The following is a 423,765-nucleotide window of genomic DNA, read 5'->3' as shown; positions in this document are numbered from 1 at the left end:
GTCGCACCGCCGCTCCCACAGTGATCTCTGTGGGAGCGGCGGTGCGACGACTCGACTTGACCCGCGATGGTTCACTGCTGAACCCGAACCCTCAAGCTACGCCACAACGCCGCCACCATCAGCACGCTCACCCCGGCCCAGACCAGCGCCTGCTGGTTGCTCAGCCCTTCACGGAACAGCTGCGGGGCGATGCCGCCACCGATGATCAACGCCAGTAAGGCCGCTTCGGCCCGGCGTGCCGCTACCGGTCGCAGCAGGTACACCACCGCCGGCAACAGCAAGGCCGGGCTCGGGAAACTGCGATAGCGCGGGTCGAACACCAGCGCCAGCATGCTCACCGCCGCGGCGAAGCCTGCCGCCAGCAACCACCAGCCGCCACGCGCTTCAAGCCAAGCAAAGGCTCGCTCGCGCCAGCCCTGGCGCTGCGACAAGGCCAGCGCAGCTTGGGCCAGCACCAACAGGTTCAGGCCCACCAGCAAAATCGCCCAGACCCACTCACCGACAAAGCGGCTGTTGATGCGCAACTGTTCGCCCCACAGACCCAGGCTGGCCGCACCCAGAGCCGCCAGCAGCGGCAACAGCAAGGCATTGCGGCTACCGCGCACGCGTGCGCCCAGCAGCAGGGTGGCGGCGAACAACACGACACCTGCGCCCAGCCACTGCGGCCAGAACGCCAGGTTGCTCACCGGCCCTTCAAGGATGCCCTTGTCCTGGCGGTCAGCGTCATACAGGCCCCAGTAGCCGCCCACGGCGCCTTCGCTGGCACGTTTCCAGGGCTGGTCAAAGGCCTCGATCAGGTTGTACCTCCAGCCCTGCTGTTCGGCCATGGCAACGAAACCACGGATGAAGCGCGCCTCGTTGACCCGGCTGGGCAGCGCGGTTTCGCGCTGGCGGCCTTCGCTCGGCCAGCCGGTCTCGCCAATGACGATCTCCTTGGGCGCGAAGCGGTTGCCGAACACCTGGCGAATCTCGCCGACGTGCACCAGGGCATCGTCGATGCTCTTCGGATCATCTTCCCAATAGGGCAGCAGGTGGATAGTCAAGAAGTCCACTGTCGGGGCGATCTCCGGGTGCTGCAGCCAGAACTCCCAGACATCGGCGTAGGTCACCGGCACGCTGACCTGGCTTTTCACCTGGTTGATCAACGCCGCCAGTTGCGGGCCGGTGACTTCCTTGCGCAACAGGGTTTCGTTGCCGACGATTACCGCCTTGACTACATCCGGGTTGGCGTTGGCCGAGGCGATCAGGGCCTTGACCTCTTTTTGCGAATCCACCGGGTTGGCGTTGATCCAGGCACCGAGCATCACCTTCAGGCCATGCTTGCGGGCGAGGTCGGGGATGGCCTCAAGGCCGGTCATCGAGTAGGTGCGGATGCACTCGAAACGCTCGGCGAGCAAGGCCAGGTCAGCGTCCATGCGCGCCGGGCGCAACTGGAATGGCTGGTCGAACGGCGATTGGTCCTTGTCGAACGGGGTATAGGAGGCGCACTGCAGCTTGTGCGAGGCGCTGGCCGCATCCGGCAGCACCACCGGCTTGCCCAGGCCGTACCACAGCCCTCCGAGGGCGAACAGGCCCAGCAGGCAGGCGAACAGGTAGGGTAATAGCGGGAAGCGCGCAGTCGAGGACATGGAACAGACCGTCTGGGAACAAAGCCGTCAATAGTACCCGCAAATGGCGCCGGCCAAAGCCTTGGGCTACAAAGAAGGCCAGGGTGGATGTTGCTTGATGTAACGATCTGCGTTGCTGGCGATGTGATGTCGTTTCTCGTTGCCTTGAGGTCGTTACCAGAGCAGGTCAGCGGCCATGCGCGGTTGATGATGCAGCTTCCGTGACGTGACGAGGGGATGCTTGGATGAAAATGCGACGACTCCTGGGGGTGGGCACCGCCCTGGTAATGGCCATTGGCGCGGGGCAAGCGCTGGCCAAGGAAGTGAGCATCGGCTATGTCGATGGCTGGTCCGACAGTGTGGCGACCACCAACGTCGCCGCCGAAGTCATCAGGCAGAAGCTCGGCTATGACGTCAAACTGCAGGCCGTGGCCACCGGCATCATGTGGCAGGGGGTAGCCACCGGCAAGCTCGACGCCATGCTCTCGGCCTGGCTGCCGGTAACCCATGGCGAATACTGGACCAAGAACAAGGACAACGTGGTCGACTATGGTCCCAACTTCAAGGATGCCAAGATCGGCCTGATCGTCCCCGACTACGTCAAGGCCAACTCGGTGGCCGATCTGAAGACCGATGACAGCTTCAAGAACAAAATCGTCGGCATCGACGCAGGCTCCGGGGTCATGCTCAAGACCGACCAGGCCATCAAGGACTACGACCTCACCGGCTACAAGCTGCAGGCCAGCTCCGGCGCGGCGATGACCGCAGAGCTTGGCCGCGCCTATGCCAAGCAGCAATCGATCGCCGTGACCGGCTGGGTGCCGCACTGGATGTTCGCCAAGTGGAAGCTCAAGTTCCTCGAAGACCCCAAAGGCGTATATGGCGCCGCTGAAACCGTCAACAGCATCGGCAGCAAGGAACTGGACAAGAAGGCGCCGGAAGTAGCGGCGTTCCTGAAGAAGTTCCAGTGGCAGTCCAAGGATGAAATCGGCGAGGTCATGTTGGCCATTCAAGAGGGCGCAAAACCCGAGGCTGCGGCCAAGGACTGGGTGGCCAAACATCCGGAACGCGTAGCCGAGTGGACCGGTAAATAATGGCTTAAAGCCTCTATCTGGCACCTTCCAGGGCCGCCCCCGCGAAAATGCTGGTGCGGCCCTTGTCGTTTCAGGCTGTTACCGAATCGGTAAAAGAGTTTTGCATCTAAGACTAAGGTCGTCTGGAGTGCGTTCGAAGGCAGCATAAAGTGGAGTGGGTTCTACCTAATCTGTGCTGCGAGGACAAAAACAATGAACGACAGCATTTACCTCTCGATACAAAACAGCCCGCGGTTCAAGGAGCTGGTTTCAAAACGCGAACGTTTCGCCTGGATTCTCTCGGCGATCATGCTCGGTCTCTACGCCGCCTTCATCCTGTTGATTGCCTATGGCCCGCATATCCTCGGTGCCAAGCTCAGCCCTGAGTCGTCGATCACCTGGGGTATTCCTCTGGGTGTCGGTCTGATCATCTCGGCTTTCATCCTCACGGCTATCTACGTGCGTCGCGCCAATGGCGAGTTCGACGAGATGAACAAGGCGATCCTCAAGGAGGCTCAGCAATGATCCGGCGTCTACTGGCAACCCTGGCCTTCGGCGTTTTTGCACCCGCCGTCTGGGCCGCTGACGCCCTTACCGGCGCGGTGCAGAAACAACCCCTGAACGTCTCGGCGATCGTCATGTTCGTCGCCTTCGTCGGTGCCACCCTGTGCATCACCTACTGGGCGTCCAAGCGCAACAAGTCCGCTTCCGACTACTATGCCGCCGGCGGGCGCATCACCGGTTTCCAGAACGGCCTGGCGATTGCCGGCGACTACATGTCGGCCGCGTCCTTCCTGGGTATTTCCGCCCTGGTGTTCACCTCCGGTTACGACGGCCTGATCTATTCGATCGGCTTCCTGGTCGGCTGGCCAATCATCCTCTTCCTGATCGCCGAGCGCCTGCGCAACCTGGGTAAATACACGTTTGCCGACGTCGCTTCGTACCGCCTCGGGCAGAAGGAAATCCGCACTCTGTCGGCCTCCGGCTCGCTGGTGGTGGTGGCGTTCTACCTGATCGCGCAGATGGTCGGTGCCGGCAAGCTGATCCAGCTGTTGTTCGGCCTGGACTACCATGTTGCGGTGATCCTGGTCGGCATCCTGATGTGCATGTACGTGCTGTTCGGCGGCATGCTCGCGACCACCTGGGTACAGATCATCAAGGCCGTGCTGTTGCTCTCCGGTGCCAGCTTCATGGCGCTGATGGTGATGAAGCACGTCAACTTCGACTTCAACGCGCTGTTCTCCGAAGCGATCAAGGTTCACCCCAAAGGCGAAGCGATCATGAGCCCGGGCGGCCTGGTCAAGGATCCGATCTCGGCGTTCTCGCTGGGCCTGGCGCTGATGTTCGGCACCGCTGGCCTGCCGCACATCCTGATGCGCTTCTTCACCGTCAGCGACGCCAAGGAAGCGCGCAAGAGCGTGCTGTATGCCACTGGCTTCATCGGCTACTTCTACATCCTGACCTTCATCATCGGCTTTGGCGCGATCCTGCTGGTCAGCACCAACCCAGAATTCAAGGACGCAGCAGGCGCCCTGATCGGTGGCAACAACATGGCAGCGGTGCACCTGGCCGACGCCGTGGGTGGCAGCGTGTTCCTCGGTTTCATCTCGGCAGTGGCTTTCGCCACCATCCTGGCGGTAGTTGCCGGCCTGACCCTGGCCGGTGCCTCGGCAGTGTCCCATGACCTGTATGCCAGCGTGATCAAGAAGGGCAAGGCCAACGAGAAGGATGAGATCCGCGTCTCGAAGATCACCACCGTCGCTCTTGGCGTGCTGGCAATCGGCCTGGGTATCCTGTTTGAAAGCCAGAACATTGCCTTCATGGTCGGCCTGGCGTTCTCCATCGCTGCCAGCTGCAACTTCCCGGTGCTGCTGCTCTCGATGTACTGGAAGAAACTGACCACCCGTGGCGCCATGATCGGTGGCTGGATGGGCCTGATCAGTGCCGTGGCGCTGATGATCCTCGGCCCGACCATCTGGGTCCAGATCCTCGGTCACGAGAAGGCGATCTACCCGTACGAGTACCCGGCGCTGTTCTCGATGATCATTGCCTTTGCCGGCATCTGGTTCTTCTCGATAACCGACAAGTCCAAGGCTGCCGATGATGAACGCGCGCTGTTCTTCCCGCAGTTCGTGCGCTCGCAGACTGGCCTGGGTGCCAGCGGTGCGGTGTCTCACTAAGTAAGCAAAAGGCAGCCTCTGGCTGCCTTTTAGCTGCACGCTACAAGCCACAAGCCGCAAGTTGAAGCCGTACGCGTACTGCTTTGACTTGCGGCTTGCAGCTTATGGCTTGCAGCTTTTCTATATCTTGCCGAGCAACAACAGGATCAACAGGATGACCAGAACGGCACCAATGATGCCGGACGGCCCATAACCCCAACTTCTGGAGTGTGGAAAGACGGGTAAGCCACCGATCAACAGCAGAATCAGGATGATGATAAGTATGGTGCCCATGGCAGTTTCCTTGTTTGGCTTGAGAAGTAGGCGTTACGCTGCAATCCATCTCTTCGGTCATGTGTTTCATGCCCGCCTGTTAATTCCGACTGCTGTCAGTGGCTAAAAGTTTTATCCCATCTTTATTTGTCACGTTCACCGCTGTTTGCCCCGGCCATTCAGCATCCTGATACAGCGTGGGTGGCGGCCCGGCCTTCGCTACACTGGCCTGAACTTTCCAGAACAGTACAAGGCAGCTGCTATGCAAAAGCGCATGATGATTACCGGTGCCGGCTCGGGGCTTGGGCGCGAAATTGCCTTGCGCTGGGCGCGTGAGGGCTGGCAACTGGCCCTGGCCGATGTCAACGAGGCCGGCCTCAAGCAAACCCTGGCGCTGGTGCGCGAGGCGGGCGCCGACGGCTTTGTGCAACGCTGCGATGTGCGCGATTACAGCCAGCTGACGGCGCTGGCCCAGGCCTGTGAAGAAAAGCTTGGCGGCATCGATGTGATCGTCAACAACGCTGGGGTGGCCTCGGGCGGGTTTTTCGCCGAGCTGTCGCTGGAGGACTGGGACTGGCAGATCGCAATCAACCTGATGGGCGTGGTCAAAGGCTGCAAGGCCTTTCTGCCGCTGCTGGAGCGCAGCAAGGGCAAGATCATCAACATCGCGTCGATGGCCGCTTTGATGCAAGGCCCGGCGATGAGCAACTACAACGTCGCCAAGGCCGGGGTACTGGCCCTGTCGGAAAGCCTGCTGATCGAGCTGCGCCAGCAGGAAGTGGCGGTGCACGTGGTCTGCCCGTCGTTCTTCCAGACCAACCTGCTCGATTCGTTCCGCGGCCCGACCCCGGCGATGAAAGCCCAGGTCGGCAAGCTGCTGGAAAGCTCGCCGATCAGCGCCGCCGATATCGCCGACTACATCCACCAGCAAGTGGCCGCCGGCGAGTTCCTGATCCTGCCCCATGAGCAGGGCCGCGAAGCCTGGAAGCTCAAGCAGCGCAACCCGCAGGTGCTTTACGACGAAATGGCCAGCATGGCCGAGAAAATGCGCGCCAAGGCCCGGCCGTCCCAGGCTTGAGCGGCGCCATCAGGTATTCTTGGCCATCCCTGAAACAGCCTTGAGTACCTGGTGTGATCAATTACCTGTGGTTTTTCCTCGCGGCGATCTTCGAGATCGGCGGTTGCTATGCCTTCTATATGTGGCTGCGTCTGGGCAAGAGTGCGTGGTGGATTGCCCCGGCCTTGCTCAGCCTGACCCTGTTCGCCCTGATCCTCACCCGTGTCGAGGCCGCTTACGCCGGGCGCGCCTATGCCGCCTATGGCGGTATCTACATTGTCACGTCGTTGTTGTGGCTGGCGCTGGTAGAGCGAGCGCGGCCGCTGGGCAGTGACTGGATCGGCGCGCTGCTGTGTGTGCTGGGGGCCAGCATCATCGTCCTCGGGCCGCGTTTGCACAGTGCCTGAGGGATCGAAAACTCAAGAAATCTGTATGCAAAATCGCCCAGATAGGTGGGATCGGTCTAATTCGCCGCCAGAGCATTGAAGGCGTCCGGCACCCCGTGCAGTCTCCGAATTCCCTGATTTGTGGAGGATCGGAGCATGTTGGTAATAGGCCGCGAAATAGGCGAAATCATCGCCATCGACGATGACATCAAGATCAAGGTGTTGTCGGTGGAGGGCAACACGGTGCGTTTCGGCATCAGTGCGCCGCGGCACATCGAGGTGCACCGGGCGGAAATCTACAAGCGCATCGTCGAGCAACTGGCCAAGCAGGCCGGTTGAGTCAGTCGAGCAGTTCCCTGGGCACATCGTGCTTGGCCAGCAGTTGGCATTGCTGGCTTTCCAGGTCGAACAGAATGAACGCCTGTTTTTTTGCCAGCGCCTGGCGTACCCGCAGCACGCGGGTTTCCAGTGGGGTGTCGTCACCGTTGTCGGTGCCGTCGCGGGTGACGAAATCCTCGATCAGGCGGGTGAGGGTTTCGGCTTCCAGTTGGTCGTAGGGAATCAGCATGAACAGGACAGGTCTGGCGAAAAGGTAGCGCCATGCTACGCCAAACCTGTCCTGGCTGTGTAGGCGCTAGTTTTTGTTGCCGACCAGGCTGTCGACGGCCGGCACGCGGGTATCGCTTTCCATCTGCGCATCGTGCTCAAGCTGATGGCTAAAACTTTCCAGCGAGTTGCCGGTGGCCTGCGAGTCGCTGGCGAATACCGGCGGGCTGAGCAGGTAGGCAGTCAGCAGGCGGCTCAGGGCGGCCAGGCTGTCGATATGGGTGCGCTCGTAACCATGCGTGGCGTCGCAACCGAAGGCCAGCAGGGCGGTGCGGATGTCGTGGCCGGCGGTGATGGCCGAATGCGCGTCGCTGAAGTAATAGCGAAATACATCGCGGCGAGCCGGCAGTTCGTGCTCGCGGGCAAGTTTAAGCAGGTGGCGCGACAGGTGATAGTCGTACGGGCCAGCCGAGTCCTGCATGGCCACGCTGACCGCGTGCTCACTGGAGTGTTGTCCGGGTGCTACCGGGGCGATGTCGATGCCGACGAACTCGCTGACGTCCCAGGGCAGCGCGGCGGCGGCGCCGGAGCCGGTCTCTTCGGTGATGGTGAACAGCGGGTGGCAGTCGATCAACGGTTGAACACCGCTTTCAACGATGGCTTTGAGCGACGCCAACAGGGCCGCGACGCCGGCTTTATCGTCCAGGTGACGGGCGCTGATATGGCCGCTTTCGGTGAACTCCGGCAGCGGGTCGAAGGCGACGAAGTCTCCGATGCCGATCCCTAGCGATTCGCAATCGGCGCGGGTGGCACAGTAGGCGTCCAGGCGCAGTTCGATATGTTCCCAGCTGACCGGCATCTGGTCGATGGCGGTGTTGAACGCGTGGCCGCTGGCCATTAGCGGCAACACGCTGCCGCGCAGCACGCCGGTGTCGGTGAACACGCTGACGCGGCTGCCTTCGGCAAAGCGGCTGGACCAGCAACCCACGGCTGCCAGCGACAGGCGGCCGTTGTCCTGGATGGCCCGCACGCTGGCGCCAATGGTGTCCAGGTGCGCCGACACTGCGCGGTCGGGCGAGCTCTTGCGGCCCTTCAGGGTGGCGCGGATGGTGCCGCGGCGGGTCAGCTCGAAGGGGATGCCGAGCTCTTCCAGGCGCTCGGCGACATAGCGCACGATGGTGTCGGTAAAGCCGGTGGGGCTGGGGATGGCGAGCATCTCCAGCAGGACTTTCTGCAGGTACTTGAGGTCCGGTTCGGGGAGCTGTTCTGGCATGCGAACTCCTGTGCTCATGGCGTCGCTCGACTGTGGGGGAACAACAGGTCGACGAAGCGCTCGGCAGTCGGTTGCGGTTCATGGTTGGCCAGGCCGACCCGTTCATTGGCTTCAATGAACACGTAGTCGGGCTGGTCGGCGGCCTTGACCATCAGGTCCAGGCCCACCACCGGGATGTCCAGGGCGCGGGCCGCGCGGATGGCGGCGTCTACCAGCACCGGATGCAGGCGCTCGGTGACGTCTTCCAGGCAGCCGCCGGTGTGCAGGTTGGCGGTGCCGCGCACCGCCAGGCGCTGGCCGGCGGGCAGCACGCTGTCGTAATCGAAACCGGCGGCGTGCAGGGTGCGCTGGGTTTCGTGGTCCAGGGGGATGCGGCTTTCACCGCCGGTTGCCGCCTGGCGCCGACGGCTCTGGGCTTCGATCAGGGCGCCGACGGCGTGCTGGCCGTCGCCGACGATCTGCGCCGGGTGGCGGATGGCGGCGGCGACCACGTCGAAACCGATGACCACGATGCGCAGGTCGAGGCCGGCGTGGAAGCTCTCCAGCAGCACGCGGCTGTCGAATCGCCGGGCAGCCTCTACCGCTTCATTGATTTCCTCCAGGGTGCTCAGGTTGACCGCCACGCCGTTGCCTTGCTCGCCATCCAGCGGCTTGACCACCACCGCGCCGTGGTCCTCGAGGAAGGCCAGGTTGTCGTCGGCGTTGCCGGCCAGTTGCTGCGCCGGCACCTGCAAGCCTGCGGCGCTCAGTACCTTGTGGGTCAGGCTCTTGTCTTGGCACAGCGTCATGCTCACCGCAGTGGTCAGGTCGCTCAGCGATTCACGGCAGCGTACCCGTCGGCCACCGTGGTTGAGGGTGAACAGGCCGGCATCGGCATCCTCGACCTGCACATCGATACCCCGTCGGTAAGCCTCTTCGACGATGATCCGGGCGTAGGGGTTGAGCCCTGCTTCCGGCCCCGGGCCGAGGAACAGCGGCTGGTTGATGCCGTTCTTGCGCTTGACCGCGAAGGTCGGCAGGTTGCGAAACCCCAGCTTGGCGTACAGGCGCTTGGCCTGGCGGTTGTCGTGCAGCACTGAGAGGTCGAGGCAGGTCAGGCCGCGGCTCATGAAGTGCTCGATCAGATGCCGTACCAGCACTTCGCCGACACCCGGGCGCGTGCACTGCGGGTCCACCGCCAGGCACCAGAGGCTGCTGCCATGCTCCGGGTCGGCGAAGGCCTTGTGATGATTCAGGCCCATGACGCTGCCGATGATCGCGCCGCTGTCTTCGTCTTCGGCCAGCCAGTAGACCGGGCCGCCCTGGTGGCGCGGGGTCAGCAGCTCGGGGTCGATCGGCAGCATGCCGCGGGCCTGGTACAGGGTGTTGATCGCCTGCCAGTCGCTGACGCTTTGCGCCCGGCGGATACGAAAACCGCGGAATACCCGCTGTGCCGGGCGGTAGTCGCTGAACCACAGGCGCAGGGTGTCGGACGGGTCGAGGAATAGTTGCTGCGGGGCCTGGGCCAGTACCTGTTGCGGCGCCGCCACGTACAAGGCGATATCACGCTCGCCGGGGCGTTCGTCGAGCAGGTCGCTGGCCAGGCTGGCCGGGTCGGGGTAGGTGTGGCCGATCAGCAGCCGCCCCCAGCCGCAGTGCAGCGAGCGCGGCTGGTCGTGGGGCTGGCTGCCATCACCGGCCAGTTGTGCCTGCAGTCGCTCATAGGAAGGCACCTGGCCGCGCAGCAGGCGCTGGCCGTAAGGTGAGGCATGGGCTTTCATCGATCAGATTCCTTGTTCGCTGAGCCACAGGTTCAAGGCGGCCAGTTGCCAGAGCTTGGAGCCGCGCAGCGGCGTCAGTTGGCCATGGGGATCGCTGAGCAGGCGGTCGAGGGCGGCGGGGTTGAACAGGCCGCGGTCCTGGCTGGGATCGAGCAGCAATTCACGCACCCAGTCCAGGGTTGCGCCCTGCAGATGCTTGAGGCCCGGCACCGGGAAGTAGCCCTTCTTGCGGTCGATGACTTCGCTGGGGATGACCAGCCGCGCGGCTTCCTTGAGCACCTGCTTGCCGCCGTCGGGCAGCTTGAAGCGTGCCGGGATGCGCGCCGAGAGCTCGACCAGGCGATAGTCGAGAAACGGCGTGCGCGCTTCCAGGCCCCAGGCCATGGTCATGTTGTCGACCCGCTTGACCGGGTCGTCGACCAGCATCACCGTGCTGTCCAGGCGCAGGGCTTTATCCACCGCATCGCTGGCCCCGGGCTGGGCAAAGTGCTGGCGGACAAAGTCGCCGGCGGCATCGTGATCGAGCAGCCAGGATGGTTGCACGGTGGCGGCGTAGTCGTCGTAGCTGCGGTCGAAGAACGCCGCGCGGTAGGCCGCGAACGGGTCGCGCGCGCCGTCAACCTGCGGGTACCAGTGGTAACCGGCGAACAGCTCGTCGGCGCCCTGGCCGCTTTGCACCACCTTGCAGTGCTTGGCCACTTCCCGCGACAGCAGGTAGAAGGCAATGCAGTCATGGCTGACCATCGGCTCGCTCATGGCGCGGAAGGCCGCTGGCAACTGCTCGATGATCTCCCGTTCGTCGATGCGCAACTGGTGATGACGGGTGCCGTAGTGGCGGGCGATCAGGTCGGAGTACTGGAACTCGTCGCCGCGCTCGCCACCGGCATCCTCAAAACCGATGGAGAAGGTCGACAGGTCGTCGACGCCGACTTCGCGCAGCAGGCCGACGAGCATGCTCGAGTCGACACCGCCGGACAGCAGCACGCCGACATCCACCGCAGCGCGCTGACGAATCGCCACCGCCTCGCGGGTGCTGTCCAGGACGCGGTCGCGCCAGTCTTCCAGGCTCAGGTTTTGTTCATCGGTGCGCGGGCCGTAATGCAGGTGCCACCAGACTTGCTGCTCGCAGCGACCCTGGGCATCGATGCGCATCCAGCTGGCCGGTGGCAGTTTCTCGATGTTGGCCAGCAGGGTGCGCGGGGCCGGCACCACGGCGTGGAAGTTCAGGTAGTGGTTGAGCGCCACCGGGTCGAGCACCGGATTGATGTCGCCGCCCTTGAGCAGCGCCGGCAGGCTTGAAGCGAAGCGCAGGCGTTCGCCGGTACGCGACAGGTACAGGGGTTTGACCCCGAGGCGGTCGCGGGCGAGGAACAGCTGCTGGCTGTCACGTTCCCAGATCGCCAGGGCGAACATGCCGTTCAGGCGCGGCAGCAGGTCGGCGCCCCAGGCGTGATAGCCCTTGAGAAGTACCTCGGTGTCGCCGTCTGAATAAAAGGCATAGCCAAGGCTTTCCAGCTCGCTGCGCAGCTCGGGGAAGTTATAGATGGCGCCGTTGAAGGCCAGCGACAGGCCCAACGGGTTATCGACCATGGGCTGCGCCGAGCCGTCGGACAGGTCCATGATTTTCAGCCGGCGATGACCCAGGGCAATCGGGCCCTGGCTATGGAAACCCCAGGCGTCGGGGCCGCGAGGTGCCAGGTGATGGGTGATCCGCTCGACCGCGGCGAGGTCCGCCGGGCGTGGTGGGTGGGCAACAGGGGTGAAACGAAACTCTCCAGCTAATCCGCACATAAGTCCTTACCGGTTTTGCCGTTGGGGAAGGTGCCCACAACGCGGGCACATGGAAACTGACCGGTGCGGATAGCGAGAGTTTTAGATCAATCGGTTATAAGCGGTAGCTGCAAGCGCCAAGCTTCAAGCTGCAAGAGCAAGCCGGGCCAATCAGCTTTTAACTTGTGGCCTGCCGCTTGCCGCTGCTTTTTTACTCCTGATCAGTTCGCGCAGCATGAAGCGATTCGGGTGGCAGGCTTCGGCCACTGCGCGGGGCACTGGCAACGGTGCATTATCGGCCCAGGCGGCGATCATTTCGCCCGCCAGCGGCGCGGTGATCAGCCCGCGTGAACCATGGCCGCTATTGATGAACAGGCCTTCGAGCCAAGGGCAGGGCGTGCCGGGAATCTGCCGGGCATCGCGAGCCAGCACGGCGTAGTCGTGGTTGAACTGCGCCTGGCCGGCCAGCGGGCCGACAATCGGCAGGTAGTCGGGGCTGGTGCAGCGAAACGCGGCGCGGCCCTCCAGTGTATGCGGGTCGAGACTGTGGGCGCCCAGGCGCTGGGCCAGGTCGCTGGAGATCGCTTCAAGCAGGCCGAGGTTGCCGATGTGCTCGCCGGGGGTGGGGGTCAGGTCGGTATTGTGAAAGTCGAAACTGGCACCGAGGGTGTGCTCGCCATTGCGCGGCGGCGCGACATAGCCGTCGGCGCACACCACGGTGGTCAGTGCCTGGCTTTGCGCCGTCACCGGCAGGCGGGTGATCTGCCCGCGAATGCGCTTGAGCGGCAGCTCGGCGCAAGGCTCGAAGCTATGGATCTCGGCAGCAGTGGCCAATACTACCAGCGGCGCGCTGGCCAGCAGTTTGTCGCTTTCCCAGGCTTGCCAGAGGCCATCGACCTTGCGCAGTTGCAGCACCTGGTGATGGGCCAGCAGGGTGATGTTCGGGTGCTGCAGTTGCGCCTGGCACAGCGCCGGCGGATGGACCCAGCCGCCTTCGGGGTAGAACAGCCCGCCGCTGCCCAAGGCAACCCCCGCGACCTGCTCGGCCTGCTCACGGTCCAGGCGTTGCAGCAGTTGCGGGTTGAAGGCTGCGGCCAGTTGCTGCTGGCGTTGATCCTCCTTGGCGTCGAAGGCCAGTTGCAGCACCCCGCAGCCGTCCCAATCCTGGCCGCGCTGCAGCTGCTCGAGCAGCCGCCGGGTGTAGCCGAACCCGCTGAGGATCAGGCGCGACAACGCCGTGCCGTGGGCGGACAACTTCAGGTACAGCACCCCTTGCGGGTTGCCCGAGGCTTCTGCTGCCGGCGTCCCATGGCGCTCCAGCACCTTTACCTGCCAGCCGTGGGCGGCGAGGCTGGCGGCGCTGGCGCACCCGGCAAGGCCTGCGCCGATCACCAGCGCCTGGCGTGGGCCGGGCAGGGCGGGTGGGCGGGCGAACCAGGGCGCGCTGGCAAGCGGCTGCGGCTGTTCGGCCGGCCAGCCGTTGAAGGTGCCGCGCAGCACTTCCCATTTCTTGCCGATACCGGGAATGCGCTTCATGGTAAAGCCCACGGCGATCAGGCCGCGGCGCACCCAGCCGGTGCTGGTGAAGGTGCCGAGGGTGGTGCCGGGCGCCGACAGCCGGCCGATCTCGGCGAACAGCTCGGGGGTCCACATCTGCGGGTTCTTGGCCGGGGCAAAGCCGTCGAGGAACCAGGCATCCACCTGTGCATCGAGCTGCGGCAGTTGCTCCAGCACGTCACCGATCAACAAGGTCAGGCGCACCCGGCCCTGTTCAAACGCGAACGGCTGGAAACCTTCGTGCACCGCCACGTACTGGGTCAGCAACTGGCTGCTGAACGGTGCCAGTTGCGGCCACAGGGCCAGGGCGCGGCTGAGGTCGGCGCGGGTCAGGGGGTATTTTTCGACGCTGATGAAGTGCAGCCGGGCATCAGCCGGCGCGCACTCGGCAAACAGCTGCCAGGCGCAGAAGAAGTTCAAGCCGGTACCGAAGCCGGTTTCGCCGATCACCAGGCACTGGCCCGGCTGCAACGCGCTGAAACGCTGGCGCAGGTCGTTCTGGTCGATGAACACATGACGGGTTTCCTCCAGGCTCTGATCCTTGGAGAAATAGATGTCGTCGTATTGGCGCGAGTGTGGTCGGCCCTGGTCATCCCAGTCGATCTGGGCGTATTGGGTTACTTCGGTCATGTTCGGCTCAGCATTGGCAAGAGGGCCATTTTAGCTGATCGGCGCGAGGCTGTTTGACCTGTGGCAGGCTTTGTTTTGTGCCGACAAAGGTTTCGACAATCCGCTAGTCTTGCTTATCCAAGTAGGGAGCCTGGTATGTTCGAATCCGCTGAAATTGGTCACGCCATCGACAAAGACACCTATGAAGCCGAGGTCCCGGCGCTGCGTGAAGCGTTGCTGGAGGCGCAGTTCGAGCTCAAGCAGCAGGCGCGTTTTCCGGTGATCGTGCTGATCAACGGCATCGAAGGCGCCGGCAAGGGCGAGACGGTCAAGCTGCTCAACGAATGGATGGACCCGCGCCTGATCGAGGTGCGCACCTTTGACCAGCAGACCGACGAAGAGCTCGCCCGGCCACCGGCCTGGCGCTACTGGCGGGCGCTGCCGGCCAAGGGGCGGATGGGCGTGTTTTTCGGCAACTGGTACAGCCAGATGCTCCAGGGCCGTGTACATGGCCAGTTCAAGGATGCCGTGCTTGACCAGGCCATACGCGGGGCCGAGCGCCTGGAGGAGATGCTTTGCGATGAAGGCGCGCTGATCTTCAAGTTCTGGTTCCATCTGTCAAAGAAGCAGATGAAAGCCCGGCTCAAGGCGCTCAAGGACGATCCGCTGCACAGCTGGCGGATCAGCCCGCTGGACTGGCAGCAGTCCGAAACCTACGACCGTTTCGTGCGCTTTGGCGAGCGGGTGTTGCGCCAGACCAGTCGCGACTATGCGCCCTGGCATGTGATCGAAGGCGTCGATCCGCATTACCGCAGCCTGGCCGTGGGCAAGATTCTGCTCGAAGGGTTGCAGGCCGCGCTCAAGGCCGATCACGGGCCGATCCACCAGGCCAACATCGCGCCGCTGGGTGAAAGCATCGACCAGCGCAGCCTGCTCGGCAGCCTTGACCTGAGCCTGCGCCTGGACAAGGACGACTACCAGGAACAACTGATTACCGAACAAGCGCGCCTGGCCGGGCTGCTGCGTGACAAGCGCATGCGCCGCCACGCCCTGATTGCCGTGTTCGAAGGCAATGATGCGGCGGGCAAGGGCGGTGCCATTCGCCGGGTGGCGGCAGCCCTCGACCCGCGTCAGTACCGCATCGTGCCGATTGCCGCGCCCACCGAAGAAGAGCGCGCGCAGCCTTACCTGTGGCGCTTCTGGCGGCACATTCCGGCGCGTGGCAAGTTCACCGTGTTTGACCGCTCCTGGTATGGCCGGGTGCTGGTCGAGCGGATCGAAGGCTTTTGCAGCCAGGCCGACTGGATGCGCGCCTATGGCGAAATCAACGACTTCGAAGAGCAGTTGCGCAATGCCGGCGTGGTGGTGGTGAAGTTCTGGTTGTCGATCGACGAACAGACCCAGCTCGAACGCTTCCAGGAGCGCGAGCAGATCCCGTTCAAACGCTTCAAGATCACCGAGGAAGACTGGCGCAACCGCGAGAAATGGGGGCAGTACGCGGAGGCGGTGGGCGACATGGTCGACCGTACCAGCACCGAAATCGCGCCCTGGACCCTGGTCGAGGCCAATGACAAGCGCTGGGCGCGGGTCAAGGTGTTGCGCACCATCAACCAGGCGCTGGAGGCGGCATTCAAGAAGGACAAGAAATAGGACCTCATCGCTGGCAAGCCAGCTCCCACAGAAATGGTGCAAACCTGGCCTTGTGGGAGCCGGCCTTGCCGGCGATGGGGCGCGTAGCGGCCCCAGCAGGAACTCAGGGAATGAAGTACTGAATTCTTTTCCGCATTCTTGCCTGTCTCCCCATCAGCCCAGCCCGTAGAATCCAGTTTCCCCCCACCAAAGGGCTATCGAGGCTGGTTATGCATATTTCTTCCGGGCGCTGGGTCTACGGTCTGTCCTTGTCGCTGCTGACCGCCGTGCTCTGGGGCATTCTGCCGATCAAGCTCAAGCAGGTGCTGCAGGTGATGGACCCGATCACCGTGACCTGGTTTCGCCTGCTGGTGTCCGGTGGCCTGCTGCTGGCCTGGCTGGCCGCGAGCAAACGCCTGCCCTCGTTCAACACCCTCGGCCGCAAGGGCTGGGGCCTGGTGCTGCTGGCCACCTGCGGGCTGGTGGGCAACTATGTGCTGTACCTGGTCGGGCTCAAGCTGCTCAGCCCCGGCACCGCGCAGTTGGTAGTGCAAATGGGTCCGGTGCTGTTGCTAGTGGCCAGCGTGTTCCTGTTCAAGGAGCGCTTCAGCCTGGGGCAGGGCATGGGCCTGGTGATCCTGCTGGTGGGATTCGGCCTGTTCTTCAACCAGCGCCTGGATGAGCTGCTCACCTCCCTGAGCGTCTACACCACTGGCGTGCTGACCATCCTCCTGGCGACCTCCATCTGGGTGTTCTATGCCCTGAGCCAGAAGCAACTGCTGACGGTATGGAACTCGATGCAGGTGATGATGGTGATCTACCTGTTTTGCGCGGCGTTGCTGACGCCCTGGGTGCATCCAATGGAGGCGCTGCAATTGAGCCCGCTGCAAGGCTGGCTGCTGCTCGCCTGCTGTCTGAACACCCTGGTGGCCTATGGCGCATTTGCCGAGGCTCTGGCGCACTGGGAGGCTTCCAAGGTCAGTGCGACCCTGGCGGTTACCCCGTTGATAACCTTTGTGGCGGTGGCCCTGGCGGCCTGGTTCTGGCCCGACTTCGTCCACGCCGAGCAGATCAACACCTTGGGCTATATTGGTGCGCTGGTGGTGGTGCTGGGCTCTGCGCTGACCGCCCTGGGCCCGTCGATCATGGCCGGCTGGCGGGCCAGGCGCGTACGCCTGGCCCGGTGACTCAGCCTTTGCCGCCCGGCTCGAGCATTTTTTCCGGGCGCACCCACTGGTCGAACTGCTCGTTGCTCAGGTAGCCCAGGGTCAGTGCCGCCTCGCGCAGGGTGGTGCCTTCGCTGTAGGCCTTCTTGGCGATTTCCGCCGCCTTGTCGTAGCCAATGTGCGGGTTGAGCGCAGTCACCAGCATCAGCCCGCGCTCCAGGTGTGCGGCCATCTGCTCGGGATCCGGCTCGATGCCGGCAATGCAGTGCTGCTGGAAGTTGCTGCAGCCGTCGGCCAGCAGTTCGATGGACTGCAGCAGGTTGTGGATGATCACCGGCTTGAACACGTTCAACTGCAAGTGCCCCTGGCTTGCGGCAAAGCCGATCGCGGTGTCGTTGCCCAGCACCTGGCAGGCCAGCATCGACAGGGCCTCACACTGGGTCGGGTTGACCTTGCCGGGCATGATCGAGCTGCCTGGTTCGTTGGCCGGCAGGCGCACTTCGGCAATCCCGCCGCGCGGCCCGGAGCCGAGCAGGCGCAGGTCGTTGGCCAGTTTCATCAGGGCCACGGCGAGGGTTTTCAGGCCGCCGGCGAGGGTGGTCAGCGGCTCATGCCCGGCCAGGGCAGCGAACTTGTTCGGTGCGGTAACAAACGGCAGGCCGGAGAGCGCGGCGAGCTCGGCGGCGATGGCTTCGGCAAAGCCGTGCGGGGCGTTCAGCCCGGTGCCGACGGCGGTGCCGCCCTGGGCCAGTTCGCATACCGCCGGCAAGGCCGAGCGAATGGCGCGCTGGGCGTAGTCGAGCTGGGCGACATAGGCCGAGAGTTCCTGGCCGAAGGTGATCGGCGTGGCGTCCATCATATGGGTGCGGCCGGTTTTCACCAGGTGCTGGTGGCGCGCCGAGAGTTCCGCCAGCCCTGACGACAGCTCGGTGATCGCTGGCAGCAGTTTGTGCTGCACTGCCTGGGCCGCGGCGATGTGCATGGCGGTGGGGAAGCAGTCGTTGGAGCTCTGCGAGCGGTTGACGTGATCGTTGGGGTGCACTGGCGTTTTACCGCCACGGCCGTTGCCGGCCAGTTCGTTGGCACGACCGGCGATTACTTCGTTGGCGTTCATGTTGCTCTGGGTGCCGCTGCCGGTCTGCCAGACGACGAGCGGGAACTGGTCGTCCAGTTGCCCATCGAGCACTTCGTCGGCGGCCTGTTCGATCAGCCGGGCGATGTCCGCCGGAAGGTCTCCGTTGCGGTTGTTGACCCGTGCGGCGGCTTTCTTGATCAGGGCCAGGGCATGCAACACCGCCAGCGGCATGCGCTCTTTGCCGATGGCAAAGTTGATCAGCGAGCGTTGCGTCTGGGCACCCCAGTAGGCCTGGTCAGGAACTTCGACCTGCCCCAGGCTGTCAGTTTCGATACGGCTCATGCTGCGCTCACTCCCTTGTGGTCTGAATTCGCAGTTTAGGTCCTTATTTGGCGTGGCGGTTCCATCGCGCGTCGACCCACTTGAGCACTGTGCCACTGTCGGCGCAGAATGCTCTACTCTGGGGTACTACCTCTTGTCTATTGAAGGAATTCCGATGACCCGTCTTCGTGCCCTCTGCACTGCTGTAGCGCTGGTCTGCGCCAGCGGCCAGGTGCTTGCAGATACCGCCAGCCACAACGCCAGTGCTGAAAAATTCCTCATGATGGCGCATGCCGACAAGCTCGGTACTCCGGTCTACATGCAGGTGCAGCAGATGTTCGCCCAGCGTTTCGAACAGACCAAGGCCCCAGCCTCGAAAAAATCCGTGCTCGACAGCTACCAGGCCAAGGCCAACGCCGCCCTGGACCAGGCCATCGGCTGGAACAAGCTCAAGCCGGACATGGTCAAGCTCTACACCACCACCTTCACTGAAAGCGAACTCAAGGACCTGGTAGCCTTCTACCAGTCGCCACTGGGCAAGAAAGTCCTGGAAAAGATGCCGCAAGTGACCCAGCAATCGGCCCAGCTGACCCAGCAGAAACTGGAAAGCGCGGTACCGGTGGTCAACAAGCTGCTGGCTGACATGACCAAGGAACTTGATCCGAACGCCGGCAAGACCGCCGCGCCAGCCAAGAAGTAAGCAGCGGAGCCTGACATGACCATGCAGCAAAAGATCGAGCACAGCCTGCAAGCGCTGGCACCCACGCACCTGCAGGTGCTCGATGAAAGCCACATGCACAGCCGTGGGCAGCAGACCCACTACAAGGCGGTGCTGGTGAGTGAGCAGTTCGAGGGGCTTAACAGCGTCAAGCGCCACCAGAAGGTCTATGCCACCCTCGGTGAGCTGATGAGCGAGTTTCACGCCCTGGCCCTGCACACTTATACGCCGCAGGAATGGCAGAAAATCGGTGTCGCCCCGGCGTCGCCGACCTGTGCCGGTGGCAGCAAGCACTGATTTCCTCGTCAGGTTTTTGCTAGAATGATCAACGCGCCGCTCGTCGGCGCGTTTTTATTTGGCATCCGGTTCGCCCTTTGCGAGGGCGACCACCTGGAGAAGTTACTGCATGTCCCAAGCTATCGTCGTTGCGGCGCTGTACAAATTCGTCACCCTGAAAGATTACGTCGAGCTGCGCGAGCCGCTGCTCGAGAGCATGATGGCCAACGGCATCAAGGGCACCTTGCTGCTGGCCGAGGAAGGTATCAACGGCACCGTTTCCGGTACCCGCGAGGGCATCGACGGCCTGCTGGCCTGGCTGCGCAGCGATGCGCGCCTGGTGGATATCGACCACAAGGAATCCTACTGCGACGAACAGCCGTTCTACCGCACCAAGGTCAAGCTCAAAAAAGAGATCGTCACCCTTGGCGTGGCGGGCGTTGACCCGAACTACAAGGTCGGCACCTACGTCGAGCCCCAGGACTGGAACGCGCTGATCAGCGACCCTGAAGTGCTGCTGATCGACACCCGCAACGACTACGAAGTGGCGATCGGTACCTTCGAGGGTGCGATCGACCCGAAGACCACCACCTTCCGCGAGTTCCCCGAGTACATCAAGGCCAATTTCGACCCGGCCAAACACAAGAAAGTGGCGATGTTCTGCACCGGCGGCATCCGCTGCGAGAAAGCCTCCAGCTATATGCTCGGCGAGGGTTTCGAAGAGGTCTATCATCTTAAGGGCGGGATCCTTAAATACCTCGAAGAGGTGCCACAGGATGAAAGCCGCTGGCAGGGCGACTGCTTCGTGTTCGACAACCGGGTCACCGTGCGTCACGACCTGACCGAGGGCGATTACGACCAGTGCCATGCCTGCCGCACCCCGATCAGCGTGGAAGACCGTGCGTCCGAGCACTATTCGCCAGGCATCAGCTGTCCGCATTGCTGGGACAGCCTGAGCGAAAAGACCCGGCGCAGCGCCATTGACCGGCAGAAGCAGATCGAGCTGGCCAAGGCGCGCAACCAGCCTCACCCGATCGGTCACAACTACCGCAAAGCTGCCGAGGCCTGATTGATGTCCGCACGCCTGCTGTATGTGATGGACCCGATGTGCTCCTGGTGCTGGGGCTTTGCCCCGGTCGCCGAGGCCCTGATCGCCCAGGCACAGGCGGCGGGCGTGCCCACCCAGGTAGTGCTCGGCGGTTTGCGTTCCGGCAGCCGCGCGCTCGACGCCTCGACCCGTGGCTACATCCTCGATCACTGGCAGGCGGTGCAGGATGCCACCGGGCAGGATTTTCAGTTCGACGGCGCGCTGCCTGACGGGTTTGTCTACGACACCGAGCCTGCCTGCCGGGCCCTGGTCACCGCCCGCAGCCTCGACCCGCAGTACGTGGGTGCCTTGCTCAAGCTGATCCAGCAAGCTTTCTACCAGCGTGGCGAAGACGTCACCCGCGCGCCCTTGCTGGTGGACCTGGCCGAGCAGGCCGGTTACCACCGCGCAGCCTTTGCCGACGCCTTTACCAGCGCCGAACAACGGGCTGCCACGGCGGCGGACTTCACCTGGGTCCAGGACTTGGGCATTGCCGGTTTTCCGACCCTGCTGGCTGAACGCAATGGCCAACTGGCCTTGCTGACCAATGGCTACCAGGCCCTCGATTCGCTCGAACCGCTGCTCGGCCGCTGGCTGCAGCAGGCCGCCTGTGCTTGACCTGCCGGGTTCACCCGACCCGGTGCCAGGGCCAGGTCCTGTGCATGCTGATCGTTTGAGCTGGGCAGAAATCCGTCGCCTGGCCCTGCGCCATAAAAAAGCCCTGTGGATTGCCAACGGCGTGGCCGTGCTGGCGGCGTTGTGCAGCGTGCCGATCCCCTTGCTGCTGCCGCTGTTGGTCGATGAAGTGCTGCTTGGCCATGGCGATGCCGCGCTCAAATGGATGAACCAGTTCCTGCCCGGCAACTGGCAGGTCGCTGGCGGCTACATCGGCCTGATGCTGGTATTCACCCTGACCCTGCGCTGCGCCGCCCTGGCCTTCAACGTGGTGCAGGCCAAGCTGTTCGCCGGCCTTGCCAAGGACATCGTCTACCGCTTGCGCGTTCGCCTGATCGAGCGCCTCAAGCGCATTTCCCTGAGTGAATACGAAAGCCTGGGCAGCGGTACCGTGACCACCCACCTGGTCACCGACCTGGATACCCTTGACAAGTTTGTCGGTGAAACCCTCAGCCGCTTTCTGGTGGCCATGCTGACCCTGACCGGCACCGCCGCCATCCTCATGTGGATGCACTGGAAGCTGGCGCTGCTGATCCTGCTGTTCAACCCCTTGGTGATCTTCGCCACGGTGCAGTTGGGCAAGCGGGTCAAACACCTGAAGAAGCTCGAGAACGACAGCACCTCGCGCTTCACCCAGGCGCTGACCGAAACCCTCGATGCGATCCAGGAAATCCGCGCCAGCAATCGCCAGGGCTATTTCCTCGGCCGCCTTGGCCTGCGCGCCCAGGAGGTGCGTAACTACGCCGTCGCCTCGCAGTGGAAAAGCGACGCCAGCGGGCGTGCCAGCGGCTTGCTGTTCCAGTTCGGCATCGATATTTTCCGCGCCGCGGCGATGCTTACGGTGCTGTTCTCCGACCTGTCGATCGGGCAGATGCTGGCGGTGTTCAGTTACCTGTGGTTCATGATCGGCCCGGTCGAGCAACTGCTCAACCTGCAATACGCCTACTACGCCGCCGGTGGTGCCCTGAGCCGGCTCAACGAGCTGCTGGCGCGTGCCGACGAGCCGCAGTACCCCGGTGGCGTCGATCCGTTCAAGGGGCGAGACACCGTCGGTATCGAAGTGCAAGGCCTGCGCTTTGCCTACAGCGACGAGCCGGTGCTCGACCAGCTCAACCTGTCGATCGCCCCGGGCGAGAAGGTCGCCATCGTCGGCGCCAGCGGCGGTGGCAAGAGCACCCTGGTGCAACTGCTACTGGGTCTGTACAGCGCCCAGGCCGGGACCATCCGCTTTGGTGGCTCGACCCTGCAGGAAATCGGCCTGGAAACCCTGCGCGAGCATGTCGCGGTGGTGCTGCAGCACCCGTCGCTGTTCAACGACACGGTGCGCGCCAACCTGACCATGGGCCGCGACTGCAGCGATGATGCCTGCTGGCAGGCGCTGAGCATCGCCCAGCTCGACGCCACCATCGCTGCCTTGCCGCAAGGCCTGGACAGCGTGGTCGGCCGCTCCGGGGTGCGATTGTCCGGTGGTCAGCGCCAGCGCCTAGCTATCGCCCGGATGGTGCTGGCCGAACCCAAGGTAGTGATTCTCGACGAAGCGACCTCAGCGCTGGATGCGGCCACCGAATACAACCTGCACCAGGCCCTGAGCCGTTTTCTCAGCGCCCGCACCACCCTGATCATCGCCCACCGCCTGTCTGCCGTGAAGCAGGCTGACCGGGTGCTGGTGTTCGACGGCGGCCATGTCGCCGAGGACGGCGATCACCAGCAACTGATCGCCGAAGGTGGCTTGTACGCCAAGCTGTACGGCCATTTGCAACAGAGTTAGGGCAAATTGGTTAGCAAGTGAGAAAAGCTCTCCAGTATTAATGGCAAATAGCCTAGGCTGTGCTTTGGTAGGTGGGATTCATCCGGCTCTGTTGCAAGGGACCTCATGAAGCGAAAACGGACTCTCGAAGCGCCAAAGTTGTTGGGCATTATCTGGCCATTTGTTGCTGTGGTGCTGTTTCAGGCCTTGCTCGGGAGCATCAGCCTGTATGCGCTGTCGGCGGTGCGTGGTTACGTGGCGGGGGAGAGCTTGTGGTCCAAGGGCCAGAAAGACGCCATCTATTACCTCAATCAATACGCTGACAGCCGCGACGAGGCGGTCTTCAGGAAATATCGCAAGGCCATCGCCGTGCCCCAGGGCGGCCATGACCTGCGTGTGGCCCTCGACCTGCCGACCCCGGATATCGACGCCGCGCGCCGGCATCCTCCAGGGCGGCAACCATCCCGACGACGTTTCCAGCGTGATCTGGCTGTACCTGAACTTTCATCAGGTCAGCTATATGCAAAAAGCCATCGAGCTGTGGGCGGTCGGTGATGGATTCCTGCGCCAGCTCGATGAAGTGGCCGAGCAGATGCACAGCGGCTTTCGCGCAGGCCAGGCCGACGCCCGCAGCGTTGCCGGCTGGAAGGCGCAGATTGCCGCGATCAATGATGCCGTGACCCCGGCCGCGCGGGCATTCAGCGATGCCCTCGGTGAAGGCTCGCGGATGTTGTTGCGGGTACTGCTGGTCACTAACCTCGCCACCGCGCTGTTCCTGATTGCCCTGGCCTGGATGCGTTCGAGCAAGCTGCTGGCCCAGCGCCAGGCCTTCGCCAATGCCCTTGAGGTGGAGAAGGAGCGCGCGCAGATCACCCTCGAGTCGATCGGCGATGGCGTCATCACCACTGATGTCGAAGGCTGCATCGCCTACATGAACCCGGCTGCCGAGCAACTGACCCACTGGCATGCGGCCCAGGCCCAGGGGTTGCCATTGGCGGCGCTGTTCAGCCTGCTCGATGAGAATGCCGAAAAAGACAGCCTGACCCTGGTCGAGCGCGTGCTCGAAGGCGGGCTCAAGGGTGGCAGCGAGCACACCAAGCTGATCCAGCGCCTGGATGGCAGCACCGTTTCGGTGACCCTGGTGGGCGCGCCGATCATGGCCGAGGGCAAGGTCAGCGGCATTGTCCTGGTTCTCCACGACATGACCCAGGAGCGCCAGTACATCGCCAACCTGTCCTGGCAGGCGACTCACGACGCCCTGACCGGCCTGGCCAACCGCCGCGAGTTCGAATACCGCCTGGAGCTGGCGCTCAATGCCATGGCGCGCAAGCCAGCCCGGCATTCGCTGATGTTCCTCGACCTGGACCAGTTCAAGCTGGTCAACGATACCTGCGGCCATGCCGCTGGCGATGAACTGCTGCGTCATATCTGTGCGGTGCTCCAGGCCGGCCTGCGCGAAGGCGACACCCTGGCGCGGCTGGGCGGCGACGAGTTCGGCATCCTCCTGGAGAACTGCCCCCAGGAGCAAAGCGAGCGCATCGCCGAGAGCCTGCGCCAGGCCGTGCAGAGCCTGCATTTCGTCTGGAAGGGCCGGCCGTTCATGACCACCGTGAGCCTGGGCCTGGTGCATATTGCCCAGGGTCCGACCACCCTCGAAGCCTCGCTACGGGCGGCCGACATGGCCTGCTACATGGCCAAGGAGAAGGGCCGCAACCGCGTGCAGGTGTATCACGCCGACGATAGCGAGCTGTCCATGCGTTTTGGCGAAATGGCCTGGATTCAGCGCCTGCACGTGGCCCTGGAAGAAAACCGCTTCTGCCTCTATGCCCAGGAAATCGCAGCGCTCGGCCCCCATGAAGGTGCCGGGCATATCGAGATTCTTCTGCGCCTGCATGACGAGAGCGGCCGGATCATCCTGCCGGACAGCTTCATACCCGCCGCTGAGCGCTACGGTCTGATGACCGCGCTGGACCGCTGGGTGGTGCGCAGTGTGTTCAAGGTCATCCGCCAGTGCCTGGACGAGCAGCGCGACGGCCCGTTGGCCATGTGCGCGATCAACCTGTCGGGCAGCAGCATTGGCGATGACAAGTTCCTCGAATACCTGCAGCGGCTGTTCACCGAGTTCGCCATCCCGCCGCACATGATTTGTTTCGAAATAACCGAAACCAGCGCGATCGCCAATCTGGGCAGCGCCATTCGCTTTATCAACGAGCTCAAGGGTCTAGGTTGCCGCTTCTCGCTGGATGACTTTTGCGCCGGTATGTCGTCGTTCGCTTATTTGAAGCATTTGCCTGTAGACTTCCTGAAAATCGACGGAAGTTTTGTCAAGGACATGCTCGATGACCCGATCAACCGGGCCATGGTCGAGGTGATCAACCACATCGGTCACGTGATGGGCAAACGCACCATCGCCGAGTTCGTCGAAACCCCGTTGATCGAGCAGGCCCTGCAGGAAATAGGCGTCGACTACGCCCAGGGATACCTGATCGAGCGGCCGCAGGTGTTCACCTGCGACAGCTTGCAGCGCAAACGGATTGCTGCAAGGCCCCTGTTGTTCAAGGCGCCGGGGACCTTTCGCTGAGATCCACCGATAATCACAAGGAACAAGGAGCTGACAGTGATTGACGCGTTTATTCGTACTGGTCCATTGATGGACCCCAGCAGTTACCCGCTTTGGGCCCAGCAGTTGATCAAGGACTGCAGCGAGAGCAAGCGTCGGGTGGTGGAGCACGAGCTTTATCAACGCATGCGCGATGGCCGCCTCAGTGGCCGGACCATGCGCCAGTACCTGATTGGTGGCTGGCCGGTGGTCGAGCAATTCTCGCTGTACATGGCCAAGAACCTCACCAAGACCCAGTACGCCCGCCACCCTGGCGAAGACATGGCGCGGCGCTGGCTGATGCGTAACATCCGCGTCGAACTCAACCATGCCGATTACTGGCTGTTCTGGGCCCAGGCCCATGGCGTCAGCCTCGAAGACCTGCAGGCGCAGGAAGTCCCCAGCGAACTCAATGCCCTCAGCGACTGGTGCTGGCATACCTGTGCGACCGATGCGCTGGTAGTTGCCATTGCCGCCACCAACTACGCCATCGAAGGTGCAACCGGTGAGTGGTCGGCGGTGGTTTGCTCTACTGGAGTCTACGCCCAGGGCTTCCCGGAAGAAGGCCGCAAGCGCGCCATGAAGTGGCTGAAGATGCACGCCCAGTACGATGACGCGCACCCTTGGGAGGCCTTGGAGATCGTCTGCACCCTGGCCGGTAATAACCCGTCGGTGGCGCTGCAAACCGAACTGCGCCGGGCTATCTGCAAGAGCTACGACTATATGTTCCTGTTCCTTGAGCGCTGCATGCAGCAAGAGCAGGAACAGCGCCAGCAGCCCGCCCGGGCCCGGGCGGAGCTGGCCGAGGGCTGAGCTTACTGGGCGTTGAACGCCTGGCCGTTGATGCCAGTGCTGTCCGGGCCCATCAGGTACAGGTAGACCGGCATGATCTGCTCTGGCAGCGGATTGTTTTCTGGTGTTTCCGCAGGGTAGGCCTGGGCGCGCATGCTGGTACGGGTGGCGCCCGGGTTGACACTGTTGGCTCGCACTGGCGCCACACCTTCAAGCTCGTCGGCGAGGGTCTGCATCAGGCCCTCGGTGGCGAACTTCGACACTCCGTAGGCACCCCAGTAGGCCCGGCCTTTGCGTCCGACGCTGCTGGAGGTGAAGATTACCGAAGCATCCGCCGACAGCTTGAGCAGCGGCAGCAGGGTGCTGGTGAGCATGAACATGGCATTGACGTTGATCTGCATCACGCGCATGAAGTTGTCGCCCGAGAGCTGCTCCAGCGGCGTGCGCGGGCCGATGATCGAGGCGTTGTGCAGCAGGCCGTCAATATGACCGAACTCGGCTTCGATCATCGCCGCCAGCTCGTCGTACTGGTGCGGCAGGGCGGTTTCCAGGTTGAACGGAATAACCGCAGGCTTGGGGTGGCCGGCCGCTTCGATCTCGTCGTAGACCTGGCTCAGGTTGGCTTCGGTCTTGCCCAGCAGCAAGACGGTGGCGCCATGGGCGGCATAGCTCTTGGCCGCGGCCGCACCGATACCGCGACCGGCACCGGTGACCAGGATGGTCCGGCCTTTGAGCAGGTCGGGGCGGGCAGAGTAATCGAACATGGGGTTACCTCTAGGTAGGTGATGGCTTCATCGCTGGCAAGCCAGCTCCCACAAGGTTGATGGTGGCTTGTGGGAGCCGGCCTTGCCGGCGATGCAAGGCAAAGCCTTGCCAGTACGAAGGTTTCAGCAGCCGCAAAGCGCGTTGTCGAGCACCTTGCGCAGCTCCAGCGGATGATCGACCACCACATCCGCGCCCCAGTTGTTGGGGTTGTCATCTGGATGAATATAGCCGTAGCGCACAGCCGCCGTGCGGGTGCCGGCATCGCGGCCCGACTCGATGTCGCGCAGGTCGTCGCCGACGAACAGCACGCTGGCAGGATCCAGGTTTAGGGTCTTGCAGGCGAGGATCAGCGGCTCGGGGTCCGGCTTGCTGTTCTTCACGTGGTCCGGGCAGATCAACAGCGCCGAACGCTCGCTCAGGCCCAGCTGCTGCATGATCGGCTCGGCAAAACGCACCGGTTTGTTGGTGACCACGCCCCAGATCAGGTTGCCTTTCTCGATGTCGGCCAGCAGTTCGGCCATGCCGTCGTAGAGTTTGCTGTGCACCGCGCAGCCTTGCTGGTAGCGCTCGAGGAATTCCAGGCGCAGGGCTTCGAAGCCTTCGGCCTCGGGGTCGAGGTTGAAGGTTACCGAGACCATGGCCTTGGCGCCGCCAGAAACCACGTCGCGAATCTTCTTGTCCTCGATCGCCGGCAGGCCGCGCTCGGCGAGCATGGCCTGGCAGATGGCGATGAAATCCGGCGCCGTGTCGAGCAGGGTGCCGTCCATGTCGAAAAGTACCGCTCGCAAACGCATGCTTATTCCTCGCGCAGGGTCTGGATCATGTAGTTGACGTCAACGTCGTTGGCCAGCTTGTAGTGCTTGGTCAGCGGGTTGTAGGTCAGGCCGATGATGTCCTTGACGGTCAGGCCGGCGTCGCGGCTCCAGGCGCCGAGTTCGGACGGACGGATGAATTTCTTGAAGTCGTGGGTGCCGCGCGGCAGCAGCTTCATGATGTATTCGGCGCCGATGATGGCGAACAGATAGGCCTTGGGGTTGCGGTTGATGGTCGAGAAAAACACCTGGCCGCCAGGCTTGACCATACGGAAGCATGCGCGAATTACCGAGGATGGGTCGGGTACGTGTTCGAGCATTTCCAGGCAGGTGACCACGTCGAACTGCTCGGGCATCTCTTCGGCCAGGGCCTCGGCGGTGATCTGCCGGTATTCGACGTTGACCCCGGATTCGAGCTGGTGCAGCTGGGCCACGGCAAGCGGGGCTTCACCCATGTCGATACCGGTCACGGTGGCGCCACGCAGGGCCATGGCTTCGCTGAGGATGCCGCCGCCGCAGCCGACGTCGAGGACCTTCTTGCCGGCCAGCTTGACCCGCTCGTCGATCCAGTTGACCCGCAGCGGGTTGATGTCGTGAAGTGGCTTGAACTCGCTCTCGCGGTCCCACCAGCGATGGGCCAGGGCTTCGAATTTGGCGATTTCGGCGTGGTCGACGTTGCTCATGGAACAGTCCTCTGAAACTTGGATAATTTGCGCTTGCCCGCCAGCACTGGCTGTCGGGCGTTTATTCGTTGTGCTCGGCGATCCGCTGGCCCCAGGCGCAGGCGGTGGCGTGCAGGGCCTGTTCGTCCAGGCGGGTCAGGCGCCGGTCGTCAAGCAGTGGCTTGCCGGCGACCCAGACGTGCTTCACGCAATCCCGGCCGCTGGTGTAGATCAATTGCGACACCGGGTCATACAGCGGTTGCTGGGCCAGCCCTGAAAGGTCGAAGGCGACCAGGTCGGCGGCCTTGCCCAGCTCCAGCGAGCCGGTGATTGCCTCCAGGCCCAGGGCGCGGGCACCGTTGAGGGTTGCCATGCGCAACGCCCGGTGGGCATCCAGGGCGCTGGCCGAGCCAGCCACGGCCTTGGCCAGCAGCGCCGCGGTACGGGTTTCGCCGAGCAGGTCGAGGTCATTGTTGCTGGCCGCACTGTCGGTACCCACGGCAACGTTGACGCCGGCTTGCCACAAGCGCTCGACCGGGCAGAAACCGCTGGCCAGCTTGAGGTTGGACTCCGGGCAGTGCACCACACTGGTGTTGCTTTCTACCAGCAGGGCCAGATCCTCGTCGCTGACCTGGGTCATGTGAACCGCCTGCAGGCGCGGACCAAGCAAGCCGAGGCGGGCCAGCCGGGCCAGGGGGCGTTCGCCGCGGGTGTGCAGCGATTGCTCGACCTCGAAGGCGGTTTCATGGATGTGCATATGGATCGGTGCGTCCAGCTCTTCGGCGATGACGCGGATCTTTTCCAGGTTGTCGTCGCTCACCGTGTACGGCGCATGCGGGCCAAGGGCCACGGTGATGCGCGGGTGGTGGCGCAAATCGCCGAACAGCTCGATGCCCTGGTGCAGGGCTTCTTCGGTGCTGCGCGCACCAGGGACGGGGAAATCCAGCAGAGGCACGGCGATTTGCGCGCGGATGCCGCTGTGGTGCACGCGTTCGCTGGCCACCTTGGGGTAGAAGTACATGTCGCTAAAGCAGGTGACACCGCCTTTTACCTGTTCGGCAATGGCCAGGTCGGTGCCTTCGCGGACGAAATCCTCATCGACCCAGCGCTCTTCGGCCGGCCAGATCTGCTCCTGCAGCCAGGTCATCAGCGGCAGGTCGTCGGCCAGGCCGCGAAACAGGGTCATCGCCGCATGACCGTGGGCGTTGATCAACCCCGGACTGAGCAGGCAGCCCGGCAGTTCGCGGGTTTCAGTTGCAACAAACGCCTGGGCCTGGCTGCGCGGGCCGATGAAGACGATCTGGCCGTCGCGGATGCCCAGGGCATGATCCTTCAAAACCACTCCGGCAGGTTCGACCGGCACCAGCCACGCAGGCAGGAGCAGCAGGTCGAGCGGCGTAGCGGGTTTGGGCATGACAGGTTTCCCTGGTCGACTGAAGGTGAGGGCGAAGTATACCCGAGCGTCCGCGCCTGGGGCTCGCTATAATCGTCCGCTTTTGATGTCTGAATGATGGGGTGAGGCATGCGCGATCGACTAATGGCAGCAGAGAAGGTGAAAGCCATCGATTGGCGGGATGGCACCCTTTATCTGCTCGACCAGCGCGCGCTGCCGTCGAAGCAGGTCTGGCTGGCCTGCGAGGATGCCGCCGCGGTGGCCGAGGCTATCCGCGCAATGGCAGTACGCGGCGCCCCGGCCATTGGTATCTGCGCCGCCTACGGCCTGGCCATGGCGATTGCGCAGCGCCTGGCCGCCGGCGGTGACTGGGAAATGGCCCTGGAAGAGGATTTCGAACTGCTGGTGCACGCACGGCCGACCGCCGCCAACCTGTTCTGGGCCCTGAATCGCATGCGCGAGCGCTTGCTGCGACTCAAGGACGGCGATGACGTGCTGGCCATCATGCAGGCTGAAGCCGTGGCCATTCATGAAAGCGACCGTGAAGCCAACCTGACCATGGCGCAGCTGGGTGTCGACCTGATTCGCAAGCACCAGGGCAACGAGCAGGCCATCCTTACCCATGGCAACGCCGGCGCCCTGGCCACCGGCGGCTTCGGTACTGCCCTCGGGGTGGTGCGCGCTGCCTACCTGGAAGGCATGATCGAGCGCGTCTATGTCGATGAAACCCGCCCATGGCTGCAGGGCTCGCGCCTGAGCGCCTGGGAGCTGGCTGGCGAGGGCATCCCGGCCACCATTGCCGTCGATTCGGCAGCCGCCCACCTGATGAAAACCAAGGGTATTACCTGGGTGATCGTCGGTGCCGACCGCATTACTGCCAATGGCGATGTGGCGAGCAAGATCGGCACTTACCAACTGGCGGTCAATGCCATGCACCAAGGCGTGCGTTTCATGGTCGTGGCGCCCAGTTCGAGCATCGACATGAACCTTGAAAGCGGCGACGACATCCTCCTTGAAGAGCGTAGCGCCAGCGAGTTGCTGGCGTTCGGCGGCGGGGCGCCGGGCGCTGATTTCGAGGCGTTCAACCCGGTGTTCGACGTGACCCCGGCCGACCTGATCGACGTGATCATCACCGAGAAAGGCATCGTCGAGCGCCCGGACACGGTAAAGATGGCGCAACTGATGTGTCGCAAGCGTTTGCATTGAGTCTTTGCCATCGTCTGCGGCCTGCTGTAGCGGCTAACGGGCGTTATCGACGAGCAGTAGGGTAGTAGTGCCGCAGGCTACTCCCACCCTCTGGGCGATTGTGGTAACATCCGACGGTTTCCAAGGCCGCCCCACGGGGCTGCCTTTACTGCGCAGATCCATGGCATAACTCGTTGATTTGTCGTAAGTCGTTGCAAGGAGTCACTTTGCAGCGGCGAGCTTCGTTCGTCCCATATGGATGTGACGAGGTTTCACCAGAAAAAGGAATCAGGCTTCTCATGGGCGAACTGGCCAAAGAAATCCTCCCGGTCAATATCGAAGACGAACTGAGACAGTCCTACCTCGACTACGCGATGAGCGTCATTGTCGGGCGTGCACTGCCCGATGCGCGTGATGGCTTGAAGCCCGTGCATCGCCGCGTTCTGTATGCGATGAGCGAACTGGGTAACGACTGGAACAAACCGTACAAGAAATCCGCCCGTGTGGTCGGTGACGTGATCGGTAAGTACCACCCGCATGGTGATACCGCCGTTTACGACACCATCGTACGCATGGCCCAGCCGTTCTCGCTGCGTTACCTGCTGGTCGACGGCCAGGGTAACTTCGGTTCGGTCGACGGCGACAATGCCGCCGCCATGCGATACACCGAAGTGCGCATGACCAAGCTGGCCCACGAGCTGCTGGCCGACCTGCATAAAGAGACGGTCGACTGGGTGCCCAACTACGACGGTACCGAGCAGATCCCGGCGGTCATGCCGACCAAGATCCCCAACCTGCTGGTCAACGGTTCCAGCGGTATCGCCGTGGGCATGGCGACCAACATTCCGCCGCACAACCTCGGTGAAGTCATCGACGGTTGCCTGGCGCTGATCGACAACGCCGACATCACCATCGATGAACTGATGCAGTTCATCCCCGGCCCGGACTTCCCGACCGCGGCGATCATCAACGGCCGTCAGGGCATCATTGAGGCCTACCGCACCGGCCGTGGCCGTATCTACATGCGCGCCCGCTCGATTGTCGAAGACATCGACAAGGTCGGTGGCCGCCAGCAGATCGTCGTCACCGAGCTGCCGTACCAGCTGAACAAGGCGCGTCTGATCGAGAAGATCGCCGAGCTGGTCAAGGAGAAGAAGCTCGAAGGTATTACCGAGCTGCGCGACGAGTCCGACAAGGACGGTATGCGTATCGTCATCGAGCTGCGTCGTGGCGAAGTGCCTGAGGTCATCCTCAATAACCTCTACGCCCAGACCCAGCTGCAGAGCGTCTTCGGCATCAACGTGGTAGCGCTGATCGACGGCCGTCCACGGGTGCTGAACCTCAAGGAGCTGCTCGAGGCCTTCGTTCGCCACCGCCGCGAAGTGGTTACCCGCCGTACCGTGTTCGAACTGCGCAAGGCGCGTGAGCGCGGGCACATCCTTGAAGGCCAGGCGGTTGCCCTGTCCAACATCGACCCGGTCATCGCCCTGATCAAGGCTTCGCCAACGCCGTCCGAGGCCAAGGAAGCGCTGATCAGCACGCCGTGGGAATCCAGCGCCGTGCAGGTCATGGTCGAGCGCGCAGGCGCCGATTCCTGCCGTCCGGAGAACCTTGATCCGCAGTTCGGCCTGCGCGATGGCAAGTACTTCCTGTCGCCGGAACAGGCCCAGGCCATTCTCGACCTGCGCCTGCATCGCCTGACGGGCCTTGAGCACGAGAAGCTGCTGGCCGAGTACCAGGAGATCCTCAACCAGATCGGCGAGCTGATCCGCATCCTCAACAGTGCCGAGCGCCTGATGGAAGTGATCCGCGAAGAGCTGGAGCTGATCCGCGCCGAATACGGCGACGTGCGCCGCACCGAAATCCTCGATGCGCGTCTGGACCTGACCCTGGGCGACATGATTCCGGAAGAAGACCGGGTTGTGACCATCTCCCACGGCGGCTACGCCAAGACCCAGCCGCTGGCTGCCTACCAGGCCCAGCGTCGCGGTGGTAAAGGCAAGTCGGCCACTGGCGTCAAGGACGAGGACTACATCTCGCACCTGCTGGTCGCCAACAGCCACACCACCCTGCTGCTGTTCTCCAGCAAGGGCAAGGTGTACTGGCTCAAGACCTATGAAATCCCCGAAGCTTCCCGTGCCGCGCGCGGTCGGCCGCTGGTCAACCTGCTGCCGCTGGACGAGGGTGAGTACATCTCGACCATGTTGCCGGTCGAGGAATACACCGAAGGTCATTTCATCTTCATGGCGACCGCCAACGGCACTGTGAAGAAGACCCCGCTGGAATCCTTCAGCCGCCAGCGCAGCGTCGGCCTGATCGCCCTGGAACTGGATGAAGGCGACGTGCTGATTTCTGCGGCCATCACCGATGGCGAGCGTGAGGTCATGCTGTTCTCCGACGCCGGCAAGGTGACCCGCTTCAAGGAATCCGACGTTCGCGCCATGGGCCGTACGGCCCGCGGTGTACGCGGCATGCGCCTGGCAGAAGGGCAGAAGCTGATCTCCATGATCATCCCGGAAGAAGGCAGCCAGATCCTCACCGCCTCCGAGCGCGGCTACGGCAAGCGTACTGCCATTAGCGAGTTCCCGGAGTACAAGCGTGGCGGTCAAGGCGTAATCGCCATGGTCAGCAACGAGCGTAACGGCCGCCTGGTCGGGGCTGTGCAGGTGCTCGACGGCGAAGAAATCATGCTGATTTCCGACCAGGGCACCCTGGTCCGCACCCGTGTTGGCGAAGTCTCCAGCCTGGGCCGTAACACCCAGGGTGTGACCCTCATCAAGCTGGCCAGCGATGAGACCCTGGTGGGTCTGGAGCGGGTCCAGGAGCCATCCGAAGAGGAAGGTGACGAGGACTTCGACGCCGACGTGGATGGCACCGAAGTGGACGCCGATGCGGCGCCACAGGCCGATGCCGCTGCCGACGAAGAGGCACAGCCGGAATAACCTGTTAGTAGCGTAATCCTGGTGGGGGAGGTCGCGGCAGTCGGGCACGGCTCGCTGCCCGACCGGCTCCTGCGGACATCAAGAGCAGAGCGAGAGTGGATGTGAGCAAACGAGCCTTTAACTTCTGCGCAGGCCCTGCTGCGCTCCCTGACGCTGTACTGCAGCGCGCCCAGGCTGAAATGCTGAACTGGCGTGGCAAAGGCCTGTCGGTGATGGAGATGAGTCACCGTAGTGATGACTACGTGGCCATTGCCGAGAAGGCCGAGCAGGACTTGCGCGACCTGATGTCCATTCCTTCCAATTACAAGGTGCTGTTCCTGCAGGGCGGTGCGAGCCAGCAGTTCGCCGAAATCCCGCTCAACCTGCTGCCCGAAGACGGCACCGCCGACTATATCGAAACCGGTATCTGGTCGAAAAAAGCCATCGAGGAAGCCCGTCGCTACGGCAACATCAACGTTGCTGCCAGCGCCAAGGCCTACGACTACCTGGCCATCCCGGGCCAGAACGAATGGAACCTGAGCAACAACGCCGCCTACGTGCACTACGCCTCGAACGAGACCATCGGCGGTCTGGAGTTCGATTGGGTGCCGCAGACCGGTGACGTGCCGCTGGTGGTCGACATGTCTTCGGACATCCTTTCGCGTCCGATCGACGTCTCCAACTTTGGCCTGATCTACGCCGGCGCCCAGAAGAACATCGGTCCGAGCGGCCTGGTGGTGGTGATCGTCCGTGAAGACCTGCTCGGTCGCGCCCGCAGCAGCTGCCCGACCATGCTCGACTACAAGGTCGCGGCCGACAACGGCTCGATGTACAACACCCCGGCGACCTATTCCTGGTACCTGTCGGGGCTGGTTTTCGAGTGGCTCAAAGAGCAGGGCGGCGTCGAGGCCATGGAGCAGCGCAACCGGGCCAAGAAAGACCGCCTGTACGGCTTTATCGACAACAGCGATTTCTACACCAACCCGATCAGCGTCAACGCCCGTTCGTGGATGAACGTACCGTTCCGCCTGGCCGACGAACGCCTGGACAAGGCTTTCCTCGCCGGTGCCGACGCCCGTGGCCTGCTCAACCTCAAGGGTCACCGTTCGGTCGGCGGCATGCGTGCCTCGATCTACAACGCCCTGGGCCTGGATGCGGTCGAAGCGCTGGTTGGCTACATGGCTGAATTCGAGAAGGAGCACGGCTGATGTCGGAGCAGGAACTCAAGGCGCTGCGGGTGCGCATTGACAGCCTCGACGAGAAAATCCTCGAGCTGATCAGTGACCGTGCCCGCTGCGCGCAAGAAGTGGCGCGGGTCAAGACCGCGACCCTGGCCGAAGGCGAGACTCCAGTGTTCTATCGCCCCGAGCGCGAGGCGCAGGTGCTCAAGCGCGTCATGCAGCGCAACCAGGGGCCGCTGGGCAACGAAGAGATGGCGCGGCTGTTCCGCGAAATCATGTCCTCCTGCCTGGCCCTGGAGCAACCGCTCAAGATCGCCTACCTCGGCCCTGAGGGGACCTTCACCCAGGCGGCGGCGATGAAGCATTTCGGCCATGCGGTGATCAGCAAGCCGATGGCGGCCATCGACGAAGTGTTCCGCGAAGTGGCGGCCGGTGCCGTCAATTTCGGCGTGGTGCCGGTGGAGAACTCCACCGAGGGTGCGGTCAACCACACCCTCGACAGTTTCCTCGAGCACGACATGGTGATCTGCGGCGAAGTCGAGCTGCGTATTCACCACCACCTGCTGGTGGGTGAGAACACCAAGACCGACAGTATCAGCCGCATCTACTCCCACGCCCAGTCGCTGGCCCAGTGCCGCAAGTGGCTGGATGCCCATTACCCGAATGTCGAGCGCGTGGCGGTGTCGAGCAACGCCGAAGCGGCCAAGCGGGTCAAGGGTGAGTGGAACTCGGCGGCCATCGCCGGCGACATGGCGGCTGGCCTGTACGGCCTGACCCGCCTGGCCGAGAAGATCGAAGACCGTCCGGACAACTCCACGCGCTTCCTGATGATCGGTAACCAGGAAGTGCCGCCGACCGGCGACGACAAGACCTCCATCATCGTCTCCATGAGCAACAAGCCGGGCGCTTTGCACGAGTTGCTGGTGCCGTTCCACGAGAATGGTATCGATCTTACTCGTATCGAGACCCGTCCTTCGCGCAGCGGCAAATGGACCTATGTGTTCTTCATCGATTTCGTCGGTCATCACCGCGATCCGCTGATCAAGGCCGTGCTCGAGCAGATCAGTCAGGAAGCCGTGGCCCTGAAGGTGCTGGGTTCTTACCCGAAAGCGGTACTCTGAGGCTATGAATGGCGCACATGCAGTTTTGAACAGGGTCCAGCTCCGTGGGTGAAGTCGTGGTAAACAAGCCCGGGCCGGTCATCGGCCGCCTGGTGGTGGTCGGGTTGGGCCTGATTGGCGGGTCCTTCGCCAAGGGCTTGCGTGAAAGCGGCCTGTGCCGTGAAGTGGTCGGTGTCGACCTTGATCCGCAGTCGCGCAAGCTGGCGGTGGAGCTGGGTGTGGTCGACCGCTGCGAAGAAGACCTCGCCGCCGCCTGCATCGGCGCTGATGTCATTCAGCTGGCCGTGCCGATCCTGGCCATGGAAAAGCTTCTCGCTCGCCTGGCCCAGCTGGATCTCGGCCAAGCGGTGCTGACCGATGTCGGCAGCGCCAAGGGCAATGTCGTGCGCGCTGCCCGCGAAGTCCTTGGCGCTGGTTTGCCGCGTTTCGTGCCCGGGCATCCGATTGCCGGCTCCGAGCAGAGCGGGGTGGAAGCTTCCAATGCCTCGTTGTTCCGCCGTCATAAAGTCATTCTCACGCCGCTGGTCGAAACCGATCCGGCTGCCCTGGCGCTGGTCGATCAGCTCTGGCGTGCACTTGAGGCCGATGTCGAGCACATGCAGGTCGAGCGCCACGACGAAGTCCTGGCCGCTACCAGCCACTTGCCACACCTGCTGGCTTTCGGCCTGGTCGATTCCCTGGCCAAGCGCAATGAAAACCTCGATATCTTCCGTTACGCTGCTGGAGGTTTCCGCGATTTCACGAGAATCGCCGGAAGCGACCCGGTCATGTGGCACGACATCTTTCTCGCCAACCGCGAGGCTGTCCTGCGCACGCTGGATACATTTCGCAGCGACCTCGACGCCTTGCGCGACGCGGTCGATGCAGGGGATGGGCATCAACTGCTGGGCGTCTTCACGCGCGCCCGTGTTGCCCGCGAGCATTTCAGTAAAATCCTGGCCCGCCGGGCCTATGTGGACGCTATGAACTCCAACGACCTGATTTTCCTGGCAAATCCTGGTGGCCGCGTGTCTGGCCGTATTCGTGTACCAGGTGACAAATCGATTTCCCATCGCTCGATCATGCTCGGCTCCCTGGCCGAAGGCACCACCGAAGTGGAAGGTTTCCTCGAGGGTGAAGACGCCCTGGCGACCCTGCAGGCCTTCCGCGACATGGGTGTGGTCATCGAAGGCCCGCACCATGGCCGGGTAACCATCCATGGCGTCGGCCTCAATGGCCTGAAGCCGCCACCGGGCCCGATCTACCTGGGTAACTCCGGCACCTCTATGCGTCTGCTCTCCGGCCTGCTGGCGGCGCAGCCGTTCGACACCGTGCTGACTGGCGATGCCTCGCTGTCCAAGCGGCCGATGAATCGCGTGGCCAACCCGCTGCGGGAAATGGGCGCGGTGATCGAAACTGCCGCCGAAGGTCGTCCGCCGATGACCATCCGTGGTGGCCACACCCTCAAGGCCCTGACCTACACGCTGCCGATGGCCAGTGCCCAGGTCAAATCCTGCCTGCTGTTGGCCGGCCTGTACGCCCAAGGCAAGACCACGGTTACCGAGCCTGCGCCAACCCGTGACCACACCGAGCGCATGCTCCGTGGCTTTGGCTACAGCGTTGACGTTGATGGTCCCACGGCTTCGCTGGAGTCTGGCGGCAAGCTGATGGCAACTCATATCGAGGTCCCGGCGGATATTTCCTCGGCTGCCTTCTTCCTGGTGGCGGCGTCGATCGCCGAAGGCTCCGAACTGCTGCTCGAGCACGTCGGCATCAATCCGACGCGTACCGGCGTGATCGACATCCTGTGCCTGATGGGCGGCGACATCACCCTGGAAAACCAGCGTGAAGTCGGCGGCGAGCCGGTGGCCGACCTGCGCGTGCGCGGGGCTAAACTCAAAGGTATCGAGATCCCTGAGCACCTGGTGCCGCTGGCCATCGACGAGTTCCCGGTGCTGTTCGTCGCTGCGGCCTGCGCTGAAGGCCGTACCGTGCTGCGCGGCGCCGAAGAGCTGCGGGTCAAGGAATCCGATCGCATCCAGGTCATGGCCGACGGCCTGCTGGCCCTGGGCGTGAAGTGCGAGCCAACCCCGGACGGCATCATCATCGACGGCGGCGTGATCGGCGGCGGTGAAGTGCACGGTCATGGCGACCATCGCATCTCCATGGCCTTCAGTGTGGCCTCGTTGCGCGCCACCGCGCCGATCCGCATCCATGATTGTGCCAACGTCGCGACCTCGTTCCCGAACTTCCTCGCTCTGTGCGCCGAAGTCGGCATCCGCGTGGCAGAAGAGGGCAAGTCGTGAATTCCAACGCACCGGTCATCACCATCGACGGGCCAAGCGGTTCGGGCAAGGGTACCGTCGCCGGTCTGCTGGCCCGCGAACTGGGCTGGAAGCTGCTGGATTCTGGCGCCCTCTACCGCTTGTTGGCCTTCAATGCCAGCAATCACGGTGTCGACCTGACCAACGAAGAATTGCTCAAGGCCCTGGCCGCGCATCTGGACGTGCAGTTCATCGCTGCCGAGCCGGGCAAGCTGCAGCAGATCATTCTTGAGGGCGAGGATGTCAGTAATGTGATCCGCACCGAGAGCGTGGGGGCCGGTGCCTCCATGGTCGCCTCGCTGCCGGCGGTGCGCGAAGCCCTGCTGCAACGCCAGCGGGCATTCCAGGAAGCGCCGGGGCTGATTGCCGATGGCCGTGACATGGGTACCGTGGTGTTTCCGGATGCACCGCTGAAGGTGTTTCTGACCGCCAGCGCCGAGGAGCGTGCTCGCCGCCGTTACTTGCAGTTGAAGGGCAAGGGCGAAGATGTTAGTCTGTCGAGTCTGCTAGATGAGATTCGTGCGCGTGATGAGCGCGACACCCAGCGCGCAGTGGCCCCGCTCAAGCCGGCGGCCGATGCGATCCAGCTGGATTCCACGGAGTTGTCCATCGAGCAGGTGTTGCAACGCATCAAGAGCGAGATCGCCCTGCGCGATATCGCCTGATGACCAGGAGAGGAGGCAGGGGCACCAGTCAACGTCCTGTCGGCTTTCCTTTATATGAACGAAACCCACATTGTCTGGAATGTGGCTGATGGGCGTATGTCCCGCCCTAATCTACAGGAATTAAAATGAGCGAAAGCTTTGCAGAACTCTTTGAAGAAAGCCTGAAAACCCTCAATCTTCAGCCGGGTGCGATCATCACCGGTATCGTTGTCGACATCGACGGCGACTGGGTTACCGTACACGCTGGCCTGAAGTCCGAGGGCGTCATCCCGCTCGAGCAGTTCTACAACGAAGCTGGCGAGCTGACCATCAAGGTCGGTGACGAAGTTCACGTTGCGCTGGACGCGGTCGAAGACGGCTTTGGCGAAACCAAACTGTCCCGTGAAAAAGCCAAGCGCGCCGAGTGCTGGATTGTTCTGGAAGCAGCTTTCGCCGCCGAAGAAGTGGTCAAGGGCGTTATCAACGGTAAGGTTAAAGGCGGCTTCACTGTCGACGTTAACGGTATCCGTGCGTTCCTGCCTGGTTCCCTGGTTGATGTCCGCCCAGTGCGCGACACCACCCACCTGGAAGGCAAAGAGCTGGAATTCAAGGTCATCAAACTGGACCAGAAGCGCAACAACGTTGTCGTTTCCCGTCGCAGCGTCCTGGAAGCCGAGAACAGCGCCGAGCGCGAAGCTCTGCTGGAATCCCTGCAGGAAGGCCAGCAAGTCAAAGGTATCGTCAAGAACCTCACCGACTACGGCGCATTCGTTGACCTGGGCGGCGTTGATGGCCTGCTGCACATCACCGACATGGCCTGGAAGCGTATCAAGCACCCATCGGAAATCGTCAACGTTGGCGACGAGATCGATGTCAAGGTTCTGAAGTACGATCGCGAGCGCAACCGTGTATCCCTGGGCCTGAAGCAACTGGGTGAAGACCCATGGGTTGCTATCAAGGCTCGTTACCCAGAAAGCACTCGCGTCATGGCGCGTGTTACCAACCTGACCGACTACGGCTGCTTCGCAGAGCTGGAAGAAGGCGTGGAAGGCCTGGTACACGTTTCCGAAATGGACTGGACCAACAAGAACATCCATCCTTCGAAAGTCGTACAAGTCGGCGACGAAGTGGAAGTCATGGTTCTGGACATCGACGAAGAGCGTCGTCGTATCTCCCTGGGCATCAAACAGTGCAAGTCCAACCCATGGGAAGACTTCTCTGGCCAGTTCAACAAGGGCGACAAGATCTCCGGCACCATCAAGTCGATCACCGATTTCGGTATCTTCATTGGTCTGGACGGCGGCATCGACGGCCTGGTTCACCTGTCGGACATCTCCTGGAACGAAGTCGGCGAAGAAGCCGTACGTCGCTTCAAGAAGGGCGACGAGCTGGACACCGTCATCCTGTCTGTTGACCCAGAGCGCGAGCGCATCTCCCTGGGTATCAAGCAGCTGGAAAGCGATCCGTTCTCCGAGTACGTTGCTGCTAACGACAAGGGTGCAATCGTTAAGGGTGTTGTAAAAGAAGTTGACGCCAAAGGCGCCATCATCACCCTGGCCGACGACATCGAAGCCACTCTGAAAGCTTCTGAAATCAGCCGTGACCGCGTTGAAGACGCGCGTAACGTCCTGAAAGAAGGCGAAGAGATCGAAGCGAAGATCATCAGCGTTGACCGCAAATCGCGCGTCATCCAGCTGTCGATCAAGTCGAAAGACGACGCTGAAGAGAAAGAAGCTATCCAGAGCCTGAAAGAATCCGCTCCGGAAGCTGCTGCTGACACCACCATGGCCGCGCTGCTGCGTCAGGCAATGGCCAAACAGAACTAAGTTCTGCTGGTGTTAAAAAAGGGCGACTTCGGTCGCCCTTTTTTATGCCTGCGATTCCTCCCCAGCGCTGAAACCCTTGTGCCAGCGAGCTTCTGCGAAATTAGCGGCAAATCGCTATCATCTAGTGCGCCAAGGCGTACTCCTTCAAATTCCGATTAAGTCAAGAACCGCCCTGTTCAAATCCCTCAGGTCATGCTAAAAACAACGGAGCAATGATCTAGCTGCTTGATAAAGAAGGGAAAAATATGACGAAGTCGGAGCTGATCGAACGTATTGTCACCCATCAAGGGCTGCTCTCATCCAAGGATGTCGAGCTGGCCATCAAGACCATGCTTGAGCAGATGTCCCAGTGCCTGGCCACTGGCGATCGCATTGAAATCCGCGGCTTCGGCAGCTTCTCCCTGCACTATCGTGCCCCCCGCGTAGGCCGCAACCCGAAAACCGGTCAGTCCGTCAGCCTGGATGGCAAGTTTGTGCCACACTTCAAGCCGGGGAAGGAGTTGCGGGATCGGGTGAATGAGGAAGAGTCCCCAGAACATTAATCGGATAAAAGGAAGCCTCCGTGCGGAACTTCAAGCGGTTGATTTTGGTCGTATTTCTTTTGATGCTAGCGGCGGCGGTATTGATTTTTGTGCTGGATAATCAACAGCCAGCGTCATTGCATTTCCTGGCCTGGACATTGCCAGCTCTGCCATTAGCGGTTTTTGTACTTATCGCATTGCTGATCGGTTTGGCGGTTGGGCCTCTGTTGGTGGTTGCCGGTCGATTGCTTGGTAGGGAAGGGCGGGGGCGAGCTAAAGTTTGATTTCGTAGCCCGCTTAGCAATTGCCAGTGGCAAGGGCGTGGCTTCAGTAGATGTAAAAACGCTCAACGATAAGAGCGCAGCGAAACCTGATAAGGACTGAATGATAAATGCGCAACACCCCCGAGAGTAATCGGTTAGATCCAGAGCTGGACGTGCTTGAGTTACTGAGAGGCCTTTGGGCGAAAAAACTGATTATCTTGTCAGTCATGTTCCTCGCCGTGTTGGCTGCTGTGATTTATCTGTTCATCGCCAAGCCTGTTTATGAAGCCCGGGTTTTTGTCATTCCGCCGACCCAGAATGGTATCGCTGATTTCAACTACGGTCGTACTGCCGAGGCGGAGCTGAAACCGTACACGGTCAAGGATGTGTACGAGGTTTTTTTGCGTGACCTTCAAGCCGAATCGTTGCGCCGTAGTTTTTTTGAAGAGTTTTATCTGCCATCGCTAAGCGAGTCGGAGCGCGCGGGTTCGCAAACTCGACTGTATGAAAAATTCTCTCGTGAGTTGGTGATTGCGCCCAGTGGAAAAGACGCCCCGGATCGTTATTCGTTAACTGTGCAGGGGCAGAACCCTCAGCGCGTCGTCGCTTGGGCCAAGACCTACGTTATGCGCGCCGGCGATTCGGCTCGTGATGAGATGATAAAGAACGTCACCCGCGAAGCCGAGGTTCGTGCGAGAAATCTGGCTCAGCAGATTGACCGTTTGCGCGAAGGCGGGCAGAAGGTTCGGGAAGACCTTATTATTCAGTTGCGCGAGGCGCTGAATGTTGCGCGTGCAATTGGATTGAAAGAGCCGCCAATCATCAGTGGAACCCTGTCTACAGAGGTGTCTGCAGGTATGGACGGGCACTTGAGCTATATGCGTGGCTCCAAAGCGCTGGAGGCTGAAATTCAGAACCTCGAGCAGCGCCGGTCTGACGATCCGTTCATTACGCGTTTGCGGGATCTTCAGGCCCGGTATGCTTTTTATATGAGTGTCGAAGTCAATCCTGAGAGTGTCGCGGTGTTTCGCATTGACGGTCCTATAGAGCAGCCCGATGCCCCCATCAAACCGAGAAAATCTGTTGTACTGGCCTTGGCTGCGCTGGCCGGATTGCTCTTGGGTATAGGTTATGTCCTGTTGGCGGCAGCCGCGCGCCAGCGTCCGGTTCGAAGCTAATAATTTAAGTGCTCAGTCATGACTCCAAAAGCGGCGGCGCCGCTTTTGGTGTTTCCGGGGCAGGCTCTGTTTTATCGTGCGGCCCGCTTTGCTATCGTGCAGCAAGGCGGCCTGAAAGCGAATTTTCGAGGGTGTAGCATGATTCCGTTCAACAAACCACCTTACACCGGTGCGGAAGATCAGTACGTTATTGCGGCGATGCGCAGCGATAAAATGTCTGGAGATGGCGAGTTTAGTCAGCGCTGCCAGCAGTGGTTTGAGACAAACTTTGGTTGCTTGCGCACGTTGTTAACGCCGTCCTGTACCCAGGCGCTCGAAATGGCAGCACTGCTTCTGGATATTGGCCCTGGCGATGAAGTCATCATGCCAAGCTATACCTTTGTCAGTACCGCCAACGCCTTTGTTTTGCGCGGTGCCAAGATTGTCTTTGTTGATGTTCGGGCCGACACCATGAATATCGACGAAACCTTGGTTGAGCAGGCGATTACCGAACGAACAAAAGCGATTGTTCCTGTGCACTATGCCGGTGTTGCCTGCGAAATGGACACGTTGATGGCCATTGCCGAGAAGCACGGCCTGTTCGTTGTTGAAGATGCGGCTCAAGGCATGATGTCGACCTATAAAGGACGGCCGCTGGGCACCATTGGGCATTTGGCGGCTTACAGCTTTCACGAGACCAAGAACTATACCAGCGGTGGTGAGGGTGGCTTGCTGCTGATTAATGACGAGCGCTTTGTTTTGCGTGCAGAAGTCATTCGTGAGAAAGGTACGAACCGCTCGCAGTTCTTTCGTGGGCAGGTCGACAAGTACACTTGGCGTGACATTGGCTCAAGTTTCTTGCCGGGCGAGTTGCAGGCTGCTTACCTCTATGCTCAGTTGGAAAAATCGAAAGAGATCAACGCCCGTCGACTGCAAATCTGGGATATGTATCACCAGGCCTTTGCGGCTTCGGAATCGCAAGGGCTGGTTCAGCGTCCCCGGGTTCCGGAAGGCTGCGAGCACAATGGCCATATGTACTACCTGAAACTCCAGTCGCTCGACCAGCGTGCGCAGTTCATCAGCCATATGCGTCAGCGCGAAATCTTGACGCCATTCCACTATATTCCTCTGCATGCCAGCCCTGCAGGCCAGCAGTTCGGCAGGTTTGTCGGTGACGACGTAGTAACGACTCGTGACAGTGAACGACTGGTTCGCCTTCCGGTGTGGTTCAACATGACTGATGCCATGGTGGCTACCGTCATTGATGCAGCGCTCGAGGGGCTGAGTTCAATTCAATGAGTGCTGTCCGTTCAGCCCTGTTCACCGGTGGCGCCCATGCATCGAAAGTGCTCATGGGCTTCATCCTCCTGAAGGTCATGGCTGTTTATCTTGGTCCGGAGGGCGTAGGTAAGCTCGGGCACCTGATGAGTGTTGTCAGTGTACTGACGATTCTCTCAGGCGGTGGCATTATCAATGCGCTGGTCAAGTACTGTTCTGAGTTTCATCAGACTCCCAGAAGGTTACTGCGATTCATCTCGGCTGCGGTCACCTATGCCCTGTCATTTTCCGTGCTGGTTTGTATCGCGGGGATCGTGCTGTCGCGGCCGCTTTCGCTGTTTGTTTTTGGTGTCGATGATTACCAGTCGATCATCATTTTGCTGGCCGTTGCTCAATTGGCACTGGCGTTTGCGAATGTGGTTTTCGGTGTCACCAATGGCCTGCGTGTAACCCACGTTTTTGCCTACAGCCAAATTCTCGGCAACGTCCTTGCGGTCCCCTTGTTGTGGTTCTGTATCTCCCGTTATATGGAGTATGGCGCCGGGGTTTCGATCGTCCTGGCTTCATCCTTGTGTGCTCTGCCAGCACTGTACTTTTATCGTCGTTCACCTTTCTGGGGGCGGATTAGACTGTTCAGGATTGACTTGTTGTCGTTCAGGCAGTTGTTTGCCTATACAACGATGTTGGTTGTCAGCACCCTGGCGTTTCCGCTGGTTGAAATTACTGTACGGAGTATGTTGATTTCTCAGGTGGGTTACCACGACGCGGGAATCTGGCAGGCGGCGATCCGTTTTTCGGCGGCGTACCTGGGTTTCTTCACCATGTTCCTGGCCTTCTATTTTGTGCCGCGGATTTCACCTGAGACAAACAGTGCTGTTGTGGTGAAGATGACGCTACGGCACCTGTATCTGGTCCAGGCAATTTTTCTGCTTGGTGCCGGGACGCTGTACCTGGGGCGAGCATTTTTTATCCAGCTTATTTTTTCCGAAGAGTTCAGTCCGTTGACCGATCTGATTATCTATCAGTTGGTAGGGGATTTTTTCAAAATATCCGCATACGTAATCGGTTTTATCGCCGTGGCGAAGGCTGCAACGAAATTATATATTGTTGCGGAGGTGCTCCAGGGCGGTTTGTTTTTAGTGGGTGCCTGGCTGATGAGTCGTGCTCAGGTGGGCGTTGAAAGTGTTATGCAGGCATATGTTGGTACGTATGTCCTGTACTTTGTTATTTGCCTGATCGGTTTACTGATCTATATGAGGAAGCAGCGTTGAGTCTCAAGCAACCCGGTGCGTCGGCGTCTGCGCGACCCGCGTCTGGCGCCAAGGTCATACACTTGTCCAGCAATGATTTTGGTGGCGCCGGCAGTGCTGCTTTGCGTTTTCATGCCTCCTTGCTGGCGGCTGGGCACGACTCGCAGCTGTTTGTGGCTGAGTCCCGCTCGTCTCAGTCAGTGGCGGCAGTAACCCCCGTTGTCAGCGAACTGCTTAAGGTGCGAGTCAAGGCGTTTGCGCGTAAGCATTTGCCCGCTCGGGTGTTCTCCAGGGTGCGCGCGTATTTCGCACGGCGCGAGCGATTTTCAGCGAAAAGAAAGTACCTGTTCTTTTCGGTTGGCGAATCCGCGGTTCAAGGTATCAATCCCGAGCTGGTCCAGCGCATTACCTCAGCAGATGTACTTTTTGTGCACTGGGTCGCGGGCTTTGCCAATAGCTTCGATGTCCTGCAGATCCAGAGGAACACTGGCTGCAAGGTGTATTACACCTCCATGGACATGGCGCACCTTACCGGCGGCTGCCATTACTACTGGCAGTGCACCGGCTTCCAGGTGGATTGCTCTGATTGCCCGGCGCTCGATCAGCGTCAGAAAAATTATGCGGCTTATCAGTTGCGCGCCAAGTCGGTGAATATACTTCAGATGAAGGCGACATTATTGTCGGGTAGCCAGCGTATCCATGCGGCCGGAAAGCGCTCTGCCATTCAATATGCTGACCATCAGCTGTTGTCCCTGCCGCTGGACGCCAACCTGTTCAAGCCAGAATTGGCACAGCGTGCTCCGGGGCGTTCGGTGCAGTTCCGGATGCTCACCAATGCCAACGATGCTGATGACCCGCGCAAGGGTTTTGAATACCTCACCCAGGTGCTCGTCTGTCTCGAGCAGCAGTTGCACGCGGGCGAGGAGATTGGTCTCCTGTGCCTGGCGCCGGATCGCTTCTCTCATCTGGGTCTTGAGCGTGTTAAAGTGAGCCAATTCGACTACTGTCAAGGCGATGCCGCGTTGGCGGCGCTTTATCGTAGGGCGGATCTGTTTGTCAGTACATCAATCGAAGATGCTGGCCCTATGATGGTAGGGGAGGCGCTAATGTGTGGCGTCCCCGTAGTGGCATTTGATGTCGGCATCGCCACGGAGCTCGTGGAAGAGGGTCGCAATGGTTATATTGTCGACCGGCTTGATGTCCGGCAAATGGCAGCACGTATCCTTACTGTTTACCGGGCGCAAGCGCCTGATCTCGAGCAACCCGGCGTCATTCACGAGCGTGCATCGCGTGTGTTCAGTCATCTGCACTGGGCTGACAGGGTTTCTGATTTGATTTCGGCTGAAATATAGAACTGGATAATTGAAATGAAAAAGAAAGCTTTAATTACTGGCGTTACCGGGCAAGACGGTTCTTATCTCGCCGAATTGCTGCTGGAAAAAGGTTACGAAGTTCACGGAATCAAGCGCCGGGCTTCTTCATTCAATACCCAGCGTGTGGACCATATCTATCAGGATCCACATGTCGCCAATCAGAATTTTGTTTTACACTACGGTGATCTTTCCGACGCTTCCAACTTGACCCGTATCATCAAGGAAGTTCAGCCTGATGAGGTCTACAACCTGGGCGCCCAGTCTCATGTTGCGGTAAGTTTTGAGTCGCCCGAGTACACGGCGGATGTCGATGCCTTGGGGACCCTACGTATTCTCGAAGCCATTCGCTTGCTGGGCCTTGAAAAGAAAACCCGCTTCTATCAAGCGTCGACCTCTGAGCTGTATGGCCTCGTCCAGGAGACGCCGCAGCGTGAAACCACGCCCTTTTATCCGCGTTCGCCCTACGCGGTGGCGAAGATGTATGCCTACTGGATCACGGTCAATTACCGTGAAGCCTACGGTATGTATGCCTGCAACGGTATTCTCTTCAACCACGAGTCGCCGCGTCGTGGCGAGACCTTCGTGACCCGCAAGATCACCCGTGCCTTGGCCAATATCAGCCAGGGGCTGGAAGATTGCCTGTACCTGGGCAACATGGACGCGCTGCGTGACTGGGGGCATGCCAAGGACTATGTTCGCATGCAGTGGATGATGCTGCAGCAAGAAGTCGCTGATGACTTCGTCATTGCTACGGGTGTGCAGTACTCGGTTCGCCAGTTCGTCGAGTGGTCAGCAGCGGAGTTGGGTGTCTCGTTGCGCTTCGAAGGCACGGGTGTTGATGAGGTTGCGATCGTTTCCGCCATCGAAGGTGACAAGGCGCCAGCGCTGAAGGTTGGCGATGTCATTGTGCGTGTCGACCCGCGCTACTTCCGTCCTGCGGAAGTGGAAACTTTGCTGGGCGATCCAGCCAAGGCAAAAGAGAAGCTGGGCTGGGTGCCGGAAATTACCGTTCAGGAAATGTGTGCGGAAATGGTCAGCGAAGACCTCAAGGTGGCCCAGCGTCACGCGCTGCTCAAGTCCCATGGACATGACGTGCATGTAGCGGTGGAGCGTTAATCGTGAGCAAAGAAACGGTTTTCGTTGCCGGTGACCGCGGTATGGTCGGCTCGGCATTGATGCGTGCATTGAAGCGCCAGGGCTACACCAACATCGTTACGCGAACCCGGGAAGAGCTCGACCTGCTGGATCAGCGCCAGGTCAGTGCGTTCTTCGCCGAGCAGCAGATTGATCAGGTTTACCTGGCAGCGGCCAAGGTTGGGGGTATTCATGCCAACAATGAATACCCAGCCCAGTTCATCTATGAAAACCTGATGATCGAGGCCAACATAATTCATGGCGCGTACGCCAGCGGCGTAAAAAAGCTGCTGTTTCTCGGGTCTTCGTGTATCTATCCAAAGTTCGCTGAGCAGCCGATTGAAGAGCGAGCTTTGTTGACTGGCGTACTGGAGCCTACCAACGAACCTTACGCCATTGCCAAGATTGCCGGGATCAAGCTGTGTGAAAGTTACAATCGCCAGTATGGGGTGGACTACCGCAGTGTCATGCCGACCAACCTGTACGGTCCTCACGACAACTATCATCCGCAAAACAGCCATGTGATTCCGGCGCTGATTCGCCGTTTTCATGAGGCTAAGGTGCGAGGTGATGAGGAGGTGGTCATCTGGGGCAGCGGCACACCGATGCGCGAGTTTCTGCACGTTGATGATATGGCGGCGGCCTGCCTGCATGTCATGAACATGGAGGCGCAGGTCTATCAGCTGCATACCCAGCCGACCTTGTCACACATTAACGTGGGGACAGGCGTCGACTGCACTATTCGTGAGCTGGCTGAAACCATTTCTCGAGTGACCGGTTATCAGGGGCGTCTTGGCTTTGATGCCAGCAAGCCTGATGGCACGCCAAGAAAGCTGCTGGACGTCTCTCGTTTGAAGAGCCTCGGCTGGCAGGCCTCTATCAGTCTGGAAGACGGTCTGGTCGATGCCTATCAGTGGTTTGTCGAACACGAAAGTTCGGCCAGACGCTAATGGCCGGCTATCTGCAGGCGGATGCATTCCGCACAGTCGTCATGCATACGCCTCTGATAGCGATTGACCTGGTCGTGTTGAACGAGCACGGGCAGGTTCTTCTGGGGGAGAGATTGAATCGCCCTGCGCAGGGGTATTGGTTTACCCCCGGGGGAAGGGTGCGCAAGAACGAGTCCCTGGAACAGGCGTTTCGCCGCATCAGTCACTCCGAGCTCGGGGTGCAACTGTTGATGGCGAATGCGACGTTCCGCGGCGTGTACGAACACTTCTACCGCGATAGTTACTTTTCGGCAGATGAGCACGACTCGGGCACTCACTATGTGGTACTCGCCTATACCCTGTTACTGGCAGATTCGGCACTTGAAAGCCTGCCACGTGAACAGCATGCTGAATATCGCTGGGTCGACGTGCGCACAACTTCGTTGCGCGTGCATCAGCATGTCTTGGACTATTTCGATCAGGGCTGAGGGTTAAGCGAAGCGGGCAGTTGCTCTGTTTCACATGGTCGCTCGGGGTTCTGTCTAGGGTTGCGTCGTATGCTTTTCTACTATCTGCCTTTCATGGTTTCGGCGCTACTCTCGATGCTGGGTGGCAAGCGCAAGCTTTGCTATTGGGGCTTGGCCGCCTTGCTGATTGCCATGTGTGCCTTCCAGGCGCCCGGGGTATCGGACGATCACGGGAACTACCTTGATTATTATGCAGGTATTGTGTCTGGTGAGTTTGGGCCGTTTTTTGTCGAGCCAACTTTTTTTGTTCTGGCGAAGCTGTCTTCGCTACTGACAGGTTCAGCGATACTGCTGTTTGTTTTTTACGCGGCTTTGGGCGTTGGTAGCAAATTTTATGTGATGGAGCGGGCCACGCCGTATCGTTGGTTGAGTGTGGCAATTTACCTATCTTACTTCTTCTTGCTGCAGGACTTCACGCAAATTCGTATCGGTGTGGCCACCGGCTTGGTAATGTGTGCAGCTTACCTGGTGTTTAACGGGCAGTGGTCGAAAGGCCTGGCGGTCTTGTCTGGGGCCGTGTTCTTTCATTACTCGGCCATTCTGTTCCTGCCCTTCATGTTACTTCGCGCAGCCGGAGTGCGCACGGTATTTTATATATACCTGTGCTGCTGCGCGCTGTTTGCACTCTATTTGCTGGATGTCAGTGTGCTTAAAGGGTTTTTACAACTCTTGTCGCTGCTGGAGAATCCTAGGCTCGATTTTTATATTGATAATATTCTTAGTGGTCAGGGCGGGTCGATTAACTTCTTTCGGGCGATTTTTCATTTTGCGCTGTTAACGCCGTTAGTCTTGATGTTTGCTCGTATACAGCGTCATCAGCCCTTTATCGCTTACTCGGTGATCCTCCATCTTAGTGGCTTGCTGATCTTGCTGGCATTGCACGATGCCCAGGTTGTGGCCTACCGGATATCGGATATTTTCAATCATTTCATGGTATTCTCGCTGCTTGCGTACGCCATTCTGTTTGGTCGCGTTGTCGGCGCTGCAGGGATGCTCGCAGTATCAACATTCCAAATCATCTATGTGTTGCAAGTCCTAGGCTTTGTGCAACCGTATACTTCGGTCCTGGGTGGCTTATGATTTTACCTATTGTGATGGCTGGCGGCTCTGGGTCGCGTTTGTGGCCAATGTCCCGTGAGCTCAACCCGAAGCAATTCCTGTCATTGGCAGAAGAGCACACCATGCTCCAGGTGACGGTCGAGCGCCTGTCCGGTCTTACCGATCTGAAACCGCAAATCATCTGCAACGAAGCTCATCGTTTTGTTGCCGCGGAACAGATGCGGCAGTTGGGTTTCGATGATTGCGAGCTTCTTCTCGAGCCTGTGGCGCGCAACACCGCCGCTGCTATTACGCTTGCTGCCCTTAAGGCTGTACAGGACGGTCAGGATCCGGTTCTGCTGGTACTGGCGGCTGATCACCTGATCAGTGATGCCGAGGTTTTCCAGCAGTGCATTCGTAGCGCATTGCCGCTGGCTGAGGCAGGCAAGCTGGTAACCTTCGGCATCCAGCCGCTGTCGCCGGAAACTGGCTACGGCTATATCGAACAGGGCCAGGCAGTAGGGGCTGGGTATGCGATTGCACGGTTCGTCGAGAAGCCTGACCTGGCCACCGCCCAACGCTATCTGGCCAGCAAGAAGTTCCTGTGGAACAGCGGTATGTTTCTGTTCAAAGCAAGCCGTTTGCTTGACGAGGTCAAGGCGTTTGCTCCGCAGATCCATGCTTGCTGCGCCGAAGCACTGGAGCAAAGTTCCCGTGATCTGCATTTCACCCGCGTTGGTGCCGAGGCCTTTGCACGCTGCCCGAGCGACTCCATCGACTACGCCGTCATGGAAAAGACTGCCGATGCAGTAGTAGTGCCGATGAATGCCGGCTGGAACGATATCGGTTCTTGGTCCGCCTTATGGGATGTTGGCCAGAAGGATGAAAGTGGCAACGTCGTCAGTGGCGATGTCATGGCTGATGAAGTGGAGCACAGCTACATCAAGTCCACCAGCCGCCTGGTGGCTGCCGTGGGTGTCCGCGACCTGATCATCGTTGAGACCAAGGATGCTCTGCTGGTAGCGCACAAGGACAAGGTCCAGGGCGTCAAGAAGATTGTTGAGCAGCTCAAGGCCCAGCAGCGCCAGGAGTTTCATTGCAACAGCGAAGTGTATCGCCCGTGGGGTAGCTACGAGGCCATAGACCAGGGGCATCGGTACCAGGTCAAGCGTATCACTGTAAAGCCGGGCGCCAAGCTGTCGGTGCAGATGCATCATCACCGTGCCGAGCACTGGATCGTGGTCAGCGGTACGGCGAAGGTCACCAATGGCAAGGAAACCTACCTGGTGACCGAAAACCAGTCGACCTATATTCCTATCGGTCAGGTGCATGCCCTGGAGAACCCGGGCAAAGTGCCCCTCGAGCTGATCGAGGTGCAATCGGGTTCCTATCTGGGTGAAGACGACATTGTTCGTTTCGAAGATATCTACGGGCGGGCGTAAGCGAGGGGTTGGGGTTGAAAGTCTTAGTTGCGAGTTGTGTTTTTCCACCCGAGCCGGTGGTGAGTGCCAGAACCAGTGCTGATGTCGCCCAGTACCTGCATGCCCAAGGGCATGAGGTGCTGGTGGCATGTCCGACACCAACCCGCAACGTCGCCGCCGAAGGGCTGGATGAGAAGATCGCCGGTTTGAACATGCCGTTCCCGGTGTCGCGCCTGTTTGCCTTTTCTTCGAAAAAATCCAGCTTCGTCTCACGATTTCTGGAGAACATCTCTTTCGGGTTGTCAGTATTTTTCTTCATCTTGCGTCAGCGCAAGGTTGATGTGATCTACGCCAACGTGTGGCCGTTGTTTTCCCTCGGCCTGCTGCTGATGGCGGCCAGGCTCAAGGGCATCAAGGTGGTTGCCAGTGTGCAGGACCTGTATCCGGAGTCCTTGGCTGTGCAAAAGCGCATCGAGGAAACTGGCGGCATTTATCGCGGCCTGCTCAAGCTTGATACGCTTATCGCGCGTAACTGCGATCACCTGGTGGTGATTTCCGATGGCTTCCATCGTGCCTATACCGAGACGCGAAAAATCGATCCATCGAAGGTGACGCTGGTCAGAAACTGGGTGCAAGGCAGTCAGATTCAGGCCTTACCCAAGGAGCAGGCGCGAGCGGAGCTTGAGAAGGTGATGGGCTTGCGCCTGGCGCCTGAACAGTTTCTTTTCGTGTATGGCGGCAATATGGGCGTCGCTTCCGGCCTGGATGAGTTCATGGGGTATCTGGATGGCGTCGATCCGCGGGCAGTGTTCCTGTTTGCAGGTGACGGATCGCTGGTGCCGGAGCTCAAGCGGTTGCTACAGGCGCGCGGTCTGGAATCCCGTTGCCACTTCCTTTCGCCCTGGCCGTTCGAACTGACTCCGGCAGTGTTCGGTGCCGCAGATGCTTTGTTGCTGCCAACCGCCGCAGGTCAGGAGTTCGCCTCAGTGCCTTCCAAGCTGATCACCTATATGCTGGCTGGTCGGCCCATTCTGTTGCTGGCCGATGAGCGCAGCGAGTCGGCGATCGAGCTGGGCAAATCGGATGCGGGCCATACCATAGGCGTGCGTACCAATGCGGCAGTGCTGGAGGGGATGAACTATTTGCTCAATGCCTCATCTGAGCGTCTGGCCGCAATGGGAAGCAACGGTCGTGAATACGCCCAGGAGTTTTACTCGGCTGAGCGAGCAGTGCCCAAACTGAAGGCAATTGTTGAGGATGTCTATGAAGCTTGAACGGGTTAGGTTGGTTGACAGTGCTCAGGTCCAGGCATTTGCCGACTTGCATGTTCAGGCGTTTCCAGGCTTTTTTCTCAGTCAGTTGGGGCCGAAGTTCCTGGCCTTGCTCTACACCCATTACCTGCAGTCCGAACAGTGCGCCTGCATCCTTGCCTCTGACGATTCGGCAGGCCGGACGCCCAAGGGGTTGGCGGTTGCCATTCGCCAGCCATCGCTGTTCTACAAGGACCTGTTTGCCAAGCATTGGCTGGCATTTGCCTTGCGCGCCTTGCCGAGCCTGCTGAAGAACCCGTTGTTCGTCGCCAAAAAATTATGGGCGGCGGTGTTTTATCGAGGCGATCAGGTCGAGAGTCTCGATGCCGAGAATGCGGTGCTGCTGAGCACCATTTCGGTGTCGCCGCAGGCGCAGGGGCAGGGTGTGGGCAGGCAACTGCTGCAAGAAGTAGAGGCGTGGGCTGCCGAATCCGGCGCCGCTTTTGTGTACCTGACAACTGATCGCGATGCCAATGTCGAGGTCAACAGTTTTTATCAACGCAATGGTTATGTGCTGGAGTCCACGCTGAAGAAAAGTGGCAATCGCATCATGAACCGTTACATCAAACGCTTGCGGTGAACTTATGCAGAATACTCCGTTCCTGCCCTTCGCTCTTCCTGAACTGGGTGAAGAGGAAATCAATGAAGTTGTCGATACCTTGCGTTCCGGCTGGGTGACCACCGGGCCAAAAGCCAAGCAATTCGAAGCGGACTTTTCCAGTTTTCTTGGTGGTGATGTTGAAAGCATTGCCGTGAACTCGGCAACCGCCGGGCTGCACCTGGCGCTGGAAGCCATTGGTATCGGCCCAGGCGATGAAGTCATTCTGCCGTCCTATACCTTCACGGCAACTGCCGAGGTTGTCCGGTATCTGGGCGGCACGCCGGTTATCGTGGATGTGCTGGAGGAGACCTTCAATATCGATCCGGCGGCGATCGAGGCGGCGATTACCGACAAGACCCGTGCGATCATGCCTGTGCACTTCGCCGGCCTGAGCTGTGACATGGATGCGATTTTGCAGATTGCCCGGCGCCATGGCCTGAAGGTGGTGGAAGATGCTGCGCATGCACTGCCAACCACCTGGAAAGGCAGCAAGATCGGTACCCTCGAGTCCGATATCACAGTGTTCAGTTTCTACGCCAACAAAACCATGACCACCGGTGAAGGCGGCATGCTGGTGACCCGCAATGCGGAACTGGCCAAGCGCTGCCGGATCATGCGCCTGCACGGCATCAGTCGCGATGCCTTCGATCGTTATGTGTCGAAGACGCCGGCATGGTTCTACGAAATTGTCGCTCCCGGTTTCAAATACAACATGAGCGACGTCGCTGCCGCCATGGGCATCCACCAGTTGCGTCGCCTTGAAGGTTTTCAGCTCAAGCGTCAGGCCATGGCCGAGCGTTACCTTGAGGCGCTGAGCGATCTGCCATTGGTGTTGCCGCCTTTGGCCGCTGCTGGCGACATGCATGCATGGCATCTGTTCCCGCTGCGTCTGCGCGCAGAGGCAAATATCAAGCGCGACGACTTCATCATCAAGATGGCCGAACTGGGCATTGGTTGCTCGGTGCATTTCATTCCGCTGCACCTGCAACCCTACTGGCGTGAAAGCTGTGCCCTGAGTCCCGAGCAGTTCCCGGTAGCCCAGAGCCTGTTCGAGCAGGAGGTTTCGATCCCGCTCTACACCAAGATGACCGAAGCCGACCAGGAACGTGTGATTGCGGCGGTGCGATCGGTGTTGGCCAATGCTTAAGCGGCTCTTTGACATTGTCTGTGCTGCGCTGGGTCTCCTGGTGCTGTCGCCGTTGCTGTTGGCGATTTTTCTGTGGGTCAAGCTGGATTCGCCCGGGCCGGTATTCTTTCGACAGGAGCGTGTCGGACGTTTTGGCAATCTGTTCAGGATTCATAAGTTCCGGACCATGAAGCTGCACGCGGAAAGTGCCGGGCGCCTGACCATCGGCGAAGATTCGCGCATCACCCGTTCGGGCCGTTTTTTGCGCCGCACCAAGATCGATGAGCTGCCGCAGCTCATCGACGTGTTGCTGGGGGACATGAGCCTGGTCGGACCGCGCCCGGAAGTACCAGAATTCATGAACTGCTATGAAGAATCGGTGCGCCGCAAAGTGCTCTCGGTGCGCCCAGGGATCACTGATCGGGCATCCATTGAGATGGTTGATGAAAGTTTGATCCTGGGTCAGTACCCGGATCCTCGGCAGGCCTATATTGATGTAATTCTGCCAATCAAGCAGAAGTACTATCTGGAGTATGTCGAGCAACATGGTGTCGTGACCGATATCAAGATCATTTTTGCCACACTTGCAAAGATCGTTTCTCGATGAGGAAGCCGTTACCCTGGTAAATCACAGGGTGGTGATGAATTGTTGCCACCGCTGGAGCGCCGGGAACGGGGTGTATGAACATGGAATGCTGCAGCAATGGCAGTGTCGGCTCAGGCGTAGTGGAGTTTGAAGATGGTGAAATACGATAGGCTACGGCTCTGGCTGGTTTCATTGCCGCGCCGTTACAAACGGTTGATTCAAGTCGCGGCAGACGTGGTACTGGTCTGGATTGCGCTGTGGATGGCGTTTGTCGTTCGCCTGGGTATTGAAGAAGCCATCAACCCGTTCACCACGCACCTGTGGATATTTGTTACCGCGCCGTTGATTGCCATTCCGCTGTTTATCCGTTTCGGCATGTACCGTGCGGTGATGCGCTACTTCGGCAACGATGCGCTGGTGACCATTATCAAGGCGGTGAGCCTCTCCTCGCTGATACTGGGCGTAGCGGTTTACTGGTACAGCAACCATCAAGTCGTGATCCCCCGTTCGATCGTGTTCAACTATTGGTGGCTGAGTCTGATCATGGTCGGAGGCTTGCGCCTGGCCATGCGTCAGTATTTTCTCGGTGACTGGTTCGCGGGCATTCAGAATGTACCTTTTACCAACCGTGACGATGGTTTGCCCAAGGTAGCCATCTACGGTGCCGGGGCTGCGGGCAACCAGCTTGTGGCCGCGTTGCGCATGGGCAAGGTGATGCGTCCGGTTGCATTCATCGATGATGACGCCAGCATCACTGACCGGACGATTTCCGGTCTGCAGGTTTTCAAGTCCAAGCATATCCAGCGCATGGTCGATATGACTGGCGCCCAGGAAATTCTCCTGGCCATTCCGTCTGCCACGCGCGCGCGCCGGCGGGAGATACTCAGTTACCTGGAAGGCTTCCCGCTGCATGTGCGCAGTGTGCCCGGCTTCATGGATCTGGCCAGTGGCCGGGTCAAGGTCGATGATATCCAGGAAGTGGATATCGCCGACCTGCTAGGCCGCGACGCGGTTCCGGCACAGGATGACCTGATCGAACGTTGCATCAAGGGGCAGTCGGTAATGGTGACCGGGGCCGGCGGTTCGATCGGTTCGGAGCTGTGCCGGCAGATCCTCAAGTCGCAACCTACTACCTTGCTGTTGTTCGAGCACAGTGAGTTCAACCTCTACACCATTCTCAGCGAGCTGGAGCAGACCATCAGCAGGTCTTCGTTGCCGGTAAGGGTCTTGCCTATTCTTGGCTCCATCCGTAATCAGGCGCAGTTGCTGGATGTCATGAAGACCTGGAGTGTCGATACGGTGTATCACGCTGCAGCCTACAAGCATGTTCCCATGGTTGAGCACAATATCGCCGAAGGCGTGTTGAACAACGTCATCGGCACGCTCAATACGGCGCAAAGCGCATTGCAGGCCGGAGTTGCCAACTTTGTCCTTATCTCCACGGACAAGGCGGTTCGTCCCACCAATATCATGGGCAGTACCAAGCGTCTGGCGGAAATGACCCTGCAGGCACTCAGCCAGGAGCTCGCGCCGGTTCTGTTTGGTGACTCGGACAAGGTCTCCCAGGTCAACAAGACGCGTTTTACCATGGTGCGGTTCGGCAACGTGCTGGGCTCGTCAGGCTCGGTGATTCCGTTGTTCCACAAGCAGATCAAGGCGGGCGGGCCACTGACGGTCACCCACCCGAAGATCACTCGCTACTTCATGACCATCCCCGAGGCGGCCCAGTTGGTTATCCAGGCCGGCTCCATGGGGCAGGGTGGGGATGTGTTCGTGCTGGACATGGGCGAGCCGGTCCGCATTGCCGAACTTGCGGAAAAAATGATCCACCTTTCCGGGCTAAGTGTGCGTTCTGAAAAGAATCCGCACGGCGACATCGCCATTGAGTTCACCGGCCTGCGTCCAGGCGAAAAACTCTATGAAGAGTTACTGATCGGTGACAACGTCGTTGCTACCCGACACCCGATGATCATGAGCGCTGCCGAGGATCATCTGCCTTGGGAGACGCTCAAGGAGCGTCTGCACCGGCTACTGGCGGCGGTTGCCGATGATGACTACGGGCGGGTTCGCCAGTTGCTGCGTGAAACCGTTAGTGGCTATACGCCGGACGGTGAAATTGTCGACTGGATCTATCAGCAGCGCCGCCTGGATCCCTGATCTGTACACATTAAATTGTGAGCCGCGCGCTGCCTTGTCTTCATCTGGGAGTGTTGATAGGGTGGTTCTTCGTGAAGCGTATAAAACGGTGAGGCGTTAATGGCATTCCTTACACCTGCTGAACTGGCGTCAAAAGGGTTCAAGAAACTGGGTTCCAACGTACTGATCAGTGACAAGGCCTCTATTTACAACTGCGACCAGATCGAGATCGGCGATAACTCCCGAATTGACGATTTCTGTGTCGTCTCCGGTAAGGTGTCGATCGGTCGCAATGTGCATATCGCTGTTTTCTGCAATGTTGCCGGTGGCGAGCCAGGTATCACCCTGGAAGATTTTTCTGGCCTGGCCTATGGCTGTCATGTATTTGCCCAGTCCGATGACTATTCCGGCAAGACCATGACCAATCCTACGGTCCCCGCACAGTTCAAGGGCGAGACCAAGGCCGCGGTCCGACTTGGTCGTCACGTGATCATCGGCACTTCGTCGATCGTAGTGCCCGGAGTCAACGTCGAGGATGGCTGTTCTGTCGGGGCGATGACCCTGGTGACCAAGTCCACCGAAGCCTGGGGTATCTATTTCGGAATCCCTGCCAAGCGAATCAAGAATCGCAACAAGGGCCTGCTCGAGTTGGAAACGCAGTACCTGTCGACACCCTGAGTCAAAACGCGCCGCTCTGGCGCGCCGGGATATTGTCGATCAATTGTGCTGGAATACCCTGACTGCCGTTCGTCTGTTTCTGGCGGGTAAACCCGAGAAAATGCCTATTTTGCTGGGCTTTGCGACCTTTTGATCGGGAACTTTTCCCACAAAGATTGGCCAAATAGTGGTTTGCCTTTGCGTAAACTGTCACAATGCGCGCCTTTCTCGTCTGATGACAGGGAAGTTTCTCCGGGATCGAGTCAATGGGCAGGGAGTGCTGCCTACCAGGATTTTGGTGACACCTCGCTTGTCGTTGGAGCCATTGTTACTCGACCAGGCAGGCATGTGCGTGACCAGCATTTCCCGTATACCCCCCGTAAGCCAAAGTAGCGATATCGATTTTTTTGCCGTGGTTCAAAGCCTCTGGAAGCAGAAATTTCTGATTGTTGCTGTCACTCTGGCAGTTGGGGCGGCGGCGGGAGCCTATGCCTTCCTCACCACTCCCGAGTATCAGGTCAGCACCACGCTGCGCCCTGCTGCGCTCAACGATCTGGATGCCCTGAACCGCTCTGGTGTTTACTCGCTGCCGCGTGAGCAGGCGCTCACCCGCGTCGGCGCCGCGCTTGATTCCTACGATGTGCGCCTGGGTTACTTCCGCGCCAATCCTCAGCTTTTCGCTCCTTTGCGCATGCCTGGCCAGACCGACGAACAAGCTTTCGAAGAGTTCAACCGCAATTCCATCAAGCTGGTGCAGCCGGACCCCAAAAAGAAGGTTGACCTGCTCAGCGCCTACATTGGCATGGAGTTGCGCTATCCAAAGAATGTCGACGGTGACGAGATCCTCAACGGCTTCGTTAAATACGCCATTGAAAGCGAGCGCCAGCAAGTGGCCTCGGACTTGTCGGTCATTATTAAGAACCGCTTGAACGAACTGGATGGCAAGCTCGACGCAGCCCGTGCTGGATATGAAGCAGGCAAGGAGTCACAAATTGCCACGCTGCTGGAGAAGGACAATCTCACGCGCGCGCAACTGCAAGATGAACTTCGGGCACTGCGCGTTCAGCTCAAGGCGCGCCGTGCCGACCGAATCGCCCAGCTGGATGAAGCCATCAGCATCGCCCGTTCGCTGGGCTTGAAGAAGCCGTCTACCCCTTCGGCCATGGCCAGCGAAGGCGAGTCTGGTGGCAATGTGATCCGTACTGAGGTCAATAACCAGCAGATCCCGCTGTACTTCATGGGTACCGATGCCCTGGAGGCCGAGCGCAAGGCCCTCCGTCAGCGAACTTCCGATGACTTCACCGACCCGCGGGTGGCGCAGATCGGCAAAGAACTCATGCTGCTGAAGAACAATCGCCGGATCGAATCATTGAAACAGCGTGAGAACGAAGATGTGTTCTTGCAGAACATCGAACCGTTGCGTTCTGAAATGGCCCGCTTGAAAAAGCTCGATATCGATGTGATGCGCTTGAATCTGGTCACCATTGACCAGTACGCGCTGGAGCCACTCAAACCTATCTGGCCGAAAAAGTCGCTGATGATTCTAGCGGGCCTGGCCGTGGGGGGCATGTTGGGGGTGTTGCTGGCGATCATTCGTTACTTTGTCGTCTTGCGGATGACGAAGGTGGCAAAGGGCGGCGAGCCATTGGGCAATCCCCAGTAAGTCAACACAGGTTCGCAGCACTTGTACGGGCTGCGAGCAGATCCGCTACCTGGCTCCGTGAAAGGGGCATGGTTACTTCTCAAGTTAATGTGCACGGCAGACGGCTTTCTTGAAGGGCCGCGGCCAGCATTATTCAGTTCATCAAGACCAACTGGTCAGATTTTACATAGGGACGCGTTACATGTTCACTAACAAGACCATTCTCATCACCGGTGGTACCGGCTCCTTCGGCAATACGTTCGTGCCGATGACACTGGCCAAGTACAACCCCAAGAAGATCATCATCTTCTCGCGTGATGAAATGAAGCAGTGGGACATGGCGAAGAAATTCGAAGGTGATTCCCGCGTGCGCTTCTTCATTGGTGACGTGCGTGACAAGGATCGTCTATACCGGGCGCTGGATGGCGTTGATTACGTGGTGCACGCGGCGGCAACGAAGATTGTTCCGACTGCGGAGTACAACCCGTTCGAATGCATCAAGACCAACATCAATGGTGCAATGAACCTGATCGACGCCTGCATCGACAAGGGCGTGAAGCGGGTCGTGGCGTTGTCCACCGACAAGGCCAGCAGCCCGGTTAACCTGTACGGCGCCACTAAACTGGCTTCCGACAAGCTGTTTGTTGCCGGTAACTCCTACGCTGGCGGCCATGACACGCGCATGTCGGTGGTCCGTTACGGCAACGTGATGGGCTCGCGTGGTTCGGTCATCCCGTTCTTCATGTCGATCAAGGACAAGGGTGAGTTGCCGATCACCGATGAGCGTATGACGCGCTTTATGATCTCCCTGGAAGAGGGCGTGGAACTGGTCTGGCATGCTTTCGAAGATATGGAAGGCGGCGAAATCTATGTGAAGAAGATCCCGTCCATGAAGGTGACCGACCTGGCACGGGTTGTCGCTCCCGAGGCTCGGCAGAAAGTCGTCGGTATCCGCCCGGGCGAGAAACTGCATGAACAGATGATCAGTGCTGAAGACGCTTATTACACCTACGAGTATGCCGAGCACTTCAAGATTCTGCCGGTCATCAATGACTGGGCCAACTGCGAGAAGCGCATCAAGGACGGCAAGAAAGTGCCGGAAGGTTTCGTTTACGCCAGTGACAACAACACGGAGTGGATGAGTGATGCCGATCTGCAAGAGTGGATCACCATCAACAAAGAAAAAATCGGGAGCATCTGAGCCATGATCCCTTATGGTCGCCAGGACATCAGCCAGGCTGATATCGACGCTGTCGTCAGCGTCCTGCAGTCCGACTTTCTCACTCAGGGCCCAATGGTGCCGGAGTTCGAGCAGCGGGTTGCACAGCATGTAGGCGCGCGTCACGCACTTGCGCTCAATAGTGCAACGTCGGCATTGCATGTTGCCTGCCTGGCCCTGGGGCTGGGGCCTGGTGATCGTTTGTGGACTACCCCGGTTACTTTTGTCGCATCGGCAAACTGCGCCTTGTACTGTGGGGCGCAGGTCGATTTCGTGGACATCGACCCACGCACCTATAACCTCTGCGCACAAGCCCTGGCGCGCAAGTTGGAGCTGGCGGAGCAAGCGGGGACGCTGCCCAAGGTTGTGGTCCCGGTGCATCTTTGTGGTCAGCCCTGCGACATGCAGGCGATCCATGCGTTGGCCGTGCGATACGGATTCAAAGTCATCGAAGATGCCTCGCATGCCATTGGTGGTCAATACCAGGGCGAGTTCATCGGTAACGGCAAGTACAGTGACATTACTGTGTTCAGCTTCCATCCGGTGAAGATCATCACCACCGCCGAAGGCGGTATGGCGGTCACCAACGACGACGCATTGGCACAAAAGATGGCCTTGCTGCGCAGCCATGGCATCACCCGCGACCCGCAACAGATGACCCATGAAGCTGATGGGCCCTGGTACTACCAGCAGATCGATCTGGGTTTCAACTACCGCATGACCGAACTGCAGGCGGCCTTAGGTGTGAGCCAGATGCAGCGCCTCGATCAGTTCATCGCTCGCCGGCATGAACTTGCGGCGCGCTACAATGGACTGCTGGCAGCATTACCGCTGACCCTGCCGTGGCAGCATCCAGACAGTTATTCCGGCTTGCACCTGTATGTGATTCGCCTGCAACTGGACAAGATCGACAAGACCCATCGCCAGGTTTTCGAGTCGTTGCGTGAGCAGGGTATCGGAGTCAATCTTCACTACATTCCGGTACATACCCAGCCTTACTACACCGCCATGGGATTTGCCCGCGGCGATTTCCCTGAAGCTGAAGCCTATTACCGGGACGCCATCAGCATCCCGATGTTCCAGACCATGAGCGAATCTCAGCAGGACGTGGTCGTCGCTGCACTGACCAAGGCCTTGCAGGCATGAAACTGGCGGTCATTCCCGCCCGTGGCGGCAGCAAGCGTATTGCGCGCAAGAACATCAAGATGTTCTGCGGCAAGCCGATGATCGCCTGGTCGATCGAGGCCGCCCTCAATAGCGGTGTTTTTGACCGGGTGATCGTCTCGACCGACGATCTGGAGATCGCCGAGGTGGCCCGCCAGTCCGGGGCACAGGTGCCATTTATCCGTCCCGCGCAACTGGCTGACGATCACAGCGGCACAGTGCCGGTGATTCAGCATGCCATTGAGTGGTTCGAACAGGACGGGCAGCAGATCGATTACCTGTGCTGCCTTTACGCAACGGCACCCTTTGTAAGGCCCGAGGATTTGCAGGCAGGGCTCGACGCCTTGATCCGTGAACAATGCGATTTTGCCTTTGCCGTTACCCGCTATGCATTTCCTGTCCAGCGGGCAGTACGGATCAACACCCAGGGCCGGATTGAAATGATCTATCCGGAGCAATTCAATACCCGCTCGCAAGATCTACAGGAAACCTTTCATGACGCTGGCCAGTTCTATTGGGGGCGTACGCAGGCCTGGCGGTTGGGCAAGCCCGTGTTTGGGCCCGGCTCGGTACCGGTAGTGCTGCCAGGCCACAGGGTCCAGGATATCGACACGCTTGAAGATTGGGTTCGGGCTGAATGGATGTTCCGGGAAATGAACCGGTAAACCTTGATCCGGCTCAGGAGTCGCGAAAGGGCTTTCAGGGTAAGTTGCCAGGGTTGTTGTGATGCTGCGTAAGATCATTGAGGTAGGCGGGTGGATCGATTGAAAGTTGTGTTCCGTGCAGACGCCTCCGTCGAGATTGGCATCGGGCATGTCATGCGCTGCCTGACCCTGGCTGATGAGCTGACTGCACAGGGCGCGCACTGTCACTTCATTTGCCGGGCGCATACCGGGAATCTGATCGAGCAGATCAGGTCCCGCGGCTATCAGGTCCATCCGCTGCAAGTGGTGACCGGCATTGCCGGCAATCCGGGGGCAGACCGCGGAATCTACGGTTATTGGCTGGGGGCCAGCCAAGCAGAGGATGCGGCTGCTTGTGGTGCGCTGCTTGAAAGTATCAGGCCGGACTGGCTGGTTGTTGATCATTACGCTCTGGACCAGCAATGGGAGGGCAGTCTTGCGGGGTTGTCCCGCAAGTTGATGGTCATAGACGACCTAGCCGATCGAGCCCATCAGTGCGACCTGTTGCTTGATCAGTCGTTGGGACGTTCGCCTCAGGATTATTGCCGATGGGTGCCTGCGCACTGCAGGTTACTGTGCGGTGTACAGCATGCATTGCTGCGACCGGATTTTTCCGCGTTGCGGGGCGATAGCCTGCAGCGCCGGGCGGCATTTGCCCTCAGGAACGTGTTGATCACCATGGGTGGCGTCGATAAGGACAACGTCACGGGACGCATTTTATCGGTCCTGGAAACGCTTTCCCTGGCCACTATCTCCCGGGTAACCGTAGTGATGGGGGCTACCGCGCCCTGGCTCGAACAGGTTCGTGCCCAAGCCCGGACCCTGCCATTCAGCACCGAGGTCAAGACCAATGTCAGCAACATGGCAGAGCTGATGGCTGCCTCTGACCTTGCTATCGGTGCGGCCGGTGCAACCTCATGGGAGCGTTGCTGCCTGGGTTTGCCGACGCTGATGGTTGTGCTGGCGGAAAATCAGGTATTTGCCGCCCGACAACTGGCAGCTACCGGCGCCGTGCTGACGCTGGCGCTGGATGAGACTCTGGGCCGCGACCTTGCCCGGTATCTGGAACAGGCGAGTGGGGATCCGTCCATGTTGGAACAAATGAGCCAGCAGGCACGAAAGATTGTCGACGGCTCCGGCTGCCGGGTCGTCGCGCAGGTTATGGCTGAATCGGAAAAGGATTGAACACGTGCAGGCATTTGGAAAACTGCGAAATATCGAGGCTGACGAAGTCGGCCTGATGCTTGAGTGGCGAAACGCACCCGCCGTGCGGGCCAACATGTACACCCGGCATGTAATCAGCGAGCAGGAACACCTGGCATGGTGGCAACGCTTGCAGCAGCGCCAGGACCAGCAGTACTTCATGTACGAGTGGCAGGGGGGGGCTGCGGGGATTGTCGGCTTCACCGACATCGACACCCACAGCGCCAATGCCAGCTGGGCGTTCTATGCCGCCCCGGATGCCTCCAAGGGCACTGGCAGCCGTATGGAGTTTCTCGCGCTGGAGCATGCGTTCAACGTGCTGCAGCTGAACAAGCTCAATTGCGAGGTGCTGGCATTCAACAGTGCCGTCATCAAGCTTCACCAGAAGTTCGCCTTCCAGGTGGAAGGCATTTTTCGCGAGCAGCACCGTGTGGACGACGCGTACGTCGATATATACAGGCTGGCGCTGCTGTCCCGTGAGTGGGATATGCACCGTGATGTCATGCAAGAAAAACTGAATAAATTAATTCGAGGCCAATGATGAATCCGATGATATCCATTGCAGGGCGGGCAATCGGTGCCGCGCATGCGCCTTACATCATTGCCGAGCTGTCTGCCAACCATAATGGCAAGCTCGAAACAGCAATGAGGATCATCGAGGAAGCGAAGAAAGCCGGCGCCGATGCGGTCAAGCTGCAAACTTACACCGCAGATACCATCACGCTGAACAGCGATGCTGAAGAGTTCCGCATTCACGGGGGGCTGTGGGATGGCCGTACCCTGTACGACCTCTATCTGGAGGCGCAGATGCCCTGGGAGTGGCACCAGCCGTTGTTCGAGCATGCCCGCAAACTGGGCATCACCATTTTCAGTTCGCCCTTTGACTTTACTGCCGTCGACTTGCTGGAAAGCCTGAATGCCCCGGCTTACAAGATTGCCTCCTTCGAGGCAATCGACCTGCCATTGATCAAATATGTGGCTGGCACTGGCAAACCCATGATCATTTCTACCGGCATGGCCGATGCCGAAGAGATCAGCGAAGCGATCGAGGCCGCGCGTGAGGGCGGCTGCAAGGAGCTGGCAATTCTTCATTGTGTCAGCGGCTATCCGGCGCCGGCTGCGGAATACAACTTGCGCACCATTCCCGACATGGTTCGCCGTTTTGGTTTGGTCACCGGGCTTTCCGATCACACCCTGGACAACACCACTGCGATTGCCGCCGTTACCTTGGGCGCTTCGATCGTCGAGAAGCATTTCACCCTGGATCGCAAGGGTGGAGGACCGGACGACAGTTTCTCGCTGGAGCCACTGGAGCTCAAGGCGCTGTGTCAGGACAGCAAAACCGCGTGGGCGGCACTGGGTGACGTCAACTACGCGCGCAAATCCAGCGAGCAGGGCAATGTGCAGTTTCGTCGCTCGCTCTACTTCGTCAAGTCACTGGCCGCAGGTGATGTGGTTACCGCCGATGCGATCCGCAGCGTCCGTCCAGGGCGTGGTGTTGCGCCGAAATACTTCGATGACGTTGTTGGCAAGCGAGTAAAGACTGCGGTGCTGGAAAACACACCTGTCGATTTTGCCTCTCTCGATGTTGACTGAATAACCCGGTGCACGCTGGGCTCGAACCCGTAGTTCAAGGAGTTGAAAATGGCTGGGAGTACATTGAAGAAGATTGTCGGAAGGGTCTATCCGTTTCGTCGGCTGGCCTTTTTTACCCAGCGCCTGATCACCAGGCCTGGTCACCGCGAAGCGCTTTCCGAGGTGGCCTGCAAGCGACTTCCAGCCAAGTCTTCTTCGAGCCCATTGCCGCAACATGAACTGGGCGAACTAGGCCGCAACGGTTATGTCATGCTCGACGACCTGGTCACCTCCGACCAGGTTGCCCAGATGAAGGAATACTTCCAGGACAAGCAGGCATTCGACCGCTGGAATGCGGCGTCGGGGTTGTTCGATCCCGCGCATCCGCCTGCAGATTGCCATACCGCGCCATTCCTCAATTCCGATATCGCGCAGTCGCCATGGGCGTTGAAATGGGCCAACGACAGTCGCGTGCTGGCGATTGTTGAAAACTGGCTGGGCGCCAAACCGACATTGTCGAACCTCAGCGTGTGGTGGTCTTACCCCGGTCATGACACCCCACAGGAGGCCGAGTGCTTTCACCGCGATGTTGATGACCTGCGTTTCATCAAGTTGTTTATCTACCTTTCAGATGTCGACGAAGGCGCCGGTCCCCACGTCTTCGTGCCGGGCAGTCACAAACATGATGGTTTCAACAAGATCCGACGTTACAGCGATTCAGAAGTGATCGAGGCCTTTGGTCAAGACGGGATCAAGTACTTTACCGGAGAGCAGGGCAGTGCCTTCCTGGAAAACACCTTTGGCCTGCACAAGGGGCAACTGCCGACGCATAAGCCACGGTTGCTGTTTCAGGCGCAGTATTCACTGCATCCCATAGGTATTTACGAATATGCACCGGTAAGCGTCGAGCTGGGTGCGCCCCTGGATAATTATATCAATCGGTTGTACGTCAAATGAAAGGCACGCTGAAGCGCTTGTTCGAAAGCTTTTTCCGACTGTCGTTGGTCAGGGCGCTGGTGCGCGCGATGATTCATGTGGTTGATCTGCTGGGACGGTTCTGGACCTTTGTCAAAATCAGGGCTGTCGCCGATATTCCACGCGGTAGCAACTGTCACTGGAGTGTCGTCCTGAAGTACCCCGAGAACATCAAGTTTCATGGCCGGGTCATGATCAGTCCCGATTGCGTTATCGGGGCAAAATCACCTGTGCACCTGGGGAGTGAAGTGCGCCTTTCCCAGGGTGTGCATATTGAAACGGCCTCCCTGGATATCAATGGTCCGTTGCCCTATCAGCATGTCTCGAAGCCGGTCTGTATCGAAGACGGGGTCTGGCTGGGCGCGCATTGCATCGTACTGGCCGGGGTAACCATTGGCCGTAACTCAGTGATTGGTGCCGGCGTCGTGGTCAGCAAAAGTGTCCCGGAAAACTCGATCGTAGTCGGATCGGGATTCAGGTTTATCGAGCGGAAAGAAAGCTACTGACCTATGAATATTGTACTGATAGAAAATAGGTACAAGACCTATTTCTGGGATGCGCTGGCCAAGTGCTTCATTGCTGATGGCCATGATGTCCAGTGGATTGTACAGAACCCGCTTTTTGCACCGGCCCATGGTCAGGCCAGGCTGATAGGCTTTCCCCGAGGGAAGGACTTCAGCCCGCTGGGTGGCGACGATCTGTTCACCCGGACACGTCAGTCAGATCGTTTCGTCAATTATTTTGGCGGTCAGCCTACCCACTACCACTACTACCGGCAGGCCATCTGGCAGGCGCTGGATGACGCCAAGCCGGACCTTGTCATCGGCGAAGCCACGCTTTTTCATGAGCTGTTGGCGGTAGAGTGGTGCAAGGCCCACGACGTAGCGTTTTTCCACCCGTCCATGCCTGGCTACCCAGGCGGGCGCTACAGTATCTATGCCGCTGACAGTAAAGAAACGGTTGGCACGTCGTCAGACTGCCCGGCAGACGAAGACTGTTTCGCGTTGGCTGAAGCCATTCGTAAACGTGAAAAAGTACCGGACTACATGCGCCCGGCGCTGCCTTCGGACCCGGGACGGGTGTTTCCGTTGCACGGCTCGTGGCCTAACCGGCTGACGTTGATCAAAAGTTACGTGGGCGGTGAGCGGTTCAATACCCCCTCGCCGGTTAAAAAGTGGCTGCTGGACAGGGCGGTCAAAAGCCGGTTGGCGCGTTGGGCGCAACTCAGTGGCGAGCGCTTCAGCCTGGATGCCGATCAACATTACCTGCTGTACCCAATGCAGATGCAACCCGAATCCAACCTCGACCTGTGGGGGCAGGATTTCCGTAACCAGGCCGAGTTGATTGCAGCGTTGGCACGAGCGCTTCCCGCCCACTGGAAGCTGCTGGTCAAACTTAACCCCAAGACCAAATATGAACTGGACGATGCCCTGCTTGAACAGATCGTATCCGTGGACAATATCATCCCGGTTCCCTACGAAGTCGCAATGGGTTCCCTGCTCGAGCACGTCAAACTGATCTGTACCGTTACCGGGACTATTGCCGTGGAGGCGGTCTTGTCGCGCAAGCCACTGGTTCAATTCGGTCCAGGCGTGCTTGCCGGCGAGCCAGGATACGTACAGTTGAGTGATGTCGAAGGGATTTCGCAGGTTATCCAGGACGTGGAAAGCGGAACATTCACGCTTGCCGACGATGCGGCCAGAACCCAGTTGGTCCGCAAGCTGTATACCACCACCTTTGCCGGGCTGGTCTCCGACCCTGCATCGTTGCCAGCAGTGCTCGACCAGGACAATGTCCGGCTAATTGCAAACAACCTGGTTCGAGTGGCGGAGCAACACAGATGAAACGCACCTTGGCGTCGCTGTTGGGGTTATGCCTGCCAGCATGTGCCCTGAAGAATATGATCCTGCGCGCCCTGGGCTGGCATATCGGTGCCGGGTGCCGAATCGGTTTTTCCTGGATTCGTGCCGAATCGGTCATGCTCGGCGAACGGGTTTCGATTGGCCACGGTAACTACCTGGACTGCAAATGCCTGGTCATGCGGCCGGCGGCTTACATTCAGCACTTCAACCTGGTCAAGGGCGACATCTGGGTGTTCCTGTTGCCGAATGCAGCACTTGGCAACATGAACAAAGTGTACCGGGCACGCCGTGGCGTTACCTGGGGTCGGGCAGTGATGCGGCTTGGGGTCTACTCGAAAATCACCTCGAAACACATCGTCGACTGTACCCGAAGTGTTCGCTTTGGCGATTACTCAACGCTCGCTGGATCGGGCAGCCAGATCTGGACGCATGGTTACATGCACGCGCCTTCGGGCCTGGATCGTTTTCGGGTCGATGGTAGCGTGCGTATCGGTGACAACGTTTACATCGGCTCGATGACAGTGGTCAATGCAGCCGTGTCGATCGCCGATGGGGTTACGGTCGGAGCCGCTTCCTGCGTGTCCAAATCGTTGCTCAAGCCAGGGCTGTATGTCGCGCAGCCGCTGCGCTGGATTCCCCTGGATTATGAGCAGGCCATGGCTCGCCATCCCAAAGTCGAAGTCCAGGGATTGGTGGAGCGGGTCTACAACAAGAAGCCGGGGATCTAGCGTTGCTCATCCATGCCAAGCGGCTGCTGGTACAGGCAGGTCTTTTCGGGTTATCGAAATCAGCGGTGTTGTTCGCGCCGTTTCTCGCTGCCTGGACGTTGAGCAATGCCCAGTATGGTGCGGTTGAGTGGTGGCTATCAGTGTCGATGGCGCTGGGGCCGATGCTTGCGCTGGGCATGCATGGGGTCATCGCCTATGGCACCTTGGGCGGACCTTTGGCCAGTGGTGTGCAAACTGCCACCGCGTATGTGCTTATCGCCTGCGCGACGGTCATGGCTGCGAGTTGGCTGGCATTTCATCTGGTCACGGAGCCCTCGCTGGCTGCTGCCGCGGTTATCGGCTTGCAGAGTGCACTTGTCGTGCTGCAACTGGCAACCTCAGCCCGGCTTAAAGCGTTGGGCAAAGGCGCGGTGGCGTCGATATTCGAGAGTGCCCTGTATCTCACCCTGCTTTTTGGCTTGGCCTCACATTGGCTGGGTGTGGACTTCATGGCCTTCTATGTGCAGGTCATGGCGCTCTGTGGCGTGCTCATGATCGGGGTATTGCTCAAGGTCTCGCAACTGCCCGGGCGTGAGGCGCTGCGTTTGGGTGCGTTGCGTGGAGTATTTCGCCACAGCTACAAGTTCCTGCTGGGAGGGGTGTTGATGGGCGCGTTCATGGGCGGCCCGCGAATAGTGCTCGGGCTAATGGACTCTGATACCACCGTTGCGGCGTTTTCAATTGTATTTCGCTGGCTGTCCATTGCCATTGTCGTGCATCAATTTATCAACACTGTGTTCTTCCGGCGCGTCTATGGCAGTGCGGTCGCATTCAGAAGTGCAGCAATCATGGCTTGCGTGACGCTGGTTGCCCTGGCTGCGGCCGTTATAGCGACAGTGCTCTGGTTTGTTCCCGGGGCCGAACTCGGCCTTCCCTGGCCGTTATCGGAAGATCGCTGGTTGGTAAGAAGCATGGCGCTGGTGATGGTGCTCTGGGCGACCAGCGCAAGCCTTGAAGGCGTTTTGGCCAGTGCGGCACGACCGGGCTTGCAAACCCTGTGCGTCGCCGCTGGGATCAGTGTGTTTGTGCTGTTTGTGGGCATCGGTTACCTGACACCGACGGTCAACTTCAAGGGGTTGATCACGCTGGCCTGGGTCGCCGGCTTTCTGATGATTGTGGGCATGCAACTGTATTGGGCAGTGAAACTCGAACTGTTCACCTTCAGGCTGGAAAACGTATTGAAAGTGGGTTTGCGATGACACCGTTGTTGATAAGGCTTGCGGTGTTTCCGCCCTACCGGATTTTTCTTTGGGGTGGCTTGTGCTGTCTGTTGATCTGGTTTTTTGCCCCGATTGACTACCTGTATGAAGCCGGCCCGTCTTCGCTCTTTATCCTCGTGGCCTATGCCTACCTGTTTCTCCTGGCCCTGTTTTTTTCGGCTGGCTTGACCCGGGCGAAAGTTCTGACGCTTGAATGTGATGCGCGCTCGATTGGCCGCCTGGTGTGGCTTGTCTATGGCCTTGGGAGCGTCGGTTTGGTACTTCGGGTTATCGAACGGATCTTTATCCGGGCCGGCGGCAATATCAGTTCCGACTTTATGGAAAACCGCGAGCTGATTGCCACCGGTGGCTCGGGCAGCATTGCGCTGGTCGGTGCGGTGTTGTCTTCATTCTTTCTATTCTTACCCATCTTCATCTGCATGATGCGGGTGGCCGGCGCGCGCCGCTGGTATCACTTTCCGATGTTGTTCTGCTGCCTGTTGTTTGCCGTTTTCGACATGGTCCTGCAGGGCTCCAGAAGTGGACTGGTGGTGTTCATGGCGACTTCGTTGACTGCTGCACTGATGACCGGATATGTCAGGCTTTCCCTGCGCAACCTGTTGCTTGGCCTTGCACTGGCCGTTGCTTTTATCTGGCTGGGGGGCATGGTCTTCTGGATCCGTACCCAGCAAATGGGTCTGGATCCGGTAGCGTCAATGGAGCTTTCCGGTTATGCCCGATTTGCCCCAGCCAGCGCTCAGGTCGTGGAGTATCTGGGGCAGAACGACAGCTCGGGTCTGGCCGGACTGATTTATGCGCTGACCCACTTTTCTCAATACATCACCCACGGGTTGTACGAGTTTTTCTATCTGGCCTCGTTAGTTGATGGCGCCAGTACCTATGGGCTGCAGAGCTTCTACATTCCCGCCAAGATCATCATGTCGGCCCTGGGTAAAGGGGATATCGAGGAGGTGTTGATTGACGGTGTCATTCGCCCGGGTGTGTACACCACGTTGTTCGGGCCCGTGGTCTATGACTTTGGCATCTGGGGTGGGGCATTGGCGTGTGTGATCTTTGCCGTGGCGCTGGGGCTGGTAGCCAGGGCCGTGAGCCGTCAGGGCATTGCCTGGTTGCCGATGTACCTGATTTTTTGTTCGTTCTTGCCGTTCTTTCTGGTCGTCAATCTGTTTGTCAGTGGTATCGGACAGTACGCAATGATTGCCGCAGTACTCCTGGGATTGATACTCCGCGTGTTCTATTCAACGCTGTTCAAAGCGTCTGACGCGGTGTAACAGGCAGTCGCGGCAACACATTGATTTTTTGAAAATTTGCGATGGTGATGTAGTGAATATCAGGGTAGCGGTTGTTCATGATTGGCTGGTGACATTCGCGGGTGCAGAGAAGGTGTTGGCTGAAATTATCAGTCTCTGGCCTCAGGCAGATCTGTTCTCTGTGGTGGATTTCTTTTCTGACACCGAGCGTAAGAAGATCGGTGGCAAAGTTGCCACGACGACCTTCATCCAGCGTCTTCCACAGGCCCGCAAGCGCTATCAACTGTACTTGCCGTTGATGCCACTGGCGATTGAACAACTGGACCTGTCGGGTTATGACCTGATCATCAGCAGCAGCCACGCGGTGGCCAAAGGGGTGATGACCGGGCCTGACCAGTTGCACATCTGTTATTGCCACTCACCGATCCGCTACGCCTGGGACCTGCAGAACCAGTACCTGATCGAGTCCAACAAGAGTGAAGGGCTCAAGGGCTGGCTGGCCCGTTACCTGCTGTTCAAAATTCGCAACTGGGACGCGCGCACGGCCAACAACGTCGAGCATTTCGTTTCCAACAGCAATTACATCGGCCGCCGTATCGGCAAGGTCTACAAACGTGAGGCGACCACCATCTACCCGGGAGTGGATGTTCAGGATTTTGCGCTCACGCCTGGCAAGGAAGACTTTTACCTGACCGCTTCGCGCATGGTCCCCTATAAAAAAATGGACCTGATTGTCAGGGCCTTCAGTGCCATGCCTGACAAGAAACTGGTGGTGATCGGCGACGGGCCGCAGTTCGATAAAGTCACGCAGGCTGCCGGACCGAATGTGCAGGTGCTGGGGTATCAGCCTTTCGAGGTCCTGCGTGACCATATGCAGCGGTGTCGGGCATTTGTGTTCGCTGCCGAGGAGGATTTTGGCATCACTCCGGTCGAGGCCCAGGCTTGCGGCACGCCGGTCATTGCCTTTGGCAAGGGCGGTGCCCTCGAAACCGTCGTCGAGGGTAAAACCGGGGTGTTCTTCTATCAGCAGACCGAGGCTGCGATTTGTGCCGCCATCAGCCAGTTTGAAAGCGCTGGGGATTTTGATCCGGCAAGCATTCGTGCGCATGCCGAACAATTTGCCCCCGAGATTTTTCGAGAGAGGTTCAAGCGTTTTGTCGATGATAAGTGCCAGACGTTTTTTTCTGGCTGGCGACACCATCAATAACGTGTGATGAAAGCTGGTGCTGTCGAGAGCAGACCAGTAGCCAGTCAACTTCGGGTTGGCTGCATCGATGGCGATCGTGGGCAAAGAACCCAGGCGCCATAGGGCAATAACAAGCAACATTTTTATAGGACTTCCGGGGCGCGGCCAAGAGGCCGTCAGGCTCCGGAATGGGGGAGGATGTTTAGGGTATGGAACTGATCAATCGTTATCAGCCCACGTTTTCAGAGCGCTATCCGGTACCGTTCGTTGTAGCGTTGCTGGATATGTTGATTGTTATTGTGGCCTCCTTGCTTGCCCACGATTATCGATTTACAACGTTTGACATGGCGGGCCGCTACAACACCACGACACTGCTGATCGCGGCGGTTGTTGTCCTGTGTATCACCTTTGGCGGCGGCTATGGATCGCAACGTGGCGTATCCATCTGGCGACAACTGGGCATTCTTCTGGCGTGCTGGTGTCTTGCTGCGGGAATCTTGTTGTCGCTGTCATTCTTCTTGAAAGTGTCGGGTAATTACTCGCGGATATGGTTTTCTTCGACCTTGATTCTGGGCGCAGTATTCAGCCTGTCGTTTCGCGTGATCGTTTATCTGGTCCTGCGCCAGCTGCGATCTTCGGGGATGAACCTGAAGTCTGTTTTGCTGGTAGACACCGGTGGTGAAACGGCACGGCGCCTGAACCGTACACGCAAGTTGAACGAGTTTGGCTTCAAGGTGGCGACTTCCTTCAACTATCGGGCAGACGAAAGCTGGTTGGCCGAGCTGGTCGAACAAGTTGAAAGGCATGGGGCTCATGAAGTCTGGCTGTGCTTGCCGCTTAGCGAGGGCGGCGGCATTCAGGCGGTAATGTACGCCTTGAGGCATCACACGGTGGCAGTACGCTTTATTCCGGAGTGGGGCGATATCCGCTTGCTCAATCATCGTGTCAGCTACATTGCCGGGCTGTATTCGCTGGACTTGAGCTGCAGTCCGATCGACGGGCCGGCGCAGATCGTCAAGCGCCTGGAAGATCTGGTGGTCGGCGGCCTGATCAGTTTGATGATCCTGCCGGTATGTGCCGTCATCGGTATTGTGGTCAAGCTCAGCTCGCCTGGCCCGATGTTGTTCAAGCAGTACCGCACCGGGATCAATGGGGTGCGCTTCAAGGTGTACAAGTTCCGTTCGATGGTCGTCCACGATGACAAGGACGTAACCCAGGCGACGCGCAACGATATGCGTGTGACCAAAGTGGGCGCGTTCTTGCGGCGCACCAGCCTGGACGAACTGCCACAGTTCTTCAATGTCCTTCAGGGGCGCATGTCCTTGGTCGGACCACGTCCTCATGCACTGGTACATAACGAGTATTACAAGGACCTGGTCGAGTCTTATATGCAGCGGCACAAAGTCAAGCCGGGTATCACCGGTTGGGCTCAGGTCAGCGGTTTTCGTGGTGAAACCGACACCCTCGAGAAGATGCAGAAGCGGGTGGAGCATGATCTCTGGTACATCGATAACTGGTCGCTGTGGCTCGACCTGAAGATCATTGCCAGCACCGTGTTCAAGGGGTTTATCAACAAAAATGCGTTCTAGAAGGCGGTTTGATGTGAGTGCTGACCATGGGTAGCTACTGGAATGATGACAATCGTTGGCGGTACCTGACAGGCTGGGTGTTGGCACTGGGCTTGTTCGTGCTGATCAGTGGCAAGGTATGGTTGACCTCAGGGAGCGCGCGTAACAGTCAGGTGTATTTCTTCTTGCTGTTGCCGGCCCTGGTGTATGCAACAGCCGCCATCGCAAGCAGAAAAGTGCGCATGCCTGGTTTGTGCTACTGGATCTGGTCGAGCTACCTGGTGTGGGTCGCCTTATCCGGTTTGTGGGCAACCGGTAGTGAGCGTGATGTTCTGGCGCTGGCCAAGCGCGGTGTGTTCATAGCCTTGTTCATGGCTGCGGTTCACATCCTCGTCAATGGGTCGCCCCAGGTCTTTCGCAAGGCGCTCTACGCTGCGGTCATCGTCGTTGCCCTGGGGGCATTGGCTACGTTGTTCTTTCAGTTCTATTGGCTGGACCGCCCCTTGCACTACCGAGCCTTTCGCCTGGATCGCCTGGGCATCGGCGACTTTGCCAACTATCGCTATCCGGTCGCTGCCGGCATGTTTCATGGCGCTATAGCCAGCTGGGCGTTTGCGCTTGCAGTCGATAGAACAACTTCGTTGCGCAAGGCTGTTGCCTGGTTGGCGGTGTTTCTGGTGCTTGCAGCTTATGTGCTGTTGACCTACGCGCGTGGCGCGTGGATCGGTTTAGCGGCGAGTTGTCTGGTGGCCATTTTGCTCCAGCGTTCAAAACTTGGGTGGTGGATTCTTGGTGCTGGTCTGCTAGTGTCCCTGGGCGTCGCGGTGATCTGGAAAGATCATGTACTCAACGAATTGTTGACGCGTCGTCTCTCCGGGCGTAGTCCCATCTGGGAGTATTTTTTCTCCAGTATGTCCGGCTCCTGGTTAGTCGGGCACGGGCTTGGTACTCCCTTCGCCTATCATTGGCCAGATGGCAAGACGGTGTCACCTCATGCACACAGTCTGTATTTGCAGCAAGTGTATGACAGCGGCCTGATCGCGCTTGGACTGCTATTGGCGGGGTTGGCCTGTGTATTTAAGAAAGCCTGGAGCATGCGCCGTGATCCATTGATCTGCCTTACATTGCCCGCGCTGTGTTATGCACTGATCGTCATGCTGACGGATGTCGAGAGGATCTTCACCCGGCCGGGCGATTACTGGACCATAGTCTGGTTGCCATTGGCAGTGCTGCTTGCCGTTACTGATCAGGGCAAAAACCGCGGAAGTTGCACAGGCAAAGAGTGATCGGCCCTCGTTGCTGATGCCTTCACTACATGAAAAAAGTCGCCCATGGGCGACTTTTTTCAAGGTCTCAAGGCGTCAGTATTCACGCGTCACTGAAGGGTAAAGCTTGACCGCCATTGTCGGTTAGGTACTTGCCAACACTATTGTTGGCGTGACGAAGTACCGAGCCTTCACCGGTAACCCGTACTGAAATGCCACGGGTATTGTCTTCGCTGCAGTGTTCCATCCAGACGGTACGTGAGCCCTGAACACTAAAGTTGATCGAGTGTTCACTCAGGCTGTCTTCGCAATGCACGCCATACCACCAGGAGATCCCCTGGCTAGCGATACTGCCGCCGTCGGCGATGTTCGTGCCAAGCGACTGTCGAATGTCGCAGCCAAGAACTGCCGCCAGGCCGCCGTCGCTCATCGACATGCCATTTTTGCCACTGCGCTGATTGCCATGGGTGTCGATATCCCCGGCATAACGTACTTGAGTGTTGATGGCGATATGTTTAGGTTGCGCGTCATCTTTCTTGCGGGAACTGATGCCATGATCCCGACTGCGATAGATTTCACAGTTGTCTAGAACAACATAGCCGCCTTCGTTGGCGATACCTGAACCCGGGGAATACCAGAACGCGCAGTTCTTGAAGACCGCCTTGGACACCAGGCCAGAGGCATTCAGTACCCACGGCAGGACACCGAGGAACAATATGTTTTCGAAATAGGCTTCACCGCCTTGTACGCGCATTGTGGTAGTGCCGGGCTGGCGATACACAATGCCGAGGATATCTTTCAGTGCGTTGACATTAGTTGCAAGTTTTTTGCTGACATAGAGCGTGCGTTCTTTCTGATCAAAGAACCAGCCTTCCTCGCCAGCATGTTCCAGGTCGGCGAGTTCGCGCAGCGGCTTTGGCCGGGAGTATTCGTCCAGCACATTCGTTACAGTAACGGCCCGTGGATCGGAGCCGGCCGGAATCAACGCGCGGTAAAACTTGCCGCCCTGGGCCCAGTCGAGCGCTTTGGGCTCAGGCCCCGGCGCGCGGACGACGGTCAGCTTGCTCAGGTCAAACGGGCCCTGGTTTGGATTGCTGGCGCCAATGAAACTGCGAGCACTGGCACCCGAGCCGTTGTCGATGCGGATCTGGAAAGGATCATGCGCGCCGGCTGCCAGCGACTCGGCATCGGCCGACGGCAGCATGGAAATCTTGTCCATGATTTTGGCCGCGTCTTTACTTACTGCGACAGTTCCATCGGCATTCAGGGCCAGCAAGTCAAACGGCAGCCAGTCCATGCCGGTTGGTGTTTTAAGTGCATTCGAAGAACCAGAAACAATAACTTTCGTGGCGATCCCTGCCAGGGCAACCACGCCCAGGCCAACAATAAATTCCCTTCTACGCATTTGACTCCCCCTCACAAAGTGCGCGGGAGTTTACTACATCTGTTGTAGTGGGGCGCGTTTGCACAAGCGTTTGTGCTACAGCTACGCTCGAATTCTGTTGAGACTTGTTTGGTAAAACAATCCGCTGTGGACACATTTGCGCCGACTCTCTTGCCGGTCTAGGTTTCGGTAGCAGCCAAGGAAATGCTGCTCTGCAAATTCATAACCAAGGAGTTTCCCCATGCGCAACACCGTCCTGTCGTACCTCTTTCTGCCACTGTTTACTGCCGTCTCGCTTTCGGCAATGGCGACGCAACCACAAGTCGAGCCGACGGCCGCCATGGTCACTTTGCCGGTTGCCAAGCTCGACTTGAACCAGGCCGATGCCACAACCCTGCAAACCACCCTGACCGGCATTGGCAAAACCAAAGCCGAAGCCATCGTCGCCTACCGTGATGAGCACGGCGCCTTCACCTCGGTGGATGAACTGCTCGAAATCAAGGGTATTGGCAAGGCCCTGCTGGATCGCAATCGGGACAAGCTCACGGTCAATTGATCACCCACAGGGAAGGAGCCGGTCATTGACCGGCTTTTTCTTGGCTGTGCGATGCCTTTGGTCGGCTCGGGTTGATAAAATATTATGATAATAATATTTTTATCTGGCGCACTTGTTCCTCTCTTTCGTCGAGCCTTTGGAGATCACTGTCATGTCGGATTCTTCATCAACCACTACGGCACTGGTCACCGGTGCATCGTCAGGAATCGGTGCTGTCTACGCCGAGCGCCTGGCTGCACGCGGGCACGACCTGCTTCTGGTCGCACGGGACGGCCAACGCCTGCAGGCGCTGGCGAATGAGTTGCAGGCTCGTCATGGCGTAAATGTCGAAGTGCTGACTGCGGACCTTGTCGAAGCCGCCGACCTTGCCCGGGTCGAGAAGCGTCTGCGTGACGACCACAGCATTGCGGTAGTGGTCAACAATGCCGGCATCGCCCTGCATGGCACCCTGGCAGAGGTTACCGCGCAACAGATCGATGCATTGGTCGCACTCAATATTGTCGCTGTCACCCGCCTGGCTTCTGCTGCTGCGGCTCAGTTCGCCAACGCCGGCCGGGGGACCCTCATCAACATCGCTTCAGTCGTGGCCCTGGCGCCGGAAATGTTCAACGCCGTCTACAGCGCGAGCAAGGCCTATGTCCTGAGTCTGACCCAGACGCTGAGCGGTGAGTTGAAAGACAAGGGGATACAGGTTCAGGCTGTACTGCCCGGGGTGACCCGTACGGAAATCTTCGAGCGTTCAGGCCTTGACGTGAACCAGATCGACCCGCAGATGGTGATGGAAGTAGGGGAGATGGTTGACGCGGCACTGAGCGGGCTGGACCAGAACGAGCTGGTGACCATTCCTTCATTGCCGCTAGCGGCGGATTGGCAGGCATACATTAAGGCGCGGGATGCGCTGGGGCCGAATCTTTCGCGCAGTTCGGCGGCGGCGCGCTACAAGTAACGCCGTGCGTTGCCGGGCCGTACAGAAGGCTCAACGATCCTGCGCATCCTTGGCATCCATCTCGGCATTGCGCTCATGCACGCGTTTAAGCTGCTCCTCGGTCAGGGGCAGCTTTTTCGCGGTGTCGCGCAACAGCATCAGGCCACCGACGATGGAGCCAATCGCGAGCACCAGAATCAACCAGGCATACCAGGGCATGTAATTCTCCTTTTAAACAGCTAATGACGCGGCTTCATAAAATTGGAGCCAAGGCATCATTCATTGGTTCAATTATAGGAGCAGGGGCGGGACACGGCCATTTCGCGATCATCGGCCCCCCACGGGCCGCCGCTTCGTTTACAATGCGCGCCGTTCAAGACTTGCCAAGAGACCCGCCCATGTCCGCCTGCCAGACGCCCATCATCGTCGCCCTGGATTTCCCTACCCGTGACGCCGCCCTGAAGCTGGCCGATCAGCTCGATCCTGCCCTGTGCCGGGTCAAGGTCGGCAAGGAGCTGTTCACCAGCAGCGCATCGGGCATTGTCGAAACCCTGGTCGAGAAGGGCTTCGAAGTGTTTCTCGACCTGAAATTCCACGATATCCCCAACACCACCGCCATGGCCGTCAAGGCCGCCGCGGAGATGGGCGTGTGGATGGTCAACGTGCACTGCTCCGGTGGCCTGCGCATGATGTCGGCCTGCCGTGAGGTCCTGGCCCAGCGTAGCGGCCCGCAGCCGCTGCTGATCGGCGTGACCGTGCTGACCAGTATGGAGCGTGAAGACCTGGCTGGTATCGGCCTGGACATCGAGCCGCAGGAGCAGGTGCTGCGCCTGGCGGCCCTGGCCGAGAAGGCCGGCATGGACGGCCTGGTGTGCTCGGCCCTGGAGGCGCCGGCGCTGAAGGCCGCGCACCCGTCGTTGCAGCTGGTGACCCCGGGGATTCGCCCGGCCGGTAGCGCCCAGGACGACCAGCGCCGCATCCTGACCCCGCGCCAGGCCCTGGATGCCGGCTCCGACTACCTGGTGATCGGTCGCCCGATCAGCCAGGCCGCCGACCCTGCCCAGGCACTGGCGGCAGTGGTCGCCGAGATCAGGGCTTAAGCACCAGCTTGCCGAAATTTTCCCCGCTGAACAGCTTCAACAGTGTCTCGGGGAAGGTTTCCAGCCCTTCGACCACATCCTCCTTGCTCTTCACCTTGCCGGTTGCCAGCCAGCCGGCGATCTCCTGAGCCGCCTTGCCGTAGTTGGCGGCATGGTCCATGACCACGAAGCCTTCCATGCGTGCACGGTTGACCAACAGTGACAGGTAGTTGGCCGGGCCTTTGACCGCCTGCTTGTTGTTGTACTGGCTGATGGCGCCGCAGATGATCACCCGCGCCTTGAAGTTCAGGCGGCTGAGCACGGCATCGAGAATCTCGCCGCCGACGTTGTCGAAAAACACATCGACGCCTTTCGGGCATTCGCGCTTGAGGCCTTCCAGGACGTCTTCGGCCTTGTAATCGATGACCCCGTCAAAGCCCAGTTCTCCCTTGAGGTACTGGCACTTTTCGCTGCTCCCGGCAATGCCCACTACGCGGCAACCCTTGAGCTTGGCGATCTGACCGGCAATGCTGCCGACGGCGCCCGCGGCACCGGAGATCACCACGGTTTCACCTTCTTTCGGGGTGCCGACGTCGAGCAGGGCGAAGTAGGCGGTCATGCCGGTCATGCCCAGGGCGGACAGGTAGCGCGGCAGCGGCGCCAGTTTCGGGTCGATCTTGTAGAAGCCCTGGGGCTCGCCGACAAAATAGTCCTGGATACCCAGGGCGCCGTTGACGTGATCGCCGACGGCGTAGCCCGGGTGTTTCGAGGCAATTACTTCGCCGACACCCAGGGCGCGCATCACCTGGCCCAGGGCCACGGGCGGAATATACGACTTGCCTTCGTTCATCCAGCCGCGCATGGCCGGGTCCAGGGATAAATACAGGTTTTTTACCAGAATCTGGCCTTCGCCAGGTTCGCTCACCGGCACCTGTTCGTAGCTGAAGTCGTCGCGGGTCACGGCGCCGGTCGGGCGTTTGGCCAGGAGGAAGCGGCGATTGGTCTGGGCAGTCATGGCAAGGTTCTCGTGTGAAGGGCAATGCTTGTTGATAGACCCTGATTGGCTCTACGGCAAGGTCTACCCGCCTGGCGAATGCACCCTGATCCACTGCAGTGATCGATGATGCTGAAGATAATCACCCATGCCGATAGTGCTTCAACCGGCGCCATGATGATGCTGCCCAATGGCGCTGATCGCTGCCTAGACTCCTCGGCACTGATCTCACTTTGTTGCAGGAGTTAGCGATGAGCATGCGTTTTTCCGGCCAGGTTGCCCTGGTCACCGGTGGTGCCGCGGGGATTGGCCGGGCGACGGCGCTGGCGTTTGCCGCCGAAGGGTTGAAGGTCGTGGTGGTCGACCTCGATCAGGGTGGCGGCGAAGGCACGGTCGAGTTGATCCGTAACAGCGGCGGCGAGGCGCTGTTCGTTAGCTGCAACGTCACCCGCGAGGCCGATGTGCGGCAGTTGATGGGGCGCACGGTCGAGGCTTACGGGCGCCTGGACTACGCCTTCAATAACGCCGGCATCGAGATCGAGCAGGGCCGCCTGGCTGAAGGCAGCGAGGCCGAGTTCGACGCGATCATGGGCGTCAACGTCAAGGGTGTGTGGTTGTGCATGAAGTACCAGTTGCCATTGATGCTTGCCCAGGGCGGCGGCGCCATCGTCAACACGGCGTCGGTGGCCGGCCTCGGCGCCGCGCCGAAGATGAGTATCTACAGCGCGTCCAAGCATGCGGTGATCGGCCTTACCAAGTCGGCGGCCATCGAATATGCCAAGAAGAAAATTCGCGTCAACGCGGTGTGCCCGGCGGTGATCGACACCGACATGTTCCGCCGCGCCTATGAAGCCGATCCGCGCAAGGCCGAGTTCGCTGCAGCCATGCACCCGGTCGGGCGCATCGGCAAGGTCGAGGAGATCGCCAGTGCGGTACTTTACCTGTGCAGCGATGGTGCGGCGTTTACAACGGGCCAGTCCCTGGCAGTCGATGGCGGCGCCACGGCTATTTGACTGTTGCCAGTGTCGACACGGTGAGTGCCTTGTAGCTGCGTGCCAGGGCCAGGCCCACCAGCAGGCAGCCAACTAGCAGCACCAGGCCGAACACCAGCAGGGCGTTACCCGGCCCGAGGCTATCGACCAGCAGCCCGGTGAGAATCACAGGCAGGCTGAAGCCCATGTAGGCCAACAGGAAGAAGCCTGCGCTGGCGCGGGTTTTTTCCTCGCCGGCCAGGGTATTCACTGCCGACAGCCCGCCCAGGTAAATAAAGCCATAACAGGCACTGCTGGCGGCTACGGTGCCCAGCAGCACTGCCGCCAGCGCGCCGCTGTCGGCGCCCCAGGCCAGCAGCGCGTAGCTGCAGGGGAGTATCGCCAGGCCGATGGCCGTGGCCCGCACTGGTGCCAGGCGCTTGGCCAGGGGCTGGAACAACAATCCGCAACTGATCACGCAAAAGGTCGAGAACCCTGACCAGTTGGCCAAACCCTGCTGTTTGAGGATCGACGGCAGCAAGGCAATCACCAGCCCGACACAGGCCCAGGCCAGCAGAATTGCCAAACCGTAGGGCAGGCTGCCAGCCGGGTAGCAGGGCAGGCGTAACAGGGCGGCAGGTGGGTCCAGGCGCCGGTCGGGCAATTGCCATACTGCCAGCATCGCCAGGCAGGCCAGCGCCAGGTGCAGGTAGAAGCTGCCCGGTGTCAGGCTTGGGCCACTGAGCAGGAACAGGCTGGTCAGCACCGCGCCCAGGCCGAAGCCCAGCGAGGTGCTGGCGGTGACCCAGGTGGCGGCGTGGTGATTATCTGCGCCGTGCATCAGTTCGCTCATGTAGGTGGTGCCGGTGGCCGACGCCAGGGCGGTGCCGATGCCCAGCAGCAGGCGCGCCAGGCCCAGGGTCTCAAGACCTGGGGCTAAAAGCATCAACAAGGTGGCAAGCATCGACAGTGCCAGGGCGATCAGGATTAGCGGCCGACGCCCGACCCGGTCGGCCAGGCCACCCAGCAACAGCAACACCGGAATCACCCCCAGTACATACCCGGAGAACGCCATGGCCGTGGCCCCGGCACCGTAACCGGGGCGATCGGCGTAAGCGGTGTACAGCGGTGCCTGCAGGTTCACCGCAAAGGTGATCAGGCACAGGGCAAAAGCCAGTAGGGCAGGGTGACGCTGGGTGGGCATGGTCGGCTCCTTGTCGATGGGCCGACTATCCGGTGATAAGCAGGGCCTCACAAGGCACACTGGCAAGGGTTTGTGATTAACTGTTCGGACAAAATCTGCGAACACTTTGCCATGCACCTCAGCCTTGATCGTCACTCCGCCATCCCACTGGTACAGCAATTGACTGGGCAACTGCAGGCCTGGATCGAAGGCCAGCGCTTGCGCCCCGGTAGCCGCTTGCCGTCGATACGTCAGTTGGCCCGGGAGCAGGGCGTCAGCCAGTCCTGCGTGATCGAAGCCTACGACCGGCTGGTGGCAGCAGGCTGGCTGGAGGCGCGCCATGGCGCCGGATTTTTTGTCGCTGAACAGCGCCTCAAGACACCTCTGGTCGATCAGCCGATCCGCGACGAAGCGTTCGGCAGCCGCTGGCAGCAATTCACTGACGATCCGGGCGAGTTGCTCAAGCTGTGCTGTGGCTGGGTGCCCTCCAGCTGGCGCGCCACCGAGGCGATTGCCCAGGCAGTGCGTCAGGTCAGTCGTGGCGCGGTCGATGACCTGATCGACTATTGCCCGCCACTGGGCCTGGCCAGCCTGCGTACCCAGTTGCACAAGGGCCTGGGTCAGATCGGTATCGACGCCGCCCCTGAGCAAATTCTCACCACCCAGGGCGCCAGCCATGCGCTCGATCTGCTGGTGCGCACGTTGCTCAAGCCCGGCGACAAGGTGCTGGTGGAAAGCCCCGGTTACTACAACCTGTACAGCCTGTTGCGCCAGCATCAAGTCGACATGCTCGAAGTGCCGCGTACCCCGCACGGTCCCGATCTGCAGGTGCTGGAAGACCTGCTCAAGCAGCACCGCCCGCGCTGCCTGTACATCAACAGCCTGTACCAGAACCCCACCGGCAGCAGCCTGTCGCCCAAGGTCGCCTATCGCTTGCTGGAACTGGCGCGCGAACATGACCTGCTGATCATCGAGGACGACATCTACGCGGACTTCCAGGGCGGTGCGGTCACGCGCCTGGCAACCCTGGATAGCGAACAGCGGGTGATCTACCTGGCGAGTTTTTCCAAGACCCTGAGCAGTTCGCTACGGGTCGGCTACCTGGTGGCCAGCGCAGAACTGGTCGCCCGCCTGGCGGAGTTGAAAATGGTCAGCGGCCTGGGCACTTCGCGCTTTACCGAACAAGTGGTAGCGCAGATGCTCGGTAACGGCAGCTACCGCAAGAGCACGGCGCGCCTGCGCTTGCGCCTGGCTCAGCACATGGCCAAGGCTTTGGGGCAACTGGAAGCCAGTGGCTGGGAGGTGTTTACCGAACCCTATGGCGGCATGTTCGTCTGGGCGCGCTGCCCGGGGCGCCGTTTTGCCGAGCTGCAGCGCGAGGCGCAGGCCTGTTCGGTACTGTTGGCGCCGGGCAGTGCTTTCGACCCTCAGGGCGCTGCCTGCGACTGGCTGCGGATCAATGTCGCCTATGCCCAGGACCAGCGGGCGCAGGCATTCTTCCAGCGCGCCGGGCGACCTCGGCAGTCCTGAAAACGACGCAACTGTAGCTTTTTGCCATTATTCCGACGCCGGGATCTTGTGCCGCTGACCACGCCATTGCCACTCTCCACCCTTGATGCATTTGCGGGCAGCAGGGGGAAGTGCGATGAGTTCGGCCAAGCGTGGTTTTTTCGCCAACCTGGGCATGGCCCGCAAGCTCGGGCTGGGGTTTGCCCTGGTGTTGCTGCTGACGGCTGTGGTGGCGGCAGCGGGGGTTGCCGCCTTGCATAGCGTCGGGCAACGCTTCGACGGTTTGCAGCAGATGGCGGCACTCAATACCGCGCTGCTCGACACCCGTTTGCAGGAACAGGCATTCGCCCTGCGCTCCGATCCCAAGGCGGTAGACGCGGTGCACCAGCGCCTCGACGACCTGCAAGAGCAGGCCCGGGCGCTGGTGCAACTGAGCGGCGTCGAACAGGCGCTGAATGACTACCGCCAGGCCTTCGACCAGTTCGTCGAGCTGACCCAGGCCAAGGAATTGGCGCTGGACATGGCCAGTTGGTCGGTCTCAAGCGTGGCCAACAACCTTGATGTGCTACAGGCGGGGCTGGCCGATGACGGCACCTATACCCTTAAAGACACCCAGGGCCAGCAGGGCGCCGAGTTCGTCGAGCAAGCCGGGCAGGTGGCTCAGGTCGCCCGCCTGATGCTGCAGGCCATGGATGAAGCGCGGGTGCGCCTGGAGCAGAACCGCAAGGGCGCCGAGGATGCGCGCCAGGGACGCATCGAACAGACCGAACAGGCCGCGGCGCTGGTCGAGCAATTGAAAACTGCGGTGACCGACGCTGGCTATCAGACTGTGTTGGGCGAAGTCAGCACGCACATTGCCAGTTTCAGCGAAAAACTCGCCGAGTACACCGACTTGCTCGGTCGCGAGCAGCAGCTCAAGCAGCAACTTCAGGGACGAGCCGAGCAGGTCACCGAACAGGTCGATCAAGCCCGGCGCGCTGAAGACCGGGCCATGCAGGATGAGTTGAAGCGCAACGCCATGCTGATTCTTGCCGCCTCGTTGCTGGCCCTGTTGGTGGGCGTGCTGGCGGCCTGGCTGATCACTCGCGCCGTGGTCGGCCCGTTGCGCCAGGTGATGGGCCGTGCCCAGCGCATCGCCGCAGGTGATCTACGCGGTGAAATCGATGTCGATCGGCGTGACGAGGTCGGCCAGCTGATGCTGGCCATGCAGCAGATGGGCACGGGCTTGAGCGCGATCGTCAGTGGCCTGCAAAACGGTATTGAGCAACTGGCCAGCAATGCCCAGTCGCTGTCGGCAGTCACCGAGCAGACCAACCGCGAGGTCAACAGCCAGAAGGATGAGACCGAGCAGGTTGCCACCGCCATGCAGCAGATGACCGCCACCGTGCATGATGTTGCGCGCAATGCCGAAGAGGCTGCCCTGGCGGCGCAAACGGCGGACATCAAGGTCGAGAGCGGTCAGCAGGTGGTGCGCCAGAGCATGCAGCGGATCGAGCAACTGGCAAGCTCTGCCGAATCAGCCAGCCAGAGCATCGACAACCTCAGCAGCGAAGTACAGAACATCGGCCAGGTGTTGGAGGTGATCAAGAGCGTTGCCGAGCAGACCAACCTGCTGGCACTCAACGCCGCCATCGAGGCTGCGCGGGCAGGCGAGCAGGGCCGCGGTTTTGCCGTGGTCGCCGACGAGGTGCGGGCACTGGCCCGGCGTACCCAGCAATCGACCGAGGAGATCGAGCGCCTGGTCAGCAGCTTGCGCAGCGGCGCCCAGGCCTCGGTGGCGCAGATTCAGGGCAGTGCCGAGCTGGTCAAACTGGCCGTCAGCGATGCCCTGCACACTGAAAGCGCATTAGGCAGCATTGCCGCGGCAGTGTCGTTGATCCAGCAGATGAACCAGCAGATTGCTGCGGCGGCGCAGCAGCAGAGCTCGGTGGCTGAGGAGATCAACCGCAGCGTCACCCAGATCCGCAGCAGTGCCGATCAATCGGCGCTGGCCATGCAGGGCAACGCCAGCTCAAGTATCGAGCTGGCGCAGTTGGGCAATGACTTGAAGGGAATGGTCGGGCATTTTCGTCTGTAGCAGTTCTGGGGCCGCTGCGCCCCAGTGCTGCTCAGGCCGATTTACGCCAGTTGAGGATCATCAAGGTCAGCACCCCGGCGACGATCCCCCAGAATGCCGAACCGATCGAGAACAGGGTAAAGCCAGAGGCGGTAACCATGAAGGTGATCAGCGCCGCCTCGCGCTCCCTGGCCTCGTTCATCGCCACGGTCAGGCCGTTCATGATCGAGCCGAACAATGCCAGGGCGGCAATCGACAGCACCAGCTCCTTGGGCAGGGCGGCGAACAGCGCCGCCAGGGTGGCGCCGAAGACCCCGGCGATGCCGTAGAAAATCCCGCACCAGACTGCCGCGGTGTAGCGCTTGCTGGGGTCTTCATGGGCATGCGGGCCGGTGCAGATCGCTGCACTGATGGCGGCCAGGTTTACGCCGTGGGAGCCGAACGGTGCCAGCAGCAATGACGCCAGGCCGGTTACCGTGATCAACGGCGAGGCCGGCACCTGGTAGCCATCCGCTCGCAGCACAGCGACACCTGGCATGTTCTGCGAGGTCATGGCCACCACGAACAATGGAATGCCGATGCTGATGGTGGCGGCCAGGGAGAAGCTCGGCGTGGTCCACACCGGCGTTGCCACTTCCAGGCTGAAACCGCTGAAATCCAGCAGGCCCATGGCGCCGGACAACGCGGTACCGATGACCAGAGCGGCGAGGACCGAATAACGCGGCGAAATACGCTTGATCAGCAGGTAGCTGAAGAACATTCCCAGCACCAGCGTGGTCCGATGCTGGGCGGCAATGAAGATTTCGCTACCGATCTTGAACAGGATCCCGGCCAGCAATGCCGAGGCCAGCGAGGCCGGAATGCGTTTGACCAGGCGCTCGAAACTGCCGGTCATGCCGCAGATCACCACCAGCACAGCGCAGGTGATATAGGCACCGATCGCTTCGCCGTAGCTGACCCCGCCCAGGCTGGTGATCAGCAGCGCCGCGCCGGGGGTCGACCAGGCGACGGTAATCGGCGTGCGATAGCGTAGCGACAGGCCGATGCTGCACACCGCCATGCCGATCGACAGCGCCCAGATCCACGACGAGATCTGCCCCGTGGTCAAACCCGCGGCCTGGCCTGCCTGGAACATCAGCACCAGGGAGCTGGTATAACCGGTGAGCATGGCGATAAAGCCAGCCACTACCGCGGATGGCGAGGAGTCGGCCAAAGGGCGCAATTGCGCGGACGTGGCGTCGGGCATGGGGGCATTCCTTGTTCTGGATGTAAGCAGTTTTTTCAGACTACCGCGCACACTGTTGATCTTTGCCATACAGCAGGCATTGCAATTAGCCGTACAGTCGCCAACTATGGGCGCGGGTTCGATTCAGCATTACGAAGAGGGGGAGCGATGTACAAGGTTTACGGCGACTACCAGTCGGGCAACTGCTACAAGATCAAGCTCATGCTGCACCTGCTCGACCTGCCTTATGAATGGCACTCGGTGGATATCCTCAAGGGCGAAACGGAAACCCCGGCGTTCCTGACCATGAACCCCAACGGCAAGGTACCGGTGCTGGAGCTCGAAGATGGCACCTACCTGTGGGAGTCCAACGCGATTCTCAACTTCCTCGCCGACGGCAGTGAATTCCTGCCTACCGAACCGCGTTTGCGCACCCAGGTGCTGCAATGGCAGTTCTTCGAGCAGTACAGCCATGAGCCATACATCGCCGTGGCGCGCTTCATCCAGTTCTACCTGGGGCTGCCGCAAGAGCGGCTGGAGGAATACAAGACCCTGCACAAGGGCGGCTACAAGGCCCTGCGGGTGATGGAGAAACAACTGCAGCTAACGCCTTACCTGGTGGGCGATACCTACTCGATCGCCGATGTGGCACTGTTCGCCTACACCCATGTCGCCCATCAGGGGGGCTTCGACCTCGACGGCTACCCTGGCATCCAGGCATGGCTGGAGCGTGTGGCCGGCCATCCCCGTCATGTGACCATGCTCGGTTGAGTCAGGCGGCAAAGCGCTTGTTGAGGTAGTCGATGATCACCTTGGATTCATACATCCAGGTGGTCTTGCCGTCTTCCTCGATACGCAGGCACGGCACCTTGATCTTGCCGCCTTCGGCAAGCAGGGCCTGGCGATCCTGTTCGTTGTTCTTGGCATCGCGCAGTGCCACCGGCACGTTCAGGCGGTGCAGGGCGCGGCGGGTTTTCACGCAGAACGGGCAGGCGTGAAACTGATACAGGCTCAGGCCCTTGGCTTGTTGCTCGACCTGTGCCTGGGCGGCCGGGTCGCGCTTGAGCTTGGCCGGGCGGCTGATCCAGTCACCGAACACAATCAACTGGCCGAGGCCCACACGCAGTGCTTTGACGATCATGGCAACTCCAAAGAATAAAAAAAGCCGACCACGAAAGGTCGGCTTGCAGGCTGGCCCGATTACTTGATCAGGCTGAGAAACTCGCTGCGGGTCGCGGCGTTTTCACGGAATTCGCCGAGCATCACCGAAGTGATCATGGTCGAGTTCTGTTTTTCCACCCCGCGCATCATCATGCACATGTGCTTGGCCTCGATGACCACGGCAACGCCCAGGGCGCCGGTGACCTGCTGGATCGCTTCGGCGATCTGGCGGCTGAGGTTTTCCTGGATCTGCAGGCGACGTGCGTACATGTCGACGATCCGCGCCACCTTCGACAGTCCCAGAACTTTGCCGTCAGGGATGTAGGCAACATGGGCCTTGCCGATGAACGGCAGCATGTGGTGCTCGCACAGCGAGTACAGCTCGATGTCCTTGACCAGGACCATTTCGCTGTTATCGGAGCTGAACAGGGCGCCGTTAGTCACTTCTTCCAGGGTTTGCTCATAACCGCGGCAAAGGTACTGCATAGCCTTGGCAGCCCGCTTGGGCGTGTCGAGCAGGCCCTCGCGGGAGACATCCTCGCCAAGCTGGCCAAGGATCGCGGTGTAGTTCTGTTCCAGGGACATGGATCTACCTGTGGGATTTATCGCAAACGCGAAGGGTACGGCGGCGACGGCGGCGCTGCAAGTACGGCGTTACTCGTCACGGCCTTCGAGCATGGTTCGCTTGAGCATGACATACACCGCGCCAGTACCGCCATGGCGGGCCTGGCATGAGGTAAAACCGAGCACTTGCGGGTGCTGGCGCAGCCAGGTGTTGACGTGGCTCTTGATCATTGGCCGCTTGCCGTCCAGGCGTACCGCCTTGCCGTGGGTGACGCGCACGCAGCGCACTTCGAAGCGGGTGGCTTCGGCAAGGAAGGCCCACAGGGTTTCCCGGGCCTTTTCGACGGTCATGCCATGCAGGTCGAGGCTGCCTTCAAAGCCGATCTGGCCGAGTTTGAGCTTGCGCATCTGGCTTTCCTGGACGCCGTCACGGCTCCAGTGCAGGTCGTCTTCGGGGCCAACATCAATGACAAACTGGTCCGACAGGCCATCGACCACAGTCTGGTCGCTACGCACCGTCGCGGCCTGGCGCAGGCTTGCCAGTTTTTTGCGGTCGGCCTTGGGTTTGCCGACTTCGGCGCGATCATGGGTGATCGGTTTGACGCCGCGCATCTCGCTTTTGAACAGGGAAAAATCGTCGTCTTGCATGTAAGCCTCCGCCAGGGCGGCGTAGTTTACGCGACTCCCCCCAAACGTGCAGTCAATCGTGTTTTTTCATCAGGTGCGGTGACAGGTTGAGCTCGCGGCTACGGCGCAGGCGCAAGCGGCTGCGGCGCCAGAACCACACGCCCAGGTACAGCAACAACAGGCCAAGGCCAAGCAAGACGCTGGCGCCGGCCGGGTTGGCGTTGAGCTCGCCAAGGGCCGCGGGGCGGCCCAGCAGGCTGGCCGCTCCGGCCATGGCCAGGAGCACGCCGGTGGTTGCCAGCAACGCCGAAAACGCTGCGGCCAGGCGCATGCCCCAGTTACGGGGCGTGCGCGGGCGCAAGCGTTTGGCATCAAAACCATCGGATATTTTCATTCCGATTTCCTCTTTGGATATCCGGCGTTGGACCGAAAAGCCTTGAGGTGGTTCCGCCCGGCTGCCGGGCGGTCGCTCAGATCAGGCTGGTGGTTGGCGCGACGCAGGCAAAGTTGTCGGCCATGATCGCCATCTCGCTCTGCTGGATCTGCGCCGCCGGAATCACCCCGTCCTTGAACGGCAGGTCGCGGGTGGCGCAGGCATCCTCGATCAGGGTGCAGCGGTAGCCGTAGTCCTTGGCCCGGCGCACGGTGGTGCTGACGCTGGAGTGGCTCATGAAGCCGCAGACGATCAGGTCCAGGTGCCCGTACTTTTGCAAGGTCTCGTGCAGGGTAGTGTTCTTGAAGGCATTGGGCATGCGCTTTTCGATGATCACTTCATCGCCCACGGGCTCCAGGCCCGGGATGAATTCACCGCGTGGGCCCTGCGGGTCGAACATGCCGCCGACGGTACCCAGGTGACGCACGTGAATGACCGGGCGCCCGGCTTTGCGGGCCGCCTCGAGCATTTTAGCGATGTTGGCCACGGCCGCGTCCATGCCCGAGAGCGCCAGGGGACCGCTGAGGTACTCCTTTTGCGCATCGATAATCACCAGGCTGGCGTTGTTCAGCTTGGCCGGCGGATAGCCGCGGCCGCTGAGGTGGAACATCGTCGTTGGAACAGACATCAAGGGCTCCTTTGGATAGGGCTTTTACCCTATTGTCCCCTGCCTGAGCACTTATGTGAATCGCTTCGCGTACAACCAGCGTCGTTAGTGGCCTGCAGCCACCCTGGCGATATCCTTACAGGGTGTTTTTGCCGATCATTTCTTTTCCCGGGCTGTTAGAATCGCAGGTCGTCTTTCAAGGAGTCTGTTGTGATCACTTCTCGCTTGCGCACCCTGCGCGATCATATCCGTTGGGCCGTCAGCCGTTTCCACGAGCATGGCCTGTTTTTCGGTCATGGCGCCGACAACGCCTGGGATGAAGCGCGGCTGCTGGTGCTCGGCTCGGTGCACCTGCCCTGGGAAGTTGCCGACGCCTACCTGGACTGCCAGCTGGAAGACGACGAGCTGGTCAACCTGCAGCGTATGCTCAAGCGCCGCATCGAAGACCGCGTGCCTACCGCCTACCTGCTGGGCGAGGCGTGGTTCTGCGGCCTGTCGTTCATCGTCGACGAGCGCGTGCTGATTCCGCGCTCACCGATTGGCGAACTGATCGAAAAACGCTTCGAACCGTGGCTGGCCAGCGAACCTGCCCGCATCCTTGACCTTTGCACCGGCTCCGGCTGCATCGGCATCGTCAGTGCCGAAGTGTTCCCCGAGGCTGAGGTGGTGCTGGCCGACCTGTCGTTCGAAGCGCTGGAAGTCGCCAACCAGAACATCGAGCGCCATGGCCTGGAAGAGCGCGTCTATACCGTGCAGGGCGACGGATTTGCCGGCCTGCCGGGTCAGCGTTTCGACCTGATCCTGTCCAACCCGCCGTACGTCGATGCCGAAGACTTTGCTGACATGCCCGAGGAATATCACCACGAGCCGGAGCTGGGCCTGGCCTGCGGTAACGACGGCCTGGACCTGGTGCGGCGGATGCTGGCTGAAGCAGCCGATCACCTGACCGACAAAGGCTTGCTGATTGTCGAGGTGGGCAACAGCCAGGTGCATGTCGAGGCGTTGTACCCAGAGGTGGATTTCGCCTGGCTGGAGTTCGAGCGCGGCGGCCACGGGGTGTTCATGCTCACGGCTGAGCAGTGCCGCCAGCACCAGGGGCTGTTTGCCTCGAGGGTGTAAGCACAAAGCCCGCTCCTGTAGGAGCGGGCTTTCCCTGCGATAGATTCAGCGGTGAGTCGCAATCCAGATCAACAACCCCGCCTGAAACACCGCAAAGGCCACCAGGCAGGTGATGGTAAAGCGCAGCCCGCTGTCTTCGCGGCGGTACTTGCTGACTCGTTCGTCACGTTCGCGCAACTGCGCCTCTTTTTCCTGCAAGTTCTGCTCGGCCTGTTGCAGCATCTGCGCGGCATCGAGGATCTCGACCCGCTGCACCTTGTCACTGTTCCAGCCGCCCTTGAGTTCACCGACCTGGACATCGACGAAGCGTCCCTTCAGGTGCTGGGCATCGGCGTACTCGACCTCCAGGCCATGGCTGCGCAGCACATGGTCGCGGCGCAGGCGGGTGTCTTCGTTGAGCGCATCCTTGCTCGGCAGGGCAGCCCCTTCGACCCGGTAGTGCGGCCACTTGCGCTGCGCCCACTGCACGGCCTGGTTGAGCAGAAAGCGCCCCAGGCCACGGTTCAGCGGCTCGATCTGCAGGCCGGTGTCGGGCGTGAAGGTCACGCGTTTTTCTTCGTGGTCGACCCACACATCCAGGTGGTTCTGTTCCTTGCGCACTTTTTGCACCGGCAACTGGATGGCCATGCGCAGCAGGCTGGTCTGTTTGTTGTGGCGCTCGGCATAACCGTACTGGACAAAGCGTAGCGGCCGTGCACCGCTGCTGCGATCGGTCGGCAACGGCGCCAGGCGCAGCATCTGGAAATGTTCGGGGGCAACATCGGCCCAGGGCAGGGGGGCAACTTCCGGTGCTGCCTGCTCGGCAGTCGTCTCGGCGGTGTCCTGGGGGGCGGCTTCGGTCATCACGGCAATCCTCATGTGCGCAGCGGGCTGGTCGCATTGACGATGCCAGCACCGCTTTATCGGCAGGATTGGCCCGGACTGGAGGCGTAATTTCTGCGATTTGGCCTCAGCTGGCAGGCAACCGCTGAATGAAGTCGACAACGCGCTGGCCAACTTCCGCTGCTTGCGGCAGTTGCCGATCAAGATAGCTGTCGCGTTGCTGGCTCATTTCTTCGGGAGCGATGCGCAGCATGTGGTTCATGCCCTTGATCAAGGCCAGCTCGGCATCCGGCTTGGCGGCCTTGAGGATCTCGGCGTTGTCGACACCGACCTGAAAGTCATGGGTGCCCTGGATGATCAATGCCGGCACCTTGACCTTGGCGAAGGCCTCGGCCGGGTCCTGGCGGAACAGCGAAATCAGGTAGGGCTGCACGCTCGGGCGCAGGACGTCCTCCAGTGGCAGCGGCACGCGGGAAGAAGTCTTGCCGTTTTTCAAGCGGTCAAGGATGTCGTGGGCACTGGCCATGTAGCGCCCAGGGATCCGGTCGAACATCTGCGCCCGCAGCGCCTTGTCGATCGGCCAGCCACTGCCGGCGATGCTGATCACCGCACTGGCGCCGCTTTGCTCGGCGGCAAGGCTGGCAATCAGCGCACCTTCGCTGTGACCGAGCAGGACCAGACGGCCGAAGCGCGGGTCGGCCTTGATTTTCTGGCTCCAGGCCACCGCGTCGGCAACGTAGCGTTCCACCGTCAGATCACGTTCATCCGGGGTGGCGGCCAGGCTGGCGGCGACACCGCGCTTGTCGTAGCGCACGCTGGCGATATTGTTTTTCGCCAGGGTCAGGGCCAGTTGCTTGAGGTTGTCGGTGTTGCCGCCGTAAGGATTGTTACCGTCGCGGTCGGTCGGCCCGGAGCCGGCAATGATCAACACTACCGGTGGCGGCTGCTCGCTGCGCGGCAACAGCAGGCTGCCGTGCAGTACGCCGCTGCCGGTATCGAGGCTGACCGGGCGCTGGAATACGGTTGGGGCAGCAGCCTGGACCAGGCCACTGAACAGTAGGGCGAACACTGCAACAATACGCAACATCATCAGGCCACTATCGAGAGAGTGCGGTTTGGACCGGGGCCGGCGCAGAAGGTTCGCCGTCAGGGATGAACTGAATGGTTAGCCTGCGTATACTGGCGGCCTTGTTCAAATCTGGCTGATTCGCGGAGCGTCCTGCATGTCCGGCAATACCTACGGCAAGCTGTTCACTGTCACCACCGCTGGCGAAAGCCATGGTCCGGCGTTGGTCGCCATTGTCGATGGCTGCCCGCCGGGCCTGGAAATTTCCCTGGCTGACCTGCAGCACGACCTCGATCGGCGCAAGCCCGGCACCAGCCGCCACACCACCCAACGCCAGGAAGCCGACGAAGTCGAAATCCTCTCGGGTGTGTTCGAAGGCCGGACCACCGGTTGCTCGATCGGGTTGCTGATTCGCAACACCGACCAGAAATCCAAAGACTACTCGGCGATCAAGGACCTGTTCCGCCCGGCCCACGCCGACTACACCTACCACCACAAGTACGGTGAGCGCGACTACCGCGGCGGTGGTCGCAGCTCGGCGCGCGAAACCGCCATGCGCGTGGCTGCTGGCGCTATCGCCAAGAAGTACCTGGCCAGCCAGGGCATCCGCATTCGCGGCTACATGAGCCAGCTCGGCCCGATCGAAATCCCTTTCAAGACCTGGGACTCGGTGGAGCAGAACGCTTTCTTCAGCCCCGACCCGGACAAGGTCGCCGAGCTTGAGGCCTACATGGACCAGCTGCGCCGCGACCAGGATTCGGTCGGGGCGAAGATCACCGTGGTCGCCGAAGGTGTCATGCCAGGCCTTGGCGAGCCGATCTTCGATCGCCTGGACGCCGAGCTTGCCCATGCGCTGATGAGCATCAACGCAGTCAAGGGCGTGGAGATCGGCGCAGGTTTTGCCAGCGTCGCCCAACGCGGTACCGAGCATCGTGACGAGCTGACCCCGGAAGGTTTCCTCAGTAACAACGCCGGCGGCATTCTTGGCGGTATTTCCTCCGGCCAGCCGATCGTTGCCCACCTGGCCCTCAAGCCGACGTCGAGCATTACCACCCCGGGCCGCTCCATCGATGTCGATGGCAATCCGGTCGAGGTCATCACCAAGGGCCGTCACGACCCGTGCGTGGGTATTCGCGCCACGCCGATCGCCGAAGCGATGATGGCCATCGTGCTGATGGATCACCTGCTGCGCCATCGCGGGCAGAATGCCGATGTACGCGTGAAGACCCCGGTGCTGGGCCAGCTGTAATGCTGGCTGCGGCCAATCACGCTGCGGCTCGCTGAGCCGTGGCGGCGATTCCCTACTGGCGACTGTCCAGTTTCTACCTCTTCTACTTCGCCTTGCTCGGCTCGACCGCGCCGTTTCTGGCGTTGTATTTCGATCATCTGGGTTTTTCCAGCGCGCGCATCGGCGAGCTGGTTGCCATTCCCATGCTGATGCGTTGCGTGGCCCCCAACCTGTGGGGCTGGCTGGGTGACCGCAGTGGCCAGCGCTTGCTGATCGTGCGCCTGGGCGCGTTGTCGACCCTGGCAACCTTTTCGCTGATCTTCTTCGGCAAGAGCTACGCCTGGCTGGCGCTGGTGATGGCGTTGCATGCGTTCTTCTGGCATGCGGTTTTGCCGCAGTTCGAGGTGATCACCCTGGCGCACCTGCAAGGGCAGACCGCACGTTACAGCCAGATCCGCCTGTGGGGCTCGATCGGTTTTATCCTCACCGTGGTCGGCCTTGGCCGCTTGTTCGACTGGTTGAGCCTGGATATCTACCCGGTGGCGCTGGTGATCATCATGGCCGGTATCGTCCTGGCCAGCCTCTGGGTGCCCAATGCCCAGCCGCCCGGGCAGAATGAGCGGACCAGCGGCGGCGGGTTTCTCAAGCAACTGGCCAGCCCCGGGGTGGCCGCGTTTTACCTGTGCGTGGCGTTAATGCAACTGAGCCACGGCCCGTACTACACCTTCCTGACCTTGCACCTAGAGCACCTGGGCTACAGCCGCGGCACCATCGGCATGCTCTGGGCGCTGGGAGTGGTGGCCGAGGTGCTGATGTTTTTGGCCATGAGCTGGATCCTGGCGCGGGTATCGCTGCGCCGGGTGCTGCTGGCCAGCTTCACCCTGGCTGCGGTGCGCTGGGCGTTGCTCGGCAACTTTGCCGAGCACCTGGGCGTGCTGTTGTTTGCCCAACTCCTGCATGCGGCCACCTTCGGCAGTTTTCACGCGGCCGCCATTGCCTTCGTGCAACGCAGCTTCGCAGCCCGCCAGCAAGGCCAGGGGCAGGCGCTGTATGCCGCACTGGCCGGCACCGGCGGTGCCATGGGTGCCTTGTACTCCGGCTATAGCTGGAACCTGCTGGGGCCGGCTACCACCTTTAGTATTGCCAGCGTCGCAGCCTTGGCTGCAGCCGTTATCATTGCGCTTCGAATGAAAGAGGACAGTTGCCCCGATGAGCAGCCTTAGCGTGTATCACCAGTCCACCCCGGACACCCCAAACAAGGTACTGACTCACCTGGAGGACATCGCCGCGACCCTGAAAGAGCAAGGCGTGCGTTTTGCCCGTTGGCAGGCTGGCGCGCCGATTCAGGCGGGCGCAAGCGACCAGCAGTTGATCGACGCTTATCAAGCCGGTATCGATGCCCTAAAAGCCGAGACCGGTTACGCCCGTGTCGAGGTAAGCCGCGAAGCGGATACCAGCCTGCGCGATGAGCACACCTGTGCCGAAGATCGGCTGCACTTTTTTGCCGCCGGGCGCGGGCTGGTCAGCCTGCGGATCGAGGACTACATCTATGCGGTGTTGTGCGAGAAGGGTGACTTGATCGGCGTGCCGGCAGGGGTTCGGCACTGGTTCGACATGGGCGAGGAGCCGCGGTTCGTGGCGATCCGGGTGTTCAACCGGCCGGAAGGTGGGCTTGTACGGTTTACTGGCGATTCGATTGCCAAGATTTTCCCGCGGCTTGACGACTGATAAACGCCATCGCGGGGCAAGCCCGCTCCTACAGGTAGGAGCGGGCTTGCCCCGCGAAGTTACCGATAAGTCGGCAAGGCAAACCGCTGCTGGCTTTGCAGCATGGTGATCACCGGCAGTTCACTGGCCTGCTCGGCCAGGTCGCGGCGAATCGCACTGATCGCCCACGACAACTGTTCGGCACTGTGCAGCTGTGCGTAGGAAATCGAACGTTTGGTCTGGGTACCGTCCGCTGCCCGCAGGGTCAGCAGAATTCCACCATCGGGGCGCGCCTGGGTGGTGACGTCGTAGGCGGAGAATACCGAGGCGAATTTTTCCTGGATGAGGTCCATATCAGCTCCTGACTGTTAGTGGCAGACATGGAGTGACAGGTGCAGCGTCTGTGCCAGCTTTTCTATTAAATAAAATCCTTATAAATCAATAGCTTAAATTATTAACTTAAGCATGGAGCCGTGCATTCTGCATGGTCGTGCATTTTGCACAGTGCATTTTGCAGTACCGCATTGGCCAATAGATTTCTTCTCTGGTAGCCATGATTTATCCACAGTTGACCCGGGGCGCTGCCTGACCAAGACTTGGGCCTTTCCGATAGCCAGGAGGTTCCCCATGTCTCACCCACGCAGGCCAACGCCGATGAACGAAGACGAGGCGGCAGCGTTTGCCGAAGAGGTCTTCGACCGGGCGCGCAAGGGCGACGCGGTAATACTCGGGCGCTTGCTGGAAAACGGTTTGCCGGTGAACCTGCGCAATGGCAATGGCGACACCTTGCTGATGCTTGCCAGCTACCATGGGCACCTGGAGGCCGTGGCGGTGCTGCTCGAGCACGGCGCCGACCCGCAGATCGCCAATGACAAGGGTCAGTTGCCGATTGCCGGCGCGGCTTTCAAGGGCAACCTGGAGATGGTTCAGTTACTGGTGGACAAGGGCGCCGAGGTCGATGGCGCGTCCGCCGATGGACGCACCGCGCTGATGATGGCGGCGATGTTCAACCGCACCGTGATCGTCGACTACCTGCTGGCTCAAGGCGCCAACCCTCGCCATCGCGATGCCCGTGGCACCGATGCCCTGGGCGCGGCGCAAACCATGGGCGCTCCCGAGACCGCCGAGCAGTTGCTCAAGCTGCTCGGCTAACCCCGAGGGGCCTTTTGCGGCTATCCTTGGCGACTTTTTTCAGCGTCGCAGGGCCCCTTCATGAAACTCCAACTGGCCGAACTCATCGGCAAAATCAGCGCTGGCTGCATGGGCGAAGACGAAGTCGCGCGCATCGCCGACGAAGCCGCCCAGGCCTATGCCGACCCCCAGGCGTTTCTCGCCGCCAACCCGGACATCAACTACGACGACAGTTTCCCGATCCCGCTGGGTGAGTGGATTGTCGTTGGCAGCCTGCCCGACACCGTGTTGTTCCAGGCCGATAGCTATCAGGATCTGTTCCAGCAGATCACCGACTCTTTCGACAAGAGCGTGCCGTTCAACCTCAAGCCCAAGCAGTTGGCCAAAGTCGAGCCGCTGACCGCGCTCAACCGCATCCAGGTGCAGATGGGGGCGATGAACAAGGAAGCCGGCGGCTATGTGCTGATGAACTTCAGCCAGTTGCTCGATGATGACCTTCAGATGGTGCTGGTCGGCAGCAACGACCTGCCGCGGGTACTGGAGCTGTGCGCTGAAGTCGGCATTGCCGCAGCGCCGGCCCTGGAAGCGCTGCGGGTGGCCGTGCACGTCTAACCCAGGGCGGTATCGAGGAACATCATTACCGCAAAGCCGCCCATCAGGCCCAGGGTTGCCGAGGTTTGGTGGCCGTTGCGGTGGGTTTCCGGAATCACTTCGTGGGACACCACGAAAATCATCGCCCCGGCTGCCAGGCCCATGCTCACCGGGTAGGCAATGGCAAAGCCGGTGGAAATACCCAGGCCGATCACTGCGCCAATGGGTTCCATCAAGCCAGAGCCGATGGCCACCAGCGCCGCCTTGAAGGTCGAAAGACCGGTGGCGCGCAATGCCAGCGCCACGGCCAGGCCTTCGGGGATGTCCTGAATGGCAATGGCGCTGGTCAGCGGCAGGCCGACATTGAGGTCGCCGTTGGCAAAACTGACGCCGATGGCCATGCCTTCGGGCAGGTTGTGCAGGGTGATTGCCAGGACGAACAGCCACACCCGGTTGATCCGGTCCGCCTGCGGTCCGCATGGGCCGGTGCTTTCATGTTCGTGCGGGGTAAAGCGGTCAAGGCCGAGCATCAGCAAGACGCCCAGGCCCATGCCGACCACCACCGTCAGTGCCGCGTAGGGGCCGCTGCCGGTGATCTCCCGGGCAGCGTCGAGGCCCGGCAGAATCAACGAGAAGGAGCTGGCGGCGAGCATCATGCCAGCGGCAAAACCGAGCATCACATCCTGGGTGCGCGCGCTAATCTCGCGCAAGACCACTGCCATGACTGCGCCAAGGGCGGTGGCGGCAAACCCGGCGAGGCCGCCGAGCATGGCCATGTGCAGGTTTTGCTGGTGGTCGCCATGCACAGCATTCCACGCGCTGGCGATCAGCAGGCCGAGCACCACCAGCAAGCTCAAACCCAGGCCTGCACTGAGCCACGGGCTGCTTTGTGCCTGCTGCAACCAGGCGTTCCACAAGGGGACGGGAGCGGGGCTGCTGTGGCTGTGGGCGGGTGGCATAGGGACCTCTCTGGCGCAATTGAATCAATCGAGTGTAACCAGCGCTACCGGGCCGCGGCGAACGATTCGCTTCTATGGGGCTGATAGCCAGCTATCCTGAGGGCAGACGCGACCAAGGGAGCAACACCATGGGTTCTACCTTCAATAGCCTGGTTGGCCTGATCATCCTCGCCCTGGACATCTGGGCGATCATCAATGTGATCAAGAGTGGTGCCAGTGTTGGCGCCAAGATTCTCTGGATCCTGCTGATTCTGCTGCTGCCGGTGCTGGGGCTGATTATCTGGGCGATAGCCGGGCCGCGGGGCAATGTGCGGCTGTAGCCCGATTATCTTCAGATCAGCCAGGTCCCTTCCAGTTCCAACAGGATCTGCTTGCGTTCGATCCCGCCGGCAAAGCCGGTGAGGGTGCCGTTACTGCCGATCACCCGATGGCAGGGGATGACGATGGCAATCGGGTTAGCGCCATTAGCTGTGCCCACTGCCCGCACTGACTTGGGGTTGCCAATGGCCCGGGCAAGTTCGCCGTAGCTGCAGGTGGTGCCGTAGGGAATGCGCTGCAGGGCCTGCCAAACCTCGCGCTGGAACGGTGTGCCCCGGGGCGCCACACGCACCTCGAAGGTCTCGCGCTTGCGCGCGAAATACTCGTCCAGCTGGCGTGCCACGTCGTCCAGCTGGTTGCTGGCCGGCAGCCAGTCGGCGGCCAGCTCCCAGGGCTGGGCGGCATCCATGTGCAGCAGGCGCAGGCCCTGTTCATCGCCTACCAGCAGCAGCGGGCCAAGCGGGCTTGGTAGGTAGCGAAAAAACATGGGGTAATGATCTCCCTGCGGATAACCCTGATTCTATTACGAAATTTTCACAAACGATTGCCGACAATTTGCGCGCGCAATTATCCGTTCGCCGAATGGCCGTGCAACGCGCTCGCGTTTAGGGCACATTTGCCGATTCGTTTTACCGCCTTCCTCGAACCTGAACCCTAGGATCCTCCAATTCATGGCTAACACGGACGCCTTGAGTCAACAGCGGGCTGCGTCACGCCCGTTGCAACCGACGCTGAAATCGCATCTGGCCTACACCCTGCTGTGCGGCCTGGTGATCATGCTGATGCTCAGCCTGGTCCGCCTGGCCCTGCTGGTCTACAACAGCGACATGATCGGCGACACGCCGACCTCGACCGTGGCCGAGGGTTTCCTCAATGGCCTGCGTTTCGACTTGCGGGTCGTGGTGTACCTGAGCATCCCGCTGCTGCTGGCGATCCTCAGTGCCCGGGCCATGGCTGCCCGCGGCCTGTTCCGCGCCTGGCTGACCATCGCGTCGAGCATCGTGATGTTCCTCGGCCTGATGGAGATGGACTTCTACCGCGAGTTCCACCAGCGCCTCAACGGCCTGGTATTCCAGTACGTCAAGGAAGATCCGAAAACCGTGCTGAGCATGCTCTGGTACGGCTTCCCGGTGGTGCGCTACCTGCTGGCCTGGGCGTTTGGCACCTGGCTGCTGAGCCTGCTGTTCAAGGGCATCGACCGCCTGACCCGACCTGCTGGCGTATATGAAAGCCAGGTCGCCGGCACGCGCAACGTCGCGCCTTGGTACGTGCGCGGCGTAGTGTTCTTCATGGTCCTGCTGGTAGCGGTCATCGCCGCTCGCGGCACCCTGCGCCAGGGCCCGCCAATGCGGTGGGGCGATGCCTTCACCACCGACTCGAACTTCGTCAACCAGCTGGGCCTGAACGGCACCCTGACCCTGATCGATGCCGCCAAAAGCCGCTTCGGCGAGGACCGCGCCAATATCTGGAAGTCGACCATCGAACAAGGCCTGGCTACCCAGACCGTGCGCGACATGTTGTTGACTGCCAACGACAAGCTGGTCGATGCCGACAGCGCCGCGGTGCGCCGTGACTTCACCCCGCCGGCGGACAACACCCTGGCGATCAAGAACGTCGTGGTGATCCTCATGGAGAGCTTCGCCGGTCATTCGGTCGGCGCGCTAGGCAGCCCGAACAACATCACCCCGTACTTCGACAAACTGGCGAAAGAGGGCTTGCTGTTCGACCGCTTCTTCTCCAACGGTACCCATACCCACCAGGGCATGTTCGCCACCATGGCTTGCTACCCGAACCTGCCGGGTTTCGAGTACCTGATGCAGACCCCCGAAGGCGGCCACAAGCTGTCGGGCTTGCCGGCGCTGCTCAGTGCCCGTGATTACGACGACGTCTACGTCTACAACGGTGATTTTGCCTGGGACAACCAGTCCGGTTTCTTCGGCAACCAGGGCATGACCACCTTCATCGGCCGTAACGACTTCGTCAATCCGGTGTTCTCCGACCCGACCTGGGGCGTGTCCGACCAGGACATGTTCGACCGCGGCAACGAAGAGCTTGCCAAGCACGATGGCAAGAAGCCGATCTACGCGTTGCTGCAGACCCTGTCCAACCACACGCCGTATGCGCTGCCCAAGGACCTGCCGGTCGAGAAAGTCACCGGCCAGGGCCGTCTGGACGAGCACCTGACCGCCATGCGCTACTCCGACTGGGCCCTGGGCCAGTTCTTCGAGAAGGCGCGCAAGGAGCCTTACTTCAAGGAAACCCTGTTCGTCATCGTCGGCGACCATGGCTTTGGCAACCACCAGCAGGTCACTGAGCTCGACCTCGGGCGCTTCAACGTGCCGCTGCTGCTGATCGCCCCGGGTATCCAGGAGAAGTTCGGTGCGGTCAACCACACCGTCGGTACCCAGATCGACATCGTGCCGACCATCATGGGCCGACTGGGCGGCGAAACCCGCCATCAGTGCTGGGGCCGTGACCTGCTCAACCTGCCGGCCGGTGACCAGGGCTTTGGCATGATCAAGCCATCGGGCAGCGAGCAGATCGTTGGCCTGGTCAAGGGTGACCGCATCCTGATCGAGTCCAAGGACATGTCGCCACGCATGTACCGCTATGAGCTGGGTGCCAACTTCAAGGCCGAGCTGATCGAAGCGCCGGACCAGACCGAACTGACCCACAAGCTTGAGTCGTTCATCCAGACCGCGACCAAGAGCCTGCTGGACAACACCGCTGGTGTAGTGCACGGCACCCCGGAATAGCCAGGTTGCTGGTGCTGTAAAAACAGGACCCCGGCTTGCCGGGGTCTTGGCTTTCTGGGCCATGGATGCTCAAATCGCGCGCTTGAGGAAGCGGGGGCTGCAATGGCGCCCATCAAAAAAGGATTTTTGCGTGCGCGTGTTCGTATTGTTTGCCGGCCTGTGCCATTCACTGTTGGCGCTGGCCGATGTTGCACCGGCGGATTACCAGACGCCCCCCGGCTGGCGTACCGAATGCATGGGCCGGGTACAGTTCGATGTGCCCAAGGACATTGACTGGCACATTTCCAGTGGCTATTGGCAGTACTACAATTTCAAGCTTCCCAATCCCACAATCACCCCAGGTGAGCAGCAGATTGCCTACGGCGACGGCTTGACTCCCAAACAACGCTATCTGGTTGACATCGAGGTCAGCCCGTTGACCACTCGCGAACTCTTCGAGCAGATCCGCTATTCCCAAACCCTCAACGTTGAGCCTGCGCAACAGCGGGTTGTCAAGGCAGAGATAAAGGCGCTGGATGCCGTCATCAGCGAAACCCGTAGTGACGACTCGGGCTACAGGGCACTGCTGGACCAAAGTATCGAGCTGGATGAAAAGCTCGAGCGTATCGGCTATGTGCATTCTCAACTGATCTTGCTTGACGATCTGATTCGGCAATTTGCTGCCGAAGGTCGGTCGGTGGCGAAGGCGCAGGTCGAGCGCGATGCCTTCTTCAAAGAACAGGCACAGTGGCCGACCGATGTAGAGTTCGAGCATGAGCGTTCTATCGAGCTGGGGCTGCCGGATGCGTTTGCCAATTGGTATGAAGGCAAACTGGTAGCCTATCTGTGGCGCAACCAACGCATCTATCGTTTCAACTTCCATAGCGGCGCCACCACGGCAACCGCATCCGCTTCGCTGGCATTACTGGAGCCCAGGGCACGCACCGTGCTGGCTGCGTTCCGTACCCGGGCGCAGTACGAAATCCCCCAGGACAACGGCTTCTGTGTGCCCCATGGCTTCATTGCCGACGATGGCGCACCGCGGCATGCCATCACCCTGGGCTTCACGCCGGCAGACAACCCCAAGCTGCTGCACCGCCTGAGCATGAGCAACGATGATGAAAAAGCCGTCGACATGGTCCCGATGATGCTGGATCGACTGATTGCCAACCCGTTTCCCGAGTTGCTCAGTATCGACAAGTTCGGGCCTTCAAGCGTGCCCATTGGTGCCGCCAAGGGGCGTATCGGCGGCGCGCGCTTTCGCCCTCATGATCCTGAAACGCTCGAACCGTCGGCCGTCGAAACGTTCAGGATGGTCGCCGGCGTCTCGTCCTCCGGGCATCAGCCCACCCTGGTGCTGGGCGTGATCAACGAACACTCCCAACCACCCCTGCAGTTCGAGCCCTCCAGGGACGATTTTCTACGCACACTGCAAAGCGTACGTGCGTTGCCAGGCGGCCATCGCTTCGCGGTGCAAGACGACTGAACGACCACCACTGTGCTGAGGTCAACGGAAGGTAAGCCCGATTCACCCTGAACATCTGTACAGAGGAGAGTCCAATGAAAGCATGGGTCATTACCTTTGTTGACCAGAAGGGCGAGCGTACCTCGCTGTCGCTCACCGCGGAGCTGGAGCCGAGTACCGAAGAGGCAGCGCGGCTGATTCGCTCCCATCTGTTTCCGGTCCTGGGCGAACTGGACCTCAATGATTTTCAGGACCGCGAACCCTCGCCAACGGCCAAATGGCTGAAGGAGCAGAACGGGGTGGAGATCACTGCCATCACTGAAGGGCCTTGAACCCGCATGCCGGCTGGCACGCTGGGCAATCAGGCGCTACGCTGCAGACAAGGTCGGGCAATTTTTTTGATTGTCCGGGCTTGCCGATCCACGTCACGCAACAGCTCGAATTGCCCCCGCACGGCTTGTGTGGCGGGCAGGTGCGTTTTGCACTGAAAGTCTATCCATCGGTAATGAGGAGGACGATTCATGAGCAGCCAATACGAGGACATCAGCAGCACGGTCTTGCGTCGGATGAAAGAAGGGGGGTTCAACTTCGCGCAAATTCATCCCATCGAGTTTTATGCGGTATTTCCGGACGAGGCACGGGCGCGGCGAGCGGCAGGTAAGTTTCGCGGCGAATCACTCAGTGCCCAGGTACACGAGCGTGATGATGGCGCCTGGCACCTGGAGCTGAGCAAGGTGATGTTTGCAACCTATGGCGGAATCGGCGAATTCGAACAGGATTTCGAGGCGGTGATCGCCCCGCTGGGTGGAGAAATAGAAGGCTGGGGCGTCAAGCAGGAGCGGCAACTGGCCTGAGTGACGAACAAGCGCGGCGCTTCGCAATGAAGCGCTGCCGTCAAAGCAACCGGGGCGGTTGCACAGATCTGGTGCGACCGTTCTTCGCTTAAATCACAACGTATTGAATAACAAGGAATTATGCCGCTGGCACGAGGCTTGCGATGGCTCGGGTGCACGGGTGACAAGGAGTTCGGCATGATCCGCACCTTTTACGATGAGATGTACACCGCTGACGGTCAGGTCCGTCCGCATTACCGGGAGTTCGCCCGCTGGCTGGCCGAAACCCCACCGGAGCTGCTCGCCCAGCGTCGACGTGAAGCCGACCTGCTATTCCATCGCGCCGGCATAACCTTCACCCTTTATGGCGACGAGCAGGGCACCGAGCGCCTGATCCCCTTCGATACCATCCCGCGCAGCATCCCGGCCAGTGAATGGCGGGTGGTCGAGCGTGGCTGCATTCAACGGGTCAAGGCGTTGAACCTGTTTCTAGCCGACCTGTACCACGACCAGCGCATCATCCGCGCCGGCATCATCCCCGCCGAGCAGGTGCTGGCCAACGACCAGTACCAGCTGGCGATGCAGGGCCTGGACCTGCACCGCGACATTTACTCGCATATTTCCGGGGTCGACCTGGTGCGCGATGGCGATGGCAGCTATTACGTGCTCGAAGACAACCTGCGTACCCCCAGCGGCGTCAGCTATATGCTCGAAGACCGCAAGATGATGATGCGCCTGTTCCCCGAGCTGTTCGCTGCCCAGCGCATCGCGCCCATCGATCACTACCCCAACCTGCTGCTCGATACCCTCAAGAGCTCTAGCCCGCTGGATAACCCCAGCGTCGTGGTGCTGACCCCCGGGCGTTTCAACAGCGCGTTTTTCGAACATGCCTTCCTCGCCCGCGAAATGGGCGTCGAGCTGGTTGAGGGTGCCGACCTGTTCGTACGTGACGAGCGGGTGTTCATGCGCACCACCGACGGCCCCAAGGCGGTCGATGTGATCTACCGGCGCCTGGACGATGCCTTCCTTGACCCATTGGCGTTCAATCCCGATTCGATGCTCGGCGTTCCCGGGCTATTGGCCGCCTACCGCTGCGGCAATGTAGTGCTGGCCAATGCCATTGGCACCGGGGTTGCCGACGACAAGTCGATCTACCCCTATGTCACCGACATGATCCGCTTTTATCTCGACGAGGAGCCGATCCTGAAAAACGTGCCGACCTGGCAGTGCCGCAAGCCTGAAGAGCTGTCCCATGTGCTGGCGCACCTGCCGGAACTGGTGGTCAAGGAAACCCAGGGCTCCGGCGGCTACGGCATGCTGGTCGGCCCGGCGGCAACCCGTGCCGAGATCGAGGCCTTCGCCGCCCGGATCAAAGCCCGGCCAGCGGCCTACATCGCTCAGCCGACGCTGTCGCTGTCGACCTGCCCGACCTTCGTCGAAAACGGCATCGCCCCGCGGCATATCGATTTGCGTCCCTTCGTGCTGTCCGGGCGCGAGACCCGGGTTGTGCCTGGCGGCCTGACCCGGGTGGCCCTGCGTGAAGGCTCGCTGGTGGTCAACTCGTCCCAGGGCGGCGGTACCAAGGACACCTGGGTGGTCGAGGATTAAGTCATGTTGAGTAGAACTGCCTCTGATTTGTACTGGATGTCGCGTTACCTGGAGCGGGCGGAAAACCTCGCGCGGATGCTCGATGTCAGCTACTCGCTGTCGCTGATGCCGCAAGACGGGCGCGGCGACGGCCTGGATGAAATGGCCATGCCGCTGCTGATCACTGGCACCCTCGACGATTACCTCGAGCGCCATGGCCAGTTGCATGCCGAGCGCCTTCTGCACTTCTTTGCCCTGGACCCGGAAAACCCGGCGAGCATCTACAGCTGCCTCGGCGCCGCGCGCGCCAGTGCCCATGCGGTACGTGGGCGGATTACTGCCGACATGTGGGAAAACATCAACGCCACCTGGCTGGAGATTCGCGGTATTGCCGAGCAGGGCCTGAGCCGCTATGGCATGAGCCGTTTCTGCGAGTGGATCAAGGAGCGCTCGCATCTGTTTCGTGGCGCCACTTACGGCACCATCATGCGCAACGACGCCTTTCGCTTCATTCGCCTGGGCACCTTCATCGAGCGCGCCGACAACACCCTGCGCCTGCTCGATGCCCGCTACGAAATGCTCGGCGACGAGGCCGAGGCGGTCAGCGACAGCTCGGCCCGTGGTTACTACCAGTGGAGTGCCTTGCTGCGTGCGCTGTCATCATTCGAGGCCTACACCGAGATCTACCGTGATGCGCCGGCCGCGCGTCATGTCGCCGAGCTGCTGCTGTTGCGCGCCGACGTGCCGCGCTCGCTGCGTGCCTGCACCGAGGAGATCGACCTGATTCTCGCCAGCCTGCCAGGCGGCAACGGTCGCCCGGCCCAGCGCCTGGCTGCCGAGGTGGACGCGCGCCTGCGCTACACCTCGATCGATGAAATCCTCGCCGAGGGCCTGCACCCCTGGCTGACCCATTACATCCCGCTGGTGCGTGAACTGGGTAATGCCATTCACAGCGCCTACCTGGAGGCCGTATGAGACTGACCATTAGCCACGAAACCGCCTACCACTACGAAGACCAGGTGCGCGCCAGTATCCAGTACCTGCGCTTGACCCCACACGACAGCGAGCGCCAGCAGGTGCTCAGCTGGCAGCTGGACCTGCCGCGGCCGGTGCGGGCGCAACTGGACCCGTTCGGCAACATCTTGCACGTGCTGAGCCTGGAGGAGCCGCATTCGGACCTGGTCATCGGCGCCCGCGGCCTGGTCGACATCGATGAAAGCCGCGAAGCCGAGCATGAACTGCAATCACCGTTGCCGTTCCTGCGCTTCACCCGCCTGACCGAGGCCGACGAAGCCTTGCGCAGTTTCGCCAGCCAGCAATGCCGCAAGCGCCGTGACCGTTCGGCGTTGATTGAACTGATGAATGCCCTGAACCAGCGCATGGCCTACCGGCCCGGCAGCACCGCTGTGGATACCAGTGCCGCCCAGGCGTTCGCCGGCGGGGCAGGGGTTTGCCAGGACCACACCCATGCCTTCCTTGCCTGCGCGCGCAGCCTGGGCGTACCGGCGCGCTACGTGTCCGGCTACCTGTTCGACAGCGACAGCCAGCAGATGGCCAGCCACGCCTGGGCCGAAGCCTGGCTGGAGGATGCCTGGTACAGCTTCGATGTCACCAACCAACTGGCTCGGCCAGAACGGCACCTGAAGCTGGCAGTAGGCCTGGACTACCTGGATGCCTGCCCGGTGCGCGGCATGCGCCGCGGTGGAGGTTTCGAGCAAATGCACGCCAAGGTGCTGGTGACGCCCACCCTCAACGCCCAGCAGCAATGAGCCTCAGGGTTTGCGCGTGGCCATGTGGCGCAGATACGCAAGCAGCGCGTCCAGCTCGCTATCGCTGATGATCGCTGGGGCAAACCCGGGCATTTTCGCCTGGGGCCACTGGCGCAGGCTTTGTGGGTCGCGGATATAGCGCCGGAGGAAATCGGCCTGGAAGTACTCGGTCGGGTTGTGCGGCAGGTTCAGGTCCGGGCCGAACTGGGCGTCACCGGCGCCGTTGAGGCGATGGCAGGCCAGGCAGTTCTTCTGGAACACGGCAAAACCCTGGTTGACCGGGTCGTCGGCGCTCAGCCCTGGTGCCGGGCGCATGGCCGGGAAGCGCTCGGCCACTGCCGCCAGGCGGCGAATGCTGGCGACCTGGAAAGGCCATTGCTCAGGGCTGATACGTCCAGCTTGCGGATCGGTCCAGACCAGGTAAAACGGCCCGGCACCGGGCTTGCCCTTGGCCAGAGCCGGCCAAGGCTTGGCCGGGTCTTCAATGGCCAGCCAGGCCCGCGCTGGGCCGTCCTTGAGCAAAGGCGCGGCGGGCATCTCGGCGGCGAAACCGTCCAGGGCGATGGCTTGCAGGTGATCATCGGCCTGCACTCCCTGTAGGAGTGCAGCCAGTGGTACCGCGCGATAATGCATGGTTCTTTTGTAGGAAACATCGTTGTCGATCTGGATGTCCTGCGCCAGCGGATGCGCGAGCAACTCGGCGCTCTGCCAGTGGCGGCTGCCGGTTCCCAGGTCGAGGGTCAATTGCGCCGCCTGCAGGGGCAGGCACAGCAGGGCGAGCAACAAGCTGAAACAGTGGCGCATGGGCAGTCTCCAACCATCAGGGTCGGCAGATTACCTGCACACAACCGGCTCGTGCCAGGCACAAACCGCGGGAAGAGGGCATGCCGCTCAGCCGAACAGGCGTGAAAGGTTCGGCAGGATCAACAGCAGCGTGGTGGCGAAGAGAATGAGCCCGGCTTGACGTACTTTGTGTTGTTTGAACATGGCTGACCGCCTTTTTGTTGTTATTCCTGAGTGCCCAGAGGCTTCCTTGTCGTCGATCTGGCGAACATCATTTAACGCGGTGAAACATTAAGACGCGAACCGTTGCTAATGGGTATACAGCTAACCTTAGGGTCAACGTCACCCGTGTTTTAGAACGCTTTAATCTTTATTTATCGCGCTACAGGTGTTTTTCGCTATGAGGCCTTTGGCCATCCACCAGCATTCCCCTTGCTAGACACCTGCGGCACATGAGCAAGTGGATCCCAAGCTCATGACCGTTCGTCCGAGTATCATACTTGCCTGCGCGCCTTATTCGGGGCAGGCTTTACGGGGCAATCCCGCCTTTGTCGTTCAGGACTATCTATATGTCGCTACGCATCTGCATCCTGGAAACCGACGTCCTGCGACCGGAGCTGGTCGGGCAGTATCAGGGCTACGGACGGATGTTCGAGCAGCTGTTTACCCGCCAGCCAATCGCCGCCGAGTTTCGTGTCTATAACGTGTTGAACGACGAGTACCCCAATGACGAAGAGGTGTTCGACGCCTATCTGGTCACTGGCAGCAAAGCCGACTCGTTCGGTAATGATCCGTGGATACACAAGCTCAAGGCGTTCCTGCTGGACCGCTATCAGCGTGGCGACAAATTGCTTGGCGTGTGTTTTGGTCATCAGCTGCTGGCGCTGTTGCTGGGCGGCAAGAGCGAGCGCGCGCACCAGGGCTGGGGGGTGGGTACCCACCGCTATGTGATGAACGCCAAGGCGCCGTGGATGAGCCCGCAGGTCGAAGAGCTGACCTTGCTGATCAGCCATCAGGACCAGGTCACCCGCCTGCCGGAAAACGCCACGGTGATCGCCTCAAGCGATTTCTGCCCCAACGCCGCCTACCACATTGGCGACCAGGTGCTGTGCTTCCAGGGCCACCCCGAGTTCATCCACGACTACTCGCGGGCGCTGCTCGAGTTGCGCCAGGACAGCCTCGGCCAGGAGGTCTACCGCAAAGGTATCGACAGCCTGGCGCACGAGCATCAGGGCAGCACGGTGGCCGAATGGATGATGCGCTTCGTCGCGCACAAGCCCCAGGGCAGTTCGGCCTGAGGCCTGTCGTTACAGCCAGCCGGAGCGCTTGAAGCTCGCGTACAGCGCCGTGCAGCCCACGGCGATCCCGCCCAGTACGGCAAAATAGCCGTAGTGCCAGCTTAGCTCCGGCATGTTCTGAAAGTTCATCCCGTAGATCCCCGCCACTGCGGTGGGGAAGGCCAGGATCGCCGCCCAGGCGGCGAACTTGCGCTGCACGATACTCTGGCGGGATGACTCCAGCAGCATGCCGATCTCGATGGTCTGGCTGGCGATGTCGCGAATCCCTGCCAGGTCTTCCATCTGCCGGGTGACGTGGATCTGCACATCGCGAAAATACGGGCGCATGTTCTTGTCGATGAACGGGAAGGTCAGGCGCTGCAGTTCTTCGCTGACCTCGACCATCGGCGCCACGTAGCGGCGCAGGCGCAGGATGTCGCGGCGCAGGCTGTGGATGCGCTGGATGTCTTCTTCCTTGAGCGAACCGCTGAGCACGCTGCGCTCCAGCTCCTCGATCTCGCCATGAATGGCTTCGCTGACCGGCTGGTAATTCTCGGTGACGAAGTCGAGCAGGGCGTAGAGCACGAAGTCTTCGCCGTGTTCGAGCAGCAGCGGGCGGGCTTCGCAGCGCTGGCGCACCAGGGCGTAGGATTTCGAGTGACCGTTACGGGCGGTGATGATGTAGCCGTTGCCGGCAAAGATGTGGGTTTCGATGAACTCCAGCTTGCCTTCATGGCGTACCGGCGAGTACGTGACGATGAACAGGGCATCGCCGAAGGTCTCGAGCTTGGGCCGGCTGTGCTTTTCCAGCGCGTCTTCGATGGCCAGTTCGTGCAGGTTGAACTGGCGCTGCAGGTTGGCCAGCTCCTGGGCGTCGGGCTCTTCCAGGCCGATCCAGACAAAATGCCCGGGTTTGCTTGCCCACTGGCTGCCTTCATCGAGGCTTATATTGGTGACTTTTCTGCCGGCGCTATACACCGCCGCCGCAACGACTCGACCCATGGTTGTCCGCTTCTTCTGTTAACCGTGCCAGTAGCTTGGTATGACCGGCACGATTCGGCAACCGTTCACCCCTGGACCAGTTCACTTTCCATGCGGTCGATGCAGTGTTGCATCTGCAGGCGGCACTGCTCGGCCAGGGCCGGTACGTCCTGCTGGGTCAGGCCGCTGGTGGCGATCGGCGCCAACGAACGGATGATGACCTTGCTACGGCCCCAGCCGTTGAGCTTCAGGCGGCTGGCATAGCGGCTGACGCATACCGGCACGATCGGCACGCCGGCTTCGACGGCCATGTGGAATGCACCTTTTTTGAAGGTGATCAGATGCTCGCCGGCATTGCGCGTGCCTTCGGGGAACACCCAGATCGAGGTGTCGTCTTCGCTCAGGGTGCGGGTGGTGGTCTGGATTGCCCGGCGCGCCTGGTAGGCGTTGCCGCGATCGACCAGGACGTTGCCGCCCAGCCAGAACAACTGGCCGAACAGCGGGATCCACTTCAGGCTCTTCTTGCCGATGCACACCGTGCGCGGCGGCACCACATGCCCCAGCACGAACAGGTCGTAGTTGGACTGGTGGTTAGCGATGATCACGCAGCCCGGCGGCTGGTCGAACAGCGGGCCGACCTCGGCTTTGATCTCAAGGCGCATCAGCCAGGTGGCGGGCAGCCCGTAAAGGCGTGCACAGATTCGGCTGTTGTCCGGGTTGAACGGTCGGCACAAACCAACCAGCACACCGAGAATACCGGCCAGAAGAAAATGCAGCCCCAACAGGGACATGCGGATAATAAAAAGCATTCGTACGACTCACACCAGGCAAACGCGGCGCAGTGTACGGGTGTGCACTTCTATCAGCAAACGCTGATTGGGCGGGACAGGCCTGATTACACAATTAGTTGCAATCAGGCCTTGGTAGGGGGGTCAGCCCAGGTGTTCCTGGTCGCGGATGATGGCGTCGTCGAGCAGCTCCAGCAGGGCTTTGCGCACCTTGAGCTTGGTGTGCTTGTGGGCGTTCATGTTGATCTTCTTCAGTTGCCGGGCTGCCGTCAGTGCAGCTTCGTGCAGCTGTTCGGCCGGCACGACCTTGTCGAGGAAGCCGGCGTCGACGGCGCTGACCGGGTCGAACATCTCGGCATTGATCACCGAGCGGTGGAACGCTGCGCGGCGCAGGCGATCACGGGCCAGTTCAATACCGGCATGGTGCATGGTCATGCCGATCTGCACTTCATTAAGGCCAATGCTGAACGGACCTTCGACACCGATGCGGTAGTCGGCCGAGAGCAGCAGGAACGCACCTTTGGCCACCGCGTGGCCCGGGCAGGCGACGATGATCGGGAACGGGTGCGAAAGCATGCGCCGGGCCAGGGTCGAGCCTGCGGTGACCAGGCTGACGGCTTCTTTGGGGCCTGCGGTCATGACTTTGAGGTCATAGCCGCCGGACAGAATGCCGGGCTGGCCGGTGATGATTACCACCGCGCGGTCCTGCACGGCCTGGTCGAGGGCGGCATTGAAGGCCTTGATGACGTCAGGCGAGATGGCGTTGACCTTGCCGTTGTTCAGGGTCAGGGTGGCAATGCCGTCTTCGAGGTGGTAGGTAATCAGCTCACTCATGACAGGGTTCCTTAAGGGGGAGTGGGGCAGACGTTACTCAGGCAAGTGCCCGAGGTAAAGCGCTGTGACTGACTGACCGGTCAGCTTGCCGGCCCGTTCGCTCGTGCTGACGGCAGTGGGTGAATCGGGGCTGCCAAAGCACGCCAGAGAATGGCGGCTTTGCCCTGTGTACCGGGTTTTTTCGCTTGAATGGCTTAAGCACATGAATATTCTGAAAAAAACCTTTGCCATCAGAACCTCTTTCGACTACATTAGCGCGCCTCGACAGGCTGAACTGCTTGACGAGAAACGGTGAAGTGTCCGAGTGGCTGAAGGAGCACGCCTGGAAAGTGTGTATACAGGAAACTGTATCAAGGGTTCGAATCCCTTCTTCACCGCCATATCTAGAAGAGCCCCCGACCTGAACAAGGCCGGGGGCTTTTTGTTTTGCCCATGAAAAAGGATGTTTCAGATGCTCAAAGAATGTTTCACCAAGGCGCAGATCCTCGCCGCCGAACAATTGCTGACCTTGGTCAGCCCGTCGGCGGCAATGGCCAGCCAGCATGTCCAGGCCCTGCGCGAGGTCGAGCTGGATGAAGACGACATCGAGGAATTCGAGGACGATCCGCAGCAACTGATGTACATCGTCAAGGACGTGGCGGACTGGGAGTCGGTGTTCTTCGTTGACTGGAAAGACACCGAGTCCTTTGTGCAGAGCGTGCAGCAGTTGGCCGAGGCACGGGATGCCGAAGTCACCTTCGGTGTCGAGGACGCAGAGGATGAGGACTTCCTCGAAGGCACCACGGTGCCAGAGCTGATGGTCACCGCCCACGACGAACTGCACAAGCAGGGCCTGGTGCTGTGGAACTGGTCCACGGACAGTGACTGCTACAGCGGCTTCATTACCACCAGGGACGTGGCGGCGCAGTTGGTGGCGCTCGGTAAAGTGCTGGAAGTTGAAATTCGCGAGGGTAGCGAACCGTTCTGATAGTGGTGCTTGGTGGGAGCTGGCTTGCCAGCGATGAGGCCAGTGCAGTCAGCACATCAGGTGCTGCCTGGATTACGACCGCTTCGCGCTCGATCGCTGGCAAGTCCAGCTCCCACCGGACCGGCGGCGTACGCAGATTCATTGTGGGAGCTGGCTTGACCCGCGATGAGGCTTTCAGAAACTCACAGACGCCGAAACCCGTGCGGTGCGCGGCGCGCCCTGAAACAGATAGCCATCCCCCAGGTACTCCCCGGCATCGCGCCAGTAGCGTTTGTCGAAGACGTTATCCACCATTAGCCGCAGCACGGTGTCGTAGCCACCAATCCTGGTGCTGTAGCGACTGCCCAGGTCAAACACCGCATAGCTGCCAACCTCAACCGTTCCGGCCTGGTTGGCGTACTTGCTGGCGCTGTAGCGCGCACCGCCGAGCAGGGCCAGGCCAGGAATCGGCAAGCTGTAGTCAGCCTGCACGGCAGCCCGGAAGTTCGGTACGTTCAGCGCTTGATGGTCTTCGTAGTCAGCCGTGCCGCTGTTCTTGACCCGTGCCCGAATTGCCGCAGCACTGGCGTTGATCTGCAGGTTGGAGCTTAACCGGCCACTGGCGCCCAGCTCCAGGCCGATGTTCTTCTGCTGGCCTTGCTGCACATAAGTGAAGCCTCCGACGCCATCAGGTTGCGAATACTGATAAGCCTGGCGCAGCTGGAACAGAGCGGCGCTCAGGCTCAGGCGTTGCCAATCGCGCTTGATGCCGACTTCCAGTTGATGGGACAGGGTAGGGGCAAGAATCTCGGCACTGTTGCTTGCGAACCACGGCGCCGTACCGCCGGAAGACAGGCCCTTGCTATAGCTGGTGTACAGGGCGATGTCCGGGCGCGGCTTGTAGATCAGCGCAGCATTGGGCAGCAGTTGATAGTCGCGGGTGTGGCGGCCTGGGCCGTCTTCGCTGAAGGTCTTTTCGTCCAGACGTACCAGACGTGCGCCCAGCACGGTCTGCCAGTGCTCATTGAAACTGATGCGGTCGCTGGCGAATATCCCGTACTGGCGGCTGTCGAGTCGGCGCGTGCTGTGCCCCGGAGTTTTCTCGGACGGCTCCAGCACCGGGGTTTGTTGATAGATGTTGCCGCTGCCGATCCACTCGTTGAAGTAAGGGCGCTGATCAAGGGTGCGGCGCTGTGCGCTACTGCCGATTGTCAGCTCATGAGCAACGCCCAGGCTATCGAAGCGGCCATTGAGCGCCACCTGTGCCTCATCGGTGCGTCGGGTATCGTCGGGGCTTCGGTAGTCATAAATGTCATAGTCGCCTGCTTCGCTGAAGTAGGCGCCTTCGCTCGATCCCCAGGCAAACGAACTGTAGTCATCGATCACCACCTTGCTGCGCGAGGCACTGACACTGCCGGTCCAGTTGTCGCTGAAGCGATACTCGAAGCGCCCGCCAAGGTTCAGCGAGTCGATGGTCACCGGGTTGGCCCAGTGCTGATAGGCCAGGCGGTCATGCGGATCGATGCCGTGGGGCAGGCTGTTGCCGCCGAGCACCTGGTAACCCGGCACCGAGCGCTGTTCGCGCTGCTGGTACTCGGCATCCAGTTGCAGCAGCGCGTCGGGGCTAATCTGCCAGTCGAAGGCCAGCGAGGCGAAGTCGCGCTTGCCGTCGGCGTGGTCGACGTAGGAGCGGATGTCCTCGTGTGCCAGGTTGGCGCGCAGGCCGAACTGGTGCTCGCTGCCGAACCAGCCGCCGAGGTCAGTGGCCAGGTAACGCTCGCCTTGTTCATTGCTTGAAACCGTCACCGAGCGCACATCCTCCGGGCGCTTGGTCACGTAGTTGATCAGCCCACCGGGTTCTGACACGCCGCTTTGCAGGCCCGACAGGCCCTTGAGCAACTCGACCTGCTGCTTGTTTTCCAGCGCCACGTTCTGTTCGCCGGCGATGGTCTGGCCGTTGATCTTGTAACTGCTGGCGGCGTTGAGCTCGAAGCCGCGCACGTTGAAGTTTTCGTAGTAACCGATCGGCGCATAGCTTTCACCCACCGAGGCATCGCTTTGCAGCACTTCGCTGAGCCTGCGCACCTGGCGGTCGGCCAGCAGTTGCTCACTGAACACCGTAATCGACGCCGGAGTATCCAGCAGCGGCGCCGGCTGCAAACCAGTGACCGCGGCTTCGCGGGCCTGATAACCCTCGCTGTAGGCCTCCGACACCTGCAGCGGGGCCAGGGTGATGCTGTCCTCGGCCAGGCTGTGGCTGGCCGGCAGGGCTAGGCTCAGGCCGAGCAGGCGCAAGGGCAGGCGAGGGCGAGGCAGGGTCATGCAGGAGCTCCTTGAAGGCGAACGCGAACGCGCCGTTATCGATCGGCTGCTGTCCGGCAGGGCGTATTTGCCCGATAGGCGAAGAGGGGCACGAGCCCGGGTAACGAAAGCCTGCCGGTATTGCGCCGGGCAGGCGGGGGCGCAATCTTAGCAGGGGCGGCCGCCCGGCGGCGCCCCTGTTTTCAATTGGCTGCTATTGCCATGAACGAGTGACGGGCGTGCCGATTCAGCCGTTCGCTGCCGCCTGGGCGTGACGCCGCCAGTTCCCGTCGAGCTTCGTCCAGGTTTTCTTGTCGGTGATGGCCATCAGCTTGCGACCATCCTTGAAAGTCGCCAGGAAGGTTACCTCCTCTTCCTTGCCGCCTAACCACAGGCCGGCGATCAGGCCGACCGGGCCGGCCACCAGGGCGCCGGCGACGCCCCAGCCCAAAGCACTGCTCAGGCTGCGACTGGATTCCTGATTGGCGACGATCAGGTCGGTGATGCGGGTAAGGGCAATTTTCTCGCCAGGGGAAGGGCTGCGGGCGGTCTTGAGTGTGAGCGATCCATTGCGGTACTCGCCTTCACCTTGCAAGAAATCGCCGGATTGAACCGTGAGTCTTGTCATAGTGGCGTCCAGGTTGAAAGGGCTATTTGACCAATCCCTACTCAGCGCCTGCGCACCGCACAAGTCAATGGCCAGGCGACGGAGGGTCACCGCCTAGTTGTCGCGGAAAAGTAAAGGATCAGCGGCAAGTGGTGATAAGGGTATGTCGCCTTCTTATAAGTAAAGTTCGAGTATTGAACTAAAGGCCTTTGCTCGATGTTCGTCTTGGGTCGCAATATTTTGTTGTATTCGATATGTCGTCGTTTGCGCAAATTGACCGAGGTCAGCTAAATCAAGGGTTACAAAATTGTAGGACAATAAACATGTTGAGTTATTGAAAATTGGCGTCAAAAAAAGCTGGACAGTTCAATTCCTCTTGTGTCAGTTTTTCCCCGCCTCATTCAGGCGAGTGATAGGACGATCTCGCCGCAGGAGCGTCCTATCGGACAACAACTGCTTTTTTTGTAAACAAGGAAGTGTCTGTATGTCGAAAGTCAAAGAAAGCGCTATTGTTTCAGCTGGCTCTGTATTGCAACCGCACGGTGCAAGTTCCGCTTACAGCCTGATCAATAGTTTTGGCCATCAATATGATCGCGGCGGCAGTGCGACAGTCAATGGCAAACCTTCGTTCTCGGTCGACCAGGCCGCTACCCAGTTATTGCGCGACGGCGCTGCCTGGAAAGACCTGAACAAGGATGGCACCATCAGCCTGACCTATACCTTCCTGACCAAGGCACCTTCTGACTTCTACGGTCAGGGGCTGGGCTCGTTCAGCGCCTTTTCCGCCCAGCAGAAGGCCCAGGCCAAACTGTCCATGCAGTCGTGGGCGGACGTGGCCAAGGTCACCTTCAAGGAAGGCGCATCGGGCGGCGACGGTCACATGACCTTCGGCAACTACAGCGATGGCAGCACTGGCGGTGCTGCATTTGCCTACCTGCCGTTCGATGGCCCGGGTTCGCACAAGGGTGAATCCTGGTACCTGATCAACAATCAGTACCAGGCCAACGTCAACCCGGACAACGGCAACTACGGCCGTCAGACCCTGACCCACGAAATCGGCCACGTCCTGGGCCTGTCTCACCCGGGCGACTACAACGCCGGCGAAGGCTACCCGACCTATGCCGATGCTACCTACGGCCAGGACACCCGTGGCTACAGCGTCATGAGTTACTGGGGCGAGAGCAACACCAGCCAGAACTTCACCAAGGGCGGTGTGCAGGTGTACTCCTCGGCACCGCTGATGGATGACATTGCCGCCATCCAGAAGCTCTATGGCGCCAACTACGCGACCCGCTCCGGCGACACCACGTACGGCTTCAACTCCACCGCTGATCGCGACTTCTACTCGGCCACGTCGGCCTCGTCGAAAATCGTCTTCTCGGTGTGGGATGGCGGCGGTAACGACACCCTGGACTTCTCCGGTTTTACCCAGAACCAGAAGATCAACCTCAATGACGCGTCGTTCTCCGACGTCGGCGGCATGATCGGCAATATTTCCATTGCCAAGGGTGCCATTGTCGAGAACGCCATCGGCGGCTCGGGCAACGACCTGCTGATAGGCAACGCCGTGGCCAACGAGCTCAAGGGCGGTGCCGGCAACGACATCATCTACGGCGGTGGCGGTGCCGACAAACTCTGGGGCGGTGCCGGTTCCGACACCTTCATCTTCGCTGCCAGCAGCGATTCGACCCCGAGCAACCCCGACCGGATCATGGATTTCGTCAGCGGTCAGGACAAGATCGATCTGTCGGCAATGTCAGCCTTTGCCGTCAACAAGCTGCCGCTGCAGTTCGTTGATGCCTTCACCGGCCATGCCGGCGAAGCGGTGCTCAGCTTCGACCAGGCAAGCAACCTCGGTAGCCTGTCGATCGACTTCACCGGCAACAGCCTGTCTGATTTCCTGGTGACCACTGTAGGTCAGGCGGTCGCCACGGATATCGTGGTCTGATAGCAAACTGAAAGGGCGGCGCCGATGCGCCGCCTTTTCCGAGGCGTGCAGATGATGGTTTTGAAGCGAATAATCGCGCTCGGCGCGATTCCCCTGATGTTGATGACCGAGGTCGGTATGGCAAGCAGCCTGCAACTCCCCACGCCCGCGCAACTGGCCGGTGACTGGACGCTTTACCCTGAAAACGATCGGGCCGCGGGTTGTGAATTGCAACTGGATGCCGCGCAAACTCTGCACGGGGATCTTCAATGCGCCGAAGGGCTGATCGGGCAGCGCCCCAGCGGCTGGTTGCCGACCCCCGATACGCTGGCGTTGCTCGATGGCAGCGGCAGTGCACTGGTGCACTTCAACCGTTTTAAGCCAGGCATCTTCAAATGGATTTCACCGTCCAAAAAGATACTCTTGCTGGAACGTAAGAATAAAGAATAAAGCCTTGTAGGCGATTGCCGATTTTTCAGGGATAGAAAGGCGGACAATGAACAGGCCGACTAATAAAGCCGGTGCGCCCTTGTGGGCAGCGCTGGCAGATCACAAGTCCACGCTATTGAGTGTGGGTTGTTTTACCGCACTGATAAACCTGCTGATGCTGGTGCCCTCTATTTATATGCTGCAAGTGTATGACCGGGTACTCTCTTCGCAAAACGAAACCACCCTGTGGATGTTGACCCTGATGGTGGTCGGCTTCTTTATATTTATTGGTGCGCTGGAAGCGATCCGCAGTTTCATTGTTATCCGTGTTGGCAACCAGCTGGAGCAGGGCTTTAACCTCAACGTGTACCGGGCCGCCTTTGAACGCAACTTGCGCCACGGCGACGGGCAGGCCGGGCAAGCACTTAACGATCTGACGCAAGTGAGGCAGTTTGTCACCGGTCCTGCACTGTTTGCCTTCTTTGACGCACCCTGGTTTCCGATTTATCTGGCAGTAATCTTCCTTTTCAACGTCTGGTTAGGCGTCATGGCTTGCGCTGGGGCATTGTTGCTGATTGCCCTGGCGCTGCTCAACGAACGCTTGACCCATAAGCCGCTGGTCGAGGCCAGCGGTTTCCAGCAGCAGTCCACGCACCTTGCCAGCAGCCAGTTGCACAATGCCGAGAGCATTCAGGCCATGGGCATGCTCGGTGCCCTGCGCCAGCGCTGGTTCGCCTTGCACTCGCGCTTTCTGAACCTGCAGAACCAGGCAAGTGATACCTCGGCGGTGATCACCGCGGTCAGCAAGTCGCTCCGCCTGTGCCTGCAATCGCTGGTGCTGGGGCTGGGGGCCCTGCTGGTGATCGAGGGGCAGATGACCCCGGGCATGATGATCGCCGGCTCCATCCTCATGGGCCGGGTCCTGAGCCCTATCGACCAGCTGATTGCCGTGTGGAAGCAGTGGAGCGGCGCGCATATGGCCTACCAGCGCCTGGATGGCCTGCTGCGCACGTTTCCCGAGCCGCCGGCACCGATGGCCTTGCCGGCGCCAAGCGGGCGCCTGAGTGTCGAGCAGGTCAGTGCCGGGCCGCCAGGCAAGCGCGTGGCCACCTTGCAGCAGATCAGTTTCAACCTTGGCGCCGGCGAAGTACTGGGCGTACTCGGCACCTCCGGCTCGGGCAAGTCGACCCTGGCCAAGGTGCTGGTCGGCGTCTGGCCGACCCTGGCCGGTACAGTGCGCCTGGACGGTGCCGACCTGCACCGCTGGGACCGCGAAGCCCTGGGCCCGTACATCGGGTACCTGCCGCAGAACATCGAATTGCTGCGCGGCAGCATTGCCGAGAACATTGCCCGCTTTGCCGAGCTGGACGGCCTCAAGGTGGTCGAAGCCGCGCGCCAGGCCGGCGTGCACGAGTTGATCCTGCGCCTGCCGCAAGGCTATGACACGCGCCTGGGCGAAGACGGCGGCGATCTGTCCGGCGGGCAGAAGCAACGCATCGCCCTGGCCCGGGCCCTGTACGGCGGGCCGAGCCTGATCGTGCTCGATGAGCCCAATTCCAACCTCGACACCAGCGGCGAAGCGGCGCTGGCCTCCGCCATCGCCCAGATGAAAGCCCAGGGGCGCACCGTGGTGCTGGTTACGCACCGCTCGGCCGCCCTGGCCCAGGCGGATAAATTGCTGGTGCTCAGCGAGGGCCGGATGCAGGCCTTCGGGCCGGCCCATGAGGTCATGCAGGCCCTGAGCCGCGCCCAGGAACAGGCCCAGCGCCAGCCCGCGAATGCCGCATTGGCAACCGGAGGTGGCGCATGAGCCAGGTCGATAAAAGCCGCAGTGCGCGTTTTTATGTGCGCTTCGGTTGGCTGCTGACCCTGATAGGCTTTGGCGGATTCATTGCCTGGGCAACCCTGGCGCCGCTTGATCAAGGCATTGCCGTGCAGGGCACCGTGGTGGTCTCGGGCAAGCGCAAGGCGGTGCAATCCCTGGCCGGTGGCGTGGTCAGCCGCATTCTGGTCAGCGAGGGCCAGCTGGTTAAGCAGGGGCAGCCGTTGTTCCGTCTCGACCAGACCCAGGTCCAGGCCGATGTGCAATCGCTGCAAGCCCAGTACCGTTTGGCCTGGGCCAGCCTGGCGCGCTGGCAGAGCGAGCGCGACAACCTCGGCGCAATCATCTTTCCGCCGCAGCTTGCCAGCGACCCCGATCCGCAGCTGAGCCTGGTGCTGGAAAGCCAGCGCCAACTGTTCAGCAGCCGTCGTGATGCCCAGGCCCGCGAGCAGGCCGGGCTGACCGCCAGTATCGACGGCGCCGTGGCCCAGTTGGCCGGCATGCGCCGCGCCCGTGGCGACCTGCAGGCCCAGGCCGATTCGCTGCGTGAACAGTTGGAGAACCTCAAGCCGCTGGCCAGCCAGGGCTATATCCCGCGCAACCGCTTGCTCGAGTATCAGCGTCAGTTGTCTCAGGTCCAGCGCGACCTGGCGCAAAACAGCGGCGACAGCGCGCGGCTGGAGCAGGGCATCGTCGAATCGCGGCTGAACCTGCAGCAACGGCGCGAGGAGTATCAGAAAGAGGTGCGCAGCCAGTTGGCCGAGGCGCAACTGAAAAGCCTGACCCTCGAACAGCAACTGACCTCGGCCGGTTTCGACCTGCAGCACAGCGAGATTCTCGCCCCGGCCGACGGCATCGCGGTCAACCTTGGCGTGCATACCGAGGGTGCCGTGGTGCGCGCCGGCGAAACCTTGCTGGAGGTGGTACCCCAGGGCACCGCGCTTGAGGTGGAAGGGCGCCTGCCGGTCAACCTTGTGGATAAAGTCGCGGTGCAGCTGCCTGTGGATATCCTTTTCACCGCCTTCAACCAGAGCAGCACGCCGCGGGTCGCGGGTGAGGTGGCACTGATTTCCGCCGACCAGTTGCTCGACGACAAGACCGGCCAGCCGTACTACGTATTGCGCAGCACGGTCAGCGAACAGGCACTGGCGCGCCTTGACGGGCTGGTGATCAAGCCGGGCATGCCCGCCGAACTGTTCGTGCGTACCGGCGAGCGCTCGATGCTCAATTACCTGTTCAAACCCCTGCTCGACCGGGCAGGTACTGCGTTGACCGAACAATAAGGAAGCCCGTGCATGAAAAGCTTGATGACCGGGCTGCTGGCGGCGTTCGCCCTGACAACAGGGGCGGGCGCGCAGGCCATGGGGCCGTTTCAGGTGTATGAACAGGCGCTGCGCAAGGACCCGGTGTTCCTCGGCGCGCTCAAGGCCCGCGAAGCCGGGCAGGAAAACCGCGCCATCGGCCGCGCCGGCCTGCTGCCGAACCTGTCGTACAACTACAACAAGGGCCGCAACGATTCCAAGGCCCGCTACCTGGGCGATTCGCGGCGCGAGGATGAAGACCGCCACTACAACAGCTACGGCTCGACTTTCATCCTCCAGCAGCCGCTGCTCGACTACGAGGCCTACGCCAATTACCGCAAGGGCGTGGCCCAGGCGCTGTTCGCCGATGAAGAGTTTCGCGACAAGAGCCAGGAACTGCTGGTGCGGGTGATGACCAGCTACACCCAGGCGCTGTTCGCCGACGACCAGATCAGCATCAGTGTCGCCAGCAAGCAGGCTTATCGACAACAGTTTCAGCAGAACCAGCAACTGTTCCAGCAGGGCGAAGGCACCCGAACCGACATCCTCGAAGCCCAGGCCCGCTATGAGCTGGCCGACGCCGAGGAGATCCAGGCCCGTAACGACCAGGACGCCGCTTTGCGCGAGCTGGGGGCGCTGATCGGCGAGCCTTCGGCACGCATCGACGAACTGGCGCCGCTCAACGACGGCTTTGCCTTGCTGGCGCTGCAGCCAGCGACCTATGAGGCTTGGCATGAGCTGGCCCTGGCCAACAACCCGCAATTGGCGTCCCAGCGCCAGGCCCTGGAAGTGGCGGAGTACGAAGTGGAGCGCAACCGTGCCGGGCATTTGCCCAAGGTGACGGCTTACGCCACCTCACGGCAAATGCAGTCCGACAGCGGCAACACTTATAACCAGCGCTACGACACCAACACCATCGGCATCGAAGTCAGCCTGCCGTTGTTTGCCGGTGGCGGGGTGTCGGCGGCCACCCGCCAGGCCAGCCGCAACCTGGAGCAGGCCGAATACGAGCTGGACGGCAATACCCGCGCGACCCTGATCGAGCTGCGTCGCCAGTACAATGCCTGTCAGTCCGGCGTCAGCCGCTTGCGTGCCTATCAGCGGGCACTGACTTCGGCCGAGGCGCTGGTGCAATCGACCCGCCAGAGTGTGCTGGGGGGCGAGCGGGTCAACCTCGATGTGCTCAACGCCGAGCAGCAGCTGGCGACTACCCGCCGCGACCTGGCCCAGGTCCGCTACGACTATTTGCTGGCCTGGATCAAGCTGCATTACTACGCTGGGACCTTGCGCGAGGAGCACCTGGCGCGGGTCGATGAAGCCTTTGTGCGCCGTTAGGCAGTACCCAGGCGCACGGCGCGCTGGCGCTCAGCCAGGCCCCAGACCAGTAGCGCCAGGGCGCCGATACTCAGGCCGGCGATGACGATGCCGTCCCAGCCATAGTGCTGGAACAGCTGCGTGCCGAGCAGCGAACCGAGGGCGCCGCCGATGAAGTAGCAGGTGATGTAGCCGGCATTCAGGCGGTTGCGGGCTTCCGGGCGCAGGACAATCACCGCGTTCTGGTTGCTCACGTGCACCAGCTGCACCGCCAGGTCGAGCAACAGCACGCCAATCAGCAAGGCCGCCAGCGACGACTGCGCAAAGGCCAGCGGTACCCACGAAAAAAGCAGTACCAGTAAGCCGACCGTGGTGCCCAGCGGGCCTTTGCCACGGTCGGCCAGGCGCCCGGCCCAGTTGGCCGACAGGGCGCCGGCGGCACCGGCCAGGCCGAACAGGCCGATCACTGCGTCGGAATAGTGGTAAGGCTCGGCCGACAGCAGAAACGCCAGCGGCGTCCAGAACAAGGCGAACAGGCTGAACGACAACAGCCCCAGCAATGAGCGCAAGCGCAAGATCGGCTCGTCGACGAACAGGCGGAACACCGAGCCGAGCAACGCCGGATAGCTGAGCCCGGCGTGCTGATGGCGCTCGGGCAGGGCGCGGAACAGGGCGATCGCCGACAGCCCCATCAATGCCGCGGCCAGCAGGTAGATGCTGCGCCAGCTGCCCAGTTCAGCCATGAAACCGGCAGCCGTGCGCGCCAGGAGGATGCCCAGCAGCAGCCCGCTCATCAGCGTGCCGACTACCCGCCCGCGTTGGGCAGGGTCACTCAGGCCCGCAGCCATCGGCACCAGGACCTGGGCAACCACCGAAAACAGGCCGGTGAGGGTGGTGCCGATCAGCAGCCACGCCAGGCTTGGTGAAAAGGCGCTGATCAGCAGGCCCAGGGTGCTGATGGCAATCATGCTGACGATCAGCTTGCGTTGTTCGAACAGGTCGCCCAGCGGTGCCAGCAGCAACAGGCCGGCACCGTAGCTCAGCTGTGCGGCCATGACGATGGCCCCGGCGCTGGCGGTAGTCAGGCCGAAATGCTCGGCGATGCTGTGCAGCAGGGGTTGTGCGTAATAGTTGCTGGCGACCGCGAGGCCTGTGGCAGTGGCCATCAGCAGAATCAGGCCGCGGCTCAGGGGGTGGGTGGCAGAGGTCATGGACCGTCTCTAATCAGTGGCAGTTGGAGGTGACAGTATGGGAAATGCGCTAGCATGACGCCAATGTATCGTTTTCATTCTATCCATCTTGGAAATAGATCGATCCATGAATCTCAAGCAGATTGAATATGCCCTGGCGGTGGTCGACACCGGCAGCTTCACCCGCGCCGCCGAGCGCTGCCATGTGGTGCAGTCGGCCTTGAGCCATCAGATTGCCCGGCTGGAGGAGACCCTCGGCGTCAGCCTGTTCGAGCGTAGCTCGCGGCGTGTGCGCCTGACGCCTGCGGGCGAGGCTTTCGTGCAGAGCGCACGGCCAGCGCTGGAAGCGACCCGGCGGATTGCCGAGGATGTTGCCGCCGCCTGCGGCGAAGTGCGCGGGCAATTGTCCATCGGCGAAATCACCTCGCTGACCGAACTGGACCTGGTCGATGTGCTGGCAGATTTTCATGCCCGGCATCCGCTGGTGGATATTCGCTGGCTGATGGCCAAGAGTGAGTTGTTGATCGCCGATGTGCGCGAACGGCGCCTGGACGTGGGTTTTATCGGCATCTGGCCGGGTGAGCGGCTGGAAGGTGTCGAATACCGCCTGCTGGCTGAAGAAAAGCTGGTGGCGGTGATGGCCGCCGAGCATCCATTGGCGGGTGCGGCGCGGTTGTCCCTGGCCGATCTCGAAGCCCAGCCACTGGTGGATTTTCCTGCCGGGACGGGGGCTCGCCGGCAAACCGACGAAGCCTTCGCTGCCGCCGGGGTGCGCCATCGGGTGCAGTTCGAAATGACCAATATCCGCCTGGTGGAAAAGTTCGCCAAACGCGGCCTGGCGATTGGCCTGGTACCGGCGCGGATTGCCAACAGCTTCAGTGGTGTGGCGTCGGTAGCGGTCGAGGATGCGCCGGTGCGTCACGTTTATGCGATCTGGTCGACGCACCCGACCCCGGCCGCCAGGGCTTTTGTCCAGTTGATTGAACAGCGCCTGGCGGGCAGGGACGGTCATTGACCTGCCTCAGGCAGCGAAGCCGCCATCGATGCTCAGGCTGGCGCCGGTAATGTAGGCCGCCTCCGGGCCTGCCAGGTAGGCAACGAAGCTGGCGATTTCCTCGACATGGCCGTAGCGCCCCACCGCCATCAAGCCCATCAGGCTTTCGGCGAACTCGCCCTGGGCCGGGTTCATGTCGGTGTCCACCGGGCCCGGTTGAACGTTGTTGATGGTGATGCCCAGGGGCCCGAGGTCGCGGGCCAGGCCGCGGGTCAGGCCGACCAGCGCCGACTTGCTCATGGCATAGGGGCCGCCGCCGGCGAAGGGCATGCGCTCGGCATTGGTGCTACCGATGTTGATGATCCGCCCGCCCTGGCCCATGTGCCGGGCCGCCGCCTGGGTGGCGACGAAAACGCTGCGCACATTGACTGCCAGGGTGCGGTCGAAGTCTTCCAGGCTGAAATCCGCCAATGGCCCGACGGCCAGTACCCCGGCATTGTTGACCAGGATATCCAGGCCACCGAAGGCCTCGACGGTGCTAGCCACGGCCTGCTGCACGGCGCTGGCATCGGCGCTATCGGCCTTGATCGCCAGGGCCTTGCCGCCGGCGGCAATGATGCTCTGCTGCAAGGCATCGGCCTGGGCTGTGGCGTTGGCGTAGGTGAAGGCGACACTGGCGCCTTCGGCGGCCAGGCGTTTGACGATGGCGGCGCCGATACCGCGTGAACCGCCCTGGATCAGGGCTACTTTACCGTTGAGGCTGGATTGGGTCGACATGCTGTGCTCCCGAAAGAACAAGGCCGGATGCCTTGGATGGGGGTAAGTATCGGCCGCTGATTACCCTCTCGGTAGCCAGTAATCGCTATAGTCTGTGTAAACCATAAGTATGGAATCGCCGCGATGGAGTCGTTCAGCAGTATCGAGTGTTTTGTCCGCAGCGCCGAAGTTGGCAGCTTTGCCGAAGCCGCGCGGCGCTTGAGCCTGACTCCGGCGGCGGTGGGCAAGAACGTCGCACGTCTGGAGGCGCGCCTGGGCGTGCGCTTGTTCCAGCGCAGCACCCGGCGCCTGACCCTGACCGAGGCCGGGCAGCGCTTTCTCAGTGAAGTGGCGGCCAGTTTCCAGACCATCCAGTACGCCGTGGCTAACCTTGCCAGTGCCGAAGGGCAGCCGGCCGGTACCTTGAAAGTGAGCATGGGCACGGTGTTTGGCCGCCTGTATATCGTGCCGCTGCTGGCCGAGTTCTTGCGACGTTACCCGGCGATCAGCCCGGATTGGCATTTTGATAACCGTCAGGTCGACCTGATCGGCCAGGGTTTTGATGCGGCGATTGGCGGCGGCTTCGATCTGCCGCAAGGTGTTGTGGCGCGCAAGCTGACCCCCGCGCACCGGATTCTGGTAGCAGCGCCGGCCTATCTGCTGGAGCATCCGCCGATCACTCAACCGGCTGATTTGCACGAGCTCGATGGCATCCTCATTCGCTCACCGCAGACCGGGCGCGTGCGTTCCTGGCCGTTGACCAGCCGCGAGCGGGAACAAAGCCCGTTGAACATGCGTTTGCGTATGACCATGAGTGATTCGGAGGCCGCCTGCGCGGCAGCGGAGCAGGGCCTGGGCGTGGCACTGGTGAGCATGCCGTTTGCCGTGCCTTACCTGCAGGCCGGCCGGCTGCTGCGGGTGTTGCCGGACTGGTATGTGGACGACGGCGATATCTCGCTGTACTACGCCGAGCACAAACTGCTGCCAGGCAAGACCCGGGCCTTTGTCGATTTTGTCATCGAGCAGTTTTCCCGGCAGGGGTTGGCACAGCGCTTTGATGCGTTGGGCGCTTTATGAGGGGGCTGCTGTGTGTAAGGGCTCCTGCAGACCCCACACTGGATCAGGGCACGCCGAGCCTGTGGGAGCTGGCCTTGCCAGCGATGGAAGGCGCAGCCTTCCTGATCACAGAACCTTGAGGATGTAGTAACGCTGGGGCACCCCACCAAGCACCAGATTGACTTCATCCTCTTCGACCTTGCCAAGCAAACTCTGGCCCAGGGGCGAGCGCGGGGTGATCACCGTCACCAGTTGCTCGCCCTGGCCAATCTTCAGTCCCGCGCCTTCGGGGCCGAGGAACAACTGCTGGCAACTGCCGTTCTCGGCCTCGAGGGTCACCAGGTTGCTGACCTGGATGCCGCGCTGCGGGTCATAGTCGCGCAGCTTCAACTGCTGGTACGCCGCCCGCGCCTGGCGGATCTCCTCCATGCGCCGGGCTTGCCCGGTGGCCAGGTACGAGGCCTCCAGGCCCAGGGTGTCGTACTTGTTCTCGGCGATGTTCTCTTCGGCGGTGGCCGCTTCATAGGCGGTTTGCGCCGCGCGCTGGGCGACGTCCAGGTCGAAGGTCAGGGTATCGATGATGCGTTGCAGCAGGTCGGCTTTGTTCATGGTGTCAGTTGCAAAATTCCAGGACATGGGCGCGACTTTTTTCCGTAGGCAGGTTGCGGTTCTGCTGCAGCCAGAACTGGCACTTGGGGTTGGACAGGTTGCGCATGCTGCCTTGCGCCTGCTCTTCGGCCTGTTGTACTTGCTGGTTGCGCAGGATCTGCTTGTACTGATCGAACATCTGCTGTTGCGGGTCTGCCGCCGCTGGGGGCGCCGGGGCAATGGCGGGCGGCGCAAGCACCTGTTCGATCGGCGGCACGGTCGCTGGCAGCAAGCGCCCGGCCAGCCACAGGCTCAGGGCGATGGCCGCGGCGCCAAGCCACAGGCCCAGGGCAATGCACAGGATCAGTTGCAGCGGCTTGAGGGTGATCTTCAGTTCGCGAGGGCGGGGCATGATGGCCTCCTGGCCAGGACACGGACGGTCATTGTCGCATGGTGCAGCAGGTTTTTTACCTTCCACGCTTTTGTCTGCGATGATTTACCCGGACAATCGGCGCTTTTTCCAAGGGGCCAGCGATGAAAGCGCACTGGGACATCTTCTGTTGTGTCGTCGACAACTACGGCGACATCGGCGTGACCTGGCGCCTGGCCCGGCAATTGGTGGCCGAGCAGGGGCTGGCGGTGCGCTTGTGGGTGGATGACCTTACGGCATTCGTGCGCATCTGCCCCGGGGCCCGGGCCGATGCCATTCAGCAATGGCAGCAGGGCGTCGATGTGCGCCAATGGCCCGCTGAGTGGCAGGACACGCCGGTAGCGGAGGTGGTGATTGGCGCGTTCGCCTGTCAGTTGCCTCCCGCTTATGTGCAAGCGATGCTCGAACAGCCCCGTGCGCCGTTGTGGCTGAACCTGGATTATCTCAGCGCCGAAGACTGGGTCGAAGGCTGCCATGGTTTGCCTTCGCCCCAGGCCAATGGCTTGCGCAAGGTGTTTTTCTTTCCGGGCTTCACCCGCAAAACCGGCGGCTTGCTGCGTGAGGCGAACCTGTTGGCACAACGCGACGCGCTTGCGCGCGACCCGGCCGCACGCAATGCATTTCTGCAGGGGCTGGGCGTGACACCTGAGGCTAACGCCCGGCTGATTTCGCTATTCGCCTACGAAAACCCCGGCGTGGCCAGCTGGCTGGAGGCCCTGGCTGGCGATAGCCGGGCCAACCACCTGTTGGTGCCGGAAGGCCGGGTACTGGGCAATGTGCAGGCCTGGCTCGGCGAGCCGCTGTGCGTCGGCAGTGTTGCCCGGCGCGGTGCGCTGACCGTGCAGATCCTGCCGTTCGTCAGCCAGGACGATTACGACCGGCTGCTGTGGAGCTGCGATTTCAATGCAGTGCGCGGTGAAGATTCCTTCGTCCGTGCGCAATGGGCCGCCCGGCCTCTGCTCTGGCATATTTATGTGCAGGAAGAGTATGCCCACTGGGAAAAGCTCGAAGCGTTTCTGGATCTGTACATCCAGGGCTTGAGTGCGGCGGCAGGCGACGCGCTGGTGCAGTTGTGGCGCGCCTGGAACATGGATTGCGACATGGGCCAGGCCTGGCGGCAGGTGCTGGCGCACTGGGACGAACTGGACCAGCACGCCCGCCGCTGGAGCGCTGTGCAGGCCGCTCAGCCGGACCTTGCCACGGCGCTGGTACAGTTTTACCGAAATTGGCTATGATATGCGGCCTCGATTTTTGTAAATCCATCCAAATTCGGATATATCGCAATGAAAACTGGTAAAGAACTGAAACCCGGTACCGTGATCCGTATCGACAACGATCCATGGCTGGTTCAGAAGGCTGAGTTCACCAAGTCGGGCCGTAACAGCGCGATCATGAAAACCAAGCTGAAGAACCTGCTGACCGGCTACAAGACTGAAACCGTCTACTCGGCCGACGACAAGCTGGACGACGTTATCCTGGATCGCAAAGAAGCGACCCTGTCGTTCATCAACGGCGACACCTACACCTTCATGGATACCACTGACTACACCATGTACGAGCTGAACGCCGAAGACATCGAGGCCGTTCTGCCGTTCATCGAAGAAGGCATGGAAGACGTCTGCGAAGCCGTGTTCTTCGAAGAGCGCCTGGTTTCGGTTGACCTGCCAACCACCATCGTGCGTCAGGTTGACTACACCGAAGGTTCCGCTCGCGGCGACACTTCGGGCAAGGTCATGAAGCCTGCCAAGCTGAAGAACGGCACCGAGCTGAGCGTTGCTGACTTCATCGAAATCGGCGACTGGATCGAGATCGATACTCGCGAAGGCGGCTCCTACAAGGGCCGTGCCAAGGTTTAAGCCTGGCAGTCCTGCGCAATCGAAAAACCCGGCCTTGGCCGGGTTTTTTTATGCCTGGTGTTTTATCACTCAGACAGTGACATGCAAGCGTACATCAACGTTGCCACGGGTGGCATTGGAGTACGGGCACACCTGGTGAGCGGCGTCGACCAGTGCTTGTGCCTCAGCCTGGTCCAGGCCCGGCAGGTTGATGTTCAGGTCGATATCCAGACCGAAGCCACCCGGAATCTGGCCGATGCCGACTTTGGCGGTGATCGAGCTGTCAGCGGGCAGGGCCTTCTTCTGCTGGCCGGCGACAAATTTCAGGGCGCCGATAAAGCAAGCCGAGTAACCGGCGGCAAACAGCTGTTCGGGGTTGGTGCCGTCTCCACCAGCGCCGCCCAGTTCCTTGGGGGTGCTCAGCTTGACTTCCAGCTTGCCGTCGCTGGAGCGCGAACCGCCGTCGCGACCTCCGGTGGATGTGGCTTGGGCAATGTACAGCGGAGTGACCTTTTGCATGATGAGCCTCGCGTGTGAGTTGCGCCGCGGCGCTGAGTGGGTACGGAAATTAAATTAGCGCGCAATTATTTAGCGCGCAAGATAATTTTCGGCTGACTTACGAACGGTCATTTCCCAGCATAGCCCTCAGAGGCTTTTTTGCAGGTTGGCGCGCAGTTCCAGCAAGTCGGCCTGAAGCTGTTGCAGGCGTTCGAGGTTCTCGCCGCTGGCGGCGAGGATGCAGTGCGGCACATCTTTGGCCCGGACTTGCAAGGCGCGGCCCTGATCACTCAATTGCACCAGTACCACCCGTTCATCCTCACGGCTGCGGGTGCGCTTGAGCAGGCCTTCGGCTTCAAGGCGCTTAAGCAAAGGGGTTAGCGAGCCCGGATCAGTAAGCAGGCGATGGCTGATTTCGCCGACCGTCAAACCGTCCTGTTCCCACAGCACCAGCATCGCCAGGTACTGTGGATACGTCAGCCCGAGCTTGTGCAGCAGCGGCTTGTAGACCTTGGTCATCAGCAGCGAAGTCGAGTGCAGGGCAAAGCACACCTGGTTGTCCAGGCGCAGTTCGTCGCAGGGATCAGGCGCTTTCGGGTCGGCGTTCATGCACATCCTTTAATTCGTTAAGTCCTTTAAATTTAGCACGCAGGTCATTAGCGCACTTATTGCCAGCGCAGCTCGCTTTGCAGCGCCAGGTCCCACGGCGGGATCGGGCTGAAGCGGCTCTTGAGGAATTCGAGCAGCAAACGGCTGCGAGAGTTCGTTTCATGTTCCAGGCGCAGGGCATAGATGCCGCTGCTTTCGGCGGCGGGCAGGCCGTTGTCACAGAATAGCGGCAGCAATTCGCCGCGCAGCAGGTATTCGCTGATCAGCCAGGTGGGCAGGTGGGCGATGCCCAGCCCGGCCAGGGCGCCGAACAGCAGGGTTTCGGCATTGTTGGCACTCATGCGCATGCGAGTCGGGCGGTACAGGCGCATCTGCCCGTCGACCGCGAAGCGCCAGGCAAAGGGCGGGGCCAGGCCATCCCAGTCCAGGCCGTCGTGTTCGGGCAGTTCTGCGGGGCTCGCGGGGATGCCGCGCTGTGCCAGGTACGCGGGGCTGGCGCAGGCAATGCGTACCATGTAGGCCAGCGGTGTAGCCACCAGGCGGGTGTCGGCCAGAGGGCCTGCGCGCAGCACCAGGTCGACTTCGCCCAGGTGCGAGCCGTGCAGGTCGACGAAGCTGTCGATCAGCCGCAGTTGCACGTCCAGCCCAGGATAGGCGACGAGGAAATCGGCGATGGCCGGGGCCAGGTGGCGGCGACCGAACGCGGCCGGGGCGTCGATGCGGATCAGGCCTTCCGGGGCGTTGCTCAGCGATACAGCCTCGGCGCGCGCCAGGCGCAGCTCTTCGACGATTCGCCGGGCGCGCTCGGCAAAGGCATTGCCCGCCGGCGTCGGCCTTACCGCATGGGTACTGCGCACGAACAGGCGGCTGCCGACTGCGCTTTCCAGGCTGTCGATACGCCGCGCCACCGCTGAAGGCGTCAACGGATGGCGCCGGGCAGTGGCGGAGAAGCTGCCGGTTTCCAGCACATCGAGAAACAGGCTGAGTTGTTCGGTCAGGGCGTCAGGGTTCATGCGGCAGATCTGCTTGTGCGTTATTGGCATAGCCATTGTGCGTTGCTGTGCGTTTCCCCGCTAGCGCCAGCTCGGTAGCATGCAACGCTTGGCACTTCAGAGAGACAGCAATGATTGAGTGGGCGATATACATAGCGCTGGGCGCGGCACTGGGCACAGTGGGCGGGTTGTTCGGCATTGGCGGCGGGCTGATCGCGATTCCGGCCCTGGGGGTACTGTTCGGCCTTGACCAGCAACTGGCCCAAGGCACGGCGCTGGTGATGGTGGTGCCCAACGTGCTGCTGGCGCTGTGGCGGTATCACCAGCGCAATCGCATCGAACTCAGGCACGCCTTGCCGCTGGCGGCGAGCAGTTTTGTGTTTGCCTGGCTCGGTTCGATCTGGGCGGTGGGCGTCGATGCCCAGGCCATGCGCTTTGGCTTTGTGTTGTTTCTGGTGGCGCTGGCGGCCTGGAACCTGGCGCGGATGTTCATGCGCACAGCGCAGCCGTCCAGCGAGCTGCGCCAGCCCTGGCCGTGGCTGGGTGTGCTGGGCAGCGGCGCCGGGGTGCTGGGCGGCTTGTTCGGGGTCGGTGGGGCGGTGGTGGCAACACCGGTGCTGACCAGCGTGTTCGGCACCACCCAGGTGGTTGCCCAGGGCTTGTCGCTGGCGTTGGCGGCCCCCAGTACTGCGGTCACCTTGCTGACCTACGGCGTGCATCAACATGTGCAGTGGGGCATGGGCATCCCGCTGGCCATCGGTGGCCTGCTGAGCATCAGTTGGGGGGTGAAACTGGCTCACGCCCTGCCGGAAAAAGCCCTGCGTTCGCTGTTCTGCGGCTTTCTGGTGCTCTGCGCGGTAATGCTCGCGTTCAAGATCTGAAGCCTTCGATGATGTAGTCGGCCAGGCAGTCGGTCATTTCCGACTGCGTGGTGCGATTGCGCAGCAGCATGATGCTGGCGGTGGGCAGTGGAGGCAGGCCTTCGGCCTCGCCGATGATCTGCAAGTCGCTGGTGATCAGGCTTTGCAACTGCGCGGTGACAGCCAGGCCGGCGCTGACCACGGCCATGATCGCCGCGGTGCTGGCGCTGGTGTAGGCGATCCGGTACTCCTTTTCGATAGCATCCAGGGCGTTGCAGGCCCAGGTCCGGCAATAGCAATCACAATTGAACATCGCCAGTGGCAGGGGGCTGTGCTCATGCGGGCAGAACCCCTGGGCCTGCACCCACACGGCGCGCTCGCGGCGCAGCAACTGGCCGATTTCGTTGCCCGGTTCACGGGTGACGATGGTCAAGTCCAGGTCCTGGCGTTGCATCAACTGCCGCGAACTTTCGCAGTGCACCTCGACCTGAACCAGCGGATAGGCCTGGGCGAAGCTTGAGAGGATGCCCGGCAAAAAACGCATGGCGTAGTCGTCCGGCGTACCGATGCGCACCACCCCGACCATGTGCGGCATGCGCAGGGTATTGAATACCTCGCCGTGCAGCTTGAGGATGCGCCGGGCATAGCCCAGCAGTACCTGGCCCTCGGCTGTCAGGCGCACCTGGCGGCCATCGCGCTCGAACAGCTGGCGCTGGATGATGTCCTCTTCCAGACGCTTCATCTGCATGCTCACCGCCGACTGGGTACGGTTGACCACTTCGCCGGCACGGGTGAAGCCGCCGTGTTCGGCAATGGCGACAAAGGTGCGCAGCACGTCGGAATCGATACTCTGGTACTGGGACAAGGCATCAATCTCCTAGATGTATTACATAAGAAACATTCGTTGGATTGATCTTATGCCGGACCTGACACTGTCGTCATCCCAACAGGAGGGTAAGACGATGAAAGGTCAGAAGTCGCTTGTTCTGCAGTACTCAACGTCCCGGCACAGCTGGTTTTACTACCTCGGCCAAGGCTTCAGTCAGCAACTGATGCGCTGGCGCCAACTGCATCGCGAACGTCGTGAACTGGCGCGCCTGAGCGATGCGGCGCTGGACGATATCGGCCTGAGCCGCGCGGATATCCTGCGCGAGGTGGAGCGCCCGTTCTGGGATGATCCGCTGAAAAAATGAGTCGCGTCATGGAGGTGCCACGACTAGTGTAAGTGGGCTTGTTCACAAGGAGCCGGGCATGCCCACCACACAGTCCCTTTCCCTGGCCCAGGCGCGCCGCCTGGCATTGTCTGCACAAGGCTTCAACAACCGGCCGGCGAGCACCTCGAACGGTGCCGCGCAACTGAGCCGGATGATCGAGCGCCTGGGTGTGGTGCAGATCGATTCGGTCAATGCCCTGGTGCGTTCGCACTACCTTCCACTGTTTTCCCGTCTTGGCAATTATCCACAGGCGCTGCTCGATCAGCTGGCCTGGGGGCGCATCCGTCAGCGCAAACTCTTCGAATACTGGGGGCATGAAGCCTCGCTATTGCCGCTGCAGCTGTATCCGCTGCTGCGCTGGCGCATGGAGCGTGCGCGCCAGGGCCAGGGGATTTATCAACAGCTGGCGCGTTTTGGCCGTGAACAGCAGGCAACCATTGCCCGGGTGCTGGCGGCGGTGACCGAGCAGGGCGCCCTCGGCGCTGGCAGCCTGTCCACCCGCCAGGAGCGCGCCGGGCCCTGGTGGGACTGGAGCGCGGAAAAGCACGCGCTGGAATGGCTGTTTGCCGCGGGGTTGGTCAATGTCGCCGGGCGCCGCGGTTTCGAGCGCCTCTACGATCTGCCCGAGCGGGTGCTGCCGGCTGCATTGCTTGCGCAACCGCCACTGCAGGAGGCCGACGCTCAGCGTGGGCTTCTATTGCATGCCGCACAGGCGCTGGGCGTGGCCACCGAGAAAGACCTGCGCGACTACTTTCGCCTGGCCCCCGGTGACAGCCGGGCACGGCTGGCTGAACTGGTCGAGGAGGGCAAGTTGCAAGCCTGTGCGGTGCAGGGCTGGAGGCAAGCGGCGTATTGCCTGAATGCGCCACGGGTGCCGCGCAAGGTCAGCAGTAGCGCCTTGCTTTCGCCCTTTGACTCGCTGGTCTGGGAGCGTGAGCGCACCGAGCGGCTGTTTGATTTTCGTTACCGTCTGGAGATCTACACCCCGGCGCACAAGCGCGTGTACGGCTATTACGTGCTGCCGTTCCTGCACAACGAACGCATTGCCGCGCGGGTCGATCTGCGTGCCGAACGGGCCAATGATCGTCTGGCAGTACACGCGGTGCATGAAGAGACCAAGGGACTGGATGAAGCGGGCATGCAGGCCCTGGCTGACAGCCTGCAGGGCATGGCCGCCTGGTTGGGCCTGGCCAGGGTGCAGTTGAACTGCCCACGGGCCAGCGCCGCACGTTTGCGCGTGGCGCTGGCCCGCAGCCTGCCTAGCGACGTACTTGCTTGAGGGTTTCGGCGATAAGGAAAGCCAGCTCCAGCGACTGATCGGCGTTCATCCGCGGGTCGCAATGGGTGTGGTAGCGGTCGGAGAGGGCGTCCTCGGTGATGGGGCGCGCGCCGCCGATGCATTCGGTGACGTTCTGCCCGGTCATCTCGATATGGATGCCGCCTGCATGGCTGCCCTCGGCCTGGTGCACCTGGAAGAACTGCTTGACCTCGCTCAGGATCTGGGCGAAATCGCGGGTCTTGTAGCCGCTGCTGGCCTTGATGGTGTTGCCGTGCATCGGATCGGAACTCCACAGCACCTTGCGGCCTTCGCGCTCGACGCTGCGGATCAGTGCCGGCAAGTGCTCGCCGACTTTGTCGGCGCCCATGCGCACGATCAGGTTGAGTCGGCCGGGGTCGTTGTCCGAGTTGAGCACATCGATCAGGCGGATCAGCTCTTCGGTGTTCATGCTCGGCCCGACCTTGACCCCGATCGGGTTGTTGACCCCGCGCAGGAATTCGACGTGAGCGCCGTCGAGCTGACGAGTGCGGTCGCCGATCCAGAGCATGTGCGCCGAGCAGTCGTAATAGTCGTTGGTCAGGCTGTCGCGGCGCACAAAGGCTTCTTCGTAGTTCAGCAGCAGCGCCTCGTGGGCGGTGAAGAAGCTGGTTTCACGCAGCTGGGGCGAGCTGTCCATGCCGCAGGCGCGCATGAACGCCAGAGTCTCGTCGATGCGGTCGGCCAGTTGGCTGTATTTTTCCGCCAGCGCCGAGTTGGCGATGAAGTCCAGGTTCCACTTGTGCACCTGATGCAGGTCGGCAAAACCGCCCTGGGCAAAGGCGCGCAGCAGGTTGAGGCTGGCCGTGGACTGGTGGTAGGCCTGCAGCAGGCGCTCGGGGTCTGGAATCCGGCTTTTCTCGTCGAAGCCGATGCCATTGACGATGTCGCCACGATAAGCCGGCAGGGTGACGCCGCCAATGGTTTCATCACCTGCCGAGCGCGGCTTGGCGAATTGCCCGGCCATGCGTCCGATCTTGACCACCGGGCAGCCGGCGGCGAAGGTCATGACGATGGCCATTTGCAACAGGACCTTGAAGGTGTCGCGAATCTTGGCTGCCGAAAACTCGGCGAAACTTTCGGCGCAATCGCCGCCCTGGAGCAAGAAGGCCCGGCCCTGGGTGACTTCGGCAAACTGGCGGCGCAGTTCCCGCGCTTCACCGGCGAACACCAGCGGCGGATAGCTGGCCAGGGTCTGCTCGACCTTGAGCAGATGGGCGGCATCGGGGTAGCTCGGTTGTTGCTGGATCGGCAGGGCGCGCCAGCTGTCAGGACTCCAGGGATGGTTCATTGCAGGCTCGATCTGGTCGGAAAAGGGCTGTCTGCCATGTTAACAGGTGGCGCATGCCTTGTTGCACTGGCGCTATTGACAGACAATGGCGGTTTTTTGCGCAGTACTGCGGTGCCTGCCGGGAGACAGCATGACAGTGGAACGGGTAGAGCGACTGCTGGCCCAGGTGCAGGACCAGTACGGCACCATCAGCGTGCTGGAAGTTGACGACTATCGCTTTCTCGAATTTGGCGAGGCGATCGAACAGAGCTGCGTGTTCACCGCAGACCCGAGCTGGCTGGAGTATGACTACACCCGAGCCATGCTGATCGGCGCGCTGGCGCATGCCGAGCCCGAGAGCGCGCTGTTTCTGGGGCTCGGTGCCGGCACCCTGACCCAGGCCTGCCTGAAGTTCCTGCCGCTGGAAGACGTCGAAGCCATCGAGTTGCGCCCGGATGTACCGCGCCTGGCCATCGAGTACATGGGCCTGGATGACGATCCTCGCCTTTATATCCGCATCGGTGATGCCATGGAATTGCTGGAGACCGCCGAGCCTGCCGACCTGATCTTCGTCGACCTGTACACCGACCATGGCCCGGGTGTCGCGCACCTGGCCTGGACGTTTCTGGAAAACTGCCAGAAGCGCCTCAACCCCGGCGGCTGGCTGGTGATCAACCAGTGGGCCAGCGATGACGGCAAGCCACTGGGTGCGGCGTTGCTGCGTGGCCTTTACCATCGCCACTATTGGGAGCTGCCGGTCAAGGAGGGCAATGTGATCCTCATGGTCCCGGCGGACCTCGACCAGCAACTCGATCTGCCTGGCCTGACCGCACGGGCCGAGGCGCTGGCGCCACAGCTGGGCTACTCGTTGCAACCGCTGATCGGCGCGATCCGCCCGGCGTCCTGAGGCGCGTCACTGTGTCACTGGCGGAAAATCGATTCAGCCGCCAGTGTCGTCAACTTTCCGGGCCCGCCGCCGCGTGGCCTGGCACTGGTGTGTTGCATTAAAAAAATCTCCCGTGAATGGCGAATTCAGGTATAGTACGCGCCGGTCTTTCACCGGACCTCGTTTAAGGTAGTGCAATTCCCCGAAGCCAGCTTCGGCTGCGCGTCCGCACCGCGGACTCTCCTTGACGTTCCTTTTTTCTTCAATCGTTTTCGCAAATCCCCGCCGACAAAGCTGCCAGGGTGACCTTCGGGTCTTACAAGGCATGTGCAGCTTTGGAGCATGGGTCTTTGCGGATGCACTTAGAGGCAGACCCATGACCCAGGAAACCGGCGGCTTCGCCGCTCTCGAACTTCATCCGAGCATTGTTGCTGCAGTGCTGGCTACCGGCTACGAAGAGCCGTCCGCCATTCAGCAGCAATCGATCCCGATTATTCTCGCTGGTCACGACATGATCGGTCAGGCGCAGACCGGCACCGGTAAAACCGCTGCCTTCGCTCTGCCAATCCTGCACCGCATCGACCCGAGCAAGCGCGAGCCGCAAGCCCTGATCCTGGCGCCAACCCGTGAGTTGGCGCTGCAAGTAGCCACCGCTTTCGAAACCTACGCCAAGCAAATGCCGGGCGTAACCGTGGTGGCTGTATACGGTGGTGCCCCGATGGGCCCACAACTGAAAGCTATCCGTAACGGCGCGCAAATCGTCGTTGCTACCCCGGGCCGTCTGTGCGATCACCTGCGTCGCGACGAGAAAGTCCTGGCGACCGTCAACCACCTGGTGCTCGACGAAGCCGACGAAATGCTCAAGCTGGGCTTCATGGATGACCTCGAAGTCATCTTCAAGGCCATGCCGGAAAGCCGTCAGACCGTACTGTTCTCGGCCACCCTGCCTGCATCCATCCGTGCTATCGCCGAGCGTCACCTGCGCGAGCCGAAGCACGTCAAGATCCAGAGCAAGACCCAGACCGTTACCGCTATCGAACAAGCCCACCTGATGGTCCACGCCGACCAGAAGGTTTCCGCTGTCCTGCGTTTGCTGGAAGTGGAAGAGTTCGACGCGCTGATCGCCTTCGTGCGTACCAAGCAAGCCACCCTGGACCTGGCCAGCGCCCTGGAAGCCAAAGGCTACAAAGCCGCTGCGCTGAACGGTGACATTGCCCAGAACCAGCGTGAGCGCGTCATCGACTCGCTCAAAGATGGCCGCCTGGACATCGTCGTCGCTACTGACGTCGCTGCCCGTGGTCTGGACGTACCGCGCATCACTCACGTGTTCAACGTTGACATGCCGTACGACCCGGAGTCCTACGTTCACCGTATCGGCCGTACCGGCCGTGCTGGTCGCGAAGGCCGTGCGCTGCTGCTGGTTACCCCGCGCGAGCGTCGCATGCTGCAGGTGATCGAGCGTGTTACCGGTCAGAAGGTTGCCGAAGTTCGCCTGCCGAACGCCCAGGCCGTTCTTGATGCACGCATCAAGAAGCTGACCAACAGCCTGGCGCCGCTGGTTGCTGATGCCGAGTCGACCCACGGTGATCTGCTCGATCGCCTGACCGCCGACATCGGTTGCAGCCCGCGTGCCCTGGCCGCTGCCCTGCTGCGCAAGGCTACCAACGGTCAGGCCCTGACCCTGGAAGCCGTCGAGAAAGAGCAGCCGCTGGTTCCGACCTACACCCCGCGTGAGCGCACTGGCGATCGTCCAGAGCGTGGCGAGCGTGAGCGTCGTGCACCCATGCCGCTGGGCGAAGGTCGTGCCCGTTGCCGTACCGCGCTGGGCGCGCGTGACGGTATCGCCGCCAAGAACCTGCTGGGCGCCATCCTCAACGAAGGCGGCCTGGCCCGCGAAGCCATCGGCCGCATCCAGGTGCGCGACAGCTTCAGCCTGGTCGAGCTGCCGGAGGAAGGTCTGGAGCGTCTGCTGACCAAGCTCAAGGACACCCGTGTTGCCGGTAAGCAGCTGAAGCTGCGCCGTTACCGCGAAGACTGATCCGCGAGCGATAAAAAAATCCCCGACTGAGTCGGGGATTTTTTTTGCCTGTACGAGGTGATGCGTTGGCTGGGCTGGCCTCATCGCGGGTCAAGCGACAGGATCAGTCGAACCGGTAAATATCCATCCCCAACGCCCCCAACGTAAAGCCTTGATGGGCAATCCCGAACTGCCCGCCCGCACCCCGGGCAAAATACAGTGGCAACAGGTGCTCGTCACTCGGATGGTTACGCACTGCAAACGGCGCCTGCTGGCGGTAGTCGTGCAGGGCAGGGGTGTCGGCGGCTGCCAGTTTGTCGATCATCCAGTTGCGAAACGCCAGGGCCCAGGGCTCGACGCTTTCCGGGCCGGCCTGCCAGTCCAGCTCGCGAAGGTTGTGGGTAATGCTGCCTGAGCCGATCAGCAGGATGTCTTGCTCGCGCAATTGCGCCAGCGCCTTGCCCACCTGTTCCTGCAACTGCGGACCCATCTGGCTGGGCAGGGAGACCTGTACCACAGGGATGTCGGCCGCCGGGTACATCAGCGACAGCGGCACCCACACGCCATGATCAAACGGGCGCTTGGGGTCGAGACGCGCGGGTAGTCCGGCGTCGCACAGCAGGCCCATTAACCGCTCGGCCAGCGCCGGTTCGCCAGGGGCGGGGTACTGCACGGCATACAGGGCGGGAGGAAAGCCGCCGAAGTCATGCCAGGTTTCTGGGTGCGGGTGGCTGCAGACCCACAGTTCGCGGCTCTCCCAGTGTGCTGAAACCACCACGATAGCCTTGGGCCGCGGCAGTTCTGCAGCCAGGCGCGCCAGGGCCGGGCCGCTGGCGCCAGGCTCGAGGGCGAGCATGGGCGAGCCATGAGAAATAAACAGGCTGGGCAGCATGGAAAGAGTCCTGACGGTTAAGATGGACCCATCTTCGGGCAGATCATTGATCTGATTCCAATATAAGTTTTCGCATAATCTGATCGAATAATTCGAGGTATGCCATGCAGGCAGAGTTCTGGCACAAACGCTGGGCAGACAACCAGATCGGCTTTCATCAGCAGCAGGTCAACAGCGACCTGCAACAGCATTGGCCCACCCTCGGCCTGGCGCCCGGCAGCAAGGTCCTGGTGCCCTTGTGCGGCAAAAGCCTCGACCTGGCCTGGCTAGCAGGGCAGGGCCATCAAGTGCTGGGTATCGAGCTGTCACAGCGTGCGGTGGAAGACTTCTTCAACGAACAGCAGTTGCAGCCCGAAATCGGCCAGCAGGGCGCGTTCAAGACCTATCGCAGTGGCAACCTGCAGCTGTGGTGTGGTGATTTCTTCGCCCTGAGCGCCGAGGATGTCGCCGATTGCACAGCGCTGTATGACCGGGCCGCAGTCATTGCCCTGCCGCCTGCGTTGCGCCAGCGCTATGCCGCGCTGCTTGGCGGCTATCTCGCACCAGGGTGCCAGGGGCTGTTGATCACCATGGATTATGACCAGGCGCTGCTGCCGGGCCCGCCCTTTGCCGTGGTCGATGCAGAGGTGCGGCAGCTGTTCGCTGACTGGCAGCCGCTGGTGCTTGAGGCGCGGGATATTCTTGCCCAAAGCCCCAAGTTCGTTCAGGCCGGGGTGGCGGAGCTGTTCGAGCGGGTGTACCGCCTGCAGCGCTGAAATGCAAAAGGGCGACCAAAGTCGCCCTTTTTTATTGCTGCTACCGATCAGCCCCGACGGCGCAGGGCTTCGATGCGGTCTTCCAGCGGCGGGTGGCTCATCAGCAAGCCGGCCAGGCCCTGCTTGAGGCCGCCGTTGATACCGAAGGCGTTCAGGGTGTCGGGCATATGCACCGGCACACCTTGTTCCGAGCGCAGGCGCTGCAGGGCGCCGATCATCGCGTTGGTGCCGGCCAGGCGGGCACCGGCTTCGTCGGCGCGGAACTCGCGTTTGCGCGAGAACCACATGACGATGATGCTGGCCAGGATACCCAGCACCAGTTCGGCGACGATGGTCGCGATGTAGTAGGCGATGCCCTGGCCTTCTTCGTTCTTGAAGATCACCTTGTCGACAAAATTGCCGATGATGCGGGCAAAGAACATCACGAAGGTGTTGACCACGCCTTGCACCAGGGCGAGGGTGACCATGTCGCCGTTGGCCACGTGGCCGATCTCGTGGGCCAGCACCGCGCGCACTTCATCGGGCGAGAAGCGCTCGAGCAGGCCCTGGCTGACCGCTACCAGGGCATCATTACGGTTCCAGCCGGTGGCGAAGGCGTTGGCCTCGTAGGCCGGGAAGATACCCACTTCCGGCATCTTGATGCCGGCTTCGCGGGACAGCTCTTCGACGGTCTGCAGCAGCCATTGTTCATGGCGGGTGCGCGGTTGGCTGATGATCTGGGTGCCGGTGCTCATCTTCGCCATCCACTTGGAGATGAACAGCGAGATCAGCGAGCCGGCAAAACCGAACACCGCGCAGAAAATCAGCAGCTGGTCGAGTTTCAGATCAACCCCGTTGGCCGCCATGAACCCGTTGAAGCCAAACAGGCTCAGGGTAATGCTGGCAATCAGCACAACCGCGAGGTTGGTGGCCACAAACAGTAAGATGCGCATCATGGTTGTTACGTTCTCCTGACGGATAAAAGTGTCACGTATGCGGGGTATATAAGGTGCGCGCTGCAGTGATTCAACCGGGCGACTATTTCAAACTGTGTACTTGCCTTTATTACAGACGAATTCCAGCAACCCGCACGCCAGAGCGGCGGGTGATGTGAGGGCTGAATGCAGGGTCTGTAAGGTCTGCGCCGAGAGCGGCGCAGACGTTTCGACATGAACAGTAGGTTACTGCTGATATGTCTTCAGGAAGTTTCCGATACGGCCAATGGCCTGCTCTAGGTCGTCGACCCGTGGCAGGGTCACGACGCGGAAGTGGTCAGGCCACGGCCAGTTGAAGGCGGTACCCTGGACGATCAGCAGCTTTTCCGAGAGCAGCAGGTCGAGGACGAACTTCTCGTCGTTGTGAATCGGGCAGACTTTCGGATCAATGCGCGGGAACGCATACAGCGCGCCCATCGGCTTGACGCAGCTGACCCCGGGGATGCTGTTGAGCAGCTCCCAGGTGCGGTTGCGCTGCTCGAGCAGGCGCCCTTGTGGCAGCACCAGGTCGTTGATGCTCTGGTAGCCACCCAGGGCAGTCTGGATCGCGTGCTGGCTCGGCACGTTGGCACACAGGCGCATGTTGGCCAGCATGTCGATACCTTCGATGTAGCTTTGGGCATGATGCTTGGGCCCGGAGATGGCCAGCCAGCCGGAGCGGAAACCCGCCACCCGGTAGGACTTGGACAGGCCGTTGAAGGTCAGGCACAGCAGGTCCGGGGCCAGCGAGGCGGTGCTGATGTGCACGGCTTCGTCGTAGAGGATCTTGTCGTAGATCTCGTCGGAGAACACCACCAGGTTGTGTTGGCGGGCCAGCTCGAGCATGCCCAGCAGCAGTTCGCGCGAATACACCGCGCCGGTCGGGTTGTTCGGGTTGATGATCACCAGGGCCTTGGTGTTGGAGGTAATCTTGGCCTTGATGTCGTCCAGGTCCGGGAACCAGTCGGCCTGCTCGTCGCACAGATAATGCACCGGGTTGCCGCCGGCCAGGCTGACGGCGGCGGTCCACAGCGGGTAGTCCGGGGCCGGGATCAGCACTTCATCGCCATTGTTGAGCAGCGCCTGCATCGACATCACGATCAACTCGGAGACGCCGTTGCCCAGGTAGATGTCTTCGATACCGACACCTTCGACCTGTTTTTGCTGGTAGTACTGCATCACCGCCTTGCGCGCGCTGAACAGGCCTTTGGAGTCGCTGTAGCCCTGGGCGGTCGGCAGGTTGCGGATCACATCCTGGAGGATCTCGTCCGGCGCCTCGAAACCAAAGGGCGCCGGGTTGCCGATGTTCAGCTTGAGGATGCGATGGCCTTCCTCTTCCAGGCGTTTGGCGTGCTTGAGCACTGGGCCGCGAATGTCATAGCAGACATTGGCGAGCTTGTTCGATTTGCTGACCTGCATGATGTGATCCCGATTAGAAAAGATCGCCGCGCATTGCGCTGTGAAAACGTTTGAAATGCGTATGACGCGGGTGCCAGACTGATGTCTGATGAGGCGCAATAATATACGTGCCGCCCGCCCTGTGGAAAAGCCATGGAGCGGGGTTTTTGGACAGATGAGGCCTGATGATGGAAAAACTCGAGAAAACCCTGGAAGAATGGCGCGCCATGCTCGACCCCGAGCAGTACAGCGTGTGCCGCCTGAAGGGCACCGAGCGGCCGTTCAGCGGCAAGTACAATGGCACCAAGACCGACGGCGTCTACCATTGCATCTGCTGTAACGAGGCGCTGTTCGATTCGACCGCAAAATTTGATTCCGGGTGCGGCTGGCCGAGCTTCTATGAGCCGATTGCCGACAACGCAATGGTCGAGATTCGCGACACTTCCCACGGCATGATCCGCACCGAGGTCACCTGCGCCAAGTGCGACGCCCACCTGGGCCACGTATTTCCCGACGGTCCGCCGCCGACCGGGCTACGCTACTGCATCAACTCGGTCTGCCTGGACCTGGTACCACGCTGACAAAGGAGCAAGGTCATGGCCGACGCAATGCTGAAGATTCCATGCATTACCCTGACCGGTGAGCAAAAAGCCCTGGCCGATTACCCGGCCAAGGCAGTGCTGGTGGTCAACACCGCCAGCCAGTGCGGATTTACCCCGCAATACAAGGGCCTTGAGCAGCTCTGGCAGCGTTACCGCGAGCGGGGGCTGGTGGTCCTGGGCTTTCCCTGCAACCAGTTCGGCAAGCAGGAGCCGGGCGATGCGCGCGAGATTGCGCAGTTCTGCGAGCTCAACTTCGGCGTCAGCTTCCCGTTGTTTCGCAAGATCGAGGTCAACGGCAACGGCGCCCATCCGCTGTTCGTCGAGCTGAAAAAACGCGCGCCCGGCTTGTTCGGTTCGCAAGGGATCAAGTGGAACTTCACCAAGTTCCTGCTCGATCCGGCCACTGGCAAGGTCACCCGCTACGCGCCGAGCACCAAGCCGGGTGCATTGACCAGTCCTATCGAGAAACTGCTCAGGTAGCCGTCAGCGGCACCCAGTGATCGATCAGCGCCAGCAGCTCTTCGCGGCGAAACGGCTTGGCCAGGTAGTCGCTCATTCCCGCTGCCCGGCAACGCTCGCGTTCTTCGGGCATGGCGTTGGCGGTCAGGGCGACGATCGGCATGTCGGGCCAGCGCCCGCTCTGGCGGATCCGCCGGCTGGCTTCATAACCATCCATCACCGGCATGTTGCAGTCCATCAGCACCAGGTCGAACGGCGCCTGCTCCAGTTGCTCGAGCGCGTCGGCGCCATGGGCGGCGACGCTGACCTCGCAGCCAAGTTTGGCCAGCATGCCCTTGGCCACCAACTGGTTTACCGGGTTGTCCTCGACCAGCAGGATGCGCGCGCGGCGTTCGCTGTGCGGGGCGCCACCTAGCGGTAGCTGGTTGATGTTGTCGGCGCCGTGCAGGGTGCGCCTCAGGGTCTGGTACAGGGCATTGCGGGCCAGTGGCCGGGCCTGCTGCTGCAGCGGTGCCAGGTGCGCTGCTTGTTCGCCGGGCAGGAAGTTGCCGTAGGCGGTGACCAACAGGATCGGCGCGCTGATCTGCGGGCGCAGGCTGAACAGGCAATCCAGGTCGTCGGTGATCAGCAGGTCCGGAGTCGTTTGCTTGAGTTGCTCCGGGGTGTCGTAGCGCTGGTAGTCCAGGCCCCAGCCCGGCAGAAGTGTTTGCAACAGTTCGGCCAGGCCGCTGCTGGCGTTGCTGATGGCGGCAACGCTGCCGCGCAGGGGGGGTGCCGGTACCGCCGCGGTATGGCTGGGCAGTGGCAGCTCAGCGCTGAACTGGCTGCCAAAACCGGCTTCCGAGCTGATGCTCAGGCGCCCTTGCATGGCTTCGCAGAGGTTGTTGGTCAACGCCAGGCCCAGGCCGGTGCCGCCATATTGGCGAGTGATACCGGCGCCGGCCTGGGTGAACGGCTGGAAGATCCGCACCTGGGCTTCGCTGGGGATGCCGATGCCGGTATCGCAGACATCCAGGCGAACGCCGCCGGCGTAGCAACTCAGGCGCACATCGACGCGGCCGAAGCGGGTGAACTTCAGGGCGTTGGACAGCAGGTTGCTGACAATTTGCCGGACCCGGGTGGGGTCGCCGAGCACCATCGAGGGAAACTGCGGGTCGATCAGGCAGGTCAGTTCTACGCTCGGCGCCGCGTTCTGCGACAGCAGGTTGGCGGTGTCTTCGACCAGCGCACCGAGGTCGAAGGGAATGCGTTCAAGCTCCAGTTGCCCGGCATCGAACTTGGACAGGTCGAGAATATCGTTGAGCAGCTCGACCAGCACCTTGCCCGAGTCGTGGGCAATCGACAGTTGCTGGCGCTGTTCGGCATTGAGCGGGCTGTCCAGCGACAGCGCGATCATCCCCAGCAGGCCATTGAGCGGGGTGCGAATCTCATGGCTCATGTTGGCCAGAAAGGCAGCCCGGGCCTGGGCCATGTCCAGGGCGCGGCGCCGGGCGTCTTCGAGTTCTTCGTTGGACTGGCTGAGGCGGGTATTGCTGGCCTTGAGCTCATTGGTGCGCGCCGAGACGATGTTCTCCAGTTCGTTGAGGTAGTCGGTCAGGCGGTTCTCGGCGTTGCGCCGTTGCTGGATCTCGGTGGCCATGCTGACGAACTGCTGATTGGCGACCTTGACCAGCACGCCGATCTCGTCGTGCTCGTGGCCTGGCGGGAACGACAGTTTTGACTGTGCCGGGTTGCGCGAGTCGCTGTTGCTCAGGGCGCTGATCACCCGTACCAGCGGCTGGGTCAGCATGATGTAGAACAGGGCGAGAAGAATCCCGGTAAGGACCAGGCTGCGCACGAAACCATTGAGCAGGGTGACCTCTGCGCGCTTGAGAAAGCGGCTGCCGAAGGCAAAGGTGTCGACGTCCAGGTACAGGGTGCCCAGGTACTCGTCGGGCATGTGACTGAGAAACAGTTGGTCCTGGAACTGGCGCGACTCACCGAAGAGGAAGTCGCTGATCAGCCGGTAACTGCTTTCCTGGCGTGGGCGTTGAACATCGGCGAGGACGGTTTCATTGTTGTCGATCAGCCAGGCGCGGGTGATCGCCGGCGATTGCAGCAGGCCGCGGGTCAGTTCCTGGGCAAGCTCGGCATCGATGTTGTAGGCGATGCGTGAGGCCGGGTTATGGCTGATTTGCAGTAACGCCTGCATCTCGCGGTTGATGGAGGCGTCTTCACTGGCATAATCGATACCGATCTGGATGAGACTGAGCAATGTACCCAGGATGAAGCCGACCAGGACCGTCAGCCGGGCTTGCTTGTAGGACAGGCGATTGGTGAACTTGATATCCATGAGTCCCGAGCCAGTTTCACGTTCCGTGCGCTGCGCAAGCATAGCCGATCAGTCCCGGCTGCTGGCACGCCCTGTCACACATTCAGCTGTGCTTTTGTCCTTGCATCTGTCTTGAGGAATTCTTGTGGACTCTCGTTTGAATGCTTTTCTGGAACGCGCCGAAACCGTACTTGCGCGTCTTGAACCCTTGTTGCCGGCACCTCGGCCAAACATTGACTGGTCGCAGTGCCTGGCTGCGCGCTGGCAGCGCGATGGCCGCAGCGGCTATCTGTTGCCGCTGGAAGTCAGCCTCGACATGCGCCTGTCCGATCTGATCGGTGTCGATCAGCAGCGTGAGCAGCTGGGGCGCAACACCCGTCAGTTCCTCGATGGCATGCCGGCCAACCACGCGCTGCTGTGGGGATCACGCGGTACCGGCAAGTCGTCGCTGGTGCGCGCGCTGTTGGCCGAGCATGCCGAAGCCGGCCTGCGCCTGATCGAAATCGAGCGCGATCACCTGGCCGACCTGCCGCGTGTGGTCGAGCAACTGCAGAAGTTGCCGCAACGCTTCGTGCTGTTTTGCGATGATCTCTCGTTCGAAGCCGGAGAGGGCGACTACCGGGTGCTCAAGAGCGTGCTCGACGGCTCGCTCGAACAGGCGCCGGACAACGTACTGCTGTATGCCACCTCGAACCGCCGCCACCTGGTGCCGGAAAAACAGAGCGACAACGAAAACTGGAAGATGGTCGACGGTGAACTGCATCCCAATGAAGCGGTGGAGGACAAGATTGCCTTGTCTGACCGTTTCGGCCTGTGGCTGTCGTTCTACCCCTTCACTCAGGAGCATTTCCTCAACGTTGTCGAGCATTGGATTACTCAGCTGGCGCAACGCGCTGGGCTGGTCTGGAGCCGTGATGAGCAGCTGGACATTCTCGCCGTGCGCTGGGCAACCGGTCGCGGCAACCGTAACGGCCGTTGTGCCTACCAGTTCGCCCGTTATTGGGTGGGGCTGAAACTGTTGGAGCAAAAACCATGATCGACCTCAACGCTACCGGTGCCGGCCTTGAAGGCTACGGCCTGCTGGCGGCACAGCTGGAAGCCCTGCTTGCCGATGAGCGCGACTTCATCGCCAACGCCGCGCAGTTTTCTGCGTTTCTCTATAGTCAGGTCGAAGACTTGAACTGGGCCGGCTTCTACCTCAATCGCAATGAGCAACTGGTGCTGGGGCCGTTCCAGGGGCAGGTGGCGTGCGTGCGTATCCCGTTCGGGCGTGGTGTGTGCGGGGCGGCTGCGGCCAGCCGGGAAACCCAGCGGGTGGAAGATGTGCACGCGTTTGCCGGGCACATTGCCTGCGACAGCGCATCGAACAGCGAGCTGGTGATTCCGCTGGTCAAGGCCGGGCGTTTGATTGGCGTGCTGGACCTCGACAGCCCGAAGCTGGCGCGTTTCAGTGAAGTGGATCAGGCGGGGCTGGAGCGATTAGCGGGGATCTTTCTGCGTTTGACCGATTGCTGACGAGCGCTTTGCGCTCGATCGCTGGCAAGGCCAGCTCCCATGTACACCAACCTTGTGGGAGCCGGCCTTGCTGGCGATCGGGTCAACCAGAACTCAGTCGTAGATGACTTTCTTCTTCCAGTCTTCGGTGGTGTCGGTCTTCAGGCCTTCGGTCAGGGCGTTGGTTTCGTCCTCGGCCGGTTCCAGTTGGCTCAGCACCTGGGCATTGGCGCGGGCCAGCAGCTTCTCCATGTATTCCAGCTGCTCGCGGTAAATTGCCGGGTCAGGCTGCTTGCGCAAGTATTGCACGCCACGCTCGAAGGCCAGGCGAGCGTGCCCCGGCTGGTTCTGTTGCAGCGCCTGCTGGCCGAGGTTGTTGAAGAACTCGATGTGCAGCAGCACCAGGATGTGGCGGATTTCCTTGACCCAGTACTTGGCCTCGTTGGTCGGCAGGAAGCCTTCCTGGGCGGCGCGGGTAATCTGGTTGTGCATGCCTTCCAGTAAAAAGCGCACATCCTTGGCCCGGGCTTCAGTCTGGATCGGCATCGGCGGGTTGTTCACCGGCAGCGCCTCACCTTTGGCAATCAGCCCTTCGAGTTCGGCGATCCGTGCCCGGATGTCGCGGCTGTGCTTGTCCAGGGCCAGTTGGCGCTGGTTGAGGTTGAGCTCCAGGCGGGTCAGCAGCAATTTCAGGGCCGGGGTCATCAACTGGCCAGGGAAGGTTTCGGTGATTTCGCCACAACGGCGCAAACGTTCGGCCAGCTCGATCTTCAGCCGGGCACGCTCGAGCTTGTTGTTCTCGACCACGTTGTTCAGGTAGCCGATCACGATCAATAACGCGATCCCCGCTACTATAAGCAGGGTGATCAGAAGTGGTGTCACCGTTAACGCCTCATACAGGATGATTTACTGTTTGAGTGTAGTGGCTAAGCTTTTAGCCGGATAGAGCTGTTTGGCGGTTGCCGGGGGCGTTTGATGGCCTTTTGCTGGTAGATTGCCGTGGCTGCTGGGCCGAAGGCGGGTAGGGTGTCAGAAAATAATCGCCAAGCCTCAGGCGCGCGTTGCCCCGGCAGAAGGCTGCAAAGCGCCGGGAAGTCATTGATTTAAATAAATTTATATAGAGGGGTTGACGGCTTATCAAAGCATCCCTAGAATGCGCGCCACTTGCAGCGTAAAGCACACAGCGAAACGCAGCAGGGAGTGAATGTTGTAGTGTGTCCCCTTCGTCTAGTGGCCTAGGACACCGCCCTTTCACGGCGGTAACAGGGGTTCGAGTCCCCTAGGGGACGCCAATGCGGGAATAGCTCAGTTGGTAGAGCACGACCTTGCCAAGGTCGGGGTCGCGAGTTCGAGTCTCGTTTCCCGCTCCAGTTTACAAAGGCTTTGCTTAACGGCAGGGCTTGTAAAAACCCAGCGTCAGATCTTCATGGTTTGAGTTGGTAACTGAAGCATGCATTGCATGTTTCGGGCGTAGTCCCCTTCGTCTAGTGGCCTAGGACACCGCCCTTTCACGGCGGTAACAGGGGTTCGAGTCCCCTAGGGGACGCCATTTTTGCGGGAATAGCTCAGTTGGTAGAGCACGACCTTGCCAAGGTCGGGGTCGCGAGTTCGAGTCTCGTTTCCCGCTCCAAATATGGTGCTCCAGCGTTTGATAACGCTGTAGTGATGGAACAAGGGCATTAGTGCTTGTTCTTGCCGGTTCAGCCGGTCGCTACAAGATTTGCGGGAATAGCTCAGTTGGTAGAGCACGACCTTGCCAAGGTCGGGGTCGCGAGTTCGAGTCTCGTTTCCCGCTCCAAATAAAGAAACGCCGTTCGTTTGAACGGCGTTTTTTTTCGTCTCGATTTTTTAGCCGCTGTGTGTGGGCGGCAGGGCTGTTGTCAGCCCTGCGCAGCTTCATCGCTTAATGCTTGCTGTCGTCGTCCGACATGCTCAGCAGCTGTTTTTCCTGGTTCCAGTCAAAGGGTTCATCATTCTGCTCGGCCTCGAAGCGGCGCTCCTCCAGTTCCTGGTACATGTCCAGTTCGTTCTCCGGCATGAAGTGCAGGCAGTCGCCGCCAAAGAACCACAGCAGGTCGCGCGGTACCAGGTGCGCGACCTGTGGATAACGCTGGATGACCTGGCACATCAGGTCCTGGCCAAGATAGGTACTTTCCGGGTCGACGGGCAGTTGCAGCATCAGATCGTCGAAGCGCTCCAGAAACAGCGCGTGGCTTTCTTCCGGCACCTGCTCGGCTTCGCCCAGGGCAACCAGGATGGTGCGCAGGTGGGTGAGCAGGGCGAGATGGTATTCCAGGCGATCGGTAGCCATGCGGGCAGTCCTCTTGAGCAAAAACGGGCGCGGGAGTATACGGCTCCCGGCGCCCGATGTCCCGGCCCTTAGCGAATCTTGCCGTCGGCCGGTAGCAGTTGCTCCTTGTCAAAGGCATCGACATCGATCACCCGCCGGCGTGCCGACTCAGCGGCATGCAGGCTTTGCGCCTCGTTAGCCTGCAGTACACCGGCATGCACGGCGGCGTCGATTGGCGACTCGCCCGGCGCGGGAGCAACCTGACCACTCTTGACGGCCTGGTGCAGTTTTTTGCGCAGCGGCTCGCCGGCGCTGAGTTGATCGTAGGCCTGTTGCAGGGCGGCGACCGGGTCGCCGTCTGCTTGCGGCCGATAACAACCGGCAAGCAGCTCCTCGAGGGCCGGGTCGCCCTTGGCGCGGCCGACCAGTTCGGCAATCTCGGCGTCCAGTTCATCGCTTGGGCCGGTATGCCGGCGGCCGAAGGGGAATACCACCAGGCGCAGGGCGCAGCCGAGGAAGCGGTTGGGGAAATTGTCGAGCAGGCGGTCCAGGGCCTTTTCGGCCTGGCCGAGACTCTCTTCCATGGCCCAACGCAGCAGCGGTCGCAGGTGCTCGGGCGAGTTCAGGTCGTAGTAGCGCTTAAGCGCCGCCGAGCCCAGGTACAGGTGGCTGAGAACATCGCCCAGGCGGGCTGACAGGCGCTCTCGGCGTTTGAGCTCACCGCCCAGGAGCATCATGCACAGGTCGGCAAGCAGGGCGAAGGCTGCGGCCTGGCGGTTGAGGGCGCGGAAGTAGCCTTGGCTCAAAGCGTCGCCCGGGACCTTCTCGAAATGGCCCAGGCCCAGGCCGAGCACCAGGGTGCTGGCGGCGTTACCTACGGCAAAACCAATATGCTGCATCAGCAGGTGATCGAATTCCTTGAGCGCCTGGTCGTGATCCTCGCGACCGGCCAGGGCCATCTCCTTGAGCACGAACGGATGGCAGCGAATCGCGCCCTGGCCGAAGATCATCAGGTTGCGCGAGAGGATGTTGGCGCCCTCGACGGTGATGAAGATCGGCGCGCCTTGCCAATTGCGCCCCAGGTAGTTGTTCGGGCCCATGATGATGCCCTTGCCGCCGTGCACGTCCATGGCGTGCTGGATGCATTCGCGCCCGCGTTCGGTGAGGTGGTACTTGAGAATCGCCGACAGCACCGAGGGTTTTTCACCCAGGTCCACGGCCTTGGCGGTGAGCAGGCGCGCGCTGTCCATCAGGAAGGCGTTGCCGCCAATGCGGGCGAGAGATTCCTGGATACCTTCGAAGGCCGCCAGCGGCACATTGAACTGCTCACGGATGCGCGCGTACTGGCCGGTGACCAGGCTGGTGTACTTGGCCGCGCCGGTACCCACGGCCGGCAGGGAAATCGAACGGCCCACCGACAGGCAATTCATCAGCATCATCCAGCCCTTGCCGAGCATGTCCTGACCGCCGATGAGAAAGTCCAGCGGCACGAACACGTCCTTGCCGCTGTTGGGGCCGTTCATGAAGGCTGCGCCCAAGGGCAGGTGACGCTTGCCGATCTCGACGCCGGGGGTGTCGGTGGGAATCAGCGCGAGGCTAATGCCCAGTTCTTCTTTATCGCCGAGCAGGTGCTCGGGGTCGTAGGCCTTGAACGCGAGGCCCAGCAGGGTAGCGACCGGGCCGAGGGTGATGTAACGCTTTTCCCAGTTCAGGCGCAGGCCAATGACTTCTTCGCCTTGCCACTGACCTTTACAGATAACCCCGGTATCGGGCATGGCCCCGGCATCGGAGCCAGCCAGTGGGCCGGTGAGGGCAAAGCAGGGGATCTCGTCCCCACGGGCCAGGCGTGGCAGGTAGTGATTGCGTTGCTCGTCGGTGCCGTAGTGCAGCAGCAGTTCGGCCGGGCCGAGGGAATTGGGCACCATCACGGTCGAGGCGAGGTCGCCGCTGCGGGTCGCCAGCTTCATCGCCACCTGCGAGTGGGCGTAGGCCGAAAAGCCCTTGCCGCCGTATTCCTTGGGAATGATCAGGGCAAAGAAGCCGTGGTTCTTGATGTGCTCCCAGGCCGCAGGCGGCAGGTCCAGGTCCTGGCCGATCTGCCAGTCGCTGACCATGGCGCAGAGTTCTTCGGTAGGGCCATCGATGAACGCCTGCTCTTCTTCGGTAAGTTCGGCTTTGGAGTAGCCGAGCAAGGTGTTCCAGTCCGGACGGCCGCTGAACAGTTCGCCGTCCCACCACACGGTGCCAGCGTCGATGGCTTCGCGTTCGGTCTGCGACATCGGCGGCAGGGTGCGCTGGAACCAGCCGAACAAGGGCGCGGTGAGCATTTTGCGGCGCAAATCCGGGAGCAGCAGGGGAGCGGCGACTGCGGCCAGCAGCAGCCAGAAAATCGTCAGCAGCCAGCCTGGGGCGTGGCTGAAAATGCCCATCGCCAGCAGGTACAGGGCAACGATGCCCAACGCCGGCAGGGCGGCGATTCGACGATGGGCCAGGTAGGCCACGCCGATCACCAGGACCACTAACCACAACAGCAACATAGGAATTCCTCCGTGAAACATCGGGGCATTTCGCCATCCATCGAAGCTTAGACCGCATCCGCTAAACGGCTTGTCTGAACAGTGACAGGACATGACCTCAGGAGTTCGCCTGCAAGCCAAACGATTGCCAGCGCGATTGCCTGGAGTAGACTGGACGACCAGCCAAATCATCAGGGAAACGACATGCTCAAGATCTGGGGCAGGAAGAACTCGTCGAATGTCAGGAAAGCATTATGGTGCGCAGAAGAGCTTGGTCTTGAGTATGAGTCGATCGATGCCGGTGGTGCCTTCGGCCTGGTTAACGAGCCGCAGTACCGGGCGCTGAACCCCAACGGCCTGGTGCCGATGATCGAGGACGACGGCCTGGTGCTGTGGGAGTCCAATGCCATTGTGCGCTACCTGTCTGCGCAGTACGGCAGCGAGTCGGGTTGGTATGAGCAGGACGCGCGCAAGCGTGCCGAGGCCGACAAGTGGATGGACTGGGTCACTTCCTCCCTGGCTACGCCGTTCCGGCCGTTGTTCTGGGGCATTTTGCGCACGCCTGCCGAGCAGCAGGACTGGGTGGCAATCAATGCCGCACACAAGACCTGCGCGCAGTTGCTGTCGATCGCCGACCAGGCCCTGGCGCACAGGCCTTACCTGTCCGGAGACAACCTGGGCATGGGCGATATCCCCCTGGGCTGCTTTGCCTACGCCTGGTTCGAGATGCCCATCGAGCGCCCCGAGATGCGCCACCTGCGTGCCTGGTATGAGCGCCTGCAGGAGCGTCCGGCCTATCAGGCAGCGGTAATGTCGGCGCTGACCTGATCGGCTGTTGCCGGGTAATGCGGTCAATCTGATAGTTATTATCGATACTCATGACTGTACTTGTCCGGTCTGCACAAGCACCATGTTCATATTCACTGCGGCCGGCTTTGCCCGGCCGCGTCTAGAACCTTCCACACTGGTACGCGACCCGCTATGAGTTCTGCTCTGTCCATAAGGCAGCTAACCAAAACCTACGGCAACGGTTTCCAGGCCCTCAAGGGCATTGACCTGGATGTCGCCGAAGGTGACTTCTTCGCCTTGCTCGGCCCCAACGGCGCCGGCAAATCCACCACCATCGGCATCCTCTCGACCCTGGTCAACAAGACCAGCGGCAGCGTCAACATCTTTGGCCACGACCTCGATCGCCAGCCCGCCGCGCTCAAGCGCTGCATCGGCGTGGTGCCGCAAGAGTTCAACTTCAACCAGTTTGAAAAGACCTTCGATATCGTCGTCACCCAGGCCGGTTACTACGGTATCCCGGCCAAGGTTGCCAAGGAGCGGGCCGAGCAGTACCTGACCCAGCTCGGCCTGTGGGACAAGCGCGATGTACCGTCGCGCTCGCTGTCCGGCGGCATGAAGCGCCGCTTGATGATCGCCCGCGCCTTGATCCACGAGCCGCGCCTGCTGATCCTCGACGAGCCGACCGCGGGCGTCGACATCGAGCTGCGTCGTTCGATGTGGAGCTTTTTGACCGAGCTCAACCAGAAAGGCATCACCATCATCCTCACCACCCATTACCTGGAGGAGGCTGAGCAGCTGTGCCGCCACATCGGCATCATCGACCACGGCACCATCGTCGAGAACACCAGCATGCGCGCGTTGCTCAGCAAGCTGCATGTCGAGACCTTCCTGCTCGATCTAAAGCAGGACCTGCCCCAGGCGCCAAACCTGGTCGGGTACCCGTGCCGTTTGATCACCCCGCACACCCTGGAAGTGCAAGTCGACAAGGAAGTGGGCATCACCGCGCTGTTCGGCCAACTGGCGTTGCAGAACATCGAGGTGCAGAGCCTGCGCAACAAGACCAATCGTCTCGAGGAGCTGTTCGTGTCCCTGGTTGAGAAAAACCTGGCAAAGGTGGCGGTATGAGTTCGGAACTGAGCGCCAACCTGGTCGCCCTCAATACCATCGTTTACCGCGAAGTACGCCGTTTTACCCGGATCTGGCCGCAGACCCTGCTGCCCCCGGCGATCACCATGGTCCTGTACTTCGTGATCTTCGGTAACCTGATCGGCAGGCAGATCGGCGACATGGGCGGCTTCACCTATATGGAGTACATCGTCCCGGGGCTGATCATGATGTCGGTGATCACCAACTCCTATGGCAACGTGGTATCGAGCTTCTTTGGCAGCAAGTTCCAGCGTTCGATAGAGGAACTGATGGTGTCGCCGGTATCACCGCACACCATCCTCGTCGGCTACACCCTGGGCGGTGTGTTGCGCGGTTTGGCGGTGGGGGTGATTGTCACCTTGCTGTCGTTGTTCTTCACCGACCTGCAGGTCCATCACCTGGGCGTGACCATTGTCGTGGTGTTGCTGACGGCGACGATCTTCTCGTTGCTGGGCTTCATCAACGCCGTGTTCGCTCGCAACTTCGATGACATCTCGATCATCCCGACCTTCGTGCTGACACCGCTGACCTACCTGGGCGGGGTGTTCTACTCGATTACCCTGTTGCCGCCGTTCTGGCAGACCGTGTCGATGGCCAACCCGGTGCTGCACATGGTCAACTCGTTCCGCTACGGCATTCTCGGGGTGTCGGATATCCGCATCGGCGTCGCCATCAGCTTCATGCTGGTCGCCACGGCAGTCCTGTATATCGGCTGTGCGCGGTTACTGGTCAGTGGGCGAGGAATGCGCACCTGATTGCTTGACCTTGCGTCGGCGCCACTGCCTGCCGACCCACCAGCGCCAGTAGAGCATGGTCAGGCAGTAGGCGAGGGCGCCAAGCAACACGCCGCACACCACCGAGCCCAGCAGGAACGGCTGCCACAGGGTCGATAGCTGGTCGGTGATCCACTCGAAGGTCAGTTCTTCAGGCAGGGTGCGCGGCGGGATTTGCATCAGCCAGGCGCCCATCTGGTAGGTGCAGAAGAATACCGGCGGCATGGTGATCGGGTTGGTCAGCCACACCAGGCTGACTGCGATTGGCATGTTGCCGCGCACCATGATCGCCAGGCTTGCGGCCAGCAGCATCTGCATCGGAATCGGAATGAAGGCGGCGAACAGTCCGACGGCCATGGCGCGCGCAACCGAATGCCGGTTGAGGTGCCAGAGGTTGGGGTCATGCAACAGCCGGCCGAGAAAGCGTAAGGATTTGTGTTCCCTGATGCTGGTCGGATCGGGCATGTAGCGTTTGAAGAGACGACGCGGCATGTGGGGTCTCGGCAATCTGAAGGGTGCCAGTATGCACGGATTCTAAAAATGCCTTGTTCAGACTTTGTGACAATTATTTAGCGAGACCTCGCCGTCACTGATCTAAGCCTCAGGGGGTGGTTTACTTCTGGAGCTTCACGCTTATGCGCACAGGGATGTTGGCGCTTGCACTCGGGCTGATCAGCCTCGGGTTCCTGCCGGCTTTGCCGTCCGTCTGGACACTTGTCCTGCTGGCGTTTACCGGACTTTGCTGCCTGCCTTCGCGGCTGTGGCCAGTGGGGCTGTTTCTGTTGGGGCTGAGCTGGGCGTGCGTCTCGGCGCAATGGGCATTGGATGAGCGCCTGGCAGCGCAGTTCGATGGTCGTACCCTGTGGATAGAAGGCCGGGTCACCGGTTTGCCGGAGCAGGGCGCGCGCTCAGTGAGGTTCGAATTGAGCGACGCCGCGTCGCGTCGCGGGCAGTTGCCAAAGCGCATGCAGCTCAGCTGGTTCGGCGGCCCGGCGCTCAACAGCGGTGAAGATTGGCGCTTGGCCGTCAGCCTCAAACGCCCCGCTGGCTTGCTCAATCCTCATGGCCCGGACCAGGAGGCCAGCCTGTTGGCCCGGCGTATCGGCGCAACCGGCAGCGTCAAGGCCGGCGAACGCCTGCAGCCGGCGACTGCGGCTTGGCGGGATGGCTTGCGCCAGCGCTTGATGAGCGTCGATGCCCAGGGCCGGGAGGCGGCGCTGGTAGCCTTGATACTGGGCGATGGCGGCGGGCTGGCGCGCCAGGACTGGCAAGCGCTGCAGGACACCGGCACGGTGCACTTGCTGGTGATTTCCGGCCAGCATGTGGGCCTGCTGGCCGGGCTGGTGTACGCCGTGATTGCCGGCCTGGCACGCCTGGGCTGGTGGCCGCAACGACTGCCCTGGCTGCCCTGGGCCTGCGCGCTGGCTTTTTTTGCAGCACTGGCTTATGGCTTGCTGGCCGGATTTCAGGTGCCGGTGCAACGTGCGTGCATGATGCTGGCCATGGTGCTGCTCTGGCGCCTGCGTTTTCGCCACCTGGGCGTTGGCCTGCCGTTGTTGCTGGCGCTTGATGCAGTATTGCTGTGGGAGCCGTTGGCCAGCTTGCAGCCAGGCTTCTGGCTGTCGTTCATGGCCGTGGCCGTCCTGATCTTCACCTTCAGCGGCCGCCTTGGCGCCTGGAACCCCTGGCTGGCCTGGGGGCGCGCCCAGTGGTTGATCGCCATCGGCTTGTTGCCGGTACTGCTGGCGCAAGGCTTGCCGGTGAGCCTGAGCGCGCCGCTGGTCAACCTGTTTGCCGTACCGTGGATCAGCCTGGCGGTATTGCCCACGGCATTGCTTGGCACTGTGTTGCTGCCCGTGCCGCTGGTGGGCGAGGGGCTGCTTTGGCTGGCCGGCGGCCTGCTCGACGGTTTGTTCCGTTTGCTGGCTGAAATGGCGGGATGGCGGCCGGCCTGGCTGCCTGCGCCGCTGCCGTTCTGGGGCTGGTTGCTAGTGTGTCTGGGGGCTTTGCTGCTGCTGTTGCCACGCGGGATGCCCATGCGGGTGCTGGGCTGGCCATTGCTGCTGCTGGCAGCGTTCGCGCCCAGAGAGCGCGTGCCGGTGGGGCAGGTGGAAGTCTGGCAACTGGATGTCGGCCAGGGGCTGGCCTTTGTGCTGCGCACCCGGCACCACGCGATGCTCTATGACGCGGGGCCGGCCATGGGTGATTTCGATCTGGGCGAGCGCGTGGTGCTGCCCAGCTTGCGCAAGCTGGGGGTGGGCAAACTTGACCTGATGTTGCTCAGCCACGCCGACGCTGATCACGCCGGTGGCGCTCGCGCCGTGCAGCGCGGTTTGCCGGTGCTTCGGGTGCAGGCTGGCGAGGCTGCGGCCTTGCCCGAAGTACTTCAAGCGCAGCCGTGCAGCAGCGGCGAACGCTGGCAGTGGGATGGGGTGAATTTCTCACTGTGGCAGTGGCAGGACGCTGGTGACAGCAACCAGGATTCCTGTGTGCTGCTGGTTGAGGCAAATGGCGAAAAGCTGCTGCTCACCGGCGATCTCGATGCCCGGGGCGAACGGGCCTGGGCGCGGGACTGGCAGGCAACCACAGTAGACTGGTTGCAATCCCCCCATCACGGCAGCCGCAGCTCCTCCAGTGAGACCTTGTTAAAGGCTACCGCCCCGCGCGGCGTGCTGATTTCGCGCGGGCGCTACAACGCGTTCGGGCATCCGCACCCGGAGGTGATGGCGCGCTATCGGACGCACGGTATCCAGGCCTATGACAATGTCGAGCACGGCGCCTTGCGCCTGCGCCTGGGTACATTCGGCGAGGCTGAAGGGTTGCGTGCCCAGCGGCGTTTCTGGCGTGAGCCCAGATGACGACCTTCGGCAGATGAGCCCCCTGGGGTCCTATGGTAAAGTGGCGGACTTTTTCGAGGGGATGCTTACTGTGTGGGAATTGGTCAAGTCCGGTGGCTGGATGATGCTGCCGATCATTCTGAGCTCCATCGCTGCCATGGCGATCGTCGCCGAGCGTCTCTGGACCTTGCGCGCCAGCCGGGTCACGCCACCGCACCTGCTGGGCCAGGTGTGGGTGTGGATCAAGGACAAACAGCTCACCAGTGACAAGCTCAAGGCCCTGCGCGCCGATTCGTCGCTGGGCGAGATCCTCGCCGCAGGCCTGGCCAATTCGCGCCATGGCCGCGAGATCATGAAGGAATGCATCGAAGAGGCCGCAGCGCGGGTCATTCACGAGCTGGAGCGTTACATCAATGCCCTGGGCACCATCGCCGCCATGGCGCCGCTGCTCGGCCTGCTCGGCACCGTGCTGGGCATGATCGACATCTTCAGCGCCTTCATGGGTACCGGCATGACTACCAATGCCGCAGTACTGGCAGGCGGTATTTCCAAGGCACTGATCACCACCGCAGCCGGCCTGATGGTCGGTATTCCGGCGGTATTCTTCCACCGTTTCCTGCAGCGCCGTATCGACGAACTGGTGGTCGGCATGGAGCAGGAAGCGATCAAGCTGGTCGAAGTGGTGCAGGGCGACCGTGATGTCGACCTCACCGAGGGCAAGGCGTGAAATTCCGGCGCAAGCCACGGGAGACCGTGGACATCAACCTGGCCTCGCTGATCGACGTGGTGTTCATCCTGCTGCTGTTTTTCGTGGTTACTACCACCTTTACCCGCGAAACCCAGTTGCGCGTCGAGTTGCCGGAGTCGGTCAGCGGCGCCCCGGCACCCGACTCGGAGCTCAAGCAACTGGACATCACCATCAGCGCCGACGGCGTCTACTCGGTGAACAACCATCTGTTGCCCAAGAGCGACCTGGCGACCCTGACCGAAGCCCTGCAGCAGGAGTCCGCAGGTGATACCAAACTGCCGTTGTCGATCAGCGCCGACGGCAAGACCCCGCACCAGGCGGTGGTGACTGCCATGGATGCGGCCGGCAAGCTCGGTTTCAGCCAGTTGCGCATGACCACGGTCGAGGCGGCTCAGGGGACTCCCTGATGGCCTTTGCCGATCGCCTGCTCGATGCCTGGTACGCCGGGCATCCGGCCCTGGCCCTGCTGCGTCCGCTCGAAGCCCTCTACCGCCGCGTCGTGCGGCGCAAGCGTGCGCGCTTTCTCAGTGGCGAGAGCCCCAGTTATCGCGCCCCGGTGCCGGTGATTGTGGTGGGCAACATCACTGTTGGCGGCACCGGCAAGACGCCGATGATCCTCTGGCTGATCGAACATTGCCGCCAGCAAGGCCTGCGCGTTGGCGTGGTCAGCCGTGGTTATGGTGCCAAGCCGCCGCAACTGCCGTGGCGCGTGCGTGCCGAGCAGAGCGCGGCCGAGGCGGGTGATGAACCGTTACTGATCGTCCAGCGCAGCGGCGTGCCGCTGATGATCGACCCGGACCGTTCGCGTGCGGTTCAGGCGTTGCTGGCCAGCGAGGCGCTGGACCTGATCCTGTGTGATGACGGCATGCAGCATTACCGCCTGGCCCGCGACCTGGAACTGGTGTTGATCGATGCCGCCCGTGGCCTGGGTAACCGCCGCTGCCTGCCGGCCGGCCCCTTGCGCGAGCCGGTGGAACGCCTGCAGGACGTCGACGCGGTGCTTTACAACGGCGCCACGACCGACCGCGAAGACGGTTTTGCCTTTGCCCTGCAACCTACTGCACTGGTCAACCTGCGCAGTGGCGAGCGCCGTGGCCTCGACTTCTTTGAGCCAGGCCAGGCGATGCACGCGGTGGCCGGCATTGGCAACCCGCAACGTTTCTTCAAGACCTTGCAGGGGCTAAACTGGCGTCCTGTGCCACACCCTTTTGCCGATCATGCCGAGTACAGCGAGCAGGCCTTGAGCTTCAGCCCTGCGCTGCCTTTGGTCATGACCGAGAAGGACGCGGTCAAATGCCGCGCCTTCGCTGCCGACGACTGGTGGTACCTTGCGGTCGATGCTGTGCCTTCGCCGGCCTTTAAGGCCTGGTTTGACACACAGCTCGCACGCTTGCTGCCCGGGTCGCGGCCCTCCTGATTCGTTTCTTTTTCCGGCCACTGGCCTGAGGAATTTCCATGGACACCAAACTGCTCGATATCCTTGCCTGCCCGATCTGCAAGGGCCCGCTCAAGCTCAGCGCCGACAAGACCGAGCTGATCAGCAAGGGCGCGGGTCTGGCCTATCCGATCCGCGATGGCATCCCGGTGATGCTCGAAAGCGAAGCGCGCACCCTGACCGATGAAGAGCGTCTGGACAAATGAGCCTGGCCTTTACCGTTGTGATTCCGGCGCGGCTGCGCTCTACGCGCTTGCCGGGCAAGCCGTTGCTGCCGATTGCCGGCAAGCCGATGATCCAGCACGTCTGGGAACAGGCTCGCAAAAGCAGCGCCAACCGTGTGGTAATCGCCACCGATGATGCGGGTATCTTCAAGGTCTGCGAGGCCTTTGGCGCTGAAGTGCTGATGACCCGTGAAGACCATGACTCCGGTACCGACCGCCTGGCTGAAGTTGCCGCCAAGCTGGGCCTGGCTGCCGATGCCATTGTGGTCAACGTGCAGGGTGACGAGCCGCTGATTCCGCCGGTGATCATCGATCAGGTGGCGGCCAACCTGGCGGCCCATCCCGAGGCCGGCATCGCCACCCTGGCTGAGCCGATCAGCGACGTCGAAGCACTGTTCAACCCCAATGCCGTCAAGGTGGTCAGCGACTGCAACGGCCTGGCCCTGACCTTCAGCCGTGCCCCCTTGCCCTGGGCGCGGGATGCCTTTGCCCAGAGCCGTGAGCAGATGCCGCAAGGCGTGCCGTACCGCCGTCACATTGGCATGTACGCCTATCGCGCCGGTTTCCTGCAGGATTTCGTCGCCTGGGGCCCGTGCTGGCTGGAAAAGACCGAATCGCTGGAGCAGCTGCGCGCGCTCTGGCATGGCGTGCGTATTCACGTCGCCGATGCTATCGATCCGCCACCCGTGGGTGTCGATACCCCTGAAGACCTGGAGCGCGTACGGCGCTTGCTGGAGGCCTGATGCGGGTTCTGTTCGTGTGCCTCGGCAATATCTGCCGTTCGCCCACCGCCGAAGGCGTGCTGCGTCAGCAATTGCAGGATGCAGGCCTGGCCGGGCAGATTGAAGTGGCGTCGGCCGGCACTGGCGACTGGCATGTCGGCAAGCAGCCGGATACCCGTACCTGCCGCACCGCGCGCATGCGTGGCTATGACTTGTCGCAGCAGCGTGCGCAGCAAATCAAGGCCGCGCACTTCAATGATTTCGACCTGATCCTGGCCATGGACAAGAGCAATCTTGGCCATCTGCAAGCCATGCGCCCGGCCACGGCCAAAGCCGAGCTGGACCTGTTCCTGCGCCGTTATGACGGTGCGCTGGATGAGGTGCCGGATCCTTACTATGGCGCCGAGCAGGATTTCGAAGAGGTCCTCGACTTGATCGAAATCGCCTGCAGTCGTCTGGTCATCGAACTCAAGGGCCGTCTATGAGCGGGCAGTGGCAGCAACAGGTATCGCTCAAGCCGTATAACACCTTTGGTATCGATGTTAAGGCCCGGTTTTTCACCGAAGCCCACAACGACGATGAGGTGCGCCAGGCCCTGGCCCAAGCGGCTGAGCAGGGCGTGCCGGTGCTGGTGGTGGGCGGTGGCAGCAACTTGTTGCTCACCGCCGATATCCAGGCGCTGGTACTGCGCATGGCCAGCCGTGGCCTGCGCATCCTGTCTGACGACGGCAAGCGGGTGGTGGTCGAGGCCGAAGCTGGCGAACCCTGGCACCCGTTTGTGCAATGGAGCCTGGCCCAGGGCCTGGCTGGGCTGGAGAACCTCAGCCTGATTCCGGGCACGGTTGGTGCTGCACCGATGCAGAACATTGGCGCTTACGGCGTCGAGATCAAGGACGTGTTCGCCGGGCTCACCGCGCTAGACCGCCAGACCGGTGAGCTGCGCGATTTCAGCCTCGAAGAATGCGCCTTCGCCTACCGTGACAGCTTGTTCAAGCGTAATCCGGGGCGCTGGTTGATCCTGCGCGTGCGCTTTGCCTTGAGCCGGGTCATGCATGCTCATCTGGACTACGGTCCCGTGCGCCAGCGCCTGAACGAGCAGGGCGTCAGCCAGCCGACTGCGCAAAATGTCAGTGATGCGATTTGCAGTATCCGTCGGGAAAAGCTGCCTGACCCTGTTGAGCTGGGCAACGCCGGAAGTTTCTTCAAGAACCCGGTGGTGGCAGCGGTTCTGGCCGACAAGATCCGTTTGCAGCATCCGGGGCTGGTGGCTTATCCACAGGCTGATGGTCAGTTCAAGCTGGCTGCCGGCTGGTTGATCGAGCAGGCGGGCTGGAAGGGCCATCGCGAAGGCGATGCTGGGGTGCATCGTTTGCAGTCGCTGGTGCTGGTCAACTATGGCCAGGCGACTGGTGCGCAGTTGCATCAACTGGCGCAGAAAATCCAGGCCGATATCCTCGAGCGGTTCGGGGTTGAGCTGGAGATGGAGCCAAACCTTTATTAACCGCTCCCAACGGCAATAAAAAAGGCTCTTCACGGAATCCCGGGTTGGGATGTTGAGGCTGCGAGTTTATCCATTCAGTGTGGGGCCAACAGCGGCGCCACACCGAATGGATAAGCCCGCAACCCAACCCAAGAATCATAGCCCCCGGGATTCCGTGAAGAACCATAAAAAAGCCCCGCCAGTTACCTGGCGGGGCTTTTTTTCAGCCTTGAAGATCAGACGAGCGGTTTGTGCTCTTCTTTCTCTACTTCCGCTTCTTCAGCCGGTGCAGCAGGCGCCTCTTCAGCGACTACAGCAGCGCTGGCTTCGGCGGCGGCCGCTGCAGCGGCGGCTGCGGCAGCTTCAGCTTCACGCTTGCGACGGCGTACTTCACGTGGATCGTTCGGCGCGCGACCGTTGCTGGTCAGGGCGCTGGCCGGGGCTTCGGCAGCAGGCTCTTCAGCCGGGGCTGGCTCGGCAACTACTGGCGCAGGCGCTTCGACCGTTTCGATCACTTCAGCAACTACCGGCTCGGCCACCACAGGGGCCTGGACTTCAGGCTCTGGCTCGACTGCAGCAACCGGCTCGACGACTTCAGCGGGTGCGGCAACAGGGGCTTCGACCACTGGTGCAATGCTGGCCTCTACGGCTTGCGCTGTTTCGACCGGGGCAGTGAAGGGTTGCTCGACAACCGGTACGGCAGCGACTTCGGCAGCTTCAGCAACTTGAGCGGCTTCTGCCACTTCAGTTACTTCAGTTACTTGGGCCACTTCGGCGACTTCAACCACTGGCTGAGGAGCTTCGACGACGGCTTCGCTGGCAGCAACTTCAACAACTGCCTGCTCTTCGACAGCAGCAGTGGCGCGTTCAGCCTGCTGGTTGGCTTCTGCTTCGGCAGCGGCGCTGATGTTGCTGGTAGCAACGGCAGCGGTCACGGCCAGGCCAGCAGCCAGTTCAGCACCCAGCTCGGTGGCTTGAGGCTGCTCGTCGCTGCCGTCTTCCGAACCTTCTACCAGGTTGCCATTGGCATCGCGTTGACGCTCACGACGGTTGCTGCGACGACGCTGGCCACGGGAGCGGCGGCGAGGGCGTTCGCCTTCGGTGCCTTCCTGGTTGTCATCCTGCAGCAGTTCTTCGTTCGGCAGTTGCTCGTCTGCAGCTTCAGCAGCCTGTTCGGCTGGACGCGGCTGGCGCTCTTCACGCGGCGGGCGTGGTTGGCGCTCTTCACGTGGGGTACGCTCTTCACGCGGCGCACGTTCTTCGCGCGGGGCGCGCTCTTCACGTGGGGCGCGTTCTTCGCGTGGAGCACGCTCTTCACGAGGCTGGCGCTCTTCGCGCGGGGCGCGCTCAGGGCGTTCTTCGCGTACGGCCGGGGTGGCGGCGTCCAGTGGCTCGCGCAGTTCGCGGACTGGGCGATCTTCACGGGAGCGGCGTTCTTCACGTGGTGCGCGAGCTTGACGCTCTTCACGCGGCTGACGTGGTGCGCGTTCTTCGCGGGCCGGTGCCTCTTCGCGGGCTTCGCGTGGCTGGCGCTCTTCACGTGGGGCGCGCTCGGCACGCTCCTCACGCGGTTTGCGGTCTTCATCGCGACGGCCGTTGCGGTTGCGGCTCTGCTGGCGACCGTTGCGGCGCTCTTCGTTGCGCTGCGGGCGCTCGCTGGCAGGCTTCTCGGTAACCACAGGTGCTGCGGCGGCAGGTTCGTCCTTGCCGGCGAACAGGCTGACCAGCGACTTCACCAGACCTTTGAACAGGCTTGGCTCGGGAGCCTGGGCTGGAGCAGCGGCTGGTGCGGCCGCTTCGACAGGTACCGGAGCGTTGGCGCGGGCCGGAGCGGTCTTGACCGCGGCTTCCTGGCGCACCAGGGTGCGGGTGGCGGCAGCCGGCTGGGCTTCTTCGGTTTCGGTGGCTGCGATTTCGTAGCTGGATTGGCCGCTCTGGGCTTCCGGGCTGTCGTCGCGCAAGCGCTGGACTTCGAAATGCGGGGTTTCCAGGTGATCGTTCGGCAGAATAACGATACGGGCCCGGGTGCGCAGCTCGATCTTGGTGATCGAATTGCGTTTTTCGTTGAGCAGGAAAGCGGCAACCGGAATCGGCACTTGCGCGCGGACTTCGGCGGTGCGGTCTTTCAGGGCTTCTTCTTCGATCAGGCGCAGGATGGCCAGCGACAGCGATTCGACGTCACGGATGATGCCGGTGCCGCTGCAGCGCGGGCAGACGATGCCGCTGCTTTCACCCAGCGAAGGGCGCAGGCGTTGGCGGGACATTTCCAGCAGGCCGAAGCGCGAGATGCGGCCAACCTGTACGCGGGCACGGTCGGCTTCCAGGCATTCGCGGACTTTTTCTTCCACGGCGCGCTGGTTCTTGGCTGGGGTCATGTCGATGAAGTCGATCACGATCAGGCCGCCGATATCACGCAGGCGCAGCTGGCGGGCGATTTCCTCAGCCGCTTCCAGGTTGGTCTGCAGCGCGGTTTCCTCGATGTCGCTGCCTTTGGTGGCGCGCGCCGAGTTGATGTCGATGGAGACCAGGGCCTCGGTCGGGTCGATGACGATCGAACCGCCGGACGGCAGGTCGACGACGCGCTGGAAAGCGGTCTCGATCTGGCTTTCGATCTGGAAACGGTTGAACAGCGGAACGCTGTCTTCATACAGCTTGATCTTGCTGGCGTACTGCGGCATGACCTGGCGGATGAAGGTCAGGGCTTCTTCCTGGGCGTCGATGCTGTCGATCAGTACTTCGCCGATGTCCTGACGCAGGTAGTCACGGATGGCGCGGATGATGACGTTGCTTTCCTGGTAGATCAGGAATGGCGCGGCGCGGTCCTGGGAAGCTTCCTTGATCGCAGTCCACAGCTGCAGCAGGTAGTCGAGGTCCCACTGCATTTCTTCGCTGCTGCGGCCAAGGCCGGCAGTGCGCACGATCAGGCCCATGTCGGCAGGGGCGACCAGGCCGTTGAGGGCTTCGCGCAGTTCGTTGCGCTCTTCGCCTTCGATGCGACGGGAGATGCCGCCGGCACGCGGGTTGTTTGGCATCAGCACCAGGTAACGGCCGGCCAGGCTGATGAAGGTGGTCAGGGCTGCGCCCTTGTTGCCGCGCTCTTCTTTCTCGACCTGGACGATGACTTCCTGGCCTTCGCTGAGCACTTCCTTGATGTTCACCCGGCCTTCGGGCGACTTCTTGAAGTATTCGCGGGAGATTTCTTTCAACGGCAGGAAGCCGTGACGCTCGGAGCCGAAGTCGACGAAAGCGGCTTCCAGGCTAGGTTCGATCCGGGTGATCCGGCCTTTGTAGATGTTGGCCTTTTTCTGCTCACGCGCGCCGGACTCGATGTCCAGGTCGTAGAGACGTTGGCCGTCCACCAGAGCTACACGCAACTCTTCGGGTTGAGTCGCGTTAATCAGCATTCTTTTCATGTAATACCGTCGGTTTCCGGGCTGCCGGAAACGGCGTTCGGCACACACGACTTCTCACGGTCTGTGTCAGGTGCGCAAGGGGTGGCGGGCCACCCCCGTGTCCAGCAACTTTCGAGTCCGACTGGTCACCCAGTACTGCCGAAGTCGCGACGACGCGTCCTGCTTGCTGTGGTGTCAAATGCACTCAGTCAGGAGGAGGAATCAGCCTTCGGCCGTGGACGCCCGTGGGGCATCTTGATCAAGACCGGGTCCGGTCGCCTGGCCAATTGGCCGGTGGACTGGACGCAGTACTACACGGTCCGACGGTTGTGCATCTCCACCCTACACGTATCCCTGATAATTCGGGTGCTGCCGCGCGCTGAATCCGCAACGGGTTGCATTTTCGCCAGCTCCATACGGGAGCCCGCGCCTTTTATGTCCAAGGCTGGTATTTCCGAAGCCGTCGCCATGACTGCGTGAAATTGACGGCACTGACAGAGTGGCAGCGAAAAAAACGTGGGGGAGGGTGAAATACCGCTCTTGTAGTTTTTTATCGGTCTTCTCTGCGCGGCGCTGGTGGCGATTCCAGGCATTTCTGTAAACTGGCGAAAGCCCCGTCGGACGGCCTCGCGTCCTCGAGAATTGCGTCGGTCAGGGCCGGCTGTAAGCCGTGAGTCCGCTGGCCAGCCGCTTTTGGCGGCGTTCGCGACTATAGCAGCAATCATTAAGTGCTTCAAATCCATAAAAAATTGTTATGATTGGCAAATGACGACTACTGCCCCTCCGACCTCCGGCGTCCAGCTGATCGAGGTCGCGCCGGAACTTGCCGGCCAACGAATCGATAATTTCCTCATCACCGCGCTCAAGGGTGTTCCCAAGACCTTGATTTACCGCATTTTGCGTAAAGGTGAAGTGCGTGTGAACAAGGGCCGGATCAAGCCCGAGTACAAGCTGCAAGCGGGCGACATCGTGCGCGTGCCGCCCGTTCGTCTGCCCGAGCGCGACGAGCCGGTGCCGGTGGCCCAGGGTTTGCTTCAGCGTCTTGAGGCGGCCATCGTCTATGAAGACAAGGCCCTGATTGTGCTCAACAAGCCGGCCGGCATCGCCGTGCACGGTGGCAGCGGCTTGAATTTCGGTGTGATCGAAGCCTTTCGTCAGATGCGCCCGGACGCCAAGGAGCTGGAGCTGGTTCACCGCCTGGACCGCGATACCTCCGGCCTGCTGATGATCGCCAAGAAGCGCAGCATGTTGCGTCACCTGCACGCCGCCCTGCGTGGCGACGGCGTCGACAAGCGTTACATGGCGCTGGTCCGCGGTCATTGGGCTACCGCCAAGAAACAGGTCAACGCCCCATTGCTCAAGAGCAACCTGCGCTCCGGCGAGCGCATGGTCGAGGTTAATGACGAAGGCAAGGAGGCGCTGACGATGTTCCGCGTGCTGCGCCGTTTCGGCGAGTTCGCCACCATTGTCGAGGCGCGGCCGATCACCGGTCGTACCCACCAGATTCGCGTGCATGCCCTGCACGCCGGGCATTGCATTGCCGGCGACAGCAAGTATGGCGATGAAGACTTCACTCGTGAAATCCGCGACCTGGGCGGTAAACGCCTGTTCCTGCATGCCTACGCCCTGACCGTGCCGCTGCCCGATGGCGGCGAGCTCAAGCTTGAGGCGCCGGTGGATGAAATGTGGGCCAAGACCGTGGAGCGCCTGAGTGCAGCGTGATTACGACCTGCTGATCTTCGACTGGGACGGCACCCTCGCCGACTCCATCGGCCGCATCGTCCAGGCCATGCACCTGGCTGCCGGTCGCGCCGGTTATGCCACCTGCGCTGACGAAGCGGTCAAGGGTATCATTGGCCTGGCGTTGCCGGAGGCCATCAGCGTGTTGTATCCGCAGCTGGATGCCGAGCAGGTTGTCCAGTTCCGCCAGCACTATGCCGACGTGTACATGGCCCTGGATGACCAGCCTTCGCCGTTGTTCGAGGGCGTGGTCGAGTCGCTGGAGGCCTTTCGGGCCGAGGGCTATCGCCTGGCGGTGGCGACCGGCAAGGCCCGGCGCGGGCTTGATCGGGTGTTGCGCGCCAATGGTTGGGAAGATTATTTCGACATCACCCGGGCGGCCGACGAAAGTCGCGGCAAACCGCACCCGCAGATGCTCGAAGAGATCCTTGCCCATTGCCAGGTCGAACCGCAGCGTGCGGTGATGGTCGGAGATTCTTCATTCGACCTGTTGATGGCCAGCAATGCCGGCATGCATTCGGTTGCGGTGGGTTACGGCGCCATGTCGCTGGAGGCCTTGAGTGCTTTCGGGCCGCAGGTGTGTATCGATCATTTTTCGCAGTTGCAGGCCTGGCTTCGCCGCGCGCCCGCAGCCGCACATTCCAGGGTAGGTGAGCATGGCTGACGAGTGGAAGGCGCCCAGCGCCGAAAGTAACGACAGCAACGAAGATCGAAAGAGCTGGAAGCTGCTGGAGAAAACCCTCCTGGCCGGTGTTCAGGAGCAGCGTCGGGCGCGGCGCTGGGGAATATTTTTCAAGCTGCTGACCTTTGTTTACCTGTTCGGCATCCTTGCCTTGTTTACGCCATTGATGGACATGGACAAGGCGGCCTCGCGCAGCGTCAGCCATACCGCGCTGGTCGAGGTGCGCGGCATGATTGCCGACCAGGAGCCCGCCAGTGCCGACAATATCGTCAGCGGTCTGCGCGAGGCGTTCAAGGACCCGAAAACCAAGGCGGTGATCCTGCGTATCAATAGCCCGGGCGGCAGTCCGGTGCAGTCGGGTTACATCTACGATGAAATCCGCCGCCTGCGCGCCGAGTATCCGGCGATCAAGCTGTACGCGGTGATCAGCGACCTGGGTGCTTCCGGGGCTTACTACATCGCCAGTGCTGCCGACCAGATCTACGCCGACAAGGCAAGCCTGGTGGGCTCCATCGGTGTGACGGCGGCCGGTTACGGCTTCGTCGGCACCATGGAAAAGCTTGGTGTCGAGCGTCGTACCTATACCGCCGGTGAGCACAAAGCCTTCCTGGACCCGTTCCAGCCGCAAAAGCCTGAAGAGACAGCGTTCTGGCAGGGTGTGCTGGAAACCACCCACAAGCAGTTCATTGCCAGCGTCAAGCAGGGCCGTGGCGAGCGCCTCAAGGACAAGGAGCACCCTGAGTTGTTCAGTGGTCTGATCTGGTCGGGTGAGCAAGCCCTGGCCCTGGGTCTGGTAGATGGCCTGGGCAGCGCCGGTTACGTGGCGCGCGAGGTGGTAGGGGAAAAGGAGCTGGTTGACTTCACCGTCGAAGAGTCGCCGTTCGACCGCTTCTCCAAGCGCCTGGGTGCCAGTGTGGCTGAGCATCTGGCGATGTGGATGGGCTTTCAGGGGCCATCGCTGCGTTGATTGCCTGATGCATTGAAAAAGCCGACCTTCGAGGTCGGCTTTTTTGTGTGTGTCAGGGTAGGCTCGCGCCTTCGGCCAGCAGCATATCAACCAGGCGAATCAGCGGCAGGCCGATCAGGCTGGTGGCATCCACTCCGTGGGTGCTCTGGAACAGGCTGACCCCAAGGCCCTCGGCCTTGAAGCTGCCGGCGCAGTCGTAGGGCTGTTCGGCGCGCAGGTAGCGCTCAATGCGCGGCAGGTCCAGGTCGCGCATGTTCACCGTGAACGGCACGCAGTCGACCTGGCAGTGGCCGCTGGCGCTGTTGAGCAGTGCCAGGCCGGTGAGGAAGGTTACATGGTTGCCGCTGGCCGCCAGTAGTTGCTCGCAGGCGCGTTCGAAGTTGTGAGGTTTGCCGAGGATCTGCTCGCCGAGCACGGCGACCTGGTCGGAGCCGATGATCAGGTGTCCGGGATGGCTGTCGGCCAGGGCCCGGGCTTTCTCTTTGGCCAGGCGCTTGACCAGGTCAACGGCGGGTTCTTCATCCAGGCGTTGTTCGTCGATATCTGGCGAGGCCCAGCTGAATGGCAGGCGCAGTCGTTCGAGCAGTTCGCGCCGGTAGGGTGAGCTGGAAGCCAGTAATAAAGGCAGCATGATAGACTCCTGAACAGGTGAAACGATTCTAACATGCTGAACGGAGCCGAATTTCCTTTGACAGGGGCGGGGGTCATCCCTAGAATGCTGCGCCTATGTTGAATGACCCGATTCCACCTCACGTTGACCCGCGCAAATTGGCCGATCGTGGTGTTTCCCTCGAAGGAACACTGCAGCTCGCCGATTTGGAGAGACTCTGCGACCCGCTTTCCGACACTGTCGGTACGGTGCAGGCTAAATTCGATTTTGAACGCGACGAGCAGAAGGCTGTGGTTATCCACACCGACCTGAGCGTCGAGGTCAAGATGGTTTGCCAGCGTTGTCTTGAGCTGGTCACCCTGCCGATCCACAGCGAATGTACTTACGCCGTGGTGAAGGAGGGTGCGAATACCCAGTCGTTGCCGAAAGGTTATGACGTGCTGGAACTGGGCGAAGATCCTTTGGATCTGCAGGCCTTGGTCGAGGAAGAGCTTCTGCTCGCCTTGCCTATCGTGCCTGCTCATCATCCGGAAGAATGCCAGCAGCCGGCGGGCGCCGATGAGCCCGAACCGAGCAAGGACGAGGTAACACGGTCCAACCCGTTCAGTGTATTGGCGCAGTTAAAGCGTGACCCAAACGTTTAGGAGTTAATCAATTATGGCTGTTCAGCAGAACAAAAAATCCCGCTCTGCCCGTGACATGCGCCGTTCGCACGACGCTCTCTCGGAAAACGCTCTGTCCGTAGAGAAAACCACTGGTGAAGTGCACCTGCGTCACCACGTATCGCCAGAAGGCGTATACCGTGGTCGTAAAGTGATCGACAAGGGCGCTGACGAGTAATCCTTGTCCGCTCAGATCATCGCGATTGACGCAATGGGCGGGGACTTCGGTCCCCGCAGCATTGTTCAGGCGAGTATTGCTTGCCTGTCGGCTACCCCCTCGCTGCACCTGACCCTCGTCGGTCAACCCTCCCTCCTTGAAGATCTGATCGCTGGCCAGTCGGCAGCGGATCGCGCGCGCCTGCAAATCGTGGCCGCCAGCGAAGTGATCGGCATGGACGAGCGGCCGTCCCAGGCGTTGCGCAGCAAGCCCGATTCGTCCATGCGCGTGGCCCTCGAATTATTGCGTGATGGCAAGGTTCAGGCCTGCGTCAGTGCCGGCAACACCGGTGCGCTGATGGCGCTGTCGCGCTATGTATTGAAAACCCTGCCCGGCATCGATCGCCCGGCCATGGTTGCCGCCATCCCCACCCAGACCGGTTACTGCCAGTTGCTCGACCTGGGTGCCAATGTCGACTGCAGCGCAGAAAACCTCTATCAGTTTGCCGTGATGGGCTCGGTGGCCGCCCAGGCCCTGGGTATCTTGCGCCCGCGTGTGGCCTTGCTCAACGTCGGCACCGAAGACATCAAGGGCAACCAGCAAGTCAAACTTGCGGCCAGTCTGCTGCAGAATGCCCGCGGCCTGAACTACATCGGTTTCGTCGAAGGTGACGGCTTGTACCGTGGCGAGGCGGACGTAGTGGTGTGCGACGGCTTTGTCGGCAACATCCTGCTCAAGTCCAGCGAGGGCCTGGCGACGATGATCGGCGCGCGTATCGAGGCGCTGTTCAAGGGTGGGCTCGGCGCGCGTCTGGCCGGCGCCGTGGCCATGCCACTGCTGCGCCGCCTGCAGGCTGACCTGGCGCCGGCGCGACATAATGGCGCAAGTTTTCTCGGCCTGCAGGGTATCGTCATCAAAAGTCATGGCTCTGCCGGCGTGCAAGGCTTTCAGAGCGCCATTCAGCGGGCGCTGATCGAGATCCAGGAGAACCTGCCGCAACGTTTGCACGGGCGCCTGGAAGACCTGTTGCTTTAGGCATATGCCTCAGGAAGTGGTTAAATGTGACCGCTTGGTCCTCGTTACCATCCAACTCTTCAGTTTCTTGTGCTCAGCCTGGTGCTGGGCGCTTTATTTCCGACGACAAGATCACTAGGGGCTTGTTCAATGTCTGCATCCCTCGCATTTGTCTTTCCCGGTCAAGGTTCGCAGTCCCTCGGCATGCTCGCCGAGCTGGGCGCCCAGTATCCGCTGGTCATTGATACCTTCCGTGAGGCCTCCGAGGCTCTGGGCTATGACCTCTGGGCGCTGACCCAGAACGGTCCGGAAGAGCAACTCAACCAAACCGACAAAACCCAGCCGGCCATTCTCACCGCTTCGATCGCCTTGTGGCGCCTGTGGCTGGCCGAGGGCGGCGCGCGTCCGGCGTTCGTTTCCGGTCACAGCCTGGGCGAATACAGTGCCCTGGTCGCCGCTGGCAGCCTGAGCCTGGGTGACGCCGTGAAGCTGGTCAAGCGCCGCGGCGAGCTCATGCAAGAGGCTGTACCAGCCGGGCAGGGCGCGATGGCTGCGATCCTTGGCCTGGACGACGCCGTGGTCGCGGATATCTGTGCACAAGCTGCCAAGGGCGAAGTGGTCAGCGCAGTCAATTTCAACTCGCCAGGCCAGGTTGTGATCGCTGGCGCCAAGGCTGCTGTCGAGCGCGCCATGGAAGCCTGCAAGGCCGCTGGCGCCAAGCGTGCACTGCCGCTGCCGGTCAGCGTGCCGTCGCACTGTGAGCTGATGCGCCCGGCCGCCGAGCGCTTCGCCGAATCGGTCAATGCCATCGACTGGCAGGCCCCGCAGATCCCGCTGGTGCAAAACGTCAGCGCTGCCGTAGCCGCTGACCTCGACACCCTCAAGCGCGACCTGCTGGAGCAGCTATACAAGCCGGTACGCTGGGTCGAGTGCGTACAGACCCTGGCCGCCAATGGCGCGGTAAACCTGGTCGAATGCGGTCCAGGCAAGGTTCTGGCCGGCCTGAACAAGCGTTGCGCCGAGGGCGTGACCACCTACAACCTCAATACCCCAGATGCCGTCGCCGCCACTCGTGCGGCGCTGGCCTGATTTAGGAGAAGCTTGCATGAGCCTGCAAGGTAAAGTTGCCCTGGTTACCGGCGCCAGCCGTGGTATCGGCCAGGCTATCGCCCTGGAACTGGGCCGTCTGGGCGCTACCGTGATCGGTACCGCTACCTCCGCTTCGGGCGCCGAGCGTATCGCCGCGACCCTCAAGGAGCACGGCATCACTGGTACCGGCCTTGAGCTGAACGTGACCAGCGACGAGTCGGTCACCGCCACCCTGGCCAAGATCCAGGAGCAGTTCGGCGCGCCGACCATCCTGGTCAACAACGCCGGCATCACCCGCGACAACCTCATGCTGCGCATGAAGGACGACGAGTGGTTCGACGTCATCGACACCAACCTGAACAGCCTTTACCGTCTGTCCAAGGGCGTGCTGCGCGGCATGACCAAGGCACGCTGGGGTCGTATCATCAGCATCGGCTCGGTGGTCGGTGCCATGGGTAACGTCGGCCAGGTAAACTATGCTGCTGCCAAGGCGGGCCTGGAAGGCTTCAGCCGCGCCCTGGCGCGTGAAGTCGGCTCCCGCGCGATCACCGTCAACTCGGTGACCCCGGGCTTCATCGACACCGACATGACCCGCGAGCTGCCTGAAGCTCAGCGTGAAGCGCTGCAGACCCAGATCCCGCTGGGGCGTCTGGGCCAGGCTCAGGAGATCGCCAATGTGGTGGCTTTCCTGGCCTCCGAAGGTGCAGGCTATGTCACCGGCGCGACCATTCCGGTCAACGGCGGCATGTACATGTAAAATTGAATGTGACGGATTGCTTCAAAAAAATGTCATACGAGCTGTCTAAAATCCGTTATAAAGCTGCAACCAGATTCTAGTCGGTTGGCAGGTGTGGTCTTGCAAGGCGTGTTGCGCTTGAAAAGCAGACGTCTTTCTATACACTTACACACCGGCCAGCTGCCTGACATATGTCCATTAGGAGTGAAAACAAGGTATGAGCACCATCGAAGAACGCGTCAAGAAAATCGTCGCCGAGCAACTGGGCGTTAAAGAAGAAGAAGTAGTGAACACTGCTTCCTTCGTCGAAGATCTGGGTGCCGATTCCCTTGACACCGTTGAGCTGGTGATGGCTCTGGAAGAGGAATTCGAGACCGAAATCCCTGACGAAGAAGCCGAGAAGATCACTACTGTTCAAGCTGCTATCGACTACGTCACCAGCCACCAGGCCTAAGACGTTGTAGTCGTCGCTTCTTGTCATGGAAAAACCGCACTGCCTTCGCCGGCGTGCGGTTTTTTCTTTACAAGAGATGTAGTCAATTGAATAAGGAGAGTGCTGTGTCGCGTAGACGCGTCGTGGTCACCGGTATGGGTATGCTGTCGCCACTGGGTACGGATGTGCCGAGCAGTTGGCAGGGCATTCTGGCTGGCCGCAGTGGCATAGGTCTGATCGAGCATACTGACCTGTCTGCCTACTCCACCCGTTTTGGCGGCTCGGTAAAGGGCTTTGAAGTCGAGCAGTACCTGTCGGTCAAGGAAGCCCGCAAGCTCGATCTGTTCATTCAGTACGGCCTGGCAGCCGGTTTTCAGGCAGTGCGTAATGCCGGCCTGGAAGTGACCGATGCCAACCGCGAGCGCATTGGCGTGGCCATGGGCTCGGGTATCGGTGGACTGACCAACATCGAAGAAACCAGCCGGACCTTGCATGACCAGGGCCCGCGGCGCATTTCGCCATTCTTCGTGCCGGGTTCGATCATCAACATGATTTCCGGTTTCCTGTCGATCCACCTGGGTGTACAGGGGCCTAACTACGCTATTTCCACCGCCTGCACCACCGGTACCCACTGTATCGGCATGGCCGCGCGCAACATTGCCTTCGGTGAAGCCGACGTGATGATCGCCGGCGGTGCGGAAATGGCCGCCTGTGGCCTGGGCATGGGTGGTTTCGGTGCGTCGCGGGCGCTGTCGACCCGCAACGACGACCCGACCCGTGCCAGCCGCCCGTGGGACCAGGGCCGTGACGGCTTCGTCCTCGCTGACGGTGCCGGTGCGCTGGTGCTTGAAGAGCTCGAGCACGCCAAGGCCCGTGGCGCGACCATCTATGCCGAGCTGGTTGGCTTTGGCATGAGTGGCGATGCCTACCACATGACCTCGCCGCCAGAAGACGGCAGCGGTGCTGCGCGCTGCATGGCCAACGCCCTGCGCGATGCCGGCCTGAACGCCAGCGACGTCGATTACATCAACGCCCATGGTACCTCGACGCCGGCCGGCGACCTGGCAGAAGCCTCGGCGATCAAATCGGTGTTCGGCGATCACGCCTACAAGCTCGCGATCAGCTCGACCAAGTCGATGACAGGTCACCTGCTAGGCGCTGCCGGTGCAGTCGAGGCGATCTTCAGCGTGCTGTCGATCAATAGCCAGGTGGCGCCGCCGACCATCAACCTGGATGAGCCGAGCGAAGGTTGTGACCTCGACTTCGTGCCGCACCAGGCGCGTAACATGCCGATCGAGGTGGTGCTGTCCAACTCCTTCGGTTTTGGTGGCACCAACGGCTCGCTGGTGTTCCGCCGGTTCGCCGGCTGATGCGCAGTTGGGTCGATGGCCTGCCGGCAGATGCACTGACGTTGCAAAGCCGGGGGCTGGCCTATGGCGATGGTCTGTTCGAGACCATCGCCGTGCGTGCCGGTCGGCCATCGTTGCTCGAGTACCACCTCGAGCGCTTGGCGCTGGGTTGCCAGCGCCTTGCGATCAGCGCCGATCACGGCCTGGTTCGCGACGAGTTATGCCGTTATGCCAGCTTGCTGGGTGACGGCGTGCTCAAGCTTATCGTTACCCGTGGCGACAGCCAGCGCGGCTATGCGCCGGCCGCTGGCGTGGCGCCACGGCGTATCCTCCAGGGCAATCCCTTGCCCACTTATCCTTCAGAGCATGCCGAGCACGGCGTTCGCCTGTTCGACTGCCAGACACGTCTGGCCGAACAGCCTTTGCTGGCTGGTCTGAAACACCTCAATCGCCTCGAGCAAGTGCTGGCCCGTGCCGAGTGGCAGGATGCCGAGCACGCCGAAGGTTTGATGCGCGATGTTTCCGGGCGCATCATCGAAGGGGTGTATAGCAACCTGTTCCTGGTGCGTGACGGCCAGCTGCTGACCGCCGACCTGAGCCGCTGTGGCGTGGCCGGGGTGATGCGCGCAGCCTTGCTCGGCCATGCCAGGAGCGCTGCAATTCCTGTGCAGATTACCGATCTGAGCCTGCAGGACCTGCAGCAGGCCGACGAAGTGTTTGTCTGCAACAGCGTCTACGGCATCTGGCCGGTACAGGCTTTTACATCGCTGAACTGGCCGCCGGGGCCGCTCACCCGTAAACTGCAGGCCATTGCCCGTACGCTACTGGATGCCTGATTTGTGAGACGTAAATTCTTGGTGCTGCTGGAGATCGGCTTGATCCTGGCCGGCCTGATGTTGGGCTATTCGGCCTGGAAGGTGAAATCGGCGCTGGAGCAGACCCTGCACGTGTCCCAGGAGCGGTTGCTCGACGTGCCCACCGGTACCACCCCCAACCGCATGTTCTATCGCATGCAGAACGACGGTGTGCTGGAAGACGCCTTCTGGCTGCGCCTGTACTGGCGCTTCAACATGGCTGGCGTGCCGCTGCACACCGGCGAATACCGCATGACCCCGGGCATGACCGTGCGCGACCTGTTCGAGGTCTGGCGTCGCGGTGATGTGGTGCAGTACACCCTGACCCTGGTCGAGGGCTGGAACTTCCGCCAGGTGCGTGCGGCGCTGGCCAAGCACGAGAAGATCAAGAAAACCATCGACGGCCTGAGTGATGCCGAGGTCATGGACAAGCTTGGCCATCCGGGCGTGTTCCCCGAAGGGCGGTTCTTCCCGGATACCTACCGTTTCGTGCGCGGCATGAGCGATGTCGAGTTCCTGCAGCAGGCCTACGCGCGCCTGGAAGAAGTGCTGGCCAAGGAATGGGCTGAGCGTTCCAGCGACGTGCCGTATCGTGACCCGTACCAGGCGCTGATCATGGCGTCGCTGGTCGAGAAGGAAACCGGTGTGCCGCAGGAGCGCGGGCAGATTGCCGGTGTGTTCGTGCGGCGCATGCGCATCGGCATGCTGCTGCAGACCGACCCGACTGTGATCTACGGCATGGGCGAGCGCTACAACGGCAAGATAACCCGCGCCGACCTGCGCGAGCCGACGCCGTACAACACCTACACCAACGCCGGCCTGCCACCGACGCCGATTGCCATGGTCGGCCGCGAAGCCATTCATGCCGCGTTGAACCCGACGCCGGGCAGCAGCCTGTATTTCGTGGCCCGTGGTGATGGCAGCCATGTGTTTTCCGATGACCTCGATGCGCACAATTCGGCCGTGCGCGAGTACCAGATCAAGCGCCGTGCCGACTACCGTTCGAGCCCGGCCCCGGTTACCGAACCTGAACCCGAGGCCAAGCCGACGGCGCCGCAATCGCCGGACGTCAGCCCTGAGCCGGCGCCCGAGCAAGCGGCGCCGGCCAGCGAAACGGCCTCCCCGCAATGACCCACTGTAAGGACTGCCTGTGAGCGGCTTGTTTATCACCCTGGAAGGTCCCGAAGGCGCGGGCAAGAGCACCAACCGCGAGTACCTCGCCGAGCATTTGCGCGGTGCTGGTCTGGATGTCGTGTTGACCCGCGAGCCGGGCGGCACGCCGCTGGCCGAACGAATCCGCGAGCTGCTGCTGGCCCCCAGCGACGAGAAGATGGACGCCGACACCGAACTGCTGCTGGTGTTTGCCGCCCGTGCCCAGCACCTGGCCGAAGTGATTCGCCCAGCCCTGGCCCGTGGTGCGGTGGTGCTGTGCGACCGTTTTACCGATGCCACCTACGCCTACCAGGGCGGCGGTCGCGGCCTGTCGCTGGAGCGCATTGCCACCCTGGAGAGTTTCGTTCAGGGCGATTTGCGCCCGGACCTGACCCTGGTGTTCGACCTGCCGGTGGAAATCGGCCTGTCCCGCGCTGCTGCTCGCGGGCGCCTGGACCGTTTCGAGCAAGAAGGCCAGGCCTTCTTCGAGGCTGTGCGCCAGGCCTACCTGGCACGCGCTCAGGCTGCGCCGCAGCAATACCGGTTGATCGATGCCGCCCTGCCGCTGGCCCAGGTACAGCAGTCGCTGGACGCCTTGCTGCCGCAAATCCTGGAGCGTTGCCGTGGCTGAGGCCTTTCCCTGGCAGCAGGCGCTTTGGCAGCAACTGGCCGGGCGTACCCAGCATGCCCATGCCTACCTGCTTCACGGGCCGCAGGGTATCGGCAAGCGAGCCCTGGCCGAGCGCCTGATGGCCTTGCTGCTGTGCCAGCGTCCGCAAGAGTTGCAGGCGTGTGGGCAGTGCAAGTCATGCCTGTTGCTCGCAGCCGGCAGCCACCCGGACAACTATGTGCTGGAGCCGGAAGAGGCTGACAAGCCGATCAAGGTCGACCAGGTCCGCGACCTGGTGTCCTTCGTGGTGCAGACCGCGCAGCTGGGCGGGCGCAAGGTGATTTTGATCGAGCCGGTCGAGGCGATGAACGTCAATGCCGCCAACGCCTTGCTCAAAAGCCTCGAAGAACCCTCGGGCAACACAGTGTTGCTGCTGGTCAGCCATCAGCCCAGCCGCTTGTTACCGACCATCAAAAGCCGCTGCCAGCAGCAGGCTTGCCCGCTGCCGAGCCGCGAGCAAAGCCTGGCCTGGCTCGAGCAAGCCTTGCCCGACTGCGACGAGCAGGAGCGCCTGGAGTTGCTGAGCCTGGCCGCCGGCTCGCCGTTGGCGGCAGTCAGCCTGCAGGCCCAGGGTGTGCGCGAGCAGCGCGCGCTGGTGGTCGATGGGGTGAAGAAGCTGCTCAAGCAGCAGCAATCGCCCAGCCAGCTGGCCGAGGCCTGGAATGCCATTCCCCTGTTGCAACTGTTCGACTGGTTCTGCGATTGGTCCAGCCTGATCCTGCGTTATCAGTTGACCCAGGACGAGGAGGGGTTAGGCTTGAGCGATATGCGCAAGGTGGTTCAGTACCTGGCGCAGAAGAGCAGCCAGGCCAAGATCCTGGAGATCCAGGACTGGATTCTGGCCCAGCGCCAGAAGGTCCTGGGCAAGGCCAACCTCAATCGGGTGCTGTTGCTCGAGGCGCTGCTGGCGTCCTGGGCGATGTTGCCGGGCCAGCGTTGAGCTGCGCCGTTCCTTCATTTCTTTTCAGCGTTGTCATGTACCCATGCTTGTAGATTCCCATTGCCACCTGGACCGTCTCGACCTCACTGCCCACCAGGGCTCCCTGGATGCAGCGCTGGATGCTGCCCGCGCGCGCGGCGTCGGCCATTTCCTGTGCATCGGCATCAGCGCCGACAACGCCCAGGCGGTCAAGGACCTGAGCGAACGCTACAGCGATGTCGACTGCTCGGTCGGCATCCACCCGCTCGACCTCACCCCCGATGGCGCGCCGCCGCTGGACTGGCTGCTCAAGGAGCTGGAGCACCCGCACGTGGTTGCGATTGGCGAGACCGGCTTGGACTATCATTACGAGCCGGAAGCGGCTCAGGTACAGCAGGACTCGTTCCGCCTGCACCTGGAGGCGGCCAAGGTAACCGGCAAGCCGGTGATCATTCACACCCGCGCGGCGCGCGCCGACACCCTGGCCTTGTTGCGTGAAGCAGATCTCAAGCAGGCCGGTGTGCTGCATTGCTTCACCGAAGACTGGGACATGGCCAAGGCGGCGCTGGACCTGGGCTACTACATTTCGCTGTCGGGCATCGTCACCTTCCGCAATGCCGATGCGCTGCGCGATGTGGCCCGCCAGGTGCCTGCCGATCGGCTGCTGGTCGAGACCGACTCGCCGTACCTGGCGCCAATCCCCTACCGCGGCAAGGCCAACCTGCCAGAGTACGTGCGTGAAGTGGCGGAGTTCGTGGCGATGGTGCGCGGTGAAAGTTATGAGCAGTTGGCGGCGCAGACCACGACCAACTTCAAGCGCCTGTTCCCGTTGGCACGGGTGGTCTGACCCCGCAGCCTGTAAAAGTTACAGGCAAAAAAAACCCGGGTTCTGGGGGGTGAATCCGGGTTAAGACCATTAGGAGTAAAACAAAGGCACGCGATCCCTGAGCACCTTTATCGGCGCCACATGGGGGGATGCGCTGCGCCAACACCTGAAGTATTGGCCAGGATCGGCGCGCCGCCACCAGTAGCTGATCGTTTTTTAAACAGATTTGGAATACGCCCGCCGCTGCTGAGCACTCATCGCTCTGCGATCTGCCGCACTATGGCGAGAGTTTCGTCGATTATCTGCTTTGATGTATAGAAATGCGGGGAAAATCGCACCCCGGGGCCGCGCGGAATACAGACCACCTGTTCCTGCTTGAGCCGCTGATAGACCTGTCCGTTTTCTACCCCTTCAATGCTGAAGGAAACAATCCCCGAGCGACGCACCAGATCCTGCGGGCTGTGCACGCGGACCCCGTGGATCGCCGCCAGGCCCTCGTTGAGCCATTGCACCCGCTCCAGCAGCGCTGCTGCTACCTGTTCCATGCCCACTTCCTCGAGCAGCGCCAGGCTGGCCTCCAGGGCTGCGGCACCGAGCATGTTCGGGCTGCCGCACTCAAAGCGTCGAGCGCTGTGGGCCGGTTGCCATTCGCTGCGGCTGTAGTCGCCCATGTGTTCGAGCATGTGCCAGCCGTACTCGCTGAGCTTGAGCAGCGGGCGTACCTCGGCGCGACAATAGAACACACCCAGGCCCTCCGGGCCGAGCATCCATTTGTGCCCGTCAGCCATGGCAAAATCGCACTGGTAGGCCTGGACGTCGAAGGGCAGGGCGCCCAGTTGCTGGATGGCGTCGATGCAGAACAGCACCTCGCGGTCACGACAGCCTTGGCCCAAGCGCACCAGGTCAAGGCGCAGGCCGCTGGCAAACTGCACGGCACTGATCGCCAGCAGGCGCACCTTGGGGCCGCAGGCCGCGAGCAAGGCGGCCTCCGGGTCGCTGCCCTTGAGGCTCACCTGGATGACGCTGACGCCTTTGTCGGCCAGGGCTTCCCAGACGATCCGGTTGGAAGGGAATTCTTCGTCGCTGATGACGATCTGGTCGCCGGCCTGCCAGTCGATGCCGAAGGCGACGAAAGAAAGCGCCTCGGACGTATTTTTGACCAGAGCAATGTCATCGGTCGACGGTGCATTCGTGAGGCGCATCAGTCGTTCACGTAAACGTTGCTCCATTGCCATCCAGTCCGGATAGTCCCTTGCGCCAAGCAAAACGTTCTCGCTGGCGAAGCGTGAAACCGCCTGGCTGGCGCGTTTCGGCCAGGGCGCCACGGCGGCATGGTTCAGGTAACGAAGCCCCGGGGCCTGTTCAAACTCATCAAGAAACATAGACATGGTTGGATGATCCGTGCATTTTGGCGCAAGTTAGGCATAATAACCGGCTTCGATTTTGATCCAGTCCTTCTTATGCAGAAAGAACCTCGTAAGGTCCGTGAGTTTCGTCGCCGAGAGCAAGAAATTCTCGATACCGCGCTCAAGCTGTTTCTCGAACAGGGTGAAGACAGTGTCACCGTCGAGATGATCGCTGATGCTGTCGGTATCGGCAAAGGCACGATCTACAAGCATTTCAAATCCAAGGCGGAGATCTACCTGCGCCTGATGCTCGATTACGAGCGCGATTTGAACGAACTGCTGCACTCTGCCGACGTCGACCGCGACAAGGAAGCCCTGTCGCGCGCCTACTTCGAATTCCGCATGCGTGACCCGCAGCGCTACCGCCTGTTCGACCGCCTCGAAGAGAAAGTGGTCAAGGGCAACCAGGTACCGGAAATGGTCGAGGAGTTGCACAAGATCCGCGCCTCCAACTTCGACCGCCTGACCCTGCTGATCAAGGGCCGCATCAGCGAAGGCAAGCTCGAGGATGTGCCGCCGTACTTCCACTACTGCGCAGCCTGGGCCTTGGTGCATGGGGCCGTGGCGCTCTATCACTCGCCGTTCTGGAGCAATGTCCTGGAAGACCAGGAAGGTTTCTTCCAGTTCCTCATGGACATCGGCGTGCGCATGGGCAACAAGCGCAAGCGCGATCCGGATACCGTCGGTAGCTGAGACATTCAGCCAAACCATGGCGCTACTGGGATTGGGTGCCGAGGAATATACTCAGGTAAGAGGCTTGCAAAAACCTGATTTTTGAGTCAGGTTTTGCAGGCCCGATTCACCCATGCCGGAGTCACCCATGATCGTCGACCGCCAAGGCAGGCGTTTTCGCAATTTGCGTGTCAGCCTCACGGCTGCCTGCAACTACGCCTGTACCTATTGTGTGCCGGACGGCAAGCGTCTGGTGGCGGCCCAGGACGAGCTCTCGGCCGAGGCCATGGCCCGCGGCGTGGCTTATTTGGTCGAGGCCGCCGGCATCGAGCGGGTGCGCGTCACCGGCGGCGAGCCGCTGGTCAGTCCGAAGCTGGAAACCTTCCTCAACTCCATTGCCACCCTTGGGCTGGATGAAATCAGCCTGACCACCAATGGTCAGTTGCTGGCGCGCAAGTTGCCGTTGCTGCGCGCGGCGGGTATCCGTCGCCTCAATGTTTCCCTCGACACCCTTGACCCGGACGCCTTCCGGCGCATTGCCCGTGGCGGCGATCTGGCCTCCGTGCTCGACGGCATGAGCCAGGCCAGCGCCGCCGGCATGCAGATCAAGGTCAACATGGTGCCGTTGCGCGGGCAGAACTTCGACCAGGTTCTGCCGCTGCTGGAGTATTGCCTGGCCCACGGCTACGAGCTGCGCTTCATCGAGTTGATGCGCATGGGGCATCTGGCCCGCGACAGCAATGCCTTTTTGCAGCAGTTCGTCAGCCTTGAGCACCTTCTGCAATTGATCGGCGAGCAGTTTGAATACTTGCAAGCCAACGCGCCGGTGGATGCCACCGCCTTGCGCTATCAGATCCCGGGCCAGGGCTATTTTGGCGTGATCGCCAACGAGAGCGTACCGTTCTGCCGTACCTGTTCGCGTTTGCGCCTGTCGTCTACCGGCTGGCTGCACGGTTGCCTGTCGTCGAGCAACCGCCACTATATCGGCGACCTGCTCGACAAGCCGCGTCATCAGGCCTTGCCGGCGCTGCAGGGCTTGCTGGTAAAAGCCCTTGGTGACAAGCAGCCGGTGGCGTTTTCCGGCGGCGCGACGGTGATGAAGATCATCGGCGGCTAAGACTGGCGCAAAAGCTGCATCTGTCAGCTGTTCGCCGGTTTTCCGTCACCGGCCACTGGAGGATAGATGCGTAGCCTGGTTTTGCTGCTGGCGCTGATGGCGCTGGGCGGCTGCATGAATGTCAGCGATATGGGCGAGGGTGCCCGTTATCACATGAGCGATGCCGGTCTGCTCGATCACAGCGACACCCGTCGTTCGCTGTCGGTGCGCCTGCAGCCTGATTCATTCATTTACATTGGCCAGGGTGCATTCGTGCCGCCAGGCAAGGGCCCGTATCCGCGCCCCAACGTCGTGGCCGAGGAAGCCTTTAAAGGCTTTGTCGAATACTTTCCCCTGGTGCGCCGCGCCCCGGCGCCACTGGGCCTGGAGCAAGCGCTGGTCGAGGCGCGTGAAGTCGGCGCCCATTATCTGCTGTACACCCGTTTTGCCCGTACCGACGATCGTATCGGCAATGGCGATGAGTGGTACGACGAGCAGGCGGTGGATCGCCTGGGCATCGATACCGGTGTGGTTCAGCTGATGCTGATCGAAACCAGTACCCGTTATCTGATCGACACTGCACGGATCAAAAGCCGTGGCGGTTTGCTGACGTTCCACGACAACAAGCCGGAAGATTTGCTCCGGCCGCCGCTCGAGGATTACGCTCGCAGTCTGTTGGGCATGAGTCGTTAAGGAGAGGGTGATGCAAGACACCGGCAAGGCCAATGATCTGCTGGCGCAGATTCCCAAGGCAGAAAAGGGCCTGCCGCCCGTGCACCTGTGGAACCCGGATTTTTGCGGCGACATCGACATGCGCATCGCCCGTGACGGCACCTGGTACTACCTGGGCACGCCGATCGGGCGCAAGCCGATGGTGCGGTTGTTCTCGACCATCATCCGCCGCGACGGTGACGACTACTTCCTGGTGACGCCAGTGGAGAAGGTTGGCATCAAGGTCGATGACGCGCCCTTTGTTGCGGTCAGCCTTGAAGTGCAGGGCGAGGGCGAGCAGCAACTGCTGCGCTTTACCAGCAATGTCGACGACCAGGTCGAGGCCGGCCCCGAGCATCCGCTGCGCTTTGAAATCGACGCGCAGACCCAGGAGCCTTCGCCGTACGTGCACATGCGTAGCAACCTCGAAGCGCTGATCCATCGCAACGTCTTCTACCAGTTGGTCGAACTGGCGGTGCCCAGGCAGATCGATGGCCAGCAGTGGCTGGGCGTCTGGAGTGGTGGCTGTTTCTATCCTATCGGCCGGACCTGATCGCCCGCCCGGTTTTCCCTGAGGGATGACCGGGCTTTGCCGGCGGGGTGCGCGATTTAATCGCGCCAGAAACGAAAAAACCTCCAGTGCTCAGGGCAACTGGAGGTTTTCAGGTGTTTGGCTCCGCGACCAGGACTCGAACCTGGGACCCAATGATTAACAGTCATTTGCTCTACCGACTGAGCTATCGCGGAATCTGTGGCGTATCTTACTGATTGCTAAGGGGAAGTCAAGCCTCCCCTATGCAATTGAGTAATTTACAGAACCTCGACGATTGCCTTGGTCACCACATGGATGTTGTTTTGGTTCAGCGAGGCGACGCAGATGCGACCGGTATCCAGAGCATAGATACCGAACTCGTTCTTCAGGCGGGCGACCTGCTCAACGGTCAGACCGGAGTAGGAGAACATGCCGCACTGGCGACCGACGAAGCTGAAGTCCTGCTTGGCACCGTACTCGGCCAGCAGCTCGACCATCTGCTTGCGCATGCCGTGGATGCGCTGGCGCATCTCGGCCAGCTCGTCTTCCCACATCTTGCGCAGCTCTGGGCTGTTGAGCACGGTGGCGACGATGGTGGCGCCGTGGGTCGGCGGGTTGGAGTAGTTGGTGCGGATCACGCGCTTGACTTGCGACAGCACGCGCGTGGCCTCTTCCTTGGACTCGGTGACGATCGACAGGGCGCCTACGCGCTCGCCGTACAGCGAGAAGGATTTGGAGAACGAGCTGGAGACGAAGAAGTTCAGGCCCGACTCGGCGAACAGGCGTACCGCGGCGGCGTCTTCAGTGATGCCGGCACCAAAGCCCTGGTAGGCCATGTCGAGGAACGGCACGTGGCCTTTGGCCTTGACTACTTCGAGGACGTTTTTCCAGTCTTCTGGAGTCAGGTCGACACCGGTCGGGTTGTGGCAGCAGGCGTGCAGCACAATGATCGAGCCGGACGGCAGGGCGTTGAGGTCTTCGAGCATGCCGCTGCGGTTGACGTCGTGGGTGGCGGCGTCGTAGTAGCGGTAGTTCTGTACCGGGAAGCCGGCGGTTTCGAACAGTGCGCGGTGGTTCTCCCAGCTCGGGTCGCTGATGGCAACGACGGCGTTTGGCGACAGCTGCTTGAGGAAGTCGGCACCGATCTTCAGGGCGCCGGTACCGCCGACGGCCTGGGTGGTGATCACACGACCGGCGCTCAGCAGTGGCGACTCGGCACCGAACAGCAGCTTCTGCACGGCCTGGTCGTAAGCGACGATACCGTCGATCGGCAGGTAACCGCGGGAAGCGTGCTGGGCAGCGCGCTGGGTTTCGGCCTCGATCACTGCACGCAGCAGTGGGATACGCCCTTCTTCGTTGCAGTAAACACCTACACCCAGGTTGACCTTGTTGCTACGGGTATCGGCGTTGAAAGCTTCGTTGAGGCCCAGAATGGGGTCGCGTGGTGCCAGCTCGACAGCGGAAAACAGGCTCATTATTACCTTGGCTCTGAATGGAGAGTGGAAGAGGTCGCACGCTCCAGTCGCTTGCACTAGAGCGGTGCACAAACGGGGAGTCAGTATAGTGATACCGCTCGGTCACGGCGACAGTCTGTCGCAGCTTTTCCTGCTGTTTGGCCGAATATTTTTCGACCGTTAGTCGATTTGACCGGTCCATAGTCAGAAATGCCCACAACACTGAGTTGAAACTGGCGCTAAGGGGCCTTAATTCGGTATAACTACTGTCTATAAATACAGTTGCCCGCGCCAGCGATGAAACCATCGCGATCACACAGAGGTTTGTCATGTCCGAGTTCCAGCTCGTCACCCGTTTCCAGCCGGCCGGCGACCAGCCCGAGGCCATTCGCCTGATGGTCGAAGGAATCGAGGCGGGCCTTGCGCACCAGACCCTGCTCGGGGTGACCGGCTCGGGCAAGACCTTCAGCATCGCCAACGTGATCGCCCAGGTGCAGCGCCCGACATTGGTGCTGGCGCCGAACAAGACCCTGGCGGCGCAACTGTATGGCGAGTTCAAGTCATTCTTCCCGAACAACGCCGTCGAGTACTTCGTTTCCTACTACGACTACTACCAGCCCGAAGCCTACGTGCCGTCCTCGGACACCTTCATCGAGAAGGACGCCTCGATCAACGACCATATCGAGCAGATGCGCCTGTCGGCGACCAAGGCGCTGCTGGAGCGCCGTGATGCGATCATTGTCACCACGGTGTCTTGCATCTATGGCCTGGGCAGCCCGGAAACCTACCTCAAGATGGTCCTGCACGTGGACCGCGGCGACAAGCTCGACCAGCGCGCACTGCTGCGCCGTCTGGCCGACCTGCAGTACACCCGCAACGAGATGGACTTCGCCCGCGCCACTTTCCGCGTGCGCGGTGATGTGATCGACATCTTCCCGGCCGAATCGGACCTGGAAGCCATCCGTATCGAACTGTTCGACGACGAGGTGGAAAACATCGCCGCCTTCGATCCGCTGACTGGCGAGGTGATCCGCAAGCTGCCGCGTTTCACCTTCTACCCCAAGAGCCACTACGTAACCCCGCGCGAGACCCTGCTCGAGGCCGTGGACGGCATCAAGGAGGAACTGGCCCAGCGCCTTGAGTACCTGCACAAGGCCAACAAGCTGGTCGAGGCCCAGCGTCTGGAGCAGCGCACCCGCTTTGACCTGGAGATGATCCTCGAACTGGGTTATTGCAACGGCATCGAAAACTACTCGCGCTACCTGTCCGGACGTCCGGCCGGAGCGCCGCCACCGACCCTCTACGACTACCTGCCGGACGACGCCCTGCTGGTAATTGACGAGTCCCACGTCAGCGTTCCGCAGGTCGGCGCCATGTACAAGGGCGACCGCTCGCGCAAGGAAACCCTGGTCGAGTACGGCTTTCGCCTGCCCTCGGCGCTGGACAACCGGCCGATGCGGTTTGACGAGTGGGAAAACGTCAGCCCGCAGACCATCTTCGTATCGGCGACCCCCGGCAACTACGAGGCCGAACATGCCGGCCGTGTGGTTGAGCAGGTGGTACGCCCCACCGGCCTGGTCGATCCGCAGGTCGAAGTGCGCCCGGCCACCACCCAGGTTGACGATCTGCTTTCGGAAATCCGCAAGCGCGTGGCGGTAGAGGAGCGCGTGCTGGTCACCACCCTGACCAAACGCATGGCCGAGGACCTCACCGACTACCTGGCCGACCACGACGTGCGCGTGCGCTACCTGCACTCCGACATCGACACTGTCGAGCGGGTCGAGATCATCCGCGACCTGCGCCTGGGTACCTTCGATGTGCTCGTGGGCATCAACCTGCTGCGTGAAGGCCTGGACATGCCCGAGGTATCGCTGGTGGCGATTCTCGATGCCGACAAGGAGGGTTTCCTGCGTTCCGAGCGCTCGCTGATCCAGACCATTGGCCGTGCGGCGCGCAACCTCAATGGTCGGGCAATCCTCTATGCCGACAACATGACTGGCTCCATGCAGCGGGCGATTGGCGAGACCGAGCGGCGCCGCGACAAGCAGATTGCCTTCAACGCCGCCAACGGCATCGTGCCCAAGGGCGTGGTCAAGGACATCACCGACATCATGGAAGGCGCCAACGTGCCGGGCTCGCGCAGCAAGAAGCGCAAGGGCATGGCCAAGGCTGCAGAGGAGAGCGCCCGTTACGAAGCCGAACTGCGCTCGCCGGGCGAGATCGCCAAGCGCATCAAGCAGCTGGAAGAGAAAATGTACCAGCTGGCGCGGGATCTGGAGTTCGAGGCAGCGGCGCAGCTGCGCGACGAGATTACCGCGTTGCGCGAGCGGATGATCACCGCCTGAGGGCCCTATCGCTGGCCCTATGATTGCCATACCTGTGGGAGCGGCGGTGCGACGCCTCGACTTGACCCGCGATAAGGCGCCGCAATTAGTGCGCTTCTCCCGCCTTCAACCCCTGCGGCAATTTGCGCGTCATCACCACCGCCAGCATGCTGATCGCCAAGCCGATGCCGACAAAATGGAAGGCATCGTTATAGGCCATGATCATCGCCTGCTGGTGGGTGATTTCACTCAGCTTGCCCAGCGCCGCCGCATCGCTGCCCAGCCGCTCTGCCAGTTGCACCAGACGCTCCGCGACTTGCGGGTTGCTTGGCACGATGGACTCGCGCAGGTAATCGAAATACACCTTGGTGCGCGCATCCAGCAAGGTCGCCAGCAAGGCGATGCCGATGGCGCCGCCGAGGTTGCGCAAGATGTTGAACAGGCTCGAGGCCGAGCCGGCGTCCTGCGGCTGGATATACGCGGTGGCAATCAGCGAGATGGTCACCATGATCATCGGTTGGCCGAGGGCGCGGATGATCTGGATATGGTTGAACTGCTCGCCGGCAAAGTCCGGGTTGAGCACCCCGGAGCCGAAACTGGCCAGGCCGAACAGGCCAAAACCCAGGGTGCAGAGGATCTTCGGCGAAATCACCTTCATCAGTTGCGGCACCAGCGGAATCAGGAACAGCTGCGGAATGCCCATCCACATGATCACCTCGCCAATCTGCAAGGCGTTGTAGTTCTGGATCTGCGCCAGGTACAGCGGCAGCAGGTAGATCGAACCGTACAAGCCCACGCCCATGCCCAGGCTGGCGATGCTCGACAGGCCGAAGTTGCGATTGCCGAGGATGCGCAGGTTGATCAGCGGGTTAGGTTTGGAAAACTGCAGAATCACAAAGCTGATCAGACTGAGCAGGGCGATGCTGCCCAGGCTGACGATCAGGCTCGATTCCAGCCAGTCCTTGCGATGGCCTTCCTCGAGGAACACCTGCAGGCAGCCAAGGCCGACGCCGAGCGTGACGATACCGGCATAATCGGTGCTTTTCAGCAGTTCCCAGTGAGCTTCTTTCTTCTCCAGGCCGTACAGCAGGCCGCCGATCATGATCAGCCCCGGCGGGATGTTGATGTAGAAGATGTACTCCCAGCCCCAGTTCTCGGTCAGCCAGCCGCCCAGGGTCGGGCCGATCGAGGGGGCAAAGGTGGCGGTCATGGCAAACATGGCCATGCCCTTGGCGCGGTGGTGTTCCGGCAGTTTGATCAGGGTCAGGGTGAAAGCCAGCGGGATCAGCGCGCCGCCGGTAAAGCCCTGCATGGCGCGAAAGATGATCATGCTCTCAAGGTTCCAGGCCATGGAGCACAGCAGCGATGAAACCAGAAACCCCAATGACACCCACACCGCCAGACGCCGCGCCGAGAGCAGCTGCACCAGCCAGGCGGTGAGCGGGATCATGATGATCTCGGCCACCAGGTAGGAGGTGGAAATCCACGAGCCTTCCTCCAGGGTTGCCGACAGTGCGCCCTGGATGTCCTTGAGCGAGGAGTTGGTGATCTGGATGTCCAGCACCGCCATGAAGGCGCCGAGCATCACGCTCATTACCGCGATCCAGTCGCGCCGGCTGGGTTCGCCGGCGGGACGGATCAACTGGTCACCGGCCATGGTCGGCGTTGTCGCGGATATCAACGGTGGCGGTTACCGACATGCCCGGGCGGATCTTGCCGTGCAGCGGGTTGTTGGCGGCGAAGGTCAGTTTTACCGGAATGCGCTGCACCACCTTGGTGAAGTTGCCGGTGGCGTTGTCGGGCGGCAGCAGGCTGAACTGCGCGCCGGAGGCGGCGAACAGGCTGTCGACCCGGGCTTCGATCGGGGTGTCCGGGTAGCTGTCGAACAGCAGTTCAGCCTTTTGCCCGGGCTGCATGTGGCCGATCTGGGTTTCCTTGAAGTTGGCCTGAATCCAGATGTCTTCATCGGGGACGATCGACAGCAGGTAGGCGCCGGCCTGAACCACCTGGCCATTGCGCGCGGCGCGCTGGCCGATGATGCCGCTGATCGGTGCGTGGATTTCGCTGCGGGTCAGGTTCAGTTCGGCCTGGGCCAGGTCGGCGCGGGCGTTGACGATCTGCGCATCGAGGCGCTTGATCTCGGCGGCCAGGGCATTGACCTGCTGGCGCTGGCCTTGCAGGTCGGCCTGGGCCTTGGTCACCTGGGAGCGGGCGACATGGTTCTCGGCCGACAGTGTGGTGACCCGTTCTTCCGAGACAAAGCCCGGTTTGCGCAGGGCTTCGGCGCGGTTCAGGTCCAGTTGCGCACGGCCGAGGGTGGCCTGGTTGGCCGCGACCTGGGCTTGCCCGGCGGCAATCAGGCTGGCTTGCTGGGTGAGCCGGCTTTCGGCTTGCAGGCGCTCGGCTTCGCGGGTGTCGAGGGCGGCGCGGGCACGCTCTACGGCCAGGCGAAAATCTTCGGGCTCAAGGCGCACCAGCAGGTCGCCCTTGGCCACGTGCTGGTTGTCCTGCACCAGCACTTGATCGATGCGCGCGCTCAGCTGGCTGGAAATCCGGGTTATTTCGCCCTGCACGTAGGCGTTGTCGGTGCTTTCATAGAAGCGTCCCTTGAAGTACCAGTGGGCCAGGAAGGCGAGGGCAATCAGCAGGACAAGGGCAAGAAAAATGAGCAGGCGACGCTTGAGTTGGGCAGGCATGAGGACGATCGTTGAAAAAATGTAAGCAAATTTAACAGCGTTTGCATCCGTGCTTACAAGTGCCGATCGCGCCCATTGCTGGAGCCCGGTGCCCGCTCCCTGTTAACATCCAGCCTTTGTTTCATCTCTAGTTCGAGACTGTCCATGACCACCGTTCGCACGCGTATCGCGCCTTCGCCTACTGGCGATCCCCACGTCGGCACCGCTTACATCGCCCTGTTCAACTACTGCTTTGCCAAGCAGCACGGCGGCGAGTTCATCCTGCGTATTGAAGATACCGACCAGCTGCGCTCGACCCGCGAGTCGGAACAGCAGATCTTCGACGCCCTGCGCTGGCTCGGCATCGAGTGGAGCGAAGGTCCGGACGTCGGCGGCCCGCATGGCCCTTACCGGCAGAGCGAGCGGGGCGATATCTACAAGCAGTACGCCCAGCAACTGGTCGACCTCGGTCACGCCTTCCCGTGCTTCTGCACCGCCGAAGAGCTCGACCAGATGCGTGCCGAGCAGATGGCCCGCGGCGAAACCCCGCGCTACGACGGTCGCGCCTTGCTGCTGTCGGCTGAAGAAGTACAGCGCCGCCTGGCCGCTGGCGAGCCGCACGTGATCCGCATGAAGGTGCCGAGCGAAGGCGTCTGCGTGGTCCCGGACATGCTCCGTGGTGACGTCGAGATCCCGTGGGACCGCATGGACATGCAGGTGCTGATGAAGACCGACGGCCTGCCGACCTACTTCCTGGCCAACGTCGTCGATGACCACCTGATGGGCATCACCCACGTGCTGCGCGGCGAAGAATGGCTGCCGTCGGCGCCCAAGCTGATCAAGCTGTACGAGTACTTCGGCTGGGAACAACCGACCCTGTGCTACATGCCGCTGCTGCGCAACCCGGACAAGAGCAAGCTGTCCAAGCGCAAGAACCCGACTTCGGTAACCTTCTACGAGCGCATGGGCTTCATGCCCGAAGCCATGCTTAACTACCTGGGCCGCATGGGCTGGTCGATGCCCGATGAGCGCGAGAAGTTCTCCCTGGCCGAGATGGTCGAGCACTTCGACCTGTCGCGGGTGTCCCTCGGCGGGCCGATCTTCGACATCGAGAAGCTGTCGTGGCTCAACGGCCAGTGGCTGCGCGAGCTGCCGGTAGAGGAATTCGCTGCGCGCCTGCAGAAGTGGGCATTCAACAGCGACTACATGATGCAGATCGCGCCGCACGTGCAGGGCAGGGTAGAGACCTTCAGCCAGGTCGTGCCGCTGGGCGGCTTCTTCTTTGAAGGTGCGCTCAAGCTCGATGCCAAGCTGTTCGAAAGCAAAAAGCTCTCGGCCGACCAGGTACGCCAGGTGATCCAGCTGATCCTGTGGAAGCTCGAAAGCCTGCGCCAATGGGAAAAAGAGCGGATCACCGCTTGCATCCAGGCGGTGGTCGAAGCCCTGGAACTGAAGCTGCGTGATGCCATGCCGCTGATGTTCGCCGCCATCACCGGCCAGGCCAGCTCGGTTTCGGTGCTCGATGCCATGGAAATCCTCGGCCCGGACCTGACCCGCTACCGCCTGCGCCAGGCCCTGGACCTGCTCGGTGGCGTGTCGAAGAAAGAAAACAAAGAGTGGGAAAAGCTCCTGGGCACCATCGCCTGATTGCTTTCCTTCCCCTGTGGGAGCCGGCCTTGCCGGCGATGGCATCAGCGCGGTGCTCGTGATTGCGCGGTGTCTGCATCGCCGGCAAGGCCGGCTCTCATGGGGTTTCACCCCAGTAAAATCGGGGTGTTTTCCGGTTCTGGGCGGTAAGTGTTTGTTATCTCGGAAATTTTTTTTGAATTTTGTTGAAAATATATTTGACAGGTTCGCCATCCGATCTTAATATGCGCCCCGTCCACAGCGATGAACGAAAACGAAACGCGAAGCACCCAGCCAAGCGGTTCAAGTTCAAAGCGACATTGTGGGGCTATAGCTCAGCTGGGAGAGCGCCTGCATGGCATGCAGGAGGTCAGCGGTTCGATCCCGCTTAGCTCCACCAAATTCCGATTCGCAGTCAGCTAGACTGACTGCGAAATCAACCGGGTTCCAGCGACCGGGTTGGTAAGGTAAGAAGGTTCGTCCCCTTCGTCTAGTGGCCTAGGACACCGCCCTTTCACGGCGGTAACAGGGGTTCGAGTCCCCTAGGGGACGCCAGTTTTACACAAGCGACATCGAAAGAGGTCGCTGGGCCGCGAGGCTAGAAATCTGGGGCTATAGCTCAGCTGGGAGAGCGCCTGCATGGCATGCAGGAGGTCAGCGGTTCGATCCCGCTTAGCTCCACCAATTTTGCCAGGATTCGTGAAAGCGGATCTGCACGAAGGTTACAAGTCCCCTTCGTCTAGTGGCCTAGGACACCGCCCTTTCACGGCGGTAACAGGGGTTCGAGTCCCCTAGGGGACGCCATTTTACCCACTTTGTGGGATTTCAAGGCTCATTCGATTATTGAATGAGCCTTTTGTTTTTGCCTCGAAAAAAACTTCCCCTCACGCCTTTTTTGCCTGACGCGACAAGCGGCTGCATTTTCTGCTTGCCAAAAAATATGATGAGAATAATATTCTAACCATAATATTTAGGAGGCGAGCATGAACGACAAAAAGGCCAAGACCCGCGAACGGATTCTCGATGCCGCCTGCAGCGCGCTGATCCAGCATGGCCCGGCCGAGCCCAGCGTCAATCAGGTGATGGGCGCCGCCGGCCTGACCGTCGGTGGCTTCTACGCCCATTTCGACAGCAAGGACGCGTTGATGCTCGAAGCCTTTCGCCAGTTGCTGGGCGAGCGTCGGGCGCTGCTCGCCGAAGTCGACCCGAACATGAGCGGCGAGGAGCGCCGGGCCCTGGTTGCCGCCTTCTACCTGTCGCGCAAGCACCGCGACGCCACCGAGCGTGCCTGCCCGCTGCCCACCTCGCTGGGCGAAATGGCGCGCCTTCCGGAAGCCTTCCGCGAAGTGCTGGCCGAACACATTGAACTGATGATGGCCAACCTCGCCGACAGCCCGGAAGAGGCCGACAAGGTGCTCGCCGACATGGCCCTGATGATCGGTGGCCTGGCCCTGGCCCGGGCCCTGGGCACTGACGAGTTGTCTGACCGCATCCTGCGCGCCGCCAAGTCGGCGGTTGTCTGAACTACGCGATATCCACCGGAGTGAAGCGATGAATACCTTGAGCTGGATTCGTAGCGTTAACGGCACCCTCGGGCATCTGGCGCCGGAACACATCGCACGCAAGATGCGCCGCGCCTTCATGACCCCGCGCAACCGGCCGCCGCGTGACTGGGAGCTGCCGCTGTTGGCCCGCGCCGAGCGCATTACTTTGCGTTTCGGCCTCTCGGCACTGCGCTGGGGCCAGGGCCCGACCGTACTGTTGATGCACGGTTGGGAAGGGCGCCCGACCCAGTTTGCCCACCTGATCGAAAGCCTGGTCGACGCCGGTTACACCGCCGTGGCCCTGGAAGGTCCGGCCCATGGTCGCTCGCCGGGCAACGAAGCCAACGTGGTGCTGTTCGCCCGTGCCTTGCTGGAAGCCGCCGCCGAGCTGCCGCCGCTCAAGGCCGTGGTTGGCCATTCCATGGGCGGCGCCAGCATGCTCCTGGCGTTGCAGTGGGGGCTGCGCGCCGAAGTGGCGGTGAGCATCGCCGCACCAGCTCAACTGCTTGGCGTGATCCGCGGTTTCGCTCGTCACCTGGGCATGCCGGCGCGGGCGCGGGCGGCGTTCATTCGCCAGATCGAGCGCGATGTCGGCGTGCAGATTTCCCGCCTGGATGTCAGCGGCTACCAACTGGAGCTGCCCGGCTTGATCGTGCATGCCGAGGACGACCAGTTGGTACCGGTAGACGAGTCTGCTGCCATCCACCGTGCCTGGTTCGACAGCCGCCTGCTGCGCCTGCCCGACGGTGGCCACCTGCGGGTGCTGGCCGACCCGCAGCTGCGCGAAGGGGTGCTGGCGCTGCTGCAGCGCAGCAGTTCACCAGCACGGCAATCGGCCTGAGCATCCGGTACACTCTGCCCGTTAACCATGGATCTGGAGCGGGCATGAGTTGGGACCTGGCAACACCGTTCATCATCGACCTGCGGGTCGCTGCCGACGACATCGACGGCCTCGGCCACGCCAACAACGCGGTCTACGTCACCTGGCTTGAGCGCTGCGCCTGGCGCCATTCCCAGCGCCTGGGCCTGGACCTGGCCGAATACCGGCGCCTGGACCGGGCTATGGCGGTGGTCCGCCACGAAATCGACTACCTGGCCGCTGCGTATGAAGACGACGAGCTGCAACTGGCAACCTGGATCGTCGACTGGGACCAACGGCTGAAAATGACCCGGCGTTTCCAGCTGGTCCGCCCCTGCGACGGCACCACCTTGCTGCGTGCGCAAACCACCTTCGTCTGCATCGAGTTATCCACAGGGCGACCCAAGCGCATGCCGGGTGAGTTTATCGACGGCTATGGCCCGGCGCTGATGGCCGGAGCGCTGTAAGCCGCGGATTTTGCTAGACTGCCGGCCTTTTCCAGCCGAGATGCAACCCATGCAAATTGCCCTGGCCCCGATGGAGGGGCTGGTCGACGACATTCTTCGCGACGTACTGACCCAGGTGGGCGGCATCGACTGGTGTGTCACCGAGTTCATTCGGGTCTGCGACCGCCTGCTGCCGGCGGCGACCTTCGAAAAGCTCGCGCCGGAGCTGAGCCAGGGCGCCCGGACTGCGGCCGGGGTGCCGTTGCGGGTGCAATTGCTCGGTTCCGACCCGGTTTGCCTGGCCGAAAACGCGGTGCTGGCCTGTGAGCTAGGCGCGCCGGTGATCGACCTCAATTTTGGTTGCCCGGCCAAGACCGTCAACAAGTCGCGGGGCGGAGCGGTACTGCTCAAGGAGCCGGAGCTGCTGCACGCGATCTTGCGTGAAGTGCGTCGCGCGGTGCCGGCGCATATCCCGGTCACGGCCAAGATGCGCCTGGGTTTCGACAGCCCTGACGGCGCCCTGGACTGCGCCCGGGCCCTGGCCGAAGGCGGCGCCGAGCAACTGGTGGTGCACGCGCGGACCAAGGTCGACGGCTACAAGCCGCCGGCCCATTGGGAGTGGGTGGCGCGGGTGCAGGATGTAGTCAAGGTGCCGGTGTATGCCAACGGCGAGGTGTGGACTCTGGAAGACTGGCGACGCTGCCGCGAAGTCAGTGGCGTTGAAGACATCATGCTGGGGCGTGGCCTGGTTTCGCGCCCGGACCTGGCCCGGCAGATTGCCGCCGAACGCGATGGCGTCGAGTTCGTGCCCATGGACTGGCAGAGCTTGCTGCCACTGATCCAGGACTTCTGGGGCCAGGCCCGCGCGCAGATGACCCCGCGCCAGGCGCCGGGGCGCTTGAAGCAATGGGTGGCGATGCTCACCCGCACTTACCCGGAGGCAGTGGCGCTGTTCACCGAATTGCGCCGGGAAACCGACTGCGATCGGGTCGGGCAGTTGATTGGTGTACCGGTCAGCGAGGCGGCCTGAAAAAATTTTTGCAGGGTTGCTTGAAAAGCAGGCGAGGGTCCTTATCTAGGGAGTACGCGATGCCGAAGTCGGGTCGCGCTACTACATAACCTCGCTGATTTTCAGGAGATGCATCATGACTACTGCTTTTTCTCTGGCTCCACTGTTCCGTCATTCCGTAGGTTTCGACCGTTTCAATGACCTGTTCGAATCTGCGGCGCGTAACGAGGCGGGTAGCAGCTACCCTCCCTACAACGTTGAAAAACATGGCGATGACCATTATCGAATCGTCGTTGCTGCGGCCGGTTTCCAGGAGCAGGATCTGGACCTGCAGGTGGAAAAAGGCGTCTTGACCGTGACTGGCGGCAAGCGTGACAGCAACGCTGAAAGCGTTACCTATCTGCATCAGGGCATCGCCCAACGGGCGTTCAAGTTGTCGTTCCGGCTGGCTGACCATATCGAGGTCAAGGCGGCTGGTCTGGCGAACGGGCTGCTGAGCATTGATCTGCTGAGGATTGTGCCGGAAGAGGCCAAGGCCAAGCGGATTCCGATCAATGGTGAGAGCAAGCCAGCTCTGAATTGATTGGTTGATGTGAATGAGGGCACCTTCGGGTGCCCTTTTTGTCTTTGGTGATTATCCGTTGGCGAGGGTGGTGCTGAGTCAGGGACGGGGGATCAAGATCGAGAACACAATCCTGTAGGAGCTGGCCTTGCCAGCGATCGAGTGCGCAGCGCTCGTAATCCAGGCTGTTGCGAATGGGTTGGCTGCACCGGCCTCATCGCCGGCAAGGCCGGCTCCCACAGTAGGTCGGTGTACTCTGAACCTGTGCTGGCTTGATCCGCGATGCGATTTGTCCGGCAGGAGGCCATCGCGCTCCTTTGTTTGCTTCAGTAGCCCGCCGGCGCCTCAAGCAACATCGCCCGAAACTCCCCCAGCGGCAACGGCCGGCTATGCAGGTAGCCTTGGTACAGGTGGCAGCCCAGCCGCTCAAGAAACTCCAGTTGCTCCGACAGTTCCACCCCTTCGGCAATCACCGCCAGGTCCAGGCTGCGGGCCATGGCGACGATGGCGCGGACGATTTCGGCGTCGTTGGGGTCTATCGGGGCGTCGCGGACGAAGGATTGGTCGATCTTCAGGGCGTCCACCGGCAGGCGCTTGAGGTAGGTCAGCGAGGAGTAGCCGGTGCCGAAATCATCCATGGCAAAGCTCACGCCAAAGGCCTTGAGCTCGCGCATTTTGCTGATGGTGTCTTCGAGGTTCTGGATGACGATGCCTTCGGTGATTTCCAGCTTGAGGATCTTGTGCGGCAGGCGGTAGTCGTCAAGGCTGCGCATCACCCGTTCGACGAAGTCGTTCTGGCGGAACTGGCGCGGGCTGATGTTCACGCACAGGCTGAAGTCGTTCGGGTCGATCAGGCCGTCGCGCAGCATTCCGGCACAGGCGTCGCAGGCTTCGTCGAGGATCCAGCTACCCACTTCAAGGATCAGCCCGCTTTCTTCCAGCACCTGGATGAACTGCGCCGGCGGCTGTTGGCCCAGTTGCGGGTGGTGCCAGCGCAACAGCACTTCGGCGCCGACGATGCGGTTGTCGCGGGCGTCGACCTGGGGCTGGAAGTGCAGGGCCAGTTCGCCGCGGGCCAGGGCCAGGCGCAGGTCGTTTTCCATGCGCAGGCGTTCGCTGGCAGCCTTTTGCATGGTGGTGTGGAACATTTGCGTGGTGTTGCGCCCGGAGTCCTTGGCCCGGTACAGGGCGATGTCGGCGCGTTTGAGCAAGTCGGCCGGGGTCGAGCCGTGGTCGGGGATCAGCGCCACGCCGATGCTCGGCGTCACCTGCAGGCGCTGGCCGTCCAGCGACATCGGCTCGGCCAGCAGCTCGCGCAGGGTGTCGGCCAGTTCGCGGACTTTTTCCGTGACTTCCTCGCGGCTGCCTTCCAGGCCGCTGAGCAGCACTACGAATTCGTCACCGCCCAGGCGCGCGACGGTGTCTTCCAGGCGCACGCTGGCTTCCAGGCGCGCGGTGATGATCTTCAGCACCGTGTCGCCAACCGGATGGCCAAGGGAGTCGTTGATGTGCTTGAAGTGGTCGAGGTCGAGAAACAGCAGGGCACCACGCAGGTTGTGGCGCTTGAGCAGGGCGATCTGCTGGCTCAGGCGGTCCATTAACAGGGCGCGGTTGGGCAGGTTGGTCAGCGGGTCGTGGTAGGCCAGGTGGCGGATCTGCGCCTGGGCATTCTTCAGCTGACTGACATCGCGGGCGGTGAGCAGCAGGCACTCGGTTTCGTTGAGGTTGATCGGCTCGATCGACACTTCGACGGTGAGAATGTCGCCACGCTTGTTGCGCCCGAGCATTTCCCGGTGATGCACCCGGCCTTTGTCGTGGAATTCGTTGAGCAGCGCGGCGCGCTGCTTGTCGTCGGCCCAGATGCCGATGTCGTGCACGGTCTGGCCGATCACTTCAGCGGCGCTGTAGCCGGTCAGGCGGCAGAAACCGTCGTTGACCTCCAGGTAGCGGCCGCTGTCGCGCTCGGTGATGGTGATGGCGTCGGGGCTTGAATGGAAGGCCTTGGCGAATTTCTCTTCGCTGGCCTTGAGCGCCGCTTCGGCGCGCTGCTGCTGGGTGATGTCGCGCAGGGTGGTGACACTGCAGGGCTGGTTGTCGACCTTGATCAGGCGGCTGGAAATCACGCAGGTCAGCGGCTGCCCGTCCTTGTGGTTGACCACCACGGCGACGTTGTTCAGGGCCTGGTCGCGAATCACCCGTTCGATGCGCCGCGCACGTTCAGCCGACTCGGCCCACAGGCCGATCTGCTCGGCGGTGTTGCCCAGTACCTGGTCGGCGTTCCAGCCAAACACCTGGGTAAAGGCCGGGTTGATCTCGATGAACTGGCCGCTGTCCTGGCGGGTCACGCAGATCGGGTCGGGGCTGGCCTGGAACAGGCTGGCGAACTTTTCTTCGGAGCTGGTCAGGCGCTGCTCGCGCTCCACCTGTTCGGTGATGTCCAGCAACGTCCCGGCCATGCGCAGCGGGTTGCCCTGTTCGTCGCGGTACAGGCGCGCGCGGCTTTCGATGAAGCGTGAGCTGCCGTCTTCCATCTGGATGCGGTAGGTGATCTGGTAATTGCCGGCCGGACCTTCGCGCAGGCTGCGGTAGGCCTGGCGCATGCTGCTGCGTTCCATTTCCGGCACGCCTTCGAAAAACGACTCGAAGGATTCGTGAAACGGCACTGGCTCAAGGCCGTGCAGTTCGGCCGCACGCGCCGAGCCGTAGAGCATGCCGCTGGGAATGTGCCAGTCCCAGGTACCCAGTTGTGCCGAGTCCAGGGCCAGGTCCAGGCGTTCCTGGCTGTCCTTGAGCGCCTGTTCGGCGCGTTTACGCTCGCTGGTGTCGACGAAGGTGCTGAGCAGGTAGGCGGTGCCCTCCAGGTCGATGTTCTGGGTACAAAGGAGGCCGTCGTGAATTTCGCCGCTACTGCCGCGAAACTGCACTTCAAGGGTCACCGGGCCGCTGGTGCCGCTGGTCGACGCCAGCACCTGCAGGCGCTGCTGGGGGTGAACCCACAGGCCTAGCTCGAGGGTGCTCTTGTTGATGATCTGGTGGCCCGGCCAGCCGAGGATGTTCTCGAAGTGCTGGTTGACTTCATAAATCATGCCGTCGGCGCGGCGGGTCAGGAGGATGACGTTGGGGCTCAGGTGGAAGAGCGTGGCAAAGCGTTTTTCCGAGTTGATCAGCGCCGCTTCCCGTTCGCGCTGGCGGGTGATCTCGCGGATCACCCCGACCATCTGCCGCCGGCCGTTGCGGTCCTTGGTCATGCTGCCGTTGATTTCCAGCCAGTGCAGGCTGCCGTCCGGCCAGCGGATGCGATGGCGCAGGGCCTGTTCGACCGGCTCGCCGTTGACCACCGCATGAAACGCCTGCAGGGCGCGGGCGCGGTCTTCCATGGGCACAAGTTCCAGGTAGTCCAGGTCATTGGGCAGCGGCTGGTGCGGGTCGAAGCCGAACAACGCCTGGGTGCCGCGCGACCAGCTGATCTGCCCGGTCTCGACATCCCAGAACCAGGCACCCAGGCGCGCGCCGTTAAGCGCCGCCAACAGCTGCGGGGCGTTTTCCCAGGTTTGCTCCGATTCCTGGGGGTCCGCTGCATGAATTCGGGGCATGCGCGGAAAACGGTTTGCTGATTTGGGCATCGATACCAGACCTTTGGCAGATAACGCGTCCTTGAGCGGGCAGGTGCGCCCGGGTGCTACCTCAGTGGTTCAAGGGGCTTGCATGGCTGTCGAGCAATGCCATAAAGGCCCTGGCGGCATTCGATAACGTTCGTTCGGTGTGCAGAATGTAGCCTAGCTGGCGCGACAGCTGTATGCCCGGCAAGGCGATAGGCGCAACCTGCTCGTCGAGCATAGTACGTGGCAGCACGCTCCATGCCAGGCCGATGGAGACCATCATCTTGATAGTTTCCAGATAGTTGGTGCTCATGGCGATGTTCGGGGTCAGGCCTTGGGCTTCGAACAGGCGCTGGACGATATGGTGTGTGAAAGTGTTACCACCGGGGAACACCGCCGGATGGTGGGCAATGTCGGCCAGGCTGACCGCACCTTTGCGTGCCAGCGGGTGCTCTGGGGCGGCGACGAAGTCCAGCAGGTCGTCCCATACTGGCACTGCGCGCACCAAATGGTGCGGCTCCGGGGCCAGGGTGATGACGGCGATCTCTGCGCGGCCATGGAGGATTTCTTCGTAGGCAACTTCTGAATCGAGAAACTGGATGTCCAGCGCCACCGCCGGGTACTGGCGGGTAAAGGCCCTCAGCAGTGGCGGCAGGCGGTGCAGGCCGATGTGATGGCTGGTGGCCAGGGTCAGGCGCCCGCTGACTTCCCCGGTAAGGTTGGTCAGGGCCCGGCGGGTGTCGTCCAGCACATTCAGTATCTGGTAGGCGCGCGGCAGCAGCGCGCGTCCGGCCTCGGTCAGGTTGACCTCGCGGCCGAGGCGGTCGAACAGGCGCACATCCAGTTGCTGCTCAAGGCCGGCGATACGTTTGCTGATTGCCGGCTGGGTCAGGTGCAGGCGCTCGCCGGCCCCGGAGAAGCTGCCAGTCTCGGCAATCGCGATAAAGGCATTGAGGTTGGCCAGGTCCACTACTCGGATTCCTTTTGGTTATCCAAAGCATAAAAATTATGAATTTGAGTTATTCAATCTACCGGCATAGCATCGTCCGTACAAGCCAAGGGGTTATTGGCATAGAAAGACGCTGATGAGGAACAGTCTGATGGCCGGCAAAACGCTTTACGACAAGCTCTGGGATTCGCATTTGGTCAAGCAGCGCGACGATGGTTCGGCGCTCATCTACATCGACCGTCACATCATCCACGAAGTGACGTCGCCGCAAGCCTTCGAAGGCCTGCGCCTGGCCAATCGCAAACCCTGGCGCATCGATGCCAACATCGCCACGCCTGATCACAACGTGCCGACCACCCCGGAGCGCAAGGGCGGTATCGACGCCATTGCCGACCAGGTCTCGCGTTTGCAGGTTCAGACCCTCGATGAAAACTGCGACGAGTATGGCATCGTCGAATTCAAGATGAATGACGTGCGTCAGGGCATCGTCCACGTCATCGGCCCGGAGCAGGGCGCGACCTTGCCGGGCATGACCGTGGTCTGCGGTGATTCGCACACCTCGACCCACGGTGCCTTCGGCGCCCTGGCCCACGGTATTGGTACTTCCGAGGTCGAGCACGTACTCGCCACCCAGTGCCTGGTGGCCAAAAAGATGAAGAACATGCTGGTGCGCGTCGAAGGCACGCTGCCGTTCGGCGTCACCGCCAAGGACATCGTCCTCGCCGTGATCGGCAAGATCGGCACCGCCGGCGGCAACGGCCATGCCATGGAGTTCGCCGGCAGCGCGATTCGCGAGTTGTCGGTCGAAGGGCGCATGACCATCTGCAACATGTCCATCGAAGCCGGTGCCCGTGTTGGCCTGGTGGCTACCGATGAAAAGACCGTCGAATACGTCAAGGGCCGCCCGTATGCACCCAAGGGCGAGCAATGGGCGCAAGCGGTCGAAGCCTGGAAAGACCTGGTCTCCGACGCCGATGCGGTGTTCGACACCGTGATCGAGCTGGACGCTGCGCAGATCAAGCCGCAGGTCAGCTGGGGCACCTCGCCGGAGATGGTCTTGGCGGTTGACCAGCGCGTGCCGGACCCGGCTGCCGAAGCCGATCTGGTCAAGCGTGGCTCGATCGAACGGGCGTTGAAGTACATGGGCTTGAGCGCCAACCAGGCGATCACTGACATCCAGCTTGATCGGGTATTCATCGGCTCCTGCACCAACTCGCGCATCGAAGACCTGCGCGCCGCCGCCGAAATCGCCAAGGGCCGCAAGGTGGCCGCGACCATCAAGCAGGCGATCGTGGTGCCGGGCTCGGGCCTGGTCAAAGCCCAGGCCGAGAAAGAAGGCCTGGACAAGATTTTCCTCGAAGCGGGCTTCGAGTGGCGTGAACCGGGTTGCTCGATGTGCCTGGCGATGAACCCCGACCGCCTGGAGAGTGGCGAACATTGCGCCTCCACCTCCAACCGCAACTTTGAAGGGCGTCAGGGCGCCGGTGGCCGTACCCACCTGGTGAGCCCGGCCATGGCCGCCGCCGCCGCCGTTACCGGCCGTTTTGTCGATGTACGCGAGTTGATCCAAGGGAGCGCAGCATGAAAGCCTTTACCCAGCACACCGGCCTTGTCGCGCCATTGGACCGTGCCAACGTCGACACCGACCAGATCATTCCCAAGCAGTTCCTGAAGTCGATCAAGCGCACCGGCTTTGGCCCCAACCTGTTCGATGAGTGGCGCTACCTGGATGTTGGCCAGCCGTACCAGGACAACAGCAAGCGCCCGCAGAACCCGGATTTCGTGCTTAACCACGCGCGTTATCAAGGTGCCAGCGTGTTGCTCGCCCGCGAGAACTTCGGTTGCGGCTCGAGCCGTGAACATGCGCCGTGGGCCCTGGAAGAGTACGGCTTTCGCAGCATCATCGCGCCGAGCTATGCCGACATCTTCTTCAACAACAGCTTCAAGAACGGCTTGCTGCCGATCATCCTCAGCGATGAGGAAGTCGACGAGCTGTTCAAGCAGGTTGAAGCCGATCCGGGTTACCAGTTGAACATCGACTTGCAGGCACAGACCGTGACCCGTCCGGACGGCAAGGTGCTGACCTTTGAGATCGACGCGTTTCGCAAGCACTGCCTGCTCAACGGCCTGGATGACATCGGCCTGACCTTGCAGGATGGCGATGCGATTGCCGCGTTTGAAACCAAGCACCGGGCCAGCCAGCCCTGGTTGTTTCGTGACGTCTGACTAATACGGTGAACCGGCTGACGCCATCGCCGGCAAGGCCGGCTCCCACAGATGCTGTGAGCACCACAGCCTGTTTGGGAGCTGGCGTTGCCAGCGATGAGGTCAAGGAGATCGCAATGACCAGCACCACCCATAAGGATGTCGTCCAGCGCCAGTTCGGCGAACAGGCCAGTGCCTACCTGAGCAGCGCCGTGCATGCCCAGGGCAGCGAGTTCGCCCTGCTACAGGCCGAGCTTGCCGGCCAAGGCCGCGCACGTCTGCTGGACCTTGGCTGTGGCGCCGGCCATGTGAGTTTCCACGTTGCCCCGCTGGTGCGTGAAGTGGTGGCCTATGACCTGTCGCAGCAGATGCTCGACGTGGTTGCCGCTGCTGCCGCCGAGCGTGGCTTCGAGAACATCGTCACCGAACGTGGCGCCGCCGAGCGCCTGCCGTTCGCCGATGCTTCGTTCGATTTCGTCTTCAGCCGCTACTCGGCGCACCACTGGAGCGACCTGGGCCTGGCGCTGCGGGAAGTGAAGCGGGTGCTCAAGCCCGGTGGCGTGGCAGCCTTTATCGACGTGATGTCGCCGGGCAGCCCGCTGCTCGACACCTACCTGCAGAGCGTCGAGGTGCTGCGCGACACCAGCCATGTGCGCGATTATTCGGCCAGCGAATGGCTGCAGCAGGTCAGCGAGGCCGGCCTGTTCACTCGCAGCCACAGCCGCCAGCGTCTGCGCCTGGAATACAGTTCGTGGGTCGAGCGCATGCGCACCCCTGAAGTGATGCGTGGCGCCATCCGCCAATTGCAGCAGGCGATGGGCGAAGAAGTACGGCAGTATTACCAGATTGAAGCCGACGGCTCGTTCAGCACCGATGTCGTGGTGCTCTGGGCCGAACGCTAGGTTTTTTCCGGCAGGCCAACAGGGCGTGCCGCTTGAATTGAATAGAGGAAAGCATGAGCAAGCAGATTCTGATTCTTCCAGGTGATGGCATCGGTCCGGAAATCATGGCCGAGGCGGTCAAGGTGCTGGAACTGGCCAACGACAAGTTCCAGCTCGGTTTCAGCCTGGAGCACGACGTCATCGGCGGCGCCGCCATCGACAAGCACGGCGTGCCGCTGGCCGACCAGACCCTGGAACGTGCACGCAAGGCCGACGCCGTGCTGCTCGGCGCCGTTGGCGGGCCGAAGTGGGACAAGATCGAGCGCGACATTCGCCCTGAACGCGGCCTGCTGAAAATCCGCTCGCAACTGGGCCTGTTCGCCAACCTGCGTCCGGCGATCCTCTACCCGCAACTGGCCGACGCTTCGTCACTCAAGCCAGAAATTGTCGCCGGCCTGGACATCCTCATCGTTCGCGAGCTGACTGGCGGTATTTACTTCGGCGCGCCACGCGGCACCCGCGAGTTGGAGGGCGGCGAGCGCCAGTCCTACGACACCCTGCCATACAGCGAGAGTGAAATCCGCCGTATCGCCCGGGTCGGTTTCGACATGGCCCGCGTGCGCGGTAAAAAACTCTGTTCGGTCGACAAAGCCAACGTCCTGGCCTCCAGCCAGCTGTGGCGCGAGATCGTCGAGGAAGTGGCCAAGGATTACCCGGACGTCGAACTCAGCCACATGTACGTCGACAACGCCGCCATGCAACTGGTGCGTGCACCCAAACAGTTCGACGTGATGGTCACCGACAACATGTTCGGCGACATCCTGTCGGATGAAGCTTCCATGCTCACCGGCTCCATTGGCATGCTGCCATCAGCGTCGCTGGATGCCGACAACAAGGGCATGTACGAGCCTTGCCACGGTTCGGCACCGGACATCGCCGGCCAGGGTATTGCCAACCCGCTGGCGACCATTTTGTCGGTGTCGATGATGCTGCGTTACAGCTTCAACCAGCAGGCGGCAGCCGAGGCCATTGAAAAGGCCGTCAGCCTGGTATTGGATCAGGGGCTGCGCACCGGCGACATCTGGTCGGACGGTTGCAGCAAGGTGGGTACGCAGGAAATGGGCGACGCAGTAGTCGCAGCGCTGCGGAATCTGTAATCTCTCGGGCCCGCTGCTGTTTTTCCCAGTGAAGCAGCGGCCCACTTTTTAGCAAAGGTGTAGTTGCGATGAAACGTGTAGGTCTGATCGGTTGGCGCGGTATGGTCGGTTCCGTGCTCATGCAGCGGATGCTGGAAGAGCAGGATTTTGATCTTATCGAGCCGGTGTTCTTCACCACCTCCAACGTCGGTGGCCAGGGTCCGGCAGTGGGCAAGGATATTGCTCCGCTCAAGGACGCTTACAGCATTGAAGAGCTCAAGACCCTCGATGTGATCCTGACCTGTCAGGGCGGCGACTACACCAACGAAGTCTTCCCCAAGCTGCGTGAAGCAGGCTGGCAGGGCTACTGGATCGACGCCGCCTCCAGCCTGCGCATGCAGGATGATGCGGTCATCGTGCTCGACCCGGTCAACCGCAAGGTCATCGACCAGCAGCTCGACGCCGGTACCAAGAACTACATCGGCGGCAACTGCACCGTCAGCTTGATGCTGATGGGCCTGGGCGGGCTGTTCGAAGCCGGCCTGGTCGAGTGGATGAGCGCCATGACCTACCAGGCAGCCTCCGGCGCCGGCGCGCAGAACATGCGCGAGCTGATCCGCCAGATGGGCGCGACCCACGCGGCGGTCGCCGATGACCTGGCCAACCCGGCCAGCGCCATCCTCGACATCGACCGCAAGGTCGCCGAGGCCATGCGCAGCGAAGCCTACCCGACCGAGAACTTCGGCGTGCCGCTGGCCGGCAGCCTGATCCCGTGGATCGACAAAGAGCTGCCTAACGGCCAGAGCCGTGAAGAGTGGAAGGCCCAGGCCGAGACCAACAAGATCCTCGGCCGCTTCAAGAGCCCGATCCCGGTCGACGGCATCTGCGTGCGCATCGGCGCCATGCGTTGCCACAGCCAGGCGCTGACCATCAAGCTGAACAAGGACGTGCCGATTGCCGACATCGAAGGCATGATCAGCCAGCACAACCCTTGGGTGAAACTGGTGCCGAACCAGCGTGAAATCAGCATGCAGGAGCTCAGCCCGACCAACGTCACCGGTACCCTGAACATTCCGGTGGGCCGCCTGCGCAAGCTGAACATGGGTTCCCAGTACCTGGGCGCCTTCACCGTTGGTGACCAGCTGCTGTGGGGCGCGGCCGAGCCGCTGCGGCGCATGCTGCGCATCCTCCTGGAGCGTTGATCGCCAGGCAGTGTTGAACCCAAGCCCGTGCTGGAGACAGCGCGGGCTTTTTTGTGGGTGGTCCACGCTGTGGGAGCGGCGGTGCGACGACTCGACTTGACCCGCGATTCAGGTGTCCCGCGCATGAGAATCCAAGTAAAGTGCCGCTCCCGCCGTTTCAGCAGAGGATTTTTCCATGACCCAGCCTATTGATATCGCCGTTATCGGTGCCACCGGTACTGTCGGTGAGACCCTCGTGCAGATCCTCGACGAGTGCGATTTCCCGGTCGGCACCCTGCACCTGCTGGCCAGCAACGAATCGGCGGGCAGCGGGGTGATGTTTCGCAGCAAGAGCCTGCGCGTGCGCGAGGTCGACAGCTTCGACTTCAGCAAGGTCAAGCTGGCCTTCTTTGCCGCCGGCCCGGCAGTGACCCGCAGCTTCGCGCCGCGGGCCCAGGCGGCCGGTTGCGCAGTCATCGACCTGTCCGGCGGCCTGCCGGCCGAGCAGGCGCCAGCGGTGGTGCCGGAAGCCAACCCGGCAGTGCTCGACAGCCTCAAGGCGCCGCTGCAACTGAGCAGCCCGAGCAGTGCGGCAATCGCCCTGGCAGTCGCCCTGGCGCCACTCAAGGGCCTGCTGGAACTTGAGCGTGTCAACGTCACCGCCTGCCTGGCGGTCTCGGCCCAGGGCCGCGAGGCGGTCAATGAACTGGCCCGGCAGACTGCCGAGCTGCTCAATGCGCGGCCGCTGGAGCCGCGCTTCTTCGACCGGCAGATGGCGTTCAACCTGCTGGCCCAGGTTGGCGCCAGCGATGCCGAAGGCCATGGCGCCCTGGAGCGCCGCCTGGTCAGCGAGTTGCGCGAAGTGCTCGGCTTGCCTTCACTGAAGATTTCCGTGACCTGCGTTCAAGTCCCGGTGTTTTTCGGCGATAGCTACAGTGTGTCCGTGCAAAGCCGCACGCCAGTCGACCTGGCGGCGGTCAATGCCGCGCTGGAAGCTGCTGAGAGCATTGAACTGGTGGAGGAGGGTGATTATCCGACGCCGGTGGGTGACGCAGTGGGCCAGGACGTGGTCTATGTTGGACGGGTACGCGGTGGAATCGACGAGGCTGAGCAGCTCAACCTCTGGCTGACCACCGACAATGTGCGCAAAGGCGCGGCCCTGAACGCGGTACAGCTGGCGCAATTGTTGATAAAAGGCCTTGTGTAAAAGATACTTGCCGACAATTTGCCCCACTTGTTCTCGGTTGCCGGGGAAGGTTCATTCAAAGGAAGAGGTCATGCTTCGAATTCGCAAACTGGTCTTAGCAATTGCCGCGGCGTCGGCGCTGTCGTCCGGTATGGCGCATGCCCTCGGGTTGGGCGAGCTGACCTTGAAGTCAGCGCAGAACCAGCCCCTGGATGCCGAGATCGAACTGCTCGATGTCCGCGACCTGACCGCGGCCGAAGTGGCGCCGAGCCTGGCGCCGCCCGAAGAGTTCGCCAAGGCCGGTGTCGAGCGCCAGGCGTTTCTCAATGACCTGAACTTCACCACGGTGATCAACCCCAACGGCAAGAGCGTGTTGCGGGTGACTTCGAGCCAGCCGCTGCCGGCGCCGATGGTCAAGTTCCTGGTCCAGGTCATGTGGCCGAGCGGCCGCCTGCTGCGTGACTACAGCGTGCTGATCGACCCGGCCAAGTTCAACACCCCGGCCGGGCAACCGGCGCCGGCCGGCGTTGCGCCTGCGGTGACTGCGGCAAACTACACCACCGTGCGTCGCGACACCCTGTGGGAAATTGCCTCGAAAGCCCGTCAGGGCGGGTCGGTGCAGCAGACCATGCTGGCCATCCAGGCACTGAACCCGGATGCCTTTATCAACGGCAATATCAACTTGCTGAAGACCGGCCAGGTCCTGCGCCTGCCCGATCAACAGCAGATCACCAGTATTCCTCAGGGCCAGGCCGTCACCGAGGTTGCCGAGCAGTACGCTGCCTGGCGCGAAGGCCGGCGTCTGGGCCCGCGTGCGCGCCAGCTTGACGCCACCCGGCGCAGCGGCACTGAGGCGGCGCCGGCACGCATCGCCAACCAGGACAACCTCAAGCTGGTTGCCCCCGGCAGCAAGGGCGCTGCGGATGGCAAAGGTCTCAACGACAAGCTGGCCGTGGCCCAGGAAAGCCTGGACACCAGCCGTCGTGACAACGAAGAACTGAAAAGCCGCATGGCCGACCTGCAGAGCCAACTGGACAAACTGCAGCGCCTGATTGCGCTGAAGAACGATCAGTTGGCCAAGCTTGAAGCCCAGGGCGCCGCCGCGCCAGCGCCTGAAGCCGCTCCGGCCCAACCTCCAGCCATCGCCGCTGAGCTACAACCGGCCCCGGCACCCGCCGAACCTGTGGTTTCGCCGGCACCGGCTGCGGTCGATACCGCACCGGTTGACCCGGCGCAGCCTGCCGCCGTCGAACAAGCGCCGGCTGACTCGAACAAGATGCTCGACGATCTGCTCGGCAACCCGTTGTTGCTGGCGCTGATCGCCGGTTCCGCGCTGTTGGTGCTGCTGCTTCTGTTGCTGTTGCTGGCCCGCAAGCGCAAGGCCGACCAGGAAGCGGAAAAACACCTGCGCATGGCCCGGGCCCTGGCTGAAGAAAGCGACCGCGCGCCCGACCTGGACCTGCCGCCCAGCAGTTTCGAAGGCCTGGACATCGCGCCGCCGAGCGTGACCCTGGCGCCGGCAGTGGTAGCCGCGTCTGCTGCGGCTGCGACAGCTGCCGCGTTGCCTGCCGAAGAGCCGGCGCCTGTCATTGCCGAGCCTGAACCCAGCAAGCCGGTGCAAGGCCCGATTGCAGCGCCGCTGGTTGCTCCGGCGGCCAGCCCTGCGGCACCGACCGGCGACGCCGTGCTCGATGAAGCGCAACTGAGCATTGCCCGCGGCCGCCTCAATCATGCCGCCGAGCTGCTCGAGCCTGCCGTCGCCGCAGCGCCTGAGCGCAGCGACCTGCGTCTGAAACTGATGGAAGTCTATGCCCGCCAGGGCGACCGCGACGCCTTTGTCGGCCACGAGCGGCAGCTGATTGCCACCGGCCAGAACCACGCCGATGTCGAGGCCTTGAAAAATCGCTTCCCGGCCATGCTCGCCGTCGCGGCGGCAGGCGTTAGTGCTGCGGCGCTGGCGGCCGAGCTGGATGCCCAGTATGTCCAGGAGCTGCTGCAGGACGAGGCGCCTGCCGAGCCGGTGGCCGAGGCAGAGCCAGCCGTCGAGCCAGCCGTTGAGCCAGAAGCAGAGGCCGAGCAGGTCGCCGAGCCTGAGCCTGTGGTCGAAGAATCGCCGGCTGAGCTTGAGCCTGTGCCTGAAGACGACCTGGACAGCGCCTTCGACTTGAGCCTGGATGACGACCTGCAAGGCCTGGAGCTGGATGCGCCGCCACTGCTTGACGAGCCTTCGCTGGCCGTCGAAGCGCCACAGGCCGAAGAAGTCGCGAGCGAAGCCAGCCCGGCGCAACCGGACTTCGACGCCTTGCTCGCAGAGCACCTTGCCGAGCCTGAGCAGGCCCTGGACGACCTCGCCGATTTCGACCTCGACGTTGCTGGCGACGAGCCGGCGCTGGCGCCGAACGGCGAGACCGTCGATATCGCCGCAGAGCTGGCGGCGTTTGATGAAGCCATGCCGGAGTTCGACCCGCTGAGCGAGCTGGACCTGCCGGAAGACTTCGACCTGTCGCTGTCGCTGGACGACTCGCAGGAGGATAAAAACTTTGCCTCGGAGCTCGATGACGTCAACGCCGAACTCGACAAGCTGTCGCAAAGCCTTGAGCAGCCGTCGATCGAACCGCATTTCAGCGAAGCGGACGCCGCGATCAGCGACGACCTCGACGATGATTTCGACTACCTCGGCGGCGCCGACGAAGTGGCCACCAAGCTCGACCTGGCCCGGGCCTATATCGACATGGGCGACCATGACGGTGCCCGCGACATTCTTGACGAAGTGCGCAAGGACGGCAGCGATGCCCAGCGCCAGGAAGCCGACGAGCTGCTCTCGCGCCTGGTCTGAGTTCACCCTGTGTAAAAGCAACGGCAGCCCAAGTGGCTGCCGTTGTCGTTATAATTGCCGCCATCTGCTAAACCGACAGGCTGTATCCCCTTGGAAATCATTGATAACGCGGCTGCCGAAGTGGCCGCCGAAGGCTTCTTTCGTATCGCCCTGGGCGTTGAGTACAAAGGTTCGCGCTACCGCGGCTGGCAGCGCCAGGCCAGTGGCGTGGCAAGCGTGCAGCAAACCCTCGAAGAAGCCTTGTCGCGGGTGGCCGATTCGCCGGTCACCCTGCATTGCGCCGGACGCACCGATGCCGGCGTGCATGCCTGCGGCCAGGTGGTGCATTTCGACACCCAGGCGGTGCGCAGCATGAAGGGCTGGACCATGGGCGCCAACATCAACCTGCCGCACGACATCAGCGTGTCCTGGGCCAAGCAGATGCCGGCGCACTTCCATGCGCGCTTCAAGGCCATTGCCCGGCGTTACCGCTACGTGATCTACAACGACCAGATCCGCCCGGCGCACCTGGGCGAAGAGGTGACCTGGAACCACCGGCCGCTGGACGCCGAGCGCATGGCCCTGGCTGCCGAGTACCTGGTCGGCACCCACGATTTCAGTGCCTTTCGCGCCGGCCAGTGCCAGGCCAAGTCGCCGGTCAAGAACCTCCATCACCTGCGCGTTACCCGCCACGGCCAGATGATCGTCCTCGACATCCGCGCCAGCGCCTTCCTGCACCACATGGTGCGCAACATTGCCGGCGTGCTGATGACCATCGGCGCTGGCGAACGGCCGCCGGAATGGGCCCTGGAAGTGCTGCAAAGCCGCGAGCGGCGCGCCGGCGGGGTGACTGCCCATCCGTACGGGCTGTACCTGGTGCAGGTCGAGTACCACGACGAGTTCGAGCTGCCCGAGCGTTACATCGGCCCACACTTCATTACCGGCTACGAGGCATTGACGGGCTGACGGCCCGCAAGCCATTTGCTAACATCCGGGACTTTCCGCTTTCTGCTGAGGTTCACAGGTCATGAGCGCCGTTCGCAGCAAAATCTGCGGCATTACCCGCATCGAGGATGCGCTGGCCGCAGCCGAGGCGGGCGCCGATGCCATCGGCCTGGTGTTCTATGCCAAGAGCCCGCGGGCGGTCGATGTGCAGCAGGCGCGGGCGATCATCGCCGCCTTGCCGCCGTTCGTCACCACCGTCGGCCTGTTCGTCAACGCCAGCCGTTGCGAGCTGACGGAAATCCTCGAAGCGTTGCCGCTGGACCTGCTGCAGTTCCATGGCGATGAAACCCCGGCTGAATGCGCAGGTCACAACCGTCCATGGATCAAGGCCTTGCGGGTGCGTCCGGGCGACGACCTGGAGGCCAGCTGCAAGCTGTACAGCGGCGCCAGCGGCATACTTCTCGATACCTATGTGGCGGGCGTGCCCGGCGGCACTGGCGAGTCCTTCGACTGGTCGTTGGTGCCTGCGCAACTGAGCAAGCCGATCATCCTCGCTGGTGGCCTGTCGCCTGATAACGTCGCGCAAGCCATCCAGCAGGTACGGCCTTATGCGGTGGATGTCAGCGGGGGAGTGGAGCAGGCCAAGGGCATCAAGGACCCGGCACGGATCGAGGCGTTTATCCGTGCGGTCAAGCAGGCGTGAAAACGCTGCATGCTGCGGATGTGACGGCTGGCCGCGCGCCATCGTCCATAGCTTTCGCAGCCCGGTGCTGCCGGATCGCGCCCATGGGCCGGTCGAAATTAGCGGGTGACGCCACGGGCGTCGCCCTTACAGGTTGACGAGGGTGCGGTATCGGGGTGGCTCGCTGCAGGCGGGCGCCGGAGCCGCATCTTCATCGCGTCATACACGAATTGAGCTCAAGGGCATACGCGCGAGCCGGCAGCCATAGCCTGCCGGTCGCCGCTACTGGAGAAAGAAAGCATGAGCAACTGGTTAGTAGACAAACTGATCCCTTCGATCATGCGTTCCGAGGTGAAGAAGAGTTCGGTCCCTGAAGGCCTGTGGCACAAGTGCCCGTCCTGCGAGGCCGTGCTGTATCGTCCGGAGCTGGAAAAGACCCTGGATGTCTGCCCTAAGTGCAACCATCACATGCGTATCGGCGCCCGCGCCCGTATCGACATCTTCCTCGATGCCGAAGGCCGCGCCGAGCTGGGCGCTGACCTGGAGCCGGTCGACCGCCTGAAGTTCCGCGATGGCAAGAAGTACAAGGACCGCCTGACTGCTGCCCAGAAGCAGACCGGCGAGAAAGACGCACTGATCTCCATGAGCGGAACCCTGCTGGGCATGCCGATCGTGGTCAGCGCCTTTGAATTCTCCTTCATGGGTGGCTCGATGGGCGCCATCGTCGGCGAGCGTTTCGTCCGTGCCGCCAACTACGCCCTGGAAAACCGCTGCCCGATGGTCTGCTTCTCGGCCTCCGGCGGTGCGCGCATGCAGGAAGCGCTGATCTCGCTGATGCAGATGGCCAAGACATCGGCGGTACTGGCGCGTCTGCGCGAAGAAGGCATCCCGTTCATCTCGGTGCTGACCGACCCGGTCTACGGCGGCGTTTCCGCCAGCCTGGCGATGCTCGGCGATGTCATCGTCGGTGAGCCGAAAGCGCTGATCGGCTTCGCCGGCCCGCGGGTGATCGAGCAGACCGTACGCGAGAAGCTGCCAGAAGGCTTCCAGCGCAGCGAGTTTCTCCTGGAGCACGGCGCCATCGACATGATCATCCCGCGTCAGGAACTGCGTCCGCGCCTGGGCAACCTGCTGGCACAAATGATGGGCCTGCCGACGCCGAAGTTCGTCGCACCTGTTATCGAGCCGATCGTCGTGCCGCCGGCGCCTGCTACCGTATGACCCAACGTACCCTTGGCGACTGGCTCGCCTACCTCGAGCAGTTGCATCCGTCGGCCATCGACATGGGCCTGGAGCGTTCGCAACAGGTCGCTGCGCGGCTCGGGCTGGGCCAGCCGGCGCCACGGGTAATCACCGTGACCGGCACCAACGGCAAGGGTTCGACCTGTGCCTTCGTTGCCGCGTTGCTGCGCGCCCAGGGCCTCAAGGTCGGCGTCTACAGCTCGCCGCACCTGCTGCGTTACAACGAGCGGGTGCAGATCAACGGCGCTGAAGCCGGCGATGAGCAACTGTGCGAAGCCTTCGCCGCTGTCGAAGCGGCCCGCGGCGACATCTCCCTGACCTACTTCGAAGCAGGCACCCTGGCGGCGTTCTGGCTGTTCAAGCAGGCGGCGCTCGACGCCGTGGTGCTCGAAGTCGGCCTGGGCGGGCGCCTGGATACCGTCAATATCGTCGATGCCGACCTGGCGCTGGTCACCAGCATCGGCGTTGACCATATCGACTACCTGGGCGATACCCGCGAGTTGGTGGCCTTCGAGAAGGCCGGGATCTTCCGTGCAGGCAAGCCGGCCCTGTGTGGCGACCTCAACCCGCCGCAGCCGTTGCTGGACAAGGCCCACTCCTTGAACAGCCCGCTGTTTTTGCGCGGTCGCGACTTCGACCTGGCCAGCACCGAGCAGTACTGGCAGTGGCGCGGGGTCAATGCCCGCGGCGAGGTGGTCGAGTTGCAGGATTTGCCGTTGCTCGACCTGCCGATGGAAAACGCCGCCCTGGCGCTGCAGGCCTACCTGCTGCTCGACCTGCCGTGGGACGCGGGGCAGATCACCGAGGCTTTGCGCAGCACGCGCATGGTCGGGCGCCTTGATCGCCGGGCTTTCACCTGGCAAGGCAAACCTTTGACTATCCTCATGGATGTCGGGCACAACCCGCATGCTGCCGAGTACCTGGCTCAGCGCCTGGCCGCCCGGCCGCCGCAGGGCAAGCGCCTGGCGGTGTTCGGTTTGCTCGCCGACAAGGACCTTGACGGTGTGCTCAAGCCGCTGCAGCACCAGGTTCAGGCCTGGGCCGTGGCACCGCTGGACACCGCCCGCAGCCGGCCGGCTGCCGAGTTGCAGGCGGCGCTAACGAACCTTGGCGCTGCGGTGCAGTCTTACCCCAGCGTTGCCGCCGCGCTGGAAGGGCAGTGCGCGCAGGCAACGGCGGATGACGAAATCCTGCTGTTCGGATCATTTTTCTGTGTCGGCGAAGCCTTGCAGTGGCTCGACCGGCAGGCCACGGAGGACGGGGCAAATGGCATTGCTGGATAAAGTGGTCAAGCAACGCATGGTCGGGGCGCTGGTGCTGGTGGCACTGGCGGTGATCTTCCTGCCGATGCTGTTCTCGCGCGAAGACGAAATGCGCCAGGTGCGCGTCGAAGCCCCTGAGGCTCCGGCCGCGCCGAGCCTGCCACAAGTGCAGGTGGAGCCTGTGCAAGTCCCGGAGCCGCAGGTTCTGGCTGAAGAGCCGGTGATTGTCGAGCAGCCTGCAGCTCCGGTGCAGGCGCCGAGCACACCGATTGCCCCGGCGCCCACTGCTACGCCAGCGCCGGCTGCACCGGCTGTCGCTGCAAAACCCGCTACGCCAGCGCCAGTCAAGGTTGAAGCCAAGCCAGCGGCCACGGTCGCTACCGCGGCCAAGCCAGCAGCTGGCAAGATCGACGCCAACGGCCTGCCGGTCAGCTGGTCGATCCAGATGGCCAGCCTGTCCAATCGGGCCAGTGCCGACAACTTGCAGAAAACCCTGCGCAGCCAGGGCTACAACGCCTATATCCGTTCGGCCGAAGGTATGAACCGGGTGTATGTCGGGCCGTTGATCGAGCGCGCCGAGGCCGAGCGCCTGCGCGATGTGATCAACCGCCAGCAGAAGCTCAAGGGCTTTGTCGTACGCTTCCAGCCCGAGCGCAGCTGAACCCTTGCCGCCCGGCCCGTACCGGGCGGTAAATCACTGCTTACCGACAGCCCGTTGCTCTGGTAAAATGCGCCGCCTTATCCGTTTGCAGGCAACACTGTGGCATTTACCTGGGTCGACTGGGCGATTCTCGCGATCATCGCCATTTCTTCGCTGATCAGTCTCAAGCGCGGCTTTGTCAAAGAGGCCTTGTCGCTGCTTACCTGGATCATCGCCGGTGCCGTGGCCTGGATGTTCGGTGGCTCGCTGTCGCAGTACCTGGAAGCTTATATCCAGACGCCTTCGGCCCGGGTCATCGCCGGATGCGCCATTCTTTTCGTCGCCACCCTGCTGGTGGGGGCCATGATCAACTTTCTCATCGGCGAGCTGATTCGCGTCACCGGGCTGTCCGGGACCGACCGCTTCCTGGGCATGGCCTTTGGTGCCGCCCGTGGGGCCTTGCTGGTGGTAGTGGCTGTCGGGCTGTTGAGCCTGGGGCCGGTACAACAGGATCAGTGGTGGCAGGAGTCTCGCCTCCTGCCACAATTTCTATTGGTGGCTGACTGGTCGAAAAACCTCATTCTGGGGTTCACCAGTCAGTGGCTAGCCAGCGGGATCAGCGCACCGGCTGATCTCCCGTTCCAGGAACAGCTGCTGGGGCCCAAAACGCCTTGAGCGCTTTTCAATCCAGTTTCATTAAGTAGGGGTTGCGTCGCATGTGTGGCATCGTCGGTATCGTCGGTAAGTCGAACGTCAATCAGGCGCTGTATGACGCGCTAACCGTCCTCCAGCACCGCGGCCAGGACGCTGCCGGTATTGTGACCAGCCATGATGGCCGGTTATTCCTGCGCAAGGACAACGGCCTGGTCCGTGACGTGTTCCAGCAGCGCCATATGCAGCGCCTGGTCGGTCACATGGGTATCGGCCACGTGCGCTACCCGACCGCGGGCAGCTCGACCTCGGCCGAGGCCCAGCCGTTCTACGTCAACTCGCCCTACGGCATCACCCTGGCGCACAACGGCAACCTGACCAACGTCGAACAGCTGGCCAAGGAGATCTACGAGTCCGACCTGCGCCACGTCAACACCAGCTCCGACTCGGAAGTGCTGCTCAACGTCTTCGCCCATGAGCTGGCGGTGCGTGGCAAGCTGCAACCGACCGAAGAAGACGTGTTCGCCGCAGTCACCGACGTGCACAACCGTTGCGTCGGCGGTTACGCGGTGGTGGCGATGATCACCGGCTACGGCATCGTCGGTTTCCGCGACCCCAACGGTATCCGCCCGATCGTGTTCGGCCAGCGTCACACCGACGAAGGCGTCGAGTACATGATCGCTTCCGAAAGCGTTTCGCTGGACGTGCTGGGCTTCACCCTGATCCGTGACCTGGCCCCGGGCGAAGCGGTGTACATCACTGAAGAGGGCAAGCTGCACACCCGTCAGTGCGCGACTAACCCGCAGCTGTCGCCGTGCATCTTCGAACACGTCTACCTGGCCCGCCCCGACTCGATCATCGACGGCGTCTCGGTGTACAAGGCGCGCCTGCGCATGGGCGAGAAGCTGGCCGAGAAGATCCAGCGCGAGCGCCCTGACCACGATATCGACGTGGTCATCCCGATTCCCGACACCAGCCGCACCGCGGCGCTGGAACTGGCCAACCACCTGGGCGTCAAGTTCCGCGAAGGCTTCGTCAAGAACCGCTACATCGGCCGTACCTTCATCATGCCCGGCCAGGCCGCACGCAAGAAGTCGGTACGCCAGAAACTCAACGCCATCGAGCTGGAATTCCGCGGCAAGAACGTGATGCTGGTGGACGACTCGATCGTGCGCGGCACCACCTGCAAGCAGATCATCCAGATGGCCCGCGAAGCCGGCGCGAAAAACGTCTACTTCTGCTCGGCCGCCCCGGCGGTTCGCTTCCCTAACGTCTACGGCATCGACATGCCGAGCGCCCACGAGCTGATCGCGCACAATCGCAGCACCCAGGATGTCGCCGAACTGATCGGCGCCGACTGGCTGGTCTACCAGGACCTGCCGGACCTGATCGAAGCGGTCGGCGGTGGCAAGATCAAGATCGAGCATTTCGATTGCGCGGTGTTCGACGGCAAGTACGTCACCGGCGACATCGACGAAGCCTACCTGGACAAGATCGAGCAGGCGCGCAACGACGCCTCCAAGGTCAAGAACCAGGCGGTCAGCGCGATCATCGACCTCTACAACAACTAAGTTAGGAGCAGCGGCATGACACAGGAATGGGATGCCGGGCGCCTGGACAGCGACCTTGAAGGGGTCGCTTTCGACACGCTGGCGGTACGCGCCGGCCAGCATCGCACGCCGGAAGGTGAGCACAGCGATCCGCTGTTCTTCACCTCCAGCTACGTGTTCCGTACGGCGGCCGATGCCGCCGCGCGGTTCGCCGGCGAGGTTCCAGGCAACGTCTATTCACGCTACACCAACCCGACCGTGCGCGCGTTCGAAGAGCGCATCGCCGCCCTTGAAGGCGCCGAGCAGGCGGTTGCCACCTCCACCGGCATGTCGGCGATTCTTTCGACCGTCATGGCCCTGTGCAGCGCTGGCGACCATGTGCTGGTGTCGCAGAGCGTCTTCGGTTCGACCATCAGCCTGTTCGAGAAGTACTTCAAGCGCTTCGGCGTGCAGGTCGACTACGTGCCGCTGACCGATCTGGCCGGCTGGGACCAGGCGATCAAGGCCAACACCAAGCTGCTGTTCGTCGAGTCACCGTCCAACCCCTTGGCGGAGCTTGTGGATATCGCTGCCCTGGCCGAGATCGCCCATGCCAAGGGCGCGCAGCTGGTGGTCGACAACTGCTTCAGCACCCCGGCCTTGCAGCAGCCGCTGAAGCTGGGTGCCGACATCGTCGTGCACTCGGCAACCAAGTTCATCGACGGCCAGGGCCGTTGCATGGGCGGCGTGGTTGCCGGGCGCAGCGAGCAGATGAAGGAAGTGGTGGGCTTTCTGCGCACCGCCGGGCCGTCGCTGAGCCCGTTCAACGCCTGGATCTTTCTCAAGGGCCTTGAAACCCTCAACCTGCGCATGCGCGCTCACTGCGCCAATGCCCAGGCCCTGGCCGAGTGGCTGGAGCAGCAGGACGGTATCGACAAGGTCCACTACGCGGGCCTGCAGAGCCATCCGCAGCATGAGCTGGCCAAGCAGCAGATGAGCGGCTTTGGCGCGGTGGTGAGCTTTGAGGTCAAAGGCGGTAAAGAAGGCGCCTGGCGCTTCATCGACGCCACCCGGCTGATTTCGATCACCGCCAACCTGGGTGACAGCAAGACCACCATTACCCACCCGGGGACCACCTCCCACGGCCGTCTGTCGCCGCAGGAGCGTGAGGCGGCCGGGATTCGCGACAGCCTGATCCGGGTTGCCGTGGGCCTGGAAGACGTCGCTGACCTCAAGGCCGACCTGGCCCGCGGGCTGGCGGCGCTGTGATCGACTGGTCGGTGGGCGACAGCAGCCATAACGGTCGCGTCGCCCTGGTCACCGGGGCCGCGCGGGGCATCGGCCTGGGCATTGCCGCCTGGCTGATCAGCGAAGGCTGGCAGGTGGTGCTCACCGACCTCGACCGGGCCCGTGGCGCGAAAGTGGCCAAGGTGCTCGGCGACAATGCCTGGTTCGTTGGCATGGATGTCGCCGACGAAGCCCAGGTGATGACTGGCGTGGCCGAAGTGCTGGGTCAGTTTGGCCGGCTTGATGCCCTGGTGTGCAACGCGGCGATTGCCGACCCGCACAACACCACCCTCGAAAGCCTGAGCCTGGCCCACTGGAATCGTGTGCTGGCGGTCAACCTCGGTGGCCCGATGCTGCTGGCCAAGCACTGTGCGCCGTACCTGCGCGCCCACGGCGGGGCGATCGTCAACCTGGCCTCCACCCGCGCTGCGCAATCAGAACCCGACACCGAGGCCTATGCCGCGAGCAAGGGCGGGCTGCTGGCCCTGACCCACGCCCTGGCCATGAGCCTGGGCCCGGAGATTCGCGTCAACGCCGTCAGCCCCGGCTGGATCGATGCCCGTGATCCTGCCCAGCGCCGTGCCGAGCCCCTGAGCGAAGCCGACCATGCCCAGCATCCGGCGGGCAGGGTAGGGACGGTGGAAGACGTGGCGGCGATGGTGGCCTGGTTGCTGTCGCGCAACGCCGGCTTCGTCACCGGCCAGGAATTCGTGGTCGACGGCGGCATGACCAAGAAGATGATTTATCGGTAGCGGCAAGCGACAAGCTTCAAGCGGCAAGATGTCCGCGTTGTGCTTTTGATTTTGCTTTTTCTTGGGGCTTGCAGCTTGAAGCTTGAAGCTGTTTTTTTCACCTCCGTGAAAAAAACTTCAATCAGGGTATTGACTTAGGTTCGATACCTGCGTAAATTTCGCCACCTCAGCGAAGCACACGGGTGATTAGCTCAGCCGGGAGAGCATCTGCCTTACAAGCAGAGGGTCGGCGGTTCGATCCCGTCATCACCCACCACTTCCTGAGATGTTCCTGGCCCGACACTTTCGCAAGAAGGTGTTACCAGAGAGGAACAGGACGCAAGTCCATATGCGCAGCGGTAGTTCAGTCGGTTAGAATACCGGCCTGTCACGCCGGGGGTCGCGGGTTCGAGTCCCGTCCGCTGCGCCACTTTTCTCCAGATCGGTTTAGCGACCGGTTTGAGGTTCCAAGGCCAAACAGCCTTGTAGCCAGATCCCAGTTTCAAGCGGGCGCAAGCCTGTACGATACGCAGCGGTAGTTCAGTCGGTTAGAATACCGGCCTGTCACGCCGGGGGTCGCGGGTTCGAGTCCCGTCCGCTGCGCCATCTTCGCTTCGAGGCCCTTGAACTCCTCGAAGCAACAAAGAGAGCGACCTGAGGTTGCTTTTTTTGTGCCCGAGATTTGCAGCCTTTGCGCAGCTCGGGTGAGCACGACACGCAGCGGTAGTTCAGTCGGTTAGAATACCGGCCTGTCACGCCGGGGGTCGCGGGTTCGAGTCCCGTCCGCTGCGCCATATTGCAGTACCAAAGAAAGCGACCTTCGGGTCGCTTTTTTTGTGCCTGAATTTCGGCACTGTGGTGCGGTCATCGCCGGCAAGGCCGGCCACAGGAGCGCGGTGTACACAAAACTTGTGGGAGCTGGCCTTGCCAGCGATGAGGCCTACTTGGTCTACATCCAGTCCTCACAACCGTTATGCTAGAGCCTCCAGTCTTCCACTGAGGTTCAGGATGAACAATCTTCAAGACTTGATCGCGGTCATCACCGGTGCCGGACGCGGCCTGGGGGCAGCGCTAGCCATCTCCCTGGCCGACGCCGGTTGCAAGGTGGTGCTCTGTGGCCGCAACGAAGCAGCACTGGCCCAAGTCGCTGCCACGATCGAAACCCGCACCGCTCAACTGCCATTGACTGTCCAGGTCGACCTTGCTGACAGCGCCAGCGTCACCTGCGCGACGCAAGCCATCAGCCAGCGCTTCCCCACTATCGACCTGTTGATCAACAACGGTGCCATGTGGCTGGAGCAGAACGAGCAGGGCTATTCCCCGGAAGACGTCCACGGCGTGATCAACGCCGCAGTCACCGGCACCTTCCTCTTCACCCAGGGCCTGCTGGCGTCCCTGCGCCGCTCCCAGCGCCCGGACATCGTCACCATAGGTTCGATCAGTGCGCTGCCCAACGCCGCCTTGCACAGCGTCTCAGTGCCGTTCTACGCCGCCAAGCACGCCCAGCGAGCCTTGGCCGAGGGCTTGCGTCAGCAACTGGCCGGTACGCCGATCCGCTCGCTGTGCGTGCACCCGCCGTACCTGGACGATATCTCCCCGACCGAACCTGCCTGGGAGGCAGCCGCCCAGCGCCAGAAGGGCGAGCGCGGCACCAACCGTGACGTGGTCGAGGCCGTATTGTTTGCTGTGACCCGGCCGCGGCATGTGAGCCTGTCGTCGATCGTTATCGATAGCGACGACGGCGGCTTGTTCGGCTGACCTGGCCGTCAGACCCGAAAGCGCGCCACCAGTTGTTGCAGTTCGCTGCCCAGGCGCGCCAGTTCCACCGAAGAGGCGGCAGTCTGCTGCGACGCGGTGGACGACTGCTCGGCAACGTCGCGCACGCTGAGCACGCTGCGGTTGATCGATTCGGCGACGCTGCTCTGCTGTTCGGCGGCGGTGGCGATCTGCAGGTTCATGCTCTGGATGCTGGTCACGGTCTGGGTGATGGCCTGCAGTTCGATCCCGGCCTGGTTGGCCAGCTCCACCGTGTCGCCGACCTGCTGCTGGTTGGCGTGCATCATCTCGGCGGCCTTCTGTGCTCCCTGTTGCAAGGACACGATCAGTGTCTCGATCTGCGCTGTCGATTGCTGGGTGCGCTGGGCCAACCCGCGAACCTCGTCGGCAACCACGGCAAAGCCGCGCCCGGCCTCGCCCGCGCGCGCCGCTTCGATGGCGGCATTGAGTGCCAACAGATTGGTCTGCTCGGCAATGGCGTTGATCACTGTCATTACCGTGCCGATGCGCTCGCTTTCTTCCGACAACAAACTCACCGCGCTGGCCGAGTTGCCGATGTCATTGGCCAGCTGGCCAATCTGGCTGAGGGCCTGCTGCACCACACGGTTGCCCTGTTTGGCCTGGCTGTCGGCCTGACGCGTGGCTTCGCTGGCTTCTTCGGCGTTGCGTGCAACTTCCTGTACGGTAGCGACCATTTCGCTCATCGCCGTGGCCACTTGGTCGGTTTCGACCTTCTGGCTGGTGATACCGGCGCTGGTCTGTTCGGTGATGGTCGACAGCTCTTCGGCGGCGGTCGACAGCTGGCGGGTGACATGCCCGGCCTGGCCAAGCATTTCCCGCAGGTTTTCACCGCTTTGCGCCAGCGCCTGCAGCAACTGGCCGAACTCGTCGCGACGCGGTTCGCTGGCGCTGTTGGTCAGATCGCCTTCGCCAATGCGCCGGGCAATTTCCACGGCCTGGCGCAGCGGCTGGGTAACCTGGCGGATGATCAGTGCACTGATCAGCACGCCCAGCAGCAGGGCGGCGAACAGCAAGGCGAGCATCAGGCTGCGGCTGTCGCTGGACTCTTCGGTGCTCTTCTGGTTTTGCAGGGTGATCAGCTGGTTGATCGCCTCCAGGCCCTGGTGCACGTTCTTGAGTAACTGGTCGTGAAGCTTGGTCTGTAACAGGGTGCCGCCGGTAGCTGCTTTGAGTTGTTCGAACTGGTCCAGGTACTGCTTGAGGGTGGCGCCAGTGGCCTTGAGCAGGCGCTGCGAGTCGGCATCGGGAAGGGCGGCGAGGTTTTCCTCGATTAAGCGACTGGCCTCCTGATGGGCCTGGGCCAACTGGCTGGCGAACGTGCCGTCGCGGCGTTGCTCGAAGCTCAGTTGGGCGGCGCGCATCTCATTGAGGTTGTCGAGGATGTAGTTGACCGACACCAGGCGGTCGGCGCGTTGGGTGAGGGTGTTCAAGCTGTTGATGGCGGTAATGGCGAGTAGCGCCATCAGCACCAGGATGGGCGCAAAGCCAAGCAGCAGCTTGATTTTCACAGATAGGTTTTTCACCGAAATAACTCCTGTCGACCGGTTGGCGGTGATGGCTAGTTGCCAGCGTAGTAGCAGAATGTGCAGGATAAAAGTCAGATGGATCCGATCTGCCGGTAGGGATTGAGTGAAGCGCCTGTGGGCTTATCGACAAGTGGTCAAACCCCGGCATCAGGGGCCGCCGCTGGCCACTTGCATGAATTTTCTGCGGTGATTGCCAGCCTGTGGTTTCAGCATTCCGTCGATGTGTTGCACAATAGGCGCCGACCGTTTCCTCAGGATTTGCAATGTCAAAGTCAACCGTCTGCGGTGCGCTCGGGCTGGCCCTTGTGCTGGCGGGTGTTTCCGGCTGTTCTTCGAAGAAAGCTGCCATTTACGAACACGAGAATTTCGACGACTCGGGTACCTTCTCGCGCAGCTTTCCGGTCAGTGAAGCCGGCACCTGCGAAGCGGCCCGCCGCGCCTTGCTCAGCCAGGGCTATATCATCACCAGCAGCGACGCTGGCCAGGTCAATGGCAACAAGAGTTTCCAGCAGACCGGCGATTCGCACCTGCAGATCAGCTTCAACGTGGTCTGTGCCCGTGACAGCGGCGACGAGCAGCGTTCGACCATGTTCGCCAACGCCCTGCAGGACCGCTATGCCCTGAAAAAATCCAACACCTCGGCCAGCCTTGGCGTCGGCGTGCTGGGTTCGGTATCGATGCCGATCGGCTCCAGTGACGACTCGATGGTCAAGGTTGCCAGCGAGACCGTGACCTCGGCCAAGTTCTACGAGCGTTACTTCGCTCTGGTGGAAAGCTTCCTGCCCAAGGAAACCAAGAAAAAATCCAACCCCAAGCCTGAGGCCAAACCGGCAGTGGAGCTGGGTGTGCCAGAGACTGCGCCAGCAGCACCAGCGGCGGCCCTGGCTCCGGTGCCCGCAGAGGCGCCTGCGCCAGCTGCACCGGTGCCTGCCGTACCGGTCAGCGAGCCTGCTCCGGCCCCGTCTGCCGAGGCGCCTGCCGCACCCGTGGTGGATGACAGCAACGGTTCGAAGCCGGTGCCGCCGCCAGCCGAAGCTGCGCCGATCAGCGTCCAGGACAGCACCACGCCGGCGGCGACCGAGCCGACCCCGACCATCGCCCCGGCAGCACCGGCCAGCAGCGAGCAGGCGCCGCTGTAAATTCTGCAGTCTCCGCTACGTTGTTTTGATAAGCGTCATTGTCATTTTTCTTTCATCACGGCACTTTAGGCTCGTTGATGAATCAATGACATGAATGAGAAACAACGGAGCAGACGATGGACGACTATCAAGAAGAACTACTCGAATACCGCGCCATTGAGCTCGACCCGGTCGAGCCCGCCGAAGACGCTACCGAGCTGTAATCAGCCGGTACGCCGCTGGCTGCGGCGAAACTCCCCCGGGGTGATGCTGTTCCAGCGCTTGAACGCGCGTTGAAAGGCCTCCGCCGAGGCAAACCCGAGCAAGTAGGCAATCTCGCCAAAGGCCAGTTCCGTGTCACGGATGTAGGTCATGGCCAGATCGCGCCGGGTATCGTTGAGGATGGCGCGAAACTGCGTGCCTTCCTCGGCCAGCTTGCGCCGCAGGGTCCAGGTCGGCAATTGCAGATGCCGGGCCACTTCCTCCAGATCCGGTTCCCGTCCGCCGTTCAATAACGGCCCCAGCAGGTGCGCGATGCGCTCGCCCAGGCTGCGAATCCGCGTGCGTTGCTCAAGCTCGGCCTCACACAGCTGCAGCAGGTGCTGCCAGGTGCTCGGGCAGTGCGCCGGGTTGCGCAGGGCCAGGTTGGCGCGGCTCAGGCGCAGTTGATTGGTGGCGGCGCCAAACTGCACCGGGTTGCAGCTCAAGGCCTGGTAGTGGGCGGCATAGGCGGGCGCCTCGAACTCGATCTCGACCCGTTCGGCCAGCAGCATCGTGCCCGCCAGGCTCGACAGCTGCGCCAGCCAGCCGGCCAGCAGCGAATCCACCACGAAGCGGTTATAGGCGTTGTACGGGCTGATCGAATAGAACCGTAGCCAGGCGCCGCTGCTGTCTTCATGAAAGCTTGAGTGCCCGCGGTAATTGGCCGCGTACAGCGGCTCGAAGCGCAACAAGGTGCGCGCCGCTTCGCCCACGGTGGGTGCTTGTGCCGCAGTAACGCCGGCCAGGCCGGCTTGGCCCAGGCGGCTGATGTGGCCCATGTGCAGGCCCAGGGCCGGGTCGCCGGTCAGTTCGATGGCGGCATGGCCCAGGTGCATGTAGCGCGGGATCGATAGGCGCGCGCCGGCTTCGGCCAGGCGCGCTGGCTCCAGGCCGTAGCGGGCGAGCAGGGCGGTAGGATCGATGCCGCGTTGCTGCAGGGTTTCGCTCAGCGGCTGGATAAAACCGACCGACAGGTCGCCCAGGCGCACGCGGGGACGGTTCATGCCCTACAACCAGACGTTCAGCAGGCGCGCACCAGTGCTGGCCGTGCCGCCCAGGTTCACCCCGTTGAGCTGGGCAAAGCCCTGGCCGTCGGCGGCCAGGTCCCAGAAGCGCCCGCGCAGGAATACGCTCATGCTGCTGACCCTGGCGGCGTTGGCGTCCAGGGTCAGGCGTTGCCAGGCCTCGCACTCGCTTACCTCACCGGGCTTGAGCGCCAGCGACGAGGCCAGGGGTTGGTGACGATTGCCGCGCCACGGCGCGTTCCAGCTGTCGTGGCCACTGAGGAACACCGGGTTGGCGACGATCTGGGCGAACTGATTGACCAGTTGCTGCTGGTTACTCGGGTACCAGCTGTCGCTGCCGATCAGCACGCCCAGGCGCCCGGCCGGGGTTTGCAATACTTGTGGGGGTTGATCGGTGCCGCTGCTGATAAAGCGCCGCACTTCACTGTCCGGATGCTGCTGGCGTTGCGGCTGGCCAAGCACCGAGCCGTCGCTGGCGAACACCAGGCTGGCGTTGTACAGGGGGCCTGAGCCGATGCGCAGGGTGCCGCGCTCGACATAAGGTTCAGGCAGGACGATGGAGCCGGCCACCAGGGTCACGCCAAATTCCTTGGCCAGGCCGCCAAACAGCTGCTGGTAATCCTCGGCCATCTGCCCGGCTTTCATCCGCAGGTGGGCATCGGCGCGGCGGTCGTCACCTTCGGCGCCGAGCATCGCCAGGCCGTAGCGCAGCGGGTTGCTCAGCTCCAGCCATTGCAGGGCTTCGCGGCGCTGGGTGACCTGGTACAGCTCGTTTTTCTCGCCACGGGCCCACAGCCAGGTGCCGATGTGTTCGGGCAGGATGACGATGGTTTTGGCGTTGACCAGGCCCTGGGCCCGAGCGTGCTCCAGGTAGGCGGCGAGCTTGCGGTGCAGGCGCTGCAGGCTCTGGTAGTCACCGGGGAACAGCTGCGGCTCGACGCCCAGCAGGTTGCCGTGATCGGCCGGCACGCCTTCGCTCAGGGCCAGCTCGATGCGCAGGTCCGACAGGTAGTGCCCGGCCGGGCGCTGCTCGGTCCAGAACCCGTAGCCACTCAGGGCGGCAATGACAACCAGCGCCAGGGCGCTTAACAGAAGTTTTCGCATGAAACGGGACAGCGCCGACAAGGGATTCGGCCCCTAGGGTAGACCCCGGGTGCAGTAGGATCAATAACTTGTCACTTTCGGTCATTGAGCCGCGCCCGCAGGCTCTTTAATGTCGGCCTCAGATAACTGACGGGCCCCGCCAGCCTTGGCGAGGCGCCCGCATTCCGTGATTACGCCTGTTGTGGAGTTCACTATGGCCGCCGCTCAATACCCGCATTTGCTCGCCCCGCTGGACCTGGGTTTCACCACCTTGCGCAACCGCACCCTGATGGGCTCGATGCACACCGGCCTTGAAGAAAAGCCCGGCGGTTTCGAGCGCATGGCGGCCTATTTTGCCGAGCGTGCCCGTGGCGGCGTTGGCCTGATGGTGACCGGCGGCATAGGCCCGAACGTGGAGGGCGGGGTGTATTCCGGCGCGGCCAAGCTGAGCACGCCGGAAGAAGCCGATAAACACCGCATCGTGACCAAAGCGGTGCATGAAGCCGGTGGCAAGATCTGCATGCAGATCCTCCACGCCGGGCGCTATGCCTACAGCCCAAAATCGGTAGCGCCGAGCGCGATCCAGGCGCCGATCAACCCGTTCAAGCCGCGTGAGCTGGACGAAGAGGGCATCGAGAAGCAGATCCAGGACTTCGTCACCTGCTCGCTGCTGGCGCAAAGCGCCGAGTACGACGGCGTCGAGATCATGGGGTCGGAAGGCTACTTCATCAACCAGTTCCTCGCCGCCCACACCAACCAGCGCACCGACCGCTGGGGTGGCAGCTACGAGAACCGCATGCGCCTGGCGGTGGAAATCGTCCGTCGTGTGCGCGAAGCGGTAGGGCCGAACTTCATCATCATCTTCCGCCTGTCGATGCTCGACCTGGTCGAGGGCGGCAGCAGTTGGGAAGAGATCGTGCAACTGGCCAAGGCCGTGGAGCAGGCCGGCGCGACCCTCATCAACACCGGTATCGGCTGGCACGAAGCGCGGATCCCGACCATCGCCACCAAGGTGCCACGTGCGGCATTCACCAAGGTCACCGCCAAGCTGCGCGGCGCGGTGCAGATCCCGCTGATCACCACCAACCGCATCAACACCCCGGAAGTCGCCGAGCAGATTCTTGCCGAGGGCGACGCCGACATGGTCTCGATGGCGCGGCCGTTCCTGGCTGACCCGGAGTTCGTCAACAAGGCCGCCGCCGGGCGTGGCGACGAGATCAACACCTGCATCGGCTGCAACCAGGCCTGCCTGGACCACACCTTTGGCGGCAAGCTGACCAGTTGCCTGGTCAACCCGCGCGCCTGCCACGAAACCGAGCTCAATTACCTGCCGGTCACCCAGGTCAAGCGCATCGCCGTGGTCGGTGCCGGTCCCGCTGGCCTGGCTGCCGCCACCGTGGCGGCCGAGCGCGGCCATGAAGTGACCCTGTTCGATTCGGCCAGCGAGATCGGCGGTCAGTTCAACGTGGCCAAGCGCGTGCCGGGCAAAGAGGAGTTCTATGAAACCCTGCGCTACTTCAAACGCAAGCTGCAGACCACTGGCGTCGAGCTGTGCCTGAACACCCGCGTCGATGCCGCGCAGCTGGCGGCGGGCGGCTTTGACGAGATCATCCTCGCCACCGGTATCGCCCCGCGTTTGCCGGCCATCCCCGGCATCGAGCACGCCAAGGTGTTGAGCTACCTGGACGTGCTGCTGCAGCGCAAGCCGGTAGGGCAGAAGGTCGCGGTGATCGGCGCCGGCGGTATCGGTTTTGACGTCTCCGAGTACCTGGTGCACCAGGGCGTGGCCACCAGCCAGGACCGTGAAGCGTTCTGGAAGGAGTGGGGCATCGATACCCAGCTTGAAGCCCGTGGCGGTGTGGCCGGGATCAAGGCCGAGCCGCACGCGCCGGCGCGCCAGGTGTTCCTCCTGCAGCGCAAAAAGACCAAGGTCGGCGACGGCCTGGGCAAGACCACCGGCTGGATTCACCGTACGGGCCTGAAGAACAAGCAGGTGCAGATGCTCAACAGCGTCGAGTACCTGAACATCGACGACGCCGGCCTGCACATCCGCATCGCCGAGGGCGAGCCGCAGGTGCTGCCTGTGGATAACATCGTCATCTGCGCCGGCCAGGATCCACTGCGTGAACTGCAGGACGGCCTGCTCGCCGCCGGCCAGTCGGTGCACCTGATCGGTGGCGCCGATGTCGCCGCCGAGCTGGATGCCAAGCGCGCCATCAACCAGGGTTCGCGCCTGGCTGCCGAGCTCTGATTGGCGCAGCGCGGCGGGCCGCCCGGCCCGTCGCGCTGTTACACTGCGCTGCCCTGGCAGCCCTGTTGTGCCCCGCCCATGATCGGCAGATTCGACGACCTTCCCCTTGCGCCCCTGCAACCCTTGCCCCTGAGCTGGCTGCGCCCCCATGGCGTAAAGCTGGCGGTGTTGCGCCTGGACCTGATCGACCCGCTGATCAGCGGCAACAAGTGGTTCAAGCTGCTCGAACACCTGCGCCTCGCCCAAGCCCAGGGTGCGCCCGGGGTGATCAGCCTCGGCGGCGCCCATTCCAATCACCTGCATGCCCTGGCGGCGGCCGGCAAGCGCTTTGGTTTTGCCACCGCAGGCCTGCTGCGGGGCCATGCCCAGGACACAGCGACCGTGCGCGACCTGCAGGCCTTCGGCATGCAGCTGCATTGGTTGGGGTATGGCGGCTATCGCGAGCGTCATCAGCCGGGTTTCTGGCAGCCCTGGCAGGCGCTTTATCCAGGCTGGCAGTGTGTCGCCGAAGGTGGGGGCGGGCCCTTGGGCGCCAAGGGCTGTGCCTTGATCGTCGAGCAGGCGCAAGCGCAATTGGCGGCGCTGGGCTGGGCGGATTACCACGGCTGGTGGCTGGCGGCCGGTACCGGTACCACCCTGGCCGGGATGGTGTTGGCGGAAGCAGGCAGGCACGAGGTCCATGGCGCATTGGCCGTGCCGCTGGACCACGGCGTGCCCGAGGCGGTGCAAGCGCTGGTGGGCAAGGGCGGTTACCGCTTGCATGAGGCCTGCCGTGGCGGCTTTGCCAAGGTCGATGACGAGCTGTTGGCGTTTATGGGCGAGTGCGAATCTGAAACGGGCATGCCGCTGGAGCCGCTGTACACCGCCAAGGCCTTGCTGGCGCTGCGCCGGGAAGTCGAAGCCGGGGCCTTTGCCGCCGGCACCCGGCTGATCTTCCTGCACAGCGGCGGCCTGCAGGGCCGCCGCGGTTTTGCCTAGTTGTTGCGCGGCAGCATGCGCAGCAGGGTGTTGTCGCGCTGCACGTAGTGATGGAACAGGCCGGCCACGGCATGCAGGCCGATCAGCCAGTAGCCCCAGGTGCCGATGCGCTCGTGCCAGCCCTTGATGAACTTGGCCAGGTCCGGGTCCGGGGCGATCAGCGCCGGCAGCTCGAAACCGTAGAAAGGGATCGGCTTGTTGGCGGCGCTGAGCAGCAGCCAGCCGGCCAGCGGCAGGCCGATCATCAGCAGGTACAGGGCCAGGTGCATCAAGTGCGCCAGGCCCGTTTGCCAGGCCGGTGGCGCCGGAATGATCGGCGGGGTCGGGCGACCCAGGCGCAAGGCCAGGCGTAACCAGACCAGCACGAACACGCTCAGGCCGAGCATGAAGTGCAGGTCTTTCATCAGTGCGCGTTCGGCGCTGTCCTTGGGGAACATGCCGCGCAGTTCGATAAAGGCGTAGACCGCCGCCAGCAGCACCAGCATCAGCCAGTGCAGGGCAATCGACAGGCCGCCATAGCGGGCCTGGCGTTGGCTCAACGTCATGGGTATTCCTCATCATCAGGTCGAAGTCCGCGCTCTGCTGGCGCAGTCAGCTAACTGTAACCGCTTGCCAGCCGATTACCTGGCCATTGCAGCAGAAATTGATCACGCAGGCCTTGATCTGTCGCTAGAATCCGGCGCTTGTGCTCAATTTCTACAAGGCTTGTACTTCATGCTGATGGCATCGCTGATATTCCTGCTGACCATTACCCTGGTGATCTGGCAGCCCCGTGGCCTGGGCGTTGGCTGGAGTGCCACGGGCGGGGCGCTGCTGGCGTTGCTCTGCGGGGTGGTGCAGTGGAGCGATATTCCGGTGGTCTGGCAGATCATCTGGAACGCCACCGGCACCTTTATCGCCCTGATCATCATCAGCCTGTTGCTCGATGCTGCTGGCTTCTTTGCCTGGGCGGCGCTGCACGTGGCGCGCTGGGGCCGCGGCAGTGGCCGGCGGCTGTTCTGCTACATCGTGCTGCTGGGGGCGCTGGTGTCGGCGCTGTTTGCCAACGACGGCGCGGCGCTGATCCTCACCCCGATCGTGGTGGCCATGCTCCTGGCCCTGCGCTTCAGCCCGGCAGCGACCCTGGCTTTTGTCATGGCCGCAGGTTTTATTGCCGATACTGCGAGCTTGCCGCTGGTGGTGTCGAACCTGGTCAACATCGTCTCTGCGGACTTCTTCGGCATTGGCTTCAACCGCTATGCGGCGGTGATGGTGCCGGTCAACCTGGTCGCCGTGGCGGCCACTTTGGCGGTGCTGCTGTGGTACTTCCGCCGGGACATTCCGCGCGACTACGACCCGCTGCAGCTGGATGCGCCGCGCAGTGTGGTGCAGGATCCGGCGACCTTTATTGCCGGTTGGCTGGTGCTGGCGATCCTGCTGCTCGGCTGTTTTGCCCTGGAGCCGCTGGGCATCCCCATCAGCGCGATCTCGGCGGTGTGCGCACTGGTATTGCTGCTGGTGGCGGCACGTGGGCACAAGATCTCCACGCGCAAGGTGCTCAAGGAGGCGCCCTGGCACATCGTGGTGTTCTCCCTGGGGATGTACCTGGTGGTCTACGGCCTGCGCAACGCCGGGCTGACCGATTACCTGGCCGGCTGGCTCGATGCCTTCGCCACCGGCGGGGTATGGGGCGCAGCGCTGGGCACCGGGCTGCTGACCGCGGTGCTGTCGTCGATCATGAACAACCTGCCGACGGTGCTGATCGGCGCCTTGTCGATCGACGCCAGTGCCGCCACCGGGGTGGTCAAGGAAGCGATGATCTACGCCAACGTGATCGGCAGTGACCTGGGGCCGAAAATTACCCCGATCGGCAGCCTGGCGACGCTGTTGTGGTTGCATGTGCTGGAGCGCAAGGGGGTGAAGATTGGCTGGGGGTATTACTTCAAGGTCGGGATTGTGCTGACGCTGCCGGTGTTGCTGCTGACGCTGGTGGCGCTGGCGTTGCGCTTGACGTTGGTTTAGGGCTGGCCTGATCGCGGGGCAAGTCGAGGCGTCGCACCGCCGCTCCCACAAAACCATTTACCCGGGAAGATTGGGCCAAAGGTCAGAGACCAGGAACAAGCGCTCGGCTTCCTCCCACTCGCCGCGCTCGCCCTCGACCAGCCTCACCAGCAACTGCGCCGGTGCCAGCGGGTCCAGGGCCTGCAGCCAGGTGTCGAAGCGCTGCACCGACCAACAGTCCTGCGCCGGATAACAGGCCGGCGCCAGCCAGGCATGGCGCGGTAGCGGCTGCCAACGACCAGCCGCGCTTTGCGCGCGGAATGACGCCCAGTCACGCTGATGCAACCAGAGCCCGCGCAAATGCTGCGGGTTGGCCCCACGCGGCGCTTGCGCCTGCCCGGGCCAGGGGTAGAGCAGGTAACCGCCCAGCCACAATTGCGCACTGAACTGCTCGATCTCCAGCGCCGCCAGCGCGTCGCGGCTTTCCGCGCGCGCCGAAATCGGCAACTGGTGTTCGGCCAGGTGGGCAAGCTTGCGGTCCAGGCGGTCATGGCAACCCGGGCCCAGCCACTGCGCCGGGTTGTCCCCGGTGCCGTTCTGCGGCCCCAGGTACAGCTTGATCGCCAGTTCCAGGTGGTGCACGCCGTCGCTGTCGCGCAGCAACAGGTCCAGCTCGCCGAGGGTGTGCCCGCCATTGCGGATCGGCAGGTTGGCGGCCAGCAGGGTCACGCCGGGGGTATGCTGGAGGGCGAACTGCCATAGACGTTCGTAGTACAAACCCAGGCGCCGGGTGCTGGCCTGGGCCAGCCAGTGCAGGAGGGCGTGGCTGTCGCGGTCTTGCTCAAGCAGCCAGTGGCGCAGCCGTTCAGGCTCGGCCACCCAGCGACTGGCGGCCAGCGGGTGGCGCTGCGGCCACGGCGTATCGCGCAGCATCGGCGGCGCCAGGATCACCCAGGCCAGGTCGCGCACCTGGGGCTGGCGCAACTGGCGGGGCAGGTCGGTCAGGCTGGGGAACGGGTTCATTCAGCGAGCATAGCCGCTCAGCTTGCGCGCTTGCTGAATTTCTCCGGCGTTTGCCGCTGCCCGGCGCTTTCGCCCATAATCGAACTCTTTGGCGAGCATCGCCTCTTTACCCGCCGTAGAGCCCTGGAGCCCCATGGAGCAATTTCGCAATATCGGTATCATCGGCCGCCTCGGCAGCTCCCAGGTGCTCGATACCATTCGCCGACTGAAAAAATTCCTGCTGGCGCGGCATCTGCACGTGATCCTCGAGGACACCATCGCCGAAGTCCTGCCCGGCCACGGCCTGCAAACCTCGACCCGCAAGCTGCTGGGCGAGGTCTGCGATCTGGTGATCGTCGTCGGTGGCGACGGCAGCCTGCTCGGCGCCGCCCGCGCCCTGGCCCGGCACAACATTCCGGTGCTGGGCATCAACCGTGGCAGCCTGGGCTTTCTGACTGACATCCGCCCCGATGAGCTGGAGGTCAAGGTCGCCGAGGTGCTCGACGGCCACTACCTGGTGGAAAACCGCTTCCTGCTCCAGGCCGAGGTGCGCCGTCACGCCGAAGCCATCGGCCAGGGCGACGCCCTCAACGATGTGGTGCTGCACCCGGGCAAGTCGACGCGAATGATCGAGTTCGAGATCTACATCGATGGCCAGTTCGTCTGCAGCCAGAAGGCCGACGGCCTGATCGTCGCCACTCCGACCGGCTCGACCGCCTACGCGCTGTCGGCGGGCGGGCCGATCATGCACCCCAAGCTCGACGCCATCGTCATTGTGCCGATGTACCCGCACACCCTGTCCGGGCGGCCGATCGTGGTCGACGGCAACAGTGAGCTGAAGATCGTCGTGTCCAAGGACCTGCAGATCTACCCGCAGATTTCCTGCGACGGCCAGAACCATTTCACCTGCGCGCCCGGCGACACCATCACGGTCAACAAGAAGCCGCAGAAGCTGCGCCTGATCCACCCGCTGGATCACAATTACTACGAGGTATGCCGGACCAAGCTCGGCTGGGGCAGCCGCCTGGGTGGTGGAGGCGAGTGATGCTCGATCCCGCTCGCAGTTTTGACCTGATCGGTGACGTGCACGGCTGTGCACACACCCTCGAACGCCTGCTCGACGCCCTCGGCTACAAGCGCCAGGGCGGCGTCTGGCGGCATCCGTCGCGCCAGGCAGTGTTTCTTGGCGACATCATCGACCGTGGCCCGCGGATTCGCGAGGCGCTGCACATCGTCCATGACATGGTCGAGGCCGGTCAGGCCCACTGCATCATGGGCAATCACGAGTACAACGCCCTGGGCTGGAACACCCCGGCGCTGCCCGAGAGCGGCAAGCACTACGTGCGCGAGCACACCCCGCGCCACGGCCGGCTGATCTACGAAACCTTGACCCAGTTCGAACAGCATCCAGGCGACTGGCATGACTTTCTCGAATGGTTCTACGAACTGCCGTTGTTCATCGACGCCGGACGTTTTCGCGTTGTGCATGCCTGCTGGGATGCGCGGCTGATCGACCCGCTGCGCCAGCAGTACCCGGACGGGCGCATCGACGAGCATTTCATCCAGGCGTCGGCAGTGCCTGAGAGCTTTGCCGCCACGGTCTGCAACCGCCTGTTGCGCGGCACCGACATGCGCCTGCCGGACGGCCTGACCCTGACCGGTGGCGACGGCCTGACCCGGGCGTTTTTCCGCACCAAGTTCTGGGAAGAAGACCCGCAGACCTACGGCGATATCGTCTTCCAGCCCGATGCGTTGCCCGAGCAGGTGGCCAGCGCGCCGCTCAGCCACAGCCAGAAGAACGCCTTGCTGCGCTACAGCGAGGACGAGCCGATGCTGTTCGTCGGCCATTACTGGCGCAGCGGCAAACCAGCGCCGATCCGCGCCAACCTGGCCTGCCTGGACTACAGTGCGGTGCTGTACGGCAAACTGGTCGCTTACCGCCTGGATGCTGAAACCCGCATCGACCCGCGCAAGTTCGTCTGGGTCGATGTCGACCGGCCGGAGGCCAGCCAATGACTGCAGTGGTGGTATTACGCATGCCGTTGAGTACCGATCTCAGCGGTTTTGTCGGCTTGTTGCGGCGCCTGCAGGTGCCGCACCGGGTCAGCGAGGAGGGCGGCGACCAGGTGTTGTGGGTGGCCGAGAACCTCGCCGAAGACGTACGCCAGCTTTACCAGCGTTTCCCCGAGGGCAATGCCGAGTTCGAACTGCCGGCCGATGCCGCCCTGGCGCCGCCGGCGCGTCCGAGCATCGGCGAGCAGTTGCGCGCCAGCAAGGCCACGGCGGCGGTCCTGCTGCTATGCCTGATCGTCGCCGGCCTTACCGGCCTTGGCGATAACTTCGCGACCTTGAGCTGGCTGACCTTCCTCGATTTTCGCGTGCAGGGCGACTACCTGTACTTCACCCCCTTGGCCGCCAGCCTTGCCGATGGTCAGTGGTGGCGCCTGTTCACGCCGATGCTGGTGCATTTCGGCATCCTCCACCTGGCCATGAACGGCCTCTGGTACTGGGAACTGGGCCGGCGCATCGAACTGCGCCAGGGCCCGTGGAACCTGCTCGGCCTGACCCTGCTGTTCAGCCTGGTGTCCAACGCCGCGCAGTACCTGTTTGGCGGCCCGAGCCTGTTCGGCGGCCTGTCGGGGGTGCTCTACGGTTTGCTCGGACACATCTGGCTGTACCAGTGGCTGGCGCCCAACCCGGTGTATCGCATGCCGCGTGGCGTGCTGGTGATGATGCTGGTGTGGCTGCTGCTGTGCCTGTCCGGTTTGATCAGCCTGCTCGGCTTCGGCCAGATCGCCAACGCCGCCCATGTCGGCGGGCTGTTGGTCGGCTGCCTGAGCGGGCTCTTGGGCGGGGCGCTGGCCCGGCGTAAACTGACCGCTTGATTTTGGGAGACCTTATGTCCACTTTTGCGCAAATGATTGAAAACATCACCCCGGAAATCTACCAGAGCCTGAAACTGGCGGTAGAGCTGGGCAAATGGGCAGACGGGCGCAAGCTCACCACCGAGCAGAAAGAGCTGTCGCTGCAGGCGGTGATCGCCTGGGAGCTGCAGAACCTGCCGGAAGAACAGCGTACCGGTTACATGGGCCCGCAGGAATGCGCCTCGAAGTCGGCACCGGTGCCGAACATCCTGTTCAAGTCGGATGCGATCCATTGATCGAACTCGGCCGCGGCTCCATCAGTAAAATGTCGGCGCGTCTCGATGCGCCGGTGGTGCAGTACGCTTTTCGTCTGGGCGAGCAGGAAGTGCCGGTCAACCCCTTGATCGGCAAGACCTTGCGCCTGGAATACCTAGGTGCCATCCATTGCAGCCACTGCGGGCGCAAGACCAAGACCAGCTTCAGCCAGGGTTATTGCTACCCGTGCATGACCAAGCTTGCGCAGTGCGACGTGTGCATCATGGCCCCGGAAAAATGCCATTACGATCAGGGCACCTGCCGCGAACCTTCGTGGGGCGAGCAGTTCTGCATGACCGATCATGTGGTGTACCTGGCCAACTCCTCAGGGATCAAGGTCGGCATTACCCGTGCGACCCAGCTGCCCACCCGCTGGCTCGACCAGGGCGCCAGCCAGGCCCTGCCGATCGTGCGGGTTGCCACCCGCCAGCAATCGGGGCTGGTCGAAGACCTGTTCCGCAGCCAGGTGGCCGACCGCACCAACTGGCGCGCCTTGCTCAAGGGCGATGCCGAGGCGGTTGACCTGCTTGCCGTGCGCCAGCAACTGTTCGACAGCTGCGCCGAGGGCCTGACTGCCCTGCAGGCGCGATTCGGCCTACAGGCCGTGCAGCCGTTGAATGATGGTGAAGTGCTGGAAATCCGCTACCCGGTCGAGGCCTACCCGAGCAAGATCGTCAGCTTTAACCTGGACAAGAACCCCGTGGCTGAAGGCACGCTGCTGGGTATCAAGGGCCAGTACCTGATCTTCGACACCGGCGTGATCAATATTCGCAAATACACGGCGTACCAGCTCGCCGTGCATCAGTAAAAAAGGACCGCCACATGCGTACCGAACAGCCGCAAGTGATCTACCTCAAGGACTATCAGGCCCCCGAATACCTGATCGACGAGACGCACCTGACCTTCGAACTGTTCGAGGACCACAGCCTGGTCCACGCGCAGCTGGTCATGCGCCGCAATCCGGCCCGTGGTGCCGGCCTGCCGCCGCTGGTGCTCGACGGCCAGCAGCTGGAGCTGCTCAGCGTCGCCCTGGACGACCAGGCCCTGGCCGCCGGCGACTACCAGCTCGATGACAGCCACCTGACCGTACAGCCCAAGGCTGCGACCTTCACCCTCGACACCAGCGTGAAGATCCACCCCGAGCGCAACACCGCCCTCGAAGGCCTGTACAAGTCCGGCAGCATGTTCTGCACCCAGTGCGAGGCCGAGGGCTTTCGCAAGATCACTTACTACCTTGACCGCCCTGATGTGATGAGCAAGTTCACCACCACGGTGATCGCCGAGCAGCATCGCTACCCGGTGCTGCTGTCCAACGGCAACCCGGTCGGTACTGGCCCGCAAGAAGACGGGCGGCACTGGGCAACCTGGGAAGACCCGTTCATGAAACCGGCCTACCTGTTCGCCCTGGTCGCCGGTGACCTGTGGTGCGTCGAAGACAAGTTCACCCGCCAGTCGGGCCGTGACGTGACCCTGCGCATTTATGTCGAGCCGGAAAACATCGACAAGTGCCAGCACGCCATGACCAGCCTGAAGAAGTCCATGCGCTGGGACGAAGAAGTCTATGGCCGCGAGTACGACCTGGACATCTTCATGATCGTCGCGGTCAACGACTTCAACATGGGCGCCATGGAAAACAAGGGCCTGAACATCTTCAACTCCAGCTGCGTGCTGGCCCGCGCCGAAACCGCCACCGACGCCGCCCACCAGCGGATCGAGGCGGTGGTCGCCCACGAATACTTCCACAACTGGTCGGGCAACCGCGTGACCTGCCGCGACTGGTTCCAGCTGTCGCTCAAGGAAGGCTTCACGGTGTTCCGTGATTCGGAATTCAGCGCCGACATGAACTCGCGCACGGTCAAGCGCATCGAGGACGTCGCCTACCTGCGCACCCACCAGTTCGCCGAAGACGCCGGGCCCATGGCCCACGCCGTACGCCCCGACAGCTTCATCGAGATTTCCAACTTCTACACCCTGACCGTGTACGAGAAGGGCTCGGAAGTGGTGCGTATGGTCCGTACCCTGCTGGGCGCCGAGGGTTTCCGCAAAGGCAGCGACCTGTACTTCGAGCGCCATGATGGCCAGGCCGTGACCTGCGACGACTTCATCAAGGCCATGGAAGATGCCAACGGTGTCGACCTGACCCAGTTCAAGCGCTGGTACAGCCAGGCCGGCACGCCGCGCCTGGCAGTCAGCGAGGCCTATGACAGCGCCGCGCAGACCTACAGCCTGACGTTCCGCCAGAGCTGCCCGGCCACCCCGGACAAGGTCGAGAAGCAGCCGTTCGTGATCCCGGTGGAACTGGGCCTGCTCGATGCCCAGGGCAATGACATCGCCCTGCGCCTGCAAGGTGAAGCGGCAGCAGACGGCACCTCGCGGGTGTTGTCGGTAACCGAAGCCGAGCAGACCTTCACCTTCGAAGGCATCGCCGCCAAGCCGCTGCCTTCCTTGCTGCGTGGCTTCAGTGCCCCGGTCAAGTTGAGCTTTCCCTACGACCGCGACCAGCTGATGTTCCTCATGCAGCACGACAGCGACGGTTTCAATCGCTGGGAAGCCGGCCAGCAACTGTCGGTACAGGTGCTCCAGGAGCTGATCGCCCAGCACCAGCAGGGCGCCAAGCTAGTGCTGGATCAGCGTCTGGTCACCGCGTTGGGCACCGTACTGGCCAACGAGCAACTGGACCAGGCCATGGTCGCCGAGATGCTCTCGCTGCCAAGCGAAGCCTACCTCACTGAAATCAGCGAAGTGGCTGACGTCGATGCCATCCACGCTGCCCGCGAGTTCGCCCGCAAGCAGATCGCCGAGCAGCTGTTCGATGCCCTGAACGCACGCTACCAGGCCAACCGCGCGCTATCGCGTGGCACCGAGTACGTTGCCGAAGCCGAGCACTTTGCCCGTCGCAGCCTGCAGAACATCGTGCTCTCGTACCTGATGCTCAGCGCCCGGCCAGAAGTGCTGGCTGCAACCCTGGAGCAGTTCGACGCCTGTGACAACATGACCGAGCGTCTCACCGCTCTGGCCGTGCTGGTCAACTCGCCGTTCGAGGCCGAGCGGGGCAAGGCGCTGGAAGTCTTCGCGGAAAACTTCAAGGACAACCCGCTGGTCATGGACCAATGGTTCAGCGTACAGGCAGCCAGCACCCTGCCGGGTGGCCTGGCGCGGGTCAAGGCGCTGATGCAACACCCGGCCTTCACCCTGAAGAACCCGAACAAGGTCCGCGCCCTGATCGGTGCCTTCGCCGGGCAGAACCTGGTCAACTTCCATGCCGGCGATGGCTCGGGCTATCGCTTCCTCGCGGACCTGGTGATCGAGCTCAATGCGCTCAACCCGCAGATCGCTTCGCGCCAACTGGCGCCGCTGACTCGCTGGCGCAAGTACGACAGCGCCCGTCAGGCGCTGATGAAAGGTGAGCTGGAGCGCATTCTGGCTAGCGGTTCGCTGTCCAGTGATGTGTATGAGGTCGTGAGCAAAAGTCTGGCTTGATGGCCTCATCGCGGGTCAAGCCCGCTCCCACATTTAGTGTGGGAGCGGGCTTGACCCGCGATTGCTTCCCCGCAAATCCCCCCGCTTAACAAAAGATAACGTCCCGTTCGTTGTCAGCCCTTTGCAAACCCCGATAGGATGGCTCTCAGCTATTGCGGGGCTCTGGAACACGGTTTTTGCAGTACCTGCATATAGATTGACCCAAATAACAATAAACGGGGGATAGATCTATGACTGAGCCTGTCATGGCGGGTCTCGGCGGTGCTGTGCGTAAAGCCGGCAATCGCCCTTGGGCATTGGCCGCCAGCGGCTTGCTGGTCTTGGCGATCGGGCTATGGGCCAACACGGCCGAAGCCGCAGCCGCGCAAACCGATGACTACTCCACCGAATCGCCCAAGGCGGTTAAAAGCCTGCTACTGGACGTCACCAAGGCCGGCGCACGCCTGGTTGCCGTGGGTGATCGCGGCCATATCCTGTTTTCCGATGACCAGGGCAAGACCTGGACCCAGGCCAAGGTGCCGACCCGGCAACTGCTCACCGCCGTTTATTTTGTCGACGACAAGCACGGTTGGGCGGTCGGCCACGATGCGCAGATCCTCGCCAGCACCGACGGTGGCGCCACCTGGAGCAAACAATTCGAAGACCTGGCGCGTGAAGCGCCGCTGCTCGATGTCTGGTTCAAGGACACCCAGCACGGTATCGCCGTGGGCGCCTATGGTGCATTGCTGGAAACCACCGACGGCGGCAAGAACTGGAACGATGTCGGCGAGCGCCTGCACAACGATGACCAGTTCCACCTCAACGGCATCGCCGCAGTGAAAGACGCCGGCCTGTTCATCGTTGGCGAGCAGGGCAGCATGTTCCGCTCCAGCGACGACGGCCAGACCTGGGAAAAGCTTGAAGGCCCCTATGAAGGCTCGCTGTTCGGCGTCACCGGCACTGCCCAGCCACGCACTCTGCTGGCCTACGGCTTGCGCGGCAACCTCTACCGTTCCAGCGATTTTGGCGACACCTGGCAACAGATCGAATTGAAAGCCGTGCGTGGCAACCTCGAATTTGGCCTGGCAAGCGCTACGCTTCTCGATGATGGCAGCCTGGTATTGGTGGGCAATGGCGGCAGCGTGCTGCGCAGCAGCGACGACGGCCAGAGCTTCAGCGTGTTCAACCGGGCCGATCGCATCGCCCTGGCCGGCGTCAGCGGGCTGAGTGAAGGGCGCCTGGTGCTGGTAGGCCAGGGTGGCGTGCACCTGGCTTCGGCCAAGGGCGCCGAAGGAGTGCAGCCATGACCCGTCAGGAGCAGTTCAACATGAATCAGCAGCAACACCATCAGGACAAGGCGACCTTGCTCGAACGCCTGATCTTCAACAACCGCCCGGTGGTGATCCTCATCTGCCTGCTGGTCAGCGTGTTCCTGTTCTGGCAGGCCACGCAGATTCGTCCGTCCACCAGCTTCGAAAAAATGATCCCGCTCGAGCATCCGTTCATCGAGAAGATGCTCGAACACCGCAACGACCTGGCCAACCTCGGCAACACCGTGCGCATCTCGGTGGAGGCCACCGACGGCGATATCTTCAGCAAGGACTACATGGAAACCCTGCGTCAGGTGCATGACGAGGTGTTCTACATTCCTGGCGTCGACCGCTCCGGGCTGAAGTCGCTGTGGAGTCCCAGCGTGCGCTGGACCGAAGTGACCGAAGAGGGCTTCGCCGGCGGCGAGGTAATCCCGCAGACCTACGACGGTTCGCCCGACAGCCTCGACCAGTTGCGCAACAACGTGCTCAAGTCCGGGCAGGTCGGGCGCCTGGTGGCCAACAACTTCAAATCGAGCATCATCGACATCCCGCTGCTGGAGTCCTACCCCGACCCGCAGGACCAGGGCAAGCTGATCAAACTCGACTACCAGCAATTCTCCCATCAGCTCGAGGAGAAGATCCGCGACAAGTTCCAGGCCCAGAACCCCAACGTGAAGGTACACATCGTCGGCTTCGCCAAGAAGGTCGGCGACCTGATCGACGGCCTGATGATGGTGGCGATGTTCTTCGGTATCGCCCTGGTGATCACCTGGGTGCTGTTGTACTGGTTCACCTGGTGTATCCGCAGCACCATCGCCGTGCTGATCACCACCCTGGTGGCGGTGGTCTGGCAATTGGGCCTGATGCATGCGGTGGGCTTCGGTCTTGACCCGTACTCGATGCTGGTGCCATTTTTGATCTTCGCCATCGGTATCTCCCACGGGGTGCAGAAGATCAACGGCATCGCCTTGCAGTCCAGCGATGCCGACAACGCCCTGACCGCGGCCCGGCGTACCTTCCGCCAACTGTTCCTGCCGGGCATGATCGCCATCCTGGCCGACGCCGTGGGCTTCATCACCCTGTTGATCATCGACATCGGCGTGATCCGCGAGCTGGCCATCGGCGCCTCGATCGGTGTGGCGGTGATCGTCTTTACCAACCTGATCCTGCTGCCGGTCGCCATCTCTTATGTCGGCATCAGCAAGAAGGCCATCGAGCGCAGCAAAAAAGACGCCACCCGCGAGCATCCGTTCTGGCGCCTGCTGTCCAATTTTGCCAGCGCCAAGGTCGCGCCGGTGTCCATTGTCCTGGCCTTGCTGGCCTTCGGTGGCGGCCTCTGGTACAGCCAGAACCTGAAGATCGGCGACCTCGACCAGGGCGCGCCGGAGCTGCGTCCGGACTCGCGCTACAACCAGGACAACGCCTTCATCATCGACAATTACTCGACCAGTTCCGACGTGCTGGTGGTGATGGTCAAGACCCCGACCGAAGGCTGCTCGGTGCACTCGACCATGGCGCCGATCGACGAGCTGATGTGGAAGATGGAGAACACCCCGGGGGTGCAGTCGGCAATCTCCCTGGTGACCGTGTCCAAGCAGATGATCAAGGGCATGAACGAGGGCAACCTGAAATGGGAAAGCCTGTCGCGCAACCCGGACGTGCTCAACAGCTCGATCTCCCGAGCCGACGGCCTGTACAACGCCGACTGTTCGCTGGCGCCGGTGCTGATCTTTCTCAACGACCACAAGGCCGAGACCCTCGACCGCGCGGTCAAGGCGGTGCAGGAATTTGCCGACACTCACAACAAGGAAGGCCTGGAGTTCCTCCTGGCGGCCGGTAACGCCGGTATCGAGGCGGCCACCAACGAGGTGATCAAGTCGGCCGAGCTGACCATCCTGATCCTGGTGTACATCTGCGTGGCGGTGATGTGCATGATCACCTTCCGCTCGTTTACCGCAACCTTGTGCATCGTCCTGCCGCTGGTGCTGACCTCGGTGCTGGGCAACGCCCTGATGGCCTTCATGGGCATCGGCGTCAAGGTCGCGACCCTGCCGGTAGTGGCGCTGGGCGTAGGTATCGGCGTGGACTACGGCATCTACATCTACAGCCGCCTGGAGAGCTTCCTGCGTGCCGGGCTGCCGCTGCAGGAAGCCTACTACCAGACCCTCAAGTCCACCGGCAAGGCGGTGCTGTTCACTGGCCTGTGCCTGGCCATCGGCGTGTGCACCTGGATCTTCTCGGCGATCAAGTTCCAGGCCGACATGGGCCTGATGCTGACCTTCATGCTGCTGTGGAACATGTTCGGTGCACTGTGGCTGCTGCCTGCGCTGGCGCGGTTCCTGATCAAACCGGAGAAAATGGCGGGCAAGGAGGGCGGTTCGATTTTCGCCCATTGATTGCTGGTGATAATCGCGGGTCAAGTCGAGGGGGGGGGGGGGGGGGGGGGGGGCGGGGGGGGGGGGGGGGGGGGGGGGGGGGGGGGGGGCGGGGCGGGGGGGGGGGGGGGGGCCCCCCCCCCCCCCCCCCCCCCCCCCCCCCCCCCCCCCCCCCCCCCCCCCCCCCCCCCAAATTCCCCCGCGATGCTTTCAGGTATCATGGGCTTTTCCCGCCAGTGATATCCCTGCAATGACAACCCTCTCCCAAGCCCTCGAATCCTGCGACATGCTCCTGGTCGACGAGCTGCACGCCTTTGACTTCAGCTTCGACGAAACCGGCCTGCGCATCGAGTTGATGGACGGCCGTGCTTTCAAAAAATATGCGTTCTCTCCTGAGCAGATCGGCGCCGCACGGTTTGACGGTACCGACTGGCTGATCGCATCCGACACTGACGAGCATCGGCTAGTCTGTATGAGTGTCTTTAGTGCCAGCGATGAGGATGAAGATGACGCGCCTGCTGAAGAACCTGCTGATCGCCAGTAGCATGAGCCTGACTCTGACTCTCAGCGCCCAGGCCCACGAGCTGCTGGTCGGCAGCTATACCGCAGGCACCAGTGAAGGCATCTACCGCTACCGCTTCAACAGCGACAGCGGCCAGATCGACCCCACGCCGCTGCAGGTGCTCAACAGCGAAAACCCGTCCTGGCTAACCCTCTCGGTCGACAAGCGCCTGCTGTTCGCGGTCAACGAGAATGGCGCTGGCAATGGCCAGGTCAGCAGTTTTGCCATCGGCAAGGACGGCAGCCTCAAGGCCTTGAGCCAGGTGCCAAGCTTGGGCGACGAACCGACCCATTCCAGCCTCAGCCATGACCAGCGCTACCTGTTCGTGGCCAACTACGGCGTATTGCCTGCCCCGGGCGGCAGCCTCAGTGTGCTGCCGGTGGACCGTAACGGCCACTTGCAGGCCTCGGTGCAGCAAGACCGGCACAAGCCCAGCGGCGTCAATCCGGAGCGCCAGACCGGGCCGCACGTGCATTCGGTGATGTCGTCCGACGACGGTGAGTATGTGTTTGCCAGTGATTTGGGTGCTGACAAGGTGTTTGTCTACCGCTACGACGGCGCCAGCCCCTCGCAGCCTTTGAGCGCGGTGGAGCCGGTCAGCCTGCCGCCAGGCAGCGGGCCGCGGCATTTGCTGTTCGATCGTGATGGCAAACATGCCTACCTGACCCTGGAAATGAGCGCCCAGGTGGTGGCGTTCGAGTATCAGGACGGCGGCAAGCTGGTGGAGTTGCAGCGTCTGCCATTGACTGAGCAGACCGATGCCTCGGCCAGGGCGGCGGGGGCCTTGCACCTGTCGGCTGACGGGCGTTTTCTGTATGTCAGCAACCGCGGCACGGCCAATGAGCTGCTGGTGTTCGCCGTCGACGACAAGACCGGCAAGCTGATGCAGGTGCAGCGGCGCAGTGTCGAAGGCGATCACCCGCGGGAGTTCAGCCTCGATCCGACTGGCAAGTTCCTGCTGGTGGCCAATCAGAAGAGCAACCAGATCGTGGTGATCCGCCGTGATCCGCGCAGTGGTCTGCTCGGGGAAACCGTGCAAAAGCTGGCCCAGGACGCACCCTCGGACTTGAAGTTCGTCAACTGACTATCAATTGCCTTGATGTTTGCTACTGCTGCAATGAATTTCTGTGCGCCGCGCCAGCGGCGTAAGTTTGAACCACGGCCCCAGGCGGCCACTTCTAACCACAGACTTCGAGGGTCAGCGCCATGAACTTCAACCTTTTCCCGGTCATCGCCGCTTCCGCCATTTCTGCTTCGGTGGTCCTGCCGGCCAACGCCCATATCGAGCTCAACGAGCGCAAATCGTCGACCCAGAGCTACACCCAGAAATACCTGCAACAAAGCGCCAACTTCTACGCCGCACTGGACCATAAGTCGCAACACTGAAACAAGCCAGCTCCGGCATGGGCCCTGCTTGCACCAGCCCCTGTGGGAGCCGGCATTGCCGGCGATTGCTTCAGCGCGCCATGATCGCCTTGAACAGCACCGACTCCAGCCAACCCTGCAGCCATGCCCGCAGATGCGGGTAGGGCGCCTGGGCAAACCATTCAGGCTCGACCCCGGCGAACTGGCGCATCAAGGGCAGCAACGCCGCATCCGCCAGGCTTGGATGGTCAGCGAACAGGTAGGCCTGCTGTGCCAGTCGCTCATTCAGCTCGGCCAGCCAGGCTTCGGCCTGCGCCCGGTACTCTTCGCGTGATTGCTGCGGATAGCGTTCAGCATACTTGTACAGATTGACCTGCACTTTGAACTGGCGATCATTGCGCTCGATCAGCGCATCGGCGGCCTGCGCCGCCTGTGGGTCAGTCGCCAGTTGCCAGTCCTGCGGATCATGCCGGGCCAGGGCCCAGCGCATGATCTCCAGGCTTTCCTCCAGCACCACCTCACCTGCACTCAACACCGGCACCGTGCCCTTGGGCGAAAGTGCCAGTAGTTCGGCCGGCTTGGCCTTGAGGCTGACTTCGCGAATCTCTACCGGACACTCGGCATAACGCAGCGCCAGGCGCGCACGCATGGCCCACGGGCAGCGGCGGAACGAGTAGAGGATCATCCGCTGACCTCCACCGTGCTCAGGCCGTTGCCCTGGCGGCGCACCTGGATCTGCACCGGGATACGCTCGTGCATCTCCTGTACGTGCGAGATCACCGCGACCTTGCGGCCCTGGGCCTGCAGGCCGTCGAGCGCGTCCATGGCCAGTTGCAGCGACTCCGGATCGAGGCTGCCGAAGCCTTCGTCGATGAACAGCGACTCGATGCGCAGCGTGCTCGAGGCCATTGATGCCAGGCCCAGGGCCAGGGCTAGCGAGACCAGGAAGGTTTCACCGCCCGACAGCGAATGCACCGAGCGCAGCTCGTCGCCCATTTCCGTGTCCAGCACCAGCAAACCGAGCAGGCTGCCACCGCGCTTGAGCCGGTAGCGCCGGGCCAGTTGGCGCAACTGGGCGTTGGCGTGGTGCACCAGCAGGTCGAGGTTGTAGCCCTGGGCGATCTTGCGGAAGGTGTCGCCGGTGGCCGAGCCAATCAGGGCGTTGAGCCGCGCCCAGCGCTGCCATTCGCCGTAGGCGCTGGTGATCTGATCGGCCAGGGCCTGGTGCGCCAGTTGCCGGCGCTGGTCTTCGGCCTGGGCGGCGCGCAGTTCGGCGCAGGTCTGTTCACTGGCCGCCAGTTGCAGTTGCAGGTTGTCGAAGGCTTGCTCCAGCGCTTCGCGGGTGAGTTCGACATTGCTCTGGGCCTGATGCTGGTCCAGGCGTTGCTGGCGCTCCTGCAGCAGGGTGCGGGACTGTTCGATGGCTTTTTCGGCGTCCTGCAGACCCTGACGCAGCTGCGCCACAGCGTTGTCGTCCAGTGCCAGCAACTGCTCCAGGCCACTGTCGTCCAGCTCCGGGTGGCCCTGGCGCCATTGTTCGATCTGTGCGCGAACCTCGTTGTGTTCCTGCTCCAGGCTGCTCAGGCGTTCGTCCTTGGCCTTGAGCTCGGCGGCCACTTCGATCAGTTGCGCCTGGGTTTGCTGCAGTTGTTGCAGCGCCTGGGTTTCAGCCTGGCGCGCGTGCTCCACGGCCTGTTCCAGGTGCTGCTGCCAGTGTTCGGCGCTGGGCTGTTCGCCGAGCAGGGTGGTGAGGCTGTCGCGGCTGCTTTGATGCTGGCGTTGCAGCTCAGTGAACTGCTGATGCAGCTCTTCCTGTTTCTGTATCCGCGCCTGTTGCTGCAGTTGGGCTTTGTCCAGGCTCTGCTGGCGCTCGGCATGCTCCTGCTGTTCGTCCTTTTGCCCTTGCAAAAGGTCCAGGCGCACGGACAGTTGCTGGTCCAGGCGCATGAAGGCGGCCGCCGGCTCCTGGCGCAGGTCGTTGAGCACGGCTTCCGGCAACAGGCTGGCGAAGCTGGCCAGTTCCTGCTCCAGGCGCTCTTCGTCACTGGCCAGCGCTGTTTGCTGTTGGCTCAGGTGCTGGCTGGCTTGCTGACTGGCTTCATGGGCTGCCTGCAGTTGCTGTTGCAGGCGGCTGGCGTCTTTTTGCAAGGTCAGCAGGGCGTTCTGGCGCTGTTCGTCACGACCGATGTCGTGGTTCAGGTTGCGTGCCTGCAGGTCCAGCCAGGTGCTGCGCTGGCTGGCGTCCTGAGCGGCCAGCGACGGGTACAGCGGGTGCGCTTCGAGGCTGGGCAGCAACGTCTGTTGCTGGCTGCCCAGTTGCTCCTGCTGGTGCAGGTATTCCTTGATCTGGCCGTTGACGCCGCCCAGTTGCGTGCGCAGTTCATCGAGCTGTTTCTTCAGCCCGTCGACCACGTGCTGGGCGTTGGCCTCTTCGTTCTGATCGTGGCGGCCGAGGCTTTGCAGCAGGGCTTCGGGCTGATGGTAAGGGTGTTCCTGGCTACCGCAGACCGGGCAGGGCTGGTCGTCCTGCAATTGCGCGCGCAGTTCTTCGACGCTCTGGCTGCGGGCCAGGCGCTGGCGTTCAAGCAACTGGCGGGTGACGTTCAGTGCCTGCTCGGCGGCGGTCAGCTGGTTTTTGCCATTGAGGCCTTCGCTGATCAGCTGTTCGCGTTGTTGCAGGGCAGCTTGCTGGCGTTCGCGCAGGGCTTGCAGGCGCTGTTCGAGCTCTTGCTGGTTGCTCCACAGCCGGCTCAGTTCTTCGACCTGGCGTTGCTGCTGGCGGTTTTTCTGCAACAGCTCGCCAAGCAGGCCGATCTGTTCGGCCAGGGCTTCGGGTTCGGCCTCGGCTTCACGGTAAAGCAGGGCCAGGGCGGTGCGTTGCGCTTCAAGCTGGGCGTGGGCCTCGCTGGCGCGCTGCTGCAGGCCAGGCAGTTCGGCACGGCCCTGGTTGAGGCGGTTGCCCAGTTGCATCAGTTGCTGCAGGCGGTCGCGATAGGCATTCCAGGCTTCGCTCAAGCCGGCCAGCGTCACGCTCTGCTCGAGCTGTTCGCCAATCTGCTGCAGGCGTTGTTCGCTCAGGCGTTGCTGCTCATTGAGGCTCAGCAGCTGTTGCTGGCCTTCGGCACTGGCCTGTTCGGCCTGTTGCTTGAGCGCGGCGCTGTTGGTCAGCTCCTGCTGCAAACGGGTCAGGGTGTTCTGTTCGGCAAAGGCCTGGCGTAGCCCAGGTGCGCTGTCGCTTTGTTGCGCCAGGGCCAGGCCCAGGGCTTCACGGGCCTTGGCCTGTTCGTCCTGCAATTGCTGCTGACGGCCTTGCAGTTGCTCATGTTGCTGGCGCTGCGCGGCGATACTCGCGACCAGCGGGTTGAGCTGGGCATTGAGCGCCTGCTGGCGGGCGAACTGATGACGCTGCGGCGCCAGCTGTTCCAGGCGCGCCAGCTTCAGCCGCTCGCCGCGCAGGTTGTCGTGGTGTTGCTCGGCGCTATGCAGTTGCGCACTGGCGGCCTGTACTTGCTCCTGCAGTTGCAACAGCTCGTTGAGCCAACTGCGCTGTTGTTCCAGCAGGCGCAGTTGTGCCTGTTCGGCCTTGAACCGCTCGAGCGCTTCGTTGTAGCGCTGGTCGAGTTCGGCGCGAGCCTCGGCGGCCATGGGCAGCACGCCGCTGGCCTGGTCCTGCAGGGCTTTGTGCGCCTCTTCGGCTTCTTTGCTTTTGCTGTAGGCACGGCGCCCCAACTGGCTGTAGATCGCCGTGTTGGTGAGCTTTTCCAGCAGCTCGCTGCGCTCTTTGTCATCGGCCTTGAGGAAGGCGCTGAACTCGCTCTGGGCGAGCATCACGGCGCGGGTGAACTGCTCGAAGTTAAGACCCAGGCGCGATTCGATCAGTTGCTTGTATTCGCCCTTGCTCTGGTTGCTTAGCAGCTGCTCGCTGTCCAGGTCATGCAGGCTTTGGCGGCTGCCTTGCAGCTTGCCGTTGGCCTTGTCGCGGGCGCGGTTGGTTTCCCAGCGGGCGCGGTAGCGACGACCGTCGATGCCGACGAAATCCACCTCGGCAAAGCCGCTGCCCGAACCCCGACGCAGCAGGGTGCGCGGGTCGCTGGTGAGGATGTCGCTGTCGACCTCCGGCAGCTTGGTTTCGCGGCCGATGTTGTTCAGCCGCGGTACGGCGCCGAACAGCGCCAGGCACAGGGCGTCGAGCAGGGTGCTCTTGCCGGCGCCGGTGGGGCCGGTAATGGCGAACAGGCCGGCGCTGGCCAGTGGCTCGGCGGTGAAGTCGATCTCGATCGGGCCTTCCAGGGAGGCCAGGTTCTTCAGGCGGATGGCGAGGATCTTCATGGCTGTTCTTGCTCCTGCTGGACGTCCTGCAGCAACAGGGCAAAGTCGGCCAGGGTCTGTTCATCGACGGCGTTGCCGTAGGCCTGCTCCCAGGCGCGGCTGAACAACTCGTGCGGGGTCAGTTGGCCGAGTTCCAGCAGGTCGGCGCTGCTGTCGTCTGCGCTACGGCCGTTGCCGGCATACTCGGCGGCGATGCGCACCAGGCGTACCGCCTTGCCGTGCAGGGCGCCTTCAAGTTGCGCGCGCAGGTCGGGCAGGGGTTCGTCCAGGCGTACGCGGATCTCCAGCCAGGGTTGGCGCTGGGGATCGTCGAGCAGGTCGACCACCGGCAGCTCGGCCAGTTGCTCCAGTACCTCGGCCAGCGGCGCCGGGCCCAGGCGTTGCAGGTGCACGGCGCGCGGCACCAGGCGCGACTCGACGCTGGCAAGCTTGGCGCCGTCCAGTTCGATTTCCAGGACCTGGTGCTGATAACCGATTTCCGAGAACGACAGCGGGATCGGCGAGCCGCTGTAGCGGATGCGCTCTTCGCGGTTGACCTTCTGCGGTTTGTGCAGGTGGCCAAGGGCGACGTAGCTGATCTCTGGGGCGAACAGCCGCGCCGGCAAGGCTTCGGCGTTGCCGATGATCAGGCTGCGTTCGGAGTCTTCCGAGACCGAGCCGCCGGCCATGTGCGCGTGGCTCACGGCAATCAGCGCCTGGCCGTTTTTGCGCCGTTGCAGGGCGGCGGCGATGAGTTTCTCGTGGACTTGGGCGATGCCGTGCAGGTAGTCGTCGCCCAGGTGCGCTCCGGTGACTTCCGCGGGGCGCAAAAATGGCAGCGCCAGGCACCAGGCGGCGACCTTGCCTTTGGCGTTGGTCAGCGGAATCAGCAGGCGTTCGCTGTCCAGCTCGCCTTCATCCAGCCACTGCACCCGGCCCAGGGCGTGGGTGCGCAGGCGGCGCATCAGCGGCGCCGGCAGTTCGATGCGCGAGCCGGAGTCGTGGTTGCCGGCGATCATCACGATGTTCAGCTTGGGTTGTTGCTCGTGGGCCTGGACGATGAAGTCGTAGAGCCGCTCCTGGGCTTTGACCGGCGGGTTGACGGTGTCGAAGATGTCGCCGGCAATCAGCAGGGCATCGGGCTGGCGCAGCTTGAGCTGGCCGAGCAGCCACTCGAGAAAACAGGCGTGTTCGAAGTCGCGTTCCTGGCCGTGCAGGGTCTGACCCAGGTGCCAGTCGGAGGTGTGAAACAGACGCATGAAGGGTTCCGCAGTGTGCCGGCGTGGCGCCCGGGGCGTCACGCCTTGAGGTTATTTGGGGTACAGCGGCGGCAAGCTGCCGTTCTCGCTTTGTGCAGGCTGGACCTGCTCGGCGGCCGGGATGGTTCCAATCGCCCGCCATAATTCTTCACCTTGCCAATACTGCCCGCTTTCGCTGTACAGCGCGCCGTTGAGGCCATCGAGGGCATCGGACAGCGGCACGAAACGCGCGGCCATCTCGGCCAGGGTTTCCGGTTGCTGGCGCGCCCAGGCATCCAGGGCCTGGCGCGTAGCCTGTGGGTCGTTGGCCTGGCACGCGCGCTTGAGGTCATCAAGCAGGGTGCGCGGGCTCGGCCCGGTTTGCGCCGCGCGCAGCACCGCCGGTTGCGAACGCGCCCGCCACCACAGGGCAAAGCCCAGCAGGGTGGTCAGGGCCAGTACCAGGGTACTCAGTTGCCAGGGCCAGAGCAGGTAGGTGTGCACTGTGACCGGGTCGACGCTGGCCGGCTTGTCGGCGCTCAGCGCCGGGTTGTCCTGTATCTGCAGGCTGCGTGCGGGCAGGTTGCTGCGCTCCAGATGATCTTCGCGGGTGTTCCACCAGACCACTTCCTGGCTCGGCAGTTCCAGCCTGCCGGCGTGGGTCGGTACCAGTGCCTCGCGTTCTTCGCGTACGCCGAGCAGGCCGCGGTCGTTGACCTGGTTGCGCAGTTGCGGCTGGTCCGGGTAGCGGCGCAGGCCGGTCACTTCGGTGCCGGGCAGTGGTGGCAACTGGGCGCTGGACAAGCCCTCGGCCTGGAGGATCACGGTGCGGGTCAGCGAGTCGCCGATCTGCGACTGTTGTTGCGCCGGATCCGGGCTCCAGTGTTCTTCGAGGGTCAGGCTGTTGGCCGGCAGCCATGGCGTATCGGCCGGGTAATCGGCCGGGATCGGGTCGACCGTCAGCACCAGCGGCGTCGAGCTGACCTGCACCTGCTTGCCGGCGCGCGGGGTGTTGAGTTCCTGCTCGGCGTCGTTCTGCGCGGCGGTGGCGCTGAAGGTCAGGGCCGGGATGTTCAGGTCGCCGCTTTGCTGCGGGTAGATCGCATAGCGCATTTCGATCACGCCGTGGCGTACACCGTCGATGACTTTCTCGAAGGTGCGCGACTCGCCCAGCGGCTCGACCTTGGCGTTGTCCAGCTGCAGCGGGCTGAGGCTGCTGTCATCGTACAGCGGCACCGAGTGATAGATGCTCAGGGTCAGCACCGCCTGGGCCTGCACGTAGACCTCCGGCTGATCGAGGCTGGCGTCGATGAACACCGGGCCGTGGTTTTCGCTGCTGACCTCGTTGGCCTGGATCTGCAGGCTGATCGGCTGGCTGCGCACCTCGCCCAGCTGCAAGGCAGGAATCTCCACGCTGCCGCTCTGGCGCGGCAGCAGGGTGATGATCCAGCGGGTGTTGGCGCTGTTCTCGTCGAGGCTGTTGAGGCTGTTGACCTGGCGGGTGCCACGCACTTCGAAGCTGGCATCGAGCGGCGTCAGGTCGGGCTTGCCGAATTGGGTGACATCCTGGGTCTCGAGGGTCAGCTCAAGGGTTTCGCCGGCATTCAGGCGAGTGCGGTCGACGCTGGCGAGCAGCGCCGCCGCCTGTACCTGCAGGGCGATAAAGAGGCTCAAGACCAGGACGCAGACGCGACTCATCGATGGGTTTCCTGATGTTGTTGCTGTTCATACCAGAATTTACGCCGCAACAGCTCGGCCGGGTTATCCGGGATCTGCCGCAGCCATTGTTCCAGGGCCTGGCGCTGTTCGGCGTCAAGGCTGCTGTCGGTTGGGCGTTGGGGCGGGCGGGTGGTGTCATCGTCGTCCGCGCCGCTGGCCTGGTTTTGCGCCTGCTCGTTGCCGTTGTCCTCAGGCTTGGCTGCTTGGTCCGGGTCCTGAGCAGGTTTTGCCGCGGCCTGGTCCTGGGCGTTCTGCGAGCTGCTGGCAGCGTCGCTGCTGCTGTTTGGGTTGCTTTGCTGGGTGTCTTCGGACGGCTGCTCGGGGGCCTGTTCGGCCTGGCGTTGTTGCAGCAATTGTTCGACCAGGGCTTTGTTGGCCAGCGCCGGTTGCAGTTCAGGCTGGCGCTCCAGGGCCTGTTCGTAGGCATCCAGCGCGGCTTCCAGTTCACCGCTACGGGCCAGGGCGTTGCCGCGATTGTAATGGTCGGCGGCGCTGTTGCCTTGGGCGAACTGGCGGGCGGCGCCGTTGTAGTCGCCGGCTTCATACAGCGCCAGGCCTTTCCATTGCGGGTCGTCGAAGTGCCGTGCAGCTTCGGCCGGGCGCTGCTGTTCAAGCAGACGTCGGCCTTGCTGGTCGGGGCGCAGCCACAGGTCGTTGAACTCGAAGGCGTAGCTTGGTTGCGGCAGGGCCAGCAGCAACGGCAGGCAGAACAGCCAGCCACGGCGGCCGGCGCAGGCGGCCAGCAGCAACAGTGGCAGCAACAGCCAATAGCCCTGGTCGGCCCAGCTGTCGAGCTGCACGGTCTGGCCATCGTCTCGCAGGCTGCGCGGGTTGTCGAACAGGCGCAGGCCGCGCAGGTCGAGGTCGTCGATGCGGGCGCTGCGATAACGCCCGCCGGTACTGGTGACAAAGGCTTTGAGGCTGGCGCTGTCGAGGCGCGGCAAGAGGATGCCGCCCTGATCGTCCTTGAGGAACTCGCCGTTGGCCTGCCTGACCGGCGCCCCCTCGGCGCTGCCGACGCCGAGCATCAACAGGCTCGGGCCCTGGCGGCCCAGCGCCTGGACGATGCCCTGGCGCTCCTGGGTATCGAGCGATGAGCCGATCAACAGCAGCCGGCCCTGGCCGATGCCTGCCTGGGCGAGCAGGGCCAGGCCCTTGCGCACGGCAAGATCCGCGCGCTGGCCGGCTTGCGGCATGATCGCCGGGTCCAGGGCTTCGAGCAGGTTGCGGCTGGTGGCCAGGTCGTCGGACAGCGGCACCAGGGTGTGCGCGCTGCCGGCGTAGACGATGATCGCGGTCTGGCTGTCGCGGCGGTGCTCGAGCAGGTCGAGGATCTTGCGTCGGGCCTGTTCCAGGCGGTTTGGCGCGGCGTCGTCGGCAAGCATCTGCGGGGTCAGCTCAAGCAGCACCACCAGCGGGTCGGCCGGGCGCTGGCGGGTGTCCTCCAGGCGCTGCCAGCTTGGGCCCACCAGGGCCAGCACGGTGATCAGCCAGGCAAGGCCCAGGGCGATCCACGGCAGTTTGCTGTCGCGACCGTTACCGCCGCCGAGCAGCACGGCATGGAAGGCCGCAGGCAGGATCATCTGCCAGCGCCCGGCGCGTTTTTGCCGGTGCCAGAGCTTCCACAGCAGCCAGGCCAGCAGCGGCAGGACGACCAGCCACAGCGGGCGTAGCCATTGCGGCCACAGTTCGTTCATCGCCGCCTCCTCAAGCGCAGCCGTTGCAGGCGCTGGCGCCATTCCGGGTGTGGCTGCAAAAAGCGCGGGCGGCGCAGCAGGCGCTGCAGCAGGTTGTCGGGCCATTGCTGCTCGACCACCAGCAGCACGCTGAGCAACAGCGCCAGAGCCAACGGCCAGCTGTACAGTGGCTCGGCGGTGCGCGCCTGGGTCGGCTGCTGGGCTACCGGCTCAAGGCGGTCGAGGGCCTCGCCGATGGCTTGCAGTTCTGCGCCGTCGTGGGCGCGGAAGTAGCTGCCGCCGGTCAGCTCGGCGATTTCCTTAAGTGAGGCTTCGTCCAGGTCCAGGCTCGGGTTGATGCCCAGCAAGCCGGCGGTGCCGGTCTGCTCAGGGTCGGCGCCAATGCCGATGGTGTAGATGCGCACGTTTTCCTGGGCGGCCAGGCGCGCGGCGGTCAGCGGGTGGATCTGCCCGCCGTTGTTGGCGCCGTCGGTGACCAGCACCAGTACCCGGCTCTGCGCCGGGCGCTGGCGAAGGCGCTTGAGCGCCAGGCCGATGGCATCGCCAATGGCGGTGTTCTTGCCGGCGATGCCGATCTGCGCTTCATCGAGGAAGGTGCGTACGGTGCGCCGGTCGAAGGTCAGCGGCGCCTGCAGGTAGGCCTGGCTGCCGAACAGGATCAAGCCGACGCGATCACCCTGGCGTTCTTCAAGAAAATCGCCGAGCAGGGCCTTGACCAGGCTCAGGCGGCTAACGTCGTCGCCTTGCCACTGCATGTCGGGGAAGTCCATGGAGCCGGAAACATCCACGGCCACCAGCAGGTCGCGGCCACTGGCGGCCACTGGCAGCGGTTCGCCCAGCCACTGCGGGCGGGCGGCGGCGAACAGCAGCAACAGCCAGACCAGCACGAACGGCGCCTGCTGGCGCCAGGTCGGCAGGTTCAGGCGCGCGCGGCGGCCGGCCAAGCCTTCGAGTTCATCGAGGAAGCTGACCTTGAGCACCGGCTCGCCGCTGTCGGCGGCCGGCAGCAGCAAGCGCGCCAGCCAAGGCAGCGGTAGCAGCACGAAGATCCACGGCCAGGCCAGCTCAAACATGTTTGCGGATCCAGGTTTCGACCGACTGGTTGAGGCCGTTGATGGCTTTGTCGTCGAGTTTGCATTCGGGCTTGTAGGCGCCTTCGACCAGTACCATCCAGCGGGTCAGGCCGGCGGCCGGGCAGCGGTTATCAAGAAACGCCAGCCATTGGCGGCCGTTGAGGGTATGGCTGTGGCTGCCCGGGTAATGGTTGCGGCACAGGCGCTTGAGCAGGGCGTTGATCTGCTGTAGCCAGGCACCGGCCGGGGCGCCGTCGTAGGGTTTGGGCAGGCGCGCGAGTTCGGCCAGGGCTTCGATGCGAACCGGGTCCAGGGGCAGTTCGGCGCGCACGATGGGCTTTTTGCCCGGGCGCCAATGGCGCAGGCGCCACAGGCCCCAGCCCAGCAGCGGCAGCAGCAACAACAGAGCCCACCAACCTGGGGCCAGCGGCCACCAGCCGATTGGCGCCGGGGTCAGCAGCGGCTGCAACTGATCGAGCGGGTTCACGAGGTTTTCCCCGGTCGTTGCGCGTTGAGGTATTCGCGCAGCTGCTCGATCATTTCGCTCTGGGTGCTCAGTGGCATCAGCACCACCCGCAGCTTTTGCGCCAGCAGCTCCCAGCGCTCGATGCGCGCTTCGCTTTGCTGGCGGTAGCTCTTGCGCAGGGTCGGGTCGAGGGTGTCGAGCTCCAGTTGCGCACCGCGCTGGGCAAAGCGCAACAGGCCGGCGGCGGGCAGGGCGTGGTCGAGCGGGTCGGACAGCGGCAACAGCAGCAGGTCGCAATGGCGCGAGAGCAGGCTCAGTTGCTGCTCGACCGCAGGCGTCAGCGCCCGCTCGTCGCAGATGATGATTGCCAGGCTGCCCGGGCGCAGCACTTCGCGGGCGCGGCGCAGGGCGATGCCCAGGCTGTCGGCCTGGGGCACGGCTTCGGTGTGCAGCGACTGGTTGACCCGCGCCAGGCGGTTGAGCAGTTGCAGCAGGCTCTGCTTGCTGCGCCGCGGCTTGATTTCGTAGTGCTCGTTGTCGCCGAACACCAGGCCGCCAATGCGGTCGTTGTGGCCCAGCGCAGCCCAGCCGATCAGGGCGGCGGCCTGGGCGGCGAGCACCGACTTGAACATCAGCCCCGAGCCGAAAAACAGGCGCTGGCTCTGTTCGACGAGGATGAAGATCGGCCGCTCGCGCTCCTCATGAAACAGCTTGGTATGCGGCTCCTGGGTGCGCGCGGTCACCCGCCAGTCGATGTTGCGCACATCGTCGCCGGCCTGGTAAACCCGCACCTGGTCGAAGTCGACCCCGCGCCCGCGCAGTTTCGAGTGGTGCAGGCCGACCAGCGGGCTGCGCTGGCCGGGCCGGGAGAACAGCTGCACTTCGCGCACGCGATGACGCATCTCGATCAGCTCGGCGAGGCTGATGCGGATTCCGGGCGCGGCCAGCAGGCGATTGGGCATGGGGTCAGGCGACGGCGACGACGTCGAGGATGCGCTGGATCACCCGGTCCTGGTCAATCCCTGCGGCCTCGGCCTCGAAGGAAAGAATGATGCGGTGGCGCAGTACGTCGAACAGCACCGCCTGGATGTCTTCGGGGCTGACGAAGTCGCGCCCGGCCAGCCAGGCATGGGCCCGCGCACAACGGTCGAGGGCAATCGAGCCGCGCGGGCTGGCGCCGTAGGCGATCCAGTCGGCCAGCTCCAGGTCGAACTTGGCCGGGGTACGGGTGGCCATCACCAGTTGCACCAGGTATTCCTCTACCGCATCGGCCATGTACAGGCCGAGGATTTCCTTGCGGGCAGCGAAGATCGCCTGCTGGCTGACCCTGCGCTCCGGCTTGGTCTCGCCGTTGAGCGCCTCGCCGCGGGCTTGCTGGAGGATGCGTCGCTCGACGGCAGCATCCGGGAAGCCGATCTTGACGTGCATGAGGAAGCGGTCGAGCTGGGCTTCAGGCAACGGGTAGGTGCCTTCCTGCTCGATCGGGTTCTGCGTGGCCATCACCAGGAACAGCGGCGACAGCTCGTAGGTGCTGCGCCCGACGCTGACCTGGCGTTCGGCCATGGCTTCGAGCAGCGCCGACTGGACCTTGGCCGGGGCGCGGTTGATTTCGTCGGCCAGCACCAGGTTGTGGAAGATCGGCCCCTGCTGGAACACGAAGCTGCCGGTTTCCGGGCGATAGATCTCGGTGCCGGTGATGTCGGCCGGGAGCAGGTCGGGGGTGAACTGGATACGATGGAACTCGGCTTCGACCCCTTCGGCCAGTTCCTTGATGGCCTTGGTCTTTGCCAGGCCCGGAGCGCCTTCGACCAGCATGTGGCCGTCGGCGAGGAGCACAATGAGCAAGCGCTCGACGAGTTTTTCCTGGCCCAGGATCTGGGTTGAAAGAAAGGTGCGCAGCGCGATCAGCGCCTCACGGTGTTCCATCGTTGACGGTTCCTGGAAAAAAGCCAGGGCGTGCGGCGTAAAAGCGCCCGGGCGGGGGCTGATACTTTAATCCATCCGGGGGGCTGGCGACTAACGGCAGCAGGGAAATTTGTTCAAATCGTCAAGTCGGGGCTGCTGTGCAGCCCATCGTCGGCAAAGCTAACTCCCACAGGGATCGCGCTGACCCTGTGGGAGCCGGGGTGTCAGTTCTTGAAGCTGGAATGCTTGCGGCCCTGGTCACACAGGGCAAACACCACTACAAACACCGCCGCCACCACCAGAATCAGCGCAACGCCGTCGGTGGAGTGGGTCGCCGAATTGGCCACCAGCGCCAGGCCACCCAGTGGTGCCAGGCCGCCGGCCACGGCGGTGCCGATCTCGCGCCCGGTGCCAAAGCCCGAAGAGCGGGTCTGGGTCGGGAACTGACGGCTGAGGAACGAGCCCTGTGGGGCAAACATCATCGGTGCGAGGATGCCGGTACCAATGGCAATCGCCAGGTAAATCATCATCGGCTCGCCGGTGTTGAGCAGGCTCAGGAACGGGTAGGCAAACAGCACCGAGAACAGCCCGCCGAGCATCAGCACGGTCTTGCTGCTCCATTTGTCGCACAGCCAGCCGAAGAACGGCACGGCGATGATCGCCACCAGGCTGGCGATGGTTACCGACAACGAGGTGACATGGGCTTCGACGCCCTTGTACTGGGTCAGGTAGGCCAGCGAGAAGGTCTTGAAGATGTAGCTCAGGGCGTTGTAGCCGATGGCGACGAAGAACACCACGGCCAGGCCCTTGAGGTCGTTGCGAAACAGCAGCTTGAGCGGCGAAACCTGGTCTTTGGCCGGGGTTTTGTCGAGCTCTTTGAAGTCAGGGGTTTCCGGGATGCTTTTGCGCACCCACAGGCCGACGCCGACCAGCACGATGCTGCAGATGAACGGGATGCGCCAGCCGCCGGAGAGCAGGAACTCGTTGCCGTTCATGGTCAGCAGGTAGACGGTCAGCGACGACAGCAGCAGGCCCAGGTTCAGGCCCAGCGCCGGCCAGGCGCCCTGGCTGCCGCGTTTGCCTTCGCTGGCGTGCTCATAAGAGGTCACCGCCGCCCCGGACAGCTCGGCACCGGCGCCCAGGCCCTGGATGATGCGCACCAGCACGAGGATGATCGGCGCCCAGATGCCGATCGAGGCATAGCTTGGAATCAGGCCGATCAGGGTGGTGCACACGCCCATCATGCAGAAGGTGATGACCAGTACCTGCTTGCGACCGAAGCGGTCGCCCAGGTAGCCGAACAGCACGCCGCCGAAGGGGCGGGCGATAAAGCCGATGGCGAAGGTGGAGAACGCCAGCAGCGACGCCACCGCCGGGTTGCTCGGGTCGAAGAAGATCTTCGAGAAGACGATCGCCGCCATGGTCGCGTACAGGTAGAAGTCGTACCACTCCAGCATCGAGCCGAAGATGGTCGCGGCGGCGACCTTGCGCAGGCGTTTGCGTTTTTGTTCCGGGGTTTCGCTCGCGGCCGCAGCCGCCTCATGTACCGACATGTGGGGTGTTCCTTTTTTGTCTTTGTAGTTAGGTGTGCAGCAGGATTCAGCGGGCCTTGAAGATCCTCTCGGCGATCATCTGGCCGATCGGGATGGCCGAGGTGGCCGCCGGCGAGGGTGCATTGCAGACGTGCACCATGCGCGGCGTCTCGGCGAACAGGAAGTCGTGCACCAGGGTGCCGTCGCGCATCACCGCCTGGGCGCGGATGCCGGCCTCATAGGGCAGCAAGTCTTCGATGTTCAGCGACGGGCAGTACTTGCGGCATTGCTCCAGGTAGCCGCTTTTGAACAGCGAGTTCTTCATCTCGGCGGTGCCGGAACCAAGGTTGTTCCAGATGGTTTTCCAGAACCCCGGAAAACGCGCGTATTCGGCAACGTCGCGCCAGTTCACCGAGAACTTGCGGTAGTTCTCCCGGCCCAGGCCCAGTACCGCGTTCGGCCCGACGGTAACGCTGCCGTCGATCATCCGCGTCAGGTGCACGCCAAGAAACGGCAGCTCCGGGTCGGGGATCGGATAGATCAGGTGGTTGACGATGTCGTTCTTGGCCGCAGGCAGGCGGAAGTATTCACCACGGAAGGGAATGATCTGGTGGTCGATCTTGACCCCGGCCAAGGTCGCCAGGCGGTCGGATTGCAGGCCGGCGCAGGCCACCAGCTGGCGGGCGCTCCAGACCTTGTCGTCGCTGCTGATGGTGACCTTGTCGGCGGTTTCGACAATAGCGCGCACGGTGGTTTGCAGGTGCACTTCGCCGCCGAATCGCTGGATCACCCGGGCCATGGCTTCGCAGACCTGCTGGTAGTCGACGATACCGGTGGCATCGAGGAACAGGCCACCGAGGCCGACGATGTTCGGCTCGCGGCGTTGCAGCTCCTTGGCATCCAGCTGCTCGACCTTCAGGCCGTTCTGCTGCGAGCGCTCATACAGGGCGTGCATGCGCTCGACTTCCAGCGGCGTCGAGGCCACCAGCAACTTGCCGCAGACTTCGAACTTGATCTGGTGCTCTGTGCAGAACTCTTTGGTGGCCTGGGCGCCGCGCTTGCACAGGTCGGCCTTGAGGCTGCCCGGCGCGTAGTAGATACCCGCATGGATCACGCCGCTGTTATGCCCGGTCTGGTGCTTGGCCAGGCTGCTTTCCTTTTCGAGGATCAGCAGCGATGCGCCCGGTTGGCGCTCCAGCAGTGCCATGGCAGTGGCGAGGCCGACAATGCCGCCGCCGATGATGCAGTAGTCGTAGATCATGCAGGTGTCACCTTGGCTTGTTCTTATCAGAGAGTCTGCTTATCAGGTTGTCAGACTAAGCAGGTCAAACAAAAGGGCGCCATGCAGCGGCGCCCGCTCTATAGGGTGTTCAGTCGATACTCGGCAGGTCCAGTTTCAGGCGTTTGGCCGAGGCCCGCAGGTGCGCTTCGGCACAGGCTGCAGCGGCAACCCGGTCGCCATCGGCGATGGCCTGGTACAGCGCCTGGTGTTCGCGATGGGCATCGGCCGAACCGCCCACCGAATGCGCTGCGGAGTTTTCCCAGGCGGTGCGGCGGGCAGCGGCCAGTTGGCCACGCAGAAAATCATGAAAGGCGACGAAATAATCGTTCTTGCTGGCCTCGGCGATGGCCCGGTGAAACTCCACGTCAGCGGCGGCAGCCACGGCAAACTCGCTGCGTTTGTCGAGCATCTCCTGCAAGGCCTTGCTCATGCGTGCAAGGTCAGCGGCGTCGCGGCGCTGGGCGGCTACCGAGGCCGCCTGGGTCTCGATCCACAGGCGCACTTCGAACATCTGCACCAGGTCCGGGCTGCGGCCTTGGGCAGAAGGGAAGCGGAATACCGTGCCGGTCGGGGTTTGCGAAATGTACGAGCCCAGGCCACGGCGGGCGATGAGCACTCCATCCGCCTTGAGCTGGGCCACCGCCTCGCGCACCACCGAGCGGCTGACGTTCAATTGCTCGGCCAGTTGCTGTTCGGTGGGCAGGCGCGATTCGGCGGCCAGGCGACCGGAATCGATTTCTGCGCGGATGGCGCCGACAACCCGTTCAACCAGGGTGTCGGGGCGCTGAAGCTCAAGCATGAGGGCAGGCTCATTAATCAGGTTGTCAGACAATGCCTTTTGCAGCGGTTCCTTGTCAAGAAACCGCGTAAGCGATTACAGCTCGCTGACGTAGGTGCCGGTGCCCTTGAGGAGGTTCTGCAGGGTTTCTTCGACTTCGACGAGGTCGGTGCCGTCGGCGGTAAGCAGGATTTCCAGTTGGTCGTCACCGCCGAGGGCATCGGCATCCAGCGGTGCCACTTCGATCAGCAGCCTCGCGGCGCTGAAAGTAACTTTCAGGCCTTCGACGGGGGCGTAATACTCGTCCAGGGTGATGTCCACCCGGTCTTCGTCCGGGTAGCGAGTCATGATGAACATCTGGCCCTTGTCGCTGTGGCAGCACAGGGTGGCCATGTTGTCTTCTTCATCATCGCAGGGGGTGGCGAAGAGCAGGGTGGTCTTGAATTGCATGAGCGGCTCGATCAATTAGGTGAAACACGATTCTGCCAGTCTTCGGCCTGTGGATAAACGTGCGGTTGCACCTCAATGACCGAATATGTCGCAGCACCGCAAGCAGGGGCGGGCGGGCACTCGTTAAGCTGCGCTGTCGATGGACACCCGTAAAGACACAGCCGCGCTGGCAGTCGTTTTTGCAGATGCCCATCCGTGGAGCGGGAAGATGTGACTTGCGGGTCACCTTGAGCGCCTGTTTCTATGGTTTTACCGTCCTCCTGCTACGGGTTGGCTATCGTTGATCCGTAAACGGCGGACGCGCGCGACGCTTCACTCAATAATAAAGCCCAAGCGGAGTACCACAGATGGCGTTTTTCACCGCAGCCAGCAAAGCCGACTTCCAGCATCAACTGCAAGCGGCCCTGGCGCAGCACATCAGCGAACAGGCACTGCCACAAGTGGCGCTGTTCGCCGAACAGTTCTTCGGCATCATCTCTCTGGACGAACTCACCCAGCGCCGCATGTCGGACCTGGCCGGTTGCACCCTCTCTGCCTGGCGCATCATCGAGCGTTTTGACCACACCCAGCCCCAGGTTCGCGTCTACAACCCCGATTACGAGCGTCATGGCTGGCAGTCGACCCACACGGCGGTCGAAGTCCTGCACCATGACCTGCCATTTCTGGTCGACTCGGTGCGCACCGAGCTCAACCGCCGCGGCTACAGCATCCACACCCTGCAGACCACCGTACTGAGCGTGCGTCGTGGGCCGAAAGGCGAGCTGCTGGAAATTCTGCCCAAGGGCACCCAGGGCGAAGGCGTGCTGCAAGAATCGCTGATGTACCTGGAAATCGACCGCTGCGCCAACACCGCCGAACTCAACCTGCTGACCCGCGAGCTTGAGCAGGTGCTGGCTGAAGTGCGCGTCGCCGTCGCCGATTTCGAGCCGATGAAAGCCAAGCTGCGCGAGGTCGTGGCGCTGGTTGAACAAACCGCCTACGCCCCGGCACAAAATGAAAAGGCCGAGGTCAAGGCGTTCCTCGAGTGGCTGCTGGGCAACCACTTCACCTTCCTCGGCTACGAAGAATTCGTTGTGCATGGCGACGCCCAGGGCGGCCAGCTGCAATATGACGAGCAGTCGTTCCTCGGCTTGACCCGCATGCTGCGCGTCGGTCTCACCGCCGAAGACCTGCGCATCGAAGACTACGCCGTCAATTACCTGCAAGAGCCGCTGCTGCTGTCCTTCGCCAAGGCCGCGCACCCAAGCCGCGTGCACCGTCCGGCTTACCCGGACTACGTGTCGATCCGCCAGCTGGATGCCGACGGCAAGGTCATCAAGGAATGCCGCTTCATGGGCCTGTACACCTCCTCGGTGTATGGCGAGAGCGTGCGCGCGATCCCCTACATCCGTGGCAAGGTCGCTGAAGTCGAGCGCCGTTCGCACTTCGACCCTAAAGCCCACCTGGGCAAGGAACTGGCCCAGGTCCTGGAAGTGCTGCCGCGCGACGACCTGTTCCAGACCCCGGTCGACGAGTTGTTCAGCACCGTCATGTCGATCGTGCAGATCCAGGAACGCAACAAGATCCGCGTGTTCCTGCGCAAGGACCCGTACGGCCGCTTCTGCTACTGCCTGGCCTACGTGCCGCGTGATATCTACTCCACCGAAGTGCGGCAGAAGATCCAGCAGGTGCTGATGGAGCGCCTCAAGGCCAGCGACTGCGAGTTCTGGACCTTCTTCTCCGAGTCGGTGCTGGCCCGCGTGCAGCTGATCCTGCGCGTCGACCCGAAAAACCGCATCGACATCGACCCGCAGCAACTGGAAAACGAAGTGATCCAGGCCTGCCGTTCGTGGCAGGACGACTACGCCAGCCTGACCGTCGAAAGCTTCGGCGAAGCCCAGGGCACCAACGTCCTGGCGGATTTCCCGAAAGGCTTCCCGGCCGGTTACCGCGAGCGTTTCGCTGCCCATTCGGCGGTGGTCGACATGCAGCACCTGCTGACCTTGTCCGAGCGCAAGCCGCTGGTCATGAGCTTCTACCAGCCGCTGACCCAGGCCGGCAAACAGCAACTGCACTGCAAGCTGTACCACGCTGATACGCCGCTGGCGCTGTCGGATGTATTGCCGATCCTGGAGAACCTCGGCCTGCGCGTGCTCGGCGAGTTCCCGTACCGCCTGCGCCATGCCAATGGCCGCGAGTACTGGATTCATGACTTTGCCTTCACCGCCGCCGAAGGCCTGAACCTCGACATCCAGCAACTCAACGACACCTTGCAGGATGCCTTCGTGCACATCGTCAATGGCGATGCCGAGAACGATGCCTTCAACCGCCTGGTGCTGACTGCCGGCCTGCCATGGCGTGACGTGGCGCTGCTGCGTGCCTACGCCCGCTACCTCAAGCAGATCCGCCTGGGCTTTGACCTCGGTTACATCGCCAGCACCCTGAACAACCACACCGACATCGCCCGCGAGCTGACCCGGTTGTTCAAAACCCGCTTCTACCTGGCGCGCAAGCTCACCAGCGACGACCTCGACGACAAGCAGCAGCGTCTGGAACAGGCCATCCTGACTGCCCTGGACGATGTTCAGGTGCTCAACGAAGACCGCATCCTGCGTCGCTACCTGGACCTGATCAAGGCCACCCTGCGCACCAACTTCTACCAGACCGATGCCCAGGGCCATAACAAGTCGTACTTCAGCTTCAAGTTCAACCCCAAGCTGATCCCCGAGCTGCCCAAGCCGGTGCCGAAGTTCGAGATCTTCGTCTACTCGCCACGGGTCGAGGGCGTGCACCTGCGCTTTGGCAACGTCGCCCGCGGCGGCCTGCGCTGGTCGGACCGCGAAGAAGACTTCCGCACCGAAGTGCTGGGCCTGGTAAAAGCCCAGCAGGTGAAGAACTCGGTGATCGTGCCGGTCGGCGCCAAGGGCGGTTTCCTGCCGCGTCGCCTGCCGCTGGGCGGCAGCCGCGACGATATCCAGGCCGAAGGCATCGCCTGCTACCGGATCTTCATTTCCGGCCTGCTGGACATCACCGACAACCTCAAGGACGGCGCCCTGGTACCGCCGGCCAACGTCGTCCGGCATGACGACGATGACCCGTACCTGGTGGTGGCTGCCGACAAAGGTACCGCGACCTTCTCCGACATCGCCAACGGCATTGCCATCGACTACGGCTTCTGGCTCGGCGATGCGTTCGCCTCTGGTGGCTCGGCCGGTTACGACCACAAGAAAATGGGCATTACCGCCCGTGGCGCCTGGGTTGGCGTGCAGCGTCACTTCCGTGAGCGCGGCATCAACGTCCAGGAAGACCCGATCACCGTGGTCGGCGTCGGCGACATGGCCGGTGACGTGTTCGGCAACGGCTTGCTGATGTCCGACAAGCTGCAACTGGTGGCGGCGTTCAACCACCTGCACATTTTCATAGACCCGAACCCGGAGCCGGCCAGCAGCTTCGCCGAGCGCCAGCGCCTGTTCGACCTGCCGCGTTCGGCCTGGAGCGACTACGACACCAGCATCATGTCCGAAGGCGGCGGGATCTTCCCGCGCAGTGCGAAAAGCATCGCGATCACCGCGCAGATGAAAGAGCGCTTCGCCATCGACGCCGACAAGCTGACCCCGACCGAACTGCTCAACGCACTGCTCAAGGCGCCGGTCGACTTGCTGTGGAACGGCGGTATCGGTACCTACGTCAAGTCCAGTGAAGAAAGCCACGCCGACGTCGGCGACAAGGCCAACGACGCCCTGCGCGTAGACGGCAACGAGCTGCGCTGCAAGGTGGTGGGCGAGGGCGGCAACCTCGGCATGACCCAGCTGGGCCGGGTCGAGTTCGGCTTGAACGGCGGCGCCACCAACACCGACTTCATTGACAACGCCGGTGGCGTGGACTGCTCCGACCACGAGGTCAACATCAAGATCCTGCTCAACGAAGTGGTGCAGGCTGGCGACATGACCGAGAAGCAGCGCAACCAGCTGCTGGGCAGCATGACCGACGAAGTGGCCGGCCTGGTGCTGGGCAACAACTACAAGCAGACCCAGGCGCTGTCGCTGGCTGCGCGTCGGGCCAAAGAGCGCATCGCTGAATACAAGCGCCTGATGGCCGACCTCGAGGGCCGTGGCAAGCTGGACCGCGCCATCGAGTTCCTGCCGACCGAAGAGCAACTGGCCGAGCGCCTGGCCGCTGGCCAGGGCCTGACCCGTGCCGAGCTGTCGGTGTTGATCTCGTACAGCAAGATCGACCTCAAGGAACAGTTGCTCAAGTCGCTGGTACCGGACGACGACTACCTGACCCGCGACATGGAAACCGCGTTCCCGCCGTCGCTGGTGAGCAAGTTCGCTGAGGCCATGCGCCGCCATCGCCTGAAACGCGAGATTGTCAGCACCCAGATCGCCAACGATCTGGTCAACAACATGGGCATCACCTTCGTTCAGCGCTTGAAAGAGTCCACCGGCATGAGCCCGGCGAACGTCGCTGGCGCCTACGTGATCGTGCGCGACATCTTCCACCTGCCGCACTGGTTCCGTCAGATCGAGGCGCTGGACTATCAGGTCCCGGCTGAAATCCAGCTGACCCTGATGGACGAGCTGATGCGCCTGGGCCGCCGCGCGACCCGCTGGTTCCTGCGTAGCCGTCGCAACGAGCAGGATGCCGGGCGTGACGTGGCGCACTTCGGGCCGAAAATCGCCGCCCTGGGCCTGAAACTCGACGAACTGCTGGAAGGGCCGACCCGTGAGCGCTGGATGACCCGTTACCAGGGCTTCGTCGAAGCCGGCGTGCCGGAACTGCTGGCGCGCATGGTGGCTGGCACCACGCACCTGTACACCCTGTTGCCGATCATCGAAGCTTCCGACGTCACCGGCCAGGACCCGGCCGAAGTGGCCAAGGCGTTCTTCGCCGTTGGCAGCGCCCTGGACCTGACCTGGTACCTGCAGGAAATCAGCAACCTGCCGGTGGAAAACAACTGGCAGGCCCTGGCCCGTGAAGCCTTCCGCGATGATATCGACCTGCAGCAACGGGCGATCACCATCTCGGTGCTGCAGATGATTGATGCACCGCAGGACATGGATGCCCGCGTGGCCCTGTGGCTGGATCAGCACCGGGTCATGGTCGAGCGCTGGCGCGCCATGCTCGACGAACTGCGTGCCGCTACCGGCACCGACTACGCCATGTACGCGGTGGCCAACCGCGAGCTGGTGGACCTGGCCCTGAGTGGCCAGGCAACGGTGATGCCGTCTTAAGCGGCTAGCTTTAAGCTACAAGCTGCAAGTGGAATGCGTTGTTTCCGCTTGCAGCTTTCAGCTTGCTACTCGGCAAGCTAGCAACTTTCTCACCCACAGCGCCGTCCGCTTTTTCTTGTCGCTTGAAGCTTGAAGCTTGAAGCCTACTTGAACCTTCGCTCTACACCTTTCTCGACCAGAATCTTCGCCGCAATCTCTTCCACGGAGAAATGCGTGGAGTTGATGTGCGCAATGTTCTCGCGGCGGAACAGGTTCTCCACTTCACGCACCTCGAACTCGCACTGGGCAAAGCTTGCGTAGCGGCTGTTGGGCTTGCGCTCGTGGCGGATGGCGGTCAGGCGGTCGGGGTCGATGGTCAGGCCGAAGAGCTTGTGCTGGTGGTTTTTCAGGGCCTGGGGCAGTTGCAGGCGCTCCATGTCGTCTTCGGTCAGCGGGTAGTTGGCCGCGCGGATGCCGAATTGCATCGCCATGTACAGGCAGGTCGGGGTCTTGCCGCAGCGCGACACGCCCACCAGGATCAGGTCGGCCTTGTCGTAATAATGGGTGCGCGCGCCGTCGTCGTTGTCGAGGGCGAAGTTGACCGCCTCGATGCGCTCCATGTAGTTGGAATTGCCGCCGATCGAGTGGGATTTGCCCACCGAATAGGAGGAATGGGCGGTCAGTTCCTGCTCCAGCGGGGCCAGGAAGGTCGAGAAGATGTCGATCATGAAGCCGTTGGAGGTGGCGAGGATCTCGCGGATATCCTGATTGACGATGGTGTCGAAGATGATCGGGCGCACACCGTCTTTCTCAGCGGCGCTATTGATTTGTTGTACCATCACCCGCGCTTTTTCCACGCTGTCGATGTACGGACGCGTGAATTTATTGAACGGAATGGTATCGAACTGCGCTAGAAGACTTTGTCCCAGCGTCTCGGCGGTAATGCCGGTGCCATCGGAGATAAAGAAAGCAGATCGTTTCATTTGCGCCTTGGGCCTTAAGCTGGTGACGAATCTTGGATATGATAGGTTCGGTTTACCGAACACTGCGTTCGGCATTCTCACTTATTTTCCAGGTCCAGGCCACAAGCGCCCGGCCAAGCCAGAGCTGGCAGGCGGGCGACCTGAGCTTTTCCAACACAGTTAGTGGAGAGATCACCTTGGTAGAGTACGTAGTTTCCCTCGATAAGCTCGGCGTCCATGATGTAGAGCATGTGGGGGGCAAGAACGCATCCCTCGGCGAGATGATCAGTAACCTCGCGGGCGCCGGTGTCTCGGTCCCCGGCGGCTTTGCCACTACGGCTCAGGCGTATCGTGACTTTCTCGAGCAGAGCGGCCTGAACGCCCAGATCCACGCCGCCCTCGACGCGCTGGATGTTGACGACGTCAACGCCCTGGCCAAGACCGGTGCGCAGATCCGTCAGTGGATCATGGAAGCCGAGTTCCCCGAGCGTCTGAACGCCGAAATCCGCACTGCCTTCGCCGCCATGTCCCAGGGCAACCCGAACATGGCCGTGGCCGTGCGCTCCTCGGCCACCGCCGAAGACCTGCCGGACGCCTCGTTCGCCGGCCAGCAGGAAACCTTCCTGAACATCCGCGGCGTCGACAACGTCATCCGCGCCGCCAAGGAAGTATTCGCTTCGCTGTTCAACGACCGCGCCATCTCCTACCGCGTGCACCAGGGCTTCGACCACAAGCTGGTCGCCCTGTCGGCCGGCGTGCAGCGCATGGTCCGCTCGGAAACCGGCACCGCCGGCGTGATGTTTACCCTCGACACCGAGTCGGGCTTTCGTGACGTGGTATTCATCACCGGCGCCTACGGCCTGGGTGAAACCGTCGTTCAGGGTGCGGTCAACCCCGACGAATTCTACGTGCACAAAGGTACCCTGGAAGCTGGCCGCCCGGCGATCCTGCGCCGCAACCTGGGCAGCAAGGCGATCAAGATGGTCTATGGCGAAGAAGCCAAGGCCGGTCGCTCGGTCAAGACCGTTGATGTCGACAAGGCCGACCGCACCCGTTTCTGCCTGAGCGACGCTGAAGTCAGCGAGCTGGCCAAGCAGGCGATGATCATCGAGAAGCACTACAAGTGCCCGATGGATATCGAGTGGGCCAAGGACGGTGACGACGGCAAGCTGTACATCGTTCAGGCCCGCCCTGAAACCGTGAAGAGCCGCGCCCAGGCCAACGTCATGGAGCGCTACCTGCTCAAAGAGACCGGCACCGTGCTGGTCGAAGGCCGTGCCATCGGCCAGCGCATCGGCGCCGGCAAGGTGCGGATCATCAAGGACGTCTCGGAGATGGACAAGGTCCAGCCCGGTGACGTACTGGTTTCGGACATGACCGACCCTGACTGGGAACCGGTCATGAAGCGCGCCAGCGCCATCGTCACCAACCGTGGCGGGCGTACCTGCCACGCGGCGATCATCGCCCGTGAACTGGGGATTCCGGCGGTGGTGGGTTGCGGCAACGCCACCCAGTTGCTCAAGGATGGCCAGGGCGTGACCGTGTCGTGTGCCGAAGGCGATACCGGTTTCATCTTCGAAGGCGAGCTCGGCTTTGACGTGCGCAAGAACTCCGTCGACGCCATGCCGGAGCTGCCGTTCAAGATCATGATGAACGTCGGCAACCCGGACCGCGCCTTTGATTTTGCCCAGCTGCCCAACGCCGGTGTCGGCCTGGCGCGCCTGGAGTTCATCATCAACCGCATGATCGGCGTGCACCCCAAGGCGCTGCTCAACTACGCAGGCCTGCCTGCCGAGCTCAAAGAGAGCGTCGACAAGCGCATTGCCGGCTACAACGACCCGGTCGGCTTTTACGTCGAGAAACTGGTCGAAGGCATCAGCACCCTGGCCGCGGCGTTCTGGCCGAAGAAGGTCATCGTGCGCCTGTCGGACTTCAAGTCCAACGAATACGCCAACCTGATCGGCGGCAAGCTCTACGAGCCGGAAGAAGAAAACCCGATGCTGGGTTTCCGCGGTGCGTCGCGCTACATCAGCGAAACCTTCCGTGACTGCTTCGAGCTCGAGTGCCGCGCCCTCATGCGCGTGCGCAACGAGATGGGCCTGACCAACGTCGAGATCATGGTGCCGTTCGTGCGCACCCTGGGCGAGGCCAGCCAGGTCGTCGACCTGCTCGCCGAAAACGGCCTGGCCCGTGGCGACAACGGCCTGCGCGTGATCATGATGTGCGAACTGCCGTCCAACGCCATCCTCGCCGAGGAATTCCTCGAGTTCTTCGACGGCTTCTCCATCGGTTCCAACGACCTGACCCAGCTGACCCTGGGCCTGGACCGCGACTCGGGGATCATTGCGCACCTGTTCGACGAGCGTAACCCCGCGGTGAAGAAGCTGCTGGCCAACGCCATCCAGGCCTGTAACAAGGCTGGCAAGTACATCGGCATCTGCGGCCAGGGCCCATCCGACCACCCGGACCTGGCCAAATGGCTGATGGAACAGGGCATCGAAAGCGTCTCGCTGAACCCGGACTCGGTGCTTGAGACCTGGTTCTTCCTGGCTGAAGGCCAGGCCGCGAACTGATGCGCTGAACCGGATCCTTCACCTGGCGATACGCCGGTGAAGGGTCCGACCGTATTCCAGGGCGTGTTCCAGTGATGGATCTCGCCCTTTTTTGTGCAAGAACCCTATGCAAAGCAGCAGTACCCTTTTTCCCGTGGCCTTGCTCAGTGCCGAGCGCCGTGGCGACCTGAGCGAGGACGTGTACCGGATCAAAGCCGGTAACAGCCCGGATCGCAGCGTCGAGCTTGCGCTCACCCGCCTGGGCATGGCCGATCAAGCCGAGGTGCGTGGCACCCCGGTCATTCTGTTGCACGGCAGCTTTTCCAACCGGCGCTTCTGGTATTCGCCCCGGGGCATTGGCCTGGGCGCTTACCTGGCGCGCGCCGGTTTCGATGTGTGGATTCCGGAGATGCGCGGCCACGGCCTGTCGCCGCGCAACCATGGCTATCGCAACAACCGCGTTGCTGACTACGCCCGTTACGACCTGCCGGTGATTGCCGCGTTCGTCTGCGAGCAGGCCGGCAGGCCTGCGCACTGGATCGGTCACTCGCTGGGCGGCACCACCCTGGCGGCAGCCCTCGGTGGCCAGTACCTGGGCGCCGAGCAGGTGGCCAGCGTGGCGTTTTTTGGTACCCAGGTCAGCCGTACCTACTGGCCGCTGAAGCTGCCGCCGGTGGAGTGGGGCGGGCGCCTGCTGCTCAAGCGCTTTGCGCAGATTTCCGGCTCGCGGCTCAAGCGCGGCCCGGAAGACGAGCCGATTGGCCTGGCGCTGGAAAGCATGCGCTGGTTCGGCCTGTTTGGCCGTTTTGGCGACAAGGACTGCGACTGGTGGGCGGGGCTGGCCGAAGTTGAGGTGCCGGTGCTGGCCGTGGCCGGTGCCGGTGATCACCAGGACCCGGTATGGGCCTGTCGCAAGCTGTTCGAGCAACTGGGCAGTGAGCACAAGCAGTTTGTTCGCCTCGGCCGCGAAGACGGCTTCGATAACTTTGGCCACGTCGACATGCTGGTCAGCAAGCCGGCGCAAGCGCAGGTCTGGCCGTTGGTCGAGCGTTGGTTGGAGGATCCGCTGGCGGCATTGCTGCCGGAGGCGGCGCAGGCCGTTTCGCCGGCGCGCTGATGCCGTTAAGATATGACGATTGTGAGGGTTCTGGTCATTTTTGGGTTTTTCAGCGAACGTGTGTTCGCTGAATCCTCGTCCAAGGTGACCGCACCGGCAGTGACGTGTAGCCTTGGGCCTAAAGCCGCATCGCCGGGCCTCGTTCACTGAGTGAAACTGCGACATTCATCGTCTCGATAATCGACAGGAGTTTCCCATGCATTACATCACCCCTGATCTGTGCGACGCCTACCCGGAACTGGTGCAGGTGCTGGAGCCGATGTTCAGCAACTTCGGCGGCCGCGACTCCTTCGGGGGTGAGATCGTCACCATCAAGTGCTTCGAGGACAACTCGCGGGTAAAAGAGCAAGTCGAGCTCGATGGCACCGGCAAGGTCCTGGTGGTCGATGGCGGCGGTTCGCTGCGCCATGCCCTGCTCGGCGACATGCTCGCCGAAAAGGCGGCGAAGAATCACTGGCAAGGCCTGGTGATCTACGGTTGCGTGCGTGATGTCGATGTCCTGGCGCAGACCGACGTTGGCGTCCAGGCCCTGGCCAGCCACCCGCTGAAATCGGTACGCCGCGGTGTTGGCGAGGTCAACATCCCGGTGACTTTTGCCGGCGTGACCTTCCGCCCGGGCGAATACATCTACGCCGACAACAATGGCGTGATCGTCTCGCCAAGCCCGTTGAAAATGCCTGAGTAAAGCTCTGAAACCGGTCAGTGGGGTAGGGATGTTCGAGGAAGAAAACGCGCAATGGGGGCTGGTGCATGCCCTGGTGCTGGATGGAAAAGGCGGTGCCCGTGCGATCGCCCGAACTGAACTGGACGCCCTCGCGCTGCAGCCCCAGGAAAGCCTGTGGCTGCACTGGGACCGCAGTCACCCGCAGACCCGCACCTGGTTGCGCCACGACAGCGGCCTGAACGAGTTTGCCTGCGACCTGTTGCTGGAGGAAAACACCCGTCCACGCCTGCTGCCTCTGCCGGATGCGCAAATGCTGCTGTTTTTGCGCGGCGTCAACCTCAACCCCGGTGCCGAGCCCGAAGACATGGTTTCAGTGCGCATCTTCGCCGAGGCCCAGCGGGTGATCTCGTTGCGCCTGCGGCCATTGCGCGCCAGTGACGAGCTGCTCCAGCAACTGGCCGAAGGCCGCGGGCCGACAACCGCCTCCGAGCTGCTGTTGAGCATGGCGCAATTGCTGACCGAAAAGGTCCAGGCGCTGATCAGCGACCTCTCGGAAGTGGTCGATGTCGAAGAAGAGAAGCTTGAAGCCGACAAGCGCTATGCCCCGGACCAGGGCAGCCTGCAGCAGATCCGCCGGCGTGCGGCGGGGCTTCGGCGGTTTCTCAACCCGCAGCGGGAAATCTACGCGCAACTGGCGCGCAACAAGTGGAGCTGGTTCGCCGCCGAAGACGCCGATTACTGGAACGAGCTCAACAACAGCCTGACCCGCTACCTGGAAGAGCTGGAGCTGACCCGCGAGCGCGCCGCCCTGGTGCTCGAGAGCGAGGACCGGCGCCGCAGCGAGCGGATGAACCGGACCATGTACCGCTTCGGCATCATTACCTGCATTTTCCTGCCCATGAGCTTCGTCACCGGGCTTCTGGGCATCAACGTCGGCGGTATTCCCGGCTCCGACAGCCCTTACGGCTTTCTTTTCGCCAGCCTGCTGGTGCTGGCCCTGGCGTTGGGGCAATGGTGGTTGTTCCGCCGCCTGCGCTGGGTATGACGATGAAATATGTGAACGTGCAGTCACAAACTGCCTGGACGGTTCATGTGACCCGTTGTCTGGCGACCTCGTCTTTGACAGATATTGCGCGAGGTGCCTATGCACGATCCGTTTGAAGAATCTCTGCGAGACCTGCTCAAGGCATCGCCGTCCGGCCAGGACCGTGACGACGATGCCTGTTTGGGCCGGGTCCTGAAAACCGCCAACCGCCAGGTTGGTGCGGGCGATCTGTTCAGCCTGCTGGGCCGTTGGAGCCAGGCGCTGATGATTGCCGTGAACAATGGCTCGGCGCATGTCGCGCCGGTGCGCCGTAACGCTACCGCTCGTAAAGCTGATAAGGCCGATTGAATATGGAACTTGATCTCTGGACCCAGAGCCTGGTCACCGCCATGACAGCGTTGTGGACCAAAGTGGCGAACTTCATCCCCAACCTGTTCGGCGCCCTGGTTGTGGTGCTGCTCGGTTTCGTCGTGGCCAAGCTGCTCGACACCCTGCTGTCGAAATTGCTGGCCAAGCTCGGCCTGGATCGCCTGATGGGCGGCACCGGCCTGACCAAGATGCTCAGCCGGGTTGGCATCCAGGTACCGATTTCGACCCTGATCGGCAAGATCGTCTACTGGTTCGTGTTGCTGATTTTCCTGGTTTCCGCCGCTGAATCCCTGGGCCTTGAGCGCGTCTCGGCTACCCTCGACATGCTCGCCCTGTACCTGCCGAAAGTGTTCGGCGCGGCGCTGGTGCTGCTGGCGGGTGTATTGCTGGCACAACTGGTCAATGGCCTGGTGCGCGGCGCCGCCGAAGGCATCGGCCTGGAATATGCCGCAGGCGTCGGGCGTATCGCCCAGGGCCTGGTGATCATCATCAGCATCTCGGTGGCAATCAGCCAGCTCGAGGTCAAGACCGACCTGCTCAACCACGTGATCGTCATCGGTTTGATTACCGTTGGTCTGGCCGTGGCGCTGGCCATGGGCCTGGGCAGCCGGGAAATTGCCGGGCAGATCCTGGCCGGAATTTACGTGCGTGAACTGTATCAAGTGGGCCAACAAGTGCGGATTGGCGAGGTCGAAGGGCAGATCGAGGAGATCGGCACGGTCAAGACGACCCTGCTGACCGACGACGGCGAGCTGGTGTCGTTGTCCAACCGGATTCTGCTTGAGCAGCGAGTCAATAGCCGCTAACCGGGCAAATCCTGCTAATGTATGCCGCCGCAAAAATACCCCAGGCAGGGGTATGCGGCGACATTGACCTGACTGTCGGCCAGATCCGTTTTGAATAAAGTTCACTCGCTGCCCATGCGTTACGACCCCCGCGAGCTCACTGATGAGGAGTTGGTGGCGCGTTCGCATGAGGAGCTGTTTCATGTTACCCGCGCGTATGAGGAGCTCATGCGCCGCTACCAACGGACCCTTTTTAACGTCTGTGCACGTTATTTAGGGAACGATCGGGACGCTGACGATGTCTGTCAGGAGGTGATGCTCAAGGTGCTCTATGGGCTGAAGAACTTCGAGGGCAAATCGAAGTTCAAGACATGGCTCTACAGCATCACCTACAACGAATGCATCACCCAGTACCGCAAGGAGCGGCGCAAACGTCGACTGATGGATGCCTTGAGTCTTGATCCACTCGAGGAGGCCTCGGAAGAGAAGGCGCCAAAACCGGAAGAGAAAGGCGGGCTGGACAAATGGCTAGTGCATGTCAATCCGATTGACCGCGAGATTCTGGTGCTTCGATTTGTCGCAGAACTGGAATTTCAGGAAATCGCCGATATCATGCACATGGGCCTGAGCGCAACGAAAATGCGGTACAAGCGTGCGCTTGACAAGCTACGTGAGAAATTTGCGGGCCTTGCTGAAACTTAGTGGCGCGCAAATATCTCTAACGTACCGGCAAGTTCTGCTAGACTTGCCGTCGAGTTGTCCCCCGGATGTTGGTGGGACTGCTTAACTATCACCAGATGGGGATTTAACGGATGAAATTGAAAAACACCTTGGGCTTGGCCATTGGTTCTCTTGTAGCCGCAACTTCCTTCGGCGCTCTGGCACAAGGCCAAGGCGCAGTCGAAATTGAAGGCAACGTCACCAAGCAGTACTACGACAGCGAACGTAACTTCAAGAACGACGGCACCAATCCTGGTGTTCGCCTCGGTTACTTCCTGACCGACGACCTGTCCCTGGACCTGGGCTACAACGAGACTCACAACGTTCGTGGCGAAGTCTTCAACAAAGACATCAAAGGTTCCAAGGCCAAGCTGGACGCTACCTACCACTTCGGTACCGTCGGCGACGCTCTGCGTCCTTACGTTTCGGCTGGTTTCGCTCACGAAAGCCTGGGTCAAGCTACCCGTAACGGCCGTGACCACTCCACCTTCGCCAACGTTGGCGCTGGCGCCAAGTGGTACATCACCGACATGTTCTTCGCCCGTGCTGGCGTTGAAGCCATGTACAACATCGACAACGGCAACACCGAGTGGGGTCCGACCGTTGGTCTGGGTCTGAACTTCGGTGGCAGCGGTGGCAAGGTTGAAGCCGCTCCTGCTCCAGTTGCTGAAGTCTGCTCCGACAGCGACAACGATGGCGTCTGCGACAACGTCGACAAGTGCCCTGACACCCCAGCCAACGTTACCGTTGACGCTGATGGCTGCCCAGCTGTTGCTGAAGTCGTCCGTGTTGAGCTGGACGTCAAGTTCGACTTCGACAAGTCGGTCGTCAAGCCAAACAGCTACGGCGACATCAAGAACCTGGCTGACTTCATGAAGCAGTACCCACAGACCACCACCACTGTTGAAGGTCACACTGACTCCGTCGGTCCTGACGCTTACAACCAGAAACTGTCTGAGCGTCGTGCAAACGCCGTTAAGCAAGTTCTGACCAACCAGTACGGTGTTGAGTCGAACCGTGTTGAATCGGTTGGCTACGGTGAAACCCGTCCGGTTGCTGACAACGCCACCGACGCTGGTCGCGCTGTTAACCGTCGCGTAGAAGCACAAGTAGAAGCCCAAGCCAAGTAATTGGTCCAAGCCCTACTGAAAAGCCCGGCCTAGGCCGGGCTTTTCTTTGCCTGCGATTTGCCGTTCAGGCAACCGCTGTCAAGGTGGTGAACAGCTTGCGCGCCTCGACGTTGAGGCTGTTGATCGAGCCGGCGTTGGCGGCGACCACAACCCCCGCCACTGCATTGATCGCACTCATGAATGCCCCTTCAATCCAGCCTCCCAGGTGACTGTAGCTGTCACAGGCGAGGAAAAATCGGTTATCCAGGGCGTTGTTCTGTGCATGGGTGTGATAACGGAAACACAGATTGCTCTGGTAGTGATCGCCGCACATGTCCAGCTTGAAGCCGCCGGCACTGGTGTTAGTGGTCCAGTCGAACACCAGGCGGCCATCGCCTTCGACCTTGTTCAATAGCGAGCCGAACCACCAGCGTTTGTATCTCTCGGTCTCGGGGTCGTAGATCTCATGGTCGACCCGATTGACCATGCGCTGGAACATGTAATGGGTGCTTTGCTGTTCACTGCCGTTGTCGGGGTTTTGCGGGTACTGGTCATAGTCATGTTGCAGGCGGGTCGAGTCGTCGTCCCAGCTGTAGCTGGCGAGGAAGCTTGAGTATGGCTGGCCACTCAGGGTGCTGGGAACGATGTAGCTGGCGGCAAGCCCTGTATCGCTGATCACGGCCTGGATAGGGTCGCCGTTGAAAGTCGGCACCTGGGGCCCGCTGCTTTCATCGTTATGAATCAGACCGAATACTTTCGAGGTGCGAGTCATGTGCAACTGGCTGATGGCACTGGCCATGCGTGCGTTGGGCGCGCTATGGGTCCGGCTCAATTGCAGGGACGGCTGGGTATTGATTACCGTGCGAGGCTGCAAACCGAGATACTGATCACCGGCCTGGAGCCTGGGCGTGACCTCTGGGTTGTGACCGGCGCGTTTGACCAGCGGGCTGAGCTGATCCTGGGGCATGGCCAGCACGACATAGTCGTAGCGCTCTTCGATCAGGGCCGGTTGCGGGGTATCGGCCGGGTAGTAGCAGACATTGGCGGAGCGATTGCCCGTCTGCGTGCTGTGATAAACGTCACTGACGCGGGCGCTGCGGAAGTTGACCTTCAATTGGCTACCGCCTATGGACAGTGCGGCCTGATACAGCCGTTCGATGAACTGTACATTCTCCTCCACCGGCAAGGTGTATTCGTTGCTGTAGTCCCACAGCACCAGGCGCATCATTTCCACTAGGGAAATGTTGTACAGCGGTTTGAAGCCACCGGTGCCGAAACCGAAGCGGCCGAACAATTCTACGCAGTAGTTAACCGATTCGGCGGGGCTCAAGCCGGGAATAACCGGCAGCTCACTCTGGGCGCTGGCATGCTCCATGATTTTTCGGATTGCCCCAGCCAAGGTCGTGGCGTCATGGTCCCGAATGAATGTGGCCCAGTCCCCTTCGATCCTGTTCAGCTCGCCTGCGGCCGGTGCTTCTTGTGCCAGAATCCCGGCAACTACAGCAGGGTCGCGGCTACCGATCTTGAACAGCGAGGCGCCAGTAAGCTCGCCATTTTCGATGTTTACACCCGGGAAGTACTTGAGTACCAGGGCAAACACCTGGCGAGTGGGGGATTGCGGATCCAGCCATTGGCCATTGGCATAACGATCAACACGATCGGCAAAGACGAATTCGGTGGCTATCTTGCCAGGATTGGGGAAGACATTGACCTGAGTACCAGGATCGAACACCCGGCTGGCGTAGAGCCAGGTCAGCCCGGCAATTTCCGGGAAGCGCATGGCGCCGATTTCGTACACCGATCTTTCGGTTTCGCTGCCACCCAGGCCGGTGGTCGCCCTGGCCGCACTGACCCGCCCGGCTCGCTTACCAGCGGTGCGCACAGCTCTTTCGTCGCTTTTGGTTGGCTGCACCCGCAGAAAGTGATCCGGATCATTGTCATACAGGTCGACTTCGATCTGCGCACCACCTGTGAGTGTCCGTGACAGCTCGTACAAGGCAGTAATACCTGCTACGCCAGCGCCGACGATGGCGATGCGATGGCTGCCGACGGGCAGCTCGCCCAAAGGGACTGAAACAGTGGTGGGGTAGGCGATATGCACCGAGTCGGGATGGCGGTAGTGGCGTGATCGCGCTACCAGGGTGGCGATAGTTTCGCTGTTGGGCATTTGCGCCGAACGTGCCCAGTTCCAGATGACAGTAACGCTCATGGCGGATCCTCCGAAGAAAGTAAGCTCCGAGTACTTACTGTCTGTCTCACTTCCCTGCGGAGTTCGATCATTGTAGTCCAGTCTTGGCAGGACGCCGTTTGTAACGCTTGGACAAACTTCCTTTGGCGAGAAGGGAAGTTTTAAGTGATACGGTTGTTTATTCAAAAAAATAAAATCTGTATCTGATTTTGGGGGTTGAATGGGGCATCTATTGCGCCTTGGGGGATTGCTGGCCGTGTCCATGGCAATGGCGGGCTGCCAGATTGTCGGGCAGCAGCCCGAAGGTGACATCCTGATCAAGCGTGACCAATGGGGTACGCCACATGTTTATGCCGACAGCCCGTACCGGCTGTTCTATGGCTACGGTTATGCCATAGCGCAGGACCGCCTGTTTCAATTGGAGATGTCCCGGCGCACCACCCAGGGGCGGGTGGCCGAGGTGCTAGGGCGCGACTACCTGGCCTTCGATGAGGGCATTCGCCGGCAATACTCGCCACAGGCCATTGCCCAACAGCTGGCAGCGCTGGCCCCCCAGGAGCTGCAGATACTCCAGGGCTACGCAGACGGTATCAACCGCCACCTTGGCGAGATTGAACAGCGCCCTGACGGCTTGTTGCCCAAGCAGCTTTCGTATTACCAATTTCAACCCGGGCCCTGGACGGCGTTTGATGTGGCGATGGTTTACGTCGGTTCCATGATCAACCGTTTTGGTGACTACAACACGGAACTGGACAACCAGAACCTGCTGGCCGGGCTGATCGAAAAGCATGGGCTCAAGGACGGGCAGTCACTGTTCGAATTGCTGCTGGCCAATGACGACCCGCAGGCGCCGACCACTATCGCCCGCGGCGAGTGGGACCCGTCACGGCGCAGTGGGGCGGTGCTGCCACGGGCAGCAGGCAAGGCAGCAGAGCCTCCGTTGCCGATGCGTGTCGTTCACCCGATAGGCCCCAGTAGCGGGCGCGGTTTCAGCAATATCATCCTTCTGGGGGCAAAAAAGAGCGCCGATGCCCGGGCAATTCTGGTCAACGGTCCGCAATTCGGCTTCTTCCAGCCCGCTTATACCTATTCCATAGGCCTGCACGGGGCTGGCTACGATGCGGTTGGCAACAGCCCGTTTGGCTATCCGCTGATCCAGTTCGGTCACAACCGCGAGATATCCTGGGGCAGCACCTGGGGAGCGGGGGACAACGTCGATGTCTATCGGCTCCAGCTCAACCCGCAGAACCCGAACCAGTACTGGTTCCAGGGGCGTTATCGGGATTTTGAGCAGCGGGTTGAAACAATTGCGGTCAAAGGTGAAGCGCCTCAACAACTCACGGTGTATCGCAGTGTCCAGGGCGCGGTGTTCGAGCATCTGCCTGAGCAGGGCGTGGCCTATGCTCGCCGCCGCGGTTGGGAAGGCCAGGAGCTGGCGACCCTGATGGCCTGGAACCAGGTGGCCAAGGCTGGCAATCACGCGCAGTGGCTGGCCCAGGTGGCGCGCTCGGCGATCAACGTCAACCTGTACTACGCCGACCAGCAAGGCAACATTGGCTATGCCCTTGGCGGTCGTTATCCGGTGCGCTTGCAAGGGCATGACAGTCGCTTGCCGATGCCGGGCAATGGCGACTATGAATGGCAGGGGTTCCTGCCGTTCGCTTCCAATCCGCAGGTGTTCAATCCGGCCAGTGGCTACATTGCCAATTGGAACAACCAGCCTGCAGAAGGCTTCCCCGGGCCGGACCAATGGTGGTATGCCTGGGGTGCTGCCGATCGATACGAGGTGCTCGATGTGCGGTTGCGCCAGCAAGACCGCTTCACCCCGGAGCAAGCCTGGAGCCTGATGATGGAGGCTGCGTTCGAGGACCCCAATGCGCGTTATTTCATGCCGCGCCTGCTGGCGCTGAGCGAACGCTTGCCAGCGGAGTTCGCTGCCGTCCACCAGGCGCTGGCGGCCTGGGACTATCAGGACCTGGACAACAATCGCGATGGTTTCTACGACCAACCTGCCACGGCGATCTTTCGGCGCTGGCTCGGACAGATGCTTGCCTTGACCCTGGCCGATCAGTTGCCATCGGCGCAGGCCGGCTGGTTTACCGATACCGGTTACAGCGCACCCGGCGCCAGCTCGCCGGGCAGTCACAACATTTCGGTGGGCACCAAGGTGCTGTACCGGGCGTTGAGGGCAAAGGAGCAAGGCGAGCCTTTGCCCTTCGATCTGTTCAACGGCCACAACGTCGATGAGCTGATGCTCCAGGCCTTGCGCCTGAGCGTTGCCCAGCTCAAGCGCGAACAAGGCCCGCAGGTGTCGACCTGGCGCCAGGGAGTCTCGACCTTGCGCTTTGCCCACAAGAACTTCCTGGGCGTCCCGCAAGCGTTGCAAAGCGAAGAGCACGCCCTGGCGCCAAGCATGAACCTGGGTACTGAAAACAACATGGTCGTGCTCAGCGAGGGCAAGGTCAGCGGCTTTGAACTGGCGGCACCCGGGCAATCGGGGTTTATCGCCGCCGATGGCAGCCCTGGCAAGCACTATGATGACCAGGTGCCGCTACTGCGCGAGCAGCGCAAGCGGCGTACCTGGTTGAGTGAAGACGAGATCGAGCGCCACACCGTCGAGCGCTTGCGGCTGCAGCTCTAGTGTGCCAGCGGCATTGACCACCTCGCCGATCACCAGCACTGCCGGGCTCTTGAGTTCGAATTCGGCGGCGCGTTGCAGGAGCTGGTATAGCGGACTGCGACAGGCGCGCTGCCCAGGTAGCGAGGCGTTCTCGATCATCGCCACCGGCGTGCTGCCCGGCATGCCGGCGGCGAGCAGTTGCTGCTGAATATCGGCCAGGCGCGCTACGCCCATGTAGATCACCAGGGTTGTGGCGCACGCCGCCAGCGCCTGCCAGTTCAATGGGCTGTCATCCTGAGTATGGGCGGTGACCAGGGTGACACCACGGCTGATCCCGCGCAGGGTCAGGGGAATGCCGCACTGGGTGGCCCCGGCAAGACCGGCGGTGATGCCATTGACCACTTCGACCTCGACGCCGCGCGCGTGCAGCCAGCAGGCTTCTTCGCCGCCGCGGCCGAAGATGCAAGGATCGCCGCCCTTGAGGCGCACTACGCAACGCCCCTGACGGGCATGGCGCAGCATCAGGCGCTGAATGAAGGCCTGTGGTGTGGAGCGGCAGCCGCCGCGTTTGCCCACGGCGATGACCCGGGCGTCGGGGCAGTGTTGCAAAATGGCTGGATTGACCAGGTCATCGATCATCACGACAGCGGCTTGCCCCAGAGCGCGTACCGCTTTCAGGGTCAACAGCTCAGGGTCGCCTGGGCCTGCGCCTACCAGCCAGACTTTTGCATTCATGGTGATTTCCTCATTGGCAGTATTGGCCATCAGCCTTTGAACAGGCAGATCAGCAGGACCAGATCAAGGAGCAAGAACAGCAGCGCCAGGCCGCGCCAGACCTTCAGGGGTTCGCGTTCAAGCAGTGGTCGTGGGCGCACGCTCGGTTGCTGGCGTTCGCCCTGTTCGAGCAGCAATAGCCATTGCTCGGCGGTTTCAAAGCGTTGCTGTGGATCGGCGAGCAGTGCCTGGGCGAGGGTGTGCTCGAGCCATCCGGGCAGGTCCGGACGATAGCGTGCGGCGCTGACCGCCTGGGTGAAACGGGGGTGCTGGAAGGCTTCGATTTCGCCATAGGGGTAATGCCCGGTGAGCAGGTAGAACAGCGTTACGCCCACGCTGTACAGGTCTTGCTGGGGGCTGGGCGGCGCGCCTTCAAAGGCTTCCGGGGCAATGAACGATGGCGTGCCCGGCAGCTCATGGGCGCGGTCTTCGGAGAGCCCCGGACAGTAGGCCAGGCCGAAATCCAGCAAGCGCAGTTGGCCGTCATCGCCCAGGTGCAGGTTTTCAGGCTTGATGTCGCGGTGCAGGATGTTGCGCCGGTGCAGCGAGCCCACGGCTTGCAGCAGTTGCCGGGCCAGGGATTGCCACTGCACCAGCGGCAAGGGTCCAGTACCAGCTAACCGTTGCGCCAGGGTTTGCCCTGGGTATTCGCGCATCAGGTAGTACAGGTGCTGGCGCTGGCTGGCCGGGTGCACCTCGGGGAACCAACGCCCGGCCACTCGGCGCAGGAACCATTCTTCGAGCAGCAGATTTTGCTGGGCGCCGGGTTCGTCCTTGCGTTCTGCCGGCAGGGTTTTCAGCAGCCACGCCTGTTGCTGACTGTCGCGCACGCGATACAGCAAGGATTGACGGCTGTGGCCCAGTTGCTGCTCGACTTGCCAACCGTCAATCGTCTGCCCGCTGCGCAGCGCCGCTGGCAACGGCCATTGCTGCAGTTGCGCCAGCGAATCACCGAGGTTGCTCGCCCCCAGGCGCTCGACCCGCACCAGCAGCGCGCTGGCATTGTCCTGGCTGCCGCTGTGGTGGGCCGAGCTGACCAGCGTCTGGGCGGCGTCCTGCAGGTCGATCTGTTCACGCAGCACTGCGCGGATCTGCGCTTCGCTGAGGCTGGCCCAGACGCCGTCGCTGAGCAGCACGAAACACTCGCCGGCCTGCAGTTCGCCCTCCAGATAGTCGACCTGCAGGTGCTGGTCCAGGCCCAGGGCGCGCTTGAGTACGTGCTGCATGCCGGGTTGGTCCCAGACGTGGTCTTCGCTGATGCGTTGCAGTTGCCCGGCGGCCCAGCGGTAAATCCGGCAGTCGCCGACATGCGCCAGGGTAAAGCGCCGGCCACGCAGCACCAGGGCGCTGAGCGTAGTCAGCAACGGCTGGCCGCCGCCATTGGCGCGCAGCCAGCGGTTCTGCGCCAGCAGCAGGCGGTCCAGGGCCTGGGCCACGCCCCAGGTGGCGGGCGTGGCGTAGTAGTCCAGGGCCAGCGCCTGCAGGCTGGCCCGCGCCGCCAGGCCGCCATCGGCGCACTGGCTGACGCCATCGGCGAGGGCGAACAGGTAGCCTTTGCTGGCGGCCAGTTCCGGATTGGGGGTGACCAGGCGCAGGGCGTCCTGGTTTTCCTCCCGGGGGCCGCTGGCGCTGGCCTGGGCAAAACTCAGTTGCAGGCTCATGGCATCACCTCAGACCCGCGCTGCGGTGACCGCCGCCGAGCCCCAGGTGGTGCGCCAGCGTTGCTTGACGCCGTGCAGGCCGAACCAGGCCAGAATACCGAGGCTGGCGAACAACCACAGGCCCAGTTGATAGTCGCCGCTGTGCTGCTTGATCGTCCCCAGGCCCGCAGCGAGCAGGAAACCGCCAATACCGCCGGCCATGCCGATCAGCCCGGTCATCACACCGATTTCCTGGCGAAAGCGTTGCGGTACCAGCTGGAACACTGCGCCGTTGCCGGCACCCAGGCCGAGCATGGCAGCGACGAACAGGGCCAGGGCAGCCACCGCGCTGGACAGGTTGAAGCCGACGGCGGCAATGCAGATGGCGGCGACGCTGTACATCGCCAGCAGGGTGCGGATGCCGCCAAAGCGGTCAGCCAGGGCACCGCCGAGCGGGCGCATCAGGCTGCCGGCAAATACGCAGGCGGCAGTGTAGTAGCCAGCCGTCACCGGGCTCAGGCCGTACTGGTCATTGAAGTAGCCGGGCAGGGCACTGGCCAGGCCGATAAAGCCACCGAAAGTGACGCTGTAGAAGAACATGAACCACCAGCTGTCGCGGTCGCCCAGGGCCTTGAGGTAGTCGGCCACGGCTTTGGGTTTGGGCCGCTCGGGGGCATTGCGCGCCAGCAGGCTGAACAGCACCAGGGTCAGCAGCAGCGGGATCACGGCAAACCCGAATACGTTGTTCCAGCCAAAGCCCGCGGCCAGGGCCGGGGCCAGCAGGGCGGCGAACACCGTGCCGGAGTTACCCGCACCGGCAATGCCCATGGCCTTGCCCTGGTGCTGCGCCGGGTACCACTGCGAGGCCAGCGGCAGCGACACGGCAAACGAGGCGCCGGCAACGCCGAGGAACACCCCGAGCAACAACGCCTGTTCATAGCTGTGGATGCCCAGGCGCCAGGCGCAGAACAGTGCGACGATGACAATCACCTGGCCGATCAACCCGGCGGTCTTGGGCGACAGCCGATCCACCAGCAGGCCCATGACAAAACGCAGGATCGCCCCGGCAAGGATCGGCGTAGCCACCATCAGCCCGCGCTGCTGGGTGGTCAGTTGCAAATCGGCAGCAATCTGCACCGCCAGCGGGCCGAGCAGGTACCAGACCATGAAGCTCAGGTCGAAATACAGAAAGGCGGCAAACAGGGTGGGGACATGCCCGGACTTCCAGAAACTCGTATTCATCGAACACCTCGTTGAACAGGGACGGAAACGAAAAAGACGTCGCCACCCGACCCGCTTGTGCGAGTGGGAGTGCGACGTCTTTGTCGTGGAGGGGGCAACCGCCGTTGGCTACCTGTCCTGTGGTGATAGCAAGAGCCGGGCCAGATTCCCTCAGCCAAGCAGGTCGCTCATGGCAATGATCTGCTCGGCCACCTGGATCAGCTTTTGCTGCTTGCTCATTGCCTGGCGGCGCATCAGGGTGTAGGCCTGCTCTTCGTTGCATTCCTTCATTTTCATAAGCAGGCCCTTGGCCAGTTCGATGCGCTTGCGCTCCGCCAGTTGCTGGTCGCGAGCCTGCAGCTGGGCCTTGAGTGCCTGGTCGCTTTCAAAGCGGGCCATGGCCACGTCGAGGATCGGCTGCAGCCGCGCGGCATGGATGCCTTCGACGATGTAGGCGCTGACTCCGGCCTGGATTGCCTGGCGCATCACTCCGGGGTCGTGTTCGTCGGTGAACATGACGATCGGTCGCGGCCGGTCGCGGCTGACCAGCACCACTTGCTCCATGACATCGCGGCCCGGTGACTCGGTATCGATCAGCACCACGTCCGGGCGCACCGTTTCGACGCGGGCCGGCAGGTCGATGGTCAGCCCCGACTCTTCGATCACCTCGAAACCAGCCTGGACCAGGGCGGCTTTGAGGCGGCCGACTTTTTTCGCGGTGTCGTCGATCAGCAGGATTCGCAGCATGTGGGCGTCTCCTTTAGCGGCGGGCGAGGGCGGCGGGTGATTCGGCCAGCGCATGCAGACGAAAGCTGCGGGCGTAGCCATGCGGGTCGCTGCCGTCCCAGCGGCTGCCATCTATCAACTGGCTGCTGCGCATGTCCGGACCGCCGCAGGGTACGCCGATCGCCGTGGCGGCATCGCGGTATAGCGCCAGTTGCTGGACCTGGCGAGCCACGGCAAGGTAGTCGGGATCCTCGCGCAGCAGGCCCCAGCGGCGGAACTGGGTCATGAACCACAGGCCATCGGACAGGTACGGCAGGTTGGCCCGGCCCTCATCATGCAGGCGCAAGGCGTGCGGGTCCTGCCACTGGTTGCCCAGGCCATCCTGGTACTGGCCAAGCAGGCGCGGCTCGATACTCGCCAGCGGTGCATCCAGGTACGCCTTGCCACTGAGCAGTTGCGCGGTGCTGCGGCGGTTTTCGTTGTTTTGCTCGATGAAGCGACTGGCAGCCAGCACGGCCATCACCAGAGCCCGTGCGCTGTTGGGGTATTGCTCGACAAAGGCCCGGGTGCAACCCAGGACTTTTTCCGGGTGGTCCGGCCAGATCGACTGGCTGGTGGCCAGGGTAAAGCCCTGGCCCTGGGCGATGGCGCCTGCCGACCAGGGTTCGCCGACACAAAAGCCATCGATGCGCCCGGCCTGCAGGTGCGCGAGCATTTGTGCCGGCGGCACTACCACACTGTTGACGTCGTGTAGCGGGTGGATGCCCTGGCTGGCCAACCAGTAATACAGCCACATGGCATGAGTGCCAGTGGGGAAGGTTTGGGCAAAGGTCAGTTTTGTCCTGCTTTGGTGCACGAAATGCTCCAGCGCCTCGGGACTGGTCACGCCCTGGCGTTGCAGCGCAGCAGACAGGTTGATGCCCTGGCCGTTCTGATTCAGGCCCATCAGCACTGCCATGTCGATGGCCGGGCTACCGCCGATGCCCAGTTGCACCGCGTAGATCAGGCCGTACAGGCTGTGCGCGGCATCCAGCTCGCCGCTGGCCAGCTTGTCGCGCAGGCCGGCCCAGGAGCTCTGGCGCCGCAGGTTCAGGGTCAGGCCATAGGTCTGGGCGAAACCCTGGGTCGCGGCCACCACCACCGAGGCACAATCGCTCAGGGCCATGAAACCGAGATTCAGGCAGGGCTTTTCCGGGGCATCGCTGCCGTTGACCCAGGCCAGTGAGGTTGCGGGAATAGGGTTGGTCACGTCATTGCGCCTGTGTCGAAGGTCAGGCCGTACCGCTCGCGTGGCAGGCGTTTGCACAGGGTGCAAGCAACGCATATGCCAAGGCGGCCCTGTCCCCCGGGCGACGCCACCGCTATAATCGCCCCCCTCACTCACGTCGAGCTAAACCCGCCCATGTATACCCTGGCCCGCCAGCTGCTGTTCAAGCTCTCCCCGGAGACTTCCCATGACCTGTCCCTGGACCTGATCGGCGCCGGTGGCCGCCTGGGCCTCAACGGCTTGCTGACCAAGGCGCCGGCTTCCTTGCCGGTTACCGTCATGGGCCTGAACTTCGCCAACCCGGTCGGGCTTGCGGCGGGTCTGGACAAGAACGGCGCGGCCATCGACGGCTTTGCCCAGCTGGGCTTCGGTTTTGTCGAGATCGGCACCGTCACCCCGCGTCCGCAGCCGGGCAACCCCAAGCCGCGCCTGTTCCGCCTGCCGGAAGCCGAAGCGATCATCAACCGCATGGGCTTCAACAACCTGGGTGTCGACAACCTGCTCAACCGTGTGCGCGCTGCCAAGTACCGCGGCATTCTCGGCATCAACATCGGCAAGAACTTCGACACCCCGGTTGAGCGTGCAGTGGACGACTACCTGATCTGCCTCGACAAGGTCTACGACCAGGCCAGCTACATCACTGTCAACGTCAGCTCGCCGAACACCCCGGGCCTGCGCAGCCTGCAGTTCGGCGATTCGCTCAAGCAACTGCTCGACGCCCTGGCCGAGCGCCGCTCGCAACTGGTGACCGAGCGCGGCAAGCATGTGCCGCTGGCGATCAAGATCGCCCCGGACATGAGCGATGAAGAAACCGCGCTGGTCGCCGCGGCCCTGGTCGAGTCGGGCATGGACGCGGTGATCGCCACCAATACCACCCTCGGCCGCGAAGGCGTCGAAGGCTTGCAGCATGGTGACGAGGCGGGTGGTCTGTCGGGTGCGCCGGTGCTGGAAAAAAGCACCCATATCGTCAAGGTGCTGGCCGGCGAGCTGGGCGGCAAATTGCCGATCATCGCCGCAGGCGGGATTACCGAAGGCAAGCATGCGGCGCAGAAGATTGCCGCCGGTGCCAGCCTGGTACAGATCTACTCGGGGTTCATCTACAAGGGCCCGGCCCTGATCCGTGAGGCCGTGGATGCCATCGCGGCCATGCCGCGCTGAAACCGCAGGCATAAAAAAGGGCCCCCTCAAGGGGCCCCTGGGCCTCAGCCCGCCGCCCGGATAGGGCGCGCATGGTAATCGGATTCGGTTCCTCGTTCAGCCAACGGCGTGAAGTTCGTTGAGTCTATGGATACCCGCAGTGCCGGTCATACCGTCCCAGTTGTCGCCGCGTCCTTCGCGCCAGCCATTGATCCATGCCTGGCGTACAGACGGTAGAGTAAAGGGGCAAAGCTCGCGGGATTTGCCGGTGACCCCATATTGGTAGCCACGTGAAAATGCTCGTTCCAACGGATCACGCTTAAGTCTTCTCATAGGGTGTTGCCCTCACTTGTTGACTGTAATGTCCCGTCGACCTCTAGAAGGTCGGGCAGAATCGTTCTGCCGGTTTGCGCTCGCTGCCGGCGTCGCGAGCGGAAGTGTTGCCCCATTGCGGTGACAACCTGAGACCAGTTCTAACCAATGCAAGACACAGTGTGAATGATCGTTTTGTCATAAGGACGTAACCTTTCATAGGTCCACAGGATAAGTAAATAAATGCGTCTGATTAGGATCTGGCGCAAAGCCCGCTATGATCAGGGTTTGACCTGCTTCAAAGTCATCTGGCCATCGCTATGTGATAATTTGTAACAATGAAGGCAAAACGACGAAGGGTCATTTTCCTCTTATTTTTGCCTGAATTTTTCATTCTGCTCGGCAATCAAAGACTTTTCAGCCCTTGGCAAAAGTCGGATTGGTGGGCGGCCCGGCGCTCAATGGAGCGCCACTCGAACGCTGTGGAAAGGCGTTCGATTAAACATCGGAAGGGCGATGCGCTTGCCTTTCCACTTTATTGCTCAAGGCTCTGGATACCCCATGTCGGACCGTTTCGAACTTTACCTCACCTGTCCCAAAGGCCTTGAAGGCCTGCTTGCCGAAGAAGCCCGCGGCCTTGGCCTTGAAGAGGTGCGCGAGCACACTTCGGCAATTCGCGGCACGGCCGACATGGAAACCGCCTACCGGCTGTGCCTGTGGTCGCGCCTGGGCAACCGCGTGCTGCTGGTGCTCAAGCGCTTCAACATGAAGAACGCCGACGACCTCTACGACGGTGTCAACGAAGTCGAGTGGCAAGATCACCTGGAGGCCAGCGGCTCGCTGGCAGTGGAATTCAGCGGCCACGGCTCGGGTATCGACAACACTCACTTCGGCGCCTTGAAGGTCAAGGATGCAATCGTCGACAAGCTGCGCACCAGCAGCGGCGAGCGCCCGTCGGTCGACAAGCTCAACCCGGACCTGCGCGTGCACCTGCGCCTGGAGCGCGGTGAGGCAATCTTGTCCCTGGACCTGTCCGGCCACAGCCTGCACCAGCGCGGTTACCGCCTGCAGCAAGGTGCTGCGCCGCTTAAGGAAAACCTTGCGGCGGCGGTGCTGATCCGTGCCGGCTGGCCACGCATCGCTGCCGAAGGCGGCGCCCTGGCCGACCCGATGTGCGGCGTGGGGACCTTCCTGGTCGAAGCGGCGATGATCGCCGCCGATATCGCGCCTAACCTGCGCCGCGAGCGCTGGGGTTTCAGCGCCTGGCTTGGTCACGTGCCGGCACTCTGGCGCAAACTCCATGACGAAGCGCTGGCCCGTGCCGAAGCCGGTCTTGCCCGTCCGCCGCTGTGGATCCGTGGCTATGAAGCCGACCCGCGCTTGATCCAGCCAGGCCGTAACAACGTCGAGCGCGCCGGGCTGAGCGACTGGGTGAAGATCTACCAGGGCGAGGTCGGCAGCTTCGAGCCGCGCCCGGACCAGAACCAGAAAGGCCTGGTGATCTGCAACCCGCCATACGGCGAGCGCCTGGGCGACGAAGCGAGCCTGTTGTACCTCTACCAGAACCTCGGCGAGCGCCTGCGTCAGGCTTGCCTGAACTGGGAAGCGGCGGTATTTACCGGCGCCCCGGACCTGGGCAAGCGCATGGGTATCCGCAGCCACAAGCAATATGCCTTCTGGAACGGCGCTTTGCCGTGCAAGCTGCTGCTGATCAAGGTCCAGCCCGACCAGTTCGTCACCGGTGAGCGCCGTCAGCCCGAACGTAATGGCGACGCTGCCGAGCAGCGTACCCCGGCCGCCGTGGCCAGCGAGCCGGCGCGCCTGAGCGAAGGCGGGCAGATGTTCGCCAACCGCCTGCAGAAGAACCTCAAGCAACTGGGCAAATGGGCCAAGCGCGAGAACGTCAGCTGCTATCGTCTGTACGATGCCGACATGCCCGAGTACGCCCTGGCCATCGACCTGTACCAGGATTGGGTCCATGTGCAGGAGTACGCCGCACCACGCTCGATCGACCCTGAAAAGGCCCAGGCGCGCCTGTTCGACGCCCTGGCAGCGATTCCCCAGGCCCTGGGCATCGACCAGAGCCGCGTGGTGGTCAAGCGCCGCGAGCGTCAGAGTGGCACCCGTCAGTACGAGCGCCAGAGCGCCCAGGGCCAGTTCCTCGAAGTGCAGGAAGGCGGCGTCAAGCTGCTGGTCAACCTCACCGATTACCTGGACACCGGGCTGTTCCTCGACCACCGTCCGATGCGCCTGCGCATTCAGCGCGAGGCTGCCGGCAAGCGCTTCCTCAACCTGTTCTGCTACACCGCCACCGCCAGTGTGCATGCGGCCAAGGGCGGCGCGCGCAGCACCACCAGCGTCGACTTGTCGAAGACTTACCTGGACTGGGCGCGGCGCAACCTGTCGCTCAATGGCTTCTCGGACAAGAACCGCCTGGAGCAGGGCGATGTCATGGCTTGGCTGCAAGCCTGCCGCGATGAGTACGAGCTGATCTTCATCGATCCGCCGACCTTCTCCAACTCCAAGCGCATGGAAGGTGTATTCGACGTGCAGCGCGATCATGTCGAGTTACTCGACCTGGCCGTGGCACGCCTGGCGCCGGGCGGTGTGCTGTACTTCTCGAACAACTTCCGCAAGTTCCAGCTGGATGAAAACCTGGCTGAGCGCTACGCGGTGGAAGAGATCAGTGCCCAGACCCTGGACCCGGATTTTGCCCGTAACAGCAAGATTCACCGAGCCTGGAAAATTCAGGCGCGCTGATTGGCTGATTGTCGCGGGTGATGATTGCTACGTTAATGGCTAATGGCTATAACTCAATCAGAGCCCGCGATCCGCTGGACGCTGGCGTTTTGAGTGCTTTCTATGTCGATGCACGTCGCTCGTCCGAAGATGCTCGGCTTTGTCAGCGAAGAAGTTTCCGCCTGGCTGGTGGCAGGTGTGGCGTTTGTGGCCGGCAGCCTGTTGACGGCGCTGCTGGCGCTGGCCACTCATGACCTGTATCGCCAGCAGCTGCGGCAACGCTTCGAACTGCTCGCCAGTGAGCGTTACAGCCGAATCGAAGAACGCTTCGAGGATCAGGTGCAGCGCCTTGATGGGCTGCGCCGGTTCTTCGTGTTCTCTGAAAGCGTCACCCTTGCCGAATTCAACGGCTATGCCCAGCCCTTGTTATACCGCACCCAGGCATATGCCTGGGCTCCGCGGGTGGCGGGTGATGAGCGTCAAGGCTTCGAGCGCAGCGCCGCCCAGGTCCTGGGCAAACCTTTTGCCATCCACGAATTGAATGAAGCCGGCAGCTTGCAGGTCGCGGCCGCGCGCCCCCTTTTTTACCCGGTGTTCTACACCCAGGCGTCCAGCCGTCAGGTCCAGCCCCTGGGCCTGGACCTGCTGTCCCAGCCCCTGCGCCAGGCGGCGCTTGATCGCGCCCGACAACCCGGGAGCATGGCGGTTTCAGCGCCGCTGAACCTGACGAATGTCGACCCGGCCTTCAGCCGTGGGGTGTTGATGGTGGCCCCGGTGTTTGCCCCGGGCAGCGCCGCCTCGCCACCTGATGGCTATGTCCTAGCGGTGATCAGCCTGCAGCAACTGATGGCCGAAGGGCTGCCGAGCGCGAGCGAGGACAACCTGGTGGTGCGCATCCTCGACCTGTCGGGGCAGGGCCAGCACGAGGTGCTGTTCCAGTCCGCCAACCAGGGCGCCGACACCGACCTGACCGCCAGCCACTTGTTGCGCCTGGCCGATCACGACTATCAACTGGATATCCAGCCGAGCCTTGCGTTCATGGACGCCAACCGCTCTTCGGCGGTCAATGCCGTGGTGCTGCTCGGTGGTCTGCTCAGCCTGTTGCTCAGCGCCTTGCTGTTCAGCCTGTTTGGCCAGCGCCAGCGTGCCCTGACCCTGGTCGAGCAGCGCACCGCCGAACTGCGGGTCAGCGAACAGTCGCTGCGCAATACCCACAACCAATTGCGCAGCGTGCTCGATGCCGCCACCCAGGTGGCGATCATCGCCACAAGCCTGCGTGGGGTGATCAGCACCTTCAACGCCGGCGCCGAACGCATGCTCGGCTACCACAGCGCTGAAGTCATCGGCCACCTGACCCTGGAAGACCTGGTATCGCCCCAGGAACTGCAGGCCCGTGCCCGGGCCCTGAGCCAGCGTTACGGCCGCGAGGTCAGCCCGGCCCAGGCCATGTTTGCCGAAACGGTCCAGGAGGGCGAAAGCGAGCCCGGCGAATGGACCCTGCTGCGCAAGGACGGCAGCCACCTGCTGGCCAACATGATGGTTACAGCGGTTCTTGACGAGCACGGCCTGTGGGTCGGGCACCTGGCCATCTGCATCGATGTCACCGAACGCAAGCGCGTCCATGAGGCTCTGGCAGCCCGCGACCGGCTGCTGGAAAAACTCAGCGCCGAAGTGCCCGGTGGCATATACCAGTTTCGCCTCGACCCTGATGGCAGCTCCTGTTTCAGCTATGCCAGCGAGGGCTTGCGCGATATCTACGAGATCGAACCGCAGCGCTTGCGCGAGGACGCCACGGCGGTGTTCGAGCGCATCCATCCCGACGACCTTGCGCGGGTGCGCGCCTCGATCCGCTATTCCGCCGATCACCTGACGCCCTGGCGTGAAGAGTACCGGGTGCTGCTGCCGGTGGCCGGGATGCGCTGGATCCGCGGCGAAGCCACGCCGGAGCCGGCCGAGCAGGGCGGTACCTTGTGGCACGGCTACCTGACCGATATCTCTGATCTGAAACGCGTCGAGGAAGAGCTGCGGGCGTTGTCGGTGACCGACTCGCTGACCGGCATACACAACCGCCGCTACTTCCAGGAGCGGTTCAAGGCCGAGCTTGAGCGGGCCCAGCGCGATAACCAGGACCTGGCGGTAATCATGCTGGATATCGACCATTTCAAGCGGATCAACGACGTCTACGGGCACGCTGTCGGCGACCATGTGCTGCGCAGCCTGTGCCAGCGCATCAACCACCGCTTGCGGCGTACCGACGTATTCTGTCGCCTGGGGGGCGAGGAATTCATGGTGTTGTGCCCGGGCAGCAATGCCGAGCAGGCCTATACCCTGGCCATGGAGCTCTGGCAGGGTTTGCGCAGCGTGCCGGTGGATGGCGTCGGCATGGTCACGGCGAGTTTCGGCGTGGCCGGCTGGCGCCCTGGGGAGGGCGCCGATGCCTTGCTGCTACGTGCCGACTCGGGGGTGTACGCGGCCAAGCAGGCTGGCCGCGACCGGGTAGAGGGCGAGCTGCCCTGAGCCAGGCTCAGGGCTGAACGGCGGCGGTGCTGTTGACCAGCTTGGGCTGGCGGTACAGGTCCAGCAGGACCTGATCGAGCACGGCCGACGCTCCCCAGGGTTTCGGGTCGTTGAGGATTGCGGCGACCGCCCAGGTGTTGCCGTTGCTGTCGCGGCTGAAGCCGGCGATGGCGCGTACGGTGTTCAGGGTGCCGGTCTTGATGTGTGCTTCACCGGTCATGGCGGTGCGCTTGAGGCGCTTGCGCATGGTGCCGTCCATGCCCACCAGCGGCATCGAGCTGATGAACTCGGCGGCATACGGGCTGTTCCAGGCCGCTTGTAGCAGGGCGGCCATTTCCCGGGTGCTGACCCGCTCGGCGCGGGACAGACCCGAGCCGTTTTCCATGATCAGGTGGGGCGCGGTGATACCCTTTTTCGCCAGCCACTGGCGCACCACACGCTGGGCGGCGCGGGCGTCGTCGCCATCGGCGTCGGTACGGAACTGCGCGCCCAGGCTCAGGAACAGCTGCTGGGCCATGGTGTTGTTACTGTATTTGTTGATGTCGCGGATGATCTCGACCAGGTCCGGGGAGTAGGCGCGGGCCAGCAAACGGGCGCTTTTCGGCACGTTATCGACCCGGTCACGGCCCTGGATGCTGCCCCCCAGCTCGTTCCAGATGGCGCGCACGGCGCCGGCAGCGTAGGTCGGGTGATCGAGCAGCGACAGGTAGGTCTGCGAGTTGCAGCCGTCGCCCAGCTGGCCGCTGACCACGACGCTGACGCCGTCGGCCTGGACTACCGGGTTGTAGCGCACGTCGCCGCTGCACTGTTTGGAGTTGACCGCCTTGACCTGGTTGTCGATACGGATGTTGGCAATTGGCGGCTCGACCGACACCAGCACCTTGCCACCGTCGTTGCGGGCGACGAAGCGCAGCGCCTTGAGGTTGATCAGCAGCGAGTCGGGCTTGACCAGGAAGGGTTTGTTCTCGTCGCCGCCATCATCGTTGAACTGTGGCAGTTGCGGCTGGATGAAGTGGCTGCGGTCGAGCACCAGGTCACCGCTGATGGTCTGCACGCCATTGGCGCGCAGGTCGCGCATCAGCAGCCAGAGCTTTTCCATGTTCAGTTTCGGGTCGCCACCGCCCTTGAGGTACAGGTTGCCTTGCAGCACGCCGTTGCGCAGCGGGCCGTCGCTGTAGAACTCGGTTTTCCACTGGTGGGTAGGGCCGAGCATTTCCAGGGCGGCGTAGGTGGTGACCAGCTTCATGGTCGAGGCCGGGTTGACCGAGACATCGGCGTTGAACACGGTCGGCGTGCCCGGGCCGTTGAGCGGCAGCATTACCAGCGACAGGGCCGAGTCTTGCAGTTTGTTGGTTTTCAGCGCCTGCTGCACTTTCGGCGAAAGCGTGGTGTTGACCGCGGCCGCGTGGCTGGAAAGCGCCAGGGGCATCAGCAGGCCGGCAAGCAGAAGAGGGCGAAGAGATCTGATCATGTGCGATAAAACCCTGCGAGCGAGGGGTGAAAAAAACGGAGCGAAAAAAGGTGAAGGCCCCGATACGGAAAAATATAGCGCGCATTATGCCCCAAGCAGAACGCCCATGGGCCTGTGAATACAGGATCAAACAGCAGCTTATCGGCTTTTATTCCGGCAATCGCGCGGTGAAACTGGTAAAGTGCCGCGCGTTAATACTCAAGAGGATTGTTTCATGGCCACTAACCGTTCCCGCCGTCTGCGCAAAAAACTCTGCGTGGATGAATTCCAGGAGCTGGGTTTTGAGCTGAACCTGGATTTCAAGGAAGATCTGTCCGACGAAGCCATTGACGCCTTCCTCGATGCATTCCTGGCTCAAGCCATGGATGCCAATGGTCTGGACTATGTTGGCGGCGACGACTTCGGTCTGGTCTGCAAGGCTACCCGTGGTTCGGTCACTGAAGAGCAGCGCGCAGCTGTTGAAGCCTGGCTCAAGGGCCGCAGCGAACTGACCAAGATTGAGGTCAGCCCGTTGCTGGACGCCTGGTATCCGGAAAAACCGGTCACCCCGGCTTCCTGATCCAGATGAAACGGCGGCCCTTGTGGCCGCCGTTTTCATATCCGCTCCCCGCTACCTGTTCAGGTGGTGCCGCTGGAACAGCGTTGTTCCGGCAAGTGTTCGCTTAAATACCCCTGCAATGCCTGCTCAAGCACCGAAAGGATGTGCAGGATCTGCCGTTGCCGACGTTTCAGCACGGCCGGCGTCAGGCGGGTCTGGCAATCGGCCTCGAGCTGTTCGCAGGCGCGGATCAGGCCGTTGGCTTGAATGATCCGTGCCGGCCCGAGAATCTTGTGCGCCTGGCTCATCAGTTGCGCTGCATCGCGGTCGGGGTCCAGGGCCTTGAGCAGGGCGCCGTCGCGGCGGAAACTGCGCAACAACTCCTCGAGCAACTGGCGCAGGTCGTTGACGCTGTTGCCGACCACCGGCTCCAGCCCTTGCAGATCGAACGGCAGCTGCGCGGGGATAGCTGGCCGGGCACTCATCAGCGGTGCCCTGGCCAGGCGCTGGCCCAAAGCGTTGAGGCTGATGGGCTTGAGCAGGCAGTCATCCATGCCGACCTGGCGGCAGCGTTCGCGCACTTCCGGCTGGGCATTGGCGGTATAGCCGAGGATGGTGCAGGGCGACCATTGATACTGGCGTTCGTGGTCACGCACCGCCTGGGTGAACTGGTAGCCGTTCATCTGCGGCATGTTGCAGTCGACGATTACCACATCGAAATGTTCCTGGCGCCAAGCGTTGAGGCCGCTGAAACCATTGTCGGCACTGCTGTGCTCAAGCCCGAGGAAGTTCAGCTGCTGGGCGATCAGTAACAGATTGGCCGGATGATCATCGATGACCAGGATTCGCAGCGCCGGCAGCACCGCATCGGGCACCGCCACGGCCGGGGCTGGTTTGGGGGTTTCTGCCAGCAGGGTCAGGGGCATGCTGATACACACGCGGGTGCCCTGGCCAAACACGCTGTGCAGGGTCAGATTGCCGCCCATCGACTGGCACAGGTCACGGCTGATGGCCAGGCCCAGGCCGGTGCCGCTACGGGCCAGATTGCTGTCCGGGTTGGCTTGGGCAAACGGCAGGAACAGGCGCTGCTGGTCTTGCGGGCGGATGCCGATACCGCTGTCTTCAACCGTTACCTGCAAGGTCGGCTGATCCGCCAGCGGGCCGGGTTCCAGGACCAGGTGCACGGTGACCTGCCCCTGCTCGGTGAACTTGATCGCGTTGCTGACCAGATTGGAGAGGATCTGCTTGAACCGCAGCGGGTCGAGCAGCACCTCACAGCGCGCTTGCGCGGCGATCTCAAGGCTCAGGCGCAGGTCCTTCTGGCGTGCCACGCCGTCGAACACGCGCCCGACCGATTCGACCAGTTCGGCCAGGTTGACCGGCTCGGGTGCCAGGGTCAGGTGCCCTGACTCGATGCGCGCCATGTCGAGAATATCGCCAATCAGGGCCAGCAGCTCTTTCGCCGAGTTGTAGGCAACTTCGATGGCCGGCCGGTCGATATGCCCCTGGTCGCCCCGTTCGAGGGTGAGCTCGAGCATGCCGATGATGGCGTTCATCGGCGTACGGATCTCGTGGCTGATGGTCGCCAGGAACACGCTCTTGGCGCGGTTGGCATCGTCGGCCCGTTGCTTGGCCAGGCGCAGGTCCTGGATCAGTTGGCGGCGCTCGCTGATGTCGATCCAGCCGCCAATGATGCCCTGGACTTCGCCGAGCGAGTCACGGTAAGGCAGGATCCAGTGGTAGATGGTCAGTTCGCGTTCGCGCAGTAGCAGGGGGCGGTCAACGATCAGCGGGATACCTTCGCGCATGACCTTCTGGTAATCAGCCTGGATCTGGCTGGCGTAACAGCTGTCGCCGAGGGTGCTGTCCTGGATGCTCTTGCCCAGGACGTCCTCAAGGCGCGCCTGCACCGCTTCCAGGTAGCTGTCGTTGCAACTTTGCAGCAACCCCGCGCGATCGCGAACGTACATCGGGTGGGGGGTGCCATTGAGCAGGGCGCGCATGAATTCGAGCTGGTCGTTGAGGGCGCGTTCGGCAGCCTCGCGCTGCTTGATCTGGCGGCGCATCCAGGCATTCCAGGCCAGCGACAGCAGCAGCAACAGGCTGGTCCCCAGGACCACCTGAAGGATCAGGCGCTGGTACTTCTGCCAGTAGGCGTCGGTCTCGGTGCTGTAACCCCGCCAGCGGCTGTTGATGATGCCCAGTTCTTCCGGGGCGATGCTCAAGAGCGCCTTGTCGAGGATCGACGCCAGTTCCTGGGCATCGCGCGCGGTTGCCATGGCGAACGTGGCCGGTTCGGCGCCGACCGAGGTGCGAATTGTCAGGTCGCGTTGGGATGCCAGGCTGAAGTTGGCGTTGATCAGTGCGGTGATCGCCGCGTCGACATGCCCGCTGGCCAGCAGTGAGGTGGAGTAGAAGGTACTTTCGGTTTCGACCAGGTGGATGCCCGGGAAACGCTGGCGCAAGTCCTCGAACAGCGGGCTGTCGCGGGTCAGGGCCAGGCGCCGGCCGTTCATCTGCTCCAGCGAGTCCGGTTGGTCGGCGCCTTTGCGGGTCAGCAGTACGTAGGAGTTTTCCAGGTATGGCCGACTGATTGCCAGGGTGCCGGCGCGGCGCGGGCTGGGTGAGATCGCGGCGATGACATCGGCCTGATCATGGTTGAGACGGTCGATCATGTCACTGATGCCGCTGGCCCGTTGAACCTCGAAGCGCAGCCCGGTACGCAGGCGGATCAGTTCGAGCAGGTCGGCGGCGATACCGCGAAAGTTGCCGGCGCTGTCGAAGAAGGTCAGCGGTGCGGCAGTTTCGTTGACCACCACCCGCACCACCGGGTGGTCGCTGAGCCAGCGTTCTTCGCGTTGCGACAACTGCAGCTTGCGGTCGGTGAGCAACACATCGCTGCCGGCGCTCCAGCGTTTGAAGATGGTCTCTCGGGTACTGCTGGACACCGTGTCGAGGGTGGCGTTGATCAGTTCCAGCAGGGTCTGGTTGCTGCGCTGCACGGCAAAGCTGAAGCCCACGGGTTCGTGCTTGCCGAAGTTGGCCATCTTGACGTTCTGCAAATGGCCCTGGTTGATCAGGTAATGGGTCGAGATGGTATCGCCCAGAAACACATCGGCCTGATCGAAGGCCACTGCATTGAGGGCGTTCTGGTAAGACGGGTAGGACTGGATGGTGGCGTCGGGGTAGTTGGCCAGTACCTCGTCCATCGGCAGGTAGTGATAGACCATGCTCAGGCGCAGGCCGGCCAGGCCCATGTCGAGCGGGCGCGACTCGTTCTCGCGGGTGACCAGCACCGGTTGGTCTACGGCATAGGGCTTGGACAGGGCAATGCCGGGAGTCGCCGCCTCGTAGCCGTTGGTGCTGCCCAGCAGGTCGATCTGCCCCTGGGCCAGGGCCTTGACCGCATCCTGGCGGGTGGCGAAGCGCTGTACCTGGATCGGCAGGTCCAGGGCCGAGCCGATCAGCCCGGCGAAATCAGCGGTCAGGCCTTCGTAGTCGCGGCCGCTGGCGGTCATGTCGAACGGCGGGTAGTCCGGCGCCGAGGTCCCCAGCACCAGCTGGCCCTTGCCTTTGATCCACAGGCGCTGGGCTGGGGTCAGCGGCAGCTTCATGGCAATCGGCCCGGCTCGGCTGAACAGGGTGAACGGGCTGGCGGCGACTTCATCCGCCTGCGCGGCCTGGCTCAGACAGGCCAGCACGCCGCACAACAACAGGGTCAGGCGGTGCCTAAGCATGAGTGCCCTCAAACCAGCGCATTACGCTTGGCCATTTCAATCAGTTCCACCAATGAACTGGCCTTTAGCTTTTGCATCAACCGTTTTTTGTAGGTGCTGACTGTTTTATTGCTGAGAAACATGCCCTGGGCAATTTCCTTGTTGCTGCGGCCTTGGGCAAACAGTTGCAGGACCATCAGTTCGCGGTCGTTAACCTGTTTGAAAAGATCCAGTTCCGAGGCGGACTCTTCGTGTTTACGTGGCGGATTGATCGCCTGGCTGGGGAAGTAGTTATATCCGGAAAGTACCGCTTTTATCGCACTGAGCAGCTCGCTGAGGTCTTCCTGTTTACATACATATCCAGCAGCCCCGGAATGCATGCAACGGATGGCAAAGAGTGCGGGCGATTGTGCGGTCAATATCAGGATTTTCAGCGGGATGCCCATGGCATGAAAGCGTGAGAGCACTTCCAGGCCATCGAGGCGCGGGATGCTGATGTCGAGGATGATCAGGTCCGGCAGGCATTCGCGGACCATTTGCATGGCGTCTACGCCATTGTCCGATTCCCCGACGACTGAATAGCCTTCATTCTCCAGAAGCATGCGCACCGCCAGGCGGATGACCGGGTGATCGTCGACGATGAATACAGAGTACATGTTGAAGTTTCCATAAAGGTGCCAGAGGGAGAAGCGGCACCTTAGCGCAGATAGAACAGGTCGCACATGAACTCAAGGGGAGTTAATCGATATATAGGAAAAGTCCTACTAAATTTGAAATGTAGGATTACAGGAGTTTCTGTATGGCGGCAGTGTCAATAGTGTTGATAGTAAGTTGATGTTGCGAAGGCTGCAGGGAGTTTATCGTTGCTTGCACTGTGTAAGTGATTTCTCGCAAGTTCTCGGCGAAATCGTACTGCCCGATTGCCGGGCAGTACGGCGTTGCTGCGATCAGGTCGGGCTTGAGCGACCGGTCATTTCACGGGCCATTTCGCTGGCGTAGCTGTCGGTCATCCCGGCGATGAAATCGATCATGCGCAGGAACGAGCTGTGCAGCGAGGCGTCGGGGTCAGGGGCATTCTTGCCGAGCAGGTCGAGGATGCGCCGGCTCTTGAACGAGGGCGTGCGTCCGCCATGCTGCTCCAGCGCCGCGCCACAGAACGAGTTGAGCAGGATTTCCAGGGTGGTATAGGCACCGATTTCATGCAGGGTCTTGCGTTTATCCTGGAAGATTTTCTTGCGCGCTATGTCCTTGGCTTGCAGCACACAGCGTTTGGCCGGGCCGTGCATGTGCTCGACCAGGTCACCGCCGAGGGTGCCAGCCAGCAGGGCGTCCTGTTGCTCGACGAAGGCCCGTGCGGCGGCGTTGGTCAGGTGTTCGATGGCCTTGCCGCGCAGGATCGCCAGCTTGCGCCGGCGCGAATCGTCGGGGCCCAGCTGGCGATAGGTTTCCGGCAGGTCGTCGCCCACCAGGCTGAGCAGCAGCGACTCGACTTCGGCGTACTCGAGCAGGTCCATCTCCAGGCCGTCTTCGAGATCGATCAGGGCATAGCAGATATCATCGGCAGCCTCCATCAGGTACACCAGCGGGTGGCGTGCCCAGCGTTGCTCTTCCAGCTGCGGCAGGCCGAGCTTGCGGGCGATCTGTTCGAGCAGGGGCAGTTCGCTCTGGTAGCAACCGAACTTGTGTTTTTTGTAGCCCAGAGCGTCGGCATGGCGGGCCGTCCAGGGGTACTTGAGGTAGGTGCCGAGGGTGGCATAGGTGAGCCGGGTGCCGCCGTCGAACTGGTGGTATTCGAGCTGGGTGAGCACCCGGAAGCCTTGGGCGTTGCCTTCGAAATTGAGGAAGTCGGCGCGTTCGGCCTCGCTCATGGCGTCCAGCCAGCCACGCCCGGCTGCTTGCTGGAACCAGTGGCGGATGGCGTCTTCGCCGGAGTGGCCGAACGGCGGGTTGCCGATGTCATGGGCCAGGCAGGCGGACTGCACGACCATGCCCAGGTCGCTGGGTTCGCACCATTGCGGCAGGCTGGCGCGCAGGGTTTCGCCGACGCGCATGCCCAGTGAGCGGCCGACGCAGCTGACTTCCAGGGAGTGGGTCAGGCGGGTGTGGATGTGGTCGTTGCTCGACACCGGGTGGACCTGGGTCTTGCGGCCCAGGCGGCGGAAGGCGCCGGAGAAGATGATCCGGTCGTGGTCTTTGTGGAAGGGGCTGCGGCCGAGTTCTTCGGGGCTGTGCAGAGGTTTGCCGAGGCGTTCGCGGGTGAGCAGGGTGTGCCAATCCAAGGCCATTTCTCCGGGGTTTTGGGGCAGGTTGGTAGCTTCGGGGTTTGGGGGTGGGGGTGCAAGTGGCTTTGTGGGCTTATCCGTTTGGGGTGGGGGCGTTGCGGGCCCCTTCCGCCCTTACGGCGGGTTACTTTGGCAGTCGCCCCAAAGTAACCAAAGGGCTTGCCCCACCAGGGGCCCTACGCTGCGCTCCGGGTTCCCTCCCTCCGGTGTCGCTACGGGGCATTGCGAACTACGAGTTGCAAGCAACTCTACGTTTCGCAACTTCGGCTAACGCCGAAGGTGCTGCGCACTCGCCCCTTCGCAACACCTGCACTCGGCCCTTCTGGTTAACGGGGCCGGGTAGATCAAGAGCAGATCAAGATCAAGAGCACAATTCGCTTCGCTCTTGCTTTTTAACGCTTGCTACCAGCCCCTTGCATGGCCAGCTTCAACAATGGAATCAAGCTGGTCCCCAGGCGCACCAGGCGGCTGACGCTGCCGCTGCGGGCGCCTTTGCCGGTGAGGAAGCCCAGCAACACCACGGCGCCAATGCCCCACAGCGGCGCGTGCTTGATGCCCAGGCCGCCTTGCAGTGAGTCGCCCATGGAGCGCAAGCGGTTCAGGGGGTTGAGCAGTTGCCCGGACTCGTGGCGAATTTCCTGGCGGTGCATCTCAAGGCGCAGACGTACCAGGGCTTTGCGCAGTTCGCGGCGGTTGGTGGTTTGTGGCAGTTCTGGCAGGCTCATGGCATCAGGCGCTCCCGGTCCTTGGCAAGTTCTTCGAGGGTCGAGCTGAATGGCGACGATTCATCGAACACCGCCGCTTTCAGGCGCAAGCCGCAGAATATCGCCGCCAGCCCGTAGAACACGCACAGGCCGATGATGCCGGCCAGGCGATAGCTGTCCCAGAGCATCACCAGCACCAGGCCGGAGAGGGCGGTCAGCAGCAGCAAGGCAAACACCAGGGCCAGCCCGGCGAACAGCAGCAGGCTCAGGGTGCGGGCCTTCTGCTCTTGCAGTTCGATGCCGAACAGTTCGACATGGCCGTGCAACAGGCCAAGTACTGCAGCACCGAGGCGCTTGCTGGAGGGGCCGGCACCGGCCAGTGGTTCGCTTTCCATGCTCGGTCCTCAGCGGCGGGTGGCCAACAGGCCGATCAGAAAACCTACGCCGGCGGCAATGCCGATCGACTGCCAGGGGTTGCTCTGCACGTAGTCTTCGGTAGCGGTCAGGGCTGCCTGGCCACGTTCGCGTACCGATTCCTGGGTCAGTTGCAGGGTTTCCCGGGCGCGCAGCAGGCTGTCGTGGATCTGCTCACGCAGGTCGTCGGCCTGATCGCCGGCCAGGGTTGCAGTGTGTTCCAGCAGCTTCTCGGTATCGCGTACCAGGGCCTGGAAGTCAGCCATCAATATGTCTTGAGCAGTCTTTGCCGATTTGCTGGCCATGGGGCTCTCCCTAACAGTGTGTGTGGCTATTTCGAGTCGTGGGCGCGGGCGAAGGTTCAAGTGCAATTCGCTGGTACAGCTTTTGCTTTGCCGTGGTGCGCCAGGACCGGTGCCTGCGCCGATTGTGGGCGCGGGACAATGCCGGCCCTGTAAACCTTAACCCAATCCACGACAAACCCAAGGAAAAACTCCCGTACTACCCGGATCGGCCAGGGAGGTGGTCGCCGCAACGATCCAGGCTGGTGCACGAAGGAGTGTTTTTGAGCTGTCTTGGTGCTTTTTTGCAGGCCTGCCGACTCCATGGAAAATTTGCAAAGCGCGGTGGACACTCTGGTCCACGGTTCCAACACGTTGTTCATCCTGCTCGGTGCGGTGATGGTCCTGGCCATGCACGCAGGCTTCGCCTTTCTTGAAGTGGGCACGGTGCGGCACAAGAACCAGGTCAACGCCTTGTCGAAGATCCTCAGCGACTTTGCCGTCTCGACCCTGGCCTACTTCTTTGTCGGCTACTGGATTTCCTATGGCGTGAGTTTTCTCCAACCGGCGCAGGTGTTGAGCCAGGAGCATGGCTACAGCCTGGTGAAGTTCTTCTTTCTGCTGACCTTTGCCGCGGCGATCCCGGCGATCATCTCCGGCGGTATCGCCGAGCGGGCGCGCTTTGCCCCGCAATTGTGCGCCACGGTGCTGATCGTTGCCTTCGTCTACCCGTTTTTCGAAGGCATCGTCTGGAATGGCAACTTCGGCCTGCAAGCCTGGCTGACGACGCGCTTTGGCGCGGGCTTTCATGACTTTGCCGGCTCCGTGGTGGTGCATGCCATGGGCGGCTGGCTGGCGCTGGCGGCGGTGCTGTTGCTGGGGCCGCGCAACGGCCGCTATCGCGACGGCAAGCTGGTGGCCTTTGCGCCGTCGAATATTCCTTTTCTGGCCCTGGGTTCGTGGATTCTGATTGTCGGCTGGTTCGGTTTTAACGTGATGAGCGCGCAAACCCTGCAGGGGGTCAGCGGCCTGGTGGCGGTCAATTCCCTGATGGCCATGGTCGGTGGCACCGTCGCCGCCTTGCTGGTCGGTCGTAACGACCCGGGCTTCCTGCACAACGGCCCATTGGCCGGGCTGGTTGCCGTGTGCGCAGGTTCTGACTTGATGCACCCGGTGGGGGCGCTGGCCACCGGGGCGATTGCCGGGGCGTTGTTTGTCTGGTGCTTTATTGCCGCGCAGAACACCTGGAAGATCGACGACGTGCTGGGCGTGTGGCCGCTGCATGGCATGTGCGGGGTATGGGGCGGGATCGCCTGCGGCATCTTCGGCCAGAGCGCGCTGGGCGGTCTGGGCGGGGTGAGCCTGATCAGCCAGCTTATCGGTAGCCTGGCCGGGGTGTTGGTGGCCTTGCTCGGTGGCTTTGCCGTGTATGGCAGTATCAAGTTGCTGCACGGCTTGCGCCTGAGCCAGGAGCAGGAGTACTACGGCGCCGACCTGTCGATTCACAAGATCGGCGCTACCAGTCAGGACTGAACGGCTCAGCGTCCGGCGAGCAAGCGTGCCTCGCAGGCTTCTACCGCGCTCAACGGGCCGCTGACCAGCACTGCATCACCGGCGTGCAGGCAGGTGCCGGTGTCGACATTCAGCTCCTCGCCCTGGCGTTGTACCGCCTGTAGCTCTACGCCCAGCTGTTCCAGGCCCAGTTCGTTCAGAGGGCGGCCGCAGGCGTAGGCTTCGGCGCCGAGGTTGACCGCGTGCATCATCGCCTTGGGCAGGCCCTCGCTGTCGACCGGGCTGGTCTGGGCGCCATGGTAGAAGGCGTGCAGCAAGCGGTAGCGGGTCTTGCGCACTTCATCGACCCGTTGCTGCACCTGCTCTTGCGGCAGGCCGAGCATGACCAGGGCGTGGGAGGCCAGCATCAGGCTCGACTCCAGTAACTCAGGGACCACCGCCGTGGCGCCAGCGGCGCGCAATTCTTCGCGCTGACTGTCGTCACGGGTGCGCACCAGGATCTGCACCTGGGCATGACGCTCGCGGGCGGCTTTCAACACGCTCAGGGCGATGTCGGTCTTGTCCACGGCAATCACCAGCAGGCGCGCGCGTTCAAGGCCGATGGCGGTAAGCAGTTCGCCGCGCCGCGAGTCGCCATAGTGCACGCAGTTTTCTCCGGCGGCGGCTTCCTGGACCCGCACCGGGTCATCGTCCAAGGCAATAAAGGGTATGTTCTCGCGCCGCAGGAAGCGTCCGATCGACTGGCCGACGCGGCCGTAGCCGCAGATCAGCACGTGGCCGTTCATTGCGGCGCTTTGGGCTTCGATTTCTTCCAGATGAACTTCCTGGTTGGGCTTGCGGTGCAGGCGCGCGGCGATTGTCGGAGCGGCGCGCAGCAGCAGCGGTGTGACCAGCATCGAGCAGAAGGTTGCAGCCAGCAGCAGGTGGCCGAGTTCCTCTGGCAGCAAGCGGGTCTGTTGCATCTGCGCCATCAGGGCGAAACAGAACTCGCCGCCCTGGGCCAGGGCCAGGCCGCTGCGCCAGGCGGTCTCGGCATCACTGCCGCGCAAGCGCACCAGCGCGGCCACTACAGAACCTTTGATCAGCAGCAGGGCGAGGGTCAGGGCAAGGAGCTGCCAGCCATGAGTGGCGAACAACTGCAGGTCGATGAGCATGCCGATACTGACGAAGAACAGCCCGAGCAAAATATCCCGGAACGGGCGGATATCGGCTTCGATCTGATGGCGGTAGTTGCTTTCGCCCAGCAGCATGCCGGCGAGGAACGCGCCCAGGGCTGGCGACAGGCCCAGCAGGTGGGTCAGCCAGGCGGTCAACAGCACGATCACTAGCGCCAGCAAGACGAACAGCTCAGCTGAGTGCGAGCTGGCCACCTCATGGAACAGCCGCGGCAGCAGCCAGCGGCTGGCCAGCAGCAGGCCGAAGAAGAGAACCACGGTCTTGCCCAGGGTCAGCGGCAACGCCCAGTACCAGGCCTGGCCGCCCTGACCTGCAAACACCGGTACCAGGGTCAGCAGCAATACCGCCACCACATCCTGGAACAGCAGCACGCCGATGGCATTCTGACCATGACTGCTGAAGATCTCGCCGAGGCTGGTCAGCTCCTTGCTGACGATCGCCGTCGATGACAGCGCCAGGCCCGCGCCGAGCATCAAGGCCACGTTGGGTTGCATGCCGAGCAGAACCAGCAGGCCGGCAAGGAGGATACTGGTGCAGATGACCTGCAGGCTGCCCAGGCCAAACACCACCTTGCGCAAGGCGAGCATTTTCGACAGGGAAAATTCCAGTCCAAGGGAAAACAGCAAAAACACCACACCCATTTCAGCCAGGTCCGGCAGCTCTTCGCTTTCGTTGACCCAGTCCAGGGCAGTAGGGCCGACGAACAGGCCGACACACAAATAGCCGAGTACCGGCGGCAATTTCAGGCGCCGGAAGAACGCGATGACGACCAGCGATGAGGCCAGGATGATCAACAGGTTGGCAAACACAAAACACTCCCTTGCGAAAACAGCGAAAAAACCATTAAGTCTGAACGACTTGCGCGATTTGGTCGTTGATATGCATCAGCACTTCATTGCCGTTGGCCGGCTTCAGGGGCGATGCTCGACTGGCTCCGGATGCAGACCTAGAATAATGATCCGTTCCTACAGTCGCTGGTACCCATAAATGCCTCCTGAATGCCAATTGTTCGGCACCCTCGGTTGTCACCTGTGTGAAGTGGCCGAGGCGCTGCTGATGCCGTTTGTCGAGCATGGGCTGTTGGTTGAACTGGTCGATATCGCCGAGCACGAGGGGATGATCGACACCTATGGCTTGCTCATTCCGGTGCTGCGCCGATGTGACACGGGTGCAGAGCTGAACTGGCCGTTTGGCCCTGACCAGGTAGCGGCCTTCCTGAAGTAAAGCAGGTGCGCGAGGATCAGCTTCCGATCGTGCGCCGATTCAAGGGTGCAAGGATAATCCCTGGCGAACTCATCATGCCAAGGAATGGCCCCATGCAGCTTTCCGCACATTTTTCCCTCGCCGAAATGATCACTTCGGAGACTGCCGCACGTCGCGGTATCGACAATACACCCCACGCGCAGATCATCAGTAACCTGGAACGACTATGCGCTGTGCTTGAAGAAGTTCGCAGCCTGGTCGGCCGGCCGGTTCGAGTTAGCAGCGGTTACCGTTCGCTGGCCCTCAACAAGGCAATCGGTGGTTCGGTCAGGAGTGCGCATACCCTTGGCCTGGCGGTGGATATCAATGTGACCGGGCTGGCGCCTCGCGAACTGGCCAGGCGAATCATGGACAGTGAGGTAATGTTCGATCAGTTGATCCTCGAATACGACCAGTGGGTGCACTTTGGCCTCAGCACGCAATCGCCACGCCGCCAGGTGCTGACCATTCGCCGCGGCAGCGGTTACCTGTCTGGCCTGGTCTGACAGCTGCTGTCTGATTGACGCAGGAGACATCTCTGAATATGCTGTATATAAATACAGTACAAGGATGGCGCTTGCGTCGAGGGTCCGGATCAATGGTCAATGTCGAACAACTGAAATACTCCGTCAATCGCATGGCTGTCGAGGTCGTGAGTGAAGCGGTGCTCGAGTTGCGCCTTGACGGCCTGGTGCTGGAAGGCAAGACACCGTTCAACAAGGTGCATTTCAACACCTGCTTTGCCGAGATTGAAGCGCTGTTCCAGCGCGCCGGCTACCACCGGCCACTGGACGTGGTCGGTTACCAGGGGTTGTTGTACGCCCTCTATGACCCTAGCCGCTGGGAGGCGGTCGAGGTGCTGCGCTGGCTCAAGGAGTTTACCGAGGCTGCCGCCGCCGAAGCTGGCTGAGCAGGCGAGCATGGGGGATAATGGCCGGTCCATCTGTCCCGAGTGTTTCCATGGCCACGCCTCCCTTCGATCCGGCTCAGCATCAAGCCAGTACTGTCTGCCTGCCACCCGGCAACTGGGCGACGGTAGTCGATTGCCTGAGCGAGCACTTCAAGGCCATCGGCCGCGAGCAGTGGCTCGATCGCATCGCCCGCGGCCGGGTGCTCGATGCCCAGGGCGCGCCGATCAGCGTTACGCTTGCCTACCGCCCGGGCTTGCGCATCCATTATTTTCGCGAAGTGCCGAACGAAAAGCCGATCCCGGTCGAAGAGTCCATCCTGCACATTGATGAGCACCTGGTGGTGGCCGACAAGCCGCATTTCCTGCCGGTTACCCCGACCGGCGAGTATGTCGAACAGACTTTGCTGCGCCGGTTGATCCGCCGCCTCGACAATCCCAATCTGGTGCCCTTGCACCGCATCGACCGGCACACCGCCGGGCTGGTGCTGTTCTCGGCCAACCCGCAGAGTCGTTCGGCCTATCAGTCGCTATTCCCCAACCGGCAGATCGATAAGCGCTACCAGGCCATCGCCCGCGCCTTGCCCACGCGTGAGTTTCCACTGGTGCACAGGAGCCGCCTGATCAATGGCGAGCCGTTCTTCCGCATGCAGGAAGTGGAGGGGGTGAGCAACAGCGAAACCCTCGCCCAGGTGCTGGAGAAGAACGGCGAACTGTGGCGCTACGGGCTCTCGCCAGTGACCGGCAAGACCCACCAGCTGCGCGTGCACATGACTGCCCTGGGGGCGAGTATCTGTAATGATCCGTTTTATCCGGACATCGTCCAGGGGCCGGATGACTACAGCAAGCCCTTGAAGCTGCTGGCGCAGAGCCTGCGTTTCAACGACCCGTTGAGCGGTGCTGAACGTTACTTCGAAAGCCGGCTGACGCTCGACTGGTAAGGCGGGAAGCCGCGTACCGCCAAGAGCGATACGCGGCCTGGCTTAGCGGTTGAAACGCTCCACCAGCGAGTACTGGCTGGTGGCGGTGCGGGTCAGCTCTTCGCTGAGCAGCGCCGAATGCTGGGCCTGTTCCGAAGTCTGGTCGGCCAGCTGGGCGATGGTGCTGATGTTGCGGCTGATTTCGTCGGCTACCGCAGTCTGCTCCTCGGTGGCCGCGGCAATCTGTGTGGCCATGTCGGTGATGTTGGCCACCGCTTCGCTGATACCGACCAATGCCTGGTCGGCTTCCATCACCCGTGCAACGCCTTCTTCAGCCTGGCGATGACCGCTTTCCATGGTCTGCACGGCGCTGTTGGCGGTCTGCTGCAGCTTGGCGATCAGGCCGTGGATCTGCCCGGTGGACTCGGCGGTGCGTTGCGCAAGCTGGCGCACCTCGTCGGCCACCACGGCAAAGCCGCGGCCCATCTCGCCGGCCCGGGCCGCTTCGATGGCGGCGTTAAGGGCCAGCAGGTTGGTCTGATCGGCAATACCCTTGATCACATCGACCACGCCGCCGATTTCGTCGCTGTCGCGGGCCAGCTGGGTCACGGTCAGGCCGGTCTCACCGACGGCGGCCGACAGGCGCTGGATGGCTTCGCGAGTTTCCCCGGCGATGTCGCGGCCGCGCCCGGTCAGGCGATTGGCTTCCTGGGTGGCATCGGCGGTGCGCTGGACGTGGTTGGCCACTTCCTGGGTGGTGGCGGCCATCTGGTTGACGGCAGCGGCGACCTGTTCGGTCTCCACTCGCTGGCGCTCCAGGCCCGAGGAGCTGTTGTGGGCCAGGGTGTCGGACTGGCGCGCCTGCTCGTTGAGGTGCTCGGCGGTGTCCTGCAGGCGGGTCAGGCAGGTTTTCATCCGCGCGTCCTGGCTGAGCATGGCCATTTCCAGGCGCGCCTGCACGCCGCGGCTGTCGGTGTACATCTGCGCGATCAGCGGGTCGGAGGTGGTCTGTTCGGCCAGGCGCAGCAGGCGCTTGAGGCCGCGTTGCTGCCAGCTCAGGCCAAGCAGGCCAAGCGGTACCGAAAGGCCGGCGGCCAGGGCAAAGCCCCAGGAGTGGCCCAGCCAGTTGCCGATCAGAAAGCCGATCTGGCTGACCAGGATGAACGGCAGCCAGTCCTGTACCACCGGCAGCCACTTGTCGCGGCGCGGAATGGCCGGCTTGCCCTGGTTGATGCGCTGGTACAGCGCTTCGGCGCGGCGTACCTGTTCGGCAGTGGGCTTGACCCGCACCGATTCGAAGCCCACCACCTGATTGTTCTCGAACACCGGCGTGACATAGGCGTTGACCCAGTAATGGTCACCCGACTTGCAGCGGTTCTTGACGATGCCCATCCATGGCAGGCCTTGCTTGAGCGTGGTCCACATATGCGCAAAGACAGCAGGCGGCACATCCGGGTGGCGGACCAGGTTGTGCGGTGCGCGCATCAGCTCCTCGCGGGAGAAGCCGCTGATCTCGACGAAGGCGTCGTTACAGTAGGTGATCACGCCCTTGGCATCAGTGGTCGAAATCAACCGTTGCTGAGCTGGGAAAGTCCGTTCGCGCTGGGTAATCGGCTGGTTGTTACGCATTAGCTGTTCAATCCGCAAGGCTTTCGAGAGGTATCGGCACGCCGGGGGTTTTGTTGAATGAATATTTGCAGGGGTTGATTTCGATCAATGAGTCCCGATCCGACCTGCGCTAAGTCATTCGTGCAAAGTTCAACAAATTAGCTGCATTCTTTCATGTTTTTGACACAAAAGTCAGCTAATGACCGCAAGTTCACAATGGCGCCAGCATCGGGTAACTGAAGCCGGCGAAGTGCGCCAGGTTCAGGCCGAAATGGCACAGCACGGCGGCGAAAAGTCCGCCATATCGGTAAGCCAGACCATAGCCAACACCGGCAAGCCCAGCCAGCAGCACCCATTGCCAGCCGCCAGCGAGATGGGCCAGGCCGAACAGGCTGGCGGCCAGCAGCAGAGCCAGGTTCTGGTTTTTCAGCAGGCGTTGCAGGCCGCCCTGCAGGTAACCGCGAAACAGCAGTTCTTCTGTCAGGCACACCAGTAGCAGGTTGTTCAGAGCCCAGATCCAGCCCTGTTCAGGCCACTTCGGTGCCCAGGCGATCATCCCCAACAGCCAGGCGCCACCCAGGCATACCGCGATTACCAATGGCAAGGTCCAGGCCAGGCTCGCCAGTGGGCGCTTGTTCTTCAGGGCCAGCACCCAGGGGCAAGCCAGCAGCAGCCAGAAGCCAATCAGTGGCTTGTCGAGGTTCAGGTACATGGAAAAGGGCAGGGCGTCGCTGCTAAAGCGCACTTTGTCGATGACCTTGGCGCCGCTGAAACCAGGCAGCATATGCAGGGCCAGGCCGATAGCCAGGAGCACGAACAGGGCATGCCCGACCAGCTTCTGCCAGAGGCTGGCGCGGCGCACCAGCAAGCCGGCACACAGCAGGGCAATCAGGCTGGGCAGGGCCAGCAGGCCGAGGTTGCCTTTGAGCAGGGCGAAGATGTAACCAAGGCCAAGCAGCGCCAGGCCGATCCATTGCGGGGCAAGCATGAGACATCCTTTGAAAAGCAAAACGTGAACCCTTCGACTGCGCTACTGCGCGCGAGGACACGCCTCTCGGCCATCCTTTGGCCATTACTGCCTATCGTACGTTGTCTGCTGGGCAAGGCAAAGGCCCGGTCACCAGGGACCGGGCCGGCGCTTCAGGCTGCGATCAATTGCCGCAGTACATAGTGGAGGATGCCTCCTGCCTTGAAGTACTCCACTTCATTGAGGGTGTCGATCCGGCACAGCACTTCGATCTGTTCCTGGCGACCATCCTCGCGGCTGATCTTCAGGTTCAGGGTCATGTGTGGCTGCACCTGGGCATCACTCAAGCCAAGGATATCGATACGCTCGCGGCCGTCCAGGGCCAGGCTCTTGCGGTTCTGCCCGGGTTTGAACTGCAACGGCAGCACGCCCATGCCCACCAGATTGGAGCGGTGGATGCGTTCAAAGCTCTCCGCCAGCACCGCCTTGACCCCCAGCAGGTTGGTGCCCTTGGCGGCCCAGTCGCGACTGGAGCCGGTGCCGTACTCCTGGCCGGCAATTACCACCAGTGGCGTGCGATCGGCCTGGTAGCGCATGGCCGCGTCGTAGATGGCCATCTTCTCGCCAGTGGGTGCATAAAGGGTGTTGCCGCCTTCTTCTCCACCGAGCATCTCGTTGCGGATGCGGATGTTGGCGAAGGTGCCGCGCATCATCACTTCATGGTTGCCCCGGCGTGAGCCGTAGGAGTTGAAGTCGCGCGGCTCGACGCCTTTTTCTCGCAGGTAACGTCCGGCCGGGCTGTCGGCCTTGATGTTGCCGGCCGGGGAGATGTGGTCGGTGGTCACCGAATCACCCAGCAGGGCCAGAACCCGGGCGCCGTGGATATCCTCGATCACCGGCAGCGGCCCGGTAATGTCGTCGAAGAACGGCGGATGCTGGATGTAGGTGGAATCGTCCTGCCAGACATAAGTGGCCGCCTGGGGGACCTCGATGGCTTGCCACTGGGCGTCGCCGGCAAACACTTCGGCATACTCCTTGTGGAACATCGCGGTATCGACGCTGGCCACGGCGTCGGCGATTTCTTTCTGGCTGGGCCAGATGTCGCGCAGGTACACCGGTTGGCCATCCTTGCCGACGCCCAGCGGTTCGCGGCTGATATCCACGCGCACGCTGCCGGCCAGGGCATAGGCGACCACCAGCGGTGGCGAGGCCAGCCAGTTGGTTTTCACCAGCGGATGCACGCGGCCCTCGAAGTTGCGGTTGCCCGAGAGCACCGAGGCGACGGTGAGGTCGGCGCTGGTGATGGCTTTTTCGATGGCTTCGTCCAGCGGGCCGGAGTTGCCGATGCAGGTGGTGCAGCCATAACCCACCAGGTCGAAGCCCAAGGCGTCGAGGTACTGGGTCAGGCCGGCGGCGTTGTAGTAGTCGGTGACCACCTTGGAGCCGGGGGCCAGGGAGCTCTTGACCCAGGGTTTACGCTGCAGGCCTTTTTCCACCGCTTTTTTTGCTACCAGCCCGGCTGCCATCATCACGCTGGGGTTGGACGTGTTGGTGCAGGAGGTGATCGCCGCGATCACTACCGCGCCGTTTCTGAGCTGGATTTGCTGACCCTGGTGTTCATAGCTGACTTCGCCGGCCTGGTCGGCATTGCCCACCGCCACGCCGCCACCGCCTTCGCTTTCCAGGCGGCCTTCTTCCTTGCTCGAGGGCTTGAGTTGCAGGCCGATGAAGTCATCGAAGGCCTGGCTGACATTACCCAGGGCCACGCGGTCTTGCGGGCGCTTGGGCCCGGCCAGGCTCGCTTCGACTTCGTTCATGTCCAGGGCCAGGGCGTCGGTGAACACCGGCTCCTGGCCAGGCAGGCGCCACAGGCCCTGGGCTTTGCAGTAGGCCTCGACCAGTTTCACCGTGGCCTCAGGACGGCCCGACAGGCGCAGGTAATCGAGGGTGATCTGGTCGACCGGGAAGAAACCGCAGGTAGCGCCATATTCCGGTGCCATGTTGGCAATGGTGGCGCGGTCCGCCAGGGGCAGGTCGGCCAGGCCGTCGCCGTAGAACTCGACGAACTTGCCGACCACACCTTTTTTACGCAGCATCTGCGTAACGGTCAGCACCAGGTCGGTAGCGGTGATGCCTTCGCGCAACTTGCCGGTCAACTTGAAGCCGATCACTTCCGGAATCAGCATCGACACCGGCTGGCCGAGCATCGCCGCCTCCGCTTCGATGCCGCCCACGCCCCAGCCGAGTACACCCAGGCCATTGATCATGGTGGTGTGCGAGTCGGTGCCGACCAGGGTGTCGGGGAAGGCGTAGGTGCGCCCGTCTTCTTCACGGGTCCAGACCGTGCGGCCCAGGTACTCAAGGTTGACCTGGTGGCAGATACCGGTGCCCGGCGGCACCACGCTGAAGTTGTCGAAGGCGTTCTGGCCCCAGCGCAGGAAGGCGTAGCGTTCGCCGTTGCGCTGCATTTCGATGTCGACGTTCTGGGCAAAGGCCTGCTGGCTGGCGTAGCGGTCGACCATCACCGAGTGGTCGATGACCAGGTCCACCGGCGACAACGGGTTGATCCGCTGCGGGTCGCCGCCGGCCTTGGCCATGGCCGCGCGCATGGCGGCGAGGTCGACCACCGCTGGCACCCCGGTAAAGTCCTGCATCAGCACCCGCGCCGGGCGGTACTGGATCTCGCGGTCGGAGCGCCGCTCCTTGAGCCAGTTGGCCAGTGCTGAGAGATCGGCGCTGGTGACGGTCTTGCCGTCTTCCCAGCGCAGCAGGTTTTCCAGCAGCACTTTCAGCGACATCGGCAGGCGCTGCAGGTCGCCGAGGCTGCGGGCGGCGTCGGGCAGGCTGTAATAGTGGTAGGGACGATCATCGACCGTCAGGGTCTTGAGGGTTTTCAGGCTATCGAGCGAGGGCATTACCAACTCCTTCTGCGCCGGTGATCGGCAATCTTCCCTGCTGTCGCCGGTTCACCGCCTCTGTGACAGTCCGCACGGCACGGACTTGGCTGAACGGTCAGGTTAGCCCTGTTTGGCGGACCTGACCATGTACTGGACCGGTAGGAAGTGTCGCAGGTTCCGAACTTCCTTTATCATTCGCCGATTTACCGGCGCTGTTTATTGCGCCCGGAGTGAAGATGAATACCCTGTTTATGCATTGCCGGCCCGGTTTCGAAAGCGAAGTCTGTGCCGAAATTGCCGAGCACGCTGCGCGCCTGAACGTCGCCGGCTATGCCAAGGCCAAGCCGCAGAGCGCCTGCGCCGAGTTCATCTGCAACGATGCCGAAGGTGCCGAGCAGCTGATGCGCGAGCTGCGCTTCGCCCAGTTGATCTTCCCCCGGCAATGGGCTCGCGGCACATTCATCGAGCTGCCGGAAACCGACCGCATCAGCGTTCTGCTCGAGGCCCTGGCCGACTATCCGCAATGCGGCAGCCTGTGGCTGGAAGTAATGGACACCAACGATGGCAAGGAGCTATCGACCTTCTGCCGCAAGTTCGAGGTGCCGCTGCGCAAGGCCCTGAGCAAGGCCGGACGGCTGGTTGAGGATGCGCACAAACCACGTTTGCTGCTGACCTTCGTCAGCGGCCGGCGGGTGTTTGTCGGCCTGGCGGCAGCGGATAACTCGGCAATGTGGCCGATGGGCATTCCGCGCCTGAAGTTTCCGCGCGAAGCGCCGAGCCGTTCGACCCTCAAGCTGGAAGAGGCCTGGCACCACTTCATCCCCCGTGACCAGTGGGATGCGCGCCTGTCCGATGACATGACCGGTGTCGACCTCGGCGCGGCGCCGGGCGGCTGGACTTACCAGTTGGTCAAACGCGGCATGCTGGTGACCGCTATCGACAACGGGCCGATGGCCGAAAGCCTGATGGACACCGGCCTGGTCCAGCACCTGATGGCCGACGGCTTCACCTACAAGCCCAAGCAGACCGTGGACTGGATGGTCTGCGACATTGTCGAGAAGCCAGCGCGCAGTGCCGCCTTGCTGGAAACCTGGTTGGGCGAGGGCCTGTGCCGCGAGGCAGTGGTCAACCTGAAGTTGCCGATGAAGCAGCGTTATGCCGAAGTGCGGCGCTTGCTCGAACGCATCGAAGAGGGCTTCAAGGCGCGCAAGGTCAAGGTCTCGATTGGCTGCAAGCAGCTGTATCACGACCGTGAGGAAGTGACCTGCCACTTGCGTCGCCTGGATCTGAAACCGCGCTGAGGCCATCGCTGGCAAGGTTGCCAACACAACCTGTGAGCCGGCGTTGCCGGCGATGAGGCCAGTGAAGATGACCCTGGCGCCTGCATGAGCGACAATAGCTGATTGTTTCCGGAGTTCTACATGACTGACTTCACCCCAGATGCCGTCCTCGACGCCACCGGCCTGAACTGCCCGGAGCCGGTGATGATGCTGCACCAGCACATTCGCGACCTGGCCCCCGGCGGCCTGCTCAAGGTGATCGCCACCGATCCCTCGACCCGTCGCGATATCCCCAAGTTCTGCGTGTTCCTTGACCACGAGCTGATCCAGCAGCAGGAAGAGGCGGGTACCTATCTGTACTGGATCCGCAAAAAAAGCGGTTAACGTTTTTCAGCGCGGCGAATGTGCTTGGCGCTGCTGCGCGCCAAGCGAATCGCCAGCATCAGCGCTGCGCAGGTCAGGCCGGCGATCAGGCCTTCCCACAGTCCGTTGGGGCCGCTAGCCGGGCCGAACAGGTCGGTCAGGCCGAGCACGTAGCCGACCGGCAAGCCGATGCCCCAGTAGGCGAACAGGGTCAGGATCATGGTCACCCGGGTGTCCTGGTAACCGCGCAGGGCGCCGGCGGCGATCACCTGGATGGCGTCGGAGAACTGATACAGCGCGGCATAGACGATCAGCATCGCGGCAATCTGGATTACCGCCGTGTCAGGGGTGTAGATCGAGGCGATCGGCTCGCGCATCAGCAGGATCAGGCTGGCCGAGAAACAGGCAAACACCAGTGCCGCGCCCAAGCCGACCAGGGCGGCAAAGCGCGCCTGGCGCGGCAGCCCGGCACCGATCGCCTGGCCAACCCGCACGGTCACCGCCATCCCCAGTGAATACGGAATCATGAACAGCAGCGAGCTGATGTTCAGGGCAATCTGGTGCCCGGCCACCACGGTCGGGCCGAGGCTGCCGATCAGCAGGGCAATCACTGCGAAGATGCTCGACTCGGCGAACACCGCGATGCCGATCGGCAGGCCGACGCCTACCAGGCGCTTGATCACCGGCCATTGCGGCTTGTCCAGGCGCACTAGCACGCGGTTGCGGGCGTAGGCCGGGGCCCAGTGGGTCCAGGCGGCCATGCTCAGGGCCATGAACCACATGACGATGCCGCTGGCCCAGCCGCAACCGACGCCGCCCAGGGCCGGCATGCCGAAGTGGCCGTAAATCAGCACATAGTTCAGCGGGATGTTCAGCAGCAGGCCGGACAAGCCGATGACCATGCTCGGTCGCGTCCGGCCCAGGGCATCGCTGTAGCAGCGCAACACGTAATAGAGGGCAACGCCGGGGAAGCCGAAGGCAATGCCCTGTAAATAGCCCATGCTCGGCGCCACCAGTTGCGGGTCGACTTTCATCACCTGCAGGATCGGTTCGGCGCTGAGCAGCAGGCCACTGGCGATCAGGCCGACACACACTGCCAGCCACAATGCCTGGCGCACCAGCGGTCCGATCTCGGCATGCTGGCCGGCACCAAAACGCTGGGCAACCTTGGGTGTGGTCGCCAGCAGGATGCCGGTCATCAGCAGGTACACCGGGATCCAGATCGAGTTGCCCAGGGCTACCGCAGCCAGGTCGCGCGGGCTGACCCGGCCGGCCATCACCGCATCGACAAAGCCCATGGCGGTGGTCGCCAGCTGGGCAATGATGATCGGCGTAGCCAGCATCAGCAGGCCGCGCAGCTCGGTGCGGATCCGCGTCGGGCGCGAGAGGGCGGGGGTTTGGGTCTGGGCAGTCATCGGTGTCACAAGGCAGGCGTCCACAGGAAAGATGGGCAAAGCCGACTAGTCTACGCCTTGACGCAGCAGTCAGGAACCTCGCCTGCCTGTGGAACGGCCCACCCGTATCGGCCTACACTGCGCACCCCGATAGGAGAGCGCCATGCTGATTGTTGCTGACGAGAATATCCCGCTGCTCGATGCCTTCTTTGCCGGCTTCGGCGAAATCCGCCGCTACCCCGGTCGGGCGATTGATGCCGCCTGCGTCAAGGATGCCGACGTTTTGCTAGTGCGTTCGGTGACCAGGGTCGACCGCGCGTTGCTCGATGGCAGCCGGGTGAAGTTTGTCGGCACGTGCACCATCGGCACCGATCACCTGGCCCTGGATTATTTCGCCGAGGCCGGTATTCACTGGTCCAGCGCGCCGGGTTGCAACGCCCGTGGGGTGGTGGATTATGTGCTGGGCAGCCTGCTGACCCTGGCCGAGCTCGACGGCGCCAGCTTGCCTGCGCGCACCTATGGGGTGGTGGGCGCTGGCGAAGTCGGTGGGCGTCTGGTCGAGGTGCTGCGTGGCCTGGGCTGGAAGGTGTTGGTCTGCGATCCGCCGCGCCAGGCGCGCGAAGGTGGCGACTATGTGAGCCTGGAGCAAATCATCGAGCAATGCGACGTGATCAGCCTGCACACCCCGCTGACCCGTAGCGGCGAGCTGCCCACCTGGCATCTGCTGGGCCAGGCGCAATTGGCCCGCCTGCGCCCCGGCGCCTGGCTGATTAATGCAAGCCGCGGTCCTGTGGTCGACAATCAGGCCCTGCGCCAATTGCTGCGCGAGCGCGATGATATCCAGGCGGTGCTCGACGTCTGGGAAGGCGAGCCCCAGGTCGACCTGGCCCTGGCCGACCTCTGTGTGATCGCCACCCCGCATATTGCCGGCTACAGCCTGGACGGCAAGCAGCGCGGCACCGCGCAGATCTACCAGGCGTTCTGCGCCTGGCGGGGCGAGCCTGAGCAGGTGCAACTGGCCGACCTGTTGCCACAGCCGTGGCTGGCCGAGATTGCCTTGCAGGCCGAGACCGATCCGGCCTGGGCCCTGGCCACTCTCTGCCGCGCGGTGTATGACCCGCGCCGTGACGACGCCGATTTTCGCCGCAGCTTGAGCCGCGACCCGGCGCAGCAGAAGGCCGCCTTCGACAACCTGCGCAAGCACTACCCACCGCGCCGTGAAATCGAAGGCCTGGCCGTGCGCCTGCACGGTGAAGCGCCGCAACTGGCGCAAATGGTCCGCGCCCTGGGAGGCGTGCTGGTGTAAACAGCGGGCAATAAAAACCCGGCGCGTGCGCCGGGTTGAAGAATTCGGGTGGGTCAGTCTTTCTTGGCGGGGTCTTTGCGGCTTTCTTCCAGCTTTTTGCAGGCCTGCTGGACCATCTCTTCAGTGATGATGATCTCATTGCCATCCGGGCCGATGATCGCACCACCTACCGGCGCTTGCGGGTTCTTCACCGATTTTTCCTGGGTATTGCCTTGATGTTGCAAGCTCATTTCCTGTCTCCTCATCAGGTTGCAAGCTCAGACTAGAATCGCCTCGTGACCGGCCTGTGACAGCTCCTTCGGTTATCACTGTGCGACGTCTCCAGTCCACCAGAAAGCCGAGTAAACCTCCAGTGGTACTTTAGACCGAAACGGTCTAGCCAGCTGTGGCCTGGGTCTTATATGCCCAGGTACTGGTTCCGACGCCCGAACATGGTAGGGAGTTCCTTGGCCCTTGATCAGTGGTCCGGTGTAGGCTGCTGCAAACAGCGGACAAACGGCGTACTCCATGCTCAACCGGTTTTCTTCCCGCCAGCGCCAGGCCCTGCGCCTTGGCTGGCGTTTCATTCGTCCTTACCGCAAGCAGGCGCTGCTGGCCTTGCTGGCCTTGATCGTCACTGCGGCGATTACCTTGTCCATGGGCCAGGGTATTCGTCTATTGGTTGACCAGGGCTTCATGACCCAGTCGCCGCACCTGCTCAACCAGTCCATTGGCCTGTTCCTGCTGTTGGTGCTGGCCCTGGCGATCGGCACCTTCAGCCGCTTCTATCTGGTGTCCTGGATTGGCGAGCGCTGTGTGGCCGATATCCGCCAGCAGGTGTTCGATCATCTGATTTACCTGCACCCGGGCTTTTTCGAAAGTAACCGCAGCTCGGAGATCCAGTCGCGGCTGACCGCCGATACCACTTTGCTGCAATCGGTGATCGGCTCGTCGCTGTCGCTGTTCCTGCGCAATGCCCTGATGGTGCTAGGCGGCATCGTCCTGCTGTTTGTCACCAACCCCAAGCTCACCAGCATTGTGGTGCTGGCCTTGCCGCTGGTGCTGGCACCCATCCTGATTTTCGGCCGGCGCGTGCGCAGCCTGTCGCGGCAAAGCCAGGACCGGGTCGCTGATGTCGGTAGTTATGTGTCCGAGACCCTTGGGCAGATCAAGACTGTGCAGGCTTACAACCATCAACCCAGTGATCAGCAGCGTTTCGGCGCCACGGTCGAGGCGGCCTTTGACGTGGCGCGCAAGCGCATCCTCCAGCGCGCCTGGCTGATCACCCTGGTCATCGTGCTGGTGCTGGGTGCGGTCGGGGTGATGCTCTGGGTCGGTGGCATGGACGTGATCGCCGGGCGAATTTCCGGCGGCGAGCTGGCCGCCTTCGTGTTCTACAGCCTGATCGTCGGCAGCGCCTTCGGCACCCTCAGCGAAGTGATCGGTGAGCTGCAGCGCGCCGCCGGTGCGGCCGAGCGGATTGCCGAGCTTTTGGCCGCGCGCAGCGAGATTGTCGCGCCCGCTGACTTGCAGCGCTCAGCGCCGCGGGTCAGTGGCCGGGTCGAGGTGCGGGACGTGCATTTTGCCTACCCGTCGCGGCCCACGCCGCCGGCCATCGATGGCCTGAGTCTGACCGTCGAGGCAGGCGAAACCCTGGCCCTGGTGGGGCCGTCGGGGGCGGGCAAGTCGACGCTGTTCGACCTGTTGCTGCGTTTTTACGATCCGCAGCAAGGGCGTATCCTGCTCGACGACCAGGACATCAGCCGCCTCGATCCCCAGGACCTGCGTCGCCACTTTGCCCTGGTAGCGCAGAACCCGGCGCTGTTCTTCGGTACGGTGGAAGACAACATCCGCTACGGGCGCGCCGATGCCACGGTCGAACAGGTCGAGGCCGCAGCCCGCAGTGCCCATGCCCATGAGTTCATCCTGCAACTGCCCAACGGTTACCAGACCCACTTGGGTGACGCCGGCCTTGGCCTCTCGGGCGGCCAGCGCCAGCGCCTGGCGATTGCCCGGGCGCTGCTGGTGGATGCACCGATCTTGTTGCTCGACGAGGCCACCAGCGCCCTCGACGCGCAGAGCGAGCACTTGATCCAGCAGGCGCTGCCAACCTTGATGAGCGGCCGTACCACCCTGGTAATCGCCCACCGTCTGGCCACGGTGCAGCATGCCGATCGCATTGCGGTGATCGATCAGGGGCGCTTGGTAGCGATTGGCAGCCATCGCCAGCTGATCGCCGAGAGCCCCTTGTATGCGCGGCTGGCGGCGTTGCAGTTCAATAACGTGACGGAAATGTGACAGCGTCCTACAGACTGTCACATTTCTGTAGCAATCCCTTGAGACTATCTGTTCCAGCTGTTGCGTAATGCTCGAACCTGGCTGCTATCGATCGATGGCAGCTTTTTTTTGGCCTGCCGTCAGTGGCCAGTGAACGAGGACAGGGACGTCTTTGCCTGGTTGGCGCCCAGTGGCGTCGCTCCCTCATTCCTTGTTCCGGGACTTCTTTCGATGTTGCGTAAATCCCTCAGAGTGCAAATTCTCGCCCTGCTCGGCGGCAGCCTGGCGGCGATCCTGCTGATCGCCCTGGTATGCTTCCAGTTGCTGTCCTCCAGCGTGCGCGGCTATGGCCAGTTGATCGATGGGCCGTTGCAGGCGTCGCAGTTGATCGACGAGGCCAACCTGCAGTTCAAGGTCCAGGTCCAGGAGTGGAAAAACGTGCTGCTGCGCGGCAAGCAGCCCGCCGAGCGGGACAAGTACTGGCAGCAGTTCCTGGCCCGTGAGCAGCAAGTGCAGGGCATCCTTGACCAGTTGATCGCCCACAGCGAGCAGCCGCTCAAGGCTCGCGCCGAACAGCTCAAGGCCAGCCATCGGCAGTTGGGCCAGGCTTACGCACAGGGGCGTCAGGCGTTTCTGGCGGCGGGCGCTGATCCGCTTGCAGGTGATCAGGCGGTAAAAGGCGTCGACCGTGCGGCCAGTGAGCAGATGAGCGAACTGGTGACGCAACTGCGTAATGAGGCCCAGAAGCGTGCCCAGGCTATAAGCCAGTCGGCTGAACGCACGGTCTGGCTGGGGCTTTTGGTGATGTTCGGCTCGGCTGTGCTGGTGGGGCTGTTTAGCCTGTGGCTGGTCAACCGCAGCCTGATCGAGCCGATCCGTGGCTTGATCGACTATGTCGCCCAGTTGAGCCAGGGGCGCTTCGCGGCGCGGGTCGCCAGCGACCGCCAGGATGAGCTGGGACGGCTGGCGGTGGCGGCCAACACCCTGCGTGATTTTCTCGCCGACACCTTCAGCCGCCTGCAGCGCAACGCCGGTGAGCTGGAAAGCGCCAGCGGTGAACTGCGCGGCATTGCCGGCAACATGGCCCGCGGCACCGACGACCAGTTCCAGCGTACCGACCAGGTTGCCACGGCGATGCACGAGATGTCGGCCACCGCCCAGGAAGTCGCCCGCCATGCCGCCGACGCTGCGCGCGCCGCCGATGAGGCCGACCATAGCGCCCAGGCCGGCGAGCAGGTGATGCAGGCAACCATCGCCACCATTGCCGTGGTCAATCAGGAAATCGCCAGTACCGCGGCGGTGATTCGCCACCTGGAAGCCGACAGCGATCGCATCGGCAAGGTGCTGGAAGTGATTCGCGGCATTGCCGAGCAAACCAACCTGCTGGCACTCAATGCCGCCATCGAGGCAGCGCGGGCCGGTGAAGCCGGGCGCGGCTTTGCCGTGGTCGCCGATGAAGTGCGCAGCCTGGCCCAGCGCACGGCGGCGTCGATTGCCGAAATCAACCAGATCATCAGCGCTGTGCAATCTGGCGCCGTGGCCGCGGTCAAGGCTATCGAGAGCGGCCAGCAGCGCAGCGAGGAGGGTGCCGAGCAGGTACAGCAGGCCGGGCTGATGCTGCAGCGCATCACCGTTGCCGTGGAAGCGATCCGCGACATGAACCGGCAGATCGCTACGGCAGCAGAGGAACAGACCAGCGTGGCCGAGGACATCTCGCGCAACCTGGTGGAGATCACCCGCATCGCCACCACCAACCAGCAAGCGGTGCAACAGACCGAGCAGGCCGGGCAGCATCTGCACGGGTTGTCCGGGCAACTCGGTGAAGTCACTGCGCGCTTGAGTGCTTGAGAAAACAGGGCGCCTGGGTAAAAGAGGGGGAAATCCGCCACATCCAGTGCCTACAGCTTGGCAATGTGGCGGATTGTCGCCAGCTAAACCGTTAAAGTTGGGGTGCGACGACTCGTCCTAGCTATTAGTCGTTGGTCTTGTAAAAGTTGGCCCGCTTCCTGCTTTAAGGCGACCCACCCTGACACCGGCGGCCAAGCCCCGCGTCTGGCGTGACGACCGTTCCCGATCCATCGAACAACCCCAGCCGCCATCCATTGCGCGGGTGTTCAGGCCGAATGCCCGAGCACCAGCTACGCTAAGCCTTGGACTGCGCGAGCAACAACAAGAATCCGGGCGTGCACTACGGGACCTGCGGTCATTGCCAATTACTTCACTTCAATTGGATTGAATTATGAAAAAAATCCTGCTGACGCTCCTGTGCCTGAGTGTCATCGGTTGCTCCAAGCCCAGTGAGCCCGAGAAAACCGTAGACGTGCTGCTGATCGGCGGCGGCATCATGAGTGCAAGCCTGGGTACCTACCTCAATGAGCTGGAGCCCGGTTGGTCGATCGACATCTACGAGCGCCTGGACAAGGTCGCCGAAGAAAGCTCCAACGCCTGGAACAACGCCGGTACCGGTCACTCCGCGTTCTGCGAGCTGAACTACACCAGCGAAGGTGCCGACGGCAAGATCGACATCAGCAAGGCCGTTGGCGTCAACGAGCAGTTCGAGATCTCCAAGCAGTTCTGGGCCTATCAGGTCGAGCAGAAAGTGCTGAGCAACCCGACCTCGTTCATCAACAACGTGCCGCACATGAGCTTCGTCTGGGGCGACAAGAACGTCGAGTTCCTCAAGAAGCGTCATGAAGCCCTGCAGCACAGCTCGCTGTTCCGTGGCATGGAATACTCCGAAGACCACGAGCAGATCAAGAAGTGGGTACCGATCGTGATGGAAGGCCGCGCTGCCGACCAGAAGATCGCCGCCACCCGCATGCCGATCGGCACCGACGTCAACTTTGGCGAGATCACCCGCCAGCTGTTCGCCTCGATGACCAAGCATGACAACGTCAAGCTGCACGTTCAGCACGAAGTCCGTGACATCGTCCGTAACGCCGACAACACCTGGACCGTGGTCGTCGCTGACCTGGCCAACAAGGGCGTCGAGAGCAGCATCAAGGCCAAGTTCGTCTTCATCGGTGCCGGTGGTGGTGCCCTGAAGCTGCTGCAGAAGTCGGGCATCCCTGAAGCTGACGGCTATGCCGGCTTCCCGGTCGGTGGCCAGTTCCTGATGACCGACAACCCGGACATCGTTGCCCGCCACAAGGCCAAGCTGTACGGCAAGGCTTCGGTCGGTGCACCGCCAATGTCGGTTCCACACCTGGACACCCGCGTGATCGACGGCAAGGAAGTGCTGCTGTTCGGCCCGTTCGCCACCTTCTCGACCAAGTTCCTGAAGAACGGCTCGCTGCTGGACATGTTCGCTGCGCTGACCACCCACAACATCATGCCGATGACCCACGCCGGTATCGACAACATCGACCTGAGCACCTACCTGATGGGTCAGTTGATGCTGAGCTTCGATGACCGCATGGCGGCCCTGCGCGAGTACTTCCCGAACGCCAAGAACGAAGACTGGAAACTGCTGCAGGCCGGTCAACGCGTCCAGGTGATCAAGAAGGACCCTGAGCACGGCGGCATCCTGCAGTTCGGTACCGAAGTCGTTGCTGCCCAGGACGGCACCATCGCCGCATTGCTGGGCGCCTCGCCAGGCGCCTCGACCGCTGCGCCGATCATGCTGAGCGTGCTGGAAAAGACCTTCAAGGATCGCATCAAGACCCCTGAGTGGCAGGCCAAGCTGAAGGAAATCGTTCCGACCTACGGCCAGAAGCTCAACAACAACCTTGAGCTGACCAACAAGACCCGTGAGTGGAGCAGCTCGCGTCTGAACCTGCTGTACGTTCCGGTGCTGCCGGAAGAAGCGGCTGCTGCGGTACAGGCTGAGCCTGCGCTGTAAGCTTTCGCTTTGCTAGTAACAAACAAGCCCCTGTTCAGGGGCTTGTTTGTTTCTGGCCCGCCCAAAGCATCGCCGGCAAGGCCGGCTCCCACAATGGATTGGCTTGCACCTGTGGGAGCCGGCCTTGCCGGCGATTGAGGGCTACTCGGTTGTGGATCAGTGGCGCTTCTTGCGATGACTGTCTGCCAGGTTGTTACCCAGCGCACCACCGGCCGCACCACCCAGGCCGGCGCCAATTGCCGAGCCGGTGCTGCCACCGAGCTTGCCACCTACCAGCGAGCCGCCGGCCGAACCCAGGCCGCCACCAATGGCCGCCTTGGTCTTGTTGCCTTTCTTCGCGCCCATGGCACTGCCTGCCGCGCCGCCGACGCCGGCACCAATGGCCGCACCGGTGCTGCCACCAAGCTTCTGCCCGACCACGTTACCCAGAACGCCACCCAGGCCACCGCCTACAGCGGTCTGGCCATCACCGGCCATGGCGCCTTGTGCGCACAAAAGGCCCAGGGTCAGGGCGGCAAGAGTCTTACGCATGTGAATCAACCTCAATGTTCAAAAAGGCGCGCATTCTGCTGCCAGCGCCGTTGCCGCGCAATGCTGGCCAGTGCTGCTCGTCTGCCAGGCACGAAAAAGCCCGCGCGAGGGCGGGCTTTTCACTGAGTAATCTGGTCGGAGAGACAGGATTCGAACCTGCGGCCTTCTCGTCCCGAACGAGACGCGCTACCTGGCTGCGCTACACTCCGATGGAGAAAATATTACTCAAAATTTTCTCCCCGACAAGCCCCCTGAAGCGGCTTGTCGATCAGCTTACAGGTCCTTGACGGTACGGACCTGATCCTTGTTGATGCGGGTGCGCTTGCCGTCCAGTTGTTCGAATTCATAGAAGCCCGAGTCTTCATCGTACTGCGGAGTATCGACCGCCTGGATTTCGCGTCCGTCGTTCAGGGTGATGACGGTCGGCGAAGCGCAGCCAGCCAGAGTGCCGAGACCCAGGGCGAGCAGGAAAGCGGGAAGAGTCCGTTGAATCATTGTGTTTCTCCAGTAAAGGATGGTGCGTAATGTTTCTTGAGACGCATAGCGCCTGCGCAAGTTCCATGCAGATTGCAGCATAGCGGCAATCTAGCATTATTGACCGGCAACAATGCCTGGGCCGGTGGCGGGCGCGAGGCAGGCAGGGCTGTGATATAACACCGCTCATTCGTTCCTATCAATGGATTCAAGGTCCCATGAAAGCCAAGGCAGATGTACCTTTCGTGCCGCTGAACATTGCCGTACTGACGGTCAGCGATACCCGCACCCTGGAAACCGACACCTCCGGCCAGGTGTTCGTCGACCGCCTGACCGAGGCCGGCCACGCCCTGGCGGCGCGGGTGCTGCTCAAGGACGATCTGTACAAGATTCGCGCCCAGGTCGCCACCTGGATCGCTGATGAGCAGGTGCAGGTGGTGCTGATCACCGGTGGTACCGGCTTTACCGGGCGCGACAGTACGCCGGAAGCCGTGGCCTGCCTGCTGGACAAGCAGGTCGATGGCTTCGGTGAGCTGTTCCGGCATATCTCCCTGGCCGATATCGGCACCTCCACCGTGCAGTCCCGGGCCCTGGCCGGCCTGGCCAACGGCACCCTGGTGTGCTGCCTGCCAGGCTCGACCAACGCCGTGCGTACCGGTTGGGACGGCATCCTCGCCGAGCAGCTCGATGCCCGTCATCGCCCGTGCAACTTCGTCACCCACCTCAAGCAGGCTGCGCCCTGCGAAAGTCGTAGTTGAGGTACTCATGCACGCACCATTGATGCCGGTCGAAGACGCCCTGGCAAAGCTGCTGGCGCTGGCCGAAGCCGCACCTATCAAAGACACCGAGCAGGTCGCCCTGGCTGTCGCCGAGGGCCGTGTACTGGCCCATGAACTGGTCTCGAGTCTGGACCTGCCACCTTGGCCCAACAGCGCCATGGACGGCTATGCACTGCGCCTGGCCGACTGGGCGGGCGAGCCGTTGCCGGTCAGCCAGCGAGTGTTCGCCGGGCATTCGCCCGAGCCGTTGCAGCCGGGTACCTGTGCGCGAATCTTCACCGGGGCGCCCGTGCCGTTGGGGGCTGATTGCGTCGAGATGCAGGAAAACGCCGAGGTACTGAACGATCAGCGTGTGCGCTTCACCGAGCCGCTGCGCGTGGGTCAGAACATTCGCCCACAAGGGCAGGAAACCCGCGTTGGCGAGGCGGTTTTGGCCGCTGGTACGCGGCTTGGGCCGATCGAGCTGGGCCTGGCGGCTTCCCTTGGTTGCGCCGAACTGACCGTGGTGCGGCGCGTCAAGGTCGCTGTGCTGTCGACCGGCGACGAACTGGTCGAGCCCGGCTTGCCCCTGGGCCCCAGGCAGATCTACAACAGCAACCGGCGTTTGCTCGGCAGCTGGCTGCAACGCCTGGGTTGCGAAGTGATCGACGCTGGCATCCTGGCCGACGACCTGGAAAAAACCCGCAATTGCCTGGCCGATTTGCAGGGCGTCGACCTGATTCTGTCCACCGGTGGTGTTTCGGTGGGCGAGGCGGACTACCTGGGTATCGCCCTGCGGGAAGAGGGCGAGCTGTCGCTGTGGAAGCTGGCAATCAAGCCCGGCAAGCCGCTGACCTTCGGGCATTACAAAGGCGTGCCGGTGATCGGCCTGCCGGGTAACCCGGCCTCGACCCTGGTGACCTTCGGCTTGCTGACCCGGCCTTACCTGCTGCGCCGCCAGGGCGTCGCTGAAGTCACGCCGCTGCAGTTCCCGGTACCTGCCGGGTTCGACTGGCCCAAAGCTGGTACCCGCCGCGAATATCTGCGCGGGCGCCTGGAGCAGGGCAGTGCGCTGATCTACAAGAACCAGAGTTCGGGCGTATTGCGCAGCGCCGCCTGGGCCGAGGGGCTGGTCGAAGTCCGTGAGGGCCAGACCCCGGGCAAGGGCGACATCGTGCAGTTCATTCCCTTGAGCGAGCTACTTGGTTGAGCGGCTGAGCAGGGTGCCGTCGATCAGCTCGGCACCGCTCGGCGCGCGCAGGCTGGGGCGCGCATGTACGCTTTCCAGCTGGGCAGCGGCGATGCTCCAGTCGTGGCGGCTGCAGACAAACTCCCGCGCCGCTTGCGACAGCTGGCGCAGGCGCCAGGGTTGATTGAGCAACTGGTTGATCATCAACGCCAACTGATCGCCATCGTCACTGGCCAGGTAATGCTCGCCCTGCGTCACCTGCAGGCCTGATACGCCCTTGGCGGTAGTCACAACGGGAAGCCCGGCGGCCATGGCTTCCAGTACCTTGATCTTCGATCCGCCGCCATAACGCAGCGGTGCAAAGAACATCGCCGAGTTGCGTTGCAGCTCGCGCAAGTCAGGCAGGTAGCCAATCCATTCGATCCGCGGGTCGGTCCAGCGCAGCTTCCAGCTGGGCGGCAAGGCGTGGCCTACCACTGCCAGGCGCACCGCCGGGTTGCTCAACCAGACTTGCGGCAGAATGTCCTCAAGTGCCCATTCGATCGCCTCAAGATTGGCGCCATACTCGAAGTTGCCGACAAACAGCAGGCGCTGGCTGCACAGCGACGGCTGGATGTCCTGGTAATGGGCGCAATCCACGCCATTGATCACTACCGAAACCGCAGCGCCAGTCGCCTGGCTGATGTGCTCGGCGTCCGTGGGGCTGACCGCTACGACTTCATGGGCCTGGCTGAGCACGCGGTTTTCCCAGCGCCGGTACCGCCAGCGATCAAAGGCATTGAAGGGCCGCAGCCACAACGGCAAGCGGTCGTGGCAGGCGGCGCCATTGACCGATTCGATATTGTGTTCGCTGAGCACGAACGGCAGGCCGCGCGCCTGCAGGGCTTTCTCGAAAGGCTGGAAGCTGTAGCTGTGCTCGATCTGGATGACATCCCAGGGCTCTTCCAGCAATTGCTCGAAACAGTGGCGCAGGTGCGGCGCCAGGCCATTGATGCTGGCCCGCATCGGGTAGCTGGCGTAGATCGCCGCCAGCAGGTTCAGCGGGCTGTGCAAGGGGCGCCTGGGCAGCACGATCAGGCGTTCGAGAAAGGGCTCCAGCGCCTGTCGTGCTGCCTCGCTGGGCGGGATTTTCGACTGCACCAGCAGGGTGATGCGATGACCGCGCTGCGCAAGGCTGCGCAGCAGGTGGTATTGCCGGGTTTTACCGCCGCTGGTGGTCGGCCAGGGCAGGTAGGGTAGTGTCCAGAGTACGCGCATGACCCCTTTCCTCTGTGTTCAGGCGGGTGACGGCATGCAGATAAAAATGGACGCGCCAGGGGGGTCAGCTTGCGGCTGGCTCCGGGGCGCGTCCATAGATATCAGTAAAGCGCACGATGTCATCCTCGCCCAGGTATTCGCCACTTTGTACTTCAATCATTACCAGATCGATTACCCCGGGATTGGTCAGGCGGTGCACCTGTCCGGGTTTGATGAAGGTCGATTCGTTGGTATCGAGCAGAAATTCCTCTTCACCGTTGGTCACGCAGGCCATGCCGCTGACTACGATCCAGTGCTCACTGCGATGATGGTGCATCTGCAGCGACAGCGAGGCCTCGGGGCGGACCATGATGCGCTTGATCTTGAACCGCGGGCCTTCCTCAAGCACGGTGTAGGTGCCCCACGGGCGGTTGACGGTGCGGTGCAGGCGGAACGCGTCGTGGCCCTGGCGCTTGAGCTGCTGGGCGATCACCTTGACCTCCTGGCTGCGCGCAGCATCGGCAATCAGCAGGGCGTCGGGGGTGTCGATGATGATCAGGTTGTCCAGGCCCACTGCGCCTACCAGGCGGCGTGGCGAGTCGATGTAGCAATTGTGCACGTCATGCAGCACGGTCTCGCCGGTGCAGCGGTTGCCCTGATGATCACCGGCCTTGAGCTCGCGTACCGCCTCCCAGCTGCCAATATCGCTCCAGCCCAGCTGGCTGGGCAGTACCGCGACCTGTTGCGAAACTTCCATTACCGCATAGTCGATGGAAATGTCCGGCACCTGGGCAAAGCTGTCCGGGTCCAGTTCCACCTGGCACTCGCGTGCGCCTTCCTTGCACGGGCTCAGGGCCAGGCAATGGTTGACCGCGGCCAGCAGCTGTGGAGCGTGCTGTTCAAGCTCGTGCAGGATGGCATCGACACGCATGCAGAACATTCCGGCGTTCCACAGGTGCTGACCGCCATCGAGGTATTGTTGAGCGGTGTCGCTGTCGGGCTTTTCGACAAAGCGGGCGACCTTGAAGCCATGGGCATCCAGGGCCTGGCCTTTTTCGATGTAGCCAAAACCGGTTTCGGCGCGGGTCGGCAGCAGGCCGAAGGTGGTCAGCCAGCCGTGGGCGGCCAGCGAGCGGGCCTGGCTGACGGCCTGGTCAAAGGCGTTGAGGTCGCTGATCAGGTGATCGGCCGGCAACACCAGCAATTGCGCATCTTCACCGTACAGCCGGGCGCAGTGCAGGGCGGCAGCGGCGATGGCTGCAGCAGTGTTGCGGCCAAAAGGTTCAAGGATGTAGTCCAGCGCCAGGTTGGCCTTGTTCAACTGGCGGAATTCGTCCTGGGTGCGGAAGAACACGTCGCGGTTGGTCACCGTCAGAACCCGCTCGACATCCGCCAGGCGGCTGGCACGGGCGAAGGTTTTTTGCAGCAGGCTCTGGCCGTCGGGCAGGCGCATGAACGGCTTGGGCATGGTTTCGCGTGAAACCGGCCACAGGCGGGTGCCGGCGCCGCCAGCGATGATGCAAGGGATCAGAACACTCATCTCACAGCCTCGAGTCAGGGCACTGCCTTGGCAGTGCGGCAAAAGTAAACAGAGCAACCTGGCAGGCTTTTGCGCAATGAGTCAATAAGATGACTTTTACCACCGGCATCGTCCATGAAAGCCAAATATTTGTCGAATGATGCCCCTCGGCGGCGTAGCTTTCAATGATATTTGTGTGAAGGGTGTGAGAATTACTGCTGAAACGTTATCTGAGATGCAGTAAAGGCAGGTCAGAAAAGGTCGAGATACTCAACGCTCACTACATGGGGGAACGCACACATGGCGCAGCAAAAGGCATTGATGATCCTGCATGGCAAGCAGGCCATGAACGAGGAGGTGCGCGCGGCTGTGGCCTCCCAGCGTGAGCGCGGCTGGCAACTGGACGTGCGCCTGACCTGGGAGGGTGGAGACGCCCAGCGCCTGGTTGAGGAGGCGCTGGCCGCCGGCTACCCGCACCTGGTGGCGGCGGGTGGCGATGGCACCTTGCGCGATGTCGCCGAAGCCATGGCGCGGGCGGGTAGCGAGGCGAGCCTGGTGTTGCTGGCGCTGGGCACTGCCAATGATTTTGCCAAGGCCGCCGGCGTGCCGCTGGAGCCGGCCCAGGCCCTGGCCTTGCTGGAGGTGCCGGCCCAGGCCATTGACCTGGGTGAGGTCGGCGGACAGGTGTTTCTGAACATGGCTACCGGCGGCTTCGGCAGCCAGGTTACCGCCAATACTTCCGAAGACCTGAAAAAGGTGTTGGGCGCGGCGGCCTACCTGTTCACTGGACTGTCGCGCTTCAGCGAGTTGCGCGCAGCGTCGGTCGAACTGCATGGCCCGGATTTCCAGTGGCAGGGCGAGTTGCTGGCGCTGGGTATCGGCAACGGTCGCCAGGCCGGAGGCGGGCATGCATTGTGCCCGCAGGCGCTGGTCGATGATGGCTTGCTCGATGTCAGCATTCTGCCAGCGCCCCAGGAAGTGGTCGGCACCTTGCGCGGCCTGCTCAGCGACGGCCTGGGGCTGGACAGCATGTTTGTCCGTGCGCGGCTGCCGTGGGTCGAAATCAAGAGCTCGCAAGGCCTGGACATCAATCTTGATGGCGAGCCGTTGCAGGGCGACAACCTGCGTTTTGAGGTACTGCCGGCAGCCTTGCGCGTGCACCTGCCGGCAGATTCGCCACTGCTCAGTCGTCGAGGCTGATGATCTGCTCGCGCACGGCAAACAGCACCAGGCCGGCGACGTCGTAAATCTGCAGGCGTTTCATGATCTGCGAGCGGTGGGTTTCCACGGTCTTGATGCTCAAGCCAAGGCCCTGGGCGATTTCCCGCGTCGATTTGCCGCGCACGATCAGGCGCAGGATTTCCAGCTGGCGAGCGGTGAGGTTGTGCTTTTCCGCCGTCTCCGGCTTGCTCGACTGGGCGCGCAGCAGGGCCTGGTTGATTACTGTGTGGGCAATCGCCGGGCTCAGGTAGCGCTCGTTGCCGCGCAGCGCGGCCAGCGCCTGCTCGAGCTCGGTGGCGGTGGTGTCCTTGAGCAGGTAGCCATGGGCACCGCTTTCCAGGGCTTGCATGATCAGCTCCGGGTCGGTGTGCATGGAGAGGATCAGCACCTTGCTGCGACAACCCATGGCGCGCAAGCGGGTCAGGGCATCCAGGCCGCTGGTGCAGCGCATGGAAATATCCAGCAGGACGATGTCCGGATCCAGTTGCATGACCAGTTCGGGCACCTGGCTGCCATCGCTGGCTTCGCCGATCACGGCGTAGCCGGGTATGTCGGACACCAGCGCGCGAACACCCGCGCGGATCAGAGAGTGGTCATCGACCAACAGCAATGTACAGGTCATGGGGCGTTACTTGTCTTGGCGCGTTCGAGGGTGCGCGCAGGCCAGGGGAACAGGGCGTCGATCTGGGTGCCCAGGCCGGGCTGGCTGTTGACCGACAGTGTGCCATTGAGCAGGCCGACGCGCTCGAGCATTCCGGCCATGCCGCGTTGGCCTTCATCGGCCGGGCTGCTGGCGGGCGAAAAGCCCAGGCCGTCATCACTGATCGACAGCGACAGGCCTTCCGGCTGGCGTTGAATGCGCACCACCAGGTTTTTCGCCTTGGCGTGGCGCAGGATGTTGGTCACCGCCTCCTGGGTGATGCGAAAGGCGGCAATTGCCATCTCTTCGGGCAGGCCGCCCAGGCGTTGGCGGCACTCCAGGCTCCAGTGCACATTGGTGTTTTCCAGGGTGCGCAGCAGGTGCGCGCGCAGGCTGGCTTCCAGGCCCAGGCTGGCCAGTTGCCTCGGGTTGAGAATGGCCGAGACATCGCGCACGTTGGCCAGGGTGTCGTCCAGGGTGCTGCGCAAGGTGCTGCATTGCTCCTGGAGTTCGGCCGGGACGCGGCGTTGCAGCCAGTCGGCCTGAAGCTTGGCGGCGGTCAGCAATTGACCGATATCGTCGTGCAGTTCGCGGCTCAGGCGCTGGCGTTCGCTCTCCTGCACCTTGAGCAGGCGGTCGGCCAGCTCTGCCGGGCGCAGGGCAATCGAGCGGGCCCACTGGCGCAGTTGCCAGGCAATGCTCAGCAGGGCAACCAATTGCAGGGCCAGGGCGGGGGCCGGCAGCGGTTGCTCAAGCAGGTACAAGACCAGGTTGACGGCGATCGAAGCCAGGCATAGCAGGGTGGTCGCCCAGCGCAACAGAGAGGCTCCGGGGCGCCAACGCTTGAATGTCTTGAGGCTTGAGAGCATAGAAAATGAAGCCACTGAAATACCGCTGTTGAAAGCCTTGCAAAGGTCGAACTAGAGGCTTTTGTCGAATTGCCTTCAATAACGTTTAAATGCCGGCGCTGGGGGGTACGGCGATGAAAGTCTGCGCGCGGTGTCTTGGCGAGCCGGCTAAGCTGCATGTGTTCATCAGCGCGCATGGTATCACTTCAAATACAATTGGTCGCGAACTCTGATAACTGACTGAATAGCCAGATTTTACGGGCTGGTACGACGGTTCCGATTGCCTTCGAATCTAGCACTTTGCCATCAGTTTGCAGAACAATAATTTTGCCCGAAATCAATTAAACGAAATGTTTGCGGCGGATAATTAGAGGCGCTGGGACATACACTAAGTTTGACCTTAGTGTGCACGCGTCAAGGGCTTGGTTATCTTCGCCAGGGCAGTGTTGTTATGTCCCTTAGTTGCCCCTGGTTGGCGAAGAAAGTGCAGTGACATGCGCGGCGCCAGGCGCAGTCAGTGAGGGGGCAGGGTGTTCGCAGGTGTGCCGGGTTTCGATGCACGAGGCGCAGGCCAGAGCGTCTTGCGGGGTCAGGGCGGTGGCCAGGGTATCGAGCAACTGCACCTGTTCCTCTGTATCCAGGCTCAGGCGGCCGGTGTGCGGATCGATCAGTTCCAGTTGCCAGGCTAGCAGGGTCAAGCAGCTTTCCAGGGCCTGCAGCGCTTCACCTTGCAGTGCCGGTTGGGCCTGCGCCGGTTCCAGCAATGCTTGTAACTGTTGGCTGTAGGTCGCGACCTCGACCAGGCCAAGGGCCTGCGCGCGCTCCACCAGGGTAGCCAGGGTATCGCTGAGGCAGTGACAGGCATCCGGATCGTTGTCGATCAGTTGCAGGTGCAGCAGGCATTCCTCTGCCTTGGTCAGCAGCACCTGAGCGTCGATCAGGAAATCCTGCAGGGCGCTGTTGTGCAGTGCGTCGTTAGCCATCATTTGGCTCCAGCGCGAAAGGCTGGAGCAGGGGCTGGCCACCATGAGGCGATCGCTGACAAAAGCCTGACTCCGTTCATGCAATGAGAATGGCGTCACATTAATGGCTAATGGATATTGCGAACATCAGGTCCCACCCGATTGTCACTAGGGGATTCCCTGATGCGGTGGTTTCGATACGACCCTTTGCGGGTGTTTGCGACAGCGGAGAGGTGAGCGCAGTAAAGCATGATGGTAAAATGACATCAATGGGCTGCGGAGCATTTTCTTCAAGGGGTCAAGCTCTGCGGCAAACGGCCGATACAGGGCCATTGGGATCATTTTCGACACACCTGGGGGCTCTTCGATGGCTGGCATTCTCGACACGGTAGACCAAAGAACGCAGCTGGTGGGCGAGAACCGCCTGGAAATCCTGATGTTCCGCCTGGCTGGCCGGCAACTGTTCGCGATCAACGTGTTCAAGGTCCAGGAAGTACTGCAGATGCCCAAGCTGACCCTGATGCCGCAGCGTCATGCCTACGTCTGCGGTGTGGTCAATCTGCGCGGTCAGACCCTGCCGGTGATCGACCTGTCCCAGGCCATCGGCATGCGCCCGCTGGAACCAGGCCCGGGCAGCACCATCATCGTCACCGAGTACAACCGTTCAGTGCAGGCCTTCCTGGTCGGCGGCGTCGACCGCATCGTCAACATGAACTGGGAGGCCATCATGCCGCCGCCGACCAGCGCCGGTCGCCAGCACTACCTGACGGCGATCAGCAAGGTCGACGAGCAATTGGTGGAGATCATCGACGTCGAAAAGGTCCTGGCGGAAATCGTCCCGTACAGCGCCAAGGTCTCGCGCGACAAGCTCGAAGACCCGGTGCTGGCACGTGCCCGCGGCCGTGAAGTATTGCTGGTCGACGACTCCACCGTGGCCCTGGCGCAGTTGCGCGACACCTTGTCGCAACTGGGGGTGAAGATGCACGTCGCCAGTGATGGCCTCAAGGCCTTGCGCATGCTCAAGGGCTGGGCCGATGCCGGCGAGGATGTCTGCGAGAAGCTGCTGATGGTCTTCACCGATGCCGAGATGCCGGAAATGGACGGTTACCGCCTGACCACCGAAATCCGCAACGACGCGCGCCTGCGCTCGCTATATGTAGTGCTGCACACTTCGCTGTCGGGCAGCTTCAACGAATCGATGGTGAAGAAAGTGGGCTGCGACAACTTCCTCTCCAAGTTCCAGCCCGACAAGCTGGTCGATGTCGTGCGTCAGCGACTGATGCTGGATGAAGCCACGGCCTGAGTCGGTATAAGCTAGGGTTTTAACCGACACAAGGCAGGTCACAATGCGTCTGAGTCAGTTGTACCGGTACCCGCTCAAATCAGCGCGCGGTGAGGCGCTGCAGACTTCCTCGCTGGATCTGTTGGGGTTGAGCGGGGACCGCCGCTGGTTGCTGGTGGAGCGCGACAACGGGCGCTTCCTGACCCAGCGCATGTACCCGCAGATGACCCAGCTGGCGGCGTTGCACAACGCCGATGGCAGCCTCACTCTCGAGGCGCCGGGCCACCCCGCGCTGCACGTGACCGTGCCCGAGCCCGAGAGCGACCTGCGCGGTATCACCATCTGGCGCGACACTTTTCGCGTACCGGATGCCGGCGATGCGGCCGCGCAGTGGCTCAGTGCGTTCATCGGCAAGGACGTGCGCCTGGTCTACGTGCCTGATCAGCGTGCGCGCTACCTGCCCAGTGGTTATGGCCTGAACAGCGACCGTGTGGCGTTCGCCGACGGTTTTCCCTTGCTGCTGATAGGCCAGGCATCGCTGGATGACCTGGTAGCGAAGGTCGGGCGGCCGCTGGAGATGCTGCGCTTTCGTCCCAATCTGGTGGTGGAGGGCAGTGCTGCCTTTGCCGAGGATGGCTGGAAGCGTATCCGTATCGGCGAGGTCGAGTTCCGGGTGCTCAAGCCCTGCGAGCGCTGCATCATGACCACCATCGACCCGCAGACCGGCGAGCGCAGCCCGGACCGCGAACCCTTGGCGACCTTGCGCACCTACCGGCAGAAGGAAGGCGATGTGCTGTTTGGCCAGAACCTGGTGGCCGATGGGGTGGGGAGGCTTGAGGTGGGGATGGACGTGACGGTGCTGGAGTAGCCTGGCAAGGCTTTGCCTTGCATCGCTGGCAACGCCAGCCCCCACAGGTATTGCACTATCCCTGAGAACTCTGGCAAACCTGTGGGGGCCGGCCTTGCCGGCGATGGCATCAATCACTGATCGTCAAAATACCGCTCATGCCAATCCACCAGCGGCTGCGGTGAATTGAGCTTCTGCCCGTAGATCACCGAATACGACAGCACGTTCTGTACGTACTGGCGCGTTTCGTCGAACGGAATCGACTCGACCCACACATCGAAACTCAGGTGATCGGCACCGCGCAGCCACTGGCGTACACGGCCGGGGCCGGCGTTATAGGCGGCGGAGGCGAGCACGCGGTTGCCGTTGAACTGGCTGTGTACCTGGCTCAGGTAGGCGGCGCCCAGCTGGATGTTCTTGTCCGGGTTGAACACCTGCGCCGGCGAGGCCAGCGGGATGCTGAACTTGCGTGCGGTCTCCTTGGCGGTAGCCGGCATCAACTGCATCAAGCCACTGGCGCCGACGCTGGAGCGGGCGTCGTCCATGAATGCGCTTTCCTGGCGGGTAATGGCAAACACCCAGCTCGAATGCAGGCCGCGCACCTTGGCTTCACGTACCAGGGTGTCGCGATGGGCCATCGGGAAGCGGATATCCAGGTCGTCCCAGTACTTGGCCTGGCTGATGGTGCGAATGGCCGGGAAATACCAGCGCATGTCGTAGGCCAGCTTGGCCTGGGCGACCATCTCGTCACGGCTGAAGTGGCGGCTGACGTGGTACCACTCGCGGCGACCGTCGACGATCTGCCCGCGGGCGTGGAATTCCAGGGCGCGCTTGACGCCCGGGGTATTGCGCACCTTGTTGATCAACTGCTGGCTCAGTACCAGCGGCTTGTTGTTCAACTGGTACGGCGTCTGCGAGCGGTCGGCGGCGAGGAAGCCGTAGAAGTCGCGCTCTCGGGCCACGGTCTTGTACAGCAGTGGGATCTGCGGGTTCTTCGGCTGCGCAAGCTCCAGGCTGCGCGCCTGCCAGTAGCGCCAGCGGTTGCTGCTGGCCAGGTCTTGCGGCAGGCGCTTGGTCAGCTCGTAGGCATCTTCCCAGCGGCCCAGGCGCAGCAGCAGGCGCAGGCGCCATTCGGTGACGGTGTTGTCACGTAGCTCCGGATCGTAGCGGGTCATCAGGTCCAGCGCCCGCGGGTCGTAGCGACGCGCCAGGGTCAGGCCGATTTCACGGGCGATGGCGACCTTTTCGTCGCGGGAGAAATGCATGCGGTTGGCGTAGTCGTCGAGCAGGCTCATGGCCCGCTCCGGGTCCTGGCGGGCCAGGCGGCGCAAGCCGAGGCTGACCACGTCGGACATCGCTTCGTTGACCGGGCTGAAGCGCCCGGGCTGGTTGAGCAGCTCGGGTTTTTGCGCCACGTCGATCAGCAGGCGGCCTTGCGGTGCCAGGGTGTTGAGGCTTTTGACCAGGGTGTTGGCCAGCGCATAGTTGCGGGTTTGTGCCGCCAGCTTGGCGCGCTCCCAGCGTTTTTGCTCGGTCAACTGGCCTTCGGCAGCCCAGCGTTCAAACAGGGCATCGCAGGCGGCCGGTTGCGACTTGCCGACCAGCCAGAGTTTTTCGGCGCTGGCGTAGCCTTCGGCGCGCTGGCCATGGCTGAGCTGGTACTGGCCGTTAAGGCAGTCCAGTTCGGTGAAATTCAATTTCGGATCGTAGTACTTGCTGAAGGTCGCCCAATCACCACGCTCGGCCAGCCAGCGCAACCAGCGCAGCTTCATCCAGTTGGCCTGGGGCAGGTCGCCGTGGGCGGCGAGGAATTTCTCGATTTCGTCGTTACTGGCGGATTTCAGCCGCGCGGTCAGTTCGTCGTAGGCCAGGTAAGGCGTCAACGGATAATCGCGCAGGGCATCGGCATAACGCAGGTAGGGGCCCTTGTCGCCCTTGGCCAGGGCGCGCTTGGCTTCATCGTAGAATTGACGTTGCTGGGTGATGTCGCTGGCCTGGGCAACACCCACTGCCGAGGCAGTGAGAAGCAGGCTGGATACTAGGCAGAACAGGCGGCTGCGCATGAGACTTCCGGGCAGTTTGACCATGAAAAGTGACGGCGAAGCCAGCACGTTTGGAGTTGCATTGCCTTAGCTTAGCCGGTTGCCGCAGGCGGATGAAAGCATTGTGCTTGTATCTGGTTGTAAAGAAGCGGCCTGTCGTCGGAAGGTACTGTAGGACGCGCTGCTTAATGTGAAGCCGGCCCAAGTCGGGTAGAATGCGCGCCCGGTTTTTGGAGAAGATCATGACCCTGCTCAAATTAAGCGATGTGTCCCTTGCGTTCGGCGCCACGCCGTTGTTGGACAAGGTGTCCTGGCAGATCGCCCGTGGTGAGCGGGTGTGCATCATCGGCCGCAACGGCACTGGCAAGTCGAGCATGCTGCGCCTGGTCAAGGGCGATCAGAAGCCTGATGAAGGCGATGTCTGGCGTGCCCCTGGGCTGAAGATCGGCGAGCTGCCGCAAGAATTGCCGGTGGCCGACGGCCGTACCGTGTTCGACGTGGTGGCCGAAGGCCTCGACGGCGTCGGCGCCTTGCTGGCCGAATACCACCACCTGAGCCAGAACATCCATACCGATGCCGACCTGGAAAAACTCATGCACGTCCAGCACGACCTCGAGTCGCGCGATGGCTGGCGCTTGCAGCAACTGGTCGACAGCACCCTGAGCCGCCTGCAACTGCCGGCCGACAAGACCCTGGCCGAGCTTTCCGGTGGCTGGCGCCGCCGCGTGCTGCTGGCCCAGGCGCTGGTGTCCGAGCCCGACCTGCTGCTGCTCGACGAACCGACCAACCACCTGGACATCGGCGCCATCGCCTGGCTTGAAGATGCCCTCAGCGGTTTTGGCGGCGCCGTGCTGTTCATCACCCACGACCGTTCCTTCCTGCAGAACCTGGCCACGCGCATCCTCGAACTGGACCGTGGCGGCCTGATCGACTGGAACGGCGACTACGCAAGCTTCCTGGTGCACAAGGAAGCGGCGCTGGCGGCCGAAGAAACCGCCAACGCCCTGTTCGACAAGAAGCTGGCCCAGGAAGAGGTGTGGATCCGCCAGGGCATCAAGGCCCGGCGTACCCGTAACGAAGGCCGCGTGCGCGCCCTCAAGGCCCTGCGCGTCGAGCGCAGCGAACGCCGCGAGCGTCAGGGCAAGGCCAACATCATGCTCGATGTCGCGGAGAAATCCGGTAAGCAGGTGATGGTCCTGGAAAACGTCAGCTTCAGCCACCCTAACGGCCCGCAGCTGGTCAAGGACTTCTCCATGGTCCTGCAGCGCGAAGACCGCATCGGCCTGCTCGGCGCCAACGGCACCGGCAAGACCACCCTGCTCAAGCTGATGCTCGGTGACCTTGAGCCTACCAGCGGCAAGGTCGAGTCCGGCACACGCCTGGAAGTCGCTTATTTCGATCAGTTGCGCCATCAACTGGACCTGGAAAAGACCGTCATCGACAACCTCGCCGAAGGTCGCGATTTCATCGACATCGATGGCCAGAGCCGTCATGTATTGAGCTACCTGGGCGACTTCCTGTTCAGCCCGCAGCGTGCCCGGACTCCGGTCAAGGCCCTGTCCGGCGGTGAGCGTGCGCGCCTGCTGCTGGCCAAATTGTTCAGCAAGCCGGCCAACCTGCTGGTACTCGACGAACCGACCAACGACCTCGACGTCGAGACCCTCGAGCTGCTCGAAGAAGTGCTGTCGGCGTTCAAGGGTACCGTGCTGATGGTCAGCCACGACCGGGCCTTCCTCGACAACGTGGTCACCAGCACCCTGGTGTTCGAAGGCGAGGGCAAGGTGCGCGAGTACGTCGGTGGCTACCAGGACTGGATCCGCCAGGGCGGTTCGCCGAAGCTGCTCGGTGTGACCGAGAGCAAGTCGGGCAAGTCCGAGCTCAACACTGCGGTGGTCGAGGCCGTAGCGCCGGCGCCAGTGGCGGCACCAGCGGCAGAAGCGCCAAAGAAAAAGCTCAGCTACAAGCTGCAACGCGAGCTGGAAGCCTTGCCGGGCCAGATCGACGCACTGGAGCAGAAGATGGCGGCGGTGCAGGAAGAGATTGCTGCCCCGGCCTTCTATCAGCGCCCGATCGAGCAGACCAGTGCCGTACTGGCGAGCCTGGAGAAAATGCAGGGCGAACTGGACGTGCTGGTCGAGCGCTGGGCTGAGCTCGACAGCTAAGGGGCAGGGCCCGGCGCATGAATGGGCGCCGGGCCTGCCTGAGGCTTACTCGGCTTTTTTCTGCAGGCGTACCGCCAGCACATCGCACGGTGCGCCATGCAGCACGTCATTGGCGGTCGAGCCCAGCAGCAAGGCCAGGCCGTGGCGGCCATGGCTGCCGACCACGATCAGGTCGCATTTTTGCTCCTTGGCCAACTGGTGGATCTCCTGGCGCGGCTGGCCGTAGGTCAGGTGCGAGTCTCCGCGATTGATGTCCGGGTACTTGTTGTACAGGCGCTCCATGCGCTCCTTGGCCTGGTCGAACTGTTGCTGTTGCAGTTGCGACAGGTCCATTGGCACGTCGCCGCCAAAGGCCATGGCCATGGGTTCGACGATGTGTACCAGGGAGACCTTGGCGCGGGTGGGTTCAGCCAGCTTCATGGCGCGCTTGATGACCGGGTCGCATTCTTCGGTCAGGTCGACGGCAACCAGTATGTGTTCGTAGGGCATGAGAAGCTCTCCTGACAGTCGCGATAGTTAAAGTATGGTCGGTTTCAGGCTGATCGCTTTGAACCACGGCTAACCAGCTCATTTGCAAAGCTTTATGGGAACAACAGATATGACGGTCTGGGTAGTGGTGTCAATCCTTGCGCTGATTCTCAGCCCTTTGGCCTGGCTGCGCCCTTCGCGCAAGCAGAGCGGCCAGATGGCCCTGCGCATGGAGGCCCGGCGCATGGGCCTGGCCATGCAACTGACGCCCCAGGAGTGGCCGCACTGGTTGCCCAAGGAGCCGCCAAGCCCCTGTGCGCAGTACCTGCGGCCAAGGCGTCAGGGCCGCAGCGACAGCTGGTGCTACTGGCAGACCACCCCCGGCGTGTGGCTCAACCAGTGGCGCGAGCCGTGCACCGATGCCGTGCATGCCGAGCAATTGGCACGCTTGCCGGAGAGTGTCTACAAGGTCGAGGCGGGCCCGCAAATGGTTGCCCTGTACTGGGGTGAGCGCGGTGAAACGGCTGTATTGCAGGATATTGCCGAGGTCCTCAAGGCGTTGGCCTGATCATCATCAATAAAAAGCCCGATTCACAGATCGGGCGGACAGGCCAGGCAGGCCGGCATAAGGTTCAATCCCTCCCAGTGTAGCCATCTCGCGGCTATCTGCTGCACATCCCCAGTCTTTTTTCGCGTTGATCGATAGTCACGGCGTGTAAGCCATTAACCACTATTGCGCCACTGAATGGCGCACCATCACCCGCGTGCCGGTTTGCCCCCTGTCAGCAGAAAATGACCGGAAAGTCGCGTTTTCCCGCTGCTTTTGGGTATTTGACAACGGCGATCTTTTCGTTGAATGTGTGCATACCCAAATCAAACGGGCGTATGAATTGAGCGTTTGTATTGTCAGACGGCTCTTACAGAATCCCGACTATCGCGCTGGCGGGTGTGCCTGGCGCAAGGGTTCGGCAGCAACGGCCATTGGCCGGCCGGGCCTTTCACCAGCGATCGGCGTGTACAGTTCAGCTTCCATATCGTGGAGATCAGTTGATGATTTACGAAGGTAAAGCCATCACGGTTAAGGCTCTTGAAAGCGGCATCGTCGAACTGAAGTTCGACCTCAAGGGTGAGTCCGTCAACAAGTTCAACCGTCTTACCCTGAACGAATTGCGTCAGGCCGTAGACACCATCAAAGCCGACGCATCGATCAAGGGCGTGATTGTCAGCAGTGGCAAGGACGTGTTCATCGTCGGCGCGGACATCACCGAGTTTGTCGATAACTTCAAGCTGCCCGAGGCCGAACTGGTCGCCGGCAACCTGGAAGCCAACCGGATTTTCAGCGATTTCGAAGACCTGGCCGTGCCGACCGTTGCCGCGATCAATGGCATCGCCCTGGGCGGCGGTCTGGAAATGTGCCTGGCTGCCGACTACCGCGTCATGGCCACCAGCGCCAAGATCGGCCTGCCGGAAGTCAAGCTGGGTATCTACCCGGGCTTCGGCGGTACCGTGCGCCTGCCGCGCATCATCGGTGCCGACAACGCCATCGAGTGGATTGCCGCCGGCAAGGAAAACCGGGCTGAAGACGCGCTGAAAGTCGGCGCCGTCGATGCCGTGGTGGTTCCCGAACTGCTGCAGGCTGCGGCCCTGGACCTGATCAAGCGCGCTATCAGCGGCGAGCTCGACCACAAGGCCAAGCGCCAGCCAAAACTGGAAAAACTCAAGCTCAACGCCATCGAGCAGATGATGTCGTTCGAGACCGCCAAGGGTTTCGTCGCCGGTCAAGCTGGCCCGAACTATCCGGCGCCGGTCGAAGCGATCAAGAGCATCCAGAAGGCCGCCAATTTCGGTCGTGACAAGGCCCTGGAAGTCGAGGCCGCAGGCTTCGTCAAACTGGCCAAGACCTCGGTTGCCGAGAGCCTGATCGGCCTGTTCCTCAACGACCAGGAGCTCAAGCGCAAAGCCAAGGCCCACGACGAAATCGCTCGTGACGTGAAGCAGGCCGCCGTACTCGGCGCCGGCATCATGGGTGGCGGCATCGCCTACCAGTCGGCGGTCAAGGGCACGCCGATCCTGATGAAGGACATCAACGAAAGCGCCATCCAGCTGGGCTTGAACGAAGCCTCCAAGCTGCTCGGCAAGCGCGTTGAAAAAGGCCGCCTGACCCCGGCGAAAATGGCCGAAGCGCTGAACGCGATTCGCCCGACCCTGTCCTACGGCGACTTCGGCAACGTCGATATCGTTGTCGAAGCCGTGGTCGAGAACCCCAAGGTCAAGCAGGCCGTACTGGCTGAAGTGGAAGGCCAGGTCAAGGAAGACGCGATCCTCGCGTCCAACACCTCGACCATCTCCATCAACCTGCTGGCCAAGGCCCTCAAGCGTCCGGAAAACTTCGTCGGCATGCACTTCTTCAACCCGGTGCACATGATGCCGCTGGTCGAAGTCATCCGTGGCGAGAAGTCCAGCGAAGTGGCCGTCGCCACCACCGTGGCCTACGCCAAGAAGATGGGCAAGAACCCGATCGTGGTCAACGACTGCCCGGGCTTCTTGGTCAACCGCGTACTGTTCCCGTACTTCGGCGGTTTCGCCAAGCTGGTCAGTGCCGGCGTCGATTTCGTGCGCATCGACAAGATCATGGAAAAATTCGGCTGGCCGATGGGCCCGGCCTACCTGATGGACGTGGTCGGTATCGACACTGGCCACCACGGCCGTGACGTCATGGCCGAAGGCTTCCCGGACCGCATGAAGGACGACCGTCGTTCGGCCGTCGACGTGCTCTATGAAGCCAAGCGCCTGGGCCAGAAGAACGGCAAGGGCTTCTACGCCTACGAAACCGACAAGCGCGGCAAGCCGAAGAAGGTCGCTGACGCGGCAGTCCTCGAAGTGCTCAAGCCAATCGTCTACGAGCAGCGTGAAGTCAGCGACGAAGACATCATCAACTGGATGATGATCCCGCTGTGCCTGGAAACCGTTCGCTGCCTGGAAGACGGCATCGTCGACACCGCTGCCGAAGCCGACATGGGCCTGGTCTACGGTATCGGTTTCCCTCCCTTCCGTGGCGGCGCGCTGCGTTACATCGACTCGATCGGTGTAGCCGAATTCGTTGCCCTGGCCGACAAGTACGCCGATCTGGGTCCGCTGTATCACCCCACCGCGAAGCTGCGTGAAATGGCCAAGAATGGCCAGAGCTTCTTCGGTTAAGCGCCCAACGATATAGAGCGAGAGTGAATATATGAGCCTGAATCCAAGAGACGTGGTGATTGTCGACTTCGGTCGCACCCCGATGGGCCGCTCCAAGGGTGGCATGCATCGCAATACCCGCGCCGAAGACATGTCCGCGCACCTGATCAGCAAGGTGCTGGAGCGCAACGCCAAGGTCGATCCGAGCGAAGTTGAAGACGTCATCTGGGGCTGCGTCAACCAGACCCTGGAGCAGGGCTGGAACATCGCCCGCATGGCCTCCCTGATGACCCAGATCCCGCACACCGCTGCCGGCCAGACCGTCAGCCGCCTGTGCGGCTCGTCGATGAGCGCGCTGCACACCGCGGCGCAGGCGATCATGACCGGCAACGGTGATGTCTTCGTCGTCGGCGGCGTCGAGCACATGGGCCACGTCAGCATGATGCACGGCGTCGACCCGAACCCGCACATGTCGCTGTACGCCGCCAAGGCCTCGGGCATGATGGGCCTGACCGCCGAAATGCTCGGCAAGATGCACGGCATCAGCCGTGAGCAGCAGGACCTGTTCGGCCTGCGTTCGCACCAGCTCGCCCACAAGGCGACGGTCGAAGGCAAGTTCAAGGATGAGATCATCCCGATGCAGGGCTACGACGAGAACGGTTTCCTCAAGGTCTTCGACTACGACGAAACCATTCGCCCGGATACCACCCTGGAAAGCCTGGCGGCCCTCAAGCCGGCCTTCAACCCCAAAGGTGGTACCGTGACTGCCGGTACTTCGTCGCAGATCACCGACGGCGCCTCGTGCATGATCGTCATGTCGGCCCAGCGTGCCCAGGACCTCGGTATCCAGCCTCTGGCAGTAATCCGTTCCATGGCCGTGGCCGGTGTCGACCCTGCAATCATGGGCTACGGTCCGGTTCCGGCAACCCAGAAAGCGCTCAAGCGCGCGGGCCTGTCGATCGCCGATATCGACTTCTTCGAGCTCAACGAAGCCTTCGCCGCACAGGCCCTGCCAGTGCTGAAGGATCTTAAAGTGCTCGACAAGATGGATGAGAAGGTTAACCTGCACGGCGGCGCCATCGCCCTGGGCCATCCTTTCGGTTGCTCCGGTGCGCGTATTTCCGGCACTCTGCTCAACGTCATGAAGCAGAATGGCGGGACCTTCGGCGTTTCGACCATGTGCGTCGGCCTGGGCCAAGGCATCACCACCGTCTTCGAACGCGTTTAACGCTTCGCTGGATGGAAACCGGGGCCTGGTGCCCCGGTTTTTGTTTTTTGCAGGAAATTTTTTTCAAGAGGGTGAGCAACATGCAGATACAACCAGGCGTATACCGGCATTACAAGGGGCCTGAGTATCGTGTGTTCGGCACTGCGCGCCACTCCGAGACTGAGGAGTGGGTGGTGTTCTACCAAGCCCTGTACGGCGAATTCGGCCTGTGGGTGCGACCACTTTCGATGTTTCTCGAGTCGGTCGAGGTTGACGGCGAGCAAGTGCCGCGCTTTGCTTTGGTCAAGGCTGAAACCGAGCTGTTTTCCCGGCCCGATGCCGAGGGTGGCTAGAGCCCCGCGCTTGACCTCACTCTGTTGCCACTATATATAGCGGTGCCGCGTCAGGTACCTGCCGTGTTTTTATTTTCAGTATTCAGGAATTTTCCGATCCATGGGCAAATCGCTGGTCATTGTGGAATCCCCGGCTAAGGCCAAGACCATCAACAAGTACTTGGGCAGCCAGTACGTGGTGAAGTCGAGTATCGGCCATATCCGAGACCTGCCCACCAGCGGTTCGGCCAGCGCCAGCAAGGAGCCTGCCGCCAAGCGCGGCAAGGCCGCCGCGGGCGAAGCGCCGGCCCTGTCGCCGAAAGAGAAGGCGCGCAAGCAGCTGGTTGCGCGCATGGGCGTCGACCCTGACCACGGCTGGAAGGCCAAGTACGAGATTCTCCCGGGCAAGGAGAAGGTCATCGACGAGCTGCGTCGCCTGGCCAAGGATGCCGACACCATCTATCTCGCAACCGACTTGGATCGCGAGGGGGAAGCCATTGCCTGGCACCTGCGCGAAGCCATCGGTGGTGATGACAGCCGCTACAAGCGCGTGGTGTTCAACGAAATCACCAAGAAAGCCATCCAGGAGGCGTTCTCGCAGCCTGGCGAGCTGGATATCGACCGGGTCAACGCCCAGCAGGCGCGGCGCTTCCTCGACCGCGTGGTGGGCTACATGGTCTCGCCACTGCTGTGGGCCAAGATCGCCCGCGGCCTGTCCGCCGGCCGTGTGCAGTCGGTAGCGGTCAAGCTGGTGGTCGAGCGTGAGCGCGAGATCCGCGCCTTCATCCCCGAAGAATACTGGGAAGTGCACGCCGACCTGGGTACCGCCAAGGACGCCAAGGTGCGTTTCGAAGTCGCCCGCGAGAACGGCGAAGCGTTCAAACCGCTGAACGAAGCCCAGGCCATGGCCGCGCTTGCGCAGCTCAAGTCGTCCAGCTACACCGTGGCCAAGCGTGAAGATCGCCCGACCAGCAGCAAGCCGTCGGCGCCGTTCATCACCTCGACCCTGCAGCAGGCCGCGAGCAACCGCCTGGGCTTCGGCGTGAAGAAAACCATGATGATGGCCCAGCGTCTGTACGAAGCCGGCTACATCACCTACATGCGTACCGACTCGACCAACCTGTCGGTCGATGCGGTGGAAATGGCCCGCAGCTACATCGAAAACGAGTTCGGCAAGAAGTACCTGCCCGAAGCGCCGATTGTCTACGGCAGCAAAGAGGGTGCCCAGGAGGCGCACGAAGCGATTCGTCCGTCCGACGTCAACACCCATCCGACCAAGCTCAGCGGCATGGAGCGTGACGCCGAGCGTCTGTACGAGCTGATCTGGCGCCAGTTCCTGGCCTGCCAGATGCCGCCTGCGCAATACCTGTCGACCACCGTCAGCGTCACTGCCGGCAACTTCGAGCTGCGCGCCAAGGGCCGTATTCTCAAGTTCGACGGTTACACCCGGGTACTGCCGCAACAGAGCAAGCCTGGCGATGACGATGTGCTGCCGGAAATGAACCAGGGTGAAGTGCTCAAGCTGATCCAGCTCGACCCGAGCCAGCACTTCACCAAGCCACCGGCGCGTTACTCCGAAGCCAGCCTGGTCAAGGAGATGGAAAAACGTGGCATCGGTCGTCCTTCGACCTACGCGGCGATCATCTCGACCATCCAGGATCGCGGTTACGTGACCCTGCACAACCGCCGCTTCTACTCCGAGAAGATGGGCGACATCGTTACCGAACGCCTGTCCGAAAGCTTCTCCAACCTGATGGACTACGGCTTTACTGCCGGCATGGAAGAGAACCTCGATGACGTGGCCCAGGGCGAGCGCGACTGGAAAAACGTGCTCGACGAGTTCTACGGCGACTTCAGCAACAAGCTGAAGCTGGCCGAAGATGGCGAGAAGGGCATGCGTGCCAACCAGCCGACCCTGACCAACATTGCCTGCAAGGAATGTGGCCGGCCGATGATGATCCGCACCGCCTCCACCGGCGTGTTCCTGGGTTGCTCGGGCTACAGCCTGCCACCGAAAGAGCGCTGCAAGGCCACCGTCAACCTGGTTCCGGGCGATGAAATCGCTGCCGACGACGAGGGTGAATCGGAGTCGCGTGTGCTGCTCAACAAGCACCGTTGCCCGATCTGCTCGACGGCCATGGATGCCTACCTGCTCGATGAAAAGCGCAAGCTGCACATCTGCGGTAACAACCCTGACTGCACAGGCTACGAGATCGAAGAAGGCAACTACCGCATCAAGGGCTACGAAGGGCCGAGCCTTGAGTGCGACAAGTGCGGTAGCGAGATGCAGCTCAAGACTGGCCGTTTCGGCAAGTTCTTCGGTTGCACCAACCCCGAGTGCAAGAACACCCGCAAGCTGCTCAAGAGTGGCGAGGCGGCGCCGCCGAAGATGGACGCGGTGAAGATGCCGGAGCTCAAGTGCGAGAAGGTCAACGACACCTACGTGCTGCGTGACGGCGCCTCGGGGTTGTTCCTGGCTGCCAGCCAGTTCCCGAAAAACCGCGAGACCCGCGCGCCACTGGTGATCGAGATCATCCCGCACAAGGACGAGATCGATCCGAAGTACCACTTCCTCTGCGAAGCGCCGAAGAAGGACCCTGACGGTCGCCCTGCAGTCATCCGCTATAGCCGCAAGACCAAGGAGCAGTACGTGCAGACCGAGGTGGACGGCAAGCCGACTGGCTGGCGTGCGTTCTACGACGGTAATGCCTGGAAGGTCGAAGACAAGCGCTGATAGAGCTTGGGGCCGCTGTTCGCGGCCCATCGCCGGCAAGGCCGGCTCCCACAGGGAGTGCAATCGCCGCCGACTCTGTGGGAGCCGGCCTTGCCGGCGACCGACCGCAAAGCGGTCGTTATCCAGGCTTGCAGTAGAGCAGTGCAATCCGTGACACTCACAGATCGCCTTGCAGCCTTTCGGAGGGCACCCAGATGGCCCAGGAACTCTATACCCGCACCAACCAGAAGATTTACTTCGCAGGCTTGGCCCTCGAGGCCCTCGGCAAGGCGCAGGAAAGCCGGGCCATGAACGCCCAGGCGCTGATCCAGGCCGAGCGCGAATCGGCGTTGTTCCACCTGTACGGCGCGCTGCTGGGCCTGTGCCACGAGATTGCCGGGTTCTATCGTTTGCCCCAGGCGGGCGCTCCCCGTGCCGAGCTGCTGCTGACCCGTGAAGTGCTCGAGGCCATTGCCATACCAGAGATGGCCGAACTGGTCGAACTGGCTGAGCAGCGCGAAACCTGGCTGGCGCAACTGCTCGATGCTTATGCCGATTTGTTCCGACCGCCGGTCGCGAAAAAAGCCGCAAAAACCGATGTTACCGAGCCGCTGATCCAGGCGGTGAGCCTTGATGAACCCGAGGCGCCAGCGCTATCGCGTGAAGAGCTGGAAAGCTGGCGGCAGAATCTCAAAGGCCTTACGGTTCGTTTTCGTGAAGGTTTGAGTGAGTGCTGATTGGGGCAACGGCTGGTACAATGCCGGCCTTTCGTGGAGAACAGCCCCTTATGCCAACGTCCTTTCTAGAAATTGTCGAGTTGCCTGATGGCCGGATCGAGCTGCGCCGTGCCGAGGACGAGGGTTCGTTGGTAACCCTGGATTTCTCCGAGGACGCCAAAGCCTTTTTGCAAGGTCAGCACGTGGAAGTGGCCAAGGCCATGCTCAGTGTTGGCGTGCAGATGGCCGGCAAGCTGGTAGAAGGCGAGATTGATCGCGACGACGGGCCGCGGGTTCTGCACTGATCGCCTGCATGGCTTCCTCGTCCTGAGGAAGCCTGGCGAAAATCAACGATCGAAACAGACCTGAATATCAGCCCAGGCGGATGTTCAGGCTTTGTGCATCTCCAGCGCGAGCGGCATTGCTCAGTTGCTGGCGGGCGCTACTGCTGACGGTATTCAGCCAACTGACAACGGTGTGGCTTCGGCCCAGGCGCAAGGCTTCGCAGGCCAGTTGCAAGGCGCTCTGGTTGCCGCGTGGCTGCAGCAGCAGGATGCGCTCGCGGTTTAGCCCGGCCTCGCGCAACCAGGCCTGGGTCAGGCTGGCGGGCGGGGCGATCAGGGTCAGCCAGCGGGCGTCATGTTCTTCGCTCAACTCGCTCAGTTCACGCAGCATCGGTGCCAGCAGGCTCTGGCAGCTACCCAGTGCGCCACGCAAGGACAGCTCGCTGAAAACCTGGGCCGCACCGGGGTGGGGCGCAGGCCTGGTGTTTTTCAGTCCGGGCAGCACCGGCTGGGCCAGGAATGCTTCGAACAATGGCAATTGTGCTTGCATCGGTACGTTCTGTGACGCAGGGGGGAACTGCATGATGCCTCCTTTACCGGCGTATGACGCCGACACTCAAGCCCTCGATCACCAGTTCCTGGTCTTTCAGGTTGACTTCGATAGGGGCGAATTCGGGGTTTTCGGCAATCAGCCAGACCTTGCTGCCTTCGCGCTTGAATCGCTTGACCGTGACTTCATCGCCGATACGGGCGACAACGATCTGGCCGTTACGGGCTTCGCGGCAGGTGTGTACCGCCAGCAGGTCGCCATCGACGATGCCGACGTCCTTCATGCTCATGCCGTGAACGCGCAGCAGGTAGTCGGCGCGGGGGTGGAAGAATGCCGGGTTGATGTTGCAGGATTCTTCGATGTGTTGCTGGGCGAGGATCGGTGCGCCGGCTGCCACCCGGCCGATGATCGGCAGGCCGCTGTCGTCGGGCTTGGCTTCGAAGCCTGGGATGCGAATGCCCCGTGACGCCCCGGGGGTCATTTCGATCGCGCCCTTGCGGGCCAGGGCCTTGAGGTGCTCCTCGGCGGCGTTGGGCGATTTGAAGCCCAGCTCCTGGGCGATCTCCGCGCGGGTCGGCGGGAAGCCGTTGTCTTCCAGGCAGCGTTTGATAAAAGCCAGAATCTCAGCTTGGCGTGGCGTCAGTTTTAGCATGTCGATCGCTCTGTCTTTTTATACAGTGACTGGGATTATATACAGTGGGTGGCAAGCTGCAAGCGCCAAGCTTCAAGAAACGGCACAGGGGCGTTCTTGCAGCTTGCAGCTTGTGGCTTGCAGCTATGGTTTAATACGTGACCGCATGGCCGCAAAACGGCTGCGCGGACTTGACAAATCACCACTTTGAAACGTATGTTTCAAACAAGTGTTTGTCAGGCGGAGAAGTCATGGCCCAGTCGGAAACCGTAGAACGCATTCTCGATGCTGCCGAGCAGCTGTTCGCGGAGAAAGGTTTTGCCGAAACCTCATTACGGCTGATCACCAGCAAGGCCGGCGTCAACCTGGCGGCGGTGAACTACCATTTCGGTTCGAAGAAGGCCCTGATCCAGGCGGTCTTCTCGCGCTTCCTCGGGCCGTTCTGTGCCAGCCTCGAGCGCGAGCTTGAGCGTCGCCAGGCACGCCCGGAGCAAAAGCCTACCCTTGAAGAACTGCTGGAGATGCTGGTCGAACAGGCGCTGGTGGTACAGCCACGCAGCGGCAACGACCTGTCGATCTTCATGCGTCTGCTGGGCCTGGCCTTCAGTCAGAGCCAGGGCCACCTGCGCCGTTACCTTGAAGACATGTACGGCAAGGTGTTCCGCCGCTACATGCTGCTGGTCAACGAAGCCGCCCCGCGCATTCCGCCGATCGAGCTGTTCTGGCGCGTGCACTTCATGCTCGGCGCCGCGGCGTTCAGCATGTCCGGGATCAAGGCCCTGCGCGCCATTGCCGAAACCGATTTCGGCATCAATACCTCGATCGAGCAGGTCATGCGCCTGATGGTGCCGTTCCTCGCCGCCGGCATGCGCGCCGACAGCGGCGTCACCGACGAGGCCATGGCTGCCGCGCAACTGCGCCCACGCAGCAAGTCCAACAGCGCAGCGCTCGCCGCCAAGGCCTGATGCCACGGCTGGGCGCGGCGGGCCGCATCGGCTAAGCTAGCGCCCCATGGCCAGTCTTGATTTCCTGCACATTTCCCTCGCTGATCAATGCCTCTATGGGTTCGCCCAGGGGCAGTTGCGCCTGCGCCTCGGGGTGTCCACCGCGCGCAATGGCGCCGGTGAACTCAATGGGTCTGGGTGCACGCCACGAGGGCGCCACCAGGTGCGCGCCAAGATCGGCGCCGGTCTACCGTCAGGCGCGGTGCTGCGCGGGCGGCGCTGGACTGGCGAGACCTGGTCACCCGAGCTGCATGAACAATTTCCCGGTCGCGACTGGATCCTCACGCGCATACTCTGGCTCAGCGGTTGCGAGCCGGGTGTCAATCGCCTGGGGCCGGTCGACACCTTCCGTCGTTACATCTACCTGCATGGCACCCCCGATAGCGAACCTATGGGCGTGCCGTTGTCCCATGGCTGCGTGCGCTTGCGCAACGCCGACCTGCTGAACCTGTTCGACCAGGTGCCGGTGCATTGCCCGGTGCAGATCGATGAAGCCGCGTGCCCCCAATGGGCTCACATCAGCGTCAACTGAAGGATCAATTATGAGTGCCAGCCTGCAAGGCTCCCTGATGGTCGACATCGCCGGTACCTGGCTGACCGCCGAGGACCGCCAGCTTTTGCGCCAGCCCGAAGTGGCTGGCCTGATCATCTTTGCGCGCAACATTGAAAGCCCGCGCCAGGTGCGCGAACTGTGCGCCGCGATCCGCGCCATTCGCCCGGAGCTGATCCTGGCGGTGGACCAGGAGGGCGGTCGGGTCCAGCGCCTGCGCCAGGGCTTTGTACGCCTGCCGGCGATGCGCGCGATTGCCGACAACGACAACGCCGACTACCTGGCCGAACAGTGCGGTTGGTTGATGGCCACCGAGGTGTTGGCAGTGGGCCTGGACCTGAGTTTCGCGCCGGTGCTGGACCTTGATCACCAGCGCAGCGCCGTGGTCGGCAGCCGCGCCTTCGAAGGTGATCCGCAGCGCGCCACGCAGCTGGCCGGTGCCTTTATCCGCGGCATGAACGCTGCGGGCATGGCCGCCTGTGGCAAACACTTCCCTGGCCATGGCTGGGCCGAGGCCGACTCCCATGTGGCGATCCCTACCGATGAGCGCAGCCTGGAGCAGATCCGCGCCGCCGACCTGGTGCCGTTCACCCGCTTGAGCGGGCAACTGGCGGCGGTGATGCCGGCCCACGTGATCTATCCGCAGGTCGACAACCAGCCGGCCGGTTTCTCCCGGCGCTGGTTGCAGGACATCCTGCGTGGCGAGCTGGGCTTCAATGGGGTGATCTTCAGTGACGACCTGTCCATGGCCGGTGCCCATGTGGTCGGTGATGCGGCCAGTCGCATCGAGGCGGCGCTGAGCGCCGGCTGCGACATGGGCCTGGTGTGCAACGACCGTGCAGCCGCCGAATTGGCCCTGACCGCGGCCCAGCGCCTGAAGGTCAAGCCGTCGCCACGGATTGCGCAGATGCGCGGGCAGGGCTTTGCCCGTACCGACTACCGTCAGCAGCCGCGCTGGCTGGAGGCGCTTGGGGCGCTCAAGGAAGCGCAACTGGTCGATTGACGACAATCGCGGGTCTGTGGGAGTGGCGGTGCGACGACTCGACTTGACCCGCGATGAATTCAACCAGCTTTTGCGCCGTGCCGCTTCCCCGGCAACGGCGCAAACAGCGCATCGATATCCTCCGCCGCCAAACGCCAGTCCCCCGCCTGGCGCCCATCCAGCACGCCCGCGGCCAATGCCGATTTCTCCTGCTGCAACTGCTGGATCTTCTCTTCCACCGTGCCTCGGGTAATCAGCTTGTAGACGAACACCGGCTTCTCCTGGCCGATGCGATAGGCGCGGTCGGTAGCCTGGTTCTCTGCTGCCGGGTTCCACCACGGGTCGTAGTGGATCACGGTGTCGGCTGCAGTCAGGTTCAAGCCAACACCGCCAGCCTTGAGGCTGATCAGGAAGATCTGCAACTGGCCGCTTTGAAAGTCCTGCACCGGCGCCCGGCGATCGCGGGTCTCGCCGGTCAGCAGGGCATAGGCGATGCCGCGCTGCTGAAGTTCGGCCTCGATCAGCCGCAACATGCTGGTGAACTGCGAGAACAACAGCACCCTTCGGCCTTCGGCCATAAGCTCCTCGAGCATCTCCATCAGGCTGGCCAGCTTGCCTGAATGGGCGCCGCGCGCGGTTGAGGCTTCGCTGTTGATCAGGCGCAAATCGCAGCACACCTGGCGTAGCTTGAGCAGTGCTTCGAGGATGATGATCTGGCTGCGCGCCACGCCCTTGCGGGTGATCTCGGCACGGACTTTCTGGTCCATGGCCAGGCGCATGGTTTCGTACACATCGCGCTGGGCGTCGCTGAGTTCGACCCAGTGGATCATCTCGGTCTTGGCTGGTAGCTCGGTGGCCACCTGTTCCTTGGTGCGGCGCAGCAGGAAGGGTTTGATCCGCGTATTCAGGTGCTGCAGGCGCTCATCGTTGCCCTGGCGCTCGATCGGAACCCGGTAATCGCGGTTGAAGGTCTTGGCGTCGCCCAGCCAGCCTGGCAGCAGGAAGTGGAACAGCGACCACAGCTCGCCCAGGTGGTTCTCCAGCGGCGTGCCGCTCAGGCACAGGCGCTGGCGTGCCTCGAGCTGGCGCGCGGCCTGGGCCGCCTTGCTGTTCGGGCTCTTGATGTACTGCGCCTCGTCGAGGATCAGCACATCCAGCATCAGGCCCTTGAAGTGTTCCAGGTCTTTGGGCAGCAGGGCATAGGTGGTCAGCAGCAGGTCGTAGTCCTGCAGCGTGTCGAAATGCTTGCGCCGGCCAATGCCCTGCAGGGCCAGCACCCGCAAGCCGGGGGCGAAGCGCGCGGCTTCGTCCTGCCAGTTGGGGATCAGGCTGGTGGGCATCACCACCATCGCCGGGCGGGTCAGGCGTCCGGCGTTCTTTTCGCTGAGCAGGTGGGCGAGGGTCTGCAGGGTTTTGCCCAGGCCCATGTCGTCGGCGAGGATGCCGCCGACCTGCAGTTCGCGCAGGGCCTGCATCCAGCTCAGGCCTTCGAGCTGATAGGGGCGCAGGATGGCGTTGAGGCCTTCCGGGGTTTGCGCCGGCTGCAGGCGGATATCGCGCAGGCGCTCGCCCAGGCTGCGCACCCGTTCGCCACCTTGCCAGCTCAGCGGCAGGTCCTCTAGGGCGTTGAGGCGGGTGGCGTCGAGCGTCGGCAGGCGTAGGCTGGTTTCGCCCGGTTCACGCAGGTAAAAGTCGCCGAGGGTGGCCAGTACCGGTTTGAGGCGACCGTAGGGCAGGGCCACTTGCAGGTTGCGCCGTGCTTCGCCGGCGGGGGCGTGAATCTGCACCAGCAACTGTTCATCATCGCGGCGCTTTTGCAGTTGCGCTGGATTGAGCAGTTCCGGGTGGCTGCGCAGCACATTGAGCAGGATAGGCAGCAGGCTCAGGCGCTGGCCATTGACCTCGATACCCAGCTCCAGGTCGAACCAGTCGCGGCCGCTGGCTTCGTCGATGTGCGCATACCAGTCGTCCACCTCGGCGAGGTTGAAGGCGAAGTCTTCGGTGTACTCGATCTCCCAGCCTTGCTCGCGCAGGCCGGGCAGATCGTTGAGCATGAAACGTAGCCAGGCCGCTTCAGAGGCCAGTTCCAGCAGGTCGCCGGCGCTCTCTGGCAAGGCCTTGCTCTGCCGGGTGGCGACCTTGAAGCCCAGGCGCTGCAGGGTCAGGCGGATCTGGTTCTCAGCCTCGGCGTGGCGCTGTATGCGCTGACTGGTGGTGCCATCCAGGCGGCTGACTTCCTTGCCTTGCCTGCCACTGGCGCGAATCCCCTCATAGTTGAACGACAGGGCCGCCCGGTGCTGGTGCTGGCGCTGCATCCGGCCGGTTTGCGGCACGTAGGCGCTGAACTCGTGGCTGCCCAGGATCAGGTGGGGCGTGGGGGCAATACCGTCGATGATCTTCTCGCTCAATGTTCTGGGGGTGGGGATCTGCCGATTGAGGGTGTGGATCCGATGGCTGAATTTTACTACCTGGTCTTCCGGAACCACCGGTGCCGCAGCGAGGTAAGAGGCCGTGACTTGATCATAGCTGTGTTGCAGGCGACCGATTCTTTCCTCGGCCGGATCAAAGTAGTACAGCGGTTGCAATGCCATTACCTGGTTGAGCAGCCTGCCTTGGCTGTACCAGCAACCTCTGTAGTCATCGTTGGGCAGTTTTTCCCAGCGGAACTCGCAGTCCAGCGGCGGGCCGGGCCGGATGGGTTGCAGGCTGGTTGCCAGAACCAGCCGTTCGGTGGCGATGGCTTGTTCGAGCAGCTCGGCGCCTTCCGTGCCATCCAGCGGTACGCTGCTGATATAGGCGCCTACCGGCGCGCGGGCGACGACTCTGCGCAGAAGCTTTGCATCGGCCTCGCTCAGGTAGCGTGGCTTTTGCCGCAGCACTTCGTCTGGATAGGGTACCGGCTTGAAGTCCGTGAAGCTGCCATCCTTGCGGCGGTTGCAGGTGTACGGGGTTATCACGGCTTTGCCCTCTGGCATCAGGTCAAGCTCGTACACCATCATGCGCCCGACGCCGCTGGCGGGTTTTTCCGTGTCGAGGTCGGCCTTGGCCAGTCTTTCTATCCAGTTTTCCAGGGGCGGGCTCAGGCGCTCGCTGTCCTCCTGCTCGGCGCCGCCTTGCTGGGCCATCTGGTCGATCAGCAGGTACAAGGCCGCGGCGCAGTGCTTGCAGTTGTAGCTGACCGGGCAAGTGCAATAGGCCTGGATAGAAGCCGAGTCTGCAGGGTCCTCCAGCAAGATTTCCTGTCTGTAGGTGTTGTTTCCCGAGCCGCGACACATCGTGACGATCAAGTCGTCGCTCTGGGAAACAATACTGACGCGATGCTCGGTTGCGTAGTCGAACCCTTTGGCCAGGGCCTTCGGGTTGAAGACGTGGGCCCAGTCGTCATTCTCAAGCAGCTGGCGCAAGGCGTTGTTCATCGATTACTGCTCCATCATCTCCGCAGGCGCAGCGGGTGCGCTGACTGGCCGGTGGCTGGTAACTTTCAACAGCAGTGCCAGGGGGCCGCCATCAAGGAAGGTCAACTCGCCATTTTTGATGTTTTTGTTGCTCTGCTTGAATGCTTCGCTCTGCAGCACGCTGCCGTTGCCGTCGAACTGGTTGACCCAGAAGTTGGCTTCTGCATCGATGAAGCGCTCTTCCTTGATGCTCAGGTTGCCGGCGATGGGGAACTGGCCGAAGTGTTCTTCGCCGTCGCTGATCGCCACCGTGCCGGCGTCCTGTTTCCAGGCCTTGTGCAGCAGCACGGTGTACTGGTTCGGGTCGGCGGCAAGCTTGGCTGCTTCGTCATTGAGCGCCGGTTGGCGCAGGTCACCTTCCGGGATGGCCTGGGCGCCGTTGCGCCAGTCTTCCGCAGCCGGGCTAGGGATAGCCGGCACGGCGTTCTGGCGGAACAGGATCATTTCGACCTGAAAAGCACCATCGGCAAAGGCCGCCGGGGCAATCAGCGCCAGCAGCAGGGTCAGGCTACGCATTACACGCATGGAACTTCCTTCACGCAGATTGTGGGGTCAGGCGCTCGAACAGCGCCTCAAGGTTGTTGAAGCGTTCTTCCGGACGCTCCATCGGCACCAGGAACTTGAACTGGGTGGCGCCTTCGAACTTGTAGCGTTTTGGCTGGCTCTGGATCAGCTTGATCAGCACCAGCGGATCGACCGGAGTTTCCGACTCGAACTCGATCTTGCCGCCATTGGGCCCGGCATCGACTTTCTTGATCCCGAGTTTTTCCGCCTGCAGCTTGAGCAGGGTCAGGCGTACCAGGTTCTTGGTCGGTTCCGGCAGCAGGCCGAAGCGGTCGATCATCTCTACCTGCAGGTCCTTGAGGCCGTCTTCGTCGACCGCCGAAGCGATGCGCTTGTAGAGGATCAGGCGCGCGTGAACATCCGGCAGGTAGTCCTCGGGAATCAGCGCCGGCAGGCGCAGGTTGATTTCCGGGCCGCCGCCCAGCGGCTGGTCGAGGTTCGGCTGGGTGCCCTTGCGTATAGCCTTGACGGCGCGCTCGAGCATTTCCATGTACAGGGTAAATCCGACCGCCTGGATCTGCCCGCTCTGGCCTTCGCCGAGCAGTTCGCCGGCGCCGCGGATTTCCAGGTCGTTGGTGGCCAGGACGAAACCTGCGCCCAGGTCCTGGGTGTTGGCGATGGCTTCCAGGCGCTTCTCGGCATCCGCGGTGATCTGCTGGCGCGGCGGAGTGAGCAGGTAGGCATAGGCCTGGTGGTGGCTGCGCCCGACCCGGCCGCGCAGCTGGTGCAACTGGGCCAGGCCGAACTTGTCGGCGCGCTCGATGATGATGGTGTTGGCGCTCGGCACGTCGATACCGGTCTCGATGATGGTCGAGGCGATCAGCACGTTGAAGCGCTTGTGGTAGAAGTCGCTCATCACCTGTTCGAGTTCGCGTTCGCGCATCTGCCCGTGGCCGATGCCGATGCGGGCTTCGGGGACCAGTTCGGCCAGATCGGCGGCGCATTTTTCGATGCTCTTCACATCGTTGTGCAGGTAGTACACCTGGCCGCCGCGCAGCAGTTCACGCAGCAAGGCCTCCTTGACCGTGCTCTTGTTCTGCTCCATGACGAAGGTGCGCACCGACAGCCGGCGTGCCGGCGGCGTGGCGATGATCGACAGGTCGCGCATGCCGGCCACGGCCATGTTCAGGGTGCGCGGGATCGGCGTGGCGGTCAGGGTGAGGATGTCCACCTCGCTGCGCAGGGCCTTGAGCTGTTCTTTCTGACGGACACCGAAACGGTGCTCTTCGTCGATGATCACCAGGCCCAGGTCCTTGATCTTGACGTCGTCCTGCAACAGCTTGTGGGTGCCGATGACGATGTCGATCTTGCCTTCGGCGAGGTCCGCCACGGCGGCGGCGACTTCCTTGGGCGACTTGAAACGGCTCATCACTTCGACCGTTACCGGCCAGTCGGCAAAGCGGTCGCGAAAACTGTTGTAATGCTGCTGGGCGAGCAGGGTGGTAGGCACCAGGATCGCCACCTGACGGCCGCCGTGCACGGCAATGAATGCCGCGCGCATGGCCACTTCGGTCTTGCCGAAGCCGACGTCGCCGCACACCAGGCGGTCCATCGGCTTGGCCGCGAGCATGTCCTCGCGCACCGCCTCGATGGCGCTCTGCTGGTCCGGGGTTTCCTCGAAGGGAAAGCCTGCGCTGAAAGTGGCGTAGTCCACCGACGGGTCGGCGAAGGCATAGCCTTTGCGCGCGGCGCGGCGGGCATAGATGTCGAGCAGTTCGGCGGCGACATCGCGCACCTGTTCGGCGGCCTTGCGCTTGGCTTTCTGCCAGGCTTCGGAGCCGAGCCGGTGCAGCGGCGCCAGGGCGTCGTCGCTGCCGGTGTAGCGGGCGATCAGGTGCAGGTTGGCCACCGGCACGTAGAGCTTGGCGCCCTCGGCGTATTCGAGGGTGAGGAACTCGGCGGCCTGGTTGTCGATTTCCAGGGTCGCCAGGCCCAGGTAGCGGCCCACGCCGTGATCGATATGCACCACCGGCGCACCTTCGCGCAGCTCGGTGAGGTTCTTGATCACCGCATCGTTGTTGGCGTCGCTGCGCTTGTCGCGGCGACGGCGCTGCATCACCCGCTGACCGAACAACGGGCTCTCGGCGACCAGGGCAATGGCCGGGTCATCCAGCAGCAGGCCTTCATCCAGCGGGGCGATGGTGATCGCCAGGCGCGCCTTGCCGGCGACGAAAGCGCTCCAGCTGTCGACGGTTTGCGGGCGCAGCTTCAGGCGCTCGAGCAGTTCCAGCAATACTTCACGGCGCCCCGCCGATTCGGCAGTGAATAGCACGCGGCCAGGGAATTGCTCGAGAAACCCCGACAGCGCCGCCAGTGGCTGGTTGGCCTTGGCTTCGATGGCAAGGTTGGGCAGGACCTGGGCCGGGAAGCGCTCGCGGCCAACGCCGCTGTCGACGTCATCCTGGCTGACCACCACCCGCGGCCAGCTTTTGAGCCGGGCAAAGCAGTCTTCCACCGGCAGGAACAGCTCGGCCGGCGGCAACAGTGGGCGCGCCGGGTCGATGCGGCGCTCCTCATAACGGTTGCGCACATCGCTCCAGAAGTGTTCGGCGGCCTGCTCGACACCGGGTAGGGAGAACACCTGGGTGTCCAGGGGCAGGTAGTCGAACAGGGTCGAGGTGTCGTCGAAGAACAGCGGCAGGTAATACTCGATACCGGCCGGGGTAATGCCGCTGGAGAGGTCCTGGAAGATCGGGCAGCGGCGGAAATCAACGTCGAAGCGCTCGCGAAAGCGCGCCTTGAAGCGTGTCACCGCGTCTTTTTGCAGCGGGAACTCACGGGCCGGCAGCAGCCGCACCGACTCGACCTTGTCGATCGAACGCTGGGTTTCCGGGTCGAAGGTGCGCAGGGTCTCGATTTCGTCATCGAACAGGTCGATGCGGTACGGCAGCTTGCTGCCCATCGGGAACAGGTCGATCAAGGCGCCGCGCACGGCAAACTCGCCATGCTCGTAAACCGTGTCGACGCAGCGGTAGCCGCTGGCCTCAAGGCGCGTGCGCATCTGCTCGACATCGAGCTTCTGGCCGATGTCCAGCACCAGGCTGCTGCCGAGCAGGAAGCGCGTCGGCGCCAGGCGGTGCAGGGCGGTGGTGATCGGCACCACGAGAATGCCGTGATCGAGCTCCGGCAGCCGGTACAGGCTGGAGATGCGCTGGGAGATGATGTCCTGGTGCGGCGAGAACAGGTCGTAGGGCAGGGTTTCCCAGTCGGGGAACGGCAGCACCGGCAGCTCGGGCGCAAAAAAGCGCAGCTCCTGCTCGAGGCGGTCAGCGCTCTGGCTGTCGGCGGTCAGCAGCAGGGTGAAGCGTTTGGCGGCGCTGGCCGTTTCGGCAATGGCCAGGCTCAGGGCGGCGCCCGGCAGGTTGCCCCAGGTTTGTTTGCCGGCAGTGGCCGGCAGGTGCGGTAGACGCAGAACAGGCACGGGAGGTCGAGCTCCAAGCGTTGCGACAAAGACGCCAATTGTACCGGGCGCAGGCCCGCGCTGTCAGGTTTGTGCAGGCTAAAAGCATGTAGTGCGATGTCTGGCGACAGGCGCTCATTGCCCGATGGGCTGCGGGGCGTCATAATGTAGCCCCTTTTTTCTGTCCCTACATGTGGAAGGTTCCCGTGACTCAGAAGCCCGACCAGTGTCTTGGTGAGTGGATTGATCGTGAAGCGCTTGCAGAAGCGATGATCCCGCTTATCGGTCAGCTCTACCGCAATAACAATGTGGTGAGCTCGATCTATGGCCGTAGCCTGATCAACCGCTCGGTGATCTCGATCCTCAAAGCGCACCGCTTTGCCCGTCATCGCCAGACCGACGAAACCGAACTGTCTGTACACGAGACATTCCCGCTGCTCAAAGCCATGAGCGAGCTGAAACTGGGCGCCGCTTCGGTCGACCTGGGCAAGCTGGCCAACAAGTTCAAGCAAGAAGGCAACGGCCGTACCGCCGAGCAGTTCGTGCGTGAAGAAATGGCTGATGTGGTTGGCCAGCAAAACGCTTCGGCACGCAAAGGCACCGACGTTGTGCTGTACGGCTTTGGCCGTATCGGCCGCCTGCTGGCGCGCATCCTGATCGAGAAAACCGGTGGCGGCGACGGCCTGCGTCTGCGCGCCATCGTCGTGCGCAAAGGCGCCGAGAACGATCTGGTCAAGCGTGCCAGCCTGCTGCGTCGTGACTCGGTGCACGGCCCGTTCGATGGCACCATCACCATCGACGAAGCCAACAACACCATCACCGCCAACGGCAACCTGATCCAGGTTATCTACGCCAAGAACCCGAGCGAAGTCGACTACACCCAGTACGGCATCGAGAATGCCCTGATCGTCGACAACACCGGTGTATGGCGCGACGCCGACGGCCTGGGCCAGCACCTGGCCTGCCCGGGCGCTGCCCGCGTGATCCTCACCGCACCTGGCAAGGGCGCGCTGAAGAACATCGTGCACGGTATCAACCATGGCGAAATCAGCGCTGATGACAAGATCATATCCGCGGCTTCCTGCACCACCAACGCCATCGTTCCTGTGCTCAAAGCGGTCAACGACAAGTTCGGTATCGTCAACGGTCACGTTGAAACCGTTCACTCGTTCACCAACGACCAGAACCTGATCGACAACTTCCACAAGGGCAGCCGTCGTGGCCGCGCCGCGCCACTGAACATGGTTATCACCGAGACCGGTGCCGCCACCGCAGCCGCCAAGGCACTGCCAGTGCTCAAGGGCAAGCTGACCGGCAACGCGATCCGCGTACCAACGCCGAACGTGTCGATGGCCATCCTGAACCTGAACCTGGAAAAGGCCACCAACCGCGAAGAGATCAACGAGTACCTGCGCCAGATGGCCATGCACTCGGACCTGCACAAGCAGATCGACTACGTGAGCTCCCAGGAAGTGGTTTCCACCGACTTCGTCGGTTCGCGCCACGCCGGTGTGGTCGATGCCGAAGCCACCATCTGCAACGATAACCGTGTTGTCCTGTACGTCTGGTACGACAACGAATTCGGTTACAGCTGCCAGGTAGTGCGCGTGATGGAAGACATGGCCGGCGTCAACCCGCCTGCTTTCCCACGCTAAGCTTGGCTTGATCGTGAAAGACGGGAACCTCAGGGTTCCCGTTTTTTTTGCCTGAATTTCTCCAGGAGGCTGGATGCGCAAGGCAGTGTTGATCGGTGCGTTGCTGGGCCTGGCCGGGTGCGGGCAGGGCGATACCCTTGAGCGTATCAGCGGCCCGACCATGGGCAGCAGCTACACCGTGCAGTATGTGCGTACGCCCCAGGGACCGGCGCCGGAGCAGGTCAAGCGTGAGGTCGAACGGGTTCTCGAGGGCGTCGACAGGCGTTTTTCCACCTACCGCAGCGACTCGCTGACCGAAGCCTTCAACAGGTTGCCGGCCAACAGCTGCCAGTCGATGCCGGCCGATGTGCTGGAGCTGGTACGGGTTGGCGAGCAACTGGCGTTACAGAGTGACGGCGCGTTTGACCTGACCGTGGAACCCTTGCTCGACCTATGGGGCTTCGGCCCGCAGTCGCGGATGGAAAAAGTACCCGATGCCCAGGCCCTGGCCGCCACTCGCCAGCGGGTCGGGCATGGGCATTTGCGCATAGTGGGCGAGCAGCTGTGCAAGGATGCGTCGGTGGAAGTGGACTTCAACAGCATCGCTGCCGGGCATGCGGTGGACCTGCTGGTGGAGCGGCTAAAAGCCCTGGGCATCGCGGATTTACTGGTCGAGGCGACAGGTGAGCTCAAGGCAGTCGGGCACAAAGCCGATGGCAGTGCGTGGAAAGTGGCGCTGGAATTGCCTCGCGAGGATCGCAAGATTGCCCAGCATGTGCTGGCTGTGGACGGTTTCGGTGTGTCCACCTCCGGTGACTATCGCAATTATTTCGAGGAGAATGGCCAGCGCTATTCACACACCTTTGATGCGCGCCTGGGAAAACCTGTGAAACACGACCTGGCGTCGGTAACGGTGTTTGACCGCTCGACGCTGATGGCCGACGGCTATTCGACCTTGCTGTTGATCCTTGGCCCCGAACGCGGGTGGGAGTTTGCCCAGAGGCACGGGATTGCCGCGGTGTTCGTGACCCGGGTTGCCGATGGCTTCGTCTCCCGCAGCACGCCGGGGTTTGCCCAGGTGCTGGTGAACTGACAATGAATACATGTAGTGCAGAGAAAAATAGCCTACGACGCGACCAAGGGTTAATGTGCGCGGCGTTCAAGCTTGATTAGACTGCACCCGAATTTTTGCATGGCGCCGCTGGCGGCATGAGGTAGCCCCGCCCGCCGATGTGGCGCGCGGGCCTGTTCTGAAGGAGTACGCATGGCTGTCTACAACTACGACGTAGTGGTGCTGGGTTCCGGCCCCGCAGGAGAAGGGGCGGCAATGAATGCTGCCAAAGCAGGACGCAAGGTGGCGATGGTCGATAGCCGTCGCCAGGTCGGCGGCAACTGCACCCACCTGGGTACCATTCCGTCCAAGGCCCTGCGTCACTCGGTGCGCCAGATCATGCAGTTCAACACCAACCCGATGTTCCGGGCCATTGGTGAGCCGCGCTGGTTCTCGTTCCCCGACGTGCTGAAAAGCGCCGAGAAGGTGATCTCCAAGCAGGTGGCCTCGCGCACCGGCTACTACGCCCGCAACCGCGTCGACGTGTTCTTCGGCACCGGCAGCTTCGCCGACGAGCAGACCATCGAAGTGGTCTGCGCCAACGGCGTGGTCGAGAAGCTGGTGGCCAAGCACATCATCATCGCCACCGGTTCGCGCCCGTATCGCCCGGCCGATATCGATTTCCACCACCCGCGCATCTACGATAGCGACACCATCCTCAGCCTCGGCCACACCCCGCGCAAACTGATCGTCTACGGCGCCGGCGTGATCGGCTGCGAGTACGCCTCGATCTTCAGTGGCCTGGGTGTGCTGGTGGAACTGGTGGACAACCGCGGCCAGTTGCTGAGCTTCCTCGACTCGGAAATCTCCCAGGCGTTGAGCTACCACTTCAGCAACAACAACATCACCGTGCGCCACAACGAAGAGTACGAGCGTGTCGAAGGCCTGGACAACGGGGTGATCCTGCACCTGAAATCCGGCAAGAAGATCAAGGCCGATGCCTTGCTCTGGTGCAACGGCCGTACCGGCAACACCGACAAGCTGGGCCTGGAAAACATCGGCATCAAGGTCAACAGCCGTGGCCAGATCGAAGTCGACGAGAACTACCGCACCCACGTGCCGAACATCTACGGTGCCGGTGACGTGATCGGCTGGCCGAGCCTGGCCAGTGCCGCCCACGACCAGGGCCGCTCGGCTGCGGGCAGCATCGTCGACAATGGCAGCTGGCGCTTCGTCAACGATGTGCCAACCGGCATCTACACCATTCCGGAAATCAGCTCGATCGGCAAGAACGAGCAGGAGCTGACCCAGGCCAAGGTGCCTTACGAAGTGGGCAAGGCCTTCTTCAAGAGCATGGCCCGCGCACAGATCGCCGGTGAGCCGCAAGGCATGCTGAAGATCCTGTTCCACCGCGAAACTCTGGAAATCCTCGGCGTGCACTGCTTCGGCTACCAGGCGTCGGAGATCGTCCACATCGGCCAGGCGATCATGGATCAGCCGGGTGAGCGCAATACCCTGAAGTACTTCGTCAACACCACCTTCAACTACCCGACCATGGCTGAAGCCTATCGGGTAGCGGCTTACGACGGCCTCAACCGGCTTTTTTGAGCGGCTCCGGCCGGTGGCCTGAGCCGGCCGGGGAGACCGATTTCAGCGATTCTCGAGGGTGGCGCTGGCCAAACCGGGAAAGTCTGTAATCAGGCTGTCTACGCCGAAGTCGGCGAGCCTGCGCATCAGCGCCGGCTCGTTGACTGTCCACACCGACACGTGCAACCCCTGGCGCTGGGCCTTGATCAGGCGCTCGGGGGTGCACAGTGTCCAGTTCAACGCCAGCAAGTTGCAGCCATAGTTCTGGGCGACCTTCAGTGGGTCGAGCCAGGCGTATTCGGCCACCAGTCCCCTTGAGATATCCGGTGTCAGCTCCAGCGCTGCGCCCAGTACTTCCCGTGAGCTGGAGGTGATGGTGATCTTGTCGAGCAGGCCGAACTGCTGGGCCATTTCACGGATCGCCAGCACGGTGGTGGCGGCGCGGGTGCGCGAGGCGCTCTTGACCTCAAGCTGCCAGTGCTCGAAATCACACTTTTCAAACAGTTCCTCAAGGCGCGGGATGGGGCAGGGCGAGACCCAGCCCGGGCCGCCTTTGCGCGCGTCGTAGGTGGCTAGATCGGCGGCGCTGTGTTCAACCACCTTGCCGCGCCGGCCGGTGGTGCGCTTGAGGCTGGGGTCGTGGATCACCATCAGCTGGTTGTCAGCCGACAGGTGCAGGTCGAGCTCGCAGCGACGCACGCCGTGCCCAAGGCACTGCTGGAAGCTGGCGAGGGTGTTTTCGGGGGCTTCGCCCTTAGCGCCGCGGTGGCCGTAAATCGTGGTCACGTCTGTTCCTTCAACAAATAAGTGAAACTCAGGAGGCGCTTGGCTCGTTCTGCTCCAGGGCCTGGCGTCGTTGTTGCGCTTGGCGTTGCAGGATGTAGCGGGCTAGTAGCTGGCGCTGGGCATCGGTGGTGTCGACGAACTCGGCGCCGATCTCGTACTGGCCGTCGGCCTGGCGGTCGCAATGGGTGACCTTGGCGCGCAGCAGCAGGCCCAGGGCCTGGGGCATCAGCACCATCTTCACGGCCACGCGCTCGCCGGCCGCCAGCGGCTCGGCGCGGTTGAACTCGATGCCGCCCTCGGACAGCACCACCGCCTGCGGCGCGCTCAATTGCCCGAGCAGGGTCTGCGCAACCACGGCACTGAGCAAGTCGATGCGTTTGTTCTGGGCCTTGAGAAAGGCCGCCAGGGTGCGGTCCTTGTCACTGAGCTGGCGCAGCAGGTGCTGGGACTCGAACTCGCTCAGGTGCAGTTCACTGAGCAGGTTGAACAGCGGTGAAGTATCTTGCAACAAGTCCGTGCCAAGCGCTTCGGCGGCGCTCAACGGGCTAATTTCCAGTGCGATCCGATCCTCGATACGGTAGTATTCGCGGCGATCTTCTTCATCTAATGTCGACATGGCGAACCCATGGTAGCGGCGGTGGTCTGAGTGTAAAGCTGCTAATCAAGCCCCGCCACAAGGACGTTCCTCTTTCATCCGAACAAGCCCCGACATGTTCAGACCTCTCTTCGTATTCATCGGCACGCGTTATACCCGTGCCAAGCGTCGCAACCACTTCGTCTCGTTCATTTCCCTGACCTCGATGATCGGCCTCGCCCTGGGCGTTGTCGTGATGATCGTGGTGTTGTCGGTCATGAACGGCTTCGATCACGAGATGCGCACCCGGGTGTTGGGCATGGTGCCCCACGCCACACTGGAAACCGGCCAGCCGATCAACGACTGGCCCGCCCTTGCCAGTCAAGTAAAGCAGAACCCGCAGGTTCTGGCGGTGGCGCCCTTCACCCAGATGCAGGGCCTGCTGACCCATGACGGCAAGGTGCAGAAGGTGCTGCTCAACGGCATCGACCCGGCCCAGGAGCGCAAGGTCTCGATCATCGACGACTTTATCCGCGAGGGTAAGCTCGATGACCTGGCCCCCGGCGGCTTTGGCATCATGATCGGCGACAAGGCGGCGGCCAAGCTGGGCGTCGGCATCGGCGACAAGCTGACCTTCGTCGCTCCTGAGGTCACCGTGACCCCAGCCGGCATGTTCCCGCGCATGAAGCGTTTCACCGTGGTCGGCATTTTCCATGTCGGCGCCGGTGAAATCGACGGCTACCTGGGCCTGACCAACCTGTCGGACCTGTCGCGTCTGCACCGCTGGAAGGCCGACCAGGTCCAGGGCTTGCGCCTGAAGTTCGACGACCTGTTCCAGGCCCCCCGGGTTGCCTGGGACATCGCCCAGAAGCTGGGCGAGCAGGAGTTCTACGCCCGCGACTGGACCCGCAGCCACGGCAACCTGTACCAGGCGATCCGCATGGAAAAAGCCATGATCGGCCTGCTGTTGCTGCTGATTGTCGCGGTGGCGGCGTTCAACATCATTTCCACCCTGGTAATGGTGGTCAACGACAAGAAGGGCGACATCGCCATCCTGCGCACCCTGGGTTCGACGCCCGGGCAGATCATGGCCATCTTCATGGTCCAGGGCACGGTGATCGGCGTGGTCGGCACCCTGATCGGCGCCCTGGTGGGCATTTTCGCTGCGCTCAATGTCAGCGCCGCGATCGCCGGCATCGAGACCCTGATCGGGCACAAGTTCCTCAATGCCGACGTCTACTTCATCGACTACCTGCCTTCGCAGATCATGGCCGAGGACGTGTGGATGGTCTGCGGTGCGGCATTGGTCCTGAGTTTCCTCGCCACCCTGTATCCGGCCTGGCGTGCGGCACGCACCCAGCCTGCGGAGGCGCTACGTTATGAGTGAGTTGGGCATGAGTGATAAAGCAGTGCTGAGTTGCCGCAACCTGGGCAAGTCCTACGAGGAAGGCCCGGAGAAGGTCCAGGTGTTGTCCGGCCTGCAGCTGGAGCTGCACCCGGGCGAGCGGGTGGCAATCGTCGGTAGTTCAGGTTCTGGCAAGAGTACCTTGCTCAACCTGCTCGGCGGCCTCGATACCCCGACCGAAGGCAGCGTCTGGCTGGCCGGCGAAGAGCTCTCGGCGTTGGGCGAGCGTGCCCGCGGCCTGCTGCGCAACCGCGCCCTGGGCTTCGTCTACCAGTTCCACCACCTGCTGCCGGAGTTCACGGCGCTGGAGAACGTGTGCATGCCGCTGTTGATCGGCCGCACTGCCATCCCCGAAGCGCGCGAGCGCGCCGAAGCGCTGCTCAAGCGCGTGGGCCTGGGCCATCGCCTGAGCCACAAGCCGGCCGAGCTGTCCGGTGGCGAGCGCCAGCGCGTGGCCATCGCCCGGGCGCTGGTCAATCGTCCAGGGCTGGTGATGCTCGACGAGCCTACCGGCAACCTTGACCATCACACCGCCCAGGGCATCCAGGACCTGATGCAGGAGCTCAGCAGTTCCTCGCAAACGGCCTTCCTGGTGGTGACCCACGATCTCAACCTGGCGCGCCAGATGGACCGTGTACTGCGCCTGGATGACGGGCACCTGGTACCGATCTGATTGCCCGCGCAACGTGCCCGCCGATGTCAGGCGGGCACCTGGTTCCTTTTCTTTACCCGGGTGCTTTCGTTCATGTTCAGACCCTTGTCTATTTTCATCGGCGCGCGCTACACCCGCGCCAAGCGCCGCAACCATTTCATCTCGTTCATTTCCATGACCTCGATGATCGGCCTGTCCCTGGGCGTGTTGGCGATGATCGTGGTGCTGTCGGTGATGAACGGCTTCCAGCGCGAAATGAGCTCGCGGATCCTCGGCATGGTGCCGCACGCCAGCGTGCTCGGTGCCCAGCCACTGGATGACTGGCGGCCGGTGGCGGCGCAAGCCTTGAAAAACCCTGAAGTGATCGCCGCCGCGCCATTGACCGAGATGGAAGGCATGCTTTCCTACAAGGGCTCGATGCAGCCGATCCAGGTCAGCGGCATCGACCCGGCCGAGGAGGGCAAGGTCTCGATCGTCGCCCAGCATATCGTCCAGGGCAGCCTTGAAGACCTCAAGCCTGGCGAGTTCGGCGTGGTCATCGGTGAAATCACCGCGCGACGCTTTCGCCTCAATGTCGGCGACAAGTTGACCCTGATCGTGCCGGAAGTCAGCAGCGCACCGGGTGGCATCACCCCGCGCATGCAGCGCCTGAACGTGGTCGGGGTATTCAAGGTCGGCGCCGAGCTGGATGGTTCACTGGGCCTTATGCACATGGCCGACGCCGCGCAGATGCAGCGCTGGGCGCCTAACCAGGTGCAGGGCGTACGCCTCAAGGTCAAGGACCTGTATGCGGCGCCGCAGGTGTCCAAGGCAATTACCGCAAGCCTTGGCGAGCAGTATCGCGCCGATGACTGGACCCACACCCAGGGCAGTCTGTTCAGCGCGATGAAGATGGAAAAGACCATGATCGGCCTGTTGCTGCTGCTGATCATCGCCGTGGCGGCGTTCAACATCATTGCCACGCTGATCATGGTGGTCAACGACAAGGGCGCCGATATCGCCATCCTGCGCACCATCGGCGCCACGCCGGCGCAGATCATGGGCACCTTCATGGTTCAGGGCAGCCTGATCGGCATCGTCGGTACCTTGATCGGCGGCGTGCTGGGGGTGATTGCAGCGCTGAACGTCAGCCAGATCGTCGGCTGGCTGGAGCGGGTCAGTGGCCAGCACATCTTCACCTCGGACGTATACTTCATCAGCACCTTGCCGTCGGAGCTGCAATGGGGTGACGTGGCGCTGATCTGTAGCGCTGGCCTGATCATGAGCTTCCTGGCAACGCTGTACCCGGCGTGGCGGGCTTCGCAGGTAGAGCCGGCGTACGCCTTGCGTTACGAGTGACGGCCGTTACGGCCGCGCTGCGGCCGATCGCTGGCAAGGCCAGCTCCCACAGGGTCTGATGTAGGCAGGGCCGTTGTGGGAGCCGGCGTTGCCGGCGATAAGGGTTACACCGTCGGCAAGTCGATCACAAACCGCGTCCAGCCCCCAGCCGACTCCCCACGAATGTTCCCGCCATGCGCCTGCACGATCGAGCGGGTAATTGCCAGTCCCAACCCCGCGTGCTCGCTGCTGCCTTCGCGCCGCGCCGGATCTGCCCGGTAGAAGCGATCGAACAGCTTGGGCAGCAACGCCGGGTCAATCGGCTCGCCGCGGTTGGCCACCTGCAGCCGCACCCCATCTTGACGTTGTTCGATGGTTACACGAATCTCGCCGCCGGCCGGGGTAAAGCGCAGGGCATTGTCGAGCAAATTGGACAGCGCCCGGCGCAGCATATGCCGATCGCCTGCAAGCGGCGCCTGGCCCTCGCGGCTCAAGTTCACTTCGGCGTCTTCGGCCAGCGGCGCGTAGTACTCGAGCAAGGCATCGGCCTCGTCTTCAAGTGCCAGTTGCTGGCGGCTGGGCATCAGTAAACCGTGGTCAGCCTTGGCCAGGTAGAGCATGTCGTTGACCAGTTGCGCCATCCATTGCAGCTCTTCTAAGTTGCTGTGCAGCGCCTCGCGGTATTCGTCCAGGCTGCGCGGCCGGGTCAGGGTTACCTGGGTGTGGGTCAGCAGGTTGGACAGCGGCGTGCGCAGCTCGTGGGCAATGTCGGCAGAGAACGCCGAGAGGCGCTGAAAGGCATCGTCCAGGCGTTCGAGCATGGCGTTGACGGTCTGCGCCAGTTCCGCCAGCTCCACCGGCATTTGCCCTTCGGGCAGGCGCGTGGTCAACGAGCGTGCCGATACCCCGGAGGCCACTTCGCCCATCTGCCGCAATGGCCGCAGCCCGCTGCGTGCGGCCCAGGCACCCAGCAGCGCGGTCGCCAGCGCCGAAAGGCCGACGGTCAGCCAGATCAGCTGTTGCATGCGCTGGAGGAAATGCTGGTGGTGGGTGATGTCGAGAAACAGCGTCAGCTGCGCGTCGCCGCCGTTGAGGTTGACGCACAGGCTGCGAAAGTCGACGCCGCTGCTGTGCAGGGTGGTAAGGCCGAGCACCTGCGGTGAATCGGGCAGGCCGGTCTGGCTGTCGAACCAGATGCGCCCGTCGCGGCCGCGAATACGCACGGCAAGGTCGGCCTGGTGGCTGAGTTCAGTCTGCAGGGCGGGCAGGCGCGGGGCAAGGCTGGCAGGGTCATCCACGCCTTCAAGCATCTGCCGCAACAGCGACAGGCGGCTGTTGAGCAATTGCTGGTCAAGTTCAATGAAGTGGGTGGCGCTGGCGCGGCTGAAAAGGATACCGGCAGTCAGCGACACCACTGCCGTGCAGGCGGCGAACAAAAGCGCCAGGCGGCTACCGAGGGACAGGCGAGGCATCAGGCGCTGCGCTCTTCAAGCACATAACCCATGCCGCGCACGGTATGGATCAGCTTGTTGTCGTGGGCATCGTCGATCTTCAGGCGCAGGCGGCGGATAGCCACTTCGATGACGTTTGTGTCGCTGTCGAAATTCATGTCCCACACTTGCGAGGCAATCAGCGACTTGGGCAATACTTCACCCTGGCGGCGCAACAATAGTTCGAGCAGGGCGAATTCCTTGGCGGTCAGGTCAATGCGCTGGCCTGCGCGTTCGACCCGGCGGCGGATCAGGTCCAGGCGCAGGTCGGCCAGGCCCAGGCTGGTTTCCTGCGCCGGGCTGCTGCCGCGGCGCAGCAGGCTGCGCACCCGTGCCAGCAGTTCGGAAAAGGCGAAAGGTTTGACCAGGTAATCGTCGGCGCCCAGTTCCAGGCCATGCACGCGGTCTTCGACGGCGTCGCGGGCGGTGAGGAACAGCACCGGGATTTCCAGGCCGGCGGCACGCACCGCCTGGAGGATCTGCCAGCCATCGCGGCCGGGCAACATCACGTCAAGGATGAGCAGGTCGTAGTCGCCGGTCAGGGCCAGGTGCTGGCCGCTGTTGCCGTCGCTGGCAAGTTCGGTGGCGAAGCCTGCTTCACTGAGGCCCTGACACAGGTACTGGCCGGTCTTGGTCTGGTCTTCGACGATCAACAGTTTCATCGGCTGGCTCATTAGCGTGGATTGCCGGAGGGTTATACCGCGCCGGGCGTGGCGGGTGGCCAAGCTGACAAAGTTGTAATGTTTTTGTCAGGTGACTGCCAGCGGCGGTTTTCTACAGTGAAGCCTGAATCGTCGCAACCCTGGAGTGGGCTTGAAATGAAACACCTTTTTGTCGTCGGCGCCCTGGCGCTGTTCAGCCTTCCAGCCCTGGCGTCGCCCGCGCATTCCTACGCCTTTGGCCAGCCTGCGCCTGCGAGCAAGGCCACCCGCAGCGTCGAGGTAGTGATGGGCGACATGTACTACGCGCCTCGCAGCCTTGAGGTCAAGGCCGGGGAGACCGTGCGCTTCGTGTTGGTCAACAAGGGCGCGGTAGTCCATGAGTTCAGCCTGGGTGATGCTGTGATGCACGCCAGGCATCAGAAAGAAATGCTCGCCATGCAGGGCCAGATGGACCATTCCGCCATGGGGCACGGCGGTATGGACCATGGCGCAAGCATGCAGCATGACGATCCGAACACGGTGATGGTCGAGCCCGGCAAAAGCGCTGAGCTGACGTGGACCTTCAGCCAGTCGACGCCGATCGAGTTCGCCTGCAACGTGCCCGGCCATTATCAAGCAGGCATGGTCGGCAAGCTGACCATCGGCCAATAACAGCCGATTGCCCAATGCATGGCCTAAACCGATAAACTAGGCGCATTTGCTCCTACAGGTTTTAGCCATGCATCCTGCCGCCGAACATTCACCGCTGGGTAAATCCAGCGAATACGTCTCCACCTACACGCCGTCGCTGCTGTTCCCGATCCCGCGGGCGGCAAAATGGGCCGAGCTGGGCGTCAGCGCCCAGACCCTGCCATGGCAGGGCGTCGATTTCTGGAACTGCTTCGAGCTGTCCTGGTTGCTGCCGTCGGGCAAGCCGGTGGTGGCCATTGGCGAGTTCGCCATCCCGGCCGACTCGCCGAACATCATCGAGTCGAAGTCGTTCAAGCTGTACCTCAACTCGTTGAACCAGACCGTGTTCGAGTCGCCAGCGGCGTTACAAGCGTGCCTGGTCAAGGACCTCTCCGCTGCTGCCGGCAAGCCGGTGGGCGTGCAGATCCGCAGCCTGGCCGAGGTCGAAGGGCAGGGCGTGGTCGGCTTGCCGGGGGTGTGCATCGATGAGCTGGATGTCAGCATCAGCAATTACGAGCAGCCGCAACCGGAACTGCTGCGTTGCGACAGCGCCAACATTGTTGAAGAAACCCTGCACAGCCATTTGCTCAAGTCCAACTGCCCGGTCACTGGCCAGCCGGACTGGGGCAGCGTCACCGTGCACTACCGTGGCGCGGCGCTGGATCATGCCAGCCTGCTGACCTACCTGATCAGCTTCCGCCAGCATGCTGACTTTCACGAGCAATGCGTCGAGCGCATCTACCTGGACCTCAAGCGCCTGCTCAACCCTGAGCACCTGACGGTCTATGCCCGTTACGTGCGCCGCGGCGGGCTGGATATCAACCCGTACCGCAGTACTTCACAGGTGACCCTTCAGAACCTGCGACTGGTTCGCCAGTAACGAAAAAGCCCCGTTCGATGACGGGGCTTTTTTATTCAGGTGGGCTTAGATGCCCATGCTTTGCAGGCTCTGAACGATATTGCGCAAGGTGGCGGTCAGGCCCGGGTGCTCGACTTCAAAGCGCTCCACGGCGAGGTTGACGCCATCGACCAGGTTGTTGTCCTTGGTCGCGGCTTCCAGCTTGATCTCGGCCTCGATCTTCTCCATCAACTCATGCAGGTGTTGGCGCTCTTCTTCTGAAAGCGGCGGGTTCTGCTCCAGTTGCTCGCGCAGCTCAGTGAGTTGCTTTTGCAGTTCTTGGGCAGGCATGGGTGTTCTCCCTCTATGAATAGGCACAGTCATGGACCCCGTTAGCGGGTGAAAGGTCCATGCCCTGTCTACTAGAGTAATCCACCGGCTGGCGCTTTGCATGACCCTGATCAAAGGTGCTGTTTCAGGGTTTTTCACCTTTGCGCCGGCGCTGGCCGATGTCTGCCAGGCAGTCGGCCAGGGCTTCGAGGTGGTCGATCACCGAGTGCACGCCGAGGGCAAACAACTGCAAGGTGGCCTGGCCGCGCTGGCGTTCCTGCTCTTTGGCGCCAAGCGCCTGCCACTGGCTGCTGGGCCCGCAGGCGGCGAGGCCGATGGTCCACAACCCGGCATTGAGGCCCGATTGCAGCAGGCGCGGTTCGCCACTGACCAGCACGCAACCGTCGAGTTTGCCCGCCTTTAGGCTCATCAGCGCCTGCCAGCAGGCATCCGGTGCGGGCCAGGGGGTGTTGCAGGCCGGGTAGGCGTTGAGCCAGGCCGGCAACGAGCTCGCCAGTTGCCGGCCATCTGCCGCGGGCAGTTCATCTAGCCAGGCACAAGGAACCTTTTGCTCATGCAGCCAGTCAAGGGTGGGCAGCGCGCCCGGGGTGGGGCGGGGCGCCTGAGCGTCAGGGCCCGGATTGACTTCGACAAGGCAGCCGCGCAAGCCGAACAGCAGGGCAGTGATGGCGGGGGAGTCTGGCATGGCAACGTCCCTGAAATACTTTGCAGGCTACGCTTGGGTTGTTACTTTTTGGTGACGCTGCCGATACACAGTTGTTCACATTTTTGCGACGTTGTTTATGCCAAGCTGCTTAACGGCAGCAGAGCCTTTATACTTGCTTCATTTTTGGCGTAGGACGCGTGGCGTCTGCCTAGTTCGAGGAGTAACACTATGCGTAGGATCGGCCTGATCGATCGGATGACCCGGGCTTGTGTCTGTGCCGGCCTGCTGTTGGCGCCTGTCGTCGCGGCCCAGGCGGCCACTGAAGAAGATCCCTGGGAAAGCATCAACCGGCCGATCTTCCGCTTCAACGACACGCTAGACACCTACGCGCTCAAGCCGCTGGCACAGGGTTACCAGGCGGTCACCCCGCAGTTCCTCGAAGACGGCATCCACAACATGTTCCGTAACCTGGGCGACGTCACCAACCTGGCCAACAACGTGCTGCAGCTCAAGCCGCACGCAGCCGGCGTCGACACCGCGCGGCTGATCGTCAATACCACCTTCGGCATTGGCGGGTTCTTCGATGTCGGCACCAAGATGGGCCTGCAGCGCAACGACGAAGATTTCGGCCAGACCCTCGGCTACTGGGGCGTGGGCAGTGGCCCGTACGTGATGCTGCCGTTGCTCGGCCCGAGCACCGTGCGCGATGCCATCGCCAAATACCCGGACACCTATACCGAACCCTACCGCTACATCGACCACGTGCCGACCCGCAACACCGCCGCGGCCGTCGATGTAGTCGATACCCGCGCCAGCCTGCTGTCGGCAGAAAAGCTGATCAATGGCGACAAATACATCTTCATTCGCAATGCGTATCTGCAAAATCGCGAATTCAAGGTCAAGGATGGCGAAGTCGTCGACGACTTCTGATCTGTGCGGGCAAACAAACGGCGACCTTCAGGTCGCCTTTTTTGTGTCTGCAATTATTTCATGCTGAGGATGCGCAAGCCGAGTTTCTGCTGGCCTTCTGGCTGGTCGGCAATCCACACCACCTCTGTGCTCGCTTCCAGGCCCTTGAGCGCCGGATGGTCGGAATCGATACGCACCTCGAGTTTATCGCCAACCGTGAACGGCTGCGGCGCCTGGACCTGCATGCCACTGCTGGAGAGGTCCAGGCAGACGGCGGCGATGACTTGCCCCTGGTGGATCAGGCTTATATCTGCTTCCACCCGCATGCGAATGAAATCGCGCTTCTCGCTGTAGTCCGTGGGCACTGAACTCATGTCTGCATCCTTTCATTGCGTTGCGGTTGAAGGGGTTTTTATAACTCCCGGTGCTTTCGGCTGTAAAGAGCATCGGCGACCATCGGTGTGCCCTTGAAACGCCCGGCGGATGGGAGTACCGTCTGCGCCTTACAAGGCACCTCTGCTATTTGCCGGACAGGTTTTCATGTCCTACAACTCATAGAAGAGTAGCTCGAAGTGAATCCAGTACGTGGGCCGCGGCTCACCTACGCCCAACCTATTCCTGGCGCCGTTTGCCCACATGCAGAAAACCAGTGCAACGCTGCTGATAATCGATGACGACGACGTCGTACGTGCGAGTCTTGCCGCCTACCTGGAAGACAGCGGTTTCAGTGTCCTGCAGGCAGCCAATGGCCAGCAGGGCCTCCAGGTCTTCGAACAGGAACACCCTGATCTTGTGATCTGCGATCTGCGCATGCCGCAAATGGGCGGCCTGGAGCTGATTCGCCAGGTAACCGAGCGCGCGCCGGAACTGCCGGTAATCGTGGTCTCCGGTGCCGGGGTGATGAACGACGCCGTCGAAGCCCTGCGCCTGGGTGCGGCCGACTACCTGATCAAGCCGCTCGAAGACCTCGCAGTGCTGGAGCATTCGGTACGCCGGGCGCTGGACCGCGCACGCCTGGTGCTGGAAAACCAGCGCTACCGGGAAAAGCTCGAAACCGCCAACCGCGAACTCGAGGCCAGCCTGCACCTGCTGCAGGAAGACCAGACCGCCGGGCGCCAGGTGCAGATGAACATGCTGCCGGAAAGCCCCTGGGTGGCCGACGACCTGTCGTTCGAGCACCAGATCATTCCGTCGCTGTACCTGTCGGGCGACTTTGCCGACTACTTCCGCGTCGATGAAAGGCGAATCGCCTTTTACCTGGCAGACGTTTCCGGGCATGGCGCTTCATCGGCCTTCGTCACCGTGCTGCTGAAGTTCATGACCACGCGCCTGCTGTTCGAATTCAAGCGCGGCGGCAACTTGCGTGACTTCAAGCCTTCGGAAGTGCTCGGGCACATCAACCGCGGCCTGATCAACTGCAAGCTGGGCAAGCATGTGACCATGGTCGGCGGTGTAATCGACGAAGATACCGGTATCATGACCTACAGCATCGGTGGTCACCTGCCGTTGCCAGTGCTTTATACCCCGGGCCAGAGCCGTTACCTGGAAGGCCGTGGATTGCCGGTCGGCTTGTTCGAGGAGGCTACCTACCAGGACCACGTCCTGGAGTTGCCGCCGCAGTTCAGCCTGACCCTGCTGTCTGATGGCATTCTGGACCTTTTGCCTGGTGACACACTCAAAGATAAAGAGGCGGCCCTGCCTGAAATCATCAAGGCCGCAGGGGGCAGTCTGGATGGGCTGCGCCAACGATTCGGATTAGCTACGCTTGGGGAGATGCCGGATGATATCGCCCTATTGGTGTTGAGCAGGAACCTTCAATGAGTACGGGTAGAATCCAGTTCGCCGAGCAGAATGGCACCTTCGTGCTGAAGTTTGTCGGTGAAGTGCGCCTGACCTTGTGTTCGGCGCTGGATGCGACGATTGAAAAGATCTTCACGGCGCTGAATTTCTCGGCGATCGTCATCGATTTGACAGAAACCCACAGCATCGACAGCACCACCCTGGGCTTGCTCGCCAAGCTCTCGATCCTGTCGCGGCAAAAGGTCGGGCTGTTGCCAACGGTGGTCACCACCCACGCCGACATCACCCGCCTGCTGCAGTCGATGGGCTTCGACCAGGTGTTCAACATCGTTGACCGGCCGATCCCGTGCCCCGAGTGCCTGACTGACCTGCCGTCCCAGGATCAGAACGAAGACGTGGTGCGCTCCAAAGTGCTTGAAGCGCACAAGATCCTCATGGGCCTGAACGACTCCAACCGCGAAGCCTTCCACGACCTGGTCAACGCTCTCGAGCGTACCTGATCGGCGACCGGGGCGCCGTTCTGGCGCCCGTCAAAACCTCATGTCAGTCAGCTTCGCGCGGTGGAAACTCGGTCGCCTCGCTACCATCGGCGTTGAGCTGGAAAATCCGCGCCGGTTGCCCCTGTTCGTTGAAGAACACCTGGCCCAGGCCTGCGCTGTTCCACAGCCGCTCGCCGGCCTTGCTGTGCGCGGGTGTGCGCGGCATCACCTGCATCTGCCGGCGCTTGGTAAACCAGTTGAGCGGTGAGCGTGGCGAGTACAGCCAGCGGTTGAGGCGATCGAAGGTGTCCAGCAGGCGTTTGGGAAACTGGTTCTTGATGCCGCTGCTGGTGATCTGCCACAGGTGCGGGGCGCGCTGGCGGTGGCGAATCAGCACCTCATAGACAAACGAGTAGTGCACGTCGCCGGAGAGAATCACATAGTGCCCCGGCGTGCGCGAGTGACGGAAGATGTTCAGGATCACCTGCGCCGCGCCGCGATGGGCCATCCAGTTCTCGGCATCCACCAATAGCGGATAACCCAGCCAGCTGAACACCCGCTGCACGCTCTCGATCAGCTTGACGCCGAAGATCGGTGCCGGCGAGACGATGATCGCCGAAGGGTGGTCGAGCAGCGCCTGTTGCAGTTCGCTTAAGGCTTCCCAGTCGAGCAGGCCCGAGGGCTTGTTGAAGTTGCTCTCGCTGCGCCAGCGCCGGGTGCGGGTGTCCAGCACCAGCAGCGCCGGGCTGCTGGGCAGGACGAACTGCCAGCCCTGAAAGCGCAGCACCTCGTTGATCAGGGCGTCCTGCAGCGGCGTGTCGAGGTAGTCATCGGCGTCGGCACTGTGGCTGAAGGCCTGGCAGTGCTCCAGCAGCGCGGGAAAGGCATCCGGGTTGTTGCCCCAGCCCTGGCACAGCAGGTAGCCGAGCAGGGCGTTGCCGATGATGCGCTTGGAGAACGGGTGGCCGTAGGCAGTTTCTTCCCACTGCGCCGACAGGTTCCAGTCATCGGTGATGTCGTGGTCATCGAAGATCATCAGGCTCGGCAAATGCGCCAACACCCGCGCTACCCCGCCAAGGCCGCTGACGAAGCCCTCGATCAGTTGCTGTTCCTGGCGGTAGCGGGCCTGGCGCTCGGCATTGAGACCTGGCGGCATCTGCACGTCGATCAGGCCCCAGGGCAGCGGTGACCAGACCAGCAGGTACATGGCCATGACTTCGGCGAAGGTCACCAGGTGGTTGTCGGCGTTGCTGCTGGTGAAGATCGGCTTGCGCGTGCCACCGAAAAAGCGCTCGCGCAGGGTTTCGTTGCTCTCCAGCGCAGGCAGCAGATCGGCGCGGTGGTAATAACTGGCCGGATGCTGGTAGAGCGCAGCGCTGTCATCGACTACCGCGCCTTGCAGGTGCTCGCCAAACAGCCCCAGGCGCTCGATCAGCGCATGTATGGCGCGCAGCATGGGCCCGGCGACATCGTCGGCATACACCTGGTCCCCACTCATCATCAGCAGCGCCGGGCGCTGCAATGGCGCGGGGTTTTCCAGCAACAGGCGGTCGGCGCACAGCAGGCCGTCCGCCGCCGGGTGGTGGGGTTTGCGGCACGAGCCGTGGAGCAGGTGCTCCAGGTGAGAGCGCAAGACGAAGTTCGGTTGTTGCGCGCCCGGGTAGAGCAGGTGCGGTGCGTAGTCGGCGATGCCCTGGTTGTTGAAGATCAGGTCGTAGTCGATCTGTTCGTCACATGGCAGCGGGCTGTCGAGGCGGATGTCGAGCAGGTGGACAAACGCCAGGCGGCCAATCGGCACAACCGTGCAGTGGATGTCGGCGCTAACACCTGCACAGCTCAGTTGCAGCTCAGCTTGCAGCGGCTCGCAGGCTACCAGCCAGAACACGATGCGCGTGGGTTCGAGGCGGCGCAGCAACGGGCCGGCCAGTACCAAGGGCAAAGAAGATGCATCGGTTATCGACAACGGAGAAGGCGCCACAAGATTGGGAGGTCAGGTTGATCCGGGATGCCTGCTATGCATGCAGTACCTGTGGGAGCTGGCTTGCCAGCGATTGCAGACGACGCGAACCGAGTGATGCTCCGCGCAATCTACCTCACTGGCAAACCCAGATTTGTATCAGGCCTTTGCGGCCAACAACGCCTCCAGCTTCTCCTGATCCCGGGCAAACTGGCGAATCCCCTCGGCCAGCTTCTCGGTGGCCATGGCATCTTCGTTCGACGCCCAGCGGAACTGGCTCTCCGTCAACTGCTGGCGCGCCTCGCCGGTTTTGCCAGGCTTGAGAATACGCGGCAGCTCGCCCTGATCATCGCTCAGCTGTTGCAGTAGCTCGGGGCTGATAGTCAGGCGGTCACAGCCCGCCAGCTGTTCGATCTGGCCGATATTGCGAAAGCTCGCGCCCATGACCACGGTCTTGTAGTCATTGGTTTTGTAGTAGTCGTAAATGCGCGTCACCGACTGCACACCCGGGTCTTCGGCGCCGACGTACTCTTTGCCGGTGGACTTCTTGTACCAGTCGTAGATGCGCCCCACGAACGGCGAAATCAAGAACACCCCGGCGTCGGCGCACGCCTGGGCCTGGGCGAAGGAGAACAGCAGGGTCAGGTTGGTCTGGATGCCTTCCTCTTCCAGGACCTCGGCGGCGCGGATGCCTTCCCAGGTCGAGGCCAGCTTGATCAGCACCCGGTCACGGCCGATACCGGCCTTGTCGTACAGCTCGATCAGCTGCCGGGCCTTGGCCAGCAGCGCCGGTTGGTCGAAGGACAGGCGGGCGTCGACCTCAGTGGAGATACGCCCCGGAATCACCTTCAGAATGCCGGCGCCAACCGCCACGGCAAAGGCGTCACAGGCAAGACCGACATCGCCCTTGCTGTGCGCGACCGATTGCTGGAGCAGCTCGGCATAACCGGGCATGGCCGCGGCCTTGAGCAGCAGGGAAGGGTTGGTGGTGGCATCGACCGGTTTCAGGCGGCTGATGGCATCGATATCACCGGTGTCGGCAACCACAGTGGTGAACTGCTTGAGTTGTTCCAGCTTGGAAGTCATGGGCGTGCTCTGTCCTGTGCAATGGATCGACATTACCCGAGCGCTGCCAGCCGCTCAAGGGCTGGCTGGCAGGCGGGCGAAGGGGATAAGCCTTCGAGTGCCAAAGCGCGCACAGGTTCCGGGGCTAACGCCCTTGCAGCAGCTCGCCGGCCTGGTCGAGCAGGGCCAGAGGGTCCTTGCTCTTGTGGATATCCACCGACAGCAACTGGCGGAACTTGCGCGCCCCCAGGAAGCCCTGGCCAAGGCCGAGAATATGCCGGGTGATATGGTGCATGGCACCGCCGCAAGCCAAATGCGCCGCAATATAAGGGCGCAATTTGGCCAGCGCCTCGCTGCGGCTGATCACTGGTGCGCTGCTGCCGAACAACTGCTGATCGACCTCAGCCAGTAGATACGGATTGTGATACGCCTCGCGACCGAGCATCACCCCGTCGAAAACCTTCAAGTGCTCCTGGCATTCGGCCAGGGTCTTGATCCCGCCGTTGAGCACCAGCTCCAGGTCGGGAAAATCCGCTTTCAACTGCGCGGCGACGTCATACCGTAGCGGAGGAATCTCGCGGTTTTCCTTCGGCGACAGGCCTTCAAGAATCGCAATGCGCGCATGCACGGTAAAACTGCGGCAACCGGCATCACGCACCTGACCGACGAAATCGCACAGCTCGGCATAACTGTCGCGGCCATTGATACCGATACGGTGCTTGACCGTCACCGGAATCTGCACCGCATCCTGCATTGCCTTCACACAATCGCCGACCAGCGCCGGATGGCCCATCAGGCAGGCGCCGATCATATTGTTCTGCACCCGATCGCTCGGGCAGCCGACATTGAGGTTGACCTCGTCATAGCCTGCGGCCTCGGCCAACTTGGCGCATGCGGCCAAATCAGCCGGCACACTGCCGCCCAACTGCAGCGCCAACGGATGCTCCGCCTCGCTATGACGCAGGAAGCGCTCGGCATCACCGTGCAACAAGGCGCCGGTGGTGACCATTTCGGTGTAAAGCAGGGCGTTGCTGGAAAGCAGGCGCAGGAAGAACCGGCAGTGGCGGTCGGTCCAATCCATCATAGGCGCAACGCTGAACCGGCGAGACGGCTCAGGGCGTGGGTTTACTGGGGTGGAGGCGGATTCTAGGGGCATTTTCGGTTACGTATTTTGTACCATTTTTGGACGTTTTAAGGCGTTTTTTGTACCTCGGTGGTACGATGTACCACCGACAATCTCCTTTGTACCACCGGAATCTATGGCAACGATCAGAGCACGAAAAAAGGCCGACGGAACGGTCAGCTACACCGTCCAGATCCGTCTTAAAAACAAGGGTGTCCTAGTCTACCAAGAGTGCCAGACATTCGCCCGCAAGCAGGCTGCCCAGGCGTGGGCAAAGCGACGAGAGACAGAGCTAGCTGAACCTGGTGCGATCGAGCGAGCAAACCGCAAGGGGCACACCGTTCGGGAAATGATTGACCGCTACCTGGTCGAAGGCGCCAAGGTCCGGCCGCTTGGGAAAACCAAGAAGGCTACGTTGCTCGCCATTGCTGCGAGCCACTTCGGAGAGGTAGTGGACTCTGCTATCAACAGCCAGATCCTGGTTGATTACGCTTTGTGGCGCATGAGCCCTGAAGGTGGCGCTGTACAGCCGCAGACGGCTGGCAACGATCTCGCACACCTCGGATCGGTGCTATCGGTGGCTCGGCCTGCTTGGGGGTATGAGGTGGAACCTCACGCCATGAGTGATGCCCGTACCGTGTTGAAGAAGCTCGGGTACAACATGAAAAGCCGTGAGCGTGATCGTCGGCCGGCGATGGTTGAGCTGGACAGGCTGCTTGAGCACTTCTTCGAGATGCAGAAGCGTCGGCCATCGTCTATCAACATGCCAAAGGTGCTTGCCTTCGCCCTGTTCTCGACGCGTCGTCAGGAGGAGATCACGCGAATCCGCTGGGCTGATCTGGAGGAAGAGCGGCAGGCAGTGAAGGTTCGGGACATGAAGAACCCGGGGCAGAAGATCGGTAACGATGTCTGGTGCCATTTGCCGGATGAGGCCTGGGCGATTGTCCACAGCATGCCTCGGGAGTGCGATGAGATATTCCCTTACAACAGTGATTCAATCTCGGCCGCATGGACCAGGGCTTGCCAGTTCCTAGAGATCGAGGACCTGCACTTCCACGACTTGCGGCATGAGGGGGTCAGTCGCTTGTTTGAGATGGACTGGGATATTCCGCGAGTGGCGAGTGTTTCGGGTCATAGGGACTGGAACTCACTACGCCGTTATACGCATCTGCGGGGGCGGGGTGATAATTACCGCGATTGGAAGTGGTTAGAGCAAATAAAGAAGGCGCCCGTAGAGTTGGGCGCCCGGATCAAGGCGTAAGTCAGCTGGCTTTCTTGTATCCGTTGAGCTGTGCGCATTCCTTTAATGCGGCTTCTCGTTGTTGGTCCAGATAGAGCGCCAAGTCGGCGATATGAATCCCTTTGGCGCTCTTCTGGCTGGACTCAAGTCGAGTGATGGGGATTTTGATCTGACCAGCCAAGACTTTACGCTCTAACATCTTTACAGTTAGGTGTGTGAAGTAATCGTTGCACACCTGCTCCAGAGGGATGACAGCAAGCCCGTTGTATTGCGCCATCAGTACGAAGGACGTATTCATAAATACCCCCTCTCTAAGGTGTCCTGTCGGTACGCTTCAATTAGTGCCTCACGAACATGCGTGTATTCGCCGGTCTCTGACTCGGTGTGTGGGAATCTTATTTCAGTTGTTTCGGGGTCGCTCCATATAGTGCCTCTCTGATCAAGCCATTCAATAAGTTGACTATCAGAAATACACTTATCCAGATGCATGCCAGGATGGATGTCGTGGTCGGGCGTGCCGCCCTCCGCTTTCGCCAAAGTGTGCTCGACCGTCACATCGGCGGTGGAGTGGCCAGCATGATCGTTGACGAGCTCGGGCTTACAGCCCTCGGCTTCTAGGCGGTGGCGCTCGATCTCTGTGATGAGTTCCAGAACAACCGCTGGCGGTACCGCCATGCCGTAGTCGTTCAGTACCAAACAGTCATACTGATCACGCTTGGCCGCCTCGGCTAGAGTCTTCAGTTTCAGGATGTCGACGCTCATGCCTTGCTCTCCTGCTTGATGATGAACCCAGCCGCTTGGCGGGCCTTTGAGCATTTGTCGTGGCCGCCTGGGCGAGTACGAGACTTGCCGCACACGTCGCAGATCGCCGACATCGCTGGGCGAAGCAGGGACTGCATGCCCCCGGGCGTTCTGGTCTCAGGTTGATAGCTGATAGTCGTATTCACAGTGAATACCTCTCATGAGCGCGGCGGGCTGCAGGGCTCAGCACTAGAGCGGTGGCAGCGTCGGCATTGATAACAGTCGGTAACATGCCTTTAGAGGCGAGCGCACAGGGCACTACCTGGTATAGGGCAGTGAGTGCGGCAACCAGCCCCACTGTCAGTACCACGCTGATGAACTGCCAGATGCGTTCTGGTTTAGGCATTGCGGCGGGCCTCGATCTGCATAAGGACCAGAGCGCGGGCATATGCAAACAGTTGGTCCGCTGATACGGGCTCTATGCGCTGCTCCCCGTTCTGCAGGGCTTCCAGGCGAGTGCGGTAAAGCCCGGCCGGGCCGAGCCACGCGACGGCGTTGTGTTCGGCGTCCGACACTGGACAGTCGTGGTTTTTGGGGCGGGGGCCTTGGTGGTCTCGACCACATTTTCTGCAGTGATGCAGGCCGCCGTCGTAACCTTCGGATGTGTACCAATTGTGGCTATGTGTGCTCATGCGGCCTCCTGCTGGTACAGGTCGATCAGGTCTTTCGCATTGGCGGCGATCAGGTCTTCAGCCTCATCGGGGCAAACACTGTTGCCGATCAGGCGTATCTGGTCAGTGTTCTTGATGGGGCGCCATTCCAGATGGCCAGTTTCTGCGTTCTCGAACAGGCCGCGATCGAGGATGTAGTCAGGGCTGAATCCCTGAGCGAGCTTCAGTTCGGGGGCTTTGAGCATGCGCAGGGTGAAATCGACTAGGGCGTGCTCGCCCAGCAGTATCACGTCGACCGGCTCAGGGAAGTGCTCCGGCAGGTACTTGTGCAGGAAACGGGCGCACTTGTGGGCCTTCTCCATCAACTCGGGAGGTAGGATCGCGGCGGGCACCTGAACTACGGTGACCAATGCCATGCGTTCTTTGGTAGGCAAGGTGTGCATCGGTTCGTACATGCCTTGCCATTGGCCGCCTGTGCCGTAGTACTTCACCAGGTACGCAGAGGCCAGGCGTTGATTGGTGCCGCGCCCAAGAATCGTGCTCAGTGGCGCCTTGGCTGCTCGGCCATCACCCTTGTAGAACCCGCCGTTCGCCTGTTCGAAGTGGCAGGCTACGACCGCGTGGTGGCCGCTGCTGGTGGTAAGGGCATTAACGGGCTGGCCCATGCCGTTGCCGATGGAGCCTTTACGCAGGGTGATCATGGAGGCGGTGACCAAAGCCTGCTCGCCTCGGTTAGCGCCGGTGATCGTGCGGGTTGCCTCGGTAATTGGGTAACCCGAGCGGTCCCCGTGATGGGTCAGGTGGGTGAGGTGTGCTGCGGCCAGAGCGAAGTGGCCGCCCTTGATCTGCGCAACCTGAGTACGCAGCGGCTCGGCGGCACTGAACGTTCGTTGAGTGCTCGCGTTAGCGAACTCAGTGAGACTCGCCGCTGCCAGCTGTTGCTCGTCCAGCTGGAGCACGAAGGGCTGCTCAGCCATGACGGTATGGCGCCAGAAGCCCTTGGCTACGCGGCGGCAGGTGTTGTCCACCAGCGGGCGCTTTCGGGTGAACAGGCTTTTGCCCAGGTCAGTGAAGTCAATGCACTCGGCGGCGGTTCGCCACGGCAGTTGACCCGACTTGGGATTCTCGTGTCGTTTCGGTTTCGTCCACACGATGGGACGGCCATCGGTGCGGCCGATGAGGAACAGACGCTTACGGATGGTGGGTGATCCTGCGTTCGAGGCGCGGCGCTCACGCCACTGCACGTCGCAGCCCAGTCCGCGCACTAAGGCATCCATTGGCACCCACTGGCCGATGCAGTCGATGATCTCGTCCATGTCCGGGTGATCGGCTGCGAGGCCGGTAGTGAGGCAGGCGACAAACGCCTTGAAAGTACGGCCCATTTCCGACTTGATCGGCTTGCCCTGGTCGTCCAATGGGCCCCAGGCCTGGAACTCTTCAACGTTTTCCATCAGGAAAAGGCGTGGGCGGGTCACGTAGACCCAGCGAACCACGACCCAAGGCAGCGAGCGCACGCTCTTACTGCGTGGGGCGCCGCCTTTCGCCTTGCTGAAATGGCGGCAGTCTGGCGATGCCCACAGGATGCCGACAGGTTGACCGCCGGTCGCCTGCAGTGGGTCGACCTCGTAGATGTCGCTGATGTAGTGGCGGGTGTTGCGATGGTTCGCTCGGTGAACTGCGATAGCGATTGGGTTGTGGTTAATGGCCACGTCGGGATCGCGGTAGGCGCGGGCCCCGCCGCTGCTGGCCCCGCCGGCGCCGGCGAACAGATCCACATAAAGCTCGCGCTGGAAGGGCAGGGCGTGCTGCTGTGCTCCCGCCAAACTGATCTGTTGGGCGATAGTCATGCCGCTTCCCCCGTGTCTGTTGGCTTGGCGGGGGTGATACGCAACTGGGCATGTACGCGGGCGGCGAGCTCTTCGATGTAGCGTTGCTGGTCATTAGCGTGCTGGGTCTGAGGGTCGACGTGCAGGGCCTTCCAGGTGCGGCCGGCCAGCTTCAAAGTGTTGGCGGTTTTGGTCAGCAGGTCGTGGTCAGCCCTGGTCACCGGCATGTCGGTGTAGGACATGATCCGGTCTTCAAGCTCTTTGACCCTGCCCTGGAGAGCGGCTTTGATGGTGAGGTGCTTTCGTTGTTCGGCTTCAAGCTGGATGGCGAGCTCGTCTCGCTCGATGCGTATCGACGCGATCCGCTGAGAGTTGATTGCGTCGCGGGTTTCAAGCCCTGCCGCTCTTCCGCTGTCGAATGCGCGAGTCCGGGCTTTTGCGAAAAGGAAAGGCAGGAATGCCAGGGTGAACAGCCAAAGGGCTGCGAGGGCCAGGATGTAGTGTTGCTGTTGCATGTGTTGTGCTCCAGGTGTTGCTCGGCACCAAGCCGTGAAGCCGTGGTGAGGTTCGATGCCGAGCAAGGTGTCCCAACAGGCCGGGACCGCCGTTTACGCCGTTTGCTTCGATTGGGAGTCGAGGAAGTCAGCAAGGTCGTGCAGGTAGACCACGGTTTGCGCTCGTGCCGAGTTATGCACCTTGCTGAGCTTGAGTTTGACCCGGTTGGTCTTGATCAACTCGCGCAGCCGGCGGTCTGTCTTTATGTGCGGGAAGTATTGCTCTCGCACCGCTGATAGCGTTGGGCAAGGCGTGGTGAACTGCTTGCGCAGCTGGGCCAGCGTGTCAGTCATGGGTGCTCCCCGCCCCCTCTTGGGTGGGCCGGAGCTTGACGCGTACGGATTCTGCAAGATGGTTCTTACATCTGCCGGTGACAGCCGCACAGATTTCGCCTTGTACGTTGGTCACAACGACCCCGAAGGGGCGCTCCGAGTTGGTAGTCGGGGTGATGTAGGCGATCTGATCCCCTTCAAGCACGCCGTTCACGCTGTCGAGTGCTTCCATAAGAGCAAACGCCTGCTGCGACAGTTGCCCAGACTCAGTCCGGCCATTCGCCAGGTCTTGCATAAAGTCCCGCAAGGCGATGTATTTCGCCGAGTCGCCGCGTTGCAGTGTGAGAGAGCCGGTGAGAGGGCCGAAGGTAACTTTCAGCCGATGAGTGCGGTCATCGTTCTCAACGTCGATTCGAGCGTCAATGGACGTCTCAGGTCGGCGCATGGGGCAGGTGGTTGTGCCGCCATTTTCCAGAACGTGCTGAAGCAGCATGACTCGCTTGAGGGGGAGAATGTACTCGCTCATGCGGCACCTCCAGCGGGGATGGCGCGAACGATTCCTGTCGGAGAGACAATCAGTTGGAGCCCGGTGCGACGCTGGAAAGCGTCCACGATAGCAGGGCGAGTGCAGGTGGTTGGATGCAAGTAGACCTTGCATTCACTAGCGATATGTATGGGTTGCATGTCTGGACCTCAGTGGTGAGAGGGGGGTGCGGTCCAGACAATACTCAAACGAATTTATCAGGTCAATACATATTCGTATTGATCGGTTAGGAGGTTTGGTTAGAAAATCTCCACTTTCGAAATCACCACGCCGCAGATCAGTGCGCTATCAGGTAACTCAATGATTGGGTCGGGCCAGGAGGGATTGAGTGGCTTGAGAAATTGGCGCGTTCCCTCGCAGACGATCTGCTTGAAGGTCGCTTCCCGGCTGTCGGGTAGCTTGGCTATAACAAGTGACCCGTTCTCGTAGTCTTTAGCTGGATCTACAAAGATTATGTCGCCATCCCTGAATGACCGCCGCTCATGGGGGTTGAACATCGAAAGCCCCCTTACTCGTAGCGCGAAGGTACCGCTACTGTGGGATACGGCGCAGGGAAGCCACGTCTCCACATCTTGCAGCTCGAGCACGTCCTGCATCTCGCACCACGCCCCGGCCTGGACCCATGAAATCAGAGGGACAAAGCCGCGAACGCGAGGACCTGGCTCGATGTTGGAGTTAGGTCCAACAGTCATGTCAGGAGCTTCGCCTCCTTTCCAGAGCCACTCGCTGGTAACCCCCAGGGCTTTTGCAAGCTTCTCGACATTCGATTGGCGAGGGCTAGCGGATGTCCCTGTCAGGATCCTGTGGATGGTGGGTTGAGGTACGCCTGAACGCCTACCTAGTTCCCCTTCCGACCAGCCTAGTTCCTGCATTCGCTGGGCTATGCGTTTTCCAATCACGGCTATTGCTCGATTCGTTTGCGTATCGGAATTGTATTGCTCTGGTTAATTCGTTTGGGTATTATCCGCTCAATTCGATAACGCATCGGTGGGTGCAATGACCATTCAAGAGATGCTTCAAAAACTGATTGAGTTGGGATTCTCCCAGCGGGCAATTGCTGAGCGGGTGGGGGTTACCCAGCCGACTATCTATCGCGCAACGAAGGGGGCGGCAGTCCGCTATGAGGTGGGCAAGGCTGTTGAGCAGTTCTACGAAGAGCAAATCAAGATCGCAAATAAGCCCCAAAAGTAAGGAGTGCTGAGCTGGGCCTCTCACCACAAGAACCTCCCAGCTCAGCGTTGACGATGTATTAGCACCGCTACACCCGCCATCCGGTTGCCTCTCACCACAAGAATCACCGGATGACTAGAACGACATGCCGTGTCGCACAACACACTTGAACAGGCACATCGGTCGTGGTCGTAGGATAGGGCTTGCCCAATCCTGTGGCTACACCGTTAATCGAGGTTTAACGGTTATGAGTCGTATTGATCTATTTCCACGTCCAGGCGTGGTCCTCAGGCTTCGGCGGGCGCTCTATCGTGCAGGGCGCGATCCAGAGGGCGGCATTACTTCAGCAGCTTATGAGATGGGCATGGATGTCGATGCTCTGCAGAAAAAGCTCAACCCCAATGAAGAGCGCCGCTGGCTTTCGCCCGATGAGCTAGAAGAGTTTCTGGCATTGAGGCCCGATCCAAGGGTGCTCGACGCGATTTGCAGGGCGGCGGGAGTTGTGTGGTACCGCCCGGAGCCAGTTCCTGCCACAAATGAAGCGCTTAAAGCTGTCGGCAAGCTGCTTGATGAGGCTGGCGAGTTCGTTAGCAGCATGCACGATGGTGCGGCGGACAATATCTGGGAGCTGCATGAGGTGCTGCATCTTGAACAGCGCGGCATGGATGTGATCCGGCAGGTGTTGGCCATCATGGCCGGTGCTCGTCAGGCCATGGAGGACCGCACCAATGGCTAACCATCCAGATCCTCTCGACGTTGCAAACGAGCAGGCCGAGTACTTCCTTCAAATGGCGCTTCAGCGCCATACGCAAAAGCCCAGCAAACCTAGCGCCCAGTTCTGTGAGGATTGCGACGACGCTATTCCGTTGCTGCGTCAGCAATTGGTCGCGGGTTGTGAGACCTGCGTGAGTTGCCAGGAGCTGCGGGAGCGGCGTAGATGAGCGAGCCCAAAGGACATTCGATTGCGGCATGGTCGCGGCGTTATATCGAAACTTTCGGGCTCGCTCTGGTACCCGTTGAACCAGGAGAGAAGGGGCCCAAGGGGGACGCCTGGAACAAGCCCGGTGGTTACTTCACTGATGCCGACGCGGCCGAGGCGTTCTGGGCTGCTCATCCAACCCACAACCTTGGTGTAGTGCTTGGCCCAAGCCAGGTGTGCTCGCTGGACGTTGATGAAGTAGAGATGTCGCGGCAGGTCCTGCAGGAGGCATTCGGGCTGGACCTCGATGCGCTTGCCGCCGCCCATCCCACCACCGTGGGTAACCCTGCGCGTTTTCGCGTTATGTTTCGGGTGCCTACAGGCGTTGAATTGAGTCGTCGCTCGCTCACTTGGCCCAACCAGGCGGACCCGGATGGCTCGATTCTGAAGGCTCTCACCGCTCAGATGGTGGCAGCCAAAAAGGCGGGTGACGCGGGCAGGGTAGCCGCGCTGCGCATGGCTGCAGAGCCCTTCAAACGGACAACCGTGTTCGAACTGCGGGGTGGTGCTGTTCAAGACGTTCTGCCGCCATCCATTCATCCTGGTACTGGCCAGCCGTACACTTGGCGCAATCCACCCCCGCCTGAGGGCATGCCTGAGCTGCCAGCTGAATTGTTGGCAATTTGGCTTGGATGGGATCAACTCAAGGCTCAGGCGCAAGCGGTGTGTCCTTGGGCGCCTAAGCCTGCAGCTGCTCCGGCCCTTCCTGCCTCGAGGCCCCACTTAGCCGCTGAACGTTCTGGAGATCGACTGCCAGAGGTCATTCCCGAGTTCAACCGTTGTCACGACATCGCAACGCTGATCGAGGCCCACGGCTACGAGCGTAGAGGTGACAAGTGGCTGTGCCCGCACAGCAGCAGTGGCGATCCAGGAGTGACCATCATCGATGGCAAGCTCTATTCACATCACAGCTCCGATCCGCTTGCCAATGGCCACAAGAACGACGCTTTCGACGTTTTCTGCATCCTGATGCACGACGGTGACCAGCGGGCAGCGACCAGAGCGGCTGCGAAGGCCCTCGGTTTGGATGTTAAGTCGCGTCCACCAGCCCCACCGCCTCTCGGCGAGCTTCCCCATGCCCCATCGGTAAATGAGCCCGTGAGGCAGCCAGCCGGTGCGGCCACAACTGAACAGGAAGAAGGTGTGGCCCGCGAAGCATTGGATAGCGAGGTAGCCAGCTCGGCCGGCTCCTCAGGCCAAGGGGGCGCGGGGGGTAATGGTTTGGACATCGACGGAGCGATGCGGCGGTTCGCCCTGGTCGAGAGCACCACCAACGTGTGGGACTTCGACAAGGGTAAGCCTATGAAGCGGACCGGTTTCGAGGCCCTGGTTGGCAAGCCGCTCGCGAAGGAATGGATGGAGCGGACCGACAAGAAGTTGATCGCGTCGGAGAAGGTCCAAGAGCTGGACCAGGCGCGGCGTCTGTCGGCCAAAAAAGGCGCAGCGTTGAAGATGGACCCTATTGAACGCTATGTGTACATCGACGGCACAAAGGACGTCTGGGACCGCGAGAAGAAACGGCGCATCGCTGAAGGCGCTGTGAAGATGGCCCTGGGCGAGGAATACAAGTGGTGGTTGAACAGCCAGGATCGTCGGGTGGTGGACGTCGACCATATCGTGTTCGACCCGACCATGCGCAAGGACCCGAATGTTTACATCAATACCTTCGACGGGTTGCCCCTGGAGCCGGTGCGTGATGACGCCGCATGCGAGAACCTGCGATGGTTGATCTCATTCCTCTGCAACCATGACAACAAGGCGCTGGATTGGCTGGTCAAGTGGCTTGCGTATCCGCTGCAGCACATGGGAGCCAAGATGGACACCGCCGTCTTGATGCATTCGATCATGGAGGGTTCCGGCAAGAGTTTGCTGTTTGCTGATGTGTTCGGCCAGCTGTATGGCCAATACGCGGCGACCGTCGGGCAGACGCAGCTGGAGGGCAGCTTCAACGCCTGGCAAAGCCGCAAACTATGGGCGGTGTTCGAAGAAGTCGTCAGCCGGGATCAACGCTACAACCAGGTGGGCAAGATCAAGCACATGATCACCGGTAAGACGGTGCGCATGGAGTCCAAGTTCATCAATGGTTGGGAGGAAGCCAACCATATGAACGCGGTCTTCCTGAGTAACGAGATCATGCCGTGGCCGATCAGCGACGCTGACCGCCGAATGCTGGTTATGTGGCCAATGGAGACGCTGCCGGTCGAACGGCAAAAGGCGATCAGTCATGAACTGGCCAACGGCGGGGTGGCGGCGTTGTATGGCTGGCTGTTGGCTGTAGACCTGGGTGAGTTTGACCAGCGCACGCGTCCGCCTGATACCGAGGCGCGTCAGCGGTTGGTAGCCCTGAGTCGCACGGCCTGGCAAACCTTCCTTTTCCTTTGGCGTACTGGCGAGCTGGGGCATGACCTATGGGGTTGCTGCCTCACCAGCGATCTGTATGCACTGTTCCTCGAGTGGTGCTCACGCAATAAGGAGCACTCCATGAGTCAGACCAAGTTCTCGCTGATGCTCAGCGCGACGGTGGAGAAGACGCGGGCGATCCCCTGGACCGATGGCAACAACCGGCGTTTCGCCGCGTTCTTCTTTCCCAGTGACGGCGATCCCTCCCTGCCCCCTTCCTTGAAGTCGGCCGAGCTGGGCAAGAACGTCGTCGAGTGGCGTGCTCGGGCAAAGCTCGCCGGCTGGAACGTGGACGCTTGGGAGCACGTCAAGGGGATCGCGGCATGAGTGCGTCAGTAAGTGTGGTGGGTGTGTTGGGTTGGTGTTGGGTCCGTTCTGGCAGGCCAACACAGTCTCAAGCCCCGGAATCAGCAGGGGGGCGGGCATCCGTGGCGGGTGTGTTGGGTTTGCGCACGCGCACGCGCAGGCGCGCCAACTTTAGTGGCGCCGCTATAGGTGAATTCAAAGTCCATGCGAAACTTCAAAAACTCAACAAACCCAACACACTCGACACAACCATAGGCAATCAATTGATTTTATTGAGTTTTAACTGTGTTGGGTTTGTGTTGGGTAGCGTGAATGTGTGTCGGGTTCAGTTTACGGTGAGGGGGCAATGACAATGGATCAGACTGAACGCCTACAAGCGGTAGCGGATTTAATGTGTCATTGGGGCAGGCAGCGGTCCCTGCTTGGGCAGGATGCTGGATTAGGCAGCCAAATGGGCAGCATCATGGAATGGAAGGGGGCAGCCCCCCGAGGCGGATCATCTGGTGCGCGTATCCTGGTAGCCGGAGCTGGTCTGGATCACTCAGCGGCAGAAGTCGATGCAGCGGTCGCTGAACTGGAGCGCCGTGATCAGCGTGGTGCAACGTTGGCAAAGCTGGCCCAGTTCCGCTACTTGCATGGCGCAACGATCCGCGAGCAAATGCACCAGGTGGGGCTCGCCGAAGATGCTGATCGGACCTACCGTAACTGGGTCAAGGCGCTGCATTTGCAGGTGTTATCGATTCTTATAGCGCGCTCTGGTCCGAATCGACGGCATACCGTCCGTCGGCTAACAATGCGCCGAGTATGCGCCGGGGATGCGTCGAAGTAGCGTCAAGGCTGCGAACCGAAAATCACCTCTTTTCGGTTTTTCCGGTGGCATGTAAAAAGGCGCCACGATATGAAAAGTGCGCTTAGGCGCTGACCCAACAACCACTGTGCCATGCAATTGCTCCGGTCTTAGGTGCATTGAGAACCCTGCCATTTGGCGGGGTTTTCTTTTGGGAGTACGCAAGGAGATGACGATGCGAGTTGAAGTACGAGATGAGGGGGGCGAATTGATTTGGTCGAGGAGCCCCGTAGGCGGCTTCACCAGCAACACCTACGGAGCAGATGGAACCCTCAAGCGTTTAGAACGAGCGCTGATGATGGCGCTTGATCAGTGTCGAGGTGAACTAGTCATTTCGGTGGATAGTAATCGAGTGGCGGATCTGGGCGGACCCACCACCTAGGTCAATAGTGATGTTCCAGTAGCCGGAATGTGGCGCAGCGATGCGTGCAGGCAGTTGCTTGTAGAAGCCACCGTAGTACGTGTGCTTCTTACCATTCTTGAAGTTCGAAAACTGAGAGTCGGTGGTCAGTCGAACATTGCATTGGTGAGAGCACTGTACCTCGACAACATCGCCTTCGTTCAAGTGTTCGCGTTTGTGCAAGAACTGCATAAGGCCTCCTTAGCCTATGTTGTGGTTGCATTTTGACATTAGCACCATATCCACCCTGCATGAGGAGAAGTTGTTAAAGACATGACTAGTGAACAGCAAACGCTGATTGATATGCCTATCTGGATGGTCATCGTACTGGCCCTGGTCGGCGGGGTGTCAGGTGAGATGTGGCGGGCAGACAAGGCCGGTGCTCGGGGCTGGGGACTAGTGCGGCGGATCGCCCTGCGGTCAGGTGCCTGCATCGTCTGCGGGCTCTCGACCATCATGCTCTTGTACTCCTTGGGGTTGTCGATCTGGTCGGCGGGGGCTGTTGGTTGCCTCACGGCCATGGCCGGTGCCGACGTGGCAATCGGCTTGTACGAACGTTGGGCCGCCAAGCGCCTGGGTGTCTGCGATGTGCCGCCATCGAGCGGTGGTGCTGGTCAGTGACCCAGGCGGGGTGGGGGTGGGGGTGCCAATTTTCTGGGTCCTCCCCCTGGGCCGCCCCCTACACGGGTACGGGGACTCGCGGAATCTCTGCAGCTGAGGTGTGTGCAGGGATGTCCGTCTTTTCAAGGACTTAGCAATGGGAAGGACAGTCAGCAAGGCCGAACTTGGTGAGATCGTCGGTCGAGATGAGCGCACCCTCAGCCGCTGGCAGAAGGACGGAATGCCGGTGATCGAGTTTGGCGTGGGGCGCGGCAACGAAAACCAGTACGACACCCAGGCGGTGATCGAGTGGCTCATGCGCCAGGCTGCGTTGAACGGCAAGAAAGAAAGCACACGGGATCGGCTAGACAGGCTACGCGGCGACCGCGAAGAGCTGGCGCTGGCCAAGGACCTGGGCGAAGTCGTGATCGAGGCAGAGATGGTTTCCCGCTTCGAGGCTGTCATTACCGCCGCCAAGATCGAGCTGCTCAACACTCTGCCGGATGAGTTGTCCGCAACTTTGTCCGCGCAGTACGGCGTCCAAGTTGACGACCAACTGATCCGCGAGCCCATCGAACTAATACTCAGGAGGTTGTCCGCGTATGACGAGGATGACGATGATCCCGAATGGGATCCTGACGAGCCGGACGATGAGGAGGGCTCTGAAGAAGACGGCGAGTAAGGGCATCAGCCGGGCGTGCCGAAAATGGGCGCCGCCGCCACGAATGAGCATCATCGAGTGGGCCACCAAGTACCGCTACCTCTCCACTGAAGAGGCGGGCAAGCCAGGTAAATACCGTTTCGATGTCACGCCTCACCTGGTCTGGCCGGGTGGCCCGCTGGAAGCCCTGGACGATCCGAACGTGTTCGAGATCGTTGGTCGCAAGTCCGCCCAGGTGGCCTGGACCTCAGGTGTGATGGGTAACGCCATCGGCAAGTGGATAGACCTTGATCCGTCCCCGATCCTGATTCTGTTTCCCAAGGCCGAAGCGGCCAAGCAGTACGTTGCTGAAAAGCTGGAGCCGATGATCGCGGCGACCAAGCGCTTGCGTAAGAAGGTCGATCTCCGCAGCCGTAAGCTGCAGCAGCGCCAGGACTTCAAGCGCTTCCCTGGCGGTTTCCTCAAGATGGTCGGATCAAACAGCCCCTCCAGCGTAAAGTCCACGCCAGTGCCTCGGGTCGCGGTTGAAGAGCCAGATGACTGCAACCTCAACCTACGGGGGCAGGGGGACAGTATCAAGCTGGCCAAGGAGCGCCTCAAAACGTTCCGGCGGTCCAAGATCATTATCGGTGGCACGCCTACCATCAAGGGGCTCTCGGCGATTGACGCGGAGCTGGAGCTGTCGGACAAACGCATTGGCCTGGTGCCATGCCATGGCTGCGGTCAGTCGCATGCGCTGAGCTTCGAGCACCTGTATTGCGACGAAGATCCCAGCTATCACCACGAGGTATATGGCAAGCGTCGGCCGGAAACGGCGTACTACGCCTGCCCTCATTGCGGCGAGATCTGGGACGACCACCAGAAGAACGCCAACCTCCAGCACGGCCGTTGGGAGGCTACCGCCGAGTTTCGGGGTATCGCGGGTTACATCCTCAATGAGCTGTATGCCACGTTCCACGGTTCTCGATTCGAAGTGCTGATGGAGAAGAAGCTCCAGGCCGAACACGCCGCGTCGAACGGCAACCACGGCCCGATGATCGCGTTCACCAACAGCCAGATGGGCGAGTGCTATGAGTACAAGAGCAATGCGCCCAAGACGGACGAGCTGGAGAAGCGCGCCGAACCTTACACCGAGTTGACCGCGCCGAAAGGCGTGCTGTTGGTCACCGTCGGCGTGGACGTTCAAGGTGACCGCCTGGCCCTGGTGATCGTGGGCTGGGGCAGGGGAGAAGAGTCCTGGCGGCTGTACTGGGGCGAGTTGGAGGGCAATCCGATTGATCCCCACGATCCGGTATGGACTGAGTTGGACAAGATCATCGCCACACCGATACCCGCCGAGGGCGGCGCTCAGCTGGCCGTGTCAGCGGTGAGTATCGACAGCTCCGACGGCAACACTAACGATGCGGTTTACACCTACGTTCGGGATCGGCAGCGCTTCAACATAATGGCGATCAAGGGCGCATCGATCGACAGCCGGGACCGGGAGATCTTCACCAAACCGGCCCAGTCAGCGGACACCAGCCAGGACAATACTAAGGCTGCCAAGTACGGGCTGCGGGTCTACATCGTTGGCACTCACAAGGCCAAGACGCTGATCGATGGCCGTATGCGGCTCTCGGGCAGTGGGCCCGGCCGCATGCACTGGTACAGCGAGATTCGCGCTGATTACTACGAGCAGGTCACCAACGAAGTGCTGGCGCCGCACCCACGACAGCCAAGCAAGATGGTCTGGCAGAAGAAAGCAGGGCGGCGCAACGAAGCCCTGGACTGCGAGGTTTACGCCCTGCACGCGGCGCGCAGCCTCAAGACCCACCTGCTGCGCGATCACGAATGGGACCAGCTGGAGCAGCAACAGCTTCAGCCTACCCTCTTCAACACTGAGCAGGCGGTAGCGCCGGTGCCTCGCCGCGCTGTGACTCGCGGGCGTGGCACTCGGAGCCGCGTCAGCTAATCGAGGTTCACCATGACAGAAGCACAACAACGCCTTGCGGAAGTTCGGGCGGCGATCTCGGCCGTCCTGAAAAACGGCCAGCGCCTGCGCCGGGCGGATCGTGAGGTCCAGATGGCCGAACTCAACAGCCTGCGTCTGCTGGAGAAACAGTACGCCGAGCAGGTCGCCGCTGAGGCGGCAGCGCTCCAGCACCGTGGCCGCAACCGCGTTTCGTACGTGAGGGTTTGAGCATGTGGCCATTCAAAAAGCCTGAGCGAGCTGCTGACCTACTGATGCGCGAAGCCCTGAAGCTTGCCAAGGCTACGGTGGGTGGCCAGCAGATCGTTGCCCAGGGTGGCGGTGGCGGGGTCGAAACCCGGTGGCGCGGTGCCTCGCGCATGCTCCGTAGCATGGCCAGCTGGATCCCAGGCCTGGGCAGTCCGCGCCGCGACTTCAACCAGAGCGAGCGGCGGATGTTGGTGGCTCGCTCACGCGATGCCATGCGTAACCACCTGATCGCTCGTGCGGCGATCACCCGACTGCGTACCAATGTGGTTGGTACCGGCCTGGTTTGCCGCGCCCAGGTCGACCATGCGGCGCTCGGTATCAGCGAAGAGGCGGCGGACGACCTGAACGGCGAGCTTGACCGCCTGTGGTCGTTGTACGCCGACGACCCTCGGGAGTGCGATGCGGAGGCCACGCTCAACCATTACCAGCTCCAGGCGCTGGTCCTGGTGTCGTCAATGGTCGCGGGCGATGTGTTCGTGGCCAGCCCGGACCAGGAGCGCCCCGGCTGCATCTTCAGCACCCGTTTGCAGTTGATCGAATCCGACCGGGTCAGCAACCCGAATACTGGCCTGGACCGGGTCGACCTGGTCGATGGCGTCGAGTTCGATGGGCTGGGTTCGCCCGTGGCGTACCACGTCTGCACCGGCTATGTCGGCGAGCACCTCGCGGGTAAGCCCCTGAGCTGGGAACGGCTGAGCGTGTTCGGCGCTGAGACAGGCCGCCGCCGCGTGTTGCATGTAATGGCGGACAAGGAACGGCCCGGCCAGAAGCGGGGCATGCCTTATCTGGCTCCGGTGCTTGAACCCTTGCAGAAGCTTGAGCGCTACGCCAGTGCCGAGCTTATGGCGGCGGTGATCTCGGCCATGTTCACCGTGTTCATCAAAAAGAGCAGCGACTTCCAGCCAGGCAACCTGCCGATGACGGCTTTGGCTGAAGAGAGCCCAGGCGGGGATGACACCACCGACGGAGAGTTGGCCCTGGGCGAGGGCGCTGTGGTTGATCTCGGCGTGGGCGAGGAACCAGTTGTGGCCAACCCCGGTCGGCCGAATGCCCAGTTCGATCCGTTCTTCACCGCCGTGGTGAAAGAGATTGGCGCCGCCCTGGAGCTGCCGCTGGAAGAACTGCTGCTGCACTACAGCAGCAGCTACAGCGCTGCCCGCGCCGCGATGCTGCAGGCATGGCGTTTCTACAGCCTGCGCCGCTGGTGGCTGGCCTGCGACTTCTGCCAGCCCAGTCGCGAGTTGGTGATCGATGAAGCGGTGGCCAGGGGCCTGATCGATCTGCCGGGATACGGCGACCCAGCCAAGCGCAGAGCGTACTGCCAGGCCATCTGGATCGGGCCGGCGCGTGGTGCCATCGATGAACTCAAAGAGGCCAATGCCGCTGGCAAGCGCATCGAGATCGGCGTCAGCAACGAAACTCTGGAAACGGCTGCAATGACCGGCGAGCCCTGGCAGCAGGTGTTCCGCCAGCGTGTGCGTGAGGTCGACCAGCGCCGCAAACACAACCTGCAGGCCCTGCCCAAAGGTGGGTTGGAAAACCCGCCTGAGCCCAAAACCGAAGAGGATTAAACATGCCGCGAGCACTTGAGCTGGCTGCCTCGCAGCCCTGGCTGATGCTGCCCGACGCCCTGGACAACCTGTTGGCCATCTCTGATCGCATGGGCGATCCGGTGGCACTGGCGACCAAGCGCGGCGAGCGGCTGGAAGAAACCCGCAGTGTCAGCCTGCGCAACGGCGTGGCGGTGGTACCGGTCATAGGGCCGATCTTTCGCTACGCCAACTTGTTCACCGAGATCAGCGGCGCGACCAGTACTCAGGTCCTGGCCACCGATATCCAGCGCGCCTTGGATGACCCGAAGGTCAAGGCCATCGTGCTCAACATCGACAGCCCTGGTGGCGTGGCGTCGGGCATCAACGAACTGGCCGAGATGATCTTTGCCGGGCGCTCCCGCAAACGCATCGTCGCGTACATCGGCGGCACGGGGGCGAGCGCAGGTTACTGGATCGCCTCGGCAGCCAGCGAAATCGTCATCGACGAGGCCAGTCTGGCGGGCAGCATCGGCGTCGTTGTCGAAGCGGTTGTCGAAAACGAGTCGGCCAGCGGCCGCAAGCGATACCAGATCGTCAGCCGCAACGCCCCGAACAAGCGCCTGGACCTCTCCACCGAGGAAGGGCGCAGCAAGCTCGGCGAGACCATCGACGCCCTGGGCGATGTCTTCGTGAGCAAGGTTGCCCGCAACCTGGGTGTCGATGCCGAGACAGTCCCCGAGATGGGCGACCACGGCGGGTTGCGTGTCGGCGCTGATGCCGTCAAGCACGGCCTGGCCCATCGCGTGGGCTCGCTGGAAGCCCTGATCACCGAACTGGCCAAACCGGCCATCACCTCCACAAGGATATACACCATGACCACCGTCAAGACCACGGCAGACCTGCGTGCGGCACTGGCTGCCGGTACCGACGTCAACACCATCGAGATTGCCCAGGCTGACCAGCCGGACATCGCCTCGATCCGTACCGAGGCTGCTACCGAAGAGCGCGAGCGGATCAAAGGCATCAATGCGCTGGCCAGCAAGGGCTTCGAGAAGGAAATCGAGGCGGCCATCGATAACGGCAGCTCTGTTGAAGCGACCGCGCTGGTGATGTTCAAGGCCGCACAGGATCGCGGTATTTCGCTGGCAAGCATCAAGAGCGATGCCCAGGGCGTAACCGGCACCACCCCAACCGGCGACGGCAAGCAAGGCGAGCGCAAGGCCGCCGTCAGCGCCATTGTTTCAGGCGCCTCGCGCCGTTAACTGGAGACACCCATGAGCAACCCCAAACGCACTACCTACCAGCCACGGCAGTTGTCTGCGGGCGACTTCCCCATCGCGATGGATACCGGTGTCATTGCTGCAGGCCAAACCTTGAGCTGTGGCGCCGTCCTGGGACAGGTATCCGCCACTAAGGAATACCTGCTGTGCAAGGCCGCAGCCGATGATGGGTCGCAGTTACCGACGGCGATCCTCGACCAGGACGTCGACACCACGGGTGGCGCCAAGAACGCCCCGATCCGCCTGACCGGCCAAGTGCTGGGCAGCCAACTCACTCTCGGCGAGGGCCTGACCCTGGCCGCCGCAAAGGCCGCGCTGCGACCTCTGTGCCTCTTCATTCGCTGACCGGAGCCCCCATGACCGATATTTTCGACACCCTGACCATGCTGGACGCGGTCGAGCAGATGACACTGCCGCGACGTTTCCTGATGAATACCTTTTTCAACGGTGCCAACCCGGTGACCTTCGGTACCGAAGCGGTGACCATCGACATCGTCAAAGGCCAACGCACGATGGCGCCGTTCGTTCACCCTTCGCTGCCGGGCAGCATCTCACTGCGTACCGGCTTTAGCAGCGAGACTTACACCCCGCCATACATCCAGCCGAAGCGTAAAACCCGTGCCGAGCAGATCCTCAAGCGTGCTGCCGGTGACAACCCCTTTTCTGCCCGTACCCCTCTGGAACGTGCGGGTGAGCAACTGGGGCGTGACCTGGCCGAGCTGGACGATGAGATCACCCGTCGCGAAGAGTGGATGTGCGCTCAGGCGTTGAGCACCGGCCGGGTTCGTGTGGTTGGCGAGGGCGTGGATGACACCATCGACTTCCTGATGGAAGACAGCCACAAGGTCACCCTGGCCACCGGCCGCTGGAACAGCTCGGACTCTGACCCCATCGGCAACCTGCGGCAGTGGAAGCGACAGATCGCCAAAGACTCCGGGCGCACCGGCAACGTCGCGGTGCTCAGCGGTGAGGCCCAGGATGCGTTTCAAAGTAATGAAACCGTGTTGAAACAGCTCAATAGCCGCCGTGTAGATATGGGCTTGATCAAGCCTGAGCTGCTGCCCGACGGCGTGACTTACCTGGGCTACCTGAACGATCCGGGCATCGACCTGTATGTGTATGACGAGTGGTACCTGGACGATGGCGGGGACGAACAGCAGATGGTGCCTGCTGGTGGGTTGATTCTTGGCGCGACTTCAACGCGCAACGCGATGTTGTACGGCGCGATTCAGGACATCGACGCCATTGAGAGCGGCCTGGTGGAGGCGGTGCGCTTCCCGAAAAGCTGGGTCACCCCAGATCCGAGCGCACGTTGGTTGAAACTGCAGAGCGCCGCCCTGGCCGGCATGCTGGAACCCAACGCTTTCCTCTACGCGAAGGTGGTGTGACATGGCGGCGAAAATCGAATACGTGGTGGTAGACGGTTGCGTCCAGGACGGCAGCAAGATCTACAAGAAGGGCGAAGCCTACGTGCCGCCGAACAAGGAGCTCCTTGAGCTGTTGCTCGATGAAGGCAAAATCGCGCCTCGCGGGAAGCTCCCCGCTAAGGACGACCAAGACGACGGTGAGTAACCATGGCCTTCCGTGACCAAGTGGCAGCGATGGACACGCAGCTACTAGAGGTTCTGGGCGATGAGGCGATGATCGAAGGGCGTGACGAGCCGGTGCCGGGTTTCTTCTCGGCACCTTGGTTGCAACCCAAGATCGGCCGCATCAACACCGGTGTGCGCGAGCCGGTCTTTGCAGTACGGATCGCAGAGGCGAACGGTATCAAGGAGGGGCAGCACCTGGTCTGCCTGCTCGCGCCTGAGGATGGCGGTGGACGCTATGTCATCAGCAAGCGGGAGCCGGACGGTACGGGCTGGATCAACCTGATATTGCGGGAGGTTTGATGAGCGTTGGCAGCTATCACAAGCAGTCGGCGAGCAGTGGCCTAATCAGTCTGCAGGCCGACCAGTCGGACCTGAAGGCGTTTGCCGACTTCGCTGCTTTAGTACCCAAGGCAGCCGCCGCCGCCCAGCGCCGGGCGATTAACAAAACCCTGCGCTGGTTGCGAACGCATGTCGCCCGGGCGGTCAGTCGGCAGGAGAAGGTTGCTGTTGGTGCGGTTCGGCAGCGTCTGCGGGCCTACCCGGTAGGTAGCAACGGTCAGGGCAAGCTGTGGTTCGGTATCAACCCGATCGAGGCCAGCCGCGCTGGCCGACCTCGGCAAAGCCGGTCGGGCGTTTCGGTGGCGGGGCGCCGCTATGAGGGGGCGTTCTACCGGAGAGTGTATGGCGGTCAGCCAGACATCTGGATCCGCACGGCCAGCAAGCACTTCAAGGCCAGCGACTACCCCGACAGCGAAGTCTCTGGCGGTGGTGGTGCGAGTTCGGGTTGGATCAGTGAAAACGGCAGCCGCTACCCGCTGGCCAAAGCCAAGATATCCCTGGATGACGTGCGCCCACACTTCGAGCGCTGGACCAAGCAAGCGCATGAGCACCTGCTGAAAGTCCTTGAGCAGGAGCTGAACTTTGAACTGCAGAAGTACTTGCGAGGATCTGCCCGTGTCTGAGGATGAGTTCAACCTGGAGCTGTTTTATCAAGCCATTGAGGCACATATCTACCGGGCAATCCCTGGTTTGGCTTGTGTTTGCACTATGCCGCACATGAAGGAACGCATAGATCTGCCAGCGGCAGTGATCGAGTTGGCGGGTTTTGAGCCCGGCCTTGATCAAGGTACGGGGGAAACGGCGCTGATTGCCCGATTGGAAGTGCGCTTCATCGTCGCTGGTGAGGATGTGGAATGCCAGCAGAAAGCCGCCTTCGCGGCGGCGCAAATGGCGGTGCTACTGCGCACTCAATCGTGGGGGCTGCCGGTCGACCAGGCCGAGTTCGTGAATTCGGCGCAGGATTGGACCCGACCCGAACTGGACAGTTACGCCGTGTGGGTCGTCGAGTGGACGCAGGGCATCTACCTCGGCGAGGAAGAGTGGCCTTGGCCCAATCAGCCCCCCGGCAGTTTGCTGTGGGGTATCAGCCCAGACGGCGGCCCGATCTCCGATGGTGACTACCAGCCCCCGGAGGCCATGACATGAGCTACGCGAGCGCAGCCCATGACCGCATGCTGGCGGGGCTGATCATTCCTTGCCGGGTGGTGGCGGTCGATTTGGCTGCCGCGATGGTCCGCGTATCCGACGGTGCTGGATGGACCAGCGCCTGGGTCCGCTGGCACAGCCAAGCTGCTGGCAAGGCCCGGCACTGGCGTGCGCCAAGCCTGGACGAACAGGGCGCTTTGATCAGCCCGAGCGGTGAGCCAGCTCAGGGCACGTTCGTACCGGGGTTGTACGGCAATGCCGGTGCCCAGCCAGACAACCGCGACCATGTCGAGGTGTGGCGTTTCGATGATGGTGGCTCGCTGGTCTACGACTGGCAGGCCAGCAGCTACACCATCGAACTGCCAAGCGGCACCGCGACGGTCAAGGTTGGTGGCAGCACGGTGGTGGTGACGGATTCCGCGATCACCGCCAAGGCAGCGAGCATCACCCTGGAGGGCCAGGTGCAGGTCAACGGGCCTTTGCGCGTTACCGGCGACATCAACGGCGGCGGCAAGATCATCGATATCGGTGGCAACACGGCCAATCACAAACATTGAGTACTCAGTCATGGCTGAAAAGATGACAGCGTCGGATTTTGAACTTGCTTGGGTTTTAAGCCCGACCAGGCGAGATGATCTCGGTGGTCATCCCTTAACTGGACGGCGCAACGATGCGAAGACATTGGTGCGTCTTGTTCTGGTTGAGGGGGTCGCAATTACAGAAGTAGCGTACCGATACGGCCTTAGAGGATGCACAGTAAGCCGATTGAAGGAATGCGTTAGCGAGGTAAGAAATCAAATTCTGGTACGTGTTGGCTGACGCTCTTCCATAGGAGCTGTTTATCGAAGTTTTTCAATGCCCGCTTTTTGCGGGTTTTTTGTGCCTGGAGGCATCATGGCCAAAGAAGTGAACAAGCAGCTAGATCCCCCGTTAGCCGTTCCACAAGCGGCAGCTCAGGTGTACCGCGACACGGTCTACACCTCGCGCGTGTTGATCTTGCCGGACGGTCGCTCCCTAGCAGTGACCGGGGCGCTGGTGATCGCCGAGGCAGGCGACACCGTCGCACAGGCCCACCTGGGCAAACACCCAGACCTGAAGCTGCAGCCGGAGTAACCCCATGATCGGAATGGACCGCCGCCTGGGTCAGCCTCTTTCCGGTCTGGCGCATCTGCGGCAGTCCATCGAGGACATCCTGACCACCCCGCTGGGCAGCCGTCGTATGCGGCCGGAGTACGGCAGCCAACTGCGCCGCTATGTCGATCTGCCGGTTAACGAAGGCTGGAAGAGCGCAGTGCAGGCGGAGGTGGCTCGGTCGCTCGGCCGTTGGGAGCCACGCCTGAAGCTGGAGCGGGTCAGGGTCACCGCCGTTGTCGGTGGCCAGATCACCCTGCAGCTGACCGGCCAGTACCTGGGCGAGAGCGCGATAGTTGAGGTAACGGCATGAGCACCATCGAACTGACGGCGCTGCCCGCGCCGCAAGTGCTGGAGGATCTCGACTTTGAAGAGGTCTACCAGGCCGAGCTGGCAGTCTTTCGCCAGTTCATGGGCGACAACTGGTCGGCCCTTCTCGAAAGCGATCCGGTCACCAAGCTACTGGAGCTGGGGGCCTACCGGCGTCTGCAGGACCGGGCGCGGGTTAACGACGCGGCCAAGGCCTTGTTGCTGGCCTACGCCCAGGGCACTGACCTCGATCACCTGGCAGCCAACGTGCGGCTTAAACGGTTGGTGGTTCAGGCCGAAGACTTGGCTGCTGTACCACCGGTACCGGCTGTGCTTGAGGCGGACGATGCTCTACGGGAGCGGATCCAGCTGGTGTATGAAGGGTTGACCACGGCAGGGCCCCGCAACAGTTACATTCTGCATGCGCGCAACGCCTCGGGCCTGGTCGCTGATGCCACCGCCGAAAGCCCCTCGCCAGCAGTGGTGGTAGTCACGGTGTTGAGCCTGGAGGGAGAAGGCCAGGCCGGGCCAGCGCTGCTGGAGACGGTTCGCACCCGGCTCAGCGACGATGACGTGCGGCCGGTAGGTGATCGCCTGACGGTGCAGGGCGCCGAAATCCTGCGATACCGGATCGACGCTGTGGTGTACATGGCTGGCAGTGGCCCGGAGATCGAAGCCACGCTAGCCGAATGCCGCCGCCGACTCGAGGCATGGATCAACCCTCGGCGTCGCCTGGCGGTCGAGGTGGCCCGTTCGGGTGTGGACGCCCAGCTGCACATCGCCGGTGTCAGCCGGGTCGAGCTGAACAACTGGACGGACATTCGCCCTACCAAGTCGCAGGCTGCCTGGTGTGAGGGCATCAGCGTCAAGCGGGGTGGCTGAGATGAAAAGCCTGCTCCCCCTGAACAGTACCCAGCTTGAGCGAGCGATCGAGACGGCCACCGAGAATACCCCCGAGGTGCCGTTGCGCACCTTGTACAACCCCGACACCTGCCCGGCGCATCTGCTGCATCAACTGGCTTGGGCCTGGTCGGTGGATCGCTGGGATGACACCTGGTCGGACGCTATCAAACGCTCGGTGATCCGCTCGGCGTTCTACGTGCACGCGCACAAGGGCACCATCGGCGCCCTGCGGCGGGTGGTTGAGCCGTTGGGATACCTGATCGAGGTTCGGGAGTGGTGGCAGACCTTTCCGCAAGGTGTGCCCGGCACCTTTGCCTTGCAAGTCGGTGTGCTGGAAACCGGTATCACCGAAGAGATGTATCAGGAGCTGACCCGGCTGATCGATGACGCCAAGCCGGTCAGCCGCCACCTCACAGGCTTGGCGATTGCCCTGGCCACCAGCGGCTACCTGCGCTTGGCCGTGGGGTTGACCGAGGGCGAATCCATCGACGTTTACCCGCCGTCCTCCCGCGACATTGAGGTCACCGGCAGCTTTGGCCATGTCGGCCGCGAACATCAAATCGAATACCTGGACGTGTACTCATGACAGACCAGACAAGCCAGTTCTTTGCCATTCTCACGGCAGTAGGGGAGGCCAAGCAGGCTAACGCCAATGCCCTGGGCGTGCCCTGGACCTTTTCACAAATGGGCGTCGGTGATGCCAACCAGACAGACCCGATCCCGTCGAGGACGCAAACCAAGCTGATCAACGAGCGCCGCCGGGCGCCGCTCAATCAGGTCAAGGTCGACCCGGCCAACCTCAACATCATCATTGCCGAGCAGATCATTCCGCCGGATGTGGGCGGCTGGTGGATTCGCGAAATCGGTCTTTATGACGTGGACGGCGACCTGGTTGCGGTGGCGAACTGTGCACCGAGCTTCAAGCCATTGCTGAGCCAGGGCACGGGTAAGACTCAGGTGGTGCGTCTGAACATCATCGTGACCAGCACGGCCAATGTGCAACTCAAGATTGATCCAGCGGTGGTACTGGCGACTCGCGAGTATGTCGACACTGCTATTACCAATGTGCTGCCGGCCAATAAGGTGGCGGGCACTTTCACAAGGGTGACGATCAACGAACGGGGGCTCGTTCAGGCAGGCTTCAATCCGACGACCCTGGCCGGCTATGGCATCACCGATGCGCTAAAGAACATCAACCCGCTTCCCGGCGGCAGTATCGACATCCATGGCGCGCCCTATGCTTTTGTAACCTCGCCTTTTGAGACGGCGCTGGGTCAGAACTGTTATTGGAACGGGACGTCCTGGGTCCGCCATAACGAGAGCTCGGCGGCGGTGTGTGTGGTGGCCACTAATGGCGGCGTCATTGTTCGCCGGGCGCCTGCCGGGCCAAACCCGATTGTGTGGGCGTCGACTTCAACAAGTCTCGATGCCTCTAACCTGCTGTTCAGCTACCTAAAGCAGCTACCAACGAAAGTGGCTGACCATGGAATTACCGATGTTTTCACCAAGACGGAAACCCAACAGCGGATCGCCACGGCGGTTGCTGACCTGGTGGGCTCGGCGCCTGGTGCTTTGGACAAGCTCGATGAGCTGGCCGCCGCCCTGGGCAACGATCCGAATTTTGCCGCGACGATGATCAACCAGTTGGCGACCAAGGCCAACCGGGCAACCACCTTGGCGGGCTACGGGATTACCGATGCCATTCCGAACCGCAACCCGTTGGCGGCCGGCAGCCTTGATATTCACGGCGGGCAATTTGCGTTCCTGACCTCCGGTGATGAGTCGTCAGTGGCACAAAATGCTTATTACGACGGGTCGAAATGGGTTCGGCATGATCCGTCGAAAGGTTCGGTTGCACTGGTGGCTACGGCCGGCGGCGCAGTGGTACGCAAGTGGGCAGCGGGCACCCCGGCGGGAGATCCCGGTGTAGTTCGTCAGATTGTCGACTTCAGCATGCAGGCCTCCGAGGCGGACATTGACGAGGGGGTTTCGTCGAGCAGATGGGTGAGCGTGGGGGGCTTGGCGCGCTTTGTGGCGCGGACGGTGAAACAAGCAACTGAAGCCTTGGCCGGGCTTGCACGGGTCGGTACGCAAGCCGAAGTGAACGCCGGCACTGATGACACGCTGATCGTGACGCCGAAGAAACTACGCTTCGGGGTCGGCTACAGCCTGACACAAAACGGCTACATCGCGTTGCCGTACTGGCTCGGCGGCTTCATTTTCCAATGGGGTTACGTGTACGAGTCGCAAAGTGTTACCGACTATCGACCTTTCACGATTCCGTTTCCGAACAATGTTTTCGGCATGACGATGTCGATTGAGGCGCAGACCGCTGGCGGGCACACCAACAGCTTGGGGTATGTGGTGCAGGTGATCGGGCGCAATGCGTTTCTATGGTCGGTCGGCGGTTCGCTGGGCGGCGCAGGGTATGGCTATTTCTGGGCTTGGGGGAACTAAGAATGTCTGATCGTTACTGGTTTTTAGTGGATGGCGCCGGCCGCCTAATGGGTCGCCTCGACACGGTGGTCAATCGCGAAGTGCCGCCTGAAGCGATTCCCGTCAGTAAGCGGCTGTTTGACCAGAGCCTGGAAGCCCCACGCGGCCTGCAGTGCTATTTCGTTGACGACGCGGTGGAGTTTCGGCCGTTTGAAGGGCTGGCCGCCACTGAGCAGCGGGACTGGCGCAACGCGCAACTGGCTGGAGTCGAGTGGCTGCGCAACCGTCACCGCGACGAGCAGGACCTGCAGCGCGAGCCGACCCTGTCGGCGCTGCAATTCAGCGAACTGCTGGGCTACATGCAGCAGCTGCGCGAGTGGCCGCAAACCGAGCAGTTCCCCGATGTCGAGCACCGGCCCGTGGCGCCACCATGGATCGCCGAGCAAGTCCAATAAAGCCCCGCACTGTCGGGGTTTTTCTTTCCCGTAACACCCCCTGAAGGCCCTGCACAGCAGGGCTTTCGCCTTTCTGGAGTTTGTCCATGAGTGGATTCTTTCACGGTGTCACCGTTACCAACGTCGACACCGGGTCGCGCACCATCGGCCTGCCATCGTCCTCGATCATCGGCCTGGTCGATACCTTCACCCCGGGCCCGACGGCCAGCGCCAAGGCCAACGACCTGGTGCTGATCACCAGCGAGCGTGAGGCGGTTGCCGCTTTCGGTCCCGACTCGGCAATCACTAAGGCCTGTCAGGCCATCTACATGCGCGCCAAGGCCGTTATCGTCGCCTGTGGCGTGGCCAAGGTCGAAGAGGCAGCAGCGCAAACTTCGGCGATCATCGGCGGTGTGCTGGCCGACGGCAAACGCACCGGCCTGCAGGCGCTGCTGGACGGCAAGAGCCGATTCAATGCGCAGCCGCGGCTACTGGTGACGCCCAAGCACAGCGCTACCCAGGCGGTCGGTACCGCGCTGGTGGCCTTGGCTGACAAGCTGCGGGGTATCGCCATCATCGACGGGCCGAACACCACCGACGAAGCGGCCATTGCCTACGCGGAAAACTTCGGTGCCAAGCGCGCCTACCTGGTCGACCCCGGCGTCCAGTCCTGGGACACCACGGCAGACGCGACCGTCGATGCCCCGGCCTCGGCCTGGGTTGCCGGTCTGTTTGCCTGGACCGATAGCGAGTACGGGTTCTGGGCCTCGCCATCGAACAAGGAGTTCGTCGGCATCACCGGTACCGGCCGACCGATCGAGTTCCTCGACGGCGACGAAACCTGCCGGGCCAACCTGCTCAACAACGCCAACATCACCACCATCATCCGGGATGACGGCTACCGCCTGTGGGGTAACCGCACGCTGAGCAGTGATCCGAAGTGGGCGTTCGTCACCCGCGTGCGGACCATGGACATCGTCATGGACGCGATCCTGTACGGGCACAAATGGGCGGTCGACCGCTCGATTACCGCGACCTACGTCAAGGACGTGACCGAGGGCCTGCAGGCGTTCATGCGCGACCTCAAGGCCCAGGGCGCAATCATCAACTTTGAGGTCTTCGCTGACCCTGAGCTGAACACGGCCAGCCAACTGGAGCAGGGCAAGGTGTACTGGAACATCCGTTTTACCGATGTGCCGCCTGCCGAAAACCCGAACTTCCGCGTCGAGGTCACCAACCAGTGGCTGACCGAAGTCCTCGACCAAAACGCCTAAGGAGCTGAACCCATGGCAATGATTCCCGAAACCCTGGCCAACCTGAACCTGTTCGTTGATGGCATCAGCTTTCAAGGCGATGTGCCCAGCCTGACACTGCCCAAGCTGACCCTGAAGATGGAAGAGCATCGCGCCGGTGGCATGGATGCGCCGATCGAGCTGGACCAGGGAATGGAAAAGCAGGAGGCAGGTTTTGTCACCGCCGGCGTTCGCCGCGAGTCGCTGAAGTTCTTCGGTCTGGCCGACGGCACCGCTTTTAACGGCACCTTCCGGGGCGCCTTCAAGGGCCTCAAAGGCAAGGTGACGTCGGTGGTGGTGACCCTGCGCGGCTCACTGAAAGAGGTCGACATGGGCGACTGGAAGCCCGGCGACAAGGCCGAGATCAAGCACAACGTCGCGGTCACCTATTACAAGCTCGAGGTCGACGGCCGCCTGGTGTACGAGATCGATCCACTTGGCATGAAACGCGTCATCAACGGCGTCGACCAGCTCGCCGCCCAACGTTCGGCCCTCGGCCTGTAAGGAGATCTATCGATGAGCAATGCAATCAAAACCCCGGTCTGGATGGAACTGCGTGCCGAGGGCGTACACATCACCCTGAGTAAGCCAACGGAAGCCAACGGCGTGCAGGTCGACAAGCTGCACCTGCGGGCCCCTACCGTCCGCGATGTACGCGCTGCCGGGGCCACTGCGGGTGGTGATGACGAACAGCGCGAGCTGGCCCTGTTCGCCTCGCTGGCCGAGGTTGGCACCAAGGACCTGGAGGGCTTGACCCTCAAGGATTACAACCGCCTGCAGGCTGGCTATTTTCGCCTGGTGCAGGATGACAGCGTTTGACCCAGTGGTGCAGAAGCGAGCGGCCAAGCGATTGGCCGCAGAGCTGAATTTCTCGGCTGCTGAAATCGAGGCCATGCCGTTTGATCGCGTGGTCTGGTGGCTCACGGACTGAGCCCGCACACAAGGGGTAGACCATGGCAGGCAAGCTATCACTGGGACTGGTGATCGGCGGCGCCGTTAGCGCGACGGTGCGTTCGGCGTTCACCGAAGTCCAGGGCCATATCAAGAAGCTGGAAGAGAAGGGCAACAAAGCCAAGGTGCTCAAGAGCACCATTGGCGAGACCATTCGCCTGCGCGAGGAATGGAAGAAGGCGCACGACAGCGGCTCGGCCTCGGCCTCCGGTTTGTTGCGCAAGCTGGAAAGCAACCTCGACGGCCTGCGCAAGCAAGGGGTCGCGGTTGGCAGGTTGAATCAGGAGTACCAGCGCCTCGGCCGTACCGCCAAGGCGACGGATCTGCAGATCAAGGGCCAACAGCAGATCCAGCAGGGCAAGGAAGGGCTGAAGTCGACGGTCGGCCAGGCGGTGGTGGGCGTTGGTGCCTTGGGCGTGGCGGGCAAGATCAGCGCGGACTATCAGGCGATCATCCGCGACATTGCGATCAAGGCCGATGTGGTCAACCAGCCGCAAGAGGCCCAGATGAGCCGCACGGTTATTCAGACCTCGCAAGAAACCGGGATGGCGCGCAACGATGTAGCCGACCTGATCAATCAGTTGGTCGGCGCTGGCATGGACTTGAGCCAGGCTATGTCGTATGCGCCGGTGGCGGCCAAGTTCGCCATTGGCCAAGGGGCCAGCGGCGTCGACACGGCGAGCATGATTCAGGCGCTGCAGCAGAACGCCAAGATCACCGACCCCAAGATCATGGAGCAGGCTCTGGAAGCCATCGCCCTGCAAGGCCAGGCTGGTAGCTTTGAAGCCTCCGACATGGCGAAGTGGTTCCCGCAGCTGTTGGCGGGCATGGAGAAGAACGGCAGCATCGGCATGGAGTCGGTCAGTTCCCTGGGCGCAATGCTGCAGGTGCAGATGAAGACCGCCGGCGGTTCCGATGAGGCGGCCAACAACCTCAAGAACTGGATGGAAAAAATCGGTTCGGGCGACGTGGTCAAGGCCTACAAGGACGCTGGCATTGACTACCAAAAGTCTCTCAATACCGGCATTCAGAAGGGTATGTCGACCCTTGAGTCGAGCTTTTCCCTGGCTATGGAGTATATCCAGGCTACCGATCCGGCCAAGGCGGCCGCGATGGCCGAAGCTCAGGCCAAAATCAGCAAGGAGGCCAACCCCGAGAAAGCCAAGGCGATGCTCAACGCCCTGGAGCAGTCGCTGCGTACCGGCGATATCTTTGCTGATATGCAGGTTAAGGCGGCGCTGACTGCCTATGCGGGTAACCGTGACCTGTACGAACAACTTAAGAAGGATTCGCAGAACGCCAAGGGCATTCTCGACAAGAACCTACGTGAGCGGCGGGAGGCATCGGCGCAAAAGTGGGCGGAAGCAACGCAAGCGATTAACGATTCGATGCGCAGCCTTGGCGAGGCAATTGCCCCGGTAACTGACTTGATCGCGGTGGGCATCACGAAAGTCGCCCACGTGCTGACCAATCTGTCGGACGGCTCGCAATCGGTGGTGCTAGGGATCACAGCCATCGGTGCAGCATTCGTTGCCTTCAAGACCGTGCTCAACAGCCTGAAGGTTGCCCGAGGGCTGGCCAACATCGGGCGCGGGGTGATGATGGAACGTAGCGGTTCACGCGCTGGGAGCCGCATCAGTGACGCCATCACCGGTAAGGGAGGGAAGACCGGTATCAAGCCGGTGGATACCGGCCTCAAGGTGCTGGGCGGCCTGCTCGGGGCCAGTAACGATGGCGATGGCGGCAGCAGCCGCGAGCCACAACGGGTATTTGTGGTCAATGCCAGCGCCATGGGGGGATTGGGAGGCGCAGGCGGCAACGAGCGATCAGGTGGTCAGCGCTCCTCGAGGCGCAAACGCCGAGGGCGGACATCAACCAACACGCAGCAACGCTCGGCGGGCCCTCGCTCAAAGGGCGCTCGTCCAGTTACCTCGAGTGCGCCGGTTCCCCGGCCTGTGGTGCCGCCGGTCGCTGCGCCGGGCGCCCTCGGCAAGATGCTCGGTGCCGTTGGCAAGGTCAGTAAGTTCGCCAAGGGGGTGCCGGGCGGTGGCCTGATCGATGCTGGGGTGACCGCCGTTGATACCTTCATGAATGCCGAGACCCAGGACGAAAAAGCCGAGGGTTACGGCAGCGCGGCCGGTGGACTGGCCGGGACCATGGCCGGGATGGCTGCCGGGGCCGCGATTGGCTCGGTGGTACCGGTGATCGGTACCGCCATTGGTGGCGCCGTAGGGGCGCTACTCGGTGGCCTGGGTGGCGACAGCTTGGGTGGCATGCTGGGCAAGGCGTGGTTCGGTAGTGATGACAAGGACACGGCGGTGGCCAAGGCGGACGAACCTGACAAAGCCGCCAAGCCAGCGGTGCCCGGGGATGCTGTGCGTGCCATTGCCGCGACGGCGCCATCGCCTGCCGTGCCGGTCAAGGCTGCAGAACCGATCACGAAAGCGCCGGCCAACGCGCCGGGGGATGTTGTCCGCTCGATGGCCGTGGCGCCTCCGGCACCGGCAGCGGTGCAGGCCATCGCCAAAGCGGCGGAGCCAGCCAAGCCGGTGCAGCCGCAGGTGGACCAGCAGTTCACCTGGTCGCCGAGCTTCTCGGTCACGGTGCAAGGCGATGTGAAGGACGCGAACCAATTGGCCCGCGACCTGGCCCCCCATTTGCGGCCGCAGTTCGAGGAGTTTGCCCGTCAAGTTATGGGGCGACAGCTGTTCGACGCTCCCCACGTATAAGGAGGTGCCATGCCTTACATGGAACAAATGCAGTCCGGGCTGAAGTCCCTGGTCGCGGCGGGAGAAGCGGGCCGCCGCAATCTCGATGGCATGCTGGGCCCGCTCAACGGTGCGATCAGCGACATGACCGGTGCGGCGTCAGAGCTGGAAAACATCCCGTTCATCGGTCCCGCTCTGGGCGAGAAGCTGCAGCGCACCATGCGCGGTATCAACGCGGCCCAGTCAAAGGTCGGTGAGGTCGCGGCCAAGTACGGCCAGGCCACAGCGGCGGCCGCCCAGATCCAGGACCGGATCGGCACACTCAAAGAGCAGGCGTCCAAGGCCGGAGCGGAGATCAACCGGCTGGCCGGAAAGGTCAGTCCGTCCCTGGGCAACATCATGCCCACAGGCGCGCTAGCCCCGTCGACCACCCCGGCGGTCGAGGCGGTGAAGCCCTTCCCGCACCTGCTGATCCTGCAGCCGCTGCAGGCCAATGCGCAGCCGTACTTCTTCAACCTCGACACCGCCGCGTTCGATGAGCTGCGGCGGCAGACCGCGTTCCGTTGGGCTGGGCAGGAGCGCTTGAGCCGCAGCATTGCCCAGCAGGCCATCGGCCAGGGGGAAGACAAGCTCAGCCTCAAGGGCGCGATCTTTCCTGGGCACAAGGGTGGCCTCAAGCAACTCGACACCTTGCGCAGTATCGGTCGGCGCCTGCAGCCGCTGAGCCTGACCACCGGCTACGGTGAAGTGCTGGGCAACTGGTGCCTGCTCAGCCTGGACGAAGAGCAGAGCAACCTGCTGGCAGGCGGGATCCCGCGTAAACAAACCTTCAACCTGGAGTTCGTGAGCTATGGCGATGACATGCAGAACGTCTGACGGGGATCTGCTCGACACCCTCTGTCAGCACCACTACGGCCACCTCAATGGCGCGGTCGAGGCGGTGCTCAATGCCAACCAGGGGTTGGCCGACGAGCCGCAACCCTACCGCTCCGGTGTGCAGATCCTGCTGCCGGATCTGCCGACCTCGACCGAGGCACTGATGCGACTCTGGGATTGATCGCCGTCACCTGGTCACCAACGAAGCCCCGCCTTGTGCGGGGTTTTGCATTTCTGGAGAGTAATCCATGCAACCCGTTTTCCGCCTTGTCGCTGACGGCAAGGACATCACCCAGCTGATCAATGACCGGCTGTTGCAGCTGCGTACCTCGGATAAGCCCGGCATGGAGTCGGATGAGTTCGAGTTGCGCATCGATGACCGCGACCAGGGCGTGGCGCTGCCTTCGCGGGGCGCACATATCGAGGTCTTCCTCGGTTATGCAGGCCAGCCCCTGGCCCGCTTGGGGCGCTACACCGTGGATGAGGTCGAGTTGTCCGGCCCGCCCGATTCCCTGGTCATACGCGGCAAGGCCAGCGACATGCGCGGTAGCGGCAAGACCACGCGCAGCGGCAGCTGGGAAGACGTGCCGCTGCAACAGATTGTTCGTGACGTGGCAGCACGCAACGGCTGGCAACCGGTGTGCCCGGTGACCACCAAGGTGCCCCGCGTCGACCAGTTCAACGAGTCGGACTTCAACTTCATCACCCGCCTGGCCAAGCAGTACGACTGTACCGCCAAGGTCGGCGACGGCAAGTTGCTGGTGTTGCCGCGACAGGCCGGGCAAAGCGCGAGCGGCAAGGCCCTGGGCACGGTGACCATCACCCGCCATGACGTCAGCCGCTACCAGTTCCGCCTGGGGGACAAGTCGACCCAGAAGGCGGTACAAGCCAAGCACCAAGACAAGAAGAGCGGGGCGCTGAAGGTGGTCGAGCTGGGCAACGATGAGGCGCCCGCCGGCCTGCCACCGGTGCATACCGATCGACACATCTACCCGAACAAGAGCGCCGCCGAGCAAGCCGCCAAGGCCCGGTTGGCTGCGTTCAACCGCAGCACTGCCGGTGTGCGGCTGGAGATGCCCGGGCGGACTGACTTATTTGCCGAACGGATGATCAGCGCCCAAGGCTTCAAGGTCGGTCTTGATGGCGAGTACCTGGTGGACTCGGTGGAGCAGGTATTTACCCAGTCCGGGTGGAGCACCACGGTCGAATGCAACGGCGGCAAGAAGGGTAAGGCCAAGGCCAAAGGCAAGAAAAAGAAACAAACCAAGCCACTGAAAGTGGTCGAGCTGTCCCCATCGGCCTGACGTGGCCATCACTGGAGAAACATCGATGTCTATCACTGCACCGCAGCTGCTGCAGATCCTTCCCAACGCCGGCAAACAAGCCGGCGTTTTTGTTCCTGGCCTCAATGCCACCATGGGCAAGTACGCCATCATCACGCGCCTGCGCATGGCCGCGTTCATTGCCCAGATCGGCCACGAGTCTGGCCAGCTGCGCTATGTCCGTGAGCTGGGCGGTGACACCTACCTGGCTAAGTACGACACCGGCAAGCTGGCCCAGCGCCTGGGCAACACGCCAGAGGCTGACGGCGACGGTCAGCAGTATCGCGGCCGTGGGCTGATTCAGGTCACCGGGCGTGCCAACTACCAGGCCTGCAGCGAAGCCCTGTTCGGCGACAGCCGATTGCTCAACACACCTGAGCTGCTCGAGCAGCCGGTCTATGCCGCGATGTCGGCGGGCTGGTACTGGCAACGGGCGGGGCTCAACACCCTGGCCGACAAGGGCGACTTCCTCGCCATCACCAAGAAGATCAACGGCGGTACCAACGGTCTGGCGGATCGCGAAGAGCTGTATGAGCGCGCCTTGCAGGTGCTGCAGTGAAGGCCCTGGATTGGCAACTGCTGGTCCTGGCGCTGCTGCTGGGGCTTGCCCTGGGCGGCGGTGCTGCCTGGGTCTGGCAGGCAAACAGCTACGAGAAGGCGCTGGCCCTGCAGAACACTGACCATCAGAGGGAGCGAGAAGACGCCGCGAGCGCCGCGATCGATCGGCTTGGCCAGGAACAAACCCAGCGCCGGGCGCTGGAGGATCGCTTGCAGGCGATTGATCAAACCCATTACCAGGAGCTGCTCGATGCCCAACAGACTCAGGCTCGCTTGCGTGACCGCCTTGCTACTGCTGATCTGCGGTTGTCAGTCCTACTCGACGCCACCGCCCAGGGTGGTGACTGTGGGGTGCCAGCCTCCACCAGCAGCACCGGCGTGGTTCATGGAGCCATTCGAGCCAACCTTGACCCAAGACATGCTCAACGAATTATCAGCATCACCGACCGAGGCGACAAAGGATTGATCGCCCTCAAGGCCTGTCAGGCCTACGTGCGCGCTATCACGCGCTGAAATGAAAAGGAGCGGGCCAGGAGGATGCGTCAACATCCAGCTGGCCCACCGAACCCGCAGACCCTTCCTGCAAGTCCAGCCGAGGCTCCTGCTCCGTGCACAAAGCGCGGCGAGCCTAACATCTGTTTATCCATACAGTAAAGACTTGCTATCAAATGACGACTCCAATCATTCCCTGGATGGGTGGTAAACGCCGCCTGGCTGACCGCCTTATCCCTCTCTTTCCCCCTCACGAATGCTACGTCGAGGTCTTCGCCGGTGGTGCTGCGCTGTTCTTCATGCGCCCGCAGCCCGCCCCGGTGGAGGTGCTCAACGACCTCAACGGTGACCTGGTGACGCTCTATCGGGTGGTCCAAAACCACCTGGAAGAATTCGTCCGCCAGTTCAAATGGGCCCTCAGCTCGCGCCAGATTTTCGAATGGCAGAAGATGACCCGGCCCGAAACCCTCACCGACATCCAGCGTGCAGCCCGGTTTTTTTACCTCCAGCAGCACGCCTTTGGCGGTAAGGTCACGGGCCAGACATTCGGTACCGCGACAACCGGTCCGGCCATCAACCTGCTGCGGATCGAGGAGAACCTCTCGGCCGCGTGGCAGCGGCTGGCCGGTACCTACGTGGAGAACCTCTCTTGGCTGGAATGCGCCGAGCGCTACGATCGAGTGCACACCTTCCACTACATGGACCCGCCGTACTGGCAGACTGCCGGGTACGGGGTCGACTTTCCGTTCGACAACTACGAGCGGATGGCTGAATTCATGCGCCGCTGCAAAGGCAGGGTCATGGTCAGCATCAACGACCACCCGGATATCCGGCGTGCGTTCGAGGGCTTTCATTTCGAAACGCTGGATATCCGGTACACCACGGCCAATCAGCGGCAAGGCAAGGCTGAGATGACGGGAGAGCTGGTGATCATGAATTGGGCACCGTCAGCACTGGGAGGGCTGTTTTAAACTAAGGGCTTAGACTAAGCTTGGGGTTTTATTTAATTAGCGTGTTCGTAAGGGGAGTCGATGGATAATATATTGAGTGTGTTGCCCTCTATTCACTCCACTCTTATAGGTTTTGTAGGTGCGTTTGTTTGTGCCTTTGGGGTTTATGTTCTCCAAAAAATGCATGATATTGCAGATGCTAAGGCGAGCCTTGTAAGGGAGTGTGAAGAGTTAAGGTGTAGTTCTCATTTTGGAGCGCATCAGAAGTTCGTTACGGAGGATGGTGGTTTGGATTGGTCCGCTGCTAGGCGGTGTGTTAAGCGTTGTGTGTACTATTCAGACCAAGTGCCTGATGAGGAAGTTGTGCAATGCTACGACGATCTTTTGGCGTTGATGGGCTGCATGTTTATGGTTTATCCATTTTTGTCAGGTCAACAAGTGCAGCACTTTGATGAGGTCATTCAGAGAAAAAGAATGGCTCCTTTGGATGCGCCAAGACTCAAAGAGTTAACTGAGCATTTTGGTGAAATATACGGCCGATTTACTCATGGTGATTTTACTGGGAATTTAAGAAACTTGGCGTTCAGATATGATCAGATAAAATATCAGGCGGTGATAGCGCGGAGGGCTGCTTATATAGAAAGGCAACCATTTAATCCAATTAATGACCCGGACGATAATGCGAGAAAGCGTAAAGATCGTGAGCAGAATGCACCCCAAATGCATCCTTTTTACCCAATGGCAGGTGTTCTGGATGAGGCCTTGGAACTTTTGGAAAAGTACAGGGGTGAAATAATTCCGCAGTGTCATGTTTTGATTGGTGAAGGTGAGAAGTGGGGCGGTAGATTTGCTTCCAAGCAAATGATCATGTTCATGCTTGGGTCTGTGTTTTTCCTGCTTTTATTTGGGGTGTTTATTCCTCCTGTGTTGGTTTGGGTGAGGGAGTCTTGGGACGTTTGCAATGATTTATCTTTGTGTTGGAGTCCGTGGTATTCGTTGATTTTGTTAGTGGTTACGGCAGTTCCATATTTTGTCGTGGGCATATGGTGCTGGAGGAAAGTGTTTTCCCGGGAATGAATAAAAGGCTCGACTAGTTTTGTTGGTCAAGTTGTATCTAATTTACTCCGTGTTCGCTCCATCATGCCCGGTATTCAGGCTTGCCGGGTGGTCTCTTACTCAGTGGGTTAAGACTACCCGCAAAGATGGCCATCATTGGCAGGCCTGGCATTTCCCAAGTTCTTGGTAACGAATCCTTGACCAAGACATTTCTCACAGTCTTCGCGCTGAGCGAATGAATCACAGCACGCCGGACAACATTTGAACGGCGAGTATCTCACTCGGTCCCGCAATAGTCGGTACCGCGCCCACTTTTTCTCTTCAAACGCTTCCTGCGCCAAATCAATCAGTACACGGTACGCCTCAGGATCATCAACACCCTGCAGCATCCTGCCTTCGACCATCCTCGCTGTCTCTACCAGGTGGTAAACCCTGCCGTCGGTACCAATGAGCTGCAGTCCCAGGATCACCCCCAATTCACCTGAGGTGCGCAGCACGACTCGAAGGCGATCCGGCTCCTGGATCACCATGCCGTCGCAGCTGAACGCCTCCGTTCGATTCTCCTCATAGTAGTTGCCCTGGCGGATGCTACCTATTCGCCGGTAGCCGCCCACCGGCACAACGTTGTAGCTGGATGCTCGGCAGTACAGCTCATGGGCGAATTGCTCTTCCAGAGCAGCGCTGTAGGCGGCTTGGGCTTGTTCGAATAGATCGTGCACTTCCAGCGGGTCGAACAGCTCGAGATCCTGCAGATCGGCGGTGGCCATGCGCATGACCTGCAGGTAGACCTCTGGGTTACTCAGCCTGAGATGCTCGTTGCGCAACGATCCGTTCCAGCGAGCCAGGGCTTCTGGCTTGCTCAATAGCTTCTTATTCACTGGGTGATTGTCCCTGGGTGAAATTCATTCGATCAAATGAAAGTCATCTCTGGTCCGAGGGCACGGTGTAGCGCCTCTTAAATTGTCTCCCTTCATTGGTTGGTGGCCTGGAAGGAAGAACAATCCTTCTGCCTCTAGGGCGTAGGCGAGGGCCTGCATCGTGACGCGGCGCAGCTCGGCCCCATTCTCCAGCCGCCTAATCGCTCCAGGTGATACGCCCGAACGGAATGCCAAGGCTTCAATGCTCCAGCCAAGCATCGTGCGTGCTTCGGCGCAGTGATCACCGCGAAAGCCCAGTGGCAGGTTTTCCATAAGCCATTCCATGGTTGGTTTCTGTGTTTCATCCAGAGCCAATCGAATGGGTTGAATGTCGTCTTCGTCTGTAGGCATTGGTGCTCTCGCTTAGCTGTATGTTTATACAGTGTAAGGCTTGGCGAAAGCGTGCGCAAAAAATGGTAGGTGTTGGCACTCCGAGGTTTGCGCACGGGCGTTGGGGGATTGTTTTCTTAGGGCAAATTTAGGGCAAAACTAGGGCCGCTATAGGCCGTTGCAGCCCGATAGGAAGCGTTCTAGTATCAGCAAAAGCGGGCCTATGGCGGCCTGTGATCCGCTGCGGGCGGGTTCAAATCCCTATCCTGGCTGATCGAGAAGTCCGCTAGAATTTCAACTCAGGAGGGCCCGCAGATGAAGCGAACTTTGGCCGGGATGATTGAAGCAGGTGAGCCGCTTATCCAGCAGGCGCTGGATACTCTGCGGTGTTACCACGAGGCGGAGGCAGGCGGCAGCTCGGCCGAAGAAATTGAGCGTCTTAGGTTGATCGCTGAATCACTTTGCCAGGCGGAAACAGACTACCAACTGCGGTCTCTTGGAACGCCATCAGGAACACTCCATTAGCAAAAGCGTGGGGCAAAAATGGGGCAAGTCGTACGCCAAACCACGCCACCCAGCGCTAACTACAGCCTTTTAGCTTGAGCCAAATAAAAGCCCGAAGACCTTATAGGCTAAGGCTTTGGGCTTTCTTGCGTCAGTACTCCAAGACAATCGGGGTTTGTACGACTATCGCAAGGCTGGCAGCTTTATTAATTCGGTAATTCTGCGGCGTGAGCAGTATAAATATGGTCTATTATGGGGATTAATAATTTTATCAAGTCAATCCATGTCTCAGCGGTGATTTGGATTTCCTTGTCGACTTCAAACTGGTGAACCATTTGATTTCTGATTTTGTATATCAGTTTGGCAAGAGTTTTCTTCGAGGTCTCCTCTTCTTTTGGGTTGGTAAATGTGAATTCGCTTCCATCCAGGTTGCAAATGTTGGCTGTTATCAATGGAGTGAGTGTTGGGGTGGGAAGTAGACTGAATATTTTTATTAGCGAGGATTCTTCTTTTCGTTTCCAGCCGAGTTCGTCTGCGCAGTGTCGAGCAATTTCATAACTGGCAAGGGTTAGACCCATTCTGTTTTTTAGAGCGAACGCGTGAGGGAATGAATAGATATTTTCTATGCAACGATATAGCTCTAGGAAGACATGTTTGTAATGGGCTGCTGTCATTGACCAGAATATGTTTTGCTTCATGAAGCGCCCGGGGTGAGAAAGTAAGCTTCTGAACTCGGGGAGAAAGATGTGTAAATTTGGATTGATGATGCTTGAGTCGTGACTGGATATTAAGTAGGCCAAGTCCTTTGTTTCTTTGCCTTGATGCTGGCTATTATCATGTACTACAAAGAAATGCATGCTCTCAAAGAACGGTAACAGGTCGCTCAAGGCATGTCCCTTGTATGCGGTATCCTCTTGCTGAAAAAGGATCTCCTGTTCAAGTTGTGCGAGGGAGGTGGCAGGTGATCTGGCGATTGAAGCGTCGGCTATGGCAGCCAAAATTACTGCTTCACTTGGCTGTGTCGGAACTATTCCTTCCTGCGCAAGTGTGTCGAATTCAATTTGCTCTTCAGTAAGATTTGTGAAGCAGTACAACAGTTGTGTGTTGGTCTTCGCTGTGAAAAATCTTACATTGTGAGCAAGGTACTCTGTGGGAGAGATTTCAACATCTATGAACTCGCGTCTCAATTCTGCCATTTGCTCCGCTGGCGGAGCAAGCAAGCGTGCGCCCTTGATCGACGGCACATTGATTCCGAGCGATAGCTGAGAGAAGGCTTTCTCAGTATATAGAATCATATTCCGTGACATTAGTATGCAGCCCAGCAAACATCCATGTTTGGTAGCTCTGGTGCGTGAGAAAACAGAGCAGAGAAGGCCTTGAAGAAAAACTCTCGCTCAAACTCGCCGACCTTGCCGCTAGGTCTATCTATCCTTTCGTTTAAACTAACCAGTTCAAGGAAGTCAAACAGTTGGGCTTCTGGAATGTTGTTCAGAGTTTCAATGAGTTGGGAGATTTTAAGTTTTAGCTCTGCCGATCTAGCAATAGAACTTTCTGAGTTGCGGGTGAAGCCTGGTGCGCCAAATATATAAACCGCTGCTGCGGTAACAAATCCTAGTCCCGCAGGTGTACTGGTGAAGATGTCTTTGCCGCTCTTAAATCGTCCATCTATCTGCTCTTGGGCTTTGCCTCTGAAGAATACACTATCAAGATCTGATAGAATTTTAATTATCTCGACAAAGGTATCCACAAATGTACCGTCCGCGGTGGCTTCTGCTGCGTCCATGCGAACAAAATCTTCAGCAACTTTTTCCTTTATGTCGATGTTTGTTTTTCGTGAAGAAAATGCAAGGAAGAACTCAATAAGTTTGCTCCCTTGATATTGTCCAGCCTCTGTGCGTCTCTGATTGCTATTGATGCCAAGGACGTCAATGTTGTTGACATCTTTTTGGATTCTCGCCAATATAGGTTCATAAATGGTTTCAAGCTGGCGCTTTATATCCCATGGTACTTGTCCGGTGTTGAGTATTAACATTCTGTAAATTAGGCTGTTAATGCTTTTGGCAAACCAGATTTCGATGCGGACCGGATTGGATTCAATCGGGTTGATGTCAGAGGCTTCAAGTAGAGCGGTGGTTCTTTGCATTCCATCAATGATGGATAGTTGTTGTTTGTTTAGAGAGTTTAATAGTTCGCTAATTTGTTGGTCGTCAGTAAAGTCAGCGGCCGCATTAAATTCTTGATCGTCAAGTATCGCGCCTATAACGATTGGGGGTAGGATTGCACCGGCTGCGATATCTTTTACCATTCGTTCGCGGATACGAATTCCTGTTTTGGTTTTGAGCTGAGTTCTCTGTCCTTTGATTCCGCCTTTATCTTTGTAGACGTCTTCGATCAGTTCAAGATATTTCTTGGCAGAGGTGGTTAAAATGGCTGACAGGCAACCTGTCCTTTGGTCGGTTAAAACATGATATGACATGGAACTTCCTTGATGAAATCAGCATGTAAAACGGATTTTTATAGCCGAGAGTTTTGCAGAAAGCAACAGTACGTAGTAACGTTTTCGACAGGGTTGGGCCTGAGAGCGGTGGAGGGCTAGGTCGATGGGCACTCATCGTAACCTATAGGATGGAAGTGATTCGGTGGTCTCAAGAGAGGCACGCTCCAACACATTCAAGTGATTTGATCTTCACTGCTTGACTGGAGATTGAAGCGAAATCAAATGGTACATAAATGGTACGGGAGATGCGAAATTAGCCTGAGGGGCTTGTGCTGAAAGGCTTCTAGGAAAGCCATGTCCAGTCCATCACATGGAGCTTGGCCACTGCACATTCTCGATTCTGGTGCGAGGAGATGAGGCAGAGGGCTGCTTGTGGGACGGTCCGCTTCCGACCCAT

At 61.9% G+C, this 423,765-nt stretch carries 385 protein-coding genes, 16 tRNA genes and 4 pseudogenes; 270 read left to right on the top strand and 135 right to left on the bottom strand.

All coding sequences use genetic code 11. The features are described from left to right. Positions 1–71: 71 nt before the first annotated feature. Positions 72–1,628: a beta (1-6) glucans synthase gene (locus ABIE20_RS08305; RefSeq protein ID WP_429504260.1), complete on the bottom strand. Its 1,557-nt coding sequence runs from the start codon at positions 1,626–1,628 to the stop codon at positions 72–74. A gap of 224 nt (positions 1,629–1,852) precedes the next feature. Between ABIE20_RS08305 and ABIE20_RS08300 the strand changes: the two genes are divergently transcribed. From ABIE20_RS08300 to ABIE20_RS08290, 3 genes are all read left to right on the top strand, one after another. Further along, the gene (locus tag ABIE20_RS08300; protein ID WP_429504258.1) at positions 1,853–2,701 is read left to right on the top strand and encodes a glycine betaine ABC transporter substrate-binding protein; all 849 of its coding nucleotides are present in this window, start codon (positions 1,853–1,855) and stop codon (positions 2,699–2,701) included. A 192-nt stretch (positions 2,702–2,893) separates the two neighbouring features. Beyond that, positions 2,894–3,205 (top strand): DUF485 domain-containing protein, encoded by a 312-nt coding sequence (locus tag ABIE20_RS08295; RefSeq protein WP_429504256.1) that lies wholly within the window; start codon positions 2,894–2,896, stop codon positions 3,203–3,205. Then, complete coding sequence (locus ABIE20_RS08290; protein WP_195884811.1) at positions 3,202–4,860, top strand: cation acetate symporter; 1,659 nt, start codon at positions 3,202–3,204, stop codon at positions 4,858–4,860. Before ABIE20_RS08295 ends, ABIE20_RS08290 begins: the two co-directional genes overlap by 4 nt. 120 nt (positions 4,861–4,980) lie before the next feature. Here ABIE20_RS08290 and ABIE20_RS08285 read toward each other — a convergent pair whose 3' ends face one another. Then, positions 4,981–5,133, bottom strand: coding sequence for a DUF3309 family protein (locus ABIE20_RS08285; RefSeq protein WP_429504254.1), 153 nt, complete (start codon positions 5,131–5,133; stop codon positions 4,981–4,983). 241 nt (positions 5,134–5,374) lie between these two features. Here ABIE20_RS08285 and ABIE20_RS08280 point away from each other — a divergent pair, with 241 nt between their 5' ends. The 3 genes from ABIE20_RS08280 (at position 5,375) to csrA (ending at position 6,894) form a co-directional block, all read left to right on the top strand. Continuing rightward, positions 5,375–6,190: an SDR family oxidoreductase gene (locus tag ABIE20_RS08280; protein WP_429504252.1), complete on the top strand. Its 816-nt coding sequence runs from the start codon at positions 5,375–5,377 to the stop codon at positions 6,188–6,190. A 53-nt stretch (positions 6,191–6,243) separates the two neighbouring features. After that, entirely contained in the window at positions 6,244–6,576 is a 333-nt protein-coding gene (locus ABIE20_RS08275) for a YnfA family protein (RefSeq protein WP_429504251.1), read from the top strand. A 135-nt stretch (positions 6,577–6,711) separates the two neighbouring features. Next, a complete protein-coding gene (csrA, locus tag ABIE20_RS08270) occupies positions 6,712–6,894 on the top strand; it encodes a carbon storage regulator CsrA (RefSeq protein WP_429504249.1) in 183 nt (60 codons plus the stop codon). A 1-nt stretch (position 6,895) separates the two neighbouring features. Here csrA and ABIE20_RS08265 read toward each other — a convergent pair whose 3' ends face one another. The 5 genes from ABIE20_RS08265 to mnmC form a co-directional block, all read right to left on the bottom strand. After that, positions 6,896–7,123 (bottom strand): YheU family protein, encoded by a 228-nt coding sequence (locus ABIE20_RS08265; RefSeq protein ID WP_123567164.1) that lies wholly within the window; start codon positions 7,121–7,123, stop codon positions 6,896–6,898. Between the two features lie 66 nt (positions 7,124–7,189). Continuing rightward, a complete protein-coding gene (locus ABIE20_RS08260; RefSeq protein WP_429504247.1) occupies positions 7,190–8,374 on the bottom strand; it encodes an osmoprotectant NAGGN system M42 family peptidase in 1,185 nt (394 codons plus the stop codon). 14 nt (positions 8,375–8,388) lie between these two features. After that, positions 8,389–10,134 (bottom strand): N-acetylglutaminylglutamine synthetase, encoded by a 1,746-nt coding sequence (ngg, locus tag ABIE20_RS08255; protein WP_429504245.1) that lies wholly within the window; start codon positions 10,132–10,134, stop codon positions 8,389–8,391. Between the two features lie 3 nt (positions 10,135–10,137). Next, positions 10,138–11,925, bottom strand: coding sequence for an N-acetylglutaminylglutamine amidotransferase (locus ABIE20_RS08250; RefSeq protein WP_429504243.1), 1,788 nt, complete (start codon positions 11,923–11,925; stop codon positions 10,138–10,140). Between the two features lie 150 nt (positions 11,926–12,075). Next, the gene (mnmC, locus tag ABIE20_RS08245) at positions 12,076–14,091 is read right to left on the bottom strand and encodes a bifunctional tRNA (5-methylaminomethyl-2-thiouridine)(34)-methyltransferase MnmD/FAD-dependent 5-carboxymethylaminomethyl-2-thiouridine(34) oxidoreductase MnmC (RefSeq protein ID WP_429504242.1); all 2,016 of its coding nucleotides are present in this window, start codon (positions 14,089–14,091) and stop codon (positions 12,076–12,078) included. A gap of 135 nt (positions 14,092–14,226) precedes the next feature. Here mnmC and pap point away from each other — a divergent pair, with 135 nt between their 5' ends. Further along, the gene (gene pap, locus ABIE20_RS08240; RefSeq protein WP_429504240.1) at positions 14,227–15,720 is read left to right on the top strand and encodes a polyphosphate:AMP phosphotransferase; all 1,494 of its coding nucleotides are present in this window, start codon (positions 14,227–14,229) and stop codon (positions 15,718–15,720) included. A 209-nt stretch (positions 15,721–15,929) separates the two neighbouring features. Beyond that, positions 15,930–16,886, top strand: a complete 957-nt coding sequence (locus tag ABIE20_RS08235; protein ID WP_429504238.1) for a DMT family transporter — start codon at positions 15,930–15,932, stop codon at positions 16,884–16,886. 1 nt (position 16,887) lies between these two features. Here the strand turns inward: ABIE20_RS08235 and ABIE20_RS08230 are convergent, their stop codons facing one another. Then, complete coding sequence (locus ABIE20_RS08230) at positions 16,888–18,282, bottom strand: class II fumarate hydratase (RefSeq protein WP_429504236.1); 1,395 nt, start codon at positions 18,280–18,282, stop codon at positions 16,888–16,890. A 154-nt stretch (positions 18,283–18,436) separates the two neighbouring features. Between ABIE20_RS08230 and ABIE20_RS08225 the strand changes: the two genes are divergently transcribed. From ABIE20_RS08225 to ABIE20_RS08195, 7 genes and pseudogenes are all read left to right on the top strand, one after another. Next, positions 18,437–18,961 (top strand): DUF2059 domain-containing protein, encoded by a 525-nt coding sequence (locus tag ABIE20_RS08225; protein ID WP_429504233.1) that lies wholly within the window; start codon positions 18,437–18,439, stop codon positions 18,959–18,961. A gap of 15 nt (positions 18,962–18,976) precedes the next feature. After that, positions 18,977–19,276 carry a BolA family protein gene (locus tag ABIE20_RS08220; RefSeq protein WP_123567170.1) on the top strand — a complete coding sequence of 100 codons (300 nt, stop codon included), beginning with the start codon at positions 18,977–18,979 and terminating at the stop codon, positions 19,274–19,276. A gap of 109 nt (positions 19,277–19,385) precedes the next feature. After that, positions 19,386–20,324 carry a rhodanese-related sulfurtransferase gene (locus ABIE20_RS08215; RefSeq protein ID WP_429504231.1) on the top strand — a complete coding sequence of 313 codons (939 nt, stop codon included), beginning with the start codon at positions 19,386–19,388 and terminating at the stop codon, positions 20,322–20,324. Positions 20,325–20,327: 3 nt separating this feature from the next. Then, positions 20,328–20,960: a DsbA family protein gene (locus tag ABIE20_RS08210; protein WP_429504229.1), complete on the top strand. Its 633-nt coding sequence runs from the start codon at positions 20,328–20,330 to the stop codon at positions 20,958–20,960. Then, positions 20,953–22,785, top strand: coding sequence for an ABC transporter ATP-binding protein (locus ABIE20_RS08205; RefSeq protein ID WP_429504227.1), 1,833 nt, complete (start codon positions 20,953–20,955; stop codon positions 22,783–22,785). The genes ABIE20_RS08210 and ABIE20_RS08205 overlap by 8 nt, the downstream gene beginning before the upstream one ends. Before the next feature lie 105 nt (positions 22,786–22,890). After that, positions 22,891–25,345: pseudogene (locus ABIE20_RS08200) on the top strand (EAL domain-containing protein). Positions 25,346–25,381: 36 nt separating this feature from the next. Further along, complete coding sequence (locus ABIE20_RS08195; RefSeq protein ID WP_429504225.1) at positions 25,382–26,176, top strand: TenA family transcriptional regulator; 795 nt, start codon at positions 25,382–25,384, stop codon at positions 26,174–26,176. A 2-nt stretch (positions 26,177–26,178) separates the two neighbouring features. Here ABIE20_RS08195 and ABIE20_RS08190 read toward each other — a convergent pair whose 3' ends face one another. From ABIE20_RS08190 to ABIE20_RS08175, 4 genes are all read right to left on the bottom strand, one after another. Then, entirely contained in the window at positions 26,179–26,919 is a 741-nt protein-coding gene (locus ABIE20_RS08190) for a YciK family oxidoreductase (protein ID WP_045195402.1), read from the bottom strand. A 123-nt stretch (positions 26,920–27,042) separates the two neighbouring features. Continuing rightward, the gene (gene mupP / locus ABIE20_RS08185) at positions 27,043–27,714 is read right to left on the bottom strand and encodes an N-acetylmuramic acid 6-phosphate phosphatase MupP (RefSeq protein WP_429504223.1); all 672 of its coding nucleotides are present in this window, start codon (positions 27,712–27,714) and stop codon (positions 27,043–27,045) included. A 2-nt stretch (positions 27,715–27,716) separates the two neighbouring features. Beyond that, a complete protein-coding gene (gene ubiG / locus ABIE20_RS08180) occupies positions 27,717–28,415 on the bottom strand; it encodes a bifunctional 2-polyprenyl-6-hydroxyphenol methylase/3-demethylubiquinol 3-O-methyltransferase UbiG (RefSeq protein ID WP_036996554.1) in 699 nt (232 codons plus the stop codon). A gap of 61 nt (positions 28,416–28,476) precedes the next feature. Continuing rightward, entirely contained in the window at positions 28,477–29,808 is a 1,332-nt protein-coding gene (locus tag ABIE20_RS08175; protein ID WP_429504220.1) for a TRZ/ATZ family hydrolase, read from the bottom strand. A 108-nt stretch (positions 29,809–29,916) separates the two neighbouring features. Between ABIE20_RS08175 and mtnA the strand changes: the two genes are divergently transcribed. The 40 genes from mtnA to ABIE20_RS07975 all read left to right on the top strand — a co-directional run bounded on the left by mtnA (position 29,917) and on the right by ABIE20_RS07975 (position 75,875). Then, positions 29,917–30,993 carry an S-methyl-5-thioribose-1-phosphate isomerase gene (mtnA, locus tag ABIE20_RS08170; protein WP_429504219.1) on the top strand — a complete coding sequence of 359 codons (1,077 nt, stop codon included), beginning with the start codon at positions 29,917–29,919 and terminating at the stop codon, positions 30,991–30,993. Between the two features lie 278 nt (positions 30,994–31,271). Further along, entirely contained in the window at positions 31,272–33,914 is a 2,643-nt protein-coding gene (gyrA, locus tag ABIE20_RS08165; RefSeq protein WP_429504217.1) for a DNA gyrase subunit A, read from the top strand. 101 nt (positions 33,915–34,015) lie between these two features. Then, a complete protein-coding gene (gene serC, locus ABIE20_RS08160; RefSeq protein WP_045195761.1) occupies positions 34,016–35,101 on the top strand; it encodes a 3-phosphoserine/phosphohydroxythreonine transaminase in 1,086 nt (361 codons plus the stop codon). Then, entirely contained in the window at positions 35,101–36,195 is a 1,095-nt protein-coding gene (gene pheA / locus ABIE20_RS08155) for a prephenate dehydratase (protein WP_134061674.1), read from the top strand. Before serC ends, pheA begins: the two co-directional genes overlap by 1 nt. A gap of 44 nt (positions 36,196–36,239) precedes the next feature. Further along, positions 36,240–38,480, top strand: a complete 2,241-nt coding sequence (locus tag ABIE20_RS08150) for a bifunctional prephenate dehydrogenase/3-phosphoshikimate 1-carboxyvinyltransferase (protein ID WP_429504214.1) — start codon at positions 36,240–36,242, stop codon at positions 38,478–38,480. Beyond that, positions 38,477–39,163, top strand: a complete 687-nt coding sequence (cmk, locus tag ABIE20_RS08145; protein ID WP_429504213.1) for a (d)CMP kinase — start codon at positions 38,477–38,479, stop codon at positions 39,161–39,163. Before ABIE20_RS08150 ends, cmk begins: the two co-directional genes overlap by 4 nt. Before the next feature lie 125 nt (positions 39,164–39,288). Further along, positions 39,289–40,968: a 30S ribosomal protein S1 gene (gene rpsA, locus ABIE20_RS08140; RefSeq protein ID WP_429504211.1), complete on the top strand. Its 1,680-nt coding sequence runs from the start codon at positions 39,289–39,291 to the stop codon at positions 40,966–40,968. A gap of 245 nt (positions 40,969–41,213) precedes the next feature. After that, positions 41,214–41,510: an integration host factor subunit beta gene (ihfB, locus tag ABIE20_RS08135; RefSeq protein ID WP_429504210.1), complete on the top strand. Its 297-nt coding sequence runs from the start codon at positions 41,214–41,216 to the stop codon at positions 41,508–41,510. Between the two features lie 20 nt (positions 41,511–41,530). Beyond that, positions 41,531–41,773, top strand: a complete 243-nt coding sequence (locus ABIE20_RS08130) for a lipopolysaccharide assembly protein LapA domain-containing protein (protein WP_429504208.1) — start codon at positions 41,531–41,533, stop codon at positions 41,771–41,773. Between the two features lie 107 nt (positions 41,774–41,880). Next, complete coding sequence (locus ABIE20_RS08125) at positions 41,881–42,930, top strand: LPS O-antigen chain length determinant protein WzzB (RefSeq protein WP_429504206.1); 1,050 nt, start codon at positions 41,881–41,883, stop codon at positions 42,928–42,930. 138 nt (positions 42,931–43,068) lie between these two features. Then, positions 43,069–44,208, top strand: coding sequence for a dTDP-4-amino-4,6-dideoxygalactose transaminase (gene rffA, locus ABIE20_RS08120; protein ID WP_429504283.1), 1,140 nt, complete (start codon positions 43,069–43,071; stop codon positions 44,206–44,208). Next, on the top strand, positions 44,205–45,458 hold the full coding sequence (locus ABIE20_RS08115) for an O-antigen translocase (RefSeq protein WP_429504204.1): 1,254 nt from the start codon (positions 44,205–44,207) through the stop codon (positions 45,456–45,458). The genes rffA and ABIE20_RS08115 overlap by 4 nt, the downstream gene beginning before the upstream one ends. Positions 45,459–45,520: 62 nt before the next feature. Then, on the top strand, positions 45,521–46,789 hold the full coding sequence (locus ABIE20_RS08110) for a glycosyltransferase (protein WP_429504202.1): 1,269 nt from the start codon (positions 45,521–45,523) through the stop codon (positions 46,787–46,789). A gap of 15 nt (positions 46,790–46,804) precedes the next feature. After that, on the top strand, positions 46,805–47,926 hold the full coding sequence (gene gmd, locus ABIE20_RS08105) for a GDP-mannose 4,6-dehydratase (RefSeq protein WP_045195372.1): 1,122 nt from the start codon (positions 46,805–46,807) through the stop codon (positions 47,924–47,926). A gap of 2 nt (positions 47,927–47,928) precedes the next feature. Next, on the top strand, positions 47,929–48,894 hold the full coding sequence (fcl, locus tag ABIE20_RS08100; protein WP_429504200.1) for a GDP-L-fucose synthase: 966 nt from the start codon (positions 47,929–47,931) through the stop codon (positions 48,892–48,894). Further along, positions 48,894–49,361 (top strand): GDP-mannose mannosyl hydrolase, encoded by a 468-nt coding sequence (locus ABIE20_RS08095; RefSeq protein WP_429504198.1) that lies wholly within the window; start codon positions 48,894–48,896, stop codon positions 49,359–49,361. Before fcl ends, ABIE20_RS08095 begins: the two co-directional genes overlap by 1 nt. Positions 49,362–49,430: 69 nt before the next feature. Further along, positions 49,431–50,480, top strand: a complete 1,050-nt coding sequence (locus ABIE20_RS08090) for an EpsG family protein (protein ID WP_429504197.1) — start codon at positions 49,431–49,433, stop codon at positions 50,478–50,480. Next, on the top strand, positions 50,477–51,880 hold the full coding sequence (locus ABIE20_RS08085) for a mannose-1-phosphate guanylyltransferase/mannose-6-phosphate isomerase (RefSeq protein ID WP_429504195.1): 1,404 nt from the start codon (positions 50,477–50,479) through the stop codon (positions 51,878–51,880). Before ABIE20_RS08090 ends, ABIE20_RS08085 begins: the two co-directional genes overlap by 4 nt. Before the next feature lie 59 nt (positions 51,881–51,939). Next, positions 51,940–53,133, top strand: coding sequence for a glycosyltransferase family 4 protein (locus ABIE20_RS08080; RefSeq protein WP_429504193.1), 1,194 nt, complete (start codon positions 51,940–51,942; stop codon positions 53,131–53,133). Then, the gene (locus tag ABIE20_RS08075; RefSeq protein ID WP_429504191.1) at positions 53,117–53,749 is read left to right on the top strand and encodes a GNAT family N-acetyltransferase; all 633 of its coding nucleotides are present in this window, start codon (positions 53,117–53,119) and stop codon (positions 53,747–53,749) included. Before ABIE20_RS08080 ends, ABIE20_RS08075 begins: the two co-directional genes overlap by 17 nt. A 4-nt stretch (positions 53,750–53,753) precedes the next feature. Beyond that, positions 53,754–54,917 (top strand): DegT/DnrJ/EryC1/StrS family aminotransferase, encoded by a 1,164-nt coding sequence (locus ABIE20_RS08070; protein ID WP_429504189.1) that lies wholly within the window; start codon positions 53,754–53,756, stop codon positions 54,915–54,917. Continuing rightward, entirely contained in the window at positions 54,910–55,503 is a 594-nt protein-coding gene (locus ABIE20_RS08065) for a sugar transferase (RefSeq protein ID WP_045195354.1), read from the top strand. Before ABIE20_RS08070 ends, ABIE20_RS08065 begins: the two co-directional genes overlap by 8 nt. A gap of 132 nt (positions 55,504–55,635) precedes the next feature. Next, positions 55,636–57,639 (top strand): polysaccharide biosynthesis protein, encoded by a 2,004-nt coding sequence (locus tag ABIE20_RS08060; protein WP_429504187.1) that lies wholly within the window; start codon positions 55,636–55,638, stop codon positions 57,637–57,639. Between the two features lie 99 nt (positions 57,640–57,738). Beyond that, complete coding sequence (locus ABIE20_RS08055; protein WP_093380442.1) at positions 57,739–58,296, top strand: acyltransferase; 558 nt, start codon at positions 57,739–57,741, stop codon at positions 58,294–58,296. A gap of 331 nt (positions 58,297–58,627) precedes the next feature. Next, a complete protein-coding gene (locus tag ABIE20_RS08050; protein ID WP_429504185.1) occupies positions 58,628–59,938 on the top strand; it encodes a Wzz/FepE/Etk N-terminal domain-containing protein in 1,311 nt (436 codons plus the stop codon). A 181-nt stretch (positions 59,939–60,119) separates the two neighbouring features. Beyond that, positions 60,120–61,118, top strand: coding sequence for a UDP-N-acetylglucosamine 4,6-dehydratase (inverting) (gene pseB / locus ABIE20_RS08045; RefSeq protein ID WP_045195347.1), 999 nt, complete (start codon positions 60,120–60,122; stop codon positions 61,116–61,118). Between the two features lie 3 nt (positions 61,119–61,121). Continuing rightward, positions 61,122–62,282, top strand: coding sequence for a UDP-4-amino-4,6-dideoxy-N-acetyl-beta-L-altrosamine transaminase (gene pseC, locus ABIE20_RS08040; protein WP_429504184.1), 1,161 nt, complete (start codon positions 61,122–61,124; stop codon positions 62,280–62,282). Then, a complete protein-coding gene (pseF, locus tag ABIE20_RS08035; RefSeq protein ID WP_045195343.1) occupies positions 62,279–62,965 on the top strand; it encodes a pseudaminic acid cytidylyltransferase in 687 nt (228 codons plus the stop codon). The genes pseC and pseF overlap by 4 nt, the downstream gene beginning before the upstream one ends. Before the next feature lie 90 nt (positions 62,966–63,055). Next, positions 63,056–64,168 (top strand): UDP-2,4-diacetamido-2,4,6-trideoxy-beta-L-altropyranose hydrolase, encoded by a 1,113-nt coding sequence (gene pseG, locus ABIE20_RS08030; RefSeq protein ID WP_429504182.1) that lies wholly within the window; start codon positions 63,056–63,058, stop codon positions 64,166–64,168. Positions 64,169–64,172: 4 nt separating this feature from the next. Continuing rightward, the gene (gene pseH / locus ABIE20_RS08025; protein WP_429504180.1) at positions 64,173–64,727 is read left to right on the top strand and encodes a UDP-4-amino-4,6-dideoxy-N-acetyl-beta-L-altrosamine N-acetyltransferase; all 555 of its coding nucleotides are present in this window, start codon (positions 64,173–64,175) and stop codon (positions 64,725–64,727) included. Beyond that, complete coding sequence (gene pseI, locus ABIE20_RS08020) at positions 64,724–65,782, top strand: pseudaminic acid synthase (protein WP_249744407.1); 1,059 nt, start codon at positions 64,724–64,726, stop codon at positions 65,780–65,782. Before pseH ends, pseI begins: the two co-directional genes overlap by 4 nt. A 48-nt stretch (positions 65,783–65,830) precedes the next feature. Next, a complete protein-coding gene (locus tag ABIE20_RS08015; protein WP_213603520.1) occupies positions 65,831–66,718 on the top strand; it encodes a phytanoyl-CoA dioxygenase family protein in 888 nt (295 codons plus the stop codon). Then, a complete protein-coding gene (locus ABIE20_RS08010; RefSeq protein WP_429504177.1) occupies positions 66,715–67,242 on the top strand; it encodes an acyltransferase in 528 nt (175 codons plus the stop codon). Before ABIE20_RS08015 ends, ABIE20_RS08010 begins: the two co-directional genes overlap by 4 nt. Before the next feature lie 3 nt (positions 67,243–67,245). Continuing rightward, positions 67,246–68,580, top strand: coding sequence for a hypothetical protein (locus ABIE20_RS08005; RefSeq protein ID WP_429504175.1), 1,335 nt, complete (start codon positions 67,246–67,248; stop codon positions 68,578–68,580). Then, positions 68,577–69,326, top strand: coding sequence for an acyltransferase (locus ABIE20_RS08000; RefSeq protein WP_429504173.1), 750 nt, complete (start codon positions 68,577–68,579; stop codon positions 69,324–69,326). Before ABIE20_RS08005 ends, ABIE20_RS08000 begins: the two co-directional genes overlap by 4 nt. A 2-nt stretch (positions 69,327–69,328) precedes the next feature. Next, positions 69,329–70,564 carry a hypothetical protein gene (locus ABIE20_RS07995; RefSeq protein WP_429504171.1) on the top strand — a complete coding sequence of 412 codons (1,236 nt, stop codon included), beginning with the start codon at positions 69,329–69,331 and terminating at the stop codon, positions 70,562–70,564. Further along, positions 70,561–71,856: a hypothetical protein gene (locus ABIE20_RS07990; RefSeq protein WP_429504170.1), complete on the top strand. Its 1,296-nt coding sequence runs from the start codon at positions 70,561–70,563 to the stop codon at positions 71,854–71,856. Before ABIE20_RS07995 ends, ABIE20_RS07990 begins: the two co-directional genes overlap by 4 nt. 58 nt (positions 71,857–71,914) lie before the next feature. Continuing rightward, the gene (locus ABIE20_RS07985; RefSeq protein ID WP_429504281.1) at positions 71,915–73,042 is read left to right on the top strand and encodes a glycosyltransferase family 4 protein; all 1,128 of its coding nucleotides are present in this window, start codon (positions 71,915–71,917) and stop codon (positions 73,040–73,042) included. A 194-nt stretch (positions 73,043–73,236) separates the two neighbouring features. Beyond that, positions 73,237–74,610 (top strand): undecaprenyl-phosphate glucose phosphotransferase, encoded by a 1,374-nt coding sequence (locus tag ABIE20_RS07980; RefSeq protein WP_093387385.1) that lies wholly within the window; start codon positions 73,237–73,239, stop codon positions 74,608–74,610. A gap of 26 nt (positions 74,611–74,636) precedes the next feature. Next, entirely contained in the window at positions 74,637–75,875 is a 1,239-nt protein-coding gene (locus tag ABIE20_RS07975; RefSeq protein ID WP_429504168.1) for an O-antigen ligase family protein, read from the top strand. A gap of 82 nt (positions 75,876–75,957) precedes the next feature. On the opposite strand, the gene ABIE20_RS07970 is transcribed toward ABIE20_RS07975, so the two are convergent. Further along, positions 75,958–77,259, bottom strand: coding sequence for a hypothetical protein (locus ABIE20_RS07970; RefSeq protein ID WP_429504167.1), 1,302 nt, complete (start codon positions 77,257–77,259; stop codon positions 75,958–75,960). Between the two features lie 220 nt (positions 77,260–77,479). Here ABIE20_RS07970 and ABIE20_RS07965 point away from each other — a divergent pair, with 220 nt between their 5' ends. After that, entirely contained in the window at positions 77,480–77,794 is a 315-nt protein-coding gene (locus tag ABIE20_RS07965; protein ID WP_429504165.1) for a ComEA family DNA-binding protein, read from the top strand. A 151-nt stretch (positions 77,795–77,945) separates the two neighbouring features. Next, positions 77,946–78,740, top strand: coding sequence for an SDR family NAD(P)-dependent oxidoreductase (locus ABIE20_RS07960; protein ID WP_429504163.1), 795 nt, complete (start codon positions 77,946–77,948; stop codon positions 78,738–78,740). Between the two features lie 30 nt (positions 78,741–78,770). Here the strand turns inward: ABIE20_RS07960 and ABIE20_RS07955 are convergent, their stop codons facing one another. Next, the gene (locus ABIE20_RS07955; protein ID WP_010224101.1) at positions 78,771–78,938 is read right to left on the bottom strand and encodes a DUF2897 family protein; all 168 of its coding nucleotides are present in this window, start codon (positions 78,936–78,938) and stop codon (positions 78,771–78,773) included. A 179-nt stretch (positions 78,939–79,117) separates the two neighbouring features. On the opposite strand from ABIE20_RS07955, the gene pyrF reads away from it, so the two are divergent. Further along, positions 79,118–79,819 (top strand): orotidine-5'-phosphate decarboxylase, encoded by a 702-nt coding sequence (gene pyrF, locus ABIE20_RS07950; protein ID WP_038994059.1) that lies wholly within the window; start codon positions 79,118–79,120, stop codon positions 79,817–79,819. Here the strand turns inward: pyrF and ABIE20_RS07945 are convergent. Then, positions 79,809–80,813, bottom strand: coding sequence for an NADP-dependent oxidoreductase (locus ABIE20_RS07945; protein WP_429504161.1), 1,005 nt, complete (start codon positions 80,811–80,813; stop codon positions 79,809–79,811). The genes pyrF and ABIE20_RS07945 overlap by 11 nt on opposite strands. Before the next feature lie 230 nt (positions 80,814–81,043). On the opposite strand from ABIE20_RS07945, the gene ABIE20_RS07940 reads away from it, so the two are divergent. Then, positions 81,044–81,805 carry an SDR family oxidoreductase gene (locus tag ABIE20_RS07940; protein WP_429504159.1) on the top strand — a complete coding sequence of 254 codons (762 nt, stop codon included), beginning with the start codon at positions 81,044–81,046 and terminating at the stop codon, positions 81,803–81,805. Here the strand turns inward: ABIE20_RS07940 and ABIE20_RS07935 are convergent. Beyond that, positions 81,798–82,967: an MFS transporter gene (locus ABIE20_RS07935; RefSeq protein ID WP_429504157.1), complete on the bottom strand. Its 1,170-nt coding sequence runs from the start codon at positions 82,965–82,967 to the stop codon at positions 81,798–81,800. The two genes, ABIE20_RS07940 and ABIE20_RS07935, sit on opposite strands and share 8 nt — an antisense overlap. A 111-nt stretch (positions 82,968–83,078) precedes the next feature. Here ABIE20_RS07935 and ABIE20_RS07930 point away from each other — a divergent pair, with 111 nt between their 5' ends. The 3 genes and pseudogenes from ABIE20_RS07930 (at position 83,079) to ABIE20_RS07920 (ending at position 86,532) form a co-directional block, all read left to right on the top strand. Further along, the gene (locus tag ABIE20_RS07930) at positions 83,079–84,476 is read left to right on the top strand and encodes a PLP-dependent aminotransferase family protein (RefSeq protein ID WP_429504155.1); all 1,398 of its coding nucleotides are present in this window, start codon (positions 83,079–83,081) and stop codon (positions 84,474–84,476) included. 85 nt (positions 84,477–84,561) lie between these two features. Further along, a pseudogene (locus tag ABIE20_RS07925) lies at positions 84,562–85,623 on the top strand (methyl-accepting chemotaxis protein); the annotation flags it as partial. A gap of 27 nt (positions 85,624–85,650) precedes the next feature. Continuing rightward, on the top strand, positions 85,651–86,532 hold the full coding sequence (locus ABIE20_RS07920) for a methyl-accepting chemotaxis protein (RefSeq protein WP_429504280.1): 882 nt from the start codon (positions 85,651–85,653) through the stop codon (positions 86,530–86,532). Positions 86,533–86,563: 31 nt separating this feature from the next. Here ABIE20_RS07920 and ABIE20_RS07915 read toward each other — a convergent pair whose 3' ends face one another. Further along, positions 86,564–87,757 carry a benzoate/H(+) symporter BenE family transporter gene (locus ABIE20_RS07915; protein ID WP_429504153.1) on the bottom strand — a complete coding sequence of 398 codons (1,194 nt, stop codon included), beginning with the start codon at positions 87,755–87,757 and terminating at the stop codon, positions 86,564–86,566. A 147-nt stretch (positions 87,758–87,904) separates the two neighbouring features. Here ABIE20_RS07915 and ABIE20_RS07910 point away from each other — a divergent pair, with 147 nt between their 5' ends. After that, positions 87,905–88,507 carry a glutathione S-transferase family protein gene (locus tag ABIE20_RS07910; protein WP_429504151.1) on the top strand — a complete coding sequence of 201 codons (603 nt, stop codon included), beginning with the start codon at positions 87,905–87,907 and terminating at the stop codon, positions 88,505–88,507. Between the two features lies 1 nt (position 88,508). Here the strand turns inward: ABIE20_RS07910 and ABIE20_RS07905 are convergent, their stop codons facing one another. The 5 genes from ABIE20_RS07905 to ABIE20_RS07885 all read right to left on the bottom strand — a co-directional run bounded on the left by ABIE20_RS07905 (position 88,509) and on the right by ABIE20_RS07885 (position 91,149). Then, a complete protein-coding gene (locus ABIE20_RS07905; protein WP_429504149.1) occupies positions 88,509–88,877 on the bottom strand; it encodes a glutathione S-transferase N-terminal domain-containing protein in 369 nt (122 codons plus the stop codon). Between the two features lie 59 nt (positions 88,878–88,936). Then, positions 88,937–89,482: a GTP cyclohydrolase I FolE gene (folE, locus tag ABIE20_RS07900; RefSeq protein ID WP_038994069.1), complete on the bottom strand. Its 546-nt coding sequence runs from the start codon at positions 89,480–89,482 to the stop codon at positions 88,937–88,939. Between the two features lie 69 nt (positions 89,483–89,551). After that, positions 89,552–90,109 (bottom strand): Smr/MutS family protein, encoded by a 558-nt coding sequence (locus tag ABIE20_RS07895; protein ID WP_038994072.1) that lies wholly within the window; start codon positions 90,107–90,109, stop codon positions 89,552–89,554. A 52-nt stretch (positions 90,110–90,161) separates the two neighbouring features. Next, a complete protein-coding gene (locus ABIE20_RS07890) occupies positions 90,162–90,482 on the bottom strand; it encodes a hypothetical protein (protein ID WP_429504147.1) in 321 nt (106 codons plus the stop codon). A gap of 76 nt (positions 90,483–90,558) precedes the next feature. Continuing rightward, positions 90,559–91,149 carry a cysteine hydrolase family protein gene (locus tag ABIE20_RS07885; protein ID WP_429504146.1) on the bottom strand — a complete coding sequence of 197 codons (591 nt, stop codon included), beginning with the start codon at positions 91,147–91,149 and terminating at the stop codon, positions 90,559–90,561. 189 nt (positions 91,150–91,338) lie between these two features. Here ABIE20_RS07885 and prmB point away from each other — a divergent pair, with 189 nt between their 5' ends. After that, positions 91,339–92,247: a 50S ribosomal protein L3 N(5)-glutamine methyltransferase gene (prmB, locus tag ABIE20_RS07880; protein ID WP_429504144.1), complete on the top strand. Its 909-nt coding sequence runs from the start codon at positions 91,339–91,341 to the stop codon at positions 92,245–92,247. Between the two features lie 45 nt (positions 92,248–92,292). On the opposite strand, the gene ABIE20_RS07875 is transcribed toward prmB, so the two are convergent. Together ABIE20_RS07875 and ABIE20_RS07870 are read right to left on the bottom strand one after the other, a co-directional pair. Next, positions 92,293–93,090 (bottom strand): hypothetical protein, encoded by a 798-nt coding sequence (locus tag ABIE20_RS07875; RefSeq protein WP_429504142.1) that lies wholly within the window; start codon positions 93,088–93,090, stop codon positions 92,293–92,295. 106 nt (positions 93,091–93,196) lie between these two features. After that, complete coding sequence (locus ABIE20_RS07870) at positions 93,197–94,159, bottom strand: alpha/beta hydrolase (protein ID WP_429504140.1); 963 nt, start codon at positions 94,157–94,159, stop codon at positions 93,197–93,199. A gap of 133 nt (positions 94,160–94,292) precedes the next feature. Here ABIE20_RS07870 and aroC point away from each other — a divergent pair, with 133 nt between their 5' ends. From aroC to ABIE20_RS07855, 3 genes are read left to right on the top strand one after another with little or no spacing between them, the layout of a single operon-like run. Next, on the top strand, positions 94,293–95,384 hold the full coding sequence (gene aroC / locus ABIE20_RS07865; protein WP_429504138.1) for a chorismate synthase: 1,092 nt from the start codon (positions 94,293–94,295) through the stop codon (positions 95,382–95,384). A 38-nt stretch (positions 95,385–95,422) separates the two neighbouring features. Next, on the top strand, positions 95,423–96,586 hold the full coding sequence (locus tag ABIE20_RS07860; protein ID WP_429504136.1) for an MFS transporter: 1,164 nt from the start codon (positions 95,423–95,425) through the stop codon (positions 96,584–96,586). After that, positions 96,573–97,091, top strand: coding sequence for an acireductone dioxygenase (locus tag ABIE20_RS07855; protein ID WP_429504135.1), 519 nt, complete (start codon positions 96,573–96,575; stop codon positions 97,089–97,091). Before ABIE20_RS07860 ends, ABIE20_RS07855 begins: the two co-directional genes overlap by 14 nt. A gap of 59 nt (positions 97,092–97,150) precedes the next feature. Here ABIE20_RS07855 and ABIE20_RS07850 read toward each other — a convergent pair whose 3' ends face one another. Then, complete coding sequence (locus ABIE20_RS07850) at positions 97,151–97,423, bottom strand: DUF3509 domain-containing protein (RefSeq protein WP_429504133.1); 273 nt, start codon at positions 97,421–97,423, stop codon at positions 97,151–97,153. Between the two features lie 274 nt (positions 97,424–97,697). Here ABIE20_RS07850 and ABIE20_RS07845 point away from each other — a divergent pair, with 274 nt between their 5' ends. Together ABIE20_RS07845 and ABIE20_RS07840 are read left to right on the top strand one after the other, a co-directional pair. Further along, positions 97,698–98,222 carry an ankyrin repeat domain-containing protein gene (locus ABIE20_RS07845; RefSeq protein WP_429504131.1) on the top strand — a complete coding sequence of 175 codons (525 nt, stop codon included), beginning with the start codon at positions 97,698–97,700 and terminating at the stop codon, positions 98,220–98,222. Between the two features lie 60 nt (positions 98,223–98,282). Continuing rightward, complete coding sequence (locus ABIE20_RS07840) at positions 98,283–98,813, top strand: hypothetical protein (RefSeq protein WP_429504129.1); 531 nt, start codon at positions 98,283–98,285, stop codon at positions 98,811–98,813. Here ABIE20_RS07840 and ABIE20_RS07835 read toward each other — a convergent pair. Further along, positions 98,810–99,751: a ZIP family metal transporter gene (locus ABIE20_RS07835; RefSeq protein ID WP_429504127.1), complete on the bottom strand. Its 942-nt coding sequence runs from the start codon at positions 99,749–99,751 to the stop codon at positions 98,810–98,812. The genes ABIE20_RS07840 and ABIE20_RS07835 overlap by 4 nt on opposite strands. Positions 99,752–99,879: 128 nt before the next feature. Between ABIE20_RS07835 and ABIE20_RS07830 the strand changes: the two genes are divergently transcribed. Next, positions 99,880–100,071 carry a PLDc N-terminal domain-containing protein gene (locus tag ABIE20_RS07830; RefSeq protein ID WP_429504126.1) on the top strand — a complete coding sequence of 64 codons (192 nt, stop codon included), beginning with the start codon at positions 99,880–99,882 and terminating at the stop codon, positions 100,069–100,071. A gap of 11 nt (positions 100,072–100,082) precedes the next feature. Here the strand turns inward: ABIE20_RS07830 and ABIE20_RS07825 are convergent, their stop codons facing one another. Next, positions 100,083–100,556, bottom strand: coding sequence for a methylated-DNA--[protein]-cysteine S-methyltransferase (locus ABIE20_RS07825; protein ID WP_429504124.1), 474 nt, complete (start codon positions 100,554–100,556; stop codon positions 100,083–100,085). 184 nt (positions 100,557–100,740) lie between these two features. Between ABIE20_RS07825 and ABIE20_RS07820 the strand changes: the two genes are divergently transcribed. The 7 genes from ABIE20_RS07820 (at position 100,741) to ABIE20_RS07790 (ending at position 108,458) form a co-directional block, all read left to right on the top strand. Further along, a complete protein-coding gene (locus ABIE20_RS07820; RefSeq protein ID WP_429504122.1) occupies positions 100,741–102,825 on the top strand; it encodes an LTA synthase family protein in 2,085 nt (694 codons plus the stop codon). A gap of 130 nt (positions 102,826–102,955) precedes the next feature. Beyond that, a complete protein-coding gene (locus tag ABIE20_RS07815; protein ID WP_429504120.1) occupies positions 102,956–104,290 on the top strand; it encodes a T6SS immunity protein Tli4 family protein in 1,335 nt (444 codons plus the stop codon). Between the two features lie 74 nt (positions 104,291–104,364). Then, positions 104,365–104,601 (top strand): hypothetical protein, encoded by a 237-nt coding sequence (locus ABIE20_RS07810; protein WP_429504119.1) that lies wholly within the window; start codon positions 104,365–104,367, stop codon positions 104,599–104,601. Positions 104,602–104,790: 189 nt separating this feature from the next. After that, a complete protein-coding gene (locus ABIE20_RS07805; protein WP_010226349.1) occupies positions 104,791–105,123 on the top strand; it encodes a ribonuclease E inhibitor RraB in 333 nt (110 codons plus the stop codon). A gap of 177 nt (positions 105,124–105,300) precedes the next feature. Beyond that, positions 105,301–106,710 carry a circularly permuted type 2 ATP-grasp protein gene (locus ABIE20_RS07800; RefSeq protein WP_429504117.1) on the top strand — a complete coding sequence of 470 codons (1,410 nt, stop codon included), beginning with the start codon at positions 105,301–105,303 and terminating at the stop codon, positions 106,708–106,710. A gap of 3 nt (positions 106,711–106,713) precedes the next feature. Continuing rightward, positions 106,714–107,664 (top strand): alpha-E domain-containing protein, encoded by a 951-nt coding sequence (locus ABIE20_RS07795; protein ID WP_429504115.1) that lies wholly within the window; start codon positions 106,714–106,716, stop codon positions 107,662–107,664. After that, the gene (locus ABIE20_RS07790; protein ID WP_429504113.1) at positions 107,661–108,458 is read left to right on the top strand and encodes a transglutaminase family protein; all 798 of its coding nucleotides are present in this window, start codon (positions 107,661–107,663) and stop codon (positions 108,456–108,458) included. Before ABIE20_RS07795 ends, ABIE20_RS07790 begins: the two co-directional genes overlap by 4 nt. A 3-nt stretch (positions 108,459–108,461) precedes the next feature. On the opposite strand, the gene ABIE20_RS07785 is transcribed toward ABIE20_RS07790, so the two are convergent. Further along, a complete protein-coding gene (locus tag ABIE20_RS07785; protein ID WP_429504111.1) occupies positions 108,462–109,262 on the bottom strand; it encodes a c-type cytochrome in 801 nt (266 codons plus the stop codon). A 548-nt stretch (positions 109,263–109,810) separates the two neighbouring features. On the opposite strand from ABIE20_RS07785, the gene ABIE20_RS07780 reads away from it, so the two are divergent. Then, the gene (locus tag ABIE20_RS07780) at positions 109,811–110,539 is read left to right on the top strand and encodes an amidotransferase (protein WP_429504109.1); all 729 of its coding nucleotides are present in this window, start codon (positions 109,811–109,813) and stop codon (positions 110,537–110,539) included. Between the two features lie 9 nt (positions 110,540–110,548). Here the strand turns inward: ABIE20_RS07780 and ABIE20_RS07775 are convergent, their stop codons facing one another. From ABIE20_RS07775 to ABIE20_RS07765, 3 genes are all read right to left on the bottom strand, one after another. Continuing rightward, positions 110,549–111,520, bottom strand: coding sequence for a magnesium and cobalt transport protein CorA (locus tag ABIE20_RS07775; RefSeq protein ID WP_010226338.1), 972 nt, complete (start codon positions 111,518–111,520; stop codon positions 110,549–110,551). 65 nt (positions 111,521–111,585) lie between these two features. Then, a complete protein-coding gene (locus ABIE20_RS07770) occupies positions 111,586–112,308 on the bottom strand; it encodes a lysophospholipid acyltransferase family protein (protein ID WP_429504107.1) in 723 nt (240 codons plus the stop codon). 123 nt (positions 112,309–112,431) lie between these two features. Continuing rightward, on the bottom strand, positions 112,432–113,121 hold the full coding sequence (locus ABIE20_RS07765) for a crotonase/enoyl-CoA hydratase family protein (RefSeq protein WP_429504105.1): 690 nt from the start codon (positions 113,119–113,121) through the stop codon (positions 112,432–112,434). Between the two features lie 290 nt (positions 113,122–113,411). Here ABIE20_RS07765 and ABIE20_RS07760 point away from each other — a divergent pair. Beyond that, positions 113,412–113,501 (top strand) — tRNA-Ser (locus ABIE20_RS07760). A 71-nt stretch (positions 113,502–113,572) separates the two neighbouring features. After that, complete coding sequence (locus ABIE20_RS07755; protein ID WP_429504104.1) at positions 113,573–114,088, top strand: DUF6630 family protein; 516 nt, start codon at positions 113,573–113,575, stop codon at positions 114,086–114,088. A gap of 174 nt (positions 114,089–114,262) precedes the next feature. Here ABIE20_RS07755 and ABIE20_RS07750 read toward each other — a convergent pair whose 3' ends face one another. Together ABIE20_RS07750 and ABIE20_RS07745 are read right to left on the bottom strand one after the other, a co-directional pair. Beyond that, on the bottom strand, positions 114,263–116,389 hold the full coding sequence (locus ABIE20_RS07750) for a TonB-dependent siderophore receptor (protein ID WP_429504103.1): 2,127 nt from the start codon (positions 116,387–116,389) through the stop codon (positions 114,263–114,265). 226 nt (positions 116,390–116,615) lie between these two features. After that, positions 116,616–116,996 carry a hypothetical protein gene (locus ABIE20_RS07745; RefSeq protein ID WP_429504101.1) on the bottom strand — a complete coding sequence of 127 codons (381 nt, stop codon included), beginning with the start codon at positions 116,994–116,996 and terminating at the stop codon, positions 116,616–116,618. Between the two features lie 463 nt (positions 116,997–117,459). Between ABIE20_RS07745 and ABIE20_RS07740 the strand changes: the two genes are divergently transcribed. From ABIE20_RS07740 to ABIE20_RS07720, 5 genes are read left to right on the top strand one after another with little or no spacing between them, the layout of a single operon-like run. Beyond that, on the top strand, positions 117,460–118,923 hold the full coding sequence (locus ABIE20_RS07740) for a serralysin family metalloprotease (protein WP_429504099.1): 1,464 nt from the start codon (positions 117,460–117,462) through the stop codon (positions 118,921–118,923). Positions 118,924–118,947: 24 nt separating this feature from the next. Continuing rightward, positions 118,948–119,352 (top strand): AprI/Inh family metalloprotease inhibitor, encoded by a 405-nt coding sequence (locus tag ABIE20_RS07735; RefSeq protein ID WP_429504097.1) that lies wholly within the window; start codon positions 118,948–118,950, stop codon positions 119,350–119,352. Between the two features lie 46 nt (positions 119,353–119,398). Then, the gene (locus ABIE20_RS07730) at positions 119,399–121,141 is read left to right on the top strand and encodes a type I secretion system permease/ATPase (RefSeq protein WP_429504095.1); all 1,743 of its coding nucleotides are present in this window, start codon (positions 119,399–119,401) and stop codon (positions 121,139–121,141) included. After that, the gene (locus tag ABIE20_RS07725; protein ID WP_429504093.1) at positions 121,138–122,436 is read left to right on the top strand and encodes an HlyD family type I secretion periplasmic adaptor subunit; all 1,299 of its coding nucleotides are present in this window, start codon (positions 121,138–121,140) and stop codon (positions 122,434–122,436) included. Before ABIE20_RS07730 ends, ABIE20_RS07725 begins: the two co-directional genes overlap by 4 nt. A 12-nt stretch (positions 122,437–122,448) precedes the next feature. Beyond that, positions 122,449–123,789: a TolC family outer membrane protein gene (locus tag ABIE20_RS07720; RefSeq protein WP_429504091.1), complete on the top strand. Its 1,341-nt coding sequence runs from the start codon at positions 122,449–122,451 to the stop codon at positions 123,787–123,789. Here ABIE20_RS07720 and ABIE20_RS07715 read toward each other — a convergent pair. After that, a complete protein-coding gene (locus ABIE20_RS07715; protein ID WP_429504089.1) occupies positions 123,786–124,979 on the bottom strand; it encodes an MFS transporter in 1,194 nt (397 codons plus the stop codon). The two genes, ABIE20_RS07720 and ABIE20_RS07715, sit on opposite strands and share 4 nt — an antisense overlap. Before the next feature lie 106 nt (positions 124,980–125,085). Between ABIE20_RS07715 and ABIE20_RS07710 the strand changes: the two genes are divergently transcribed. Then, positions 125,086–125,973: a LysR family transcriptional regulator gene (locus ABIE20_RS07710; RefSeq protein ID WP_429504087.1), complete on the top strand. Its 888-nt coding sequence runs from the start codon at positions 125,086–125,088 to the stop codon at positions 125,971–125,973. Positions 125,974–125,979: 6 nt separating this feature from the next. On the opposite strand, the gene ABIE20_RS07705 is transcribed toward ABIE20_RS07710, so the two are convergent. Beyond that, positions 125,980–126,729: a 3-oxoacyl-ACP reductase family protein gene (locus ABIE20_RS07705; RefSeq protein WP_429504085.1), complete on the bottom strand. Its 750-nt coding sequence runs from the start codon at positions 126,727–126,729 to the stop codon at positions 125,980–125,982. Positions 126,730–126,852: 123 nt separating this feature from the next. Between ABIE20_RS07705 and ABIE20_RS07700 the strand changes: the two genes are divergently transcribed. Next, positions 126,853–127,785, top strand: a complete 933-nt coding sequence (locus ABIE20_RS07700) for a LysR family transcriptional regulator (RefSeq protein WP_429504083.1) — start codon at positions 126,853–126,855, stop codon at positions 127,783–127,785. A 105-nt stretch (positions 127,786–127,890) separates the two neighbouring features. Here ABIE20_RS07700 and ABIE20_RS07695 read toward each other — a convergent pair whose 3' ends face one another. Continuing rightward, positions 127,891–128,373 carry a GreA/GreB family elongation factor gene (locus ABIE20_RS07695; RefSeq protein ID WP_429504081.1) on the bottom strand — a complete coding sequence of 161 codons (483 nt, stop codon included), beginning with the start codon at positions 128,371–128,373 and terminating at the stop codon, positions 127,891–127,893. 4 nt (positions 128,374–128,377) lie between these two features. Further along, positions 128,378–128,764, bottom strand: coding sequence for a hypothetical protein (locus tag ABIE20_RS07690; RefSeq protein WP_429504079.1), 387 nt, complete (start codon positions 128,762–128,764; stop codon positions 128,378–128,380). Positions 128,765–128,886: 122 nt separating this feature from the next. On the opposite strand from ABIE20_RS07690, the gene earP reads away from it, so the two are divergent. Further along, on the top strand, positions 128,887–130,017 hold the full coding sequence (earP, locus tag ABIE20_RS07685) for an elongation factor P maturation arginine rhamnosyltransferase EarP (protein WP_429504077.1): 1,131 nt from the start codon (positions 128,887–128,889) through the stop codon (positions 130,015–130,017). A gap of 48 nt (positions 130,018–130,065) precedes the next feature. Further along, positions 130,066–130,638: an elongation factor P gene (locus tag ABIE20_RS07680; RefSeq protein ID WP_038994110.1), complete on the top strand. Its 573-nt coding sequence runs from the start codon at positions 130,066–130,068 to the stop codon at positions 130,636–130,638. Between the two features lie 69 nt (positions 130,639–130,707). On the opposite strand, the gene ABIE20_RS07675 is transcribed toward ABIE20_RS07680, so the two are convergent. The 3 genes from ABIE20_RS07675 to ABIE20_RS07665 form a co-directional block, all read right to left on the bottom strand. Then, positions 130,708–131,136 (bottom strand): organic hydroperoxide resistance protein, encoded by a 429-nt coding sequence (locus ABIE20_RS07675; RefSeq protein WP_429504075.1) that lies wholly within the window; start codon positions 131,134–131,136, stop codon positions 130,708–130,710. 126 nt (positions 131,137–131,262) lie between these two features. After that, positions 131,263–131,724 carry a MarR family winged helix-turn-helix transcriptional regulator gene (locus tag ABIE20_RS07670; RefSeq protein WP_429504073.1) on the bottom strand — a complete coding sequence of 154 codons (462 nt, stop codon included), beginning with the start codon at positions 131,722–131,724 and terminating at the stop codon, positions 131,263–131,265. Between the two features lie 56 nt (positions 131,725–131,780). Continuing rightward, positions 131,781–132,737, bottom strand: a complete 957-nt coding sequence (locus ABIE20_RS07665) for a LysR family transcriptional regulator (RefSeq protein WP_429504071.1) — start codon at positions 132,735–132,737, stop codon at positions 131,781–131,783. Between the two features lie 110 nt (positions 132,738–132,847). Here ABIE20_RS07665 and ABIE20_RS07660 point away from each other — a divergent pair, with 110 nt between their 5' ends. Further along, on the top strand, positions 132,848–133,597 hold the full coding sequence (locus tag ABIE20_RS07660; protein ID WP_429504069.1) for a sulfite exporter TauE/SafE family protein: 750 nt from the start codon (positions 132,848–132,850) through the stop codon (positions 133,595–133,597). On the opposite strand, the gene ABIE20_RS07655 is transcribed toward ABIE20_RS07660, so the two are convergent. Then, positions 133,587–134,441 carry a LysR family transcriptional regulator gene (locus tag ABIE20_RS07655; protein ID WP_429504067.1) on the bottom strand — a complete coding sequence of 285 codons (855 nt, stop codon included), beginning with the start codon at positions 134,439–134,441 and terminating at the stop codon, positions 133,587–133,589. The genes ABIE20_RS07660 and ABIE20_RS07655 overlap by 11 nt on opposite strands. 97 nt (positions 134,442–134,538) lie before the next feature. Between ABIE20_RS07655 and ABIE20_RS07650 the strand changes: the two genes are divergently transcribed. Both ABIE20_RS07650 and ABIE20_RS07645 read left to right on the top strand, forming a co-directional pair. Beyond that, positions 134,539–134,769 (top strand): DUF1127 domain-containing protein, encoded by a 231-nt coding sequence (locus ABIE20_RS07650; protein WP_309475818.1) that lies wholly within the window; start codon positions 134,539–134,541, stop codon positions 134,767–134,769. Between the two features lie 58 nt (positions 134,770–134,827). Then, positions 134,828–136,069 (top strand): winged helix-turn-helix domain-containing protein, encoded by a 1,242-nt coding sequence (locus ABIE20_RS07645; RefSeq protein ID WP_429504064.1) that lies wholly within the window; start codon positions 134,828–134,830, stop codon positions 136,067–136,069. Here the strand turns inward: ABIE20_RS07645 and ABIE20_RS07640 are convergent. Further along, complete coding sequence (locus ABIE20_RS07640; protein WP_429504062.1) at positions 136,050–137,396, bottom strand: class II 3-deoxy-7-phosphoheptulonate synthase; 1,347 nt, start codon at positions 137,394–137,396, stop codon at positions 136,050–136,052. The two genes, ABIE20_RS07645 and ABIE20_RS07640, sit on opposite strands and share 20 nt — an antisense overlap. Positions 137,397–137,526: 130 nt before the next feature. On the opposite strand from ABIE20_RS07640, the gene ABIE20_RS07635 reads away from it, so the two are divergent. After that, entirely contained in the window at positions 137,527–138,282 is a 756-nt protein-coding gene (locus tag ABIE20_RS07635) for a spermidine synthase (RefSeq protein ID WP_429504060.1), read from the top strand. Positions 138,283–138,603: 321 nt separating this feature from the next. Then, positions 138,604–140,299 (top strand): annotated as a pseudogene (locus ABIE20_RS07630) (DEAD/DEAH box helicase). A gap of 103 nt (positions 140,300–140,402) precedes the next feature. Here ABIE20_RS07630 and ABIE20_RS07625 read toward each other — a convergent pair. Then, complete coding sequence (locus ABIE20_RS07625) at positions 140,403–141,170, bottom strand: DODA-type extradiol aromatic ring-opening family dioxygenase (RefSeq protein ID WP_429504058.1); 768 nt, start codon at positions 141,168–141,170, stop codon at positions 140,403–140,405. A 104-nt stretch (positions 141,171–141,274) separates the two neighbouring features. Here ABIE20_RS07625 and ABIE20_RS07620 point away from each other — a divergent pair, with 104 nt between their 5' ends. Then, positions 141,275–141,925 (top strand): thiopurine S-methyltransferase, encoded by a 651-nt coding sequence (locus ABIE20_RS07620; RefSeq protein ID WP_429504056.1) that lies wholly within the window; start codon positions 141,275–141,277, stop codon positions 141,923–141,925. 47 nt (positions 141,926–141,972) lie between these two features. Here the strand turns inward: ABIE20_RS07620 and htpX are convergent, their stop codons facing one another. Beyond that, on the bottom strand, positions 141,973–142,860 hold the full coding sequence (gene htpX, locus ABIE20_RS07615) for a protease HtpX (RefSeq protein WP_036996500.1): 888 nt from the start codon (positions 142,858–142,860) through the stop codon (positions 141,973–141,975). Positions 142,861–143,085: 225 nt separating this feature from the next. Then, positions 143,086–144,297 carry a pyridoxal phosphate-dependent aminotransferase gene (locus ABIE20_RS07610; protein WP_010226289.1) on the bottom strand — a complete coding sequence of 404 codons (1,212 nt, stop codon included), beginning with the start codon at positions 144,295–144,297 and terminating at the stop codon, positions 143,086–143,088. 167 nt (positions 144,298–144,464) lie between these two features. On the opposite strand from ABIE20_RS07610, the gene msrB reads away from it, so the two are divergent. Then, a complete protein-coding gene (gene msrB, locus ABIE20_RS07605; RefSeq protein ID WP_429504278.1) occupies positions 144,465–144,857 on the top strand; it encodes a peptide-methionine (R)-S-oxide reductase MsrB in 393 nt (130 codons plus the stop codon). 15 nt (positions 144,858–144,872) lie between these two features. Then, positions 144,873–145,358, top strand: a complete 486-nt coding sequence (locus ABIE20_RS07600) for a glutathione peroxidase (RefSeq protein ID WP_429504054.1) — start codon at positions 144,873–144,875, stop codon at positions 145,356–145,358. Here the strand turns inward: ABIE20_RS07600 and ABIE20_RS07595 are convergent. Then, positions 145,351–147,711, bottom strand: coding sequence for a response regulator (locus ABIE20_RS07595; RefSeq protein WP_429504052.1), 2,361 nt, complete (start codon positions 147,709–147,711; stop codon positions 145,351–145,353). The genes ABIE20_RS07600 and ABIE20_RS07595 overlap by 8 nt on opposite strands. An 82-nt stretch (positions 147,712–147,793) precedes the next feature. Here ABIE20_RS07595 and ABIE20_RS07590 point away from each other — a divergent pair, with 82 nt between their 5' ends. Both ABIE20_RS07590 and ABIE20_RS07585 read left to right on the top strand, forming a co-directional pair. Then, positions 147,794–148,684 (top strand): ATP-binding protein, encoded by an 891-nt coding sequence (locus ABIE20_RS07590; protein WP_429504050.1) that lies wholly within the window; start codon positions 147,794–147,796, stop codon positions 148,682–148,684. Continuing rightward, positions 148,681–149,163, top strand: coding sequence for a GAF domain-containing protein (locus ABIE20_RS07585; RefSeq protein WP_429504048.1), 483 nt, complete (start codon positions 148,681–148,683; stop codon positions 149,161–149,163). Before ABIE20_RS07590 ends, ABIE20_RS07585 begins: the two co-directional genes overlap by 4 nt. A gap of 93 nt (positions 149,164–149,256) precedes the next feature. Here ABIE20_RS07585 and ABIE20_RS07580 read toward each other — a convergent pair whose 3' ends face one another. Further along, positions 149,257–150,024 (bottom strand): hypothetical protein, encoded by a 768-nt coding sequence (locus tag ABIE20_RS07580; protein ID WP_429504046.1) that lies wholly within the window; start codon positions 150,022–150,024, stop codon positions 149,257–149,259. A 334-nt stretch (positions 150,025–150,358) separates the two neighbouring features. Between ABIE20_RS07580 and ABIE20_RS07575 the strand changes: the two genes are divergently transcribed. From ABIE20_RS07575 to ABIE20_RS07555, 5 genes are all read left to right on the top strand, one after another. Then, a tRNA-Glu gene (locus ABIE20_RS07575) sits at positions 150,359–150,434 on the top strand. Positions 150,435–150,436: 2 nt separating this feature from the next. Further along, positions 150,437–150,512, top strand: a tRNA-Gly gene (locus ABIE20_RS07570). A gap of 103 nt (positions 150,513–150,615) precedes the next feature. Next, a tRNA-Glu gene (locus ABIE20_RS07565) sits at positions 150,616–150,691 on the top strand. Between the two features lie 5 nt (positions 150,692–150,696). After that, positions 150,697–150,772, top strand: a tRNA-Gly gene (locus ABIE20_RS07560). 92 nt (positions 150,773–150,864) lie between these two features. Continuing rightward, positions 150,865–150,940 (top strand) — tRNA-Gly (locus ABIE20_RS07555). 105 nt (positions 150,941–151,045) lie between these two features. On the opposite strand, the gene ABIE20_RS07550 is transcribed toward ABIE20_RS07555, so the two are convergent. Together ABIE20_RS07550 and ABIE20_RS07545 are read right to left on the bottom strand one after the other, a co-directional pair. Next, positions 151,046–151,453, bottom strand: coding sequence for a PA2817 family protein (locus ABIE20_RS07550; RefSeq protein ID WP_045195203.1), 408 nt, complete (start codon positions 151,451–151,453; stop codon positions 151,046–151,048). Between the two features lie 68 nt (positions 151,454–151,521). Next, positions 151,522–153,969 (bottom strand): acyl-CoA dehydrogenase, encoded by a 2,448-nt coding sequence (locus tag ABIE20_RS07545; protein ID WP_429504044.1) that lies wholly within the window; start codon positions 153,967–153,969, stop codon positions 151,522–151,524. Positions 153,970–154,152: 183 nt separating this feature from the next. Between ABIE20_RS07545 and ABIE20_RS07540 the strand changes: the two genes are divergently transcribed. From ABIE20_RS07540 to ABIE20_RS07530, 3 genes are all read left to right on the top strand, one after another. Further along, complete coding sequence (locus tag ABIE20_RS07540) at positions 154,153–154,776, top strand: glutathione S-transferase family protein (RefSeq protein ID WP_429504042.1); 624 nt, start codon at positions 154,153–154,155, stop codon at positions 154,774–154,776. 153 nt (positions 154,777–154,929) lie between these two features. Further along, entirely contained in the window at positions 154,930–155,862 is a 933-nt protein-coding gene (locus ABIE20_RS07535; RefSeq protein ID WP_045195197.1) for an ABC transporter ATP-binding protein, read from the top strand. Then, the gene (locus ABIE20_RS07530) at positions 155,859–156,638 is read left to right on the top strand and encodes an ABC transporter permease (RefSeq protein WP_045195195.1); all 780 of its coding nucleotides are present in this window, start codon (positions 155,859–155,861) and stop codon (positions 156,636–156,638) included. Before ABIE20_RS07535 ends, ABIE20_RS07530 begins: the two co-directional genes overlap by 4 nt. Here the strand turns inward: ABIE20_RS07530 and ABIE20_RS07525 are convergent. After that, complete coding sequence (locus tag ABIE20_RS07525; protein ID WP_045195193.1) at positions 156,606–157,148, bottom strand: DUF2062 domain-containing protein; 543 nt, start codon at positions 157,146–157,148, stop codon at positions 156,606–156,608. The genes ABIE20_RS07530 and ABIE20_RS07525 overlap by 33 nt on opposite strands. 143 nt (positions 157,149–157,291) lie before the next feature. Here ABIE20_RS07525 and ABIE20_RS07520 point away from each other — a divergent pair, with 143 nt between their 5' ends. The 8 genes from ABIE20_RS07520 (at position 157,292) to murB (ending at position 164,123) form a co-directional block, all read left to right on the top strand. Continuing rightward, a complete protein-coding gene (locus ABIE20_RS07520; RefSeq protein ID WP_429504039.1) occupies positions 157,292–159,514 on the top strand; it encodes a DNA internalization-related competence protein ComEC/Rec2 in 2,223 nt (740 codons plus the stop codon). 70 nt (positions 159,515–159,584) lie between these two features. Continuing rightward, positions 159,585–160,220 carry a MotA/TolQ/ExbB proton channel family protein gene (locus ABIE20_RS07515; protein ID WP_429504038.1) on the top strand — a complete coding sequence of 212 codons (636 nt, stop codon included), beginning with the start codon at positions 159,585–159,587 and terminating at the stop codon, positions 160,218–160,220. Then, positions 160,217–160,648, top strand: coding sequence for an ExbD/TolR family protein (locus ABIE20_RS07510; protein WP_010223210.1), 432 nt, complete (start codon positions 160,217–160,219; stop codon positions 160,646–160,648). Before ABIE20_RS07515 ends, ABIE20_RS07510 begins: the two co-directional genes overlap by 4 nt. After that, the gene (gene lpxK, locus ABIE20_RS07505) at positions 160,648–161,658 is read left to right on the top strand and encodes a tetraacyldisaccharide 4'-kinase (RefSeq protein ID WP_429504036.1); all 1,011 of its coding nucleotides are present in this window, start codon (positions 160,648–160,650) and stop codon (positions 161,656–161,658) included. The genes ABIE20_RS07510 and lpxK overlap by 1 nt, the downstream gene beginning before the upstream one ends. Before the next feature lie 38 nt (positions 161,659–161,696). Next, complete coding sequence (locus tag ABIE20_RS07500) at positions 161,697–161,882, top strand: Trm112 family protein (RefSeq protein ID WP_027977460.1); 186 nt, start codon at positions 161,697–161,699, stop codon at positions 161,880–161,882. Beyond that, on the top strand, positions 161,879–162,643 hold the full coding sequence (gene kdsB, locus ABIE20_RS07495; RefSeq protein WP_429504033.1) for a 3-deoxy-manno-octulosonate cytidylyltransferase: 765 nt from the start codon (positions 161,879–161,881) through the stop codon (positions 162,641–162,643). The genes ABIE20_RS07500 and kdsB overlap by 4 nt, the downstream gene beginning before the upstream one ends. Continuing rightward, positions 162,643–163,107 carry a low molecular weight protein-tyrosine-phosphatase gene (locus ABIE20_RS07490; RefSeq protein ID WP_429504032.1) on the top strand — a complete coding sequence of 155 codons (465 nt, stop codon included), beginning with the start codon at positions 162,643–162,645 and terminating at the stop codon, positions 163,105–163,107. The genes kdsB and ABIE20_RS07490 overlap by 1 nt, the downstream gene beginning before the upstream one ends. Further along, entirely contained in the window at positions 163,104–164,123 is a 1,020-nt protein-coding gene (murB, locus tag ABIE20_RS07485) for a UDP-N-acetylmuramate dehydrogenase (protein ID WP_429504030.1), read from the top strand. Before ABIE20_RS07490 ends, murB begins: the two co-directional genes overlap by 4 nt. Before the next feature lie 215 nt (positions 164,124–164,338). On the opposite strand, the gene rne is transcribed toward murB, so the two are convergent. Further along, on the bottom strand, positions 164,339–167,515 hold the full coding sequence (gene rne / locus ABIE20_RS07480; protein WP_429504028.1) for a ribonuclease E: 3,177 nt from the start codon (positions 167,513–167,515) through the stop codon (positions 164,339–164,341). 744 nt (positions 167,516–168,259) lie between these two features. On the opposite strand from rne, the gene rluC reads away from it, so the two are divergent. The 3 genes from rluC to ABIE20_RS07465 are packed head-to-tail and all read left to right on the top strand — an operon-like array spanning position 168,260 to position 170,883. Beyond that, the gene (gene rluC, locus ABIE20_RS07475) at positions 168,260–169,216 is read left to right on the top strand and encodes a 23S rRNA pseudouridine(955/2504/2580) synthase RluC (protein WP_429504026.1); all 957 of its coding nucleotides are present in this window, start codon (positions 168,260–168,262) and stop codon (positions 169,214–169,216) included. After that, a complete protein-coding gene (locus tag ABIE20_RS07470; protein ID WP_429504024.1) occupies positions 169,206–169,898 on the top strand; it encodes an HAD family hydrolase in 693 nt (230 codons plus the stop codon). Before rluC ends, ABIE20_RS07470 begins: the two co-directional genes overlap by 11 nt. Then, the gene (locus ABIE20_RS07465) at positions 169,891–170,883 is read left to right on the top strand and encodes a S49 family peptidase (protein WP_429504022.1); all 993 of its coding nucleotides are present in this window, start codon (positions 169,891–169,893) and stop codon (positions 170,881–170,883) included. The genes ABIE20_RS07470 and ABIE20_RS07465 overlap by 8 nt, the downstream gene beginning before the upstream one ends. Before the next feature lie 52 nt (positions 170,884–170,935). Here the strand turns inward: ABIE20_RS07465 and ABIE20_RS07460 are convergent, their stop codons facing one another. Next, complete coding sequence (locus ABIE20_RS07460) at positions 170,936–171,514, bottom strand: Maf family protein (RefSeq protein WP_429504020.1); 579 nt, start codon at positions 171,512–171,514, stop codon at positions 170,936–170,938. A 95-nt stretch (positions 171,515–171,609) separates the two neighbouring features. Between ABIE20_RS07460 and ABIE20_RS07455 the strand changes: the two genes are divergently transcribed. From ABIE20_RS07455 to ABIE20_RS07400, 12 genes are all read left to right on the top strand, one after another. Next, positions 171,610–172,137, top strand: coding sequence for a YceD family protein (locus ABIE20_RS07455; protein ID WP_010223220.1), 528 nt, complete (start codon positions 171,610–171,612; stop codon positions 172,135–172,137). Positions 172,138–172,150: 13 nt separating this feature from the next. Next, entirely contained in the window at positions 172,151–172,333 is a 183-nt protein-coding gene (gene rpmF / locus ABIE20_RS07450; protein ID WP_010223221.1) for a 50S ribosomal protein L32, read from the top strand. 3 nt (positions 172,334–172,336) lie between these two features. Next, positions 172,337–173,347: a phosphate acyltransferase PlsX gene (gene plsX, locus ABIE20_RS07445; RefSeq protein WP_429504018.1), complete on the top strand. Its 1,011-nt coding sequence runs from the start codon at positions 172,337–172,339 to the stop codon at positions 173,345–173,347. A gap of 129 nt (positions 173,348–173,476) precedes the next feature. Beyond that, a complete protein-coding gene (gene fabD, locus ABIE20_RS07440) occupies positions 173,477–174,415 on the top strand; it encodes an ACP S-malonyltransferase (RefSeq protein ID WP_429504016.1) in 939 nt (312 codons plus the stop codon). Between the two features lie 16 nt (positions 174,416–174,431). Next, on the top strand, positions 174,432–175,172 hold the full coding sequence (gene fabG / locus ABIE20_RS07435) for a 3-oxoacyl-ACP reductase FabG (protein WP_038994156.1): 741 nt from the start codon (positions 174,432–174,434) through the stop codon (positions 175,170–175,172). Positions 175,173–175,368: 196 nt separating this feature from the next. Beyond that, positions 175,369–175,605, top strand: coding sequence for an acyl carrier protein (gene acpP, locus ABIE20_RS07430; protein WP_003175607.1), 237 nt, complete (start codon positions 175,369–175,371; stop codon positions 175,603–175,605). A 104-nt stretch (positions 175,606–175,709) separates the two neighbouring features. After that, complete coding sequence (fabF, locus tag ABIE20_RS07425; protein ID WP_429504013.1) at positions 175,710–176,954, top strand: beta-ketoacyl-ACP synthase II; 1,245 nt, start codon at positions 175,710–175,712, stop codon at positions 176,952–176,954. Then, entirely contained in the window at positions 176,954–177,769 is an 816-nt protein-coding gene (pabC, locus tag ABIE20_RS07420) for an aminodeoxychorismate lyase (RefSeq protein WP_429504011.1), read from the top strand. The genes fabF and pabC overlap by 1 nt, the downstream gene beginning before the upstream one ends. Positions 177,770–177,772: 3 nt before the next feature. Beyond that, positions 177,773–178,918 (top strand): endolytic transglycosylase MltG, encoded by a 1,146-nt coding sequence (gene mltG / locus ABIE20_RS07415; RefSeq protein WP_429504009.1) that lies wholly within the window; start codon positions 177,773–177,775, stop codon positions 178,916–178,918. A gap of 19 nt (positions 178,919–178,937) precedes the next feature. Next, the gene (gene tmk, locus ABIE20_RS07410) at positions 178,938–179,570 is read left to right on the top strand and encodes a dTMP kinase (protein ID WP_429504007.1); all 633 of its coding nucleotides are present in this window, start codon (positions 178,938–178,940) and stop codon (positions 179,568–179,570) included. Then, the gene (locus tag ABIE20_RS07405) at positions 179,563–180,549 is read left to right on the top strand and encodes a DNA polymerase III subunit delta' (RefSeq protein WP_429504005.1); all 987 of its coding nucleotides are present in this window, start codon (positions 179,563–179,565) and stop codon (positions 180,547–180,549) included. The genes tmk and ABIE20_RS07405 overlap by 8 nt, the downstream gene beginning before the upstream one ends. 43 nt (positions 180,550–180,592) lie before the next feature. Continuing rightward, positions 180,593–181,375 carry a TatD family hydrolase gene (locus tag ABIE20_RS07400; RefSeq protein WP_429504003.1) on the top strand — a complete coding sequence of 261 codons (783 nt, stop codon included), beginning with the start codon at positions 180,593–180,595 and terminating at the stop codon, positions 181,373–181,375. A gap of 233 nt (positions 181,376–181,608) precedes the next feature. Here the strand turns inward: ABIE20_RS07400 and ABIE20_RS07395 are convergent, their stop codons facing one another. After that, a complete protein-coding gene (locus tag ABIE20_RS07395; protein WP_429504001.1) occupies positions 181,609–182,742 on the bottom strand; it encodes an aminotransferase class V-fold PLP-dependent enzyme in 1,134 nt (377 codons plus the stop codon). A 72-nt stretch (positions 182,743–182,814) separates the two neighbouring features. Between ABIE20_RS07395 and ABIE20_RS07390 the strand changes: the two genes are divergently transcribed. The 4 genes from ABIE20_RS07390 (at position 182,815) to ABIE20_RS07375 (ending at position 185,792) form a co-directional block, all read left to right on the top strand. Continuing rightward, entirely contained in the window at positions 182,815–183,453 is a 639-nt protein-coding gene (locus ABIE20_RS07390; protein WP_429503999.1) for a TetR/AcrR family transcriptional regulator, read from the top strand. A 127-nt stretch (positions 183,454–183,580) separates the two neighbouring features. Continuing rightward, positions 183,581–184,549: a GTP 3',8-cyclase MoaA gene (locus tag ABIE20_RS07385; RefSeq protein ID WP_429503998.1), complete on the top strand. Its 969-nt coding sequence runs from the start codon at positions 183,581–183,583 to the stop codon at positions 184,547–184,549. Between the two features lie 66 nt (positions 184,550–184,615). Next, a complete protein-coding gene (locus ABIE20_RS07380) occupies positions 184,616–185,221 on the top strand; it encodes a DUF4823 domain-containing protein (protein WP_429503996.1) in 606 nt (201 codons plus the stop codon). 10 nt (positions 185,222–185,231) lie between these two features. After that, positions 185,232–185,792 (top strand): DUF1285 domain-containing protein, encoded by a 561-nt coding sequence (locus ABIE20_RS07375; protein WP_429503994.1) that lies wholly within the window; start codon positions 185,232–185,234, stop codon positions 185,790–185,792. 118 nt (positions 185,793–185,910) lie between these two features. Here the strand turns inward: ABIE20_RS07375 and ABIE20_RS07370 are convergent. Both ABIE20_RS07370 and ABIE20_RS07365 read right to left on the bottom strand, forming a co-directional pair. Then, a tRNA-Asn gene (locus ABIE20_RS07370) sits at positions 185,911–185,986 on the bottom strand. A 63-nt stretch (positions 185,987–186,049) separates the two neighbouring features. After that, positions 186,050–187,246 carry an amino acid aminotransferase gene (locus ABIE20_RS07365; RefSeq protein ID WP_429503993.1) on the bottom strand — a complete coding sequence of 399 codons (1,197 nt, stop codon included), beginning with the start codon at positions 187,244–187,246 and terminating at the stop codon, positions 186,050–186,052. Between the two features lie 308 nt (positions 187,247–187,554). Here ABIE20_RS07365 and uvrB point away from each other — a divergent pair, with 308 nt between their 5' ends. Continuing rightward, positions 187,555–189,570: an excinuclease ABC subunit UvrB gene (gene uvrB, locus ABIE20_RS07360; RefSeq protein ID WP_429503991.1), complete on the top strand. Its 2,016-nt coding sequence runs from the start codon at positions 187,555–187,557 to the stop codon at positions 189,568–189,570. A gap of 85 nt (positions 189,571–189,655) precedes the next feature. Here the strand turns inward: uvrB and ABIE20_RS07355 are convergent, their stop codons facing one another. Both ABIE20_RS07355 and ABIE20_RS07350 read right to left on the bottom strand, forming a co-directional pair. Then, positions 189,656–191,206, bottom strand: coding sequence for an MDR family MFS transporter (locus ABIE20_RS07355; RefSeq protein ID WP_429503990.1), 1,551 nt, complete (start codon positions 191,204–191,206; stop codon positions 189,656–189,658). Further along, a complete protein-coding gene (locus ABIE20_RS07350) occupies positions 191,196–192,245 on the bottom strand; it encodes an HlyD family secretion protein (protein ID WP_429503988.1) in 1,050 nt (349 codons plus the stop codon). The genes ABIE20_RS07355 and ABIE20_RS07350 overlap by 11 nt, the downstream gene beginning before the upstream one ends. A gap of 144 nt (positions 192,246–192,389) precedes the next feature. Here ABIE20_RS07350 and gltX point away from each other — a divergent pair, with 144 nt between their 5' ends. The 10 genes from gltX to ABIE20_RS07300 all read left to right on the top strand — a co-directional run bounded on the left by gltX (position 192,390) and on the right by ABIE20_RS07300 (position 198,291). After that, on the top strand, positions 192,390–193,871 hold the full coding sequence (gene gltX, locus ABIE20_RS07345; RefSeq protein ID WP_045195132.1) for a glutamate--tRNA ligase: 1,482 nt from the start codon (positions 192,390–192,392) through the stop codon (positions 193,869–193,871). 303 nt (positions 193,872–194,174) lie between these two features. Beyond that, positions 194,175–194,250 (top strand) — tRNA-Ala (locus ABIE20_RS07340). Positions 194,251–194,329: 79 nt separating this feature from the next. Next, positions 194,330–194,405, top strand: a tRNA-Glu gene (locus ABIE20_RS07335). A gap of 53 nt (positions 194,406–194,458) precedes the next feature. Next, a tRNA-Ala gene (locus ABIE20_RS07330) sits at positions 194,459–194,534 on the top strand. A gap of 44 nt (positions 194,535–194,578) precedes the next feature. Continuing rightward, a tRNA-Glu gene (locus ABIE20_RS07325) sits at positions 194,579–194,654 on the top strand. Between the two features lie 179 nt (positions 194,655–194,833). Beyond that, entirely contained in the window at positions 194,834–195,373 is a 540-nt protein-coding gene (locus tag ABIE20_RS07320; RefSeq protein WP_045195130.1) for a TetR/AcrR family transcriptional regulator, read from the top strand. A gap of 28 nt (positions 195,374–195,401) precedes the next feature. Further along, positions 195,402–196,235: an alpha/beta fold hydrolase gene (locus ABIE20_RS07315; protein ID WP_429503986.1), complete on the top strand. Its 834-nt coding sequence runs from the start codon at positions 195,402–195,404 to the stop codon at positions 196,233–196,235. Positions 196,236–196,279: 44 nt separating this feature from the next. Next, positions 196,280–196,720 (top strand): acyl-CoA thioesterase, encoded by a 441-nt coding sequence (locus ABIE20_RS07310; protein WP_429503984.1) that lies wholly within the window; start codon positions 196,280–196,282, stop codon positions 196,718–196,720. 49 nt (positions 196,721–196,769) lie between these two features. Next, complete coding sequence (locus ABIE20_RS07305) at positions 196,770–197,729, top strand: tRNA dihydrouridine synthase (RefSeq protein WP_429503982.1); 960 nt, start codon at positions 196,770–196,772, stop codon at positions 197,727–197,729. A 115-nt stretch (positions 197,730–197,844) separates the two neighbouring features. Continuing rightward, positions 197,845–198,291: an Hsp20 family protein gene (locus tag ABIE20_RS07300; protein WP_100782040.1), complete on the top strand. Its 447-nt coding sequence runs from the start codon at positions 197,845–197,847 to the stop codon at positions 198,289–198,291. A 305-nt stretch (positions 198,292–198,596) separates the two neighbouring features. Here the strand turns inward: ABIE20_RS07300 and ABIE20_RS07295 are convergent, their stop codons facing one another. Both ABIE20_RS07295 and ABIE20_RS07290 read right to left on the bottom strand, forming a co-directional pair. Beyond that, entirely contained in the window at positions 198,597–201,893 is a 3,297-nt protein-coding gene (locus tag ABIE20_RS07295; RefSeq protein WP_429503979.1) for a PAS domain S-box protein, read from the bottom strand. A gap of 61 nt (positions 201,894–201,954) precedes the next feature. Then, entirely contained in the window at positions 201,955–202,839 is an 885-nt protein-coding gene (locus ABIE20_RS07290) for a LysR family transcriptional regulator (protein ID WP_429503977.1), read from the bottom strand. Between the two features lie 130 nt (positions 202,840–202,969). Between ABIE20_RS07290 and leuC the strand changes: the two genes are divergently transcribed. From leuC to ABIE20_RS07185, 21 genes are all read left to right on the top strand, one after another. After that, a complete protein-coding gene (leuC, locus tag ABIE20_RS07285) occupies positions 202,970–204,403 on the top strand; it encodes a 3-isopropylmalate dehydratase large subunit (protein ID WP_429503976.1) in 1,434 nt (477 codons plus the stop codon). After that, positions 204,400–205,044 (top strand): 3-isopropylmalate dehydratase small subunit, encoded by a 645-nt coding sequence (gene leuD / locus ABIE20_RS07280; RefSeq protein ID WP_429503975.1) that lies wholly within the window; start codon positions 204,400–204,402, stop codon positions 205,042–205,044. Before leuC ends, leuD begins: the two co-directional genes overlap by 4 nt. Positions 205,045–205,160: 116 nt before the next feature. Then, positions 205,161–205,925 (top strand): class I SAM-dependent methyltransferase, encoded by a 765-nt coding sequence (locus tag ABIE20_RS07275; RefSeq protein WP_115085982.1) that lies wholly within the window; start codon positions 205,161–205,163, stop codon positions 205,923–205,925. Positions 205,926–205,978: 53 nt separating this feature from the next. Next, positions 205,979–207,061: a 3-isopropylmalate dehydrogenase gene (leuB, locus tag ABIE20_RS07270; protein ID WP_045195110.1), complete on the top strand. Its 1,083-nt coding sequence runs from the start codon at positions 205,979–205,981 to the stop codon at positions 207,059–207,061. A 68-nt stretch (positions 207,062–207,129) separates the two neighbouring features. After that, entirely contained in the window at positions 207,130–208,242 is a 1,113-nt protein-coding gene (gene asd, locus ABIE20_RS07265) for an aspartate-semialdehyde dehydrogenase (protein ID WP_010223256.1), read from the top strand. 175 nt (positions 208,243–208,417) lie between these two features. Continuing rightward, positions 208,418–209,428 (top strand): aspartate-semialdehyde dehydrogenase, encoded by a 1,011-nt coding sequence (locus tag ABIE20_RS07260; RefSeq protein WP_429503971.1) that lies wholly within the window; start codon positions 208,418–208,420, stop codon positions 209,426–209,428. A 70-nt stretch (positions 209,429–209,498) separates the two neighbouring features. Next, the gene (locus ABIE20_RS07255; protein WP_429503970.1) at positions 209,499–212,243 is read left to right on the top strand and encodes a FimV/HubP family polar landmark protein; all 2,745 of its coding nucleotides are present in this window, start codon (positions 209,499–209,501) and stop codon (positions 212,241–212,243) included. 120 nt (positions 212,244–212,363) lie between these two features. After that, entirely contained in the window at positions 212,364–213,188 is an 825-nt protein-coding gene (gene truA / locus ABIE20_RS07250) for a tRNA pseudouridine(38-40) synthase TruA (RefSeq protein WP_184959567.1), read from the top strand. Between the two features lie 61 nt (positions 213,189–213,249). Next, entirely contained in the window at positions 213,250–213,870 is a 621-nt protein-coding gene (locus tag ABIE20_RS07245) for a phosphoribosylanthranilate isomerase (protein WP_429503968.1), read from the top strand. Positions 213,871–214,149: 279 nt separating this feature from the next. Beyond that, the gene (gene accD, locus ABIE20_RS07240) at positions 214,150–215,070 is read left to right on the top strand and encodes an acetyl-CoA carboxylase, carboxyltransferase subunit beta (RefSeq protein ID WP_429503966.1); all 921 of its coding nucleotides are present in this window, start codon (positions 214,150–214,152) and stop codon (positions 215,068–215,070) included. Continuing rightward, positions 215,067–216,374: a bifunctional tetrahydrofolate synthase/dihydrofolate synthase gene (gene folC, locus ABIE20_RS07235; RefSeq protein ID WP_429503964.1), complete on the top strand. Its 1,308-nt coding sequence runs from the start codon at positions 215,067–215,069 to the stop codon at positions 216,372–216,374. The genes accD and folC overlap by 4 nt, the downstream gene beginning before the upstream one ends. Further along, positions 216,358–217,014 carry an SPOR domain-containing protein gene (locus ABIE20_RS07230; RefSeq protein WP_429503962.1) on the top strand — a complete coding sequence of 219 codons (657 nt, stop codon included), beginning with the start codon at positions 216,358–216,360 and terminating at the stop codon, positions 217,012–217,014. Before folC ends, ABIE20_RS07230 begins: the two co-directional genes overlap by 17 nt. Before the next feature lie 99 nt (positions 217,015–217,113). After that, positions 217,114–217,668, top strand: coding sequence for a CvpA family protein (locus ABIE20_RS07225; RefSeq protein WP_045195095.1), 555 nt, complete (start codon positions 217,114–217,116; stop codon positions 217,666–217,668). A 41-nt stretch (positions 217,669–217,709) separates the two neighbouring features. After that, on the top strand, positions 217,710–219,215 hold the full coding sequence (gene purF, locus ABIE20_RS07220) for an amidophosphoribosyltransferase (RefSeq protein ID WP_010223267.1): 1,506 nt from the start codon (positions 217,710–217,712) through the stop codon (positions 219,213–219,215). A 15-nt stretch (positions 219,216–219,230) separates the two neighbouring features. Continuing rightward, complete coding sequence (locus tag ABIE20_RS07215; protein ID WP_429503960.1) at positions 219,231–220,442, top strand: O-succinylhomoserine sulfhydrylase; 1,212 nt, start codon at positions 219,231–219,233, stop codon at positions 220,440–220,442. Between the two features lie 11 nt (positions 220,443–220,453). Next, positions 220,454–221,212, top strand: coding sequence for an SDR family oxidoreductase (locus ABIE20_RS07210; RefSeq protein ID WP_429504275.1), 759 nt, complete (start codon positions 220,454–220,456; stop codon positions 221,210–221,212). A gap of 180 nt (positions 221,213–221,392) precedes the next feature. Continuing rightward, positions 221,393–221,468, top strand: a tRNA-Val gene (locus tag ABIE20_RS07205). Between the two features lie 76 nt (positions 221,469–221,544). After that, a tRNA-Asp gene (locus ABIE20_RS07200) sits at positions 221,545–221,621 on the top strand. Between the two features lie 99 nt (positions 221,622–221,720). Continuing rightward, positions 221,721–221,797: transfer RNA gene (locus ABIE20_RS07195), tRNA-Asp, on the top strand. A gap of 111 nt (positions 221,798–221,908) precedes the next feature. Continuing rightward, a tRNA-Asp gene (locus ABIE20_RS07190) sits at positions 221,909–221,985 on the top strand. 214 nt (positions 221,986–222,199) lie between these two features. Then, positions 222,200–222,949, top strand: coding sequence for an SDR family oxidoreductase (locus ABIE20_RS07185; protein WP_429503958.1), 750 nt, complete (start codon positions 222,200–222,202; stop codon positions 222,947–222,949). Between the two features lie 8 nt (positions 222,950–222,957). Here the strand turns inward: ABIE20_RS07185 and ABIE20_RS07180 are convergent, their stop codons facing one another. Further along, positions 222,958–224,511, bottom strand: a complete 1,554-nt coding sequence (locus ABIE20_RS07180; RefSeq protein ID WP_429503957.1) for a methyl-accepting chemotaxis protein — start codon at positions 224,509–224,511, stop codon at positions 222,958–222,960. 266 nt (positions 224,512–224,777) lie between these two features. On the opposite strand from ABIE20_RS07180, the gene ABIE20_RS07175 reads away from it, so the two are divergent. Then, on the top strand, positions 224,778–225,653 hold the full coding sequence (locus ABIE20_RS07175; RefSeq protein ID WP_429503955.1) for a DUF2242 domain-containing protein: 876 nt from the start codon (positions 224,778–224,780) through the stop codon (positions 225,651–225,653). A 203-nt stretch (positions 225,654–225,856) separates the two neighbouring features. On the opposite strand, the gene ABIE20_RS07170 is transcribed toward ABIE20_RS07175, so the two are convergent. Further along, complete coding sequence (locus tag ABIE20_RS07170; protein WP_429503953.1) at positions 225,857–226,897, bottom strand: AraC family transcriptional regulator; 1,041 nt, start codon at positions 226,895–226,897, stop codon at positions 225,857–225,859. Positions 226,898–226,900: 3 nt separating this feature from the next. Then, positions 226,901–228,022: a nitrilase-related carbon-nitrogen hydrolase gene (locus ABIE20_RS07165; protein ID WP_429503951.1), complete on the bottom strand. Its 1,122-nt coding sequence runs from the start codon at positions 228,020–228,022 to the stop codon at positions 226,901–226,903. A 193-nt stretch (positions 228,023–228,215) separates the two neighbouring features. Between ABIE20_RS07165 and ABIE20_RS07160 the strand changes: the two genes are divergently transcribed. Both ABIE20_RS07160 and ABIE20_RS07155 read left to right on the top strand, forming a co-directional pair. Beyond that, positions 228,216–230,252 carry an FAD-dependent oxidoreductase gene (locus ABIE20_RS07160; RefSeq protein WP_429503950.1) on the top strand — a complete coding sequence of 679 codons (2,037 nt, stop codon included), beginning with the start codon at positions 228,216–228,218 and terminating at the stop codon, positions 230,250–230,252. Between the two features lie 78 nt (positions 230,253–230,330). Then, the gene (locus ABIE20_RS07155) at positions 230,331–231,230 is read left to right on the top strand and encodes a 1-aminocyclopropane-1-carboxylate deaminase/D-cysteine desulfhydrase (protein WP_429503948.1); all 900 of its coding nucleotides are present in this window, start codon (positions 230,331–230,333) and stop codon (positions 231,228–231,230) included. Here the strand turns inward: ABIE20_RS07155 and ABIE20_RS07150 are convergent. Then, a complete protein-coding gene (locus ABIE20_RS07150; protein WP_429503946.1) occupies positions 231,227–231,775 on the bottom strand; it encodes a cytochrome b in 549 nt (182 codons plus the stop codon). The two genes, ABIE20_RS07155 and ABIE20_RS07150, sit on opposite strands and share 4 nt — an antisense overlap. Before the next feature lie 169 nt (positions 231,776–231,944). On the opposite strand from ABIE20_RS07150, the gene ABIE20_RS07145 reads away from it, so the two are divergent. After that, complete coding sequence (locus tag ABIE20_RS07145; protein ID WP_429503944.1) at positions 231,945–233,231, top strand: arsenic transporter; 1,287 nt, start codon at positions 231,945–231,947, stop codon at positions 233,229–233,231. Between the two features lie 57 nt (positions 233,232–233,288). Here ABIE20_RS07145 and ABIE20_RS07140 read toward each other — a convergent pair whose 3' ends face one another. Then, positions 233,289–234,233 carry a DUF1853 family protein gene (locus ABIE20_RS07140; protein WP_429503942.1) on the bottom strand — a complete coding sequence of 315 codons (945 nt, stop codon included), beginning with the start codon at positions 234,231–234,233 and terminating at the stop codon, positions 233,289–233,291. A gap of 133 nt (positions 234,234–234,366) precedes the next feature. On the opposite strand from ABIE20_RS07140, the gene ABIE20_RS07135 reads away from it, so the two are divergent. The 11 genes from ABIE20_RS07135 to ABIE20_RS07085 all read left to right on the top strand — a co-directional run bounded on the left by ABIE20_RS07135 (position 234,367) and on the right by ABIE20_RS07085 (position 246,486). Then, entirely contained in the window at positions 234,367–235,257 is an 891-nt protein-coding gene (locus ABIE20_RS07135) for an NAD(+) kinase (protein ID WP_045195070.1), read from the top strand. Next, on the top strand, positions 235,257–236,228 hold the full coding sequence (locus ABIE20_RS07130) for a metallophosphoesterase (protein WP_093380644.1): 972 nt from the start codon (positions 235,257–235,259) through the stop codon (positions 236,226–236,228). The genes ABIE20_RS07135 and ABIE20_RS07130 overlap by 1 nt, the downstream gene beginning before the upstream one ends. Then, a complete protein-coding gene (locus tag ABIE20_RS07125; RefSeq protein WP_429503939.1) occupies positions 236,225–237,097 on the top strand; it encodes a rhomboid family intramembrane serine protease in 873 nt (290 codons plus the stop codon). Before ABIE20_RS07130 ends, ABIE20_RS07125 begins: the two co-directional genes overlap by 4 nt. A 14-nt stretch (positions 237,098–237,111) precedes the next feature. Then, positions 237,112–237,372 carry a YeaC family protein gene (locus ABIE20_RS07120; RefSeq protein ID WP_045195064.1) on the top strand — a complete coding sequence of 87 codons (261 nt, stop codon included), beginning with the start codon at positions 237,112–237,114 and terminating at the stop codon, positions 237,370–237,372. After that, positions 237,369–238,199 (top strand): DUF2797 domain-containing protein, encoded by an 831-nt coding sequence (locus ABIE20_RS07115; RefSeq protein ID WP_258594402.1) that lies wholly within the window; start codon positions 237,369–237,371, stop codon positions 238,197–238,199. The genes ABIE20_RS07120 and ABIE20_RS07115 overlap by 4 nt, the downstream gene beginning before the upstream one ends. 14 nt (positions 238,200–238,213) lie before the next feature. After that, the gene (pepN, locus tag ABIE20_RS07110) at positions 238,214–240,871 is read left to right on the top strand and encodes an aminopeptidase N (protein ID WP_429503937.1); all 2,658 of its coding nucleotides are present in this window, start codon (positions 238,214–238,216) and stop codon (positions 240,869–240,871) included. A 230-nt stretch (positions 240,872–241,101) separates the two neighbouring features. After that, positions 241,102–242,157, top strand: a complete 1,056-nt coding sequence (locus tag ABIE20_RS07105) for a WD40/YVTN/BNR-like repeat-containing protein (RefSeq protein WP_429503935.1) — start codon at positions 241,102–241,104, stop codon at positions 242,155–242,157. Positions 242,158–242,177: 20 nt separating this feature from the next. Next, positions 242,178–244,559, top strand: a complete 2,382-nt coding sequence (locus ABIE20_RS07100) for an efflux RND transporter permease subunit (RefSeq protein WP_429504273.1) — start codon at positions 242,178–242,180, stop codon at positions 244,557–244,559. A gap of 229 nt (positions 244,560–244,788) precedes the next feature. Further along, a complete protein-coding gene (locus ABIE20_RS07095) occupies positions 244,789–245,082 on the top strand; it encodes a DUF5629 family protein (RefSeq protein ID WP_429503933.1) in 294 nt (97 codons plus the stop codon). Continuing rightward, positions 245,045–246,184 (top strand): lactonase family protein, encoded by a 1,140-nt coding sequence (locus ABIE20_RS07090; protein WP_429503932.1) that lies wholly within the window; start codon positions 245,045–245,047, stop codon positions 246,182–246,184. The genes ABIE20_RS07095 and ABIE20_RS07090 overlap by 38 nt, the downstream gene beginning before the upstream one ends. A gap of 122 nt (positions 246,185–246,306) precedes the next feature. Continuing rightward, positions 246,307–246,486 carry a hypothetical protein gene (locus ABIE20_RS07085; protein ID WP_429503930.1) on the top strand — a complete coding sequence of 60 codons (180 nt, stop codon included), beginning with the start codon at positions 246,307–246,309 and terminating at the stop codon, positions 246,484–246,486. Between the two features lie 70 nt (positions 246,487–246,556). Here the strand turns inward: ABIE20_RS07085 and ABIE20_RS07080 are convergent, their stop codons facing one another. The 13 genes from ABIE20_RS07080 to ABIE20_RS07020 all read right to left on the bottom strand — a co-directional run bounded on the left by ABIE20_RS07080 (position 246,557) and on the right by ABIE20_RS07020 (position 262,913). Further along, entirely contained in the window at positions 246,557–247,150 is a 594-nt protein-coding gene (locus ABIE20_RS07080) for a glutathione S-transferase (RefSeq protein WP_429503928.1), read from the bottom strand. After that, complete coding sequence (locus ABIE20_RS07075; RefSeq protein WP_429503926.1) at positions 247,147–250,794, bottom strand: AAA family ATPase; 3,648 nt, start codon at positions 250,792–250,794, stop codon at positions 247,147–247,149. The genes ABIE20_RS07080 and ABIE20_RS07075 overlap by 4 nt, the downstream gene beginning before the upstream one ends. After that, the gene (locus ABIE20_RS07070) at positions 250,791–252,032 is read right to left on the bottom strand and encodes an exonuclease SbcCD subunit D C-terminal domain-containing protein (RefSeq protein ID WP_429503924.1); all 1,242 of its coding nucleotides are present in this window, start codon (positions 252,030–252,032) and stop codon (positions 250,791–250,793) included. Before ABIE20_RS07070 ends, ABIE20_RS07075 begins: the two co-directional genes overlap by 4 nt. Before the next feature lie 51 nt (positions 252,033–252,083). After that, on the bottom strand, positions 252,084–253,709 hold the full coding sequence (locus ABIE20_RS07065) for a BatD family protein (protein WP_429503922.1): 1,626 nt from the start codon (positions 253,707–253,709) through the stop codon (positions 252,084–252,086). Beyond that, positions 253,706–255,427: a tetratricopeptide repeat protein gene (locus ABIE20_RS07060; protein ID WP_429503921.1), complete on the bottom strand. Its 1,722-nt coding sequence runs from the start codon at positions 255,425–255,427 to the stop codon at positions 253,706–253,708. Before ABIE20_RS07060 ends, ABIE20_RS07065 begins: the two co-directional genes overlap by 4 nt. Further along, the gene (locus ABIE20_RS07055; RefSeq protein WP_429503920.1) at positions 255,424–256,500 is read right to left on the bottom strand and encodes a vWA domain-containing protein; all 1,077 of its coding nucleotides are present in this window, start codon (positions 256,498–256,500) and stop codon (positions 255,424–255,426) included. Before ABIE20_RS07055 ends, ABIE20_RS07060 begins: the two co-directional genes overlap by 4 nt. Next, complete coding sequence (locus ABIE20_RS07050) at positions 256,493–256,987, bottom strand: DUF4381 domain-containing protein (RefSeq protein WP_429503919.1); 495 nt, start codon at positions 256,985–256,987, stop codon at positions 256,493–256,495. The genes ABIE20_RS07055 and ABIE20_RS07050 overlap by 8 nt, the downstream gene beginning before the upstream one ends. Further along, the gene (locus tag ABIE20_RS07045) at positions 256,984–257,928 is read right to left on the bottom strand and encodes a DUF58 domain-containing protein (RefSeq protein WP_115086014.1); all 945 of its coding nucleotides are present in this window, start codon (positions 257,926–257,928) and stop codon (positions 256,984–256,986) included. The genes ABIE20_RS07050 and ABIE20_RS07045 overlap by 4 nt, the downstream gene beginning before the upstream one ends. Before the next feature lie 4 nt (positions 257,929–257,932). After that, on the bottom strand, positions 257,933–258,892 hold the full coding sequence (locus ABIE20_RS07040) for an AAA family ATPase (protein ID WP_038994235.1): 960 nt from the start codon (positions 258,890–258,892) through the stop codon (positions 257,933–257,935). 203 nt (positions 258,893–259,095) lie between these two features. Then, positions 259,096–260,424 carry an MFS transporter gene (locus ABIE20_RS07035; RefSeq protein ID WP_429503917.1) on the bottom strand — a complete coding sequence of 443 codons (1,329 nt, stop codon included), beginning with the start codon at positions 260,422–260,424 and terminating at the stop codon, positions 259,096–259,098. Positions 260,425–260,470: 46 nt separating this feature from the next. Further along, positions 260,471–261,664, bottom strand: a complete 1,194-nt coding sequence (lhgO, locus tag ABIE20_RS07030) for an L-2-hydroxyglutarate oxidase (RefSeq protein WP_429503915.1) — start codon at positions 261,662–261,664, stop codon at positions 260,471–260,473. A gap of 109 nt (positions 261,665–261,773) precedes the next feature. Further along, positions 261,774–262,484, bottom strand: a complete 711-nt coding sequence (locus tag ABIE20_RS07025) for a FadR/GntR family transcriptional regulator (protein ID WP_429503913.1) — start codon at positions 262,482–262,484, stop codon at positions 261,774–261,776. Between the two features lie 75 nt (positions 262,485–262,559). Beyond that, entirely contained in the window at positions 262,560–262,913 is a 354-nt protein-coding gene (locus ABIE20_RS07020) for a hypothetical protein (RefSeq protein WP_429503911.1), read from the bottom strand. Positions 262,914–263,260: 347 nt separating this feature from the next. On the opposite strand from ABIE20_RS07020, the gene ABIE20_RS07015 reads away from it, so the two are divergent. Then, on the top strand, positions 263,261–268,126 hold the full coding sequence (locus ABIE20_RS07015; RefSeq protein ID WP_429503909.1) for an NAD-glutamate dehydrogenase: 4,866 nt from the start codon (positions 263,261–263,263) through the stop codon (positions 268,124–268,126). A 143-nt stretch (positions 268,127–268,269) separates the two neighbouring features. On the opposite strand, the gene ppsR is transcribed toward ABIE20_RS07015, so the two are convergent. Then, positions 268,270–269,088, bottom strand: a complete 819-nt coding sequence (gene ppsR / locus ABIE20_RS07010; protein WP_130265584.1) for a posphoenolpyruvate synthetase regulatory kinase/phosphorylase PpsR — start codon at positions 269,086–269,088, stop codon at positions 268,270–268,272. A gap of 176 nt (positions 269,089–269,264) precedes the next feature. Here ppsR and ppsA point away from each other — a divergent pair, with 176 nt between their 5' ends. From ppsA to ABIE20_RS06970, 8 genes are all read left to right on the top strand, one after another. Next, positions 269,265–271,640 (top strand): phosphoenolpyruvate synthase, encoded by a 2,376-nt coding sequence (ppsA, locus tag ABIE20_RS07005; protein ID WP_429503907.1) that lies wholly within the window; start codon positions 269,265–269,267, stop codon positions 271,638–271,640. Positions 271,641–271,746: 106 nt separating this feature from the next. Beyond that, positions 271,747–272,736 carry an alpha/beta fold hydrolase gene (locus tag ABIE20_RS07000; protein WP_429503905.1) on the top strand — a complete coding sequence of 330 codons (990 nt, stop codon included), beginning with the start codon at positions 271,747–271,749 and terminating at the stop codon, positions 272,734–272,736. Positions 272,737–272,932: 196 nt separating this feature from the next. Then, positions 272,933–273,421, top strand: coding sequence for a ribonuclease E activity regulator RraA (gene rraA, locus ABIE20_RS06995; protein WP_429503903.1), 489 nt, complete (start codon positions 272,933–272,935; stop codon positions 273,419–273,421). Positions 273,422–273,449: 28 nt separating this feature from the next. Beyond that, positions 273,450–274,445, top strand: a complete 996-nt coding sequence (locus ABIE20_RS06990; protein ID WP_429503901.1) for a zinc transporter ZntB — start codon at positions 273,450–273,452, stop codon at positions 274,443–274,445. 93 nt (positions 274,446–274,538) lie between these two features. After that, a complete protein-coding gene (locus ABIE20_RS06985; RefSeq protein WP_371128640.1) occupies positions 274,539–274,793 on the top strand; it encodes a CrfX protein in 255 nt (84 codons plus the stop codon). A gap of 2 nt (positions 274,794–274,795) precedes the next feature. Continuing rightward, positions 274,796–275,620 (top strand): mechanosensitive ion channel family protein, encoded by an 825-nt coding sequence (locus ABIE20_RS06980; protein WP_038994250.1) that lies wholly within the window; start codon positions 274,796–274,798, stop codon positions 275,618–275,620. Between the two features lie 114 nt (positions 275,621–275,734). Continuing rightward, positions 275,735–276,301: an RNA polymerase sigma factor SigX gene (gene sigX / locus ABIE20_RS06975; protein WP_036990388.1), complete on the top strand. Its 567-nt coding sequence runs from the start codon at positions 275,735–275,737 to the stop codon at positions 276,299–276,301. 110 nt (positions 276,302–276,411) lie between these two features. After that, positions 276,412–277,449 carry an OmpA family protein gene (locus tag ABIE20_RS06970; RefSeq protein WP_429503899.1) on the top strand — a complete coding sequence of 346 codons (1,038 nt, stop codon included), beginning with the start codon at positions 276,412–276,414 and terminating at the stop codon, positions 277,447–277,449. Between the two features lie 64 nt (positions 277,450–277,513). Here ABIE20_RS06970 and ABIE20_RS06965 read toward each other — a convergent pair whose 3' ends face one another. Further along, positions 277,514–279,637, bottom strand: a complete 2,124-nt coding sequence (locus ABIE20_RS06965) for a hypothetical protein (protein ID WP_429503897.1) — start codon at positions 279,635–279,637, stop codon at positions 277,514–277,516. Positions 279,638–279,878: 241 nt separating this feature from the next. Here ABIE20_RS06965 and ABIE20_RS06960 point away from each other — a divergent pair, with 241 nt between their 5' ends. Beyond that, positions 279,879–282,257 (top strand): penicillin acylase family protein, encoded by a 2,379-nt coding sequence (locus ABIE20_RS06960; RefSeq protein ID WP_429504272.1) that lies wholly within the window; start codon positions 279,879–279,881, stop codon positions 282,255–282,257. On the opposite strand, the gene cobA is transcribed toward ABIE20_RS06960, so the two are convergent. From cobA to ABIE20_RS06935, 5 genes are all read right to left on the bottom strand, one after another. Beyond that, positions 282,168–282,971: a uroporphyrinogen-III C-methyltransferase gene (cobA, locus tag ABIE20_RS06955; protein ID WP_429503896.1), complete on the bottom strand. Its 804-nt coding sequence runs from the start codon at positions 282,969–282,971 to the stop codon at positions 282,168–282,170. The two genes, ABIE20_RS06960 and cobA, sit on opposite strands and share 90 nt — an antisense overlap. A 29-nt stretch (positions 282,972–283,000) precedes the next feature. Further along, positions 283,001–284,671: a protein kinase domain-containing protein gene (locus ABIE20_RS06950; RefSeq protein ID WP_429503894.1), complete on the bottom strand. Its 1,671-nt coding sequence runs from the start codon at positions 284,669–284,671 to the stop codon at positions 283,001–283,003. Between the two features lie 9 nt (positions 284,672–284,680). Further along, complete coding sequence (locus tag ABIE20_RS06945) at positions 284,681–285,892, bottom strand: nitrate/nitrite transporter (protein ID WP_429503892.1); 1,212 nt, start codon at positions 285,890–285,892, stop codon at positions 284,681–284,683. A gap of 150 nt (positions 285,893–286,042) precedes the next feature. Continuing rightward, positions 286,043–286,618 (bottom strand): ANTAR domain-containing response regulator, encoded by a 576-nt coding sequence (locus ABIE20_RS06940; RefSeq protein ID WP_429503890.1) that lies wholly within the window; start codon positions 286,616–286,618, stop codon positions 286,043–286,045. 13 nt (positions 286,619–286,631) lie between these two features. Then, positions 286,632–287,846 carry a CmpA/NrtA family ABC transporter substrate-binding protein gene (locus tag ABIE20_RS06935; RefSeq protein WP_429503888.1) on the bottom strand — a complete coding sequence of 405 codons (1,215 nt, stop codon included), beginning with the start codon at positions 287,844–287,846 and terminating at the stop codon, positions 286,632–286,634. Between the two features lie 153 nt (positions 287,847–287,999). Between ABIE20_RS06935 and ABIE20_RS06930 the strand changes: the two genes are divergently transcribed. After that, on the top strand, positions 288,000–289,022 hold the full coding sequence (locus ABIE20_RS06930) for a quinone-dependent dihydroorotate dehydrogenase (RefSeq protein WP_429503886.1): 1,023 nt from the start codon (positions 288,000–288,002) through the stop codon (positions 289,020–289,022). 96 nt (positions 289,023–289,118) lie between these two features. Here the strand turns inward: ABIE20_RS06930 and rmf are convergent, their stop codons facing one another. Next, positions 289,119–289,334 (bottom strand): ribosome modulation factor, encoded by a 216-nt coding sequence (gene rmf / locus ABIE20_RS06925; protein ID WP_010223328.1) that lies wholly within the window; start codon positions 289,332–289,334, stop codon positions 289,119–289,121. Between the two features lie 540 nt (positions 289,335–289,874). Between rmf and rlmKL the strand changes: the two genes are divergently transcribed. Together rlmKL and ABIE20_RS06915 are read left to right on the top strand one after the other, a co-directional pair. Continuing rightward, a complete protein-coding gene (rlmKL, locus tag ABIE20_RS06920) occupies positions 289,875–292,073 on the top strand; it encodes a bifunctional 23S rRNA (guanine(2069)-N(7))-methyltransferase RlmK/23S rRNA (guanine(2445)-N(2))-methyltransferase RlmL (RefSeq protein WP_429503883.1) in 2,199 nt (732 codons plus the stop codon). A 102-nt stretch (positions 292,074–292,175) separates the two neighbouring features. Beyond that, positions 292,176–294,569, top strand: coding sequence for a sensor domain-containing diguanylate cyclase (locus ABIE20_RS06915; RefSeq protein ID WP_429503881.1), 2,394 nt, complete (start codon positions 292,176–292,178; stop codon positions 294,567–294,569). 7 nt (positions 294,570–294,576) lie between these two features. Here the strand turns inward: ABIE20_RS06915 and dacB are convergent, their stop codons facing one another. Next, positions 294,577–296,040, bottom strand: coding sequence for a D-alanyl-D-alanine carboxypeptidase/D-alanyl-D-alanine endopeptidase (gene dacB, locus ABIE20_RS06910; RefSeq protein WP_429503879.1), 1,464 nt, complete (start codon positions 296,038–296,040; stop codon positions 294,577–294,579). A 214-nt stretch (positions 296,041–296,254) separates the two neighbouring features. On the opposite strand from dacB, the gene ABIE20_RS06905 reads away from it, so the two are divergent. After that, positions 296,255–296,599, top strand: coding sequence for a YggL family protein (locus ABIE20_RS06905; RefSeq protein WP_429503877.1), 345 nt, complete (start codon positions 296,255–296,257; stop codon positions 296,597–296,599). A gap of 59 nt (positions 296,600–296,658) precedes the next feature. Here ABIE20_RS06905 and ABIE20_RS06900 read toward each other — a convergent pair whose 3' ends face one another. From ABIE20_RS06900 to ABIE20_RS06875, 6 genes are all read right to left on the bottom strand, one after another. Further along, complete coding sequence (locus ABIE20_RS06900) at positions 296,659–300,315, bottom strand: transporter substrate-binding domain-containing protein (RefSeq protein ID WP_429503875.1); 3,657 nt, start codon at positions 300,313–300,315, stop codon at positions 296,659–296,661. Between the two features lie 8 nt (positions 300,316–300,323). After that, positions 300,324–300,950, bottom strand: a complete 627-nt coding sequence (locus tag ABIE20_RS06895) for a response regulator (protein ID WP_429503874.1) — start codon at positions 300,948–300,950, stop codon at positions 300,324–300,326. A 291-nt stretch (positions 300,951–301,241) separates the two neighbouring features. Next, a complete protein-coding gene (locus ABIE20_RS06890; RefSeq protein WP_429503872.1) occupies positions 301,242–302,573 on the bottom strand; it encodes a deoxyguanosinetriphosphate triphosphohydrolase in 1,332 nt (443 codons plus the stop codon). A gap of 395 nt (positions 302,574–302,968) precedes the next feature. Continuing rightward, a complete protein-coding gene (locus ABIE20_RS06885) occupies positions 302,969–303,301 on the bottom strand; it encodes a hypothetical protein (protein WP_123565425.1) in 333 nt (110 codons plus the stop codon). Continuing rightward, positions 303,298–303,675, bottom strand: coding sequence for a phage holin family protein (locus ABIE20_RS06880; RefSeq protein WP_429503870.1), 378 nt, complete (start codon positions 303,673–303,675; stop codon positions 303,298–303,300). The genes ABIE20_RS06885 and ABIE20_RS06880 overlap by 4 nt, the downstream gene beginning before the upstream one ends. Positions 303,676–303,684: 9 nt before the next feature. Beyond that, positions 303,685–303,999 carry a DUF883 family protein gene (locus ABIE20_RS06875; protein ID WP_429503868.1) on the bottom strand — a complete coding sequence of 105 codons (315 nt, stop codon included), beginning with the start codon at positions 303,997–303,999 and terminating at the stop codon, positions 303,685–303,687. 300 nt (positions 304,000–304,299) lie between these two features. Here ABIE20_RS06875 and ABIE20_RS06870 point away from each other — a divergent pair, with 300 nt between their 5' ends. Next, positions 304,300–305,508 carry an ammonium transporter gene (locus ABIE20_RS06870; RefSeq protein ID WP_429503866.1) on the top strand — a complete coding sequence of 403 codons (1,209 nt, stop codon included), beginning with the start codon at positions 304,300–304,302 and terminating at the stop codon, positions 305,506–305,508. A gap of 5 nt (positions 305,509–305,513) precedes the next feature. Here the strand turns inward: ABIE20_RS06870 and ABIE20_RS06865 are convergent, their stop codons facing one another. Next, the gene (locus ABIE20_RS06865) at positions 305,514–307,472 is read right to left on the bottom strand and encodes a monovalent cation:proton antiporter-2 (CPA2) family protein (protein WP_429503864.1); all 1,959 of its coding nucleotides are present in this window, start codon (positions 307,470–307,472) and stop codon (positions 305,514–305,516) included. 178 nt (positions 307,473–307,650) lie between these two features. On the opposite strand from ABIE20_RS06865, the gene ABIE20_RS06860 reads away from it, so the two are divergent. The 4 genes from ABIE20_RS06860 (at position 307,651) to ABIE20_RS06845 (ending at position 309,753) form a co-directional block, all read left to right on the top strand. Further along, the gene (locus ABIE20_RS06860; RefSeq protein WP_429503862.1) at positions 307,651–307,887 is read left to right on the top strand and encodes a glutaredoxin family protein; all 237 of its coding nucleotides are present in this window, start codon (positions 307,651–307,653) and stop codon (positions 307,885–307,887) included. Positions 307,888–307,979: 92 nt separating this feature from the next. Beyond that, positions 307,980–308,411: a D-Ala-D-Ala carboxypeptidase family metallohydrolase gene (locus ABIE20_RS06855; RefSeq protein ID WP_429503860.1), complete on the top strand. Its 432-nt coding sequence runs from the start codon at positions 307,980–307,982 to the stop codon at positions 308,409–308,411. A gap of 92 nt (positions 308,412–308,503) precedes the next feature. Then, complete coding sequence (locus ABIE20_RS06850) at positions 308,504–308,815, top strand: transcriptional regulator (RefSeq protein ID WP_115086053.1); 312 nt, start codon at positions 308,504–308,506, stop codon at positions 308,813–308,815. Between the two features lie 50 nt (positions 308,816–308,865). Continuing rightward, positions 308,866–309,753 carry a pseudouridine synthase gene (locus ABIE20_RS06845; RefSeq protein WP_429503858.1) on the top strand — a complete coding sequence of 296 codons (888 nt, stop codon included), beginning with the start codon at positions 308,866–308,868 and terminating at the stop codon, positions 309,751–309,753. Between the two features lie 42 nt (positions 309,754–309,795). Here the strand turns inward: ABIE20_RS06845 and ABIE20_RS06840 are convergent, their stop codons facing one another. The 3 genes from ABIE20_RS06840 to acnA form a co-directional block, all read right to left on the bottom strand. Further along, positions 309,796–311,361 (bottom strand): methyl-accepting chemotaxis protein, encoded by a 1,566-nt coding sequence (locus ABIE20_RS06840; RefSeq protein ID WP_429503856.1) that lies wholly within the window; start codon positions 311,359–311,361, stop codon positions 309,796–309,798. Between the two features lie 190 nt (positions 311,362–311,551). Continuing rightward, positions 311,552–312,328: a CPBP family intramembrane glutamic endopeptidase gene (locus ABIE20_RS06835; protein ID WP_429503854.1), complete on the bottom strand. Its 777-nt coding sequence runs from the start codon at positions 312,326–312,328 to the stop codon at positions 311,552–311,554. Positions 312,329–312,480: 152 nt separating this feature from the next. After that, positions 312,481–315,222, bottom strand: a complete 2,742-nt coding sequence (gene acnA, locus ABIE20_RS06830) for an aconitate hydratase AcnA (protein WP_429503852.1) — start codon at positions 315,220–315,222, stop codon at positions 312,481–312,483. A gap of 218 nt (positions 315,223–315,440) precedes the next feature. On the opposite strand from acnA, the gene rlmM reads away from it, so the two are divergent. Together rlmM and tusA are read left to right on the top strand one after the other, a co-directional pair. After that, positions 315,441–316,505, top strand: a complete 1,065-nt coding sequence (gene rlmM / locus ABIE20_RS06825; protein ID WP_429503850.1) for a 23S rRNA (cytidine(2498)-2'-O)-methyltransferase RlmM — start codon at positions 315,441–315,443, stop codon at positions 316,503–316,505. A gap of 120 nt (positions 316,506–316,625) precedes the next feature. Further along, positions 316,626–316,868 (top strand): sulfurtransferase TusA, encoded by a 243-nt coding sequence (gene tusA, locus ABIE20_RS06820; RefSeq protein WP_429503848.1) that lies wholly within the window; start codon positions 316,626–316,628, stop codon positions 316,866–316,868. Here the strand turns inward: tusA and ABIE20_RS06815 are convergent. Then, positions 316,865–318,262 carry an MATE family efflux transporter gene (locus tag ABIE20_RS06815; protein WP_429503846.1) on the bottom strand — a complete coding sequence of 466 codons (1,398 nt, stop codon included), beginning with the start codon at positions 318,260–318,262 and terminating at the stop codon, positions 316,865–316,867. The genes tusA and ABIE20_RS06815 overlap by 4 nt on opposite strands. A 142-nt stretch (positions 318,263–318,404) precedes the next feature. Here ABIE20_RS06815 and pdxB point away from each other — a divergent pair, with 142 nt between their 5' ends. Beyond that, positions 318,405–319,547 carry a 4-phosphoerythronate dehydrogenase PdxB gene (pdxB, locus tag ABIE20_RS06810; protein WP_429503844.1) on the top strand — a complete coding sequence of 381 codons (1,143 nt, stop codon included), beginning with the start codon at positions 318,405–318,407 and terminating at the stop codon, positions 319,545–319,547. Between the two features lie 53 nt (positions 319,548–319,600). Here pdxB and ABIE20_RS06805 read toward each other — a convergent pair whose 3' ends face one another. Further along, positions 319,601–319,777 (bottom strand): PA1571 family protein, encoded by a 177-nt coding sequence (locus ABIE20_RS06805; RefSeq protein WP_429503842.1) that lies wholly within the window; start codon positions 319,775–319,777, stop codon positions 319,601–319,603. 277 nt (positions 319,778–320,054) lie between these two features. Here ABIE20_RS06805 and ABIE20_RS06800 point away from each other — a divergent pair, with 277 nt between their 5' ends. The 4 genes and pseudogenes from ABIE20_RS06800 (at position 320,055) to mqo (ending at position 325,644) form a co-directional block, all read left to right on the top strand. Continuing rightward, entirely contained in the window at positions 320,055–321,824 is a 1,770-nt protein-coding gene (locus tag ABIE20_RS06800) for an ABC transporter transmembrane domain-containing protein (protein ID WP_429503840.1), read from the top strand. 210 nt (positions 321,825–322,034) lie between these two features. Next, positions 322,035–322,718: pseudogene (locus ABIE20_RS06795) on the top strand (methyl-accepting chemotaxis protein); the annotation flags it as partial. A 165-nt stretch (positions 322,719–322,883) separates the two neighbouring features. Further along, positions 322,884–323,651, top strand: coding sequence for a methyl-accepting chemotaxis protein (locus ABIE20_RS06790; protein WP_429504270.1), 768 nt, complete (start codon positions 322,884–322,886; stop codon positions 323,649–323,651). Between the two features lie 391 nt (positions 323,652–324,042). Then, positions 324,043–325,644 (top strand): malate dehydrogenase (quinone), encoded by a 1,602-nt coding sequence (gene mqo / locus ABIE20_RS06785; RefSeq protein ID WP_429503839.1) that lies wholly within the window; start codon positions 324,043–324,045, stop codon positions 325,642–325,644. Positions 325,645–325,800: 156 nt separating this feature from the next. Here mqo and ABIE20_RS06780 read toward each other — a convergent pair whose 3' ends face one another. The 3 genes from ABIE20_RS06780 to ABIE20_RS06770 form a co-directional block, all read right to left on the bottom strand. Continuing rightward, positions 325,801–326,175, bottom strand: coding sequence for a bacteriocin (locus ABIE20_RS06780; RefSeq protein WP_038994310.1), 375 nt, complete (start codon positions 326,173–326,175; stop codon positions 325,801–325,803). 132 nt (positions 326,176–326,307) lie between these two features. Next, positions 326,308–326,384: transfer RNA gene (locus ABIE20_RS06775), tRNA-Pro, on the bottom strand. A gap of 64 nt (positions 326,385–326,448) precedes the next feature. Continuing rightward, a complete protein-coding gene (locus ABIE20_RS06770; protein WP_010223359.1) occupies positions 326,449–326,670 on the bottom strand; it encodes a YgdI/YgdR family lipoprotein in 222 nt (73 codons plus the stop codon). Positions 326,671–326,867: 197 nt separating this feature from the next. Here ABIE20_RS06770 and moaB point away from each other — a divergent pair, with 197 nt between their 5' ends. Together moaB and ABIE20_RS06760 are read left to right on the top strand one after the other, a co-directional pair. Further along, positions 326,868–327,407 carry a molybdenum cofactor biosynthesis protein B gene (moaB, locus tag ABIE20_RS06765; protein WP_429503837.1) on the top strand — a complete coding sequence of 180 codons (540 nt, stop codon included), beginning with the start codon at positions 326,868–326,870 and terminating at the stop codon, positions 327,405–327,407. Positions 327,408–327,414: 7 nt separating this feature from the next. Then, positions 327,415–328,617: a molybdopterin molybdotransferase MoeA gene (locus tag ABIE20_RS06760; protein WP_429503835.1), complete on the top strand. Its 1,203-nt coding sequence runs from the start codon at positions 327,415–327,417 to the stop codon at positions 328,615–328,617. Here ABIE20_RS06760 and ABIE20_RS06755 read toward each other — a convergent pair. Beyond that, positions 328,606–329,853 (bottom strand): glycosyltransferase family 4 protein, encoded by a 1,248-nt coding sequence (locus ABIE20_RS06755; protein WP_429503833.1) that lies wholly within the window; start codon positions 329,851–329,853, stop codon positions 328,606–328,608. The two genes, ABIE20_RS06760 and ABIE20_RS06755, sit on opposite strands and share 12 nt — an antisense overlap. A gap of 64 nt (positions 329,854–329,917) precedes the next feature. Further along, positions 329,918–331,372: a mannose-1-phosphate guanylyltransferase/mannose-6-phosphate isomerase gene (locus tag ABIE20_RS06750; RefSeq protein ID WP_429503831.1), complete on the bottom strand. Its 1,455-nt coding sequence runs from the start codon at positions 331,370–331,372 to the stop codon at positions 329,918–329,920. A gap of 279 nt (positions 331,373–331,651) precedes the next feature. Here ABIE20_RS06750 and yegS point away from each other — a divergent pair, with 279 nt between their 5' ends. Further along, the gene (yegS, locus tag ABIE20_RS06745; RefSeq protein WP_429503830.1) at positions 331,652–332,551 is read left to right on the top strand and encodes a lipid kinase YegS; all 900 of its coding nucleotides are present in this window, start codon (positions 331,652–331,654) and stop codon (positions 332,549–332,551) included. Here yegS and ABIE20_RS06740 read toward each other — a convergent pair. The 3 genes from ABIE20_RS06740 to ABIE20_RS06730 form a co-directional block, all read right to left on the bottom strand. Next, entirely contained in the window at positions 332,535–333,194 is a 660-nt protein-coding gene (locus ABIE20_RS06740; protein ID WP_429503828.1) for a response regulator, read from the bottom strand. The two genes, yegS and ABIE20_RS06740, sit on opposite strands and share 17 nt — an antisense overlap. Then, positions 333,191–334,081 (bottom strand): sensor histidine kinase, encoded by an 891-nt coding sequence (locus ABIE20_RS06735; RefSeq protein ID WP_429504268.1) that lies wholly within the window; start codon positions 334,079–334,081, stop codon positions 333,191–333,193. The genes ABIE20_RS06740 and ABIE20_RS06735 overlap by 4 nt, the downstream gene beginning before the upstream one ends. Before the next feature lie 437 nt (positions 334,082–334,518). Beyond that, the gene (locus tag ABIE20_RS06730; RefSeq protein WP_429503826.1) at positions 334,519–335,046 is read right to left on the bottom strand and encodes a histidine kinase; all 528 of its coding nucleotides are present in this window, start codon (positions 335,044–335,046) and stop codon (positions 334,519–334,521) included. Between the two features lie 343 nt (positions 335,047–335,389). Between ABIE20_RS06730 and ABIE20_RS06725 the strand changes: the two genes are divergently transcribed. Together ABIE20_RS06725 and ABIE20_RS06720 are read left to right on the top strand one after the other, a co-directional pair. Next, on the top strand, positions 335,390–336,325 hold the full coding sequence (locus tag ABIE20_RS06725; RefSeq protein ID WP_123565444.1) for a chemotaxis protein CheV: 936 nt from the start codon (positions 335,390–335,392) through the stop codon (positions 336,323–336,325). A gap of 43 nt (positions 336,326–336,368) precedes the next feature. Next, the gene (locus tag ABIE20_RS06720; RefSeq protein ID WP_429503824.1) at positions 336,369–337,172 is read left to right on the top strand and encodes an MOSC domain-containing protein; all 804 of its coding nucleotides are present in this window, start codon (positions 336,369–336,371) and stop codon (positions 337,170–337,172) included. Between the two features lie 113 nt (positions 337,173–337,285). Here ABIE20_RS06720 and ABIE20_RS06715 read toward each other — a convergent pair whose 3' ends face one another. Beyond that, the gene (locus tag ABIE20_RS06715) at positions 337,286–339,214 is read right to left on the bottom strand and encodes a transglycosylase SLT domain-containing protein (RefSeq protein WP_429503822.1); all 1,929 of its coding nucleotides are present in this window, start codon (positions 339,212–339,214) and stop codon (positions 337,286–337,288) included. Positions 339,215–339,435: 221 nt separating this feature from the next. On the opposite strand from ABIE20_RS06715, the gene ABIE20_RS06710 reads away from it, so the two are divergent. After that, complete coding sequence (locus tag ABIE20_RS06710) at positions 339,436–341,355, top strand: ATP-binding cassette domain-containing protein (protein WP_429503820.1); 1,920 nt, start codon at positions 339,436–339,438, stop codon at positions 341,353–341,355. Between the two features lie 45 nt (positions 341,356–341,400). Here ABIE20_RS06710 and ABIE20_RS06705 read toward each other — a convergent pair whose 3' ends face one another. Beyond that, on the bottom strand, positions 341,401–341,844 hold the full coding sequence (locus ABIE20_RS06705) for a universal stress protein (RefSeq protein WP_045194918.1): 444 nt from the start codon (positions 341,842–341,844) through the stop codon (positions 341,401–341,403). Between the two features lie 109 nt (positions 341,845–341,953). Between ABIE20_RS06705 and ABIE20_RS06700 the strand changes: the two genes are divergently transcribed. The 7 genes from ABIE20_RS06700 to ABIE20_RS06670 all read left to right on the top strand — a co-directional run bounded on the left by ABIE20_RS06700 (position 341,954) and on the right by ABIE20_RS06670 (position 350,273). Continuing rightward, positions 341,954–342,391, top strand: a complete 438-nt coding sequence (locus ABIE20_RS06700) for a hypothetical protein (RefSeq protein ID WP_429503817.1) — start codon at positions 341,954–341,956, stop codon at positions 342,389–342,391. Between the two features lie 482 nt (positions 342,392–342,873). Then, positions 342,874–345,021, top strand: coding sequence for a fatty acid oxidation complex subunit alpha FadB (gene fadB, locus ABIE20_RS06695; protein ID WP_429503815.1), 2,148 nt, complete (start codon positions 342,874–342,876; stop codon positions 345,019–345,021). A 31-nt stretch (positions 345,022–345,052) separates the two neighbouring features. Continuing rightward, on the top strand, positions 345,053–346,228 hold the full coding sequence (gene fadA, locus ABIE20_RS06690) for an acetyl-CoA C-acyltransferase FadA (protein WP_429503813.1): 1,176 nt from the start codon (positions 345,053–345,055) through the stop codon (positions 346,226–346,228). A gap of 80 nt (positions 346,229–346,308) precedes the next feature. Further along, positions 346,309–346,560 (top strand): DUF1653 domain-containing protein, encoded by a 252-nt coding sequence (locus ABIE20_RS06685; RefSeq protein ID WP_010226982.1) that lies wholly within the window; start codon positions 346,309–346,311, stop codon positions 346,558–346,560. Between the two features lie 100 nt (positions 346,561–346,660). Beyond that, on the top strand, positions 346,661–349,273 hold the full coding sequence (gene topA / locus ABIE20_RS06680; protein WP_429503811.1) for a type I DNA topoisomerase: 2,613 nt from the start codon (positions 346,661–346,663) through the stop codon (positions 349,271–349,273). A gap of 194 nt (positions 349,274–349,467) precedes the next feature. After that, positions 349,468–349,989: a DUF6586 family protein gene (locus tag ABIE20_RS06675; RefSeq protein ID WP_429503809.1), complete on the top strand. Its 522-nt coding sequence runs from the start codon at positions 349,468–349,470 to the stop codon at positions 349,987–349,989. Between the two features lie 50 nt (positions 349,990–350,039). Next, complete coding sequence (locus ABIE20_RS06670; protein WP_128326169.1) at positions 350,040–350,273, top strand: hypothetical protein; 234 nt, start codon at positions 350,040–350,042, stop codon at positions 350,271–350,273. 67 nt (positions 350,274–350,340) lie between these two features. Here the strand turns inward: ABIE20_RS06670 and sulA are convergent, their stop codons facing one another. Further along, positions 350,341–350,835 (bottom strand): SOS-induced cell division inhibitor SulA, encoded by a 495-nt coding sequence (gene sulA, locus ABIE20_RS06665; RefSeq protein WP_429503807.1) that lies wholly within the window; start codon positions 350,833–350,835, stop codon positions 350,341–350,343. Between the two features lie 10 nt (positions 350,836–350,845). Continuing rightward, complete coding sequence (lexA, locus tag ABIE20_RS06660) at positions 350,846–351,454, bottom strand: transcriptional repressor LexA (protein ID WP_123565450.1); 609 nt, start codon at positions 351,452–351,454, stop codon at positions 350,846–350,848. A gap of 230 nt (positions 351,455–351,684) precedes the next feature. Here lexA and ABIE20_RS06655 point away from each other — a divergent pair, with 230 nt between their 5' ends. Genes ABIE20_RS06655 through nagZ form a run of 3 tightly spaced genes read left to right on the top strand, consistent with a single transcriptional unit; the run spans position 351,685 to position 353,990 of the window. Next, on the top strand, positions 351,685–352,398 hold the full coding sequence (locus tag ABIE20_RS06655; protein WP_429503805.1) for a TetR family transcriptional regulator: 714 nt from the start codon (positions 351,685–351,687) through the stop codon (positions 352,396–352,398). A 46-nt stretch (positions 352,399–352,444) separates the two neighbouring features. Next, positions 352,445–352,969 carry a L,D-transpeptidase family protein gene (locus ABIE20_RS06650; protein WP_429503803.1) on the top strand — a complete coding sequence of 175 codons (525 nt, stop codon included), beginning with the start codon at positions 352,445–352,447 and terminating at the stop codon, positions 352,967–352,969. Positions 352,970–352,991: 22 nt separating this feature from the next. Continuing rightward, positions 352,992–353,990, top strand: a complete 999-nt coding sequence (nagZ, locus tag ABIE20_RS06645) for a beta-N-acetylhexosaminidase (RefSeq protein ID WP_429504266.1) — start codon at positions 352,992–352,994, stop codon at positions 353,988–353,990. Between the two features lie 59 nt (positions 353,991–354,049). Here nagZ and ABIE20_RS06640 read toward each other — a convergent pair whose 3' ends face one another. Genes ABIE20_RS06640 through mfd form a run of 3 tightly spaced genes read right to left on the bottom strand, consistent with a single transcriptional unit; the run spans position 354,050 to position 361,409 of the window. Beyond that, the gene (locus ABIE20_RS06640; RefSeq protein ID WP_429503801.1) at positions 354,050–357,385 is read right to left on the bottom strand and encodes an SNF2-related protein; all 3,336 of its coding nucleotides are present in this window, start codon (positions 357,383–357,385) and stop codon (positions 354,050–354,052) included. Between the two features lie 3 nt (positions 357,386–357,388). After that, positions 357,389–357,949 (bottom strand): CsiV family protein, encoded by a 561-nt coding sequence (locus ABIE20_RS06635; RefSeq protein ID WP_429503799.1) that lies wholly within the window; start codon positions 357,947–357,949, stop codon positions 357,389–357,391. Positions 357,950–357,959: 10 nt separating this feature from the next. Continuing rightward, a complete protein-coding gene (gene mfd, locus ABIE20_RS06630) occupies positions 357,960–361,409 on the bottom strand; it encodes a transcription-repair coupling factor (protein WP_429503797.1) in 3,450 nt (1,149 codons plus the stop codon). Positions 361,410–361,579: 170 nt separating this feature from the next. Between mfd and ABIE20_RS06625 the strand changes: the two genes are divergently transcribed. The 3 genes from ABIE20_RS06625 (at position 361,580) to sthA (ending at position 365,681) form a co-directional block, all read left to right on the top strand. Continuing rightward, entirely contained in the window at positions 361,580–363,043 is a 1,464-nt protein-coding gene (locus ABIE20_RS06625) for a glyceraldehyde-3-phosphate dehydrogenase (protein ID WP_045194887.1), read from the top strand. Between the two features lie 73 nt (positions 363,044–363,116). Continuing rightward, positions 363,117–364,115, top strand: a complete 999-nt coding sequence (locus tag ABIE20_RS06620) for an FAD:protein FMN transferase (protein WP_429503795.1) — start codon at positions 363,117–363,119, stop codon at positions 364,113–364,115. A gap of 171 nt (positions 364,116–364,286) precedes the next feature. Continuing rightward, the gene (sthA, locus tag ABIE20_RS06615) at positions 364,287–365,681 is read left to right on the top strand and encodes a Si-specific NAD(P)(+) transhydrogenase (RefSeq protein ID WP_429503793.1); all 1,395 of its coding nucleotides are present in this window, start codon (positions 364,287–364,289) and stop codon (positions 365,679–365,681) included. Positions 365,682–365,723: 42 nt separating this feature from the next. Here the strand turns inward: sthA and ABIE20_RS06610 are convergent, their stop codons facing one another. Both ABIE20_RS06610 and ABIE20_RS06605 read right to left on the bottom strand, forming a co-directional pair. Further along, positions 365,724–366,446, bottom strand: a complete 723-nt coding sequence (locus ABIE20_RS06610) for a glycerophosphodiester phosphodiesterase (protein WP_429503791.1) — start codon at positions 366,444–366,446, stop codon at positions 365,724–365,726. A gap of 28 nt (positions 366,447–366,474) precedes the next feature. Next, positions 366,475–367,062, bottom strand: a complete 588-nt coding sequence (locus ABIE20_RS06605) for a PilZ domain-containing protein (RefSeq protein WP_429503789.1) — start codon at positions 367,060–367,062, stop codon at positions 366,475–366,477. A gap of 94 nt (positions 367,063–367,156) precedes the next feature. On the opposite strand from ABIE20_RS06605, the gene ABIE20_RS06600 reads away from it, so the two are divergent. The 3 genes from ABIE20_RS06600 to ABIE20_RS06590 all read left to right on the top strand — a co-directional run bounded on the left by ABIE20_RS06600 (position 367,157) and on the right by ABIE20_RS06590 (position 370,415). Continuing rightward, a complete protein-coding gene (locus tag ABIE20_RS06600) occupies positions 367,157–368,407 on the top strand; it encodes a lipoprotein-releasing ABC transporter permease subunit (protein WP_045194878.1) in 1,251 nt (416 codons plus the stop codon). 7 nt (positions 368,408–368,414) lie between these two features. After that, positions 368,415–369,098: a lipoprotein-releasing ABC transporter ATP-binding protein LolD gene (gene lolD, locus ABIE20_RS06595; RefSeq protein WP_176470402.1), complete on the top strand. Its 684-nt coding sequence runs from the start codon at positions 368,415–368,417 to the stop codon at positions 369,096–369,098. 72 nt (positions 369,099–369,170) lie between these two features. After that, positions 369,171–370,415 carry a lipoprotein-releasing ABC transporter permease subunit gene (locus ABIE20_RS06590; RefSeq protein ID WP_038999248.1) on the top strand — a complete coding sequence of 415 codons (1,245 nt, stop codon included), beginning with the start codon at positions 369,171–369,173 and terminating at the stop codon, positions 370,413–370,415. 104 nt (positions 370,416–370,519) lie between these two features. Here ABIE20_RS06590 and ABIE20_RS06585 read toward each other — a convergent pair whose 3' ends face one another. Beyond that, positions 370,520–371,869, bottom strand: a complete 1,350-nt coding sequence (locus tag ABIE20_RS06585) for a heavy metal sensor histidine kinase (protein WP_429504264.1) — start codon at positions 371,867–371,869, stop codon at positions 370,520–370,522. Continuing rightward, the gene (locus tag ABIE20_RS06580) at positions 371,866–372,546 is read right to left on the bottom strand and encodes a heavy metal response regulator transcription factor (protein ID WP_429503786.1); all 681 of its coding nucleotides are present in this window, start codon (positions 372,544–372,546) and stop codon (positions 371,866–371,868) included. The genes ABIE20_RS06585 and ABIE20_RS06580 overlap by 4 nt, the downstream gene beginning before the upstream one ends. A gap of 156 nt (positions 372,547–372,702) precedes the next feature. Between ABIE20_RS06580 and ABIE20_RS06575 the strand changes: the two genes are divergently transcribed. Beyond that, entirely contained in the window at positions 372,703–373,197 is a 495-nt protein-coding gene (locus ABIE20_RS06575; RefSeq protein WP_429503784.1) for a cupredoxin domain-containing protein, read from the top strand. A gap of 67 nt (positions 373,198–373,264) precedes the next feature. Next, the gene (queF, locus tag ABIE20_RS06570; RefSeq protein WP_429503782.1) at positions 373,265–374,095 is read left to right on the top strand and encodes an NADPH-dependent 7-cyano-7-deazaguanine reductase QueF; all 831 of its coding nucleotides are present in this window, start codon (positions 373,265–373,267) and stop codon (positions 374,093–374,095) included. A gap of 45 nt (positions 374,096–374,140) precedes the next feature. Here queF and ABIE20_RS06565 read toward each other — a convergent pair whose 3' ends face one another. Next, positions 374,141–374,404 carry a DUF4404 family protein gene (locus ABIE20_RS06565; RefSeq protein ID WP_045194866.1) on the bottom strand — a complete coding sequence of 88 codons (264 nt, stop codon included), beginning with the start codon at positions 374,402–374,404 and terminating at the stop codon, positions 374,141–374,143. A 124-nt stretch (positions 374,405–374,528) separates the two neighbouring features. Beyond that, on the bottom strand, positions 374,529–375,089 hold the full coding sequence (locus ABIE20_RS06560; protein ID WP_429503780.1) for a phosphonoacetaldehyde phosphonohydrolase-related protein: 561 nt from the start codon (positions 375,087–375,089) through the stop codon (positions 374,529–374,531). Positions 375,090–375,278: 189 nt separating this feature from the next. Here ABIE20_RS06560 and ABIE20_RS06555 point away from each other — a divergent pair, with 189 nt between their 5' ends. Continuing rightward, complete coding sequence (locus tag ABIE20_RS06555) at positions 375,279–375,980, top strand: MlaA family lipoprotein (RefSeq protein WP_429503778.1); 702 nt, start codon at positions 375,279–375,281, stop codon at positions 375,978–375,980. Positions 375,981–376,033: 53 nt separating this feature from the next. Here ABIE20_RS06555 and ABIE20_RS06550 read toward each other — a convergent pair whose 3' ends face one another. Continuing rightward, positions 376,034–376,333 carry a PilZ domain-containing protein gene (locus tag ABIE20_RS06550; protein ID WP_429503776.1) on the bottom strand — a complete coding sequence of 100 codons (300 nt, stop codon included), beginning with the start codon at positions 376,331–376,333 and terminating at the stop codon, positions 376,034–376,036. Between the two features lie 262 nt (positions 376,334–376,595). Between ABIE20_RS06550 and rssB the strand changes: the two genes are divergently transcribed. Further along, a complete protein-coding gene (gene rssB, locus ABIE20_RS06545) occupies positions 376,596–377,780 on the top strand; it encodes a two-component system response regulator RssB (protein ID WP_429503774.1) in 1,185 nt (394 codons plus the stop codon). Next, positions 377,777–378,259, top strand: a complete 483-nt coding sequence (gene rssC / locus ABIE20_RS06540; RefSeq protein WP_038994382.1) for an anti-sigma factor antagonist RssC — start codon at positions 377,777–377,779, stop codon at positions 378,257–378,259. The genes rssB and rssC overlap by 4 nt, the downstream gene beginning before the upstream one ends. Positions 378,260–378,302: 43 nt before the next feature. On the opposite strand, the gene ABIE20_RS06535 is transcribed toward rssC, so the two are convergent. The 3 genes from ABIE20_RS06535 to dusA form a co-directional block, all read right to left on the bottom strand. Further along, the gene (locus ABIE20_RS06535; protein ID WP_429504262.1) at positions 378,303–380,195 is read right to left on the bottom strand and encodes an alkaline phosphatase D family protein; all 1,893 of its coding nucleotides are present in this window, start codon (positions 380,193–380,195) and stop codon (positions 378,303–378,305) included. A 159-nt stretch (positions 380,196–380,354) separates the two neighbouring features. Further along, positions 380,355–381,281 carry a transaldolase gene (gene tal / locus ABIE20_RS06530; protein WP_429503773.1) on the bottom strand — a complete coding sequence of 309 codons (927 nt, stop codon included), beginning with the start codon at positions 381,279–381,281 and terminating at the stop codon, positions 380,355–380,357. A gap of 124 nt (positions 381,282–381,405) precedes the next feature. Then, entirely contained in the window at positions 381,406–382,416 is a 1,011-nt protein-coding gene (dusA, locus tag ABIE20_RS06525; protein WP_429503771.1) for a tRNA dihydrouridine(20/20a) synthase DusA, read from the bottom strand. Positions 382,417–382,519: 103 nt separating this feature from the next. Between dusA and ABIE20_RS06520 the strand changes: the two genes are divergently transcribed. Further along, the gene (locus tag ABIE20_RS06520) at positions 382,520–383,644 is read left to right on the top strand and encodes a tyrosine-type recombinase/integrase (protein WP_429503769.1); all 1,125 of its coding nucleotides are present in this window, start codon (positions 382,520–382,522) and stop codon (positions 383,642–383,644) included. A gap of 1 nt (position 383,645) precedes the next feature. Here ABIE20_RS06520 and ABIE20_RS06515 read toward each other — a convergent pair whose 3' ends face one another. From ABIE20_RS06515 to ABIE20_RS06485, 7 genes are all read right to left on the bottom strand, one after another. Further along, positions 383,646–383,921 carry a pyocin activator PrtN family protein gene (locus ABIE20_RS06515; RefSeq protein ID WP_213603664.1) on the bottom strand — a complete coding sequence of 92 codons (276 nt, stop codon included), beginning with the start codon at positions 383,919–383,921 and terminating at the stop codon, positions 383,646–383,648. Next, entirely contained in the window at positions 383,918–384,385 is a 468-nt protein-coding gene (locus tag ABIE20_RS06510) for a hypothetical protein (RefSeq protein ID WP_213603666.1), read from the bottom strand. Before ABIE20_RS06510 ends, ABIE20_RS06515 begins: the two co-directional genes overlap by 4 nt. A gap of 667 nt (positions 384,386–385,052) precedes the next feature. Then, positions 385,053–386,882 carry a DNA cytosine methyltransferase gene (locus tag ABIE20_RS06505; protein ID WP_213603668.1) on the bottom strand — a complete coding sequence of 610 codons (1,830 nt, stop codon included), beginning with the start codon at positions 386,880–386,882 and terminating at the stop codon, positions 385,053–385,055. Next, positions 386,879–387,376, bottom strand: coding sequence for a hypothetical protein (locus ABIE20_RS06500; protein ID WP_213603671.1), 498 nt, complete (start codon positions 387,374–387,376; stop codon positions 386,879–386,881). Before ABIE20_RS06500 ends, ABIE20_RS06505 begins: the two co-directional genes overlap by 4 nt. 93 nt (positions 387,377–387,469) lie before the next feature. Then, positions 387,470–387,709 (bottom strand): pyocin activator PrtN family protein, encoded by a 240-nt coding sequence (locus ABIE20_RS06495; protein ID WP_429503766.1) that lies wholly within the window; start codon positions 387,707–387,709, stop codon positions 387,470–387,472. Beyond that, entirely contained in the window at positions 387,702–388,214 is a 513-nt protein-coding gene (locus ABIE20_RS06490) for a hypothetical protein (RefSeq protein ID WP_213603675.1), read from the bottom strand. Before ABIE20_RS06490 ends, ABIE20_RS06495 begins: the two co-directional genes overlap by 8 nt. Before the next feature lie 257 nt (positions 388,215–388,471). Then, on the bottom strand, positions 388,472–389,131 hold the full coding sequence (locus tag ABIE20_RS06485) for a LexA family protein (RefSeq protein ID WP_213603677.1): 660 nt from the start codon (positions 389,129–389,131) through the stop codon (positions 388,472–388,474). A gap of 97 nt (positions 389,132–389,228) precedes the next feature. Here ABIE20_RS06485 and ABIE20_RS06480 point away from each other — a divergent pair, with 97 nt between their 5' ends. The 4 genes from ABIE20_RS06480 (at position 389,229) to ABIE20_RS06465 (ending at position 393,108) form a co-directional block, all read left to right on the top strand. Further along, the gene (locus ABIE20_RS06480; protein WP_213603680.1) at positions 389,229–389,423 is read left to right on the top strand and encodes a helix-turn-helix domain-containing protein; all 195 of its coding nucleotides are present in this window, start codon (positions 389,229–389,231) and stop codon (positions 389,421–389,423) included. A gap of 226 nt (positions 389,424–389,649) precedes the next feature. Continuing rightward, positions 389,650–390,138: a phage regulatory CII family protein gene (locus tag ABIE20_RS06475; RefSeq protein WP_213603682.1), complete on the top strand. Its 489-nt coding sequence runs from the start codon at positions 389,650–389,652 to the stop codon at positions 390,136–390,138. Further along, the gene (locus ABIE20_RS06470; RefSeq protein WP_213603684.1) at positions 390,131–390,343 is read left to right on the top strand and encodes a TraR/DksA C4-type zinc finger protein; all 213 of its coding nucleotides are present in this window, start codon (positions 390,131–390,133) and stop codon (positions 390,341–390,343) included. The genes ABIE20_RS06475 and ABIE20_RS06470 overlap by 8 nt, the downstream gene beginning before the upstream one ends. Continuing rightward, positions 390,340–393,108, top strand: coding sequence for a bifunctional DNA primase/polymerase (locus tag ABIE20_RS06465; RefSeq protein WP_429503763.1), 2,769 nt, complete (start codon positions 390,340–390,342; stop codon positions 393,106–393,108). The genes ABIE20_RS06470 and ABIE20_RS06465 overlap by 4 nt, the downstream gene beginning before the upstream one ends. A gap of 1,151 nt (positions 393,109–394,259) precedes the next feature. Here ABIE20_RS06465 and ABIE20_RS06460 read toward each other — a convergent pair. Next, on the bottom strand, positions 394,260–394,526 hold the full coding sequence (locus ABIE20_RS06460; protein WP_213603688.1) for a DUF1883 domain-containing protein: 267 nt from the start codon (positions 394,524–394,526) through the stop codon (positions 394,260–394,262). An 81-nt stretch (positions 394,527–394,607) separates the two neighbouring features. Between ABIE20_RS06460 and ABIE20_RS06455 the strand changes: the two genes are divergently transcribed. The 30 genes from ABIE20_RS06455 to ABIE20_RS06310 all read left to right on the top strand — a co-directional run bounded on the left by ABIE20_RS06455 (position 394,608) and on the right by ABIE20_RS06310 (position 419,141). Then, a complete protein-coding gene (locus tag ABIE20_RS06455; RefSeq protein WP_213603691.1) occupies positions 394,608–394,955 on the top strand; it encodes a phage holin family protein in 348 nt (115 codons plus the stop codon). A 136-nt stretch (positions 394,956–395,091) separates the two neighbouring features. Beyond that, entirely contained in the window at positions 395,092–395,616 is a 525-nt protein-coding gene (locus ABIE20_RS06450) for a terminase small subunit (RefSeq protein ID WP_036994573.1), read from the top strand. Between the two features lie 43 nt (positions 395,617–395,659). Beyond that, positions 395,660–397,546, top strand: coding sequence for a phage terminase large subunit family protein (locus ABIE20_RS06445; RefSeq protein ID WP_258715469.1), 1,887 nt, complete (start codon positions 395,660–395,662; stop codon positions 397,544–397,546). Positions 397,547–397,558: 12 nt separating this feature from the next. Then, positions 397,559–397,774, top strand: coding sequence for a hypothetical protein (locus ABIE20_RS06440; RefSeq protein WP_429503760.1), 216 nt, complete (start codon positions 397,559–397,561; stop codon positions 397,772–397,774). A gap of 2 nt (positions 397,775–397,776) precedes the next feature. Further along, positions 397,777–399,384, top strand: a complete 1,608-nt coding sequence (locus ABIE20_RS06435) for a phage portal protein (RefSeq protein WP_429503758.1) — start codon at positions 397,777–397,779, stop codon at positions 399,382–399,384. Positions 399,385–399,386: 2 nt separating this feature from the next. Beyond that, positions 399,387–400,607 carry a S49 family peptidase gene (locus tag ABIE20_RS06430; protein ID WP_429503756.1) on the top strand — a complete coding sequence of 407 codons (1,221 nt, stop codon included), beginning with the start codon at positions 399,387–399,389 and terminating at the stop codon, positions 400,605–400,607. Positions 400,608–400,619: 12 nt separating this feature from the next. Then, positions 400,620–400,970 (top strand): head decoration protein, encoded by a 351-nt coding sequence (locus ABIE20_RS06425; RefSeq protein WP_429503754.1) that lies wholly within the window; start codon positions 400,620–400,622, stop codon positions 400,968–400,970. Positions 400,971–400,981: 11 nt separating this feature from the next. Beyond that, positions 400,982–402,013: a major capsid protein gene (locus ABIE20_RS06420; RefSeq protein WP_429503752.1), complete on the top strand. Its 1,032-nt coding sequence runs from the start codon at positions 400,982–400,984 to the stop codon at positions 402,011–402,013. Between the two features lies 1 nt (position 402,014). After that, entirely contained in the window at positions 402,015–402,197 is a 183-nt protein-coding gene (locus ABIE20_RS06415; RefSeq protein WP_429503750.1) for a hypothetical protein, read from the top strand. Positions 402,198–402,199: 2 nt separating this feature from the next. Further along, positions 402,200–402,517, top strand: coding sequence for a head-tail joining protein (locus ABIE20_RS06410; protein WP_213603705.1), 318 nt, complete (start codon positions 402,200–402,202; stop codon positions 402,515–402,517). After that, the gene (locus ABIE20_RS06405; protein ID WP_429503749.1) at positions 402,517–403,179 is read left to right on the top strand and encodes a hypothetical protein; all 663 of its coding nucleotides are present in this window, start codon (positions 402,517–402,519) and stop codon (positions 403,177–403,179) included. Before ABIE20_RS06410 ends, ABIE20_RS06405 begins: the two co-directional genes overlap by 1 nt. Continuing rightward, positions 403,172–403,702: a hypothetical protein gene (locus ABIE20_RS06400; RefSeq protein ID WP_429503747.1), complete on the top strand. Its 531-nt coding sequence runs from the start codon at positions 403,172–403,174 to the stop codon at positions 403,700–403,702. Before ABIE20_RS06405 ends, ABIE20_RS06400 begins: the two co-directional genes overlap by 8 nt. Continuing rightward, a complete protein-coding gene (locus ABIE20_RS06395; RefSeq protein WP_429503745.1) occupies positions 403,699–404,259 on the top strand; it encodes a phage baseplate assembly protein V in 561 nt (186 codons plus the stop codon). Before ABIE20_RS06400 ends, ABIE20_RS06395 begins: the two co-directional genes overlap by 4 nt. 337 nt (positions 404,260–404,596) lie before the next feature. Further along, a complete protein-coding gene (locus ABIE20_RS06390) occupies positions 404,597–404,815 on the top strand; it encodes a hypothetical protein (protein ID WP_429503743.1) in 219 nt (72 codons plus the stop codon). Between the two features lie 4 nt (positions 404,816–404,819). Next, the gene (locus ABIE20_RS06385) at positions 404,820–405,146 is read left to right on the top strand and encodes a GPW/gp25 family protein (protein WP_213603712.1); all 327 of its coding nucleotides are present in this window, start codon (positions 404,820–404,822) and stop codon (positions 405,144–405,146) included. Then, the gene (locus ABIE20_RS06380; protein WP_429503741.1) at positions 405,143–406,024 is read left to right on the top strand and encodes a baseplate assembly protein; all 882 of its coding nucleotides are present in this window, start codon (positions 405,143–405,145) and stop codon (positions 406,022–406,024) included. Before ABIE20_RS06385 ends, ABIE20_RS06380 begins: the two co-directional genes overlap by 4 nt. Before the next feature lies 1 nt (position 406,025). Next, positions 406,026–406,631, top strand: a complete 606-nt coding sequence (locus ABIE20_RS06375; RefSeq protein WP_429503739.1) for a phage tail protein I — start codon at positions 406,026–406,028, stop codon at positions 406,629–406,631. Further along, positions 406,628–408,502 (top strand): phage tail protein, encoded by a 1,875-nt coding sequence (locus tag ABIE20_RS06370; RefSeq protein WP_429503738.1) that lies wholly within the window; start codon positions 406,628–406,630, stop codon positions 408,500–408,502. Before ABIE20_RS06375 ends, ABIE20_RS06370 begins: the two co-directional genes overlap by 4 nt. Before the next feature lie 2 nt (positions 408,503–408,504). Then, a complete protein-coding gene (locus tag ABIE20_RS06365) occupies positions 408,505–408,936 on the top strand; it encodes a hypothetical protein (RefSeq protein ID WP_429503736.1) in 432 nt (143 codons plus the stop codon). Between the two features lie 86 nt (positions 408,937–409,022). Further along, complete coding sequence (locus ABIE20_RS06360) at positions 409,023–410,189, top strand: phage tail sheath subtilisin-like domain-containing protein (protein ID WP_213603716.1); 1,167 nt, start codon at positions 409,023–409,025, stop codon at positions 410,187–410,189. 12 nt (positions 410,190–410,201) lie between these two features. Continuing rightward, positions 410,202–410,711 carry a phage major tail tube protein gene (locus tag ABIE20_RS06355; RefSeq protein WP_429503734.1) on the top strand — a complete coding sequence of 170 codons (510 nt, stop codon included), beginning with the start codon at positions 410,202–410,204 and terminating at the stop codon, positions 410,709–410,711. A 12-nt stretch (positions 410,712–410,723) separates the two neighbouring features. Then, positions 410,724–411,026: a phage tail assembly protein gene (locus ABIE20_RS06350; RefSeq protein WP_429503732.1), complete on the top strand. Its 303-nt coding sequence runs from the start codon at positions 410,724–410,726 to the stop codon at positions 411,024–411,026. A gap of 134 nt (positions 411,027–411,160) precedes the next feature. Further along, positions 411,161–413,887 carry a phage tail tape measure protein gene (locus ABIE20_RS06345; protein WP_429503730.1) on the top strand — a complete coding sequence of 909 codons (2,727 nt, stop codon included), beginning with the start codon at positions 411,161–411,163 and terminating at the stop codon, positions 413,885–413,887. 9 nt (positions 413,888–413,896) lie between these two features. Beyond that, the gene (locus tag ABIE20_RS06340; protein ID WP_429503728.1) at positions 413,897–414,742 is read left to right on the top strand and encodes a phage tail protein; all 846 of its coding nucleotides are present in this window, start codon (positions 413,897–413,899) and stop codon (positions 414,740–414,742) included. Next, a complete protein-coding gene (locus ABIE20_RS06335) occupies positions 414,717–414,923 on the top strand; it encodes a tail protein X (RefSeq protein WP_429503726.1) in 207 nt (68 codons plus the stop codon). The genes ABIE20_RS06340 and ABIE20_RS06335 overlap by 26 nt, the downstream gene beginning before the upstream one ends. A gap of 67 nt (positions 414,924–414,990) precedes the next feature. Further along, the gene (locus ABIE20_RS06330) at positions 414,991–416,046 is read left to right on the top strand and encodes a phage late control D family protein (RefSeq protein WP_429503724.1); all 1,056 of its coding nucleotides are present in this window, start codon (positions 414,991–414,993) and stop codon (positions 416,044–416,046) included. 25 nt (positions 416,047–416,071) lie between these two features. Next, positions 416,072–416,623: a glycoside hydrolase family 19 protein gene (locus tag ABIE20_RS06325; RefSeq protein WP_429503722.1), complete on the top strand. Its 552-nt coding sequence runs from the start codon at positions 416,072–416,074 to the stop codon at positions 416,621–416,623. Further along, on the top strand, positions 416,620–417,135 hold the full coding sequence (locus ABIE20_RS06320; protein ID WP_429503720.1) for a lysis system i-spanin subunit Rz: 516 nt from the start codon (positions 416,620–416,622) through the stop codon (positions 417,133–417,135). Before ABIE20_RS06325 ends, ABIE20_RS06320 begins: the two co-directional genes overlap by 4 nt. A 155-nt stretch (positions 417,136–417,290) precedes the next feature. Beyond that, the gene (locus ABIE20_RS06315; RefSeq protein WP_429503718.1) at positions 417,291–418,085 is read left to right on the top strand and encodes a DNA adenine methylase; all 795 of its coding nucleotides are present in this window, start codon (positions 417,291–417,293) and stop codon (positions 418,083–418,085) included. 60 nt (positions 418,086–418,145) lie between these two features. Further along, positions 418,146–419,141 (top strand): hypothetical protein, encoded by a 996-nt coding sequence (locus ABIE20_RS06310; protein ID WP_429503717.1) that lies wholly within the window; start codon positions 418,146–418,148, stop codon positions 419,139–419,141. A gap of 113 nt (positions 419,142–419,254) precedes the next feature. Here ABIE20_RS06310 and ABIE20_RS06305 read toward each other — a convergent pair whose 3' ends face one another. Next, a complete protein-coding gene (locus tag ABIE20_RS06305; RefSeq protein WP_429503715.1) occupies positions 419,255–419,998 on the bottom strand; it encodes a hypothetical protein in 744 nt (247 codons plus the stop codon). A 24-nt stretch (positions 419,999–420,022) separates the two neighbouring features. Then, the gene (locus ABIE20_RS06300; RefSeq protein ID WP_429503713.1) at positions 420,023–420,388 is read right to left on the bottom strand and encodes a helix-turn-helix domain-containing protein; all 366 of its coding nucleotides are present in this window, start codon (positions 420,386–420,388) and stop codon (positions 420,023–420,025) included. Between the two features lie 294 nt (positions 420,389–420,682). On the opposite strand from ABIE20_RS06300, the gene ABIE20_RS06295 reads away from it, so the two are divergent. Further along, a complete protein-coding gene (locus ABIE20_RS06295) occupies positions 420,683–420,892 on the top strand; it encodes a hypothetical protein (RefSeq protein ID WP_429503711.1) in 210 nt (69 codons plus the stop codon). 185 nt (positions 420,893–421,077) lie between these two features. Here ABIE20_RS06295 and ABIE20_RS06290 read toward each other — a convergent pair whose 3' ends face one another. Continuing rightward, positions 421,078–422,115, bottom strand: a complete 1,038-nt coding sequence (locus ABIE20_RS06290) for a hypothetical protein (protein ID WP_429503709.1) — start codon at positions 422,113–422,115, stop codon at positions 421,078–421,080. A 62-nt stretch (positions 422,116–422,177) separates the two neighbouring features. Beyond that, positions 422,178–423,347: a hypothetical protein gene (locus ABIE20_RS06285; RefSeq protein ID WP_429503707.1), complete on the bottom strand. Its 1,170-nt coding sequence runs from the start codon at positions 423,345–423,347 to the stop codon at positions 422,178–422,180. Positions 423,348–423,765: the final 418 nt, after the last annotated feature.

It is taken from the genome of Pseudomonas sp. 2835 (assembly GCF_050435905.1).
In the GTDB taxonomy this organism is placed as follows: Bacteria; Pseudomonadota; Gammaproteobacteria; order Pseudomonadales; family Pseudomonadaceae; genus Aquipseudomonas.
Note: the sequence above shows the minus strand (reverse complement) of the source record. Positions and strands in the feature narration are given on the sequence as shown.

Bases quoted from the DNA above. Each gene is read 5' to 3' on its own strand.
- ABIE20_RS08305 (WP_429504260.1), bottom strand. From the start codon at position 1,628: ATGTCCTCGACTGCGCGCTTCCCGCTATTACCCTACCTGTTCGCCTGC.
- ABIE20_RS08300 (WP_429504258.1), top strand. From the start codon at position 1,853: ATGAAAATGCGACGACTCCTGGGGGTGGGCACCGCCCTGGTAATGGCC.
- ABIE20_RS08295 (WP_429504256.1), top strand. From the start codon at position 2,894: ATGAACGACAGCATTTACCTCTCGATACAAAACAGCCCGCGGTTCAAG.
- ABIE20_RS08290 (WP_195884811.1), top strand. From the start codon at position 3,202: ATGATCCGGCGTCTACTGGCAACCCTGGCCTTCGGCGTTTTTGCACCC.
- ABIE20_RS08285 (WP_429504254.1), bottom strand. From the start codon at position 5,133: ATGGGCACCATACTTATCATCATCCTGATTCTGCTGTTGATCGGTGGC.
- ABIE20_RS08280 (WP_429504252.1), top strand. From the start codon at position 5,375: ATGCAAAAGCGCATGATGATTACCGGTGCCGGCTCGGGGCTTGGGCGC.
- csrA (WP_429504249.1), top strand. From the start codon at position 6,712: ATGTTGGTAATAGGCCGCGAAATAGGCGAAATCATCGCCATCGACGAT.
- ABIE20_RS08265 (WP_123567164.1), bottom strand. From the start codon at position 7,123: ATGCTGATTCCCTACGACCAACTGGAAGCCGAAACCCTCACCCGCCTG.
- ABIE20_RS08260 (WP_429504247.1), bottom strand. From the start codon at position 8,374: ATGCCAGAACAGCTCCCCGAACCGGACCTCAAGTACCTGCAGAAAGTC.
- ngg (WP_429504245.1), bottom strand. From the start codon at position 10,134: ATGAAAGCCCATGCCTCACCTTACGGCCAGCGCCTGCTGCGCGGCCAG.
- ABIE20_RS08250 (WP_429504243.1), bottom strand. From the start codon at position 11,925: ATGTGCGGATTAGCTGGAGAGTTTCGTTTCACCCCTGTTGCCCACCCA.
- mnmC (WP_429504242.1), bottom strand. From the start codon at position 14,091: ATGACCGAAGTAACCCAATACGCCCAGATCGACTGGGATGACCAGGGC.
- pap (WP_429504240.1), top strand. From the start codon at position 14,227: ATGTTCGAATCCGCTGAAATTGGTCACGCCATCGACAAAGACACCTAT.
- ABIE20_RS08235 (WP_429504238.1), top strand. From the start codon at position 15,930: ATGCATATTTCTTCCGGGCGCTGGGTCTACGGTCTGTCCTTGTCGCTG.
- ABIE20_RS08230 (WP_429504236.1), bottom strand. From the start codon at position 18,282: ATGAGCCGTATCGAAACTGACAGCCTGGGGCAGGTCGAAGTTCCTGAC.
- ABIE20_RS08225 (WP_429504233.1), top strand. From the start codon at position 18,437: ATGACCCGTCTTCGTGCCCTCTGCACTGCTGTAGCGCTGGTCTGCGCC.
- ABIE20_RS08220 (WP_123567170.1), top strand. From the start codon at position 18,977: ATGACCATGCAGCAAAAGATCGAGCACAGCCTGCAAGCGCTGGCACCC.
- ABIE20_RS08215 (WP_429504231.1), top strand. From the start codon at position 19,386: ATGTCCCAAGCTATCGTCGTTGCGGCGCTGTACAAATTCGTCACCCTG.
- ABIE20_RS08210 (WP_429504229.1), top strand. From the start codon at position 20,328: ATGTCCGCACGCCTGCTGTATGTGATGGACCCGATGTGCTCCTGGTGC.
- ABIE20_RS08190 (WP_045195402.1), bottom strand. From the start codon at position 26,919: ATGTTCGATTACTCTGCCCGCCCCGACCTGCTCAAAGGCCGGACCATC.
- mupP (WP_429504223.1), bottom strand. From the start codon at position 27,714: ATGCGTTTGCGAGCGGTACTTTTCGACATGGACGGCACCCTGCTCGAC.
- ubiG (WP_036996554.1), bottom strand. From the start codon at position 28,415: ATGAGCAACGTCGACCACGCCGAAATCGCCAAATTCGAAGCCCTGGCC.
- ABIE20_RS08175 (WP_429504220.1), bottom strand. From the start codon at position 29,808: ATGCCCAAACCCGCTACGCCGCTCGACCTGCTGCTCCTGCCTGCGTGG.
- mtnA (WP_429504219.1), top strand. From the start codon at position 29,917: ATGCGCGATCGACTAATGGCAGCAGAGAAGGTGAAAGCCATCGATTGG.
- gyrA (WP_429504217.1), top strand. From the start codon at position 31,272: ATGGGCGAACTGGCCAAAGAAATCCTCCCGGTCAATATCGAAGACGAA.
- pheA (WP_134061674.1), top strand. From the start codon at position 35,101: ATGTCGGAGCAGGAACTCAAGGCGCTGCGGGTGCGCATTGACAGCCTC.
- rpsA (WP_429504211.1), top strand. From the start codon at position 39,289: ATGAGCGAAAGCTTTGCAGAACTCTTTGAAGAAAGCCTGAAAACCCTC.
- ihfB (WP_429504210.1), top strand. From the start codon at position 41,214: ATGACGAAGTCGGAGCTGATCGAACGTATTGTCACCCATCAAGGGCTG.
- ABIE20_RS08125 (WP_429504206.1), top strand. From the start codon at position 41,881: ATGCGCAACACCCCCGAGAGTAATCGGTTAGATCCAGAGCTGGACGTG.
- rffA (WP_429504283.1), top strand. From the start codon at position 43,069: ATGATTCCGTTCAACAAACCACCTTACACCGGTGCGGAAGATCAGTAC.
- ABIE20_RS08115 (WP_429504204.1), top strand. From the start codon at position 44,205: ATGAGTGCTGTCCGTTCAGCCCTGTTCACCGGTGGCGCCCATGCATCG.
- gmd (WP_045195372.1), top strand. From the start codon at position 46,805: ATGAAAAAGAAAGCTTTAATTACTGGCGTTACCGGGCAAGACGGTTCT.
- ABIE20_RS08095 (WP_429504198.1), top strand. From the start codon at position 48,894: ATGGCCGGCTATCTGCAGGCGGATGCATTCCGCACAGTCGTCATGCAT.
- ABIE20_RS08090 (WP_429504197.1), top strand. From the start codon at position 49,431: ATGCTTTTCTACTATCTGCCTTTCATGGTTTCGGCGCTACTCTCGATG.
- ABIE20_RS08085 (WP_429504195.1), top strand. From the start codon at position 50,477: ATGATTTTACCTATTGTGATGGCTGGCGGCTCTGGGTCGCGTTTGTGG.
- ABIE20_RS08075 (WP_429504191.1), top strand. From the start codon at position 53,117: ATGTCTATGAAGCTTGAACGGGTTAGGTTGGTTGACAGTGCTCAGGTC.
- ABIE20_RS08070 (WP_429504189.1), top strand. From the start codon at position 53,754: ATGCAGAATACTCCGTTCCTGCCCTTCGCTCTTCCTGAACTGGGTGAA.
- ABIE20_RS08065 (WP_045195354.1), top strand. From the start codon at position 54,910: ATGCTTAAGCGGCTCTTTGACATTGTCTGTGCTGCGCTGGGTCTCCTG.
- ABIE20_RS08060 (WP_429504187.1), top strand. From the start codon at position 55,636: ATGGTGAAATACGATAGGCTACGGCTCTGGCTGGTTTCATTGCCGCGC.
- ABIE20_RS08055 (WP_093380442.1), top strand. From the start codon at position 57,739: ATGGCATTCCTTACACCTGCTGAACTGGCGTCAAAAGGGTTCAAGAAA.
- pseB (WP_045195347.1), top strand. From the start codon at position 60,120: ATGTTCACTAACAAGACCATTCTCATCACCGGTGGTACCGGCTCCTTC.
- pseC (WP_429504184.1), top strand. From the start codon at position 61,122: ATGATCCCTTATGGTCGCCAGGACATCAGCCAGGCTGATATCGACGCT.
- pseF (WP_045195343.1), top strand. From the start codon at position 62,279: ATGAAACTGGCGGTCATTCCCGCCCGTGGCGGCAGCAAGCGTATTGCG.
- pseI (WP_249744407.1), top strand. From the start codon at position 64,724: ATGATGAATCCGATGATATCCATTGCAGGGCGGGCAATCGGTGCCGCG.
- ABIE20_RS08015 (WP_213603520.1), top strand. From the start codon at position 65,831: ATGGCTGGGAGTACATTGAAGAAGATTGTCGGAAGGGTCTATCCGTTT.
- ABIE20_RS08010 (WP_429504177.1), top strand. From the start codon at position 66,715: ATGAAAGGCACGCTGAAGCGCTTGTTCGAAAGCTTTTTCCGACTGTCG.
- ABIE20_RS08005 (WP_429504175.1), top strand. From the start codon at position 67,246: ATGAATATTGTACTGATAGAAAATAGGTACAAGACCTATTTCTGGGAT.
- ABIE20_RS08000 (WP_429504173.1), top strand. From the start codon at position 68,577: ATGAAACGCACCTTGGCGTCGCTGTTGGGGTTATGCCTGCCAGCATGT.
- ABIE20_RS07990 (WP_429504170.1), top strand. From the start codon at position 70,561: ATGACACCGTTGTTGATAAGGCTTGCGGTGTTTCCGCCCTACCGGATT.
- ABIE20_RS07975 (WP_429504168.1), top strand. From the start codon at position 74,637: ATGGGTAGCTACTGGAATGATGACAATCGTTGGCGGTACCTGACAGGC.
- ABIE20_RS07970 (WP_429504167.1), bottom strand. From the start codon at position 77,259: ATGCGTAGAAGGGAATTTATTGTTGGCCTGGGCGTGGTTGCCCTGGCA.
- ABIE20_RS07965 (WP_429504165.1), top strand. From the start codon at position 77,480: ATGCGCAACACCGTCCTGTCGTACCTCTTTCTGCCACTGTTTACTGCC.
- ABIE20_RS07960 (WP_429504163.1), top strand. From the start codon at position 77,946: ATGTCGGATTCTTCATCAACCACTACGGCACTGGTCACCGGTGCATCG.
- ABIE20_RS07955 (WP_010224101.1), bottom strand. From the start codon at position 78,938: ATGCCCTGGTATGCCTGGTTGATTCTGGTGCTCGCGATTGGCTCCATC.
- pyrF (WP_038994059.1), top strand. From the start codon at position 79,118: ATGTCCGCCTGCCAGACGCCCATCATCGTCGCCCTGGATTTCCCTACC.
- ABIE20_RS07945 (WP_429504161.1), bottom strand. From the start codon at position 80,813: ATGACTGCCCAGACCAATCGCCGCTTCCTCCTGGCCAAACGCCCGACC.
- ABIE20_RS07940 (WP_429504159.1), top strand. From the start codon at position 81,044: ATGAGCATGCGTTTTTCCGGCCAGGTTGCCCTGGTCACCGGTGGTGCC.
- ABIE20_RS07935 (WP_429504157.1), bottom strand. From the start codon at position 82,967: ATGCCCACCCAGCGTCACCCTGCCCTACTGGCTTTTGCCCTGTGCCTG.
- ABIE20_RS07930 (WP_429504155.1), top strand. From the start codon at position 83,079: ATGCACCTCAGCCTTGATCGTCACTCCGCCATCCCACTGGTACAGCAA.
- ABIE20_RS07920 (WP_429504280.1), top strand. From the start codon at position 85,651: ATGCTGGCCATGCAGCAGATGGGCACGGGCTTGAGCGCGATCGTCAGT.
- ABIE20_RS07915 (WP_429504153.1), bottom strand. From the start codon at position 87,757: ATGCCCGACGCCACGTCCGCGCAATTGCGCCCTTTGGCCGACTCCTCG.
- ABIE20_RS07910 (WP_429504151.1), top strand. From the start codon at position 87,905: ATGTACAAGGTTTACGGCGACTACCAGTCGGGCAACTGCTACAAGATC.
- ABIE20_RS07905 (WP_429504149.1), bottom strand. From the start codon at position 88,877: ATGATCGTCAAAGCACTGCGTGTGGGCCTCGGCCAGTTGATTGTGTTC.
- folE (WP_038994069.1), bottom strand. From the start codon at position 89,482: ATGTCCCTGGAACAGAACTACACCGCGATCCTTGGCCAGCTTGGCGAG.
- ABIE20_RS07895 (WP_038994072.1), bottom strand. From the start codon at position 90,109: ATGCAAGACGACGATTTTTCCCTGTTCAAAAGCGAGATGCGCGGCGTC.
- ABIE20_RS07890 (WP_429504147.1), bottom strand. From the start codon at position 90,482: ATGAAAATATCCGATGGTTTTGATGCCAAACGCTTGCGCCCGCGCACG.
- ABIE20_RS07885 (WP_429504146.1), bottom strand. From the start codon at position 91,149: ATGTCTGTTCCAACGACGATGTTCCACCTCAGCGGCCGCGGCTATCCG.
- ABIE20_RS07875 (WP_429504142.1), bottom strand. From the start codon at position 93,090: ATGACCGAAGCCGCCCCCCAGGACACCGCCGAGACGACTGCCGAGCAG.
- ABIE20_RS07870 (WP_429504140.1), bottom strand. From the start codon at position 94,159: ATGATGTTGCGTATTGTTGCAGTGTTCGCCCTACTGTTCAGTGGCCTG.
- aroC (WP_429504138.1), top strand. From the start codon at position 94,293: ATGTCCGGCAATACCTACGGCAAGCTGTTCACTGTCACCACCGCTGGC.
- ABIE20_RS07855 (WP_429504135.1), top strand. From the start codon at position 96,573: ATGAGCAGCCTTAGCGTGTATCACCAGTCCACCCCGGACACCCCAAAC.
- ABIE20_RS07850 (WP_429504133.1), bottom strand. From the start codon at position 97,423: ATGGACCTCATCCAGGAAAAATTCGCCTCGGTATTCTCCGCCTACGAC.
- ABIE20_RS07845 (WP_429504131.1), top strand. From the start codon at position 97,698: ATGTCTCACCCACGCAGGCCAACGCCGATGAACGAAGACGAGGCGGCA.
- ABIE20_RS07840 (WP_429504129.1), top strand. From the start codon at position 98,283: ATGAAACTCCAACTGGCCGAACTCATCGGCAAAATCAGCGCTGGCTGC.
- ABIE20_RS07835 (WP_429504127.1), bottom strand. From the start codon at position 99,751: ATGCCACCCGCCCACAGCCACAGCAGCCCCGCTCCCGTCCCCTTGTGG.
- ABIE20_RS07830 (WP_429504126.1), top strand. From the start codon at position 99,880: ATGGGTTCTACCTTCAATAGCCTGGTTGGCCTGATCATCCTCGCCCTG.
- ABIE20_RS07825 (WP_429504124.1), bottom strand. From the start codon at position 100,556: ATGTTTTTTCGCTACCTACCAAGCCCGCTTGGCCCGCTGCTGCTGGTA.
- ABIE20_RS07820 (WP_429504122.1), top strand. From the start codon at position 100,741: ATGGCTAACACGGACGCCTTGAGTCAACAGCGGGCTGCGTCACGCCCG.
- ABIE20_RS07810 (WP_429504119.1), top strand. From the start codon at position 104,365: ATGAAAGCATGGGTCATTACCTTTGTTGACCAGAAGGGCGAGCGTACC.
- ABIE20_RS07805 (WP_010226349.1), top strand. From the start codon at position 104,791: ATGAGCAGCCAATACGAGGACATCAGCAGCACGGTCTTGCGTCGGATG.
- ABIE20_RS07800 (WP_429504117.1), top strand. From the start codon at position 105,301: ATGATCCGCACCTTTTACGATGAGATGTACACCGCTGACGGTCAGGTC.
- ABIE20_RS07795 (WP_429504115.1), top strand. From the start codon at position 106,714: ATGTTGAGTAGAACTGCCTCTGATTTGTACTGGATGTCGCGTTACCTG.
- ABIE20_RS07790 (WP_429504113.1), top strand. From the start codon at position 107,661: ATGAGACTGACCATTAGCCACGAAACCGCCTACCACTACGAAGACCAG.
- ABIE20_RS07785 (WP_429504111.1), bottom strand. From the start codon at position 109,262: ATGCGCCACTGTTTCAGCTTGTTGCTCGCCCTGCTGTGCCTGCCCCTG.
- ABIE20_RS07780 (WP_429504109.1), top strand. From the start codon at position 109,811: ATGTCGCTACGCATCTGCATCCTGGAAACCGACGTCCTGCGACCGGAG.
- ABIE20_RS07775 (WP_010226338.1), bottom strand. From the start codon at position 111,520: ATGGGTCGAGTCGTTGCGGCGGCGGTGTATAGCGCCGGCAGAAAAGTC.
- ABIE20_RS07770 (WP_429504107.1), bottom strand. From the start codon at position 112,308: ATGCTTTTTATTATCCGCATGTCCCTGTTGGGGCTGCATTTTCTTCTG.
- ABIE20_RS07765 (WP_429504105.1), bottom strand. From the start codon at position 113,121: ATGAGTGAGCTGATTACCTACCACCTCGAAGACGGCATTGCCACCCTG.
- ABIE20_RS07755 (WP_429504104.1), top strand. From the start codon at position 113,573: ATGCTCAAAGAATGTTTCACCAAGGCGCAGATCCTCGCCGCCGAACAA.
- ABIE20_RS07750 (WP_429504103.1), bottom strand. From the start codon at position 116,389: ATGACCCTGCCTCGCCCTCGCCTGCCCTTGCGCCTGCTCGGCCTGAGC.
- ABIE20_RS07745 (WP_429504101.1), bottom strand. From the start codon at position 116,996: ATGACAAGACTCACGGTTCAATCCGGCGATTTCTTGCAAGGTGAAGGC.
- ABIE20_RS07740 (WP_429504099.1), top strand. From the start codon at position 117,460: ATGTCGAAAGTCAAAGAAAGCGCTATTGTTTCAGCTGGCTCTGTATTG.
- ABIE20_RS07735 (WP_429504097.1), top strand. From the start codon at position 118,948: ATGCGCCGCCTTTTCCGAGGCGTGCAGATGATGGTTTTGAAGCGAATA.
- ABIE20_RS07730 (WP_429504095.1), top strand. From the start codon at position 119,399: ATGAACAGGCCGACTAATAAAGCCGGTGCGCCCTTGTGGGCAGCGCTG.
- ABIE20_RS07725 (WP_429504093.1), top strand. From the start codon at position 121,138: ATGAGCCAGGTCGATAAAAGCCGCAGTGCGCGTTTTTATGTGCGCTTC.
- ABIE20_RS07720 (WP_429504091.1), top strand. From the start codon at position 122,449: ATGAAAAGCTTGATGACCGGGCTGCTGGCGGCGTTCGCCCTGACAACA.
- ABIE20_RS07715 (WP_429504089.1), bottom strand. From the start codon at position 124,979: ATGACCTCTGCCACCCACCCCCTGAGCCGCGGCCTGATTCTGCTGATG.
- ABIE20_RS07710 (WP_429504087.1), top strand. From the start codon at position 125,086: ATGAATCTCAAGCAGATTGAATATGCCCTGGCGGTGGTCGACACCGGC.
- ABIE20_RS07705 (WP_429504085.1), bottom strand. From the start codon at position 126,729: ATGTCGACCCAATCCAGCCTCAACGGTAAAGTAGCCCTGATCCAGGGC.
- ABIE20_RS07700 (WP_429504083.1), top strand. From the start codon at position 126,853: ATGGAGTCGTTCAGCAGTATCGAGTGTTTTGTCCGCAGCGCCGAAGTT.
- ABIE20_RS07695 (WP_429504081.1), bottom strand. From the start codon at position 128,373: ATGAACAAAGCCGACCTGCTGCAACGCATCATCGATACCCTGACCTTC.
- ABIE20_RS07690 (WP_429504079.1), bottom strand. From the start codon at position 128,764: ATGCCCCGCCCTCGCGAACTGAAGATCACCCTCAAGCCGCTGCAACTG.
- earP (WP_429504077.1), top strand. From the start codon at position 128,887: ATGAAAGCGCACTGGGACATCTTCTGTTGTGTCGTCGACAACTACGGC.
- ABIE20_RS07680 (WP_038994110.1), top strand. From the start codon at position 130,066: ATGAAAACTGGTAAAGAACTGAAACCCGGTACCGTGATCCGTATCGAC.
- ABIE20_RS07675 (WP_429504075.1), bottom strand. From the start codon at position 131,136: ATGCAAAAGGTCACTCCGCTGTACATTGCCCAAGCCACATCCACCGGA.
- ABIE20_RS07670 (WP_429504073.1), bottom strand. From the start codon at position 131,724: ATGAACGCCGACCCGAAAGCGCCTGATCCCTGCGACGAACTGCGCCTG.
- ABIE20_RS07665 (WP_429504071.1), bottom strand. From the start codon at position 132,737: ATGAACCCTGACGCCCTGACCGAACAACTCAGCCTGTTTCTCGATGTG.
- ABIE20_RS07660 (WP_429504069.1), top strand. From the start codon at position 132,848: ATGATTGAGTGGGCGATATACATAGCGCTGGGCGCGGCACTGGGCACA.
- ABIE20_RS07650 (WP_309475818.1), top strand. From the start codon at position 134,539: ATGAAAGGTCAGAAGTCGCTTGTTCTGCAGTACTCAACGTCCCGGCAC.
- ABIE20_RS07645 (WP_429504064.1), top strand. From the start codon at position 134,828: ATGCCCACCACACAGTCCCTTTCCCTGGCCCAGGCGCGCCGCCTGGCA.
- ABIE20_RS07640 (WP_429504062.1), bottom strand. From the start codon at position 137,396: ATGAACCATCCCTGGAGTCCTGACAGCTGGCGCGCCCTGCCGATCCAG.
- ABIE20_RS07635 (WP_429504060.1), top strand. From the start codon at position 137,527: ATGACAGTGGAACGGGTAGAGCGACTGCTGGCCCAGGTGCAGGACCAG.
- ABIE20_RS07625 (WP_429504058.1), bottom strand. From the start codon at position 141,170: ATGCTGCCCAGCCTGTTTATTTCTCATGGCTCGCCCATGCTCGCCCTC.
- ABIE20_RS07620 (WP_429504056.1), top strand. From the start codon at position 141,275: ATGCAGGCAGAGTTCTGGCACAAACGCTGGGCAGACAACCAGATCGGC.
- htpX (WP_036996500.1), bottom strand. From the start codon at position 142,860: ATGATGCGCATCTTACTGTTTGTGGCCACCAACCTCGCGGTTGTGCTG.
- ABIE20_RS07610 (WP_010226289.1), bottom strand. From the start codon at position 144,297: ATGCAGGTCAGCAAATCGAACAAGCTCGCCAATGTCTGCTATGACATT.
- msrB (WP_429504278.1), top strand. From the start codon at position 144,465: ATGGAAAAACTCGAGAAAACCCTGGAAGAATGGCGCGCCATGCTCGAC.
- ABIE20_RS07600 (WP_429504054.1), top strand. From the start codon at position 144,873: ATGGCCGACGCAATGCTGAAGATTCCATGCATTACCCTGACCGGTGAG.
- ABIE20_RS07595 (WP_429504052.1), bottom strand. From the start codon at position 147,711: ATGCTTGCGCAGCGCACGGAACGTGAAACTGGCTCGGGACTCATGGAT.
- ABIE20_RS07585 (WP_429504048.1), top strand. From the start codon at position 148,681: ATGATCGACCTCAACGCTACCGGTGCCGGCCTTGAAGGCTACGGCCTG.
- ABIE20_RS07550 (WP_045195203.1), bottom strand. From the start codon at position 151,453: ATGGCTACCGATCGCCTGGAATACCATCTCGCCCTGCTCACCCACCTG.
- ABIE20_RS07545 (WP_429504044.1), bottom strand. From the start codon at position 153,969: ATGTTGCTGTTGTGGTTAGTGGTCCTGGTGATCGGCGTGGCCTACCTG.
- ABIE20_RS07540 (WP_429504042.1), top strand. From the start codon at position 154,153: ATGCTCAAGATCTGGGGCAGGAAGAACTCGTCGAATGTCAGGAAAGCA.
- ABIE20_RS07535 (WP_045195197.1), top strand. From the start codon at position 154,930: ATGAGTTCTGCTCTGTCCATAAGGCAGCTAACCAAAACCTACGGCAAC.
- ABIE20_RS07530 (WP_045195195.1), top strand. From the start codon at position 155,859: ATGAGTTCGGAACTGAGCGCCAACCTGGTCGCCCTCAATACCATCGTT.
- ABIE20_RS07525 (WP_045195193.1), bottom strand. From the start codon at position 157,148: ATGCCGCGTCGTCTCTTCAAACGCTACATGCCCGATCCGACCAGCATC.
- ABIE20_RS07520 (WP_429504039.1), top strand. From the start codon at position 157,292: ATGCGCACAGGGATGTTGGCGCTTGCACTCGGGCTGATCAGCCTCGGG.
- lpxK (WP_429504036.1), top strand. From the start codon at position 160,648: ATGGCCTTTGCCGATCGCCTGCTCGATGCCTGGTACGCCGGGCATCCG.
- ABIE20_RS07500 (WP_027977460.1), top strand. From the start codon at position 161,697: ATGGACACCAAACTGCTCGATATCCTTGCCTGCCCGATCTGCAAGGGC.
- kdsB (WP_429504033.1), top strand. From the start codon at position 161,879: ATGAGCCTGGCCTTTACCGTTGTGATTCCGGCGCGGCTGCGCTCTACG.
- ABIE20_RS07490 (WP_429504032.1), top strand. From the start codon at position 162,643: ATGCGGGTTCTGTTCGTGTGCCTCGGCAATATCTGCCGTTCGCCCACC.
- murB (WP_429504030.1), top strand. From the start codon at position 163,104: ATGAGCGGGCAGTGGCAGCAACAGGTATCGCTCAAGCCGTATAACACC.
- rne (WP_429504028.1), bottom strand. From the start codon at position 167,515: ATGAAAAGAATGCTGATTAACGCGACTCAACCCGAAGAGTTGCGTGTA.
- rluC (WP_429504026.1), top strand. From the start codon at position 168,260: ATGACGACTACTGCCCCTCCGACCTCCGGCGTCCAGCTGATCGAGGTC.
- ABIE20_RS07465 (WP_429504022.1), top strand. From the start codon at position 169,891: ATGGCTGACGAGTGGAAGGCGCCCAGCGCCGAAAGTAACGACAGCAAC.
- ABIE20_RS07460 (WP_429504020.1), bottom strand. From the start codon at position 171,514: ATGCTGCCTTTATTACTGGCTTCCAGCTCACCCTACCGGCGCGAACTG.
- ABIE20_RS07455 (WP_010223220.1), top strand. From the start codon at position 171,610: ATGTTGAATGACCCGATTCCACCTCACGTTGACCCGCGCAAATTGGCC.
- rpmF (WP_010223221.1), top strand. From the start codon at position 172,151: ATGGCTGTTCAGCAGAACAAAAAATCCCGCTCTGCCCGTGACATGCGC.
- fabD (WP_429504016.1), top strand. From the start codon at position 173,477: ATGTCTGCATCCCTCGCATTTGTCTTTCCCGGTCAAGGTTCGCAGTCC.
- fabG (WP_038994156.1), top strand. From the start codon at position 174,432: ATGAGCCTGCAAGGTAAAGTTGCCCTGGTTACCGGCGCCAGCCGTGGT.
- acpP (WP_003175607.1), top strand. From the start codon at position 175,369: ATGAGCACCATCGAAGAACGCGTCAAGAAAATCGTCGCCGAGCAACTG.
- pabC (WP_429504011.1), top strand. From the start codon at position 176,954: ATGCGCAGTTGGGTCGATGGCCTGCCGGCAGATGCACTGACGTTGCAA.
- ABIE20_RS07400 (WP_429504003.1), top strand. From the start codon at position 180,593: ATGCTTGTAGATTCCCATTGCCACCTGGACCGTCTCGACCTCACTGCC.
- ABIE20_RS07395 (WP_429504001.1), bottom strand. From the start codon at position 182,742: ATGTCTATGTTTCTTGATGAGTTTGAACAGGCCCCGGGGCTTCGTTAC.
- ABIE20_RS07390 (WP_429503999.1), top strand. From the start codon at position 182,815: ATGCAGAAAGAACCTCGTAAGGTCCGTGAGTTTCGTCGCCGAGAGCAA.
- ABIE20_RS07385 (WP_429503998.1), top strand. From the start codon at position 183,581: ATGATCGTCGACCGCCAAGGCAGGCGTTTTCGCAATTTGCGTGTCAGC.
- ABIE20_RS07380 (WP_429503996.1), top strand. From the start codon at position 184,616: ATGCGTAGCCTGGTTTTGCTGCTGGCGCTGATGGCGCTGGGCGGCTGC.
- ABIE20_RS07375 (WP_429503994.1), top strand. From the start codon at position 185,232: ATGCAAGACACCGGCAAGGCCAATGATCTGCTGGCGCAGATTCCCAAG.
- ABIE20_RS07365 (WP_429503993.1), bottom strand. From the start codon at position 187,246: ATGAGCCTGTTTTCCGCTGTCGAGCTGGCACCACGCGACCCCATTCTG.
- uvrB (WP_429503991.1), top strand. From the start codon at position 187,555: ATGTCCGAGTTCCAGCTCGTCACCCGTTTCCAGCCGGCCGGCGACCAG.
- ABIE20_RS07355 (WP_429503990.1), bottom strand. From the start codon at position 191,206: ATGGCCGGTGACCAGTTGATCCGTCCCGCCGGCGAACCCAGCCGGCGC.
- ABIE20_RS07350 (WP_429503988.1), bottom strand. From the start codon at position 192,245: ATGCCTGCCCAACTCAAGCGTCGCCTGCTCATTTTTCTTGCCCTTGTC.
- gltX (WP_045195132.1), top strand. From the start codon at position 192,390: ATGACCACCGTTCGCACGCGTATCGCGCCTTCGCCTACTGGCGATCCC.
- ABIE20_RS07320 (WP_045195130.1), top strand. From the start codon at position 194,834: ATGAACGACAAAAAGGCCAAGACCCGCGAACGGATTCTCGATGCCGCC.
- ABIE20_RS07315 (WP_429503986.1), top strand. From the start codon at position 195,402: ATGAATACCTTGAGCTGGATTCGTAGCGTTAACGGCACCCTCGGGCAT.
- ABIE20_RS07310 (WP_429503984.1), top strand. From the start codon at position 196,280: ATGAGTTGGGACCTGGCAACACCGTTCATCATCGACCTGCGGGTCGCT.
- ABIE20_RS07305 (WP_429503982.1), top strand. From the start codon at position 196,770: ATGCAAATTGCCCTGGCCCCGATGGAGGGGCTGGTCGACGACATTCTT.
- ABIE20_RS07300 (WP_100782040.1), top strand. From the start codon at position 197,845: ATGACTACTGCTTTTTCTCTGGCTCCACTGTTCCGTCATTCCGTAGGT.
- ABIE20_RS07295 (WP_429503979.1), bottom strand. From the start codon at position 201,893: ATGCCCAAATCAGCAAACCGTTTTCCGCGCATGCCCCGAATTCATGCA.
- leuC (WP_429503976.1), top strand. From the start codon at position 202,970: ATGGCCGGCAAAACGCTTTACGACAAGCTCTGGGATTCGCATTTGGTC.
- leuD (WP_429503975.1), top strand. From the start codon at position 204,400: ATGAAAGCCTTTACCCAGCACACCGGCCTTGTCGCGCCATTGGACCGT.
- ABIE20_RS07275 (WP_115085982.1), top strand. From the start codon at position 205,161: ATGACCAGCACCACCCATAAGGATGTCGTCCAGCGCCAGTTCGGCGAA.
- leuB (WP_045195110.1), top strand. From the start codon at position 205,979: ATGAGCAAGCAGATTCTGATTCTTCCAGGTGATGGCATCGGTCCGGAA.
- asd (WP_010223256.1), top strand. From the start codon at position 207,130: ATGAAACGTGTAGGTCTGATCGGTTGGCGCGGTATGGTCGGTTCCGTG.
- ABIE20_RS07260 (WP_429503971.1), top strand. From the start codon at position 208,418: ATGACCCAGCCTATTGATATCGCCGTTATCGGTGCCACCGGTACTGTC.
- ABIE20_RS07255 (WP_429503970.1), top strand. From the start codon at position 209,499: ATGCTTCGAATTCGCAAACTGGTCTTAGCAATTGCCGCGGCGTCGGCG.
- ABIE20_RS07245 (WP_429503968.1), top strand. From the start codon at position 213,250: ATGAGCGCCGTTCGCAGCAAAATCTGCGGCATTACCCGCATCGAGGAT.
- accD (WP_429503966.1), top strand. From the start codon at position 214,150: ATGAGCAACTGGTTAGTAGACAAACTGATCCCTTCGATCATGCGTTCC.
- folC (WP_429503964.1), top strand. From the start codon at position 215,067: ATGACCCAACGTACCCTTGGCGACTGGCTCGCCTACCTCGAGCAGTTG.
- ABIE20_RS07230 (WP_429503962.1), top strand. From the start codon at position 216,358: ATGGCATTGCTGGATAAAGTGGTCAAGCAACGCATGGTCGGGGCGCTG.
- purF (WP_010223267.1), top strand. From the start codon at position 217,710: ATGTGTGGCATCGTCGGTATCGTCGGTAAGTCGAACGTCAATCAGGCG.
- ABIE20_RS07215 (WP_429503960.1), top strand. From the start codon at position 219,231: ATGACACAGGAATGGGATGCCGGGCGCCTGGACAGCGACCTTGAAGGG.
- ABIE20_RS07185 (WP_429503958.1), top strand. From the start codon at position 222,200: ATGAACAATCTTCAAGACTTGATCGCGGTCATCACCGGTGCCGGACGC.
- ABIE20_RS07175 (WP_429503955.1), top strand. From the start codon at position 224,778: ATGTCAAAGTCAACCGTCTGCGGTGCGCTCGGGCTGGCCCTTGTGCTG.
- ABIE20_RS07170 (WP_429503953.1), bottom strand. From the start codon at position 226,897: ATGAACCGTCCCCGCGTGCGCCTGGGCGACCTGTCGGTCGGTTTTATC.
- ABIE20_RS07165 (WP_429503951.1), bottom strand. From the start codon at position 228,022: ATGCGAAAACTTCTGTTAAGCGCCCTGGCGCTGGTTGTCATTGCCGCC.
- ABIE20_RS07160 (WP_429503950.1), top strand. From the start codon at position 228,216: ATGGCCGCCGCTCAATACCCGCATTTGCTCGCCCCGCTGGACCTGGGT.
- ABIE20_RS07155 (WP_429503948.1), top strand. From the start codon at position 230,331: ATGATCGGCAGATTCGACGACCTTCCCCTTGCGCCCCTGCAACCCTTG.
- ABIE20_RS07150 (WP_429503946.1), bottom strand. From the start codon at position 231,775: ATGACGTTGAGCCAACGCCAGGCCCGCTATGGCGGCCTGTCGATTGCC.
- ABIE20_RS07145 (WP_429503944.1), top strand. From the start codon at position 231,945: ATGCTGATGGCATCGCTGATATTCCTGCTGACCATTACCCTGGTGATC.
- ABIE20_RS07140 (WP_429503942.1), bottom strand. From the start codon at position 234,233: ATGAACCCGTTCCCCAGCCTGACCGACCTGCCCCGCCAGTTGCGCCAG.
- ABIE20_RS07135 (WP_045195070.1), top strand. From the start codon at position 234,367: ATGGAGCAATTTCGCAATATCGGTATCATCGGCCGCCTCGGCAGCTCC.
- ABIE20_RS07130 (WP_093380644.1), top strand. From the start codon at position 235,257: ATGCTCGATCCCGCTCGCAGTTTTGACCTGATCGGTGACGTGCACGGC.
- ABIE20_RS07125 (WP_429503939.1), top strand. From the start codon at position 236,225: ATGACTGCAGTGGTGGTATTACGCATGCCGTTGAGTACCGATCTCAGC.
- ABIE20_RS07120 (WP_045195064.1), top strand. From the start codon at position 237,112: ATGTCCACTTTTGCGCAAATGATTGAAAACATCACCCCGGAAATCTAC.
- pepN (WP_429503937.1), top strand. From the start codon at position 238,214: ATGCGTACCGAACAGCCGCAAGTGATCTACCTCAAGGACTATCAGGCC.
- ABIE20_RS07105 (WP_429503935.1), top strand. From the start codon at position 241,102: ATGACTGAGCCTGTCATGGCGGGTCTCGGCGGTGCTGTGCGTAAAGCC.
- ABIE20_RS07100 (WP_429504273.1), top strand. From the start codon at position 242,178: ATGAATCAGCAGCAACACCATCAGGACAAGGCGACCTTGCTCGAACGC.
- ABIE20_RS07095 (WP_429503933.1), top strand. From the start codon at position 244,789: ATGACAACCCTCTCCCAAGCCCTCGAATCCTGCGACATGCTCCTGGTC.
- ABIE20_RS07090 (WP_429503932.1), top strand. From the start codon at position 245,045: ATGACGCGCCTGCTGAAGAACCTGCTGATCGCCAGTAGCATGAGCCTG.
- ABIE20_RS07085 (WP_429503930.1), top strand. From the start codon at position 246,307: ATGAACTTCAACCTTTTCCCGGTCATCGCCGCTTCCGCCATTTCTGCT.
- ABIE20_RS07080 (WP_429503928.1), bottom strand. From the start codon at position 247,150: ATGATCCTCTACTCGTTCCGCCGCTGCCCGTGGGCCATGCGTGCGCGC.
- ABIE20_RS07075 (WP_429503926.1), bottom strand. From the start codon at position 250,794: ATGAAGATCCTCGCCATCCGCCTGAAGAACCTGGCCTCCCTGGAAGGC.
- ABIE20_RS07070 (WP_429503924.1), bottom strand. From the start codon at position 252,032: ATGCGTCTGTTTCACACCTCCGACTGGCACCTGGGTCAGACCCTGCAC.
- ABIE20_RS07065 (WP_429503922.1), bottom strand. From the start codon at position 253,709: ATGAGTCGCGTCTGCGTCCTGGTCTTGAGCCTCTTTATCGCCCTGCAG.
- ABIE20_RS07060 (WP_429503921.1), bottom strand. From the start codon at position 255,427: ATGAACGAACTGTGGCCGCAATGGCTACGCCCGCTGTGGCTGGTCGTC.
- ABIE20_RS07055 (WP_429503920.1), bottom strand. From the start codon at position 256,500: ATGTTTGAGCTGGCCTGGCCGTGGATCTTCGTGCTGCTACCGCTGCCT.
- ABIE20_RS07045 (WP_115086014.1), bottom strand. From the start codon at position 257,928: ATGCCCAATCGCCTGCTGGCCGCGCCCGGAATCCGCATCAGCCTCGCC.
- ABIE20_RS07040 (WP_038994235.1), bottom strand. From the start codon at position 258,892: ATGGAACACCGTGAGGCGCTGATCGCGCTGCGCACCTTTCTTTCAACC.
- ABIE20_RS07035 (WP_429503917.1), bottom strand. From the start codon at position 260,424: ATGTCGGTACATGAGGCGGCTGCGGCCGCGAGCGAAACCCCGGAACAA.
- lhgO (WP_429503915.1), bottom strand. From the start codon at position 261,664: ATGATCTACGACTACTGCATCATCGGCGGCGGCATTGTCGGCCTCGCC.
- ABIE20_RS07025 (WP_429503913.1), bottom strand. From the start codon at position 262,484: ATGCTTGAGCTTCAGCGCCCCGACACCCTGGTTGAACGGGTTGTCGGC.
- ABIE20_RS07020 (WP_429503911.1), bottom strand. From the start codon at position 262,913: ATGCAATTCAAGACCACCCTGCTCTTCGCCACCCCCTGCGATGATGAA.
- ABIE20_RS07015 (WP_429503909.1), top strand. From the start codon at position 263,261: ATGGCGTTTTTCACCGCAGCCAGCAAAGCCGACTTCCAGCATCAACTG.
- ppsR (WP_130265584.1), bottom strand. From the start codon at position 269,088: ATGAAACGATCTGCTTTCTTTATCTCCGATGGCACCGGCATTACCGCC.
- ABIE20_RS07000 (WP_429503905.1), top strand. From the start codon at position 271,747: ATGCAAAGCAGCAGTACCCTTTTTCCCGTGGCCTTGCTCAGTGCCGAG.
- rraA (WP_429503903.1), top strand. From the start codon at position 272,933: ATGCATTACATCACCCCTGATCTGTGCGACGCCTACCCGGAACTGGTG.
- ABIE20_RS06990 (WP_429503901.1), top strand. From the start codon at position 273,450: ATGTTCGAGGAAGAAAACGCGCAATGGGGGCTGGTGCATGCCCTGGTG.
- ABIE20_RS06980 (WP_038994250.1), top strand. From the start codon at position 274,796: ATGGAACTTGATCTCTGGACCCAGAGCCTGGTCACCGCCATGACAGCG.
- sigX (WP_036990388.1), top strand. From the start codon at position 275,735: ATGCGTTACGACCCCCGCGAGCTCACTGATGAGGAGTTGGTGGCGCGT.
- ABIE20_RS06970 (WP_429503899.1), top strand. From the start codon at position 276,412: ATGAAATTGAAAAACACCTTGGGCTTGGCCATTGGTTCTCTTGTAGCC.
- ABIE20_RS06965 (WP_429503897.1), bottom strand. From the start codon at position 279,637: ATGAGCGTTACTGTCATCTGGAACTGGGCACGTTCGGCGCAAATGCCC.
- ABIE20_RS06960 (WP_429504272.1), top strand. From the start codon at position 279,879: ATGGCAATGGCGGGCTGCCAGATTGTCGGGCAGCAGCCCGAAGGTGAC.
- cobA (WP_429503896.1), bottom strand. From the start codon at position 282,971: ATGAATGCAAAAGTCTGGCTGGTAGGCGCAGGCCCAGGCGACCCTGAG.
- ABIE20_RS06950 (WP_429503894.1), bottom strand. From the start codon at position 284,671: ATGAGCCTGCAACTGAGTTTTGCCCAGGCCAGCGCCAGCGGCCCCCGG.
- ABIE20_RS06945 (WP_429503892.1), bottom strand. From the start codon at position 285,892: ATGAATACGAGTTTCTGGAAGTCCGGGCATGTCCCCACCCTGTTTGCC.
- ABIE20_RS06940 (WP_429503890.1), bottom strand. From the start codon at position 286,618: ATGCTGCGAATCCTGCTGATCGACGACACCGCGAAAAAAGTCGGCCGC.
- ABIE20_RS06930 (WP_429503886.1), top strand. From the start codon at position 288,000: ATGTATACCCTGGCCCGCCAGCTGCTGTTCAAGCTCTCCCCGGAGACT.
- rmf (WP_010223328.1), bottom strand. From the start codon at position 289,334: ATGAGAAGACTTAAGCGTGATCCGTTGGAACGAGCATTTTCACGTGGC.
- rlmKL (WP_429503883.1), top strand. From the start codon at position 289,875: ATGTCGGACCGTTTCGAACTTTACCTCACCTGTCCCAAAGGCCTTGAA.
- ABIE20_RS06915 (WP_429503881.1), top strand. From the start codon at position 292,176: ATGTCGATGCACGTCGCTCGTCCGAAGATGCTCGGCTTTGTCAGCGAA.
- dacB (WP_429503879.1), bottom strand. From the start codon at position 296,040: ATGATCAGATCTCTTCGCCCTCTTCTGCTTGCCGGCCTGCTGATGCCC.
- ABIE20_RS06905 (WP_429503877.1), top strand. From the start codon at position 296,255: ATGGCCACTAACCGTTCCCGCCGTCTGCGCAAAAAACTCTGCGTGGAT.
- ABIE20_RS06900 (WP_429503875.1), bottom strand. From the start codon at position 300,315: ATGCTTAGGCACCGCCTGACCCTGTTGTTGTGCGGCGTGCTGGCCTGT.
- ABIE20_RS06895 (WP_429503874.1), bottom strand. From the start codon at position 300,950: ATGTACTCTGTATTCATCGTCGACGATCACCCGGTCATCCGCCTGGCG.
- ABIE20_RS06885 (WP_123565425.1), bottom strand. From the start codon at position 303,301: ATGAGCCTGCCAGAACTGCCACAAACCACCAACCGCCGCGAACTGCGC.
- ABIE20_RS06880 (WP_429503870.1), bottom strand. From the start codon at position 303,675: ATGGAAAGCGAACCACTGGCCGGTGCCGGCCCCTCCAGCAAGCGCCTC.
- ABIE20_RS06875 (WP_429503868.1), bottom strand. From the start codon at position 303,999: ATGGCCAGCAAATCGGCAAAGACTGCTCAAGACATATTGATGGCTGAC.
- ABIE20_RS06870 (WP_429503866.1), top strand. From the start codon at position 304,300: ATGGAAAATTTGCAAAGCGCGGTGGACACTCTGGTCCACGGTTCCAAC.
- ABIE20_RS06860 (WP_429503862.1), top strand. From the start codon at position 307,651: ATGCCTCCTGAATGCCAATTGTTCGGCACCCTCGGTTGTCACCTGTGT.
- ABIE20_RS06855 (WP_429503860.1), top strand. From the start codon at position 307,980: ATGCAGCTTTCCGCACATTTTTCCCTCGCCGAAATGATCACTTCGGAG.
- ABIE20_RS06850 (WP_115086053.1), top strand. From the start codon at position 308,504: ATGGTCAATGTCGAACAACTGAAATACTCCGTCAATCGCATGGCTGTC.
- ABIE20_RS06845 (WP_429503858.1), top strand. From the start codon at position 308,866: ATGGCCACGCCTCCCTTCGATCCGGCTCAGCATCAAGCCAGTACTGTC.
- ABIE20_RS06840 (WP_429503856.1), bottom strand. From the start codon at position 311,361: ATGCGTAACAACCAGCCGATTACCCAGCGCGAACGGACTTTCCCAGCT.
- ABIE20_RS06835 (WP_429503854.1), bottom strand. From the start codon at position 312,328: ATGCTTGCCCCGCAATGGATCGGCCTGGCGCTGCTTGGCCTTGGTTAC.
- acnA (WP_429503852.1), bottom strand. From the start codon at position 315,222: ATGCCCTCGCTCGATAGCCTGAAAACCCTCAAGACCCTGACGGTCGAT.
- rlmM (WP_429503850.1), top strand. From the start codon at position 315,441: ATGAATACCCTGTTTATGCATTGCCGGCCCGGTTTCGAAAGCGAAGTC.
- tusA (WP_429503848.1), top strand. From the start codon at position 316,626: ATGACTGACTTCACCCCAGATGCCGTCCTCGACGCCACCGGCCTGAAC.
- ABIE20_RS06815 (WP_429503846.1), bottom strand. From the start codon at position 318,262: ATGACTGCCCAGACCCAAACCCCCGCCCTCTCGCGCCCGACGCGGATC.
- pdxB (WP_429503844.1), top strand. From the start codon at position 318,405: ATGCTGATTGTTGCTGACGAGAATATCCCGCTGCTCGATGCCTTCTTT.
- ABIE20_RS06805 (WP_429503842.1), bottom strand. From the start codon at position 319,777: ATGAGCTTGCAACATCAAGGCAATACCCAGGAAAAATCGGTGAAGAAC.
- ABIE20_RS06800 (WP_429503840.1), top strand. From the start codon at position 320,055: ATGCTCAACCGGTTTTCTTCCCGCCAGCGCCAGGCCCTGCGCCTTGGC.
- ABIE20_RS06790 (WP_429504270.1), top strand. From the start codon at position 322,884: ATGGCCCGCGGCACCGACGACCAGTTCCAGCGTACCGACCAGGTTGCC.
- mqo (WP_429503839.1), top strand. From the start codon at position 324,043: ATGAAAAAAATCCTGCTGACGCTCCTGTGCCTGAGTGTCATCGGTTGC.
- ABIE20_RS06780 (WP_038994310.1), bottom strand. From the start codon at position 326,175: ATGCGTAAGACTCTTGCCGCCCTGACCCTGGGCCTTTTGTGCGCACAA.
- ABIE20_RS06770 (WP_010223359.1), bottom strand. From the start codon at position 326,670: ATGATTCAACGGACTCTTCCCGCTTTCCTGCTCGCCCTGGGTCTCGGC.
- moaB (WP_429503837.1), top strand. From the start codon at position 326,868: ATGAAAGCCAAGGCAGATGTACCTTTCGTGCCGCTGAACATTGCCGTA.
- ABIE20_RS06760 (WP_429503835.1), top strand. From the start codon at position 327,415: ATGCACGCACCATTGATGCCGGTCGAAGACGCCCTGGCAAAGCTGCTG.
- ABIE20_RS06755 (WP_429503833.1), bottom strand. From the start codon at position 329,853: ATGCGCGTACTCTGGACACTACCCTACCTGCCCTGGCCGACCACCAGC.
- ABIE20_RS06750 (WP_429503831.1), bottom strand. From the start codon at position 331,372: ATGAGTGTTCTGATCCCTTGCATCATCGCTGGCGGCGCCGGCACCCGC.
- yegS (WP_429503830.1), top strand. From the start codon at position 331,652: ATGGCGCAGCAAAAGGCATTGATGATCCTGCATGGCAAGCAGGCCATG.
- ABIE20_RS06740 (WP_429503828.1), bottom strand. From the start codon at position 333,194: ATGACCTGTACATTGCTGTTGGTCGATGACCACTCTCTGATCCGCGCG.
- ABIE20_RS06735 (WP_429504268.1), bottom strand. From the start codon at position 334,081: ATGCTCTCAAGCCTCAAGACATTCAAGCGTTGGCGCCCCGGAGCCTCT.
- ABIE20_RS06730 (WP_429503826.1), bottom strand. From the start codon at position 335,046: ATGATGGCTAACGACGCACTGCACAACAGCGCCCTGCAGGATTTCCTG.
- ABIE20_RS06725 (WP_123565444.1), top strand. From the start codon at position 335,390: ATGGCTGGCATTCTCGACACGGTAGACCAAAGAACGCAGCTGGTGGGC.
- ABIE20_RS06720 (WP_429503824.1), top strand. From the start codon at position 336,369: ATGCGTCTGAGTCAGTTGTACCGGTACCCGCTCAAATCAGCGCGCGGT.
- ABIE20_RS06715 (WP_429503822.1), bottom strand. From the start codon at position 339,214: ATGCGCAGCCGCCTGTTCTGCCTAGTATCCAGCCTGCTTCTCACTGCC.
- ABIE20_RS06710 (WP_429503820.1), top strand. From the start codon at position 339,436: ATGACCCTGCTCAAATTAAGCGATGTGTCCCTTGCGTTCGGCGCCACG.
- ABIE20_RS06705 (WP_045194918.1), bottom strand. From the start codon at position 341,844: ATGCCCTACGAACACATACTGGTTGCCGTCGACCTGACCGAAGAATGC.
- ABIE20_RS06700 (WP_429503817.1), top strand. From the start codon at position 341,954: ATGACGGTCTGGGTAGTGGTGTCAATCCTTGCGCTGATTCTCAGCCCT.
- fadB (WP_429503815.1), top strand. From the start codon at position 342,874: ATGATTTACGAAGGTAAAGCCATCACGGTTAAGGCTCTTGAAAGCGGC.
- fadA (WP_429503813.1), top strand. From the start codon at position 345,053: ATGAGCCTGAATCCAAGAGACGTGGTGATTGTCGACTTCGGTCGCACC.
- ABIE20_RS06685 (WP_010226982.1), top strand. From the start codon at position 346,309: ATGCAGATACAACCAGGCGTATACCGGCATTACAAGGGGCCTGAGTAT.
- topA (WP_429503811.1), top strand. From the start codon at position 346,661: ATGGGCAAATCGCTGGTCATTGTGGAATCCCCGGCTAAGGCCAAGACC.
- ABIE20_RS06675 (WP_429503809.1), top strand. From the start codon at position 349,468: ATGGCCCAGGAACTCTATACCCGCACCAACCAGAAGATTTACTTCGCA.
- ABIE20_RS06670 (WP_128326169.1), top strand. From the start codon at position 350,040: ATGCCAACGTCCTTTCTAGAAATTGTCGAGTTGCCTGATGGCCGGATC.
- sulA (WP_429503807.1), bottom strand. From the start codon at position 350,835: ATGCAGTTCCCCCCTGCGTCACAGAACGTACCGATGCAAGCACAATTG.
- lexA (WP_123565450.1), bottom strand. From the start codon at position 351,454: ATGCTAAAACTGACGCCACGCCAAGCTGAGATTCTGGCTTTTATCAAA.
- ABIE20_RS06655 (WP_429503805.1), top strand. From the start codon at position 351,685: ATGGCCCAGTCGGAAACCGTAGAACGCATTCTCGATGCTGCCGAGCAG.
- ABIE20_RS06650 (WP_429503803.1), top strand. From the start codon at position 352,445: ATGGCCAGTCTTGATTTCCTGCACATTTCCCTCGCTGATCAATGCCTC.
- ABIE20_RS06640 (WP_429503801.1), bottom strand. From the start codon at position 357,385: ATGAACAACGCCTTGCGCCAGCTGCTTGAGAATGACGACTGGGCCCAC.
- ABIE20_RS06635 (WP_429503799.1), bottom strand. From the start codon at position 357,949: ATGCGTGTAATGCGTAGCCTGACCCTGCTGCTGGCGCTGATTGCCCCG.
- ABIE20_RS06625 (WP_045194887.1), top strand. From the start codon at position 361,580: ATGTGGAAGGTTCCCGTGACTCAGAAGCCCGACCAGTGTCTTGGTGAG.
- ABIE20_RS06620 (WP_429503795.1), top strand. From the start codon at position 363,117: ATGCGCAAGGCAGTGTTGATCGGTGCGTTGCTGGGCCTGGCCGGGTGC.
- sthA (WP_429503793.1), top strand. From the start codon at position 364,287: ATGGCTGTCTACAACTACGACGTAGTGGTGCTGGGTTCCGGCCCCGCA.
- ABIE20_RS06605 (WP_429503789.1), bottom strand. From the start codon at position 367,062: ATGTCGACATTAGATGAAGAAGATCGCCGCGAATACTACCGTATCGAG.
- ABIE20_RS06600 (WP_045194878.1), top strand. From the start codon at position 367,157: ATGTTCAGACCTCTCTTCGTATTCATCGGCACGCGTTATACCCGTGCC.
- lolD (WP_176470402.1), top strand. From the start codon at position 368,415: ATGAGTGATAAAGCAGTGCTGAGTTGCCGCAACCTGGGCAAGTCCTAC.
- ABIE20_RS06590 (WP_038999248.1), top strand. From the start codon at position 369,171: ATGTTCAGACCCTTGTCTATTTTCATCGGCGCGCGCTACACCCGCGCC.
- ABIE20_RS06580 (WP_429503786.1), bottom strand. From the start codon at position 372,546: ATGAAACTGTTGATCGTCGAAGACCAGACCAAGACCGGCCAGTACCTG.
- ABIE20_RS06575 (WP_429503784.1), top strand. From the start codon at position 372,703: ATGAAACACCTTTTTGTCGTCGGCGCCCTGGCGCTGTTCAGCCTTCCA.
- queF (WP_429503782.1), top strand. From the start codon at position 373,265: ATGCATCCTGCCGCCGAACATTCACCGCTGGGTAAATCCAGCGAATAC.
- ABIE20_RS06565 (WP_045194866.1), bottom strand. From the start codon at position 374,404: ATGCCTGCCCAAGAACTGCAAAAGCAACTCACTGAGCTGCGCGAGCAA.
- ABIE20_RS06560 (WP_429503780.1), bottom strand. From the start codon at position 375,089: ATGCCAGACTCCCCCGCCATCACTGCCCTGCTGTTCGGCTTGCGCGGC.
- ABIE20_RS06555 (WP_429503778.1), top strand. From the start codon at position 375,279: ATGCGTAGGATCGGCCTGATCGATCGGATGACCCGGGCTTGTGTCTGT.
- ABIE20_RS06550 (WP_429503776.1), bottom strand. From the start codon at position 376,333: ATGAGTTCAGTGCCCACGGACTACAGCGAGAAGCGCGATTTCATTCGC.
- rssB (WP_429503774.1), top strand. From the start codon at position 376,596: ATGCAGAAAACCAGTGCAACGCTGCTGATAATCGATGACGACGACGTC.
- rssC (WP_038994382.1), top strand. From the start codon at position 377,777: ATGAGTACGGGTAGAATCCAGTTCGCCGAGCAGAATGGCACCTTCGTG.
- tal (WP_429503773.1), bottom strand. From the start codon at position 381,281: ATGACTTCCAAGCTGGAACAACTCAAGCAGTTCACCACTGTGGTTGCC.
- dusA (WP_429503771.1), bottom strand. From the start codon at position 382,416: ATGCCCCTAGAATCCGCCTCCACCCCAGTAAACCCACGCCCTGAGCCG.
- ABIE20_RS06520 (WP_429503769.1), top strand. From the start codon at position 382,520: ATGGCAACGATCAGAGCACGAAAAAAGGCCGACGGAACGGTCAGCTAC.
- ABIE20_RS06515 (WP_213603664.1), bottom strand. From the start codon at position 383,921: ATGAATACGTCCTTCGTACTGATGGCGCAATACAACGGGCTTGCTGTC.
- ABIE20_RS06510 (WP_213603666.1), bottom strand. From the start codon at position 384,385: ATGAGCGTCGACATCCTGAAACTGAAGACTCTAGCCGAGGCGGCCAAG.
- ABIE20_RS06505 (WP_213603668.1), bottom strand. From the start codon at position 386,882: ATGACTATCGCCCAACAGATCAGTTTGGCGGGAGCACAGCAGCACGCC.
- ABIE20_RS06500 (WP_213603671.1), bottom strand. From the start codon at position 387,376: ATGCAACAGCAACACTACATCCTGGCCCTCGCAGCCCTTTGGCTGTTC.
- ABIE20_RS06495 (WP_429503766.1), bottom strand. From the start codon at position 387,709: ATGACTGACACGCTGGCCCAGCTGCGCAAGCAGTTCACCACGCCTTGC.
- ABIE20_RS06490 (WP_213603675.1), bottom strand. From the start codon at position 388,214: ATGAGCGAGTACATTCTCCCCCTCAAGCGAGTCATGCTGCTTCAGCAC.
- ABIE20_RS06480 (WP_213603680.1), top strand. From the start codon at position 389,229: ATGACCATTCAAGAGATGCTTCAAAAACTGATTGAGTTGGGATTCTCC.
- ABIE20_RS06475 (WP_213603682.1), top strand. From the start codon at position 389,650: ATGAGTCGTATTGATCTATTTCCACGTCCAGGCGTGGTCCTCAGGCTT.
- ABIE20_RS06470 (WP_213603684.1), top strand. From the start codon at position 390,131: ATGGCTAACCATCCAGATCCTCTCGACGTTGCAAACGAGCAGGCCGAG.
- ABIE20_RS06465 (WP_429503763.1), top strand. From the start codon at position 390,340: ATGAGCGAGCCCAAAGGACATTCGATTGCGGCATGGTCGCGGCGTTAT.
- ABIE20_RS06460 (WP_213603688.1), bottom strand. From the start codon at position 394,526: ATGCAGTTCTTGCACAAACGCGAACACTTGAACGAAGGCGATGTTGTC.
- ABIE20_RS06455 (WP_213603691.1), top strand. From the start codon at position 394,608: ATGACTAGTGAACAGCAAACGCTGATTGATATGCCTATCTGGATGGTC.
- ABIE20_RS06450 (WP_036994573.1), top strand. From the start codon at position 395,092: ATGGGAAGGACAGTCAGCAAGGCCGAACTTGGTGAGATCGTCGGTCGA.
- ABIE20_RS06445 (WP_258715469.1), top strand. From the start codon at position 395,660: ATGAGCATCATCGAGTGGGCCACCAAGTACCGCTACCTCTCCACTGAA.
- ABIE20_RS06440 (WP_429503760.1), top strand. From the start codon at position 397,559: ATGACAGAAGCACAACAACGCCTTGCGGAAGTTCGGGCGGCGATCTCG.
- ABIE20_RS06435 (WP_429503758.1), top strand. From the start codon at position 397,777: ATGTGGCCATTCAAAAAGCCTGAGCGAGCTGCTGACCTACTGATGCGC.
- ABIE20_RS06430 (WP_429503756.1), top strand. From the start codon at position 399,387: ATGCCGCGAGCACTTGAGCTGGCTGCCTCGCAGCCCTGGCTGATGCTG.
- ABIE20_RS06425 (WP_429503754.1), top strand. From the start codon at position 400,620: ATGAGCAACCCCAAACGCACTACCTACCAGCCACGGCAGTTGTCTGCG.
- ABIE20_RS06420 (WP_429503752.1), top strand. From the start codon at position 400,982: ATGACCGATATTTTCGACACCCTGACCATGCTGGACGCGGTCGAGCAG.
- ABIE20_RS06415 (WP_429503750.1), top strand. From the start codon at position 402,015: ATGGCGGCGAAAATCGAATACGTGGTGGTAGACGGTTGCGTCCAGGAC.
- ABIE20_RS06410 (WP_213603705.1), top strand. From the start codon at position 402,200: ATGGCCTTCCGTGACCAAGTGGCAGCGATGGACACGCAGCTACTAGAG.
- ABIE20_RS06405 (WP_429503749.1), top strand. From the start codon at position 402,517: ATGAGCGTTGGCAGCTATCACAAGCAGTCGGCGAGCAGTGGCCTAATC.
- ABIE20_RS06395 (WP_429503745.1), top strand. From the start codon at position 403,699: ATGAGCTACGCGAGCGCAGCCCATGACCGCATGCTGGCGGGGCTGATC.
- ABIE20_RS06390 (WP_429503743.1), top strand. From the start codon at position 404,597: ATGGCCAAAGAAGTGAACAAGCAGCTAGATCCCCCGTTAGCCGTTCCA.
- ABIE20_RS06385 (WP_213603712.1), top strand. From the start codon at position 404,820: ATGATCGGAATGGACCGCCGCCTGGGTCAGCCTCTTTCCGGTCTGGCG.
- ABIE20_RS06380 (WP_429503741.1), top strand. From the start codon at position 405,143: ATGAGCACCATCGAACTGACGGCGCTGCCCGCGCCGCAAGTGCTGGAG.
- ABIE20_RS06375 (WP_429503739.1), top strand. From the start codon at position 406,026: ATGAAAAGCCTGCTCCCCCTGAACAGTACCCAGCTTGAGCGAGCGATC.
- ABIE20_RS06370 (WP_429503738.1), top strand. From the start codon at position 406,628: ATGACAGACCAGACAAGCCAGTTCTTTGCCATTCTCACGGCAGTAGGG.
- ABIE20_RS06365 (WP_429503736.1), top strand. From the start codon at position 408,505: ATGTCTGATCGTTACTGGTTTTTAGTGGATGGCGCCGGCCGCCTAATG.
- ABIE20_RS06360 (WP_213603716.1), top strand. From the start codon at position 409,023: ATGAGTGGATTCTTTCACGGTGTCACCGTTACCAACGTCGACACCGGG.
- ABIE20_RS06355 (WP_429503734.1), top strand. From the start codon at position 410,202: ATGGCAATGATTCCCGAAACCCTGGCCAACCTGAACCTGTTCGTTGAT.
- ABIE20_RS06350 (WP_429503732.1), top strand. From the start codon at position 410,724: ATGAGCAATGCAATCAAAACCCCGGTCTGGATGGAACTGCGTGCCGAG.
- ABIE20_RS06345 (WP_429503730.1), top strand. From the start codon at position 411,161: ATGGCAGGCAAGCTATCACTGGGACTGGTGATCGGCGGCGCCGTTAGC.
- ABIE20_RS06340 (WP_429503728.1), top strand. From the start codon at position 413,897: ATGCCTTACATGGAACAAATGCAGTCCGGGCTGAAGTCCCTGGTCGCG.
- ABIE20_RS06335 (WP_429503726.1), top strand. From the start codon at position 414,717: ATGGCGATGACATGCAGAACGTCTGACGGGGATCTGCTCGACACCCTC.
- ABIE20_RS06330 (WP_429503724.1), top strand. From the start codon at position 414,991: ATGCAACCCGTTTTCCGCCTTGTCGCTGACGGCAAGGACATCACCCAG.
- ABIE20_RS06325 (WP_429503722.1), top strand. From the start codon at position 416,072: ATGTCTATCACTGCACCGCAGCTGCTGCAGATCCTTCCCAACGCCGGC.
- ABIE20_RS06315 (WP_429503718.1), top strand. From the start codon at position 417,291: ATGACGACTCCAATCATTCCCTGGATGGGTGGTAAACGCCGCCTGGCT.
- ABIE20_RS06310 (WP_429503717.1), top strand. From the start codon at position 418,146: ATGGATAATATATTGAGTGTGTTGCCCTCTATTCACTCCACTCTTATA.
- ABIE20_RS06300 (WP_429503713.1), bottom strand. From the start codon at position 420,388: ATGCCTACAGACGAAGACGACATTCAACCCATTCGATTGGCTCTGGAT.
- ABIE20_RS06295 (WP_429503711.1), top strand. From the start codon at position 420,683: ATGAAGCGAACTTTGGCCGGGATGATTGAAGCAGGTGAGCCGCTTATC.
- ABIE20_RS06285 (WP_429503707.1), bottom strand. From the start codon at position 423,347: ATGTCATATCATGTTTTAACCGACCAAAGGACAGGTTGCCTGTCAGCC.